The 351,986-nt window shown below is 63.4% G+C and carries 311 protein-coding genes and 4 pseudogenes; 140 read left to right on the forward strand and 175 right to left on the reverse strand.

The genetic code is table 11. The annotated features are described in order from the left end of the window. Positions 1-373 precede the first annotated feature (373 nt). The 6 genes from RY1_RS08550 to RY1_RS08575 all read right to left on the reverse strand — a co-directional run bounded on the left by RY1_RS08550 (position 374) and on the right by RY1_RS08575 (position 7,113). Positions 374-1,816 (reverse strand): IS1380 family transposase, encoded by a 1,443-nt coding sequence (locus tag RY1_RS08550; RefSeq protein WP_072803129.1) that lies wholly within the window; start codon positions 1,814-1,816, stop codon positions 374-376. A gap of 1,038 nt (positions 1,817-2,854) precedes the next feature. After that, positions 2,855-4,723: a hypothetical protein gene (locus RY1_RS30290; RefSeq protein WP_174565357.1), complete on the reverse strand. Its 1,869-nt coding sequence runs from the start codon at positions 4,721-4,723 to the stop codon at positions 2,855-2,857. Positions 4,724-5,088: 365 nt separating this feature from the next. Then, positions 5,089-5,313, reverse strand: coding sequence for a hypothetical protein (locus tag RY1_RS08565; RefSeq protein ID WP_072803130.1), 225 nt, complete (start codon positions 5,311-5,313; stop codon positions 5,089-5,091). A 58-nt stretch (positions 5,314-5,371) separates the two neighbouring features. Further along, positions 5,372-5,527 (reverse strand): hypothetical protein, encoded by a 156-nt coding sequence (locus tag RY1_RS29605; protein WP_169914601.1) that lies wholly within the window; start codon positions 5,525-5,527, stop codon positions 5,372-5,374. Between the two features lie 73 nt (positions 5,528-5,600). Continuing rightward, positions 5,601-6,029 carry a hypothetical protein gene (locus tag RY1_RS08570; protein ID WP_139279771.1) on the reverse strand — a complete coding sequence of 143 codons (429 nt, stop codon included), beginning with the start codon at positions 6,027-6,029 and terminating at the stop codon, positions 5,601-5,603. Positions 6,030-6,123: 94 nt separating this feature from the next. Next, on the reverse strand, positions 6,124-7,113 hold the full coding sequence (locus RY1_RS08575) for a hypothetical protein (RefSeq protein WP_139279772.1): 990 nt from the start codon (positions 7,111-7,113) through the stop codon (positions 6,124-6,126). Positions 7,114-7,172: 59 nt separating this feature from the next. Here RY1_RS08575 and RY1_RS30530 point away from each other — a divergent pair, with 59 nt between their 5' ends. Then, positions 7,173-7,331, forward strand: a complete 159-nt coding sequence (locus RY1_RS30530; RefSeq protein ID WP_245819559.1) for a hypothetical protein — start codon at positions 7,173-7,175, stop codon at positions 7,329-7,331. Positions 7,332-9,328: 1,997 nt separating this feature from the next. Beyond that, a complete protein-coding gene (locus RY1_RS30910; RefSeq protein ID WP_306305351.1) occupies positions 9,329-9,649 on the forward strand; it encodes a tyrosine-type recombinase/integrase in 321 nt (106 codons plus the stop codon). 533 nt (positions 9,650-10,182) lie between these two features. Here the strand turns inward: RY1_RS30910 and RY1_RS08585 are convergent. The 3 genes and pseudogenes from RY1_RS08585 to RY1_RS08595 form a co-directional block, all read right to left on the reverse strand. Beyond that, entirely contained in the window at positions 10,183-10,923 is a 741-nt protein-coding gene (locus RY1_RS08585; protein ID WP_072803133.1) for a DUF5677 domain-containing protein, read from the reverse strand. Between the two features lie 231 nt (positions 10,924-11,154). Beyond that, a complete protein-coding gene (locus RY1_RS08590; protein ID WP_072803134.1) occupies positions 11,155-11,739 on the reverse strand; it encodes a hypothetical protein in 585 nt (194 codons plus the stop codon). Positions 11,740-12,036: 297 nt separating this feature from the next. Continuing rightward, positions 12,037-13,217, reverse strand: a pseudogene (locus RY1_RS08595) (IS3 family transposase). Positions 13,218-13,910: 693 nt separating this feature from the next. Between RY1_RS08595 and RY1_RS08605 the strand changes: the two are divergent. Further along, on the forward strand, positions 13,911-16,913 hold the full coding sequence (locus RY1_RS08605; RefSeq protein WP_169914603.1) for a DUF4132 domain-containing protein: 3,003 nt from the start codon (positions 13,911-13,913) through the stop codon (positions 16,911-16,913). A gap of 73 nt (positions 16,914-16,986) precedes the next feature. On the opposite strand, the gene RY1_RS08610 is transcribed toward RY1_RS08605, so the two are convergent. Beyond that, a complete protein-coding gene (locus tag RY1_RS08610; RefSeq protein ID WP_072803138.1) occupies positions 16,987-17,727 on the reverse strand; it encodes a site-specific integrase in 741 nt (246 codons plus the stop codon). Between the two features lie 470 nt (positions 17,728-18,197). On the opposite strand from RY1_RS08610, the gene RY1_RS08615 reads away from it, so the two are divergent. The 7 genes from RY1_RS08615 to RY1_RS08645 all read left to right on the forward strand — a co-directional run bounded on the left by RY1_RS08615 (position 18,198) and on the right by RY1_RS08645 (position 24,503). Then, positions 18,198-18,608, forward strand: a complete 411-nt coding sequence (locus tag RY1_RS08615; RefSeq protein ID WP_139279774.1) for a hypothetical protein — start codon at positions 18,198-18,200, stop codon at positions 18,606-18,608. A 60-nt stretch (positions 18,609-18,668) separates the two neighbouring features. Beyond that, entirely contained in the window at positions 18,669-19,172 is a 504-nt protein-coding gene (locus tag RY1_RS08620) for a hypothetical protein (protein WP_139279775.1), read from the forward strand. A gap of 113 nt (positions 19,173-19,285) precedes the next feature. Continuing rightward, a complete protein-coding gene (locus RY1_RS08625; RefSeq protein ID WP_072803141.1) occupies positions 19,286-19,606 on the forward strand; it encodes a hypothetical protein in 321 nt (106 codons plus the stop codon). A 373-nt stretch (positions 19,607-19,979) separates the two neighbouring features. Further along, a complete protein-coding gene (locus tag RY1_RS08630) occupies positions 19,980-20,870 on the forward strand; it encodes a siderophore-interacting protein (protein ID WP_084727263.1) in 891 nt (296 codons plus the stop codon). Positions 20,871-21,224: 354 nt separating this feature from the next. Then, positions 21,225-22,280 carry an ABC transporter substrate-binding protein gene (locus RY1_RS08635; protein WP_072803384.1) on the forward strand — a complete coding sequence of 352 codons (1,056 nt, stop codon included), beginning with the start codon at positions 21,225-21,227 and terminating at the stop codon, positions 22,278-22,280. A 154-nt stretch (positions 22,281-22,434) separates the two neighbouring features. Beyond that, positions 22,435-23,427: an iron chelate uptake ABC transporter family permease subunit gene (locus tag RY1_RS08640; protein WP_245819560.1), complete on the forward strand. Its 993-nt coding sequence runs from the start codon at positions 22,435-22,437 to the stop codon at positions 23,425-23,427. Continuing rightward, positions 23,424-24,503, forward strand: a complete 1,080-nt coding sequence (locus RY1_RS08645) for a FecCD family ABC transporter permease (protein WP_072803143.1) — start codon at positions 23,424-23,426, stop codon at positions 24,501-24,503. Before RY1_RS08640 ends, RY1_RS08645 begins: the two co-directional genes overlap by 4 nt. Before the next feature lie 357 nt (positions 24,504-24,860). Here RY1_RS08645 and RY1_RS08650 read toward each other — a convergent pair whose 3' ends face one another. The 4 genes from RY1_RS08650 to RY1_RS08660 all read right to left on the reverse strand — a co-directional run bounded on the left by RY1_RS08650 (position 24,861) and on the right by RY1_RS08660 (position 27,493). Beyond that, positions 24,861-25,511 (reverse strand): hypothetical protein, encoded by a 651-nt coding sequence (locus tag RY1_RS08650; RefSeq protein WP_245819561.1) that lies wholly within the window; start codon positions 25,509-25,511, stop codon positions 24,861-24,863. Beyond that, the gene (locus RY1_RS08655) at positions 25,508-26,812 is read right to left on the reverse strand and encodes a serine hydrolase domain-containing protein (RefSeq protein WP_218019779.1); all 1,305 of its coding nucleotides are present in this window, start codon (positions 26,810-26,812) and stop codon (positions 25,508-25,510) included. Before RY1_RS08655 ends, RY1_RS08650 begins: the two co-directional genes overlap by 4 nt. A gap of 5 nt (positions 26,813-26,817) precedes the next feature. Continuing rightward, positions 26,818-26,964, reverse strand: a complete 147-nt coding sequence (locus RY1_RS29930; RefSeq protein ID WP_156376384.1) for a hypothetical protein — start codon at positions 26,962-26,964, stop codon at positions 26,818-26,820. Between the two features lie 76 nt (positions 26,965-27,040). After that, positions 27,041-27,493 carry an ester cyclase gene (locus RY1_RS08660; protein WP_084727264.1) on the reverse strand — a complete coding sequence of 151 codons (453 nt, stop codon included), beginning with the start codon at positions 27,491-27,493 and terminating at the stop codon, positions 27,041-27,043. A gap of 175 nt (positions 27,494-27,668) precedes the next feature. Here RY1_RS08660 and RY1_RS08665 point away from each other — a divergent pair, with 175 nt between their 5' ends. The 3 genes from RY1_RS08665 to RY1_RS30965 all read left to right on the forward strand — a co-directional run bounded on the left by RY1_RS08665 (position 27,669) and on the right by RY1_RS30965 (position 29,155). Then, complete coding sequence (locus tag RY1_RS08665; protein ID WP_072803144.1) at positions 27,669-28,286, forward strand: TetR/AcrR family transcriptional regulator; 618 nt, start codon at positions 27,669-27,671, stop codon at positions 28,284-28,286. Positions 28,287-28,317: 31 nt separating this feature from the next. Then, the gene (locus RY1_RS29935) at positions 28,318-28,746 is read left to right on the forward strand and encodes an SNIPE associated domain-containing protein (protein ID WP_156376385.1); all 429 of its coding nucleotides are present in this window, start codon (positions 28,318-28,320) and stop codon (positions 28,744-28,746) included. A gap of 262 nt (positions 28,747-29,008) precedes the next feature. Next, complete coding sequence (locus RY1_RS30965) at positions 29,009-29,155, forward strand: GIY-YIG nuclease family protein (protein ID WP_371829460.1); 147 nt, start codon at positions 29,009-29,011, stop codon at positions 29,153-29,155. Positions 29,156-29,230: 75 nt separating this feature from the next. On the opposite strand, the gene RY1_RS08675 is transcribed toward RY1_RS30965, so the two are convergent. Then, on the reverse strand, positions 29,231-30,103 hold the full coding sequence (locus RY1_RS08675; protein ID WP_072803146.1) for a LysR family transcriptional regulator: 873 nt from the start codon (positions 30,101-30,103) through the stop codon (positions 29,231-29,233). A gap of 77 nt (positions 30,104-30,180) precedes the next feature. Here RY1_RS08675 and RY1_RS08680 point away from each other — a divergent pair, with 77 nt between their 5' ends. Beyond that, on the forward strand, positions 30,181-31,182 hold the full coding sequence (locus tag RY1_RS08680) for an aldo/keto reductase (protein ID WP_072803147.1): 1,002 nt from the start codon (positions 30,181-30,183) through the stop codon (positions 31,180-31,182). Here the strand turns inward: RY1_RS08680 and RY1_RS08685 are convergent. From RY1_RS08685 to RY1_RS08715, 7 genes are all read right to left on the reverse strand, one after another. Further along, complete coding sequence (locus tag RY1_RS08685; RefSeq protein ID WP_072803148.1) at positions 31,163-31,414, reverse strand: hypothetical protein; 252 nt, start codon at positions 31,412-31,414, stop codon at positions 31,163-31,165. The genes RY1_RS08680 and RY1_RS08685 overlap by 20 nt on opposite strands. Positions 31,415-31,658: 244 nt before the next feature. Continuing rightward, complete coding sequence (locus tag RY1_RS08690; protein ID WP_072803149.1) at positions 31,659-32,549, reverse strand: glutathione S-transferase C-terminal domain-containing protein; 891 nt, start codon at positions 32,547-32,549, stop codon at positions 31,659-31,661. After that, complete coding sequence (locus RY1_RS08695) at positions 32,546-34,267, reverse strand: ABC transporter ATP-binding protein (protein WP_169914605.1); 1,722 nt, start codon at positions 34,265-34,267, stop codon at positions 32,546-32,548. The genes RY1_RS08690 and RY1_RS08695 overlap by 4 nt, the downstream gene beginning before the upstream one ends. After that, positions 34,264-35,079, reverse strand: coding sequence for an ABC transporter permease (locus RY1_RS08700; protein WP_072803150.1), 816 nt, complete (start codon positions 35,077-35,079; stop codon positions 34,264-34,266). Before RY1_RS08700 ends, RY1_RS08695 begins: the two co-directional genes overlap by 4 nt. Further along, positions 35,066-36,067 carry an ABC transporter permease gene (locus RY1_RS08705; RefSeq protein ID WP_084727267.1) on the reverse strand — a complete coding sequence of 334 codons (1,002 nt, stop codon included), beginning with the start codon at positions 36,065-36,067 and terminating at the stop codon, positions 35,066-35,068. The genes RY1_RS08700 and RY1_RS08705 overlap by 14 nt, the downstream gene beginning before the upstream one ends. Beyond that, entirely contained in the window at positions 36,055-37,491 is a 1,437-nt protein-coding gene (locus tag RY1_RS08710; RefSeq protein ID WP_169914607.1) for an ABC transporter substrate-binding protein, read from the reverse strand. The genes RY1_RS08705 and RY1_RS08710 overlap by 13 nt, the downstream gene beginning before the upstream one ends. 546 nt (positions 37,492-38,037) lie before the next feature. Then, positions 38,038-39,582 (reverse strand): MFS transporter, encoded by a 1,545-nt coding sequence (locus RY1_RS08715; RefSeq protein WP_072803152.1) that lies wholly within the window; start codon positions 39,580-39,582, stop codon positions 38,038-38,040. 253 nt (positions 39,583-39,835) lie between these two features. On the opposite strand from RY1_RS08715, the gene RY1_RS08720 reads away from it, so the two are divergent. Next, complete coding sequence (locus RY1_RS08720) at positions 39,836-40,174, forward strand: winged helix-turn-helix transcriptional regulator (RefSeq protein ID WP_072803153.1); 339 nt, start codon at positions 39,836-39,838, stop codon at positions 40,172-40,174. A gap of 51 nt (positions 40,175-40,225) precedes the next feature. On the opposite strand, the pseudogene RY1_RS08725 reads toward RY1_RS08720, so the two are convergent. Next, positions 40,226-41,169 (reverse strand): annotated as a pseudogene (locus RY1_RS08725) (IS481 family transposase); the annotation flags it as partial. 116 nt (positions 41,170-41,285) lie between these two features. Here RY1_RS08725 and RY1_RS31125 point away from each other — a divergent pair. After that, positions 41,286-41,531: an IclR family transcriptional regulator domain-containing protein gene (locus RY1_RS31125; protein ID WP_503629801.1), complete on the forward strand. Its 246-nt coding sequence runs from the start codon at positions 41,286-41,288 to the stop codon at positions 41,529-41,531. Between the two features lie 54 nt (positions 41,532-41,585). Continuing rightward, positions 41,586-42,086, forward strand: a complete 501-nt coding sequence (locus RY1_RS30970) for an SDR family NAD(P)-dependent oxidoreductase (RefSeq protein ID WP_072803154.1) — start codon at positions 41,586-41,588, stop codon at positions 42,084-42,086. Positions 42,087-42,686: 600 nt separating this feature from the next. Here RY1_RS30970 and RY1_RS08740 read toward each other — a convergent pair. Further along, positions 42,687-45,194 (reverse strand): hypothetical protein, encoded by a 2,508-nt coding sequence (locus tag RY1_RS08740; protein ID WP_139279780.1) that lies wholly within the window; start codon positions 45,192-45,194, stop codon positions 42,687-42,689. 233 nt (positions 45,195-45,427) lie between these two features. On the opposite strand from RY1_RS08740, the gene RY1_RS08745 reads away from it, so the two are divergent. Together RY1_RS08745 and RY1_RS08750 are read left to right on the forward strand one after the other, a co-directional pair. After that, positions 45,428-46,039, forward strand: coding sequence for a hypothetical protein (locus RY1_RS08745; RefSeq protein WP_139279781.1), 612 nt, complete (start codon positions 45,428-45,430; stop codon positions 46,037-46,039). Positions 46,040-46,327: 288 nt separating this feature from the next. Continuing rightward, positions 46,328-49,684, forward strand: a complete 3,357-nt coding sequence (locus RY1_RS08750; RefSeq protein ID WP_169914611.1) for an ATP-binding protein — start codon at positions 46,328-46,330, stop codon at positions 49,682-49,684. Positions 49,685-49,710: 26 nt separating this feature from the next. On the opposite strand, the gene RY1_RS08755 is transcribed toward RY1_RS08750, so the two are convergent. Together RY1_RS08755 and RY1_RS29635 are read right to left on the reverse strand one after the other, a co-directional pair. Further along, positions 49,711-50,226, reverse strand: coding sequence for a Rossmann-fold NAD(P)-binding domain-containing protein (locus tag RY1_RS08755; RefSeq protein ID WP_139279782.1), 516 nt, complete (start codon positions 50,224-50,226; stop codon positions 49,711-49,713). An 848-nt stretch (positions 50,227-51,074) separates the two neighbouring features. Further along, positions 51,075-51,521, reverse strand: a complete 447-nt coding sequence (locus RY1_RS29635; RefSeq protein ID WP_072803159.1) for a DUF6924 domain-containing protein — start codon at positions 51,519-51,521, stop codon at positions 51,075-51,077. 126 nt (positions 51,522-51,647) lie between these two features. On the opposite strand from RY1_RS29635, the gene RY1_RS30975 reads away from it, so the two are divergent. Continuing rightward, positions 51,648-52,001 carry a DUF732 domain-containing protein gene (locus RY1_RS30975; RefSeq protein ID WP_371829461.1) on the forward strand — a complete coding sequence of 118 codons (354 nt, stop codon included), beginning with the start codon at positions 51,648-51,650 and terminating at the stop codon, positions 51,999-52,001. 193 nt (positions 52,002-52,194) lie between these two features. On the opposite strand, the gene RY1_RS08770 is transcribed toward RY1_RS30975, so the two are convergent. Then, positions 52,195-54,294, reverse strand: coding sequence for a NucA/NucB deoxyribonuclease domain-containing protein (locus RY1_RS08770; RefSeq protein ID WP_139279783.1), 2,100 nt, complete (start codon positions 54,292-54,294; stop codon positions 52,195-52,197). Between RY1_RS08770 and RY1_RS08775 the strand changes: the two genes are divergently transcribed. Both RY1_RS08775 and RY1_RS29340 read left to right on the forward strand, forming a co-directional pair. Then, positions 54,293-54,757 carry a hypothetical protein gene (locus tag RY1_RS08775; protein WP_139279784.1) on the forward strand — a complete coding sequence of 155 codons (465 nt, stop codon included), beginning with the start codon at positions 54,293-54,295 and terminating at the stop codon, positions 54,755-54,757. The two genes, RY1_RS08770 and RY1_RS08775, sit on opposite strands and share 2 nt — an antisense overlap. Before the next feature lie 237 nt (positions 54,758-54,994). Next, complete coding sequence (locus tag RY1_RS29340; protein ID WP_084727270.1) at positions 54,995-55,342, forward strand: LGFP repeat-containing protein; 348 nt, start codon at positions 54,995-54,997, stop codon at positions 55,340-55,342. A 31-nt stretch (positions 55,343-55,373) separates the two neighbouring features. On the opposite strand, the gene RY1_RS08785 is transcribed toward RY1_RS29340, so the two are convergent. The 9 genes and pseudogenes from RY1_RS08785 to RY1_RS08825 all read right to left on the reverse strand — a co-directional run bounded on the left by RY1_RS08785 (position 55,374) and on the right by RY1_RS08825 (position 61,980). Continuing rightward, on the reverse strand, positions 55,374-55,907 hold the full coding sequence (locus RY1_RS08785) for a DUF6262 family protein (RefSeq protein WP_072803163.1): 534 nt from the start codon (positions 55,905-55,907) through the stop codon (positions 55,374-55,376). Further along, positions 55,900-57,651 carry a tyrosine-type recombinase/integrase gene (locus RY1_RS30540; RefSeq protein WP_245819563.1) on the reverse strand — a complete coding sequence of 584 codons (1,752 nt, stop codon included), beginning with the start codon at positions 57,649-57,651 and terminating at the stop codon, positions 55,900-55,902. The genes RY1_RS08785 and RY1_RS30540 overlap by 8 nt, the downstream gene beginning before the upstream one ends. 75 nt (positions 57,652-57,726) lie before the next feature. After that, a complete protein-coding gene (locus tag RY1_RS08795) occupies positions 57,727-58,425 on the reverse strand; it encodes a hypothetical protein (RefSeq protein WP_072803164.1) in 699 nt (232 codons plus the stop codon). Next, a complete protein-coding gene (locus tag RY1_RS08800; protein WP_306305352.1) occupies positions 58,422-59,576 on the reverse strand; it encodes a tyrosine-type recombinase/integrase in 1,155 nt (384 codons plus the stop codon). Before RY1_RS08800 ends, RY1_RS08795 begins: the two co-directional genes overlap by 4 nt. Before the next feature lie 97 nt (positions 59,577-59,673). Beyond that, a pseudogene (locus RY1_RS29640) lies at positions 59,674-60,052 on the reverse strand (NAD-dependent epimerase/dehydratase family protein). Next, on the reverse strand, positions 60,049-60,489 hold the full coding sequence (locus tag RY1_RS08810; RefSeq protein ID WP_072803394.1) for a MerR family transcriptional regulator: 441 nt from the start codon (positions 60,487-60,489) through the stop codon (positions 60,049-60,051). The pseudogene RY1_RS29640 and the gene RY1_RS08810 overlap by 4 nt, the downstream one beginning before the upstream one ends. Before the next feature lie 77 nt (positions 60,490-60,566). Continuing rightward, positions 60,567-60,965 carry an STAS domain-containing protein gene (locus RY1_RS08815; RefSeq protein ID WP_072803165.1) on the reverse strand — a complete coding sequence of 133 codons (399 nt, stop codon included), beginning with the start codon at positions 60,963-60,965 and terminating at the stop codon, positions 60,567-60,569. A gap of 318 nt (positions 60,966-61,283) precedes the next feature. Beyond that, positions 61,284-61,472, reverse strand: coding sequence for a hypothetical protein (locus tag RY1_RS08820; RefSeq protein WP_072803166.1), 189 nt, complete (start codon positions 61,470-61,472; stop codon positions 61,284-61,286). Positions 61,473-61,530: 58 nt separating this feature from the next. Beyond that, the gene (locus RY1_RS08825) at positions 61,531-61,980 is read right to left on the reverse strand and encodes an Hsp20/alpha crystallin family protein (protein ID WP_072803395.1); all 450 of its coding nucleotides are present in this window, start codon (positions 61,978-61,980) and stop codon (positions 61,531-61,533) included. 403 nt (positions 61,981-62,383) lie between these two features. Between RY1_RS08825 and RY1_RS30080 the strand changes: the two genes are divergently transcribed. Then, the gene (locus RY1_RS30080; protein ID WP_169914615.1) at positions 62,384-62,539 is read left to right on the forward strand and encodes a hypothetical protein; all 156 of its coding nucleotides are present in this window, start codon (positions 62,384-62,386) and stop codon (positions 62,537-62,539) included. An 80-nt stretch (positions 62,540-62,619) separates the two neighbouring features. Here the strand turns inward: RY1_RS30080 and RY1_RS08835 are convergent, their stop codons facing one another. Both RY1_RS08835 and RY1_RS08840 read right to left on the reverse strand, forming a co-directional pair. Continuing rightward, complete coding sequence (locus RY1_RS08835; RefSeq protein ID WP_072803168.1) at positions 62,620-63,093, reverse strand: carboxymuconolactone decarboxylase family protein; 474 nt, start codon at positions 63,091-63,093, stop codon at positions 62,620-62,622. A gap of 127 nt (positions 63,094-63,220) precedes the next feature. After that, complete coding sequence (locus RY1_RS08840; RefSeq protein ID WP_072803169.1) at positions 63,221-63,613, reverse strand: N-acetyltransferase; 393 nt, start codon at positions 63,611-63,613, stop codon at positions 63,221-63,223. A 453-nt stretch (positions 63,614-64,066) separates the two neighbouring features. Here RY1_RS08840 and RY1_RS08850 point away from each other — a divergent pair, with 453 nt between their 5' ends. Together RY1_RS08850 and RY1_RS08855 are read left to right on the forward strand one after the other, a co-directional pair. Further along, the gene (locus RY1_RS08850; RefSeq protein ID WP_072803171.1) at positions 64,067-64,645 is read left to right on the forward strand and encodes a TetR/AcrR family transcriptional regulator; all 579 of its coding nucleotides are present in this window, start codon (positions 64,067-64,069) and stop codon (positions 64,643-64,645) included. 57 nt (positions 64,646-64,702) lie between these two features. Beyond that, the gene (locus RY1_RS08855) at positions 64,703-65,584 is read left to right on the forward strand and encodes a DUF5996 family protein (protein ID WP_371829457.1); all 882 of its coding nucleotides are present in this window, start codon (positions 64,703-64,705) and stop codon (positions 65,582-65,584) included. A 73-nt stretch (positions 65,585-65,657) separates the two neighbouring features. Here the strand turns inward: RY1_RS08855 and RY1_RS08860 are convergent, their stop codons facing one another. Together RY1_RS08860 and RY1_RS08865 are read right to left on the reverse strand one after the other, a co-directional pair. Next, positions 65,658-65,840 carry a hypothetical protein gene (locus tag RY1_RS08860; protein WP_072803172.1) on the reverse strand — a complete coding sequence of 61 codons (183 nt, stop codon included), beginning with the start codon at positions 65,838-65,840 and terminating at the stop codon, positions 65,658-65,660. Further along, complete coding sequence (locus tag RY1_RS08865; protein ID WP_072803173.1) at positions 65,837-66,718, reverse strand: alpha/beta fold hydrolase; 882 nt, start codon at positions 66,716-66,718, stop codon at positions 65,837-65,839. The genes RY1_RS08860 and RY1_RS08865 overlap by 4 nt, the downstream gene beginning before the upstream one ends. A gap of 1,605 nt (positions 66,719-68,323) precedes the next feature. Between RY1_RS08865 and RY1_RS08880 the strand changes: the two genes are divergently transcribed. Genes RY1_RS08880 through RY1_RS08910 form a run of 7 tightly spaced genes read left to right on the forward strand, consistent with a single transcriptional unit; the run spans position 68,324 to position 77,025 of the window. Beyond that, entirely contained in the window at positions 68,324-69,331 is a 1,008-nt protein-coding gene (locus RY1_RS08880) for an ABC transporter permease (protein ID WP_072803397.1), read from the forward strand. Beyond that, positions 69,328-70,197, forward strand: coding sequence for an ABC transporter permease (locus RY1_RS08885; protein WP_084727273.1), 870 nt, complete (start codon positions 69,328-69,330; stop codon positions 70,195-70,197). The genes RY1_RS08880 and RY1_RS08885 overlap by 4 nt, the downstream gene beginning before the upstream one ends. 58 nt (positions 70,198-70,255) lie before the next feature. Continuing rightward, positions 70,256-71,839 carry an ABC transporter substrate-binding protein gene (locus RY1_RS08890; protein ID WP_072803176.1) on the forward strand — a complete coding sequence of 528 codons (1,584 nt, stop codon included), beginning with the start codon at positions 70,256-70,258 and terminating at the stop codon, positions 71,837-71,839. Next, a complete protein-coding gene (locus RY1_RS08895) occupies positions 71,839-73,512 on the forward strand; it encodes a dipeptide ABC transporter ATP-binding protein (protein ID WP_072803399.1) in 1,674 nt (557 codons plus the stop codon). Before RY1_RS08890 ends, RY1_RS08895 begins: the two co-directional genes overlap by 1 nt. Before the next feature lie 14 nt (positions 73,513-73,526). Continuing rightward, positions 73,527-74,957: an amidase gene (locus RY1_RS08900; RefSeq protein WP_072803177.1), complete on the forward strand. Its 1,431-nt coding sequence runs from the start codon at positions 73,527-73,529 to the stop codon at positions 74,955-74,957. Further along, positions 74,954-76,177, forward strand: coding sequence for an amidohydrolase (locus tag RY1_RS08905; protein WP_072803178.1), 1,224 nt, complete (start codon positions 74,954-74,956; stop codon positions 76,175-76,177). The genes RY1_RS08900 and RY1_RS08905 overlap by 4 nt, the downstream gene beginning before the upstream one ends. Further along, positions 76,174-77,025, forward strand: a complete 852-nt coding sequence (locus tag RY1_RS08910) for an alpha/beta fold hydrolase (protein ID WP_218019780.1) — start codon at positions 76,174-76,176, stop codon at positions 77,023-77,025. The genes RY1_RS08905 and RY1_RS08910 overlap by 4 nt, the downstream gene beginning before the upstream one ends. Here the strand turns inward: RY1_RS08910 and RY1_RS08915 are convergent. Together RY1_RS08915 and RY1_RS08920 are read right to left on the reverse strand one after the other, a co-directional pair. Further along, positions 76,993-78,228, reverse strand: coding sequence for a multidrug effflux MFS transporter (locus RY1_RS08915; RefSeq protein WP_084727274.1), 1,236 nt, complete (start codon positions 78,226-78,228; stop codon positions 76,993-76,995). The genes RY1_RS08910 and RY1_RS08915 overlap by 33 nt on opposite strands. Beyond that, a complete protein-coding gene (locus tag RY1_RS08920) occupies positions 78,225-79,499 on the reverse strand; it encodes an amidohydrolase (protein WP_245819564.1) in 1,275 nt (424 codons plus the stop codon). The genes RY1_RS08915 and RY1_RS08920 overlap by 4 nt, the downstream gene beginning before the upstream one ends. 124 nt (positions 79,500-79,623) lie before the next feature. On the opposite strand from RY1_RS08920, the gene RY1_RS08925 reads away from it, so the two are divergent. From RY1_RS08925 to RY1_RS08940, 4 genes are all read left to right on the forward strand, one after another. Then, positions 79,624-80,631 carry an LLM class flavin-dependent oxidoreductase gene (locus tag RY1_RS08925; protein WP_072803179.1) on the forward strand — a complete coding sequence of 336 codons (1,008 nt, stop codon included), beginning with the start codon at positions 79,624-79,626 and terminating at the stop codon, positions 80,629-80,631. Between the two features lie 81 nt (positions 80,632-80,712). Beyond that, positions 80,713-83,058, forward strand: a complete 2,346-nt coding sequence (locus RY1_RS08930; RefSeq protein ID WP_072803180.1) for a CaiB/BaiF CoA-transferase family protein — start codon at positions 80,713-80,715, stop codon at positions 83,056-83,058. Between the two features lie 48 nt (positions 83,059-83,106). Further along, on the forward strand, positions 83,107-84,060 hold the full coding sequence (locus RY1_RS08935; protein WP_072803181.1) for a quinone oxidoreductase family protein: 954 nt from the start codon (positions 83,107-83,109) through the stop codon (positions 84,058-84,060). Positions 84,061-84,073: 13 nt separating this feature from the next. Continuing rightward, positions 84,074-85,582 (forward strand): AMP-binding protein, encoded by a 1,509-nt coding sequence (locus RY1_RS08940; protein ID WP_281249964.1) that lies wholly within the window; start codon positions 84,074-84,076, stop codon positions 85,580-85,582. 15 nt (positions 85,583-85,597) lie between these two features. Here RY1_RS08940 and RY1_RS08945 read toward each other — a convergent pair whose 3' ends face one another. The 10 genes from RY1_RS08945 to RY1_RS08990 form a co-directional block, all read right to left on the reverse strand. Continuing rightward, positions 85,598-86,407: an IclR family transcriptional regulator gene (locus RY1_RS08945; protein WP_084727294.1), complete on the reverse strand. Its 810-nt coding sequence runs from the start codon at positions 86,405-86,407 to the stop codon at positions 85,598-85,600. A gap of 250 nt (positions 86,408-86,657) precedes the next feature. Beyond that, positions 86,658-86,987: a ferredoxin gene (fdxA, locus tag RY1_RS08950; protein WP_072803182.1), complete on the reverse strand. Its 330-nt coding sequence runs from the start codon at positions 86,985-86,987 to the stop codon at positions 86,658-86,660. Positions 86,988-86,990: 3 nt separating this feature from the next. After that, the gene (locus RY1_RS08955) at positions 86,991-87,980 is read right to left on the reverse strand and encodes an NAD(P)/FAD-dependent oxidoreductase (RefSeq protein ID WP_072803183.1); all 990 of its coding nucleotides are present in this window, start codon (positions 87,978-87,980) and stop codon (positions 86,991-86,993) included. A 194-nt stretch (positions 87,981-88,174) separates the two neighbouring features. Continuing rightward, on the reverse strand, positions 88,175-89,008 hold the full coding sequence (locus RY1_RS08960; protein ID WP_072803184.1) for an ABC transporter permease: 834 nt from the start codon (positions 89,006-89,008) through the stop codon (positions 88,175-88,177). After that, positions 89,005-89,811 (reverse strand): ABC transporter ATP-binding protein, encoded by an 807-nt coding sequence (locus tag RY1_RS08965; RefSeq protein WP_072803185.1) that lies wholly within the window; start codon positions 89,809-89,811, stop codon positions 89,005-89,007. Before RY1_RS08965 ends, RY1_RS08960 begins: the two co-directional genes overlap by 4 nt. After that, a complete protein-coding gene (locus tag RY1_RS08970) occupies positions 89,811-90,749 on the reverse strand; it encodes an ABC transporter substrate-binding protein (protein WP_245819565.1) in 939 nt (312 codons plus the stop codon). Before RY1_RS08970 ends, RY1_RS08965 begins: the two co-directional genes overlap by 1 nt. A gap of 404 nt (positions 90,750-91,153) precedes the next feature. Further along, positions 91,154-92,014 carry an alpha/beta fold hydrolase gene (locus RY1_RS08975; protein WP_072803187.1) on the reverse strand — a complete coding sequence of 287 codons (861 nt, stop codon included), beginning with the start codon at positions 92,012-92,014 and terminating at the stop codon, positions 91,154-91,156. Further along, a complete protein-coding gene (locus RY1_RS08980; protein ID WP_072803188.1) occupies positions 92,011-92,982 on the reverse strand; it encodes a DODA-type extradiol aromatic ring-opening family dioxygenase in 972 nt (323 codons plus the stop codon). Before RY1_RS08980 ends, RY1_RS08975 begins: the two co-directional genes overlap by 4 nt. A 6-nt stretch (positions 92,983-92,988) precedes the next feature. Further along, positions 92,989-94,323: a zinc-binding metallopeptidase family protein gene (locus RY1_RS08985; RefSeq protein ID WP_072803189.1), complete on the reverse strand. Its 1,335-nt coding sequence runs from the start codon at positions 94,321-94,323 to the stop codon at positions 92,989-92,991. Positions 94,324-94,449: 126 nt separating this feature from the next. Next, positions 94,450-95,733 carry an aromatic ring-hydroxylating oxygenase subunit alpha gene (locus RY1_RS08990; RefSeq protein ID WP_072803190.1) on the reverse strand — a complete coding sequence of 428 codons (1,284 nt, stop codon included), beginning with the start codon at positions 95,731-95,733 and terminating at the stop codon, positions 94,450-94,452. Between the two features lie 205 nt (positions 95,734-95,938). On the opposite strand from RY1_RS08990, the gene RY1_RS08995 reads away from it, so the two are divergent. Then, positions 95,939-96,742, forward strand: coding sequence for an enoyl-CoA hydratase/isomerase family protein (locus tag RY1_RS08995; protein WP_072803191.1), 804 nt, complete (start codon positions 95,939-95,941; stop codon positions 96,740-96,742). Positions 96,743-96,779: 37 nt separating this feature from the next. Continuing rightward, positions 96,780-97,751: an ABC transporter substrate-binding protein gene (locus RY1_RS09000; protein WP_072803192.1), complete on the forward strand. Its 972-nt coding sequence runs from the start codon at positions 96,780-96,782 to the stop codon at positions 97,749-97,751. A 71-nt stretch (positions 97,752-97,822) separates the two neighbouring features. Here RY1_RS09000 and RY1_RS09005 read toward each other — a convergent pair whose 3' ends face one another. Both RY1_RS09005 and RY1_RS09010 read right to left on the reverse strand, forming a co-directional pair. Beyond that, entirely contained in the window at positions 97,823-98,224 is a 402-nt protein-coding gene (locus tag RY1_RS09005; protein ID WP_072803193.1) for a hotdog family protein, read from the reverse strand. Next, entirely contained in the window at positions 98,221-98,706 is a 486-nt protein-coding gene (locus RY1_RS09010; protein WP_072803194.1) for an FAS1-like dehydratase domain-containing protein, read from the reverse strand. The genes RY1_RS09005 and RY1_RS09010 overlap by 4 nt, the downstream gene beginning before the upstream one ends. Before the next feature lie 103 nt (positions 98,707-98,809). Here RY1_RS09010 and RY1_RS09015 point away from each other — a divergent pair, with 103 nt between their 5' ends. From RY1_RS09015 to RY1_RS09025, 3 genes are all read left to right on the forward strand, one after another. Then, positions 98,810-99,658, forward strand: coding sequence for an alpha/beta fold hydrolase (locus RY1_RS09015; RefSeq protein WP_072803195.1), 849 nt, complete (start codon positions 98,810-98,812; stop codon positions 99,656-99,658). A 15-nt stretch (positions 99,659-99,673) separates the two neighbouring features. Beyond that, positions 99,674-100,498 carry an alpha/beta fold hydrolase gene (locus RY1_RS09020; RefSeq protein ID WP_072803196.1) on the forward strand — a complete coding sequence of 275 codons (825 nt, stop codon included), beginning with the start codon at positions 99,674-99,676 and terminating at the stop codon, positions 100,496-100,498. A gap of 132 nt (positions 100,499-100,630) precedes the next feature. Then, a complete protein-coding gene (locus tag RY1_RS09025; RefSeq protein WP_072803197.1) occupies positions 100,631-101,089 on the forward strand; it encodes a nuclear transport factor 2 family protein in 459 nt (152 codons plus the stop codon). 34 nt (positions 101,090-101,123) lie between these two features. On the opposite strand, the gene RY1_RS09030 is transcribed toward RY1_RS09025, so the two are convergent. The 6 genes from RY1_RS09030 to RY1_RS09055 form a co-directional block, all read right to left on the reverse strand. Next, on the reverse strand, positions 101,124-101,564 hold the full coding sequence (locus RY1_RS09030; RefSeq protein ID WP_072803198.1) for a nuclear transport factor 2 family protein: 441 nt from the start codon (positions 101,562-101,564) through the stop codon (positions 101,124-101,126). 29 nt (positions 101,565-101,593) lie between these two features. Further along, entirely contained in the window at positions 101,594-102,073 is a 480-nt protein-coding gene (locus tag RY1_RS09035) for a nuclear transport factor 2 family protein (protein ID WP_072803199.1), read from the reverse strand. Between the two features lie 48 nt (positions 102,074-102,121). Then, the gene (locus tag RY1_RS09040) at positions 102,122-102,637 is read right to left on the reverse strand and encodes a nuclear transport factor 2 family protein (protein ID WP_072803200.1); all 516 of its coding nucleotides are present in this window, start codon (positions 102,635-102,637) and stop codon (positions 102,122-102,124) included. Then, positions 102,634-104,118 (reverse strand): aldehyde dehydrogenase family protein, encoded by a 1,485-nt coding sequence (locus RY1_RS09045; RefSeq protein WP_072803201.1) that lies wholly within the window; start codon positions 104,116-104,118, stop codon positions 102,634-102,636. Before RY1_RS09045 ends, RY1_RS09040 begins: the two co-directional genes overlap by 4 nt. A gap of 178 nt (positions 104,119-104,296) precedes the next feature. Beyond that, on the reverse strand, positions 104,297-106,231 hold the full coding sequence (locus RY1_RS09050; protein WP_072803202.1) for an oxidoreductase: 1,935 nt from the start codon (positions 106,229-106,231) through the stop codon (positions 104,297-104,299). A gap of 48 nt (positions 106,232-106,279) precedes the next feature. Next, positions 106,280-107,299 carry an NADP-dependent oxidoreductase gene (locus tag RY1_RS09055; protein WP_072803203.1) on the reverse strand — a complete coding sequence of 340 codons (1,020 nt, stop codon included), beginning with the start codon at positions 107,297-107,299 and terminating at the stop codon, positions 106,280-106,282. Positions 107,300-107,438: 139 nt separating this feature from the next. On the opposite strand from RY1_RS09055, the gene RY1_RS09060 reads away from it, so the two are divergent. From RY1_RS09060 to RY1_RS09090, 7 genes are all read left to right on the forward strand, one after another. After that, positions 107,439-109,055, forward strand: a complete 1,617-nt coding sequence (locus RY1_RS09060; protein WP_072803204.1) for an MFS transporter — start codon at positions 107,439-107,441, stop codon at positions 109,053-109,055. Positions 109,056-109,109: 54 nt separating this feature from the next. Further along, positions 109,110-110,429, forward strand: coding sequence for an FAD-dependent oxidoreductase (locus RY1_RS09065; protein WP_084727279.1), 1,320 nt, complete (start codon positions 109,110-109,112; stop codon positions 110,427-110,429). A gap of 205 nt (positions 110,430-110,634) precedes the next feature. Continuing rightward, positions 110,635-111,702: an extracellular solute-binding protein gene (locus RY1_RS09070; protein ID WP_245819567.1), complete on the forward strand. Its 1,068-nt coding sequence runs from the start codon at positions 110,635-110,637 to the stop codon at positions 111,700-111,702. Positions 111,703-111,732: 30 nt separating this feature from the next. Further along, positions 111,733-112,518: an SDR family NAD(P)-dependent oxidoreductase gene (locus tag RY1_RS09075; protein ID WP_072803205.1), complete on the forward strand. Its 786-nt coding sequence runs from the start codon at positions 111,733-111,735 to the stop codon at positions 112,516-112,518. Then, positions 112,515-113,678: an ABC transporter ATP-binding protein gene (locus tag RY1_RS09080; RefSeq protein WP_072803206.1), complete on the forward strand. Its 1,164-nt coding sequence runs from the start codon at positions 112,515-112,517 to the stop codon at positions 113,676-113,678. Before RY1_RS09075 ends, RY1_RS09080 begins: the two co-directional genes overlap by 4 nt. After that, entirely contained in the window at positions 113,678-115,408 is a 1,731-nt protein-coding gene (locus RY1_RS09085; RefSeq protein ID WP_072803207.1) for an ABC transporter permease, read from the forward strand. The genes RY1_RS09080 and RY1_RS09085 overlap by 1 nt, the downstream gene beginning before the upstream one ends. After that, entirely contained in the window at positions 115,405-116,169 is a 765-nt protein-coding gene (locus RY1_RS09090) for an SDR family NAD(P)-dependent oxidoreductase (RefSeq protein ID WP_072803208.1), read from the forward strand. Before RY1_RS09085 ends, RY1_RS09090 begins: the two co-directional genes overlap by 4 nt. 25 nt (positions 116,170-116,194) lie before the next feature. Here RY1_RS09090 and RY1_RS09095 read toward each other — a convergent pair whose 3' ends face one another. The 14 genes from RY1_RS09095 to RY1_RS09160 all read right to left on the reverse strand — a co-directional run bounded on the left by RY1_RS09095 (position 116,195) and on the right by RY1_RS09160 (position 129,488). Beyond that, positions 116,195-117,211, reverse strand: coding sequence for an MBL fold metallo-hydrolase (locus RY1_RS09095; RefSeq protein ID WP_072803209.1), 1,017 nt, complete (start codon positions 117,209-117,211; stop codon positions 116,195-116,197). Further along, the gene (locus RY1_RS09100; RefSeq protein ID WP_072803210.1) at positions 117,208-117,543 is read right to left on the reverse strand and encodes an EthD domain-containing protein; all 336 of its coding nucleotides are present in this window, start codon (positions 117,541-117,543) and stop codon (positions 117,208-117,210) included. Before RY1_RS09100 ends, RY1_RS09095 begins: the two co-directional genes overlap by 4 nt. A gap of 73 nt (positions 117,544-117,616) precedes the next feature. Beyond that, on the reverse strand, positions 117,617-118,240 hold the full coding sequence (locus RY1_RS09105; protein ID WP_072803211.1) for a TetR/AcrR family transcriptional regulator: 624 nt from the start codon (positions 118,238-118,240) through the stop codon (positions 117,617-117,619). 42 nt (positions 118,241-118,282) lie between these two features. Next, complete coding sequence (locus RY1_RS09110) at positions 118,283-119,779, reverse strand: class I adenylate-forming enzyme family protein (protein WP_072803407.1); 1,497 nt, start codon at positions 119,777-119,779, stop codon at positions 118,283-118,285. A 17-nt stretch (positions 119,780-119,796) separates the two neighbouring features. After that, positions 119,797-120,891: an alcohol dehydrogenase catalytic domain-containing protein gene (locus RY1_RS09115; RefSeq protein ID WP_072803212.1), complete on the reverse strand. Its 1,095-nt coding sequence runs from the start codon at positions 120,889-120,891 to the stop codon at positions 119,797-119,799. Then, a complete protein-coding gene (locus RY1_RS09120) occupies positions 120,876-121,664 on the reverse strand; it encodes an SDR family NAD(P)-dependent oxidoreductase (protein WP_072803213.1) in 789 nt (262 codons plus the stop codon). The genes RY1_RS09115 and RY1_RS09120 overlap by 16 nt, the downstream gene beginning before the upstream one ends. Positions 121,665-121,681: 17 nt before the next feature. Next, the gene (locus RY1_RS09125; protein WP_072803214.1) at positions 121,682-122,440 is read right to left on the reverse strand and encodes an SDR family NAD(P)-dependent oxidoreductase; all 759 of its coding nucleotides are present in this window, start codon (positions 122,438-122,440) and stop codon (positions 121,682-121,684) included. After that, positions 122,437-123,639 carry an acyl-CoA dehydrogenase family protein gene (locus tag RY1_RS09130; RefSeq protein WP_072803215.1) on the reverse strand — a complete coding sequence of 401 codons (1,203 nt, stop codon included), beginning with the start codon at positions 123,637-123,639 and terminating at the stop codon, positions 122,437-122,439. Before RY1_RS09130 ends, RY1_RS09125 begins: the two co-directional genes overlap by 4 nt. A 34-nt stretch (positions 123,640-123,673) precedes the next feature. Next, the gene (locus RY1_RS09135) at positions 123,674-124,633 is read right to left on the reverse strand and encodes a phosphotransferase family protein (RefSeq protein ID WP_072803216.1); all 960 of its coding nucleotides are present in this window, start codon (positions 124,631-124,633) and stop codon (positions 123,674-123,676) included. Beyond that, the gene (locus RY1_RS09140; protein ID WP_072803408.1) at positions 124,630-125,823 is read right to left on the reverse strand and encodes an acyl-CoA dehydrogenase family protein; all 1,194 of its coding nucleotides are present in this window, start codon (positions 125,821-125,823) and stop codon (positions 124,630-124,632) included. The genes RY1_RS09135 and RY1_RS09140 overlap by 4 nt, the downstream gene beginning before the upstream one ends. Positions 125,824-125,864: 41 nt before the next feature. Beyond that, positions 125,865-127,016, reverse strand: a complete 1,152-nt coding sequence (locus RY1_RS09145; protein ID WP_072803217.1) for a thiolase family protein — start codon at positions 127,014-127,016, stop codon at positions 125,865-125,867. Beyond that, positions 127,013-127,399, reverse strand: a complete 387-nt coding sequence (locus tag RY1_RS09150; protein WP_072803409.1) for a Zn-ribbon domain-containing OB-fold protein — start codon at positions 127,397-127,399, stop codon at positions 127,013-127,015. The genes RY1_RS09145 and RY1_RS09150 overlap by 4 nt, the downstream gene beginning before the upstream one ends. Positions 127,400-127,450: 51 nt before the next feature. Beyond that, positions 127,451-128,239 carry an enoyl-CoA hydratase/isomerase family protein gene (locus RY1_RS09155; RefSeq protein ID WP_072803218.1) on the reverse strand — a complete coding sequence of 263 codons (789 nt, stop codon included), beginning with the start codon at positions 128,237-128,239 and terminating at the stop codon, positions 127,451-127,453. A 106-nt stretch (positions 128,240-128,345) separates the two neighbouring features. After that, positions 128,346-129,488 (reverse strand): acyl-CoA dehydrogenase family protein, encoded by a 1,143-nt coding sequence (locus RY1_RS09160; protein WP_245819568.1) that lies wholly within the window; start codon positions 129,486-129,488, stop codon positions 128,346-128,348. A 92-nt stretch (positions 129,489-129,580) separates the two neighbouring features. Between RY1_RS09160 and RY1_RS09165 the strand changes: the two genes are divergently transcribed. From RY1_RS09165 to RY1_RS09190, 6 genes are all read left to right on the forward strand, one after another. Then, positions 129,581-129,961 (forward strand): nuclear transport factor 2 family protein, encoded by a 381-nt coding sequence (locus RY1_RS09165; protein WP_072803220.1) that lies wholly within the window; start codon positions 129,581-129,583, stop codon positions 129,959-129,961. Next, positions 129,958-130,332 (forward strand): hypothetical protein, encoded by a 375-nt coding sequence (locus tag RY1_RS09170; RefSeq protein WP_072803221.1) that lies wholly within the window; start codon positions 129,958-129,960, stop codon positions 130,330-130,332. Before RY1_RS09165 ends, RY1_RS09170 begins: the two co-directional genes overlap by 4 nt. 36 nt (positions 130,333-130,368) lie before the next feature. After that, entirely contained in the window at positions 130,369-131,580 is a 1,212-nt protein-coding gene (locus tag RY1_RS09175) for an acetyl-CoA C-acetyltransferase (protein ID WP_072803410.1), read from the forward strand. A 57-nt stretch (positions 131,581-131,637) separates the two neighbouring features. Next, positions 131,638-133,851: a 3-hydroxyacyl-CoA dehydrogenase NAD-binding domain-containing protein gene (locus tag RY1_RS09180; protein WP_072803222.1), complete on the forward strand. Its 2,214-nt coding sequence runs from the start codon at positions 131,638-131,640 to the stop codon at positions 133,849-133,851. A 69-nt stretch (positions 133,852-133,920) separates the two neighbouring features. Beyond that, positions 133,921-134,964 (forward strand): ABC transporter substrate-binding protein, encoded by a 1,044-nt coding sequence (locus RY1_RS09185; protein ID WP_072803223.1) that lies wholly within the window; start codon positions 133,921-133,923, stop codon positions 134,962-134,964. Between the two features lie 69 nt (positions 134,965-135,033). Then, on the forward strand, positions 135,034-135,729 hold the full coding sequence (locus RY1_RS09190) for an alpha/beta fold hydrolase (RefSeq protein ID WP_072803224.1): 696 nt from the start codon (positions 135,034-135,036) through the stop codon (positions 135,727-135,729). A gap of 5 nt (positions 135,730-135,734) precedes the next feature. Here RY1_RS09190 and RY1_RS09195 read toward each other — a convergent pair whose 3' ends face one another. Then, the gene (locus tag RY1_RS09195; RefSeq protein ID WP_072803411.1) at positions 135,735-136,625 is read right to left on the reverse strand and encodes an alpha/beta fold hydrolase; all 891 of its coding nucleotides are present in this window, start codon (positions 136,623-136,625) and stop codon (positions 135,735-135,737) included. Between the two features lie 199 nt (positions 136,626-136,824). Continuing rightward, positions 136,825-138,054, reverse strand: coding sequence for a PucR family transcriptional regulator (locus RY1_RS09200; RefSeq protein ID WP_072803225.1), 1,230 nt, complete (start codon positions 138,052-138,054; stop codon positions 136,825-136,827). Positions 138,055-138,286: 232 nt separating this feature from the next. Here RY1_RS09200 and RY1_RS09205 point away from each other — a divergent pair, with 232 nt between their 5' ends. From RY1_RS09205 to RY1_RS09220, 4 genes are all read left to right on the forward strand, one after another. Next, a complete protein-coding gene (locus tag RY1_RS09205; RefSeq protein WP_169914617.1) occupies positions 138,287-139,183 on the forward strand; it encodes a PCC domain-containing protein in 897 nt (298 codons plus the stop codon). Beyond that, on the forward strand, positions 139,176-139,973 hold the full coding sequence (locus RY1_RS09210; protein ID WP_072803227.1) for an SDR family NAD(P)-dependent oxidoreductase: 798 nt from the start codon (positions 139,176-139,178) through the stop codon (positions 139,971-139,973). Before RY1_RS09205 ends, RY1_RS09210 begins: the two co-directional genes overlap by 8 nt. A 162-nt stretch (positions 139,974-140,135) precedes the next feature. After that, entirely contained in the window at positions 140,136-141,623 is a 1,488-nt protein-coding gene (mqo, locus tag RY1_RS09215) for a malate dehydrogenase (quinone) (RefSeq protein ID WP_072803228.1), read from the forward strand. Positions 141,624-141,625: 2 nt separating this feature from the next. Continuing rightward, entirely contained in the window at positions 141,626-142,312 is a 687-nt protein-coding gene (locus RY1_RS09220) for a FadR/GntR family transcriptional regulator (RefSeq protein WP_169914619.1), read from the forward strand. A 13-nt stretch (positions 142,313-142,325) separates the two neighbouring features. On the opposite strand, the gene RY1_RS09225 is transcribed toward RY1_RS09220, so the two are convergent. The 3 genes from RY1_RS09225 to RY1_RS09235 all read right to left on the reverse strand — a co-directional run bounded on the left by RY1_RS09225 (position 142,326) and on the right by RY1_RS09235 (position 147,342). After that, entirely contained in the window at positions 142,326-145,019 is a 2,694-nt protein-coding gene (locus RY1_RS09225; protein WP_072803229.1) for a LuxR C-terminal-related transcriptional regulator, read from the reverse strand. A gap of 77 nt (positions 145,020-145,096) precedes the next feature. After that, positions 145,097-146,401 (reverse strand): competence/damage-inducible protein A, encoded by a 1,305-nt coding sequence (locus RY1_RS09230; RefSeq protein ID WP_072803413.1) that lies wholly within the window; start codon positions 146,399-146,401, stop codon positions 145,097-145,099. A gap of 50 nt (positions 146,402-146,451) precedes the next feature. Beyond that, a complete protein-coding gene (locus tag RY1_RS09235; RefSeq protein WP_072803230.1) occupies positions 146,452-147,342 on the reverse strand; it encodes a LysR family transcriptional regulator in 891 nt (296 codons plus the stop codon). Positions 147,343-147,435: 93 nt separating this feature from the next. Between RY1_RS09235 and RY1_RS09240 the strand changes: the two genes are divergently transcribed. Then, positions 147,436-148,521 carry a tartrate dehydrogenase gene (locus tag RY1_RS09240; protein WP_072803231.1) on the forward strand — a complete coding sequence of 362 codons (1,086 nt, stop codon included), beginning with the start codon at positions 147,436-147,438 and terminating at the stop codon, positions 148,519-148,521. A gap of 20 nt (positions 148,522-148,541) precedes the next feature. Here the strand turns inward: RY1_RS09240 and RY1_RS09245 are convergent, their stop codons facing one another. From RY1_RS09245 to RY1_RS09320, 16 genes are all read right to left on the reverse strand, one after another. Beyond that, positions 148,542-149,348, reverse strand: coding sequence for an HpcH/HpaI aldolase family protein (locus RY1_RS09245; RefSeq protein WP_072803232.1), 807 nt, complete (start codon positions 149,346-149,348; stop codon positions 148,542-148,544). Then, positions 149,333-150,118 (reverse strand): 2-oxo-hept-4-ene-1,7-dioate hydratase, encoded by a 786-nt coding sequence (hpaH, locus tag RY1_RS09250; RefSeq protein WP_072803233.1) that lies wholly within the window; start codon positions 150,116-150,118, stop codon positions 149,333-149,335. Before hpaH ends, RY1_RS09245 begins: the two co-directional genes overlap by 16 nt. A 57-nt stretch (positions 150,119-150,175) precedes the next feature. Beyond that, a complete protein-coding gene (gene hpaD, locus RY1_RS09255) occupies positions 150,176-151,300 on the reverse strand; it encodes a 3,4-dihydroxyphenylacetate 2,3-dioxygenase (protein ID WP_072803234.1) in 1,125 nt (374 codons plus the stop codon). Between the two features lie 64 nt (positions 151,301-151,364). After that, positions 151,365-152,897: a 5-carboxymethyl-2-hydroxymuconate semialdehyde dehydrogenase gene (gene hpaE / locus RY1_RS09260; RefSeq protein ID WP_072803235.1), complete on the reverse strand. Its 1,533-nt coding sequence runs from the start codon at positions 152,895-152,897 to the stop codon at positions 151,365-151,367. 116 nt (positions 152,898-153,013) lie between these two features. Further along, positions 153,014-154,510, reverse strand: coding sequence for a fumarylacetoacetate hydrolase family protein (locus tag RY1_RS09265; protein ID WP_072803236.1), 1,497 nt, complete (start codon positions 154,508-154,510; stop codon positions 153,014-153,016). 173 nt (positions 154,511-154,683) lie between these two features. Next, the gene (locus RY1_RS09270) at positions 154,684-156,141 is read right to left on the reverse strand and encodes an MFS transporter (protein ID WP_072803237.1); all 1,458 of its coding nucleotides are present in this window, start codon (positions 156,139-156,141) and stop codon (positions 154,684-154,686) included. An 8-nt stretch (positions 156,142-156,149) separates the two neighbouring features. Next, positions 156,150-157,847, reverse strand: a complete 1,698-nt coding sequence (locus RY1_RS09275) for an FAD-dependent monooxygenase (RefSeq protein ID WP_072803238.1) — start codon at positions 157,845-157,847, stop codon at positions 156,150-156,152. Between the two features lie 31 nt (positions 157,848-157,878). Then, positions 157,879-158,865 carry a flavin reductase gene (locus tag RY1_RS09280; RefSeq protein ID WP_072803239.1) on the reverse strand — a complete coding sequence of 329 codons (987 nt, stop codon included), beginning with the start codon at positions 158,863-158,865 and terminating at the stop codon, positions 157,879-157,881. Position 158,866: 1 nt separating this feature from the next. Next, the gene (locus RY1_RS09285) at positions 158,867-160,339 is read right to left on the reverse strand and encodes an aldehyde dehydrogenase family protein (protein WP_072803240.1); all 1,473 of its coding nucleotides are present in this window, start codon (positions 160,337-160,339) and stop codon (positions 158,867-158,869) included. Positions 160,340-160,474: 135 nt separating this feature from the next. Continuing rightward, positions 160,475-161,224 carry an alpha/beta fold hydrolase gene (locus RY1_RS09290; protein WP_169914621.1) on the reverse strand — a complete coding sequence of 250 codons (750 nt, stop codon included), beginning with the start codon at positions 161,222-161,224 and terminating at the stop codon, positions 160,475-160,477. A 4-nt stretch (positions 161,225-161,228) separates the two neighbouring features. After that, positions 161,229-161,900 carry an RraA family protein gene (locus RY1_RS09295; protein ID WP_072803242.1) on the reverse strand — a complete coding sequence of 224 codons (672 nt, stop codon included), beginning with the start codon at positions 161,898-161,900 and terminating at the stop codon, positions 161,229-161,231. Further along, a complete protein-coding gene (locus RY1_RS09300) occupies positions 161,897-162,559 on the reverse strand; it encodes an RraA family protein (protein WP_072803243.1) in 663 nt (220 codons plus the stop codon). Before RY1_RS09300 ends, RY1_RS09295 begins: the two co-directional genes overlap by 4 nt. Further along, positions 162,556-163,233: an RraA family protein gene (locus RY1_RS09305; RefSeq protein ID WP_072803244.1), complete on the reverse strand. Its 678-nt coding sequence runs from the start codon at positions 163,231-163,233 to the stop codon at positions 162,556-162,558. The genes RY1_RS09300 and RY1_RS09305 overlap by 4 nt, the downstream gene beginning before the upstream one ends. Continuing rightward, positions 163,230-164,246, reverse strand: coding sequence for a DODA-type extradiol aromatic ring-opening family dioxygenase (locus RY1_RS09310; protein ID WP_072803245.1), 1,017 nt, complete (start codon positions 164,244-164,246; stop codon positions 163,230-163,232). The genes RY1_RS09305 and RY1_RS09310 overlap by 4 nt, the downstream gene beginning before the upstream one ends. Continuing rightward, positions 164,247-165,281: an amidohydrolase family protein gene (locus RY1_RS09315; RefSeq protein WP_072803246.1), complete on the reverse strand. Its 1,035-nt coding sequence runs from the start codon at positions 165,279-165,281 to the stop codon at positions 164,247-164,249. A 32-nt stretch (positions 165,282-165,313) separates the two neighbouring features. Continuing rightward, positions 165,314-166,771, reverse strand: a complete 1,458-nt coding sequence (locus RY1_RS09320) for a 4-hydroxyphenylacetate 3-hydroxylase family protein (protein ID WP_072803247.1) — start codon at positions 166,769-166,771, stop codon at positions 165,314-165,316. Between the two features lie 201 nt (positions 166,772-166,972). Between RY1_RS09320 and RY1_RS09325 the strand changes: the two genes are divergently transcribed. Then, entirely contained in the window at positions 166,973-168,151 is a 1,179-nt protein-coding gene (locus RY1_RS09325) for a PucR family transcriptional regulator (RefSeq protein WP_072803414.1), read from the forward strand. Here the strand turns inward: RY1_RS09325 and RY1_RS09330 are convergent. From RY1_RS09330 to RY1_RS09370, 9 genes are all read right to left on the reverse strand, one after another. Continuing rightward, complete coding sequence (locus RY1_RS09330) at positions 168,145-169,275, reverse strand: ABC transporter ATP-binding protein (RefSeq protein ID WP_072803248.1); 1,131 nt, start codon at positions 169,273-169,275, stop codon at positions 168,145-168,147. The genes RY1_RS09325 and RY1_RS09330 overlap by 7 nt on opposite strands. Positions 169,276-169,298: 23 nt before the next feature. After that, a complete protein-coding gene (locus RY1_RS09335) occupies positions 169,299-170,417 on the reverse strand; it encodes an ABC transporter substrate-binding protein (protein WP_072803249.1) in 1,119 nt (372 codons plus the stop codon). Positions 170,418-170,447: 30 nt separating this feature from the next. Beyond that, complete coding sequence (locus RY1_RS09340) at positions 170,448-171,578, reverse strand: ABC transporter substrate-binding protein (RefSeq protein ID WP_218019781.1); 1,131 nt, start codon at positions 171,576-171,578, stop codon at positions 170,448-170,450. A gap of 42 nt (positions 171,579-171,620) precedes the next feature. Beyond that, on the reverse strand, positions 171,621-173,390 hold the full coding sequence (locus RY1_RS09345; protein ID WP_218019782.1) for an ABC transporter permease: 1,770 nt from the start codon (positions 173,388-173,390) through the stop codon (positions 171,621-171,623). 262 nt (positions 173,391-173,652) lie between these two features. Continuing rightward, positions 173,653-174,711 carry a zinc-dependent alcohol dehydrogenase gene (locus RY1_RS09350; RefSeq protein WP_072803251.1) on the reverse strand — a complete coding sequence of 353 codons (1,059 nt, stop codon included), beginning with the start codon at positions 174,709-174,711 and terminating at the stop codon, positions 173,653-173,655. Between the two features lie 38 nt (positions 174,712-174,749). Beyond that, entirely contained in the window at positions 174,750-175,511 is a 762-nt protein-coding gene (locus RY1_RS09355) for an IclR family transcriptional regulator (protein WP_072803252.1), read from the reverse strand. 69 nt (positions 175,512-175,580) lie between these two features. After that, positions 175,581-176,645 (reverse strand): alcohol dehydrogenase catalytic domain-containing protein, encoded by a 1,065-nt coding sequence (locus RY1_RS09360; RefSeq protein WP_072803253.1) that lies wholly within the window; start codon positions 176,643-176,645, stop codon positions 175,581-175,583. Continuing rightward, complete coding sequence (locus RY1_RS09365; protein WP_072803254.1) at positions 176,646-178,073, reverse strand: aldehyde dehydrogenase family protein; 1,428 nt, start codon at positions 178,071-178,073, stop codon at positions 176,646-176,648. A gap of 46 nt (positions 178,074-178,119) precedes the next feature. Next, on the reverse strand, positions 178,120-179,961 hold the full coding sequence (locus tag RY1_RS09370) for a flavin-containing monooxygenase (RefSeq protein WP_245819569.1): 1,842 nt from the start codon (positions 179,959-179,961) through the stop codon (positions 178,120-178,122). 576 nt (positions 179,962-180,537) lie between these two features. Here RY1_RS09370 and RY1_RS09375 point away from each other — a divergent pair. The 5 genes and pseudogenes from RY1_RS09375 to RY1_RS30980 form a co-directional block, all read left to right on the forward strand. Then, on the forward strand, positions 180,538-181,482 hold the full coding sequence (locus RY1_RS09375; RefSeq protein ID WP_072803256.1) for an alcohol dehydrogenase catalytic domain-containing protein: 945 nt from the start codon (positions 180,538-180,540) through the stop codon (positions 181,480-181,482). Positions 181,483-181,662: 180 nt separating this feature from the next. Then, entirely contained in the window at positions 181,663-182,520 is an 858-nt protein-coding gene (locus RY1_RS09380; protein WP_072803257.1) for an alpha/beta fold hydrolase, read from the forward strand. Positions 182,521-182,539: 19 nt separating this feature from the next. Continuing rightward, the gene (locus tag RY1_RS09385; RefSeq protein WP_072803258.1) at positions 182,540-184,048 is read left to right on the forward strand and encodes a flavin-containing monooxygenase; all 1,509 of its coding nucleotides are present in this window, start codon (positions 182,540-182,542) and stop codon (positions 184,046-184,048) included. Continuing rightward, positions 184,045-184,812, forward strand: a complete 768-nt coding sequence (locus tag RY1_RS09390; RefSeq protein ID WP_072803259.1) for a 3-ketoacyl-ACP reductase — start codon at positions 184,045-184,047, stop codon at positions 184,810-184,812. The genes RY1_RS09385 and RY1_RS09390 overlap by 4 nt, the downstream gene beginning before the upstream one ends. 672 nt (positions 184,813-185,484) lie before the next feature. Next, positions 185,485-185,709, forward strand: a pseudogene (locus tag RY1_RS30980) (carbohydrate-binding domain-containing protein); the annotation flags it as partial. A 29-nt stretch (positions 185,710-185,738) separates the two neighbouring features. Here RY1_RS30980 and RY1_RS30545 read toward each other — a convergent pair. Continuing rightward, on the reverse strand, positions 185,739-186,005 hold the full coding sequence (locus RY1_RS30545; RefSeq protein ID WP_245819570.1) for a hypothetical protein: 267 nt from the start codon (positions 186,003-186,005) through the stop codon (positions 185,739-185,741). A 16-nt stretch (positions 186,006-186,021) separates the two neighbouring features. On the opposite strand from RY1_RS30545, the gene RY1_RS30550 reads away from it, so the two are divergent. Further along, positions 186,022-187,278 (forward strand): PA14 domain-containing protein, encoded by a 1,257-nt coding sequence (locus tag RY1_RS30550; protein ID WP_245819571.1) that lies wholly within the window; start codon positions 186,022-186,024, stop codon positions 187,276-187,278. 113 nt (positions 187,279-187,391) lie between these two features. Then, positions 187,392-188,324 carry a glycoside hydrolase family protein gene (locus tag RY1_RS09400; protein WP_072803261.1) on the forward strand — a complete coding sequence of 311 codons (933 nt, stop codon included), beginning with the start codon at positions 187,392-187,394 and terminating at the stop codon, positions 188,322-188,324. Positions 188,325-188,369: 45 nt separating this feature from the next. Here the strand turns inward: RY1_RS09400 and RY1_RS09405 are convergent, their stop codons facing one another. The 12 genes from RY1_RS09405 to RY1_RS09460 all read right to left on the reverse strand — a co-directional run bounded on the left by RY1_RS09405 (position 188,370) and on the right by RY1_RS09460 (position 200,077). Beyond that, positions 188,370-189,308, reverse strand: a complete 939-nt coding sequence (locus RY1_RS09405) for a D-isomer specific 2-hydroxyacid dehydrogenase family protein (RefSeq protein ID WP_072803262.1) — start codon at positions 189,306-189,308, stop codon at positions 188,370-188,372. A gap of 32 nt (positions 189,309-189,340) precedes the next feature. Then, positions 189,341-190,357, reverse strand: a complete 1,017-nt coding sequence (locus RY1_RS09410) for an L-idonate 5-dehydrogenase (protein WP_072803263.1) — start codon at positions 190,355-190,357, stop codon at positions 189,341-189,343. 17 nt (positions 190,358-190,374) lie between these two features. Next, positions 190,375-191,148 carry an SDR family oxidoreductase gene (locus RY1_RS09415; protein WP_072803264.1) on the reverse strand — a complete coding sequence of 258 codons (774 nt, stop codon included), beginning with the start codon at positions 191,146-191,148 and terminating at the stop codon, positions 190,375-190,377. Then, on the reverse strand, positions 191,145-191,783 hold the full coding sequence (locus RY1_RS09420; RefSeq protein ID WP_218019784.1) for a TetR/AcrR family transcriptional regulator: 639 nt from the start codon (positions 191,781-191,783) through the stop codon (positions 191,145-191,147). The genes RY1_RS09415 and RY1_RS09420 overlap by 4 nt, the downstream gene beginning before the upstream one ends. 44 nt (positions 191,784-191,827) lie before the next feature. Next, entirely contained in the window at positions 191,828-192,973 is a 1,146-nt protein-coding gene (locus RY1_RS09425; protein ID WP_072803265.1) for a pyridoxal phosphate-dependent aminotransferase, read from the reverse strand. Between the two features lie 89 nt (positions 192,974-193,062). Continuing rightward, positions 193,063-193,854, reverse strand: a complete 792-nt coding sequence (locus RY1_RS09430) for an SDR family oxidoreductase (protein WP_072803266.1) — start codon at positions 193,852-193,854, stop codon at positions 193,063-193,065. A 39-nt stretch (positions 193,855-193,893) separates the two neighbouring features. Then, positions 193,894-195,207: an MFS transporter gene (locus RY1_RS09435; RefSeq protein ID WP_072803267.1), complete on the reverse strand. Its 1,314-nt coding sequence runs from the start codon at positions 195,205-195,207 to the stop codon at positions 193,894-193,896. Between the two features lie 140 nt (positions 195,208-195,347). After that, a complete protein-coding gene (locus RY1_RS09440) occupies positions 195,348-195,992 on the reverse strand; it encodes an RraA family protein (protein ID WP_072803268.1) in 645 nt (214 codons plus the stop codon). A gap of 157 nt (positions 195,993-196,149) precedes the next feature. After that, the gene (locus tag RY1_RS09445) at positions 196,150-197,148 is read right to left on the reverse strand and encodes a 5-oxoprolinase subunit C family protein (RefSeq protein WP_072803269.1); all 999 of its coding nucleotides are present in this window, start codon (positions 197,146-197,148) and stop codon (positions 196,150-196,152) included. Further along, positions 197,145-197,876 (reverse strand): 5-oxoprolinase subunit B family protein, encoded by a 732-nt coding sequence (locus tag RY1_RS09450; protein WP_072803270.1) that lies wholly within the window; start codon positions 197,874-197,876, stop codon positions 197,145-197,147. The genes RY1_RS09445 and RY1_RS09450 overlap by 4 nt, the downstream gene beginning before the upstream one ends. Before the next feature lie 35 nt (positions 197,877-197,911). Next, positions 197,912-198,706, reverse strand: coding sequence for a LamB/YcsF family protein (locus RY1_RS09455; RefSeq protein ID WP_072803271.1), 795 nt, complete (start codon positions 198,704-198,706; stop codon positions 197,912-197,914). A gap of 177 nt (positions 198,707-198,883) precedes the next feature. Beyond that, entirely contained in the window at positions 198,884-200,077 is a 1,194-nt protein-coding gene (locus RY1_RS09460; RefSeq protein WP_072803272.1) for an ABC transporter permease, read from the reverse strand. 161 nt (positions 200,078-200,238) lie between these two features. Here RY1_RS09460 and RY1_RS09465 point away from each other — a divergent pair, with 161 nt between their 5' ends. Next, positions 200,239-200,796 carry a TetR/AcrR family transcriptional regulator gene (locus RY1_RS09465; RefSeq protein WP_072803273.1) on the forward strand — a complete coding sequence of 186 codons (558 nt, stop codon included), beginning with the start codon at positions 200,239-200,241 and terminating at the stop codon, positions 200,794-200,796. Positions 200,797-200,820: 24 nt separating this feature from the next. Here RY1_RS09465 and RY1_RS09470 read toward each other — a convergent pair whose 3' ends face one another. The 3 genes from RY1_RS09470 to RY1_RS09480 all read right to left on the reverse strand — a co-directional run bounded on the left by RY1_RS09470 (position 200,821) and on the right by RY1_RS09480 (position 204,564). Beyond that, complete coding sequence (locus RY1_RS09470; RefSeq protein ID WP_072803274.1) at positions 200,821-201,918, reverse strand: NAD(P)-dependent alcohol dehydrogenase; 1,098 nt, start codon at positions 201,916-201,918, stop codon at positions 200,821-200,823. Beyond that, a complete protein-coding gene (locus RY1_RS09475) occupies positions 201,915-203,348 on the reverse strand; it encodes an aldehyde dehydrogenase family protein (RefSeq protein ID WP_072803275.1) in 1,434 nt (477 codons plus the stop codon). The genes RY1_RS09470 and RY1_RS09475 overlap by 4 nt, the downstream gene beginning before the upstream one ends. Positions 203,349-203,454: 106 nt before the next feature. Beyond that, on the reverse strand, positions 203,455-204,564 hold the full coding sequence (locus tag RY1_RS09480) for an oxygenase MpaB family protein (protein WP_072803276.1): 1,110 nt from the start codon (positions 204,562-204,564) through the stop codon (positions 203,455-203,457). A 116-nt stretch (positions 204,565-204,680) separates the two neighbouring features. On the opposite strand from RY1_RS09480, the gene RY1_RS09485 reads away from it, so the two are divergent. Beyond that, the gene (locus RY1_RS09485) at positions 204,681-205,385 is read left to right on the forward strand and encodes a TetR/AcrR family transcriptional regulator C-terminal domain-containing protein (RefSeq protein ID WP_072803277.1); all 705 of its coding nucleotides are present in this window, start codon (positions 204,681-204,683) and stop codon (positions 205,383-205,385) included. A gap of 85 nt (positions 205,386-205,470) precedes the next feature. On the opposite strand, the gene RY1_RS09490 is transcribed toward RY1_RS09485, so the two are convergent. The 3 genes from RY1_RS09490 to RY1_RS09500 form a co-directional block, all read right to left on the reverse strand. Further along, the gene (locus RY1_RS09490; RefSeq protein ID WP_072803278.1) at positions 205,471-206,628 is read right to left on the reverse strand and encodes an oxygenase MpaB family protein; all 1,158 of its coding nucleotides are present in this window, start codon (positions 206,626-206,628) and stop codon (positions 205,471-205,473) included. A gap of 172 nt (positions 206,629-206,800) precedes the next feature. Next, positions 206,801-207,013, reverse strand: coding sequence for a ferredoxin (locus tag RY1_RS09495; RefSeq protein ID WP_072803279.1), 213 nt, complete (start codon positions 207,011-207,013; stop codon positions 206,801-206,803). 85 nt (positions 207,014-207,098) lie between these two features. After that, the gene (locus tag RY1_RS09500; protein WP_072803280.1) at positions 207,099-208,313 is read right to left on the reverse strand and encodes a cytochrome P450; all 1,215 of its coding nucleotides are present in this window, start codon (positions 208,311-208,313) and stop codon (positions 207,099-207,101) included. 209 nt (positions 208,314-208,522) lie between these two features. On the opposite strand from RY1_RS09500, the gene RY1_RS09505 reads away from it, so the two are divergent. After that, positions 208,523-209,122 (forward strand): TetR/AcrR family transcriptional regulator, encoded by a 600-nt coding sequence (locus RY1_RS09505; protein ID WP_072803281.1) that lies wholly within the window; start codon positions 208,523-208,525, stop codon positions 209,120-209,122. A 36-nt stretch (positions 209,123-209,158) separates the two neighbouring features. On the opposite strand, the gene RY1_RS09510 is transcribed toward RY1_RS09505, so the two are convergent. Beyond that, positions 209,159-209,560: a MarR family winged helix-turn-helix transcriptional regulator gene (locus RY1_RS09510; protein ID WP_072803282.1), complete on the reverse strand. Its 402-nt coding sequence runs from the start codon at positions 209,558-209,560 to the stop codon at positions 209,159-209,161. Continuing rightward, positions 209,557-210,981 carry an MFS transporter gene (locus RY1_RS09515; protein WP_072803283.1) on the reverse strand — a complete coding sequence of 475 codons (1,425 nt, stop codon included), beginning with the start codon at positions 210,979-210,981 and terminating at the stop codon, positions 209,557-209,559. Before RY1_RS09515 ends, RY1_RS09510 begins: the two co-directional genes overlap by 4 nt. A 163-nt stretch (positions 210,982-211,144) precedes the next feature. On the opposite strand from RY1_RS09515, the gene RY1_RS09520 reads away from it, so the two are divergent. The 3 genes from RY1_RS09520 to dapA all read left to right on the forward strand — a co-directional run bounded on the left by RY1_RS09520 (position 211,145) and on the right by dapA (position 214,636). Further along, positions 211,145-212,242, forward strand: a complete 1,098-nt coding sequence (locus RY1_RS09520) for a ferredoxin reductase (RefSeq protein WP_245819573.1) — start codon at positions 211,145-211,147, stop codon at positions 212,240-212,242. 28 nt (positions 212,243-212,270) lie between these two features. Next, a complete protein-coding gene (locus RY1_RS09525) occupies positions 212,271-213,692 on the forward strand; it encodes a fatty acid desaturase family protein (RefSeq protein WP_072803285.1) in 1,422 nt (473 codons plus the stop codon). Between the two features lie 65 nt (positions 213,693-213,757). Further along, complete coding sequence (dapA, locus tag RY1_RS09530; protein WP_072803417.1) at positions 213,758-214,636, forward strand: 4-hydroxy-tetrahydrodipicolinate synthase; 879 nt, start codon at positions 213,758-213,760, stop codon at positions 214,634-214,636. Between the two features lie 17 nt (positions 214,637-214,653). Here the strand turns inward: dapA and RY1_RS09535 are convergent, their stop codons facing one another. Together RY1_RS09535 and RY1_RS09540 are read right to left on the reverse strand one after the other, a co-directional pair. Continuing rightward, positions 214,654-215,094, reverse strand: a complete 441-nt coding sequence (locus RY1_RS09535) for a DUF5313 family protein (protein WP_072803418.1) — start codon at positions 215,092-215,094, stop codon at positions 214,654-214,656. A 17-nt stretch (positions 215,095-215,111) separates the two neighbouring features. Beyond that, entirely contained in the window at positions 215,112-215,576 is a 465-nt protein-coding gene (locus RY1_RS09540) for a MarR family winged helix-turn-helix transcriptional regulator (RefSeq protein WP_072803286.1), read from the reverse strand. Between the two features lie 124 nt (positions 215,577-215,700). Here RY1_RS09540 and RY1_RS09545 point away from each other — a divergent pair, with 124 nt between their 5' ends. Both RY1_RS09545 and thiD read left to right on the forward strand, forming a co-directional pair. Then, positions 215,701-216,066 (forward strand): nuclear transport factor 2 family protein, encoded by a 366-nt coding sequence (locus RY1_RS09545; protein ID WP_072803287.1) that lies wholly within the window; start codon positions 215,701-215,703, stop codon positions 216,064-216,066. 106 nt (positions 216,067-216,172) lie between these two features. After that, complete coding sequence (gene thiD / locus RY1_RS09550) at positions 216,173-216,964, forward strand: bifunctional hydroxymethylpyrimidine kinase/phosphomethylpyrimidine kinase (protein ID WP_072803288.1); 792 nt, start codon at positions 216,173-216,175, stop codon at positions 216,962-216,964. Positions 216,965-216,967: 3 nt separating this feature from the next. On the opposite strand, the gene RY1_RS09555 is transcribed toward thiD, so the two are convergent. The 3 genes from RY1_RS09555 to RY1_RS29940 form a co-directional block, all read right to left on the reverse strand. Next, a complete protein-coding gene (locus tag RY1_RS09555; protein ID WP_245819574.1) occupies positions 216,968-217,831 on the reverse strand; it encodes a sugar phosphate isomerase/epimerase family protein in 864 nt (287 codons plus the stop codon). A gap of 67 nt (positions 217,832-217,898) precedes the next feature. Beyond that, on the reverse strand, positions 217,899-218,732 hold the full coding sequence (locus RY1_RS09560; protein WP_072803290.1) for a helix-turn-helix transcriptional regulator: 834 nt from the start codon (positions 218,730-218,732) through the stop codon (positions 217,899-217,901). Beyond that, complete coding sequence (locus RY1_RS29940; RefSeq protein WP_156376386.1) at positions 218,729-218,869, reverse strand: hypothetical protein; 141 nt, start codon at positions 218,867-218,869, stop codon at positions 218,729-218,731. The genes RY1_RS09560 and RY1_RS29940 overlap by 4 nt, the downstream gene beginning before the upstream one ends. A 52-nt stretch (positions 218,870-218,921) precedes the next feature. Between RY1_RS29940 and RY1_RS09565 the strand changes: the two genes are divergently transcribed. Then, the gene (locus RY1_RS09565) at positions 218,922-221,546 is read left to right on the forward strand and encodes a LuxR C-terminal-related transcriptional regulator (protein WP_281249965.1); all 2,625 of its coding nucleotides are present in this window, start codon (positions 218,922-218,924) and stop codon (positions 221,544-221,546) included. A 31-nt stretch (positions 221,547-221,577) separates the two neighbouring features. On the opposite strand, the gene RY1_RS09570 is transcribed toward RY1_RS09565, so the two are convergent. From RY1_RS09570 to RY1_RS09595, 6 genes are all read right to left on the reverse strand, one after another. After that, positions 221,578-222,948, reverse strand: a complete 1,371-nt coding sequence (locus RY1_RS09570; RefSeq protein WP_072803419.1) for a cytochrome P450 — start codon at positions 222,946-222,948, stop codon at positions 221,578-221,580. Positions 222,949-223,095: 147 nt separating this feature from the next. After that, positions 223,096-224,160 (reverse strand): NAD-dependent epimerase/dehydratase family protein, encoded by a 1,065-nt coding sequence (locus tag RY1_RS09575; RefSeq protein WP_072803292.1) that lies wholly within the window; start codon positions 224,158-224,160, stop codon positions 223,096-223,098. Further along, positions 224,151-225,248, reverse strand: a complete 1,098-nt coding sequence (locus RY1_RS09580; RefSeq protein ID WP_072803293.1) for a carboxylate-amine ligase — start codon at positions 225,246-225,248, stop codon at positions 224,151-224,153. Before RY1_RS09580 ends, RY1_RS09575 begins: the two co-directional genes overlap by 10 nt. A gap of 161 nt (positions 225,249-225,409) precedes the next feature. Beyond that, complete coding sequence (locus RY1_RS09585) at positions 225,410-225,682, reverse strand: DUF4235 domain-containing protein (RefSeq protein ID WP_072803294.1); 273 nt, start codon at positions 225,680-225,682, stop codon at positions 225,410-225,412. Then, positions 225,679-225,993, reverse strand: a complete 315-nt coding sequence (locus RY1_RS09590; RefSeq protein WP_139279787.1) for a DUF3618 domain-containing protein — start codon at positions 225,991-225,993, stop codon at positions 225,679-225,681. Before RY1_RS09590 ends, RY1_RS09585 begins: the two co-directional genes overlap by 4 nt. After that, on the reverse strand, positions 225,990-227,504 hold the full coding sequence (locus RY1_RS09595; RefSeq protein WP_072803295.1) for a YhjD/YihY/BrkB family envelope integrity protein: 1,515 nt from the start codon (positions 227,502-227,504) through the stop codon (positions 225,990-225,992). Before RY1_RS09595 ends, RY1_RS09590 begins: the two co-directional genes overlap by 4 nt. Positions 227,505-227,593: 89 nt before the next feature. On the opposite strand from RY1_RS09595, the gene RY1_RS09600 reads away from it, so the two are divergent. Continuing rightward, entirely contained in the window at positions 227,594-227,992 is a 399-nt protein-coding gene (locus RY1_RS09600) for an ankyrin repeat domain-containing protein (RefSeq protein ID WP_072803296.1), read from the forward strand. Between the two features lie 4 nt (positions 227,993-227,996). On the opposite strand, the gene RY1_RS09605 is transcribed toward RY1_RS09600, so the two are convergent. Then, positions 227,997-230,153, reverse strand: a complete 2,157-nt coding sequence (locus RY1_RS09605) for a catalase (RefSeq protein ID WP_371829458.1) — start codon at positions 230,151-230,153, stop codon at positions 227,997-227,999. A gap of 99 nt (positions 230,154-230,252) precedes the next feature. Here RY1_RS09605 and RY1_RS09610 point away from each other — a divergent pair, with 99 nt between their 5' ends. Beyond that, the gene (locus tag RY1_RS09610) at positions 230,253-231,329 is read left to right on the forward strand and encodes a hypothetical protein (protein ID WP_072803298.1); all 1,077 of its coding nucleotides are present in this window, start codon (positions 230,253-230,255) and stop codon (positions 231,327-231,329) included. A gap of 201 nt (positions 231,330-231,530) precedes the next feature. Continuing rightward, a complete protein-coding gene (locus RY1_RS09615; protein ID WP_245819575.1) occupies positions 231,531-232,241 on the forward strand; it encodes a GAF and ANTAR domain-containing protein in 711 nt (236 codons plus the stop codon). Positions 232,242-232,298: 57 nt separating this feature from the next. Here RY1_RS09615 and RY1_RS29650 read toward each other — a convergent pair whose 3' ends face one another. Together RY1_RS29650 and RY1_RS09620 are read right to left on the reverse strand one after the other, a co-directional pair. Then, entirely contained in the window at positions 232,299-232,490 is a 192-nt protein-coding gene (locus RY1_RS29650; RefSeq protein ID WP_139279788.1) for a hypothetical protein, read from the reverse strand. Between the two features lie 36 nt (positions 232,491-232,526). Beyond that, a complete protein-coding gene (locus tag RY1_RS09620; protein ID WP_072803422.1) occupies positions 232,527-232,862 on the reverse strand; it encodes a hypothetical protein in 336 nt (111 codons plus the stop codon). A 548-nt stretch (positions 232,863-233,410) separates the two neighbouring features. Here RY1_RS09620 and RY1_RS09625 point away from each other — a divergent pair. Continuing rightward, on the forward strand, positions 233,411-234,094 hold the full coding sequence (locus tag RY1_RS09625; protein WP_072803299.1) for an ANTAR domain-containing response regulator: 684 nt from the start codon (positions 233,411-233,413) through the stop codon (positions 234,092-234,094). A gap of 186 nt (positions 234,095-234,280) precedes the next feature. Here the strand turns inward: RY1_RS09625 and RY1_RS09630 are convergent, their stop codons facing one another. After that, the gene (locus RY1_RS09630; RefSeq protein WP_072803300.1) at positions 234,281-235,405 is read right to left on the reverse strand and encodes a glycosyltransferase family protein; all 1,125 of its coding nucleotides are present in this window, start codon (positions 235,403-235,405) and stop codon (positions 234,281-234,283) included. 275 nt (positions 235,406-235,680) lie between these two features. On the opposite strand from RY1_RS09630, the gene RY1_RS09635 reads away from it, so the two are divergent. The 3 genes from RY1_RS09635 to nhaA all read left to right on the forward strand — a co-directional run bounded on the left by RY1_RS09635 (position 235,681) and on the right by nhaA (position 239,478). Continuing rightward, entirely contained in the window at positions 235,681-236,589 is a 909-nt protein-coding gene (locus RY1_RS09635; RefSeq protein ID WP_072803301.1) for an AurF N-oxygenase family protein, read from the forward strand. A 35-nt stretch (positions 236,590-236,624) separates the two neighbouring features. Continuing rightward, positions 236,625-238,100 carry an FAD-dependent oxidoreductase gene (locus RY1_RS09640; protein WP_072803302.1) on the forward strand — a complete coding sequence of 492 codons (1,476 nt, stop codon included), beginning with the start codon at positions 236,625-236,627 and terminating at the stop codon, positions 238,098-238,100. An 88-nt stretch (positions 238,101-238,188) separates the two neighbouring features. Next, positions 238,189-239,478, forward strand: coding sequence for a Na+/H+ antiporter NhaA (gene nhaA / locus RY1_RS09645; protein ID WP_245819576.1), 1,290 nt, complete (start codon positions 238,189-238,191; stop codon positions 239,476-239,478). Positions 239,479-239,502: 24 nt separating this feature from the next. Here nhaA and RY1_RS09650 read toward each other — a convergent pair whose 3' ends face one another. After that, positions 239,503-240,432 (reverse strand): DAPG hydrolase family protein, encoded by a 930-nt coding sequence (locus tag RY1_RS09650; protein WP_245819577.1) that lies wholly within the window; start codon positions 240,430-240,432, stop codon positions 239,503-239,505. A gap of 154 nt (positions 240,433-240,586) precedes the next feature. Between RY1_RS09650 and RY1_RS09655 the strand changes: the two genes are divergently transcribed. The 3 genes from RY1_RS09655 (at position 240,587) to RY1_RS09665 (ending at position 242,383) form a co-directional block, all read left to right on the forward strand. Next, positions 240,587-241,003, forward strand: coding sequence for a hotdog domain-containing protein (locus RY1_RS09655; protein WP_084727303.1), 417 nt, complete (start codon positions 240,587-240,589; stop codon positions 241,001-241,003). Then, positions 241,000-241,614, forward strand: coding sequence for an isopentenyl-diphosphate Delta-isomerase (gene idi, locus RY1_RS09660; protein WP_084727287.1), 615 nt, complete (start codon positions 241,000-241,002; stop codon positions 241,612-241,614). The genes RY1_RS09655 and idi overlap by 4 nt, the downstream gene beginning before the upstream one ends. Positions 241,615-241,738: 124 nt before the next feature. Next, positions 241,739-242,383 (forward strand): ScbR family autoregulator-binding transcription factor, encoded by a 645-nt coding sequence (locus tag RY1_RS09665; RefSeq protein ID WP_072803425.1) that lies wholly within the window; start codon positions 241,739-241,741, stop codon positions 242,381-242,383. On the opposite strand, the gene RY1_RS09670 is transcribed toward RY1_RS09665, so the two are convergent. After that, entirely contained in the window at positions 242,376-243,005 is a 630-nt protein-coding gene (locus tag RY1_RS09670; protein WP_072803305.1) for a TetR/AcrR family transcriptional regulator, read from the reverse strand. The two genes, RY1_RS09665 and RY1_RS09670, sit on opposite strands and share 8 nt — an antisense overlap. A 110-nt stretch (positions 243,006-243,115) precedes the next feature. Between RY1_RS09670 and RY1_RS09675 the strand changes: the two genes are divergently transcribed. Then, positions 243,116-244,897, forward strand: coding sequence for an acyl-CoA dehydrogenase (locus RY1_RS09675; protein ID WP_072803306.1), 1,782 nt, complete (start codon positions 243,116-243,118; stop codon positions 244,895-244,897). Between the two features lie 10 nt (positions 244,898-244,907). Here RY1_RS09675 and glgX read toward each other — a convergent pair whose 3' ends face one another. Then, the gene (gene glgX / locus RY1_RS09680; RefSeq protein ID WP_072803307.1) at positions 244,908-246,956 is read right to left on the reverse strand and encodes a glycogen debranching protein GlgX; all 2,049 of its coding nucleotides are present in this window, start codon (positions 246,954-246,956) and stop codon (positions 244,908-244,910) included. Between the two features lie 71 nt (positions 246,957-247,027). On the opposite strand from glgX, the gene RY1_RS09685 reads away from it, so the two are divergent. Beyond that, a complete protein-coding gene (locus RY1_RS09685) occupies positions 247,028-247,210 on the forward strand; it encodes a hypothetical protein (RefSeq protein WP_072803308.1) in 183 nt (60 codons plus the stop codon). Between the two features lie 35 nt (positions 247,211-247,245). Here the strand turns inward: RY1_RS09685 and RY1_RS09690 are convergent, their stop codons facing one another. From RY1_RS09690 to RY1_RS09710, 5 genes are all read right to left on the reverse strand, one after another. Next, positions 247,246-247,731: a GNAT family N-acetyltransferase gene (locus RY1_RS09690; RefSeq protein ID WP_072803309.1), complete on the reverse strand. Its 486-nt coding sequence runs from the start codon at positions 247,729-247,731 to the stop codon at positions 247,246-247,248. Positions 247,732-247,794: 63 nt separating this feature from the next. Then, a complete protein-coding gene (locus RY1_RS09695) occupies positions 247,795-248,622 on the reverse strand; it encodes a glycosyltransferase family 2 protein (protein WP_072803426.1) in 828 nt (275 codons plus the stop codon). Then, entirely contained in the window at positions 248,619-249,602 is a 984-nt protein-coding gene (locus RY1_RS09700; RefSeq protein WP_072803310.1) for a glycosyltransferase, read from the reverse strand. Before RY1_RS09700 ends, RY1_RS09695 begins: the two co-directional genes overlap by 4 nt. Further along, positions 249,599-250,678, reverse strand: coding sequence for a glycosyltransferase (locus RY1_RS09705; RefSeq protein ID WP_072803311.1), 1,080 nt, complete (start codon positions 250,676-250,678; stop codon positions 249,599-249,601). Before RY1_RS09705 ends, RY1_RS09700 begins: the two co-directional genes overlap by 4 nt. Further along, positions 250,675-251,766: a glycosyltransferase family protein gene (locus tag RY1_RS09710; RefSeq protein ID WP_245819578.1), complete on the reverse strand. Its 1,092-nt coding sequence runs from the start codon at positions 251,764-251,766 to the stop codon at positions 250,675-250,677. The genes RY1_RS09705 and RY1_RS09710 overlap by 4 nt, the downstream gene beginning before the upstream one ends. A 130-nt stretch (positions 251,767-251,896) precedes the next feature. Between RY1_RS09710 and RY1_RS09715 the strand changes: the two genes are divergently transcribed. The 3 genes from RY1_RS09715 to RY1_RS09725 are packed head-to-tail and all read left to right on the forward strand — an operon-like array spanning position 251,897 to position 255,239. Beyond that, positions 251,897-252,832 (forward strand): WcbI family polysaccharide biosynthesis putative acetyltransferase, encoded by a 936-nt coding sequence (locus tag RY1_RS09715; RefSeq protein WP_072803312.1) that lies wholly within the window; start codon positions 251,897-251,899, stop codon positions 252,830-252,832. Continuing rightward, complete coding sequence (locus tag RY1_RS09720) at positions 252,829-253,866, forward strand: glycosyltransferase family protein (RefSeq protein ID WP_072803313.1); 1,038 nt, start codon at positions 252,829-252,831, stop codon at positions 253,864-253,866. The genes RY1_RS09715 and RY1_RS09720 overlap by 4 nt, the downstream gene beginning before the upstream one ends. Next, positions 253,863-255,239 carry a glycosyltransferase gene (locus tag RY1_RS09725; protein WP_072803428.1) on the forward strand — a complete coding sequence of 459 codons (1,377 nt, stop codon included), beginning with the start codon at positions 253,863-253,865 and terminating at the stop codon, positions 255,237-255,239. Before RY1_RS09720 ends, RY1_RS09725 begins: the two co-directional genes overlap by 4 nt. Positions 255,240-255,277: 38 nt before the next feature. Here RY1_RS09725 and RY1_RS09730 read toward each other — a convergent pair whose 3' ends face one another. Together RY1_RS09730 and RY1_RS09735 are read right to left on the reverse strand one after the other, a co-directional pair. Next, positions 255,278-256,270 carry a sugar phosphate isomerase/epimerase family protein gene (locus RY1_RS09730; protein ID WP_072803314.1) on the reverse strand — a complete coding sequence of 331 codons (993 nt, stop codon included), beginning with the start codon at positions 256,268-256,270 and terminating at the stop codon, positions 255,278-255,280. A 73-nt stretch (positions 256,271-256,343) separates the two neighbouring features. Then, a complete protein-coding gene (locus RY1_RS09735) occupies positions 256,344-257,519 on the reverse strand; it encodes a Gfo/Idh/MocA family protein (protein WP_072803315.1) in 1,176 nt (391 codons plus the stop codon). 168 nt (positions 257,520-257,687) lie between these two features. On the opposite strand from RY1_RS09735, the gene RY1_RS09740 reads away from it, so the two are divergent. After that, positions 257,688-258,698, forward strand: coding sequence for a LacI family DNA-binding transcriptional regulator (locus tag RY1_RS09740; protein ID WP_072803316.1), 1,011 nt, complete (start codon positions 257,688-257,690; stop codon positions 258,696-258,698). Positions 258,699-258,704: 6 nt separating this feature from the next. Here RY1_RS09740 and RY1_RS09745 read toward each other — a convergent pair whose 3' ends face one another. Further along, complete coding sequence (locus tag RY1_RS09745) at positions 258,705-259,625, reverse strand: DICT sensory domain-containing protein (RefSeq protein WP_072803429.1); 921 nt, start codon at positions 259,623-259,625, stop codon at positions 258,705-258,707. Positions 259,626-259,785: 160 nt separating this feature from the next. Between RY1_RS09745 and RY1_RS09750 the strand changes: the two genes are divergently transcribed. Together RY1_RS09750 and RY1_RS09755 are read left to right on the forward strand one after the other, a co-directional pair. Further along, a complete protein-coding gene (locus RY1_RS09750; protein WP_072803317.1) occupies positions 259,786-260,370 on the forward strand; it encodes a DinB family protein in 585 nt (194 codons plus the stop codon). 58 nt (positions 260,371-260,428) lie between these two features. After that, positions 260,429-261,181: an SIR2 family NAD-dependent protein deacylase gene (locus tag RY1_RS09755; protein ID WP_072803318.1), complete on the forward strand. Its 753-nt coding sequence runs from the start codon at positions 260,429-260,431 to the stop codon at positions 261,179-261,181. A 40-nt stretch (positions 261,182-261,221) separates the two neighbouring features. Here the strand turns inward: RY1_RS09755 and RY1_RS09760 are convergent, their stop codons facing one another. Then, positions 261,222-261,806, reverse strand: coding sequence for a giguanylate cyclase (locus RY1_RS09760; protein ID WP_072803319.1), 585 nt, complete (start codon positions 261,804-261,806; stop codon positions 261,222-261,224). 152 nt (positions 261,807-261,958) lie between these two features. Here RY1_RS09760 and RY1_RS09765 point away from each other — a divergent pair, with 152 nt between their 5' ends. Further along, the gene (locus tag RY1_RS09765) at positions 261,959-262,990 is read left to right on the forward strand and encodes a Gfo/Idh/MocA family protein (RefSeq protein ID WP_072803320.1); all 1,032 of its coding nucleotides are present in this window, start codon (positions 261,959-261,961) and stop codon (positions 262,988-262,990) included. A 186-nt stretch (positions 262,991-263,176) separates the two neighbouring features. Continuing rightward, positions 263,177-264,196 (forward strand): LLM class flavin-dependent oxidoreductase, encoded by a 1,020-nt coding sequence (locus RY1_RS09770; protein WP_072803321.1) that lies wholly within the window; start codon positions 263,177-263,179, stop codon positions 264,194-264,196. Here RY1_RS09770 and RY1_RS09775 read toward each other — a convergent pair. After that, entirely contained in the window at positions 264,183-265,082 is a 900-nt protein-coding gene (locus RY1_RS09775) for an alpha/beta hydrolase fold domain-containing protein (RefSeq protein ID WP_072803322.1), read from the reverse strand. The two genes, RY1_RS09770 and RY1_RS09775, sit on opposite strands and share 14 nt — an antisense overlap. 109 nt (positions 265,083-265,191) lie before the next feature. Here RY1_RS09775 and RY1_RS09780 point away from each other — a divergent pair, with 109 nt between their 5' ends. Further along, positions 265,192-265,629 (forward strand): SRPBCC family protein, encoded by a 438-nt coding sequence (locus tag RY1_RS09780; RefSeq protein WP_072803323.1) that lies wholly within the window; start codon positions 265,192-265,194, stop codon positions 265,627-265,629. Between the two features lie 66 nt (positions 265,630-265,695). On the opposite strand, the gene RY1_RS30085 is transcribed toward RY1_RS09780, so the two are convergent. Further along, a complete protein-coding gene (locus tag RY1_RS30085) occupies positions 265,696-265,851 on the reverse strand; it encodes a DUF6131 family protein (protein WP_169914624.1) in 156 nt (51 codons plus the stop codon). Positions 265,852-266,225: 374 nt separating this feature from the next. On the opposite strand from RY1_RS30085, the gene RY1_RS09785 reads away from it, so the two are divergent. Then, entirely contained in the window at positions 266,226-266,894 is a 669-nt protein-coding gene (locus tag RY1_RS09785) for a PAS and ANTAR domain-containing protein (RefSeq protein ID WP_084727289.1), read from the forward strand. Between the two features lie 54 nt (positions 266,895-266,948). Here RY1_RS09785 and RY1_RS09790 read toward each other — a convergent pair whose 3' ends face one another. From RY1_RS09790 to speB, 5 genes are all read right to left on the reverse strand, one after another. Then, a complete protein-coding gene (locus RY1_RS09790) occupies positions 266,949-267,497 on the reverse strand; it encodes a Dps family protein (RefSeq protein WP_072803324.1) in 549 nt (182 codons plus the stop codon). Between the two features lie 88 nt (positions 267,498-267,585). Further along, positions 267,586-268,590: a TerC family protein gene (locus tag RY1_RS09795; RefSeq protein WP_139279789.1), complete on the reverse strand. Its 1,005-nt coding sequence runs from the start codon at positions 268,588-268,590 to the stop codon at positions 267,586-267,588. Next, the gene (locus tag RY1_RS30090; RefSeq protein WP_169914626.1) at positions 268,587-268,742 is read right to left on the reverse strand and encodes a hypothetical protein; all 156 of its coding nucleotides are present in this window, start codon (positions 268,740-268,742) and stop codon (positions 268,587-268,589) included. The genes RY1_RS09795 and RY1_RS30090 overlap by 4 nt, the downstream gene beginning before the upstream one ends. Positions 268,743-268,895: 153 nt before the next feature. After that, positions 268,896-270,080 (reverse strand): PucR family transcriptional regulator, encoded by a 1,185-nt coding sequence (locus RY1_RS09800; RefSeq protein WP_072803325.1) that lies wholly within the window; start codon positions 270,078-270,080, stop codon positions 268,896-268,898. 41 nt (positions 270,081-270,121) lie between these two features. After that, positions 270,122-271,090, reverse strand: a complete 969-nt coding sequence (gene speB, locus RY1_RS09805) for an agmatinase (RefSeq protein ID WP_072803326.1) — start codon at positions 271,088-271,090, stop codon at positions 270,122-270,124. Between the two features lie 104 nt (positions 271,091-271,194). Here speB and RY1_RS09810 point away from each other — a divergent pair, with 104 nt between their 5' ends. The 3 genes from RY1_RS09810 to RY1_RS09820 are packed head-to-tail and all read left to right on the forward strand — an operon-like array spanning position 271,195 to position 274,353. Continuing rightward, on the forward strand, positions 271,195-271,863 hold the full coding sequence (locus RY1_RS09810; RefSeq protein WP_072803327.1) for a helix-turn-helix domain-containing protein: 669 nt from the start codon (positions 271,195-271,197) through the stop codon (positions 271,861-271,863). After that, positions 271,860-272,663 (forward strand): carbon-nitrogen hydrolase family protein, encoded by an 804-nt coding sequence (locus RY1_RS09815; protein WP_072803328.1) that lies wholly within the window; start codon positions 271,860-271,862, stop codon positions 272,661-272,663. Before RY1_RS09810 ends, RY1_RS09815 begins: the two co-directional genes overlap by 4 nt. A 7-nt stretch (positions 272,664-272,670) precedes the next feature. Further along, the gene (locus RY1_RS09820; protein WP_072803329.1) at positions 272,671-274,353 is read left to right on the forward strand and encodes a flavin monoamine oxidase family protein; all 1,683 of its coding nucleotides are present in this window, start codon (positions 272,671-272,673) and stop codon (positions 274,351-274,353) included. 81 nt (positions 274,354-274,434) lie between these two features. On the opposite strand, the gene RY1_RS09825 is transcribed toward RY1_RS09820, so the two are convergent. After that, complete coding sequence (locus RY1_RS09825) at positions 274,435-274,926, reverse strand: Lrp/AsnC family transcriptional regulator (protein WP_072803330.1); 492 nt, start codon at positions 274,924-274,926, stop codon at positions 274,435-274,437. Then, a complete protein-coding gene (locus tag RY1_RS09830; RefSeq protein ID WP_072803331.1) occupies positions 274,923-276,083 on the reverse strand; it encodes an NAD(P)/FAD-dependent oxidoreductase in 1,161 nt (386 codons plus the stop codon). The genes RY1_RS09825 and RY1_RS09830 overlap by 4 nt, the downstream gene beginning before the upstream one ends. A gap of 74 nt (positions 276,084-276,157) precedes the next feature. Here RY1_RS09830 and RY1_RS09835 point away from each other — a divergent pair, with 74 nt between their 5' ends. Together RY1_RS09835 and RY1_RS09840 are read left to right on the forward strand one after the other, a co-directional pair. Next, positions 276,158-276,934 (forward strand): tyrosine-protein phosphatase, encoded by a 777-nt coding sequence (locus RY1_RS09835; protein ID WP_072803332.1) that lies wholly within the window; start codon positions 276,158-276,160, stop codon positions 276,932-276,934. 24 nt (positions 276,935-276,958) lie between these two features. Beyond that, positions 276,959-277,483 (forward strand): peroxiredoxin, encoded by a 525-nt coding sequence (locus tag RY1_RS09840; protein ID WP_072803333.1) that lies wholly within the window; start codon positions 276,959-276,961, stop codon positions 277,481-277,483. Here the strand turns inward: RY1_RS09840 and RY1_RS30095 are convergent. Continuing rightward, positions 277,466-277,603, reverse strand: coding sequence for a hypothetical protein (locus RY1_RS30095; protein WP_169914628.1), 138 nt, complete (start codon positions 277,601-277,603; stop codon positions 277,466-277,468). The two genes, RY1_RS09840 and RY1_RS30095, sit on opposite strands and share 18 nt — an antisense overlap. A 116-nt stretch (positions 277,604-277,719) precedes the next feature. Between RY1_RS30095 and RY1_RS09845 the strand changes: the two genes are divergently transcribed. Next, positions 277,720-278,841, forward strand: a complete 1,122-nt coding sequence (locus RY1_RS09845) for a class I SAM-dependent methyltransferase (protein ID WP_072803334.1) — start codon at positions 277,720-277,722, stop codon at positions 278,839-278,841. Between the two features lies 1 nt (position 278,842). On the opposite strand, the gene RY1_RS09850 is transcribed toward RY1_RS09845, so the two are convergent. Beyond that, positions 278,843-279,265, reverse strand: coding sequence for a hypothetical protein (locus RY1_RS09850; RefSeq protein ID WP_072803335.1), 423 nt, complete (start codon positions 279,263-279,265; stop codon positions 278,843-278,845). A gap of 216 nt (positions 279,266-279,481) precedes the next feature. On the opposite strand from RY1_RS09850, the gene RY1_RS09855 reads away from it, so the two are divergent. Further along, positions 279,482-280,330 carry a Bax inhibitor-1/YccA family protein gene (locus RY1_RS09855; RefSeq protein ID WP_072803336.1) on the forward strand — a complete coding sequence of 283 codons (849 nt, stop codon included), beginning with the start codon at positions 279,482-279,484 and terminating at the stop codon, positions 280,328-280,330. A gap of 89 nt (positions 280,331-280,419) precedes the next feature. Here the strand turns inward: RY1_RS09855 and RY1_RS09860 are convergent, their stop codons facing one another. Together RY1_RS09860 and RY1_RS09865 are read right to left on the reverse strand one after the other, a co-directional pair. Continuing rightward, on the reverse strand, positions 280,420-281,640 hold the full coding sequence (locus tag RY1_RS09860; protein WP_072803337.1) for an acetyl-CoA C-acetyltransferase: 1,221 nt from the start codon (positions 281,638-281,640) through the stop codon (positions 280,420-280,422). 68 nt (positions 281,641-281,708) lie between these two features. After that, positions 281,709-282,677 carry an SGNH/GDSL hydrolase family protein gene (locus tag RY1_RS09865; RefSeq protein WP_072803338.1) on the reverse strand — a complete coding sequence of 323 codons (969 nt, stop codon included), beginning with the start codon at positions 282,675-282,677 and terminating at the stop codon, positions 281,709-281,711. A gap of 106 nt (positions 282,678-282,783) precedes the next feature. Between RY1_RS09865 and RY1_RS09870 the strand changes: the two genes are divergently transcribed. Further along, positions 282,784-284,169: a cystathionine beta-synthase gene (locus RY1_RS09870; RefSeq protein ID WP_072803431.1), complete on the forward strand. Its 1,386-nt coding sequence runs from the start codon at positions 282,784-282,786 to the stop codon at positions 284,167-284,169. A gap of 13 nt (positions 284,170-284,182) precedes the next feature. On the opposite strand, the gene RY1_RS09875 is transcribed toward RY1_RS09870, so the two are convergent. Beyond that, positions 284,183-285,355, reverse strand: a complete 1,173-nt coding sequence (locus RY1_RS09875; RefSeq protein ID WP_072803339.1) for an acyl-CoA dehydrogenase family protein — start codon at positions 285,353-285,355, stop codon at positions 284,183-284,185. Positions 285,356-285,430: 75 nt separating this feature from the next. On the opposite strand from RY1_RS09875, the gene RY1_RS09880 reads away from it, so the two are divergent. Further along, the gene (locus RY1_RS09880; RefSeq protein WP_072803340.1) at positions 285,431-286,606 is read left to right on the forward strand and encodes a cystathionine gamma-synthase; all 1,176 of its coding nucleotides are present in this window, start codon (positions 285,431-285,433) and stop codon (positions 286,604-286,606) included. Between the two features lie 3 nt (positions 286,607-286,609). Then, entirely contained in the window at positions 286,610-287,392 is a 783-nt protein-coding gene (locus tag RY1_RS09885; RefSeq protein ID WP_072803341.1) for a glutamate racemase, read from the forward strand. Here RY1_RS09885 and RY1_RS09890 read toward each other — a convergent pair. Then, a complete protein-coding gene (locus RY1_RS09890) occupies positions 287,351-287,923 on the reverse strand; it encodes a TetR/AcrR family transcriptional regulator (RefSeq protein WP_072803342.1) in 573 nt (190 codons plus the stop codon). The two genes, RY1_RS09885 and RY1_RS09890, sit on opposite strands and share 42 nt — an antisense overlap. 95 nt (positions 287,924-288,018) lie before the next feature. Here RY1_RS09890 and RY1_RS09895 point away from each other — a divergent pair, with 95 nt between their 5' ends. From RY1_RS09895 to RY1_RS09925, 7 genes are all read left to right on the forward strand, one after another. Beyond that, positions 288,019-289,296 carry an MFS transporter gene (locus tag RY1_RS09895; protein ID WP_072803343.1) on the forward strand — a complete coding sequence of 426 codons (1,278 nt, stop codon included), beginning with the start codon at positions 288,019-288,021 and terminating at the stop codon, positions 289,294-289,296. Positions 289,297-289,377: 81 nt separating this feature from the next. Continuing rightward, positions 289,378-290,994, forward strand: a complete 1,617-nt coding sequence (locus tag RY1_RS09900) for an ABC transporter substrate-binding protein (protein ID WP_072803432.1) — start codon at positions 289,378-289,380, stop codon at positions 290,992-290,994. Next, positions 290,991-292,025 carry an ABC transporter permease gene (locus RY1_RS09905; RefSeq protein WP_371829459.1) on the forward strand — a complete coding sequence of 345 codons (1,035 nt, stop codon included), beginning with the start codon at positions 290,991-290,993 and terminating at the stop codon, positions 292,023-292,025. The genes RY1_RS09900 and RY1_RS09905 overlap by 4 nt, the downstream gene beginning before the upstream one ends. Continuing rightward, a complete protein-coding gene (locus tag RY1_RS09910) occupies positions 292,018-292,836 on the forward strand; it encodes an ABC transporter permease (protein WP_072803344.1) in 819 nt (272 codons plus the stop codon). Before RY1_RS09905 ends, RY1_RS09910 begins: the two co-directional genes overlap by 8 nt. 71 nt (positions 292,837-292,907) lie before the next feature. Then, positions 292,908-293,819, forward strand: a complete 912-nt coding sequence (locus RY1_RS09915) for an ABC transporter ATP-binding protein (protein WP_072803434.1) — start codon at positions 292,908-292,910, stop codon at positions 293,817-293,819. Beyond that, on the forward strand, positions 293,816-294,505 hold the full coding sequence (locus RY1_RS09920; protein ID WP_072803345.1) for an ABC transporter ATP-binding protein: 690 nt from the start codon (positions 293,816-293,818) through the stop codon (positions 294,503-294,505). Before RY1_RS09915 ends, RY1_RS09920 begins: the two co-directional genes overlap by 4 nt. A 39-nt stretch (positions 294,506-294,544) precedes the next feature. Next, positions 294,545-294,838 carry a PASTA domain-containing protein gene (locus RY1_RS09925; protein WP_072803346.1) on the forward strand — a complete coding sequence of 98 codons (294 nt, stop codon included), beginning with the start codon at positions 294,545-294,547 and terminating at the stop codon, positions 294,836-294,838. A gap of 36 nt (positions 294,839-294,874) precedes the next feature. Here RY1_RS09925 and RY1_RS09930 read toward each other — a convergent pair whose 3' ends face one another. Continuing rightward, positions 294,875-295,918 (reverse strand): ferredoxin--NADP reductase, encoded by a 1,044-nt coding sequence (locus RY1_RS09930; RefSeq protein WP_072803347.1) that lies wholly within the window; start codon positions 295,916-295,918, stop codon positions 294,875-294,877. A 266-nt stretch (positions 295,919-296,184) separates the two neighbouring features. Here RY1_RS09930 and RY1_RS09935 point away from each other — a divergent pair, with 266 nt between their 5' ends. The 3 genes from RY1_RS09935 to RY1_RS09945 are packed head-to-tail and all read left to right on the forward strand — an operon-like array spanning position 296,185 to position 299,362. Beyond that, positions 296,185-297,372 (forward strand): iron-containing alcohol dehydrogenase, encoded by a 1,188-nt coding sequence (locus RY1_RS09935; RefSeq protein WP_072803348.1) that lies wholly within the window; start codon positions 296,185-296,187, stop codon positions 297,370-297,372. After that, the gene (locus RY1_RS09940) at positions 297,369-298,715 is read left to right on the forward strand and encodes a MadS family sensor histidine kinase (protein ID WP_072803349.1); all 1,347 of its coding nucleotides are present in this window, start codon (positions 297,369-297,371) and stop codon (positions 298,713-298,715) included. The genes RY1_RS09935 and RY1_RS09940 overlap by 4 nt, the downstream gene beginning before the upstream one ends. Further along, positions 298,712-299,362, forward strand: a complete 651-nt coding sequence (locus tag RY1_RS09945; protein ID WP_072803350.1) for a MadR family response regulator transcription factor — start codon at positions 298,712-298,714, stop codon at positions 299,360-299,362. The genes RY1_RS09940 and RY1_RS09945 overlap by 4 nt, the downstream gene beginning before the upstream one ends. Before the next feature lie 57 nt (positions 299,363-299,419). Here the strand turns inward: RY1_RS09945 and mftM are convergent, their stop codons facing one another. Together mftM and mftR are read right to left on the reverse strand one after the other, a co-directional pair. Continuing rightward, complete coding sequence (mftM, locus tag RY1_RS09950; protein ID WP_072803351.1) at positions 299,420-300,244, reverse strand: mycofactocin oligosaccharide methyltransferase MftM; 825 nt, start codon at positions 300,242-300,244, stop codon at positions 299,420-299,422. 31 nt (positions 300,245-300,275) lie between these two features. Further along, positions 300,276-300,908 (reverse strand): mycofactocin system transcriptional regulator MftR, encoded by a 633-nt coding sequence (gene mftR, locus RY1_RS09955; protein WP_072803352.1) that lies wholly within the window; start codon positions 300,906-300,908, stop codon positions 300,276-300,278. A gap of 116 nt (positions 300,909-301,024) precedes the next feature. On the opposite strand from mftR, the gene mftA reads away from it, so the two are divergent. From mftA to mftD (RY1_RS09980), 5 genes are all read left to right on the forward strand, one after another. Beyond that, positions 301,025-301,138 (forward strand): mycofactocin precursor MftA, encoded by a 114-nt coding sequence (mftA, locus tag RY1_RS09960; RefSeq protein ID WP_072803353.1) that lies wholly within the window; start codon positions 301,025-301,027, stop codon positions 301,136-301,138. Positions 301,139-301,142: 4 nt separating this feature from the next. Next, entirely contained in the window at positions 301,143-301,433 is a 291-nt protein-coding gene (gene mftB, locus RY1_RS09965; protein ID WP_072803354.1) for a mycofactocin biosynthesis chaperone MftB, read from the forward strand. A gap of 77 nt (positions 301,434-301,510) precedes the next feature. Beyond that, positions 301,511-302,743, forward strand: coding sequence for a mycofactocin radical SAM maturase (gene mftC, locus RY1_RS09970; RefSeq protein WP_072803355.1), 1,233 nt, complete (start codon positions 301,511-301,513; stop codon positions 302,741-302,743). Between the two features lie 14 nt (positions 302,744-302,757). Continuing rightward, a complete protein-coding gene (mftD, locus tag RY1_RS09975; RefSeq protein WP_072803356.1) occupies positions 302,758-303,933 on the forward strand; it encodes a pre-mycofactocin synthase MftD in 1,176 nt (391 codons plus the stop codon). Further along, positions 303,930-305,105, forward strand: a complete 1,176-nt coding sequence (gene mftD / locus RY1_RS09980; protein ID WP_072803435.1) for a pre-mycofactocin synthase MftD — start codon at positions 303,930-303,932, stop codon at positions 305,103-305,105. The genes mftD (RY1_RS09975) and mftD (RY1_RS09980) overlap by 4 nt, the downstream gene beginning before the upstream one ends. Before the next feature lie 13 nt (positions 305,106-305,118). On the opposite strand, the gene RY1_RS09985 is transcribed toward mftD (RY1_RS09980), so the two are convergent. From RY1_RS09985 to RY1_RS10000, 4 genes are all read right to left on the reverse strand, one after another. Next, positions 305,119-305,739 (reverse strand): nucleoside/nucleotide kinase family protein, encoded by a 621-nt coding sequence (locus tag RY1_RS09985; RefSeq protein ID WP_072803357.1) that lies wholly within the window; start codon positions 305,737-305,739, stop codon positions 305,119-305,121. 17 nt (positions 305,740-305,756) lie between these two features. Beyond that, on the reverse strand, positions 305,757-306,509 hold the full coding sequence (locus RY1_RS09990; protein WP_072803358.1) for an aspartate/glutamate racemase family protein: 753 nt from the start codon (positions 306,507-306,509) through the stop codon (positions 305,757-305,759). A gap of 11 nt (positions 306,510-306,520) precedes the next feature. Further along, a complete protein-coding gene (locus RY1_RS09995; RefSeq protein WP_072803359.1) occupies positions 306,521-308,083 on the reverse strand; it encodes an NCS1 family nucleobase:cation symporter-1 in 1,563 nt (520 codons plus the stop codon). A 127-nt stretch (positions 308,084-308,210) separates the two neighbouring features. Then, positions 308,211-308,936: a GntR family transcriptional regulator gene (locus tag RY1_RS10000; protein ID WP_072803436.1), complete on the reverse strand. Its 726-nt coding sequence runs from the start codon at positions 308,934-308,936 to the stop codon at positions 308,211-308,213. A gap of 86 nt (positions 308,937-309,022) precedes the next feature. On the opposite strand from RY1_RS10000, the gene mftE reads away from it, so the two are divergent. From mftE to RY1_RS10060, 12 genes are all read left to right on the forward strand, one after another. Further along, positions 309,023-309,727 carry a mycofactocin biosynthesis peptidyl-dipeptidase MftE gene (gene mftE / locus RY1_RS10005; RefSeq protein WP_072803360.1) on the forward strand — a complete coding sequence of 235 codons (705 nt, stop codon included), beginning with the start codon at positions 309,023-309,025 and terminating at the stop codon, positions 309,725-309,727. A gap of 104 nt (positions 309,728-309,831) precedes the next feature. Beyond that, positions 309,832-311,229, forward strand: coding sequence for a mycofactocin biosynthesis glycosyltransferase MftF (gene mftF, locus RY1_RS10010; RefSeq protein WP_072803361.1), 1,398 nt, complete (start codon positions 309,832-309,834; stop codon positions 311,227-311,229). After that, a complete protein-coding gene (gene mftG / locus RY1_RS10015; protein WP_072803362.1) occupies positions 311,226-312,695 on the forward strand; it encodes a mycofactocin dehydrogenase MftG in 1,470 nt (489 codons plus the stop codon). The genes mftF and mftG overlap by 4 nt, the downstream gene beginning before the upstream one ends. A gap of 81 nt (positions 312,696-312,776) precedes the next feature. Beyond that, positions 312,777-314,072, forward strand: a complete 1,296-nt coding sequence (locus RY1_RS10020) for a sigma-54-dependent transcriptional regulator family protein (RefSeq protein ID WP_072803363.1) — start codon at positions 312,777-312,779, stop codon at positions 314,070-314,072. Positions 314,073-314,168: 96 nt separating this feature from the next. Next, positions 314,169-315,692: an acetaldehyde dehydrogenase ExaC gene (exaC, locus tag RY1_RS10025; RefSeq protein ID WP_072803364.1), complete on the forward strand. Its 1,524-nt coding sequence runs from the start codon at positions 314,169-314,171 to the stop codon at positions 315,690-315,692. Next, positions 315,692-316,231: a DUF779 domain-containing protein gene (locus RY1_RS10030; protein WP_072803365.1), complete on the forward strand. Its 540-nt coding sequence runs from the start codon at positions 315,692-315,694 to the stop codon at positions 316,229-316,231. The genes exaC and RY1_RS10030 overlap by 1 nt, the downstream gene beginning before the upstream one ends. A 97-nt stretch (positions 316,232-316,328) precedes the next feature. After that, positions 316,329-317,306: a cation diffusion facilitator family transporter gene (locus RY1_RS10035; protein WP_072803437.1), complete on the forward strand. Its 978-nt coding sequence runs from the start codon at positions 316,329-316,331 to the stop codon at positions 317,304-317,306. Between the two features lie 106 nt (positions 317,307-317,412). Next, on the forward strand, positions 317,413-318,852 hold the full coding sequence (gene eat / locus RY1_RS10040) for an ethanolamine permease (protein WP_072803366.1): 1,440 nt from the start codon (positions 317,413-317,415) through the stop codon (positions 318,850-318,852). Continuing rightward, a complete protein-coding gene (locus RY1_RS10045; RefSeq protein WP_072803367.1) occupies positions 318,849-320,261 on the forward strand; it encodes an ethanolamine ammonia-lyase subunit EutB in 1,413 nt (470 codons plus the stop codon). Before eat ends, RY1_RS10045 begins: the two co-directional genes overlap by 4 nt. Continuing rightward, the gene (eutC, locus tag RY1_RS10050) at positions 320,258-321,028 is read left to right on the forward strand and encodes an ethanolamine ammonia-lyase subunit EutC (protein WP_072803368.1); all 771 of its coding nucleotides are present in this window, start codon (positions 320,258-320,260) and stop codon (positions 321,026-321,028) included. The genes RY1_RS10045 and eutC overlap by 4 nt, the downstream gene beginning before the upstream one ends. 49 nt (positions 321,029-321,077) lie before the next feature. Next, entirely contained in the window at positions 321,078-322,703 is a 1,626-nt protein-coding gene (locus tag RY1_RS10055) for an AMP-binding protein (RefSeq protein ID WP_072803438.1), read from the forward strand. 106 nt (positions 322,704-322,809) lie between these two features. After that, positions 322,810-324,750: an acetoacetate--CoA ligase gene (locus RY1_RS10060; protein ID WP_072803369.1), complete on the forward strand. Its 1,941-nt coding sequence runs from the start codon at positions 322,810-322,812 to the stop codon at positions 324,748-324,750. On the opposite strand, the gene RY1_RS10065 is transcribed toward RY1_RS10060, so the two are convergent. Continuing rightward, entirely contained in the window at positions 324,738-325,208 is a 471-nt protein-coding gene (locus RY1_RS10065; RefSeq protein ID WP_072803370.1) for an acyl-CoA thioesterase, read from the reverse strand. The two genes, RY1_RS10060 and RY1_RS10065, sit on opposite strands and share 13 nt — an antisense overlap. Positions 325,209-325,282: 74 nt before the next feature. Between RY1_RS10065 and RY1_RS10070 the strand changes: the two genes are divergently transcribed. The 5 genes from RY1_RS10070 to RY1_RS10090 form a co-directional block, all read left to right on the forward strand. After that, positions 325,283-326,740 carry an amidohydrolase gene (locus tag RY1_RS10070; protein ID WP_072803371.1) on the forward strand — a complete coding sequence of 486 codons (1,458 nt, stop codon included), beginning with the start codon at positions 325,283-325,285 and terminating at the stop codon, positions 326,738-326,740. Then, positions 326,737-327,348 (forward strand): TetR-type transcription factor C-terminal domain-containing protein, encoded by a 612-nt coding sequence (locus RY1_RS10075; protein ID WP_072803372.1) that lies wholly within the window; start codon positions 326,737-326,739, stop codon positions 327,346-327,348. Before RY1_RS10070 ends, RY1_RS10075 begins: the two co-directional genes overlap by 4 nt. 42 nt (positions 327,349-327,390) lie before the next feature. Continuing rightward, entirely contained in the window at positions 327,391-327,816 is a 426-nt protein-coding gene (locus RY1_RS10080; protein ID WP_072803373.1) for a PPOX class F420-dependent oxidoreductase, read from the forward strand. A gap of 331 nt (positions 327,817-328,147) precedes the next feature. Then, on the forward strand, positions 328,148-349,045 hold the full coding sequence (locus RY1_RS10085) for a non-ribosomal peptide synthetase (protein ID WP_072803374.1): 20,898 nt from the start codon (positions 328,148-328,150) through the stop codon (positions 349,043-349,045). 141 nt (positions 349,046-349,186) lie between these two features. Further along, a partial coding sequence (locus RY1_RS10090) for a non-ribosomal peptide synthetase (protein WP_139279791.1) occupies positions 349,187-351,986 on the forward strand: 2,800 nt, incomplete at its 3' end.

The raw sequence follows: 351,986 nt of genomic DNA on the forward strand, positions 1-351,986 counted from the left end.
ACTTCTAGGGACTTAAAATTCGCACAGTGTCGGTTCGAGTCCGACTGGGGCACGTAAGTTCATATGGATCCAGAATCTTGGACCAGGACAGCGGTTTTCGGGTGGTATCGTGGACTTCAGCGGCCGACCCCGGATCTGAGTGGACCACTGAGGCAGCGGATTTCAAATCCGCGGTATTCGGCGATTTCACAGGCCAAGAATCTTGTTTCCGCAGGTCAGGAGCTTAACCTGAATGCACCGATGGGCTGAGGGCGCGATGGTGAATTATATTGTGCGGGTTTGGCGGGTGTTTGGGCGTGGTTGAGTGCCCGATCTCGGGTATCGGGTTGTTCCACTGGGCCTTTCGTGTTGTGGGCGGGCAGGGACTGCCCGGTTAGGCCAGGATGTGGGCGTCTCGCCCGAACGTGCTGTCGAACAATGCCTTCCAGCTCGTTTCCCAGGGCCATCGTTGCGGCAGGTGCAGGGTGAGTCTGCGGGCGGAGGACGCGATTCGGGCGGGCACCGAGATCAATGTTCGCCGGATGGTTCCGGTCGTCGCTTTCATCAGCGATCGGTCGCCGGTCAGTGTCGCAGCGGCGCGGGCGAGGTTGAACGCCATCACTGCGCACACCAGCCAGGCTGCATTGGCGCAGAACTTCCCCGACGGCATGTGGGCGAGGGCGGAGTTCTTCAGGTCGGCGTGGACTTGTTCGATGATCGCGTGACGCCGGTGGATCTGATCGGCGGTCACGGTATCGAGGTCGGCGGGATCGGTGGTGGTGAAAAACGCATGGAAACGCCACACATCGAACAACTCGCCCTGACCTTGATCTTTCTTCGGCCGCAGATCCGGGATACGGCGCACCACGAGCCGGCCGGGAACGTGATGGCTCTTCTTCTGCGAAGCGAAGGCGGTGAAGGGGATCTCGGCGACCTCGGCGGCCGAAATCCACCGCTCAGTGTCGGTGTCATAGAGGGCATCGGTGTATCGGATCGGCGTCCACGCATCGTCTGAGATCGCGCTGATCGCGGTCTTGATCACCGAGTTCAGTCCGGTGGTGATCGAAACGTCCGCCCCGCCCCGGATCGCGGCACCGATGCTCGGGTGCCCGAAATACGCCGAATCCGCTCGCAACAACGGTTTCGGTGGCGACACCGCTACGTGCGTGCCGGTACCGGTGTCGATGACCACCTGGCGGAGTCGGTCGACGGTGGTGAGGGTGTCGGCGATCATCCGTGCAGCTCCACGGGAGGATCCGCACGCGCCTTTGCGGAGACGCTGGGCTGTGATTACCGGTGCCGCGGTCTCGGTGGTGACAGTGGTGATCAACGAGTTCAGGCCTCGGATGCCGGAGTAACCGTAGCCGGAGCCCTGTTTGTCGTGGCCGTGGACTTCGATGATGGAGTCGTCGATATCGATCATCACCCGGTCGGTGTCGATACCTGCCAGCAACGGGGTCCGTTCGGCGAGAGCCTGCAGCAGCCGGGACGCGACGGCGTCGAGTTGGCGGACGTGTCCGAACCGGAACTGCCGCAGAAACGATCCCAGTGTCGACGGTGCGTAGGGCCGCTCGAACAACACGTGCATGGCTCCGTGTCGCAGGATTGCCATGTCGGAGATGCTGTCCGCGCCGGCGACCATGCCCGCGACGAGGGATCCGATCTTGCGGCCGGCGTTGGAACCTGTGTCGTTGGGAACGGTCAGATGCTCATCGGCCAGGTTCTGAAGGCCCGACCTCTGCGCCAGCGCCATCACCGGCACCAACCCCGCCGCGGACACCAGATTCGGGTCGTCGAAGCATGCGGCAGCGACAGGTCGGGTGTGAGATAGTTGCATCTGCGAGATGCCCTTCGTAGTGGTCAGAATTTGTTCTGTGAGAAGTCTTATTCTTCACCACTACAGGGCATTTCGTGTTTACTGGGTGCGATCAGTCCTCACTGAATCGGTGCATTCAGGCTTAACGCTCTGTTGTGTTCGGGCTCGGTGTCACAACGCTGTCACAACTGCCTCGTGAGCATCCAGATGGACGTGAGTCGACGTGCGTGGACTTGCCAGCCCTTCGATTCGTTCACATCGGATCGCTACATGCCGACGATGTCCTCGAACGCCGCGACTCGGCGATTCTGCTACCGGCGTTCGCCGGTGCTTTCCGGCGCAGCGAGCTCTCGGAACTTTCATGTGGGGACGTGACCGTGAATCGGCACGACGGATTGCACATTCAGCTACGAATGTCGAAGGCCGACCAAGAAGGCAGGGGAGCGGTCAAGGCGCTGCCGTTCACCGACTGCTATGAGACCTGCCCCCCTGCGCGTATGTCCGGTGTCGGATGTATACAGATCTTCGCCGCGTTCGACACCGGTGGACACCCCTCGATCACCCGGCTGCTACGGAAGCCGGCATCGTTCACTGACCACGTCTGCGATGGGGAATTCCCCGGACCGCCGCCCGCGCACCGCTGTTGAGGGCGATCGCGAAGAACGGCAACCTCGGCGCCACGGCGCTGTGCGGGGCGGCGGTCCACCAAACCATCCGAGGCCGCGCCGAGCACGCCGGCTATGACCACACCGCGCTGGCCAAACTCGGCGGACACTCTTTACGAGCTGGTTTCGTCGCCCAAGGCACCCGCAACGGCGCTGGCGGTTCAGCCATCGCCCGCCAAACCCGGACACGCCAGCCTCGACTCCGGTGGAGGACTACCGTCGCAAACATGCACCACTCGTCCGGGAACGCCGTCAACGAAATCGGTCTGTAGATCAGGAGTCGGTTCGAAGACGTCCACGTCTTCGGGTACGCCCGCCACCTGCGAAGCGGTTCCAGGCTTTTTCGAGCCCGCTAAGTGGTTTGGCGCCAGAAGAATGGCGTCTGCCTGTGTGTCTACAGCCTTTGCATAAGCATCGATCGCGCAATCGTCGGGTACTTGCCCATCGGTCGATCAACCTCGGAAATATCGAGGAAGGTTTGAGGCCGAACTGGCATCCCCCCAGTGCACATCACGCGCCAGCGTGCGAGGATTTCGACGAATAGCTGCGGCCCGCGATGTTCGCACACTCCCTCGAAAACTTGAAGTTCGCTGTAAGTCAAGATTCCAGGCGATGTCACGAACCTGCCGAGCTCCCCGAGGACGGAGTGTGACCGCAGCTTGAGGTCAACATCAGACAGCACATTCGGCGGAATACCTCCGTTCGGCACAACGACCATGGGTACGAATACCGTCTGCTCGTCGAAGGTGCGGCCCTCCCAACCACGCTGAGCAAGCAGCTCGATTGTTGACTTCAGCTGTAGAAACTTCCTCCTGACGAATGTGTCTTCGAGATCCGCGGTGTAGTCCTCGGCATCAGCGAAGCCCTGCGCTGCTTTCTCGTCCAGCCAATGGTTAGTGGCGTCGACCAAGAGGCAGTACTTGCCGGAAGCCAATACCCAGTCGCAGACGGACGGCTTGTCGCCCCTTTGTTTCCATGCTTGCTGCATCTCCCGCTCGGTAATCAATTTGATCGTCGGCCGAGCTCTTCGAGTCGCTCGACGAAGCAGGTATCCGATGGTGTCTTCAAAGACATAGTTCGAGGCCAGGCTGAACTGCTCGCCACGCGGATCCTTCTCGGTGCCGAAAGCAAAGAAGGTTTGCCAGTACAGCTGCGAGCCACAAAGGCGATCAAGCACCCAAACAGGTCGCAAAGCAACATACTCATCGTCCCCAAACCGGATAAGCGGCCGCTCGGCGAACGTATAGCGGCGGTGCGCAAGCAACCCCTTCTTACGCTCGGCCTTGAGGCGTTTTCGATACTCCTGCACAGTGAGAGATGCTGCAGTTTTCATCAGGGTTACAGCCTGCGAATCAGCCGACTGGGCAAAATCAATGGCGTTGAGCGTCACCGCGCCAGTCTTGGTTCGTGTCCAAAGCTGGAGCCCGAGTTTGATGAATTCGGTCAGCGAAACCCCAGTGGCATGTTCGAATGCCTCGATAGCGGTGTCGCCGATCAGGTCGTGTGGGGCCAACTCTGGCCACTTTTTGAACCAGGTATCGTAGGCGTCGCCAAGTAGGACATCTGGCACTGTGGTGGCGTTCGCTTGCATCCGGGCTAGATCTGAAAGCATTTGCCGCTGAGCCTCGTCGCGAACCATGTCATCGTCGACTGCCATCGCTGCGTTGTACCGCTCCAGGTCGTCCTGCGTGGGAGGCCAAGTCCGAAAGAAGTCGGGGAGGTCTTGGCGTTCCTGATCGCCGTTAATCGACAGCATCAACAGCACGAAGTCGTCGATTCCGAAGATAGGGTTTGTATTGCCGGTTCCCGTGGTTGCAGCGTCGGTGATGCAGCACCATTCAATGGCCTCACGAATTAGTTGAATTACTGCGGCAGGTGGTAACAGTACGTTTCCCTTACCCACAGATTCGACGACCTTGGACGAGAACTCCCCGGTCAGCATGCTGACTAGAATCTTTTCCCAGGCATTAGTCCGCGAGTTTAGGGCAGCGTCATCAAGCTGCGCGAAAATCCTGCTGACAAATTCGAGGGTGCTCTGCAGTGCATAGCCGCCGAGCAAGGTTCTGCGGTCGTTCTCGTCGAGATGGTCGACTTCGATACTGGTCGAAGTGATGGATTGTGGGCCTAAATCCATCTTGGTCGTTTTCAGAAAAGCTTCGTAATCTCGGTCAGAGCTGAACCACGCTGGCCTCTCCGACGGAGGCCCGCCCGGTGCACCGGTGCCGCCTCCAAAGGAATCACTCAATCGCGAGCTAACGACCATTTCGACCACCCCTAGCTGAAGTCCGCCCTAAACGGCCTCCGCTCCAAACGGACGCCCCAGCGGCGGCCGCGCCGTCACGCTACCGCCGCGCTACGACAAAAGGGCGGCGGTAGCGTGACGGCAGATGTTTGTAGCGAGAAGAAGGTGACGCTTCCGACCACGCCACACATCCCAGTGCTGTCGTCAGGATGTCCTTGCCGGTGCGGTAACTGCCAATTTCATCGCTGGATCGAGGCTAAGTCGCTGTGGCGGAAGAAGTCGATGATGGCGTTGCGTTGATCCTCGGTGTGCACGTGCACCGTCTCCTATCCGTCGCGATACACCGATCGCGCTACCTCCTTCCGATTGGCGCAAGAACCGGCCCATCAGTGCCATCTCGCTTTCTTCCCGTAGCTGTCCCAGCGATCGTTCATCTCCTTGCCCAGGTTCGGCCGCACACCATCGTGGTCGACCGAGAAGTCGAACCGGCCGGGCTCGGACATGGCCTTCAGAAGCATCCATATCGCACTGGCCGCGTCGGAGTACCTGTCGTCGATGTTGGGCTCAGTGCTGGGAAAGTCGATGTCGATCGTGATGCGTCTCGTCGTCATAGCGCAATGCTCCCAGGTACGAACGCCCATGAACCGCTCAATCGATCGAACACGTTCGTCACTCTCGGTCGAGTTCCGGACCGGACGACCCGTCGCCTGGTTCTTCCTGTGCACCCTTTGCGCACGCGCGAAGAAATTCGAGCATCGCGAAGAACGCCAGAAGCCCACCGTCGCGACCGAAAGTCGCTGCGATACCCATGCTCAAGACAGCCACGACGATCACGGAAGTCAGAGGATGCGAGTACCAGCGGAATGCCGCAGCCCATCGGTGGTTCCCGCGGTTACGGTCAGAAGACATCGAAAGGCTCCCATTCGGGCGAGAAGACGTCGGCAGATACATCGCCGGGTGCGATCGCATCGTCGTCGGGGCCGTCGTCATCCATGAGGTCGTTCTGGATGTTCCGGTGATCGAAGAGGTCGTCATAGAACGACATGTGCTGGGCGATGATCGTGCCCTCGGGTGCATCGAGGAGACCGTCGGCGACGAGCGGGACGACGACGTTCTTTCGAAAGTTGAAGAGGTGGGTTCTTGCAGTACCCGGTTTGATCCCGATGTCTGTTGCCGCAGACGCGGTTGTCTGGCCGCTCATCAGCGCTCCGAGCAGGCTTCTCACCCTCGGATTTGCGCGCTCCACCAGCAGTTGAGCTGCGCTACGCGCGTATGGGATGTTGGACAAGTCCGAGGTCAAGGCGTCGAGATCGTCTGTGTAGGCCAATTTCTCCAGCCTCCGGGCAATCCGACGCGGTTTCGTCCAGGCGTTCACGACGCGCAGCTTGTGCATCAGGCATGCGTTGACGTAGTACGTCCACCTACTCTTGCGGCTGGGCTGCGAGACCTATGACGGTTCCGTTATGTTCGTAACACGCGAAACTGAAGTCGAAGTCGGTCGAGTCGTAGTCTCCGAACGTCACGCCACTGCATTCCGCACCGTCGATGGTCGCGGTCTTCAGGCTCTCCGATCGGATCTTGTCGAGACCAGCTGTGATAAGAGCCTCAGCATCGTCGCAGGCCATCGTCCCTTCGTGGACGAAGACTCGCTGCGGTTTCGGGGCTCCCCCCTCGATTTCACCGCACACCCCGAGTTCCTCCGCCACGTCCTCTACCTCCTGGCGGAATTCGGCGATCTTCTCGGCGCGGTCGGGTTCGACAGGTGTGTGTTCGATTTGAGGGCACAAGTGCTCGAAGGCATTTTCGGTCATGGGGAGTGAAACATGTTCTGCTTCCAGCACGTTCGCAGCCAGCAGGTTGGCTTCTGCTGTTAGCTGAGGCAAAGGGGACGCGGCGGCGTTCGTATCGAACGAGTCGATCGGTTGTATGGCCGCGGGACCAGCCTGACAGGCTGTGTAGCCGGCATACAGAAGGACGGTCTGGGGAACGACAACATCGGTCTCCCCGGTGTAGATCGCTTTCAGCATTGCTTCGCAAGAGGAGCGAGCGTAGTCGCCTTGCCCACGCTCAGGTGTCTGCGCGTAGATCTCCGACAGATTTGTATCGAGACTTTCAGCTATCTGTGAGGCGATTTCGGGAGAACGGGTTTCTTCCGATGATTCGTCTCCGACCGAAGCGAAAGCCGCTTTGTAGTCTTCCCAGGGCATGTTCTGGTCGAGATCAGTGTCTTCGCACCGCCCCGAAGAAGCTGCGTCTTCGATGAGGTCGTCCACATCATCGCTGGACATACTCTCGAGGACTTTTTGCGCCTCGCCGTCGGACAGATTGTTGAGGTCGTCAGCGGAATTCCCCGACGAACAACCCGCCACCAGGATCGAACACAACAGGACAGAGGTCACAACACGGCGCACGTCAACGCTCCAAGCTTGAGAAACAGCAACACTGCATAGTCACACAGCTAGGCAGTAGAGTGGCATCATCTGAACGAATGATCCCGCGTGCGCTGTCCGCCGAATTGCGATGGTTGCTGAGTAGTAGCTGTTCGTACGACGAACTGCGCCTCGCGACGACGTCGAACGCACTCGCTCAATTCGGCTTCACTGCAGAAGTATTCACCACCGGCAGTTAGCGGGTGACCAAGACGTGGGCAACGGCCGGGTTCCGCGGCATCCGCTGCTGGGCCCGACACGACCACGCATGCTTAGCGCTGTGCCTTCGACACAGATATCGGTGACATCGACCGATCGAGGGCGCCGGCAACCTAGCGGCCTACCTCGGAGTCGCACCACGCACTCCGATCCGGTCCTCGATCAGGGGTGAGCATCGACAACGTGATGAAACGGCTGGCCGAACTGCGGAGCACGTGGATGCGGCCCGAAGTCGGACAGGTACAGCATGCAAGTTTTGGTGCGGCGCAACGACCTTGCGCATGCGACCTTCGTCATGATCGTAGTCCGGAAAGCGACCATCGGACCTTGACGCCGGCGTCGCGGCGCTGTTCGACAAGGTCGTCCGCGTTGGCTTCGGGAAGACGCGGTAGTCATCCTGGTCTGAGAGGCCGCCGGCGGGTTCATTCTCATCCCAGCTGCCGCGGCCGCAGCTGTCCCCTCTCGGATCATGGTCGGAAGCGCCTCGTAGGTGTAGTCCCACGTGGCTAGTTTGGCGATCTTCGCGTCGTGGTCTCCCAGCCGGGCGGCGTGTGCGAGTTGCGCCTCGCATTGACTTTTTCTCAAGAGGAGCGCTGCAGACGCACGGCTTGCGGGGTCGTGAGTCGGGCGTAGCGGCAATGATGGTGGGTGTCGGTGTCACAGGATCCGCTGTCGCTCGTCTTTGTAGTTCCCCCGCTCGTCCGTAGCAAACCATCGCGGTCTGTGTTCGTTCAGCGCGGTCGGAGGCGCTTGCAGTGTGCGGAGTTCGGTGTCACGAGGGCGTCACAAGTGGGTACATTCTTCCCTGGACTGAGTTGTTCGAAGATGAACGAAAAGCATTGCAATACAATGAAAAAGATCGTCCATGCGAGTGCGCGTGAATCCACTTCCAGGGACTAAAAATCCGCACAGTGTCGGTTCGAGTCCGACTGGGGGCACGTAAGTCCATATGGACCCGAAAGCTTAGTCCGAATAACGAGTTTCGGCGCGTGCCGTGGACTACAGTGAACTGTGGCGGTTCTCAATGAAACTGTGAGGCAGCGGATCTGAAATACGCTGATGGTCCTAAGCTGACGCGGACGTCGGATGGTGTGTTCGTGCATGTCAGCGCGTGTTTTCAACCTAGATGCCGGCGGATCTCGACGGTTCGTTGACACGAGGCTGACACGTCTCGGTACCAAGCTGGCTCGGCGGTCGGAGGGTCGTTCTTCAAAGCTATTGCAAGACAACAGATATTGACGGATTCGAATGCGCTTGAGCGCTCTCTACCGAAGGGTGACGTCTTCCTAAGGCCTAGATAATCCGGGCGACGAAAATTGCATTTTCCGCACCGTGTCCACCGACGTGCCAGTTCAGCACAGTTTTCGCTCCGCAGATCTGTCGGTGGCCTGCGCTAGGCTGCCGATATGGACAGTCGACCCGGCCGTACACCTGCGGTGAGCACACCTGATCGCCCTGCCGCGCTCGCGTCCGTGGCAGTAGAGTCCGAGATCCCGACTGCCGTGGCCAAGCGGATCGCGAAGGCGATTGAATCGTCACGGTCGGAGGGGACTCGCCGGACCCACGCCGCGGGATGGCGACGCTTCGCAGGGTTCTGCGCACGGGAAGGGCATACAGCGTTGCCGGCCCACCCAGTCACCGTCGCGGCGTACCTCGTCGACGCCGCTGACACCCGCACCGAATCGGGGGAGCGGGCCTACGCCGTCGCCACCTTCGGCACCTGGATCGCGGCGATCAACCACCAGCACCGCACCACCGGGCATTTGTCCCCGTCGGCACGCGAACTCGTGACCGCCACGCTGTCCGGGATACGACGGGAATACGCCGCCGCGGGGGACCGGCCTCGCACCCCGCGTGACCCGCTACTGGTCGACGACATCAAAGTCCTCGTCTCGACCGCGCGTCAGCGCTGCCGAGGCTGGGCCGACGACTGCTCCGGAAGGCAGAACCGTTCGGCGCGCACGTCTGCCGTAGGGGAGTGCCCCGAACGGCAGCCCGAGCACCGCTATTCCGGGCCGTTGCCAAGAGCGGCAATCTTGGCACCTCACCGCTGTCCGGGGCAGCGATCCACCAGACCATCCGCCGTCGCGCCGAGCACGCCGGCTGTGACCCCACTGCACTCGCCAAGCTCGGTGGGCACTCTCTTCGCGCGGGGTTCGTCACCCAAGGCACCCGGAACGGCGCCGACGGATCCGCGATCGCACGTCAGACCGGCCATGCCAGCATCGATTCGGTCGAGGTCTACCGCCGCGAACACGCGCCCCTCGTCGGGAACGCGGTTACCGCGATCGGGTTGTAGGTCACCAGTAATCGCGCAATTCCACAACCCACATGATTGATGATGGAAGCAATAGCTGGGCAAATTGATCAACTAGGTTCGTGACGCCGTTTTTCGACCGACATGGTCTGTCGTCTGCGGCCCCTCGCGCGTCCTTCTGATAACCTAGTGATTGTAAACCTGCTGGCTGTGGGCCGGGGTGGTCATTCTTTCGACACCCCAGGGGCGCAAATGATCGCTGACCGACCCGATTGCATATCCAGCCAACACTCAATTCGCTCTAGCCTCAGAGCGGTGATGGACAACCGCTATTTCATCGGGTACGTCTATCCGTTCGTATTGTTGGTAGCAGCGCCGTTCTTGGTCAGTATCTACCGCTGGTTGGGCCTCGCCGTGTAGCCGGCAGGAGGCCCAGAACTGATTCGGTCAGATTTGAGACTTCCGCGGGATGCCTATGATTGAGGTACAGAATGTCTCGATGTCCAACGGTGCGAACAGCTAAAAAGACCTTTCGGTTAAGCGACGCACCAGATTTCGCTCACCGAATCGCTGGGTCAGAGACCGGGGCGCCGCTTGCTCAGCTCCAAGCCGTCGATGAGAGTCATGGGCAGGATAAGATCGTCGGACTTTTTGTCGAGCAATTCGATCAACTCCGTGTCGTTTGTGATCTTTGCAACCACCCATCGCGCGAGCATGCAGGAGACCGCCACGATGTAAGTCGCCTGGTAGTGGTGTACGTACTCCTGCTTATACTTGATGTGGAGTTCCTTGTCGCCCTGTTCTAGGAACGCGGCTACGGCGGTGTGTGTGACGTGGACGTGCTGTGAGAGAATGTGATAGCTAGTCTCAAGAAACTTTTCTTCGTCGATATCGCGAAGCATGCTCATAAATTTCGGCAATCGCTTGCCCGTCGGCGGCGCATCTAGTGACGCGACTGCTTTCGCTAGCTCTTCGTTCTTGAGCCAGACAGCTAGGTTTGTGTAGTGGTCGATACGGTCGTGAGCGACATTGACCTGGAACCGGTTGACGCCTCCGTTTACGATAAAGATCCACTGCAGTGTGACGGCGTGCTCAAGTGCTGTGCGTGCCAGTACAGCCGATTCTGCTGCGAGTCCGGCTCTAGATAGGCGGAGGTAGGCGTCGCTGTACCCCATAACGCGGGCGGCGACGCCATAGAGGAGCAAGAACTCCTCTTTGTGGACTCGATTGACGTCGAACCCTTCGGCATCTCGCAAGTGCGTGATGCAGTCCCCGATCCATACTTCGAGCGCTGGCAGGTCAGGTTTACTGGTCACATGGTGATCTTAAGTAACATGGCCGACGGTTCGCTCCTGAGGGCTCAAACTCAATTCCTTGGTCCTGCATTCGTGCCAGTAGACGGCCGCCCATTGGTTATCTGTACCTCAGTTCAAACACCACATTGTATGGTGACAATAGAACTGCAACCGTACGAGTCGAGGCGTTCGAGAGTGTCGTTGATATCTGTTGTGGAGTCGGGCTTTCCTCACAACAGGCCAGTTGGCTGACTATGCCCAGTGCGGTGGCTCGTGTTCGGGGTTGTCGAGTACGGCGTCAATTCGTTGATCTGTCACGATTTCTTCAATTGCCGCGCTTTCTGCACCGATGGTTGCGAAGTGGGGATCGACATCGTTGGTCACGCACCAAGCGCGGTCCGCTGGCCAGATAAATGCGGGATCGGGCGCGTCACCGTAAGGCCATCGGGCAGGGTTATCACTGTTCCAGTCGCCATAGTCCGCGAGCGTTCCGTGGAGCATCCAGTAATCACGGTTAGGAAACGCAAAGTTCGGTGGCGAGTCAACCGCGATGGAACCCCACCCCGCCCACATGCAGAAGTAACAGTCGTCTGGTGTACGTGTGTACCTAGACAGAATATCGAGTACTACACCAATTTGCTCATTCTCCCTGAGCTCCTGCTGCTCGAAAGAGACATCATTTATTCGTTGGCCAGGCTGACTCGGATCAGGTATGAATCTCACCCGCGCATATTTTTGATATCCAAGCGGGCCGCGTCCTGCTAGGCGTTGCCAGGGGAGTCCCTGCTCGATCATCCAGCTTGCAGCAGTTGATCCCTTGCAAAGTCCGAAGCTCATGTGACTACTATCTACCGTTCTCACTCGTTTGTGAATACGAGCAAGGTGTACCGGTGGAAGCACCTTGGACTGGAGTCCGAGATGCTTCCACCGCAACCCTCACGGTCAGATCAAGAACACGGCACTGACAGTTCCGTTCCGTAGTCCTTGTTACTGGGGTCAACGAGACCCTCGATATCTACGTCTACCACCTGTCGCCACCAGGTATCAGTAGAATTTACGCACAGCGAATTCGCTGCGGCTCTGTTATTGCTTTGATCTGCCGCGTGGATTTCGGACACTGAAGGTGGTTGATTTTCAGGCCGCGTCGAGGTGCTGCCGGTAACTGTAGTGGACGTCGTTAGGCGCTCGATAGCCGTGGGCCGAGTGCCGGCGCCGGGGATTGTAGAAACCCTCGATGTGGCGAACAACATCATGTCGCGCTTGGGATTTCGTAGCATATACGGTGCGGTAGACGCATTCGTTCTTGAGTGCGGCGAAGAAACTTTCGGCCATACTGTTGTCCCAGCATTGACCGGTCCGTCCCATCGACGATCGCATCCCCAGCGCGGCAACCGAAGCGCGGTAGGCGCGCGAGGTGTAGACGCTGCCACGGTCGGAGTGAAGGATCGCTCCTGGTTCGATCTGGGTGGTTGCAGCAGCATTGCGAAGCGCAGTGGCGACGAGTTCGGTGCGCATGTGATCGGCGATTGACCAGCCCACGACCTTGCGGGAGAAGCAGTCGATCACCGTCGCCAGATACACGAACCCCTGCCAGGTGTGGATATAAGTGATGTCGCCGACGAACTTGATGCCCGGACGGTCGGCAGCGAAGTCGCGTTCGAGCAGGTCCGGGACGCCGGCATCGTCACCGGATTCGGTGGTCGTGCGAAACGGTCTCGGCTGGCACGGCGCCAGGTCGTGCTCGCGCATGATCGACCGGACGAACTCGGGTGAGCATTCGATGCCGGCTTCGCGCAGATCCACATGGATCCGCCGATACCCGTAGGTTCCGTGCGCGGCATCGAAGAACACCCGAATATGCTGCGCCAGTGCATCTCTACGCTTCGACGTTGCCGACTGTGGTCGGCTCCGCCAGTTGTAGAAGCCGGATTTCGACACCTCGAGCCACCGGCAGCGGTCAACGATCGAAACGGGCGTGGAGTCATCGGGAACATAGGAGTCGATGAACTCGTACTTCGCCACTACCGTGGCTCCCGCGCGAAGTACGAGGCCGCTTTTTCAAGAAGGCTGCCTCTGCCCGAAGCTCACGATTCTCGCGTTCGAGCTGGTTCAAACGGGCGCGTTCGGTGAGCGTGAGATCTCCGTCGGCACCACCGCCCTGTGTTTCGCGGTACTTGGCAAGCCAGCGTCGCAGGCTGTCGTCACCGACCCCGGTAGGCCTTGGCGACTGCGCTGATCGGCTTGGACGACTCGATGACCTCTCTGCACAGCTCATCTTTGAACTCCGCCGAGAACGATCTCCGTGATCTGCTCATGCTGGTCGGACTCATTTCAGTAGATCCCTATCCTAAGCGAGTCCAATGTCCGAAATCCGTGGGCCGATCAGATCCCAGATTGAATCGATAGCGGTTCGATACGTACGCGCACCTGCTGGTGACCCCGCCGCCGCTCCTTAGAACCGCTGATTTACTTCAAGTGACGCGCCCTCGTCTTCCATGGCCCTGGCATGACGGCCAGGGGAGAGACATCAGCACAAACACCACATTGGCGCATCTCACACACGGTGCATCGACACGGGATGAGCCAAATTCCGTCAACACCGGTTGACGGTGCGGTAACTGCGTTTTGGGTGCGCAGTAGCGCCAACCATCTGAGGTGTAGTCGCATCCGGTTCGCGGTTGGCAGGCGTGACCGCAGCCGAGTCGCGTGTGGTGCATATTGTGTTGCAGGTGAACGAAAGCATCGCGAAGTGGACTGTGCCGAAAGGGTGGTGGCGGCGATCGGAGGCTGTACACGGCCGATCTCCGAAGCCATCACAGTCACGGGCAGGCGCCGTCGACATGGCGGGTTTCGACGATTTCGTGACTCGCCAGACTGACCATTTCCGCACGGTTCTCGAACATCCCGCGACGGCACCAGATCTGTGTGAAGCCGGCCTCGATTTCTTGACTGCCCGAGATGCGAGTGACCCACCGTCTGCGTTGGCAGCAGGGGCTGCCTGGTTCGTTATGACCGACCAACCACACCTGCCGATGCGAGAGCCTTTCGCGCTGGCGCTGGCCGAGCGCTACGCCGCCGGGTTCGCTGCGCAAGCACTGGTCTCGGCGGCCTCGTTGACGTTCGACTACCACCCAGATCCGCGGGGCAATCAGTACCCGTCCAGCAGGTCGCTGGGTCACCGCGCCGTCAACGATCTGATCAACGTGTGGATTTTCGAGCCGCACTCCCGGATCCGAACCTTGCTTGCTGCCTTCGACTCACACGACTATCGACAAGCCGTGGCAGACGTCAGCGGCCTTCGTGGACAGGGCATGGCGTCGAACATTGCCAGTAGCTTCCTGTTTCCCACCGAAAAACACTGGTGGCAGAACGATCTGGCGTACACAGCATCTTTGGACTACGACGTCTACGGGATCCACTATGCGATGGCGTTGCTCTCCTGTGTGGATACACCGGCGGACGTGGAATCGCTGTTCGCCATAGCGCCCGAGCGTGAGAAGGCAGTGTGGCTCATCGGACAACGCATGAACCTGATTTCGAGCATGTGCGTCAACGTCGGGCCCGGCGTGGAGCAGTATGTGGGTGAGTTGTTCGACGGTAACGTCACCGCAGCCCACAAGAAGCGCTTGGCGATGATGCTCGCCGAGTTCGACACCGACGACGGGTTCGCCGCGCTGTTGGCTCGGTCGGAGAAGAAATATGTCGAACCCGCGCTGCTGCACGCCTGCGCGTCATCGCCGGACCGGGCAGGGCGACTGCTCCCGGCGGCCACAGGTGTGGTCGCTCGCCGCCTGGCCGAGGAACACCGGCGCGTACACGCCGTCGACGACACCAGCGCAGTGGTGTCATCGACGCCCGAAGAGGCACGCGTCCGGGCGACCCTTCCTACCGTGCTCGTCGACCCGCCCTGGGAAACGATCACCGTCACGGGTGACCCACAGGTTCTCGTCGGCGACACCGTCCAGCGTCCACTGACAGTGCGTTGGGAAGAGGGCGAACGTGAAGACTACGCAACGAGCGGTGAGCCCTACGTGCCGTGGATGAGCCACACCGAGTCATGGCAGGGAAGAGTCGATCGAATCAAACAGGACACCTACTGGGGCTTGGAGACACTCGCCTATGCACCCGAAGAACTGATCAGGCCGCTGCTCACGTCGCTGCCGATGCCTCGATCGGTGTGGTATCCCGAACGAGACTTGCGCAGGATCTTGGGCCGATTCGACAACGAGGGAGCCCAGTTCGTCGTCGATGTGGCGACCGCGAAGCCTGCCCACGCAGCGCACGTTCTGATGCCGATAGACGGCACCGTCGTCGCGGCATCGATGTCGAAGTGGCTGGCCTCGAAAACGCTGCGCGGCACCGCTATCGCATGGTTCGACCGGCACATCGGTACTGCTGCCGACGATCTCATCGCTACCGCTGTCGGCCCACTCGGGCAAGAACGCCTGCAGGCGCGGCGGGCTCTGCGCTTCCTGGACCGCAGCGACCACCGCACCACAATTCTCGCCGCCGCCCGCGAGCGCGGCGCCGACACCGAATCGGATATCACCGCACTGCTAGACACCGACCCGCTCCTTGAATTGCCGACCTCGATGCCGACGCTGCCGACATGGATCGAACCAGCCCTGTTGCCACCGATCCTGACTACCGCAGCAGACACGGTTCCGGCACCCGAGGTGGCCAATTTTTGCTCGATGCTGGCGATTTCACGCATCGACTATCCCTACGCAGGCCTCGCGATCGCCGCGACCGCCCTGGACTCCGAATCCGTCGAACAGTTCGTGCTGGGGCTGTTCGAGCGCTGGCAACGTGCCGGTCACCCCGAACAACAAGGGTGGATTCTCGACGCACTCGGGATCGTCGGCACCGACGAGACCGTCCGGACACTGACGCCGCTCCTACTCCGATGGCCACTGCAGTCCGCTCACCGCCGCGCCGACATGGGCCTGACCGTCCTCGCCGCGATCGGAACCGATACCGCCCTGAGCGCGTTGTGGCGGATCGCTCAAGGCTTACGGTTCCCGGCGTTGAAAGCGAAGGCCGAAGCCCACATCGAGCGCATCGCCGACGAGATGGGATTGACCCCAGACGAACTCGCCGACCGCCTGGTCCCGGACCTCGACCTCACACCCGACGGATCACTGGACATCGACTACGGAACCAGGACATTCGCCATCCGGCTCGACGCTCGCCTGCAGCCGATCATCATCGCCGGGGACGGCACGATCCGTCGATCTCTGCCGCGCCCCGCTGCCACCGACAGCGAGACAGCCCGGGACAGCTATCAACGCTTCCTTCGATTCCGGAAAGTACTCACCCCGATTGCGGCCGAGTTGATCGAGCGGTTCGAAGACGCCATGATCACACGCCGGTCCTGGCCGTTGGCCGACGTGCGAGCGCACCTGCTGACCCACCCACTGACGTCGATCATCTGTCGAGGCGTGATCTGGCAGGTAGACGACGGCCGTACCTTCCGCCTCACCGACTTCGGTGCCGCGGTCGATAGCACCGATGACGAGATCGCTGTTGCGGTCGACGCTCACGTGAGCATCGCGCACCCTGCCCAATTCGAAGACCCGATGCTGCCGTGGCGTGCAACAACCGCAGAACACTTCGAGGTGCAGCCGTTCGCACAGCTAACGCGCCGCGTCTTCACTCCTCGAGAAGCTGAAGCGTTGACATCGTCCTACACCAACACGAAAACCAGCACCGAAGAACTGCTGGCTATGTCCAGCCGGGGCTGGCGCCGAGAAGCGCCCCAGGACAAGGGCGCCCAGATCGCCCTGCACAATTATCGCGGCCACAGCGTCGTCGCGACGATCATGGTCTATCCCGGCTTCAACATCGTAAACCCGACGCAATGGGCTACCCAGCGCATCGTCCACGTCAGCCTCACCGCCAACACCCCGGACCCCGTCGAACTCTCCGAACTCGCTCGCGATCTCGCAACCATCAACGTCGCCGCGCTCACCGGAGACGAACCCGAGCTGGAAGGCTTCGACTCCATCTGAAATCGCAGCCGGCCTTCTTCCGCCGCTGTCATCGACCGCCTCGAAATAAACTGAATTTACGTCCTCGTGACGATCACGATTGGGATTTGTCAGGGTTTCTTGACGGTGCGGAAATGTCGCTTTGCTTACCGTCCGCTCGGAAGGGACGTAAATGGTGGATCGACAGATCGTGCTCGCGAGTGGTTGCCCCGATGTGGAGAGATCGCGTCGTCGTTATTTTCCCGGGACGAACAATCGACGTTCGTTGACACAGATTCTGACCCCGATGGATTCGTGTTGATGACCGAGCTGAGTTTCGGGTTTGGGTTCGCAGTCCGTGCCGATACGGTACGGACCGTGCTCGTCCAAGGTCGTCCGGCCAACTGTTCTCGTTGACACGAGAGTGACACATCTGGGTACGTACGGGGGTGGATCGGTCTGAACGCCGATGTACGAAAAGGGCTGTGAGACAACGATAAGTGGATCCACCTGAGTCCACTAGATTGCAACCTTCCGGACTTAAAATCCGCACAGTGTCGGTTCGAGTCCGACTGGGGGCACCATGGAAGTCCAGGTCAGGCGGTTGAAAGTCATTTACTTGACCGTTCTCTCTCGATCCAGTCCGCAGTGAGTCCGCAGTAGGTTTGATGAACTCTCTCGCCGCGCTGTCGAATGCGACAGCGACACTGTCGAGGTCATCTGCGCACAGGTGGCCGTAGAGATCGAACGTCAGGATTGCGGACTTGTGTCCGAGCATCCGCTGTACGGACTCTGACGTTCGGCCTGCCTGAATCGCGAGTGACGCTGCTGTGTGGCGGAGTTCGTGCGGGATCAAGTCAGGGATACCGATCGCGCTCGCTGCCTTGTCGAAGGCCCACCGATACTCGCCGAGGGAAGATGTCCGCCCTTACGACTCGGAAAGACCAGTGAAGTCGGCGTCAGCTCACCGATGTGCGTGGCGAGACGCTCGTGCAGCGGAGACAACCCTCTCGATCTGTGCTTTTCGCGCCGCATGATCGTTCCCCTTCCGCGCGGCCCACGCGCCACGAATGTTGTCGAACGTCGCGATCAGGCCCACCGAACACGCGAGCAGAATCGGTACCCAGATTGGCGGTTCGTGCCAACCTGCTCAGCTCGAAAGACTGGACAGACTCGTCGAAATGTACCCTGACCCGTTCCAGTACAACTACCTCGGAAGTTGATGTGATGGCGAAGAAGTTCATCCCTGTCCGGGAGCGACCGGAGTATGTCGAGCTCCAAGCCAACCAATCGTTCCGGTCCTGGCTCGCGATGCAGGAGGCGGTGATGGATTTGGAATTTTTCCTTGTCGACGATCCCGACCTCGCGCAGCACAAGTTCACTCGGGAAGGGTTGGTGCGGGCTGAGTCCCACCTCCTCGATCGCCACCAGGACAAGAGGTCCGCGTTCTCCGACGTGCACCTCACGATCACGATGAGGTACGTCTACTTCATCGGTGAGACATTCCGCCGAGCGACGGAGGGGAGATGGGTCGCGCTCCCGCCCGATCCTCCGCAGCGGGGCCCAGCCTCGGCGATCGATGCGGAGTTCACTCCCGCTTTCTACGTCCCGCAGGACTACCTCGGCGTCGCGCTGACCCGCCGGACTGGGAAGGAGATCACCTTCGTCTACGACATCGCCGTGCGGAAGCACGAAGAATGGGTGGCGTCGGGTCGGAAGCCGAGCACCGGTCGGTGAGCATGGCAGATCCGACAGGTCAAGCAGTAAGCTGCCAGTTCACGGCAGTGAGGGGTGACGGTGGCAGGTTCGAGAGGCCCGATCAGGGAGACGCCGGAGTATCGAGACGCACAGTCCGATCCCCGGTTCACCTCCTGGGTGACGATGCAGGAGGCGGCGATCGAGCTCGAATTCATCGTCGCTGACGTGCCGGAGCTGAAACCGCACCTGTACACCCGCGAGGGGATAGTCCTCGCAGAACACGCTGCGCTGGAACGGTTCCCGGGCTGGCGGGACGCGTTCGCCGGAGACAACCTCACTGTCGCGATGCGTTTCGTCTACTTCATCGGTGAGACGTTTCGCCGCGCGACGGAGGGGCGCTGGGTCGCAGTCCCTCAGGCTCCGCCGAAGACGGGCGCTCTCCAGGCGATCGACGTCCAGTACAAGTCCGGTTTCCACAACCCGGCCGACATGCTCCAGATGGCGCTGGCGCAGCGGAGCGGCGACAGGATCGTGAAGGTGTTCGACTACGCGATCGAGGACCACCAGAAGTGGGTCGACGCTGGTCGGCCATCGCGAACATGATCGGAACCCGAACCAAATCATCGGGAGAATGCTTGTCACAGAATCCACTTCCGTGAGGCCCTGGTCAGGGCAAACGGTTGGATGGGGGACCGTGCATTCGACACTTCATGCAGATGACGACCGCCCTCAGGGGTGAACGCTGCGTGTCCGCAAGGCTCCGTCGTTTCTCGCTCCGTTACGGTGATGGGGACGATCCGCTGACGGTCGGACGGCGCTTCCCTGCCGATTCCTTCGATCTCGCTGTGCAGAACGGCATGCTGGTCAAGACCGCCGCTGGCGACGTGCACGACGCCATTGACGGAACAAAACCGGTCCTCGCACGAATCGTAGATCGACTTGAACAGCATCTCGAAATCCCCGATTCAGACATTGCGGACCTGACCCAACGTGGAGGCGATATTCGTCAATCACCGACGATGACAATAAGAATTTGAAGGATCTACGCCCCTTGGTTGCCGGGCTGTGGCCGCCAACGAGCCGGGGCAGTGGCAAACTCTCGCACGCATCCTTAACGACTCCGACCCACCACAGTCCGCGGATCTGAAGACCTGTCACAGCATGCTGAGGGAAATCAAGAAACGGCATATGGTGAAGACACCGGCGGACGCGCATTAGCCAGCAGCCGATTCACGCAAGTACACCTCGGGTCGAGGGTGTCGCCGCACTATCTCACCAAACGCCAACTTGGAGTGCAGGTCACGTCAGAGATAGACCTCATTGCAGTGCTGGCGCTCGATACTGCGCGGCTGGACACCGCCCATCTGGTTAGCTTAGGCTAAATTTCGTACCGAGGGGATGAGGTATCACGTGGTGATCAAGAGAGTGCAGCGCTTCTTCTATGCCGAGGTGGTGAGGACGGCGCGCATCTCGCCCTCGCTTGTGCGAGTCGTATTCAGCGGTGATGGATTGCCTGACTACACGTCCAACGGCACTGCGGACGAGTGCGTCTCGCTGTACTTCCCCGGTGACGGCGAAGACAGGCCGCCGGCGATGACCGAGAAGGAGGGCGACTGGGCGTATCACGACATCGACGAACCCGAGCATCGCAACTATACGGTTCGGAGCTGGGACGCGACCGCCAAGGAAATGTCGATCGACTTCGTCGCTCACGAGGGCGGAATCGCGGCGACGTGGGCCCTGACGGCGGCACCCGGCGATGTCATCGGACTGTGGGGGCCACGAGGATGGTACGACCCGCCGACGGGCACGCGTTGGCAGCTGCTCGTCGCAGACCTGACCGGGCTTCCGGCTCTGTCTCGAGCCATCGAAGAGCTGCCGGACGGGTTCCCGGTTCGGGCGATCGTCGAAGTCCTCGACGAAGGTGACAAAATTCCGATCGAGACGAATGCGGACCTGAGCATCGAGTGGCTTATCGGCGGAAACGGGCAGGGGCCGTCGCGGCTGGCTGACGCCGTGCGCGACGAGCCGCTTCCGGACGGACCCTTGTACGTGTGGTTTGCCGGAGAGGCGGCCGCGAGCCGGGCGGTGCGCAAGTACCTGCGCACAGAGCGCGGATTGAGCAACGCGCAGTTCGAAACCATCGGATACTGGCGCGTTCGCGCTGAAGAGTGGCTGCACAAGTACGAAGCGGTCGAAGACCGGCTTCACAGCGAGTATCAGCAGTTGATCGACGCCGGAGTCGACGAGGCAGACGCCGAGAACCGCTGGGAGGACATGCTCGAAGAAGCCGGGCTGTAGCTGCCCCGTCGCTACTTCGTCCGTCGACCGGTCGTCCGGACAGTTCGGTGACGCCCGTTGCGTCCATTGCCGTCAGTACTGCCGAGTCGTCGGACGCGGTCCACTGGCGGATGAGCTTCTGGTGCGGGAACCGGCCCCGGGCCGGACCGGATGTGGAAGGACCGTCTTGCTGGATGTCGCGTTCGGCGATCGCGCATCCAGGCGAACATGCGGGCTGAAGGTAGCCTAGCCTTAACTCGATTTCCTTGCTACCCTCCGGTGCGAAATGTCCGCATCACGAGCCGAACCTGCCGGTGACTGTGTCTGCGAACGTTCGACCGACCCGCACTTCTGATGTACACGAGAGGAACCTCGATGAAACCGCTTACCGCGCCCAGACGCGCGACAGCACTGCTTGCCGGGCTGGTGAGTGTCGGCCTGGTGCTCGCGGGTTGCTCGAGCGACTCGTCCGACGGCGCCAGCAGCGATGCCTCGGGCAGCAGTGAGTCGAGCACCGGTGCGTTCCCGGTCACGATCGACGCCGCCTACGGCGACGTCACCGTCGAAGAGAAGCCTGAGCGGATCGTCGCTGTGGGCACTGACTGGATCGGACTGTTGGACATTCTCGGCGAGAAGCCGATCGCGGTGTCGGGCGAAGCATCCGACCTCGATGACTACCCGTGGTTGCAGGGTCTGTACGACGGCGATTTCAACGCAAACCTTTTCACCGCGGAAGGTACGGATTCGCCGGAAGCGATTGCCGCGCTGGATCCCGACCTGATTCTGACGAGCGTGTGGGGCGTCGACGAGCAGCTCTACGAGCGTCTTTCGTCCATCGCGCCCACCTATGTCGGTCTGGAAACGCAGGACGAAGGCGGCGACACCAGCTGGCAGGACAATCTGGCTTCCCTCGCTGCACTCACCGGGCACGACGAGAAGATCGTCGGCGAGACCGAGGCCACGTACGAGGCCACGTTGTCGGAGGCCGCCGCGAAATTACCTGAACTGCAGGGCAAGACGTTCCAGCTGGGAGTGCTGGACGGCGACGATCAGCAGCTGTGGCTCACCGAGTACGCGAACGAGCCCATCGAGGCCTTGGGATTGACTCCCGGAGACGGGCAGCCGACAGGTGAGGGCGACAGCGTCGCGGCGAACGCGCCCAAGTATTCGCTCGAGAACATCGAGAAATTCTCCGCTGACGTCGTGTTCATCGTCACTCATGAGTATGCCGACCCGGAGAACACGTTCAGGACGGCGTTCGAAGCCGATCCCCGCGTTCCCGAGCTTGCCGCCGCGAAGAACGGGACGCTCGTCTACCTCTACGGTCCGCAGTGGCTCGCGGTGAATCCACCCACTCCGTCGAGCGTGAAGTGGTGGGTCGACCAGGTCGTTCCGCAGCTCGAGGCATCGACGCTCAACACGGGCGCATAGCTCAGCCTTTTCATCCAGCCGCCTCGTAGCGAGCGAGGCGGCTGGATGTGCGCCGACCACCAGAGAGACGAATCGAGTGACAACGCGAACCGGACATGCTCCTCCACCCGCTGAGACGCCGGAGGGTGTTCGGCGCGCAACAGCGTCGACGAGCGTGGGACGGCGCGCGCTGGGATTGTTCATCGCGATCGCTTCGTTGATCGTCTTGGTGCTCCTGAGCATCGCCGTCGGATCGAAGGACATCCCGCTGTCGGTGGTGTTCGACTCACTCCTGCACAACACCGGCAAAGGCGACGCGTACGTCGTGTGGGACATGCGCATTCCGCGAACCGCAGTGGGTCTCGCCGTCGGCGTCGCGCTCGGGGTGTCCGGTGCACTCATTCAGGCTTTGACGCGTAATCCGCTCGCCGATCCCGGCATTCTCGGTGTCAACGCCGGCGCCGAATTCTTTGTCGTCGTTGGCATCGCGGTGTTCGGTGTGACCACCGTCAGTGGGTACGTCTGGTTCGCTTTCCTCGGCGCACTGGTCGTCACGGTCGTCGTCTACGTGATCGGTTCGATGGGGCGCGGTGGCGCAGACCCGGTCCACCTGACGCTGGCGGGTGTCGCGTTCGGAGCGGTCCTGTCCGGCATCGTTACCGGTTGGGTTCTGACCGATCCGAAGACGTTCGATCAGATGCGCGGTTGGTATGCAGGCAGCCTCGTCGATCGGGGATGGGACGTTCTGTTGCCGGTGGTTCCGTTCCTGATCATCGGGGTGGTGCTGGCCGCGATCGCGGCCAGTGCGCTGAACACCATCGCACTGGGGGACGACCTGGCGAGTGCACTCGGCGCGCACGTCAATCGCACGCGCGTGATCGTGATCATCGCGGTGACGCTGTTGGCCGGCGGCGCGACGGCGATCGCCGGTCCGATCGGATTCGTGGGCCTCATGGTTCCGCACGTCGCGCGCTGGATCGTCGGCCCGGACCAGCGCTGGATCATCGGTTACACCCTCGTCCTCGCGCCATCGCTGGTGCTGGCCGCCGACATCGTCGGACGCGTGGTCATCCGGCCGGGTGAGTTTCCAGTCGGCATCGTGACTGCATTCGTCGGTGCCCCGGTGCTCATTTATCTCGTCCGCCGACCGAAGGTGACTGGGCTGTGAGTTTCGCAGGCGTCGCGCGTGCGTCCGAACGGCGGGTAGATTTCGGACACCGCACGCTCGTGGTACGCAAGGGCGGGTGGGCCACGCGCTGGCACGGACGGAGTGTCCTCGTCTGCGCCGTTCTGGCGGTGGCGACGCTCGCGGTGACGGTATGGTCTCTGACCCTTGGTGACTATCCGCTGAGCCTCGGACAGGTGTGGGCTGCCGTCACCGGAAATCCCGATGCCGGTTTCGCTCGCACGGTCGTCGTCGAATGGCGGGCGCCGCGGGCAGTTGCGGCGGTCGTGTTCGGTGCCGCGTTGGGGGTGTCCGGCGCGGCTTTCCAGTCGCTGATCCGCAACCCGCTGGCGTCACCGGACATCATCGGTTTCAGCGCGGGGTCCTACTCGGGCGCGCTGGTCGTGATCATCGTGATCCACGGTTCGTATCTGCAGTTGGCCGCGGGGGCCCTGGTCGGTGGTCTCGCGACGGCAGCCATCGTTTATCTCCTCGCGTGGCGCGGTGGGGTACAGGGCTTTCGGCTGATCATCGTCGGAATCGCAATGTCCGCGATGTTGACCTCCCTCAACACATGGTTGATGCTGAACGCAAAACTCAAGGTCGCCATGAGTGCCGCCGCGTGGGGTGCCGGATCGCTTACCGGTACGAGTTGGGGTCAAGCCCTGATCGGCAGCGGTGTCATCCTCCTGCTCTTCGGCGTGCTTGCCGTATTCTCACCGGCCCTCAAACAGCTCGAACTCGGTGACGACGCCGCGAAGGCTACGGGTGCGCGTGTGGAAAGTGTGCGCCTCGTCGTGCTCGTGGTCGGTGTAGCGCTCACCGCGACCGTGACGGCCGCGGCGGGGCCGATCGTGTTCGTCGCGCTCGCGGCGCCCCAGATCGCCCGTCGTCTGGCTCGCAGCCCGGGGATCACCCTCGCGCCTGCGGCGTTCACGGGTGCGTTCTTGCTGGCCGGGGCCGACGTGACGGCGCAGCACCTACTTCCGGTCGAGTTGCCGGTCGGTGTGGTGACCGTGGTCGCCGGCGGCGGGTTTCTCGTGTGGCTGCTTATCCGTGAGGTGCGCCGTCAACGCTGAGACAAGTGTCCTCGGAGGTCTCGACCATACCCCCGAGTGGCGGTGTTCCTGTAGAGGAATCCTTGGGCCGGATGGGTGTCGATTGTATGTCGCACAAGCGATCCCACCATAATGGCAGCGATGCGGTCGATGTATCTGGGTTGCAGAATTCGCTAGTCAGCGATGTTCAGGTGGACCCACATCTGGGGACTTGAAATGGTCGTCTGCTGTCCCGGCAGCGTACGGCCAGGTCGGCGTAGTGCGCCTCGGTGCTCACGCACAACTGTCGTACTGCCGACAGCGGCATCCGACGCGTTCCGTTGGTCGCAACTCCGAGGTCACGGCCACGGCCGTCACTGACAGCCCCGACTGACAGTGCTACGGGGAGGTCAATTCGTTCCACAGGTCGTCGACGACATCGGCGAGGTCAGGAGGCAAACAACTGGCGTCGTAACAGGATTCGGGTACCAATGCCGGCGGTGCAGGCACCGAAGCCTCCGGCGCGTCTCCGGGCACCACCAGCCGCGACGTCACCGCCGTCGGCACGCCGCCGGCAGGGGCGAGAGTGCCCCATTGTTCGACGCCGTCGACATTCGGCACCGTGGTGCACCCCCAGTACAGGTCGTAGACCCCGTCGGGAAGGGCAGTGGATCCGTTCGGGCCATCCTCTGTGAACACCTCCAGAGTCACTGTTCTCGTGGTGCCGGGCAGGATCAAGGCACTCGGATCGACAGGGTTGACGTAGCCGAACGGCGGCCGCGATTCTCTGTCCGCCACCGAACCTGAAGGCAACCCGAACAGCTTGCAGCCGATCACAGCTGCCGATCGGTTGGTGATGGTCGCGGTGGCGATATTGCCCGACACCGCCGACACAGTCGTGACATCAGCCGGCGCCGCGTTCGCATCCACGGAGCACAGCACAACCGCTGAGACGCAGAACAATACGACTGTCACTGTGCGCCGCGCGAATTGCCCGATCATTCTCGAACCCGGACCGTCCTCGGTGTTGCTGCGGAGTGTCGTTGTCACTTGGGCGCTTCCGAGGTCGGAGTCGGAACGGTGGCGGCCGGGGCGCCGGGTACGTCGGATGCTCCGTAGAGCGTGCCGATGATGGACTTCCCCACCACTACTGCGGCGTTCTGTCCGTCGACCGGGGAGGCCGAGAGATTCGTGCCGATGATGATGGTGTCGCCCGTGTCGAGGTTGTAGGCCATGAACGAGGAGAAGCCGGGCAGTTGACCATCGTGGCCGAAAATGCCGGGGGCGAACTGCGCGATCCCGAGGCCATAACCGACTCCCTTCGGTGAGCCGGAGCTCATCGACTGCACACTGTCGAGACGCAGCTTCTGGGTGTCGTCGTCGAGCAAGCCGCCGCCGACAAGGGCTTTCACGTACACAGCGAGGTCGGTGGGGGTGGAGATCGCGCCGCCGGCCGTCCACGCCCACGATGGGTTCGCATCCGTTTGGTCGAGCGGCTTCAGGGTTCCGCTCAGCGCATCGGGCAGTTGAGCGGCGGGAACGGCGTACGAGTCGATCGTGTCGACGTTAGTGCCGAACTGATAGCCCTGCGGGTGGGTGTCGGGGATCGACGAATCGTCCGGCGCCGGCAGGTGGGTGTGTGTGAGGCCGAGCGGAGAGAAGATGCGCTCGTCGAACGCTTCCGAGGCCGACATTCCGGTGAGCTGTTCGATCACCACCCCGAGCAGCACGATGTTGGTATTGCTGTAATCGAAGACCTGAGCCGGAGCCGCATTGGCCGGATGAGAGAAGGCGATCGCGAGCAGCTCATCCGCCGTCCACGCCTTCTGCGGCTCCGCATCCAGCGTGGCATTGAAGGCCGGGTCGAAGGTGTAACTGTAGAGCCCGCTGCGCATCTCGGAAAGATCGGCGATGGTGATGTCGTCCCCGCCCGGCACATCGGGCCGAAACTTCGAGATCGGGTCGTCGAGCGAGAGAACGCCCTCTTGGACGAGCTGCAGGATGACGGTCGAGGTCATGGTCTTGGTGTTGCTGCCGATGCGCAGGTAGTCATCGACTGTTATCGGCACATCTCGGCCGAGCTCAGCCGTGCCGAATGTCGAAGTCCAGTCCCCCTTCGAGGGCGATTGCACCATGACGACGACGCCCGGGATGGCGTTGTCTGTCATGACTGTGGGGATGGCGTCACGCAGCTTGGCCGAATAGTCGGGTTCGGCCGCCGTTGTCGGAGTTTCGGTGGCGCCGGTCGATGTGTCGGCGGAGCCGGTCGACGGCTGCGTCGTGCATGCGCTCATGGCGAGCACTGCTACGGCGGCGATCGCGAAGACGGCTCGACTTTTGGTGTTCGTCACGATCTTCACGCTCGACTCACGGCAAGAGAGAGCTCGGCCGCAGAGTTCGGGGACAGCCGATTGCCTATTTCCCGGTGCCCACACGCGCCGTCAGGTGCGGTGATGAGCAGGAAATCTTTGTCGCAGTAGAGCATTCCAGTGCTGGAGGTCATCGGAGACTGTCCTTTTAGCGAGCTGATTGTCGCGGTCGAAACGGTAGGCAGTAGTGCAAGGGCGAAGTTCTGCATCTCAGCTGACCGTCGGGGCAGGCAGAACACCCAGTTGGGTGAGAAGACCGGCGACGTCCATGATCAACCGACTTTCGGTCATCTGACCGTTGCGGTATCGGTCGATGGTCCACGCGTCGACGCTGACCCGGTGGCCCGTCGCCGGGATACCCATGAACTCGCCGCGATGCGTTCCTGTCCACGTCGAGTACGCCATGATGCGGTCGTCCTCGGCGAGCGTGTCGCGGATAGTCCAGTGCAGGTCGGGAAATGCAGCGAACAGACCGGCGAGTACCTCGGCGAGCCCGGCCCGGCCCGGACCCTGCCCGGGAAACGGTATCTGCTCCACAAAGTCTTCGGCGACAATGTCTTTCATCGCCAGGTCGAGGTCGCGCCCGTTGATCACTTCTTCGATGAAGCGCTGCAGCAGCACGCGCATATCTTGCGTCCGAGTGTCCGAGCCGGTTTCAGGCATTGAATTTCCTTTCGATCGACAATCGTCTACATCGCTGCGCGACCGCACCGTCGCACTATCGCTGATAGTATATCTATCGCTGATAGTTCAACAAGATGTTCGTTCGAAGGGAGACTCGCGCTCGTATAAAATCTTCTATCGTTCATAGTTTTTCTATCGTGGATTGGGTGGTGACGTGTCAGAGGCCGATCAGCCCGGGGTCGAGCCCTCCGCGCCCGACCGTCGCGCCTTGCGCCGGGCCGCAAAGATCGCGACGATCGTCTCCGAGGCCTGGGCGCTCAGCCGAGCAGACGGGTTGGCCGGAATCTCGTTGCGCGATCTGGCTGAACGGGTAGATCTGCGCCAGCCGTCGCTGTACGCCTATTTCGACTCCAAGCTGGCGCTCTACGACGCGATGTTCGCGGACGGCAACCGTCAGTTACTCGCATACACCGCAGACCTGACGCCGACTGGCAATCCCGAACTGGATCTGACCGAGTTCGTCGGCCGAGTAGTTCGATTCTCGAGCGACGACGTCGAACGTCACCAGCTGCTGTTCCAGCGCACCATCCCTGGGTTCGAACCATCCCCGGAGTCCTACGCGATTGCCATCGAATTCCTGAACCGCGGTGCGGCGCTGCTGCAGGCGGCCGGCGTTGACCGCGCGGAGGACGTCGACCTGTTCACCGCGATGTGCGCAGGTCTGACTCACCAGCAGGTGGCCAACGACCCCGGCGGCGATCGCTGGGTCGCGCAGGCGCGCCGGGTCGTGACAATGTTCCTCACCGAAGTCCGGCAGCAGCCCAGAGAGTAAGCGTGAGCGCCCGAGTCTGTAGGACAGGGGGATGGGCGTCGATGCTCCAGTGACACCGGGGCAGACGCAACAAAAGATTGCCGAGTGTCCGCTGTTCCTGTTTTCGCGCCAGAAGTTCGTCTCGCCGAGGCGCGGGCAGTGGTTGCCGCCGCACCTGAACGCATCATCTGGCTGGGCGCCTACGGCAGCACCGCAACGCATCTTCGGTGCTGTTGAGATGGGAATCGGTTTCCAGTCGTGCCCGGTTCTCGTCGCCGGCGACGATGGCCTTGTACAACTCGTCCGTATTCGCGCCGCACGCCAGCGTCTGATGAAAGCTGCGGAGCAGACTGCGAAGCAGGGGCAGATGATCGATTTGCGGGTCACCGCTGGCTACCACCGGCTCTGGCTACGTGAGCTGGAGCTGGCAGCGGATGTGCACATGAAGGTGCAGGAAGAGAAGGCCGCCGACCGGGAATGACGCGAAGGGTCGCGCGAGCAACGCAAGGTGCAGCAAGAGCTGCAGGCGGCCCGGGCGAAGATCGAAGGAGCTCGCGCACTACAAGCAACGCCGTCGCTGCGTTGGAAGCGGGCGGGTTCTCGAGGGTGCGGAACGGTTGCGGGTCAAGCTCGCTGACGCGCAGCGTGCGCTCGATGACGTCGACTATCGGGTTGCGAACATTCGGGCGGGCACGTGCGCGTGATCTCGAATATAGGGGGCTTTCCGTTTCAACACGGTCAAGATCGGGATGACGCGCAGCCTGGAGCCGATGGACCGGGTTCGTGAGCTCGGTGATGCGTCGGTGCCGTTTCGGTTCGATGTGCATTCTCTGTTCTTCGCGGACGATGCGGTATCGGTGGAAGCGGAACTCCATATGCCTTGTTCGTAACCGCGAAGTGCGTCCTCCTCCTGCGTGCGTAGTCGAGTCGTTTGGTGAGACAAGCGAGAAGGCGGCGACCGCGGTCTACGTGTGCCCGCTTCGGAGAAGTGCCACGAAAGCCGAAGTCGCTGCCGATACATGCCCGGTCCGAGGGACGAAGACACAGATCGGTGGATGGGCCGGGGCCGAGTCCAACGAGTGGATCCGTACCGGCGGCCCGTGCGATGCGGCAGCCGACCGTGCCACAACGGCAACACCAAGACCTGCGGAGACAAGTTCGCGGATACTTGCCGGGCTGTACGTTTCGAATTCCATTCGTGGGACGAAATTGTCTGATGCCGCCCAGCGCTCGAGCAGCGTATGCAGCCCGCTTCCTTTGGGCAGACAGACGAACGGGTGTTCCCTCAGTTCCGACAGGGTCCGGATGTCCGACGGCGTGCAGTCGCGTGAGGTGATGGCGACCAGCGATTCATCGGACAAAGCGCTGGCGGAAAAGCGCGGGTCCTCTCCATGAGAAGGGCCTATCGCGACGTCCAACGAACCCGCGTCGAGCTCGGACAGTAGGTCACCGATCAGTCCGGATCGCAAAACAAGGGCCACGCCAGGGTGCCGGGCCTTGAAGGTCGCAAGCAATTGCGGCAGACGCAGAGCCCCGGTTATCGGGGTCGCCCCTACCCGAACGCGTCCCCTGCTTACCGATCGAGCCGCTTCCATCACATCGGATGCAGCATCGAGTTCGACGAGGACCCGCTGGACATGGACGAGGAAAAGCTCACCTGCATGAGTCAGCGACAGATGACGGGTGGTGCGTCTCAACAGGACTGAGCCAAGTTCTTTCTCCAGAAGCCTGATCTGCGCGGAAACGGCAGGTTGGGCGACGTGGAGATGTTCTGCGGCCCGTGTGAAGCCGCCGAGACGGACAACCGCCTCGAAATATCTCAGTTGCCGAAGCTCCATGATTCATCGTATCTCGTTATAACTGACAGTCAGAACGGATATTTCACTTACGTATGAAAGGGGTGGACATTGTGAGCATGGAACAGCGCACGTTAGGCAGTCACGGCCTGGTTTGTACGGCCATCGGAATGGGTTGCATGGGGTTGTCGCAGGGCTACGGGGAAGTAGACGACGGCGCGTCGACCAACGCGATCCACGCTGCCCTCGACAGCGGGATCGACATGTTCGACACGGCAATGAGTTACGGACAAGGTCACAATGAATCTCTGCTGGGCCGGGCGCTGGCTGGCCACAACACGGAAGTGAAGATCGCGACCAAATTCGGAATCGTGCGCGGGGACGATGGTGTCGCCCTCGACGGAGCCCCAGAACACGTCCGTAGGCATTGTGATGCCTCGTTGACACGGCTCGGCGTCGATTCGATCGACCTCTATTACCTCCACCGCGTCGACCCACGAGTACCGATCGAGGACACGATCGGGGCAATGGCCGACCTCGTGACTGCCGGCAAAGTTCGATATCTCGGGGTTTCGGAGGTAACGGAAGCTCAGCTCAGCCGTGCCGTTCGAACCCATCCGATCTCCGCCGTGCAGTTCGAATGGTCCATGATGTGGCGCGAGCCCGAGCGGAGCATCGTCCCTCACGCGCGCCGACTCGGCGTGGGCCTTGTCCCCTACAGCCCGTTGGGCCGCGGATTGTTGACGGCAACTTTGCACAACCTTGCCGACATCGGGTCGAGCCCATTCCGTAAGAACGACCCTCGATTCAACGATCAAAACCTCGTGCAGAATCTCACTCAGGTCCAACATCTGCAGACCCTCGCCGTGGAGCTCGGTATGACCGCAGGCCAGCTTGCGCTGGCGTGGCTCCTCTCCCAAGGCGACGACATCGTGCCCATCCCAGGAAGCCGGCGGGCAGACCGCATCGCTGAGAACGCTGCAGCCGCCGACTTTCCGTTGACGGAGAAAATTCTGGGTCGCATCGAAAACGTGGCGCCGGCACTTCAATGGTCCGGCGATCGATCCTCGTTCGCTGTCCCCACCACCTCGCGTCAACTTGCTACGGAAGGAAACCGATGATGACGATCACCGCAGAAGGCGGTTGATCCCCCAGGGGGAGGTGCCCCCGGACTTGATTTTTGATCGCTGTGCCGTCGATGGTGGAGTCGATTTGAAAGTCCTTAGCCCACAGCACGTTCGCTGCATGGGTATGAGGGAATGAGCTGGCGCGTTTGCGTGGATGGTGGATCCGGACCTGCAGGCCTTCCTCCGTCCACAGGCGGTGGATCTTCTTCTTGTTCGCCTCCCGCATCGATGAATGCCGTCCGGTCCAGGCTCGTCGCCGCGCCCGAGACGCCACGCGCTCAGCGACGCGGCCACCGCACGATCGCATTGCTCGACGCCTGCATCGCCCTGCACGACTGACCGATCCCACCAATGCCACAAAATTGGCACTACGTTCACTCGCACGAAAGGATGCGCCAATTATTCGAGGAAGCAACGCGTTCACTGGGGAACATGCCAGATCGCGCTGACCCCGAAAAGAACGGTCGAGGTCATGTCCAACGCGAGGGTCGCCCATTGGGGACAACCGACTGTTCGCGCAGGAAATCGAACGCGACTGCGAAGTTGCGCCGGATGACGTGAAAGTCGGTGGTAGAGGAAAATTCAGGGAGGGCGTATAAATGTCGGGCGTATGCCCACAGGCGTGGATGGCCTTCGGGGTACCGGCTGTTGGCCTCGAAGATTCCTGGGTATGCACACTCGAAACGGACAAGCGAAACGAACAATCGAACATCGGATTCGGTGATTCGATCGCCGTTGAGATACGGACGATCTGCCAGACGGCTATCCAGTGTCTCGAGTGCGCGCAAGGAATCGTCGACCAACGTCGTGTGGTTGTTTTCCTGTGCCTCGTGGCCGAGTATGTGGATGACGCTGTGGATGTTGTCGTACAACCATTCGTTGATCGTGTCGATCTCTGCCCGCAGATCCTGCGGATACAGATCGGCTTCCTTGGTGGCAAGGCGGTCGAACTGGATGGCCAGGTCCCGGCTGATCGCGTCGGCATCGTTGCTGACGATGACTTGATTCTTGTTGTCCCACAGAGTCGGTACGCCGGTGCGGTGTCCCGGTTCCATCAATTCCCACACTGCGCGCAGTGCGTCTGGGTCATCGTCGGAATAGGTGATCGAAACGACGTTCTCGAGCCCCTTCAGTTTACGAGTGATCGCAGCGCGGTTGGACCACGAGCAACCCCAGCTGACGAATAATTGGTAGCGATCCGCCTCCGCCGGAAACGACGGCGAGCCGAGCCTGCCTTGGAAACGTGCAGGCGGGCGGAATATGGATCCGTCCGGGCGCCGGAGTACCCCGGCCGCGGAGTCCGGCATGTTGCAACTGGCTACGGCCGCGGCATCGAGATGGTCGGAGATGTTGGAGGTCATGGGTTGTTCTCCTGAGTGTGATCGAGGATGACGATGGGCGGTGGTGTCGCGGCAACGAGTGCGCGGGTATACGGATCTCGTGGGTTGGTCAGGACGGTCGCTGTCGTTCCTGATTCGATGACCCGTCCGTCGCGCATGACGACGAGCCGGTCTGTGAGCTCGGCTGCGGCAGAGAGATCGTGGGTGATGAACACGATGGCGAGGTTCAGATCGTCGCGCAACTCACCGAGCAGGTCCATGACCCGTCGTGTGGATGAATTGTCCAATGCAGACACGGCTTCGTCGCAGATCAGAACCTCCGGTTCGGTGGCGAGAGCACGGGCGATCGCGACCCGCTGGCATTGCCCACCGGAGAGCATGTCCGGTGAGTTGTCGAGGATCGACTCCGGCAACGCAACTCGATCGGCGAGCTCGCGTACGCGAGCTCGGCGTGTGCGGCGGTCTCCAATGCCGAAGGCTCGCAGGGGTTCTTCGATAGCGCGGCGCGCCGAATAACGTGGATCGATCGACGAGTACGGGTTCTGGGCGATCAGTTGGACAGCGCGGCGGAACTGCCTGCGGTCCTTGTCCACGAGCGCGCGTATGTCTTCACCGCGGAAGTACACTGAGCCGTCACCGGGTGGTTCCAGTCCTGCCAGTACACGTGCGAGCGTGGTCTTTCCTGCACCGGAACCGCCCACGAGCCCCACCACTTCGGCGGTGTTCAACGTCAGTGAGACATCCTGCACCCCGGTGAGCCCGTGGACGCTTCGGTACAGCCTGGAGACCGCGTTCAACCGTAGAACTTCGGGTGCAGCGCCTCCCCGAGAAGCGGATCTCTGCTTCTCGTCGGTTGCCGATGCCACTTCGACAGTTCCAGCGTGATCGTTGTTCGTCGCGTCGACGCTCGGACGCGGGGTGAGACGCCGAAGGGGGTGCGGAAGTGTGGGCGCTACGGCGTGAATGTCGCCGCGCGCCACGATGGTCCCCTGCGCGAGCAGTAGTCCCCGATCGGCGCGCTGCGCCGCCAACGAGAGATCATGGGTCACCATCAAGACGCCGATACCGTCCTGCCGCGCCAATTCGGTGATCCAGTCCATCGCTTGTGCTTGTGCCAGAGTGTCGAGTGCCGCGGACGGCTCGTCGGCAATGAGAAGCGCTGGAGCGGCCGCGAGCGCAACTGCGATCATCACTCGCTGGGCCATCCCACCGGACAGTTCGTGCGGGTACTTGCGGGCGAGCGTCTCCGGTTCGCCGAACCCGACCTTGCGTAACAGTTCTGCGACCCGCTGCATGCGCTCACGCCGAGGCATCCGAGCTACGCCAGGTATGCCTTCGAGTATCTGGGGGCCCACTCGCAGTACCGGGTCGAGCGCTACTGCGCAGTCCTGTGGGACGAGCCCAACAGTGCGGCCCCTGATGTCGCGCATCCGCCGCCGGTGGGCGAGATTCACGCGTGTACCGCCCACGACGAAGTCGTCCGTTGTGACCTGCGCTCCGTCCGGAAGCAACCCGAGCAGGGCATTGACAATGCTGGATTTGCCGGATCCTGATTCACCGAGCAGCGCCACGACTTCGCCCGCCGACACATCGATGTCGATCGCGGTAACCACCGGAGGTCGCGCTCCGTAGCGCACGGTGAGCCCGCGCACCAGTAGGGCATGCGTGGTCTCGATCGAGTGCACAGCAACGCTTTCGGTTGTCGACTCCGCTTGTCCGACGGCGCTCGCGCCGGTCACGAACCTGCCTCCTTCGGTTGCAGATACGACGACAGCACGTTCACCGCGACGACGACCGCTGCGACGACGACACCGGGAGCGATACTGAGCCACCATTCGGTGGACACCGATCCCCGCCCGGCTGCGATCAATGCGCCCCATTCCGGCGAAGGCGGAGCGGCCCCGAATCCCAGGAACGACATCGCCGAGATGCCAAGCACCGCGGCGGCGAACTCCAACGCGGCCAGCGCCGCCACCGGACGCGAAGAATTCGGCAGTACGTGCAGAAGCACTACCTCGAGGTGGCTGCGGCCCGACACCAGCGCAGCCGTCACATAGGGACGGGACCGGATCCGCACTACCTCGGATCTAGCCAGTCGGGCGACAGTGCCGATGCTCACTATCCCGATCGCGAGAGCGACGTTGATGGTGCCGAACCCGAGTGTCGTGATCAAACTGATGGCGAGCAGAAACGAGGGAACCGACAGCACGACGTCGATGACTCTGACTGCGATGCTGTCGATGACGCCGCCGAAATATCCTGCGAACAGTCCGAGGGATCCACCGACGATCAGAGCGACAGTCACCGCGAGCAACGCCGCTGGAACCGATGATGCTGTTCCGTAGACAACCCGGGCGAACAGATCGCGGCCGAGGTTGTCGGTGCCGAACCAGTGAGCGGCCCCCGGTGCACGGAATGTGTTGGACGGGTCGACTGCGTACGGGTCGCGACGCGTGAACAGGCCAGGGGTCACTGCCCAGCCGATCACCACGACGATCACCGCCCCGGCAAGCCAGATCCCGAGTCGGCCGGTTCGGTCAGAGGTGCGCATACTCGGCCCGTTCTTCGGAACGTGGTGTCGCGGAGGTTCCGCTGGTCCGTAGGCGCGGATCGACAACGCGGTACAGGATGTCGACCGTCAGATTGATCGACACGATCAGGGCCGCGCTCAGCACAGTAATTGCGAGGACGACAGGTGTGTCCTTGTCGAGGATGGCATCGGCCACGACCTTGCCCATGCCGTGGCGGGAAAATATCGTTTCGACTACCACAGACCCTGAGATGAGACCGCCGATAACCATTGCGATCATCGTCAGGGCCGGAAGGCACGCGTTCCTCAAGACGTGGCCGAATACGATCTTCCCTTCCCCGAGGCCCTTCGCGCGCAGCGTCCGAACGAAGGGCTGGCGGTACGTGGCCTCCATATTTCGTCCCAGAATCTGCCCGATGATCGCAGCAACGGGAACGGCCAGGGTCAGTGCAGGCAAGACCACCGATCCGGGACCGCGTCCGCCGATGCCGGGCAACAACCGCCACTCGAAGGCGACGAAATGCACCAACACCAGTCCTATCAAGAACGTCGGTAGTGAGATCCCTACGACAGGTGCGGATCTGAACACTGCCCCTGATCGGTGCCTTCTGGTGAGCGTCGCCGCCACCGCCAGGGCAATCCCCACAGGTGCCCCTATTGTCAACGCGAGACCTGCCAACTCCGCTGTTGCCGGCAACGCAGCCGAAATCACTGCGCCGACATTCTCGTTCGATCGGATCGAATACCCGGGATCACCGCGCAACAATCCGAATCCGTACTCCGCGTACTGCGCGAGCGCGGGCTTGTCCACCCCGAGTTGCGCGCGTAACGCCGCCAGTTGTTCCGCCGACACTTCGGCGTTGTCGGCGCCGTTCTGACTCAATTGAATACTCACCGGATCGCCTGGTACGACGCGTAATACCACGAAGGCAAGAGTGAATGCGACCCAGATCGTGAGTACCGCGTAGCCCAACCGCGTCAAGACGTATCGGCCCATCATGAATTCCATCTCGTGTCATGGAAACTTCCGTCGACCGAGTAGCCGGTCAACTGGGAATCGGACGCCACCTGCACACCGGTCTCGTACAGCGGGATCGCCAGTCCACGCGCGAGGATCGTCCGCTCGATTGCACCAACCGTCACGGTTCGCGCCGCAGGATCGGACTGACCTGCTTGCAGATCAAGGTCTGCGTTCAGCGGATCGTCGGTGTTCAGACGTGCTCGGTTCTTGGCGGAGGCCGCGAATACCGTGCGCAATACATCCGGGTCACCCCGCCCCTGGTTGAACACCAGTAGGTCGTAATCGCCGGCGTCCTGGGTCGGTGACAATTCGGCAATAGGTAGGGCACGCAGTGAGAGTTCGATTCCGACCTGGGCCCACTGCTGCTGCAACAATTCCAGAAGTGGGCCGTTGATCAGGTCGACGGACGGGTAAGTGACCGCAATGCTCAGTCGTTGTCCGTCCTTGGCTCGGACACCGTCGGGTCCGATCGACCAGCCGGCTTGATCGAGCAGGACGGCGGCACCGTCACGATCGAAAGTAAGGTCGCCCGACGAGTCCAGATATCCGGGTGTGTTCGCTGCGAGAATGCTCGTCGCGGGCGGCGTTGCGCTACCGAGAGCGAGGCTGATCAGCTGTTCACGATCGGTGGTCGCATTCAAGGCGCGCCTGACCGCCTCATCCACCAGTGGACCGCGAGTGGTGTTGGGCACTGCGGTGTACACAATGCCCGGGGATTGAATACGGGTCCTGGTGAACGCATTCGGTGCCAGGCTGTCGATCTGACGTTGAGAGATTCCGGTTGCCGCATCGACTGTGCCCGAGGACAGCGCGTCGAACTGCACACCCGGTTCTTTGATCAGGTCGAATTCGATGCGTGAGAGTGCGGCGGGTCCGGGCGTCCAAGAATCGGGGCCCCAGTGGTAATCGGCGCGGCGAACCAGGGTCACTCGCTCTTTGCTTTGTATTGTTTCGAGGGTGAACGGGCCTGTGCCGGTGAACTTCCCTGCGCATCGCTCTTGCGGACTCACTGTCCATGCGACCGGTGAGATGGGTGCCAAGGAGGTGGTCGATGCTGCTTGGACGAACGAGCTTTTCGGTGATGAAAATCGAGTGGTGATCGTATCCGGCGCCGTCACTGTCGACTCGATGTATCCGCTGAGCAGACTGTTCGCAGTCGCGGCCTGTGCACCGAGGCCCACGATTTCGTCCCAGGTCTGCTTGACCGCTGCTGCATCCAACGGCGTCCCGTCGCTGAAGGTGACATCGGTGCGCAGGACGAAGCTGAATTCGGTTGCGGTGTCGTTGCTCGACCACGACTGGGCCAGCCAGGGATTCAGTGAACCATCGACAGGGTTCTGATAGACCAGTGAATCGACCAGGGGCCGAACGAAGGGACTGCTGTTGGCTGTCAGATTTTGTGCCGGATCCACACAGTCCGCGGTATTGGCGGTCGCAATGAGGAGTGAATCTTTCTCGACCGAGGAATCATCGCTCGCACAACCCGTTGCAAGAGTGGCCAGCAAAGATGCGGTAAAGATGCTGCTGGCAAAAGCTACGTACTTCATCGCAGCTTCGATCGCTGAGGCGCCACTTCGGCATCTCTTTTTCCGATGTCGGTGCCATCAACACGGATGTTGCTCTGGTGGTTTGTATTCGGTACCGCGAGCCGGCTTGTTCGACCGTGAGCCGGCGGTGCGATCGCTGGATAATTCTCGAATGACATACTCGAGCCTTTCAAAGACGAGAATGGGCATGTTGGCGCGAATTCGAACCGGGCTCGGCTACGCCGATCGGGTTGAACTCGGATCGTGCGTAATTCGCTGAACAACTGTGTATTCGGGCGATCAATCCAGGGTTGGCAGAGCGCGGAGCCTGTGTCGGCCCACATCGATAGGGTGCTACGGGTAGCAGGGTCGACGCCGCCGTCGAGCGCCGCAACGTGCGCGCGGTGATCACCGCAACTGCCGTGCGACGTTCTATTTTTTCCCTGCCCTGCGAAAACTGGACGTCCGACTGAAATTGATATCACCGTCGACTTTGCTTCCCTGAGGATGATCGAGGACGCCGGGTTGAGCCTCGGGTCGTCGAGGGAGGAGGGTCGCACTGATTGCCGCACCGAGAAGGATGGCGGACGCGACTCCGAATGCGATGGCATATCCGTGTGTGACGTCGCTAACGGTCGGTGTTTCTTCGCCAACCAAGTTCGTATGAGCAGCTGCCACGATAGTAAGGGCGGCAAGTCCAACTGACCCGCCTAGCTGACGGGTTGCGTTGGCGAGACCGGACACCACACCCGACTCGTTCGGTTTCACCCCCCAGATTGCGGTGGCGGCAGTAGGCGCAAGGGCGAGACCGATCCCGAGAAAGACCGCCAGCCCTGGCATGATGACCGCCCAACCGATGGAGGACTCAGGGGTCAGTTGCGTGAGACCAGCGAAGCCGCACGCAGAGATCAACGCGCCTGTGACAATGAGGCGACGCGCGGGCACACGTCGGCGGAGCAGTTTCGACGCGCCCTGCGCACCGACCACAGTCGCTGCGGCAAAAGGTACGAAGGCGAAACCAGCTGCGACTGGCGAATACCCACGGACGCCTTGGAGGTAAAGGGAAACGAAGTACAACACCGAGAAGAATCCTGCGCCGAGTAAGAACATGGTCGCGTTGGCAACTGCCACGGCGCGTCGGCGCAGGATATGCAACGGTAAGAGCGAATGTGCGGTGACTTTCGACTCGATGACCAGGAATACCAGTAGTAGCACGAGACCAGACGCGACCGAAATTATGGCTTTCGCATCGAACCCCGCTGCCTTACCGGACTCCACCAGTCCGTAGACCAACACGATGAACCCCGCGGTCGCCGTCACACTGCCGAATACATCAAGTCCGCCTCCCGGCGAAACCATGTCGTTTCGCAGATAAACGATGGCAAGCACCGCGAGTAACAGCCCGACTGGCACGTTGACCAGTAATACCCAACGCCAGGAGAGTAATTCGGTGAACACACCTCCAAGTATTGCGCCGATCGCACCACCTGCAGCGCCCATCATCGTCCACGTCGCGATTGCCTGGGTCTGCTTGGGTCCCTCGTCGAACGTGGTAGTGATGATGGCCAACGTTGCGGGCGCTAATATGGCCCCGCCAATCCCTTGGATCGTGCGAGCGACGATCAGCGCGGTGGCGTTCGGTGCCAATCCACCGGCCAAGCTCGCGAGGGTGAACAGTGCAAGGCTGACTACGAACATCCGTTTGCGGCCGAACAGATCCGAAGCACGTCCACCGATGAGCATGAAACCCGCAAATGTCAGTGTGTATGCAGTGACAACCCACTGTAGATCTTGCTCACCGAATCCAAGGGAAGCCCGGATACCCGGCAACGCCACGTTCACGATGGATACGTCGAGCACAACGATCAACTGTCCGACGCACGCGAGCGTGACCAATATCCACTCCGGACCGGATCTGTTGCTGCCGTTCCCGATCGGATGTATCGATTCTGCGGAGTCAACGCCCGGCTTGCTCATTGGTTCCGTCAACTGAATTCTCCGATCGAATTGTGTCCGCGCTGCTCGATCCGGCACGGCGCGCCCTGGGTTCGAAGATTGGGTGAAGCTCTCGGTGCACAGACCGATGACGACGTCTACTCGCGGAGTTGCTGTCCGCCATGGCGTTACGACGGTGGTCTTGTTTGCCCCATGCAACGACGATATGACATTCACGGAATATTCGTAAGTAGCCACAATTTAGTGCGCAGCTCACTTCTGGTAAGTTACCGGAATGCCGGATGACTCGAAGGAACTGCTCCGCCGTGACTGCGCAGGCCGAACCCTGCTCGATCACATCACCGGCAAGTGGGGAATACAGGTCCTCACGTCATTGAAGAACGGTCCGCTACGCTTCCACCAAGTGAGGGCGCTCATAGACGGTGTCAGCGACAAGATGCTCACCCAGACGTTGCGGACGTTTGCCGACGATGGCCTGGTCGAGAGGACCGTGATCCCCACCTCACCGCCTTCGGTGGTTTACCAATTGACCAACCTCGGCGTGGAAGCAACACGAGAACTGGATCCGTTCCTGCGATGGGTACGAAGAAGCGTCGCTGGCGATGCCGGATGACGCGGTCCCAGTCGAACCGATCCATATGACTGTCAGCTGGTTGTTCTTCGCGGGGAGGTTATGGACGGTGAGTCGCTCGATGGGTGACTTGCCGTCGATGCCTGTGTGGTCTGTGGTGATTGTAGTGATGGACCCAGTCTTGGTAGGTCGCAGCGCGGGCTTCGTCGGAGAGGTAGGTGTGGGCGTAGGCCCATTCCTGGTTGAGGGTGCGGTTGAATCGTTCGACTTTGCTGTTGGTCTGCGGCCGGTACGGTCTGGTTCGTTTGTGCTTGACATCAGGACCCAGCGTTTCTGCGAATAGCTTTGAACGGTAACAGGATCCATTGTCGGTGAGGACGCGCTTGATGGCGATGCCGTGGGCTGCGAAGTACGCCTTGGCGCGTTCGAAGAATCCCGAGGCTGTCTCTTTGCGTTCATCGCCGAGGATCTGGCGAGTACGCCAGCCGGCTGTGATCGTCGACGGCGTGGTGGATGAACGAGTACCCGCGGCCGTGTTTGTTGTTGTGGCGGTTGCCGATCGTGCGTCCGAGCTTGCGGTGCCCACCGCCGTCGGGGATCCGACCGAGTTTCTTGATGTCGATGTGAATCAGATCCCCGGGCCGTTCGTGCTCGTAGCGCCGGGCCGCGGGTCAGCGTACTGCCAGTCCGGTGTTCTGGTCGAGGTGACGCAGTAGCGGCATCTGGTAGCGGCGTAGAACCGCTCCGACGGTGCTGTGTGCAAGGTGCAGGTGGTAGGCGATGCGGTGTGGTCCCCAGCGACGGAGAAAGCGCAGGTTGACGATCCGACGTTCGGTGCGTGTTGGAGTCCTGCCCGGACTGCGGTGCGGTCTGCTCGAACGGTCGACCATCGCCTGCAGGCCGCCGGCGCGGTAGCGGTCGGCCCATTTCTTGGCTGTGGTGGGTGAGCATTGGAATCGTTCGGCGGCCCGGCGGATCGACCAACCGTCGTCGACGATCGATGTCGCGAGCTTCAGTCTCCCCTTCGGGGTGAGCAAGGCTTTAGCGTGGGACGCGAGGACCTCCCGGTTGTCGGTGCAGTTGTGGTAACCACACCGATACCGGAGGTCCTCACCCATCTATCGATGACACGCCGTCCACAACGTCCCTGGCCATTACAGCTAGCGCAGGAACTGGGGGAGCGGTTCGACGATGCGGGTATGCGCACGATTTGGAGGATTGGGAGATCGGCACTCGCACAATCGCTGTACCGGTGCGCGTCCGGGGGATGCAACGACTCGCACTGACTATTGCAGCACCGCGAGCGCGGCTACGAATGGCCGGGACAGTCCGAGTACAGCATCACGCGAACGTGAGCTGGTCCGCAGACTTCGTGCGGCCTCAATCGGCCTCCAGGTAGGACTGCAAACGCGGTACTTAGCGCGGGACCCTAGGTCGCACTTGCTGGGGGATCGTGAACCAGGCCTCGAGTAGAATCCGAAAGTTCGTTCTGAGTAGTGGCTTTCGCCTCGAGAACCTTCGCGAGACCGCGAAACTGGTCGAGGACGTCGGAGGTTCGATCTTCACCCACCAAGCCGATGTTGGCAGCCTGGAGCAACTCGTGGAGGCACAGGGGATCGGTCTCTCGGCGTTGTGCCGCATTGACATCGCGGTGGCGGATGCCGGTTTCATCTCGGGAGGACCGACCGGTGATCTGTCAAAGCAACAGTGGCAGGACGTCATCGGCGTCGACCCCGACGGTGTGTGGAAGACATGTGAAACCGTGTTTCCTGAGATACGGCGTGCAGGTACCGGGGAATCGATCGTAGTAATCAGCTCCACGGCCGGCCGGGGGACTGCTGATCAATTTCTCGAACGAGTAGATCGCGACCTCGTGGACTTGCACGTGAGCGGTCGGAATTCGGCTGTCGTCCGGGGTCTGCTGGTTGGAGCGAGTGCGGCGGTATCGGCCTAAGTGCCAACGAGCTTTGACTCACTGGCATTCGTGATCCGGTGATGCGGGAGCGGACTGCGCCGACCGGCTACGGAGCGATCCAGGATCCCCGTCCGGGCAGGAAGGTAATGCCGGGGGTGACGGCCACCGTAGCGCTGATGTTGCCCGACCCCGTGAATGTCGCTGGCGCGCCGATAACTCCACTGCTCTTCCATTGACCGGAAGCGCCGGTGCTGTGGTTCGTCCACGAGAGTGTGCAGTAGCAATCCAAGCTGGACGAGAAGCGAGAGAACCCTGGTACTTCCGCATCGGTGGTGGCCGACAAGGATTCGTTCACGAAGGCGTCTTCGCCGGACGACCCAGTGCCGGTTACAGCCACTACGGGGGAGAACACAGTCCTGGTGACCGGCGCCGCTGATGCGTTCGGGGCAACGGCGATCGCCACCGTGACAGCTCCCGCGAAAAGAAGTGCAGTCGCCCGTGTGATCCGACCACTCGTTGCCCTAGTCACAAAAGTCTCCCTTATTGGAAGCTACGATTCGTAGCCCTAGTCCATACCGTTCGGTCGGCAAGTTACGCGAAGGATACCACGATCGCGACCGGGTACCCGCCGCACCTGCGTCAGCCCAGGTTGCACTTCCGTGCGGTGTGATCGACTTGGTGAACCGTGGTTCCGAAGTATCGGGGACTCATGAAGTCGTACAAATTTATCCCGAGTTGTCCGCGCGCAGTACCGAACATGGTGCCGGCCAGGTCGGCGGATATGTGGCTGGAGTCCGACGACAGTCCTGAGGTGTCAGGGTTTTCCCTCGTGAAGAACATGTTCCACACAATCGGCTGGCCTGAACCGTCGAAGTTCCACACCGAGCGCATCTGGGCGATCTGCGGCAATCCTCTCCACGGGCTGCGCTGTTCGTATTCGTCGATGAGGTCCTCGTAGATCGCGCAGGTGAGACCACTGGCGTCGCTCGGGCCGGACGGTGGGCCGGTGCCGCGCATCAGCCAGGGAAAAGCAATGGGAACAAGGGTTTTCAGAAACGTCGTCTTCAACCCGTCGGACAGCGGTGAGATGACATCTGCGGGATTGGGCGGCAGTGCCCACCGACCTGCGTCGATTTCCGCCTTCGCCGCTGTGAGTTTGCCGTAGTCGGACACCATCACCAAGCCGACCGACGTGAAACCGTAGGTGGCAGCGCGCAAGGACTCCGAGAGTTGGGACGAGAGTTGGTCCGCGCGTACACGGATCTTGTTCGCGAGCGCCGAGTTTCCGCTGGGCCCGGTGAACGGGGCGACCAATCCCCAGATCGTGGATATCTGCCCCCACACAGCCTTCAACTCAGGAATGGCGAACGTAACGTAATTCATCACCGTGGACACGGATTTGAGGCCGTCGGCCACCACGTTGGGCCCGGGCGGGGGTGCCACCGTGTTCACGGCGTCGTCGCCGATCTTCTTGATGTTCAACATGGGATCGGTACCGCCGATGGACAGGGCTTGCTGCAGACCGACGTAGTAGTTTCGGACTTCGATGAACCCGCGGATCTCCTGGCGTAGCTGGGTCAGTGCGGTGTTGAATTGGTCCTCGGTGAAGGTCCTTTCCGGCCCAGCAGACGGATACGTGACCTGCGTGAGCGCAGTGTTGATCGGATCCCAGGATCCCAGAAAGTCGTTGCGATACTGGAATCGGACGTCGCACGCCGCGGAATCGGCTGTGGTGCAACCTCGGACACCTGCTCGCCAGCCGATGTACTGTTCTGCGGCGCGGTCGATGGCGGGGAAGGTCGGAGCAGATGTCGAACCACCCTGGTAAGGCGCCTGATACATGATCTTGCTCTGCAGGAGATCGACATCGCCGAGGGCCCCGGACGCCATCGGCCGATACGAGAAGTCGTGACTGCGCGTAAGCAACCCGACCGACGGTCCCGGCTTGCCCAGCAGCGTGCCGACCTCCAGCGGAGATGCGGATGGATCGGCGCTGCCGAGGAGGGTGTAGTCGCTGGTGCCGTTCAGATTGAGGAAGGCCAGGCGTGAGCCGCCCATACGAAGGATGGCGTCGGCTCCCTGTTGCCAACGTGCCGAGGGAACGGGTTTTCCGAAGCTCTGAACGAACACCAGATACGGACGGCCGGCGTTGTCCACTTCCTTCGACACTGCGTCGAGATCCGCGCTCAGTTCCTGATCGCCGACAGGGTTGCCGGTCACCACATTGGCGGAATAGGCGGGTTCGAGAGTCTGACTGTCGAACGCCTGGATACGGAAGCCGTCCGATCCTGGCGCGGTGGTCGGATAGGTACGGTCGCCGATCGCTACCGTCACGGTCGAACCGCTGCTCTTGTTGCTGGAGTACTCGACCGGTGCGGGCGGAGTGAAGTCGTACCAACCGCCTGCGATCGAGTTCCATCTGAGCAGTCCGGTGATATCGCCGCCTGCCCGATCGCCGGGCTCCACAGCGACACGGGTGTAGGCGACGCCTTCGACTGCGGCAGTTTTGCCGATCATCGAGAACGGTGCGCCGAATTCCATCCTGCCCAGGTCGTTCGTGCTCATCGGCGTCCCACCGAGTGCCCGAACGAGACGGCCGAGCGCGGGTTCGCGGCCAGCGTTGCGCACACCGTTGAATCCGCTGACGACGACGATCGTGTCGTTCTTGTTCTTGAAGTTGTCGACGATTCCGGTGAAGGAGTTCAGCCCGTTGACGTCGTTCGGCTGAGTGCCCGATTGGAGGAGCCCGCCGGTCTTCGCGTCGAGTACGGCGATGAGCAGGTTCTGGCGGTCGGTGGTAGCGGGCATGGCAACGCCGTTGACGACGATGGCGCCCTGAGGGTTGTCGGACAGCGTCTCGATCGGGATACCGAGAACCGATTCACCCCTGTTGGGGGACAGAAGCTGCAACCCGCCGTTGGGGGCGGTGGTGTCCGGTCCCGACGAGCCACTATCCGACGAACCTGTCCCGGACGAGCCCGTGTCGGAGGAGCCGGTGCCCGACGAGCCGGTCGACGGCAGTTCGAAACCCGGTATCGGAAAAGGGAGTTCCTGCGCGCTCGCAGTTCCTGTAGTTGTCACCGACAAAGCCGACGTGGCTATGACCAGTGCCAATGCCATGGCACGTGTGATGCGGGCTCGAGACACGAACGGCTCCTCGGATACAGCGACAGAGAGAAAAAGGGCGCACGTCAGTGGCAGGGTGGCTCGACCACCGACGCGTGAATACGCAGCCTAAAAAGCAAGTGCAATGTTTTTGCATGCGCGGCGCCACCCGATCCCTATGCAAAAACCTTGCACACGAGGACGACCCTGAGCCGACGCACTCGCGCCATGTCCGTCCCCGCGATACCGCGGTCGTCTCCTGTAAGGAAATGTCGATGATCTCTCGATTCCGAAGACTTGCCGCCGCAGCAGCGATCGGTGCCGCACTCTCCACCGGCGTGATTGTCCCTGCCGCCACGGCGTCGGCCGAGCCACTGGAGCTCACGGCACACATCCAACGCTTCAACATTCACATCAGGACCCCCGACGGAGGTGCGGGCGGCGCGCACTGCGTGAAGAACCAACCCTTCGGACGCGACGGCAGTCGGTGCAACGCCGGCGGGTACTTCGACGACAGCTCACCAGCCGGCTTCAGGAACGTAGCGGGCGGGGTCGTCTACGACAGTGACGGCAAGGGCGGCACGTACCTGCAGTTCTATACCGTCGACGGCCAGGTGTTGGAGGGAAACATTCCGGGTCGTGGTTCCGCCGACTTCACGATCGCGAACTTCGTGTCACCGGCCTTCGGAACCTTGGCGCGGGGTGGGCAGAAGCTCTCGCTGAACGTCGTGACCACGGACAACACTCAGACCACCGGAGACCGGTGGTTCGATTTCTATCTCAGTGGCAACCTGGTGGTCACCACGGTGGTCGGTAGCGATCAACCCGGAAGCATCTTCGACGACTTCCTGGATTCGATTCGAGGAGCATTCGGCAGCAGCGAGTGAACCGTTGCCGTGACTCCGGCCGACGGTCGACGACGAGCAAGATCCGAAAGCCGAATTCTCGTCGAAAAATGAACTCCTGGTTTGTTTCTCGCACACGGCCTGTGGATACGACGCTGTGCGATCCGCTGTGCTTACATTCATGGCATGACCGTCTCGGCCAGTACAACTGTCCATTTGGTCGGGGACCTGACAATTCGATGTGGAACGAGGGTGGTAGACCCGCGGACGATCGGTGGACCGCGATGCTCGGAGGTGCTTGCGTACCTCGTCGTTCATCGTCGGAGCGACGTGACGCTGGATGAATTGGCGTCCGTGATCTGGCCGGAGAATCGGCCGAAGTCGTGGAACGCAGCTGTGCGGAGCGTGATCTCGAAGGTGCGGCAGGCGCTGGAGGCAGCCTCCGTGTCGGGGGACAGCGTCAGGTCGCGTCGTGGGTATGTGCAGTTAGTGCTTCCCAGTTCGGTCACGGTGGATCTCGACGTCGTCCGCGAATCATGCCGGCCCGGAATCGAACCGATTCGAACTCGGGCGGACAGGGCGCACGACGCACACCGCCTACTCGCCGGTACCGTCCTGCGCGGTATGACAGGGGCGTGGGCCGACGACGTCCGGACCGAGTTCGAGTCCCTGCGAATCCGAGCACTCGACGTCGACGCCGCGGCCTCGATCGAACTGAAGGCGTTCGATCGTGCAGTCGGTTCTGCGGAGGCGCTCATCAGCCTCGACCCGTTGCACGAACGTGCCTATCGACACGCGATGCGCGGTTACATCGGATTGGGCGATCGTGCCCAGGCGCTCGACGTCGCCGCACGTTGCCGACGAGTACTGTCCATCGAACTCGGCATCGATCCGTCGGCAGAGACCGAAGAGCTGTTCCTGGACACACTTCGTCACCAGGTCCCGTCGCACTTCGGTCGGTCGGTGGCCGAGAGTCGACTCCCCCGAAACCGACGCTCGCCGATCGGGAGGGCACCGCAACTCGACGCCCTGGACACAGCATTCGCCGCGGCGGCGGATGGGGCGGGTCAATTCGTCGTGGTGACGGGGGACGCAGGCACCGGTAAGACAACCCTCGTTCTCGAAGCCCTCCGCCGCGCGCAGGGCCGCAACCTGGACGTGCTGTTCGGTCGATGCAGCGAAGATGCACTGGTCGCCTTCGAACCGTTCGTTGAAGCCGCCGGTCGCGAACTGGACGTGATGGGCGCCGCGAAGGCCAGAGAGTGGTTGGAGGAGAACGGCTCCGATATCCTTCGGCTGGTCCCCGGTGCGGCGAACCGCTTTCGGGACCTGATGCCCGACGAGTCGGCCGGTGACGACCGAGCGACGGTGGTGACTGCGGTCCACCGCTGGCTGACCGGTCCCAGTCGATCGGCGCCCACGGTCATCGTGATCGATGATGTGCAATGGGCATCGAGCACCACGCACGCACTCCTTCGCTACCTCGTACAAGCAGGCGTGACGAGCACGGTCTGCATCGTGGTCACCGTACGGGCCCAGTCCTTGCTGGATCCGGAGGTCAACAAGACTCTCAACACCGCCACGCGTCTCGGTGCCATCCATCGGATTGTGTTGGGAGAGCTCGACGTCGAACATGTGCGCGAGTTGGTTGCGATCCACAACTCGTCGCTCGATCCGGGTGCATTACACCATCGCACCGGTGGTCACCCGCTGTTCGTCTCCTCGATCCTCGAAGAGGCAGAGTCGATGTCCGACGGAGCCGCGCCCACATCCATTCTGGAATACGTTCGCCGAGTGGAACACTCTCTCAGTGAGAGCGCGCGATCGCTTCTGCAATTGATCGCGGTGACAGGACTTTCGACCTCCCGACGCGTCCTGCGCCGGGCATCACCGGAAGTCGACGACGCCGAATTCTTCGAGGCAGTGGACGAATTGGTGCATGCTCGCATGGTCAGCGTGGATGGGGACTCCGGCCGGCTTCCCGCAGTCACCCACGATCGCTACCCCGAAGGAGGGTCGTTCGACGACGACTCGATCGCGCTGCGGCATCCGTTGGTTCAGGAAGTCGTCTACTCCGGAATCGCGCACGGCAGGCGATCGGCGCTGCACTCGATCGTCGGTGACGCGTATGCCGATCCGCGGGACAGTGGAGACACCGAAACCGTTGCGCGCATTGCCTATCACTTCAGTCGTGGGTTGTCGGGTGATCAGCCGCGGGCCCGGTTGTACGCGCAGTTGGCCGGCGACAGCGCGTTCACCCTCGGGGCCTACGAGGATGCTCTCGTGCATTACACCCACGCCGTCGACCCGAGCGCGGACCCCGACAACGCCTGGCAGCAATGTCGGGCGTTGATCGGCCTCGGCCGTGCTCGTCGTGCGATACGGGATCCCGAGGCTCGTGCTTCGGCGCTGTCGGCTTTGGCCATAGCAGGCAGGCTCGGGGATCGTGGGCTGCAAGTCGAGGCGGTACTGGCCAGTGAACGTCACGGCATGATGTTCGTGCAGCACTACTCCGCCGATGAAGAGCGGGTGGCGATCATCGAAGCCATCTGCGGAGACATGGTTCGACTGCGGCAAGGAGATACAGCGGAGTACGCAATCCTGCTGTCTCAGATCGGTATCGAGCATGCGTGGGATGCCGACTACGCGAGGAGCGCGCAGCGCATCACCCGAGCCGCCGACATTGCCAGAAGTCTCGGCGACGGCCCTTTGCTTGCCCGGGTGAGTGTCGCTGCGCTGATCGGATTGCGGGTGCCTCACAGCAGCGATGTCACGTCCGTCGCCCTCCAGGATCTCGACAACTTGATCACTGCGCGCGCCGAGGTTCTACGAGATGTGACGACGACGGTGTGGCTGATGCGAGCGCGGCTCGAAGCGGGAGATCTGGCCGGGGCAAGCGCGACTCTCGACACCATCACCGATGCTCACATCGACGGTGATCCCGAACTGGAATGGTTGACGAACTACGGTCGGATGGGGTTGGATCTGGCTGCTGGACAGCTGATTCGGAGCGAAGCGCATTTGGCGCGAATACGATCGATTCCGCCTTCTCCCACCGACCTCGGCTATTACGGGCGACTACTGCCCGCGGTCACCGCTCTCGGCACGCTGCGGGGGGACCTGCAGGAGATCGTGAACCAATCGGACTCCATGGCAGCCAATTTCGACGCCAACTCGGCCCTGCGCCCGGCGCTGGCCGTCGCGTTCGTCGATGTCGGAGATCGAGCCGGCGCAGCAGAACTGTTGGATTGGTACACCCCGGAGCGTGTGAGCCGGATCCCGATCGATCCGATGTGGTTGTCCACACTCACTCTCATCGGCCGGGCCGCAGCCCAGTTGTCGTACGCCGACCTCTGCCGACTCGTCTACTCACAGCTGAGCGATCACGCGGATTGCACGGTGTTGACGTGGGCCAGCATCTACGGCGTCGTGCATCATCATCTTGCGCATCTCGCACTGGGTTTCGGAGACCTCGCTCGGGCCGAGTACCACGTCACCGACGCGGTACAGATGCACTGCGACAGGGGATTTGCCGCGTGGGCACTCGAGTCGGAACTCCTCGGCCTCCAGATCGCACTCGCCCGAGGCGCAGGCCTCGACCCGGCCCGAGTCGAGGACATCCGTTGCCGTGCACAGGCCATCGGAGCAACCGCGACCACGCGCAGGCTCGACTCGTTGATGTCGTGAGCTGACCCTCGCGGCGCCGCTCGAGCTCAGATCTGCCGAGCCAGCATACCGAGATCGCGCACACTCTCCGCAGTCTCGACGATGGTCGTCTCGACCGGCCGCGGCCGCCACCCGAGCTCACGCTTGGCCCGGTCGTTGTGGATGGTCAGCGGCGTCGGGTCGTCGCCGGGTACTTCGTGCGTCGGGACGCGAGAGGCGAGAGCACCGAGGCGTTCGCGGAGAACGTTCGCAACTCCGAGGAACGAGATCGTCGGCCCGTCCGCGAGTGCGAGGTACCGCTTCCCGGCCGCCTCGGGGGTGGTCATCGCAGTGATGTGGAGTTCGGCGACGTCACGGACGTCGGCGATTCCGAACAGCTGCTTCGGGGCGGACTCCATCGTGCCGTCGAGCATGGCCACGAATAGTTCCAGGGACGACCGCGCCGCAGTGGTGAGCGTGGGACCAGCAATCCACGTGGGGTTGATGACGACGAGTTCGGTTCCCGATCCTTCGTGTTCGATGAAGGCGGCTTCTCTTGGGGTCCGACCTTCCCGCGTGCTCAATCTCGTATTTCTCCGCAGCTCAGGTCTTGCCCAGGTGGACTGTAGCCGTGAAACAGGTGTTGCACGAAGAGCGATCACGTTCCGTCCGACTGATGTCGCCGCGGCGATTCGGCGCAAGCTGTCGCGATCCACCGAGGGCTTCAGGTACACGTCGAAAAAGCGGGCCGCGGCTTCCCTCCGCGACCCGCTAACCGATCATATCGAAAATCGAACATACGTGCGAGCAAGAAGCAGGAGGCGCCGGTCCACCTGAAACGAACTTGATCAACCGAATGGCGTGCTGCGGATCACCGAGTTGCGCAGGACGCGAAGAACGACCCTACGTGTGCCGCCAACCGGTGACCACGTCGACCCACATCAAGAGTCTCGCCTGTACGTCACCCGGCGCTCAGAAAATATTGAGCCGCCGAGGTTGACGCATAGTAATTGGTCAAGCCGTGCCACTACCACCGTCAACGTCCCGGAATGATCAGACATAGCTGGCTTTCCTGCGGCGCCTGATCACCCGTCCCTTCGCAACCGCCTAAAGTAGATCCAGGTTGGGCCGGTACTGGTTCGAGTCCGGGCCGGTAATTTTCGGACGTAACTGCATCCGAGTAGCGGTTGGTTTCGGAGTTTAAGGGCGATGGCGCTGTACGTGGCCATAACAGGACCACCGAAACTCCAACCAAAACAAGAGCGCTCAAACAGAGAACCCATCGCACTGTCGTCGACATACTCATCCGAATTCCTACCTACGGCGTTCTAGTCAGCGAGTCCGGGCGATGGAAATCCGCCTAGCCCGCTGTCGATGCGACTGAGTCATTCAGTCAAATTCCTAGAATTTGACTGCAATCACAATCCAAATTCTACTCATAATTGCCAAAACCTTGAAAAACACCGCCATGACCAGTTTCTTCGTAAAACTCTGAAAAATCCATATTACCTTGAGACAGATTATTTTCTACGGATGCAAGATACTGCGGTGGCACCCGAAAACTCCGTAACTTACTCCGATTATCAAGGATTCTATTTTCGACCACTAGAATTAGTGAGTCCTTCTCAAGGATCGCCCTCTCGTCGGCAATCAGAACGAAAAAAGGCGGAGGCCCGGCTGATTCCGCAAGCTCCTCCACCGTGAGACCGGAGAAGGTTTCGTCGTCGACAACTTGCAGATTTGCAGCAGACTCCGTGCCGCTGACGTCAGAGGGTGCCTGCGCTGCTTCTAACGTGGCCCGCCATGCGTCATCATCTCCAAACCAGGTCCGAACCATCAGCGTGCCGTACCCATTTGGAGCAGGAAGCTGTCGAGACATCAATACACCTAACTTGACGTTGAAAGTTGAGCGTAACCACTCAGGAGTGAAACTATCGTCCCTATGGTCATTCGTAGACAGTACGCGTTCGCAACCGGTCTAATGACCTCCGCGGTAGCTTTGGCCATGTCCGGGTGTACCAGCGCAGCGGAGGAGGTGGTTGTCATCAACCCCGCACAGCCGACGATCCAGGCGCCCAGCAGCGCTACTGCGCCGAGGGCCGCGGACCTGCATGCCGTGTTGGAAAACAGCGAGTTCCGGTCCCGCCTTACCTCAACTCGGTGGCAAACATTCATTATCGACGAGTTGGCCACAGTAGCGCGAGAGCAGTGTACGCGGGCATCCGAGGGGGCCTCCGCCCCGGACATTCGCGAGCAAATCCGCAGCCATCCGGGAGGAAACGATGCGGAGGTGGAAGATTTCTTCGCGGCTGCGATTAAATCCTATTGCCCTGATCTCTATCCAGAGCTCATCGAATGACATCTGCTGGGCAGACGGTTGATGCTCCAGTAGGCGGAGGCGACCTCCACCATTTCCCTCTCAGCCAGCAATTTACCTGACTGGTAGGTGATGGAGGTCGCCTGCTCACATTCTCCGGTTGATCATTTCTACAGGCAAATGGCGCGGCCCTGAGTCTCGGCCAGAGCCGGTGGTGTGGGTCACACCTCCCCGTTCACCAGGAGAATGTGCCGTCTTCACGCTGCGCCATCACAAAGAACGCATCGCCGTCCAACAGCCTCATCATGTTGTACGCCGCGCTCATTTTCCCGCCCTGGCTGTCATTTGCGGACTTCAGCACCGTTCGTGTCGAGTAGTTGCTCGAAAGCGATGCGCCTTGGTAAGTGCTAGCCATTGGGTATTCGTCGCAACTGAAAGGCGCTCCAGGTGGGTTAGGGCAGGCGGTGTTGCGGTTCGCGTCGATCGTAGTCTCGTCGGTAAGGCGCGTCAGGGGACTGTTGGGAAATGCGCCGGGGTTACCAGGAAGATCGGTCTGGGCATCGAAAACATGTTCTGAAACCGTCTTGATGGTGGGATTAGTCAATGGGCTGAACAAAACGCCGGCAAATGCCTTGTTGTTGACGCAAGCGGCGCCGACATTCATCGTGTCGCAACGACCTTCGAGGTCATCGAATTCAGCAGACCATGGCGTAGCAGGACCGTGCAGCATTTTTGCTCCGATCAACCCACGCATCTGGTAGACCTCTCCGCGTGCGCCCGCAGCGCTATCGACCAGTTTTTGGTCCCATGTAACTTCCGTGATGTCGCCGACTTGAAGTTTATGTGTGTCGCCGTTGCCTCCCCCAGTGGTTTCGCACAACTGGCTGGATTCACATCCCGTTGACAAAATGAAGTCCGTAGGTTTCGCGAGCATGGAGCCTTGGGCGTAGGTAGCTTCGATGCGCGTACCCAGCTTCCATGAAGGAATGTTCTGGTTTCCAAAATTGGTTGCTGCGGTGAAGATAGACCAATTCGCTGCCTTGTAGAGGACGTGTCCGGTCTCGTAGCGCCTACCGTTGACGGTTTCGTAGCGAGTGACCTTACCGTCATAGTTTGCGCACGAAATTGTGCGTTCGATGTTCTTCATGCCGCTCTCGATGCAAACCGAGGGCTGCCCGGGAATGTCGGCTCGTCTGGCCTGTGATCCGGGGTTGTCATCGTCGTAGATGGGAATGAGGTCTCGCGATGTAGGCATACCCTCTGCGAGAGTTTCCTGCATCGTAACTTCGTACTCAGTTCGGCCTGCTACCTCTTCGAGCGGTGGCCAACTGATCTTGCCGTTCTGAAAGTTTTGCTCGAACGTGCCTGGACCGGTATCGGCTTGATCGCCGGTGGGGTATCCGTGGATTCCCTGCTCGTAGCCTTCTGAGGCCCACAGGTCGAGGATGGGCAGTGTTACCGGATGGGCACCGTGGCTTGGATGCCAATAGATGACGCCGTTCTGGAACCGTGCCATCTGCCCCTGACTGTTGGGGAGCGATCGTTTGTGGTCTTCGGTGATATATCCGAGGAAGCTGCTGCCGGGTGTGAGTCCGCCGACGGAGTTGTATTTGTCGCGTAGTGGACCGTTCTGGATGGCGGAGCCGATGGCGTTCTGGAAGGCCACGTAGATTGCGCCCTGCTGGAATTCTTGTCGGCGTCCACCATCGGGAAGCACGATTTCGTCGGTGGTGGGGTACTTCAGCCATCCGGCTTCGTACTGGTGGTTGCCCCAGCGGTTAAGGAAGCTGTTGACGACTGGGTGTGCGCCGCTTGCCTGGGACCAGTAGATGGGGCCGTTGAGGAACGTAACGCGTTCACCGGTATTGCCGGGATTGACGATGTTTCCACTGGACGGGTAGGACAAGAAGCTTCCCGGGCCGCCGAGGGAATCGTACTTGGCTTTGATTTCACCGCACACGTTGTACCAGGACGGCCAGTAAATCTGGCAGGCCGTCGCGTTTCGAGACATCCTGAGGCGTGCTTCGGCGACCTCGGCCTTGTCAGCGTCTTCCTTGGTGAACGGGGCCGGGACTTCTTCCCGGTCCGAGCGCATCTGTCCAGGGACGATTGTGGCCTTAGGATTCTCGGTCGGAGTCCAGTCGGGATCCGGTTCTGCGGTTTTCGACGACAGTTCTTCGTCAGTCGGGGCGACCGGTTCGTCCGCGGCTGGCGCCGGCAGAGGGGTCAGAGCAGGCGACTCCACGTTATCTAGTGCTGGAGCCTGTTCCACTGTCGGAGCGGTCGACTCAGCGGTCTGCGCAGGTGCTGCAATTGAAGTGGTTTCTTGCGGCATGGCCGGGACAGTGTCGCATGTCGGCGGCACAACAGCAGTAATAATCGGCGCCGTTGTGGTCGGTGAAGCAGTCGGTGTAGTCGTCGGCACTGTGGTCGATGCCGCCGCACAGGGATCAACCATCGCGGGTGCGAGTTCGGAGGGCGCCGCATCAGGAACACCCGACGGCGTCGGCACAGGAATTGTCGACGGCTGCGCTAGAGCACCCGCCGTGCCGGAGATCAACATCAGCGCTACGGCACTCACCGTAACCAGCGACCGAGATGTCGAGCGAAATCGTCTCCTACGCAGCGACGCAGGAGGTTTCAGAGAAATCGTCATGAACTTCCTTCAGAGTGAAGTGATCGATTCCAAACCAGGAACCGCAGACAGCATCTTCACTGAAACCTCACAGGTTCACAACAGAAACCAAAAACACATTTCGGCCAAAACCGTCAAAACGCAAGAACAGCGGCTAGGTTAAAAACCGTCCTTCTGGTTTGTATTGGACGAGTCCAGGATCCGCCTTGTTTATTGGCGGTAAAGCACTGCAACTCAACGCTTTTCGAGATTAGAAGTGTCGCAAGTCACAGGAGGGTCGGGTGCAACACCTGCGCAGTGCGCTGATACCGTTCCGCCCTGAGCCATCCAGCTCGATATCCACGGACGCTATGTGCGTCGGAACCGTAACGGTGAAACCCCCTCGTAGAACGGATGTTTCATGCCCAGATCAGTTTTTCGCCACGCAGTCCGCACCCTTGTCGTCGCGGGTACCCTCGGCGGGGCTGCCCTGACGGGGTTAGGTTCAGCACAAGCTGAACCCACACCCGCACCCGCGTTCGGATCGGCAGCCGTAGTTCCGGCAGCTGCAGATTGCCAAACTTTCTGGCCGTCGGTTCACAAGGTGTGCGGTGAAATCCGTGATCTCTACGTCAGCCTCGGTGGGCCCACCAGCGCGCTGTCCTTTCCTGCCGGACCTGAGGTCACCAACCCGGACGGCAGCAAGTACAGCACCTTCCTGGGCGGAACCATCTACTGGTCACCGTCCACCGGTGCATACGTCGGCTGACCAATAGTCAAAACCCATATCTGCAGGCGATCTACCTGTTGATCTGGCCGAAGAGCTCTCGGTTGGCTCCCCGTGCTGCGTGGAGTTCGGCATCTCGTTCAGCGAGTGCGTCTTTCAGGGACCCAACGTACTGTTCGAGTTCGTCGACGCGCCGTTGCAGCTGGTCGATGTCCAGCGGTGCTCCGAGACCTGATTCGCGCCAGGCCTGTTCACCAAGCAGTTCGGACAGCCGACGTTCGAGCCGACCGGTGTGAGCGGTCATCCGGGCGATGGTGTGTCGTGCGTTGGCGACGTCGGCTTTGAGGGACTGCCTGGTGACGGGCACAGCCCCGTCGACACTCGTGGGCGGGGGTTCGAGTTGTGCTGCGTGGATCTGCGCGAGTAGATCCACGTGTCGGTACAGGAATGAGCGGTCGACACCTGCCGCTCGTGCGATCGCCGACACGGAGATCTCTGCCCCGGCGGCCGTTTCGGCGCGGAGAGCTTTCATGACACGCTCTCTGCGCCGCATCGAGTCTGATCGACGTCCGTCTGCTACCGCCGTCGGCGGTGTGGCGTCAGGCATCGATGCCTCGGTCCAAGCGAGGCGCCTCGGATCGTAGCCGCGGGATTCCGAGGCCGACGGCCCTGTTGCGGGCTTTGCGGACCAAGGTGACGGCTTGTTCTATCTGTGCCTGTTCGTCAGCGGACAGTGCGTCGGTTTCGGCGTTGATACGTGAGATGAGATGGCGGATACGCGTGATCTCCTGGTCGGATGGGGTGGCTTCGGTTTTCGCCCAGTCGTCGGCGTCGAGGGCGCTTCGGAGTCGTTCGCGGCTGCGTAGAAGGTCTGCGAGGTAGGCCTCGAGGTCGGGCAGGTACGACACGTCGGTGGCGAAGTGGGCACATCCGATGCAGCGGCATCGAATTGGGCAGTCACCGCCGCCGGCGGCGACGTTGCTGGGTTCACTACAAGTTCCGTAGGGGACTGCAACCTGCCCGACTGCCCGGCGAACGTGTTCGGAATCGAGGAGCGCTTTGGCTTCGTGCCAGATCTTGGTGCCGTGACGGTCGAAGTGCATGGTCGTCAGTCGATCGACTGCGTTGCGGCGTCGTTCCTCGCCGACTCGGTAGTAGCCCTGGGTGGTCCCGGTGCTGCGATGGTCCATGAGTTCGGCGAGGACATCGATTCCGACTCCGGCGTCGGCGTGCCGTTGGCAGTAGGTGTGCCGGTAGGCGTAGAGGAAGACCTTCGCCATGTCGAAGGGCCGCAGCGTCGCCGGCTCGACGCGGCCGATCTCGTCGATCGTCGGCAACATGACCTCGGGCAGTGTCGATACCCATACGCGGTGCAACCGTGCGACCCAGTTGTCCCTGACGCATTTCGTTCCGAAAGGATTTTTGGTCGTGCGTGGAAGCAGTTTCAGCGAGCTGGCCGGCTCATCCGGGTAGAGCTTTCGCACGCGCTGTTGTTGGCGCACGATGACCTCGGCGGTCGATTCTGTGATGGGGAGGCGCCGCCCCAGCCTGTTGGCTTTGATGTTGTCGTAGATCAACACCGGTTTTCCATTTCCATCGCGTTCGAGGCAATCGAACCTGAGGTGGCAGATTTCGTCCGGTCGCCGACCTGTGTCCATCGACAGCTCGACCGCGACCCGCACTTCGGGAACGAACATCTCATCGAGTGTGTGCAGGTGCGCGCAGAGATGCCGCATGACTTCCGCCGGTAAGTCCCTGCCTAGCGGATCGGCGCGCGTTGTAGTGGGGATGTCTTCTTCGTTGAGGGCGAAGTCACTGGGCAGACCTGCCATCGGACCACCGGGCCGAGTCAGCCCCATGGACCTCATACGAGTCAAGACGCGGCGCACCGACCCGAGCGTCGCGATCCGGGCACCGGTGGTTACTGCGCCGCTGGCGTGCTGGAACGCCATTCGGTTCATGAAGCCGGCGATGTCGCTTCTCGACAGCAGTCCCGGCGACAATCCTCGATCGCCCGGGCGCTGAATTCGCAGACTGTCCGACAGCGCGGCCATCGATCGGATCTCCAACCGAATGCTGTCTTTGCTGTGTAGCGATCCTCGCCTGCGCGGCAGATCGTTGTACGCCCAGACTTTGACGGCGTCGCGGAGCCACGGCTGGGAGATCGCGTCGAAACGAATAGTCCCGGTGAGTCCGAAGACGCTGACATCCCAGATGTCCTTATGCCGTTCGGTCTCCGGAGTGATGCGCGAACGGCGGATCTCGTTGACGACGTTCGAGCACACGATCTTCACGGCCTGGGGAAGCACCGAGGTGTCGACCTGCTCGACCGTAGAGAATTGTTGTCGCACAATATGATCGACCAAAGGCCTGAACTGGCAGGTGCGAGTGCGCGCACCTGCCAGGGTGCGTTGTTGCAGGCCGAACTACAACTCGGCGACCACACGATCGGGAAGCCCACGCAGGCTGATTTCGTAGCCGACTGGTATCGCCGGTGTCCTGGTGCGGAACGTCGCTTCGACTGTCTTCGCGTGACCGGACCTTTCGTGGGTCTGGCGATCTCCTCGGACAGTGCGCCACAGCATGAGGTGATTGGGACAGTACGGGCTCACCGAGCTGTGCCGGTCGCGGGTGCATGCCGCTACCGCGCACGTGCCGTGAGAGGCCAGCGGCTTCAGATCCGGGCGGGCGAGGAAGTCATCGAGTGGCACTTTCAAGGTCTTGGTGCGTAGGTAATGGTGGGAGGCGCAGATGCGGTGGGTCTTGGAGTGTTGGGGGCGAGCACATCCGGGTACTACGCACAGCACGTACGCCATGGATCTGCTCGGCGGCCGCTCGATAACCGCGAACGCTTCGAGATCCGGTTCGCCCGCTTTCCGCCATCGGACGGTGCACGACTGACACAGTCCAATGCGCTTGTTGTGCATGAGAATCGTGCATGTGGTGACCACACACTCCTTACCGCCGAGCACGGGATGATATTTCGGAAAGAGGACCACCTTGAACTCGTCGGACCATCCCACCTCGGAAAGAAACTTCGTGGTGGTCAACGACCGCAATTCCGTGATCACCGCGTCGTCGTCCCCGAACTCGCTGAATGTGCTGGCGGGCCACCGCGTGGTCATGACAGACCCTCGAACAGTTCGCGAGGAGCCGGGACTCGCTCGACGGCGCCTCTGAGCCGATCTGTGGTCGGATGCAGGTACGGGTCTGCCGATGTCGCGAACCGGTGTCCGAGCAGCCCCTGGATCTGGTCGGCCAAAGCACCGGAATCAGCGAGGTTGCTCGCGAACGCGTGGCGGCATTGATGCGGGGAGATGTTGCGCGGTAACTGCGCTCGCCGGCTCAACGAGTAGAAGAGTTCGTTGATCGCGCCGAGTTTCATCGGTGCACCCAGCGGGGCACGAAACAGGTTGACCAGCAACATGTCACAGTCTGCGGCCGCGGGCTGTTCCGCGCGCTCGTAGACATACAGGTCAAGTGCCATCACCGTCGGGAAGTCCAGCGGGACAAGTCTCGGACGTCGGGACTTCGCCATCGCGCTGTTGGGGTTGGCGCGCCTGACGACATGCAGATGAGCGCCGCGGACGCGGCAGTCAAGGCTGGTGTTGTCCGGCAGCAGGTGCAAGTCACTGCGACGGACGCCGACCAGTTCACCTCGCCGCAGCCCGCCGCGCGCAAGTAGTAGAATGATGAACCGATCCCGCGCCGACAGGCAGGCCTTGAACAAGGCAAGCAGTTCCATGTCGCTGGCGCGGTCGACTGCGGTTTCGGGTTCTCGCAGACTGTGACGCGCCTTCAGACGCACAACCAGCGCACTGGCCTCCCCCATCGCCGCCACAGGCACGTCGCGGCTGTCGGCCAGCTCGTAGATCTGCGCGAGCGTGTCTCGCGGTGCTTCGCCTGCCAGTACTGCGAACCACAGGAAACCGCGCGTTGCGACCAGAACCTTGTTGATCCGTCCTGGGCTGCGTGCCGGTTCGGCTCCCGGCCCCGACAGCACTCGTCCGCCGTCGGCGCGAGTGTATTGCAGCCATAGAACGAAGCTTGTGAGATCTGCCGCAGCGGAGCGCCATTCACGTCCGCTCTTCGTGCACCACCTGAAGAACAGTGCGACGCTCTCCGCGTATGCCTTCGTCGTCGACTCCGCGCGATCTTTCCCGAACCTCAGCTCCCGCAGGTAGCGGTCGGCCACAGCTTCGGCCACGTAATCACCGTCGATGACGGTCCAGTAACTGGCTCCGGACGGCATGCGAATCTTGAACGCTCTGAACACAATCGCTCCTGTTCTCAGTCACTCGATCGACATAACAACAGAGCTACACCCCGAAAGAACCGTTGACCGACCCCAACAGGAAGAGTCAAGTACAACATCACGCGACAGTTCGGTGAACCCCAGAGAAGTCCCAGGCTGCGCGCTCGGCGACCGCTTTCGACAACGGGTACGCCGCAAGCCCGGGGGTTGCAGGGTCGGTCCAGTCGCTTTCGTCGTAGTCACGCACGGGCTTGGGGGAGTACCCGATCGCGGCGAACGACGAGGTCAACACCACCCTCGATACGGATGCGTCGCGCGCAGCCCGGAGTAGACGCAGTGTGCCGTCGCGGGCAGGCACCAGTACCTCGTCCACGTTCGTCGTGTTCTCCGTCGAGTGAGCGCATCGTGCCTCGTACCTCGGTTCCGGACCGGAGAAGGTCGGCGATGAGGCGACTGCCGAGATAGCCGGAGGCGCCGGTGACGAGGACCTTGGTCATCTCAGCACCCGCTGCAGCTTCGGTGCGAGCGCTTCGATGCGTAGGCTCGCCGCGGCTTCGTCCGCCGCGTCGCCGCGTTCACGGGCGTCCCACAACGCTGCTTTGAACTGCAGGTAGTCGAGGTGAACGCGCAGCGTGTCGATCTCCTGTTCCACTCGGGTCGCGTGCCGCAGCAGCAGATCACGCTGGTCCCCGGCCGCGGCATTGCCGAGGGCTCGATTCGCTCGGTAGGTGCGCATGTCCTCGATCCCGACGCCCATACCGCGAAGGCATCCGAGAATGTACGCGTCGTCGAGGTCACGGTCGGTGTAGCGACGGTGCCCACTGCTGGCGTCTCGGTCTATCGGGCCGATGAGCCCGACCTCTTCGTAATAGCGCAACGTCGGCTCGCTGAGCCCGCTCTGTCGCGATACATCGCTGATGGTCAACAGTGTCATGTCCCCCATGACACCAGACCTGAAGCGCTTGAAGTCAAGCGAACATTGCCGAGACTTCTGAAGTAGTGGTTCCGGGGTCAGGCCACCGGGTCGAGCGGTTCGTCGGTGGTCGGTATCTGCGTGAGCGTGGCCAGCGCCGTCGCCAGGTCGGGATAGATGGTCAGAATGGAATCGAGCCCGACCAACTGCATCGGCCGACGCGTGTGCGGTCCGTCGGCGACCACCAGCGTTGTTACCGTTTCGCCTGCGGTGCGGTGCGCTGTGACCAGAGCAGCCATCCCGATCGACGCAAGGAATGTGACGTCGGAAAGGTCGACGATCAGCGCGGTCTGCGTCGACGCCAACGCCTGCTCGATTCCCGCACCGAGACGCGGGACCGTCAGCATGTCTACTTCGCCGCGGGCAGAGACCACGGCGGTGGTGCCCACGGTGTGGACGGTGACGTCGAGGCGGGTGATTTCGTCGTTCGAGGACATCGGTGTATCTCCTGCTCGATCAGCGGGCGGGTGGACCATGCAAACGCCGAGGTGAGCGAGAGCTGGCTAAGAATGAGCAGGCGTGTTGTCTTCACATGCGGGGCTGACGGGCGACTGCTTCACCGGCCTGCTGCGGACTATATCGTGGGGCGCAATCGTTGGATGTTCGCGTGCCCGCAACAGCGCCGGCGGGCGCGCAAACATCGCCGGCAGAGACCGGTGATGGTTCTTCTCGCAGGCAGGTGCGGTGGCAGCCATGCTCGGCTACCACCGCACCCGGGGGACCTCAGTCCCAGCTGTGCCCCTTGTTCCTTTCTGTCACGCGGCGGGGGTGCGCAGGATCGATGGGTATCCGTCGTCGCCGCGAGGTATCCCGAGCTGTTGATCGATGAAATGTGATGTCGCACATTTACTTACATCGGACTCGATACCCAGAACGGTGTGCCACCAACGTTCGCGCTCAGGGGCGTCGGGCCATACCACCGCGTCCGTCATGTCGAAATTCATCGAGAAACTCACCTCGCATGTAGTCGATGACCACGGGGATTGATCAGATATGAGCTGGTCAGGTCGAGTGTGTTTCGATCGACCGCTGCTCACCGGTGTCGCGTCGGGCATCGATGTCGATTTTGCGGGGTTTGGCGCGTTCGGCGAGGGGAATGGTCACCGACAGCACGCCGTTGTCATACGACGCGGAGATGCGGTCGGTGTCGATGCCGTCTCCGAGAGCCAACTGTCGACGGTAGGTGCCGGCGAAGCGTTCGGAGGATATCCATTGCACCCCATCGGTATCGGGGGCTGTTCGGTGGGCGGTGAGGGTCAGAGTCCCACGATCGACATCGATATCGATCGACCCGGGATCGACACCGGGCAGGTCGGCGCTCAGTACGTAATGATCGTCGAGTTTGTACAGATCCATCGGCATGAACCGGGGTGCACGATCGGAACCGAGCGATGTGCCCAGCATGGCCGAGGTGATCGAGTCGAGGTCACGGAACGGATCGAAGCGAAGCACAGCAATCACCTCCTGAACTTTCGATGCACCCGCCCCTGTGGCGGGCTGCTCTTCATCACTGTGCGATACAGAAATTAGCACTCTCACCCATACAGTGCCAAGACGCGTGCACACTTTTTTTCGAGAAATTTCTTCGGTGACGGCCGTCTCGCATCGGCGACCAATAGTGCTGCGCGAGTTCCATATCGAGCGCTCTCGACCACCGCGATGAGATCGACAAGTGGAAGTTTCGAGTGAGTCGGAACCGCGCAAGCACACACGATCGTGATCGAACCCGAGAGCAGCGTCGAGACACCGGCGATGGTGCCGATGGAGATGAGCACGACGCGCCGACCGGCGAGCCGGAGGTTTGAGGAGCCGCTCATGAGGTAAGCAGCCGTACCCGAGAGCAAGGAGTTCGACCATGAGCACAAGCGGTACACCAGCCGGTGGTACGTCATCCAACGACGACGGCCTGGGCAAGGACGGAACAATTCCGAACACCGACGACGGCGTAGCAGTTGGCCACACATCCGACTCGTCGTTCGAACCGGAGGAAGACGAGCAAGCGCCGGAGTAGCCGTCCGCCAAGAAGGGGAGTGCCCCGACGCCGGCGTCGCCCCGAGGATGCGTCGGCGGGCTAGTACACGAGCATCCTGTTCATCGGACAATCGCTCCCTCGTTGTCGCGAGGACGGACCTGGTGCCGACTGAGAATCGATATTCGATTGAATGCATTGATCGTGACTGCGACCCATTCAGCGGCGACGAAGGCGTCATCGCCGAGAACCGTTCTGGCGGACTCGAGGTCGGACTCCGAATCACGAGATATGGGCAACACGGTGGCAGCCTCGGCCACCGCGAGCACGGCCCTGTGCCGATCGTCGAACAGATCAGTCTCGCGCCAGGCAGGCAGCAGATCCAGCTTCTGCTGCGTTATCCCTGCCTTTCTCGCCTCACGGGAGTGTAGCTCGACGCAGAACGCGCATGCGTTGATCTGCGACGTACGCAGCTTGATGAGCTCGAGCTCCTGGACCGACAGTCCTCGCTGCAACGCCGACTTGCGGATTGCCGAGGAGAATTCGCTGGCGGCTGCCCATGCGTCGGGCATGACTTTGTCCAAGTACGGACGCATTGTGGCTCCCTTTGTCGAGCTGCTCATTCGCGGTCTTCCCATCTGAAGTCGGTCGCCGTACGTCCGCATGCACTCTCAGTGCAGTAAGGGTAGGACCGTTTGTCGCCTGCACGCCTTGGACCAGTGCTTACCCGACCCGTCCAGCGCGTTGAACCAGTGCGATGTCAGCGGGCAGCGGTAGGCGGAAGCGGCCTCCAGCGGCGATGTAGTCATCGCCGTGCTCGTGCAGATGGCTCGCGAACAACGGGCAGACCGGAACGACCACGAGGTTGTGGCGCATGCTGTCTGCGAGCGCCTCGAGCACCAAGAGCCGACCCAGACCTCGGCCGCCATAGTGTTGGTCCACCTCGGTGTGGAAGAAAATTCGCTCCGCCGTCGGTCCGTCGTGAGTATCGACGAATTGCGCCTGCCCAGCCAATGTTTCATCGGCTAGATTCACTGCGTAGTAGCCGATGGGGCCCGCTGTGTCGAGTGTGACCGTCACCGGTGCGCCGGTCTTGTCGAGCAATTGTTCGTTCATCTGGTCTGTCCTTTTTCGGTTCCGGAGAATCGAGAATGTCGATGGCAGCAACGTGCGTCTATCTGCGCGTCGCATGTGCTGAGGGGGCGCCGGCAGCGGAGTAGGTCAGTTCGAACCGGCCCGTATCCAACACGCGGATTGCGTGGGCGATCTTCGTGGCCACGGTCTCGACCGAGCCGAAGTACAGCGACCCCCGAAGCTGTCGATGCCGAACTCGAGCCGTGAAACCTCTACCATGTGACAACTCTTTTCACTGTCTCTTCCAGGCACGGACCAACGAGAAACGTTGTCGAGCAGTGACTTCCATTCCGGGGTCGAGATGAAGGAGGTCAGCTGTCCATCGGACCTGCGATCGCTGCACGGTTCGATGAGAAACGGTACGGACCGGGCCGTCTCGCGTCAAGACGAACCGTTCCGTATCGCCGACGGCCGTATCCAGCTAGGGTTTCTGGCATGCCCGCGAACTCGAGCGACCCAACTCGGCGTAACGAGCGCTCACGTCGTGCAATCCTCGATGCGTCCATGTCTCTGATCAGCGAGGTGGGGTACGACAACGTCTCGATCGAGGCGATTGCCAAGCGAGCATGCGTCGGCAAACAGACGATCTACCGATGGTGGCCGTCCAAGGGCGCGGTGGTGCTCGAAGCCGCTACACACAGCCTCGATCCGGTGGTCGCGTTTCCCGATACCGACAACCTCGTCGCCGACCTGCGGTCCCAACTGATCAGAACCATGGACGTGGTCACGAATACCGGCTTCGGGCAAGCTTATCGAGGCTTGATCGCTGCCGGCCAGTCCGACAGTGATCTGTTGCGCGCCGTTTCCGACCAGATCATCGAACCGAATGTCGCAGCGTTCGGGGCGCGTATTTCGCTGGCTCAGGATCGCGGCGAGTTGAGCGCCGACGCAGACGTGCAGACCCTGCGTGACGTGCTGTACGGGGTCATCGAGTATCGGCTGTTTCATTCGATGCCGATCGCACCCAGTGACATCGACGCCGTTCTGGAAATCGCGTTCAGCGGTGTTCGCTAGCGGTCGTTCGATTTCGAGAAATTACCCAGGAGCACTTTCGTGGAGGCGATGATGGAAATGCACAACAACACTTGGCCCGCACTGCCGGTGGATTCGTGGATCGACACCAGGGACACGGTTCAGCTGTGGACTCAGATCGTCGGCAAGACGCGCATGGCACTCGGGCCGGAAGTGAACCACTGGTGGGGAGTTCCGCTGTACGTGGACGCGCGGGGTCTCACCACGTCCCTGATGTCCGCCGACAACTGCGGACTGGAGATCCGCTTCGACTTCCTGGAGCACGAGCTACTGTTCCTCGTCACCGACGGCAGCACCCGTCGGATGAAGCTGAAACCGCGGACGGTCGCCGACTTCTACGCCGAGTACGCCGGCCACCTGCGTGATCTGGGATTCGACATCGCGATTGTCGGAACTCCCGTCGAACTGCCCGATGCGACCCCGTTCGCCGAAGACACCGTGCATGCCTCGTACGACGCCGACGCTGTGTCTCGCTTCTGGCGTTCTCTCGTCAGCGCGCACGGCGTCTTCTCGAAGTTTCGTGGCGAGTTTCGTGGAAAGTCGTCACCTGTTCATTTCTTCTGGGGCGCATTCGATCTCGCCGTCACCCGGTTCTCGGGGCGACCTGCACCCCAGCATCCCGGTGGCGTACCGAACTGTCCGGACTGGGTCATGCACGAGGCGTACAGCGATGAGGTTTCGAGCGCTGGTTACTGGCCCGGTGGCGCCGAAGAAGGCGTTTTCTACGCGTACGCGTACCCGCACCCCGACGGATACGACACACATCGGGCAGTCCAAGCTCCCGCGTACTGGGATGCCGCACTGGGCGAGTACGTACTGCCGTACCACCTCGTGCGGCAAGCTCCGGATCCCGAGACCATGATTCTCGACTTCCTCAGGCAGACCCACCGTGCAGCCGTCGAGACGGCGGGGTGGACTTAAAACGAACGTGCGACGGTCCGGCGCGGACGCGCGTCACTGAGCCGGCCGAAATCAAGTGCAGAACTCGTGCGAGCTATGGGTCGGTCTCGCCGTCCGCGGGTGCGGTGCGTTGATCTGCGATTGCGCGAGTGCGTTCGAAGGCGACCACGATCAGAGCTATCGGGATGATCGCGGCGAGTACGAAGGTGGAGCCGCCGCGGTTCTGTGACGATGCCAGTGTTCGGGGAGTCGAGTCGTGATCGGCACCGCGGATCACCAGTTGCGCAAGTACTCGATCGCTCGTGCTTGCGCCGCGTCGGAATCCGGATGAGTGTAGAACGCAAAATGTGTGCCGCGATCCAACGTCAACAGTTCTGAGCCGGTGATGCCGGCGTGAGCGTGTGCACTGTTCTCCGGTAGGACATCGGAATCCGCACTACCCTGCACCAGAAGAGTGGGAGCGTTGATCGACGCCCATCCGGGGTCGGCGGTCTCGGCGAACTGGATCAGATCGTTGTCCCATCCCGCTTTGCGGCGGCCGGTCTGCGAGGCAGTCAGCGCCATGTCGAGTACGAACTGCTTCTTCACCGGATTCGAGTCGATGTATTTCACGTGCTCGTCGAATTCATCACCGCTGAGCGAACTCTCATCGGACACGGCGCCCTGGATGACCTGGAGAGGTTGGTGCTCCACGAGTTTCTTCATCAACCAGTCACCCACCCTGGTGGTTTGGAAGATGCGTGATGAGAGGTCGGGTGTCGGGTTCGTCCACTGTTCACTCAGACACGCGATCGCCACCAACGCACCCGTCCTCTCCGGATGAGTGGCGGCGAATCGGAATGCCGACGGGCCTCCTCCTGACCATGCAAGGACGCCCACCTTCTCGATTCCGAGTTCGTCGAGCAACGCCGCGTACAGATCGGCCTGCTCTTGCGGGGTGCGGCGATCGCCGAGTTCGGTTCCGAGGTAGCCCGGCCGAGACAGCATTATTGCTTGGAACTCGTCGGCGGGAAGGAAACGAGCCATGGCGTCAGCGGCGTCGATGCCGCCCGGCGAACCGTGCAACACCACTACCGGTTTGCCAGTGCCGCGGACCGCGTACTCGATCGGTCCGCGCGCCGTGGTCACGACTCCGACATCGTTCAGTTGCTCCATGGCTCCTCTTCGACACTCGTTGATCAGTGAATAACACTAGCGAGAAATCGCGTCGCCACCTCGCCCGATTCGTGTGAGATGTCCGGCGGTGTGGGGTGAGCGAATGTCACATTCGGTCCCTTCGGCGTGAGCGAATGTGACATTCGGTCACCTTGGTGTGAGCGAATGTCACAGCCGGTCACTCAGAGTGGGTGAATGGCGCCTTCGGTCACCGCGATGTGAGTGAATGTGACATTCGGTCCCCTCGGCGTGAGCGAAGGTGACATTCGGTCCCCTCGGTAGGCCAGGAATAGTCGCCGCACCCGATGATGGCACGGACTGTGGACTCTCCGGGCGATGTGTGTGCTCCGCCGACGTTCGGCGGTGCGTAGGCACTGGCGCTCGGGGTCCATACCGCTCAACGGATGCGAGATTTCATAGTGCGTGCACGTCACGCCGGCGCGTTGCGTATTGTCGCTTTCGTCGGTGTGACGAACGAGCGTCGGAGCGTACGGCTTCGAGGAATTGAGAATCCTGTGTCGCGTCCGTCGACGAGCACTGTGTTGTCGAGGCTTCTCGTGTTGGTTTTCGCTGCGATCGTCGGTGTCGTGTCGGTTCCCGCGGCGGCCGCACCTTTGCCATCACTACCGGATTGGGGGACCGGGTCGTCCGGCTCACTCATCCCCGGCCCTCCCACCTCGGGCCCACCGACGTCGGGAGAACCGCAACCGGCACGCTGGTACTCCAGGTTCTACGTCATGACGAGTCCCCGTGTGCAGGATCTTGGGTTGACTCTTACTTTCAGGTCGGCCAATTTCGATGTCGACTGTGTGACGGTGCAACCGAACCAGGTGCTTCTGACGGGAGAACCCCGGGGCAGGACCGACCTGATCGCGGCCACAGGACAGGGCTGTCCCGAGGAGAGTTTCAAGGCCGAGTTCGGCCTCCGGAGCAGTGACGGCAGCCTGTCCGTCCACTTCATAGTGGATTACGACAGAGGACCATCCGGTGCGTACGTGGCTTCTCCTCACTGCCCACGGCCCGTCTTGCCCATTCTGGGGTGTTCTGCCGGCTACGAGGCGATAGCACTTTCTTGATACGCCCGATGGGCTGAAGTCGGGGACTTCTTCCAGTCTGCACCCGCACACGTGTCCAACCCGTGTCGACGGGGCATCTTCTCGGCTGTGGGGGTACAGGCGCCGAGCCGCCCGTGGCCGCAATTCGACAGTCGTACAGACCCCGGGCCGACACCCGCAGGAAGAGCCAGTTCTTGTGATGCGGGCTCTGTCGGCGTGCGCCGGGGCCGAGCCGGAACGTATCGGCGTACGCGGAGCACGTTTCGGGTCGAGGCCCCGACGGGTTACGTGCGTATTTCCTGACCGCGCGGTTATTTCCCGCACGTAACGACTCTGAACGGGTCCGTTGAGCGGACCAGTGCAGTCCGAGCAACGGGGTCGTAGTGGTTAGTTTTGCGTCCACGTTGAAATGCGACTGGGTCCGCCCAGTGATCCACGACACTATGTGCTCACCTTCCCGGGGATGAGGATGGCAATCGACCCAGGGACGCACAGCGAGCAGAAGAGGCCCTATATGAGCTCGATTCAGGGTTCAACCGAAGAGTTCCGGATGACCTCACCGTTGAAAGGAGCTCGCACCACTGTCACCAAATCGTTCCGAGCTCCACCCCTTGTCAGGTTTCTGTGCGCGCGTGTCGCACGAGGCTTCGTAGTCCTGTTCTTGCTGTCGGTTCTCGCGTTCGGTGTCGTGCACCTGATCCCGGGCGATCCGGCCGAGACTCTCGCAGGTCCATACAGTGACGCTGAAACTCGGGCGCAGATCACGCGAGATCTCGGCCTGGACGGTTCACTGCTGTCGCAGTACGTCACATGGATAGGCAATGCGCTGCGCGGTGACTTCGGAATTTCCTACGTCAACGGACTTCCCGTCGGGGAGTTGATCATGGCGCGAATTCCGAACACCCTGCAGTTGGCTGTCGGTGCGACGCTGGTCTCGGTCCTGTGGGGAGTCACGTTCGGCCTCGTTGCCGCAATGAAGAAGGGCAAGCCTTTCGATTGGTTCACTCGGGGTGCGACTTTCCTGGGGATGGCAACCCCGGTCTTCGCGTTCGGAGTCGCGTTGGTACTCCTCGCGTCGACGGCCTTCCCCGGTTGGCCGACTCTCGGATTCGTGCCCTTTGCCGAGAACCCGTCTCAGAACCTGGCGAGCTTGGTTCTTCCCTGTCTCGCAATCGGATTGCCGCTTGGTTCCACGATCTGCCGCTACATGCGGACCTCGATGCTCGAGGTATACGACCAGGACTTCATGCGAACCGCGTTGGCAACTGGTAGCACTCGGTCGCAGGCGACAATTCGACACGGATTCCGCAACGCATCTGCGCCGGTCGTCACCATCGCCGGACTGCAAATCGCGGGCATCGTCGGCGAATCCATTCTGGTGGAGAACGTATTCGCGATTCCCGGGATCGGTCAGCTGACCATCACGGCAATCAACAACAACGACTATGCGGTGACCCAAGCGTGCATCCTGCTGCTCGGCGCGGTGTACGTCGTGATGAATCTTGTAGTCGACCTGCTGTATCCGCTGATCGATCCCAAGGTAGGTAGGTCTTCATGACAGTCGACAAAGCGGGCACACCGCCGGTCCGCGCAGGCAAGTCGCGAACATCGTTGTGGGCCTTCGTCAAAGCTCGCCCGGGTCTGACGGTCGGTGTGTCGATACTGCTGGTGCTCTTCGCGATGTCCGTTCTCGTCGGAATCATTCGGCCGTTCAGCGCCACCGAAGTTGCTGGAATCCCCTTCACCGGACCGAATTCGATCAACTGGCTCGGCACCGATGAACTCGGACGCGACTACTTCGTGCGAGTGTGTGAGGCAGCCCGCACGTCGTTGACCATATCCGTGTGCGCGGCCTTGCTTGCGATGGTTGTCGGCTCGGCAATCGGGTTGCTCGCGGGGCTCGAAGGCGGCAAGGTCGATTCGATACTCATGGGCGGCATCGACCTTCTGGTGTCGCTGCCATCCATCATCGTCGCGCTCGGCGTCGTCGCAATATTTTCTCCCACGACCACGACTCTTGTCATCGTGCTCGCCGTCGTGTCGGTCCCGAACTTCGCGCGCGTCGTGCGATCCAGGTGTCTCGAACTGAGAGAACGCGAATTCATCATGTCGGCACGTGTGTCCGGCGTGTCCACGTTCCGCATCGCGGTGCGGCACCTGCTACCGAACGTGCTGATGGTCATCACTGTTCAGCTGTCGAACACGGCCGCCATCGTGATTCTGATGGAATCGGGCCTCAGCTACCTAGGGCTCGGCGTGCAGCCACCGACACCGAGCTGGGGAAAGATGATCGCCGAATCCCAGAGCTACATGGTCGAAGCGCCGTGGCTACCGCTTGTGCCGTTCGTTGCCTTGCTCGTCACGTCGTGCGCTTGGGGCCTCATCGGAGAGGGATTCGGATCGAAACGCAAAGCTGCGCGCTGACGCACACTCTCCAGCATTCATTTCCAGTCAACGCTTTTGGCGTAACGAAAGGTCATTCATGAAGTTCCCATCCAGGCGATCCAAGACGGCGGTCTTCGCCGCCGCCACGGTAATGTCGATCGTGCTCGCAGGCTGTTCGGGAGCAGCGAGCACTACCGACACGGCGACTGCGGCGACCGGGGATCCGGTACGTGGTGGCACACTCGTGGTGGGCGAGGACACCCAGCCGGTCAGCGGATTCGATCCCATGCTGGCTCAGGCACTCGACGCCAAACGCATCGTGTCGCAGTTCTACGAGGGGCTGCTGTCGATCAACTCGAGTTTCGACGAAGTACAGCCCGGATTGGCGAGTGAGTGGACGCAGCTGTCGGAGACCAAGTACAGCTTCACGTTGCGCGACGGTGTCACATTCCACGACGGGGAAGCGGTGAAGCCATCGGACGTGGTGTTCAGTTTGAATCGAATCGCCGATCCGAACCAGAGCTCACCGTACAAGCGCCTCTACGACCTCAAATCGGTTACCGCTGTCGATGATTCGACCATCGAGATCGAGACAAACGAGCCGCAGGCGTCGTTGCTCACCTTGCTCGCGCAGCCGTGGAGCGGGGGAATCGTCAGTGAGGCGTGGTTCACGAGTCGCACACCCGATGAGATCAAGACCTCGGAGAACGGTACGGGACCGTTCACGCTGTCGGAATTTCGCGAAGGTGCGCTCATCAAGACTGTGCGCTTCGACAACTACTGGGAAGGCGACAAGCCGTATCTCGATGGCATCGATTACCGGCTGATCCCCGCCGAGGCGACGCGTGTGCAGGCCATCGGTTCGGGTTCGGTGGACATGATCGAGGTCCGGGCATCGACCAACGCAGACTCGCTGGAAGGGCGCGGCGTCAACATCGGACCGGCGTACGGCATCGGAACCGCGTGGTACGCGCTGGACACTCTCGACGGGCCGCTCGCTGACGTCGAGGTCCGGCGGGCGTTGAGCATGGGAATCGATCGCGAACAGATGATCGATGTCGCGACATTGGGTACGGGCACATTCAGTTACGTGATTCCGCCTGCGGATCCTTTCGGCACCGAAGCCAGCGACGAATCGCCCTACTACAAGTACGACCCCGATGCCGCGCGGGAGGCTCTCGCCGCAGCGGGTGCCGAGAACCTCACACTGACCATGCTGGTTCGCTCGGACAATCCGAAGTCCGTGTCGACTGCAGAGTTGATGAAGCAGCAACTCAGCGTGATCGGTGTGAACCTCGAGATTCAGACGGTTCCGTTCAACCAGGTCGTCAATGCGATTACCGGCGGCGACTGGAACGCCGACATCGTCACGCTGAACTCCGCTCTCAACGCGGACCCGAGCCAATACCTCGACCTGTGGTTCGCCGAGGGTGCACCGGGAACCAAGGTGAACGATCCAAAGCTGTGGTCGATGATGGACGAAGCTGCACGAATCACCACGGGTACCGAGGACCGCCGCGCCAAGTACGAGGAGATCGGCGAGTACGTCGCTGACAACGCACTGTTGCTGGTTCCGTATGCATCGCCCATCGTGTACGACGCGTGGGGCGAGCGGGTGCACGGTTTCGACGCCGACCTCGCCGCGGCGCGCCTGTTCACGAAGAATGTATGGATCGGCTGATGAACGCCGAGACGCAGGAGCAACCGGGTTCGGTCATCGAGGTGCGGCCCGATCCTGTGGTGGACATTCGAGGACTCACCATCGCCTACGGTGACAGCAGTCCTAGCGTCAAGGGTGTCGACCTGGTCGTCCAGCCTGGTGAGATCGTCGGCCTGATCGGCGAGAGCGGCAGCGGGAAGAGTTCGGTCGCAATGGCGTGCCTGGGCCTGCTCGACGGCTCGGCCCGCGTTGACGGTGACCGCTTCTCGGTGTGTGGGACCGATATGGTCACCGCGGGTCAGAGCGAGTTGGTCAGTCTTCGTGGACGACGCGCTGCCATGGTCTTCCAGGACGCGATGGGTGCACTCGATCCCTGCACGCGGGTGGGCAAGCAGGTCGCCGAGGTGGTCAAGCGTCATCGTGGTCTCGGCAAACGAGAGTGCGCCGATGCCGTGATCGATCTCTTCGAGCGGGTCGGCATTCCCCAGGCGCGCACGCGAGTCAGACAGTATCCGCATCAGCTGTCCGGCGGTCTTCGGCAGCGGGTAGCGGTGGCATTGGCCCTTGCGGGCGAGCCCGAACTTCTGCTCGCGGACGAACCGACCACCGCGCTCGACGTCACTGTCCAGGCCGGCATACTCGAGCTGTTCCGTTCGGTGCGGGACGAGTTCGGGATCGCAATCCTGTTGATCTCGCACGATATCGGCGTCATTGCCCAGACGGCGGACCGGGTTGCGGTGATGCTCGACGGCGCCATCGTCGAACAGGGCGATGTAGAAGACGTGCTGCTTCGTCCTCGGACGGCGTATACCCGAGAGTTGCTGCGGGCTGTGCCGACGATCGAGCGCACTGCAGCCGAGGACGAGACATCCACTGCGGCTTCGCCTCCCCAGGGCGAACCGGTGTTCTCGGTGCAGAACCTTTCGCGGTCGTACGGCAGCGGCCGCGAGACGGTCAACGCACTCAGCGACATCAGTCTCGACGTGCACCGGGGTGAAGTGCTGGGCATCGTAGGTGAATCCGGTTCCGGCAAGAGCACATTGGCCAAGATCCTGATTCAGCTGGAGACTCCGACAACGGGTTCCGTGTCGTTCGAAGACACCGGATACGCCGGCATGGGGCGCGCCAAGCTCAAGCAATTCCGCAGCGCGGTTCAGATGGTGTTTCAGCATCCGACCGGATCGCTCAATCCCAGGTTGAGGGTGGACAAGTCGGTCAGCGAGCCGCTGATGGCAACCGGTGCCGAGGTCAACGCCACTCGTGTTCGCCAGGTTCTAGGTGAGGTCGGTTTGCCTCAGGACTGCGGCGACAGGCTTCCACACCAGTTCTCGGGCGGTCAGAAGCAGAGAATTGCCATCGCGCGGGCGATCGTGGCCTCGCCGGAGGTCGTCCTACTGGACGAGCCCACATCGGCTCTCGACGTCACCGTCCAGGCGCAGGTTCTCGAGTTGCTGGCACGCATTCAGCGTGATCGCGGCCTGACCTACATCCTGATTTCACACAACCTTGCGGTGGTCCGAGCGATCAGCGATCGAGTGGCGGTAATGAAGGCAGGGGAGATAGTCGAACTCGGCACTCCTGCTGAGGTATTCGACAATCCATCCCATCCGTACACCAAAACGCTCGTCGCGGCGGTTCCGTCGGTCGATCCACGGCACCGACGCCGCGCAGCGATCGGACCGACCGCGTCCTGAAGCAAAGGAAGAGCATGGACACGCAATGGCTCGATGCCACTGCTCAAGCAGATCTGGTGCGGACGGGCGAACGGTCGTCGCGTGAGCTCGTCGAGGATGCGATCGAACGCATCGAGCGACTGAATCCGACGCTCGGCGCCGTCAACAATCCTCGGTACGAGGCGGCGCTCGAGGAGGCGGACGGTGTCGATCCGTCGGCCCCGTTCGCCGGGGTGCCGACGCTGCTCAAAGGGCTCACGGCGATGGCGGGCGAGCCGAACGATCGTGGCAACGTGGTTCTGAAGGCACTCGGGACCACAGCTACGTCCGATGCCGTCATCACCACACGTCTGAAGAGGGCGGGATTCGTCATTCTCGGGCGGTCTGCGGCACCGGAACTCGGGGTCCTGTCGACAACGGAGAGCGCGGCATACGGAGTCACCAGAAATCCGTGGCGTCTCGATCTGACGTCCGGTGGCTCGTCAGGAGGTGCGTCGTCGGCTGTGGCGTCGGGGATGGTGCCGGTGGCGCACGGCGGCGACGGGGGTGGTTCGATTCGGATGCCTGCCGCGTTCTGCCATCTGGTCGGCCTCAAACCGAGTCGAGGGCTGATCAGTAGTGGCCCTGCCACCGCCGACAGATGGGGCCACAGTGTGCCCGCCGTACTGACCAGAACGGTGCGCGACACGGCAGGCATCATCGATGCGCTCGCCGGCGGTGAGCCTGGCGACCAGGGGCGGCCGGCGCCCATCGAGGGCGGACTTCTCGGCGCGCTGTCGCGGGAGCCGACACGGCTCAGAATCGGCTACGTCACCACGCCGGAAGGTTCGGCCGAACCGATCCAACAGCAGGTCGCAGATGCAGTGTCGGACGCTGCTCGCCTGCTCGAGCACTTGGGTCACGATGTCGAGGAGTCATATCCGGCAACCATGTTCGACCCTCGCAATCTCGAAGCATTCTTCGACTCCTTGAGTGTCACGGTGGTGCAAGCCGTCGATGCCATCGAGAGAGAAGTCGGCCGTACCTTGGAATACGACGAGTTGGATGTGGTGACCAGACTTTGGGACACCCGTGGTCGTCAGATGTCCGGCGTCGATCTCGCCGATTCTCTCGGATGGTTGGGCGGACTTCGGTCGAGAATGGGTCAGTGGTGGGCATCGGGGTTCGATCTGTTGCTGTCCCCGGTCTTCGCTACCACCGCGCCGACGCTGGGATGGCCGTGGGCCGAACCCGGCGGTATCGAGAAGACGGTGGATGTGTTGACCTACACTGCGCCGATCAATTCGACGGGCCAGCCCGCTATTTCGATTCCCTTCGGGTTCACACCCGCCGGTGAGCCATTGGCCGTGCAACTCGTCGCGGCATTCGGGCGGGACGATCTGCTGATTACCACTGCTGCTCAGATCGAGGCCGCTCGGCCTTGGGCGCACCACGTACCATCGATGACAGGATTGGTCCAACGATGACCGTCGACACGACAGTTGCCATGCTGGACGCGCGGCTCGAAGCCAGCGTGCGAGCGGGTATCGAGCGCCACGCAGACCTGCTCGTCGACATCAGCCATCGGATTCATGCCTCGCCGGAATTGCGGTTCGAGGAATTCGCTGCATCCGCATTGCTCGCTGATACGCTGGAGGCCAATGGCTTTCGAGTCGATCGCGGCGTGGCAGGACTCCCGACCGCCTTTGTCGGTGAGTTCGGGTCCACGGCGGATGGCCCGACTGTCGCATTCTTCCTGGAATACGACGCGCTCGAGGAGATCGGGCACGGCTGCGGACACAATGTCATCGCGGCCATGGGACTCGGTGCTGCCGTGATCGCGAAAGAGTGGATGGAGGAGCAGAAATCGCCGTGCGGACGGATCCTGGTCGTCGGTAGCCCAGGGGAGGAAGGCGGCGGCGGGAAGAATCACCTCATCGACGGCGGAATCATCGACGACATCGACGCCGCGATGCTCATCCATCCGTCGGGCGAAAACATCTCTGGAATGCGGACATTGGGCCGAGTCGCCCTCGAATTCGACTTCGAAGGCAAAGCCGCCCACGCAGCAGTAAGCCCCCACCTGGGCCTCAACGCACTCGACGCGACCGTCCTCACACTCAACGCCATCGGCCTACTGCGCCAACAACTACCCACCGACGCCCGAGTACACACCATCGTCACCAACGGCGGCCAGGCAACCAACGTCATACCGGAACACAGCACCATCCGCGCCTACATCCGCGCCGAAGACACCGAATACCTCGTCGACCAACTACAACCCAGAATCGAGAACTGCGCCCGCGGAGCAGCACTCGCCACCGGAACCACCGTCACCATCACCACACAATCACCCACCTACGCCGCCCTCGCACCCAATCCCGTCCTCGCCGACCTGATCGAGTCGAACTTTCGGCGGGTAGGTCGAGAAGTCGAATCATTGCGCGGCGAGGTGTTTCCAGGCTCGACGGACATGGGCAATGTCAGTCAGCTGGTTCCATCGATCCAACCCAACATCGAGTTCGAACCGGGACTGGGAATGCACAATCGCGAGGCCGCGGCTCTCGCAGGAGGACCGGTCGGCGATCGGGCAGTGCGCGACGGTGCCCAGATCATGGCAATGACGGCCCTGCAGCTGTTCTCGACTCCATCTCTGATCGCCGATGTGCGTGCCGCGTTCGACCTCGGAGTGAAGGTGGGACTGTGACATCCGCCGGAGGGCAGTACGGACTGGAGTTGCGCAGGTACTACGCGTCGACGACATTCGGCCAGATCCATTTCGTCGATGCAGGTGAAGGCGAGCCGATTTTCCTGCTCCATCAAACACCACGCTCGTGGGACGAGTATCGCGATGTCATACCGATTCTTGCGCAACACAATCGGATCATCGCGATGGATACCTTGGGGTTCGGCGCATCGGACAGCCCCGCCGAGCCATGGACGATCGAATTGTTCGCGGCGGGTGTTCTCGCCTTGGCGGATGCCCTCGACATCGAGCAATTCGGGATCGTCGGGCATCACACCGGCGGGGTCGTCGGAATGGAAGTAGCGGCAGCTGAACCCGAGCGGGTGGCGTTTCTCGTACTGTCCGGTGTGCCGTACGTGGACGCCGAACGTCGGGCCGCGGTCCGCTCCAGGCCTCCGATCGACGCCATCGATCACTCCGCCGACAGTCCTCCCGTCACTCAGATGTGGCGCAAGCGTGAACCGTACTACCCGAATGACCGCCCGGATCTGCTCGCGCGTCTCGTCGCGGACGCGCTTCGTGTCGGTGATCGAGTGGAGGAGGGGCATGTGGCGGTCAATTCGTACTCGATGGAAGATCGTATCGGCCTCGTCGCCGCACCGACGCTGGTGGTATGCGGTGAATTCGACTCGTTCTCACTGCCCGACGTCCCCAAGCTTCAGCGCAGGCTGGTGCGATCGGAGAAGACCGTCATCGCCGGAACGGGGGTTCCGTCGGTCGATCACGTCCCTGAAGCGTTTGCCGAGGCGATCGCGACATTCGTGGCACAGGTCGGTTCAACGCAACCTCCTGGCTCCCGCCACCAGTAGACCGAGAGCCAAAACGGACCCCGACACCATGACGGTCGACACAGCCACGCTGTCGGCACCGAGTACACCCACCAACGGCGCGGCCACCGCCGCTGCCGCGAACTGTGCGAATCCCAGCAGGGCAGAAGCACTTCCCGCGGACTCGCCGTGACGAGTCAACGCAAGAGCCGGGACATTGGGCGTGGCGAGCCCGACGCAGGCCAGGACGAACAACAGCGGAATCTCGAAGCCCCACAGTCCGCCGGTGTCGGTCGCCGCCATCGTCACGAAGACAACTCCTGACACGACGGCGCCTGTGAGCGCGCCGATGGTCACCTGCAGCGGCGCCCAACGACCCAGGAGTAGCACATTCACCTGTGATGCCACGGTGATCACTACCGCACCGAGGGCGAATATTGCGCCGAATACGGCGATGCTGGAGCCGAATTGAACCTGGACCACGAAGGCCGACCCCGCGATGTATCCCCACTGCACGATGCGCACGATGCCGCCGACAACAACGTAGAGCGCGAACGACCGATCGGCGAGTAGCGTGCGATAGCTGCCGAACACCGCGCGGATGCCGGCCGGCCGACGCGAGTGAACCGGCAATGTTTCCGGCATCGCCAGCACCGCGATCAGGACGGCCACGAGTCCGAGGCACGCCAGGACCAGGAAGACGCCGCGCCACGGCATCACTGTCAGCAGAAGGCCGCCGACAGAGGGCGCGATGATCGGCGCGACTCCGATGACCAGAATGATGCGGGAGAGCATCACAGCCGCCGATCGACCGACATAGAGATCTCGCACCACTGCCATCGCGACGACGCCCGCCGCCGCTGCGCCGAAGCCCTGTACGACGCGAAACGCAGTCAGCAACGGAACTGTCGTGGCGAAGACGCAGAGGACCGATGCCGCGATGTGGATCGTCGTGCCGACGATGATCGGCCGTCGACGTCCTCGGATATCCGAGTACGGACCGATGATCAACTGACCCAACGCAAGACCGAGCAACATCCCGGTCAGTGTCAACTGCACGGAGGCCACCGTCACGCCCAGCTCCGAACCGATTGTCGGTAGCGCCGGAAGATACAGCGATACCGTCAGCGGTCCGAGTGCAGTCAGTGCGCCGAGGATCAGCACCAGTGCAACGGTGGAGCGTCCTGTCGTGTTGCCGGACGTCAGGGTGGGGTGTGTGGTTCGACTCGGGCCGTCCGAACTCACACTCCGACCCGGATGCCCGGGGTGAAAGACTGTGTGACGGCATGCGCGAGGTCCGGTGATCGAAAGAGCCGGATGGCAGCGCCGGCGAGAATGAACGCACCGTCCACGATTGCCGCGTCCCCTTCGGGGCCCACAGCCACTTCTGCGGCAGCGCGAGTGTGCATCCCCAGTCCTGGCACGAGCTCGATGCACGGGTGGATCGACGGCACTATCTGGCTGACATTGCCCATGTCGGTCGACCCTGGAAATGCATGTGTACGAGTGGGTTCGGATCGTCGTCCGACCATGGTGAAGCCATCTTCGATCAGGTCGGCGAGGACGGGATTGGGTGCGAGGGCGGCGTAGGTGGGTGATTGTGTGGTGATGGTGACGGTGGTTCCGGTGGCGAGTGCTGCTCCGCGGGCGCAGTTCTCGATTCTGGGTTGTAGTTGGTCGACGAGGTATTCGGTGTCTTCGGCGCGGATGTAGGCGCGGATGGTGCTGTGTTCCGGTATGACGTTGGTTGCCTGGCCGCCGTTGGTGACGATGGTGTGTACTCGGGCGTCGGTGGGTAGTTGTTGGCGCAGTAGGCCGATGGCGTTGAGTGTGAGGACGGTCGCGTCGAGTGCGTTGAGGCCCAGGTGGGGGCTTACTGCTGCGTGGGCGGCTTTGCCTTCGAAGTCGAATTCGAGTGCGACTCGGCCCAATGTCGCCATGGCAGCGAGATTCTCGCCCTCGGGATGCATCATCATGGCGAAGTCGATGTCGTCGATGATTCCGCCGTCGATGAGGTGATTCTTCCCGCCGCCGCCTTCCTCTCCTGGACTGCCGACGACGAGCAGTCTGCCCGGTCCGGTGTCGGTGCGGCCGAGCCATCGTCTGACTGCGAGTGCGGCGCCGAGGCCGAGTGCCGCGATGACGTTGTGTCCGCAGCCGTGCCCGATCTCCTCTAGCGCGTCGTACTCGAGGAAGATCGCGACGGTGGGTCCGTCGGTTGCCGATCCGTATGCGGCGACGAATGCCGTTGCAAGTCCGGCAATTCCGGTCTCGACGTCGAACCCTTCTCGGCGCAGAACCTCGACCAACAGTTCGCTCGCGAAGTGCTCGGTGAATCGAAGTTCGGGGCGAGCGTGGATCCGGTGGCTGATGTCGAACAACTCGGATTCGATTGCGGTGATGTCGTCGCGGATCGCCTCGACGATCTCCTTGCTCAGAGCGAAATCGGAAACGTTGACGGAGCTGTTCAACTTCTGGCCATCCTTCGGCGTCGACGCTAGTGCAGTTGAATGCACGGTTGCAGTGTGCATTCGTGGACGCAACGTCTTGGGTCTGATCAGTGAACCACACCTGTTGTGACTGTTGCTGTGGTGGGAAAGAGTCCGGATCTGTCCGAATTCGGTTCGAGAGGAGAACATCATGACGACCAGGATCGAGGTCGGTGTGCGACTACCAGCGTGTCGGCCGGTACCGGACATGGCAGATGCAGCACGTGTCGCCGAATCGCTCGGTTTCGACCAGGTGTGGATTCCCGACTCGCAGTTGCTGTGGCGCGATGCATTCATGGTTGCCGGTGCCTGTGCCGCTGCCACCAGCACGCTCGGCATAGGAACAGCAGTCACCAACGTGGTGACCAGACACCCGAGTGTCGTCGCATCTGCCGCACGGACCGTGGCCGAACAGGCTGTCGGCAGATTCTCGCTCGGTATCGGGACGGGCAACAGTTCGGTGGAACCCATCGGCATGCGCGCGAGTACCCAAAGCACCCTTCGAGACGGCATGTCGATGATTCGAACATTGAGCGAGGGACAGACGTACGATTTCGGCTCGGTGCAGTCTCGGCTCAGAGAACCGACCGACTTTCCCGTGCTCGTCGCGGCAACCGGTCCCAAGAATCTCAGGTTCGCAGGCGAAGTGGCCGATGGTGCGATCTTGCTCAGCGGTGTGTCCGAGTCGGCGTTGAAGGACAGTGTGGAGCTGGTGCAGTCGGGCGCCGACTCTGTCGGCCGCGGGCCGATACCGATCACTGCGTCAGCCTTCTGCGCGATCAGCGACGACATCGAAAAGGATGCGCGGTCACTCAAACCCATCGTGGCGGGTATCGCACAGCACGGCGGCAGACGCTCGCTCGAGCGTGCGGATATTCACGTCACCGTGCCCGCCTCCGTCGATGGGATATACCCGGATCTGATCCACGCCGAGGACTGGGACACTGCTGTCGATGTGTGCGGACGGTGGATCAGTGATGCCGACGCGCTGAAGTACGCGCGGGAGTTCTGTTTGTTCGGAACTGCAGAGGAGGTCAGCGCCGGAATCGAGACAGCCGCCGACGCCGGAATCAGCAGAGTGCTTCTGCAGCACGTGGGTTCCTACGACCTGCCGTTCGCGCTGATGGAGAGCTTCGCTGCGGCCTACCTGGTTCACTGAGCGGTCCCGGACTGTTCCTTCCACGTGCGGGTGGCGGTTACGTTGAGTGCGTCAGCAGCGGCAGACGAAACGGAGTTTCACGTGAGCGAAGATGCAGTTCGGGTGATCGAGCTGTCGGGCCCATTCGTCCGCTCGGCCGGGCGAATGCTGGTCGGAATCGGCTACGAGGTCGTGTTGGTCGAGCCGGTCGACGGCGACGAGACGCGACGCGAGCTCGGAGGCCGCGGCTTCGCTCACTGGCACGCAGGCAAGTCCTCCGTGGCCCTCGACGAGAACACCGCCGAGGGCCGTCGAGCATTGACGGCGTTGCTCGCCTCCGCCGATGTCGTCCTCGACGGCAGACCGGTGAACAGTGCACCGGTCGAGGCGCCCGAACATGTTGTGTATGTGCGAGCAACCCCCTTCGGAACGACCGGTCCACGGCGCGACTGGGTCGGCACCGATCTGACGGTCGCCGCACTCGGCGGGATGATGGCGCAGGTCGGAGACCCGGATGGGCCGCCGCTGTTGCTACCGGAAGGGCAAGCGGAGCAGTTGACCGGTGTCAACGCGGCGATCGGCGCGGTGCTCGGTGTTCTTGCCCGACGCGGCGGCCACGCTGGACAGTTCGTCGATATCGCTGCGCAAGAATGTGTTGCGGCGAGTCTGGAAGCGGGCGTGCTCGCGTACGTGCACGAGGACCGGGTTCCTCCCCGACCGGGGCGGGTTCATCCTCTGGTCCCACACGGCCTGTTCGACGCCGCGGACGGCCGTCTCGGTGGGGGTCTCGGCGGTAGCCCTCGCATGTGGGATGCGCTGGTGAAGTGGTTGACGGAGATCGGCGCGCAGGAGGACCTCGGCGACCCACGCTGGATGGACCCGCGTGTTCGAAAAGCCGAGCAGGAACACATCTTCGACGTCCTGGCTGGAATACTGTCGAAGTGGCCGAAGGAAGAGTTCGCAGCTGCCGCACAACAGCATCGCCTGCCGTGGGCTGCCGTCGATCGGCCCGACGAGACGTTGCGCAATCCGCAACTGAACGATCGTGACTTCTTCGTCGATGTGGAAACCGCGGACGGAACCATCAGGGATCTGGGCTTCGGATTCGCTTTTCCCGAGGGCCGCAGACCAGGACGTCTGATCGCGCCCGAACTCGGCGCCGACCAGGGGCTGCTCACGGAGTCGCGCGCACAGGTCCGCCGACCGGTCGGCGGGGCCGCAACGGATTCGCGGGCGCTCGACGGTATTCGAGTCCTGGACCTCACGTGGGTGCTGGCAGGTCCGTACTGCACTCGTATCCTCGCCGACCACGGGGCCGAGGTGATCAAGGTCGAGTCGCTCGGGCGTCCGGACCCGACACGGTTCGCTCCGTTCATGCATCTGTCCCGAGACGCACACGACGATCCGAACACCAGCGGCTACTTCAACGACGTCAATCGAAACAAGCGCAGCATCTCCCTCGACACCAAGACACCGGAAGGCCTTGCGGTACTCCGTGACCTGGTTGCAGTGAGTGATGTGGTGGTGGAGAATTTCAGCTCGTCGGTCATGGACAAGATGGGCCTCGGCTACGAGGAGCTGGAGAAGATCCGACCGGGAATCATCTACACCTCGATGTCCGGGATGGGGCACACAGGCCCCCGACGCGACTGGGTGTCGTATGCCGATATCGTCTCTGCCAGTAGCGGTCTCACGGCTCTGACCGGGTGGTCGGCCGAGGACGTCATCGGTGTCATCTACGGGCACGGCGACATCGTCGCAGGCCTGCAGGCGGCGCTCGGCATCCTCGCAGCCCTCGACTATCGGGAGCGCACCGGCCGCGGCCAGCACATCGACCTCTCGCAGTTGGAGGCGATGGCGTCGCACATGGGTACGAGTGTCGTCACCGCCACCGGTGCGGGTGAGATTTCAGCGCCTATCGGCAATGCTCACCGACGTTTCTCCCCGCACGGTGTATTCCGTTGTCTGGGAGTGGACAGATGGTGTGCCTTAGCGATTCGCGACAACCGAGAGTGGGACGCCCTGTGCCGCATCGTCGGACGCGAGGACTGGATCGGCGACCCTTCGCTCGCATCACCGGATTCCCGACGCCTACGCGACCTCGAGATTTCCGAGGCGATCACCGCGTGGACGAGTGTCCGCCCGGCGTCGATGGTGCAGGAGCAGTTGCAGCGAGCCGAGATCGCCGCCGGCGCAGTACAGGACGGCCGTGATCTGGTGGAATTCGATGCTCACTTGCGTGAGCGATCGTTCTACGTCGCCGCTCATCATCCTGTCGCAGGGGCCTTCCTGCACGAGGGGACGCCGGTACGGATGCAGGGCACCCCGGGTGGGGTACGCACTGCTGCGCCTGTTCTCGGCGCCGACACGGGCGAGATTCTGCGCTCTGTTCTCGGCTATGCGCAGGCCGACATCGACGGGCTGGAAGCGGCCGGCATTCTGCGGTGAGAACCGAAGTCGGACATGGATCGATTCACACAATCTCGAGGAGAAACAATGCGCGCTGCAGTCCTACACGCTTACGGTGAGAGTCCGGTCGTCGAAGAGGTCGACACACCGATTCGGGCGGAGGGTGAGACGCTCGTCAAGATCGAAGCAGCAGCTCTCGGTCATCTCGATATGACCGTCGCCAGTGGAACGTTCGGTGTCAAGCCCACGCTGCCGCATATCGGTGGAACGGACGGGGCCGCCATCGTGGTGGAGTCGGACACGTTCGAGATCGGGTCGAAGGTGCTCGTGCGTGGACGTGGAATCGGCCTGTTCAAGAACGGGTGCTGGGCGGAATACGTCGTGGTCAAGGATTCGGCGCTCCGATCCTTCGACGTAGGACTCGATCCAGCGATCGCCGCGACCTTCTTCCTGCCGAGCACCACCGGCTACGTTGCGGTCAACGACGTCGCTCAGGTGCAAGCCGGCGAGCGTGTGATCATCGCTGGTGCATCGGGAGCCGTCGGTGCGATGGCTGCGCAACTCGCGTTGCTTGCAGGTGCATCCGAGGTGATCGGTGTGGTTCCTCGCGAGGATCAGGTGGCGTTGGTGCCCAAGGGAGTCCGTACCGTCGTGGGGCGCGGAGAAGCGCTCGCCGAATTGTTGGGGACCGAACCCATCGCCGATGTGCTGATCGACACCCTCGGCGGCGATATTCTTCCGCATCTACTGAAGGTGATCGTGCCAGGAGGTCGTGCAGCGCTCGTGGGCTACACATTGGGGACGGAACTGCTTGTCGATCTACCGAATTGGCTGCTCAGTGACGTCCGGCTGCTGCCGGTGAACATGATGCGTCAAGGAGATCGGCAGGCTGAACTTGCCCCGAAACTGATCGAGCTGCTCGTCTCGGGTGAGCTGGTACTGACGGTGCAGCGCTTTGCACTCGACGACATCGCCGACGCGCTGACATCGATGCGCGAGGGTAAAGTCAGTGGTCGTGCAGTCGTCATCCCCAGTTCCTAGCCTTCCTTCCTCGGTGACAATCCCCGCGCTGCTGCGTTCTCGAGCTGCAGAGTGCGGGGACTCAGCGGCGATGATCGTGTCGGGTGTGTCGTACTCCTACACCGAGTTGGCGGAGCGAGCAGCGACGATGGGCGGTGCCCTGCACGCGAGTGGGGTGCGGCAGGGTGATCGGCTGGCGGCGATGATGGGCAACCGGGTTGAACTGGTGGACGTGCTTCTCGGTTGCGCATGGATCGGCGCCGTCGCAGTGCCGTTGAACCCAGAGCTGCGTGGGGACAGTCTGACGCACGTTCTCGGGGATTCCGTTGTGCGACATATGATTGCGGAGGGCGCGCACGCCGAGCGCGTGCGGGAGTTGGGCTACCGCGATCGGCTGTGGGTCCTCGGCAACGACGACGCGCCGCGACCCGGCATCTGCGACGCGATTGCTCCGGCGGACATCGATCCCCTCGATACGGCGATGGTGTTGTTCACCTCCGGCACGACCGGACCACCCAAGGGCGTGCGATGCCCGCATGCGCAGAACCTGTTCTGGGGGGAGAGCGTCGGCCGAGCGCTGGAGCTGGCACCGGGCGATGTGTTGTTCAATTGTCTGCCGTTGTTCCACACCAACGCGATCAACACACTGTTCCAGGCATTCGTCGCAGGCGCCACGGCGTCGGTGGGCACACGATTCTCGGTCCGCAGGCACTGGCACGATGCAGCCGAGACCGGTGCGACCGTCATGTACCTGCTCGGGGCGATGGTCGCGATGCTCGATGCGGCGCCCGTGTCGGACTCGGATCGCGCGCACTCGGTGCGGCGAGCGTTGTCGCCGGCAACCCCGGCGCATCTGCACTCGTCGTTCGGCACGAGGTTCGGGGTTACGCTGATCGACGGGTTCGGTAGTACCGAAACGAATTTCGTCGTCGGCAATTCGCTGTCGGAACTGCGACCGGGCTATCTCGGGAAAGTTCGCCCCGGGTACGACGCTCGAGTCGTCGACGGCGACACCCCGGTGCCGGATGGTTCGGCGGGAGAACTGGAGGTGCGTTCGTGTCGCGAGGGCGCCTTCGCGACAGGCTATCTCGGAGAAGCGGAGCCGGATCCTCGGTCCTGGAGGCGAACCGGTGATCGGGTGATCCGTGAATCCGACGGTTGGTTTCGGTTCGTCGACCGGATCAAGGAGGTCATTCGGCGCAGAGGCGAGAACATTTCCTCGGCCGAGGTGGAGGGCGTGTTGAGCTGCCACCCCGACGTCATCCAGGTTGCGGTGTATCCGGTGCCATCGGATCTGGCGGAGGACGAGGTGATGGCCGCGGTTGTCCTGCGACCGGGATCCGAACTCGACCCGGCAGACCTGCTTCGGTTCGGAGAGCCTCAGTTGCCGTATTTCGCGCTACCTCGCTATGTCGACGTCGTCGACGTGCTTCCGCTGACAGAAACCGGGAAGGTTCGCAAGACTGAGCTGACCGCCACCGGTGTGGGCGCCGATACGTGGGATGCAGTTCTGGTCGGCTATCTCCCGACACGCACTACGTAGATGTCGGCATCGTGATCAGTTGCCGCATCCGTTGAACGAACACACGGTGGGGTGACAGGTATCTTCGCGGCCTGCACCGGCTGATTGCAGGCACTTCATTGCTTGAAGTGTGCGTGATATGCCGATCCCCGCGGTTCGGAGAGCGCCGGTCACGCGGCTGACGTTCATCCGCGAGGTCGGTGCAGTGACCGACAATGCGCCCGCCAGCACAGCGTTGCCGCTGAACACCGGAACGGCAACACTCATGTATCCGAGACGTGTCTCCTCCACCTCGACGGCCAACTGGTCCTTGCGCATGCGTTCGAGTTGGCTGCCGAGTACCGACACCGACATCGTCGTGCGCGAGGTCAGGGCCGTGAAGCCCTGGGCCACAACCTCTTCGAAGACCTCCCGCGGCGAGAATGCCATGATGATCTTGCCGGTTGCGGTGCAGTACAGGGGGAGTCGACCCGCTACCCTCGAGTTCTCGTTGAGTCCGCGGTGTCCCACGATCTTCTCGATGTAGAGGACATCGAGCCCTTCTCGAACAGCGAAGTGAACGGTCTCCTGGGTGGCGAGGAGTAGGTCTTCCATATAGGGGAGTGCCGCGTCGCGCAGTATTCGTTGGCGCGGCACCATCTGACCCAGCTCGAAGAGACGGAGCCCGAGTCGATACTTGGTCCCCGCGCGTTCGAGCAAACCCCACTCGACGAGTTCGCCTGCCAGTCGATGCACGCTTGCCTTGGCCACTCCGCTACGACGAGTCAGCTCGGTCAACGACAGGTCGGTGTTCTTGCTGTCGAAAGTATCGAGTATGAGGCGAGCCTTGCCCAACACGGACGTCATGTCCGATACGGCCGCCGTCGGACGGGGCACCGTCTCGAGCCGAAGCGACCTGGCGGAGTCGATCGGTATCGACCCAGGCCGTGTTGTTTCGGGCTGTGTCACTTCAGGAACTGCGGAAGACATCGCTCACCTCTGTCGTCGAAATGCGGATCCTTCTGCCCCCTACCCCTTACGTTAAGCCCTTGTTCACCCGTTGCATCGCTGAACCGGTCCGCTCAGTGGACTCGTTTCGAGTTGTTAACAATCGGACTCATTGGGGTGCGAACTCGGACACCACGTGAGTGTCGACTCCGATAGCCCCGATCTTGGCTGCACCGCCGGGGTTACCCACCGGTTCGGTACGTGTCGGCAGGATGTCGAGAAAGAATCGCTTGTTGTCCTCGCGGAACTCGGGGTCCGCTTTGCGATCGACGGTGATCGCTTCGACAGGACAGGCAAGCTCGCACGCGCCGCAGTCGATGCACTCCGCTGGATTGATGTAGAGCTTGCGGTCTCCTTCGTAGATGCAGTCGACCGGGCACTCCTCCATGCACGAGCGGTCTGTGTAGTCGATGCAGGCTTCTCCGATGACGAATGCCATGACTCATACTTCCTGTTCGGTGGAATGCCCAGGGAAGATCTCCGCTTCCGGGTCCAGTACTGCGGCGGCGTTGTTTACTGCGGTGGCTGCTTCGCCGAACCCGACGGCGATGAGGCGAACTTTGCCCGGGTAGTCGGTGATGTCACCGGCTGCGTACACGCGCCGGACGTTGGTCTCCATGCGGGTGTTCACCGCGATGTGGCGGTTGTCGATTGCGATTCCCCAGTCGCCGAGTGGCCCGAGATCGGCAGTGAATCCGAGGGATGCGATCACGGACTGGGTAGGTAGGGTTCGGGCCACACCGCTCTTGTCGGTGATCTCGACCTCGGTGATCCACCCGTTGCCGCGGACGGCGGACACGTCGGAGTTGACCAGGACCTGGACAGAACTGTCGAACACTCGGTCCACCGACGACTTGTGGGCGCGGAACTTGTCGCGTCGGTGCACCAGCGTGACCGATCGCGCTATCGGTTCGAGGTGTAGTGCCCAGTCGAATGCACTGTCTCCGCCGCCGACGATGACGACTTCGCGGTCGGTGTGTGCGGAGAGGTCCGGAACGAAGTAGCTCAGCCCGCGGCCGAGGAAGTCGATTCCCTTGGTCAACGGGCGGGGGGTGAATGCTCCGATACCTCCGGTGATGACCACCGCGCCGGCAGAAATCCTGTGGCCCTTGTCCGTTCCGACGGTCACAGTTGCATCGGCATTGTGGTCGAGTGTCGATGCTCTCGCGCCGAGGATGTAGTTCGGATGGTAAGGGGCGGCTTGTGTCAGAAGTCCATCGACGAGGTCACGTCCCTTGACGGAGGGGAATCCGGCGATGTCCAGGATCGCCTTCTCCGGGTACATCGCACTGACCTGCCCGCCGGGCTCGTCCAATGCGTCGACGATGGCGACACTCAGGCCTCGGAAGCCCGCGTAGTAGGCGGCGTACAGCCCGGCCGGTCCGGCGCCGATGATAACTATGTCGACCGACAGGTCCAGCGAAGAAGTCATACCTGAACGTTAAACACAGTGCGGCGCAGGGCATATGAAATCGGTCCGGTCAGTGGACTGAATCTGCCCTGCTTCGGCGATGACAAACGGGCCCGTACGACATGCGTCGTACGGGCCCGTTCCGGATCGACGGCGCCGATCACCTCGGGCCGGCCTTCGTGCCATTCAGGCGATCGTGCCTGCTCTGTCGGCGATCACTTCACGCCGTATCGGCCGAGGAATCTCGTGGACAGGATCCGCAGGATGCGATCGAACAGGAAGCCCATGATGCCGAGGGTGATGATGCCGACGAACGTCCAGTCGATACGGCCGTAGTTGCGAGCCTGCCAGATCATCGATCCGATTCCGGCGTCGGCCGCGACGATCTCCGCCGATACGATCGTCAGAAAGCTGTTGCCCATTGCCAACCGAGCGCCGGTGACGATTCCAGGCACGGTGGACGGCAGGACCACTGTCTTCATGATCTGAAGTCTGCTCGCTCCCAGATTTGCTGCTGCTTGGAGCTTGTTCTCGTTGGTCGCCACGGTGGCTGCGATAGTGCTCACGGTCACGATGAACACCGAGGTGTAGAAGATGAGAACGACCTTCGACGTCTCGCCGATTCCGAACCAGACCACGGCCAACGTGACGAACGCGATGGGCGGGATGAATCGGAAGAATTCAATGTACGGATCGAGCAGTTGACGCACGAAGTTGATGCGCCCCATGAGGATTCCCACGGGTGCTCCGACGACGACGCCGAGCGCCCAGCCGATCAGAATGCGCTGTGCGGAGGCCTGGATCGATGTCCACAGAACCCCGCTGTCGGCAAGCTCCCGCGCGGCCGAGACGACCTGTGTCGGCGACGCCATGGTGGTGGGCCCGTACCACCAGGCGAGGAAGGACCAGATGGCGAATCCGATGGCTGCGGAGGTGGCGAACAATGCGCCGGTGCGCATCGCCGATTTACCGGCGTCGAATGCCCTCCCGCTTCGTCCGTTCTTCGTCGCTGACGAAGGTGCAGTTCTGCCTGCGATGACGGCGGTCATAGCTGGTCCTCCTCGATTCCTTGGTTGCGCAGCGATGCAACCACTTCCGCACGAATATCGTCCCTCAGCCGTTCGTAGAGGTCGATGACGGCGGGATGGTTGCGGTCTCGCGGTCGAGGAGCGTCGACCTGATAGACACTCTTGATTCGCGCGCTCGGCCCGGCAGTCATGACGATGACGCGGTCGGCCAGTGTGATGGCCTCGTCGATGTCGTGGGTGACGAACACGACCGTGCACCCTGTTCGCCGCCAGATTCCGTCCAGCTCTATCTGCAGGACCTGCCTGGTCTGTGCGTCCAATGCTCCGAACGGCTCGTCCATGAGTACGAGGCGCGGTTGATTGGCCAGCACACGGGCGATCTGTACGCGCTGTTTCATGCCGCCCGACAGCTGGGTCGGAAACTTCTCTCCCGCATGTCGCAATCCGACCATCGCCAGATACTCGGCCGCGAGGGCAGCCTGTTCGGATTTGCTCGCGCCGTGCATCCTCGGACCGTAGGCGACGTTCTGGCTGACCGTCATCCACTCGAACAGTGCTTCGGAGCTCTGGAAGACCATGCCCGCGTGAGTGTTGTTGCCCTTCACCGGCGCACCGTCGCAGGTGATGTCTCCTGAGGCCACGTCGGTGAAGCCGGCAAGGGCCGACAGCAACGTCGACTTTCCGCAGCCGCTCGGACCGAGCAGGCACACGAACTCGCCCGGGCGGATGTCGAGATCGATCCCGGATACCACCTCCAGTTCGCCGAATCGTATGGCGACGTCGCGCGTCTCGATCGGAACACCGTCTATCGTGTCAACACTCATCAGGATCCTTCCGTCGACCAACCGACGAGAATCGTTGCGTTCAAATCGGGTTGGGTGTTCATTGCGCCGATCTCGGTGTAGAAATCGACGATGGATTGAGCGTCGGCGACGCTGGCTGCGGTCAGATCTTCTACAGCGAAGTCGATCTGATCGATGGCCGTCAAGGTTTGTTCCTCGTCGGAGTTCACCGCTGTCATGGTTGCCTGTGCGGCGGCATCGGGATCGGCCTGGACGTTCTCGGCGGCCTGCTCCAGAACGTCGTGTACCTTGCGCGCGGTGTCCTCGTTGCCGTCGAGCCAGGACTGCGTGGTGAGGGCCCAGTGGTGGTACAGCCAGTCGAAGTCGCCCGTGGTGGCCACGACCCTGCCGGTGCCCTGGTCGATGGCCGCTGCCGGCCACGGCTCCCAGAGCACGTAGCCGTCTATGTCCCCGCGGCTGAGCAGCGCGGGCATGTCGGTCGGGGTAGCAGTGATCATCTCGACGGAATCGGGGGAGACCCCGTTCGCTTCGAGGTATTTGACGGTGGAGATCTGGCTCAGGCCTGCCACGACGCCCATCTTCCTGACGGCCTTCGCGTCGTCGACGCCGTTGCGCAGGACCACCTTGATGTATTCACCTGACGACTCGTAGGTGTACATCGCCCGCAGTGAAGGGTTCTGCTGCAGTTGGGCGATGGTCGTGGTGTCCGAGCTGCCTGCCATCTGCACCTGACCGGTGGAGAGTGCGTCGACGGCCTCACCGCCACGGCCGAACTGCACCAGCTCGACGTCGAGTCCGGCGTCCTCGAAGAGTCCCTGCTTGTCCGCCAGGAAGAATGGTGCGTAGGAAGCGTCGACGCCGACGGCGATACGGATGCTTCCGGACGAACTTTCTGCCGCTGCCGTTTCGGTCGCCGGACGGCTGCATGCGCCGGCGAACAGCGTTGTGATCGCTGCCATTGCGACAAGACTCGTCCTGCCGACTGTCGATAGTGGGGGCATGGGGCGCACGCTTCCTGTTCGTAGGTTCTTGGCCGCAAACGCGGTGGCTGTAGCCGAAAAGCTAGTTGCGCTCCGAGCTGGCGCCCACCAACTCGGTCCACCGTATGGACCCGCCCAACGAACTTACGCCACAGCAACTTACGTAGGTCAATTCGGCATCCGTCGGAAATATCGTTGAAACATCGAGACCGAAAACGCAACATTGCGGCGTGTCGGCGATTACACTTCGACGGCGTTCCGACACCTGATGTCGTGGGATCAAGATCGTTTTCGCGCATGGGTTTTCGCTTGCCGCTGAACCCAGTGTGGCCGGCGACACCACAATCGGTGTCGCCGGCCACACTGGGTACGAACGCGAAGTCTCAGGAGTTAGCTGCAACCTTCTGCAGAAACTCGAGGCTCAGAGGGTTGTAGCGAGCGAACTGCTCGTGCTGCGGCCAGTGGCCGCATCCCTCGAACAGTTCGAGGCGGGCTCCGGGGATGTCGGCTGCCATCTTGCGGGCCTCGGGCACGTCGCCGAACGGGTTCTGCTGGCCCCACACCACGAGAGTCGGGACCGTGATCTTCGCAAGCCGGTCGGGGCGGAGGAGGTTTCGCTGGCGGGTCTCCATCTCCTGAAGGGAGAGGAGATTGTCGATGTTGGCCACGAAGTCGGGCTGGTGGTAGATACGGTGGCGCACCTGGACCAGCTCCTCGGTTGCATTGGCGGGGTCGTGCATGAGCAGGTGCATACGGGACCGGGTCAGCTCGATGTCGTCGGTCGTCACCGCACGCCTGGTCGAAGTCTTGATCCGTTCCATGACCTCGGGATTCGCGACGGTACCGCCTGCGGCCAGCAACTGCAGGCTCAGGACTCGTTCCGGAAGTTCGGTCGCGAGGTACGCCGCGACCCAACCGCCGAGCGACTCTCCGACCAGGTGCGCCTTCGAGAGTCCGACGGCATCCATGTATGCGACGAGATGATCGACGTAGCGCGGGATTTCGTACGGGTAGTCGGGCTTGCCGGTGTATCCGTGTCCGAGCATGTCGATGGCATGGCACTCGTAGTACGGGGCGTGTGCCGCGAGGTTGCGAGCGAATGCTTCGAGGTGTCCGCTGGTGCCGTGCAGGAAGATCACGGCTTCGTCACCCGCACCGGTCTGCAGTGAACGAGTCGCGATTCCACCGGCATCGACGGTCTTCACCGTGAAGTCCAGTCCTGCCAGTTCGGTCCATATGCTCATGAGGTCTCCACTTTCTCTGTATTGGCGGTTGATTGCCGAGGGTCGAGAACCACGATTCCCATGCCCGTCAACCATTCCGGAATTGCTTCGTACGCAATGCGTTCGGCGTCGATGTCATCGAGCATGGCGGACATCATCAGCCAGGTGCGCAGTTCCTGGGCGCCGTTGCCGGCCTGTGTGTCGATCATCTCGCTCGTGTAGTCGGCGAGCTCGGCGGCACTGCCCTTCTCGAAGAGCCGAAGTACGTAGTCGTCGAAGGACGGGGTGATCGCAGCCTCCGCCGCACGGATAATCTCGCGGCGACGAACGTCGTAGTCCGCCCAGTTCTCGCGTCCGTCGAGCCACGCGCGGACCATGAAGTCCTCGTCGGCGCCCTGCGGGTCGCGCCAATCCGGCCACGGCAGGCGGTGCGACAATCCGCCGGACGCAATCACTACCACTCGTTTGTCCGAGCCCTCACGTTCCAACGAGTCCTTCAGTGCCGCAGCAAGATCTCGGCAGCGGGCGAACGTGGGAAGTGGCGGCGCGAAGACATTCACCACGATCGGAACGATCGGAACATCGATTCCGTCGAGAAGGTACTGGATGGCGTGAGACTGGCCATGGTCGATCTGCAGTCGCGCCGAGAATGCCGGATCGAACCTGCCGCCCTCGACGATGTCGCCCGCGAGATGGCGGGCAAGCTCGACGTCGACCCGCTGTGGACCCTTCGGTGTGCCGGATTCGCCGCTGGAGATGCATTCCCCGACCCCGATCGTGAAGGCGGGAATGAGATCGAGCCAGAAGCCGCGAAAATGGTTGGAACCCAACAGAATGACGACGTCGGGCCGAGCCTCTGCAATTCGATCACGAGTGGATGCGAGTCCGTCGCGGAAGCGTTCGGCCTCGGCTTTGTGCGTCGTCTGCTCCCAGTGCGTGTTCATCAGAGTGCTGTGGGACGCGCCGACGCCCAGAACTATGGTGGCCATCTGTGTTCAGATCCCTACTTCGTCGAGTGAACGAGTTGTGGTGTCGATCGCAACGTCGATCAGGTAGTTCGTCAGCATCTGCGCCTGTCGTAGGTCCACGGTGTTCATTCCCATCGCGAAGTCCACCTCGAAGGGAGCGTCGACGACCTTCGGCATCCCGACGCGGACGGTCGGTATTCCGCGACTGCGCAGGATGTTGGCGTCGGTAGCGCCGCTCATGCCGTATCCGGGTTCATGTGGACGACCTTCGTGAGACTCCCATGCACGTATTGCGCTGCGCGTGAGCCACATGTCCGGATCGGAGGACTCGCCTGCGATGGACAGAATCTGTTCGACGTCGATGCGCAGTCCGCCGAGGTCCTCCGAGATGGCAGCGACGGCAGACATGAGTTCTCGTTTGGCAGCGGTCGGAGTGGTGCGCGGGCTCAACCGCAGGTCGACGGTCATCGTGACCTGCTCGGGGGTGAACGAGGCGGTCCGTGACCAACCACCGCGGATGTTGGCGACGATGCCCTGCGGGGACACCAGCCCCGAGGTGTGCGCGGCGCTGTACTGGGGGAACCACTGTTCGAGCGCCACTGCAACCTGTCCCGCGGCAGCAACGGGGTTGAGATAGGGCAGACGGTGCCGAGAGCCCACGTAGGTATGCGTTCCGTGGACCGTGATGTCGAACCATGCGAGACCCACCTCCTCCCACGACACGGACCACCCGGGTTTCGCGATCAGGGCGAAGTCGGCCCACACGCCCTGTTCGAGCATGAACGAGCAACCGACGCCCTGGCCGGTGTTCAGCCGTGGGTTGCCGACACCCGGCCGGGCATTGGTGGGCATACCGCCCGCACCGAATGCCGCGATCAGGCTTCCGGTGAGGGGGATATCGGCCGCTGCGATTGCTTCCACCGCAGCCAGGACACACGCCGCATGCCCCTTGGGGTTCGACGCTCCCAACCCGATGACGTAGTCGCCGTCGACCTGCGCCGACGCAAGCATGTCGGGGCGCAGGTGGTCTCCGGCGGCGGGAATGTCCTCGTCGTGGTTGCCGGTGGTGACGGTGTCGATGGGCGCGTAGAGCATCAGGTCGGGTCCGGTGCCGCGCCCGCGGACCCGGCCCCAGGAGTTCGCCTGACGGTCGTCGATCTCCATGGTGCGCGCGTCGAGGCCTGCGGCAGTCATCGTTTCGGTGAGGTGACGGGCCAACGCCGACTCGTCACCGGTCGGACTTGCGATGTCCACGAGGCCGACGACTATCTCGCGCAGTCGATGTCGATCGACCAGGTTCTGCGCCTTCGTTGTCCACTCCCGGCGCTGAGCGTCGGCGTCGACGGTTGCCGGAGCGGTCACGGGTTGACCTGGTGGATCTGGGTATTGGAATGTTCGGCCACGAACGCCCAGAGGTATCGAGCACCCACGGTGAGGACAGCTCCTGTCGTCGCGGCAGCTACGAGCTTCAGCATCTGGTTCTCCTTGTCATTGGTCGGGGGTGTCGGCAACGGAGCCGTTCGGTCGCTGGGCAGGCGCGCGTCGTTCTCGTGGCGCCCGTACGACGGGCTTCGGTGCGAATTCGGCTGCTGCAGCGAGCTTTGCGGTGTATTCCTCTTCGGCGAGGTTCCGCCACGTCGTCAATGAGACGTCGGGGCGATACAGCTTCTCGGGCGGTGCGTCGGTGACCTCGACCATCCAGGCGTCCTGGCCGGAGAACTGGCCGTGGAACAGCCAACGAATCGCACCGAGGTACTTGGCGTAGAACTTGGCCTTGCCGAGACCGGAGACGAAGTTGACCATCAGACCGACATAGCGGTGATTCTCGTCGTCGACGGGGACGTAGAACTCGTAGTGAACGAAGTTCGGGTACGCGATTCGAAGAATGCCCGGCATGGCGAGGGAAGCGAAGCCGGGGAAGTTCTGCGCAGCGATCACTGGATTGATCTCGGTGCCCGCTCCCGTGTTCCCGATGTTCGAGACCTTGGACTCGTCGGGCGTCTTCTTCCACCACCGCTTGCTGGTCCACGTCCCGACGCCGGGGAAAGTGGCCTCCCAGTACACCTCGTCCTGGACCCGGAAGATCCACCTGCCTTCGGGGATTATTCGGGTGATGTTCCATGTCGGCATCGGTTTGAACAACCGCCACAGCGATGTTCTATGCAGATACTTGGCGTGGCCTTCGTCGAACCCGTTCTCGCAGGCGAATCGCCAGTCGCCCTGACGCGGTTGGATGCGACCGCCGATGATCCCCGAGTTCTCGACGAGTTCCCGCGGCAACTGCTCGTCGATCGAGGTGGGAGGTTCGTCGCCGATGGGCAGGTACACCCAGGTCAATCCGAGACGTTCCTCGACGGCGTAGGTCTTCACCGACAGTTTGCCGCAGATCTTGGAATCCGGTCCGTCGGTGATGACGGCGGCGAGCAGGCCGGTATCGAGTTTGAACGTCCAGCCGTGATACGGGCAGCTGACCGTACCGGGAAACTGCTGATCGCCCTCGGACAACGGGACGCCGCGGTGCGGGCAGCGGTCGTGGAGGGCGTAGATCGTTCCTCCGTCACGCATCAGCATCAGCTTTTCCCCGCCGAGCATGAAACTCTTGGGGTCCTCGGTGATGTGGCTGGACCAGCTGACGGGATACCAGTAGCCCCGATACCCGCTGCTGGCGGCGTTGTATTCGGGCCAGGCCGTCCAGTCCTGCCTGCCCGCTGCGCGCGGACGCTGCAGTTCACGTGGTGCGGCCGAAGTTCCGGTCGCGTCGACATTGGTCATGGGAGTCCTCTCGAAAAGGCAAGCGCAATAGAGGAATCTTGAGGCAGGCGGAGGTCGGTCCCCAATGGATCCGGTTCACTGAGCAGACCCGCCGGGTCGATGGGTGTCGGAGACGTCGGTGGGTTTGCTGGCCGGACCCGACGAATGTGGCCATCGGCGCCTGGTCGGCCATCATTGAATCCTCGACGAGATAAAGGGGCTGCCTATGACCAAGGAACAGAGTGCGACATCCGCGGAGCCCGAATCACGCCTGCGGGTCTCGGTTGACGGCGCTACCGCGACGATCGTCATCGATAGACCACCTGCGAACGCGTTCGATCCTGCGTTGATCGCCGAGTTCATCGATACGCTTCCAGCGGTGCTCGATTCACCGGACGTGCGATGCGTGGTCGTGCGGGGGACCGGCCGGTTCTTCATGGCCGGGGCCGATATCTCGGTGATGCGGGAACTGACGGAGGAGACCCAACGTGCGATGCGCCCATGGGTCGATGTCCAGAACCTCCTGGTCGACGCCCCCAAACCGGTTATAGCTGCGATCAACGGACACGCTCTCGGTGGTGGAGCCGAACTGTCGCTCGCCTGCGATCTGCGCATCATGGCGGAGTCCGCGACCATCGGCTTCCCTGAGATTTCCCTTGGGCTCTTTCCTGGTGCAGGCGGGAGTCAGCGACTACCTCGTCTCATCGGCGCGCACCGTGCGATGCTGCTGATGATGGAAGGAACGAGGTTGTCGGCGTCCGCCGCCCTCGACTACGGACTGGTCGATCTGGTGGTACCGGACTCCGATTTCGATGCCGCTGTCGCGGAGCGCGCGGCGAGCTACGCCTCCAAGCCCACTGCTGCGATCGGCCTGCTCAAACGAACAGTCCGCGACGGTGCTTCGCTTCCACTCGACCGGGCCCTCGACCTCGAATTCGACGCAGTGCTCGACCTGATCACCACAGACGATGCGGCCGAGGGACTTCAGTCGTTTCTCGACAAACGTCCCCCGAACTTCACCGGTCGCTGATCTGCACCGACGGCGATATCTATCGAAAGGTATTCGAATGTTTTCACTCCGCACTCGACCGACACTGGGGCGAGCACTTGCTCTCGGTATCGCGTCGGTGACCGTACTGGCCGCAGGGTGTACGCGCCCGGCAACAGAGGACGCGGCCACGTCGGAACGAGTCAGGATCTCGGTCGGTGTCGATGCCTCGTACGCACCGATCTTCCTTGCCGACAGCGAAGGAATGTTCGACGCAGCAGGTCTCGACGTCGAGGTGATACAAACCGAAGGGGGTGCGGCCGCCGCGCAGAACGTGGTGGCCGGAACCTCGGAGCTGTCCGGGAACGCCGATTCGACGGCGTTGACGGTGATGGCAGCCAACCCCGGCCTCCGTGCACTCGGTGTGTTCCAGGATTCCGACCGCTACTTCCAGGTCGTACTGCGTGAGGGGCTCGCTCCGGCCGATATCACCACGATGGGCGTGTTCCCGGGCATCGGGCTGTACTTCACCGATCTCTACCTGCGCAGTCTCGGGATCGATCCCGCCGAAACAACGCTCGTGACGACGTCTCCACCGGAGCAGCCTGCATTGCTGGCCCGCGGCGACATCGAGGGTTTCATCTCGTTCGACCCGTGGGTCGCTCAGGCCGAGGCGTCGGGTGGCAACGTGGTAGCCACGACGGGTGATTTCGGAGCCAAGTACTCGCAGTGGATCATCGGATCCGAGGGATGGCTAGCGGCCAACGAGGAACTGGCGGGCAAGGTGTTCGGCGTCATCGCCGAGGCATCGGCGATCGTGGACGAAGATCCCGATCGCGCGGCCGCAGCGACCGCATCTGCGATCCAGATCGACGAAGCCGCGGCCAAGGCGCAGGTGACCCAGATCGACTTCGGTGGGCGGGACTTCACCGATGCCGACATCGAGCAGGCACAGAGCTTGGTTGACTTCTTCACCGCCCAAGGCGTTCTCGCTGCTGATGTCGATCCGTCGACGGTGTTGTTGCGAGGCTGGGTGCCCGAGCACACATAGTGACCGAACGGGTTCGGGGCGAGACTTCTCGCCCCGAAACCCGCTGGTCCGAAGCTAGTGCTGGTCCGAAGCTAGTGGATCGATACGATTGCCCGGCCCGTGGCGCACAGGGCGCCATCGTCGGAATGCTCGTTCATCGTCAGAATTGCTGTGCCGTGGGTACTTTCGGTGACCATCCCGGTCACGACGAGTGTCGCTCCCACGTATGCGGGGGCTCGGTTCTGCCAACTCAACGACATGACCCGCCCGGTCGGTCCTGCGAATGTCGCCGCAGCCCGATGGAACAGTGCGCCCTGCAGCTGTGCCATCACGACCGGACCCGACAGACCTTCGGTCCTGGGATAGGCGTCGTCGTAGTGGATTCGGTGCGCATTGTGTGTCACCGCACCGAAGCGCAGCACACGAACAGGATCTGTTGTCAGGGAGAGTGGTTCGAGCTCTCGGCCGTCGATGTCGTTGCTGATCTCGCTCATCGGACGATGAAGGTTTCTCGTACGTGAGCGAGTGGTCCCGACGTCGATGACGAGTACACCTTGGACATCACCAGGAGCAGGAATTCCGCCCCTGGCTTGCCTTTTCGCTCGACCGTCGCCATCGTGCGTTCCACCGTGATGACATCACCGGCCGTGGGCACGGCAACGAAGTCGAGGGATTGGCCACCCGCCATCAGGCGTACGTCGAGTCCCGTCGTTCCGGGGACCTCGTCGGCGAACATGCCGTCCGGTCGGTACTCGTCGTCACGCCCTCCTTCCGGGCCTCGGAGGATGCTCGGTAGATACATCGGGTGCACGGTGAAGTCGGCTCGGTCGGCATCGAGATATCGCGGGTCGGTCTCGGCGCAGGCACGAGCGAACGCGATGGCCTCGGCAGCCCGCAGTTGGCCCAGCGAGCGCGTCTGCGTTTCGCCGAGCACCTTCTTCGCGTTCGACTCGGCGGTGTCCAGATCGGATCTCATGAGTTCGACGGTAAGGCCTTCTCGACGCGCCAGGTGAGTGCTGTGGACCGCAGAGCGGACCCGTTCCCTTTCCTGGAACGGCGGTGGTGGATTGACTGTTCCTATGGCACAACGACCCCCAAGTTTGTACGCGACCGCCGATGGCGTGAAGTATCACTACCACGAGCTCGGTGACGGAGATCCCGTCGTGTTTCTTCACGGCGGCGGACCCGGATGTACGGCGTGGTCCGACTTCGGCCCCGTCGCGGAGCTGTTCGCCGCGCAGCGCCGCGTGATACTCGTCGATATCCTCCAATACGGACTCTCCGACAAAGTGACCATCACCGGTCCGATGTGGGATTTCCACGCAGCGAAGACGGTTGCGCTGCTCGATGAACTAGGGATCGAGCGCGCAGACTTCGTCTGCAACTCCTGGGGCGGAACGATTGCACTGAATCTCGCGGCGAAGTATCCCGATCGTGTTCGGTCTGTGGTTGTCACTGGCAGCATGCCCGTGTTCTACGGCCCACTTGCGCCGCTACCGGAAAACGGTCGGCGGGGGCGCAATGCGCGTGATGTGTACTACGGCGGCACGGGGCCGTCGAAAGAGAAGATGCGTGAGCTGATCACCCGCCTCGAATGGTTCGACGGTGACGCGCTACCGGACGAGACCGTCGAGATGCGCTATCGGCAGAGTCTCGATACCGACGAGATGGCTTTGGCTGCTGCGTCGGACAATCCGCGTGGCGATTGGCAGGACCTCACAGTCGAACTCGGACAGATCGAGGCACCTGTGCTCTTCGCATGGGGCATGTTCGACGCGTTTCTCACCCCCGACTATCCGCTGATGCTCGCCCGCATGATCCCGAGGGGCCAGCTCTACATCATGGATCGCGCGTCCCATCACCTTCAGGAAGAGCGCCCGGACGACTACCACGCCGTCGTCTCGGGATTCCTCGATCAGCAACTCTGAAAGAGAAAGGCCGACATGCAGTCCTGCAGATCGAACTATGTCGATTCGTCTTTCGGGCAGCTCCACTTTACCGAGCAAGGGCACGGGCCGGTTCTGCTGCTGCTGCATCAGGCGCCCCGATCGTGGGACGAGTTTCGTGAGTTCCTCCCTCTCATGGCGCCACACCGTCGCGTCATCGCCATGGACATGGTTGGTTACGGGGCGAGCGCAGCGCTCGAGGCGCCGCACACCATCGAGCTGTATGCACAGTCGGCGCTCGAACTGCTCGACGGTCTCGGCATTGCGTCCGCAGATGTACTCGGACATCACACCGGCGCGTTGGTCGCACTCGATCTTGCCGCGAGGATGCCGCATCGGGTCGACCATCTGATCTTGTCGTCCTGCCCCTACACCGGGCCGGATCAGCGGAAGTCGCGGGCACGCGCCGGCGGCGTCGACCAGGTCGAACAGAGCGAAGATGGGCAGCATCTGCTGCAACTGTGGCAGTTGCGGCTGCCGCACTATCCGCACCCGGCTGCTCCGCTGTTGGACCGCTTCGTTCACGATGCGCTGGCCCACCGGGGCGACCCGGCCGAGGGGCACAAGGCGTGCGGTCGTTACCGGATCGAAGACACCATCGGTTCGGTCAACGCACCGACTCTGCTCTTGGGCGCCTCTGCGGACACCTTTGCGATGCCGCACATGGAGGCGCTGCACAATGGCCTCGAAAATTCGGTGGCGCTGCACTCGGCTGTGGTCGACGGGGGCACAGTCGCGTTCTTCGAAGACAAGGCCCCTGAGATCGCCGAGGCGTCGCTCGCCTTCCTGACGCGAGAGCAGCCTCTCGCCGAGACACAGTGATATCGAGTTACCGGGATCGGCCGGCTGAACGGCCTCGCCTACAGGTAGAGGGTCCGTAGACAGCGGTGCTTCGTTACTGTGGTCCAACCGGAGGTCGGCTCCGGCCGTACGGTCCGATGCTGGGGGGAAGCGATGACCGAGCCGCTGACAGTCGAAGACGATCTGGCGATCCGCCGGACGCTGGCGTTGTTCTCGCACGTCTTCGACAACGGTAGGCACGATCTGCTGCACCTCGTGTTCACCGACGACATGGTCCTCGAGAACACCGTCGGAAACGGTTTCGTGCACAACGGAATCGACGAGGCCGCGCAGTTCACACGGAACTTCCAGGTAGGGACTGTCGATCATCACACCGTCGACTCGGTGATCTGGCGGGACGTCGGCGGGACGGTGCGGGCACGTAGCCGGTATCTCGCCACGGTCGCCGACGGCGCCGTCCACGGCGGCGACTACTTCGACGAACTCGTTCGCACGTCGGAGGGATGGCGGATTCGGTACCGACTCACCGTTCCGCGCATCCCTCCGTTCGAACGACGGCCGGTCAGCCGGGAATTCCTGGAGCAGTGGGATCCCGACACTATCGCTGGTTAACCCGTGTTCGTCGAGCAGTCGCTTTCCGGGCTACTCAGTACCCCTCGAGCTGTGGGGGCATCAGAGGGCTGATCCGTCTGGACGCTATGTGCCATCCGGTGTCGGTGCGACGGTAGGTGTCTTCGTTGAGACAGAAGCACTTGACGGTTGCGCCGTCCTTGTTGTGGCCGTCTTGGAGGAGGTAGTTGCTTCCGTGGGCTTCGTCGGGACCGTCGAATTCGATGAGGAAATTGCTGAACAGGTGCATCTGGTCAGCCATGACTTCTTGGTTGTGCGAGAAGAACTCTCGTATCGCTTCTGTGCCCGAGTAGCTCTCGAGTCCCATCGGTCCGGCGTCGAACACCGCGTCGGGTGCGTACGGTGCCATGAGAGCGTCCATGTCGAAGCGGTCGAGACCGAGCGCGTATCGGGCAGAGAGCATTCGGATCTCTTCGATGTCGGCGACGATGTTCTGGCCCGATGTCGCTGTGGTCATGCGTCCTCCTGGAGTTGGGTTGGGGGAGTTCATTGTTCCGTGGATGCTTGGCGTGAGAGAAAGCCGTCGCCCAGCATCCGCTCCGGCCAGATGAAGTTGAGACTTTGTCGGAGGATCTTCCATCCCTCGTCGGTCCGGCTGTACGACTCTTCGTACACGCCGAGCCAGTACAGCGGGTTTCCGCCTGGTCGGATCTGATCGCCGGTGACGAAGTCGAGGAGGTACACCAGCCCAGTGGCGGAGTCCTTGCCGGTGAGTTCGACGGTGTGGTTGACGACGACGTGGAGATTGGAAAAGTATCCGCTCGCGTAGAAGGGTTCCTCCGCCGCGGCGAAGTTCTTCTTGAATTCGGATCGGTCCGTCCAACTCCCGTACGGACCGAAATCGCAGACGGCGTCCGGGTGATAGAGGGCGACGAGTTCGTCGAGACGGCCGGCATCCAAGTACTTCGAACCGAGGGTTCGGGCTTGTTTGATCGACTCGATGTCGAGCAGTTCTTCGATGGTCATGGAGTCACTGTTTCTTTCGGTGGTTGTCGGAGAATCGAAGGGCTGAAGTCACGGCCATCCAGGCACTGCTGGTCCACGTCCGCCGACTGCGGCGATGTAGTCGGTGTTGGCCGGTCGCTTTTCCCCCCAGACGATCTCGAAGACAAGCTTCGAGATCTTCCACCGACCTTCGTGGCGCACAAGCTCGTTGTGGTAGCGCGCAATGAGGAAGCAGACTTCGTCATCGCCGGCGAACTTCTCGTAGGAGTTGTGATAGACAAGCGATTTCGCGGCGTCACCCTGTATGTCGATGCTGTACACGCTCAGCATGTGATGTTGCCATTCACACGTCTTGGTGAACTCCGTCATCCAGTCGATGACGGCCGATGCGCCCTGAACGGGTTCTCCATTGCCGTACTGCGCCCACAGATCGGGGTGAAGGATGTCGTGGAGCTTGTGCATCTGGCCCGAGTCGATGCTCGACGCGTAGCTGTACAGCAACTCTTCGATTGCTGTTCTGTCCTCGGTCTTCGCATTCTGCTTCACTGTTTTCTGCTTCACCGCGTCCTGTTCCACTGTGCTCATCGGGCATCTCCGGTTTTGGTCCATACACTCTTGATCTGCGTCAGCTCGTCGATCGAGGCTGCTCCGAGATTTCGTCCGTGTCCCGAAAGTTTGACTCCGCCATAGGAAACCGACGGGTAGACCATCTGGTAGCTGTTGATCCACACCGTGCCTGCGTGCAGTGCGGCCGACACCCGCTGGGATGTGTCCAGATCCGAGGTCCATACCCCTGCCGCGAGACCGTAGTCGGTGTCGTTGGCGATTTGTACGGCCTCGGCTTCGTCCTCGAACTCCAGGATCGCCATGACCGGCCCGAAAATCTCCTCCTGTGCTATGCGCATGTCGTTGGTCACTCCTGTGAAGACCGTCGGTTCGTGGAAGTAACCGGGGATGTCCAGACGAGATCCACCGCTGGCCACCGTGGCACCTTCGTCTCGCCCGATCTGGACATACGAGCTCACACGCTCGAGCTGTTCGGAAGACACCACCGGCCCGAGCTGCGTGGAGGGATCGAAGCCCGACCCGATGTTCATTCCCTCGGTGCCCTTCAGTACTGCAGCCAGGAATTGGTCCTTGATCGAACTATGCACGAGGACACGGGATCCGGCCGTGCACACCTGTCCTGATGTGCCCCATACCGCCATTTGCGACGCGGCGGCAGCGGCCTCGATGTCGGCGTCGGGGAACACGATGAATGCGCTCTTTCCGCCGAGTTCCAACGACACTCGCTTGACGCGCTTCGATGCCGCTGCCTGGATCGCGCTGCCGGTGGGTACCGATCCGGTGAACGAGATCGCGTCGACACCACGGTGGGCCACCAGTGCGGCTCCGACCGACGAGCCCGGTCCCTGCAGGACATTGAATGCACCTGGAGGTATTCCTGCCTCGAAGGCAATTTCCGCCATCAGTACTGCCGTCATCGGTGTCTGCTCGGCCGGCTTCAGGATCACCGAATTTCCGGTTGCCAATGCCGCTGCCACGGAACCGAATACACTGATCGGTCCGTTCCACGGCGTGATCAGGCCGATGACTCCGATCGGAATTCTCTCCTGTCGCACCGAAAAGTTCGGTGGTGCCGGTGGAATCGAACCGTTGATCTTCGTCGGCCAGCCCGAGTAGTAGTCGATGCCGTTGGCGGCGAAATCGACGGTGAAGTCGACGTACCACCTCAGCAATCCTGCATCGATGACGTCGAGCTCGGCGACCTCATCGCGACGTTCGAGAAGTAGCTGGCTCATCCGCCGGAGTCGACGCTCTTTGTCCTGTGGGTCCAGCAGCCGCCAGGTGCCGTCGTCGAATGCCTTGCGTGACGACGCTACTGCGCGGTCCACGTCTGCTTCGCCGCCCAGTGCTGCGCGTGCCACCGACTCGCCCCGTGCGGGGTCGACGATGTCCATCGTTCGTCCGTCGAGGGAGGGTACGACCTGTCCGTCTATCACGTGCCCGAAGATCTCTCTCGCCAATGTCGAGCGTGCGGCTTCGGAGATGGGGTAGTTGTACATGTATTCGTCCTCGTCTTCACTCCGTGATCGACCACCGATATCAGCCGAAGTGACTTCAGTTTAGATAGATCCGGACCTGTGTGTCAACGGTCACAATCGAGAAATATCGGCGGTCGAGGAAGTGAGACACGAGCGTGTAGTGATGCGAAAAGTACTGTGCCCAGGCGTATCCGAGAAATCAGATCGCGGCGCCCGTTCTGTACCCCTCCGCGATGGCGTGACTGATTCTGCGCGGCGAGACGGCGTCGCCGATGAGGGTGACGTTGTCGCTCGGAGTGAGGCCGAGTGTTGATACCGGAACGCGGGGTCGATGCCACACCGTCAGTGCGTCATCGACGTGAACGTCACCGATCCCGAAGGCCGGTCGTAGAATCAGCGGTTCTGCCGGGTCCACGGGGAGAACAAGCGATGTTGCCATCCGTAGATCGACGCGGACGGATCCGAGTCTGGCGAGAAGCGGTCCGGCGCTCTCTGCGGGCACCCGCGATGCCAATGCCGTCAACGGCGACGCGAATGTGACGTCCCATCCTTGCAGCGCCAACGCCTCTGCAGCGCTGTAGGCGGGCCAGAAGCCGTCGGACTCGTCGTACACGACGGCGCGACGACTCGTGATGTTCGGGAGACGACCGAGCAACACGTCGTCCACGGACGCCGACGGTCGCCCGCCGAGCTCCGGGGGTGGACCGGCAACCCGACTCCCGGTGGCCACCACGATGTGATCTGCCATACCGAGTATGTCGGCTACGTCATCGATGTCGATTCCGGCCGAGAGGTTCACCTCGACCTTCAGGCGTCTGAGTTCACGCTCCAGGTAGTCGACGACGTCGATCAGAGTGGCCCGATGCGGGGATGCGGCGGCGACACGGACGGCGCCCCCCAGAACGGTGTCTCTTTCGAAGACGGAGACTCGGTGACCACGTCCCGCGGCCACCCGCGCAGCTTCCAGTCCTGCAGGGCCGCCGCCGATGACGACCACATCTTTCGACTCGGGCGCCCTGACGCCAACTCCTGGGTGCCTGCCTCGGCCGATCTCGGCGTTGACGGCGCACTGCAGATGCGGATCGAAAGCGCGGCAATCCTGATTGATACCAAGGCATCCGCGTATTTCGTTCAGGCGACCGGACTGCGATTTGATGGGTAGGTCGGGATCTGCGATCAACGCGCGTGCCATCCCCACCATGTCGACGTGTCCGGATTTGATGGCGTGATCGGCCGTCGCGGCATCACGAATTCTCTGCCCGACCAGGGTCGGTACGCCCGTCGCTGCGCGGACTTTCGCTGCGGACGGAATGGCGACTGCGTCGGGACCGGTGGAATCCTTGACGTATTTACCGCGCGTGCCGTGAGTGATGCTGAAGTAGTCGATTCCGAGACCGGCCAGATTTTCCGCTACCCGGACGCAGTCGTCGATATCCATACCACCGGGGATCTCTTCTTCTCCGCTGAGGCGAACACCGAGCACGAATCCGGCAGGCATCACCGATTTCATTGCCTCGACGACCATTCGGGGAAATCGCATCCGGTTCTCGAAGGACCCACCGAAACTGTCGGTTCGCTGGTTGGTCAGCGGCGACATGAACTGTGCAGGCAGGTAACCGTGGGCGGCATGCACCTCGGCTCCATCGGCGCCCGCTCGCACCAGGTTGAGGGTCGAGGTGCGCCATCCTTCGACAATGTCCTCGATCTCGGCGATGGTCAGCTCGTGCGGTGGATACGCGTCACGGACGGTCTTGATGGGTGATGGCGCCGATGGCGGCGCATCGGACTCGCCGCCGATGAACTCGCGCCCGAGATGACAGAGTTGACCGATGAATCGAGATCCGTGCGCGTGGATTACGTCGACTTTTGCCGTGGTGGCCGGGATGAACTCGTCACGGTATGCCTCGACGAGCTTTCGTGAGCGGAGGGTTGTGGTGGGGTGAACCACGGTGGCCCCGCCGATGATCAGGCCCACGCCCCCTGCGGCGAGTCGCTCGAAGTGGTCGGTATCCCCGTGTGTGGGCACGCCGTGTTCGGCCATGCTGGTGCCTGCAGGCAGTGCGACCAGTCGGTTCTTGATCGTCGTTCCGCCGATGCGAAACGGTGAAAACAAGTGCGGGAATTGGTGATCCATGAATGTCCTCCGCTCTGATCCGGGTGCGTGCTCTGCGTGGTCGACGACCTACAACCGGCAGAGTGTCTTTCCTCTGGTGCGGCCGTTCAGCATCTCGATGAGTGCGAGCGGAGCGCTGCCCAGGCCGTCGTAGACTGATTCCTCGTAGAGCATCGTGCCGTCGCGCAGGCCAGGACCGACGATCGAACGCATGGAATCGTAGAGGTGGTTGTAGGCGCCGGCTCGAAAACCGTTGATGCGAAGACTCTTTGCGGTGATCTGGAACAGGTTCGACGGCATCGGTGCAGTGGTCCCGTACGTCGAGACCGCGCCGCACATCGCGATCCGGCCGTGTGGTCGTAAGTGGTCGAGCGCCGCCGAGAAATGGCCACCGCCGACGTTGTCGAAATACGCGTCGATCCCGTCCGGTGCTGCGTCGGCCAGTAGGGCGCCCACGTCTCCGTCGTGGTGGTCGAAGGCGCGCGACGCCCCGAGCGCGTCCACGAGATAGTCGACCTTCTGCCGAGTTCCGGCCGATGCGACGACAGTGCAACCGTGCCGTCGTGCCAGCTGTGTTGCGATGCTTCCCACCGCGCCTGCGGCTGCCGAAATCCACACTGTGTCAGTGGGTTCGATGCCGAGGATCTCGAAGAGTCCGACGTAGGCGGTGAGGCCGGAACTTCCCAGCGGGCCCAGAAACCACTGCAGCGGCCACGTGCCTGGTTCCACCGTGGTCAGTGTTCCCGCCCCGCCCAGGCCACCGGCGGTGGCGGAGACGACGGCATAGTCGCGGTATCCGAGCATGTGCGAGACCGTGTCGCCCGGGACGAAGTCGTCGCTCCGAGAATCGACGACGACCCCCAAGGCCAGACCGACCAGTGGTTCACCGAGTTCGAAGCGCGGTAGATATCCCGATGGCACGACGTCGTCGAGTCGCAGCCGGATCGACGGATCGATGGAGAGCCAGGTGTTGCGGACGAGCACTTCGCCGTTCTCCAGAGTGGGCAGGGGCGACTCACGCACCTCGAAGTTCTGGGGCTCGAGTTGTGCGGCGGGGCGCGACGCGAGACAGATCTGTCGACTGTGCATGTGGATAAATCCTCCTCGGGGATTGCGCCGGGACAACATTTGATATGAATTCAGTTCCAGATGGTGTGAAAATAGCACGCGAACTCTAGAACTGAACTAGGTTCAAGCGAACCCGGATCGTCAAGGAGGTCAGCACATCGTGAGCTCAGCGACGACCCCGAGCCTCTTCGCGCCGTTGCGAACACGGAAGCTTCGCCGAATGCTGGGGTTCGAACTCAGTGCTGCCGTCGGCGTGTGGATACTGGTTCTTGCTGTTCAGTGGACGTTGACGGAGGCCGGAGAGTCTGCCCTGACCGTCTCCTCCGTGCAATTTGCGGCCAGTGTGCCGTTCTTTCTCCTGGCGTTGCCGATCGGCGCGGTCGCCGAGTTCGCGGGGCATCGCTTGCTGCTGACGGGAACGGCCGCTGTGCTCCTGGTCGTGTCCGTGGCGATGACAGTGTTGCAGCAGCTCGGGCTCGCCGTCACCCCGGTTCTGATGGCCGCTGTGTTCGTCGCCGGCTGCGGTCTGGCGTCGGTTGCGATCGTGTGGCAGGCGCTGCTGCCCAACTTGGTATCTCGGGAAATGATGGCGGTGGTTCCGGCAATCGACGGCGCGATCTTCAACGGTGCGCGCGCTGTCGGACCCGTTGTCGGCGGCGCGATTCTTGCGTCATGGGGGTCAGCCGCAGCATTCGCGACGGTTGCCGTTCTCTTTGCTCTGTGTGTGGTCCTGGCATCCACTCAGGTGCCGACCGCCTCGGGAAAGAGTCCGAAGAACGGATCCGTTCACGACGCAGTGAAGACGAGTCTTCGGTTCATCCGGCATTCACGATGGACGCGCCGATTGTTGTTGCGGGTGACGATGTTCGGAATTCCGGCAAGTTCGCTCTGGGCACTGCTTCCGGTCGTCGCCCATGAGCAGCTGAACGCAACGACATTCGAGTTCGGCATGCTGTCCGGTGCCATCGGTATCGGCGCGGTCGCCGGGACCATCGTTCTGATGCCGCTTCGTACTCGGTTGAGTTGGAACTCGTTCGTCGCGGTCGCTTCCGTGGCATACGCGGTGGTCTTGGCCGGTCTCGCGCTTGTGCCCTTATCGAGTGTTGTCTTCGTGCTACTGGTCGTCGTGGGCGCAGCGTGGGTGGCGGTGCAGAGCACCTGGATGATTGCTACTCACGCCGTCATGCCGTTGTGGATCAAATCGCGTGTGATCGCATTCGTGCTGTTGACCTTTCAAGGTAGCCAGGCCGTCGGGGCGCTGATGTGGGGATTTCTCGCCGACACGATCGGGCTCGTCGCTGCGGTCCTGCTCTCGGCTCTCGTCATGGCGATCTCGGCCATGGAAATCATCCGTTGCGGCATTCTGCCGAGCGAATCGATAGCTCCTGACCCATCAGGAGTGGAAGGCCCGCCCACGCTGCCCGAGGCATACGACGGTCGCAGGGTGATCGTCGAAACGACCTACCTGGTGGATCGCGGAAGAATCGACGAATTCCTTGCGCAGATGGGTGGGCTCAAATCGTCCAGGTTGCGCTTGGGTGCGGTCCGCTGGTCCATTGCCCAGTCAGCTCAGTCAGCTCAGTCAGCTCAGTCAGCTCAGTCAGCTCAGTCGGCCGAGATGTTCGTCGAGCTGTGCGCCTTCGAGGACTGGTCGGAGTACCAGGCTCAGGAGACGATCAGGCTGACCGTTCCCGAGCTTCGACTTCGCGCAGCCGTTGCTGCACATCTCGTGGCGGACCCATGCGTTCGAGTGTTGGTCCGCCCGTCCTCACTCTAGAAAACGACCAGAAACCGACCGACGCAGTGGTGCGTCACCGAAACAGGAGTCGATGTGGAAGAAAGCTACGACCTGCTCGTCATCGGTGCGGGAATGGCGGGATCGACCGCTGCAGCGCATGCTGCGCGTGCGGGAAAGACGGTGTGCGTTGTCGAAATCGGCTCCGATGTAGGGGGTTCGGCGCGCTATGCGGGATACGCGTGGACGGCGCCCGACCACGATGTGCTCGACGAACAGAATCCCCACGGTGACCCGGAACTCAAGCGACTCCTCGTCGAGCGTTTCGACGACGGTGTCGAGTGGATACGCTCGGTCGGCGTCGAGGTCGGCGAACCGCAGCGAATTCTGAGTTTCGGCCGTGGCCACAAGTTCGATACCAACCAGTACGTCGACCTGTGCACGCGAATGGTCCGTGATGCTGGTGGCGACGTGCTGCTGCGGGCCACCACCGAGAGCTTGCTGTTCGAAGACGGTGTTGTGCGAGGTGCGGTGATACGCACCGGGTCGAACGCCCCGCGTGAAGTGCACGCGCGCAGCACACTTCTGGCGACCGGAGGGTTTCAAGGCAACAAGACATTGCTGGCCGAGCACGTGCATCCTGCGGCGGGGGAGATGCAACTGCGGTCCAATCCGCACAGCGTGGGCGACGGTTATCGGCTGGCGACGAGCGTCGGTGCCGCGACCGGCGTCGGTGACGCCGGCTTCTACGGGCATTTGATTCCCAGCGGAATCGAGTTGGTCGATCCGGCCGATTTCGTCGACCTGTCCCTGTATTACAGCGAGCATGCCCTGCTGTTCGACACCGACAACGAGCGATTCGTCGACGAGACTCTCGGCGATCACCTGACGGCCATGGCTCTGCTGTCCCGACCGGGCGGCCGCGGATTACTGATCGCCGATTCCAGAGTGCACCGCGATTGGATGTCGGCCTCGTACGTAGAGGGGGCGGTCGCGATCGACAAGTTCGCGCTTGCAGGCAAGCGAGGTGGGCGCGTGGGCAAGGCCGACGCGCTCGAGGACCTCGAGTACCTGCCGGAAGAGTGGGGGTACGACGGTGCGGCGATCGCCTCGGCCGTCAGACGGTTCAACGACGCGGCAGAGCGCGGAATCGGGCAGGCCCCTGGCCGGGCCCTCGACAGCGCGTCGATGTCCGAACCGCCCTACTACGTCATCGAGACAGTTCCCGCGATCACCTTCCCGTTTCACGGAGTGACGATCGACCGCCGCGCCCGCGTGTTGGGCGTCGACGGCGCAGCGATCCCCGGGCTGTTCGCTGCCGGTTCCGATACCGGGGGCCTGTGGAATCGGGCGTACGCAGGTGGGCTGGCTGCTGCACTGGTACTCGGGCTGGCCGCGGCGGCCGAGGTGCGCTGACCTCCGCCCTTGTCGCAGGAGCCCGTGATTGACATCACAAGCAACCGAGGCTAGATTTCAAACTGACATCAGTTCAGTTCAGTTCGGCCGGATGATGCGGAAAGACATGCAGATCTGGATTGCGTTCGAACGGAACTCCCACGCGCTCCCGGAAGCAGTGACAGCTGGTTCGGGGCTCCCTGACGTGCCCGAAAGGAACGCAGAAATGAAGACGCCAATGAGGGCACCGAAACCGAAGGCAGCGAAGTGGGCAACGGTCGCCCTGGTGGCCGCCGCGGCCGTGTTCGCCTCGACCGCCTGCGGCAGTGGATCCTCCACTGCGACAGGTCCGGTCGATGGAACTTGGGACGACGTGGTCGCCGCTGCCAATGGCGAGGGCAGTGTCATGCTGTATTCGAGCCAGAAGCCTGCCAATCTCGACGCTCTGGTGACCGCGTTCCAAGCGGAGTACCCCGAGATCAAGATGGAATACGTCCGCGGTACGGACTCCGAGATCAACCCACGGGTGGAGACCGAGAATCGGACCGGGAAAGGCATTGCGGACGTTCACATGTTGACCGACGCGTCGTGGATCCAGAACGCCGCCGACTCGGGTAAGTTCTCGACGGAGCTGGCGGGACCGGACTTCGACGCGGCAGACTTCGATCCCGCGGCGAGCGTGATCAACGACCGCTTCTTCCTCTCCAGCGCAGCAGTATTCGGGCTCGGATGGAACACCGACGTCGTCCCTGACGGTCTCGACACCCCGCAGGACATTCTGAATCCGGCGTACCGCGGCAAGATCGGTATCGTCAATCCCACCGGAATCGCGTCCTACGTCGACATGTATCGCTACTACGCCGACACATTCGGTGAGGACTACTGGAACAAGCTCGCAGAATTGCAACCACGCGTGTACCCGAGCGCGCTCGGCGTCGCTCAGGCGCTGACATCCGGAGAGGTAGTGGTGAGCCCGTCGGTTCAACCGCTCGTGACGGAAGTGGCCGCAGGTGCCCCGGTCGACTGGGCGCTGCCCTCCGAGCCCTGGGGGACACCCTGGTACACAGAGGTTCTGAGTGCGTCTCAACACCCCAACGCGGCGCAGGTGCTGGCCAACTTCATGGTCACGGTCAAAGGCCAGACGGCACTCAACGGTGGCTACGCCGCCGCGCTCCCCGATATCGACGGTGCAGTCGCGCGCGCACAGGACATTGCCTCGCCCAACGTCGAGGACCTCACGCCGGAGAAGGTCGAGCAGTACTCCCAAGAATTTCAGACCCTGTTCCAGAGCTGACACGGCCAGCGACAGGTCGGAGGAGTGCACATGACAACAGCCGAGGGATCCATGGTGGGCACCACAGTGCTGATCACAGGAGGAGCCAGTGGCATCGGGGGAGCGTGCGCCCAGGTGTTCGCGGAGGACGGCGCGACGGTCTACCTCACCGACGTCGATGACGAGGCGGGCACGCGCCGGGCGGACGAGCTCGGCACCCGTGTGTCCTATCGGCACCTCGATGTCACGAGTGAACTGGACTGGGCCGAAGTCACAGCCGAGATCTCCTCGCGCGGAGACGGTCTCGACGTTCTCGTCAACAGCGCTGGAGCGGCCATCAAAGCTACCCTCGCGCACACCACACTCGATCAGTTTCGGCGAATGTTGGATCTCAACCTGATCGGAACTTTCCTCGGCATCAAGGCCGCGTCCGGCGTCATGCGGTCCGGCGGGTCGATCGTCAACATCGCCTCGCTACGAGGGGTGTTGGCTACTGCGGAACTGGGTGCGTACGGGGCGTCGAAATTCGGCGTTCGGGCGCTGACAAAAGTTGCGGCATTGGAATTGGCGGACAACGGTATTCGAGTGAACGCCGTCTGCCCGGGGAGTATCGACACGCCCATCACGGCGGGAGCGGATTTCGATTCCGACGACGTCGAGGCCTATGTTCGAAGCATCCCGATGCAGCGGCGCGGTAGCCCGCTCGAGGTAGCCGAGGTGGTTCGATTTCTGGCGGGGGACAAGAGCAGTTATGTGACAGGCGCGGACATCATGGTCGACGGCGGAACCGCGGCAGGCGTTCGTACACCGAAAGTTTCGAAAGTGAGTGTGGGATGACAAATCGGTTCACGGTCTCCGGTCTGACGAAGACCTATGGGTCGAATGTGGTCGTCGACAATCTCGACCTCGAGATCGAGCACGGCGAGTTTCTCGTGCTCCTCGGTCCGAGCGGGTGCGGGAAGACGACGACACTGCGATGTCTCGCGGGACTGGAGACACCCCAGGGAGGATCCATAGCGTTCCGCGGACATCCGGTCTTCGACGCAGCATCGAAGACGTCCGTGCCCGCGCACAAACGCAACATCGGCATGGTGTTCCAGTCGTATGCGCTGTGGCCGCACATGACGGTGGCGGAGAACATCCGCTACCCGTTGAAGGTGCGCAAGTTGAAGAAGGCGATCGCGGACGGTGCGGTCGAGGCGGCAGCTGCAATGGTCGATTGCGGCGCACTGCTCGACCGGTACCCGTCCCAGCTCAGCGGCGGTCAGCAGCAGCGCGTGGCTGTTGCGCGAGGTCTGGTGGCGGAGCCGGATCTGGTGTTGTTCGACGAGCCGCTGAGCAATCTCGACGCCCGCCTACGTGACCAGGTGCGTTCGCAGATTCACCAGCTGCATCAACAACTGGGATTCACCGCGGTGTTCGTGACCCACGACCAATCCGAGGCCTTCGCTCTCGGTGACCGTCTTGCCATCATGAAGGCAGGCAAGATCGAACAATACGACGCTCCCGAGTACGTCTTCGAAAATCCCGTGTCGGAGTATGTTGCGGCCTTCATCGGCATGGGGAACCGGTTGGAATTGCGCCGCGGCCACGATGGCTGGATCACGAGCGCATCCGACGTCATCGATCTGGGAGCCTCCGTCGTCCGCGATCGCGCGGACGAAGGCGATCTGGCCGTCGCTCGGTTCCGGCCCGACGATCTTCTTCTGCACCGATCCACCGAGGATGTTCCGGCCGGCCATATCGCGTTGCACGCGGAATTGGTGACGTACGAGTACGGCGGCCGGTATTTCGACGTCACCGTCAAGACCGGTGTCGAGCAACTCGCAGTGCGCGCAGGGGCTGCCGAACACAGCGCAACTCTTCGCGGAAGTCGACCCGGTGACCCCGTCGTCGTCAGCTTCTCGCCGTCGTGCCTGCGGGTGTACGCGGATCCGGACGGCGACACGGCATCGCGCCCGGACCTGGTCGCGAGCACCTCGGGTGGTCTGTCCTGATGGCTACACTGACCGAGACCGACCGACCCACGGCTCCGAATCCGGTATCCACCGGCACACGTACCTTCACCATCGCGCCGCACTGGCGGGCGCGGATCGGCTATTTCGCGCTGCTGGCTGTTCTCGCGTATCTGGTTGTCCTGCCGATGGTTCGTCTGCAGATGCTCGCGCTCGAAGACGGGGCTGCAGGGTATCGAAGCCAGTACGGCCGCTTCGATATCGGGGTCACCCTGCGAACCACGATTGCATTGGCTCTCGGGTCGCTCGTGATTGCGATGGTTCTGGGCACCGTCCTGGCGTTCGCGGCATCTCGGCTGCCGGCAAAGCTCGGCTGGCTCAGGATCATTCCGATCCTACCGATCGTGATGCCTGCGGTGGCGAACGTCGTCGGGTGGGCATTCCTGCTGTCACCGGGGCCGGGATACATCAACGTTCTTCTTCGAATGTTGCCGTGGTGGAGCGGAACCGACAGTGGACCCATCGATGTGTACAGCGTGCCGTGGATCATCGTTCTGACCGGTTTCGGACTGACGTCGTTCGTCTATCTGTTCGTGAGTTCGGGAATGCAGAACATCAGCTCCGAACATCTCGAAGCGGCACAGGTCAGTGGGTCGTCGACGGTGGGCATCTTCTTCAAGATCGTTCTCCCGCTCCTGCGCCCGTCGCTCATCTACGGCGGCGGAATCGCGCTGCTTCTCGGACTGGGGCAGTTCACCGGCCCGTTGCTTCTCGGTGCGAACAGTGGCGTCAAGGTTCTCACGACCGAGATGTATCGACGCGTGTCCGAGTCTCCTTCCGACTTCGCCGCGGCAGCTGCTGCCGGAGCACCGCTCGTCATCTTCGGTCTGGTTCTCGTTCTGGCGCAGAAGGCATTGCTGGGCAACCAGACACGCTTCGTCACCCACGGAGGCAAAGCATTCGCACCGTCGACGGGCAAGGCCACCTGGGCGACGATGACCATCGTGGCCTTCGCCTTGCTCGCACTCGTCATCCCGCTGGTGGGCTTGATCATCGTGTCGCTGACCCCGTACTGGTCGGGGTCGCTGTCCTGGGGTCTGTTCACGCTGGACAATTTCCGTGAACTACTCGGTACCACCGCGGTGATCGAGTCGGTGCTCACGAGTGTCCTCACCTCGCTCGGCGCAGTCGTCGTCTGCATTCCGCTGGGCTACCTGATGGCCAATCTTCTCGTGCGTGGACGACGATTCCGGATCCTTGCTCTCATCGCCGATCTGATGACCGCACTGCCCCTCGGCATTCCGGCCGTGATCTTCGGAGTCGGATTTCTGCTCACCTACACCGAACCTCCCCTGATCCTGTACGGAACGAGGACGGTGATCATTCTCGTGTACATCGTGCTCATGTTGCCGTTCGCGACGAGGATGCAGATGACCGCGATGCTCTCCCTCGGCAATACCTACACCGAAGCATCGGCCACGAGCGGCGCGTCGCCGTTCGTGACGACACTGCGAATCATGTTGCCTCTCATGCGCCCCACGATTCTGAGTGCGGTCGCGCTGATGTTCATTCTGCTCACCCACGAGTTCGCTGCGTCGCTTCTGGTGCGGGCGTCGACGACCCAGGTCATGGGCACGTTGCTGTTCGACATGTGGCAGAACGGATCGTATCCCCTCGTGGCCGCGATGGCGTTGCTGATGACGGCCGTCACCACCATCGGCGTCGCCTTCGCCATGCTCGTCGGTGGCCGCAACGTCTTGAGCAAGCTGTGACGGGGGCTCCGTCCCGGTTCGAGGACAAGGTCGTCCTCGTGACCGGGGCGACCGGCGGCATCGGCGTCGAGATCGTGCGTCGCCTCGCATCGGAGGGAGCATCGGTCGTCGTGACCGATGTGGGCGGACCTGCTTGTGAGAAGTTGGTGTCCGAGCAGGCCGATCCACATGCGCACGTGCCGCTTGCCCTCGACATAACGCAGGAACAGCAGTGGCGCGACGTGCTCGGCGCGGTGACCGATCGTTACGGCAGGCTCGATGCTCTCGTCAACAACGGTGCCATCGGCAGCCTCGGAACCGTCGTCGACGAAGACCTCGACCGCTACAACAGAGTGATCGAGGTGAGCCAGACCGGAACCTGGCTCGGAATGAAACACGCAGGTGCCTACGTCGAACAGAGCGGCGGGGGATCGATCGTCAACATCTGTTCGATCCTCGGCAGCGTCGGTGGGCTGGGGAACAGCTTCGCGTACGCGGCAGCCAAGGGTGCCGTCCGCACGATGACCAAGAACGCGGCCCTGCACTGGGCGACGAAGGGTGTGCGCGTCAACTCGATTCATCCTGGGTTCATCGAGACGAAGCAACTGCTGGAGCGTTACGAGGGGACCGAGCGGCACCGGGCGATGATCGAGCACACACCGATGGGAAGGCTGGGCGCCGCATCGGAAGTCGCTGCCGCAGTTGCCTTCCTGGCCGGCGACGACAGTACGTTCGTCACCGGAACCGAGTTGTACGTCGACGGTGGCTGGACCTGCGACTGAGAAAGTCCGATCGGAGTGGACGGTGTCAGCGGATGCTGAAGCCGTCCACCCCGTTTCGCGTGGTGACCGAGAGTAGGTTCCGGTGCACCAGAACGTCGAGGTGCGCCAATGTCTCGCAGGTGGCGACCATCTGATTGAAGTCGTCGAGCGAGGCGAACGAGCGGTCGTGACGGGTCCACGTGAGGGCGGCCGCGGCGTCGAGTCCGGTCGTGTACCCGTGCTCGACGACCGCGTCGCGTGTGGCGGCCAAGCGGCGATCATGGTGTGCGAGAAGCTGACGGCTCCGCTCGTGTACGCGTGTGCCGGGCACCCCGTGGGACGGAAGCATGATGCGGTCGGCATCGTCGAGCATGAGTTCGAGTGAGGCCAGGTACTTCGCCAGGGGCAGGTCCCACTCGCCGAGTTCGAAGCCGATCGACGGAGTGATGCTGGGCAGTACGTGGTCTCCGGTATAGCTGACATCACGATCGAGGTCGTGGAACACCATGTGCCCCTTGGTGTGTCCGGGAGTATGCACGGCGTGGACGCGGTGGCCCGATATCTCGAGGGGGCCATCGGTCAACCAGGAGTCGGGGGAGCCCCAGTCGGAGGCATCGAACGGCTCGCGCGACGCTGCCTCGAGTGCGATGGCCGCGATCTCGGGCGCACCGGCTCGGGCCAGCTCACGGATCGAGCTTTCCGGTACGTTGCTGCCCAGGTTCTGTATTGCGGCGATGCCAGGAGCTTCCGCGGCGCCCAGGTGCACCCGCGTACCGTACCGACGCCGCAGCTCGACGGCGAACGTGTAGTGGTCCCGGTGCACATGGGTGACGTAGACGTCGTGGATCTCGTCGGGCGTGCGGCCGATGTGGACCAATGCTTCGGTCAGCTCGTCGTGTGTCGCGTCCCGCCGCCAGCCGCCGTCGATCAGGGCCAGCCCGTCCTGCGTCTCCAGTGCGTACACGTTGATGGCTCGCAGCCCGTCCTGGGGCATCTGCAGGGGTATTCGGTGGACACCGTCGGACACGGGAAAGCATCCGGCATCGGTCCACGAGGTGGTCATCCTTCGGTGCCGGCGAGTGGAACCATCGTCTTCTCGTCCCCGTACCACATCATGCGGCGTCCACCCATCGTTCCTACGTGCTCGACGGCGGCCTTCCATTCCGGGCTTGCCAGAGCAGCTTCCAGCGCGTCACGAGATTCGAAGCTGAGGACCGACAGTCCGTCCCAGCCCTCGGACTTGCTGCCGAATGCCTCCAGCAGTTCGGTGTGCTGCCACCGAAGGAGCCCGGGCAGTGGGTACGTGACTTCGGCGTGTTCGCCGCGCCACCACGTGATGAACTGCTCGTGTGACCAATCGGTCGGCCGTGCTGCAACGAGTACGAGGTTGTACATCCGGTTCTCCTAATTGAATTCTGTTCAGTTCGAGAGGGAGTGACACGGCGATGCGGAATCGCCGAAGTCGGATCTATTTTCGGACCACTCGCATCGCGGCATCGGTGATGAGCGCGGTGATGTCGCCGATCGTGAGGTCTCCGTCGGGGCGATACCAGCGCCAGACACTGATCACCAAGGCGAGGACGAGGCGAGCCAACATCGTGGGATCGGATTTCGTGAACTCACGTGCTTTGATCCCGCGTGAGATCAGCGAAGTCCAGTTGATCTCTATCTGGCGCACCAGCTCTCGGCACTGAAGGCGCTCGGCCTCCTCCTTGGCCGACTGGCGCTCGGTGGCGAGCAGGTCCATGTGGTTCTGCAGGATTCGGCGCTGAAGAGCATCGGTGGGGGAGGCGGCGAGAGATGCGGAAATCGCCGCGCGCAGTGCGGCATCCGGATCGGAGATGTCCTCGGTAGCCGCGGTGAAGCGATCTACGGAGTCGGCGAGCTCGAGCCGCATTATCGTGAGCAGGCAATGTGCTTTGGATTCGAAGTAGTGATAGAGCGCAGTCTGGCCGATACCGACCTCGTCCGCGATGGAGGCCCACTTCGTGTGTTCGTATCCCACTTTTCCGAAATGGTCGATGGCCGCGGACAGTATCAGCGTTCGCTTCGATCGCGGGCTCTCGCGTCGAACGCCGGTTCCTACGGTCATGATCTTCCCCCAATGCGGTACACGTTCAGGTCAGCCTCGAGCTTACATATTTTGAGATGAATTCGAATCAGTTTGGGTGGCCAACGACTGCGCGAGCGTCGTCGCGTCCGCGCGGGAGAGCTTCCCGACGCGATTCTGCGGCAGGTCGTCGACGGTGAACAGGTATTCGGGCCACTTGGATTTGGAAACACCGGCCTCGGCGAGCCCTGCCGTCACATCGCCGAGTGCCAAGTCGGGCCCACCCGTCACGACCAACGCAGCGGCGCGCTCGCCCAACAGGTCGTCGGGCACGGGAACGACACAGACCTGGACCACCGCGTCCAAGGATGCGATGGCGGATTCCATTTCGTTGATGTCGATGTTCCGTCCACCTCGGATGATGATCTGCTTCTGTCGGCCCATGACACGGATGGAACCGTCGGCGGCAATGTCCACCAGGTCGCCGGTGGGAAAAAAACCGTCAGGAGTGAGTTCGGGAGGAACGGGCTTGCCCGAGCGTGCATAACCGACGAACAGCGAGGGGCCCTTGACCTGAGCCTCACCGACCTCGCCGTCGGGCAGCGGGATTCCATGCGAGTCCACGGCACGAACGATCGTTCCCGGGAACGGCCGCCCATCTCGTCCGAGCCTGATCTCGGGAGAGTCGTCGAGGGCAGGAGTCGTGTGGCCCAGACACTCCGACATGCCGAACACTCGCAGGAACGTGGTGTCGAGCCACTGTTCTGCTTGACCGAGGGCACGCGCATTCATCGGGCCACCGCCGACGGTCATGGCGCGCATGGCCGACAGCGCGTTCTCGGACCCCTCCGCCACCGACAATTGCAGTGCCATGGTCGGAACCAGCATGGTCCAGGCGAGCCGGTGCTCACGGGCTGCGACGAGCGCGCCGGTGGGCGACCAGCGACCGATCGAGACCATCGTGCCGTCCAGCATCGCGGGGAGATACATCCCGAAACAGAACGCTGCAACGGACGAGAGTGGCACGAATGCGCCGATCGCTTCACCCGGTCGCAGTCCGACCGCGTCGATGGTGCTGCGGCATGCGTAGCGGATCGCGTCCTCGGACTGGACGACGCACTTGGGCCTACCGGTCGAACCGGAGGTCATGGCTATGGCGACGCCGCCGTTCCACCGCTCGATCGAAGCGAAGGGCGTGCCGGTCGCACGCAAGATGTGCGCGTCGAAAGCAGGTGCGGACCTGGGGAATACCTCATCGGTCACGCCCCAGTGCCCGAGCGCCGCGGGATCCGCGATGATCAGATCCGGTGCGATGTCCTCGAGCGCCAGCTCGAACTCGGACTCTGTCGCGTGCGGGCTGAACACGGCGACGACGCCTCCGCGCAGCCCGACAGCCAGCGCCGCAGTGAGCGTGTGCCAGGTGTTGTCGGCCTGAATCAACGCGGTGGGACTGGCGGAGTCGATATCGGCGATGGTGTCGGCGAGGGACCGGGCGGCGGCCATGATCGAGCCGACGGTATGACTGCCCGTCTCGTCGATCACGGCGATCGTGTCGGGGTTCCGCTCGGCGCGGGACAGCATGTCATCTGCAAGCCACTTCACTGTCGTGTCTCTTTCGTCGGTCCTTGCGTAACGGTCATGTCGAGAACAGCGCGGCCGGTGATCGAGCCCGCCCGCAACTGCGCGTACGCGTCGAGAGCGTCGGTGAACGGAAATGTGGTGACCTCTGCGTGCAGTACGCCGTCGCGAGCCAGGGCGACTACAGCCCGCAGATCCTCCCGCGTCCCCCAGAACGGCGCGCTGACCTGCCACCCGTTGACGAGACCCACGTCCTTACCGACGACCAGTCGGCCACCGGCAGTCCCGATCACCACCACACGGCCGCCGGAGGTGAGCAGCTCGCTCGCAGGCTCGGTTGTTCCCGGAGCACCGACGAAATCCAACACGAGATCCGCGCCGCCCAGATCGGCAACACGCTCGCGCGCGTCCGCGACGGTGTCGTGGCACTCGTGTGCACCGGACGACGCAGCGAGGCCGTGCGCCTCCGGTCGTGTCTCGACGGCGATGATGTGGGCGACACCGAACGAGCGCAGAATCTGCAGTGCGAGATGACCGAGTCCGCCCACGCCGATGACCACGACGACGCTCCGCGAGTCGATGAGGTCGGAATTGGTTCGGATCGCGTGGTACGCGGTGAGTGCGGCGTCGGCCAACGGTGCCGCGCTGTGCGGGGCCAGCGTCCCGATGGGGACCAGCACGTCCGACGACGGCACGAGCATCAGCTCGGCAAGTCCACCCGGATACCCGAGTCCGTTGCCGATCGGGGCCAGGCGGCCGTCCGGTCGTCGCACGAGCTCGCGGCAATAGTTCTCCCTGCCGCGCAGGCAGTTTCGGCACCGGCCGCAGCTCCAGATCCCGTGGACAACAACCCCGGTTCCGACCCAGGACGTCTCGGCCGTCGGGCCTGCCGCTACCACTGTTCCGGCGACCTCGTGCCCGAGTGTCAGCGGTAGGTCGTAGTCGAACGCGCTCGCGGAGGAATCCATGACGTGGAGATCGGACCTGCACAGTCCCGCCGCGTCGACGCGAAGCAGCAGTTGACTGCCTGTCGGTTCTGGATCGGCGACCTCACGAAAAACGGGTGCTTGGCCCCACGCTTCCAGATGTAACGCCAGCATCAGCGCGCCGTCCATCCGCCGTCGACGACAAGGGTCTGCCCGGTCATGTACGACGACGCGTCCGAAGCCAGGAACAGTACTGCGCCGTCGATCTCGCCCTCGACCCCGCCGCGTCCGAGCATGGTGTTTCTCCGTACCCATCCGGCCGACTTGTCGTTGGAGAAAAGCCCATCGGTCATCTCGGTATCGAACCACCCGGGAACGATCGAGTTGACCCGGACTCCCCGGCGGCCCCACTGGCCCGCCAGCTCGCGGGTCAGTCCGAGTGTGCCTGCCTTGGACGCCGCGTAACTCGCGCCCCCGATCGGAGCGGTCGAGACCAATCCGACGACGGACGAGATGTTGATGATGGACGCGTGATTCTCCGCCGGGATCTTCGCCACTGCGTAGGTAGCGAGGTGGAACCCGGCCGCGAGGTTCAGGTCCAGAATCGAGTGAAATCCCTCCAGCGTCTCGTCCTCGGCGTTGGGTGGTCCTGGCCGCCCCGCGTTGTTGATCAGTACATCGAGCCGGCCGGTGTCGGAGATGGCTCGATCGACGAGCGCCTTCCGGTCTCCGTCATCGGTGACATCGCACCGAACCGGAACGATGCCGGGGACTTCGCCGGACAGCGCGATCAACCGGTCGAGGCGTCGACCTGCCGCGTACACCGTGGCCCCTGCCGCGGCGAGTGTCCGCGCGAACCCGAGACCGAGTCCCGACGACGCCCCGGTGACCACGGCGACGCGGCCGGTCAGGCCGAACATGTCTGTCAGCACTCGCACACCTTCGATGTTGTTGTCCGTCATGGCTATCCTGCTCGGTTTCAGTAGACGGCGGTCCGACCACCGTCGACCGGGATGATCGCACCGGTCGTGTAGCCGGCGTCGTCGGACGCGAGATGGGTTATCAGGCCGGCGATTTCCTCGGGCCGGCCGAGTCTGCCCGCGGGCAGACGGTCGACGATCTTGCCGATGAACTCGTCGTCCCAGTTCTCGGACATGTCGGTGGCAAATCCGCCGGGCATGACGCAGTTGACGCGTACGGTCGGAGCGTATTCCTGCGCGAACGCTCGGGTCAGAGCATTGAGGCCGTTCTTCGCCGCGGCATACATCGCCTCGGGCGGGCTGGGACGCTCGGCCCCGATGCTGGAGATGTTGATGATGGAACCACCACCTGCGGCCGCCATCCGGTCGCCTGCAACGGCCATCAGCCGGAACGGGCCCTTGAGGTTGACCTCGATCGTCTTGTCCCACAGGCTCTCGGTGACCGAGACGAGATTGTCCGCGAGCGGTGCGATCCCAGCATTGTTGACGACGATGTCCAGGCTGCCGAATCGCGTGATGATGTCGTCGACCGCGGGCTCGATGCTGTCCCAGTGGCCCACGTGCAACACATACGGATGTGCACTGCCCGGCCCGCCGTCACCCAGGGCGGCCACCGCCTGCTCGCACGCGTCGAGCTTCCGGCTGGACACGATGACCGTGGCACCGTCGTCGCGCAGACCGCGGGCGATGGCGAGACCGAGTCCGCGACTCGCGCCGGTCACCAGCGCTACCTTTCCGGTCAGTTTCGGGGTACTCATCTGTACTTCTTCACCTCGAGTCGGGCAATGGTTCGTAGGTGGACCTCGTTGGGTCCGTCGGCGATCTGCAGGGCGCGAGTGATGGCGTACAGCCGCGCGAGAATCGTGTCGTTGCTGACGCCTGCAGCCCCGTGGGTCTGCACCGCACGATCGACGACATGATGCGCCACTTCCATCGCCGCGACTTTGATCGCCGCGACTTCCGAACGAGCCGAAGCATTTCCGCGGGTGTCCATCAGCCATGCGGACTTCAGGACGAGCAACCGAATCTGGTCGATCTCGATGCGACTGCGTGCGATCCACTCACGGACGACGCCGCGGTCGGCAAGGGGACCGCCGAAAGCCTGACGGACCAGCGAGCGCTGACACATCATCTCCAGAGCGCGTTCGGCCATCCCGATCGCCCGCATGGCGTAGTGCATACGGCCGGGTCCGAGTCGGCCCTGCGCGATGGCGAATCCATCGCCCTCCGCCCCGAGCATGTTCGCCGCGGGTACGCGCACATCGGTGAACTGCACTTCCCCGTGTCCGAGTCGATCCTGGAAACCGAACATCGGAAGATCGCGAACGACCTCGATCCCTGGCGCATCGGACGGGACGAGGATCATGCTCTGCTGCCGGTAGGTCGGACCTTCGGGGTCGGACTTTCCCATGAAGATCATGAGCTTGCAGTCCGGATCCAGGACTCCCGAGGTGTACCACTTGCGGCCGTTGATCACGTACTCGTCGCCCTGACGGCGGATCGTCGAGGTGATGTTGGTGGCGTCCGAGCTCGCAACATCGGGCTCGGTCATGGCGAATGCCGAGCGAATGCTGCAGTCCAGCAGCGGCTTCAACCACTGCTGCTTCTGCTCCTCGGTGCCGTACATGGCCAGAATTTCCATGTTGCCGGTGTCCGGGGCCGAGCAGTTGACGGTCTCGTTTCCGATGATCGACCGCCCGACGATCTCCGCGAGCGGCGCGTACTCGAGATTGGTCAGCCCTGCGCCGAGTCCGTCGTGTGTCATGAACAGATTCCACAAGCCGAGTTCGCGAGCCTTGGTCTGCAAATCACGCATGATCTGTGGTTGCTCGTGTGGGTTGTCGTTCGCTGCGATCTGCGCGTCGTAGATCTTCTCGGCGGGATAGACATGGTCGTTCATGAAGGTTTCCAGAGTGCCGACGAGTTCGTCGGTACGCGGGGAATAGGAGAAGTCCACTTCTGCTGTGCTCCTGTCGAATGGATGGTGCGCGTCAATGCCGGAGTAGGGACGTGCCTGTGTCGATCAATCTGGCGATCGTCGCCGGGAGCTTCTCCTGATCGGGGTCGATGTGACGACCTTCGCGGTGGCGCCGCAGGTTGTGCCCCATGATCGACGCCATCTTGAGCCTGCCCAGCGCGTCGAACCACGTCATGTCCGGCAGTGTGCGGGCGCCACCGGTATACGCGGCGATCAACTCTTCCGAGCTCGGAAGCGAGGGAATCTCGCGTCCGACGCCGGGGAAGTTGGAGCCGTCGGCGAAAACCAGGAACCAGCCCAGCTCGACGCGCGGATCACCGGCGCTCCAAATCTCCCAATCGATCAGCGCGGCAGGCTCGGTCCCCTGCGAGAGAATGTTGCCGAGGCGGTAGTCGCCGTGAACCAGAGTGGGAGCGATGGCGTCGGGAACATCGGCGCGGAGCAGCCCCAGTAGTTCGCTGCCTCCGGCCACCAACTCGGGCGGCACCGCTGCCAACGTCTTGGCCCAACGGTCCAATTCGTCCGCCGGTGTCAGTGGATCGGCTGCGCCGTCGATGCTGCTCGGTTCGACGGCGTGCAGAAGGGGTAGCACCTCTGCGGCGCGCAGCATGCGGGCCGAGGCGACAGCGGGATCCACTGCGGGATCGTCGAGTACGGGTTCGAGAGACTCGCCCGCGATCAGATCCATCGCGAACCATGCAGGCTCCTGCCTGTCCACGGCGACGATCCCTGGGACAGGGACGTCGGTGCTCGCCAGTGCTTCCAGGATCGACGCTTGCCGCAGCATGTCATGGCGGCCCACCGGCCGTTGCCCCTCGGGAACGGCCTTGACGACGATCGCGCCCTCGGAAGTGTTCGCACGATAGGTCAATCCGGAGTGGCCGCCAAGAAGGGGCTCGAAATCGGTCACGGTGACACCGCGCTCGGCGCGCAATACGGCGCTCACGCGAGATTCGAGTGATACGTCGCTCATGGTCGTGGCTCCCGCGGCAGACCGAGCACACGCTCGGCGATGATGTTGTGTTGAATCTCGTCGGTCCCACCGGCGATGCGATAACCGGGAGCGCCGAGAATGTGCTCGGTCCAGGCGAAAGTTCCCCACCGGCCGGAATCGGAGGTCGACTCGCGGCCGAGCAGCAGCCTCACCACGTCGGAGGTCTTGGCCATCGTGTCGGTTGCCAGCAGTTTCCCCAGGGACGCCTCCGGCCCCGGATCGTTGCCTGCGATCACGGCGCCTGCGACTCGCATGTTGCCGATGCGTTGGACGTAGCTGCGGGTGACGAGATCCGCCACGGCGTCACGTTCGATCTCGGTGAGTGCACGTCCGAGGTTTCGGGCAAGCGCGACTGCCTGGTCGGCGTTGGCGAGGCCGAGGTTGCCGCCGTCGAGACGTTCGGCGGCGAGCACGGTCAGCGCCACCTGCCATCCCTTTCCGACCGGGCCGAGCCGCAACGAGTCGCTGAGTTCGACACCGTCCAGGTAGACCTCGTTGAAGGAGGTTCCGCCGGTCATCTGCCTGATGGGCCGGACAGTCACACCGGGTGCATCCATGGGCACGAGGAACATCGTGAGTCCGGCGTGTTTGGCCGCAGCAGGATCCGTGCGGCACAGCGCGACACCGTAGTGGGCCACACGGGCACCCGAAGTCCAGACCTTGTGACCGTCGATCTTCCAGTCGCCGTCCGCGTTCCGAGTTGCCTTGGTGCGGACGGCGGCCAGATCGGACCCCGCTTCGGTTTCCGAGAAGAGTTGGCATGCAATGACGTCGGTGCGCAGCATGGCTCGCACGAATTGCGCCTTCTGCGACTCGGTCCCCCAGTGCGCGATGGTCGGTGCCACCAACTGCTGTGTCACCGAGAACATCTCGGTGCGACGAGGAACGTCGAAGGCATCCTCTGCGCGTCGGAACGCGAGTACGTACGACAGGGGGAGGCCGGCGCCGCCGAATTCCACGGGTGAGTTCAACGCACCCCAGCCCGCGTCGAACTTGGTCCGCTCGTAGGCCGCGATCTCGTCGGTGTGCGCCTGCTCCTGCTCGGCAGTCCAGTTCTCGAACACTGCGACCGAATCGGAGCCGGTGCCCCATTCGGACTCGGTTCGCGGCTGCGCGATGCTGTGTAGCCAGCGGATCGCGTTCTCGGTGAACTCCGCGATGGCGGGCATGGTTCCTGATGTCACTGGTTCGCCTCGGTGCTCGTGTCGACTCAGACCGTCAGTACGGTGCAGGCACTGATGCCCGGTGCGCCGTAGACATGGGTGAAGCCGACTCTGGGATTGTTCGGTACTTGGCGTGCACCCGCTTCGCCGCGGAGCTGCGTGACGATCTCGTGGACTTGGCGCAGCCCGGATGCACCGATCGGCTCACCGTTTGCGATGCAACCGCCGTCGGTGTTGATCGGGAGCCGTCCACCGATCTCGGTGTCGCCCGCAGCGATCATGGCCTCCTGCTCGCCGGGCTCGCAGAAGCCGCACTCGGCCATGTGCATTATCTCGGCACCGCTTTCGGTGTCCTGCAGCTGTGCGACGTCGACGTCGCTCGGGCTCAGTCCTGCGTGCGCGAATGCGGCGCTCGCTGCATCCGCGCTCACGCTGCTCGGCTCGCCGGTGCCCTGCACGGACGGGCTGAAGACCTCGAAGGATCCGAATCTGCGGGTGCGATGCGAGATGGCGGCAAGGCGCACCGGACGCCCGCCCAATCGTCGAATGGTGTCCGCGCCTGCAACGATGACCGCCGCCGCTCCTTCTCCGGGGGAACAGAACATGTACCGGGTCAACGGGTCGTTCACCATGTCCGCACCGGCGATGGTGTCGGCGTCCATTGCCTCGCGGCGCCACGCGTTCGGGTTCAGGACCCCGTTGCGATACGCCTTCTCCGCAACGAGTGCGAGGGTGCCGCGAGAAATCTGGTGCTCACGCATATAGCGAGAGATCTTCGCTCCGAAGAACTGCGTGGTCACCATGAGTCCGGCCTCGCCGTAGCCTGCGGGCAGCCCCCACTCCTCGGGTCGCGGATCGAAGGCACCGCGTGGATGCTTGTCGAAGCCTACTGCGAGAGCGATATCCGCGGACCCGGACCGAACGGCGTTGACGGCGGAGAACAGCGCGCTCCCACCCGTCGCGCATCCGTTCTTGACGTTGGTGAAGGGAATGCCGGTGAAACCGAGTTCCGCGACGAGCGTGTCGGCCAGTCCTGATCCGTCACTGCCACCGAACGCCACCTGAACGTCCGGCCAGGACAATCCTGCATCCGCGAGCGCCCCGCCGATGGCGGTGATCGCCATCTGCCGCCCCGAAATTCCCGGCTGTCTGCCGAACTTCGACAGTCCGGCTCCGATGATCGAAACCGTTTCCGTCACTGCGATACTCCTACGTTCGAGGCGGGGTGCGCCGTTCCGACTGCAAACCGAGGCACCGGAGAGGTAGAGATCAGGCTCACCGGTGCCCCGTCCAGTTCATCGAAGCGCTCGCACTCGATGATTGCCTCGATCTTGATTCCCTCGGGCAGTTCGACATATCCGACCGCGAACGGTCGAAATCCGCCCACGGGTGGAACATACGGAGGTGACTTCGGCGCGAAACGCTGAATCGTGTAGGCCCACAACGTTCCCTGGGTGCTCAGGCTCAGTGCCACGGCCGTGGGTGTTGCGCACCTACTGCACATCACGCTCGCCGGGAATGCGACGGTGTCACACACCGTGCACCGGCTGCCTTCGAGCGTGAGCGCCGAAGTCTCCTCCATGTCCATCCCTTCGAGAAAATGCGTCGGTTCAGTTCGATGAGTGGGCGAGGATCAGCGCCCGACCCACTTCGGCTCACGCTTCTCGAGGAATGCAGTGACGCCTTCCTTTCCGTCCTCGGACTGGAGTGCGTTGCCGACAGCAAGATGTTCCATCACCATGAGCGACTGGATATCTGCGTCCAGACCGCGATCGATGCACATCTTGGTCAGCTTCATCATGAACGGGCTCTTGTCGACCAGCGGTGCAACGAAGTCCGCGACGAGCTGGTCGAGCTCCTCGGCAGGGGCACTCGCATTGATGAGGTCGAAAGCCACGGCCTCCGGGCCGCTGAGAAGCTTGCCGGTGAGCATCAATTCCTTGGTCTTACGGATGCCGATCATGCGGGGCAGACGGTAGATCGGACCTGCGCCGCCGAACAATGCACGGCGGATGTGGAAGTCGCCGATCTTGGCGGTGTCTGCGGCGACAGCGAAGTCACACGAGATCATCAATTCGAATCCGCCTGCGGTGACGTAGCCTTCGAGGACAGCGACCGATGGTGTATTCATCGAATACAGGCGGTCGCACACCTTCGCGGAGAGAACTGCGACATCCATCGCGTTGGTGGTCCCGACGAAGTCCGACAGCAGCTCGTCGAGGTCGAAACCGGAGCAGAACTGGTTCTGGACACCGCGCAGGACGAGGACCTTGAGGTTCGGATCGTTGTCGACCTCGACGATGATCTCGTCGAGACGGTGCAGAAGTTCGACCGTGACGGCGTTCTTCTTGTGCGGGCGGTTGAGCCAGACGCGGGCGACGTCGCCGTCTTTTTCCAACAGGATGTGGTCGGTGTCAACCATGGGGAGTGCCTTTCGTGGAGCGACAAAGTTGAACTGGATTCACTTCAGTATTGATCATCGTGTCTGTCGGCGTCAATACCCGGGTCGGTGCGGGCCGTTCGGCCGGCTACACGCCGATCAAATCTGCGATCCGACGGCGGTGTGAACGCGAGTCACCCTGTAGCGCTGCGTTTCCCATTGCGCGACGGAAGTAGGAGTGCGCCGGGTGCTCCCAGGTGAAGCCGACACCGCCGTGTAGCTGGACTGCCTCGTGTGCCGCGTGGACGGCTGCATCGCTGCACACGGCCCCTGCGACGGCGATCGCCACACGCGCGTCGTCGGGGTTCTCGTCGTATACGGCGGCGGCATAGCGGGCGGCCGATCGTGCACGCTCCAATTCGATCAACATGTCGGCCAGGCGGTGTTTGACTGCCTGGAACGAGCCGATCGGACGGCCGAACTGGTGTCGTGTCTTCACGTAGTCCAGCGTCATCTGCAGCAGTGCGTCGGCGATTCCTGTGTTCTCGCTCGCGATCGCGAGGGTCGCGATGTCTCGAAGTCGGGAAACGACGTCGGACGCCTCGGCGCCCGATGCGAGGATCGTTGCGGGGGCCCGGGTGAACGTCAGATCGGCCTGACGTCTCGTGGGGTCGAGAACGGACCGATCGATGCTCGAGACGGCGTCGCTCTTCGGGACTGCGAAGAGAGCGGTCTGCCCGTCGTGCTGGGCCGAGATCACCACCACGTCGGCGCCGCTGCCACCCACTACGTGCAACGCCTGGCCGTCGACCACCCAGTCGGAGTCGATTCGGCCGGCCTGTAGATGATCCGAGTCGGCCGACAAGTCGCTGACCGCGGCGATGGAGTCACCGCCGAGGACGGAGTCGAGTAGTGGGAGGGAGTCATCGGTAGTCGAGTGCATCAGTGCCTGGACTCCGAGTATCGCGGATTGATACACCGGTTCGGGTGTGAGGCTGCGTCCGCACTCCTCGAGGATGATTCCCATCTCCACCATCCCGTACCCGAGCCCTCCTCGATCCGCAGGTGCGGCGATGGTCGTCACGGACATGTCCTCGACGAGCCGTCGCCACAGTTCGGGCGAGTAGCCCGCCTCGGTCGAGGACACGGCTCGGATCTTCTCTATCGTCGAGTGCTTGTCCAGCGTGCCCCGCACCGCGTCGCGTAATCCGGCTTGCTCGTCTCCGGGGGTCATCGCCGACGGTTCGGAGCGGGGCCACGGGGACTCGGGCGTCGTTGTCGAAATAGCCATGTCACTCCATCTGAGTTGAGTTCAGTTCGTGTCTTGAACAGTAACCTGTCATACTCTCGACAAACATAGCCAATCTGAACTAAGTTCAATTCATGACCTTGAACATCACTGAGTACTACGCGACTCTGGACGAGGGCCGCTTGGATGACGCGGTTGCCCTGTTGGCCGAGGACGTCGAGTTCGCCATGATCTTGCCGACCGGCGCGAACAAGAAGACCGGGCGAGCAGCGATGTTGGAGTATCTGCGCGGCCGTCCTCCGGTGGGGCGCAAGCACAGAATCCTTCGTGCAGCCGAGGATCGCGACCTTCAATTCGTCCACGGTGCGGTGACCGAAGGCGACCGCACCACCGGATTCTTCGTCGGGGTGATGCATGTGGACGGACAAGGGCTGATCGACCGGTATCAGGTGTCGTTCGACTCCGAATTCTTCCTTGTTGCAGCTGATTCCACCACCGAAGGAGATCGAGTATGACGGATTCGGGCGCAACACCGACCCTTGCCCGCTGGTTCGAATACATGGATTCCGACGACCCGGACCGCGTACTGACCATGATCACCACGGACTTCCGGATGTCCGTGCAGTTCTCCAAGGGTCACGGCGCCGCAGCCGAATTCGTCGGCGACCGTGACGGACTCGTCGTCTATCTGGCCCAGCGCGAGAAGAGCACTCTCGTTCACCACATCGATTCGGGTGCATCGGACGGCAACCTCGAGCTGGTACTCGGCCGCACCACACGAGACGACGCGTTCGAGGCCTCGTTCAATGCCACAGCGCAACTGGGCGACGAAGGGAAAGTTCGACGACTGCTCATCGCCAGAACCCCTGAAATCAACTTCGACTGACCGTATTTCGATTTGTTCGGAAAGGAATCACTGGGCGTGAGCGAACAAGCATTGATCTTCGAGGCGATACGCACCCCTCGGGGCAAGCAGCGAAACGGCTCCCTGCACGGTGTCAAGCCCGTCGATCTGGTCACCGGGCTGATCGGGGAACTGCGGGTGCGGTTCCCCGATCTCGATCCGGCAGACATCGACGACGTCGTCCTCGGAGTCGTCACGCCGCTGGGGGAGCAGGGGGCGGTGATCGCACGTGCGGCGGCGCTGTCAGCCGGCCTACCCGAGTCGGTGCCCGGTACCCAGATCAACCGGTTCTGTGCGTCGGGACTCGAAGCCACCAACCTTGCAGCCGCCAAAATTGCATCCGGATGGGATGAATTGGTCATCGCCGGCGGTGTGGAGTCGATGTCGCGAGTTCCGATGGGTGGTGACGGCGGCGCATTGTTCACCGACCCCGCCACGACCTACGACCTCTACATCACCCCTCAGGGCATCGGGGCGGATCTCATCGCGACCGTCGAAGGTTTTTCTCGTGGTGACGTCGACCGATATGCCGCGCAGTCGCAAGAGCGAGCCGAAGCTGCTTGGAGCGCAGGCTATTTTGCTAAATCGGTGGTCCCGGTCAAGGACTTCAACGGCGTCACGTTGCTCGATCACGACGAGCACCGCCGACCCGGCAGTACGGTGGACGGTCTCGGAAAACTACGGCCTGCATTCGCCGCGATGGCTGCTACCACCGGATTCGACGACGTCGCATTGCAGAAGTATGTCGACATCGAGCGAATCGACCACGTACATACCGGTGGCAACTCATCGGGGATCGTCGACGGTGCGGCGTTGGTACTGCTGGGCAGTGCTGCCGCGGGGCAGCGCAGCGGGCTGATCCCACGCGGGCGTGTTGTCGCCACCGCCCAGGTCGGCAGCGAACCGACGATCATGCTCACCGGACCTACGCCCGCGACGGTCGCCGTCCTGAAGAAGGCAGGCCTGACCGTAGCGGACATCGATGTGTTCGAGCTGAACGAGGCCTTCGCCTCCGTGGTGCTCAAGTGGATGAAAGATCTCGACATCCCGAACGAGAAGACCAACGTCAACGGCGGAGCGATCGCGATGGGTCATCCCCTCGGGGCTACCGGCGCGATGCTCGTCGGCACGGTACTGGACGAACTCGAACGAACGCAGGGCCGCTTCGGTCTGATCACTCTGTGTATCGGTGGCGGTATGGGAGTGGCCACCATCATCGAACGCATCTGACCGGAACCCGTCGAAACACCACAGAAGTCGAATCCTCGAGAACGGTTGCGAAAGAGAATGACCGACAACATGATCCGATGGAATCATGGCGCCGACGGCGTCGTGGTTCTCACGATGGACGACCCGGGCAAGGGCGCCAACACGATGAACGACCTCTATATCGCGTCCATGGCGGCCACGGTGACTCGGCTCGAAGCAGAGAAGGAGACGATCACCGGTGTCGTCGTGACATCGGCTAAAAAATCGTTCTTCGCGGGCGGAGACCTGAAAGACATGATCGCCGAGCACCCCGGCGTCGACAAGCTCGAGATCGCAGCCCGATTGACGGACCGAATCAACGGAATCAAGAAGGTACTGCGCCGACTCGAACTACTCGGCAAGCCGGTCGTGGCGGCACTCAACGGGGCAGCACTCGGCGGTGGGTTCGAGATCGCACTGCACACCCACCATCGGATCGCGGCCGATGTGCGCGGAAATCAGGTGGGCCTGCCCGAGGCGACGCTCGGGCTGTTGCCGGGTGGCGGTGGAACCGTGCGGACGGTGCGGATGCTCGGTCTGCACGATGCCCTGTCCACCGTGCTTCTGAAGGGGCAGCGTCATACCATCTCTGCGGCAGTCGATCTGGGACTGATAGACGATACCGTCGACAGCGTCGAGGAGCTGATCCCGGCCGCCAAGGCGTGGATCGCCGAACACGCCGATGCCGCCCAGCCGTGGGATTCGAAGGGTTTCTCCATCCCAGGCGGCGCACCCACCGACCCTGCCATTGCGCAGAACCTGTTGGTGACGACCGGGCTGCTGCGCAAGCAGCACCGTGGAGCCCCAGCGCCCGCGGCGCGCGCCATCGTCGCGGCCGCAGTCGAGGGCGCCTATGTCGACGTCGACACGGCGGACGAGATCGAGACACGCTACTTCGTCTCACTCGTCACCGGACAGGTCGCGCAGAACATGATCAAAGCGCTGTTCTTCGACCTGGAGTCGATCAAGCGAGGCGAGTCAAGACCAACGGGGTACCAGAAATTCACCGCCAAGAAGGTCGGGATCATCGGGGCGGGCATGATGGGCGCGGCGATCGCCTATGTATGCGCCGAGGCAGGAATCGATGTCGTACTACGAGATGTCGATCTCGATGCTGCGTTGCGCGGCAAGAGGTATGCGGAAAAGGTGCAGACGCGTGCCCTGAACCAGGGACGGACCACCGAGGATCGGTCGGCAGCCCTCCTCGGGCGCATCCACGCCACCGCGGACGCCGCTGATTTCGTCGGTGTCGACCTCGTCGTCGAAGCTGCCTACGAATCGGTCGAGGTCAAGCATCAGGTGTTCCAGGAGATCGAGAACATCGTCGAACCGGATGCCGTGCTCGGATCCAATACCTCACAACTGCCCATCGGTATCCTGGCCGACGGCGTTGTCCGTACCGAGGATTTCATCGGAATTCACTTCTTCTCACCGGCCGAGAAGATGCCGCTGGTCGAGATCATCCGCGGCGCGAAGACCTCGGATGCTGTGGTAGCCAAAGTGATCGACTTCGTGTTCCAGATCGGCAAGACACCGATCGTGGTCAACGACAGCCGCGGCTTCTTCACCTCCCGCGTCATCGGAGCCTTCCTCGACGAGGCGCTGGCCGCGGTAGGCGAGGGCGTGAATCCGATCTTCATCGAGCAAGCGGGCGCGCAAGCAGGATATCCGACGCCGCCACTTCGATTGATGGATCAGGTCACTCTGACTCTCTCGCAGAAGATCCGCAAGGAGAACCAGCGGGCCCTGATCGCCGAAGGCAAGGATATTCGCCACCACGGATCGAACGCGGTGATGGACACGATGGTCGGCGAGTTGTCGCGGCCGGGCCGTGCAGGTGGCGGCGGCTTCTACTCCTACGACGACGCTGGCAGAAGAACCGGAATCTGGCCCGGTCTGCGCGACGCCTTTGCATCGGGAACCACGCGAATTCCCTTCGTGGACATGCAGGAACGAATGCTGTTCGCCGAAGCCATCGAGACCGTCAGATGTTTCGACGAGGGTGTCGTGACCAGCGTCGCCGAAGCCAACATCGGATCGCTTCTCGGGATCGGGTTTCCGTCGTGGACAGGTGGTGCGGTTCGGTACATCGACCAGTACGACGGCGGACTTCAAGGCTTCGTCGACCGTGCGCGAGATCTCGCCTCGAAATACGGCTCGCACTTCGAGCCGCCACGCTCGCTCGTGGACCAAGCAGCTCGTGGAGATCGAACTTTTTCACTCACACACCGGAGCATCTCGAACCAGCAGTGACTCGAACCAGCAGTGACTCCATCTGCAGTGATTCGACAGCGCACACCGACGACGATACGGAGTACAACGATGGGTTCATCCTGGATTCGCGCGACCGCGGTGACACTTGCCGTCGGACTCGCCGTCACAGTATGCAGTAGCGGCGGGTCCGATTCTGCGTCGGGTCCGGTGGACGGGACGTGGGACGACATCGTCGCGGCCGCGATCGACGAGGGCAGCGTCCACCTGTATTCCACTCAGCATCCCGAAAACCTTGCGGCATTGGAGGTTGCATTCGAGACACGCTATCCGGACATCGATCTCGAATTCACCCGGGGGAGTGACGTCGAGTTGAATCCGCGAGTCGAGACCGAGGCCAGGACCGGCAAGGGGATTGCCGACGTGCACATGCTCTCGGATCCGGCATGGACGGCGGCGGCTGCCGAGTCCGGACAGTATTCGACCGAAGTAGTCGGCCCCGCGTTCGACAGTGCAGAGTACGACCGTGAGGCCGCCGTCCTGTCCGATCGGTTCTTTCTGACCAGCGCAGCGGTGTTCGCCCTCGGCTGGAACACCGACTCGGTGCCCGGCGGGTTGTCCTCGCCGAGCGACCTGCTGGACCCACAGTTGAAAGGACGTATCGGCATCGTGAATCCGGCGGGATTTGCCGCGGTCGTCGACGAGTATAAATTCTTCGACGAGAACTGGGCAGGCGGTAACTTCAACGACAAGCTCGCCGAACTCGAACCGCGTGTGTATCCAGGTGCTCTGGCCGTGGTGCAGGCACTGGTGTCGGGTGAGATCGTCGCGTCGCCGATGGTTCCGCCGTTGGTCCGCGAGGAAAGTGCCGGCGCTCCGGTGGGATGGGTTCTGCCCGAACCTGCCTGGGGGACACCGTGGTACTCGCATGTACTTCGGTCAGCGCCGCACCCCAACGCGGCACAGGTTCTAGCGGACTTCATGGTGACCGACGCCGGTCAGGCAGCGCTGTCCACGGGGTACGGAAGCGCGCTGGAAGGGACCCCGAATTCCGTGGCCTCGGCTCGCGATATCGAGCTGCCCGACACCACGAATCTCACATCCGATGGATTGGCTCGATATCAACAGCAGTGGGAACAGCTGTTCCTCGACTGACACACGATCCTTGGATCACCGGTCCTCGATGAGATCCTGTACTCGACAACAGATTGGCGGAAACAGACGATGTCCTACCTACTGGTGCACGGAGCAGGCATGGGTGCGTCGTGTTGGGATCGGTTGATCCCGGCACTCGACGCGCAGACTGTGGCCGTAGACCTACCGGGTCGTGGCCGACGGCAGGACCTGGATCTTCGCACCGTGACGCTCGACGACTGCGCAGCCGCGATCATCGCCGATGTTCGCGCGGCGCAGATGACGGATATCGTCGTCGTTGCGCATTCGTTCGCAGGTGTCTCGGTACCTCGGGTGCTCGAGGAACTTTCCGAGGTGATCCGGCATGTCGTGTTCCTGTCCGCGGTGGTGCCCCCGGACGGCACCCGAGTGCTCGATCAGATCGATGAAAGCGTGAGAGGCGCTGTCGAGGAGTCGATTTCGAGCGGTCTCTACAGCCAGGAGCGCGGTGCAGCCCAGTCGATACTGTGCAACGACATGGACGACGACCAGACCAACTGGACTCTGGACCGAATCGTCGACGATGCTGCGTCCCTTCTCGTCGAGAAGGTCGATCTGTCGGGTCTTTCGGTGCCCGTCGACAGGACGTACATACGACTCACCCGTGATGTGTGCTACCCCGACGAACTGCAGCAGCGGTCCGCAGCTCTGGTCGGTGGTCGGACCCGAGAACTCGACACCGGGCACATGGCCATGGTGTCGAATCCCAGCGGGTTAGCGCAGATCTTGACGGAACTGCATTCCTGATCGCGTCAGACCGAGAGCGAGTTCGGTCGCGAGATCTGCTCCGGAGCAGCGAGTTTCGGGTCGGAGATGAAACCGATGATCGACTCGGCAAAAGGTGCGGGGTTCTCGAAGAAGGGGAAATGAGCGCCGCCCTCGGCTTCGGTGAACTTCCTGAACTGTGCGCCGGTGATGTGGTCCTTGGTCCAGACCTGGGATTCGGGGGCAACGTGACTGACTTCGCCCGCGATGACCAACGTCGGCACGTCGATCGTCGGGAGGATGTCGCGCCAGTCCTGCATGATGTGGTCGAACAACAGACGTGCGCCCCACGCAGCTGGCAGCTTGAGGTTCTCGTTGTACATCCACTCGAGGTCGTCGGCGGGGATGTTCGGAGTGAGCATCGAGACAAGAAAGGCGTGGCGGGCGGTGGGCCCGTCCGGGCCTGCAACTGCTGAGGCGAACTGTGCTGCCCCTTCGAAATCGAGAATGGCGCCCGCTTCCTGTGCATCCTTCGGCGTCATCCAGGGCAGCACTGCGCAGGCGCTCGGCTGATCCACGATCACGAACTTCTCGAACTTGGACGAACCGTGCGAATCGAGGTAACTCCACAGGACCGAGACACCCATGGAGTGGCCGAGGAACGTTGCCGTCTCCACACCGAGGTATTCGAGCAGTTCGTGCAGGTCCGCTGCGAGTCGGGCGATACGCGCACCTGTGGCAGGTTTGCTCGACTCACCATGGCCGCGTTGATCGAAACTGATCACTCGCGCAGAGGGGGCGAGCAGCGGAATGACTCGATCGAACATCGCACGGGACTGCGACCAGCCGTGCAGCATGACAAGTACGCGCCCGGATTCGACTGGTCCGGTGTCTCGGACGTCCAGTACGGCGCCGTCGCTTGTGGTGAAAGTGCTCATGGGTCGATCCTCCATCGTGTGTGAGCGCGGTGCTGCCGGAGCAGTTCGACGCGATGCGGCTTACGTCCGATTATTGCTCCGCAGTGACACCGGTCACCACGGTCGAACGTCGCAAAGGTCGTCTCATTTTTCAACGTTTCGTAGAAAACTGCTGGTGAGAGCACTGGATCCGATGCTTGCCGCCGCAGAGAAGCGACAGTCAGACGGGGCGTTCGACGATGTCCAGCAGGTGTAGTCCCATGTGCATCAGAAGCCGGTCGTTCCCGGAGTCGAGGTCGATGCCCGACGCGACCCGAATTTGCTCCAGCCGGTAGTAGAGCGAGGTTCGGTGCATGTGCAATGTCGTGGCGGTGCGTGCGATCGAACCTCCGTTGTCGAGAAAGGCCCGCAGGGTCTTCACGAGTTTCCCGGAATCGTCGGCGTCGATGAGGTCCCGCAGTGGTTGCGGAACGGTTGTCCACACCAAGGAAGTATCCGGAAGGTCGAGCAACACGGCGTCGACGCCGAGTTCGTGCCAGAAGACAACCGTGTCGGTGATCGACGACACACGTCGGGCCGCTTTGAGTGCGATGTCGGCGCGGTGTCTCGCGACGAAGGCATTGGCCAATCCGCCTGTGGTCGTTCCGATTCCGATGCAGGTGCTGCTCGACGCGTCGCCGAGCAGGCGACGCAGCTCGGATTCGATCTGGCCCGCTTGCCGCGCCAACTCGCTCCGTTCGATCGGCCGAGCTTTGACCTGCAGGAGAACGGCGCTGTCCTCGGCGATGTATACGCGTGTGCTCTTCGAGTGAATTCGAGTCACCGTGTCGATCGCTACCCGTAGTGCGATGTCGACCGGGGTCTGGGAATCCTCTGCCGGGTCGGCGGCCACGACTGTGACGGCGATGCTGTCCAGTGCAGGCAGATCCCTGCTCTCCTCGAAGTAGGCGAGCGCCCCCTGCCTCGCCTGCGCGTCCCTGGTCAGCAGGTCACGCAGTGCACTGCGTCTCTCTACTTGCTGTGGGTCGGATTCGAGTGAGTCGGTGTACATCTGCGCTGCGATGTCGCGACTGACTTTCGCGATGTGCTCGATCTCCGCGCTCGTCAACGACTGATCGGCGTCGATGACCATCAGGAGCCCGATCAACATCCCTGGCCCGTACAGCGGCACGCATAGTCGCGACTTGAGGCCGAGCGCATCACTGCCTTCGAGAACGTGTGGTCCGTGCCAACGCGCTGCGCCCTGGCCGAGGACGAATCGGCCGATTTCGTCGCCTGCGTCGCGGTCGAGCATCGCGCGGATGCGCACGGTGTCCTCGTCGCCGAAGTGGCGGCTGGCGCAGATCAATCGCACCGCCGGGTCGTCGATGACGACCGAGCGGCCGAGGAACTCACCGAGTTCGTCGACCAACGAGCGAACCCCTGCACCTGCGATGATCGGACTGGTCACTCAACCCATCCTTCCAGGCATTTTCTACGAAACGTGGATAAATCGGCGCGTGTTCGCAACGCTGTGCCATGTTGCGTGGCTCACTGCCTGTCGATACTCGAAAGTACAACTCGGCTTCCTTTCACAGGCCCCACGCGACCGAGCAGGCGCTGGGCGTGAAGGAGCTTATTCGCGCTAGGAGTCACACAATGAAGGACACCCCTCGCATCATCGGTCCGACCGAGCGATGACCATGACCACAGGTGCACCCGTGATCGTGTTTCCCGGACCTCGCCACCCCGATCGTCGGCACACGATTCTGACGGACACGTCGTCGGTGAACACCACACTCGAACCGAACATTCGGCTTATCGACGCGCTGGAGGCAGTGGCCGACCGGCACGGCGCCTCGTCGGCCCAGTTCGAACTCATGGGCGGAACGCTGGACCGAATCTCGTACTGCTTCCCCGCGTGCGGTGCGGGTGAGAATCCGATCAGCTACAGCGAGACGCACGAGTCCGACGTTCCAGCGCAGCTGCTCACCGCCTCGGTCACGTTCGGATACCGGCACGGCGAGCGTTTCATGCACTGCCATGCGGCCTGGATCGACGCATCGGGCGCACTGCGGGCAGGCCACCTCTGGCTGGAGTCTCGTCTGGGGCCGGTCCCGGTCTATGCGGTCCTGCATACGCTTTCAGGGATCGACATGATCAGCGACGACGATCCCGAGACCAGGATGCCTGCGTTCACGCCGACCGCATCGTCACCCGCGGTCGAGACGGACGGTGACCGTGCCCGCGCCGTGATCGGTCGTATTCTTCCTGGCGAGGACATCGTCGAAGCAGCCGAGGAGATATGCCGTGCCCACGGCTTCTCCCGTGCGCTGGTGCGTGCCGGGGTCGGCAGTCTCGTCGGTGGTTGCTTGCGCCGAGCGGATTCCGACAAGCTCGTCGACGGCCCGGCAACGGAGATCGTGACCATTCAGGGATCGATGGCCTCCGACGCGAACGGTGCTGTGCATGGTGATCTTTCGGCGATACTGGTCGACCTCCGCGGCGACGTACACGCCGGTCTCCTGATACGTGGGCGCAACCCGGTTGCGGTCACGTTCGAACTATTGGTCATCGAGGATCGAGAAGCACATGAGTAACAGACTTGCAGGCAAGGTCGCCGTCGTGTTCGGCGCAGGCTCCAGTGGCGCCACCCTCAGCAACGGGCGAGCTGCGGCGCTGGCTTTCGCGCGAGAAGGTGCCGCCGTCGCGGCGATCGATCGAAGTGCGGCAGAGGCAGCACTCACCGCCGAAGAGATAGTCGGAGAAGGCGGTATTGCGCAGGCGTTCACCGCCGACGTCACCGATGAAGATCAGGTGCGTGCGGTGATAGCCGACGTCGCCGCCGCGTTCGGCCCGCCGACCGTTCTGCACAACAACGTCGGCGCAGCCAGGATCGGTGACATCACCGAACTCGAGCTTGCAGACTGGGATTCGGCCCTCCAGGTGAATCTCACCGGGGTGTTTCTCGCGTGCAAGCACACCATTCCCTGGATGCTGAAGGCAGGCACCGGGTCGATCATCAACGTGTCCTCGCTGGCCGCCATCCGCTACACCGGATACAACTACCCCAGCTACATGGCCTCCAAGGGTGCGGTCGACCAACTCACGGTGTCGGTGGCGCTCGAATACGCCTCGCGGGGAATCCGCGCCAACGCAATTCTTCCCGGACTCATCAACACCCCGCTCGTGGCTCGTCAGATCGTGAGCGACGACCAACAGCAGGCTGCCCGCGAATTGGCCGCGCGGGACGCTGCCAGTCCGACCGGGCGCATGGGTTCTCCCTGGGATGTGGCGCATGCTGCGGTCTTCTTGGCCTCGGACGAAGCCGCCTACGTCAACGGAGTCCTGTTGCCGGTCGACGGCGGTCTGGCGGTGAGATCGAAGTGAGTGATCGCAAGAGACCGATGAGGACACCGCTGTAACGAATCCCGGGTTCGACCATGCCTGGTGCCTAGTGACACGATTCCACCAACCTGTTATACATGTTTCATAGATGTATGACAGGTTGCTTCGAGCGCCTGTTGACCCTCGAAAAGTTAGGCGTCTGCAATGGACTACGACGTGGTGTTGGTCGGCGGCGGAATCATGACCGCCACCTTGGGAATGTTGTTGCGCAAGGTGGCGCCGGACTGGTCGATACTGGTCCTGGAGCGATTGGACGGGCTCGGGCTAGAGAGTTCTTCGGCGTGGAACAACGCAGGGACAGGGCATGCCGGTCTGTGCGAGTTCAATTACACCCCGTTGGACGGCGCTGGCTCGATCGACGTCGGTAGCGCGGTGACGGTCGGTGAGCAGTTTCATGTATCGAAGCACTTCTGGGCGAAGCTCGTGGCGGATGGATTGCTCGGTGAGCCAGAGGATTTCATTCGTACCGTGCCGCACTTCGGGTTCGCTCACGGCGCTGCCGGAGTGGAACATCTTCGTCTGCGGTACGAGGCGCTTCGGCATCACCCGCTGTTCGAGGGTATGACCATGACCCAGGACCGGGATCTCATGTCCGAATGGCTTCCGCTGATGTTCGACGACCGATCGCCGGAGGACGACGTCGCGCTGTGCCGCAGTGGGGGAGGGACCGACGTCGATTACGGCGTACTCACTCGGCGGCTCTGTTCGGCTCTGGAAGGCGACGGTGCCGAGATTCGTACGGGACAGGAAGTGCGCTCGCTGAGCCGCTCACGCAACGGCTGGGATCTGCAGGTTCGGGATCTGGAGGGGGACAGGACGTACGGCGTTCACGGCTCGTTCGTCTTTCTCGGTGCCGGGGGCGCCACCCTGCCGTTGCTGCAGCGGGCAGGCGTGGACGAGGTGAGCCACTACGGCGGATTTCCGATCAGCGGACAGTTCTTGCGCACGGACGCAGCACATCTGGTATCCCAGCATCGCGCGAAGGTGTACGGCCATGCCGAACCTGGAGCGCCCGCCATCTCCGTTCCGCATCTCGATACCCGAATAGTCGACGGACGTGAGTACCTCATGTTCGGCCCGTTCGCGGCGTTCTCACCGCGGTTTCTCAAACGCGGTGCCCTGCTGGATCTTCCGCGGTCGGTGACAGCACGAAATTGGACGACGTACGCCGGAGCAGGGATCCACAACCAAGAGATGGTCCGGTACCTCATCGGTCAACTGGCCATGACGGACAAGATGCGGACTCGCAGTCTTCGACGGTTCGTGCCGACTGCCGACAGCGCGGACTGGCAGCTCTCGACGGCCGGACAACGCGTTCAGGTCGTCAAGCGCGTCGGTGGTCGTGGCACCATCGCAGGGTTCGGCACCGAGATCGTGACCCCGCGGAAGGGACGTATGGCCGCGCTGCTCGGCGCGTCCCCCGGCGCGTCGGCGTCGGCGTCCATCATGGCCGACGTGCTTGCGCGAAGCTTCCCGGACCGGATGAGCGGATGGTCCGACGCATTGCAGGAGTTGATTCCGGACTTCGGCGTCACGTCGTCCGAACGTGCGGTGCGCATGGCCACAGCTGTGAGCGCGAACGACGGAGTGCTGAAGCTGTCCGGGACAGTTGCGCAGAGAAAGTACGATTGATCGTGCTCGAAAAAGATGCCGTCGGCTTGACGGATCGTGTCGAAGGAGAGCTTCGCCGATCCATCGGTGACGAGACGTGGTCTCAGGGATCGCTGCTGCCGTCGGAGAACGAACTCGCCACCATTCATGGAGTCAGCCGAACGGTGGTGCGCGAGGCTATTTCGCGGCTGCGTGCCGCAGGTCTGGTTCAGACCAAGAAGGGCAGGGGTTCGGTGGTGCTGGCAAAACCGGCCTCCGGCGACTTCGGCCGGTCGTTGGCTTCGGTACACAGTCTGAGCGATCGCGTCCATCTGCTCGAGCTCCGCCGAGGGATCGAAGTGGAAGCTGCTGCCCTCGCTGCCACACGTCGCACCGAAGCCGCCGTGGTCTCGCTCGATGCGGCTCTGGGCGCGCTGTCGGAGGTCCGCGTCGAAGCCAGTGACGCGGTGGCCGCGGATTTCGCGTTCCACCGCGCCGTCGCGAGCGCGTCGAACAACCGCTTCCTGCTCGAGATACTCGACAGTCTCGGTGCGGCAGCCATCACGCGGCCGTACGTGGGAGAGGACGAGCAGGACAGCGCTCACCTCACCCGAGTCCTCGAGGAACATCGCCGGATACGTGACGCGATCAGCGCTCGCGATGCGGTGGGAGCCGCCGCAGCCATGCGAACGCATCTCGATGCGTCGATCGCCCGTCTCGAACGCTCGTGACGGGCGCGCAGCCTCATCGCGATCTGGCCATCATCGCAAGTTCGACCCTGGTCCTTGCGCCGATCTTGTTGATTGCGTGCGAGACGTGAGTTTGAACGGTTCGAGGTGAAATATACAGCTGGCGCGCAACTTCGGTGCCGGACAGCCCGGACGCGATCAGTTCGGTCACGCGGAGTTCGGTCGGTGTCAGAGACTCCCAACCGGTGCTCGGTCGCCTGCGCGCGCCGGTAGCGCCGAGCCGCACTCCCACGGCCCGCAACCGCGACGTGACGCGTCGGCCCATGGCGGCAGCGCCGATGTCGTCGAGTGTGACGAGCGCGTTGCGGGCATGGTCGCGGGCCGCAGTCCTGTCACCGCCTGTGGCGGCAGCGCACGCCGCTTCCTCCCATGCACATGCCACGAGGATTCGATTGCCGAGTGCCAGGGCCGCATCGGCCGCGGTTCGAGCGAGGGCTTCGGTATCGAGATGGTTGCCGGTCAACGCCGATGCAAGAGTCACCGACGGTGCAGCTGCAGGGGTGATGTGTGTCTGCTCGGTCGTCAGGAACGAGTCGATGGCGTGCACCAGTCGGGTGTCGCCTGCTCGCACCGCTACTCGCGCGAAGTCGGCGGAATGCAGTCGAGCCATTGTGACCTGACGGTGAGCGATCAATTGTTCCCACGTGTTCCGTGCGAATTCCGCAGCGGCCGGCAGGTTTCCGCGTGCTTCGAGAAGCAGAACTCTCGCATGGTGTGTCAGTGCCATCCCGAACTGATCCGGCATGCTGCTCGCATCCCACGATGCCAATCGGTCCGTCGCCGCGGTGAGGTCGCCCTTGTAGATGTCGATCACCGTCCGTGGCCCGACGTAGTGAGATGTCCGCGCCAATCCCGACGCCTCGAGAATGTCGGCGCCGGTGTCGTAGTGTGCCGCTGCGTCGTCCAGTCGGCTTCGGTACAGGTCGATGCTGCCGGCGATGAAGTGCCGGAACGGATCTGCCCACCGAGTGGACGAAATATAGTTCTCCTGGTCGATCTCGGCCATGAGCTCGGCTGCCGCCTCGGCCCCGCGTGTATACGTCTCGATGAAGGGTGGCATCAGGTCGGCGGCCGAGTTCTCCTCAGCTACGTCTGCGGCATCTCGTGCGGTGGCGAAGATGGCGATCTCGACGCCTGCGGGTCCGTTGCCGATCAGGAACTGGCGTACCGACTCGGCAAGCAGGCCGATCTGCGTGGATTCTTTCGTCACCACCGTGGACGGGGTGATGGGTACCGGGTGTCGACCGTCGAGTAGAAGCACCCAGGACCGAAAGTCGTTCAGCGATGTTCGCGTTGCGTCGTCGATCTCCAGAGCCTGGGTGCTGTCGATCATCTCGAGTACTCGGTCCGTGAGTCCTTGCGTGAGCAGTGAGAAGATCAGCACCTGACGGAGAGCGGCGATGGAGTCGGCGTCGTCGGTCGCAGCGAGCGCCGCTTCGGCGACGTCCGACGCGCGCTGCATCTGTCCCGAGTGAGCGAGTGCCCACGCTCTGGACACGGCAAGTTCGTTGGCCGCATTCGAGCCTCCGACGGTGTGCGCGACGGCGTTGTCGAGCAGGTCCACTGCCACTGCCGGGGCAGCGGCGAGCTCCTCGGTTGCGGCGCGGACCGCATCGAGCGCGTGCGGCGCGCCCGCGGCAACGAGGTGGTGCGCAACCGATTGTGCGTCTCCGTTCTTACTGGTCCACTCCGCGATAGCCGTGTGCAGAAGGGTTCGAAGTGCGGGCGCCAGGCGTTCGTAGGTGACTTCGGCGTAGAGATCGTGTGCGAATGCAAGTCGCCCGTCGTCGGACAGCGTGACGATTCCACCGTCCATGGCGACCTGTACGGGTTCGAGCAGAGCTGCCGGATTGCTCCCGTCGATGGCGGCCAAGTCTGCCAAGGTTGCCGCCGAACCCCACACGGCCAACTTCTGCAGCAGCGTCCGGGCGGGAGCGTCGAGAAGCGAGAGTCTCTCGGACACGGACTCTTCGAGAGTTCCGACGGGCGAGGAATCGACACCCGACTTGAGCTCGGCACTGTCGCCGAGTATCTCGATCGCCCCGGCCCGATCGAGCTGGTCCATGAGGGCCGTGGTGTGCATCGGGTTCCCGCCGGTGGTGACGAGTCGTTCGAGCAACCGCGGGTTCGGCCACGCGCCCAGTCGGCTGTGGGCGAGCATTTCGATGTCCGCCGAGTCCATTGCAGGCAGAGTCCAGTCGCGCACGGCGGGTCTGGCAGCGAGCGTGATCAGTTGTTGTCTGACTGGGACACTGCGCCAAGCGACCACGAGGGCCAACGGCAGATGCCGGGCGGTGCCGGCGAGAACGTTCAGAAGCCCGAGAGTTCCGGCGTCCGCGTGATGAGCATCGTCGACGACCAACAGCAACGGACCCTGCGCGCACAACTCGTCGATGCGTGCGAGCAGTACCTGATCGAAGTGGGGTGGAATCGTCGCGGGGAGCTCGATGCCGAGCTGCTCGGCGGCCATACCGTACGGGCGCCGCCAGGACAGCTCGTCCCCGGTCGCCCACCGCGTCGCGACAGCCGTCCCGTACGCGATCTGCCTGAGGAGATACGTTTTTCCGGCCCCCGGACCGGCAGTGAGCATCAAGGTCCGCTCACCGACGCCGGTCACCGCCGCATGCACTGCAGCGGTCACCTCGGCGACGACGGTGCGTCGAATGCCGGAGTCCGACCGCAGCAACATTGCCGAATCGTAACCGGATGTACCCCGTCAGTGCCGACTATCGCTCTCGAAGCGGTATTCGTGTGCAGCGCGACCGACTAGTTCGAGCGCTCCGTTCGATCGGCAGGTGCCAACGCGTCGGCGAGCATGTGCATCGCAGCAGTGGTGGACAGCGCTCGCACGATTGCACGGTCGCCGGGAAGCCGAAGTGTGCGGGTGGTGGTCGGCCGGTCGGCGCGGGCGAGTGCGAAGCAGACAGTGCCGACCGGTTTGAGGTCGGTGCCGCCACCGGGGCCTGCTACGCCGCTGGTGGATATCGCGATGTCGGCACCGAGTCTGCTCAGCGCGCCTTCTGCCATCATCGCTGCCACCGGCTCGCTGACGGCGCCGTGCTCGTCGATGGTCTCGGCGGAGACGTCCAGAAGGCTCGTCTTCACCTCGTTCGCGTAGGACACGACCGCGCCGGTGACGTACGCCGACGAGCCTGCGCGATCGGTGAGACGGGCAGCGATCGAACCGCCGGTGCACGATTCTGCGGTGGCGATACGGTGGCCGGCCAACCGGTGTGCCACGATGTCGTCGATGGTGGATCCGTCCGTGGAAAAGATCTGCGCGCCATGCTGTTCGTCGATGAGACCTGCGAGGTCGGTGTACGTGGTGGCCGCGGATTCGCGATAGCGGGTCACCATTTCGAGTTCTCCGAGCAGTAGGCACGTGGTGATCTCGAGATCGCCGAATCCCGTGATCCGGCGTTCGGCCGTCCGTAGCGTTGCTGCCAGGTCGGCTTCGGACAGCCCGTATGCGCGAATGGTGTTCTGACGGATGTGCGCTCGGCGCGTCAAGACCTCGGCGACCGGTGCGCTCTCGAGTGCGCCGGGCCACATCGCCTGCAGTTCGCGAGGCGGGCCGGGCAGTATCAGCACGGCGGGCAGCGTCCCGGAATCGTTGGGATGCAGCGCGACACCGGGGGCGGTTCCGGTCGGTGGGATGGAATGCGCGCCGTGCGGAACCAGCGCTTGTTTGCGGATGCCTGCCCGCATCGGCTCGGAGTCGGCCGACGACGTCATCCGGCTTCGCCATCGCTGCACGATCGCGTGGATGCGCTGCTCCAGTTTCTCGTCGAGGTGCAGCTCGCGGCCGTACAGAGCGGCAACCGTCGCCACGGTGAGATCGTCGGCGGTCGGACCGAGACCGCCGGTCGTGACGATCAGGTCGACGCGTTGATCGGCGAGAAAGCGCAGTTGTGCGGTCAGGTCGTCGGGGCGGTCACCACAGATGGTGATGTGGGCAACCTCGACTCCCATCTCCAGCAGCCGCTGTGCCACCCACGGGCCGTTCCTGTCGGTCACGCGACCGGCCAGAACCTCGGTTCCCGTCACCACTACACCCGCTCGCACCGTCATCGCTCGACCATACTTGCGGCCGACGATCGGCGAGGACGGCAGCCGCGCGGTCACCGGAGTCGGGCAGCCAGACCGTCGCGGAGGTAGGCCACGGCGGCCCGTACCCGCCGGGTGGGGTCGGGTGTCGCGGAGTAGACCGCGTGGATGTCGGCGGACGGCGTGTCGACGTCCGGGAAGACGTGCGTCAACAGTCCCTGTTCGATCAGAGGGGCGACGTGCCACATCGAGCGCATGAGAAGACCGTGGCCGTCGACGCACCACTGTGTGGTGACGTCGCCGTCGTTGCTGATCAAGCTCCCGGACACTCGCACCGACGTCTCGTCACCCTCCCGCCCGAATCGCCACAACGCGAAATCTCCCTCGTCCTGGCGGAGAACGATGCAATTGTGCTGTTCGAGGTCCTTGAAGGTGCGGGGAGTTCCGTTGTTGCGCAGATACTCCGGGGAAGCGCACACCACTCGGCGGTTCGGGTGCAGCGTTTTAGCTGCGAGCCGAGAGTCCCGAAGGGTGCCGACCTTGATCGCGATGTCGACGGGCGCTCCCGCCACCACCACAGGCTTCGCCGACAGTTCGACGTCGACCTGCACGAGTGGGTTCCGATCGACGAATTCCGCGAGCAGCGGACCGATGTGAGCCCTCCCGAGGCCGACGGACGAGTGCACTCGGATGGGGCCTCGCAGTTCGGAGTAGTTGCCGGTGATGGACTCTTCCAGTTCGGCCAGTTGCGCCGTGATGGTGGCGGCGCCCGCGGCATAACGTTCGCCCTCGGCGGTCAACGTGAGTCGACGTGTACTGCGCTGGACCAGGCGTACTCCGAGTCGCTTCTCCAGACGTGCGAGTCGTTTGCTCACCGACGACACGGAGACGCCGAGTTCGCGGCCCACTTCGGTCAAGCTGGCGGATCGGGCGACAACATCGAAGAAACCTATTTCGTCGGACATCGAATCGGCTCCTGGTCTTCTGTCGTTTCAGGCAAGTCTATCTTGCTCTCGAGCGTCTTTCTCCGACACTTCTTGCCGGATACGGTGGTTCTCATGGGAATAACGCATCGCATCGCCGCGATCGCCGGCGATGGAATCGGAACCGAAGTGATGCCGGAAGGCATCAAAGTACTCGAGGCAGCGGCCGCAGTCTTCGACTTCGCAGTCGACATCGAGGAATTCGACTACGCCAGCGCGGAGTACTGGAGCAGGACAGGGCAGATGCTGCCCGACGGCTGGTTCGACGAGCTCAGTACATTCGACGCCATCTTCTTCGGCGCGGTGGGATGGCCCGAGGTGGTTCCCGACCACGTGTCGCTGTGGGGCAGTCTGCTGCAGTTCCGCCGCCACTTCGATCAGTACGTCAACTTGCGACCGGTGAAACTGCTTCCGGGAGTGCGTAGTCCGCTGGCCGGCCGGCAGCCGGGCGACGTCGACTTCTACGTGGTCCGGGAGAACACCGAGGGTGAGTACTCGAGCATCGGCGGCACGATGTTCGAGGGCACCGACCGCGAGGTCGTCATGCAGGAGACGGTCATGACGCGCACCGGCGTCGACCGAATCCTGAAGTACGCCTTCGACCTGGCTCGCACGCGGGAGGCGAAGCATCTCACGTCGGCCACGAAGAGCAACGGCATATCCATCACCATGCCGTACTGGGACCAACGCGTCGAGGCGATGGCCGCGAGCTACGACGACGTGCGCGTCGACAAGTATCACATCGACATACTGGCGGCGAACTTCGTGATGCACCCGGACTGGTTCGACGTGGTGGTGGCCAGCAATCTGTTCGGCGACATCCTGTCCGACCTCGGGCCTGCCTGTACCGGAACGATCGGAATCGCGCCGAGCGGAAACATCAACCCCGAGCGGCGTTTTCCGTCGCTGTTCGAACCAGTGCACGGATCCGCCCCGGACATCGCAGGTAAGGGTGTCGCCAACCCGATCGGCCAGATCTGGAGCGCGTCGATGATGCTGGAACACCTCGGCGAGAAAGACGCAGGCGCCGCGATACTGCGAGCCGTCGAAACAGTCTTGGCTCGAGGGGGTTCCACGCTGACTCCTGACATGGGCGGGACGTCGGCCACCGCCGATCTGGGCAACGCGGTCACCGCGGAGTTGACCCGCGCCGCCCGCTGACCTGCGCGCCCGCGCGGGACTCAGTAACCTGCGCGGGCGGTGCCACCCGGTGAGGGGCCGATGTATCGCTGCGCCAAGGCCTCGGATCCGCGCGCCAGCAGCGCTGCGTCGGCCCCCACCAGAACGAACTCGGCGCCGCCCGCCACGTACGCATCCGCCTGCTCGGGTACGAAAGCGTTGACACCGACAGGCTTGCCCACGGCAGCGACATCGGAGAACACACCGTTCACGCAGGCGACGACGTCGGGGTGGGTTTGCTGCCCCAGGAGACCCATCGACGCCGCGAGGTCGCTCGGTCCGACGAAAATGCCGTCGATACCAGACGTTGCGGCGATGCCGCGTGCATTGCTCGCACCGACCGCGGATTCGATCTGTACGAACACCGATACATGGTCGGCGCCGTCTCGGAGGTAGTCGTCCACCCGGTTCCACCGTGCCGACCGCGCGAGGGCCGAACCGACACCCCTGCGGCCCACCGGTGGGTACTGCGCGGCTTCGGCGACCTGCTGCGCCTCCAGGGCGGTGGATATCATCGGAACCAGGATGTTCTGAGCGCCGAGGTCGAGAACCTGTTTGATGATCACGGTGTCCGCGACGGGTATCCGCACGACCGGAGTGATCGGGTACCCGGACACTGCATAGAGCTGTGCAAGAACCGATTCCAGACCGTTGGGCGCGTGCTCCATGTCGATGAGGACCCAGTCGAGACCGGATCCGGCCATTATCTCGGCCGCGACAGGGGAACCGGTGGTGATCCACCCGCCGAACAATGGTCGTCGGGCGGAGGCCAGTACCTCCCGGAAGGTGGAGTTCAGACGAAACGGCACGAGATGGTCCCCATCGGCCCGTAGTCCGCCAACACGGTGTCGCCCTTCTGGACCCACATCGGTCGGGTGAACGATCCGGCCAGCACCATCTCCCCGGCTTCCAGACGGTCACCGTGTTGCGCCAGCTTGTTCGCAAGCCACGCAACGCCGGTGGCAGGGTGGTTCAGAACAGCCGCCGCGACCCCGGACTCTTCGATGGTCTCGTTGCGGTACAGCAGTGCGCTGACCCAGCGAAGGTCGACGTCCCGCGGTGGAGTCGGGTTGCCTCCGTACACCATTGCGCCCATCGCGGCGTTGTCACTGATGGTGTCGACGATCGTGCGGCCCTCCATGTCCAGGCGCGAACTGAGGATCTCCAGAGCGGGGATGACGTAGTCGGTGGCGCGAAGGACGTCGAAGACGTTCACATGTGGACCCTCCAGCGGCCGGCTCAACACGAACGCGAGCTCGACCTCGATCCGCACATTCGAGAACTGGCCGTGCTCGATCACGGACCCGTTCTCGAAGACCATGTCGTCGAATATCGCCCCGTAATCAGGCTCGGTAATTCCGGTCGCAACCTGCATCACCTTGCTGGTGAGCCCGATCTTGCGGCCGACGAGGCGTCGTCCGCGCTCGATACCTCTGCGTTTCCATTCGTTCTGCACCGCATAGGAATCCTCGACGGTCATGTCCGGATATCTGGCGGTCAGTCGAGGGATCGTCGACCGGGAGCGCTCGGCTTCTGCGAGCTCGTCCGCGATGTCGGTGATCGTCTGTGCGGGAAGCATCGATCCTCCTGGAACGAAAGAGTGTGGACAGCCGACGTAGGCTGCGCGTCCGGACGGTTACAACTGTGCGCCGAGTTTGAATTCGCCCTTCTTCCACGAGGGCAGGTCCTCCTCGTCCTGCTTGCGGGTGTACGAGAATCCGTCCGCACCGATGGTGACCGCCATTTCGGACTCGTCGGTGCGCGCGAGAACCGGTTGCGGGTTTCCGTCGAGGTCGAGGACGATGGACGCGTCGGTGTACCAGCTCGGAACGACCGGTGTGCCCCACCAGTCTCGCCGCTGGTTGTCGTGCACATCCCACGTGACGACCGGGTTGTCGGGGTCGCCGGTGTAGTAGTCCTGCGTATAGATCTCGACGCGGTGGCCGTCCGGGTCGCGCAGGTACAGATAGAACGCGTTGGATACGCCGTGGCGGCCGGGTCCGCGCTCGATGTGGTCGGACATTCGCAGAGCTCCGAGCTTGTCGCAGATCGAGATGATGTTGTGCTTCTCGTGAGTTGCGAAGGCTACGTGGTGCATTCGCGGCCCGTCACCACCGGTCATCGCAGTATCGTGGACAGTGGATTTGCGACGCATCCACGCCGCGTAGGTCGTGCCCGCGTCGTCCTGGATGTCCTCGGTGACCCGAAATCCCAAGTCCTCCATGTACGCCACCGCGCGTGGGACATCGGGGGTGACCTGATTGAAGTGATCGAGCCGCACCAACGCGCCGGGCGTGTACAGGTGGTAGTGCCATGCGAGACGTTCGACGTGCTCCACGTCGTGGAAGAATTCGTACGGAAAGCCCAGCGGGTCCTCGACGCGTACCGAGTCGCCGATTCCGGTGGTGAAGCCTTCGGAGTTGCGTTCGACGCGGCATCCGAGTGCGGTGTAGAAGTCGACCGCCTTGTCGAGATCCTCGGGGCTACGGACTCGGTAGGAGAACGCAGCCACCCCGGCCACCGGCCCGCGTCGCAGCACGAGGTTGTGATGAATGAACTCCTCGAACGAACGCAGGTACACGGCGTTCTCGTCTTCTTCGGTGACGACGAGTCCGAGCACATCGACGTAGAACGCGCGGGAACGAGCAAGGTCGGTGACCACGAGTTCCATATAGGCGCACCGCAGTACGTCCGGCGGTTCGACGGAGGGGGTCGGAACACGGTTCGCCGTGCGCTCGTGAGAGACCGGGGTAGTGGTCATCGCGTCATCCTTGCTGAAGATAAGTGGGTCTGTGGTTTGTGATCAGTGGGCAGTGGGTCAGTCGTCAGTGAGCTGCGGCGTCGGACTTGCCGAACGTCGGATTGTGTACTTTGCCGAGGGTGATGTGGACAGCCTGCTGCTGGGTGTAGAAGTCGATCGAGCGATAGCCGCCCTCGTGTCCGAGGCCGGACGCTTTCACTCCGCCGAACGGAGTTCGAAGATCACGCACGTTGTTCGAGTTGAGCCACACCATGCCTGCTTCCACCGATTGGGAGAAGTTGTGAGCTCGCTCGAGATCCTTGGTCCAGATGTAGGCCGCAAGCCCGTACCGGACGCCATTGGCCAACCGCAATGCCTCGTCCTCGGTATCGAACGGGGTGATCGCCACCACCGGACCGAAGATCTCCTCTTGGAAGATACGGGCATCGGGCACCACGTCGGCGAATACGGTGGGCTGCACGAAATTTCCGGTCTCGAATCCTTCCGGCCGGCCGCCTCCGGCGACCAGTCGCGCTTCGTTCTTACCGATCTCGATGTAGCTCACCACTTTGTCGTAGTGCTCGGGGTGTACGAGTGCGCCGACCTCGGTTGCCGGATCGTGCGGATACCCGACGACCACGCGCTGTGCCTGTGCTGCATAGCGTTCGACGAATTCGTCGTAGATCGACCGCTCGACCAGAATGCGGCTTCCCGCAGTGCACCGTTCGCCGTTGAGCGAGAACACCCCGAAGATGGTCGCGTCGATGGCAGCGTCGAGGTCGGCATCGGCGAAGACGACGGCGGGGCTCTTACCTCCCAGTTCCATCGACAGACCCTTCAGGAACGGTGCTGCGTTGGCGAAGATGAGCTGGCCGGTGCTACTTTCGCCGGTGAACGAGATCAGCGGAACACCCGGATGTTTGACCAGGGCGTCGCCCGCCTCTTCGCCGAGCCCGTTGACGAGGTTGAACACTCCGTCGGGTAGCCCGGCTTCCTCGAAGATCCCCGCCCACAGCGATGCAGACAGCGGTGTGAACTCGGCTGGCTTGAGTACCACGGTATTGCCGGTTGCCAACGCGGGGGCCAGTTTCCACGATTCGAGCATGAACGGGGTGTTCCACGGCGTGATGAGGCCCGCGACACCGATCGGAGTTCTGTTGACGTAGTTGATCTGCCGTCCCGGCACCTTGTAGGTGTCGTCGGACTGGGCCACGATCAGGTCGGCGAAGAACCTGAAATTCTCCGCGGCTCGGCGCGCTTGGCCGAGAGCCTGAGTGATGGGCAGACCGGAGTCGAACGACTCGAGTTCGGCGAGGCGAGCGTCGCGCGACTCGACGATATCGGCAACGCGGTGCAGGATGCGGGAGCGTTCGCGGGGGAGCAACCGCGGCCACGGGCCGTCGCGGAAAGCCGTCGTGGCGGCCTCGACGGCAAGATCGACGTCGGCCTGCTTGCCTGCTGCGGCCGTGAGATAGACCTGGTTCGAGACCGGGTCGAGAACGTCGAACGTGTCCGCGTCGACGGAATCGACGAAACGTCCACCGATGTAGTGCTGGATCGTGGTGGGCAGGTCCTCAGGGATGTGTCGAGGTGGGGCGTCGGTCACGGTGTCGGTCATGATGTCTCCATATCGCGGTTCAGGAAGCAGGGAGGGTGGAAGTGTCGTCTGGATGCTCGTGAATCAGGTATGCGTCGAGCGTGGCGGAACGGTGTGGGTGCGCCGCCTGCTCTGTGTCACCGATCGATTCGGTCGTTTCGGCAGAACTCGTCGTATTTGCCTCGCCACTCGGCGTTGGGCGGAAACAGTCCGTCGACGGCCTGCCCGGCAGCGACTTGTTCGGCGATCCACTGGTCTTGTTTCTCCTGTGCCGACGCGGCGTCCGCGACCTCCTCGGCCAGCGCAGGGGGAATGACGATGACGCCGTCGCCGTCACCGACGATGAAGTCCCCCGGCTGAACCGTCGCACCACCGCACGCGATCGTCAGATCCGAATCCCACGGGACGTGTCGTCGCCCCAGCACCGCGGGATGAGCTGTCGCCGCGAACACCGGCAACCCGATCTCGACCAGCGCATCGTGGTCGCGAACCCCGCCGTCGGTCACGACGCCTGCTGCGCCACGAGCTCTGGCGCGAAGGGCAAGAATGTCTCCCAGTGTCCCGGAACCGAGTTCGCCGCGGGCCTCGATCACGATGACCTCGCCCTCGTCGACCGCGTCGAACGTGCGCTTCTGGGCGTTGTATCCGCCTCCGTGTGAATCGAACAGGTCTTCACGGTTGGGCACGAACCGCAACGTCCGAGCTGTTCCGACCAGGCACGTGCCCGGGCTGAGAGCGTGCACACCGTCGATGGACACGTTGTTCAGCCCGCGCCTGCGCAGCTGTTGCGACAGTGCTGCGACCGGTACGCCGGCGAGCTTGTCGAGGAGGCGCGCTCGATGGGTCGCCGCCGACTCGGACACCAGACCGGCCGCCTCGGGCGAACCCCAGGCGTCGATGCGTTGGGCGTCGTCGGCCGCGGGAATCGAACCGATGTCCGGATCGAAATCGACGGTCCCCTGAACGACGGTGGTGACGAGCCGGCCGGAAGTCGGGGATCGCTGCGCTGCAGGAGAATCGACCTCCACCTCCACTCGGTCGCCTGGTTGGACGACCGAGGACCCTGCCGGAGTGCCGGTGAGTACGATGTCGCCGGTCTCCAACGTGAGGTGCTGTGACAGGTCGGCGATCAGCTGGGGGAGGGTGAAGAACATGCCTGCCGTCGTATCATCCTGTACGAGAACACTGTTGACCCAGGTGCGAATTCTGATCTCTGTCGGGTTCACCGTGCGTGCGTCGATCACGTCGGGGCCCAATGGGGTGAAACCGTCACCGCCCTTGGACCGAACGTTGGACCCCTTGTCGTTGGCCCGCAGATCGTAGAGTCCGAAGTCGTTGGCAGCGGTGACTCCGGCAACGTGATCCCACGCGTGCTCGATAGTCACCCGACGGGCAGGCGCTCCGATGATCAGAGCGACCTCTCCCTCGAACGCCAGCAACTCGGTGCCCGCTGGACGTTCGATCGATTGCCCCGATGCTGCAAGTGAACTGGACGGCTTGAAGAAGTACGACGGTGCGGCCGGACGGCGACCACGCTGGTCGGCACGAGATGCGTAGCTCAGGTGTACTGCAACAATTTTTCCTGGTTTCGTTCCGGATGCCGCGGCGGGTGCGGTTCGGTTGTCGTCGGTCATCGCTCTCCTCGATCGAGCTGACTAGCGTAGTGCAGATCGTATCTGATCTGCGGTTGAAACCGCATCGAATTCATCCGACTCGATGCGGGTCGAACAGACTGTTCGGCAACGGAATTCGGCACCCGTGCGGTGTGAAGGACGGTGGGGGAATTGCTGGCACACTCCATTTCTGTTCAGCTGACACGTCTTCGGCGCGAGGAGACATCGACAATCCCGACGGTCAGTGCGATCGCGAGAAAGGCTGCGACAGAAAGCATGCCGAACCCGTAGGCGTGACGGTAGACGCTCACGTCGACGGTATCGGTTGCCCCGGTCTCTCGGTAGATGGACGAGTAGAAGAGCGACAGGCCGATCGCCGCGCCGACTGCGCCGCCGACGCGCTGGCCCAGCTGTCCGACCGAACCGGCCAACCCGGCTTGTCCAACCGGAACCTCTGCGAGAGTGAGAGTTTGGTTGGGTGTCATCACCAGTCCGCCTCCGATTCCGCCTACTGCCATCGCCGCGGCCATGGCCCAGGGGGTGAGAGTCGGGGTCGTCAACGTCGCGAGCACGAGTAGGGCTACTCCTGCAAGCACGGTCACCAGGCCGCTCACCACGAGAGCTCGTCCGATTCGGGCGATCACCCGGCCTCCGATCCACGCCGCCACCGCGCTCATCACTGCGAAGCTGATACTCACCATTCCCGCGTACACCGGTGCGAGGCCGATGCCGTGTTGTAGGTAGAGGGTGCTCATCAACAGGATCACCGGATTGGCAGCGAAATATGCACTGGCCAAGACTATTCCGTTGCGATACGACGGAACCCGGAAAAGACCGGGTGGGACGAGAGGGCGGCGGCCCGACGCCTCGTAGTGACGCTCCCACACGGTGAACGCACCAGCCAGGGCGGCGAAGAGGGCAAGAATCCACCATCTGCGGGGGTCGTCGTGGGGCGAGCCCGTGGTGAACAGGAACGGGGCCATCAGGGCGAGTACCGACACCGTGAACAAGACCAGTCCCACGGGATCGAGTTCGAGCGTGCGCCCGGAAGCCGGTGGCGGAGGCGGCAACGCCCACCGAGCGAGCGCAAGTGCGAGGAGAGCGAGTGGCAGGTTCATCCAGAAGATCCAGCGCCATCCGTCGGTCGGCCCGCCGATGGCGATCGCCAGTCCGCCGAGCGTCGGCCCGACGGCCATGGTCATACCGACCGTGACGCCGAAGATTCCGAAAGCCCGCGCGCGCTCGTCTCCCTGGAACAGGGTTTGAACGAGGCCGAGGACTTGAGGCATCTGAATACCCGCTCCGATACCTTGGGCCAGCCTGGCCGCGAACAGCATGTCTGGAGTAGGCGCCAGTGCGCAGGCCAGGCTCATGGTGGCGAAGATCGTCAGTCCGATCACGAACAGCAATCGACGTGATCTCTGGTCCCCGATCCGTCCCGCCGGCACCAGCGCGAGACCGAACGTGAGAACGTAACCCGACACGATCAGCTGTAGCTCGGTCGAGCTGGCACCGAGCGCATCTTGAATCGAGGGCAGCGCAACGTTGACCTTGGTCAGATCGAACACCGTCGTGACCGTGACCACCATGCAGACGGCGAAGGCGCGCCAGCGTTGCGGCGGAGTGAGCGCGACCTCCTCGTCCGGCCTCACCGAGACGTCTATGTCGTCTCACCTACCGCCGCGCCGACCTCGTTCGCGGGTACAGTACTGGCGGACAGAGGGATTCGGCCCCGAAGCCGGTCGATCAGAGCATTCGGGTCTCCCGGCGCCTGATCGCCGCGCCACGCCACGTGCTGGTCGTCACGGACGATGACGAAGCGGTGCCGGTAAGTCTCGGGAACACGAGAGGGGTCGACGTCGACGACCGTGAGGGGCATCCCGGCAACAGCTGCCGCGTCGAGGAGTCCACCGAGTTCGGACGCGTCACCGAGGGAGAGGATCGTGTAACCGCGCCCGAGCATGTCGTAGAGGGATACGTCGTCTGCCAGCCAGAAGTGCGGGGCGCGGCACCCGGGCACTGTCGACGGGATGTACGTCCCCATCGTGTAGTCGGGTGCGCTCTCCGCGTCGTACTCGATGATGGGAGAACGGGAGTAGGAATACCCGAAGTTCAGGCCTGCCGCCGCGAACTGCTGAACGTTCAGGTCGTAGGCGAGCCGACCGAGACGAGCCCGGGCGGCTTCTCCTGCGGCCGAGGCATCTTCGATCTCCGTGGGCACCTCACCTTGTGCGATCTTGCGCTGGTGACCCATCGCGAAGCGTGAGACCTGGTCGGTGATCGGCAAGCGTTCCGCTTCGTAGGTGTCCAGAATGCCCTCGTCGCCCCACCCGTCGAGGTAGGCCCCCAGTGTCCACGTGAGGTTCAGAACGTCCGCGATACCGGCATTCATTCCGAATCCGGCGTACGGAACCCACAGATGCGCAGCGTCGCCGGCAATGAAGATGCGTCCCTGCCGGAAGCTGTCCGCCACCAAACGGCGAGCCACCCAGTCCTCGGTGGAGAGCACGTCGTAGTCGAACGAGTCGTCGACCCCCAGGATGGTGCGGATCGCGGCGTCTCGGTCGACTCCGTCGCCCTCACCTTCCTCGGCGGCGAGATAATTGTGAACCAGAAACGTCTCGACGCCGTCGATGGCATAGACGTGTCCGTTGCGGCGGGGGTTGAATGTGTAGTACGCCCAGGCCCGTTCGCCCTTCATCTCGGCGTACAAGTGTGGCGCCCGAATGCACGTGGACTGCACCCGTTGCAGTACCGGATCGCCGTGAAAGCTCGAACCGATCTTCTTGCGTATCACCGATCGGCCACCGTCGGCGCCGATGAGGAACTTCCCGCGCACTGTCCGCTCGGTGCCGTCGCGATCTGCGATCCGCACCGACACTCCGCGCTCGTCGGGCTCGACATCGACATATCGAGTCTCGTTGAGCAGGGTGACCAGAGGCAGGCTTGCCGTGTGCGCCATGAGAATCGGCTCGAGGAATTTCTGATTGACCCGATGCGGCGGTTCGGGAGTGGCCCACTGCGCGTCCGGTCCGACGGGGTCGGCGCGCCGCCCCGCGGCGGACGGAATCGGAATCCGCCCGAACTCGATGCCTGCCATTGTGGTTCGAAAGGCGATGTCCTGCGGGTAGTCTGCAGGCAACCCTGCAGCACGCACCGCGTCGGCAACCCCGAACTGCCGGAACCGTTCCATCGTTCGTGACGCCACGTGGTTGCACTTGACGTTGGGAGCCTCCAAGTACTGCCGCGACTCGATCACGACGGACGTGATGCCACGGCTGTCGAGGTCCATGGCTGCGCTCAGGCCGACCGGCCCGCCGCCCACGATGACGACGTCGGTCTCCATGATGGAGTTCATGCTGTTCCCTCTCGTGCAATCGTCATGTGCATCAGCCGATTCCGCGTGCGATGGTGCCGAGGTGATCGAGCATGAGCCTGCGGGCTCGATCCTCGTCGCCGTCTCTGATCGCGTCCACGATCTCTTGATGCTTCTCGGTGCTCCGCTGTGCACGTTCGGTGTTCGTCCTGGCGGAATACAGTTCGTATCTCGGCCGTGACAGGGCTCGTACGCTGGCGGCGATCGCAGCGTTGCCACTCATCAGACCGATGTGGGAGTGGAATTCCAGGGCGACCGGATCGAATTTCTCACCGTCGTCGTGGTGTTGCGCGGCGGCGTCGACGAGGGCCTGAAGCTCGGCGATGCCCTCGGGGTCACACCGGCGAGCGGCCAGTGCGGCGGCAGCCGGTTCCACGGCATGTTGAGCGTCGAGAAGGTCGGTGGCCGTCATCCCTGTCATGTGCAGCTGCACCGACAACGCGTCGGTGAACTGCTCGATGTCGCCTGCAGTCGGGATCTGCTTCCCGGTGGCATCGCCGCGGCGGTCCAGTTCGTGGTACTCGCCCGAGAAGTACAGCAGCGGTTCACCACTGGTCCCACCAGCCGCCATCACCTCGCCGACGAGTATGACGTGGTCACCGCCTTCGAGCGTCGCGTGGACGCGGCAGTCGAACCAGCTCAACGCCCCGTCGATGATCGGCGCTCCTGTGGCTTCTTCCCGGGTGGCGATGCCGTCGAACAATTGGTGCGACCGGCCGCGCCCGCGGGTGGAGAAGTACCGCGACACTTCCTGCTGCTCACTGGCGAGGACGTTGACGGCCAGCACACCGCCGTCACCGATATCGGGAAGGATGGCACTGTTCTGATTGATCGACACCGTCACCAGCAAGGGGTTCAGTGAGAGCGAGACGAACGACGTCGCGGTGACGCCGTAGACGTGGTCTCCGTTGCGGGTGGTCACGACCGTGACGCCTGATGCGAATCGGCCCGCAGCATGACGGTACTGGTCGATGATCCTGGGTACGGCGTTGTCGGTCATGTCAGTGCTCGCTTCTCGGTGCGGATGGAGGTGACGGGCGAGACGTCACCCATTGCCAGTACGTGAACTCGTCGAGGTTCCAGTGGCCGCCGTATCGACCCCCGTTCCCCGACTGGCCCATTCCGCCCATGGGGATGTGGGCGGAGTCGTTGATCGTCTGTCCGTTGATGTGCACCATCCCGGTTCGCAAGCGAGCTGCGATCGCGAGTGCGCGGCTGACGTCCCTGGTGTGAATCGCAGCGGACAGTCCGTAGTTCGACGCACCCGCGAGCCTGATCGCTTCCTCGTCGGTCGAGAACCGGGTGATCGGTGCGACCGGGCCGAAGATCTCGGCCTGGAATGCGGCGTTGGCCTCGTCCACACCATCGAGAACCGTCGGCTGATAGAAGGGCCCTTCGTAGCGACCGCCGGTCGTGATGGTGGCACCGCCCGCCACGGCGTCGTCGACGACTGCCTGGACCCGACGTGCCTGCCGCTCGTCGATGAGCGGACCCATCGTGACGCGGGTGCTCGTGGGGTTGCCGATCTTCAAGGATTTCGCGTAGGCCGTGAGACGCCGGACGTACTCGTCGGCGATGGACTCGTGCACCAGGTGGCGTCCGGTCGCCATGCAGATCTGCCCTTGGTGCGCGAATGTGCCGCGTTGGGCGTGGATCAGCGCGTTGTCGAGATCGGCGTCCTCGAAGACGATGAAGGCGTTGTTTCCGCCGAGTTCGAGCACCACTCGCTTGAGCAGACCGCCGGCGACCTCGCCGACTCGTCGACCCGCGGCCGACGATCCGGTGAACGAAATCATGTCGGTGTGTGGTGACCGAACGAGCGCCTCACCGATGTCGGGTCCGCCGACCACAACCTGGAAGATGCCGTCCGGCAGGCCCGCCTCGCGGAAGATCTGGGCGATGACGCTGCCGCCGCTCAACGCAGTCTTGACGTCCGGCTTCAGGATGACCGCGTTGCCGAGCGCGATGGCGGGGGCGATGGACCGCATGGCGAGCATCAGCGGCGCGTTCCACGGGGCGATGACGCCGATGACCCCGACGGGCACGCGGCGGGCCATACTGAGCACCGACGGTTCGTCGTGGGGGAGCAGCTCGCCATAGGGTTGATCGGGAAGTCCTGCAGCCGAACGAAGTTCGTCGATCGTCTTGTCGATCTCATGATTGGCTTTGGTGCGAAGAGCGCCGGTCTCCCTGATCATCAGCGCCTGCAGGTCTCCGCGCATCGCTTCGAGCGCGGACCGGGCGCGTTCGATCACGGCGATGCGAGAGCGGAACGGTGCGGCGGCCCAGGTGAGCTGGGCCGCCGCCGCGATCTTCCCGGCCTGTTCCACGTCGGAGTCGAGCGCGAGCGCGACGCTGCCGATCTGTTCGCCGGTGGCCACGTCCACTATCGCTGTCCACCCGCCCGAACCCGTACCCCACTCCTCGGTGGGGATGGCACCGAACAGGGACTTTTCGCTGTCGTCCGACTTCATCGAGACCTCCTCGTCACACGGCGACCATTGCCGCCCAACACTATTTGGACCACCGTGAACTACTCAGGTGCGCCGTAACCGAAATTGCCTCGTATTGTTCCGACATGGTGTCGGGTACGGACGAGCATGCGCGGGTCATGGAACCAACGCCGGAACCGGGGCCGCCGGGTTGCGCAGAAAACAGCCGATCACGTCCACGGCCGCCTCCGGTCGGTCTCCCTTGATGTCGTGTGCGGCTCTGTCGAACACCACGAGCCTGCAGTCGGGAAGACCGGAGGTGTAGAACTTCCCGTACGCCGGATCGAACAGTCCGTCGCGGGTGCCGTAGAGAACGAGCGTCGGTGACGCCGACTCCGACATCCTGGCCACCAGATCCTCGTCGGTATCCTGTGCGGTCAGCCGCATCATCAGCGCTGCTTGGTGAGGACCGAGCCGGCGATCACGCCGTTTCGTCTCGTTCCAGTTGATGTCCTCGGGATCGGGAGGACCGGTTCGGCCCGTCCCTTCACGGAATGCCCCAGGGGCTTCGAGCACGTGTGCAACAACCTGTTTCGGCCGCTTGACGGCGATCCACAGAGACACTGCCGCACCGATCGAGGTGGCGAGCAACCGGTACTCGGTCAGTCCGATTCCGTCGATGGCGGCGATCATGGTGTCGGCCAGCTGCTCGAGCGTCATCGTCGTGACGTTCGGTTCGTCGCCCCAACCGGGCATCTCGAAGGCGACGACGTGAAAACGTTGCGCGAGAAGGAAGTGCGCGTCGTCGAGTTCGATGCGCAGCCCGCTTCCCCCGTGCACCATGACCAGGGTCGGCCCCGTTCCGCCCTCGAGATAGTCGATGACGAACCCGTCCGCCTCGACGGTCTTGTGTTCGAATGCAGCCATGATCTCAGCGTGTTCCATCGACCTGTCCTCGATTGCTCGGTGAGGAGGGTGCGGACCGGTCGTCGATCGCGCGCAGTGAATACTGGTCCAGCGTGGACGATCCAGCGCGCAGTGCGGACAGGATCGCGGCCTCCTTCGCGACGCGTTCCGCTGCGCTGTCGACGGTCTCACCGTACGCGGATTGCGGAATGCACACCACGCCGTCGGCGTCGGCGACAACGATGTCTCCACGGGAAACGGTGACGTCGCCGAACACGAGTGGTTGTCCCTGAACACCCGACCATCTCTTCGCCGTGCCGCGGACCGAGATGGAACTACTGAACACCGGAAAGTTCAGTGCCGCTTGTTCCTTCGTGTCGCGGACACCGCCTGCGATGACGAGCCCGGCGATGCCGCGAGCGAGTGCGCCGACGGCCATCACCTCTCCCCAGTGCCCGTGCACGGCGTCACGTGCGTGGGCGACGATCACGTCGCCGGGTCCGGCTTCGAGGATGGCCCAGTGCAGAGCGAGGTTGTCTCCTGGTCCGACCTCGACCGGGTAGGCGCGTCCTGCGACGGCTGCTCCTGCCCATGCCGGTCGCAGCGACGTCGGCAGTGCGTTGGGGACCGGGCAGGATTCGTGCAGCGTCGCCGAACCCCACGCGAGCAACTGTGCGGTGTCGACGGTCGCGATCATCGTGCTCCGTCCTTGCGCTGCAACGTGTGATAGCCCTGCTGGGCGCGGGCCTCACCGAGCGATGCGCCGTCGAGCACGGCTGCCAGGATTCGGTCCTCGCGGGCGTCGATCTCGGCTGCGATGCGCAGCACTTCCTCCTCGATGTCGCGAGGAATCACCACGACGCCGTCGTCGTCGCCGACGATGAGATCACCGGGATGGATCTTGACTCCAGCGATATCCACCGGTTCCTGAACGGCGGCTACTTCGACACGGTCCTTGCCGGTGCGCATGTACCGGCCCCGGCTGTAGATCGGATACCCGAGGTCGAGTGCCCGTGACGCGTCTCGGCAGACCCCGTCGATGACCGTGCCTGCGACGCCCTTGGTATCGGCGATGGCAGTGAGAATGTCGCCCCAGACGGTGCAGTCCGTCCGCGCGTTGTTGTCGAGCACGACCACCTGTCCGGGCTCGACATCGTCGAGGTAGTCCCCGACCGTTCCCGGAGGGTTGCCCGCCGCGACGTAGCGGACGGTGAAGGCGCGCCCGCTCACTCGCTGCCCGTCGGCGAGCGGAACAATGTCGAGCAGGCAGCCGTCGCGACCGATTTTGTCCAGTGCGTCTGCGAGTGTGGCGGTGGACGTGGTCAGCAGGCGATCCGTTGTCTTGGTGGTGGTCACGGTGTTCCTTCGGGTAGGTGCGCGGCGGCAGTCGGGAATCGGGAGTCGTGCATGAGCTCGGCGACCGTCCGGTCACCGTGCACAGCGGCCAACATGTCCACTTCACGGGCAGCGATGCGCTCGGCCAATTCGACGACGCGCTCGGCATCGGCCGCCGAGACGAAAGCGAGGCCACTGCGATCGGCGACGACCCAGTCGCCCGAAGACACCTCAACACCGGCGATGACGATCGGCTCGTCCATCGACTGTTGCACGATGCGCCCGCGAGCGCTGACTGCCACCGCGGCGCGCGCGAAGACGGGTAGACCGAGATCGGCGTTCTCCTGAACGTCGCGGAACGCTCCGTCGACCACGACGCCTGCTGCTCCGTGTCGTGTTGCAGCCGCGCCGAGCAAGCCGCCCCAGCACGAGACGTCGGTTCGTCCGTCGTTGGCGATGACGACGACTTCACCCGGTTGCAGGTCGTCGACGAGGGCGGCGGCGATGTGGGCCGCGGGACCGCCCTCACGGCGGTTGGTCGCACGTACGGTGCGCACCCTGCCGAGCAGGGTGGCGTCGGGCAGGGTGATTCCGCTGATTCCGGTCACTGCACCCGCAAGTCCGAGCGTGTCGAGCGCGTCGGAGAGCGCGCAACTGTCGAGGGCGGACAGGCGCGTCCGAAGATCCCCGGTCATGCCGGTGCCCAGGTGACGAAACCGAAGGCGTTGCCGCTGCCCGCTTCGGTGCGGTAACCGGGCTCGTAGACGACGGTGTCGACGTCGAGGCCTGCGGTATGGGCTGCTCCGGCGACGGCGATCCAGTTCCGCAGCTCCGAAGTGCCCGAGGTCATGATGTCGGCAGGGATCGAGCGCAGATAGTCGGCGTCGTGCACTTCGAGCGCTTCGAGGAAGTCTCGGTCGAGCTCCTCGTCGACGACGAAGTGGCTCAATCCACCCGACGCCACGACACCGACGCGGATGTCTTTCGGGTAGCTCTCGATGGCCTTGGCAAGTGCGACACCGAAGTCGTAACTGCGTTTCGCAGACGGCGGTGTCGGCTCCCAGAAGGTGTTGACGAAAACGGGCACGAACGGAATTGTCGACTCCTGGCCGAGGATGCGCTGGTAGATGTAGCCCCAGCCGTGGGGGATGCCCGAATTTCGGTAGCGACCGGGAGGCAACTGCTTGGACGCCGCTGTGTCGAAGCCTTGGGTCAGGGTCGAATCGATGATGTGGGCTGCGAGTTCGGAATCCACCGGGCGTGCGATGAGACGGTCCGGCACATCCCCGAGTGCCGCTGCGGCGAGCCCCGGACTCATCGCCGCGAGATGGTCGTCGTCGAAGGGGACGTGGTCGACGGACTCGCCCCAGTAGACGGCGAAGGGCGGTAGCAGTTCGTCCCCGAAGATCTCCTTGTGATCGCTGGAGACGATCACCACGACGTCGTACTCCTGCTCGGCGGCGAACCGGCCGAGTTCGTCCAACGCAGATTGCACCGAGTCCCATCGGCTCGCCATCTTCTCGCCGGTGATCTCGTGCGAGAAGTCTTTTCGCACGGCTTTGAGAGCCGCGTAGTCGTACGACTTGCCCTGGTACCGCAGCGCCGTGTTCGCGCGATCCGCCTTACCGCGTTCGAACCATTCGTCCGGCGGCGCGACCTTGAGCTGGGGGCCGTGCGATGTGCCGAATCCGCCGACTATGTGTGCCATTCACGCTGTCCTTTCACTGGTGACGGGAAGTCGGAGTGAGAACAGAGACTCTGCGTTGGCGTGCAGAAGCGCGTCGCGCTGTTCAACCGTGAGCCACTCGATGTCCTCGACCAACAGATGTATGTCGTCGAACCACCGACCCGTCGCCGGATCGATCTGTGAACCTGTACCCGGCTTCTCCGTGCCGAACAGGCAGCGATCGACCCCGACGGTGTCGAGGAGCAGTTCGATCGAATTCTGCGTATAGAGGCAGGTGTCGAAATAGAGCGAGCGCAACCTGTCGAGGTAGGGAGTCGCCCCGCTGCGCACGCCACCGGGCAGGAAACGTCCGACCTGATAGGGGATGGCGCCGCCTCCGTGGGTGATGATGAGTTTGAGCTCGGGGAAATCCTTCAGTACATCCGAGGACAGCAAACTCCAGATGGCTACTGTCTCTTCCTGAATGAAGTGCAACGAGTACGGCTCCCGAGCCGGGGCGCGGCAGCCGGCCGCGTGCACGATGGCGGGCACGTCGAGTTCGACGAGCGCCTCGTAGAGCGGGTACCAGAACTTGTCACCCAGCGGCGGGGGAACCTTGGTTCCCTCGTAAGGGTCCGGATTGAGGAGCGCTCCGACGAATCCCAATTCTGTTACGGTGCGCCGCAATTCGGGAATCCACTGCTCGACCGAGAGGTCCATGGTCTGGGGCAGTCCGGCGATGCCTCGAAACCGATCGGGAAACAGCTGGGTGTTGCGATGGATGACGTTGTTCACTTCCTCGGTGAACGCCTCGACGATCCGTGGTGGATTCTCGCTGTGCATCATCTGGTACGGGCGCGGGGAGATGAGCTGGATGTCGACGCCCGCGGTGTCGAGGTGGTGGAAGTGCGAGACGTCGCCGAAACTAGCATTCGGTGCCGTGTACGCCGCCCGCAGCTGATCGTCGGACAGTGTGGGTGGCCGTACCCCGTGCGAGCCGCGATGAGCGAGGAGGCCCGCTTTCCATGCATACAACTCGCTCGGCGCCGATACGTGGCCGTGAACGTCAACGATCATGATGGGGTGCTCTCCAAATCGGGATGGATGGGTCAGAGGGTAGCGACACGTGAAATGATCTCGTGCACATCGGCATCGGTCTCACTTCGGTCGTATGCGCGCAGCAGCCGCGTGCGACCCGCGCCGGGATCTCCGCGGTGCAGGTACTCGTACATCTCCTGGCGCAGGCCGAAACCGTCGTTGACGAGCTCGGTGGCGAGGCGGAACAAGCGCGACTTCTCGGCAACGCCGATGTCGTGCCCGTGCATGTACTTGTCCAGCAACGGTCGAAGCTCAAGGGATGCCAGGTCGGCTTCGGACGGCTGCATGACGAAACCGCTGGCTCCTATGCGACGGATGATCTCCACGACTCGGCCGGACACCTCGGCCGACCAGAATCCGAGACCGTGGCTTGCCGTCGGCGCGAGAAGTCCTGTCGGCGTCGGGGTCGCCAGTGCCTCGGCGCCTGCGATCGCGAGTCGCAATGTCTCGGTGTAGGAGATGATCTCGCCGAGATCCTCCTGGATGCCGCGGAAACTGTCGACACCGATCGCGTTCGCCACCATGGCAGCGACGGAGGCGAACAGCTTCAGGCGTTCGTGGAAGCGGATGTGCGTGGACTGAATGCTCCACGCGTTGATGCGAGTGAGCCCCTTCGCCGCGAGCAAGCCGTTGCCCAACAGGAAGACTCGATCCCACGGCACCAGTACATCGTCGAAGAACAGCATCGCGTCCTGTTCGTCGTAACCCGACGCGAGGATGTTCGTACGGTCGGGACGAGCAAGCGGCCCGCGGCACAGCACCGTCAGCCCGGGGGCATTCATCGGCAGCGCGAACCACATCACGAACTGTTCTGCGCCGCGCTGCGCGGTCACACCGTTGAGGTAGATCAGGACCTCGTGCGAGAACGGAGCGAGGGTCGCGAGTTGTTTCGCGCCTCTGATGACGATGCCCTTGTCGTTCTCCTCGATGACGCGCAGCGCGAGATCGGGGTCGTCGAGCGGACTTGCGCTGCGGTCGATCTGGGGATCACCGAGGGCGTGCGTGAGAACCAGGTCGTTCTCCATCGCATAGGAATGGTAATTCTTGGCGTTCTCGCCGAACCCGGCCCGATCCGCTTCGAGCTCGCGGTGGTAATCCCACAGTCCGACCACGACATTGGCCATGAAGTCGGGGGAGCGACCGAGCTGGCCGAGAGACTGGCGCATCCACCACTCGGAGGCCCTGAACTTCGCACGCAGCTCTTCCGGGGTGCTGGGCAGCGAATAGGACCGGCTGACCAGGTTCCCGGTCTCGGGTGAGCGAAACGTGCTCACCGCCTGCGACTCCGGGTCGGCAAGTCGGCGTTCGAAGAGGTTCGCGAAAACATCTACGGCGGGCTTGAACGCGGGGTGATCCGCCACGTTGGCGACTCTCTTGCCGTCGACCCACACTTCGCGGCCGTCGTCGAGACTTTCCCGGTAACTGTCTCCGGTCTGAAGTCCTCGCGCGGTCGTCGTCTGCAACGCCATGGTGCTCCTTGTGTGACGGAAGTTTCACGCGCGGCCCGAATGTGGCCGACGCCTCTCGTATTCGAGGCTAGGGTTCGGCATCTGCCCAGTTCATCGGTTGAGTGCGTGAAGCTGAATGGATGCACTCCGACACGGTGTCGGAGTGGTGATATTCTGATGTCTGCGACAGCCGTGCTCGGAAAGTGGAGGTGGAATCACCGGATGAAGTTCGACGACCGGGTGCAGGCGTTGGCAGATCGGATCGGGCGGCCGGTCATCGTGTTCGATGCGGGCTTCGATGTCGTGGCATTCAGCGTGCACGAGGGCGATATCGACCAAGCACGGCTGTCGATGATCCTGTTGCGCAAGGGTTCGGGCCGTGCGCAATCGCTGATCCAGGAATACGGCGTCGAGCACGTCGAGGGGCCGGTTTACATTCCGGTAGTGGACAATTCGCCGCCACGCGTGGTGGCCGGACTGCGGTATCGCGGACGGCTGACCGGATACGTGTCGTACGTACCCGCCGACGGCGAGACGGCCGAGCACCGCGATTCGCCGGAAATACGCGTGGGACGAGAGGAGCTGGGCGCGAGTCTGGCAGCGCAGGAGTCGGAAAAGGGTGACGAGGCGGAACGAGTGCTCCGCTTGGTCACACAACTTCTCGACGGCGACGACCGGCGACGCCACGAGGCGGCGGACGAGCTGCTGCAGACCGGGCTGATTTCGACGTCGGACGTCTATGCGGCGATGGTGTTCGTGGTGGGCGACAAGGACGGCGGCAGCACGACCATGCCGCGGCTGGTGATCGAACGCGCTCTCGCCCGGATTTCCTCGATCACCTCGCGCACCTCCATCGGCACCGTCATCGGCGGAATGGGGGTGCTCATCATTCCCCACGAGGTCAACCCGGCGCGGCTCGAAAGCCTGATCGGTGATCTGTCGTTTCCCGGCGCGAGGGGAGCCGGCGGTTCGTCGCGCGGCCACCTCGTCGACATACACGAGTCCGTGCGTGAAGCACGAACAGCGTTGCGCGCCACGTTCTACGACCCGGAAACGTACGGGTCGACGGCGATCTGGGGGGAGCTCGGCGTCGACCGACTTCTGCTCCAGCTGCCACTCGATCACATGTCGATGGACGACATGCCGGACGGGGTTCGTAAGCTGCTCACCGCGTCGAGCGGCACCGACCTGGCATCGACGCTGGAGTCCTATCTCGACAACGGCGCCGATGCACAGCGCACCGCACGTGTGTTGTTCATCCATCGCAGCACCCTCTACTACCGGTTGGATCGAATTCGCGCCGTGATCGACGCCGATCTGTCCGACGGGCTCGTGCGCCGCGAGCTGCACACGGCACTTCGCGTGGCCACGCTGATCGGACTTCGGCGCGTCGATCAGTGACCTGAGCCGGCTGCCGTGTCGAACGGTTCGACCAGCAGAGCTCGATGTGCGTTCACCTCGAACGACAGCGCGTCGCCTGGGGCGGGCGTGGGGAGGTTCTGCGCATCGAGTTCGCTGCGGCCGATGCGCGCCCTGATGGTAGTGCCCTCCGCGTCGAGCAACAGGTTGTAGGCGCTTCCGACGAAGGTGCTGCGCGAGACGGTTCCGGTGAAATGACCGACGGCGCTCGGCCTTTGGTCTGCGAGCCGGATGTGCTCGGACCGGAAGGCGAGAGATACCGGCGATCCGATGGCAGGGACCGTGTCGGCGTAGGCGCCCAGCACGATGTCGCTGCCGCTCAGTTTCACTTCCGCCCGCGCGCCACTGCCCCCGACTACCTCGCCGGTCGTGATGTTCTGGAAGCCCATGAAGTCGGCTACGTATGCCGATCGCGGCCGATCGTAGATCTCCTCGGGCGTGCCCTGCTGCTCGATCACCCCGTGGTTCATCACGATGATGCGATCGGAGAGCGTGATCGCTTCTTCCTGGTCGTGGGTCACGTACACCGACGTGGTCTCGAACCGGTTGTGCAGCGCACGAACCTGCTGGCCCATCTGATAGCGGAGCTTGGTGTCGAGGTTGGACAGCGGCTCGTCGTAGAAGATGATGCCCGGTCTGGCGGCAAGTGCGCGAGCGAGCGCGACCCGCTGCTGCTGACCGCCGGAAAGTGCAGTCACCTGGCGCTTTTCGTACTTCTCCAGCCCCACCGCCTCCAGTAGGTCGCGGATGCGGTCCTGGCGCTCCTGGCCGCGGACCCCCGCGATCTTGAGCGGGTAGGCCACGTTTTCCGCGACGCTCATGTGCGGCCACAGTGCGTAGCTCTGAAACACCATGCCGACATGCCGCTTGTCCGGGGGAACGAACACGCCTCGCTCGGTGTCGACAACGACACGACCACCGAGAGAAACGGTTCCGGCGGTGGGACGCTCGAGGCCTGCCAGACACCGCAGAGTGGTGGTCTTCCCGCACCCGCTCGGTCCGAGCAATGTGATGAACTCGCCCGATTTGATCGACAAGTCGAGGCTGCGCAGCGCCGGCTTGGTGTTGTATTGCTTCATCAGTCCGGAGACGACGACATCAGTCATGGGTCAGATCTTTCTCGAGAGCGTCAGGTGAACAGCTGGTCGATCGTGGCGAAGTAGCGAGCGTTGAACGATGGGTCGGTGTTCGTCGCGGGGAGCGTCGAAATCTCGGACAGTGGAGGCGATCCCAGCGGACCCGGTGATCCCGGAACCAGCCCGAAACCGTTGTCGACCTCGGCGAGTACCTGCTGACCTTCCGGTGTGAACAACCAGTTGAGGTACAGCGATGCGGCGTCGTTGTCGGGGGCGTCCCGGACCGCACAGATGCCGGCGCTGCTCAGGAAGTTGCCGCCGTCGTCGAGGGGGAACACCATGTCGATCGGTGCACCCTTCGTCTTCTGCGCTTGGTAGTACCCGCTGAATACTCCGACGCCCACGGGGAAGCGACCCGACGCGACGTCCGACGGCACACTGGGTTCACTCTCTGCGATATTGACGTTCTGCTCCGCAAGCTCGGTCAGGTAGGTCTCACCCCAGGTGTCCGCGGACTCGGGTACGAGCAGCGAGGTGAGCACGTATCGCAGTCCTCCGACCACCGTCGGATCCCCCATCACCAGTTTGTCTTTCCACTGGGGGTCGAGCAGATCTCCCCACGAACGAGGCGCGTCCTCCTCCGAGACCATGTCGGTGTTGTAGACGAAACCGAAGAAGCGCTTGTTGTACGTCAGCACGAGATCGTTCGCCGAATAGGGGAGGGCGAAATCTGCTGGTGCTGTTCTGACGTCGGCACGTGTACACACGTCGGGCACCTGCGCGACCGCCGTCACCGACGACACACCGCCGGTGTAGAGATCGGCCAGGCGATTGCCGCTTTCCGCCTCGACCTGCAGTTTGGTGAGTATCTGCGAGTCAGGGGCGTCCTGCGGGACGATGGAGATGCCGGGAAAGCGTTCCGAGAATTTCGCGAACATCCCCGCTGCACTGCTCGCCGAGGCGCCGTAGAGAACGGCGTCCGTCTTCCCGGAATCGAGTGCGTTGCGGTAGAGCGTGTTCATGTAGTCGTTGCCCTCGGCGGTGGCGCCGGGTACCTCGATCACCGTGCCCGACGCCACCGGTGCGGGTGTGCTGCCACAACCGACGAGTCCAGCGACAGAGGCGACCACAACGATTGCGGGCAGAAGCCTCGATGCATCGATGCCGGTCATGGTCTCGCTCCCTTCTTCACGTGAGGATCTCTACTTGAAGATGCTGTCGAGATCGGCCAGGAACGGCGCGTTGTACGCGTTGTCGGGGTTGAGCAGCGGCAGGTGTCCGATCTCTTCCGGCGACGGGATCCCCACGGTTCCCGAGTCCTCGAGGACGGGAGCGTAGGACCCTGGAGCGGCGAGGAGCGCTTGCTGGCCGTCGGCGCTGAGCAGCCAGTTGACGTACAGCTGCGCGGCGTCGGAATCAGGCGCATCGGCCATGTAGCAAATCCCCGACTGCGCAAGGTAATTGCCGTTGTCCTCCAGAGGGAACGACATGTCGATCGGTGCGCCCTTGGCTTTCTGCGCGTCGTAGAACCCGCTGTACACGCCCACGCCGATGGGGAAGCGGCCCGACGCGACATCGGACGGTACCGTCGGTTCGCTCTGCGCGATGTTGGGCTCCTGGGCGGCGAGCTTCTCGAAGTATTCCTTGCCCCACGTGTCCGCGACCTCGGGGTAGTTCATCGTGGCGAAGACGTAGCGCACACCACCGGGAACCGTCGGGTCTCCCATGGCGAGCTTTCCCTTCCACTTCGGATCGAGCAGGTCGTTCCACGTCTTCGGGACATCGGCCTCGGACACCATGTCCGTGTTGTAGACGATGCCGAAGTACGTCATGGAGTAGTAGAGGATCGCGCGGTCGTTCGCGTCGAGGGTGACGACGCCCGGCGCTGCCGACTCGATGTCGGCCGGCTGACACATGCCGTCCGTCTGCGCAGCCTGGAGTACGGACGGTGTTCCACCCGTGTACAGATCGGCGATTCGGTTGCCGCTGTCGACCTCGACCTGAAGCTTGGTGAACGTCTCCGCATCAGGGGCGTCCTGCGGGACCACGGTGATGCCGGGGAACCGTTCGGAGAACTTCGCATGCAGACCCGCATCGGTGCTCGGCGCGGGTCCGTAGATGACGACGTCTCGGTTGCCCGAGCTGATCGCGTTCTGATACAGCGTGTTCATGTACGAGTTCGCCTCTGCGTCGACTCCGGGCACCTCGATGACGGTGTCGGCAGAGACCACGTCATCGGATGCGGACGAGCACGCGCTCAGCGCCAAAGTCGAGACGGCGGCAACTGCTGTCAACGCGAGCATGCGTCGCCTGGTGGTGGACTTCATGGACATTTCGTACTCCTCTGAGCTGAAGGTTTGTCGTGTGCGGATGGGCTAACCGCTGAGCGAAACGCCCTGTACGAGTTCGAGTTCCGATTGTGTCGGTGGACGGTTCTGCAACCGCCTGCCGACTGCGATGGAGATGCCGGCGAGCCCGATGACGACGACGGCCGCGGCGAGGATGATCATGAACAGTGCGGCTGCGGTGGAGATGTCACCCGACAGGAACAGCTGGAAGGCGACCTGCGAGACGGGCTGGACCTTCGGCGGGGCGAGCAACGTCGGGATGGCGAGATTTCCCGAGATGAACAGTGCCGCGAGGAACCATCCTGCGAGGAAGCTCGGAATCACCAGGCGCAGGACGATGGTCACCAACACTCGCATCGAACTCGATCCCGAAATCCGTCCCGCTTCTTCGAGTTCGGGTGCGAGCTGAGCAAGCGCCCCCTCCGCGAGACGGGTGCACAGCGGAATGGTGGCGATGATCAGCACGATCATCATGAAGGTCGAGGTGCCGTACAACCCTTTCAATCCGGGAACGGTGAGGATGGTGAACAGGTAGGCAAGGGCCAGAACGATTCCGGGCAGTGCCCACGGGACCCACAGGGACAGAGAGGTGAAGGCCCGCACGAATCCGCGGCGCCGCATCACCACATAGGTGGTCAGCACGGCAACGGTCATCGAGCACAGCCCTCCCACGATCGCCACCCACGCGGTGAGCGAGAGGCTGGAGCTGAGCGAAGGGTCGTGCAGAATGCGCGAATAGTTGTCGAAACTGAGTCGGCCGCTGACCCCGAAAATCGGTTGCAGGGATCCGAGTACCACTGCGAACAGAGGCAGGGCGAGGTTGACGACCGTGAACACCGCGATCAATCCGCTGAACACCCAGCGCACGGGTCCGAGCTGCAAGGGCTCACGCCGGGACGTCTTCCCGGTCAGGGTGGTGAAGGTGCGGCCCTTGAGAAGTCGATGCTGCACCAGGAACAGGATCACCACCAGGAGCACCACGACCAGCGACAAGGTGAACGCGGCGGTGTACTTGCTCGGGGTCACGTCGCGGATGTAGTGGTAGATCTGGGTGGAGAACACATAGATCCCGGCCGGTCGGCCCAACAGTTGTGGGCCTTCGAATGCCTGGAAGATCAGGACCATGATCAAGATCGCGGCTCCGGTGATCGCGGGGGCGATCGAGGGCACGGTCACGGTGAAGAAGGTTCGAACCGTGCTGGCTCCACTGATGCTCGCGGCCTCGTCGAGCGACTGATCCCTGTTGAGGAATGCGCCTCGCATGAGCAGAAAGGCGAAGGGAACGAAGCCGAGTGACATGGTGAAGATGAGTCCGAACCACGACTGAATATCGAGCGGTCCACCGAGCCCGAGACTACGGGTGAACTGGTTGATCAAACCGTTCTGCGCGTTGCCCAACATGATCCAGGCGAACGTGTGGAACAGCGGCGGCACGAACAGGTTGATGATCATCAACGGTGTCAGCAGCCTGCGGAGGGGAACGTTGGTGTTGGCGCTGACCCACGCGAAGAATCCGCCCACGATGGTCGCGATGGAACCGCACACGACGACCAGGATGAGAGAGTCGCGGAGCGTGCTCCAAATGTCGTCGGAGGTCAGTGCTTCCTTGATGCCGTCCAGCGTGAACGGATTGTTCTGCGAGGGAAGCCCATCGCGGAATGCACCGATCACGATCATCGAGACGGGGACGATGAACACGAGCCCCAGTGCGAGGGCGAACAGGATCCACAGGACCCTGCTGATCGAGGTTCGCGCCAGCGTCGCGACTCGATCTGTCCTGAATTCGTCGATACTCACGTATGTTTGCCTCTCTGTGTCGCACTCCGTGACCGCGATGCCGGCGAAATCCGCAGGTCCGGGCACTTCGTCCGTTGCTCGATCAATCTACGAAAGGGATCGGGCCGTCCATATCGGCCAGCAGTCCAGGATTCTGCGGCGCGAGTGCGACAGTGTGTCGCATAGGTCACATTCGCCATCGACTATTGCCCGCACCACACCTGATTCGGGGCATGGTTGTACGCGAACCGACAGTGGGCCCGCGCCTGCCCGAATCGTCTCGCTATGGCTTGAGGACGACCTTCAGGCAACCGTCGTCATGGTTGGCGAACATCGTGAATGCTCTGTCGAAATCCTTCAGGTCCATGATGTGTGTCGTCAGGGGCCCGACGTCGATCTGGCCGCGTTCGAGAAGGCCGAGAATGCGCCTCATGTAACGCTGGGGAGTCATTCCCACTTTCACGGTGAGTCCGGCGAATTGTGCTGATTGCAAGTCGATTCCGAACATGCCGGGTCGTGGTACTCCCACGATCGACAGGGTCCCGCCCTTGGTGATCGATTTGCCTGCCTGGTCGACGGTGGCTTCCAGTCCCACACAGTCGGCGGCTGCGTCGACACCGCTGAGGAAGGGGTGACCGCCGTCGGTAGCGGCTCGGATCTCCTCGACCGGATCCACGCGGGAGGAGTTGATGATGTCGGTTGCGCCCATGGCTAGGCCCAGTTCCAAGCGACTGTCGAGAACGTCGACGAGAAAGATCCGGGCGGGATTGCGCAGAGCCGCCGACTGGACGGCGCTGAGTCCGATGGGTCCGGCACCGAAGACGGCGATGGTCTGACCCGGCTGCAGATCGCATTGTTCGACAGCGAAGAAGCCGGTTCCGAATACGTCACCCGCGAGCACTGCGTGTTCGTCGGAGATGGTGTCGGGCACCCGAATGCAGGTGTCCTCGGCGTTCGGAACTCGGACGTACTCGGCGAGTCCGCCCGAGAGATCACCCCATCCCTTTCCGCTACCGAACAGTGCGCCGTTGGGGCACCAGCTTTCCTGCCCCTTGCGGCACATCTCGCAACCGCCGCACCAGGCATACGGAGAGGCGACGACCCGGTCGCCCACCCGGTGGCCACGCACTCTGTCGCCGACCTGGTCGACGATTCCGACGAATTCGTGGCCGAGCAGGATCGGTTCGTCGATGGGCAGGAACCCCTCGGCGTAGTGGACGTCGCTCGTGCAGATCGCACTGGCCGTCACGCGGAGAACGACGTCGGTGTCGGTCTGAATAACCGGCTTCGGCACTTCCTGCAGGCCGACATCGTGCCGGCCATTCAGTACTACTGCGAGCATGCTCGTGTCCTTTGGTCATGGTTGTGTGTGGTGCCGCGTCAGGCGAAGCAGGCCCGCATCTGCTTCTCCGTGGCGAGGAGTAATCGCGCGAGAGGTTCGATTCGCTCGGATGGAAGGCGCGGCGAGACTGCCGAGATCGCTACAGCGGCGTACGGGGTGCGATCGGTCCGAATGGGTGTGGACAGTCCGGCGACACCCGGTAGAACGAAATCTGTTGCACTGCAGTCGCAGTAGCCCTGTGTGATTACCTGGCTGTTGAGATCTGCGATGGTGGCTCGGATCGAGTCGGCCACGTCGGGTTCGAGGCCTTCGACGCGTGCTGCGATGGCACGAGCTCGTTGCTCGGCGCCGACGAAGGGGAGAAGCGCGATGCCGGTGTAACTTCGTGCCAACGGACGGTTCGTCCCCACGGGAATTCGCGTCTGAAGCGGATAGTCACCCTCGGCTCGAATCACGTAGTTGACGCCGTCGAACTGGCGGACGGCGACGTAGACCGTGTCGCCGCATCGGTCGGCCAACGATCGGGCCATATCCCGCAACCCGGTGAAATCCATGATGGGTGCGGGCGCACTGAGCGCGAGTTCGAACACTGCATACCCGAGTGCGTACGTCCCCGAGTCCGCCTTCGTGACGAATCCGGCGTCGATCAGATCCTTGAGTATGCGGTGGACGGTTGCGCGGGGTATTTCGGTCGAACGTGCAACGTCGACGAGGCGAATTCCGGTCTCACCGCGTTGCGCCAGAGTAGTGAGAATCTGCAGAACTCTGCGTGTGAGGTCCGATGACGAGTCGGTCGGCATAGGTATTCCTTCGGCTCGCTCGGACATTCGGTGCACCGATTGTACGAATCGGAAGTTCGAGTACGGCGATCATCGACCAGTCGGTGTCTCGCGCGAGGCGATCGACACCACGACCTTCAGCGCGCTACCGCTGCTCATCGCTTCGTAACCTGCGGCAACCTCCTCGAACGGCAACACCGAGTCGATGAGGGTCGATACGTCCAGCCGGCCTGCGGCTGTGTCCTCGACGAACTGTTCGAGGTAGTGACGAGCGGGCGCCACCCCACCGGCAATCCGTGTCTCGTTGTCGAAGATGCGCATGGGCGCAAGCTCGTCGACTCCGTGCGGCACACCGACGAACCCCATCGACCCGCCGGGTCGGACAAGGCTCAGTGCGCCGTCGAAAGCGCTCTGCAGACCCACACACTCGATCACCCGGTCGGCGAGTACGTCGTCGTTGATCGCGCGGAGTCGTTCGGACACATCGTCGTCGCGGGTGATCAGTACGGTCTCGATCCCGTGTTCCGCGGCGACGGACAGCCGAGAGATCTGTTCGCCGAACAGGATCACTCGTTCCGCGCCGATTCGTGCAGAGGCGATCGCGGCCGAGATCCCGACGGCGCCGTCCCCGACGACGGCAACTACATCGCCGTCGCCGACGCCGGCGAGTACTGCGCCGTGGGTGCCGGTCGCGAAGACGTCGGTGAGAGGGACCAGTTTTCGAGCAAGTTCGGCGTCGATGTCGGACGAGTCCCAAGGGAGTTTGACGAGGGTTGCGTCCGCATAGGGAACGCGTATCCGCTCCGCCTGGGCGCCCGAGACCTCCTTCCCCCACCGTCCGACGTTGGCGCAGTGTGAGTGCAGTCCCCGCCTGCACTCGGTACACGTTCCGTCCGAGTAGACGAAGGGAGCGATGACGCTGTCCCCTGGTACGACCGAGCGAACGTCCCGCCCGATCTCGCGTACCCGACCGATGAATTCGTGTCCGGTGCTACCTGCGGGCCGATTCAGGAGTCCGCGATAGCCCCACAGGTCGGACCCACAGATTCCAGCAAAAGTGATGTCCACGATGACGTCGAGCGGGTCGACGATCACGGGATCGTCGACCTCACGGACGTCGATCCGGCCGGCTCCGGAAAACCATGCGGTCAGCATCTATTCGCCTGCTCCTTGGAGCGATTTGATCTCGAAGTACTCGTCGAGGCCGTAGCGTCCGTACTCGCGTCCCACACCGGAACGGCCGTACCCGCCGAACGGCGCGCGCAGGTTCAGCGGCTGACCGTTGATGACCACCTGTCCTGTGCGGAGATGGCGAGCGAATGCCACGGCGCGATCGCGATCGCCGGACCACACGCCTCCGGAAAGGCCGTATGGAACAGCGTTCGCGATTCGGACGGCCTCGTCTTCGGTGTCGTACGGCATGATCGACAGAACGGGTCCGAAGATCTCCTCTCGTGCGATGGTCATGTCGCCGGTGACGTCCGAGAACACGGTCGCCGAGACGAACGCACCGGTGTCGATCGGCGGAGTCGACCCCCCGGTGACGAGCCTGGCTCCCTCCGAGATACCCGAATCGATGTATCCGAGAATGCTTTTCTGCTGATCGAGTGACGCGACCGGCCCGAGCTTGGTCGACGGATCGGACTGGTAGCCCACCGTCCACGTGAGGGCTGCCTCGGCTGCGACTCGCTCCACCTCGGCCAGCAGTGTGCGGGGGACGAGCAAGCGGCTCAGCGCGGCACATGCTTGTCCGGTGTTGGCGAAGCACTGCTTCAGTGCGGCCGGGACGGCGACTGCGAGATCGGCATCATCGAGCAGGACGTTGGCGCTCTTGCCGCCCAGTTCGAGTGTCAGCTTCTTCAGCGACGGAGCCGCCAGCTCGGCGATGCGCACACCGGCCTCCGTCGATCCGGTGAAGCTGATCATGTCGACGTCCGGATGCGTCACGATGCGTTCGCCGACCACCCGGCCTGCGCCGCCGACGAGGTTGAACACGCCCGCAGGCAGTCCCGCCTCGGCGAAGATCTCGGCGAGCACGTAGGCGCTCAGCGGAGCGACCTCGCTCGGCTTGAGCACGACGGTGCAGCCGGCGGCGATGGCCGGTGCGACCTTGGCGGAGATCTGATGCAGCGGAAAGTTCCACGGCGTGATGGCGCCGACTACTCCGACCGGCTCTCGAACGACGAGGGTGGAACCGATGGTTTCTTCACCCTCGTCGAGAATCTCTTCCATTGCGCGCGCTGCGAAATCGAAGTTGCTCACTGCCATTCTTGCGTGCGCAACTCTCGAAAATGCCTGTGGTGCGCCCATTTCGGAGCTGATGAGATCTGCAAGTTCGTCATTGCGTTCCCGCAGCCCATCCCGAACCCGGTCGAGTACCGCGATGCGGTCACGTGGTGGCGTCGCCGCCCAGGATTCGAATGCCCCGCGGGCGGCAGCGACCGCGGAATCGACGTCGTCCGCCGACCCTCGCGGCGTCACGCCGACGAGTTCGCCGGTTGCTGGATCGCGTACTTCGGTGATGTCACCCGCACTCGGCAGGACCCATTCGCCACCGATGTAGAACGCTTTTCTTTCGATCATGACAAATCCTTCGATTTTTTTGACAGCCGCGTGGGAGGGACCGGACTCAGCGCGCTTCGACAGCGACGGGTGCAGGAGTGAGGGAGAGACCTTCCAGCGTGCCGGCTTCTCTCCAGTCGTCCAGCACCTGTATGTATGCCACTGCGCCGAGGCCGTACGGCCCGTTCTGAATTGCGCGGAGGAAGGGCTGGCCCTCGTTGTTGTAGTAGCCGGGTGTGCACTCTTCCTGGAACGCGGTGTTCTGGGCGCCGATCTCGTTGTCGGTGGCGACCGAGATGATTTCCTGAACCCAGGCCTCCTCGGCGTCCGCAGTCACCTCGACCGTCTTCACCGACCCCTCGATGGCGGCGCCGATGATGTATCCGACCTGCTCGGCTTCCACGCTGAGCATGTGCGCGAAATTCGCGGTCAAGCCCGCCTGCGACAAGCTGTTGATGATGAAGTAGTTGGGGAAGTTGTGGACGGCGAGCCCGTGCAGTGAACGGAACCCGTTCTCCCAATGCTCGCCGAGGGTGACTCCGTCACGTCCGTGGAGTACGAATCCGGTGCGCGAACCCGAGCTCGTCCCGACCTCGAAACCGGTCGCGAAGACGATGCAGTCGACCTCGTAGTGCACCCCACCGAACCACAGACCTGTCTCGTCGATGCTCTCCACGCCGCGTCCGTCGGTGTCCACCAAAGTCGTGTTTTCTCTGTTGAACACGTCCAGATAACCGTCGTGGAAACACGGGCGCTTACAGAAGAAGTTGTACCAAGGCTTAAGCATCTCGGCGGTCTCGGGTCGCTCGACCACCTGGTCGATTCGGGCGCGAGCGTCTTCCATCTTCATGTAGTTCGCCAGCTGATGCGGCGCCACGTCGCCCTCCGCGGCGGCGCGTGCGGCATCGAAGTACGACTGCGTCCAGCTGTCGTTCACCAGGTCGACGTCGACGTCCACGCCGCTGAAGGCTTTGGTGAAGTTTTCCATCCGGGCCCTCTGCCACCCCTCGGGCAGATTGCGGAACCATTCTTCGTCCGTCGGCCGGTCGGCACGCACGTGGATGGAGGACGGCGTTCGCTGAAAGACGGTCAGGTGCTTGCTGCTCTCGGCGAGGTGCGGAACCACCTGCACGGCAGTCGCTCCGGTGCCGATGATCGCTACCCGCTTGTCCGCCAACTTGCTCAGCGAGCCGCCTTGGTCACCGCCGGTGTAGTCGTAATCCCAACGGCTGGTGTGGATCATGTGACCCTCGAACTTGTCGATGCCTGCGATTCCCGGGAGCTTCGGTTCGGAGAGCGAGCCGGTGGCGGTGATCAGGTACCGAGTTCGAATCTCGTCGCCGCGATCGGTCCGCACTGTGTAGGTCTCGCTCTCGGAGTCCCAGACCGCCTCGGTGACGCTGGTCTGGAACAAGGCGAGCTCGTACAGGTCGAACCTGTGCGCGATCTTCTTCGTGTGTTCCCAGATCTCGGGTGCAGTGGCGTACTTCCTGGGCGGCAGACCACCGATTTCTTCGAGAAGCGGTAGGTAGATGTAACTTTCGACGTCACAGGCCGCGCCGGGGTAACGGTTCCAGTACCAGGTACCGCCGATGTCACCGCCGCGTTCGATGATCCTGATCTTCTCCACACCGTTGCGGCGCAGCTGTGCTCCGGTCAAGATCCCGCCGAATCCACCACCGATGATGACGGCGTCCACGGTGTCGGCAATCGGCTCGCGGGTGAATCCTGGTTCGACGTAGGGATCAGCTTTGAGGCCGGCGAAGTCTCCCTCGAGTTTCGAGTATTGCTGAGCGCCATCGCCGCGTAGGCGCTTGGCGCGCTCCTCGCGATACTTGGCGCGCAGCTTCGCAGGATCGAAATCGAGCGTGGTGCCAGCGCCTTGCTGCGCGATGTCCCTATCGGTCACATCTACCTCCATTGGTGTACGAACTGCTCTGTGTGGAGCGGAGTTCACGGTGCGTCGGACGAAGGCCGAAGGCCGTCCGGTGACGGTCCCTCCGGCTTGCCGGCGACCCGGAACCACGAATGTGTCGTGTCCGCACGTGTGACGGCAGCAACAATGTCCCACGTGCGAGATGGCCGTCACTCATGCGAGTTCCAGGATAGGCATCGACGCTGCCGGGTCTCCTCCGACAGAAGTGCAGGGATCGACGGGCGCAATCCGACACCGCGTCGGATGCCGTGAGAGGGACGAGTGTCCGCGCCCGAGAATCCCCAGGGAGGGATCGTTTCAGACCACCTGGTCTGGCTGGTCTCATCGATGTCCATCCAGTGGGCGATACGGAAACACGCCAAAAGTGAACGTTGACTGTGTTGAGTGCCTGTGTTTGGTGCACTATGGGGCATCGAGCTGGTCGCCAATCCGTAATCGACCCGAGCAAGGGTCCGTTGTGTGGACGTTGCTCATACTTGCACTCATTTTTTGGGTGCGGTGGCGAAACAGCCGATTCTCGTCTGTAGATACTTGAAGGAGATCCTAGTTATGAAGGCATGGCAGTTCACTCGAACTCACGCTCCGCTCGTCCTGAGGGATCTGCCCGATCCCGTCGCAGTGCCGGGTGAAGTGGTGCTCGATGTCAGAGCCGCGGGGTTGTGTCACTCCGACGTAGGGTTCCTCGAGGAGGACGACTACCCATTGCCTGCGCCGCTTCCGGTGACCCTCGGTCACGAGACGGCCGGGGTCGTGTCCGCCGTCGGAGAGGGTGTCGAGGGTTTCAGCATCGGAGATCGGGTCGGCATCGCGAACGTGGGGTCTGCTGTTCCCGGAATCATGCGCGACGGCGGATTCGCCCGCAAAGTCGTGGCCCGCGCGGATGCCTTGGTTCACATGCCCGCCTCCTTGGCCTTCGAGCAGGCCGCTCTCGCAGCGGATGCGGGGGCCTCCGCGCATCACGCGGTGATGGTGTCCGGTGAGGCAGGGCCTGGAGTCAGAATAGGAATCATCGGATTCGGGGGACTCGGGCAGATCGGCGCGCGCATCGCCGTGCTGGCGGGCGCAGAGGTGTACGTCGCCGAGATCAAAGAAGAAACGTGGCCGCTGGCACGGGAATTCGGTGCGATCAAGACGGTCAGGGACATCGCGGAGTGCGCAGACGATCATCTCGACGTCATCGTCGACTTCGCGGGCTTCGGGACGACGACCGCCGCCGCCATCGAAACAGTCCGACGTGGAGGTCGCGTCGTTCAAGCCGGGATGGCGAAGAAGGAAGCGACGGTCAACATCTGGCTGATGGTCATGAAGCAGATCAGTCTCGTTGCGACCATGGGAGGGACGAAGGAAGATCTCGAATCCGTGTACGGGTTGCTGGCCTCCGGCGAACTCGATCCGAAGATCACCACGATCACGTTCGACGACATCCCCGCAGGTCTCGACCAATTGTCCCGCGGGACCGCGGATGGGCGGCTGGTTGCACTCATGGAGAATTGACAAAATAGTCCATACAATGGACTATGCGCTTGACACCCCGATATCGGCTGACGCACGATGAATCTGCTGCTGAGAGTCCCCTCGATCGCCATTTCATGAAACGCGCGGACGTACTCCAGCAATCCAGTCTCATATGTTGGTCCATTCAATGGACATCCGATACATCGAGGAGTCTTCGACATGCCCGTGCATCTGACAACTTCCGTCGACGAAGGCGTGGTCAGCGTCGACGGCGCTGAGGTTCACTACTTCGTGTCGGGTACACCGCACCCCACGCGTCCACCGCTGGTGCTGATACACGGCACCGGTGGGTCCACCGCAACCCACTTCGCGATGCTGTTTCCCATGATCGCGACACGACAGCAGGTCATCTCCCTGGACTTCGCGGAGCCAGCGGATGTGAACGCGCTCGCTCTCGAGCACCTCGAGAATCAGGTGAGCGCAGTCGTCGACGCCGTCCTGCCTTCCGGGCCCATCGCGGTACTCGGCTATTCACTGGGCGCCGTGGTCGCCGCGTCCTACGCAGCCCATCACCCAGGTCGAGTACGTAGTCTGGTGCTCGTCGCCGGGTGGATCAAGACCGACAATCAGCAGATCCTGCGCAACGACCTGTACCGAGTGCTCCGCGCAGCAGGCGACCCGGAGGCCATGAAGGCGTATTCGCGATTGTTCGCGTTCGCAGCCCCGTACGTTGCCAAGCGCACTCCCGCCGAGATGGATGTGGTTGCGCCTCCTGGCAAACCCAGCAACTTCGGTGCGCTGCAAATGGAGCTCAACCGCATCGTCGACATCTCCGACCGAGTGTCGGACATCGCATCGACCACGCTCATCGTGGGAGGTACCCACGATCTGATGGTGCCGCGCCACCACAGTCTCGCGCTTTTCGGAGCGATCGCGGATGCCCGCTACACCGAGATAGCCGCAGGGCACTCCGTCCTCGTCGAACGGCCGGCCGAGTTGCTCAGCATCACGCAAACCTTTCTAGCCAAGGCCCATCGACACCCCGCAGGCGCCGTCATCGCTCCGGCGCAGCCGTAGCGAAACTGGAGGATTACAGATGCCGAACAACGAGAACCTCACCGTCACAACCGATACCGTGATCGTCGGCGCAGGATTCGCCGGATTGGGAATGGGTATCAAGCTCAAACGCAGCGGCTTCGACGACTTCGTGATCATCGAACGTGAGTCCGATCTGGGCGGTGCGTGGCGGGACAATACGTACCCAGGCGTCGCGTGCGACGTCCCCTCCCACGTGTATTCGTACTCTTTTCGCACCAATCCGCACTGGTCACGCGTACGGGCCCCCGGTTCGGAGATTCTGGAATACCTCCGTACCTGTGCGCGTGAGGAAGGACTCCTGTCCTACCTGCGTTTCGATGCCCCGATGGACCGCGCCACGTGGGATCAGGATTCGGGCCGTTGGATCGTCGAGACACCGAGCGTGACCTATTCGGCACGCTTCCTCGTCACCGCGTGTGGCCACCTTGCGGACGAGAAGCTGCCCGACCTGCCCGGCGTCGACTCGTTCGCGGGCGAATACTTCCATTCCGCACGGTGGAACCACGAGGTTTCCCTCGAGGGCAAGCGCATCGCCCTGATCGGATCGGGCGCATCCGCGATCCAGCTTCTCCCCGAGCTTGCCAAGGTCGGGTCCGAGGTCGTCGTGTTCCAGCGCAGTCCCGCCTACATCATGCCGTCACCCAACCCGGTGTACAGCGAAGCCGATCAGCGATTGTTCGAACGCAGTCCCGACACCCTCCGTGCACTTCGCACCGAGACCTTCTGGACCGCGGAGGCCAACTTCGCAGCCCGCCGAGGGGTGCCGAAATATCTGGAGGCGGGTCGGAAGATTCCTCTCGGTCACCTCGACCGCAGTGTCAGCGATCCCGAGCTGAAAGCGAAGCTCACTCCCGACTACGAACTCGGGTGCAAGCGACTGCTCGGCTCGGACCTGTACTACCCTGCGCTACAACAAGATCACGTCACGTTGGAGGCGTCCGCGCTCGCGCGGATCGACGGCAGTCGAGTGATAAGCGCCGCGGGCAACTCTTTCGAGGTCGACGTCGTGGTGTTCGCGACCGGTTTCGAAGCGGCAGAGCCGGTGTTCGCCAACGTCGTCTACGGCCGTGACGGACTGCAGCTCGCAGAGTCGTGGAGTCAGGGCATGACCGCCTATGCGTCGAACACCACGCACGGCTTTCCGAATCTGTTCATCATGAACGGTCCGAACACCAGTAGTGGCCACAACTCTGCGATCTACATCCTGGAGGCGCAGATGGACTACATCCTGGGAGCCGTGACGTTCGCCGAGGAAGAAGGCGCCCACGTGCTGGAGGTGACGTCCGAGGCCGAGGCCGAGTACGTCGCCGATGTGCGGCAGCGCAGTGAGGGCACGGTCTGGCTCGATGGCGGATGCCGCAACTGGTACGTCGATCGGCGCACCGGAGCCCTGACGCTCATCTGGCCGGACTTCATGCACGCGTTCCGTGAACTCAACGCCACCTTCGAGCCCGATGCCTACTCGATCGACACTCCCGTCGCCGCCCCGTCGGTGTCGGTCGGATGAGCGCCGAAGTCGTGTCGACCGATCGACCCGTCGCCGTCGTAACCGGTGGTCTTCGTGGTATCGGTCGGGCCATCGTCGATGAATTGTCCACCAACGGCTTTCGCGGAGCGTGCGTCGATCTGATCGCCCCCGGTGCCGACGACGTACCTCTTCCCGAGGGATTCCGTTTCTACCAGCTCGACATCGCCGCGGTGCACGATCACGGTAGCGTCGTCGATCGCATCGTCGCCGATTTCGGACGGATCGACACTCTCGTCAACAACGCCGGTATCGCGGTGCGTCCACCGACGGACATTCTCGATGTGGCGCCGGAGGACTTCGATCGCTCGCTGAACGTGAACCTTCGGGGCACCTTCTTCCTGTCGCAGAACGTCGCCCGCCACATGGTCGGGGCGCAGTCACCGCACTATCGAAGCATCGTCAGTATTGCCTCGATGGCGGCACATATCGCCTCGTACGATCGCGCGCAGTACGCGATCGGAAAAGCTGCAGTAGGCAAGATCACTCAGCTGTTCGCGGCGCGTCTCGCCGTCGACGACATTCATGTGCACGAGGTGAGGCCGGGATTCATTCGCACTCCGATGACGGCCGCCGCAGCGCCCCGTATCGACGACCTCGTTGCGAATTCGGTACCGCTGCGTCGTTGGGGGACACCCGAGGACGTTGCTCGCACGGTTACCACACTCGCGACCGGTCTGCTGCCATACACCACCGGCGAATCCATCTGGGTGGCAGGCGGTGTGACCATTCCGCAGGTGCGCTAGCGGATACGAGCACTACCGTTCGCCGTGGGACGGCATCGAGGCTGCTGGAGCGGCGGGTGTGCTCCCTCACGGGCCGTGGGAGGACCGACATTGCGGTGTCGGCGATACCTTTCGGGCGCCGCCGCGTCCAGGCCTGCTTTGCCGACCGCCTTGCACCCGAATTGCGCCGAACTCACCGCGAATCCGGCCACTGCGGGGCGACGCACGGCCTGACACCGGCGCAGTCGGTAGATCGGTCCGCTCACCCGATCGGCACCGCCTCACGGTCTCGGCCGATCGGGTGGGAGCGCGGGCCTCAGTCGACCGAAAGCACGACAATCGATCGATAAATACGGTGACTGCCGTGTTGGACCCGCAATTACAATCTTTTTACCCGTATTTCGAACTCCGACGGTCTCTTGGTTTCCAGGTCGTTTCAAGACAAACCGTGTGCTTATTGTTAACCAATGTGGTTCATGGTGCTATTGGGGCAACCTAACCAAGGCGGAATCAATGAGACGTTCTGCGCTGATCTTTTCTGTGTTGTTGCCCCTTTTCGTCAGCGTGCTGATCTATCCACCCACTGCCTCCGCGCAAGATGCCACCGTGTTGGCGCCTTCATTTGCGCTGGTGCCCCAGGCTGCCGGAGCGTTGTTCGCCGAGAGTGCCGCACCGGGTGGCCAAGCTCTCGGTATGTGGTCCGAGTCGACAGCGACCGCTCAGATCACCACTTCGGCCTCCTCCAAGACGACTGTGCGTGCGCGCGGAGACAACTGCTTCGGAGCACCCGTGGTGTCGGTTCAGGTAGACGGCAAAGCGGCAGGAACTTTCATCCTGTCCGCAGGCTGGTCGAACTACGCCATCGCGACGCCGCTGACCGCCGGAAAGCATTCGATTGCACTCACTTTCACCAACGACTTCCGATTCGGCGCATGCGATCGCAATGCCTACATCGGATCGGTGACCGCGATCGGGGCGGCGCCGACCACGACGACGAAGCCGCCGGTGACCACGACGACGAAGCCGCCGGTCACCACGACGACGAAGCCGCCGGTCACCACGACGACGAAGCCGCCGGTCACCACGACGACGAAGCCGCCGGTCACCACGACGACGAAGCCGCCGGTCACCACGACGACGAAGCCGCCGGTCACCACGACGACAACGCTGCCGACGACAACGACAACGCCGCCGACCACGACACCGCCGCCCACTACAGGGATATGCGGGGTGAATCTCTATCTGGCCACGTATTACAACAATCTGAGCGCGACGGGCACGCCGGTGACGAGTCGATGCGAGTACTCGGTCGGAAGTACCTGGGAGGGAAGATCTCCCGCGCCCGGAGTGAATGCCGGTAATTTCTCGGTGCTGTACACCGGCTCCATCAATTTTCCGGTCTCGGGTACTTACAACGTGAATGCTCAGACCGGTTTCGTAGGAATTCAAGCCAAGATCGACGGCAATACCGTGATCGATTATTGGCCCAACCAGACGTGGGGCCGGTATCACGCCACGGCGAATGTCACTGCCGGGGTTCATTCTGTTTCCGTCGCGGTGTCCAATCCGACGAAGAACGGGCACGAGCATTTCTCGATCACCCAGACAGGGACGAGTCCGAGCGCGAACAACGGGAATTACTTCGCAGCGAATTCCTTCTGGAATCAGCCGATTCCGTCCAATGCCATCGTGCATCCGAACAGTGATGCATGGCGGAATCTGGTCGCGAACGACTCTCGCAACAATGCCATCAACGTCAATTCGTCACAGTGGTCGACGGGTATCTACAAAGCGCCTGCAGGTACGCCGACTGTCTCGGTGCAGGTGACGAACTCGAACAAGACGATCACCGTTCCGTATCTGCCGTCGTACCGACCCACACCGGATGCGGACGCGCACCTGTCGATCATCGACGAGAGCAACGGCTGCCTGTACGAGTTCCAGGCGTTCGATGCGGGCCGCAAAACTGCCGTCGCGCAGGCCACCTACCCGGCCTACACCGGGTCGGGTGCCCACGCGAGTGGTCCTGCGCATTCGGGTGGTGACCTGTCCTACGTGGCAGGCACCATCACTCCGCAAGACGTCAAAGCCGGGGTGATCGATCACGCGCTGCGTTTCGCCATTCCGAACAATTCGGCGGACTTCCTCTATCCCGCCACCCGGTCGGACGGCACGACTGTCGGAGGCGTTCCGGAAGGCATCAGGATTCAGCTCGATCCCAGTCTCGACCTCGATGCGGCCGGGCTCAATCCGTTCCAGAAGATGGTCGCGAAGGCGTTGCAGACGTACGGAGGATTCGACGCGGACGGTTCGGCGAATTTCGCGATCTACGCGCAGAGTCCGGACGACGGCTCGACCTATCCGATGGCACTCGACGCACTACCGAAGTCTCTCATCGGTAAATTGCGCTACTTGGCACCCACGTTCACCTCGACGGACGTCCAGATGGCCACGGCATTCGACACAGGCTGCCAGCAAGCACGCTGATGGTATCGATTTCAATCGACCGTGAGTGGCGCAAAAGTAACGCATGGTTCGGTTGTTTCGTGGATACTTCACCGGTGACAAGGACCAGACGATCTCGATTATCAGTCATTTCGATGGTGATTCTCGGAGTTGCAAGCTTCATGATTGCAACTCCGGGAGTCAGCGGGGCGGCACCATCCGGCTGGCAATACACGATGGTGGCCTTCAGCAATGCCAGCGACCGCGATATGGACGTGTACCAGTCGTGGAACGGCACCGATTTCGAATCCGCAGCCCTGTCGGCGTATCGGCCGCCGTCAGGTCTGGTGCGCGATCCGAGTATCTTCCGGAACTCGGACGGCCTGTACTACTTGACCTACACCACGGGCAACGGAGCGAACGTCGGCTTCGCACGGAGCAGAGACCGCATCGAGTGGACGCCGATGGGTAACTGGCCGGTCCCGTTCTGCTGCGCGCTGCTGCCGGGCACAGGAGATGGCAAGGGCCCGGTCAACCCATTCGGCCCCACCGGATCGGCAGGGTTCGCGGACGGGCCGTCGCTGTCGCCGTTCACCACCAAGGCCTGGGCGCCCGAGTGGTTCGTGGACGGCAACAGCGTCAACGTCATCCTGTCGATGTCGACGGGCGGAGGTTTCGTGCCTTACCTGATGACTGCGCTCGATCCGTCGCTCAGGTTGTGGAGCCTGCCTGTTCCGCTCGCCGGGATCGGTGCGGACCACATCGACACCACCGTGGTCAAAGTGGGTTCGACCTACCACGCGATTACCAAGAACGAGACGAAGAAGGTCATCGAACATGCCGTGGCCCCATCGCTGACAGGGCCTTACACGTACGTGCCTCCGGGAAACTGGGGCAAGTTCAGAGAGGGTCCGGCCGTGACCCAGTTGCCCGACGGCACCTGGCGCCTGTACCTCGACGCCTACACCGAGGGCAAGTATCTCTACTCCGACAGCAAGGACGGGTTGAACACCTGGTCCGATCCGAAGGAGCTCCCTGGGCTGTCCGGGACAGTGCGGCACGTCGGTGTCATGCGGGAGCCTGCATGACCGCTCCATCCACGAATTGAACCTCCGCTCGAACAGGGGAGAGGATCAGTATCCGGCGTCGAGGTCGATGACCGCGTTCAACTCGTCGCCCGCCACGAATCGACGAACGTTCTCTCCCACATGGAAGGCGAAAGCGGGCGTGAGCGACGACGGGGGGTTCGCCACGTGCGGGGTGATGATGGCGTTCGGTAGCGTCCACAGCGGGTGGCCGTCGGGCAGGGGCTCGGGCTCGGTCACATCGAGAGCGGCGCCTGCGATCTCGCCGTCGCGCAGTGCCGCGACCAACGCTTCGGTGTCGATCAGGGAGCCGCGGGCGATGTTGATCAACCAAGCGTCGGATTTCATGGCTTCGAGTTCCGGACGACCGACGAGGTAACGAGTGTCCGAGGTTGCCGGTGCGCCGAGGACGATGTGATCTGCTCGTGGCCAGACCTCGGCGAGGTTGTCGGCTCCGACGGTCTCGATCGCACCGTCCACGGGCTTGCCCGAACGCGTGACGGCGAGGGTGTCGGCTCCGACGGAGGTCAACATCGGAATCAAGGCTCGACCGATGCCGCCGCACCCGACGATTGCGACCGTTGCGCCGCGCAGCGAACGCGAGATCGCACCGAACCCGGCCTGATCCCAGCTCTCGGCTGCGAACTGCGCCGGGAAGTGGCGCGTAGCGGCGATGAGAAGTCCGAGAGCGTGCTCCGCGACACTGGACGAGTATGCGCCTGCCGCCGACGTCCACACCCGAGAACCGCCGCCGACCAGCGTGCCGGATGCGAACCACGACTCGACACCCGCCGATGGCAACTGGACCCAGCGAACGGAATCCGGCACGGTCGCCGGGAACTGATCGGGTGAGCCGGTCCAGACGATGGCGTCCGCCTTCGGTGAGTCGACCACCGTGGCCCCGGCTCGCTCGATCGCATCGACGAGATGCGGCGGCTGCGTCGGTCCGAGATGAATTTCCGGGCGATGAATGTGGGGCGATGCCATGAGCTGAGAAATCCTTCGTGTCGTGCGCTGGGTCAGCGCAGGTCCAGTACTACCTTGCTCGCTCGGACTCGGTCTCCGGCGAGTGCAATTGCCTCGACCGACCGGGACAGCGGAAATGTCTGCGTGAGAACGGGTTCGACGGGAAGTCCGTCGGCGAGGAGTCGAAGTGCTTCATCGATCTCGGTTCCGAATCGGAATGCGCCTACGAGCTCGATTTCCCGCGTCACCAGCAGGTTTCCCAGAAGAGGAACAGAACCAGGGGGGAGCAGGCCGAGCTGAACGACGCGTCCCCCGCGCTTGACGCTGGAGATGCAGGTCGCCAACGCTGGAGGTGCGCCGGACGCCTCGATGGCGATGTCCACGTCGGTGGGCAGTGCCTCGGTGTCGGTGGCCAGGACAGTGCTGGTGGCGCCGACGGCTGCGGCGATGGCGAGCGCCTCGGGCACGAGATCGGACACGAAGATCGCGTCTGCACCCGCATGCGCGAGCGCGGCGACGGTCAGGCAGCCGATCGGTCCGGCGCCCGTGACGAGGACGCGTCGACCGCGGACGTCACCGGCGCGCGAGACCGCGTGCAGTGCAACCGACAGTGGCTCGGCCAGAACCGCGAGTTCCAGCGACAGGCCGGTAGGCAACACGCGAATCTGGTCGGCCGGCACGACGATCTGTTGCGCGAAACCACCTTGCACGTGCGGCATTCGGGCGGCGCTGCCGAGGTAGCGCGTGTCACGGCATACGTTCTGTCGGCCGTCGAGACATTCGGGGCAGACTCCGCACGGGGTTGCGGGATGAACGGCGACCGGTGTACCGACGGCTGGTCCGGTGGTGCCCTGACCCAATTCCTCCACGGTTCCGACTACTTCGTGGCCGAGCACGAGGGGTTGTTCGACGAGGAAGTCTCCGACTCCGCCTCGGTGTGCGTAATGCAGGTCCGATCCGCAGATGCCGCCGTAAGCGACCGAGACGGAGACTTCGCCTGCGGCGGGGGACCGTCGCGCAATGTCCTCGACGCGAACGTCGCCCGCTCCATGAACAACGCATGCAAGCACAGTTGAAGCCTTTCTTTTCATACGACGGCGGTCATGCCGCCGTCGACGTACACGATCTGTCCGTTGACGAAATTCGAAGCGGGAGAGACGAGAAACAGGAGGGTGCCCACGAGCTCCTCCGGTTGGCCCCACCGTCTCGCAGGTGTGCGATCGACGAGCCAGTCGGTGAACGTGGTGTCGTTCACCAGTGCCGAGGTGAGCTCGGTGTCGAAATAGCCTGGGGCCAGTGCGTTCACTGTCAATCCGTAACGAGCCCAATCGGCGCACATGCCGCGCGTGAGCATCTTGAGTGCCCCCTTGCTGGCAGCGTACGGTGCGATCCCGGCCCGCCCCAGCTCGCTCTGAACCGAGCAGATGTTGACTATCTTGCCTGCGCCACGCTCGACCATCGCCCGGGCGAACTCGCGGCCCACGAGAAATGCACTCGTGAGATTGGTGTCCATGACGCGGTGAAAGTCCTGATCCGTGAACTCCAGGAGCGGCGCACGATGTTGCACTCCGGTGTTGTTCACCACGATGTGTACCGGCCCGACCTCGGACTCGATGCGTGCCGCCGCATCGGTGACCGCGGCGGAGTCTGTGACGTCGAAAGCGTAGGCCCGCACGTCCGCCCCGGTTCGGTCCGCGATGTCCGACCGAGCAGCGCTCAGCGCCTGCGGATCTCGGCCGTTGAGAACGACGACGGCCCCCGCTTCCGCGAGCCCCGTCGCCAACGCGTACCCGATTCCGCGACTCGAACCTGTCACCAGGGCGATCCGCCCGGCGATGTCGAAGGTCGGATGACCCGTCATACCCGTACTCCAGTCCATGATCGTTCGAGATCGATTGTTCCGCGTTCGGACGACCAACCGGCAAGTGCTCCGCGTAGGGCTGCATACAGTTGGCGTGCGGTGTGTTCGGCGCTCAAGCCGACGGTCTCGATGAGATCGAAGATCTCACGAGGGTCGAACAGTAGATTCCACAGAAAGAGCGCTTCGTCTCCGACGTCGGGGATTCCGAGTTCCGCTGCTGCATCGCTGAGCGCTCCTTCGAGCGCCTCGGCCTGCACGGTCAGGTAGTACGTCTGTTGGCGGAGGCGATCGAGATATCCACGCCGCGAACGGCTGGACACCATTGCCTCGCCGTGCTCGACGACGAGATCGACCCAGCATTGGCACAGAAGCTTCAAGCGCTCGAGTCCGGTCTCCTCCAGTGTGCGACCGTAATCGCGCATCCGGCAGCCGACTTCGAATCGATACTCGGCGAGAATCTCCTCGACCGAACCGAATTGCCGATATGCGGTGGCAGGGGATACCTCGGCAGCCTTCGCGACGTCGGTCATGTTGACCGAGCCCTCGGCGTGCTCGCTGAGTCTCACAGCTGCCGCGATGAGATTGCGACGATTCCGTTCGGTGTCACTTCGCATCGGCTTTTTCGCTGCTGGCATCTCGGAGGCCTTCCCTTCGTTCGGACCTGTCGTGCTGTACTCGACTACTGCAGGGCCGCGAGGCCACGTCCGAGTCGTGCGACCCCCTCGGTGATCGCGTAATCACTTGCAGCATAGGACAGGCGAAGATGCCCTTCACCGTGTAGGCCGAACTCGCCGCCAGGACGCAGTGCGACACCGTGGTCGCGGAGTGCGGCGACAACCTGGACCGATGGAAGGTCGACAGAATACTTCGGGAAGAAGTAGAACGCTCCGTCGGAGACTCCGACGTCGAGTCCGGGGATCTTCGCGAGTTCGGTTGCCATCAGTTCACGGCGCTGTGCGTAGATAGCGCGCATGGCTGCGACCTCGCCGGAGCACTCGGTGAGCGCGACGAGCGCTGCCCGTTGAACGGCGCTGTTGACCGAGCCGTTCGCGGTGTTGTGGACACGCGCACATGCCGCGATGATCTCGCGAGGCCCGGTGAGGTATCCGACGCGCCACCCGGTCATGGCGTAGCTCTTGGAGAAGGTCTGGCAGTAGATGGTGCGCTCGGCGAGGGCGGGGATGTCGAGTGCCGAGACGAAAGCCTCGGAGCCGTAGACCAATTCGCTGTATGCCTCGTCGGCGATGACGATCGTGTCGCTCCTGTGCAGGATGTCGGCGAGTACTTCCAGTTCCTTTGCCGAGTGCACGATTCCGGTGGGATTGGAAGGATTGCAGAACACGAACAGCGAGGCGCCGACCAACGCGTCGGCCAGTGCGTCCAGATCCCAGTGCAGGTCGTCCTGCAGCGGTACCGAAATGCACTGTCCACCGGCAAGATTGACGAGATCTGCGTACAGCGAATACGTAGGGTCCGGGATGACGACCTTGTCGCCCGGGCTGACGATGGCAAGAATCGATGCAGCAAGGCCGCCCGTCCCGCCGTGCGTGATCAGCACCTCGTTGTGCGATGACGCAGCGGCGGAACGAGCGAGGACGGTCTCGGTGACGGCGGAACGCAGTTCCGGGTCTCCGAGCAGTGGTGAGTAGTGCGTGTAGCCCGAGTGCAACGCGTCCGCCGCGGCCGTGCGAATGGCTTCGGGGGTATCGAAGTCGGGTTCACCCATGGCGAGGGAAACCATGTCGCCGGTCGATTGCGGCTGCTGCACGCGCAGCGACGCTTCTTCGACGCGTCGTACGGCAGCGGATGGGGAGAACGTGATCACGGGCGCACCGGACCCTTCTGGTCGATTGTGAGGAGGGGATCGTCTCTCATATGAGAGAAGTTTCTCATTTATCTCGGAGCTGGTCAAGATCACCGAAGTTCGGAAGGTGAACCCTTCCAACGGCTGGCCTCGATATCACCCGAGGTGTCCCGAAGGTAGGTAGGTGCGATGACGAGTTCCTCGATGACGGTTCGCGCCGGCAGAGTCGCGCACAGAACGACCGCCCTTGCGACGTCCTCGGGCTGGACCATGGCCTCGCGTACCTCGCGGCTCGGAGGTTGTGCTCGGTTGTCCATGATCGGGGTGCTGACTTCTCCGGGCAGGATGCAGGTCGCCCGTATCCCGTCGTTACGAAAAGTGTTGTGCAAGTAAGTCATGAAGTTGCGCACCCCGGCCTTGGCTGCGCCGTATGCAGCGCCCCCGAGCAGGTTCGGACGGAGCGCGGCGAGCGAGGAGACCGTGATGATGGTGCCTTCTCCGCGATCGATCATGTCGGGAAGTACCGCCTGGGTGAGCAGGTACACGGCGGTGAGGTTGACCCCGAGTACCTGGTTCCACTCGTCCTCCGGAATCCACCGCACGTTGAGGATGTTGCTCGCGGCGCCTGCGTTGTTGACCAGGATGTCCACCGGGCCGACTTCCTTCCGCACCCACTCGACGAGCGCAGCGACGTCGGCTGCGTCCTCGATGTGAGTGGGGCGGACCGCCGCTCGGCCGCCGCGAGCCGTGATGGCCTCTGCGACCTCGTCGAGCACCTCGCGTCTACGTCCGACGAGAACCACCGTTGCCCCCTGCTGAGCGAGGTCCTCGGCGACCGCGCGCCCGATCCCGGTGCCGGCGCCGGTGACGAGTGCGACCTTGTTCGAGAGTGTGGATGTCATCGTCGGTGTCTCCTGCTGTAGTGGATTGCGTGCGTGAAACTAGTGGTCGGCCAGCGGCTTTCCGCCGGTCTCCACCAGCTTCAGGGTCGCTGCGGCCGTGATCACGGCGGTCAGGATGACGGCATAGGCGGGAATGCTCTTGTCGCCCGAGAGGCCGATGAGCCAGTTCATCACCAGCGGCGCACTGCCGCCGAAGATCACCGTTGTTATGTTGAATCCGATGCTGTACGCGCTGTAGCGGACATTGGTGGGGAACAGCTCGACGAGCTGGACGTGGATGACTGCGGCGTGGCCCGCGAACAGTGCTGCAAGAACGCAACCCGCAACGGCGGCGAGGGCCATCTGACCCTGCGAGATGAGGTAGAAGCAGGGGTACGACGCGACAGCCATTCCGACGGCAGACCACAGCAGTACCGGCTTGCGGCCGATGCGATCGGACAGACGGGCTGCGAAAGGAATCGCGATCAGGATCGCAATGAGGCTGATCGCCGTGACGGCAAGTCCCTGGAGCTGGCTGAATCCCTGTTCCTTCTTCAGGTACGTGGGCATGTAGACGAAGAGAATGTAGTAGCCGGGTCCGTTGAGGGCGGGGAGCGCGATGGTCATGCCGATCGCCTTGAGGTGCCGCTTGGACGTGAGCGCAACCTTGAGCGGGTTCCGTTCGACGGTGTTGGCCTCACGGAGCGCAGTGAAGTGCGGTGTGTCCTCGAGCCGCTTGCGAATGTAGAACCCGACCAAGCCCATGGGCACGGCCAACAGGAACGGAATTCGCCATGCCCAGGATTCGAGGATGTCCTGGCCCATGATCGAGATGAGCGCGCTCGACAGGAGGCTGCCGAACAGGAGGGCGGTGAACGATCCCATGGCCAACCATGATGTGGTCCGCGCACGCTTGTCGTCGTCGGAGTACTCGCCGACGAAGGACATCGCACCCGAGGCTTCACCGCCCGCCGAGAAGCCCTGAATCATTCTCATGGCGATGAGCAGGATCGGTGCGGCCCATCCGATGGTCGCGAAGCTGGGGATGAGGCCGATCGCGGCAGTGGAGCCCGAGATCATGAGAATCAGCACGGCGAGTAGGGTTTTGCGCCCGAACTTGTCACCGAGATATCCCGAGATAACGCCACCGAACGGTCGAACGAGGAAGCTGATGAGGAATCCGACGTAGGTGAGCATGATGCCGCCCGAGGATCCACCGCCCGGGGCGAACACGATCGCGAGCGTCGGAACGAGCAGGCCGTAGATGCCGTAGTCGTACCATTCGACGAAAGATCCGATGGCGCCGGCGACGGTGACCTTCTTGACCACTGTGGCCTGGCTGTTCGCCGTTGGTAGATCCTGAGTTGCTGTCATGGCTTGGTTCTCTTTCGAAGTCGCTGTAGTCGTGCGGGTTGGCCGGGCTCACCCGAGATGGTGCCGATACCCAGCTGCATCGATGGGCGTCGAAATGAAGGGGGCGTCGAAATGAAGGGGGGCGTCGAAATGAAGGAGTGTCAGTGCGAGGCGGCGGCGTACATCGCTGCGACCTCGGCATCGAGCGCAAGTTCCCGCTCGGCGATCTGTGCAGCCCCAGCGAGAACCTCTTCGGCTCGGGCCGGCGGAACGATGATGACGCCGTCACTGTCTCCCGCGACGATATCGCCTGGGTTGCAGACGATTCCGCCGACTGCGATCGATGATCCGATCACGCCCGGACCGTTCTTGTACGGGCCGGCGGGGGTGACACCTCGGGAGAACATCGGGAATCGAAGTTCGGTGATGATGTCGCGATCGCGGATGCAGCCGTCCACGACGGCTCCCACTGCGCCGTGTGCGGCGAAACGCTGGGTCAGGTTGTCACCGATCACCGCACGCTGCAGGTGACCGAAACCGTTGACGACGACGACGTCACCTGGACGAATGAATTCGAGCGCGTCGATGATCGCGGCATTGTCTCCGGCGGCGGTGAGGATCGGAAGTGCGCTGCCGACGAATCGGGCTCCGTTCCACACAGGGACGATGCCTGCGTCGCAGATTCCCAGTCGATCCATGGCATCGCCCAGGTTCGCGACCGGGTACTGGGCAAAGCGGGCGATCAACTCGGGCGACGGGCGCACCCATTCTTCGGCGACGCGGACGAGCGGAGCGGTCGAGGTCATGGAACTGTTCCCTTCGGAGGGTGTGACGTAGATCTTAAGTGAGAAGATATTCTTGTTTGAAAGAAGTTTCCAGGTTTTGAAGAATTTGGTCAATAGTCCTGTGTGAAGACTGAGTTACGTCTCGTGGACGGCGAACGCGGTGAGTGCCCCGCGTCGATCAGGCGAAGGTGCCGACGCCCGCCGGCACGCCGATGGACGCGAAGAGCGAGGCCATGGTGGCCTCGAGTTCGGTCAGATCGCGCTCCTGTGCGCGATAGGACTGCACTGCAAAGTCCATTGTGACCCAACGGATACGAAGCCTTCGGCCAGGTCCGGCCTGGCCGAGGCGCGACTGTGAGACCTTGGTTGCGATCGCGGCGATGGGGTAGCCGGCCGTGAGTGAGCGGGCGCGGCCGAGAATGATCAACTCGTCCGAGTGAGGTATTTCGATTGCGCCGATGGGGATTCCGTGCGATGTGATCTCCGGCAGCCCCACCGGATGCAGAACGGGTCCGTCCAAGCGGAGGCCGACATGATCGGAATTGGGGCCGACGGTGTAGACGCTCGTTTCGATCAGGTCCTTCATGCCCGGGGCCGCATCGATCTCGGGCCCGTCCGTGACATCGATCGTCCATGTCCGACGCCCCAGCTCGGGAACCACCACGTGCGGATCGAACAGCGGGATGTCGGAGTACGGGTGGAACAGATCCATGTATCTCGTTCGTACGCGGACGATGTCGGCGGTGTGGATGCGCTGGGGGAATCCCATGCGCGCATCGGGGGCCGCACTCCCGAGGAACCGTTCGGTCTCGATCGCTCCGTTGATCGCGAGGTAGAGGCGAATGCCGTCGCGCACACCTGTCACCGTGACGACCGACCCGGCGCGAATGCACACCGGTTGCCACATCGATACGGCAAGTCCGTCGAGGTGGATCTCTGCCGTCGCTCCGGTTATCGAGATCAGCAGGTCCGTTTCTGCGACCGCCGAAAATCGCGTCCCCATGATCTCGAGGCACGTGGCTGCGCGCTCGTTGCCGACCAGAAGGTTTGCGGCAGAGGCTGAATACTGATCGGCGGCACCGCTGATCGGGATGCCCAACTCCTCGACGCCGCTGCGGCCGAGATCCTGCAGGGTGGTCAGCCACCCGGCTTCGAGGATGCGCAGACCCGCGTTCATGATGTTACTTCGCTTGGCTCCAGTGCGCGTCCACAATGGATGTCCCATTCGGCGGCGGGCAGTGCGACGAAGGTGAACCGATCGCCAGGCTCGTACGGAACCACTGGGTCTCGATGAATATCGAACAGCCTCAACGGGGTTCGTCCGAGGATGCGCCATCCACTCGGGCCAGGCGCAGGCCCGATGATCGAGTTCTCTCCTGCTGCCATCACGGCACCACCCGGGACGGCCGAGCGAGGGGCGGTCCGCCTGGCAAGAGATCCGCCGAGCCGAGGTGCTCGCATCATCGGCGCTGTGCCCGATCCGAGTAGCTCGACCACGTGCGCGGCGCTCGTGAATCGGGCGATCAATTCGGAGGGGCCGATACCTAGTTCCGCTGCGGCACCATCGAGGTCGGGGCCGAAGTCGCCACCGAAGACGGTAGGAATCTCGAATAGTCGACCGGGCCGGTCGACGGCGGTCGTCGACAGCGCGGCGTCGACCACGCCTCGTAGTGCGGCGTCGACGTCGACGGCATCGACTTGCGCGCAATCATATTGTACGAGAACCGAATCGAGACCTGCGACGATGTCGGTGACTCCGGCGAGCCGTGCCGCGATCACCTGCGTACGCACCGTTCGGGTGGCCGATCCGCGTAGGTTCTTGTCGTCCGAGGCGATGGTCAGCATGATTGCGGAGTCACCGTACTGCTGGTGTTTGACCCGGACCTGGGTCGATGTGTCGGACATCAACGAGCGTCCTTCTGTGCCGTGCCGGCGCCGGATCAGGCGGACACTGCGTTTCGGGCGGACAGGATCGACCGAAGCGGGGCTATTTCGGTACCGGACTCGCGCAGCGCCTTGTTGATGGTTCGGGCGTTCTCGATCGCGCCCGCGTTGTCACCGTGCAGCAGTACGAGATCGCACACCTGCGGAACGTCCTTGCCGTGCACCGACGTCACGACGCCGTCGACGGCCATCCGAATCGTGCGTGCGGCAATGACATCGACGTCGTGAATCAGGGCGCCCGGTTCGGTGCGGAGCACGGGAGTGCCGTCGTCTTCCATGCCGCGATCGGCGAGGAACACGAGAGCTACTTCGAGTCCACGAGCTCGCGCTTCCTCGGCCAGCAGCCCCTCCTGTGTCACGACGACGAGCGAGGGGTCGAACGTTGCGACCGCCTCGGCGACACCGCGGGCGTGTGCGGCGTCGGTGACGGTCAGGTTTCCCATCCGTCCGTGCGGATTGACGTGGCTGAGCGTCCCGCCCTGTGCTGTGACGAAGGCGCTCAGCGCGCCGATCTGGTACAGCGTGTCCGTGCGGATCTCGTCTTCCGTGCAGGCCATGGCGCGCCTTCCGAACCCTACGAGGTCGGGGTATCCGGGATGTGCACCGATCTCGACCCCGCGCTCGATACAGGCGCGGACGGTCCTTTCCATCACGCGAGGATCGCCGGCGTGGAATCCGCACGCGACGTTGGCTGCCGTGATCAGGTCCAATATGGCGTTGTCGTCTCCGAGCGTGTAGTTGCCGAAGCTCTCGCCGATGTCAGCGACCAGTGCTACCGAGTTCTGCGACATGATTCTCCTACGTGTCAGGGGAAGTCTGCCCGTGCCGTCCGACCGGCGTCAGCAACGAGGCACCTTTCAGATATGAGAAGAGCTTCGCATTTCGCCGACGCCGGTGTCAACGGTTCTTCGTGGGTCTCGGTAACGTTTACCCACTGGTTACTTCGTCGATCCAGCCGGAGTGGAGGATTACACGCCCGAACCGGCTGGTGTGAGCACCTCGTTCTTCTCCTCGTTCGCCGGTGCCACCGGAACTGCTTTGTCGCGTCGGGCGATGGCGAACAGGGCGGCCGCGGCCAGAACCAGCCATGCTCCGAGAATGATCAAGCCGTTGCCGAGTCCATGCCCGTCGAAGTAGATGACCGAACGCATCGACTGCATCGCACCGGATCCGATCCAGAAGCTGTGAACGGCTTCCCAGAACGGCGGTAGGAAGGACGCCGGTATCGCGCCCCCGGCGCTCGGGAAGTTGACGAAGATCGCGAACGACATCACCACGAATATCGCTGCCCGGCCCAGGAGCTTGTTGAAGAAGATCGAGACCATGCCGACGATGATGGTGTAGGCGATTCCGACCGCGATCGTGATCAGTACAGCGGGCAATGAGGCGTTGTACAGGCCGACGAAGATGGACGAGATGCCGAAGGAGACCAACGTCAGCAGCGTGCCCATCACTCCCAGTACCTTCAGCTGGCGTCCGACAGCCATCCTCGGGGCGACCTGCGACAGCACCGTGATGGACAGATACCCACCGATGGTCGCGATGATCAGGAAGTAGAACAACGCAGTTCCGGTCGAGTCGCCCGCGGAGAGGGGAGAGAGATCGTCGATGGCCAACGGAAGCCCCGACGATGCGGCGATCCCCTGCGCAACACGTTCGACCGTCTGCGCCACGAGTGAGCCGCTGCCCGACGCCACGTGCACGGTGAGCTCCTGGCCGAGTTCGAGAACGCCCGCTGTCTTCTGCGACGCGAGCTGGTCGAGCGCTCCTGCGAGGTCAGTCGACGTCGTGACCTCGAAGGATCCTGGCGACGACTGCTCGATACCCGCGGCGATCTGTGACGTTGCGGCGTCGGGACCGACGACGACCAGGCCGACATCGCGCGGAATCGGGTGGTGGAACGCGCTGACATAGCAGAGCGAGAACATGAGGACGAAGAACAGCGGCAGGATCATTGCCTGCGCGACTACCCGTATCGGGGTGTCCCCGGCGCCGGCACCAGCGTGCGCTGCTTCCGACGAAGGTGCGGGCTCCCGGGTCTCGGCGTCGTCTGCGGGCGCTGCGGCGATGGCGCCGGCGTTCTGCTGGCTGGTGTCGTGTTTGCCGGCGTCGTGATTGCTGTCGCGGGACGAATCCTGCCCAGTGTTGTGTTCGTGTGCCACGATCGCAAGCCTTCCTGTCGCGAGTAATTTGATGCTTGCTAAATACAGGAATGTAGTCAACGCTGTTGACGACCATTGTGTCAACAGTGTTGACGTCCGATGCGTCACAGTCCGAAAAGGAAGGTTCGAGAGATTTGTCCGAGCTAGGAGGATCGTCATCCATGCGCGTGAGCACGCAGGAACGTAAAGCGGAGGTCCTCCGGGTGGCGGCCGAACTGTTCAGTGAACAGGGCTTCGCAGCAACCGGTGTCCGAGAGATCGCAGCTGCGGCATCGGTGGATCCGGCACTGGTGATTCGCTACTTCGGATCGAAGGAGAGTTTGTTCCTGAAGGCGATGACGTTGCCGCCGATGGTTCTGGAGACGCTCAGTGGTGACGTCGACGGGCTCGGTGAGCGCCTGGTCGATCTCATGGTCACCTACATGCGAGACGAGCCGGGAACACGCAGACGTGGCGTGTTCGCTGCTCTGATTCGGGCCTCGGATCGGCCGAGAGTCAAGGAATACTTCCGCGAAACACTCGAGGAACTGGTCGTGGCACGACTCGTTCCACAGCTCGCCGGCGGAGATGCTCAGCTGCGGGCGCGGTTGGTGGCCGCTCAGCTCAACGGGCTGCTGACTGCTCTGTTTCTCATCGAGGACGAGGTACTGCTCGAGGCGCCGACTGCATCGATCGTCGCGATCTACGGCCGATCGATGCAGTCGCTGATCGACGGATGACGTCGGGGCGCCGCGAGTGTGGGTTCAGCTCGTGGGAAGCAGCAGAACCGGCTTGACTGCGATTCCGGACTTGGAATCGGCTTCGGCGACATCGATCTGGTCGAAGGGGTAGGTCTTCACCAGACGATCGAACGGGAAGCGGCCGTCGCGCCACAGAGTGATCAGGTACGGAACGAAGGTCTTGGGATCGGCGTCCCCTTCGAACACGTACGTCACCCGTCTACCGCTCAGCTGCGTCGGGTGCACGGTGACCTGATCGATGCTGGCGCCGACGAGTATCAGCCCGCCGCCGTAGGCGAGGGTGGTGACAGCGAGGTTCATGACGCTTGCGACGCCCGTCGTGTCGAGCGCATGGTCCATGCCGATCCCGCCCGCGACGATGGCCTCGCGGAGATCGTCCTGCGCGGCAGAGACCACACGGGTCGCACCGAGTTCGCGCGCGAGGTCCAGCCTGCTCTCGTGCAGGTCGACGGCGACGATATCGGTAGCGCCTGCGACCTTGGCAGCCATGACCGCGGCCAGACCGACAGCGCCTGCACCGAACACGACAATCGATTGCCCGGGTTTGACATCCATGACATTGAGTACTGCTCCTGCGCCCGTCATGATGCCGCAGCCCAGTGGTCCGAGAGTCTCGAGAGGCAGGTCGGAGTCCACGACGACGACACCGCGTTCGCCGACGATGGCGTGGTGAGCGAACGACGACTGGCCGAACCATCGATTCGCCACAGGCGCGCCTTGCGCGTCGTTGGCCGATGTGGTGCCGTCGGGCTTCTTGGCGCTCATGTTCAAACCGAGGAAGTCGACGCAGTACGCAGGATGCGCGGTCACACACTGCGGACACACACCGCACGATGCGAACGTCAGTACCACCGAATCACCCACGCGCACACCGTCGACCTCGGATCCGATCCCCTCGACGATTCCCGACCCCTCGTGTCCGAGAATCGCCGGGAGCACCCACTGAGCCAACCCGCGGGGCATCATGTCGGTGTGGCAGAAGCCTGCGCCGACGATTCGGACCAGGACTTCCTTCGGCCCGAGGTCGGCGAGTTCGACGGGTTCGATCGAGAATTTGCCCTCGGGCTCGCGCAGTATCGCCGCCGTTGTCGTGGTGGTCACGAGTTCGAGCCGTCCTTCTTCGGGGCGCGTCCGCGCAGGAGACGTTCCTTGCGGGCCGTGAACGGCGGCTGACCCAGCACCATGAGCCTGGACCGCCCCTTCTTCACCAGAACGGCTCGTTCGTGGCTGAAGGTTCGAATACCGTGCTCGCCGTGATAGGCGCCCATTCCGCTGCCGCCGACTCCGCCGAAGGGAAGGGATGACACGCCCAGCTGCAGCATCGGGGCATTGATGCCGACGCCACCGGACGAGGTGCGCTCGACGAACGCCTCCTGCACGTCCCGCGACTTGGCGAAAATGTAGAGGGCGAGCGGCTTGTCGCGATCGTTGATGATGCGGATGGCCTCGTCATGGCCGCTGACGGTGATGATCGGCAGGATGGGCCCGAATATCTCGTCCTGCATGACGGGGTCGGACAGGCTCGCATCGGCGAGCACGGTCGGGGCCAGGTATCGATCGTCACGATCGAACTGACCACCGATAGCGGCGGTACCCGACTGCGGCAACAGCGCAGTGAGGCGATCGAGGTGCCGGGTGTTCACCACACGTCCGAAGTCGCGGGAGACCTTCGGATCGGCTCCGTACAGAGCCTCGATCTCGCGGCGAAGTGCCTCGACGAGCCGAGGTGCCACGTCTGCGGTCGTGAGCACGTAGTCCGGTGCGACACAGGTCTGTCCGGCGTTGAGGAACTTGCCCCACGCGAGCCAGTGCGCGGTAGCGTCGACGTCAGCGGAGCTGTCGACCCAGACCGGTGACTTGCCGCCCAGTTCGAGCGTGACGGGTGTCAGGTGCTTGCTCGCTGCGGCCATGACGATCCGTCCGACCGCACCGTTTCCGGTGTAGAAGATGTGATCCCATGGCAATTCGAGCAGTTCGGTGGTCTCCTCGACCGCGCCGGTGACGACGCGAATCGCACGGTTGTCGAGGTATTTCGGCACGAGCTCTTCGGCCAGGGCGGCAGTTGCCGGTGCCACCTCGCTCGGCTTCATCACCACAGCATTGCCCGCGGCGATGGCCGCGACGACAGGCATGAAGAGAAGGTGGACGGGATAGTTCCACGGTGCAATGACCAGCACTGTTCCCAGCGGCTCCCGGACGATCTGCCCCGACCCGGGCTTCAACGCGAACGGCACCTTGACCGATCGCGGTCGCGTCCAGCGTGAGAGATGCTTGATCGTCTCGGCGATTTCGGTTCGCACCGAGCGTATTTCGGTGAGGAACGCCTCCAGCAGCGGCTTGCCGAGGTCGGCGTGCACGGCCTGCTCGATCGCCGGTCCGTTCTCGGCGAGTAGGCGGTCCAGCGCATGTAGCTGTTCGCGCCGCCACTCCAACGGCCGAGTCACACCAGCCGAGAATGCTTCGCGCACCGCCTGGGCGTGTTGCGTGGGACTGATCCGCTCCTGTTGAGCTTTGGCGCTGTCGATCGACATCTTTCTCCTTCGAATTCTGATCCGGGCGGTGTGAGATGTGGGCGGTGTGAGTGCGGGCGGTGATCTGTGGCTCGTTGCGGCCCGGGAGACCGAACGCTGAACGCGGCTAGCGGCGTGCCCTGGCCTTCTCTTTCAATGCCTTCTTGTGCAACTTTCGTGCCGAGGTGATCAGGTCGACCCCGTCGGGTCCCCACATCAATCTCATGAAGTAGCGCTCGACGGGTCCGCGCTGGAGAATCCAGGCGAGCGGAAGAATTCGCGTACGTGCGCGCCGCGCCGCCTCGATCTGCTCCGGGGTCTTGTTCAACTCCACCTGTGCCTTGGCGGGCAAAGCGCCGGTGACGGCAACCCCGAGTTTTCCGTAGAGAAACATGAGCGGCTTACGCGGCAGCTTGTGCGAGGGAATGGTGTTGCCTGCGATGGCTTTCCCATTGACTTTTCGATAGTCCTCGCCCGTCTCCGGGTGGATGGCGATGGTGTCGCTGTGGGTGAAGAGGTCTTCGTATTTGGTGTACAGCGCGGACAGTTCCGCCATCGTCTTCGGGATCTCGTTCTCGTCCGCGCCGTGCAGCCGGCAGTACGCGGCCGTCTCGGCCATGAACTGATCGCGCGTCTCAGGAGGAAGCCGTTTCGGCAGACGGAAGCCGCGGAAAGCGAATGCCTCGTACACCCTCAGCATCGGGTGCATCTCCGTCAGGGCAGCCCACAGGGATTCGCGTGGTCCCGCGGCCGCGTAGCCTCCGAGCTCGGGATGGCCCACGTCGATGATGTCACCGGCGACCTTCGTGTGGATCTTGTGCAAGTGCTTGGCCATGCGCTCGGCTGTGGCGGTGTCGCCGAGCCATAGCGGTAGGTGCATCCCCGCTCCGCGTGATGCTCGCTCGAACGCGTCGAAGATCGTGAGCGTGCCTGCGCGACCCTTGCGGCTGATCGGCTCCCAGTCCCGCACACCCGCGACGATCGGCTTGTAGATGTCTTGCATCTGAGCCTGACCTGCATGGTGAAATGTGATGATGGCTGGGTGCAGCAGGACATCCCACACGACGCTGCCGGGTCCGAAAATCCCGTAATCAGGAGTTCCGTCCTCCTTGAGTGACCCGCCCGCAGGAACCGGTTGCCCGAAGCGCCGCCAGCGCCGCTCGGTGCCGAGCAGATGCTCCTTGGTGACCTCTTCGCCCGGACGCGGGTCTCGCAGTGTTTGTGGGGCTGCGCACATCGCTTACTCCCTAGTTGAATCAATTCCCGACCGGGAATTATTATGATGTGACGTTAAGCTCACCGAAGGTGAATCGTCAAGCCCGCACCGGTAGCCGGTGCGGAGAAGGGCTACACATGCCGTCAGTCGAACCGCGCATCCCATCCGCAGCACCACGAACACGCGGACGACGCGCAGGGATCGACCTCGACCTGATCATCGAGGCCGCGCGTTCGTTGAGCCCCGCTGATCTGACGATGCAAGCAGTGGCCGATCGACTCGGGGTGGACCGAAAATCGGTCAACCATCACGTCACCGATCGAGACACACTGCTGGCGTTGGTCGCTCGGGAAGCGTTCCTCGAACATTTCGTCACCGTCCGTATCGACGCCGATGCCACGTGGCAATCGGCGTGCCGAACCTATGCCGCAGGTCTGGTGGAGAGCATCGTCGCTGCCGGACCGCTCGCCGGTCGGCTTCGCCTGGACGAGTCACGCGCGGCGACCTACATCGAGTCGTCGGAGGCCGTCGTCTCCAAGCTCCTCGGGGCAGGCCTGGACGACGAGGCAGCGCTCAGGCATCTGGTCCTGCTGACCAACATCTGCATGGCCTACGCGAGGGATGTGCATTTCGCGGCGGTCCGTGCCGAGAGTCGCCGAAGCGTGCTGGTGCGTACTGCCATCGCCGAGAGCGACTCCGCTCGATTTCCGAACCTCGCACGGATGACGTCGGCCGGCATCGATACCTATGATTCGAGCCAGCTCCAGCTCGGCATAGAGATGTTCATCCGCGGGCTCGAATCCACACTCGACAACGCCGAACTCGACGACGCCGAAGCGTAACTGCAGCAACACCGGAACTGCTTCGCGGACATGACCCGCGGAGCAGTTCCGGTGTCTGCTGTTACTCGGTGCCTACTGCTCGAATTCAGGCTGCCGTAGCGGCGGAGCGATCGGCAAGTGCCTGCTTGTGCAGTGCGCGAGCGGACTCGATCAAGTGGACCCCGTCCGGACCCCACATCAGGCGCATGAAGTAACGCTCGATGGGGGGTTGCTGCATCAGGAAAACGATGGGGAGCACGAGCTTCGACGACAGCACCGCGATCTTCTGCTTGAGTGCGCTCTGGCCGATGCTCTGACGCACTTTGCGCGACAGCAGACCCGAGGTCGGCAGTTGAAAGAGCACTGCTTGAATCATCAGTGGCCCGATTGCGCGTACCTGTGAGATGTGAAAGTTCTCGATCATCACTTTCGCCATCATCTTCTGATAGTCGTCGCCGGCGTCGGGCGAGATGTTCATCGTCTCGGTGTCGCCGAACAATTCGTCGTACTTCTCGTACAGCGCGGCGAGTTCCGCCATCGTCGTGGGAATCTCGTCGTCCACGGGAACGCCGTGAAGCCGGACGTACGCACTCGATTCGAGCATGAACTGATCCCGAGTTTCGGCGGGAAGTCGGCGTGGCAGCTTGCCGCCGCGGAAAGCGAATGCCTCGTACACCCTCAACATCGGATGCATTTCGGTGAGCGCCGCCCACATGGCATCCCTGGGCTCGCTGGCGGCGTAACCACCGAGTTCCGGCTCGCCGACGTCGATGACATCGCCTGCCACACGTTTGTGAATGTTGTGCAGATGCTTTGCCATCAACTTCGCGGTTGCTGTGTCCCCGAGCCACATCGGAGCATGCATGCCCGCATTTCGCTGCAATCTTTCGAACGAGTCGAAGAAGGTCAACGTACCGGCGCGACCTTTGCGCACGATCGGATCGCGGTCACGAATTCCGGCATGAATCGGCTTGTACTTGGTCTGCATGAACGCTTGGACGGAATTGTGGAAAACGATCGTGGCTGGATGGAGCAGGACCTCCCACACCACACTTCCGGGCCCGAACAGACCGTAGTCCGGAGTGCCGTCCTCGTTGAGCGAGCCGCCGGCAGGCACCGGCTCGCCGAATCGCCTCCACCGGCTTTCCTTGCCGAGCAGTCGTTCCTTGGTGAGGACGACCTCGACAGGCTTCTTGGCTGCGGGTTCGTTGCCGCCCGGTTCCTTGTCGCCCGAAACTTTGTCGCCATTGGTGACAGTGGCCACGGTGCATCCTTTCGATGTGCCTTAATTCCCGATCGGGGATTGCTGGGGTCGACAGTAGGCGGGCCCGTCCTCGGCCGTCAAGGAATGAAGCGATGAAAACTGCAACTCGTTTCGGGGGATCGGCGGTGCCGGCCGTTCGGGAGTGAGTGCGACCGGCACCACCGCGACGCAGCTAGTGCGTGCGCGGTTCGTCGTCGACGACAGTGATGGCCGCGGTCGGGCACATGCTCGCCGCCTCGCGGGTCGAAACGTGCTGTGAGTCGACGGGTTCGGATTCCAGCACGACGACGATGCCGTCCTCGTCTCGTTGGTCGAACACGTCCGGTGCGACCATGACGCACTGTCCCGCGCCGCAGCATTTGTGTTCGTCGGCGATGACTTTCATCGGGTAGTCCTTTCTCGTGCGGTGCCCTGTGGTGTGGTGCCCTGTGATGTGGTGCCCTGTGATGTGGAGCCCTGCTGTCGTGTGCTCACCATGCGACGGGAAGCTCGCGGAGACCGCCGACCAGAAGCCCCTCCACTCGTTCGAGATCGGAGGTTTCGATTGCCAGCCTCAGGGTGGGGAGCTTGTCGAGTAGCACGGTCAGCACGACTTGAAGCTCCGTGCGCGCCAATGCCTGACCGAGGCAGGAGTGCGGTCCGGCCCCGAACACGAGGTGGGGATTGGGGCTCCGCCCGAGGTTCATGCCGTCGGCGTTCTCGAAGATGTCCCCGTCGCGATTGGCCGAAGACTGACTGCAGATGACCGTGGTGCCCTTGGGTACTACGGTGCTGCCGAGTTCGATGTCTTCGCTGACGTAGCGCCGTAGTCCGAATCCGAGGTTCACATCCAGTCGGAGTGCTTCCTCGACGGCAGTCCTGACGAGCGCCGGATCCGCCAGCAGTTGCTCCCAGTGCGACCGGTCCGCGAGGAGTATCGCGACCATCTTGCTGATCATCCGAGCGGTGGTCTCGTGGCCAGCGAGAAGCAGACCGACTCCGGTGGAGACGAGTTGTTCGTTGGTCAGTCCCTCGTCGTCCGCTTCGCTGTCGGCGATCAGCATGCTCAGAAGATCGTCGGCCGGTTCGGCTCGCTTGGAATCGACGTGGCTGGACATGTACTCGAAGAACTCGGTCTGTGCGGCTTCGGACTCTTCCGCGGAGTATCGCGAGATACTCAGCATGGCGTCGGACCAGCGCGAGAATCGGTGTCGATCTTCGGCGGGTACTCCGAGCATCTCGCAGATCACGAACACCGGAAGGGGAAATCCGAGGGAGGCGGCAAGGTCGGCCGGTTGGCCGCCTTCGATCATCTGATCCACCAATCTCTCCGCCATTTCCGTCATCGACGGACGCAGCGCGGTCATGCGCTTGGCGGTGAACCATTTTCCTACGCGACGACGCCACAGCGAGTGGCCTTCACCCTCACCCGAGATGGACATCAGCGACCCGCCGGTCGCGATGGTGCCCGCGGTGTCGCCGGCAGTGAGCCGGGCCGAATGGTCTTCGACGCCGGGTCTGGTGAAGCGCGGATCCGACATCAGCTGCTTCACGTGCTCGTGCTTGGTGAGAAGTACCGCCTCGTCGCCGCTCGGCAGTTCCACCCTGGCCACGGGGCACTGCTGCCGCAGCCGTTCCCATTCCTCCGGTGCGTCGAGGGCTCCCTGGTAGTCCAAGGGATATTTCAGTGCTTGATCCTGACTCAAGTGACTTCTCCTCGTTGCTGTCGTCTGTTCGCCGCTGCGCGAATGAGCGCGTTTGTAATCAGTTGACGACTTACACGTTAGGCGTTTGCGGAGATATGTCAACGCCTGACTACTTGTAAATGTCGATGCCACCGGCAAGTCCGGGTCCATTGGTTAGACTCGGCGGACAAACCGGACGTATTCGCTGAAAACGGAGATTCGACGACCACATGGAGAAGGTGCTACCGACCGGCGAACCCCGGCGTCGCGACGCGGTTGCCACACGAGCGGCGCTGCTGACTGCGGCGCGGTCACTGATAGGCCGCCGCGGCATCGACAACACCAGCACGCGCGAAGTGGCATTGGTGGCCGGCGTCAACCAGGCGCTCGTCTACCGATACTTCGGATCGAGAGAGAAGCTGATCGTCGAGGCGCTGGGGAGCGGTAGTGCCGAACTGCTCGACACCATCGCCGCGGTGGACTCGAGCGAGATACCGGGCGCACTGCTGAGGGGGATATTGCAGGCCACCACTGCAGACGACGGAAGCGTCAGTAGTTTGTCGACGCTGGCGACGTCGGCGCACAACGACGCGTTGAGGCCGGTCATTCGCCAGAGAATCGAGGCTCTCACCGAGTCCGTCTCGGCCAGGCTCGACGAGCCGGATTCGGCGCTGCGAGCCGAGCTGCTGGTAGCCGTCGGGATCGGAGTGGCGGTCATGCGGGAGAAGATCGGCACGCACGCGTTGGTGGACGCCGACGATGCGACCCTGCACGAGTACGTCGACCGAATGTGCGCCCTGTTGGTCGCGGATGGATCGCCGCGCCCCTGAACCGGCTGCGAGGCCCCGGCGCGCGGACGAGTCCGCTCATTCCAGCAGTGTTGCAAGTACGCGTTCCAAGTCGGCCAGGTCGGTGTGCGACAGCTTCAGGAATGCCTGCGGCGGTGTGGCGAGAGCGCGGTCGGCACGAGCGGCAATGTCGCGGCCCTGCTCGGTCAGTTCGACGAGTCGTCGCCGGCGATCCAGGGGGTCCTCGGTCCGTATCAGTAACCCGCGAGACTCCAACTCGCGCAAGGTGATCGAGACGTACGGCGGATCCGACCCGATGATCTGCGCGAGGGTACCTGCCGACATCGGCCCGGATTGCAGACGGCGGAGCAATTTACATCGGAAGAAGCTGATTCCGGTCGCTGCGACGACAGCGCCGTGAGGGTCGGATCTGTCGAACATCAGGGTCCGCAGATCGCGCCAGAGTTCCTCGGCGCTCATGACACCGTCACCGGCGCACGGTCGGCGACGCGCCGTGCCGTGCCCTTCGCCCATTCGCCCGTCGTCACCAGCGCCAACAACAGCACCACGCCGCCGGCGCCCATCATGACGAACCACGCGGGACGGGCCGCGTCGACGAATCCGTCCGCGAAGCTGCCGGTCAGGCCTGCGGTGACGATCGAGCCCACCACGGCGACGCCGAGCGTCTGGCCGATCTGGCGACTCGTCGAGGCGACCGCAGAGGCCACACCGGCTTGGCTACGCGGCATACCGGATACGGCGGTGTTCGTGATCGGCGCATTCACCATCCCGAAGCCGATCCCGAAGATGATGTACGGCAACGCAAGCCATGCGAACGAGGTATCCGCTCCGAGTCGTGTCAGCATCGCCCCGGACACGACGAAACCGATTCCGGCCACCACCAACGACGTCCGCGGTCCACGAGATCCGGTGAGCCGTCCCGAGATCGGAGCCAGCACCAGCGTCATCAATGCCATGGGCAGGGTGTACAGCCCGGCGTGCAGCGGTGAATATCCGCGTACGTCCTGCAGATACAAGGTATTGAGGAACAGGAAACCGCCGAGTGAGGCGAAGGAACAGACGGCGATGATCGTGGCGCCGGAGAACGGAACGGACCGAAAGAAGCCGAGATCCACGAGAGGTTCCGTCTGTCGCGATTCGACGAACAGGAACGCAAGCAGTGACACCACGGCAACGAAACCCGATGCAAGGATCGTCGGCGACGACCATCCCTCGGTCGGTGCTTCGATGATGGTGAAGACCACGCTCGCGAGCAAGGCGATCATCAGGACTTGCCCGACGGGATCGAATCTGCGTGCGTGGGCTGCCTTGGACTCGGGCACGAATCTCCACGTCGCATACAGCGCCGCCAGCCCGAGCGGGACGTTCACCCAGAAGATCGACTGCCATCCGGCGGAGGTCACGAGTGCTCCGCCGATCAAAGGGCCGCCCGCCATCGAGATTCCGACGACGCCGCCCCAGACACCGATGGCGCCCGCCCGCTCCTTCGGGTCCGTGAAGGTGTTGGTGATGATCGACATCGCAACGGGGTTCATCATCGATCCGCCGACGGCCTGCACCATGCGGAACGCGACGAGCCATCCGAGCGAGGGCGCGACGCTGCACAGCAGTGAACCGGCGACGAACGTGGCGGTGCCGATCATGAAGAAACGCTTTCGGCCGAATCGATCCGCGCTCGATCCGCCGAGCATCAACAGGGAGGCCAGCACGAGGGTGTAGGCGTCGATGATCCACTGAAGTCCGGAGACCGACGCGTTCAGGTCGGTGCGGATCGAGGGAAGTGCGACATTGACGATGGTGTTGTCGATGCTCACGAGGAACAGGCTCATGCAACAGATCGCCAACACGAGATATCGATGCCGTGTGGTCAGTTCGCTCATCTTCGTCCAATACTTGTAGCACTACAATTATTAGCTAGAGTATGTAACTGATGGTGCCACTCGGGCAAGTTCGGCGTTCCCAAGTTTCAGTACGAAGAGTTTCCCCGCGACGAATTCGACTACAACGAGTTTCACTTCGGCGAGTTCGGGATACATGGATGTCGTGGCTGAGCGAGGGGCCAGGCCCCAGGTATCCCTGATTCGTCGAACGATGCTGCGTGCGGTTCGACTGTTGTTCAATCCTCTGCGACCCGACGACTACCTGTCGATGATCAATCCCCTGTGGACGACGCGGGAGCTCAGAGGCCAGGTAGAACGGGTTGCGCCCGAGGGCTCGGAGGCGGTCTCGGTGTACGTCAGACCGGGGTTCGAGTGGGGCGGGCACAAGCCGGGGCAGTACGTGCGGCTCGGTGTGCTCATCGACGGTCGCTATCACTGGCGGGCGTACTCGCTGACCTCTGATCCCGACCCGGTCGACGGTCTGGTCAGCGTCAGCCCGAAATTGGTTCCCGAGGGCACGGTGTCGCCGTATCTGGTGGGAACCATCAGGGCTGGCGATATCGTGCGCCTCAGCGAAGTGGAGGGGGAGTTCGTGCTACCGGACCCGCTTCCCGGCAAATTGGTCTTCATCAGCGCTGGAAGCGGCATCACACCCATCATCAGCATGCTTCGTAGCCTCGACCACCACGATCGGATCACCGACGTCGTGGTCGTACATTCGGTGCATGCGCGCGAGCAACTCATGTTCGCGGACGCACTCGACGAACTGGATGCCAAACACGAGGGGTTCACCCTGAAGCTCCGTATCACCAGTGACGACGGCCGGATGAAAGCCGCGGAACTGGAGGAGCTGGTTCCGGACTGGCGAGAACGTGATGCTTTCTGCTCCGGCCCGGGCGAGCATCTCGACGACCTGCGTTCGTTCTGGAAGGAGCAGGGCGACCTGGAGAGATTTCACCACGAGAGTTTTCAACCCGTCATCGGTGGCAATTCCGACAGCGGTGCCGGCGGGACCATTGCATTCCTCGACAGCGAGACCACTGCGGAATGCGACGGTGGGACCACCATTCTGGCTGCGGGTGAGCAGGCCGGTCTCGACCTGACGTTCGGGTGTCGGATCGGCATCTGTCACACCTGCGTAGGAACGTTGAAGTCGGGCCGGATCCGCGATCTCCGGAACGGAGAGGTCTCCGAGCCGACCGGGCAGGCAGTGCGGGTATGCGTGCACACCGCAGAGGGCGACATAGAAATCGAACTGTAGTTTCTCGACTCCATCGAAAGAGGTATTCATGACTGTCGACGACACGACCAGGCGCGACTCGGTCAATCCGCTGGCGCACCTGAGTGACGACACCATCGCCGAACTCGCCAAGGAGTTCGACGCGATCCACGACGAGGTGTACGCGAGTCTGGGGGCGAAGGATCGCAAGTACATCACCTCGGTGATCGCCGCGCAGCGTCAGTTGCTCGTCGCAGGGCGAGTGTTGCTGTTGGGGTCGACCAGCAAACCCGCATGGATTGCGGGCACGGCGTGCCTGGGGGTTGCGAAGATCCTCGAGAACATGGAGATCGGGCACAACGTGATGCACGGCCAGTGGGATTGGATGAACGACCCGGAGATCCATTCTTCCGTATGGGACTGGGACACGGCGTCGACGGCGCAGTCGTGGAAGCACTCACACAACTATGTCCATCACACCTACACCAACATTCGCGGTAAGGACAAGGATCTCGGATACGAGATCATGCGAATCGACCCGAATCAGAAGTGGCATCCGATCTACCTCGCACAACCGTTCTACAACGTGCTGCTGATGGCCTTCTTCGAATGGGGTGTGGCACTGCACGATCTGGATATCGAGTCGATCCGGCGTGGTGAGAAGCCTGCCAAGGAAGTGCTCCGAGATCTGAAAGGCATTGCAGGAAAAGCGCGTCGGCAGTTCGTCAAGGACTACGTCGGGTGGCCCGTCATCAGCGCGGGCGCATTCGCGCTGGCGCAGCTGGGGTCGGGTGGCAGGCTGCGGGAGTCGAAGCGGTCGAGGATCGCCTCCAGGCTGCGTCGGTCGGGCCGGTTCGGAAGCGGCCGCGTGGAGTCGTTGTTGGACAACAGGTTCAGTGGTGTCGAGAGTACTTTCCTCGCGACGCTGGCAGCCAATTTCACCGCGAACATCATTCGCAACGTGTGGTCGCACGGAATCATCTTCTGCGGTCACTTCCCGGACCAGGCGTACACCTTCAGTCAGGAGGAGGTGGAGAACGAGACCCGCGGCGGGTGGTACGTCCGCCAACTCGTCGGAGCCGCCAACATCGACGGTGGTCCGCTGTTCCACCTGATGAGCGGCAATCTGAGCTACCAGGTGGAACATCACCTGTATCCGGACATGCCGAGTACCAGGTATTCGGAGGTGGCGCCGAAGATCAAGGACATCTGCGAGCGTTACCAGTTGCCGTACAACAGTGGACCGCTGATGCAACAGTGGGGCATGGTGCACCGCACCATCGCGCGTCTGGCATTCCCCGGAGGTAAGGCTCGTCCGAAGCCGGGGCCCTACCGGCCGGAGGAAGCGTGGCGGCGCAAGTTCACCGAAAGCCCGGTCGACAGTGAGGCAGCGCGATCACGCAGTCGGGTCCCCGCCGGGCACCCCGACGCAGGCCCGGAGCACAGCTCGGGTGGAGTGGACGTCGAGCCCCCACCGCGCGGCGACGACTGAACGCCGTCGTCGGTGCGTATACGATTCCGTCGGAGTTCCAACACCCGACGGAAGGCGTGAGAAGCGTGATCACCGGCAGCATCGTTGCAATTGTCACTCCCATGACGGAGACCGGCGAGATCGACCACAAGGCGCTCGAAGTGCTGGTGGAGCGCCAGGTGTCCGCGGGAACGTCGGCGATCGTATCGGTCGGGACCAGCGGGGAGGCGTCCACTCTGTCGGTGGCCGAACACACCGACGTCATTCGTCGCACGATCGATGTGGTCGCAGGCCGGGTTCCGGTCATCGCAGGGACCGGCGCCAACTCGACGAGCGAAGCGATCCACTTGACGAAGTCCGCGCACGCGGCGGGTGCCAACGGCGCCCTGCTGGTGACGCCGTACTACGTCAAGCCTCCACAGGAGGGTCTGTACCAGCACTTCCGTGCTGTCGCGGAGGCCGTGGACATCCCTCAGTACCTGTACAACGTTCCCTCGCGTACGGGATGCGACATGCTGCCGTCGACGGTCGCCCGCCTGGCAGAGGTCCCGAACATCGTGGGACTGAAGGAAGCAGCAGGCGACCTCGATCGCGTCCGCGACCTGGTGGCGCTGGGACTGGAGGATTTTGCCCTCTACTCCGGCGATGACGGCACCGCTCGTGCCAGCATGTTGGCGGGTTTCCACGGAAACATATCCGTGACCGCCAATGTCGCGCCGCGAGAGATGGCGCGCATGTGTGCGGCCGCGCTGGCCGGCGACGCCGAGTCGGCATCGGAGATCGACGCCGCTCTTGTCGGTCTGCACAGTGCACTGTTCGCGGAGCCCAACCCAATTCCGGTGAAGTGGGCGCTCGCCGAAATGGGTCTGATGCCCGGTGGCATCCGGCTGCCACTGGTACCGCTCGACCAGTGGCATCACGAGGACGTCCGTGCCGCTCTGCGGAGCGCCGGCCTGCTGGACTGAGGCTGTCGCTCGCGGTCCTACCGGCCGAGCTGGTTCCTGGGATTCTGCGGGATCTGTGTCGACTGCGGTGCGGCAAAACGCCTTTCGTAGCTCGCACGTTCTCGGTCGAGCTCGAGCTGCTTGTGATCGCTCTTGAGATCCGGCGACAACCCGTGCAGCTCCAGTCGTCTCGCACGGTTGAGATCCATGAATGCCAGCGTGTAGAACAACGCAAGCAGCACGCTGAGCAGGACCATCGCACCGCGCAGCCACAGAGGACCTGGAAAGAGCACCAGGAACGCCACGAAAATCGGAGTGAACGGCAGCAGTCCACGGATCAGGTGCCGCGGTACCGCCCGTGGGCCGACCAGGTCTCGGCGTACCCAGTCCTGCATCGAATTCGGCAGTGTCTTGCCGAAGACCGAGTACAGAAACCATTGGGCGAAATTGGGTCGTGCCGTGTTCTGCGAAGTCGTCATGCCGGAGGTTCCTATCCTCATGAGTCCAGTGCTCCTGCCGCAGTTGCGGCTTCGTTGATACGGGTCAACGCCGCGTGCAGCTTCTGAAGCTCCTCGACGTCGACACCGAGCTTGCCGACGACGGCAGCAGGAATTGCCTCGGCCTGCGCTCTCAGCGCTGCCCCTTCTGGCGTCAGATGAATATCGAGTACCCGCTCGTCCGCCGTGCTGCGGGTTCGGGTCAGCAGACCCGCGGCCTCCAGTCTCTTGAGCAGCGGCGAGAGAGTGGGAGAGTCCAGTTGCAGTGCACTCCCGACCGCCTTCACCGTGCGAGGGGACTGCTCCCACAGTGCCAGCATCACCAGGTACTGAGGGTGGGTAAGCCCCATGGGCTCGAGCAGTGGTCGGTAGATCGAGAGAACCGCTCTGTTGGTCACGGCCAACGCGAAACAGACCTGGCGATCGAGGGCCAGGGGGTCGTCGACCTGTGTATCGGTGGGCATGGGACCACCGTACTCGTATTTGAGTCGCGCACTAACTAGTTGTGCGTTAACTAACTGCCTGGGTGTGCCACACCCCGGATGGTGCAACCTTCCAGGCGGTCGGTCCGCGGGCGAGACTCGGTACATGACGAATAGAATCGACGAGACCACCGTGACCGAATGGGTAGAGGCATACGTCCACGCGTGGACCACCAATGATTCCGGCGACATCGAAGCACTGTTCGCCGAGACGGCCGAATATCACGAGAAGCCGTACACGACGGCGTGGATCGGACGGGACGCGGTCGTCGCAGGCTGGCAGGGCAGATGGGAGTGGCAGAGCGGAGGCTGGATGTTCGAATGGCAGATCGAGTCGATCGTCGGCAACGTCGCGGTGATCACCGGAATCGGACGCTACGACGAACTCGGCGACTTCGCCAACCATTGGACCGTCGCCTTCGACGACGCGGGGCTGTGCACACGCTTCGAGATGGTGAACGAAGAGTTGTAGGCGCTGCAGGCGGCGTGTGTGCGGATTGCGATAATGGAGCGCTGCGTGCAATTCGCGGCGGGCGGGAAGTCGCTCGAAAGAAGAAGGCAGTAGAGGAGCGGAACGAATGTCTACACTCTCGTACGTCATAGCGGGCTCGGAAGCCACCGGCGGTGCAGGCCTACAGGCAGACCTGAAGACTTTCGAACAGCTCGGTGTCTACGGAGTGGGAACCATCACCTGCATCGTTTCCTTCGACCCGAAATCGGACTGGGGCCACCGGTTCGTTCCGATTGCAGGCCAGGTCATCGCGGATCAAATCGAAGCTGCGACGTCCGCCCACGATCTCGACGTCGTCAAGATCGGCATGCTCGGGACCCCGGAGACCGTCGCCACCGTCGCCGCGTCCCTTCGGCAGCAGAGTTGGCGGCACGTCGTCGTCGACCCCGTTCTCATCTGCAAGGGGCAGGAACCGGGTGCTGCGCTCGATACGGACAACGCGCTGCGCACCGACATCTTGCCGCTGGCCACCGTCATCACTCCCAATCTCTTCGAAGCACGCACGCTCGCCGGTATGGACTCGATCGACACCGTCGACGATCTGTCCGAGGCCGCTCGCCGTATCGCGGACCTCGGGCCGCGATACGTGGTGGTCAAAGGTGGCGCAGGACTACCGGGAGACGACGCCGTCGACGTGATGTTCGACGGCACCGAGGTGACCGTGTTGCGCGCGCCGAAGATCGGAAACGAACGGGTCTCCGGGGCAGGGTGCGTGTTCGCTGCGGCGATCACAGCCGAATTGTCCAAGGGCGCATCGGTTCTCGACGCGGTGACAACCGCCAAGAAGTTCGCGCACGACGGTATCGTCGGCCGGTTGACCACCAACGCACCGTTCGCCGCTGTCGGGTGGCAGGCCTAGCCCTCACACGGCAGATCGGTTGCCGTCGAGGATGTTTCGCGCGGTACTGATCGCCAGCGGGAGCGCCCGGTCGAGTGGTGCCTTCCTGAATTCGGTCGAGAGAATTTCGACGCCCCAGGTTCCCTCGTAGCCGATCTCCCGCAGCACCTCGACCAGACCTGTGAGGTCGAAAGACCCCTCGCCACACAGTCGGCGATTGTCCATCGTGTCGGTGAAGAGGTCGCCGACGACGTTCCGATCGGCGTCGTCGAGTTCGACGCCGAACACTATGTCCGCAGTGAGAGATTCGCGCAGCTCGGCAAGTGAGGTGCCCGCGCGGAAGACATGCCAGGCGTCGACGACGAGTCCGCAGCCGGGGTGGCCGGTCGACCTCGCGAGATCGGCGCCGGCGGGCACCGTCGAGATAATCGAGAACGGCATCGGTTCGATGGCGATGCGCGTGCCGTGGGAGACCGCGTCACGGGTCAGTTCGAGTAGCGATTCGGCATACTGCTCCAGCTCACGCGGCGGTGCATTCTCCGATCCGATCTTGATGTGCGTCGGGCCGAGGGCGTCTGCGGCCTCGAACAGAAGGTTCCTGGTGGCGTAGGTGTGTCCGTCGTGGCCTTGCGGAATCCACCACCTCTCGAGCAGTTCGATCTCGACATATTTCAATCCTGCACGATCGAGCATTTTTCGAAGTCGGTCGAAGCCGATGTCGGCTCTGATGTGGGCCAGGTCGTCGGCAACGATGCCCATGCCTGCGAAGCCGGCAACGGCAACGGCAGCGATCCGGTCCTCGATCGGAATCGGGCTGGAGGCGGGCGAGCGGTCGGGGCGCACGTCGCCTGCGGACGTCCAACACGCTGCGATCATTTCTGTCGTCACCGTCGTATTCTCTCGGCGACTCGATGCAGCGATCAATGCACCGACCCATCAAATTCCCGTCAGCGAGTCACCCGACCGTACGACGGGTGGCATCGAGGGTTCCCAGCAGTGCGAGCGCGTCCGCACTGGGTGATCCGGCGGCGGCAGTGGCGACGGTGAGCTGCTGGCCGGGTGAACTGCGCACATCGAATGTCTGGTAGTTGAGTTCCAGCAGTCCCACGTCGGGATGGTGGATGCTCTTGCGCGTCATCGTCAGACCGGCGACCTTGTGGTCGTCCCACAGTCCGCGGAACGTCTGGCTGTCGCGATGGAGCCATGACACCAGGGCGCTCACCTCCGGGTGGGGCGGGACGAATCCGTCCGCCAGCCGAAGCGCGCTGATGGCAGCGCGTGAGACCTCGTCCCAGTTCAGGTAATAATCCTTCGCTTCGGGGTCGAGAAACATGTTGGCGAGTATGTTTCCGTTGTGCCACACCGGTGCGACGAGGGCCGTCGCGGTCGGATTCGCCGCCAGGATGCGGAATGCCGCATTGGTCACGTACGCCGCGGCATGGGGGAATGCCGCCATCATTTCGGCGAGCTCCGGACTGACCACCTCGTCGGTGCGGTTGACGCTGGGGGACAGGCGAGCAAGTCGGAAGAGATGATCACGGGCGTCGGGTTCGAGACGCAGCGTCCGGCACAGTGCATCCACGACCTGAGACGACGGGGTTTTCTCGCGGCCCTGCTCGAGGCGGGTGTAGTAGTCCACACTCACTCCGGCGAGCACCGCCACCTCCTCGCGACGCAGCCCGACGACGCGTCTGGCACCCACCGCAGGCAATCCCGCTTCACCCGGAGTGACGCGCCCGCGGTGCGCGCGCAAGAACTGACCCAACGAACCTGCGCTGCTTTCCGTCATACGACGAGGTTACTGTTCAACGCTTCCGGCAGAGTCACTGCACGTACGGTGACGCCGTTGACCTGCGTCTTGCCTGCAGCGTCGACCGATGCGGCGAGGTCGCCTCGGTGGTTCCCGCGCCACGCGGTATTCGGCATCGTTACCGAGGATCGCCCTCTGCAGGCCGACGGTCCGTCCTATCATCGAGAGGTGGCGGGGGCGGGGGCATGGCCGTTGACCGGGCGCGCCGAAGAGGTGCAGCGCGCCGGGATGGCCGTGTCCGCTACCGACGGCCCGTGCGGGGTCGTGATCGTCGGGCCCGCAGGCGTCGGCAAGAGCAGACTCGCGCAGGAGGTGCTGGACCGCGCCGAAGCCGATGGATGCGTCGTACGGTGGGTGGCCGCCACGTCGTCCGCACGCTCCCTTCCCCTCGGCGCCTTCGCGGAGTGGGTGGACGAGCAGGGCGCGGACCAACTGAATGTGGTTCGCGGAGTGATCGACACCCTGACCGAAACATCGGGCGACGCTCGGGTCGTGGTGGGGGTCGACGACGCGCATCTGCTCGACGATCTGTCCGCGTTCGTGGTCCACCAACTGGTACTCCGCGACGCGGCTTCCGTGATCGTGACGGTTCGGCGCGGTGAACCCGTTCCCGACGCCATCCGTTCGCTGTGGAAAGACGAGCACCTCGAACGACTCGATCTGCCGCCGCTGACGGAATCCGCGTCGACGACCCTCGTGCATTCGGTCCTGTCCGGGCCTCTCGATCCCCGCGACATGCGCAGGCTGTGGGCGCTCACCCGTGGAAACGTTCTGTACCTGCGCAACATCGTCGAGCAAGAGCTGTGCGAGGGTCGCCTCGTTCGGCACGGTGAGCTGTGGAGGTGGTCGGGTGAACCGGTCGTGTCCCCGAGCCTCGTCGAGTTGATCGAGGCGCGTATGGGCGTTCTTCCGGCCGTGCTGGCGGAAGTGGTCGACGTCCTTGCCGTAGGGGAGCCGCTCGATATGGCCGTGCTCACCCGGATCGTTGATGCGGACGCCGTCGAGCAGACCGAAGCGCGGGGGTTGATAGCGCTGGAGAAGGTCGGTGATGGTCCGAAAGTAGTTGCGCGCGTGGCACACCCGCTCTACGGTGAGGTGCGCCGAGCGAAAGTGTCACCGATGCGTTTGCGCACCATGAACGGCCTGGTCGCAACGGCATTGGCTCGGTACGGAGGCGCGGACATGCGCGCGACGGTGCGTCGCGCGTCCCTGTGCCTGGACTCGGATCTGCCGGCCGACCCGGATCTGTACACGCGGGCCGCGAACGGCGCGCTGTGGCAGGCCGACCTGGTTCTTGCGGATCGGCTCGCGGCTGCGGCGATCGAGGCGAACGGAAGCATCGAGGCGAGATTCGTTCGTGCGCAGGCGCTGTCGTGGCTGAGCAGGGGGGAAGAGGCAGATTCGGTGCTCGCGGAGATTGAGGTCGACAGTCTGTCCACAACCGACAGCGCACGGCTCGCATTCGTTCGGGCGGTCAATCTCGTATGGGCACTCGGACGTCCGGTGGATGCATGGTCGCTCGTCGAGTCGGCCGAAACGACACACCCGTCCGTTCGTCTCATGCCGTTGACTGCGTTCCACGTCGTCTACTGGGCACTGGCGGGCCGACCGGTGCGGGCGATCGAGTCGGCCCGAGATCTCGAATTGTCGGAGCTTCCCGACGTCGTGGCCGCGGTGACCTTCTGGGCCATGGTCGTCGCGTTCGGAGATACAGGCCGCATGACGGAGGCACGGTCGGCAGCCGACGACGGAAACAGGTTGATAGCGCGTTCGTTCGAGGCGAGCCAGACGAGATTCGTGCTGACGGACGGATATGTCGGTGCACTCGTGCTGTCCGGACGGATCGGCGAGGCCGCCGATGCCGCGCGCGACCTACGGCGTGTGACAGCCGACCTACCGGGCACCGCGCACATTCTCGGTACCGCGATCTCCGGTATGGCTGCACTCGCTGCTGGGCGGGTCGGCACGGCGTTGCCGTTATTGGACCTCTCGGTACTCGCGTTGTCGACTTCCGGTGAGACGAACGGTTTCGGTTACCGATATCAGCTCGGTCGCACTCGGGCACTTGCGCTGTCGGGTGACACCGCTGCCGCGAGAAGATCACTATCCGAGCTCGAAGCTCACCGTCATCCGAGCTGGGCGTATCTGGAGCCGGAGCGACTTCTGGTGATGGCATGGGTAGCCGCTGCGCACGGTGCGCTGACCGAAGCGCGGGCAACGGCTCGAAGCGCCGCCGACAACGCGCGCATGAACCGGCAATTCGCGCAGGAGGTTCTCTGTTTGCAGACGGCAACACAATTCGGTGATCGAGGAACGGTCCACCGGCTTGCGCAACTGGCTACAACGGTCGATGGCCCGCGAGCGTCGGCCGTCACCGCATATGCGGTCGCGTTCGCCGCAGACGACGGTTCCGCTCTCGACGAGGCATCGCTCGGGTTCGAGAAGATGGGCGACTCGATCGCCGCGGCCGATGCCGCAGCGCACGCTGCGATCGCATATCGGCACCACGACCTGAGGGGGTCTGCCCTGGTGTCGTCCTCCCGCGGGGAGGCGATTGCTCAACGGTGTGGCTCGTTCTCCACTCCTGCGCTGCGCGAGGCGTCGACGCCGTTGCCCTTGACTTCCCGTGAGCGTGAGATCGTTTCGCTCGTTCGGGTGGGGATGTCGAACAGGGAGATCGCGGAACGACTGACGCTATCGGTCCGAACCGTCGAGGGACACCTGTACCGGGCCACAGCCAAGACCGGCGTCCGAAACCGCGACGAGCTCGGGGCCATCCTGGATCAGCGGTGACCGATCGCGGTGACCGCTGATGTGCGACTGCTCAGGTGCGAGCCTCGATGCGGCATGGGACCTCACCCACCGGGCGCAGGACCAGATCGGTGGTGACGGCGACCTCGCCTGGCGGTGTGTCGAAGGTGAAGTTGTGTGCGAGGACCGCGAGCGTCAGTGCCGATTCGAGCATCGCGAAGCGCTGACCGATGCACCCGCGCGGGCCGTGACCGAACGGGAACCACGCCAGCTTGTGCCGGTACTCCTCGTTCTCCGGTGTGAATCGGTCCGGATCGAAGCGGAAGGGGTCGGGCCACAGATCACTCCGGTGATGGATGACCCATGGTGCGATCGACAGATCCGATCCGGCGGGAATTCGGTACCCGCACATGTCGGTTTCGTCCGACGACTTCCGTCCGATGTAGGGAGCCGACGGGAACAGACGTGTAGTTTCCTTCAACACCATCATCGTGTAGGTCAGCGCATGGACGTCGGCGGCGGTCGGCGGTTCGGACCCGGCGACGCGGGCGGACTCTTCACGAAGACGATTCTGGGCGTTGTGATCTCGGCCGAGAAGATGCAACGCGAATGTCAATGCTGTTGCTGTGGTGTCGTGTCCGGCGAGAAGAAAGATCTTGACCTGATCTCGTACCTCGTCGTCCGACAGTGCGCCACCGTCGTCGTCCCGCGCGTCGATCAAGCCTCCGATCAAATCCATGTTCGGTGGCGATACGGACTTACGGGCATCGATGATGTCCGCGCAGACGGCGTTCAGATCGTGTTCGGCGCGGGCGGCCGCTCTGTTGGACGGCGTCGGCCACGTCGCTGGGATTGGAATCGGCGCCACACCTCGCCGAATAGCGGTGCGGCCGAGTACCGGCAGAGTGGCACGCAGAACCGGCACCACACGGGACGAGTCCTGGCCGAAGAGAATGCGACTCGCGATCGCGAGGGTCATCCGAGACATTTCCGATCGCAAGTCGACGGCCGTGTCCGAGCCGCTGCGCCAACGCGCAACCAGAGTGTTGATCTCCTCGAACATGACCGTCACATACGCGTCGACATTGCGCGGAGTGAACAGCGGTTGGATGAATCGGCGTTGCCTCAGCCAGGTCTCGTCCTGGCTGGTGGCCACTCCGTTCCCGAAGACCTCCCGCATTGCCCGATACGCCGCATTGTCCTTCCGGTAGTGCCGATTGGTCGGCGCGTCCAAGGCCTGCGCGGCACCGTCCGGATGGTTGACGACGAACATCTCACGCCGCAAGCCCGGCGGGCCGTAGACGGCGCGGGCGACATCACCGCACTCCTCGTAGCTGCGCAACCCGAACTGCAGCGGGTCTTCGACGAGGTCTCGTGTCGAACCGAGAAATCTCGACCCCGAGACTGTCCGCGGTTCGCTCGAACAAATATTGGTGTTCGTCATCTCCACTCCCGACGAATGGGCAGGGCTACGGTGTGCTTGTCGTCTGTTCAGCATGTACGCCGGGGGTCGGTGCCGAATGGAGTAGAGGGCCACTCGACTTTTCGGGTGCGTCGCTCTCGATACTCGGTTCAGTCCGCTCGACGCAGATCACGGATGCCGACGACGAGAAATCGGGCCGCGGCGAAGCACGGATTCGATGCGGTCGGAGGCCTCGCGCCTGCGCAACGGCCGACTTGTTCCGCCCGCGACATCGCGCATGCCGCGCACCGTCTCGGCCAGCACCGCGGGACCGTCGAGCTCCGGGGTCCACCCCAGCAGTTGCTGCGCTCGCGTGGTGTCGAGCAGCGGGGTTTCGTATGCCAGGTCGAGCCATCCGGGATGAACGGACTGCAGGTGCGCTGCGAAGGTGGCTGCTGTCACCGAACGCATGACCCGGCGTGGAATCGGGACAGGTCGAGCGGACAGCACCGACCGGAAGTCGTCGACCCGTACCGGGGTCGGCGCGGACAGGTTGAACGCGCCTGTGTGTCTGCAGGTCAAGGCAGAGACGATGGCCTCGGCGACATCGGCGGTCGCGACTGCCGGGAGTGAGATGGACCTGTCCATCGGCAGGACCGGGATGTGATCGACGATCCACGACGGCACGAGGTCGGGGAGTGCGTATCGCAGCAGTGCGCTGCCGAACGCATACTGTCCGATGAGCCCGGGACGCAACCGAACGATCGTCATCCGATCTGCGCTCGACTCGATTCGGTCGAGGATGTGCTCGGCAGCAGCTTTGTCGGCGCTGTAGGTCGAGGACGGAACGCCGTCCCGTGACCATGTCTCGTCGACGCGACGGTCGTACGCGCCAGGCGAATACACCCCACTCGACGACATGTGTACCAGCCTCGGCACTCCCGCGCGCACCGCTGCGGCCGCGACCGCAGCGGTTCCCGAGACGTTGGTTCGACGAAGGTAGTCGCGGTCACGCATGGGCTGAAATCCGATCGCGAGGTGCACCACCGCATCCGTATCGTGCAGAACGCGTGTCATGCGGTCCTCCGCCTCGGCGGTCGCGAGGTCGATCTCGTGCCATCGAATACCGTTGTACGGCGGCATATCCGGTGGACGACGACGCGCGATCCCGACGACATCGACATCCTCGTCGACGAGCCGTCGTAGTAGCGCTGTCCCGACGTTCCCGGTCGCACCGGTTACGACTATCCGCATCGGTCCACGCTCTCTGTCATCGACACCACCGCGGCGGCGATGGATCCGGTTTCCGCCACAGCGGCGCGTTGACGGCCGGCGCCATTGCCGTGCAGTAGATTCCGCCGAACTCCTGTGTCGACCAGGGATCGTTCCTCGGTGATTGCCAAGGCATCCGACACGTGATGGACGAGAGCTCGCACCGCTGCAGCCGCGGTGTCGAGCCGGCCGGTTTCCGGATCGACGAGTCGGTCGCTCAATCCGTCTCGGGCCGCTCGCCAGTAGGCCAAGCGCAACGCGTGCTCCGGGACGGCAGGAGCAGAGCCGTTGTTGCGCACAGCCTCCGACGCGGTCATCACGAGTGCGCGGACGAGGACTGCGAGAAGAACAGTGTCATGCACGGTCACCGGCACGTCGCTGATCCGTACTTCGAGCGTCGGGAAGTTCATCGACGGCCTGATGTCCCAGTAGACCATTCCGTCGTCGAGAATTGCTCCGACGTCGAACAGTTGAGCGACGAGCTCGTCGTAGTGCGTAATGGAGTCGAGGAACGGGGGAGGGCCCGCACTCGGCCATCTCGACCACAGGACCGAACGCCAACTCGCGTAACCGGTGTCGCGTCCGGCGTAGAACGCCGAATTGGCGGTCAGTGCGAGAAGGACGGGCAACCAGGGGCGCACGTGATTGCTGATCTGCACCGCGGCGTCGCGGTTGGGGATCGCGATGTGCACGTGTGCTCCGCACACACCTTGTTCGAGGGCGATGATGCCGTATTCGGCAGCGATGCGGCGGTAACGCTTGGTGTCGGTGATCGGGCCCAACTCCGGCAGCAGCGGCGGCACGCCCGCGGGCAGGACCGACGCTCCGGCGAGATGTGCGGCGTGTGCGGCGATGGACCGAGACGAGGTCAGCGCATCGGTGAGTTCGGCGGAGGTGTCCAATACATCGGTGGCAGTTTCGATTTGACAAGGTGTCAGTTCGAGCTGCAGCGTCAGGCCGAGCTCCCTCGCATAGTCTGCGACGGTGTCGTTCTGCATCGTCGGAACGCCGGTGTTCGGGTCGACGAGGAGCAATTCCTCTTCGACCCCGAAAGTGGGCACGTCCGCCATGTCAGTCCGTTCTCGGAGTGATCGAACAGTGATCGACCGTCGCATTCAGACGTGCACCGGGACCGAGCGATGGCGACGAAGGGGTACTCGGTGCGGTCGAATCCGTGATCGGCATATCGAGTACTACCCTGCCTTCGATATGCCGAAACGGATCGACCCGGCTACCGAGGATCCTCGTGTGCCAGGGCTCGGTATCCGGTGGCGCCCGCGCGATCGACGGCGGCTTTGACGATGCCGAATACCGCGCCGTGGATGGCCGCAGCGATCAGAACCTCCCGCACCGACCGGTCGAGGTCCTTGGGGTCGGGAGCCTCGACATCGTTGTCTCCCAAGTATTTCCACACCTGCTTGAACACGACGCCTGCCAGCACGCCACCCAGGACGCTCGTGGCCAGGGCCAGCGGCTTGTATGCAGCCTTCGATACTGCGCTCATCGGAAAACCCTCCTCGAACGGCGACGGCGAAGAACGACCGTCACGATCAACCCTGCCAACACGGCGCCTGCGGCTGCCGCCAATACCTGCGGATTCCTCTGCGCCACCGTTTTTGCGCGACCGGCTTGGAACGACGCCTCGTTGGCGACGCGGGCAGGCACATCGGCTTTCGCTGCGAGCGCGGCCACCGTCTCCGCGAGATCTGCTCGCTGCTGTTCGACCGGCGGTGGTTCGATTGTTGGTGGTTCGACTGTTGGTAGTTCGACGGGATCAGGTGTCTGTCCCGGTGTTTCTGCGTGCTTACCGCTCATCGGATTCCCTTCTTGATCGCGGTGATGTCCTTGTTGACGCTCGCCGCGGTGTCCGCGGGAACGGGAGGGAGCGCTTTCTTCGCGCGAGATGCGCCCACCGCAGCCAGAATTCCACCGACGGCCAGCACCACAGCCGCGACGATCAACGCGGCGAGCCACGCCGCGACGGCGGTTGCGAGACCGAGAACGGCAGTGGCGATCAGCGTCGCAAGGCCGAAGAACAGTAGGAGTGCACCGGCACCGGAAATGCCGATACCGATGCCCATCCGCGTTCCCTTGCTCTTGACTTCCGCCAGTCCCGAACTGATTTCGGTGCGAACGAGGGTCGACACCTGATCGGTGAGTCGCTCCACGAGCTGGACGGTCGACAAGTCGGTGGCGGACGTCCGGTCGTTCGATCTGTGAATCGGCTCTTCGATCATCGTTTCTCCTGTGGGTGTGCGAGCGGCGGATTCTCCCGGGCCGTCGTTGTGTGCCTGCCGAAGCCGTCGACCCTGCTCGACGGCTTCGGCGTCCTTCCGGTCGTTCTTGTCCGAGACCCTGGTGTCGCGAGGTGGCAGCTGAAGTCGTTCTTCGGCGACGATCCCGGCTTGCAGTTGTCGGCCTCGTTCGAGTTCGGAGTCGAGTTCGGCTCCGAACAACAGCGCCAAGTTCGTGATCCAGAGCCACAACAGAAACACGATCGCACCGGCGAGAGACCCGTAGGTCTTGTTGTAACTACTGAAATTGGCTACGTAGAAGCCGAACGCTACGGACGCGACGATCCATACGATGATGGCCAGCGCCGCACCCGAACTGATCCACCGGAACTTGGGCTGCTGGATGTTCGGTGTGGCGTAGTACAAAATGGCAACGGCGAGAACGATCATGACGACGACGATGGGCCATCGGGCGATGTTCCATACAGTCAGCGCCGTGTCGCCGAGCCCGACAGCGTCTCCCACCGCAGTCGCGACGGGTCCACTGACCGCGAGCATCACCGCAGCGCACGCGATCAACGCCAACGCCACCAGAGTGACGAGAAGCAGGACCGGGCGCAGCTTCCACACGGGCCGTCCTTCGTCGACCTCGTACATTCGGTTCATCGCACGCCCGAAGGCCCCGACGTAACCCGATGCCGACCACAGTGCACCGGCGATGCCGGTGACGAGGGCGAAACCTGCTGCTGGGGCTTGGACCAACTGCTCGATCGGAGCCCGCAGCGTGTCCACCACCGAGGACGGTCCGAGGTCTCCGACGATCTGAAGTACAGCGTCGACCGTGGCTTGTCCCTGACCGAATACGCCGAGGAGGGACACCACCGCGAGGATTGCCGGGAACAACGACAGCACGGCGTAGTAGGTCAGTGCTGCCGCGAGGTCCGTGCATTGATCGCGGGAGAACTCGCGGGCCGTCTTCTTCAGCACGAAGATCCAGGACGGCTTCGTCAGGTCGGTCGGCGAATCGGCCTTCCTCGGATCGTCCGGGTCGGCCTCGACAGGCGCGGGCGCCGCGGAGTCTTGTTCGGTCATCGATGTTCCATACCCGCACACCCGGCGTGGAAACTCGTTTCCGGCAGGGGAGTGTGGGGTATCGACACGCAGACACTCACGGAGGAAGCATGGACCTGACCGATGACGAACTCGCAGTTCTCCGAAGCGCATTCGAGTGGGCACGAAGCGGTGACACCGCACAGATCAAGCAGTTCCTCGACGTCGGTGGTCCCGCGAATCTGACGAACGAACGCGGAGACACCCTGTTGATTCTCGCGGCGTACCACAGCCGTGTCGATACGGTCGCGGTCCTGCTGGACGCGGGAGCGGATGTGGAGCGCGTCAACGACAACGGACAAACTGCGTTGGGCGCGGCGGTGTTTCGTCGATCGCGCGAGATCGTCGGTCTTCTACTCGGCCGAGGGGCTGACCCGCACGCGGGTGCTCGGTCGGCAGTGTCGGTCGCCGAGTTCTTCCAACTCGACGACATGGCGGCACTGCTGATCGAGCCTACCCGCGACAGCTAGCTCGTTACTTCTTCTTCGTGCGTTGCTTGCGCGCCGGAGCAGCGGGCGGCACGTCCGATCCCATGACGGCAGGCGCTCGATCCCACGCCCGGTGCAGTCCGACCGCCGCGAGCAGAGCGTCGTTGAAACTCTTGATCGCAGTCTCGCCCACGACCACCCCTGGCTCAGCGGTTGCGATTCCGGCGAATTCGAGTGTCGCTGTACCGTCGCCCCACGCGCCGATCGTCTTGCAGTGACGGAATGCTTCCTGCAGCAGAAGAACCAGCTTGATATCGGTCGACGGCGCAGTACCACCGGCGACGACGAATGCGTCGAATTCGATCGATCGCACGGTGAGGAACGTTCGCTCGACCACCTGCCGGCGAGCACCTTTCCCGAGGAATCCGCCGACGGCCGCAATGACGTGCACCGTAGCGCCGCGTCGTTCTGCGGCAGTTCTCAACTTGCCGATACCGGAGAGATCGGAGTTCTCGTCGGCGACGACGCCGATCTTGCGGCCGTCGATCGGTCCAGGTGTGTCGACGATCTGCGACAGCGCCGCCGAGGTGACTACGTCCTGGATCGGATTACCTTGGGGTGCAGGCAGTCCGAGCCCCGCCGCCACTCGGCCGCACAGATCGGTGTCGACGTTCGCCAGCACGGTGAGCTGCCGCTCCTTGATCGACTGTTCGAAGACCTTGCCCAGCTCGAACGTGAACGCCTCGACGACGTGGTCCTGCTCGATGGGTGTGAGACTGCGATAGAACATTGCGGGCTGAGAGAAATGGTCGTCGAACGACGCCGGATTCGCACGCACCGCGCGGCCCTCGATGAGCCGCTCGGTCTGGACGTACCCGCCGTCCGGCGCCCCTGCGTCGAGGGGCTCACCGTCGTCGACGGTGTTGTCCCGATATGGCGCAAGTCCGGTGTGTACGGCGCTCTGATGCATCCCGTCACGCAGCATGTCGTTGACCGGCGCGTGTGGGCGATTGATCGGCAGCTGTGAGAAATTGGGTCCACCGAGACGAGTGATCTGGGTGTCCAAGTACGAGAACAGACGCGCCTGCATCAGTGGATCGTTGGTGACCTCGATGCCGGGAACCAGATGCCCGGTATGGAATGCGACCTGCTCGGTCTCGGCGAAGTAGTTGGTCGGGTTCGCATTCAGTGTCAGCTTTCCGATCGGCTGCACTCGGGCGAGTTCCTCCGGGACGAGCTTCGTCGGGTCGAGCAGATCGATCCCCTCGAAGGTGTCCGTGCCGTCGTCCGGCATGACCTGAATTCCGAACTCGTACTCGAGCGGCGCGCCCGCCTTGATGCCGTCGGACATGTCACGGCGGTGGTAATCGGGATCGACGCCTGCTGCGATCTGGGCTTCCTCCCACACCAGGGAGTGCACACCGGCAACGGGCTTCCAGTGGAACTTGACGAGGCTGGTGGTCCCGTCGGCAGCCACCAACCGGAAGGTGTGTACTCCGAAGCCTTCCATGGTGCGGTACGACCGGGGAATGCCGCGATCACTCATGTTCCACAGGACGTGGTGCGTCGCCTCGGTGTGAAGCGACACGAAGTCCCAGAACGAGTCGTGCGCCGACTGTGCTTGCGGCAGTTCGATATCGGGCTGAGGCTTGCCTGCGTGAATGATGTCCGGGAATTTGATGCCGTCCTGGATGAAGAAGACGGGCATGTTGTTTCCGACCAGGTCGAACGTGCCCTCGTCGGTGTAGAACTTGACCGCGAACCCGCGGGTGTCCCGCACCGTGTCCGCCGACCCTCTGGAGCCCAGAACTGTCGAGAAGCGGACGAACACATCGGTTTTCCGGCCCTTCTCCGTCAGAAAACCTGCTTTGGTGACGGATTGCGCTGTGCCGTAGGACTGGAACGTCCCATGGGCTGCCGCACCGCGTGCATGCACGACCCGCTCCGGAATCCGCTCGTGATCGAAGTGAGTGATCTTTTCTCTCAGATGGAAGTCCTCGAGAAGTGTCGGTCCCCGGTCGCCCGCTTTGAGTGAGTGATGCGTATCCGGTAGCCGCACACCCTGCGCTGTGGTGAGGAACGCTCCCTCCTGTGCACGTGTGTCGGGTACACCAGTGGGACCGATAGGTGCAGGCGCGGACTGGTCGGAACGAGGAGTGGGAGGCATGGTGTGTCTACTTTCGTCAGGCGACTGCGGGCTCATGGCTCGACCTCGCCGTGGAGCTGTACCCCGAAGCGGCCGGTCTCATGCGTGTTCACAGACCCAGGTGTCGGGGAACCATCCGCCGGGTAGCCGAGATCGATGGCCTCGAAAGAAACAGACTCTCCCTCTCGTACCGTCACGGTCGGCGTTGTCGGCGATGCCGGGTTCGCATCGAAGATCGCGTACGCGATCTTCAGGGCGCTACCGACAGAGGTCTCCATCGGCGGGGACACCATCGCCGTCGAATCTTCGAGGCCTCAGGTGACTCTTCCCCCTACGGCGACGGGATCTGCGCAGTTGGCGCAATGGTGCGAAGCGATCCAGGAGACCAACGACTACGACATCGTGCTGTGCATCTCGGAGGTTCCGCGCAGACAGGGTCCGAAACCCGTGACCGCAGAACTGCGCGAAGGCACCTCCGCCGCGCTCTACGTGCCGTCGTTCGGGACTGTCGCGGTGCAGCGTCGGGTCGTCGCCATGGCTCTGCAGATCGTGCACGATCTGCTCGGTACCGACGCGCGCCCGCGTCTACGGCGCTCGATGTCGACATGGGCCCCCGGGCCGGATGCAGAGGGGCGCGGTGAGCAGATCTTGCTGACTCCGGGCGCATTCGGCCGAATTCGGCTGATTCTGGGAATGATCCGATGTAATCGTCCGTGGCGCCTGATACCGACGCTGTCGGGGGCGCTGGGCGCTGCGAGTGCCGCATCGGCGTTCGGCGTCTTCTACGCCAGCATCTGGCAGATGGCCGCGTCGATGACGGTGGAACGGCTGACGGCCGTCGCCGTCGCGGCGGTGACCGCGATGAGCGTATGGCTGATCTTCCCGCACGGCTTGTGGGAACGCCGCGAATTCCGAGCATCGACGACGGACCGATGGATGTACAACGCCGCCACGCTCGGAACCGTCGTGAGCGGGGTTCTGTGCATGTACGCCGTGCTGTTCTCGGTGGTTCTGATGTCGTCCGCGATCGTGATATCACCCGAGTTTCTCGGGCGGCAGCTCGGCCGTGACGCAGGTGCGGGGGACTACCTGTCGTTGGCGTGGCTGGCAGCATCACTGGGCACGGTCGCCGGTGCCGTCGGATCTACCGTGGCCGACCGACACGACATCCTCGATGCCACCTACGGCCATCGCGAGCTGCTTCGGCGAAAGACCGAAACTGCCCAGTCCTAGCGTTCCCCATTCTGGCGTTCGCCCATGTGGCCTCGCGCGTCGGGGGAGGCCGTTTACTCGGTAGCACATCGGGGAATGTCGAGTTCGAACTCTTTCTACTCTGCTCGACGAACCGCGGTAGAACCCGGCTCCAGCTATCGCCAACGGGAACCGGCGCTCGTAGAGTATGGGTTGCGGCTGGTGCTGGGCAAGGGGGCGATCGTGAACGAGCAGCGGCGTGAATTCCTGTGGCGCGCGATCGCTGAGCAGGCGGGCTCCCCTGGTCAGGCGTCGTGGGCCGAGGCGGTCTGCCGAACATGCGTCGACAATCTGGATGGCATCGACGCCGCCGCAATGACGTTGCGCGTCAGCCCCCGGGCACAGGACATGCTCGGCTCGAGCAGTGAGTGGGCCGGTCGTCTCGACGAGCAGCAGTACACCCTGGGCGAGGGACCGGGCGTGCAGGCTTTTCGCGACGGAATCCCCACTCTGGTGAGCGATCTGCGGCACGCGGAAGAGCGTTGGCCGGGTTTCGCAGACGCCGCACAAGAGATCGGCGCGGCAGCGGTGTTCGCCTTCCCGTTGCGGGTCGGCGGTATCAAGCTGGGAACGGTGACGCTGTATCGACGGCGGCCCGGGGCCCTCGCCGCATCGACACTCACCGACGCAGCCCTGTTGGCAGACCTGATCATGTTCGCGCTACTCGAACAGGCCGAATTCTCGAAGAATGCTGGAGAGGAATGGATCCGAACCGTCGGTTCGTATCAGGACGTGAACATTGCTACGGGTGTGCTGTCGGCCAAGCTCGGCGTCAGTCTCGACGACGCTTTTGTGCGCTTGCGCGCGCACGCTTTTCAGCAAGGACGGCCGATCCTGGATCTTGCACGTGAAGTGCTCGCGCAACGAATCGACGTCGGAGAGTTCAACGATTGATCATCGAAATCGCGACAGCTCCCGAAACCGCGGCAGCTCACACGACCGCGACAGCTCTCACCACCGGGCAGGGAGTGGAGCGTCGGGGTCGGGCGGTTCTTCGAACATCTTGGCAAGGTGTGCCTTGATGGCTTCGGTGCTCATTGTCGGACCACCGTCGGTGCCCACTATCGGGCTACCTCCGGTACTTGCCGTCGAATGTCCTTGAATTCCGGAGAACCGGCTCTGGGTCGAGTGAAATCTGTCCACTGGTAATTCCTTTGGCAAGAAATGACCACGGATCGGTTACGACGGCTGCCCGTGTCCTCGGAGAACCTGAGCCAGAGCAAGAGCCCCGATCGGTTCGTCGATGGAGTGGGCGAGCGCCCGGATGTCGTCGTCGGTCCGTGTGCTGTGCAGTGCATCCCGAAGTTCCGCGGAAGCGGCGTCCTCGAACCCAGGGCCACTGAGTCTGTTCACGGTTTCCAGCAGTTCGTCGAATCGGTTGATCTCTCCCGGCCGTAACCGATTCCGTACGAGTGCAAATGCTTTGACAGCCTCAGGACTCGACAATTCGGCCAAGGCAGCTATTTCGGCTCGGTGCAATGCTGCAGAATCCGAGCCGACTGCGTGGTCGGTCATGCTGTTTCGATCGACTTCGTTCGACACAAAACCCCCCGTGGTCCGTTGTTGTGCACGGGCGGCGCGGGAGCGAAAGTCTTTGCTGTCGCTAAGGTTCCCCGAGATCACGGCGCGCGAGGAGACCCCTCGACCCCTCGCGCAGCCCCGCGCCGTCGTGCCCGACCGATGCATCGCGCGTGCGGAAAACAATCCAACACATGCAGTGCATCGCCTGTGGCTGAAACGAGATATCGGTGTACAAGTCGTACAAATAGGGCAGACGCGACTCGCACAACGGTTCTCGATTCGGACACCAGGATTCCGGGGTGTCGCCAATTCACACGCCGCCGGGGGCAGGGGCTGAAAGCGTATGTGTATTGGAGTTTAATCACGAAAGCGTCAGGTCCGCCAGTGCGGTAAAATCTAGCGGTCGGATCGCCTCGGCGCCGGTGTCGTTCGGTTGAATGACACCGGCTGTTGTTGGCAATTCGTTCAGATCGGGGGTGTCGAGTGACTCGCATGCTCGATGGCAGATGCGGAGGCTGGCTGTGTACGACCCAAGGGTTTATGTGAAGGTCGTCGATCGGATGGTCGGCCTCGCCGAAACGCTGCCCGAGAACGACGTTGTTTTCGGTCATCTCGTCGAAGCGGTAACGGAGGTATTCGATCTCGCCGGTGCAAGCGTGTTGATCTCGGACAACGAAGGAGAGGCATTGGCGGTGTCGGTGACAACTCCCGCCGTGGTGTCGCTCGCGGATTGCCAAGTCGAGTACCAACGCGGACCAGGGTGCGATGCGTATCGAGAGGCTCGCACGGTCGATGCAGGCGACGTGGCACTCGTGCGACAGCGATGGCCCAAGTTCGCCGACGTCGCAGCGCGGCTGGGAGTCGCTGCCGTCGCCTCTTTTCCGCTCTTTCGTGAGGGTGAGGTCATGGGCAGTCTCGACCTCTATTCGTCCAAGCTGCAACAATGGTCGACGGCAGAGCTCGATGCCGCGAGGGTCCTTGCCAGGTTCGCCTGTGCGCAGCTGATCAACTCCGTTCAGGTGCGCCGGATGAAAGAGGTTGCCGAACAGCTCGAGCATGCGCTCGAATCGCGCATCATCATCGAACAGGCCAAGGGAGTGCTCGCGGCGTCGGACAACATCGACACCGAATTGGCGTTCGAACGACTGCGGCAACACGCGCGCAAACACCGCACGAGCGTGCGAGAGATTGCGCAGGCGGTCGTCGAATATCGGGTCCGCATCTAGGGTTTTCATGCCGGTGGGGGCGGAGTAGCGTCGGAAATGTTCCTCGCCGTGGACTTCCACCCCCTTCAAGAGTCCCGGCTGTTGAGGGACGCGGAGGCCCCGGCGAAACCCCCCCGTTGCCGGGGCCTCCGCCTGTGCCCTGGAAGCCGCGGATCGATGAATTATTTACCGTCACAAACTAGTTCGTCACCGGCGATGTTCGGCTTCAGTGGCTGGCACGGTCGATTGTGCCGCACGTGCACATCTGGACAATCCGGCAAGGCGAAGCATCGTTTCCGCTCGCGCGGCCCACGTGTGCTTCGATGCGATCGACCGCCGCTCGACTCGGTGCGCCGAAGTCTGCACTGCGGAACCGATCTCGGTTACGCGTCGCGCGAACTCGGCAGGTGAACTGGCGATCGTGACGTGCTCGGAGTCGACCCAGCGAACGGCGGGGATGTCGGTTGCGACAACAGGAATACCGAACGCCAGGTACTCGAGTGTCTGCGAGGGAAATCGTGCGAGATCGAGCGCGTCGAGGACGTAGGGCACGATCCCCACCGACGCGGCAGCGATCGGTGATTCCGCCGCGGCGGCGTCGACCAAACGGACGTTGGGACGTGCGAGGAAGGCATCGAGACGGGCGGTCGTCGCCTGCGGAGTCCGAATCGTTCGGCTGCCTTCGGCGAGGATGTGCCTGCCGCTGTCGGCGACAGCGTCGAGGATGTCGAAGTCGAGTCGTTCGTCGAGGGGTCCGACGAGAGCCACCGAATCGCCGCCGTGCTCGTCATATGCGCCGTGCTTGTCGAGATTGTCCACGGGGCTGCATCCAGGAGGCACGACGCGGACCGCATCGATCACCTTCGAATAGAGGTGTAGTCGTGCCGCCAGCGTGTGCGAGACCGCTGCGATGGTATCGGCCCGTGCGCAGTTGATCTCGATTCCGCGGCGCACAGCGCGGCGTGAGAGCCCGTACTTCTTGGCGCCGAGAACCCAATCCTCGGTCATGTAGAACAGTCGATGGCCGGTGAGCGCGCGCGGAAAGCGAGCCATCGGATCCGACAGGATCACAGCCGCGGCGTCGGCGCCGAGTCGGTCGAGCGCCGACGCGATCGACTGCTCGGCCGCAGGGGCCGAGGTTCGCACGCGGGTCAGATTGTGACGGATCCGCTGCAGATCCGGTCCGGATGGTTCGCCCTCGCCGGTAGCGCTGTCGATCCACAGAACGTGGACGAACGTGGACAGTGCCTCGATCAGAGGAGCGTCCGGGTAGTCCACGCCGCCGGTGTTCCGGCCGGACATGTAGACGACGGTGACAGTGGGGGTCTGCATGTTTCTATCGATCGTTTCGGCGGTGTCGTAGGGGCGGTGTCGTTGGGGCGGTGTCGTAGGGGCGGGTCCCGGGTGATGAGCGTCTGTGCAGGCGCAAATTCTCGCTCGTGGAAAACCGACTGCCCGATCTACGTTACGTCATCAAAGCGTCGTAAAGCTTGTTTTGCCTGTCGGCGTTCGGTTCGACAAGCAGAATCGGTAGATGTGACGACTGGTAACTGATAAAGTGAGTCACGGTAATTGCGGTTACAGTGCCGACGAAGGGATGCACGATCATGACCAGCACATTCACGACTTCGAACGCCATATCCGGAGCTGAGGATGTCTCGGCACGTCTGCTCGATTCGGCGGCTCAGCTCTCGTACGACCCCGCACAGGAGGTCGACTGGAACGAAGATCTCGATCCGAACTTGTACGGTCTCAATCCGCAGTGGAGCACCCTGTACGGGACGAAACTGTGGAACGAGATGACCGAGGAGCAGCGAATTCTGCTGACCCGGCACGAGGTGTGTTCCATCATGAGTACCGGCATCTGGTTCGAGATGATCCTGCAGCAGATGGTTCTGCGTGATCAGTACTGCAAGGATTCCTCGGACTCGGACTTCCAGTTCGCCTTGACCGAGATCGCCGACGAATGTCGACACTCGATCATGTTCGCGCGTGCATGCACGAAGATGGGTATTCGTTCCTACCTGCCGCGTCGCACCAGCCGCGAACTCGGGCGCGGTTTCAAAGCCCTCGCGACGGCGGAGGCGGCCTACGGTGGAATTCTCGTCGCCGAAGAGGTTCTCGACGTCATGCAGCGCGACTGGATGCGCGGAGAGAACGTACTGCCTCTCGTCCGCACCACCAGCAAGATCCACGTGGTCGAGGAATCGCGACACATGACCTTCGCGCGCCAGCAGATGCGGGAGCGGATCCAGGGCAAGAGCGCAGCGCGCAGGAAAGCGAGCGCGCTCGTGGTTGCGATCGCAGCGCGGATCATCGTCTCCAACATGGTGAACAAGGGTGTGTATGCGGCCGCGGGTCTCGACACCGAACGCGCGGTGAAGGAAGCCAAGAACAACGCGCACCACCACATGATGATGCGGACGAGCAGCGAACATCTCATGGCGTTTCTGCACGACTGCGGACTCGTCACCAAACCCGCCGAGGCGATCTACCGCCGACTGCACATGCTCTGAAGACTCGATCGAGAAACGACGACGGAGATCGAACAATGGCATTCGCCATCACTCAGAACTGTTGCAACGACGCATCGTGCCTGTCGGTGTGCCCGGTCAACTGCATTCACCCGACGCCAGGTGAACCGGACTTCGGAAAGACCGACCTGCTCTACATCGACCCGCGCAGTTGCATCGACTGCGGAGCCTGCGCCGACGCATGCCCGGTCGATGCCATCACGAGGGTGAGCCGGTTGACTCCCGATCAGGCGATCTATGCCGACATCAACGCCGATTACTACGCGGATCGGCCTGTGGACACGGCATGGGATGCGCCGCGATTTCCTCCGGCGTCCGTCAACGAGATGCCCTCGTTCGACGTCGGAATCGTCGGCACCGGCCCCGCCGCCTGCTACACCGCGCAGGCACTGCTCAGAGTGCCGGGAAGCCGTGTGACGTTCTACGACAGGCTCGCCAGCCCCGGCGGGCTTGCTCGCTTCGGAGTTGCGCCGGACCATATCGGCACCAGGCGCATCGGAGAGCACTTCCGCAGCATCTTCCTGCACCCCAGGGTGCGTATGGAGCTGGGTGTCGACGTCGGATCGGACATCGCACACGAGACCGTGGCCACGCGTCACGACGCCGTCGTGTATGCGGTGGGCGCAGACAGCGACAGACAGCTCGACATACCAGGGATCGATCTGCCCGGTTCGGTGAGTGCCAGAACATTGGTCGGTTGGTACACCGGCCACCCGGATGTTCCGGCCGACGCGTTCGATCTCGCGGGCGTCGAACGGGTGACGATCATCGGCAACGGCAATGTTGCCCTCGATGCCGCTCGAATCCTGACTGCAGACCCCGACGACCTGGTCGACACCGAGATCGCACCCCACGCATTGGCGGCCCTGCGACGCAGTGCTGTGCGCGAAGTCGTGCTCGCCGCCAGAAGGGGGCCGGATGTCGCAGCCTTCACGCGTTCGGAATGTCAGGCCCTCGTCACTCGGCCCGGGGTCGACGTGGTGGTGGCTGGGCCTACAGCGGTTCTGGCGTCCATCGACTCGCTTCCGTTGTCCGCACCCGCGTCCGCGCTGCGCGGTGCCGAGGTGGTGGATCTGGAATCGACTGCCGACCGTCGTCGAATCGTGTTCGGTTTCGGTCGAGCGCCGGTCCGGCTGAACGGGACGACCGCGGTGGAATCGGTCGACCTCGCCGATGACTCCGGCACCTCGACAGTGCCGACCGATCTGGTTCTCCGTGCCATCGGGTACCGCGGAACGCCCTCGCCCGGGCTCCCGTTCGACACGATCACCGGGACCGTTCGGAACGTCGGGGGCCGCGTGGTGGACGACGACGGTCGGGTCGTGGCCGGCCGCTACGTGGTCGGGTGGGCCAAGCGAGGTGCAACCGGTGGAATCGGTGACAACAAGGTCGACGCGGAGCAGACGGTCGACGCTCTGCTCGACGACGTCGTGAGCAATCCTCCTGTTCGACCACGCGGGCGTCGAGGGAGACTGAGCTCGATTTTCGGGTGATGGTGAACATTCGCTAGGGTGGACGGCAGGTGCGCCGGGAAGTCTGGTCGGCATGAATCGAACATGTCGAGAGAAGGGTTCACCGCCGATGCCCGCATCTGCACCACGTCCGCCGCTGTTCTCCCGCGGATCCTGGCCCGAGTCGAATCGGGTTGCCGCTGTTCTTCGCAAGGAAACGGTCGGCGGGGTTCTGCTGCTCATCGCGGCAGTCGCGGCTCTGATCTGGGCCAACTCGCCGTTCGCCGCGTCGTACGCCGCGCTCATGGATTTCCGATTCGGTCCCTCCTGGCTCCATCTGGATCTGACCGTGTCCACGTGGGCGGCCGACGGCCTCCTCGCCATTTTCTTCTTCGTGGTCGGCCTCGAACTCAAACGTGAGTTCGTCGCGGGAGACCTGCGTGATCGACGACGTGCGGTGTTGCCGATAGCCGCCGCGGTCGGGGGTATGGCGGTACCCGCGATCGTGTTCGTCGCAGTCAATGCCAGGACGGGCGACGGCGCCCTGCAGGGGTGGGCGATTCCCACCGCGACCGACATCGCCTTCGCGGTAGCGATCCTCGCGGTGATCGGCACCCACCTTCCGACCGCGCTCCGCACGTTCCTGCTGACGCTGGCAGTGGTCGACGACCTGCTGGCGATCACCGTCATCGCCATCTTCTACACCGACGACGTCGACGTGCGCGCGCTCTGCCTCGCACTGATTCCGTTGGCATTGTTCACCTGGGCCGTACGACGAGGGATTCGATCGTGGTGGATTCTGACTCCGATCGCGATGTGCACGTGGGTCCTGGTGCACGAATCCGGAATTCACGCCACTGTCGCAGGTGTGCTGCTCGGGTTCGCGGTCCCGGTGGCATCCGGGCATGCCGAGGAGTTCGAACACCGAATGCGGCCGTTGTCGGCGGGTCTGGCCGTCCCGCTGTTCGCGTTCTGTGCCGCGGGTGTGACGGTCGGCGGCATGACCGGGCTCGGTGCGGCGCTGACCGATCCGGTGGCACTCGGCATAATCGCAGGGCTCGTCGTCGGCAAGACCGTCGGGATCCTCGGTACCACGTACGTGCTCGCGACCTTCACCCGCGCGTCGCTGGACGCGGCCGTCCGCTGGATCGACGTGCTGGGAATTTCGATGCTCGCGGGAATCGGCTTCACCGTGTCGCTGCTGATCGGCGAGCTGGCATTCGGGTCCGGCGAGCGCGACGACCATGTCAAGATCGCCGTGCTGTGTGGTTCCCTGCTGGCGGCATTGTGTGCGTCCATCCTCCTGCGCACCCGCAACCGCGTGTACAAGAAGATCCATGACATCGAGACCAGAGACGACAACCACGACGGTGTTCCCGACGTCTACGACGGTGTTCCGGACGGTCACGAGGACCGTTGAGCTGCGGCGCGCGCGACTTCCGCGTCAGTGAGCGAAAGTCCGGTGCAGCTCGGGCAGGAATCCGGCCAGGTGGTTCATTTCCTGCCCGCAGTGCAGCATCAGGTCCTTGGCGAGGTCGACGGTCAGCACCACGTCGCTCGGATCGACCGATGGGCCACGTGCGATCGCGCACGCGGCTTCGACGAGATTCGGTACGTGCAGTCCCCGAAGATTGAGATAGAACCGACTGCGCATTTCGCAACCATCGGCGGTAGGTCGAACCTGATGCGCCAGCCAACCCAGATCGATCGGAGCGATACTGCTCCCGACGCGTCCGAAGACGACTGTGTGATCGGCTGGAACGTCGAAACCGTGCAGCAGCGGATCGTGGAACTCGATGGCCAACTGTTGCAGCTTCGGCCCGACGTACTCGTCGACGTAGGTGGTGTTACCGATGTACTTCTGCCGGTCGGGGATCTGCGCCGACGTCAGGTCACGGCGCAGTGACGCATGAAGGTGAGCGTCGGGATGCCAGAGCTTGTATCGTGCAGCTTCCGTCGAGTGCCATCCGAACCACCAGTCCCACATCGCCGCCGTCACACCTGGCATGTCGGTCCTGACTGCCGCGTACACGACGCCGTCGGGAAGCCGGCCGTAGCCTGTCTCGACTTCCGCGTACCCGGAAGGTGCGAGTTCTGTTGTCACGGAATCGAACTGGGGAATACGAGCCGGGTCGATCGGTCCGCCGTGATAGGCGTCGAGGACGGATTGGGGAGCCTCGGTGGTGTGCTCGGTCATGAACGATGCGTACGGCTGCGAGTAGTCCTCGGTCCGATAGCCGCGATAGCGTGTGCCGCACGCCGGCAGCCGCGGTGCCGCAGTGCTCCGCGGTACCGATCCGACGACCGCGACTGCGATGGCCATGCCTGCAGCGCTCAGGACTGTACGTCGGTTCGGGATCCAGTGCCTCGGCATCGGACGAGGCTAAAGCCGCCGACGGGCGTCGTCAAGGAACCGGTGTCGATCGCAGTCGAATCTCGTTCTGCGGGTGCGATCGACAGTGTGTCGGGGAAGGACGTCACTGTCGTCGAATGTGGATACACCCGGAGGCCGCGGTAGCGTGCGCACTATGTATCGGAGCACCCTGCCGCTGACCCATCGGCCGACGCGGGAGGGGACGATCGTCGACGACGCGCACGTACCCGCCTATCTCGCACTCGAACTGGCGACCGAGGCGTGGGCGAGCGCGCTCCACCACGCCAGTGCCGGAGCCTTCACCGCACGAGAGGTCGTGATCGTCAACGTCGCATCGGACTTCTCCCGGGAACTTCTGGTGGGGACCGTGGACGTCGAGGTGGTGGTGAAGAGAGTCGGCCGCAGCTCCGTCGTCGTGGAGGTCGGTATCGAGCAGGATGGCGTACGTGCGGCGGTCGCATCGTTCACACTGGTGCACGTGGTGGACGGAGTCGCGCGCCCGTTCACCCACGCGCAGCGCCGGATCCTGGAGGTTTCGGCAGGCAGCCTCGAAGGGAACACGGTGACGTGACCGCTATCGGACAACACCCGAGAGAAGACGTCGTCCTGGTCGACGACGCGGGACGTTCTGTCGGAACGCACGCCAAAGCGACTGTGCATTCCACACGAACACCACTTCACCTCGCGTTCTCGTGCTATGTCTTCAACTCGAACAACGAGGTTCTCGTCACCGTGCGCGCGCACGGTAAACCGACGTGGCCGGGGGTGACCACCAACAGCTGCTGTGGGCACCCCGCACCGGGAGAGGATCTGGGAGCAGGGGTCGTGCGACGCCTCGCTCAGGAGCTTGGAATCGATTCTCCTGCACCTACTTTGCTCTTGCCCCGATTCCGGTACCGCGCGGAGATGAGCAACGGCATGGTCGAGAACGAGTTGTGTCCTGTCTTCGGTGTTCTCTACGACGGACCGGCTCCTGAACCGAACCTCGACGAAGTCGATCGGGCGGAATGGATCCCGTGGAGAGACTTCTCGACGTTCGTGCTCGGGGGCGGCGACGTGTCGCCGTGGTGCAGCGAGCAGGTTCCTCTTCTGGTCGCGCTCGGCGACGAACCTACGCGGTGGCCGGCGGGGGATCCAGCGCAGCTTCCGGCGGCAGCTACGTATACACCACACTTGCACTGACCATGTCCTGAAAGCGTCCCGTGTCATTCGAACAACCGACCCTCGACCCGATAAGGTTGACCTGTGCACTACAGGCAGGAATGGTCGATCGTCATCGGATGCGAACCCGAAACGGGGGGTGTTCGTGCAGGAACGTGCTGAGCACACCCGCCGTGCGGTATTGGTAGGTGCAGCGGTCAGCTTCGAGAAGTTCGGATACGGCACCGCCAGTCTGTCGACCATTCTGGCTCATGCGGGAGTGACCAAGGGGGCGATGTACTTTCACTTCTCCTCCAAGGAAGACCTTGCCAAAGCAGTGATCGACGAGCAGCACCGAATGGCGATGGATGGGTACGAGGCGGTCGTCGCGCATGTCCCGACGGCGCTCGACGCACTGATCCTCGTCAGTCAGGAAATGGCGCGCCAGTTGGTCGTCGAGCCGGTCGCCCGTGGTGGCATGCGTCTGACGTTGGAGATCGGGAGTATCGAGGGGTCGGTGCAGCAACCGTATCTCGACTGGATCGCGGGCATCCGAGCGCTCGCGTCGCGTGCGGCCGCAGAAGGCGACATCGCGGACGGTGTCGACGTCGAGGCCCTGACGATGTTCGTCGTGGGCGCGTTCACCGGGGTGCAGACGCTCTCCGAGGTCCTCCACGGCCGCGTCGACCTCTATGAGCGGTTGTCCGAGATGTGGCGCCTACTGCTGCCTGCTGTTGCGCGCGTCGATGCTCTCGACCGAGCTCTGGCGTTGGCTGCATCCGAACCCCGCGACTGGACCGTCGTCACCTGAGCGCGGATCGCGCGGATCCGACCATGCGCAGGGCCAATTCGACGTAGCGATCGGCTACGACGTCGGGATCGGCGAACGCCCCGGTGGGGAACCACCGGCTCACGTCGATTCCGAGTGATGTGATCGCCAACGTCGCCGCGTCGGTGTCGAGGGCCTGGAACTCTCCGGTGGAGTTGCCTGTCTCGATGATGTCGACGAAGACGTTCGAGGTGGTTCTTCGCACGCTCGCGATGATCGAGAAGTGCTCGGGCGTCAGTGATCGCAACTCGTACTGCACGACCCGAGCGAGCGCATGATGTCTGGCATGAAACCTGACGTAGGCAGCCACGACTGCGACGAGTCGATCGGTGGCCGACCCCCCGATCGAATCGGCCTCCTGCACGGTGCCGAGAGCCATGCGGTGCCCCTCGAGACTTGCCGCGAACAGTAGCGATTCCTTGGTCTTGTAGTGGGGATACACAGCGCCGGGACTCAGGTCGAGGCTGGCCGCGATCTCGCGCGTCGATGTCGCTCCGTAACCCTTCTCCGCGAATATCTCGATGGCCGCGTTCCTGATCCGGGCGGCCGCCTTCGAGGTGCCTACCTGTTCTTCGGTCGCGGTCATGTCTTCGGTAGTCGCCATGGGGGTTCCTCGTCGGAAGGGTTGACACGGTGCAGCAGTGACGCCAGTATATGCAGTCGTATAGAAAATATGCGATCGCATAGTTGCTGCCGACCTCGAACGGACTCCTCATGACCGACGTGCTCTCCCGCCGCGACCTCGACTTCCTGCTCTACGAATGGCTCGACGTGGAGTCGTTGCTGCCACGGGCACGCTTCTCGGAGCACTCGCGAGAGACGTTCGACGCGGTGATGGATCTGTCGGCCGACATCGCACACAAGCACTTCGCGCCCCACAACAAGAAGGCCGACGCGAACGAGCCGACCATGCGGTCCGACGGCACCGTCGCGATGATCGACGAGGTCAAGGCAGCGCTCGACATCTACTCGGCGTCCGGGCTCATCGCGAGCCAGTTCGACGAGAGTGTCGGAGGAATGCAGCTTCCGACCACGGTGGCCCGCGCCGCGATGGCGTGGTTCCAGGCCGCGAACGCGTCGACGTCGTCGTATCCGTTCCTCACCGTTGCCAATGCGAATCTGATCGCCACCTACGGCACCGAGGATCAGATCGACCGGTATGTCCGGCCGATGCTCGAGGGCAAGTACTTCGGCACGATGTGCCTGTCGGAACCGCAGGCGGGTTCGTCACTCGCCGATATCACGACCCGTGCCGAGCCGCAGGACGACGGTAGCTATCTGGTCACCGGAACGAAGATGTGGATCTCGGCGGGCGATCACGAATTGAGCGAGAACATAGTCCATCTCGTGTTGGCCAAGGTTCCGGGCGGAGGGCCCGGCGTCAAGGGGATCTCGCTGTTCATCGTTCCGAAATTCCTGCCCGACGGCGCCCGAAACGACGTCACCCTCGTCGGGCTCAACCACAAGATGGGTAACCGCGGAACGACGAACACGCTTCTGGCCTTCGGCGACGGAACACACTCCACGGGTCCCCGGCCCGGAGCAATCGGATTCCTTGTCGGAGAAGAGCACCGGGGCTTGTCCTACATGTTCCACATGATGAACGAGGCGAGGATCGGTGTCGGATTCCTCGCCATCGCACTGGGGTACGTCGGATACACGAAGTCGCTCGAGTACGCCAAGGTCAGAACGCAGGGTCGACCACTCGGCGCCAAGGATCCGGCCGCGCCTGCGGTTGCACTGATCGAGCATGCCGACGTGCGACGCATGCTGCTCGCGCAGAAATCGTACGTCGAAGGTGCACTCGCACTCGGTCTGTACTGCTCCCGACTCGTCGACGAGCAGGACACCACCGAGGACGCGACCGTGAAAGCGGAGTCGACGCTGCTACTGGACGTGTTGACACCCATCGCCAAGAGCTGGCCATCGCAGTGGTGCCTCGAGGCCAACAGTCTGGCGATCCAGGTCCACGGGGGTTACGGCTACACCAGGGACTACGACGTCGAGCAGTACTACCGCGACAACCGGCTGAACCCCATTCACGAAGGAACACACGGGATTCAGGGACTGGACCTTCTCGGAAGAAAAGTCACCATGCAGGGCGGGGCAGGCCTGCTGCTGCTCGGTTCACGTATCGACGAGACGATCGCCAAGAGTCGCGGCGCCGACGACGCGGCCGCGTCGTTCGGCCGAGACCTGGGGCTCGTGTGGAATCGTGTCGTCGAGGTCACCGCCGCCCTGTTCTCGACCGGTGAACCGGCTGTTGCACTGGCCAATTCGTCGGTGTACCTCGAAGCCGTGGGACACGTCGTCATCGCGTGGATGTGGCTGGAGCAGCTCAGCGCAGTGGGGGACAAGACCGGAGATTTCTACGACGGCAAGCGTCAGGCAGCTCGATACTTCTTCCGATACGAGCTACCGAAAGTAGGGCCGCAGCTGGACCTGCTGGCCTCGATGGACCGCACGACTCTCGATATGGATCCGGCCTGGTTCTGACGCGGGGAGGTCAGCTCGTCGGCGTCGTCACGAGCGTGAACGAGTGCTCGCGAATCAGGATGGTCGGCTCACCTGTGTCGTACTTCTGATCCGGGTCGCTCGACAGCCGTTGGCTCCACTGAGCCTCGGGCAGAGTGAATTCGACGGGCGTCGACGACGAATTGACCATCCAGGCGAATGCCGTGTCGTCCGCGGCCGCAGCCATGCGGATCAGCATCGACAACGCGGTGTCGTCGGTCCAGTCCTCGTCGCCGAACCGTTCGCCGTCGGCGCGGTAGAAGTCGACGGTATCGGCGCTGTCGGAGTCGCTACCGCGCCGGAACCACACCGGCCTCAGCGCAGGATGCGCCGCCCGCAGACCGATCAGATCGGCGGTGAATTCTCGTAGCGGACCGTCGGCAGTCGACCAGTCGAACCACGACAGTTCGTTGTCCTGGCAGTAGGCGTTGTTGTTTCCGTTCTGCGATCGACCGATCTCGTCGCCGCCGAGAATCATCGGCACGCCGGCCGACAGCAGCAGCGTGGCCAGGTGATTGCGCTGCTGGCGAGCACGCAGCGCCAGCACGCCCTCGTCGTCGGTCGGGCCCTCGGCGCCGCACCCCCACGAGCGGTTGTCGGACTCGCCGTCGGCGTTGTCTTCACCGTTGTCGTCGTTGTGCTTGTCGTCGTAGCTGTTCAGATCGGCAAGGGTGAACCCGTCGTGCGCGGTCACGAAGTTGACCGACGCCAGAGTCGGCCTGCGGCTTCCCTCGTAGACGTCGGGACTGCCGGTCACTCGCTGCGCGAACGCGCCGAGCGATCCGGGTTCACCGCGCCAGAAGTCGCGGACGTCGTCGCGGAACTTGCCGTTCCATTCCGACCACCGAGCCGGAAACCCACCGACCTGATAACCCTGAGTGTCCCACGGCTCGGCAATGAGCTTGACCGACGCGAGAGTGGGGTCCTGATGTACCAGATCGAGGAACGCGCTGTGCTTGTCGAGATCCGCGTCCTGACGGGTCAGCGTGCTCGCGAGATCGAAACGGAAACCGTCGACATGCATTTCGGTGACCCAGTAGCGCAGTGAGTCCATGATCAGTGCCAGCGCGGCCGGGTGACCCACGTTGAGGCTGTTGCCCGTACCCGTCGTGTCGAAGTAGGAACTGCGATCCTCGTCGACCAGGCGGTAGTACGAACCGTTGTCGATTCCCTTGAGCGACAACGTCGGTCCGAGGTGGTTGCCCTCGGCTGTGTGGTTGTAGACCACGTCGAGGACAACCTCGATGCCGGCAGCGTGCAGTGCCTTGACCATCGACTTGAACTCGTCGACCTGGCCGCCCGCATCGCCTGCACTGCTGTACTCGTTGTGTGGGGCGAAGAATCCGATCGAGTTGTAGCCCCAGTAGTTTCGGCGGTTCTCCTCCAGTAGATGGGAGTCCTGCACGAACTGGTGGACGGGCAGCAACTCCACCGAGGTGACGCCCAGGTCGACGAGTGCTGCGACGGCGGCAGGATGTGCCAGGCCCGCATACGTGCCGCGAATGCTCTCGTCGACATCGGGGTGCGTGGCAGTGAAGCCCTTGACGTGCACCTCGTAGACGACGGTGCGATCGAGCGGGATGCGGGGAGGGGAGTCCGATCCCCAATCGAAATCGGAAGAGGTGACGACCGACAACGGCATCGAGCCCGCAGAGTCGGCGTCGTTGAACTCGTCCGGCTTCTCGTGGTGATGGGAGAAGACTGCTTCGTTCCACTCGACACCTCCGGCGATGGCTCGCGCGTACGGATCGAGAAGCAGCTTGTTCCTGTTGTGCCGCAGCCCTTCTGCAGGGTTCCATGGCCCGTCGACGCGTAGGCCGTAGCGAGATCCGGGGCCGAGATCGGCCACGAACCCGTGGAATACGTGACCGGTGCGCTCCGCCAACACGGTCGACGACACTTCGGCGCCGTTGTCGTCGACGACGACCACGGTGATCGAATCCGCGGTCTCGGAATAGACCGCGACGTCGGCTTCGCCGCTGGGTAGCAGCGACACTCCGAGGGGATAGGGCTTGCTGATGGGGGACGCGGCATCGGTCATTGTGGTTCGATACCCCGGCCCCGGTGGGGTAAACACGTTTGGGATCGACCACGGCGTGGGTACGAACACACATGGCTGATTACAGAGTTCTGAACCCGCACGGCGACGTCGTCGCAACCAAGGGCATCGAGAGTGCCGACGACGCACATGCCTGGTTCATCGACCAGAAGGCAGACAATTCCGAGCTGGGGTGGCGGCTCGAGGTCGACCACGACGGCGACTGGGCGTTCGTGGACGACACCGAAGGCAGCTGACCCCGAGCGTCGATTCTGCGGCCCGATTTCCGTTGCTACGGCCGTGCGCTCCGTAGCAACGGAACCAACGGAACACCGTTGTCGAGCTTTTCGTCACCGCTGCGCTCGAACCCGTGCCGGGTGTACATCTCCACCAGGTAGCTGGGCGAGTCGATTCGGCATGCAGCAGGCCCGACGTCGGCGAGCGCTGCCTGCAGCAACCGCGTCGTGTGACCCTGACCTCGAGCAGAACGCCGAGTGCAGAGATGGCCCAGACGGTATTCCTTGGTGTTCTCGGTGTTCTCTTCCAGTAGACGAACGGTTCCGATCACGTCGCCGTCGCGTTCGACCCAGAAGTGCCGTGTGCGGGGTAGGAGGTCGTAACCATCCAATTCGGGGTAGAAGTACGCCTGCTCCACCACGAATACCTCGACGCGAAGTTCCAGGACGGCATAGAGCTGTCCGATCTCGAGGTCGGGTGCCCATGCCCTGACCAGGGTCGGTGGTCGGTCGGTGCTCGGGCTGCCTGGCGCTGTGCTCATGGAATGCAATCCTCGTTTTGTTCTCCGTAGGTCCGGCGGCCTGTATACCCGCCGGTCCGATGTTCACTCGTCGTTCAGGTCGGTGCGAGAGATAGTACCGTCATCTTTTCGCGAGATCAGCCCGCGCCGCTCGAACTCGTCGAGCCATCCTTGCATCGGCCACCGATTCCAACGTCGATGGAAGAGGACGGAATTGCGCACGATGTCACCCAGATGTTCGACCGGGGGCGAGGACACGGGGTGATGCTGGTGATAGGCGTGCGCGCCGCCGACCCATCGCAACCCGACGCCGGTGGCCCGTGCCGTGGCACCGAAATCGGTGTCCTCGCCGCCGTATCCCGAGTAGCCCTCGTGAAATCCGCCGATGTCGTTCCAGGTGGACGGCGTGGAGGCGAACGACAGTGACCAGAACAGGTCGTAGTCCGCTCCGACCTCGACGACTCCGGGCGGTGGATCCGGCCGAGCCGGATGCGGCTGGACGGCGGCCCGCAGGTCCGCGGGTGTCCAAGGAGACGGTCGCGGGGGCAAATAGGTGACCGGCCCGCACAACAGCGAGTGACGGTTACCTCTCTCATCGGCAGCCGCCTCGTACCTGCGGAGCAGATCCCGGTCCGGAATACAGTCCACATCCAGGAACACCAACAGCTCTGCGCCCGCCTCGCTCGCGATACGAGCGCCGACGTTGCGTGCCCGTGCGATCGGAAGTTGCCCGGTCGGTGCCTCGATCTGCACGACGGTCGCCGCGTCACCTGCGAGATCGGCAATGTCGTTGTCTCCCATGGATACCACCACGTGCTGCCACGGCGGCACCGACGATTCCGCCACCCCGCGCAGCTGTGCCGCCAGGTGTTCGTGGCGCCCGGCGACGACCGTGATCACCGACACCTTCACGAGCGAGCCACCCGCGTCAGCACGTCCGCCGCACGTGCGGCTGCTCCCGACTGCCGCACCTGTCTCCATGCCCCCGGATCGGATTCGAGAGCGGCACGCACCAGCGCCGGCCAGCGGCGTGCCTCGGGCCATTCGGGAACGACGACGGCTACCCGCGATCTCGCCAGCGACTGTGCCGTCGCGTCCTGTTCACCGTACGGCCGGTGCTGCGGAACGACCACTGCCCGCGCAGTGGCGCACGCGACATCGGCAACAGCATTCTGCCCTGCATGTGTGATCACGACGCCTGCGGAGCACAACAGCGGCCACACGTCGTCCACCCACGAAGCCTCGTCGAGACCCACTGCCTTCCAGCGGTATCGGGCATCTGCCGCGGCGGCGTCGGCGATACGTTCTGCGGTCAGCGATGTTCCACCCGCACCGCCGAGCACCAGAACATCGGGCGCGTCCCCGGACGACCGGCGTGCACGCCCGTCGAATCTGCTGATCGCACCGACATAGTCGGTCTTGCCGGAATGATCGTGCAGCCACGCCGGATCGTAGACGGTCTGCGACCACGGCGCGAGAATGTGTGTGGCAGCACGATATGCAAGCCGGTGTGGCTCGTCGGTCCTCTCGCCGGGCATCGCCATGACAACGACGGGCACCCCCATCAATCGTACGAACAGTGCGATCTCCGCGGATACGTCGACGACGAACAGGCGGGGGCGTGTGGCCGCGATCCATGCTGCGATCATCGCCATTCGATCGGTCAACCCGTTGACGCCGAGCGGTGCCCAGTGCGCGATGCCGCCGGCCGCCGAGTCGGGGTACGAGTGGTGGTCGTCGACGTCGAGTGGCAGTGTGACCCAGTCGATGTCGCTGTGCGCGGGACGATGCCGCGACGACAGCACGACGACCGGTTCGTTCAGCGCTGCTGCGATCGTCGTCGCCCGAGTGACGTGCCCCGCCCCCTGATGATGCGCGTAGTACCCGATCATGCCGACACTCCAGCCAGCATGCTCTCGTAGAGGCCGAGATACGACTCGACCATTCGGCTGTCGGCACAGACCGTCTCCGCGCGCCTGCGAGCATCGCGGCGTGACAACCCTGCGGCTTCGGTGATCGCGACAGCCAGATGTTCCGCCGAATCGGGACGAGCGAGACGCCCGCACGAGAGGTCGACGATTTCGGGAATGCCACCCCGGGAGAATGCCGCAACCGGCGTTCCGCACGCGAGTGCCTCGGCGACGACGAGCCCGTAGGGCTCCTCCCACACCGGTGACACGATCGCGACGCTGGATCCGCCGACCAGCGGGGCCAGTTCGTCCTGGCTCAGGTGGCCCGTATACGTCACATCGCTGCCCAGTCGCGGCGCGATTTCCTTGTCGAAATAGTCTGTGTCGGAGATCGGTCCGGCCAGCACGAGATCGATACCGGCGATACGGGCGGCGTCGATCGCGAGATGCGTGCCTTTCTCCGGCACGATACGACCGGACCACACTGCACGATCGCCGCCGGGGCCGACAGGCCACCGCTCGAGCGAAATGCCGTTGAGTACGACGTTGACGCCGCTGATCACCGGATCCCACTGTTGCGCAGCGTGTTCGCTGACGGCGGCGAACTCGCACGAACTGCTGCCCGAGATCGCGACCGCCGACTCCAACCAGGCGAACGGCGGCGTGTGCAGCGTCGTCAACATCGGCATGGGCAGAGCAGGCGACATCGCGATCGGTAAGTAGTGCAGGCTGTGGTTGTGCACCACGTCGAAGTGGGTGCCGAGCTCGCCGGCGAGATCGAGCATGACCGACAGATAGGCGTGATGCTCGCTGACGGCGCGTGCAGGTGTGGTGATGTCCGCCTTGGAAATCTCGCTCAGCTCGAGGCGGGCGACGTCGATGACCCCCTGTGCGACATCGACACTGGAACCCTCCGCCGCGAACAGCGTCACCGAATGTCCGCGTTCGGTCAACGCACGGGCCAGGAGCCAGATGTGCGCCTCCATGCCTCCGGCGAACGGCTCCGCGATCGGGAAGTTCGACGACCCGAGCAGCGCGATGCGCAGCGGCCGAGTCACCGTATGCCTCCGACGGTTGCGGCGCGTCGAGCCATGGCGCGCGTGTAGACGGCCTCGTGCATTCGGGCGACCGTCCTTCTCTCCGTCTCACGTTCGGCACGATCGACGGAAGGGGCTGCGGGTCGCGAGGAGTAGGCATCGTGCAGCGCGAGTCGCAGCGTACTCGGATCGAAGCGGCCGACTCCGAAGTCGTATGTGTGACAGTGCTTCTGATCGGCGAAGTAGCCGCAGTTCGGAGCTACGACGGCTGTGCCCACATCGTGACACGCTTCGAGCCATCCCGAATGGGTGCCGAATCGATACGGCAGGACCGACGCATCGATCTCGGTCAGGTACTGCCACAACTCGTCGTCGTCGAACCTCGGGTGAATACGCACGTCCACGCCGCGAGCGCTGTATCGGCGCAACGCTGCGCCCGTCGCGCCCGCATCCGGGCGACCGTTCGATCCCACGACGTCGTCGTCGATGTCCAGGCGGACAATCGAATTCGGTAACTCGTTCACGACGTCCACGATGGTGTCCATGACCGCGAGCGGATCGAGGTTGGCACGCAGATTCTTGGCGTGCACACCGACCACGAACACCGACGAGCGTGTACGCCGGTTCCCGACCCGATCGAGAGGAACCATGTGGGGATGCGGGATCACGGTGGCGTCGACTCCCCACCGCGTTCGGATCTCGGCGGCCGCCCCGGTGGTCAGCGTGATGAGTTCGTCTGCGGCGGGCACGAGTACATCGAGTTGACGCTCGTGCAGTGTGTTGTCGGCGAAGTGCGGATTGTGCAGATCGTGCACCGTGAACACCAAGGGCTTCTCGTCCGCGCGCAACACGTGCACGAGCGCCTCCAGTTGTTCGACAGGGAGGGCGTCGAATCCGAAGTGCAGGTGCAGCAGATCGAATCGGTCGGTGTGCCCGCGAAGCCATTCGGGGTCGAGCCATCGAGGTGGCCACCATGGATCGTTGGTCCGTGCCCCGGAAGGGACGGGATCGGGCAGCCTGAACACACCGGAGTTGCCGGTGTCGAGTTCTCCGGTCTCCAGATGAGCTACGTATCGGTGTGCTGTGGGAACCGAGGCAATAGTGATCAAATCGATGGTTCCTCTGTCTGCAGACGGGCTATACGGGGTGTGTGACGAACCCGGCCCGGATGCTCGAGAGGGAGTGTATCGATGTGACCACCGCATACTACAGCGAACGTCGGCGAGCGTTCGGGGAGCAGTGACGGCACCCGACGGGCGAACACTGCACTACGGCGAGTTCTACGGAGTGACTCGGGTGCAGGACCGCGACGATCGCCGCACCCTCGTCGTCTGGGGAAACTGCCAGGCGGAGGCGCTGCGGATCGTGCTCGCCAGTGCCGGAGATCTACCGTACCGAACCGTTCGAGTGCCTCCGGTTCACGAGCTGACCGCCGAGGACATTCCGCATGTGGAACGTCTGCTCGATGGTGCGGACGTAGTGGCGTCGCAGCCGGTACGGCCGGCATACCGCCGATTGCCGATCGGAACCGCGGACATCATGGCGATGGCGCGAGCGTCGACGAAAAAGATCGTCTGGCCGGTGATCCGCTACGGCGGGTTGTTCCCGTTCCAGGTGATCGTGCGTCATCCCGACCGGCCTGCCGCGGTTCCGACGGGTGTCCCGTATCACGACCTGCGGACGATACTCTCGGCGCGTCAGGGCCGAACTCGATTCGAAAACTGGGATGTCGACGTCTCCGCCGAGCAGATCCGCAGTGCAGCGATCTGGAGCATCGCCGAACTCGCCAGGCGTGAGTCGCGCGACTGCGACGTCGGGATATCGGACATTCTGTCGAGTCAGGGTGCCGATGCCGCGCATACGATCAACCATCCGGGAAACGGAGTGCTCATGAGGCTCGGCGGGCGCGTGCTGGACGCCGTCGGCGGATCCGAGCCGACGCGACCCGATCGGGAGTTGCTCGGCACTGTTCGGACGCCTCTGGAAAACCGCGTCGTGGACGCGTTGGAGCTCGACGCAGCCGAACGACCGACATGGACTCTCGACGGTGACACGCTGACGCAACGCGAGATCTACGCCACCCAGATGCTGTGGTATGCAGAACATCCCGAGTTCATCGATGCGGCGATCACCCGGTACGGCGAACTGCTCGACATTCTCGGGATTGCCTCGTGACCTCGGCGGTCTGCCACCTCGTCGTCGGGCCTCGGAAGCACGGAGTCGTCGAATACGCGATATCGGTTCACGATGCGCTTGTTCACGGGGCTCTTGCCCACGGTGGACGGGTGGATTTCGGAACCGATCACCGTTGTGCATTTCTGGAGTCGCCGGATGCCGAACTGCCGCCGCTCGACTGTTCCCTGGTGCACATTCACGTGACGGACCGATTGTTCGGACGCACCCCCGGCGAGGCCACGGAGAGGTTCTCGGCGTTGGTCGACGCGCTGGGAACGGATGTGTCGGTCACACTGCACGACCTACCCCAGCCGTCGGACGGCGCAGCGATGCAGGCGCGGGCGGAGTTCTACCGAACTGTGGTGCGCGTGGCGGCAGGGGTGATCGTCTCGAGCGAACACGAGACCGCACTGCTGCAGAACGTGGTCGACGATTCGATCGTGCCCGCGATGGTTCCGCTCATGATCGGGACGCGGCCCCCGCGCAGGCGGTTGTCCACCCCTACCGCGCCGACCGTGGGGGTTCTCGGATTTCTGTATCCAGGTAAGGGCCACATCGAAACACTCCGTGCGATGGAGGATCTGCCGATCTCCGTCGGTTTCGTGGCGCTGGGGACGCCCTCTCCGGGTCACGAATATCTCGCCGACGAACTTCGCGGCGTCGCGGCACGGACCGGAAGGCGCATCGAGATCACCGGGTTTCTGGGCGACGAAGAACTGGAGCGCAGAATTCACGAGGTCACCGTCCCGGTCGCGTATCACCGTCACCTGTCGGCGTCGGGTTCGATCAACACGTGGATTGCCCAGGGGCGCAAACCGCTTGTGCCGAGAGGTGGTTACATCACGGAACTGGACGATCGCTCTCCCGGCGTCGTCTCCATTCACGCGGACGACGACGGCTCGCTTCGGCACGCGATCGCGTCGGCCATCGATGATTCGACGAGTACTTGGATCGACACGTCGGTCGAACCGGTTCCATCGCCCTCCGACGTCGCGGCGGCGTACGACGAACACCTGACGCGGTGGACGAGATGACCCGGGTGGTGCAGCTCGGCGACGGCCGAATCGCCTTGCCGGACAACCGATGGGATCTGATCGACGCCGCAGTAGGGCTTCCGAGGGTGGGGGTCGTCATCCCGTACTACGAACAACCACGTCAACTCTCGCTCGTCCTCGCTGCGCTGGCGGCGCAGAACTATCCCCTCGACCGGCTCGACGTGGTGGTCGCCGACGACGGTTCGGCCGTGCCGCCGGTGGTCCGAGACCACGAGAGTGTCCTGTCGATCCGGGTCGTCCACCAGGAAGATGTGGGCTTTCGCGCTGCCGCCGCTCGAAACCTCGGTGCCCGTGCGTCGTCCGGCTCGGTCCTGTGTTTCCTCGACGCGGACACCGTGCCGACTCCCGACTACATTCGCCGCGCGGTGGCGCTGCCATCCGTTGCACCGGATGTGGTCGTGGTGGGGCGGCGCAAGCATGCAGACCTGTCGAGCATCGGCAGCGATGCGGTGATCCAGTGGATCTCGGACAACGCGTATATGGAGGAGTCGGACGAGACCGAGCCTCGGTGGCTCGTCGAGGGTTACGAGCGCACCGAGAATCTGCTTCAACCGGGCTGGGACGGGTACAAGTACGTTCTCAGTGCCGTGTTGACGTGCAGCCGCGAAATGTTCGACGCCGCTGGGGGATTCGATGAGTCCTTCGTGCAGTACGGGGGAGAGGACTGGGAGTTCGCCAATCGTGCATTCATGATGGGCGCAGTTCTCGCGTACGAGCCGAGGGCGGTGGCCTGGCACGACGGACCGGACTGGGCCGAGCGCGCAGTGCAGGGCAGGACGGACCGAAAGAACGCCGAGGCATTGGCCCTGGCGCCGCTGATCACCGACCCGCGTGCCCGGACGTCCGGATTGCGATATCGGATACCCGACTGCATCGCTCTGGTGTCGACGGCCGGACAGACCGCCGCGTCGCTGTCGGTGACTCTCGCCAGTCTGCTCGGCAACGGTGACATCGCGGTGTGGCTCCACGGTGAGCACTCGAAGGAGTTGTACGACGCACTCGGACTGCAGGATTCGCGCATATCCACGGGATACCCCGATGCTGCAGTCCGCTCACGCAGCCGCTTCGTCCTCGACGTCTCCGGACGTGTGATCTTCTCGGTGGACACTGTTGCACTTCTGGCAGGCGATCTGGGTCCAGGCGGTGCAGGCGAAGTGGTGATCGATTTCGACGAGCCGGATGCGACGGTGGTGATGCGCCCGTCGCGAGCCCTGCACCGGTCCGCACGTTGGTCCACCCCGACGGGTATCGGCGAGCCGGAGTTGATCGACGCGTTGTTCGGGAGGCGTCGTCGCCATCGATCGGACGTGGGTCTGTCGGTCGATACCCACGAGCCCTGGCTGTCGTGGTGACCAGATTGTCGTGGTGACCCGGTCCTCGTGGTGACTGGCTAGAGCCTTGCCGCTGCTGCTTTCAGGTTCGCTGCCGCGATCTGTAGGCCTTCGATCGCGCCGTACGCGGTGTCCTCGTGCTCGATGTTGACAGCCATGTTCGGGTCGACCTTCTCTAGCGCGGCGAGGAAACGCGTCCAGAACGCCACGTCGTGGCCGTTGCCGACGGCAACGAAGTCCCACGCCGAATCCTCGGGCCATTTGTTGACCACATGCTGTCCGCCGAGGCCGGTGGGGTTCTGATCAGCAGGGATGCGCGTGAAACGGTCGTCGAGGACGCCGTAGATCTCGCAGTTCTTGTTGATGCGAGTGTCCTTTGCGGCCGCGTGGAAGACCAGAGGCCCCAGCCATTCGATGGCCCTGACCGGATCGATTCCCTGCCAGAACAGGTGCGACGGGTCCATTTCGGCTCCCACGCATGTCAGCCCGCCCAAGTCCACGAGGCGTTTCACCGTGGGCGGGTTGAACACGAGGTTCTGCGGATGCATCTCGATGGCTACCTTGACGCCGTTCTCACGGGCCAGTGCGTCGATCTCCTTCCAGAACGGCACCGCGACCTCGTGCCACTGGTAGTCCTGCGAGTCGAGGTAGCCCGAGTCCCACGTGTTGACGTGCCACGCAGGCCAGGTTCCGCCTGCGTGCGCGGCGGGCAGTCCGGACATGGTGACGACGCGGTCGACGCCGAGCAACCCGGCGACGCGGATGGACTTGCGCAGATCCTCGGCGTCCTCCGGGCCGACCTCGGGATCCGGGTGGAGAGGGTTGCCGTTGCAGTTCAGGCCCGCGATGGAAACGCCTGTGCCCTCGAAGGTGGCCAGGTACTCAGCCGGTGTGACCGTACCCGAGAGCAGGTCGTCGACCGGAATATGTACCGCAGGAAGGAATCCCCCGGAGTTGATCTCGATGCCTTCGAGGCCGAGGGAGGCGACGGTCGCCACTGCGTCGGGCAGGGATGTGTCGTGCAGGATTGCGTTGTAGACGCCGAGCTTCATGGGGATGATCCTGTCTTTGAATGGGTTTCGAAGTTACGCGGTGGTTGTCCTACTGGATCTCGACGGTGCTGTTTCAGATCTTGACGGCGATACCGCTGCCTGCCGCGGATTCGGCGATGGCGGCGACGATCTGCATGCCGCGCAGTCCGTGGGCGAAGTCGGGGAGCTCGGGGAGGCCCGAGACTCCTGCGATCTGGTCGAGGAACGCCCGCGCCTGGTAGGCGAAGAACTCGGCTTTACCGTGCCCGACACCGCCGGCATCCATCGGTAGTCCGCCTTGGATGTAGGGGTGCTGCGGTCCGATGACGACCTGGCGACGGCCGTTGACGGTGTCGTCGATGTCCGTCGTGGAAATGTGGAACTCGGATGCTCGTTCGAGGGCCCACGATGCCGATCCCTTGGTGCCGAACACATCGAAGGACAGTCCGTCCGGGTTGGCGTGCGAGACACGGGATGCGGAGAACGTGCCAACGAATCCGCCCGCGAACGTGGCGGTGAAGGTGGCGATGTCCTCGTTCTCGACGGCCGCCGTCTCGCCGGTGGTCTCGGCCCTGGTGTGACCGTAGGTGACGCCGACCGGTACCGGGCGTTCGGTGATGACGGTGGAGAACTGAGCACCGCGCACCTCGGTGATCGGGCCGACTACGAACTCGGCGAGATCGATCAGGTGGCTGCCGACGTCGGCGAGCGCGCCGGTTCCCTGACCGCCTCGGTAGCGCCACGTCATCGGGCCGGTGGGGTCGAGCGAGTAGTCGGCACGATAGCGGCCGTCGAAGTGGACGATGTCGCCGAGGCGTCCTGCTTCGAGTTCGTTCGCGATGGCCTGCACCGCGGGGGAGCGGCGGTAGGTGTACCCCACGGACGCGATTCCCGTGGCCTCGGAGGCTGCGGCGACCATGGATTCGGCGTCGGCGATCGATCCCGCGAGGGGCTTCTCGCACAGGACGTGCTTTCCTGCGGCAAGGAGGCCCTCGACGATCTCGCGGTGCAGGTGGTTGGCTACGACGACACTGACTGCGTCGATGTCGTCGGCTTCGGCGACGGCCTGCCAGTTGTACTCGGCCCGGGAATAGCCGTAGCGCGTGGCGGTGTCGTCTGCGACGGCCTGGTTGGTGTCGGCGATCGCGACGAGGCGCACGTGGGGACGCTCGGTCTCGAAGAGGGTGGAGGCCGTGCGGTACCCGGCGGCATGCGCGCGTCCGGCCATTCCGCCTCCGACGACGGCGACGCCGATCGAGTTCTGTGTCATGAAACGTGACTACTTTCTTCCGGGCGTGTGATTTTCAGGTCGAGAACGGCCATTGCTAGTTCGGTCTATTTGACCGGTCTAACTCGGTTACTATGAGACACCGATCACCGCAATGTCAAGGCTGCGCCCGCGGTGCTACATCATGAGAGTCGACGCGAGAGGAGTTCCATGACGGTCGGCAAGTCGGTGACGATGCAGGACATCGCAGATCGGGTCGGGGTGTCCAAGGCCCTCGTATCGATGATCTTTCGGGGCGTGCCAGGACCGAGCGCGGAAACCAAGGAACGCGTGCTTGCCGTCGCGGCCGAACTCGACTACCGACCCAATCGCACCGCCGCGTTGCTCTCGCTGCGTCGCACTCACCTGATCGGAGTGATGACCGACATCCGCAATGCTTTTCATGCGGAGATGGTCGAGCACATGGTGGCCGAGGCCGCCCAGGTCGGCTACGAGGTGGTGCTCGGCCCGGTCACTCCGACACATGCCGAAGCCGACGTCATCGAAACTCTGTTGGATTTTCGGTGTGAGGCAGTGGTTCTGCTCGGACCCGAAGCATCCGACGACGCGCTCGGTGCCTGGGGCGCGCGAGTTCCCCTCGTCGCGGTGGGACGCAGGATCAAGGGCGTCGACGCGGTCCGAGCCGACGACTCACGCGGTATGAGCGTGACCGTAGACCACCTCGTCGGGTTGGGGCATCGTCGAATAGCTCACCTCACCGGCGGATCGGGCGCCATCGGCAGAGATCGCCACGCCGGATACCGTCGTGCAATGCACCGCCATGGTCTCGACGACGTCATCCGCGTCGTGGAGGGCGACTTCACCGAGCAGTGTGCGCCGAGCGCCGTCGTCGATCTTCTCGCCGACGCAGGCAATCGGCCGACCGCGATCGTCGCCGCGAACGATCGCAGCGCAGTGGGATTGCTCGATGCGCTGCAGCGGCAAGGGGTTTCGGTTCCAGGAGAGATCTCGATCACCGGTTACGACGACAGTACGCTCGCACGGATGGCACACATCGATCTGACCACGGTGAGCCAGGAACCGAAAGAGCAGGCGAGCAGAGCGATCCGAGCTGCCGTGGAACGGCTGGACAGCGGACGTACCGATGCCGTGTCGAGTGTTCTGCGACCTCGGCTCGTGGTGCGCGGCACGACCGGGCCCGTGGCCACCCACGTCGTCTAGAGCACCCTATCCGGCGAACCGGTGCAGAATCGTTCTGGCGCAGCGCACCACGGTGCTTCTGTCGTGCGAGACCACGTAGTCGAACTCACGGTTGTTCTCGGCGGAGCCGCGGAACAGGTCCTTGGCCGACAGCACGCAACAGAAATGCGGGGCCAACACGACCACGTTCCATTCCGTGGTCAGCGGATCTTCGGGATCCAGCGGTGCGCTGTGAATGAGTGAGTCGACACCGGCGGGCATACCGGTTCCGCACACTCCGGTGTACGCCATTCGTTCGGCGAGCGAGTTCCAGCGCTCGCTCGCTCGGCCCCCGAAATGGCGTGCGTGCTGGAATGTGCCGAGCAGCATGGTCTCCTGGCCCGCACTGCCTGCTTGCCATTCGATGTGCGTGCTCATCTCGATCAGAAGGCTCTTGCGACTCGTCTTCACCGCGCCGGTCGACGCCGCGATCTGGAACGGTGATGTCGACAGCGTGGTCGGTGTACTCCACGTCGACGAGATGTGCGTCCTCGCGCTCGAATCACGGAGTGGTGTAGGAGATTCGGAGCCGGGGAAGAGCGCGCCCGTCCCGAAAGTCGCGCCCAACGAGAGTGCTGTGGTGCGGTGTTGCTCGGAATCGACTCCGCACGCGACGATCACCGCACCCGTTCGTTCGGTGTGCGCGGCGAGCGCATGTGCGATGCGGGCGGTCTGTGCATCGGATGTGCGTCCGGTCGATTCGGACGCGAGGAAGATGAGGTCGGGCTCGATCAGCGGAAGCAGGCTCAAGGATGCCGGTCTGGAGCCGACGTCGCGTGCGGTGATGATCATCTGTCGGCTCCGTGCGCGTTCGACAGCGTGCAGTGTTTCGGAAGGATTCGCGATCCAGGATCTGTCGTCGACGACGTGGACGAGGTCGTCGTCCAGCGCGAGCGTGCGGTGGTGCATCTCGCCTCCTGATCGTGTGCCGAACCGATCCTGTCGGATCAGGATCGCGGCGCCGCATCCCGCGCGGTAACGAACACGCAACGGATGTAACGGAACGATAACTGCGGTGTCGGGATTGCCACCGAAGAGGAATCGGAATTCGGTCTGAGAGGGTGGATGGATGACGGACTCGATGAAAGACGATCTCCAGACCTATCTTCGACTCGGCCGCGAGGCGATCCTGTGGAAAATGGATGGCTTGTCGGAGTACGACATACGCCGGCCGATGACGTCGACCGGCACCAATCTGCTCGGGCTCGTCAAGCACCTGACTGCCGTCGAGTTGGGATACTTCGGGTGGACCTTCGACCGCCCGTTCGACGAGGACATCCCGTGGGCGGGTGTCGACGCGGAGCTGAATTCGGACATGTGGGCAACCCCGGACGAATCTTCCGAGTACATCCTCGGACTGTACGAGCGAATCACGGTGCACTCCGACGCCACCATCGCCGAGCTTCCACTCGATGCACCCGGCCTGGTTCCGCACTGGCCCGAGGACCGGGCGCACGTGACATTGCATCGCATCATCGTGCACGTCATCGCGGACATGGATCGCCATGCAGGGCACGCGGACATCGTTCGCGAGTCGATCGACGGCTCGGTCGGCCTGTCCGTGCGTAACCACAATCTGCCGTCCACAGAAGCGGCGTACTGGGCTGCCTACCGCGATCGACTCGACGAGGCAGCTCGGCGCTTCGAGACGTGATCACCCGACTCGGCTGCGCGGATCACTCCCGTCGGTGGCCCGTGGCACACTACGTGGCATGACTGCTGCCCCGGTGCCCAGTGCTGTAGTCGAACTCGCTCGCTCGGCGTCGCGCGTGGCGGTGCTGACAGGCGCAGGCATGTCCGCTGAGTCCGGCATTGCAACGTTCCGCGACGCACAGACCGGGCTGTGGTCCAGTTTCGACCCGGCGGACTTGGCGAGTCCGGACGGGTGGGCGCGGGACATGGATCTGGTCTGGGGCTGGTATCGGTGGCGTGCAGAGCTGGTTCGGCGATCCGAGCCGAACGCCGGTCATCGTGCGTTGACCGAGTGGCAGAACAAGATTCACCTCGATATCGCGACACAGAACGTGGACGATCTCCACGAGCGAGCGGGTTCGTCGGTGATCTCGCACGTGCACGGCAGCTTGTTCGACCCACGATGCTCCGAATGCGGGGTCCACTCGCAGCCGGATGCCGAGCCCGTCGACGAGAATGTCGACCGCGTCGTTCCGCCGTCCTGTCCGGAGTGCGGTGGCCCGATGCGACCGGGAGCAGTGTGGTTCGGTGAGCCACTCCCGCAGGATCATTGGCTTGCTGCCGTCCACGCAGTGGAGAATGCCGAACTCGTGTTGGTGGTCGGGACGTCGGGAGTTGTCTTCCCGTTCGCGGGTCTACCTGCGATGGCGCGCAGTACGGGTGCGCGGGTCGTCGAGATCAATCCGGTCGAGACGGAGATATCCGACATGGCCGACCACCGCTGGAGAACCACCGCAGCTATCGGACTGCCTGCTCTTGTCGGCTCGCTGTGACCGGCCGCCGCGTAGGGCGGGAAGGACGGTGCCGGGGCGCCTATTCGAACTCGAGCCGCATGGATCGGGCTGCGAAGTGAAGTAGCAGGGCGAATCCGCCGATCGAGACCACGACCGGTGACCATACGACGAACGCCATCAGAACGGCGACGTCCTCGATCACGACGACGTACGCGGCAATGAACGTCGTCGCTGCGATGCAGAACACGATGTGGAACCCGAGCATCCATCGCTCGAAGAAGAATCCGACGAACATGCCGATTTCGATGAGGAAGGCCGTCTTGCCGAGGGTGATCTCGGGCGGGAAGTCCGCTACGAGTGTCGCCGAGACAATAGCGATGTCGGCGATCACGACGAAGGCGAAAGCCTGCCCGAGAGTCGGCCACCGTCCGAACATCCAGAATGCGCCCATGACGTACGCGGCGATCATCGACGTCCATTGCACCGCTGTCGGAATCGGTGTTCTCGCGCCGTACCCGAACGCCATCTCCAACGTGACGATGACCGCCATGCTCAGGGTCGCCAGCGCGATGACCTTCTGGACGATGCCGGTCACCGCCAGCGAGGACATCAGATCGAGGCCCCATTCGTAGTGCTCTTCCGACGATGCCACTGCACTTGTCATCTACATCCGCCCCTTGTGTATCGCGTACGGCTGCCCGATTGAAACACACCCATCCGGGCTCTGAGCTGGGTTTGCATCGAATCGACAAACGGCACGCCGGAACATGTCACCTGTGTAATGTGTGCGGTTGTCCTAACAAATAAGGAGACGTCATGCGCATCGGAGTTGTCGGATACGGAGTCGGTGGACGGTACTTCCACGTGCCGTTCGTGCAGGCGGCCGAGGGGGTCGAGCTCGTCGGTGTCGTGACGCGCTCACCCGAGCGGGCGGCGCAGGTCGAGAGCGATGCCCCCGGGACACCCGTCTACGCCAGCCTCGGTGAGCTCGTCGATGCCGGCGTCGACGCGGTCACGATCACCACGCCACCCGAGACGCGGCGCGAGCTCGTTCTCGAAGCGCTCTCGCGTGGCGTACACGTCATCGCCGACAAGCCGTTCGCTCCCGATCCGCAGGGCGGACTCGACCTGGTCGAAGCGGCTCGGGACGCGGGCCTGCTGCTGAGTGTGTTCCAGAACCGCCGCTGGGATGCCGACATTCGAACACTGCGGGCTGTGATCGACAGCGGCGAGCTGGGGCGTATCTGGCGCGTCGAATCGAGATTCGATCTCGACGAACCCGCAACGCTGGAGTTGGGGCCGACCGGTGGTCTGCTTCGTGACCTGGGCGCACATCTCGTCGACCAGGTCCTGTGGCTGTTCGGACGGGCGAGAGCGGTGTACGCGCGCATGGATTGGATCGGGGAAGGCGACCAACGGACCGACAGCGCGTTCGTCGTCGACATCGATCACGTCGGAGGCGTGCACTCCACGGTGTCGGCTACGAAGGCCAATCACTTCCAGGCCAAGCAGCTGCGCGTCTACGGTACCGACGGAAGTTACTACTCCGACGGAACCGATGTGCAGGCGCAGGCGATCTTCGGCGGACGACGTCCGTCCGAGAATCGTGACAGCTGGGGTTACGAGCTCGAAGAGCGTTGGGGCACACTCCATACCGGATCGGGCGCCAGGAAGATTTCGTCCGAGCAAGGAAGCTATCAGGACTACTACAGCGCGTTCGCGGCAGCCGTGGACGGTGTCGGGCCGCAGCCTGTGCCCGGGTCCGACGTGATCCACACGCTCGAGGTCCTCGACGTCGCTCGGCGTGCCGCAGAGACCGGAAAGGTCATCGAGCTGCCCGTGTCCTGAGGCGACCGAGCATGGAGCAGGCGACGGTGGAGATGCTCGGACATCGTTGGTGGAAGAGGCATTCTGGAGTTCGCGAGATGGTCGGAGCTGCCTGATCCGGGGGGGGTGGGCACCGCGTTGGTTGGCGCAGCATGATTTAGCATTTCATTTCCAACCGTCATCACCGGCCAGACAGAGGGGACTTCCATGCCCGAGCGTTCGGCACCACTGCAGAAAATGGGTTTCTTGACGATCGGTCTGTTCGACGAGAATCGGCCAGAGCTCGGGCACGAGTCGACGCTGGAAATCATCGAGCTCGGGGAGCGACTCGGCTTCGACAGTGCATGGCTGCGTCACCGCCACCTGCAGTTCGGAATTTCGTCGCCGATCGCCGTCATGGCAGCCGCGTCGCAACGCACCCGCAGAATCGGCCTCGGGACGGCGGTCACGCCGATGGGTTGGGAGAACCCGATTCGCCTGGCCGAGGATCTGGCGACCGTCGACATCCTCTCCGGTGGCCGGGTGAATCCCGGAGTCAGCGTCGGAACTCCCATGCAGTACGACCGGGTCAAATCTGCGCTCTACCCGGACACCGCAGACGTCGAGGATTTCGGCTACGAGCGTGTGCACCGTCTCCTGCGCGCAATCGAGGGCACGCCGGTCTCGGAATGGAGTGGGACCGAGGGCATCGAGCAGTTCTCCGATCGAGTGCAGCCGCACTCGCCGGGGTTGCGAAGCCGAATGTGGTACGGCGGGGCCAGTCTGCGTTCGGCTCAGTGGGCAGGCGAGTCGGGAATGAACCTCCTCGTCAGCAGCGTCGTCAGAGCAGAGGACGCCACCGACTTCGACGAGATCCAGCTCTCGCACATCAGGCGGTTTCGTGAGCACCATCCCGATGGTGATCGTGCTCGCGTCTCGCAGGGGCTCGTGGTGATTCCCACGGACTCCGCAACGGCCGATCAGGCCGCGAAGTATCGGGAGTACGCACGCAGTCGATTCGACCGAACCCTGCAACCTCAGGGGCCGGCACGGATGATGTTCGCCGCTGACCTGGTCGGTACTTCCGAGGAACTGGCGGAGAAGCTGTATGCCAACCGGGCATTCACCGAGGTGGACGAAGTCGCGTTCGCATTACCGTTCAGCTTCGCCCATGACGACTACGTACAGATCTTGACCGACATGGCGACGAAGCTGGGACCCGCGCTCGGGTGGGTCAGCGCCGAGTGATGATGTCGGCGATGTGCCGACGTGCGCGCCTTCCCTCGGGAATCGGCAGGAGCGGGTAGACGTGCAGCATGCCGCGTTCTTCGTGATAGTCGATCGTGGTTCCGGCCGCGGCCGCGAGACGGACAAGGGCGCGGGCATCGGCGTTCGCGATGTCTCTGGTTCCGCTGAACATCGTCACCGGAGCCAGGTTTCGTATCTCGCCCCGTAGTGGGCTCACCCTGGGATCGTCCTCGGGCAGGCTGCCTCGATACAGGATGCCTGCGAGCTTGGTACCCGGAATGCCGAGCCAGGGATCGGTCGGGGCGATCCGTTCGATCTCGGGGTCGGTCATGCTGACGTCCAGCCATGGTGAGATCAGGATCGTATGGCGATTCTTTCCGTGCCCGGTGTCTCTGAGTTGCTGTGCCACAACGAGAGCAAGTCCGCCGCCCGCGGAGTCTCCCATCAGAACGACATCGTTGCTGCCGTACCGAACCATCGCCGCCGCTGCGATATCGGTCGCGACGGCCACCGTCGATTCGGCCGTCGCCGACGGTGCGAGGGGATAGATCGGCACGAGGAACGTGACGCCGGTGCGCGCGACGAGTCCGGCGATCGTTCTCCAGTGCGTCGACGTGATTTCCCACAGGTAGGCGCCGCCGTGGAAGTACACGACGGTCCGGTCGGTGACGGGCCCACGCGGCGATACCCGGAAGACCGGCCACTCGTCGTGATCGTCACGGACGATGGATACCTTCCGCCCCAGCGACGTCGGCGGTGCATACGACGCAGGCTCGGCGGACATCTTGTCCACGTGAGCTTGCGTGCGTTCTGCCGAGGAGTACCGGCGCTTCGATCCGCGCACGCGAACGACCAACGGCATCAAGGCGGACGCGAGACTGGGCATCGCACCAACGATGCCACAGCGGTCGCGCGTCGTCGCATGTCAGGTGTGAGGGTGTCGCGGCGAGGGTACCCACGTCGTCTGCAGGACAGTCACTCCGGAAAGGCACACGATGGTCCAGGTTCAACGAACGTTCGTCGTCCGCACACACATCGACGTGGTGGTGCAGTACATGCGGGATTTCGCGCACGCCGAACAGTGGGATCCGGGAACACAGAAGTGTGTACGAACGACACCGGGACCGATCGGGGTGGGGACGGAATGGCACAACGAGTCCAAGCTTTTCGGCATCGGTACCGAGTTGACGTATCGAATGGTCGAGGACGCCCCGAATCGGGTGACGTTCGAGGGTACGAACAAGACTGCGCGGTCGGTGGACGACCTGTCGTTCGAAGCGTCGGGTCCCGGCTCGACCGAGATCACCTACATCGCGAACATCACGTTCAACGGTATGGCGAAACTGGTCGATCCCCTTGCAAAGCTGGCGTTCGAACGTGTCGGGAACCAGGTGGTTCCACAGGTGACGAGGATCCTCGAGGCGCTTGGGTAACCGCACACACGGACACGGCCTCGGCGCGTGATGCGCCGAGGCCGTGTCCGTTGGTGCCGGTTGGTATCAATACCAGGTCTTGCGTCCACCGACCGCGCGGCCTGCGGTTCCGAGAAGTGTCAGTACTGCGCCGACGACGACGAGAACGATACCGATGATCCAAAGGATCTGGATCGACGCCAAGAAGCCGATAAGGGCGAGGATAATTCCTAGGACGATCACTGTGGTTCCCTCTTTCGATAGTGGACCGCCTGTGCGGTCTTCGTTGATCTGCGTTGATCGCCAATCATGAAACAACCTACCGCGATATTCATCGAATCTGCAGTCGCAGTGCGGATTTCGTGTCTATCACAGTCGCCTCGCCTGTACACACCGACGCGAAGCTACGACGATATGACCTCGCGTGTGCCATTGGAGCGGCTCACAAGATGTCATCGCCGTGGCGTCGCCACCTGCTGGACGATCAACGGTTCGAGCACCGATCGGAAGAACACCGGCAAGACCGACTACCCCGCTACGAGAGGGGTCAAACCAGATTCCGATCGATGACTTCGAACGAGTAGAAGTGGCCGCGGTGAGCTGGTAAGCCTGTATTCATGGACGTACGGAACAGCACGTCGAAAGCGAAGAACGAAGCCGCCACGGGAGCGGCGCCGTGCCCTGTCGGGACGTTCCAGTACGACGTGGCGAACGACGCGTTGGACTGGTCGGACTCTCTGTTCCAGATCTACGGATACGAGCCCGGCGAGATTCGGCCGACCACTGCGCTGCTCGTCGAGGCTTCGCATCCGGACGATCGCGCCCAAGTGGTACGGGTGCTGGCGACCACCCTCGAGACCGGAGTCGGTTGTGTGCACGCGCACCGGATCGTGACTCCCGCGGGCGAGACTCGGCACATCGTGATCGTTGGCAGCGGGGTGAGGAACGAGTCGGGCGAGGTCGATCGCTTCACCGGCTACGCAGTGGACGTCACTCGCACGACAGAGAACGTCGTCAGCGCAGGCGTCAACGACGCCCTCCAATCCGTCGTGGCCGCACGGGCGGTCATCGAGCAAGCGAAGGGCGTCTTGATGCTTGCGTTCGGTGTCGACGCGGACACCGCATTCGGCGTCCTGTCATGGCAGTCGCAGACCTACAACCTCAAACTGCGGGCACTCGCGGAACGAGTCGTCGCCGATGTGGCGTGCGTCGACCGTTCCAACGAGAACCTACGCGCGCAGATGAGCCACGTAGTGCTGACCGCGCACGAACGTGTGGGCAGTTGATTCCTGTGGTCGAGTGACTTGCGGGGTCGATCCGGTCAGCCGGGGTCGAGCTTGTCAGCCGGCGTCGGATGCTGCTTCGGTCTCGCTGGAGGCTCCGCTCGTCGAGAGCTTGCCGCCCGAGTTCTCCAGGTGAGCACGCACGAACCAGTGGAACAGCTCCAGCTGACCGCTCTGGCCGATCAGCAGGTCCTCGGTGACCGGGTCGATCTTGCCGGTCTCCTCGATCGCCTTTCTGGTATCTCCGATCACGCCGACGTACACCAGGTCGAGAGCGCCGAGGTGTTCGATGGCGGTGGCACGGCCGATCGAGTAGTCGTCCCACGTGCGGTCCTTGACGATGGTCCCCGGAGTGCCGAATGCGGCAGATCCGAGTGTGGCAATGCGCTCGGCCACATCGTCGGCGAATCCGCGGACTGCCTCGACCTGGGGATCGAGCATCTCGTGGACAGCGATGAAGTTGGGGCCCACCACATTCCAGTGGATGTGCTTGAGCGTCAAGTGCAGATCGTTGTATGCCGTCAGGCGGTTCTGCAGGACAGCGGCGACACGCGAACCTTCGTCGGTGCTCAGGCCGGGAACGGTGTACGAGTTCGAGTTGGTCATGACGGGGGTCTACCCGCGTCGGGGACACGGGAAACACCGGAATCACACAACAGCGCCCCGTGTGCGAACACACGGGGCGCTTGTGGAACTAGTCGTCCTTGCCGAGACTCGGTTGCTCGGGTCGGGATCGTTGCTCGTCCTCGTCTTCGTGTTCGACCGCCTCTTTCGGGGGGCGCTTGAGGCTGAGGATGATCGACCCGGCCAATACGGTGATGATCACCGCAAGGCTGACGAGCGACGGGATCTCGGGGATCGACGTGCTGATCACCTTGTGGCTTGCCTGCAGAATCAGCTTGACGCCGATGAACCCGAGGATGATCGCAAGTCCCTTGGAGAGGTAGTGGAACTTGTCGAGCAGACCCGAGAGCAGGAAGTACAGCGCACGTAGTCCGAGGATCGCGAACGCGTTGGACGAGTACACGATGAACGGGTCGTCGCTGACCGCAAGCACGGCCGGGACACTGTCGACCGCGAACACCAGGTCGGCCGCTTCGATGGCGACCACGACGGCGAGCAACGGCGTTGCGACTCGTTTGCCGGCCTCCATGACGAAGAACTTGGTGCCGTCGTACTCGTCGCGGACGGGAATGACCTTACGGAGCAGGCGAACGGCAAGAGAGGTACTCGGATCGTACGAGTCCTCCTCGTCCTTCATGAGCTTCCATGCGCTGTAGAGCAGGATCGCCGCGAAGACGAACAGAACGACCGTGAACTTGGACACGATCGCCACACCGGCGGCGAGGAAGATGCCGCGGAAGATCAGCGCGCCGACAACACCGAAGAACAGAACGCGGTGCTGATATTCACGGGGAACCTTGAAGTAGCCGAAGATCAGCGCGAATACGAAGAGGTTGTCGACCGAGAGACTCTTCTCGAGCAGCCAGGCCGTCGTGAATTCGACACCGGCGTTCCCGCCGAGCGTGAAGGTGACCACGACTGCGAAGATCAGCGAGACGCCGACCCACACTGCGCTCCACCAGGCTGCTTCCTTGAATCCGATGATGTGAGCGCCGCGGTGGGCGAGTAGGTCGATGGCGAGCATGATGACGACGACGGCAGCGAATGCCGCCCATGCCCATACGGGAACGTTCATCGGCGGGTGTCCTTGCCTGTGAATCGGGAACCGAGGCTCTTCAACTTGGCCTGGTTCTCGGGCTTGGTGGCGAAGGCCTTCGCCTGTGCGATCAGTTTCTTGCCCTGCGGGCTGCGGGCGAAGGTCTTCACTGTCTGGGTCAGAGACGCCATGATTGCTGGTTCTCCTTCGGTCGGTATTACTCGGCGGCGCTTGTCTGCGCCGCGACTCCTCAAGTGTGCCTGTTGTGAATGCGGCATGCACCGTTCGAACTCGGACATGTTTTGCCCGTTTTCGTTGCCGTGATCCGGCAATGAGGGACGGTTTCAGCCTCGAGTACGTGGCCAATCGAGAAGCTTGGCCCCGAAGACGGCGGTCTGCAGCGCGAATCGTTCACCGGGATCTGCGACATCGTGCCCGGTCACCTCGGCGATTCGGGTGAGTCGATAGGTGACCGCTCGTACCGACAGATGCAACGATCGGGCGGTCATCGCCGCATTGCCTCCGGATTGGAAGAATGCGAACAGGGTGTGCAGCAATGGCTCGGCGCCGCCGCGGGCGGACAGCAGCGGCGTGAGAACCGTCTCGACGAGATCGGTGATCGCCGGTCTGTCGTCGAGAAGGACCCGGTAGACGAGGAGCTCACGGGCGTCGACCACCGGCGCGTCCAGGCCCAACTTGGCCGCGAGATCGAGCGCGTCCACCGCTTCGCGATACGACGACGCCACCCCGGCTGCGCTCGGGCCTGCGCGTCCGACGCCGATGCTGTGGCTCCAGCCGTCGGTACCGTGCGACTGCCGGACGGCGGTTCTGACGCGTTCGACCACGTGCGTCACTGCCCTGGGATCGGGTGCCGCGAATACGACGACCAGTCGGCCTTCCTTACTCGCGACGAGCGATCCCGCATCACCCTTGGTGCCTTCGACTGCGCGCTCGACATCGCCGATCACCGTGCCACCATCGGTGAAGGGTGTGCTCGCGGTGATCACTGCGACGCAGTGGGGACCGGCGAGGTCGAGGCCGAAGTTCTCGGCTCGTCCCAGCACGCCCGCCACGTCGGCACCGCCGGAGAGCAGGTCGTCGACGAATTCACGTCGGGCCGAGACCTCTGCACGGACAAGAGCGCGGCGGGCGAGCTGAAATCCTTCGGTGAGTTCGGCGACCGCGTCGTCGGACGCTCGCAGCATCACCTCGCCTGCGGTCACGACGGCCTGGGGGTTTCGTTCGGCGTCGACGACAGCGGGCAGCGTGCGCCACAGACGCCACACCGAAGACAGATACAGGTCGAGGAGGGCTCGCAACGCAACCCCGTGCCGGGCGGCGGCATCACCCTTGATGCGCAGTGTGCCGAGCTGGCGCCGGGTCAACGGCCGGCCTGCGGACACCGCGGAGGAGAGCACCTCGAGGAAGTCGCCGAGCAGATCCGTCGACAGGCCGCCCGCGTCCAGTGCAGCGAGGCGCGCAACCTCGTGCACGGCGTCTTCGATGGGTGGTTCCGGCTCCGATGACATTGCGTCGATCCTAGGTCGCTAGGCCACAAGCACGCGAAAAGTCATCGATTCAACGCCAGTACCGACAACAATTCGTATGCCACGTGTGCGGCAGCGATTCCGGTGATCTCGGCGTGGTCGTATGCCGGCGCCACCTCGACGATGTCGGCGCCGACGACGTCGACCCCGACCAATCCGCGCAGTGTGTTCAGCAGCTCGCGCGACGTCATTCCACCCGCCTCCGGCGTACCGGTGCCGGGTGCGTGTGCCGGATCCAGGACGTCGATGTCGACCGAGACGTAGACCGGGCCGTCGCCCAGACGCCTGCGCATGCGCTCGACGATGCCGGCGATACCGTCGACCTCGTAGTCGTCGGAGCGGATGACCTGGAAACCGAGCACGCGGTCGTCCTCCAGGTCCTGTTCGCTGTACAGCGGTCCGCGAATTCCGATGTGCTGCGAACGCTCCAGATCGATGAGCCCCTCTTCACTGGCCCGCCGGAAAGGAGTGCCGTGTGTGTACGGCGCGCCGAAGTAGGTGTCCCACGTGTCGAGGTGAGCGTCGAAGTGCAACACCGCGATCGGGCCGAGATCGCGCGCGAGGGAGCGCAGAATCGGCAGCGCGATGGTGTGATCTCCGCCCAGGGTCAGTACGGACGAACCGTCGGCACGAAGATCGGTGATCGACGATTCGATGGTGTTCAAGGCTTCGGTGATGTCGAAGGGATTGACGCCGATGTCCCCGAAATCGGCGACCTGTTGCTTCGCGAACGGAGCGACGTTGAGCGCAGGGTTGTACGGACGCAACAACTTCGACGCAGCACGAATGTGAGCGGGGCCGAACCGGGCGCCCGGGCGATAGCTGACGCCCGAGTCGAACGGGACACCGAGAATCGTCACGTCCGCGCGGGAGACCTCGTCGAGCCGGGGAAGCCTCGCGAAGGTGGTCGGTTCGGCGTAACGAGGCACCTTCGTCGCGTCGACGGGGCCGACCGGGCCGATGGGGCCGATGGGCGAGTCGGTGGTGTTCATCGGCGGCTCCTTCGTCGTCGTGAAGGTAGCGTCTCCCGCAACGACACTCTTGTCAACACATGTTTCCTATGTAGATACTCGAAGGAGACAGTGGGAGGAAACAGATGAGCCTCGCGGGTGCGAGTCCGACGATCGGACGGCAATTGAAGGAGGCGCGTCACGCGAAGCGGCTCACGCTCGACGGTCTTGCCGCATCCTGTGGGGTGACGAAGGGGTATCTGTCGAAACTCGAACGCGACCTTCTTGCGCCGTCGGTGGCCACTCTCGTCCGAATCTGCGACGCTCTCGATCTCGCGGTCGGCTCGCTGTTCGACGACGCATCCGTCGGGGAAGTGGTCCGCGCGAAGTCGAGGCCGCGTGTTGCGTTCGGCGGTCACGGAATGTCGGAGTATCTGCTGACACCGACACGTGAACGGCGACTGCAGGTTCTGCTCGGAGACATCGACGACGGCGGCGGAAGTGGTGACGAACCCTATACCCTCCCGGTCGATGTCGACTTCGTGTACGTGCTCGAGGGATCGTTGCGCATCGCCTTCGCATCCGATGAGGACGCGAATCCGGCAGAGGTCACACTCGATGCGGGAGACGCATTCACCTTCTCGCCGCGGCGCAGCCACAATTTTCGCGCGGTGTCCGGACCGACCCGCGTGGTGTGGGTGCTGAGCCCCGCTCTTCCGGAGACACCTGCTCTTCCGGAGACCGACCGGCCTCGTGTTGACGGACTCGCAGCGACGCCCGACACTCGAGCGAATACTCGTGGAGGCAACCGATGAGCACTCGTGTCAGGGCGTCGCTGTTCCAGGGCCCCGAAATGTCCGGCGACGTCGCATGCAATCTCGACGCGATCGAGCACGCGGCGACCCGCTCTGCGGAGGCGGGCTCGGCGGTCCTCGTCACGCCGGAGATGTCGGCCACCGGATACGACATCGGAGACCTCGTGCACGAGCGTGCCGAATCGTCCGACGGGCCGATCTTCCTGGCGGTGTCGGAAATCGCGCGCAGAGTAGGGGTGGCCGTGGTCTACGGATATCCCGAACGTGCAGGCGGCAGGGTCTACAACTCCGTGCAGGTCGTGGACGCATCGGGGACTTCGATTGCGCGATACCGCAAGACGCACCTGTTCGGTGATCTCGATCGCGGCCGTTTCCTGCCGGGCGAGGAACTCGTCGTGCAGTTCGAACTCGGCGGAATCGTCTGCGGCTTACTCACGTGCTACGACGTCGAATTTCCGGAAACTGTTCGCGCACATGCCGATGCGGGAACGCAGTGGCTCGTCGTACCCACGGGTCTGATGGTTCCGTTCGACATCGTCGCGACGCACATCGTCCCTGCGCGGGCATACGAGAGCCAAGTGTTCGTCACCTACGTCAACCGGTGTGGGCGTGAGCGCGATCTGCAGTACTGCGGGTCGACGTGCGCGATCGCCCCCGACGGAACCGAACTCGGCCGAGCCGGACGTGGCGAGGCAACACTCACCGTCGACATCGACCCCGCTGCTCTCGATTCGTCACGGGCGATCAACACTCATCTCGACGACCGCAGACGCGACCTGTACACCCCGCGAACCGGATAGGCGGCCGATGACCACACCCGTGAGCCCCGACAGCACGACGTGGGATCAGCAGGAACCACCGTTGACCATGTTCGGCCCGGACTTTCCGTTCGCCTACGACGACTATCTCGCGCATCCAGCCGGGCTCGGTCAGGTCCCCGGGGCCGCGTACGGCACCGAGGTCGCGGTCGTCGGGGGTGGGCTTGCGGGAATGGTGGCCGCGTACGAGTTGATGAAACTCGGCTTGAAACCGGTTGTGTACGAATCGGATCAGATAGGCGGGCGAATGCGCTCGGTGCCGTTCGACGGCTACCCCGGCGTGGTCGCGGAAATGGGCGCCATGCGATTTCCGCCGTCGTCGACCGCGTTGTTCCACTACCTCGATCTGGTCGGGCTCGAGACCGAACCGTTTCCGAATCCTCTCGCCGAGGTCACCCCGAGTACGGTCATCGACCTGAAGGGGACCAGCCACTACGCACAGAGCCTCGAAGACCTGCCTCCGATCTTCGCCGAGGTCGCCGACGCGTGGCAACGGTCGCTCGAGCAGTACGCCGAACTCGTTCCGTTGCAACGTGCGATACGGAAACGGGACGTCGCCGAGATCAAGCGGATATGGAACGACCTCGTCGTGAGGCTCGACGATCAGAGTTTCTGGGGATTTCTCGCTGCTTCCGAACACTTTCGGTCGTTCACGCGTCGAGAAGTGTTCGGGCAGGTCGGATTCGGAACAGGAGGATGGGACACCGACTATCCCAACTCGATCCTCGAGATTCTCCGTGTCGTGGTGACCGCGGCCGACGACCATCACCGTGGAATAGTCGGCGGTGCACAGCAATTGCCGCTCGGGCTGTGGAATCGCATCGCCCCTGCCGCACACTGGCCGCAGGGTACATCGGTCGCCGGCCTGAACGGGGGAGCGCCGCATCCACGGGTGACCGAGTTGCGGCGTTCGGAGGCGGGCACCGTCGTCCACGACAGCTACGGAGGCGTTCACACCTATCCGGCCGTTGTGGTCACCGCACAGAGTTGGATGCTGCTCAGCAGCATTCACTGCGACGACGATCTGTTCCCGATAGACCACTGGACGGCGATCGAGAGGACCCACTACATGGGTTCTACCAAGGTTTTCGTGCTCGTCGATCGCCCGTTCTGGAAGGACAAGGACCCGGTCACCGGACGTGACGTGGTGAGCATGACGCTCACGGACCGGATGAGCCGTGGAACGTATCTACTCGACCAGGGCGACGACCGTCCCGGGCTGATCTGCCTGTCCTACACGTGGTCGGACGACTCGCTCAAGCTTCTCGCACTGACCCCCGCCGAGCGTATGAACATCGTGCTGCGCTCGCTGGAGGGGATCTATCCCGGTGTCGACTTCAGAAGCCATGTGATCGGCCATCCGGTGACGCTGTCGTGGGAGGCCGAGCGTGATTTCATGGGCGCGTTCAAGGCGAACCTGCCGGGCCACTACCGATACCAGGAGCGGCTTTTCGGACATTTCGTGCAGAAGGATCTCGCGGCGAGACACCGCGGTATCTTTCTGGCCGGAGACGACATCTCGTGGACAGCGGGGTGGGCCGAAGGTGCCGTTCAGACGGCACTGAACGCCGTGTGGGGCGTCGTGCATCATCTCGGCGGTGCGTCCGCATCGGAGAACCCAGGCCCTGGCGACGTGTTCGACGAGATTTCTCCGTTGCGGTTGGACGATTGATCTGAAAAGTGTCCACATGCGCTACGGTCGGAACGGGTCGGCGCCGCGTCGGGGGCGGCGCCGAACCCGTTTTCACCGCGGTCAGTCCAGTGCTCGATCGTGCTCGGTCCCCGCCGCTCGATGCAGCAGCGGCTTGGTGCGGTACTGGATCAACTCGCTCATCGCGATCGACATGTTGGTTCGCTCGACGCCGGGAATCTTCAGGATCAGACCTGCGACGCGGTACAGGTCGTCGGCATCGACGGCAGCGATGCGAATGTGCATGTCCGAGGCGCCGGACAATCCGAACACCTCCAGTACCTCGGGGATGGTTCTCAGATGCGCGGTGACCTCGGCGAGCTTGTGCTGATCCACGCGGGTCGTCACGAAGGCCTGGAGCGCATAGCCGAGACTTCGCGGTCGCACCCGGTGGTCGATAGGGGTGAGGGTGTCCTTCTCCTCCCAGCGAGTCAGCCTCGCCTGCACGGTATTACGCGACAATCCGAGGTTCGTGGCGAGCTCGACACCGGTGGCGCGGGGCCTGTCGCACAGGGCGAGGAGAAGTCGGGCGTCGGTTCGGTCCAGATCCGTCATGCGTCCACGATATGCGGCGGAGCTGCACACCTCGCCGGATCGAGGTCGGCGACGTCGAGGCCACGTGCCGCGACGTCGACGGGCAGCCCCTCGCCGCGGACGAGGGCGGCGCCGACACGAGCGAGCGCAGCGCACGTCTGGATGCCGTATCCGCCTTGGCCCGCACACCAGAAGAATCCGTCGACGTTCGGGTCGAAACCCACAACGGGCGTTCGATCGTGGACGAAGCTTCGCAGTCCTGCCCACGACGACCGCACGTGACGGGCTTCGAGCGTCGTTGCCTCGTGAATCGCATCGAGCGCGCGAGCGATCTCCGTCTCGTCCGGGCGCGCATCGGTCGGCTCGGTGGAGGTCTCGTCGGCGGGGGAACACAGCATTCGGTCGCCCTCGGGTTTGAGGTAGAACGATTCGTCGATATCGCTGAGAGTGGGCAACTGTCGAGTGTCCACGTCGTCCGGAGTGTCGAGTACGAATATCGTTCGGCGCAGAGGCCGGAGACCGACGGGCGATGCTCCGGCGAGTGCGGCGACCGAATCTGCCCATGCGCCTGCCGCGTCGACGACGACCGGTGCGCGGCGCCGCGTTCCGTCCGCCGATGTCACCGTCCACGCTCCCGCAGTCCGCTCGAGCGCCACGACGCCACTGCGGGTCGCCACGACGCCTCCGCGTCGGCGCAGGCCGCGTACGAATCCCTGGTGCAGCGCATGAACATCGACCTCCATGGAGCCGGGTTCATGGAGTGCGAGATCGACAACGCCCTCGCGTAACAAGGGGAACAACGTGCGCGCCTCGTCCTCGGTGACCAGTCGCGCGTCGGGTGTGAGGGTGCGGACCTGCTCGAACATCGCCTCCAGTGCCTCGCCTCGACCGCGGGCAGCGAACTGGAGCAGTGTTCGCCGAGTGAGCAGCTCGGTGTCGAAGTGCTCGGGTGGGCCTAGAAGGAAGCTCCTGCTCGCGGTCGTCAATGCCCGGATCGCAGCATTGCCGTACGTCTCCAGAAACAGTGCAGCCGACCGGCCGGTGGTGTGATAGGCCAACGTCGATTCCTGCTCGAGCAAGCACACCGATCGATCGTGGGAGAGCTCGTATCCGAGAGAAACCCCTCCGATACCCCCTCCGACCACGATGACGTCGAATTTCTCGGGTGGCTCGTTCACCGGCTCGACTCTACTGGCGCTGGGTTCGCTGGACTCGGTGTGTACAACGAGGACACGCTGGTTACTGTCTACCCATGGCAGAGACACGCATAGGTGATCAGTTCCAGTTGTCGGGTGCGTGGAACTTCCGTGACGTCGGGGGAGCACGCACGGACGACGGACGAGTCGTTCGATCCGGGGTGTTCTTCCGATCCTCGGAGCTGAGTCGGTTGGACGATGCAGGCCGGGAAGAGGTGACACGACTCGGTATTCGCCGGGTGTTCGATCTTCGCGCCGATGCGGAAATCGAACGAAGTGGCGCCGATCGAGTGCCGGACGGCGTCACGGTCGTCAACATTCCCTTCCACAACGACAAGGGCGAACGGGCCCCGCACGAGACGGCGGCAGAAGCCGCCGATGCGCAAAGCACCATGATGTCGCTGGCCTACACGTCGTTCCCGACGCTAGAGGGTGCTCACGCTGCGATTCGTGCCGTGATCACCGAGCTCGGGCGCGGCGAGGCGCCTCTTCTGGTGCACTGCGCGGCAGGTAAAGACCGCGCAGGCTGGACGGTCGCCACGGTGCTACGAGCCGTCGGTGTCCGGGACGAGGACGTTCTGTCGGACTTCCTTGCGAGCAATGCCGCCGCAGCCCCCTTGAAAGCTCATCTCCAGGCCGTTTACGCGCCATTGGTCGCTGGGCCGATCGAGCCCTCCGACGACGTTCTGGGGGTCACGGAGGACTACTACCGCAGCGGTCTCGACGTCGTGGCGCAGAAATACGGGTCGTTCGAGGCCTATGTCGATGCGCTCGGGGTCACCGCCGGGGACATCGACACGCTGCGTGCTGCGTTGCTTCGCGATGCCGATTGACCTCATGCACGTACCCTGACCAACATGCGCACTGGCGATACCGCGCCGGACTTTCGGCTGCCCGATCACACGGGAAGCATCCGGAGCTTGAGCGAACTGCTGGACAGTGGCCCTGTGGTGCTGTTCTTCTACCCTGCTGCTTCCAGCCCGATCTGTACGGCCGAGGCCTGTCACTTCCGTGATCTGGGGCGCGCTTTCGAAGCACTGGGCGCCCAGCGTGTCGGCATCAGCACCGATACCAGAGACAAGCAGTCGCATTTCGCGCTGCAGCGGTCGTTCGACTATCCGCTGCTCGCGGATTCGGACGGTTCGGTCGCCGAGCAGTTCGGCGTCCGCCGTGGAGGCTGGCTGACGAGACGTCGGCGCAGAAAGGAAATCGAGAGAGGTAAATCACATGCCGTGAAACGCGGTCCGATACGTCAGTTGCTCTCGGTGAAGCGAACTACGTTCGTCATCGATCGGAATCGGGTGGTGCGGTTGGTGGTCGCGAGTGAGCGCTCCAACGTCCACGCGGACAAGTCGCTGGACTATCTACGCTATCTGTCCTGATGTGCCTTCGCCGCTGAACAGGGCTGTGTAGACGGCGGGCTCCTTGTTCTCGGCCGGCGAATCGTCGGAGGCGGAATCCATGTGGCTGAACAACGCTTCGATCTTCTTGGGTGATTCCATCGGTCGAGCATGCTCTCGATCCGGGGAAAATGCCACTCGGACGCGCGGAGAGCCCGTCGAAAATATTGACGGGCAACGTGTTTGGCACACCTCTTCCAGGGTGAAACACTGATGGCATGCGTGACCTCGATACCGTCCTCGCCGGCCTGCGGCGCTACCCCGACGCCGAAGCTCCCAATCTGTTCGCCTCGGACGCGGCGGATCGTCTGATTCTCGATACCGCCTCCGACGTGCTCGCCGCCGCCCGCGGCTCCGACGTCGTCGTGATCGGTGACCGATACGGCGCCCTGACACTCGGTGCGGCCGCGGCGCACGGTCTCACCGGCCTGCGGGTTCATCAGGATTCGGTGACCGGTGAAATAGCGCTGAGGCGCAACGCCGCCGAGTTGGGTATCGACGCTTGTGTCAGTTGTCCGCTCGACGAGACGCTGCTGGCGGGTGCGAAGGTCGTACTGATGCAACTGCCGCGCAGTCTCGCCGAGTTGACCGAGATCGCGGAGACGATCGCCGCGTTCGCAGCGCCTGGGGTCCAGGTTTTCGCCGGTGGCCGCGACAAACACATGACGCCGGCGATGAACGGCGTTCTGGGTGCCTGCTTCGAGACCGTCCGTGCCGGTCGCGGACGTCAGAAGGCTCGGGTGTTGACCGCGGCCACCGCGATTTCTCCGACGAGCCGGACCTACCCGGTGACCGAACGGATCGACACCATCGACCTGTCCGTCGTTGCGTACGGGGCCGTGTTCGCGGGCGCGAAGCTCGACGTCGGAACTCGGTTTCTGGCGTCATTCATCGGCACGATGCGGCCGGGCGCGGCGGAGATCGTCGACCTCGGTTGCGGGACAGGGATTCTCGCGTGCCTACTGGCGAGATCCAACGATCGCGGCCACGTGATCGCAACCGACAGGTCGGCAGCAGCGGTTGCATCGGCGTCGGCCACAGCCGAGGCGAACGGACTCGACATCACCGTGCTGCGCGACGACGCGATGTCCACTCTGGGCGACGACTCCGTGGATCTGATCGTGTGCAACCCGCCGTTCCACGAAGGGGCATCACTGCACACCGGAAGCGCCGAGAAACTCTTCGCCGCAGGCCAACGAGTTCTCCGTCCGGGCGGCGAGATGTGGACGGTGTACAACTCGCATCTGAATTACCGCGGCACGCTCCGAGCGGCGGTGGGGCCGACCGAGACCATGGGCAAGAACGCCAAATTCACGGTGACTCGGTCGGCCTTGGCCTGAGCTACTCGACCGGTCCGCCGTCCTCCGGTGTGCCGTCGATCTGGCCGCGGTCGCGGCCGCGGTCCTCCACCAAGGTGCCCTCGACGATCTCGGCCTGACGCTGTCCGTCGGCGTAATCGATGTCCGGGTCCTCGTCGGAGTCGAGAATCTCGTGGTCGACGAGCTCTTCGGTCAGCTCGTCGTCCGGGGTCTCCGACACCGAGCGCTCCTCGTCCTCCAGCGGGGTGTCGGGCTCTTCCTCGCTCAGCTTCTCGTCCAGGCTCTCGCCCTCGCGTGCCTCTTGCGCGGTGGTACCGAACTTGTCCGCCTCGCTCCAATGGTCGGGCGCATCGACCACGGTGTCTCCGTCGTCGTTGCGTACCTCGTCGGAGTCGAGGCTCTCACTCTGGTCGAGTGTCTGGTCGGTTCCGTCTTCGATGCTCATTGTTCGATCATGCCCGTAAGTGCTTTTCCGGAAACAGGGCGCAGGTTCCGCAGCCGGCCCGATGACACGGTAGAGTCCGAATTGTCTGAAGTTCCCTCGTCCGACTGGGAACTTTTGTCCGTATGTGGCACGTTTTACATGCAACTGCCGGGAAATGCCCCGGCGTCGGGCCTGACACTACGTAAGGGCTTGCGCTCTTAGAAGGGATGTAACACGGTGCGCACCTCCAGCAACCCGGTGTTCCGCAACCTGCCCAAGCAGGAGGGCGGCGGATACGCCACTTTCGGCTCTGCGACGGCTGGCGCCTCGCAGGCCGCACAACAGTTCGGGCAGCCGGGAACGCTGCCGGATCCCTACCAGACCGGGCCCACGTCCCGTGCGATGACGATCGATGACGTCGTCACCAAGACCGGCATCACGCTCGGTGTTCTGACGGTCACAGCGATCATCTCCTACGTCCTGTCGACGAACAACGCATCCCTGGCAACGGCTTTCGTCGTCGGTGGCGGTCTCGTCGGTCTCGGTTTGGTTCTCTTCGCGACGTTCGGTCGCAAGATGGACAACCCAGCCATCGTTCTCGCCTATGCAGTTGCCGAAGGCTTGTTCCTCGGTGCGTTGTCACGAATGTTCACCGGTGTGGAGTTCGGCGGCGTCGGCGGAACTGCAATGATCGGACAGGCCGTACTCGGCACGTTCGGTGTGTTCTTCGGCATGCTGGTGGTCTACAAGACCGGCGCCATTCGCGTCACACCCCGCCTGACTCGGATGATCATCGGCGCGCTCATCGGTGTCGTGGTCCTCGCACTCGGAAACCTCGTCGCGAGCTTCTTCGTGGACGGTGGCCTCGGCCTCCGCGACGGCGGCGCCATCGCGATCATCTTCAGCCTCGTCTGCATCGGTATCGCAGCCTTCAGCTTCCTGCTGGACTTCGACCAGGCAGACCAGCTGATCCGCGCTCAGGCTCCGGAGAAGGCAGCGTGGGGCGTCGCACTCGGTCTGACGATCACCCTGGTGTGGTTGTACGTCGAGATCCTGCGTCTGCTCAGCTACTTCAACAACGACTAGCTTTCGACGAAGGCCCCGCACTCGTGACGAGTGCGGGGCCTTTCTCGTACCCGGGGTCGATCACGACTATCGGGCAATGACGACGTACATCAGCTGAGGCGCTCGAGCACCATGGCCATTCCCATGCCGCCGCCGACGCACATGGTCTCGACGCCGAACGTCTTGTCCTGCGTCTTCAGGTTGTTCAGCAGCGTCGTGGTGATACGCGCACCCGTCATACCGAAGGGGTGTCCGACGGCGATGGCACCGCCGGAGATGTTGAGCTTGTCGTGGTCGATACCGAGGTCGCGCGCCGAGCCGAGTACCTGGACGGCGAAGGCTTCGTTGATCTCGAACAGGTCGATGTCGGAGATCGAGAGGTTCGCGATCGACAGTGCGCGACGGGTCGCTTCGATGGGGCCGAGGCCCATGATCTCCGGGGAGGTGCCGGTGACGCCGGTCGAGACGATCCGGGCCAGCGGGGTGAGCCCGAGTGCCTTCGCCTTGGTGTCGCTCATGATGACCAGCGCGGCTGCGCCGTCGTTGAGCGGGCACGCGTTGCCTGCGGTGACGGTGCCGTTCGGCCGGAAGACGGGCTTGAGTCCGCTGATCTTCTCGTAGGTGGTGCCGGCGCGTGGGCCGTCATCGGTGGATACGACGGTGCCGTCGGGCAGGGTGACCGGGGTGATCTCGCGTGCGAAGAAGCCGGAGTTGATCGCCTCTTCGGCACGGTTCTGGCTGCGTACGGCCCAGTGGTCCTGCTCCTCGCGGCCGATGCCGGTGAGCAGTGAGACATTCTCGGCGGTCTGGCCCATGGCGATGTAGGCGTCGGGGAGGTCGCCGTTCTCGCGAGGGTCGGTCCAGCTGTCGGCGCCTTCTTCCTGTGCCTTCTTGGTGCGGGCTTCGGCGGCTGCGAAGACCGGGTTGTGGCTCTGGGGAAGTGAGTCGGAGCTGCCGTGGATGAAGTTGGAGACGCTCTCGACGCCTGCGGAAATGAAGACGTCGCCTTCGCCTGCCTTGATGGCGTGCAATGCCATGCGGGTGGTCTGCAGCGAGGACGAACAGTAGCGGGTGATGGTGGTGCCCGGGAGCGAGTCGTACCCGAGGAGCACTGCGACGATGCGTGCCAGGTTGTTGCCCTGCATGCCGCCCGGAAGACCGCAGCCGAGGAGGAGGTCGTCGATGTCGGTCGGATCCAGCTCGGGTACCTTCGCCAGCGCGGCGGCGACCATCTGCACGGTCAGGTCGTCGGGGCGGATGTCTTTGAGCGAACCTTTCATCGCACGGCCGATCGGTGAGCGAGCGGTACTGACGATCACTGCCTCTGGCATGAACTCTCCTTTGTTGGGGGACTACGCACCCGGCAAGTTACCGCCGAGTACGTGAGTATGTGTCGAACTTATCGCGGCGCGTTCGCCTCCGAAATTTCGGCTCCTCGTCGGCGGATGAACCTGTCGATCGAGGCTGCCGCACGAGGGGCGAACCGTCGTGATTCCGCGACGGCCGAGATCTGGGGAAGGTCGGGCAACGGGCCACCCCTCCACTCGCCGAGTGCTGCGGCGAGGACGGGAAGCAGTTGCCGCGCGGCCAGTTCGTAGCCTGCGGCCGACGGGTGGAACCGGTCGGCGGAGAACATCGTGTCGGGGGCGGCGAGGAACTCCGGCGCCAGCAGGTCGGCGAGGGCGACGGGGTGGCCGCCCGCCGACAGCGTGTGCGCGCTCTGTGCACGAGCGAGGCGATGCCCCCAGTTGCGGACGATCGTGCGCAGTGGCTGCGGAATCGCCGTCACCACCCCGAGGTCGGGGCACGTTCCCACGACGACGACGGTTCCCGCGTCGGTCAATCGCTGCACTGCGTCGCCGAGGCGAGTTGCCGACGCCGAGATCGCGAATTTCTTGGTGACGTCGTTGGCGCCGATGAGGATGACGGCCGCATCCGGCGGTGGGCCCGCCACGAACATCGCGTCGACCTGGCCCTCCAGGCCCTTCGAGGTGGCGCCGCCGATCGCTTTGGTGCTCAGGCGGATTCGCTTGCCGGTCTCGTCAGCCAGTCCGCGGGCCAGACGGACGCCCGGCACTTCGTCGGCAACCACGCATCCGACACCCGCCGCGGTGGAGTCGCCGAAGATCATCAGGTGAATATCTGCTGAACTTCCGCTGCGCCACGGCTGCGGGCGGCGATCACCCGGCCCGTACACCCCGTCGGCCTCGGGAGGCTTCGCGGTGCTGCGGCCGATGACACCCCGCGCCGACGACGCCTGCGACATCAGGTGCCGATACGCCGCCCACGACGCAGTCCCAGCTGAGGAGCCTGCCAGAACCGTCGCCACGCCTGCCTTGGCGGCCGTACGCCATCGACTCACGGGCACTGGTCGTCTCCTTCGGTGTGCGCCACACGTCCATCGTATGCACCGGAGAGCGCTCGTCTCGACGGTACCGAGCAGCGGAGTTCGCGGCGTCTGGGAAGATGGGGACATGCGCATTGCTCAGCACGTCACCGAACTCATCGGCAACACTCCGTTGGTCAAGCTTTCCTCCGTTGTCGGCGACAACGCGGGGACGGTTGCTGCCAAGATCGAATACCTCAACCCGGGCGGATCGTCCAAGGACCGCATCGCGGTGAAGATGATCGACGCCGCCGAGGCGTCCGGCGAGCTGAAGCCGGGCGGCACCATCGTCGAACCGACGTCCGGCAACACCGGGGTCGGTCTGGCCCTCGTCGCGCAACAGCGCGGATACAAGTGTGTGTTCGTGTGCCCCGACAAGGTCGGCGAGGACAAGCGCAACGTGCTGCGCGCATACGGAGCCGAGGTCGTGGTGTGCCCGACTGCCGTCGCACCGGAGGATCCCAACAGTTACTACAGCGTCTCCGACCGCCTCGTGCGTGAGATCGACGGCGCGTGGAAGCCCAACCAGTACGCCAACCCGGCGGGCCCGCAAAGCCACTACGAGACCACGGGCCCCGAGATCTGGGCCGACACCGACGGAAAGATCACCCACTTCGTCGCGGGTGTCGGAACCGGCGGCACCATCTCCGGCACCGGCAAATACCTCAAGGAGGTCTCCGGCGGCACGGTCAAGGTCGTCGGCGTCGACCCCGAGGGCTCGGTGTACTCCGGTGGCACCGGCCGCCCGTACCTCGTCGAAGGCGTCGGTGAGGATTTCTGGCCGACCGCCTACGACCCCTCGATTCCCGACGAGATCATCGCCGTGTCCGACGCCGACTCGTTCGACATGACTCGCCGCCTCGCCCGCGAAGAAGGACTGCTGGTCGGCGGATCGTGCGGCATGGCTGCCGTCGCCGCGATCAAGGTCGCCGAGCGCGAAGGCCCCGATGCTCTCGTCGTCGTGCTGCTGCCCGACGGCGGCCGCGGATATCTCGCGAAGATATTCAACGACGACTGGATGTCGTCCTACGGTTTCCTGCGTTCGCGTCTCGACGGCAAGACCGACGAGCCATCGGTCGGCGACGTGCTGCGTGGCAAGTCCGGCGCGCTGCCGGATCTGGTCCACACGCATCCGTCGGAAACCGTGCGCGATGCCATCGAGATCCTGCGTGAATACGGCGTCTCGCAGATGCCCGTCGTCGGCGCGGAGCCTCCCGTCATGGCGGGCGAGGTCGCGGGCAGTGTCACCGAGCGTGAACTCCTCAGTGCGGTGTTCGAGGGCCGCGCGGCACTCGCCGACCCGGTCGCCAAGCACATGAGCGCGCCGTTCCCGCTGATCGGCGCGGGCGAGAACGTCTCCGACGCCACGAAGGCGCTGGGGGAGACCGACGCGCTCATGGTCGTCGAGGAGGGCAAGCCCGTCGGTGTGATCACCCGCCACGACCTTCTCGGATTCCTGAGCAAGGGGGCATAGCGCCCAGGCGGGGCTAGCGCACCGCGCTGGAGCCGGTGAGAGCCTGCCCGACGACGAGCTGATGAACCTCGGACGTGCCCTCGTAGGTCAGCACCGATTCGAGGTTGTTCGCGTGCCGCAGTACCGGGTACTCGAGCGTGATTCCGTTGGCGCCCAGGATGGTTCGGCACTCGCGTGCGATCTTGATCGCCTCGCGCACGTTGTTGAGCTTGCCGACCGACACCTGCTCGCCGCGGAGTTCACCCTTGTCCTTGATGCGGCCGAGGTGAAGAGCGAGTAGTTGTCCTTTGCCGAGTTCGAGAGCCATGTTCGCGAGCTTCGCTTGCGTCAGCTGGTATGCGCCGAGCGGCTTGTCGAACACCTCGCGCGTCTTCGAGTACTCGATCGCCGATTCGATGCAATCGCGCGCCGCTCCCATGGCTCCGAAGATGATGCCGAAGCGTGCTTCGTTCAGACAGCTCAGCGGTCCGCTGAGCCCACGTGCCTCCGGCAGCACTGCATCCTCGGGGAGCCGGACGTCCTCGAGTACGAGCTCTCCGGTGATCGACGCGCGGAGCGAGAGCTTCTTCTTGATGGTGTTGGCCGTGAACCCCGGCGTGTCCGTGGGGACGACGAAGCCGCGTACCTTGTCCTCGGTCTGTGCCCAGACGACGGCGACGTCGGCGACGGGCCCGTTGGTGATCCACATCTTGGACCCGTTCAGGATCCAGTCGGTGCCGTCCTTCTTGGCACGCGTCCGCATACCTCCGGGGTTCGAGCCGAAATCCGCCTCGGTCAATCCGAAACAGCCGATGAGGTTGCCCTCGGCCATGCCCGGCAGCCAGTGCTGCTTCTGCTCCTCGGAGCCGTACTTCCAGATCGCGAACATGGCGAGCGAACCCTGCACCGACACGAGGCTGCGGATACCCGAGTCCATGGCCTCCAGCTCGAGGCATGCGAGACCATAGGCCGTCGCCGAGGTGCCGGCGCAGCCGTAGCCCTCGAGGTGCATGCCGAGCAGACCGAGGGCGCCCAGTTCCTTCGCCAACTCGCGCGCCGGCACCGTGCCGTCCTCGAACCAGTCCGCGAGGTGAGGTCTTATGCGCTCTCTACCGAACCGTCGGACGGTGTCGCGAATCTCCTTCTCTTCGGTGTCGAGCAGGGAGTCGATGGAGAACAGCTCGTCGACGGTCTGTGAATCAGCCACGGTGTACAGCCTCTCTTCGCTAGTGGTGTCTCTCCCGCAGGCTACCCAGAACTCTCGCCCATTAGGCTGGATGCCATGAGTGAGCAGCGGAGCAAGGCAGACAACACCTCGTGGCAGGGGTTTTCGACGAAGGCGGTCCATGCCGGGTACGAGCCGGACCCGTTGACCGGTGCGGTCAACGTCCCGATCTATGCGAGCTCCACGTTCGCTCAGGACGGCGTCGGCGGCATGCGTAGTGGCTTCGAATACGCCCGCACCGGCAATCCGACGCGTCGGCCGCTCGAAGCGAATCTCGCCGCGATCGAGTCCGGAACGTACGGCCGCGCGTTCTCCTCGGGCATGGCGGCCACCGATGCGCTTCTGCGCGCGACGCTGCGCCCGGGCGATCACCTCGTCATCCCCAACGACGCCTACGGCGGCACCTTCCGTCTCATCGACAAGGTCTTCACCCAGTGGGGCATCGAGTACTCCGTCGCCCCCGTATCGGACGTCGACGCAGTCCGCGACGCGATCCGTCCCAATACGAAGCTCGTCTGGGTCGAGACTCCGACCAACCCACTGTTGAACGTCGGTGACATCGCAGCGCTCGCGGAGCTGGCGCACGAGAAGAACACCAAGCTCGTCGTCGACAACACCTTCGCCTCGCCGTACCTTCAGCAGCCGATTCCGCTCGGCGCCGACGTGGTCCTGCACTCGACGACCAAGTACATCGGCGGCCACTCCGACGTCGTCGGCGGCGCATTGATCACCGACGACGAAGAGCTCGACGCCGCCATCGCGTTTCTGCAGAACGGAGCGGGGGGCGTGCCTGGGCCGTTCGACGCGTTCCTCACCCTCCGCGGAATCAAGACGCTCGCCCTGCGCATGGAGCGGCACAGCGACAACGCCGAGCAGCTCGTCGAGTTGCTCGACGGCCACTCCGCGATCTCACAGGTCATCTACCCGGGGCTGGCTTCGCATCCCTCGCATGCGGTGGCCGCAAAGCAGATGCGACGGTTCGGCGGCATGATCTCGGTGCGGCTCGCCGGCGGAAAGCAAGCGGCACTGGACTTCTGCGCACGGACCGAGATCTTCACACTTGCCGAGTCTCTCGGTGGTGTCGAGTCGCTCATCGAGCATCCCGGCGCGATGACGCACGCGTCGACGGCCGGTTCGCTGCTCGAGGTGCCGGACGATCTCGTTCGGTTGTCCGTGGGCATCGAGGACGGTGCCGACCTGGTCGGAGACGTCGAGCAGGCACTGGGTCGCTGAGCGATGATCGTCGGATTGATCGACTCGGGGTTGGGGATGCTGCCCACGTCGGCGTGGCTGAGACAACTGCGTCCCGAGCTCGATCTGATCCTGCTGATGGATCCGGACAACGCGCCGTGGGGGCCCAAGCCCGACGACTGGGTGATCGCACGCGTGCTCGACGCCGCCGATCGTGCAGTGTCCGCGGGCGCGGAGGTAGTGGTGCTGCCGTGCAATACGGCGAGCGTGACTGCCCTGAGCCACGTGCGTGCACATCTCGGTTCGGGTGTTCCCGTCATCGGTACGGTGCCTGCCGTCAAACCCGCTGCAGCAGTGAGTGATCGCATCGCCGTCTGGGCTACGGCGGCGACGACGGCAAGTGTGTACCAGGCTCGGTTGATCGAACAGTTCGCAGCGGGGAGGACGGTGTCGCCGATCGCATGCCACGGTCTGGCGGACTCGATCGATCGCGGTGACGCGGAAGCTGTTTCGGCGGCCATCCGTGCGGCCGCGGCAGCCACACCGGCCGATGTGGAATCCGTGGTGCTCGGGTGCACGCACTACCCGTTGGTCGCAGCCGAGATCGCGGCGGCGCTACCGGCCGGGACGCGCTTGTTCGACAGCGCCGAAGCTGTTGCGCGCCAGACTCTTCGCCGGATCGACCAGCTCGGGCGTCCGGCGTCGGGGTCGGGTGCGGTGACGGTATCGCTCAGCGGTCGCGACGGTGTGTTGCCCGCCAGTGCTCTCGCGCATCACGAAGGCCGCCTATTGGCCGGTGTCACCGCGGAACAGTCGATCCACCAGTAGACGCGCGTACTCGACGTCAGCACCGCCCAGTCCGAACAAAATCCGGAAGTACAGCGGCGCGACGACGTGGTCCATCACGTCGGCGTGGGCGGGCGGATTCTCGTGCCGCTCTCGCGCGTGCCGGAGGATGGTGTCGATCTGAATTTCGCGCTTGTCGAGGCAGTGGCTCTTTCCGGTCTCGTCCTTGGTCGAGCCCACGACGGTGCGGAGGAAGGACGTCCGTTCGGGGCGTGCGATGTCGGTGACGAGGAACTCGCACCAGATGGCCAGGTCTCGATGGGTGTCGCCGGTGTCGGGCACAGGGCCGTCGGCCGTCAGAACCTCCATGGCCACTTCGGTTCGGAGCGAGTCGAGGTCTCCCCATCGTCGGTAGACGGTGGTGGCGGCGACGCCTGCGCGCTCGGCAACGAGAGGAATGGAGAGCGATTCGGCTTCCTCGCCGAGCAGTTCCGTGACCGCTCGGTGGACGTCGGCGCGCACTCGTGCACTTCTGCCACCCGGGCGGGGATTGTGTCGATCGACGGCGGGCATGTGTCCATTATTGCAAAGAAATTGGCGTTAGCGGCGAGATGGGTCTACCGTGGCCTAAAGCAATTGTATTTGCGTTAGTCGTTCTGGGAGGTTCGATGGTCGAGACGGTAGTGCCACATGTCGGTAGTGCACGAGCAAGACGGCTGCCGCCGCAGATCGCGTTCTGGGCGGTCGGACTGACCTATCTCGTCATCATGGCGTCCTCAGCAGCGCCGTCCCCGCTGTACCCGGTGTTTCAGCAGGCGTGGGGTTTTTCGTCGACGATCCTGACGGTGATCTTCGCTGTCTACGCGGTGGCGCTTCTGCTCGCGCTCCTGACGGTAGGAAGTCTGTCCGACCACGTCGGCCGCAAGCCGATCCTGATCGGCGCACTCGTGCTGCTGCTGATCAGTCTGATCCTGTTCATCGCCGCGGACGGAGTGTCAGGGCTGATCGCCGCACGCATCGTGCAAGGTCTGGCCGCAGGCACGGCGACGGGGGCGCTCAGTGCGGCAGTGATCGATCTGCAACCGTCGGAATCGGCAGGGCCCCTGGTGAACAGTCTTGCGCCGTCCGTCGGATTGGCAACTGGAGCACTCGGTGCCGGACTCCTGGTTCAGCTCGCGCCTGCGCCGACGGTGCTCGTGTTCGCGCTCTTGATCGGTGCCACAGTGCTGCTGGTGTCGGTGGTGGCGTTCGTTCCGGAGACCTCGGCCATGCGAGGCGTCGAATCGCGACGGCATCTCGCGCATCTGCTGCTTCCACGTATGTCCATTCCGGAGGCAGTGCGCACACCGTTTCTGCTGATCGTTCCCGCGCTCATCGCAACCTGGTCACTCGGCGGATTTCATCTCTCCCTCGGCCCGTCGATCGTCGGCTCCCTGTTCGGGATCGACAACCACATCGTCGGCGGATTCGAGATCTTCGCATTGTTCTTCTCCGGTGCGGTCGCCGCGGCGGTCGTGCGCAGCAGGCCTGCACGCGCGTCGATGATCTACGGCGCTGTCGTGCTGTCCGTCGGGGTCGCGTTGTCGTTGACGTCCATTGCAGTCGGATCGGTGTGGCTGTACTTCCTCGGCGCCGTCGTCGCGGGCGCGGGATGGGGAAGTACCTTCCTCGGCGCAATGCGCACCCTGGGAGCTCTCGTTCCCGCAGCCGAACGCGGCAGCATGTTCGCCACGACGTTCGTCATCAGCTACCTGGCGTTCAGTGTGCCCGCGGTGATCGGGGGAGTGTCGGTCCACGCGTTCGGGCTCGAATCGACAGCGCTCGTCTACGGCGCGTTCGTCATCGTCCTGGCGTTGGTGTCCGCTGTCGGGTTTGCGCTGGCATCCCGCAGGGAGTCCGCAGGCCTACCCGATCGGGGAGTTCGCACCGCGACGAACGGGCGGTAGTCGATCGATCCTGTGCCGTCGGGGGTCCGCTGTGGCACCATTCGTTCATCTGAACAGATAATCAGATGAATGGGAGGATCGATGATTCGGACCGCGCCGATCGTCGGTGCCGCGGCAGCCACCGTCTGTGCTGTGGCACTCGCGTCGTGCAGTGCGCCGACGAGCTCGACCGGCACAGCGAACGAGGACGGCCTGGTCCTCGCCGACGGATACGAGCTCGGCGGTTACAACCCCGTGGCCGGTTACGGCGCCGCAGGGGAGGCGAAGATGTACGACGGCCTGCTCCGGCTCGACGGTGCCGAGGGGCTGCCCGGTTTCGAGCCCTCGCTGGCGACCGAACTACCGACGGCGAACGCGGATGCCACGGTGTGGACCGTACCGATTCGCGACGGCGTCACGTTCTCCGACGGCAGCGGCTTCGACGCCGCGGACGTCGTCGCCACGTACGAGGCCATCCTCGCCCCGGCGTCCGCGTCGCAGGTGCGGTCGTCGTTCGACATGATCACCGACGTGATCGCTCTCGACGACCGAACCGTCGAATTCCGTCTCGCATACCCGTATTCGGCACTGCCGACGAAACTCCTGATCGGGATCGTGCCGTCCGAGGCAGTCGCGACCGAAGGACCGGCTGCCGAGTCGAGTCTGAATACCGCACCGATCGGGACCGGTCCGTACACCCTCGTCGATCTGTCGCCCGATCGCGCTGTGTTCGAGGCCAACGAGGACTACTTCGGCGGCGCACCCGAGGTGAAGAAGCTGACGTTGCTGTACGTGCCGGACGACAACACACGCGCGCAGCGAATGGCTGCGGGGGAGATCGACGGCACCAACCTTCCGCCGCTGCTCGCGAAGACACTCGACGGGCGCGATGGAATGTCGTCGACGGCGAACACTTCTGCCGACTGGCGCGGTGTGTCGCTGCCGTCGAACAACCCTGTCACGGGTGACAGAGCGGTACGAATGGCTCTCAATCTGGCCGTGAATCGGCAGTCGATGGTCGAGGACGTACTCGGTGGATACGGACGGCAAGCGTCAACGCCGATTCCCGAGATCTACGGCGACGCATACGATCCTGCGGCGGTCTTTCGTCACGACCCCGCGGACGCCGAGCGGCTGTTGACCGATGCAGGCTGGGCGGCAGGCGCCGACGGCATCCGCAGCAAGGACGGTATCCGTGCCGAGTTCACCGTGATGTACAACTCGAGTGACACCGTGCGACGGGATCTGGCCCAGGCCTTCGCATCCGACGCGCTGGCAATAGGCGTCGAGGTAAATCTGGAAGCACTGTCCTGGGACCGCATCGACCCCAGAATCTCGTTCGATTCGACCCTGCTCGGGGGCGGATCCGAACCCTACGATCCGGATACCCAGGCGTACAACGCACTCGACTCGGTATTCGTGACGCCCGGGACCGGTGGTATCTACGACAACGCGAGCGATTACTCCAATCCTGCCGTGGATGCAGCCCTGGAGACGGGACGGCGCAGCCTCGACACTGCCGAGCGTGATGCGGCCTATCGCGACATGCAGCGCGCGTACGTCGACGATCCCGGATACGTGTACCTGGTGTTCCTCGACCACACCTATGTGTCGAAGGACTCGGAGTGGACCACATCCGGTCCGATTCTCGAGCCGCACTCGCACGGGGTCACCTGGGGACCGTGGTGGTCGCTGCAGACGTGGACGAGGCAGTCGTGACTGCGACGATCGCTCGGCGAGAGGTGGTCTCGACGGTCGCACACGATCGCCACGGGAGGCGACGCGACGTACTCCGCATGATCGGCAGGCGCGTGCTGTTCGTGATCCCGGTATGTGCAGCGGTATCTGTCGGTCTGTTCGCCGCGGCGGCGGTCTCGCCGTTCGATCCTCTCGTGGCATATCTCGGCGACCGATACACGACGACGAGTGATGCCGACAAGCAGGTGATCACGCAGCAGCTGGGTTTCGACGAGTCCTGGTACACGACGTACTGGCGGTGGTTGCAGAGCATCGCCACCGGGGATCTCGGCATGTCGCGGTCGTTCGGTCAACCGGTGGCGGACGTCCTCGTCGAGCGTGTGCCGTGGACTCTGTTGTTGGCAGGAATCGGTCTCGCGCTGGCCGCCTCACTCGCGTTGCTGCTCGGTGTCCTTGCCGGGGTGTTCGCCGGCGGCCTTCTCGATCGCGGGATCACCGCCGTGTGCATCATGATTCAAGGACTACCTCCCTTCGTGCTGTCTCTCGGTGCGATCTCGGTGTTCGCTCTCGGACTCGGATGGCTGCCCGTCGCAGGACTGAGCGACGGGGGAGCCGACCCCAGCTTCACCGGCGTCGCCGAGCACCTCGTACTGCCCGTCGCGGTTCTGGCGCTGTCGCAGGTGCCATGGCTTCTGCTCGCAGTGCGCGAGTCCGTATCGACCTCACGCGGTGCCGATTTCGTGGCAGGAGCCGTCGCACGAGGGATTCCGGCGTCGACGATCACCCGCAAGCACATCCTGCCGGCGTCGCTGGCGCCGTTCGTCAACGTGCTGGGAGTGCGGCTCCCCGAGCTCGTCGTCGGAGCAGTGCTCGTCGAGGAGGTGTTCTCGTGGCCCGGAATCGCCGGTGCGATCGTGGTGTCCGCGCGCGATCTCGACATGGCGCTCCTCGCATTCCTCACCGTGGGTACGACGCTTGCCGTCATGGTCGGGTCGCTGATGGCCGACGTCGGCGTGGTGCTTGTGGATCCACGGGCGGCAACCGATGGATAGGCGGCTGATCGTCGCGGGTTCGGTCCTCGGCGCGGTCGCGCTGTATGCGATCGCGGTGCCGTGGGTGTCGGGTGTCGACGACCGCATCACCGATTTCGCCTCGGCGCGGCAGGGCCCGTCCGTCTCGCACTGGTTCGGAACCGACTCCGCAGGCCGGGATCTTCTCGTGCGCAGTGCCGCAGCCATCCGAACATCGCTGGTGATCGCGGCTGCGTGCGCGGCGTTGGCCACTGTCATCGGGAGTCTGGTCGGTGCCGTCGCAGGACTGTGGGGAGGATGGGTCGACCGAGTTGTCATGCGCAGCACCGACGCGATCAACGCGCTGCCTCATCTGCTGTTGGGGATTGTCATCGTCGCGATGTTCCGAGGTAGCGTCGCGGCGATCGTGCTGTCGATCGCATTGACGCACTGGACCCAAGTGGCGCGGATCGTCCGCTCGGAGATACTGGTTCTCCGTCAGCGCCCCTACATCGATGCGGCGGTTCTCGCAGGTGCGGATCGAGCACATGTCATCAGACGGCACGTGTTACCTGCGGTCGCACCGCAGGCACTCATCGCGGTGGTTCTCCTTCTTCCTCATGCCATCTGGCACGAGTCGACGTTGTCCTTCCTCGGGTTCGGATTGCCCCCACACGAACCGAGTCTCGGAACTCTGCTGTCGGAGGCACGCAGCTCGCTTCTGCTCGGCGGATGGTGGACCTTGGTGTTCCCGGCCGGAATTCTCGTCACGGCAACGGTCTCGGTTGCCGTGGCAGGTTCCGCGCTGCGACAGACGATCTCGCCCCCGATACCCTCGGAGCTACGACTGTGACCGCATCAGCCCAGACTGCATCGTCCCTTACTGCATCGTCCCTTACTGCATCGTCCGTGACGGCATTGCCCCTGACTGCATTGTCGATCGAGGACGTGACCGTCCGAATCCCGCTGGCCGACGGGTCGCTCGTCCACGCGGCGAGCGAGGTGAGCTTGGCCGTCGAAGCGGGCACCGTCACCGCGTTGGTGGGTGAATCCGGTTGCGGTAAATCGATTCTCGCGTCGGCGGTCATGGCCATGCTGCCTGCGGGCGCGCAGGTCTCGGGGTCTGTCACGGTCCGCGCCGGAGGCAGGACCGTGGACGTGTTCACGGATCGCGGATTTCGCGGACACGATGTGGCGTTGATCCCGCAGTCGGCGTCGTCGCACCTGACGCCGGTCCGAACCGCACGGTCGCAGCTGGACGAGACCGCCCGGGTACTGCGATCGCGTCGCCGCCCCGACGAGCTCGCTCGAATCGTGGGGTTGGATCCGGTCGACCTGGATTGTTACCCACATCAATTGTCCGGCGGTATGGCCCAGCGTGTCGCGATCGCCGCGGCGCTCGTCGGGAGTCCGGCCGTCATCGTCGCCGACGAGCCGACGGCGAATCTGGACCGGGAGCTGACCGATCGAATCCTCGAGTTGCTGCGCCGGTCTGCGCAGGCCGGTGCGGCAGTCCTGCTCATCACACACGATCTGTCCTCGCTGATGCGCACGGCCGTCGCCGACCGGATCGCGGTCATGTACGCCTCTCGCATCATGGAGACCGGCCCGGCAGCATCGGTGCTCGATGACCCGTTGCACGATTACACACGGGATCTGTTGAACGCATTGCCCTCTCGTGGCCTGAACCCGATTCCCGGTACTCCGCCCGAACTGACCGATCTACCCGACGAATGCGTCTACCACCGTCGCCGACCCGGTTCGCTGCAGTCGGGCGGACCAACGGAGCTGGTCACGGTCGGCGAGCGGAGCTACAGAACGAGGAAGCGCGCATGAGCCTCGATGCAGTCGCCGTCACTGCGGGCTATCGCGGCACGTCGGATGTGCTGACGGAAAGTTCGCTGTCCATTCCCGCCGGCGGTCTCGTCGGACTGGCAGGGCCGTCCGGTTCCGGCAAGTCGACGATGGCCCGGGTACTCGCACTGCTTCTCGCACCTCGCGCCGGCGAGGTGACGATCGACGGCACCGTCGTCGTCGGGACGGGATACGCTGTGCCGTCGTCTGTTCGACGGCAGATCGCGATGCTGTTCCAGTCGCCGCGGGCCGCCACCGATCCACGTATGACGTTGCGGGCGATCATCGGCCAACCCGCGGACATCGTCCGTCGTCCGATCGTCGTCGAGGAACTCGCCGAGCGGGTCGGTCTCACTCCTGATCTGCTCGGGCGTCGCCCGCATCAGGTCAGCGACGGTCAGTTGCAGCGAGCATGCATCGCACGGGCACTCGCACAGCAGCCGAAATACCTCGTGTGCGACGAGGCCACGGCCATGCTCGACGCTGCGACGACGGCGTCCATCATGAGACTGGTTCAGGACGAGGCGCGTGAGGCAGGAATGGGTGTTCTGATGATCAGCCACGACACCGAACTGCTGGATGCTCTCTGCGCCCGCGTGAGCGTGCTCGGTGCGCAGCGAACTCACAGCGTCTCCGGCGCTGAAAATCAGAGTTCGGGAGCAACCTGAAGAGGTCAGAACATCCTCTCTCGACACAGGAGTCCCCACATGCGTAACTCGTTCAAGAAGGCTGTCGCCGTCGTCGCCTCGGTCGGTGCGGTATCGGTCGGAGCAGCGTCGCTCGCCAACGCGGCCACCGCCGAGACGATCTCGGTCCCTGACGTCATCGGTTACTCCGCACCTGCGGCGGTGGACGTTCTCGAGAATGCGGGATTCACCACCGTCGTCGTCTCCGGTCCCTATGCGCACGACCCCGACACCACGGTGACCCGTACCTCGCTGACTGCGGCGACCGTCGCGTCGCACACGCAGCCGATCACGGTGTTCGTCAACCCGTGGTGACCGTGCGGTCCTGGCCTCGGCAGACCTGAGGTTCTGTCAGAACTCGATCTCCACCTCGTCGGAGACGGGACGTGCCTGGCACCCCAGGATCATTCCGTCGGCGATATCCTCCTCGTCCAGGATCTCGGCATTCTCCATCTCGACCCGGCCGCGCCGAATCGTGCACGCGCACGACCCGCATTCTCCTTCCCTGCAGGAGTAGGGGACGGCGATTCCCTTCGCCACCATGACCTCGACGAGAGTCTGCTTTCGCGGCCAGCCGAACGTATGTGTCTGCCCGTCGAGTTCGACGACGGCGGCTGCGGCGGTTGCGGTGTCCTCGTCGGTGATCTCGGTATCCGGCGCATCGGTGAACGGGTCTCCGGCCAGGGATGCGAAGACCTCGCTGTGGACTCGTTCACGTGGGACACCGATCGAGGTGAGTGCCGAGTGGACGACCTCCATGAATGCACCCGGTCCGCAGACGAACGCGGCGCGGTCGCGGAACGGCAGTGCGAGAGTGCGCAGTTGGTCCACGGTCGGAATCGACTGCAGCGATTCGAGCCAGTGTGTGACGGTCAGCCTGCGCGGATACTCCGCGGCCAACGCCCGTAGTTCGTCGGTGAAGATCACCGAGTTCTCGTCGCGGTTGGCGTAGAGGAGAACGATCTTGCCGATGCCCTCGCTCAATGCGGACTTCAGAATCGAGACGACGGGAGTGATGCCGGAACCGGCGGCGAAGAGCATGAAGTCGTCGTCGAGGTCGCGTGGGGTGAACGTCCCCGACGGCGGGAGGACTTCGATGGTGTCGCCTACCTGGACGTTGTCACATACCCAGTTCGAGCCGTACCCGTCCGAGGTTCGCTTGACGGTGACCTTGGGCAACTCACCTCGGTGCGGCGAGCTCGCGAGCGAATAGCAGCGGGCAATCGAACCGGTGCGTTCGCTCGGAATTCGCAACGTCAGGAATTGACCGGGCCGGTAGTGGAAACCGGCGGGCGAGTCGAACACGATGGACCGGGCGTCGGCAGTTTCCTCGACGACCTCGGCGACCGTGAGCAGCACGGAGCGCGTGCTGTGGGGCACGTCGACTGTCGTCATCGGGCATGGTCCTTTCCACCAAAACTGTAACGTGTTCTAGTTTAGGCACAGTCCCTGGAATCTGTCGACCGTGTGCCCACGTCGCAGGCGCGTGGCGTATGGACCTATCCGATCGGGCAGGTCTCGGCCCCTCCTGCTGCTGGTGGGCCTCGGTGCGGTGAGCCGGTTATGGTTGTAACGTGAATCACACGAGCTGTGTGCACGGAGAGACCTAGGCATTGCAGAGGCGAGAAGACATGATCGAAACGGCTGCGACCGGTCAGGCGATGCACGACCTGCACGCGCACCGCAGCTCGGTCGAGGCACCGCGCGTACTCAAGTTCCACGCTCCCGAGATCGTGTTCGGTCAGGATTCGCTCGGCGAAGTCGCGCATGCGGCCCTGCGCCTCGGCGCGCAGCGACCCATGGTGGTCACCGACGGCGGGCTCATCGAAGCAGGCTGGGTGGCTCAGCTGGCATTGCTGCTGGAGGAGCAGGGACTGGCGCCCACGGTATGGAACGAGCTGACCCCCAACCCCAAGGACTTCGAGATCGAAGCAGGCCACGCCGTGTACCAGGACTCCGCGTGCGACGTGCTCGTGGCGATCGGCGGCGGCTCGGTCATGGACGCAGCCAAGGGGATCGCCATCCTCGCGGGAAACGGCGGATCGATACTCGACTACGAGGGAGTGGACCGGGCGACCCGTCCCATCCCGCCGCTCGTCATGGTTCCGACCACCTCCGGCACCGGTGCCGACGTCTCGCAGTTCTGTATCGTCACCGACACCGCACGGTCGATCAAGGTCACCATTCTGGGTCGAGCGCTCGTTCCCGACATCACGGTCATCGACCCACGCCTGCTCACCACGATGCCCGACTGGCTCAATGCCGCAACAGGTCTGGATGCACTGACGCACGGGATCGAGGCTTTCGTCTCCCTCGGTCACAATCAACTCACCGACCATCACGCGCTTCGTGCAGTGACCATGGTGACCTCGCATCTCGCTCACACCATGGACGTGCCGTCGGACATGCGGGCCAGGACGTCGATGGCGCAGGCCAGCCTGGAAGCCGGGCTCGCATTCACCAACGCCATTCTCGGTGCCACACATGCCATGAGCCACCAGGTCGGCGGCCTGCTGGATCTACCGCACGGCGTCATCAACGGTGTGCTGCTGCCGCACGTCATTCGATTCAACGCTGCCGCTGACCCGCTGCCCTACGTGGCGATCGCGACGAGCCTCGGTCTGCCGGAGGGCCGCGCGTCCGCCGACGAGGCCGCAGCCGCAGTCGCCGAACGCGTGGAACAGCTTGCGCGTCAGGTCGGAGTTCCCAAGGGACTACGTGAGATCGGCGTCAGTGCCACCGACATCGACGTACTCGCCACCAACGCATTGCGTGACGCGTGCATGTCCACCAACCCACGCCCGGCGACGCATCGCGAGATGGTCGACCTGTTCAGGATCGCGCTGTGACCGCCTCGCAGCCGGACCTGTCACTGCTCACCGGACTGCGGTCCGGGAAAGGGTCGTTCTACCCGCAGTATCGCGGCGCCGCCGAGCGTCTCGAACGCGTCGTGCATGCGCTGGAACTGATTTCGCGCGCGCTGGTCCGTACCGTCGACGGTCCGGAGACACTGATCTGCGCGGTGGCAGAGGCCGCCCGCGCGCATCTGAGCGCCCAATGGGTGGTCTTCGCTCTGGCCGACGGCGCACTGCCCGACGCCGGACCCCGCCGCCTCGTGCTCGGACCCGACGCAACACCGTTTCTGGTCGACAACGTCGAGGGGCCGCCGTTACCCGACGACGTCGTGGAGTGTCTCGAATCGATTCGTCTCGCGACTATCGGCGACGGCCGCGCCCCGGTCATCGCGACGCATCACGCGTTCGTGCCCATCGCACTCGACGGCGGTGTTGTCGGCGCGTTCGCTGCCTGGACGCCGAAACACCGGGTACTCGACGGCACCGACTCTGCCGTGCTCAGTATTCTGGCGAGCCAGACGGCGGTGGCGCTGCAGAACTCGGCGCTCTACCAGAGTAGGCGGATGTTGCTCGAGCGCACCGAGAATGCGTATGCGGAAGCGCACCGCACAGCTGCCGACCTTGCAGTCCGCAACGCCGAGCTCGAAGCGACGCAGCGTCAACTCGGCGCCGCGCACCGTCACCAAGTTCTCGACGACGAACGTCACCGAATCGCACGAGAGCTGCACGACAGTGTCACGCAGGCCGTGCTGTCGGCGGGAATGCAGATCGAGGTGTGCCTGGGCGAGGTTCCCACCGAAGAACGGCGTGAACGTCTGCATCTCGCCAAGGAACTGACGCGCCGGGCCGTCGAGCAACTGAGGTCGGCGATCTACGCACTCAACCATGCCCAGGATGCCGACCGCACGTCACTGCCGGAGATGTTGGAACAGCTGTCGGTGGTGCACATGCCGGACGAGCTGAAGGTCTCGCTTCGGATCGAAGGGACACCGGTGGAGCTGAGCAGCAAATGCGAACACGACCTGCTGCGTATCGCCGGAGAAGCATTGTTCAACACGGCAGTTCATGCGAGCGCCAAGCGGGCGATCCTGCGGCTCGCGTACCACCAACGCTACGTGCAGCTGTCCATCGCGGACGACGGAACCGGCGATCCGTCCCATCTTCGGTTGATGTGGAAGATGGCGGAGACCGGCGATGTCGACGGTAGACATCGAGGGCTCGCCAACATGGCGGCTCGTGCCCGCGAGCACGGTGGCTCGCTCGTGATCCGGAAAGCCAGAATCGGCGGAGTGCGCATCTCGGTGCGCATCCCCGCCCAGGAAAGTGAGCAGTCATGACCGTGACCACGGCAGTGGTTCGTATCGTCCTCGTCGACGATCACGCGATCCTCAGAGACGGATTGAAATCGGTGCTCGAGCGTGAGTCCGATCTGACGGTCGTGGGTGAGGCATCGTCTCGCGGGGAAGGGCTAGAGGTGGTCGAGCGGGTCAAGCCCGATATCGTGCTGATGGACCTGAAGCTTTCCGCCAGTTCCGATTACGAGGGGTTGGCCCTGTGCGCGCAGCTCTCCGGTGCGCACCCGGGGATCGGATTGCTGGTGTTGACAACGTTTCTCGACGATCGACTCGTCGTCGAAGCGGTCCACGCGGGAGCGCGAGGCTACGTGGTCAAGGACGTGGACACTACCGAACTGGTCCGCGCGATCAGAGCGGTGTCGCGAGGTGAGAGCGCGTTCGACTCCCGCAGCGCGTCGGCGGTGATTCGTTCGCTCAACGGACAGGGTTCGACCATAGAGCGCCTCACCGACCGCGAGTTGGAGGTCCTTCGCCTCCTGGCAACAGGGTTGTCCAACAACAAGATCGGAACCAAGCTGTTCATCTCGGCGACGACGGTCAAATTCCATGTCAGCAACATCATGCGCAAGCTCGGAGTGAGCCGCCGCGCGGAAGCGGTCTACGCAGCCAGCAAACAAGGGCTCATCTAGTCGGGGCCGCTGTCTTCGGACTCGGGGCCGCTGTCTTCGGACTCGGGGGCACTGTCTTCAGACGGCGCTGAGTACGTCGCTCGTGTCCAGGACGAGCCAGCCGCCGTGAAACTCGTCGACCTCGTACGGCACGCCGATCTGCTCGCCCATGCTACGCAGTGCAGCGATGTCGAATGTCCTGATGTGCCCGTGGCACGACGTGGCTTCGGTTTCGAACGGTACGGCGACGACCACCCGTCTGCGCGCGATCCGAAGTGCCTCTCCGAGAATGCGATCACCGACCTCCTGGTCGACGTGCTCGAGCAGATGCAGCGCGGTGACGGTGTCGACGCTGTTGTCGGCGACGGGAACTCCAGCGGCGTCACAGGTGATGACGCCGAGACTCACGCCGAGGCGAGGTGCAACGGTGCCGAGCAATCGCATGGTGCCCGCCGACAGGTCCGTCGCGGTCACGTCGTATCCCCGCGAGGCAAGGCGGAGAGGAAAGAAGCCGAAACACGATCCGAGGTCGAGAACAGAGCCTTCCACGAGCGACTCGGCGCGTTGGTGAACGGCCGCGAAATCGGCGCGGCCGCTCAGCAGTTCGTCGAGCGAGTTGCGGTAGTACGTAGCCCAGGCTTCGATGGGCTCGTCGACAGTGGATCGAACCAGGCCGACCATGACGAGTTCGAATTCCCGTTGGGACAGCGCGAAGTCGGTGATCTGCGCGACCAGCCGCTCACCGATGTGCGACGACGTCAAGCCGTGGCGAACCACTAGGTCGCCGCCGGAACGCTCGATGTCCACCGCACCGAATTCCATCGAGTCGGAGCGTACGACCGTCGTGTTCTCATGGGTCCACCGTCCGGTAGCAGCGGGCGCGAGTGCATCGAGTTCGGTCATGTCGTTTCTCTCGAGTTTCTTTCGAATCGGGTCATTTCGGCAGGCTGCACTCCTGCTGCAGTCCGAAGCGGTCGACTCCGGAATAGAGTGCGATGGTGCCCTCGGACAGCAGTTCGGCGAGGTCGAGGTTCTCGTCGGTGAGCCACTGCTCGTAGGCAGACATTGCCACACCGAGCACCATCCAGCCAACGGTACGCGGGAAATGGTCGTCCGGGGTCGAATCCGTCCGAGTGGCTACGTATTCGGCGATCACGCCGCGCCAGCCCTCGTACATCAACATCGAGTAGCCCTGCAGCGCGGGATTGTGGAGAATCAAGGCCATCCGTTGACGGTGTACCGGCTTCTCGTCCTCCGGGAAAGTGTTGAACTGCAACAACGCCGACCGAATTCCATCGGCGAGTGAGATGTCGGCAGGGAGTCCGGACAGTAGCGCGCGCAACGCGGTGAGCTGCTCGTCGAAGTCGCCCCATGGCACCGCATTCTTCGAGGGGAAGTACCGAAAGAACGTTCGGCGAGCTATGCCGGCCGCTTCGGCGATCTCGTCGACACTGGTCGCGTCGAAACCCTGCCGCGCGAAGAGTTCGATGCCGATGTCACTGATCTGGCCCCTCGTCGTGGACGGGCGACGACCTACCCGGCTGGACGGTTTCGCTCCGCGGCCCATAAATTTCTCCCCGAATCTCTGTCATTGTGCACTCGATGCCATTATTGTGGTGAACCAAGTCACTGTCGCCCCTGATCGTGACGGACCGAATGATTCTTTCCGATGGAGGTAGCCCCATGTCCCAGAACCCCAAGACCGATGTCGTCAATGCGGCAGTAGTCGAGTCCGACCTGGTCGAAGAGTCCCTGGTGGAAGAGGTTTCCATCGACGGCATGTGCGGCGTCTACTGACGTCATGTCCGCACCCGTGAAGCAAGACACTGTGCTCGATCTCGATGCTCGGTGGGCTCTTCACCCGCAGGTGGCGCTGCGTCCCGAGTCTTTCGGGGCGCTGCTCTACCACTTCGGGACACGTAAGCTCTCCTTCCTCAAGAACCGAACGATCGTAGCGATCATCGAGTCCTTTCCCGAGCATCCCGACATGCGCTCGGCCATCGCTGCAGCAGGCATCGACGAATCCGGCATGGCCCTGTACGTGAAAGCCCTGGCCACGCTCGCCGACTCACGCATGATTCACCGACTCTGACTTCTTTTCGACACACCCGACGCACCCGACGCAGCCCCGTCGGCCGTCACCTCGACCTGTGAAGAGGACGAAAGCCCATGACCTCCATGCTCGAAAGGCCAGCACCACCGCCCGCGGTCGGCAAGCTGGTCGATCAGTTCGAACTCGGACTCGACGCCCCGATCTGCCTGACCTGGGAATTGACCTACGCATGCAATCTCTCGTGCGTGCACTGCCTCTCCTCTTCGGGCAGACGTGACCCGCGTGAGCTGAGCACCGAGCAGTGCAAGTCGATCATCGACGAACTGCAGAAGATGCAGGTGTTCTACGTCAACATCGGTGGCGGTGAGCCGACGGTGCGCTCGGACTTCTGGGAGCTCGTGGACTACGCGACTGCTCACCAGGTCGGCGTCAAGTTCTCCACCAACGGTGTGAAGATCGACAAGAAGGTCGCTGCCCGTCTGGCTGCGTCCGACTACGTCGACGTGCAGATCTCCATCGACGGAGCAACGGCCGAGGTCAACGACGCGGTACGCGGTCCGGGCTCGTTCGACATGGCGGTCCGCGCGCTCGAGAACCTGCGCGACGCGGGGTTCAAGGATGCGAAGATCTCCGTCGTCGTCACCCGGCACAATGTCAGCCAGCTCGACGAGTTCAAGGCTCTCGCCGACACATACGGTGCGACGCTTCGGATCACCCGTCTTCGCCCGTCCGGCCGCGGCGCCGACGTGTGGGACGACCTGCATCCCACTGCTGGTCAGCAGCGTGAGCTCTACAACTGGCTCGTCGCCAACGGCGAAGGCGTCCTGACCGGCGACTCCTTCTTCCATCTGTCCGCATTCGGTGACGCCCTCCCGGGGCTGAACCTGTGCGGCGCCGGCCGCGTCGTCTGCCTGATCGACCCCATCGGCGACGTCTACGCGTGCCCCTTCGCCATCCACGAGCAGTTCCTGGCAGGCAACATCGTCAGGGATGCAAAAGACGGCATGGGCGGATTCCAGAGCGTCTGGCAGACATCGGAGTTGTTCCAGGAACTGCGCTCGCCGCAGACCTCGGGCGCGTGCACCAAGTGCTCGCACTTCGATGCGTGCCGCGGCGGCTGCATGGCAGCCAAGTTCTTCACCGGCCTCCCCATGGACGGTCCGGATCCCGAATGCGTCATCGGTAACGGTGAATTGGCGTTGGCTGCGGCGGGGGAGATCCCCAAGTCGAGCGTCGACCATTCTCGTACCGGGCAGCGCAAGACACCCAGAAAGTCGGTTCCGCTCACATTGATGATGCGTCCGCCGGCGAAGATCTGCGACGAGAACCCGCTCGCAGGAATGGAATAGGAAGCAAATCAGCTATGGCCAAGAGTGCGTGGTTCGAGACCGTTGCCGAAGCGCAGCGGCGTGCCAAGAAGCGCCTACCGAAGTCCGTGTACGCCGCGCTGGTGGCCGGTTCGGAGCGTGGCATCACCGTCGATGACAACATGGCGGCATTCGGCGAACTAGGCTTCGCCCCACACGTCGCCGGACTGTCGGACAAGCGTGATCTGTCGACAACGGTCATGGGACAACCACTCTCGTTCCCGGTCATGATCTCGCCGACGGGTGTGCAGGCCGTGCACCCGGACGGCGAGGTCGCGGTGGCCAGAGCCGCGGCGGCGCGAGGAATTCCCGTCGGGTTGTCCTCGTTCGCCAGCAAATCCATCGAGGAGGTAGCGGCCGTCAATCCGCAGACCTTCTTCCAGATGTACTGGGTGGGTTCGCGGGAGGTACTGCTGCAGCGCATGGAACGTGCTCGCGCCGCAGGTGCCGTCGGGCTCATCATGACGCTCGACTGGTCCTTCTCCAACGGACGAGATTGGGGCAGCCCGTCCATCCCGGAGAAGCTGGATCTCAAGGCGATGGCCCAGTTCGCTCCCGAGGGCATCACTCGCCCGAAATGGTTGTGGGAGTTCGCCAAATCCGGCAAGTTGCCCGATCTGTCCACACCGAACCTCACCGCACCGGGCGGCGTCGCGCCGACGTTCTTCGGTGCCTACGGCGAATGGATGGGCACTCCGCTCCCGACGTGGGAGGACGTTGCGTGGCTGCGCGAGCAGTGGGGCGGTCCGTTCATGCTCAAGGGCGTCATGCGCGTCGACGACGCCAAGAAGGCTGTCGACGCCGGTGTCACCGCGATTTCGGTGTCCAATCACGGCGGCAACAACCTCGACGGCACCCCGGCACCGATCCGTGCGCTTCCCGCCATTGCCGAAGCCGTCGGCGACCAGATCGAGATCACCCTCGACGGCGGTGTCCGTCGCGGTAGCGATGTCGTCAAGGCACTCGCTCTCGGTGCACGTGCCGTCCTGATCGGCCGTGCGTACCTGTGGGGTCTTTCGGCCAACGGCCAGGCCGGGGTCGAGAACGTCCTCGACATTCTGCGCGGCGGGGTCGACTCCGCGGTCCTCGGTCTCGGCCACACGTCGGTGCACGATCTGTCGCCGTCGGATGTCGTCATGCCGCTGGGATTCGATCGGAAACTCGGCGTCTGAACGAGAACGGGTGGTTCGAGACCGTCGCAGAAGCCCAGCGGCGGGCGAAGAAGCGGTTGCCGCGGTCCGTGTACGCCGCATTGCTCGCGGGCTCGGAACGCGGCATCACCGTCGACGACAACACGGCGGCGTTCGGTGAACTCGGTTTCGCTCCGCACGTCGCCGGATTGTCGGACAAGCGTGATCTGGCGACAACGCTGATGGGGCAACCGCTGTCGTTTCCGGTGATGATCTCGCCGACCGGTGTGCAGGCCGTGCACCCGGACGGCGAGGTCGCCGTGGCACGGGCCGCGGCCGCGCGCGGCATCTCGATGGGTCTCTCGCTGTTCGCGAGCAAGCCCATCGAGGAGGTCGTCGCCGCCAATCCACAAACGTTCTTTCAGCTGCACTGGGTCGGTTCCCGCGAGGTCATGCTGGATCTGCTGGCCCGTGCCCGCGGCGGAGGGGCGGTCGGGCTGATACTGACGATGGACTGGTCGTTCTCGGAAGGTCGTGACTGGGGAAGTCCGGCGATTCCGGAGACAGTCGATCTGCGAACCATGGTTCGGTTCGCGCCCGAGGCGCTGACCAGACTGAAGTGGTTGTGGCAGTTCGCGGGGTCCGGCTCGATCCCCGATCTGACAGCACCGAATCTGGCGCCCGCCGGGGGCCGCGCTCCGACATTCTTCGGTGCGTACCGCGAGTGGATGGCAACGCCGTTGCCGAGCTGGGAGGACATCGCCTGGCTGCGTGAGCAGTGGGGCGGGGAGTTCATGCTGAAAGGAATCTCGCGTATCGACGACGCCAGGAAGGCCGTCGACGCAGGAGTCACCGCGGTGTCGGTGTCCAATCACGGCGGCAACAACCTCGACGGAACGCCTGCGTCCATCCGGCTGCTTGCTGCCGTCGTGGACGCGGTGGGCGATCGGATCGAGATCACCCTCGACGGCGGGATCCGTCGCGGTAGTGATGTCGCGAAAGCTCTGGCACTCGGTGCCCGCGCTGTTCTGATCGGCCGCGCGTACCTGTGGGGTCTTGCGGCAGGCGGTCAAGCCGGGGTCGAGAACGTTCTCGACATACTGCGCGGTGGCCTCGATTCCGCGGTGCTCGGACTCGGTCGTTCGTCGGTGGGTGAGCTGACCCGATCCGACCTCGTGATCCCGCCCGATTTCGAACGGGCAGCCGGGTACTGACCCGAACAGGCGATCAGTCGGCGGAGGGGAGTCGGACGCGCAGATCCGCGCGCGATGCAGTCGACGCGACGAGGACAGCGTTGTGCTCGTCGCTTCCGTCGGTCCACATCCGTGCTTGTACGGTTGTCTTGCCGAACATCTCGTGGCGCCGAACAAGTCGGCTGCGTCGAACGTCGTCGTCGATCTCGATGTACCAGACTTCGTCCATCGATGCGCGCGCGAGAGGCCAGTCGCCGTCGTCCAGCAGCAGATAGTTGCCCTCGGTGATGACGAGCGGCACGTCGGCTGTGACGGAGATAGCGCCGGCGACAGGTTCTTCGAGAGTGCGGTCGAATCGTGGTGCATAGACGATCCCCGTGCGCTGATCGCGCAGCCGCGCGAGCAGATTCGCGTAACCGGCTACGTCGAAGGTGTCGGGTGCACCCTTGCGGTCGCGGCGGCCGAGACGATCGAGCGCTTCGTCGGCAAGGTGGAATCCGTCCATCGGCACAACTGCTGCGAGGTCGGGGCCGAGCTCGTCGGCGAGCACCGTCGCGAGCGTCGACTTCCCTGCTCCCGGCGCACCCACGATCCCCAGAATGCTACGTCCGGGTCCGGCCGCGAGCTCCTTCGCCCGCGCAATCAACTCGTTCATGTTTTCGACGATAGGCCCTACCCGCTCGCGGGCGGCGAAGCCGGCGTCCCGAACCCCGCCAACAATCCCGAATATCTCTTGGGCAGCGGCGCAGCGAACTCACCCGACTTACCGGTGCGTAGACCCATCGTGACGAGTGATTGCACGAAAAGCGTTGCAGCGGCCACACCGTCGACCACCGGCAGGCCGATGTCCGACGAGATGTGATCACACAGGTCGGCCATCCCGGCACACCCGAGCACTATCGCGTCACTGCCGTCGTGCCGAGCAGCTTCCCGGCACGCCTCGGTGATGATCGTGCGGGCGTCGGGATCGGTCTCGAGTTCGAGGACCGGTATCTCGCAGGCATGGACGCCTCGGCACCGACCGGACATTCCGTAGTGCGACGCGAGGTCCCAGGCCCGGCCGGTGGTCCGGCCGAGTGTGGTGACGACGGAGAATCCGCGTCCGAGGAAACTCGCCGCGTGCATCGCTGCCTCGGCGATTCCGACGACAGGCCCGGTGGCGGCTTCCCGCGCGGCATCCATGCCTGGATCACCGAAGCAGGCGATCACGTACCCGTCGACGCCCTTGCTCTCGCCGAGTGCGATCTGTTCGAGAATGCCTGGAACACTGAGTGCTTCGTCCACATGGCTTTCGATGGAGGCGGGCCCCATCGTCGGGTTGACCGCCTCGACGAGTGTGCCCGGGCCTGCAACGGCCCGGGCGCACTCGCCGATCTTGGCGGTCATCGACGCCGTTGTGTTCGGATTGATGACCTTGATGAGCATGGATACCGATCCTATGCCCGTGCCGGTTCGTCGAGATGGTCGGTGACGGCGAGCTTGGTCTTGGTGGCGAGAACGTAGTACAGCGCGAACCCGACGCCGCATCCGATGAACCAGCTGTACTTCGACGCCGTGGACATTCCGGCGATCTCCATACCGTCGATGGCGCCGTTGAACAGCACCGTGAACATCGCCAGTACTGCTCCGACGACCGTGGCGTACACCGCGGCGGGGTTGTATCCCTTGGAGTACCAGTACTTTCCGGTGGACGACATCGTGAACAGCTCGTCGACTACTACCTTCTGCTTGCGCACCAGGTAGTAGTCGGCGATGAGGACGCCGAACAGCGGTCCGATGAACGCGCCGAGAGTCTCCAGCGTGAGGTGAATGACGTCCGGGTTGTTGTACAGATTCCACGGAGTGATGAGTACGGAGCCGACGGCCGCGATCATGCCGCCCGCACGCCAACTGATGCGCTGTGGGCTGACGTTGGAGAAATCGAATGCCGGGGAGATGAAGTTGGCGACGATGTTGATGCCGATCGTGGCGATGGTGAAGGTCAGCGCGCCGAGGACGATGGCGAACGTGCTGTCGATGCGCGCCACGGTCTCGACGGGGTCGGTGATCAGCTCACCGAAGACGGGAAGCGTCAGTGATGCGGTGACGACGACGAGAATGGAGAAGACGAGGAAGTTGACGGGAAGGCCGAGGAAGTTGCCCTTCTTGACGGCGGTGTAGGACTTTCCGTAGCGGGAGAAGTCGCCGAAGTTGAGCATCGGTCCGGAGAAATAGGACACGACGAGTGCGATGGCGCCGAGCATGACGGGTACGGCACCGAATCCGGTGTACTCGACCTCGCCGAGGTTGAGATCGATTGCGCCCCAGCCTGCTTTCCAGATGAGGTAGCCGCACAGTGCGAACATGACCACGTAGACCGCGGGGCCGCAGAAGTCGATGAACTTGCGAATCGATTCCATTCCTCGCCAGAAGACGGCGGCTTGGACGACCCACAGGAACAGGAAGCTGGCCCATCCGAGTGCGGACAGTCCGGCGAAACCGTAGTCGGCGGTCACCGCATACGGCGCCAGGTCCGGGAACAGTTTGATCAAGACGATGTCGAGAGCGGCCGACGCCAGAAACGTTTGGATGCCGTACCAGGCGACGGCGATGAGACCGCGAATGATCGCGGGGATGTTGGCGCCGAGGACACCGAAGGATGCCCGGCAGATGACCGGATACGGAACACCGGTGGCCTGGCTCGGTTTGGCGACGAGGTTGCAGAAGAAGTAGACGATCGTGATACCGACGAGAAGGGAGATCAGCACCTGCCAGCTCGCCAGTCCCAGCGCGAAGAGGCTTCCGGCGGTGACGTATCCACCGACGGAGTGCACGTCGGACATCCAGAAGGCGAACAGATTGTACGAGGTCCAGGACTGCTTCTTCAGCGGCGCGAGGTCCTCGTTGGTGAGGCGTGGGTCGTAGCTGTCCTTGATCAGTCCGCCGCCGACCGGATGGCCTGCGGCCTCGACCACGTCACCGATCGACGTGGGGCCTGATCCGTGCGCTGTATCTGTCATCGATGCTCCTGATGGGCGAAGTGCTGCCGATCGGCCCGCTCCGAGGACTGGAGTGGACCGGCGAGACAAAAGGTAGCGAGCAAGTGTTGCACCTGCGTGACGACAGGAATATATCTTCTCTCCGGGGTCAGTCGGCAGTGGGATGCCGAGGTTCGGCGAGCAGTCCGGTGTCGGAGGAAATGGAGGAAATGACCGTGTTGAGACGGCCGTGATGATATTGCGCAATGTCCAACAATGCCGTCGCATCGCGATCGAGAAATGCCTCCAGCATATGGCGATGGTCGGAATGGAGAGTTTCTCGATCGGAGCCGGCTACGTGCACCATGGGCTGCACGGGTTCGGTGATGTTCCATGCCGCCTCCAACATGTGTACGAGGCGTTTCATGCGAGACGGACGGGTGAGCGACATATGGAACTCGCGGGAGTGACGGTGGTACGCCCGCGAGTCGTTCGCGGTAATGCTCTGTTCCAGAAGGTCGTTCGCGAGTATTGCTCGGCGGTGATCCTCGTCGGTCGCCAGTTCGACCGCGGTAGCGAGTGCCGCTGTTTCCAGTACCTCTCGCACGATGTACATCTCGCGCAGTTCCGCGGATGTCAATTGTGCGACGGTATAACCGAGATTGGGACGGTGGTCGACGAGACCTTCGCCGATGAGTGTCTTCAATGATTCCCTCACCGGAATTGCGCTGACACCGAATACTTCGGCGACGTCGTTCGGCGGAATCGGTGTATTGGGAGGCGCATCACCGGAAAGAATGACTCGCTTGAGTTCGTCGAGAATGCTCGTCTGGCCACCGCCGGGGGCGGCGATACTGAGTTGGGCAAACAAGACCGATCTCCGCCTGGGTGGCATGAATACTCCTTCCTGCCTCTGCACGGCGACGCTAGTTGCACTTTGTTTCGTACGTGTGAAGATTTTCGTGCGTTAGCATCGGTCGGATGACATCACCGTCCGAGTCCCGATCGACCCGTCTCGGGGACACGGGGTGGCAGCGGATCGAGCCGGACCGACTCGTCGTCGTGCCGGTCGGTGCGTTCGAACAACACGGCCCACATCTTCCGCTCGACACGGACACCCGAATCGCGGAGGCGGTGTCGACGCGACTGCCCGACGCCGTGGTCGCTCCCGCCATCGCGTACGGATCGAGCGGCGAACACGAGGGTTTCCCCGGCACGGTGTCGATCGGCTCCGACGCTCTGCGCGGTGTGCTGGTCGAGTACGGACGTTCGGCGTGTCGCTGGGCGACGCGTCTGCTGTTCGTCAACGGACACGGCGGCAACGTGGCCACCGTGGCGGAGGCGACGACTCTGCTCCGCTACGAGGGCCGCGACGTCGCCTGGACCCCGTGCGCCGTTCCTGGCGCCGATGCGCACGCCGGTCGAACCGAAACCTCGCTGCTGCTCTGTCTTTCGCCGCGACTGGTCGACATGGCTCGCGCCGAGATCGGCAACACCGACAGCATCTCCGAACTGCTTCCGCGTCTGCGGGAAGGAGGAACACGTGCAGTCTCGCCCAATGGTGTGCTCGGTGATCCGACACTGTCGACGGCAGAGGAGGGGCGCGCGCTTCTCGACGAGATGGTGCGGCGAACCACGGCCGCAGTGAGCCGCTGGGCACCGTCGTCGAACGGCATGTTGACGTGAGAGAACAGCACGAAATCCCAGGACGAAAACGGGCTTACGGTATGTTAGTGACTTTTTCGGGCCGTGGATGACACTTTCGTGGCGTGTCCGCTTACGATCACCTGATGGGTCAAGGTCGGTTGCCTGATGGCTTCGGGGTACGAGTCGATCCGCGTGTACGCAAATACTCCGACGGCCGGGTTCTCATCGGGGGTTCGCCCACGAGAATGCTGAAGTTGGCACCGACTGCCGCTGCGATGATCGGGGACGGATTTCTCGAAGTGACCGACTCGCAGTCGGCTCTGGTGGCACGCAAACTTCTCGACTCGGGGGTGGCCAATCCGCGGCCCGTCTCCATACCGTCCCCCCGCGACGTCACGGTCGTGGTACCGCTGAAGAACAATGCTGTCGGCCTCGGACGTCTGCTGCCCGCGCTGCACGGGCTCACTGTGATCGTCGTCGACGACGGATCCGACACGCCGGTCAAGCCGCCTGTCATGGAGTGGAGTGTCGGCAGTGTGACGGTTCTCCGTCACGAGAGATCGCGCGGTCCTGCGGCCGCGCGCAACACGGGGTTGCGCAGCGCTACAACCGACTTCGTGGCTTTCCTCGACTCGGACGTCGTGCCGCGCAAGGGATGGCTCGAGGTCATGCTCGGTCACTTCTCGGACCCGGCCGTGGCGTTGGTGGCTCCGCGGATCGTCGCGCTCGAGCCCGAAGGCAACGCTCTCGCTCGGTACGAGCACGCCAGGTCGTCTCTGGACCTCGGCCGACGAGAGGCCGCCGTGCAAGCAGGGAGTTCGGTTTCCTACGTACCGAGTGCGGCCATGTTGATCAGACGACGCGTCGCCGAGGAATGCAACGGTTTCGACGAATCGATGCACGTCGCCGAGGACGTCGACCTCTGCTGGAGGCTTCAGGAGGCGGGATGGCGGCTGCGGTACGAGCCCGTTGCCCACGTGGCGCACGATCACAGGGTGACGTTCGGTCGCTGGTTCGGTCGTAAGTTGTTCTACGGAACCGGTGCCAGTCCTCTCGCGGATCGGCACCCCGGCATGGTTCCACCGATCGCCATGTCGCCATGGACTCTCGTTGCCTGCCTGTTGGCGGCGAGCTTCACCAGGATCGGATTGCTCGGGGCCCTCGCAACACTCGCAGTGACGATAGGTCGGCTGCGGAAGATGTTCGTGGGACTCGACCAACCGACGCGTATCGCCGCGATCCTGGCTGCGGAGGGATTCGTCGCCGGACTCTGGCAGCTGGCGTCCGCGCTCTGTCGACACTATTGGCCGATCACACTCCTCGCGGTGTTGCTGTCGCGTCGAATCAGAAAGATCGCTCTCGGGTTGGCAGTCGCCGAGGCAGTCTCCGATTGGTACAAGCATCGTGAGCTCGGTGGTCTCGACCCGGTCAGGTACGCGTTCTTCAAGAGGATGGACGACGTGGCCTACGGAGCGGGTCTGTGGCGCGGCGCCGTGGACTCGCGCTCGCTGAAGGCGCTGACTCCGCGCATGGATACGTGAGCAGCCACAACGCATTCGACGCAGATGTGATCGTGGTGGGCGGAGGTTCGTGCGGTTCGGTCGTTGCATCTCGTCTCAGCGAAGATCCTGACTGCAGGGTGATCCTCGTCGAGGCAGGCCCCGGCGTCGAACGGGTGCAGGATTATGCGCCCGAGGTACGGGATGCGCACGTTCTGCCCGTCGGACCGGGTAGCGCATGGACGGATCGCTACCCCGCCGAACTCACCGCAGGGATCGAGCGTGAGATCGCTCGGGGCCGAATTCTCGGTGGGTCGGGCGCGGTCAACGGTGCCTACTTCACCCGGGCGCGTCCCGCGGACTTTGCCGAGTGGCCCTCTACCTGGTCGTACGAGAACGTGCTGCCGTACTTCCGCGTATCGGAAACCGATCAGGATTTTCGCGGAGACACACACGGTGCGGACGGGCCGATGCCGGTGTGGAGAACTCCGATCGAGTCCGCGAGCGATATCACCGGCGCATTCGTCGACGCAGCCACGCACATCGGATTCGGCGAGGATCCGGACAAGAACGACCCGGAACCCGGCGGCGGTGTCGGGCCTGTTCCGCTCAACGTGTCCCACGGCGTCCGCATGAATGCCGCTGCGGCATACCTACTTCCGAACATCACGCGCAAGAATCTCCGTGTGATGGGCGGATCCGTGGTCCTCGGCGTGGAGCTGGACGGGTCGAGAGCATCCGGAGTCAGGATCGTTCACGACGGCACGCAGGCGATTCTGAATGCGCGGACGGTGATTCTGTGCGCGGGCGCGGTGCGTACGCCGCAACTGCTGATGCTGTCCGGAATCGGTCCGGCAGATCACCTGAAAGACCTCGGCGTTCGCGTCCGGCTCGATCAACCACGCGTCGGACGCGGATTCTCCGATCATCCCGAAGTCGGTGTGTACTACCGCACTTCGCTCCCGTACCGTCCGGCCTCGCCGATCGAGGCGGTACTGCACGTGGGTGATCTCGAGATTCGTCCGTACACCTCGTCCTTCGATCGCATGATCCCAGGCGTCGGCGTCTGCGACCCGATGATCGGGGTCGGGCTGATGCGAGCGGACAGCCGGGGGGACATCACACTCACCTCGACCGACGTGCTCGACGCACCCCGAGTGCGATATCGGTATCTCGAATCGGAAGCCGATCGTCGTGCACTCCAGTCCGGCCTCGACATCGTCGAGGCGTTGCTGTCGAGTCCGCCGCTGGCGCGGGTCGCCGACGCGGCGGCCGTGTCGGGGGATCGTCTACTCGATCGCCTCGGAACGGCGCTGCACCTGTCGGGAAGTTGTGCGATGGGTGGGGACGGTTTCGTTCTCGACGACTCGTGCCGGGTGCAGGGTGTGGACGGTCTTGCCGTCGTGGACACCTCGGCGATGCCGGTCGTACCCACGCGCGGACCTCACGCAACGGCCATAATGCTCGCAGAACGCGCGTCCGTACTTCTGCGACCCGGTCTGACGTGAGAACCTGGCGCGACGCAGGCAGCCGTCGCTTCTGTGAGCTGCGTTACAGTAGTGTGAACACGTGGGAAGAGGAACTACGCGATGACAGGTAGATCGCCCGGTCAAGGCAACCCCTGGGTAGCCGTCCGTCCAGGTGACGACATCGATCTCCTCGCGCGTCGTGTGTCGACAGCGCACCGATCCTTCGTCGAACACGAACCGTCGACGAGTGACTCGGTCCGATCCGTCGTGCTCGATTCCTGGATGCGAAGCCGAACCAAGGGTGTCAACCCCGACGGCGGCAACGATTCTCTCGTACTTACCGGTACGGATCTGGAGCGTTACCGCGACGGCCACCCGATGTCGATCATCCGACCCGTGATCCGAAAGCTGTTGGTCGAGGATGCGGCCGACACCGGTTTGCTCGTGGCGATCTCCGATGCCGAAGGCAGACTTCTGTGGGTCGAGGGCGACACGGCAGCAAAAGACCGCGCGCTGTCGATGAATTTCGCCGAGGGAGCGGACTGGAGCGAAGAGAGCAAGGGAACCAACGCCCCGGGCACAGCGCTCGCGATCGACCACTGCGTGCAGATCTTCGCAGCCGAACACTTCTCGCGGACCGTCCACGAGTGGAGCTGTTCGGCGGCGCCCGTGCATCATCCGACGAGCGGTCACATCCTCGGCGCGATCGACATCACCGGCGGACCCCGCGTGGCGGTTCCGGAAGTGCTCTCTCTCATCAGGGCCACCGTTGCCGCCGCCGAATCCGAGCTGCGCGTGCATCTGATGAATTCACCGAAGTCGTTGGGGGACACTGCACCTAGGTTGGAGGTGCTCGGTTCGGGCCGTCCGGGCCTGGTGCGAAGCAGCGGCAGACAGGCGTTGTCGCAACGTCACGCCGAAATTCTGCTCCTGCTCGCCGACCATCCGGAGGGTCTGAGCTCGGACCATCTCGCGGTACTTCTCGACGAACACGAGCTCGACTCGGTCACGATCCGAGCGGAGATGTCGCGGTTGCGGAAGACCTTCGGTGCCGCGGGATTGGCATCGCGCCCGTACCGGTTGGTGGGAGAACTGTCCTCGGACGTACGCGACATCAGGCGCGCGCTCGACCGCGGTGACGTCGAGGCAGCTCTGCGTATCTACTCGGGCCCGGTGCTTCCGGGGTCGTCCGCCCCAGGGATCGAGGAGATCCGCGAAGAATTGCGCTCACGCGTACAGGCGGCACTGTTGCGCGTCGGCGATCCGGTTCTGCTCGCGCAGTGGACGTCGTCGATCCACGGGCGCACGGACGTCATCGCGTGGGAGGCGTATCGGGCGACGTTGAGCCGGGATTCTGCGCTCTACGGCCAGGTCAACGCGCGTATCGATCTTCTCGACCGCCAGTTGGGCGTCTGAGTTTCTTTTGGCATGCAGTGCAGCAACGTAGTTGCAACGTTGCGCACCCTAGTGTTCTGAATCACATCAGTTCTGTTGATCAGAAGGAGTCACTAGATGTCCGTCTACGCCCGTCCAGGTACCGCCGATTCCGTGATGTCGTTCCAGCCTCGTTACGACAACTGGATCGGTGGCGAGTGGGTGCCACCGGTCAAGGGTCAGTACTTCGAGAACCCGACTCCCGTCACCGGTGAGAACTTCTGCGAGGTCGCTCGCTCGACATCCGAGGACATCGAGCTCGCCCTCGATGCCGCACACGCCGCCGCTCCCGCGTGGGGCAAGACCTCTGCCGCCGAACGCGCAGTGATCCTCAACAAGATCGCCGACCGCATCGCCGAGAACCTCGAATCCATCGCGCTCGCCGAGTCCTGGGACAACGGCAAGCCGATCCGCGAGACCCTCAACGCCGACATCCCGCTCGCAGTCGATCACTTCCGGTACTTCGCCGGATGCATTCGTGCGCAGGAAGGCTCGCTTTCCGAAATCGACAGCGACACGGTGGCGTACCACTTCCACGAGCCGCTCGGCGTCGTCGGCCAGATCATTCCGTGGAACTTCCCGATCCTCATGGCCGTGTGGAAGCTCGCGCCCGCACTGGCCGCAGGCAACGCCGTCGTACTCAAGCCGGCCGAGCAGACGCCTGCGTCGATCCTGCATCTCATCTCGATCATCGGCGACCTGCTTCCCGCCGGAGTCGTCAACGTCGTCAACGGATTCGGCACCGAGGCCGGTAAGCCGCTGGCATCGAGCCCACGAATCGCCAAGATCGCGTTCACCGGTGAGACCACCACCGGACGCCTCATCATGCAGTACGCGTCGCAGAACCTGATTCCGGTGACCCTGGAACTCGGCGGCAAGAGCCCCAACGTCTTCTTCTCCGACGTCCTCTCGTCCAACGACGACTACCAGGACAAGGCGCTCGAAGGCTTCACGATGTTCGCGCTCAATCAGGGCGAGGTCTGCACCTGCCCGTCGCGCTCGCTCATCCAGGCGGACATCTACGACGAGTTCCTCGCGCTTGCCGCGATCCGCACGAAGGCTGTGCGACAGGGCAATCCGCTCGACACCGAGACCATGATCGGTGCACAGGCGTCCAACGATCAGCTCGAGAAGATCCTGTCGTACATCGAGATCGGCAAGGGCGAAGGCGCTCAGGTCGTCACCGGTGGCGAACGTGCACAGCTCGGCGGAGATCTCAACGGCGGCTACTACGTTCAGCCGACGATCTTCACCGGTAAGAACGACATGCGTATCTTCCAGGAGGAGATCTTCGGACCGGTCGTATCGGTGACGTCGTTCAAGGACTACGACGAAGCCATTTCGATCGCCAACGACACTCTCTACGGCCTCGGCGCCGGTGTCTGGTCACGTGACGGCGGTGTCGCCTACCGCGCGGGCCGCGATATCAAGGCAGGGCGCGTGTGGACCAACACCTACCACCAGTACCCCGCGCACGCGGCCTTCGGCGGTTACAAGCAGTCGGGCATCGGACGTGAGAACCACAAGATGATGCTCGATCACTACCAGCAGACGAAGAACCTCCTGGTCAGCTACGCCCAGAAGGCTCAGGGCTTCTTCTGATGGCCGACGCGCGACCTCCAGCGCGTCTCAGAGCAACCGCCGGGGCGATGGAGCTTCTCCGTCGTCTCGGTGGTACCCACGGCGCACTGATGATGCATCAGTCCGGCGGATGCTGCGACGGCTCGTCGCCGATGTGTTATCCCGCAGGTGAATTCATCGTCGGGGACCGAGACGTGCTTCTCGGTCTGCTCGATCTTCGCCTCGGCGTAGGGGAGATTCCACACGATCTTCCCGAGGGCAACGACGCGGTCCCGGTCTGGATCTCCGGATCTCAGTTCCAGGCGTGGAAGCACACGCAGATGGTGCTCGACGTGGTTCCGGGACGTGGTTCCGGTTTCTCGCTGGAGACGCCGGAGGGACTTCGCTTCCTCAGTCGTGGACGAGCATTCACGACCGAGGAGTACGACGACCTGCAACAGCTCACCCCGTTCGTCGGAGTGGACTGGGAAGAGGGTCGAAGACCACCGGTTCCCGACGACGTCCTCGTCGTGGCGGAGGCTGTGGACGCATGTCCGGTTCCCGGAATGCTGCAGGGCTGAGACCCTGCGTGTGAAGCGGCACGGTCGAGTGCACCCCTTGGTACTCGACCGTGCCACCGGAACACATCGGGTCGTCGAACGTGCCAGAGTGACACAGATGACCAGTTCGACGAAAAACGACGGCGGTGCCGGAAGCGAGAGCCCCCGCACCGTCGTCATCGCGTTCGGTGCCAACCTCGGAGTGGCCGTGGCCAAGACCGCTGCGGCGATCGCAACGGGATCGGCATCGATGGTGGCCGAGGCCGCGCACTCGTGGGCGGATACGGGCAACGAGATATTCCTCCTCGTGGCGAACAAGCGGGGTTCGCGGGGACCGGACGAGACGAGGCCACTGGGGTACGGCCGTGAGGCGTACGTGTGGTCCTTGCTCGCCGCGATCGGTCTGTTCGTGGCAGGGGCCGCGGTGTCGATCTGGCACGGTGTGACCTCGCTGCTCGCAGGCGAGTCGTCGGCCGAGAACTACACGATCAACTACATCGTGCTCGCGGTGGCGTTCGTGCTCGAAGGAATCTCGTTCCTGCAGTCCGTCAGGCAGATTCGAGGTGAGGCCGACGCGTACGACAAGGACTTCCTCGACTACGCGCTGGAAACCTCCGATCCCACACTGCGTGCCGTGTTCGCCGAGGACAGTGCGGCGTTGATCGGTCTCGTGATCGCCGCCGTCGGGATCGGGCTGCATCAGATCACGGGCTCGGCTGTGTGGGACTCGCTCGGCTCGATACTGGTCGGTGTCCTTCTCGGCGTGGTAGCAGTGGTATTGATCGATCGAAATCGACGATTCCTCACCGGCGAACCGGGTTCGCGCGCATTATGGAATGCAGTCGTCGAGCGTATCGAGCGGCTACCGGAAGTGGCATCCGTTCGATTCGTTCGCATCGAATTCGTCGGACCGAAGCAGATCTTTCTCGTCGCAAGTGTCGACCTGGTCGGCGATTCCGTCGAGTCCTCGATCGCGCACACACTCCGGCGATTGGAGCGCGAACTGGAAACCAACACTGCCGTAGTCGATGCCGTTCTGACGGTCGCCGAGCCGGACGAGAACGATATCGGCGACGCCGGCGTCGTGTCGAGGTGACGTAATTTGCTCGTCACGAGGCGGTGACGCCCCGCTCACACCGCGGGTTTAACTTCGAAGCTTCGCGTACCGCCGGCGCGCGAACCCTGTACCCGAGAGGCCGACCATGTCCGTTGCCGAGCCAACAGGCACCCATCACGACAGCACACAATCACACGTCGAAGGCAGCGACTATCTGGCACGACGCCAGCTGAAGAAGGGCACCGCGGGCTGGGTGCTGCTCGCCGGACTCGGCGTCAGCTACGTCATCTCCGGTGACTACTCCGGATGGAACTTCGGCCTCGAACAGGGCGGTTTCGGCGGTCTGCTCATCGCCGGAATCGTCATCGCCGGTATGTACCTGGCGATGGTCCTCGGCATGGCCGAGATGTCCTCGGCATTGCCCGCTGCCGGTGGCGGTTACACGTTCGCGCGACGCGCCCTCGGTCCCTGGGGTGGGTTCGCCACGGGCACAGCAATTCTCATCGAATACGCGATAGCGCCCGCGGCGATCGCCACCTTCATCGGTGCGTACGTCGAATCGCTCGGTCTGTTCGGCATCACCGACGGGTGGTGGGTGTACCTCGCGGTCTACGCGATCTTCATCGGTATCCACCTGGCAGGTGCGGGAGAAGCGCTCAAGATCATGTTCGTCATCACTGCGATCGCACTGGTCGGCTTGGTGATCTTCGCGGTCTCCGCACTCGGACAGTTCGACGCGTCCAACCTGACCGACATCGCCCCGACCGACGCCGCGGGTGCGTCGAGCTTCCTGCCGTTCGGATACCTCGGCATCTGGGCGGCCGTGCCGTTCGCGATCTGGTTCTTCCTCGCGGTGGAAGGTGTTCCGCTCGCAGCCGAGGAGGCAAAGGATCCGACCAAGAACGTCCCTCGCGGCATCATTGCGGCGATGGCCATACTGCTCGTGACGGGTGCGGGTGTGCTGTTCCTCGTCACCGGCGCGGGCGGCGCGGACGCGATGCAGTCCTCGGGCAACCCGCTCGTCGAGGCTCTCGGAGACGGAACCCCCGCCAAGATCGTCAACTACATCGGCCTCGCGGGTCTGGTCGCGAGTTTCTTCTCGATCATGTACGCGTACTCGCGGCAGCTCTTCGCGCTCTCACGCGCCGGATACCTTCCGAAGGCGTTGTCCGTCACCAACTCCCGTAAAGCGCCCACGCTGGCACTGATCGTCCCCGGCATCATCGGTTTCCTTCTCTCGCTCACGGGACAGGGCGCCATGTTGCTGAACATGGCGGTCTTCGGTGCCGCGTTGAGTTACGTGCTGATGATGGTCAGCCACATCGTCCTGCGCCGCAAGGAACCGGACATGGAACGGCCGTACCGCACTCCCGGTGGCATCGTCACCACCGGCTTCGCACTCGTGGTGGCAGCGCTCGCCGTGGTCGCGACATTCGTCGTCGACAGCACCGCCGCACTGTGGTGCCTCGGCGTCTTCGCCGCCTTCATGCTGTACTTCGGTATCTACAGCCGACACCACCTCGTGGCGAACTCTCCCGACGAGGAGTTCGCGGCGCTGGCGAAGGCGGAAGCCGAACTCGAATGAGCACGTACACGCAACACATCTCGGGAACCACCTATCAGTTCGACGGACTCGTCGAACTGATGGCAAAGGCCACACCACTGCGCTCCGGCGACGAACTCGCCGGTTGTGCAGCACAATCCGACGCCGAACGAGCCGCAGCACAGTGGGCGTTGTCGGAGGTCTCTCTCGACGTCTTTCTGCACGAGATGCTCGTCCCCTACGAGAGCGACGAGGTCACCCGGCTGATCATCGACGCGCACGACAGGACGGCTTTCTCCGCTGTCTCGCATCTGACCGTGGGCGGACTCCGAGACTGGCTGCTGGAAACGGCAGCGTCGAACAACGCGGCTACGACGCTGCGGTCCGTCGCGGCCGGGCTCACCCCGGAGATGGTTGCGGCGGTCAGCAAGATCATGCGTAACCAGGATCTGATCGCCGTCGCACGCGCTGCGGAGGTGACCTCGGCGTTCCGCACTACCGTCGGACTGCCGGGAACACTGAGCACTCGCCTGCAACCGAACCACCCGACGGACGACCCCCGAGGAATCGCCGCAGCGACGCTCGACGGACTACTGCTCGGATCCGGTGATGCCGTCATCGGAATCAACCCGGCCACCGACTCGCCGCACGCGACGTCGGATCTACTGCATCTGCTCGACGAGATCAGGCAGCGATTCGAGATCCCCACGCAATCCTGCGTGCTCTCTCACGTCACCACGACGATGGAACTCATCGAGAAGGGCGTACCCGTCGACCTGGTGTTCCAGTCGGTCGCAGGTACCGAGGGCGCCAATTCCGGCTTCGGCGTACACGTCTCGCTTCTGCGTGAGGCGAACGAGGCGGGCCGGTCGCTGCATCGCGGAACCGTCGGGAACAACGTCATGTATCTCGAAACGGGGCAGGGCTCGGCACTGAGCGCCGGTGCACATCTGGGCACCGGCGGGCGGCCCGTCGATCAGCAGACACTGGAGGCACGTGCCTACGCGGTGTGCCGGGACCTCGAGCCGCTTCTGGTCAACACCGTCGTCGGATTCATCGGTCCCGAATACCTGTACGACGGCAAGCAGATCATCCGAGCCGGGCTGGAAGATCACTTCTGCGGCAAGCTACTCGGACTCCCGATGGGTGTCGACGTCTGCTACACCAACCACGCCGAAGCGGACCAGGACGACATGGACACGTTGCTGACGCTGCTGGGAGCAGCCGGCGTGGCGTTCGTCATCGCGGTTCCCGGAGCCGACGACGTGATGCTCGGATACCAGAGCCTGAGCTTCCACGATGTCCTCTACGTCCGACAGGTACTGGGGCTCGGGCCCGCACCGGAGTTCGCGGCGTGGCTGGAGCGGCTCGGAATGATGGACGGAAACGGTCGCATTCTCGACATCGATGCGGCCGGTTCGCCGCTTCGTGCACTGACAGGAGCGCGATGAGCGAGCTCGAGGTCGACGCATTCTGGAAAGATCTGCGCCTGAGTACTCAGGCTCGAATCGGGTTGGGACGCACAGGAGATTCTCTGCCTACACGTCGTGTACTCGAGTTTCGTTCCGCTCATGCCGCCGCACGAGATGCCGTACACATGCCACTCGAGGTCGAGACCTTCTCCGCCGACGTCGAGAAGGTCGGTATCGGGGCCCCCGCCGTCGTCACGTCGAGGGCGACATCGCGCGCGGAGTATCTGCGCAGGCCCGACCTCGGCCGACTACCGAAGGATCTGGGACCGATTTCGACAGGCGACTTCGATGTCGGTTTCGTCCTCGGTGACGGGTTGTCACCGCGAGCGCTGATGGATCACGGTGCGGCGATGCTCGACGCGCTCGTGACCGAGCTGTCCGAGTCGTATTCCATTGCGCCACCGGTCATCGCTACGGAGGCGCGGGTGGCGTTGGGGGACCACATCGCTGAGGCGATGGGGGTGCGTACCGTCGTCGTGTTGATCGGTGAGCGGCCGGGATTGTCGGTGGCGGACAGTCTCGGAATCTATCTGACGCATCTTCCTGCGCCGGGCAAGTCGGACGCCGACCGGAACTGCATCTCCAACATCCATCCACCCGAGGGTCTCGGGTACGCGCAGTCGGCCAAGATCGTCGCGGGGCTGGTCGGCGGGGCGAGAAGACTGGGGCGATCGGGTGTTGCGTTGAAGGACACCTCCCGCGCGGATGTGTTGGAGGCGACCGAGAAATCGACGATCGAAGGATAGCCCCGTCCGGGGGTAGTAGAGAGTGACGCGGCTCACTATCGTGACTGAGATGGACACCGACAGCTATTCCTCCGGAGTGTCGTCGAAACCGATGCTCGGGCACACCATCGGGGCCGATCTGGATCGAAACGCCGCTCTGTACGCCGGCCGCGACGCACTGGTCGACGTACCGTCGGGTCGTCGGTGGACGTACTCCGAGTTCTCGGCCGACGTCGAGTTGCTGGCGGCCGGGCTCGTGGTGAAGGGCGTGAAGAAGGGCGATCGCGTCGGGATCTGGGCGCCGAACTGCCCCGAATGGGTACTCGCTCAGTACGCAACGGCCAAGATCGGTGCGATTCTGGTCAACATCAACCCGGCCTACCGAACCCACGAGCTCGGGTTCGTGCTGAAGCAAGCCGGTGTCAGCGTGCTCTTGTCCGCCCAGGAGTTCAAGGGCTCGGACTATTCCGCCATGATCGAACACGCGCGCCTCGACGCCACCGGCGTGCGTGAGGTCGTGTTCATCGGCAGTTTCGGGTGGGAACTGATGACGGACAGAGGGCACCGTGCCCTTGCCGAGAACCCCGACATGATCGCCTCCGCACAGCGGTCGCTGAGCGCCGACGACCCGATCAACATCCAGTACACTTCGGGCACAACCGGATTCCCCAAGGGTGCGACACTGAGTCACCACAACATTCTGAACAACGGCTACTTCGTCGGCGAACTGTGTCACTACACCGAAGCGGACCGCGTGTGCATACCTGTGCCGTTCTATCACTGCTTCGGGATGGTGATGGGGAACCTCGCCTGTACCAGTCACGGTGCTGCCATCGTCATACCGGGGGCCTCGTTCGATCCAGCCGCGGCGCTCGCTGCCGTCGAGAAGGAAGCGTGCACATCGCTCTACGGAGTGCCGACGATGTTCATCGCGGAACTCGCACTGGCGGAGTTCGATTCGTACGACCTGTCCAGCCTGCGCACCGGGATCATGGCAGGGTCACCGTGCCCGACCGAAGTCATGAAGCAGGTCATCGAGCGCATGGGTATGTCGGAGGTGTCGATCTGCTACGGCATGACCGAGACCTCTCCGGTGTCCCTGCAGACACGCAGCGACGACACCATCGACCAACGTGTTTCGACCGTCGGCGCGGTCGGGCCGCATCTCGAGGTCAAGATCGTCGATCCCGTCACCGGGCTGACAGTGCCGCGCGGCGATGCAGGCGAACTGTGTACCCGCGGATACTCCGTCATGCTCGGGTACTGGGAGCAGCAGGAGAAGACTGCCGAGGCCATCGATGTCGCAGGGTGGATGCATACCGGCGACATCGGCGTCATGGACGACCTCGGCTACGTCTCCATCACCGGGCGCATCAAGGACATGGTCATCCGTGGAGGCGAGAACGTCTACCCCCGGGAGATCGAGGAGTTCCTCTACACACACCCGGACATCCTCGATGCTCAGGTCATCGGTGTCCCCGACGCCAAGTACGGCGAGGAGTTGATGGTGTGGATCCGGATGAAGGACGGCTCCGCGCCCCTGGATGCCGCGTCGGTCAGGGCGTTCTGTGAGGGCAAGCTGGCGCACTACAAGATCCCGCGCTACGTCCACATCGTCGACGAGTTTCCGATGACCGTGACGGGCAAGGTCCGCAAGATCGAGATGCGGGAGCGGTCGATGGACTTGCTGGGTTAGGGCTTCTGGTTCGTTCCTACAACACTGCTGCTCGTGTGCAACCGATGGTGGCGTTGTAGCTGAGGATTTCGGTGGTACGAACCCGAGCTCGAGGAATACTGACCCCATGACCGAACCGCAGTGGACGCCGTCGCCCGAGGATATCGAGGGTGCCCGCATCACGGACTTCGCCCGACGTGTGGAGCAGGAACACCAGGTATCGCTGCCCGATTACGACGCTCTGTGGCAGTGGTCGACCCAGAATATCGAGAAGTTCTGGCAGTCGGTGTGGACCTACTTCGACATCTCGGCGGAGACCGAACCCACCGATGTGCTCTCGAATTCGGACATGCCGGGCGCGGAATGGTTTCCGGGTGTTCGGTTGAACTACGTCGATCAGGTCCGGCGGCACGCACAGGGCCACGGCACGGCGATCGTTCATGCGCGTGAGGACGGCACGACCACCCGGTTGTCCTGGGCGGAATTGAGCAGGCAGACAGCAGCGCTGGCGAACACCTTTCGTGAGGCGGGCGTCGAACCGGGGGACAGGGTGGTCGGCTATCTGCCCAACATTCCCGAGGCCGTGGTGGCCTTCCTCGCCGCAGCGAGTGTCGGCGCAGTCTGGTCCGCGTGCGGACAGGACTACTCCGCGTCGGCGGCGCTCGATCGTCTGGGCCAGTTGGATCCGGCAGTGCTGGTCGCGGCGAGTGGCTATTCCTACGGCGGAAAGCACCACGACAAGCGATCCGACGTCGCGACCCTGCGTGCTGGACTCCCGACGGTGACGCTGGTGGTGCAGGTGGGCGAACACGACGCAGGCGAGACGGTCGGCTGGGAATCCGCCACTGCAGGCGAGTACGAATGGTCCTCGGTACCGGTGAATTTCGACCACCCCCTGTGGGTGGTGTTTTCCTCCGGCACCACGGGGCTGCCCAAGGGAATCGTGCACGGACACGGCGGTGTACTCCTCGAGCATCTGAAGGCGGTTGCACTGCAATCGGACATCGGTTCCGAGGACACGTTCTTCTGGTACACCAGTCCGAGTTGGATGATGTGGAACTTCCAGGTCGCAGGATTGCTGGTGGGTGCGACAATCGTCTGCGCCGACGGAAGCCCGGCATTCCCGACGCCCGACGCGTTGTGGGCTGTCGCCGCACGCGAGAAGGTCACGTTTCTCGGTACCAGCCCCGGTTACGTTCTCGCGTGCATCAAGGCGGATTCGCATCCTGCGCGCGATCACGATCTGTCGGCGCTTCGGGCGATCGGAATCACCGGCTCCGCCATGCCTGCATCGTCGTCACTGTGGCTCGCGGACAACGTCGGCCACGCGGTTCCGGTGTTCTCGATCTCCGGCGGAACCGATGTGGTGTCGGCATTCGCCGGTGGGGTACGAACGGTGCCGGTATGGCCGGGCGAGCTGTCCGCGCCGTGCCTGGGCGTGGCGCTCGACGCCTTCGACATCGACGGTAAGTCCGTGATCGGTGAGGTGGGCGAGTTGGTCGTCACGAAGCCGATGCCGTCGATGCCCGTGCGATTCTGGAACGACGACGACGGATCTCGATACCGCGACGCCTATTTCGACGCCTATCCAGGCGTATGGCGTCACGGCGATTGGATCACCCGAACGCAGCACGGCAGTGTGGTGGTACACGGCAGGTCCGATTCGACCTTGAATCGCAACGGAATTCGGATGGGAAGCGCCGACATCTATCAGGCCGTCGAGGCCCTTCCCGAGATAGTCGAATCACTCGTCCTCGGCGTCGAATCCGACAACGGCAGCTACTGGATGCCGCTGTTCGTCGTGCTGGCCGACGGCATCGAACTGGACGATGCACTGAGGTCGAAAATTAACGCTGCGATTCGCGAGCACGCATCACCACGCCACGTGCCCGACGAGATCATCGCCGCCCCAGGGGTTCCGCACACCAGGACCGGCAAGAAGATGGAAGTGCCGATCAAACGGATCTTTCAGGGCGGCGATGTGGCACGCACCCTCGATCGTCGGGCCGTCGATGCACCGGAACTCGTGGACTGGTACATCGAACAAGGTCGCGATCACGGGCGCTGACGAGTCCACCTCGCAAGATATTCCTTCTCGTCGGGGGTGATACGCCGCAGTGTCTCCGAGCCGACGTCCACCATCGCCATCTGAGTCGACGCGAGCACCGCAGGCGGAGAATCGGCGGCCGCGCCCGCCGCGCGGACCTCGTAGCCGATGGTGAAGTCCACCGACCGCACCCGCTCGAACCACAAGGTGATGTCGAGCGGACTGTCCGAATGGCGCAGCGGCTTCTTGTAGGAGATGTTCACATTGGCGATCAACGCACTCTTGATCAAACTCTCGTTGGCATCACCCGAATTCGATGGTCGTTCCGCAGGCTCCACTCCGCTCGACAAGAGCCACTCGATCCGCGCCTCCTCCAACAGGGTGACCATGCGAGCGTGGTTGATGTGGGCGAAGGCGTCCATGTCGGACCACCGGACGGTGACTCGTGCGTGGTAGCCGATGGGGTTCTGGTCAGTCACCGGTCCACGTTCTCATGTCACCGCTCTTTCACGGGTGCGTGCTGTCGAGTCGCCAGGTGTTCTAGAGTCCGGGTGTGCTGATCAGAAGTGTTGTCCTCACCCCGGGCACTCCCGCTGTCGACGTTCAGACCGTCGGCGGCGCGGTCGCCGAGGTGCACCCGGCCAGTGCAGCGACACGCCCGATCGAGGGGGACGTTCTCGACGGTCGCGGCGGGGCCTTGCTGCCGTCGTTCGTCGACAACCATGTTCATCTGACGCAGTGGGCCGCCTCCTTGACCCGGATCGACGTGACGGGCGCGGATTCGGCGGTCGATCTCGTCGACATTCTCGCGCGTTCGAACGAGCGGCACGGCACGTCGATCCTGCGTGCGCAGGGATTTCGTGACGCGTTGTGGCCCGACACGCCGCACAAGGACATTCTGCAGAACGCGTTGCCAGGACGGCGTGCCGCGATCACCAGCATGGATCTGCACACCCTGTGGCTCAGCCCGGCCCTGCTGGCCGAGCTCGACATCGATCATCCGACAGGTGTGCTGCGGGACATCGAGTGCATGGAAGGTCTCAATGCCCTCGACCGATTGGCCGACGTCGACGACAGTGACCGCGACACGCTCGCTGCCACCGACGAGCTGGCCAGACGGGGCGTCACCGGCGTCACCGACTTCGAGTACGCGGACAATCGCGCCGTGTGGACGCGCCGCTGCGGCGGTGGAACGTCGGCCGTCGACGTGCAGTTCGCGGTGTGGCCCGAATGGCTCGAACACGAACTGATTCGCGGCGCTGCGACCGGTGACGTGATCGATGATCACTCCGGTGTCTCCCTCGGACCGTTGAAGGTCATGTTCGACGGTTCGCTCAACACGAGAACTGCGTGCTGCCACGATCCGTATCCGGGCGGTGGATCGCATGGACTTCTGCTGGAGACGCAGGAAGATCTGATCTCTCTGATGCGCAGTGCGTCGGACGGTGGAATACGGCCTGCGATCCATGCGATCGGTGACCGCGCGAACTCCCTGGTGCTCGACGCGTTCGAGGTGGTCGGCGGAGGTGGGCGGATCGAACACGCGCAGCAATTGCGTCCGGCGGACGTAGCGCGGTTCGCCGCGTACGGAGTCACGGCGTCGGTCCAGCCTCAGCACGCGATGAGCGATCGAGAGGTCGCCGACGAGCTGTGGAGCGGCCGCGCGTCGATCGCCTACCCCTACATGTCCTTGCACCGGGCAGGTGCGCGGCTGCTGTTCGGTTCCGACGCGCCCGTGAGCCCGCCGTCACCGCTGGACGCGGTCGCCGACGCCGTCTGGCGGACCGACGACGACCGGGAGCCGTGGCAGTTCGCCGAAGCCCTTCCACTCGACGTGGCGCTCGCCGCTGCCTGCGGTGGACGTTCGGTGATCGACGTCGGATCGCCTGCCGACCTGGTGCTTCTCGCCGAACACCCGGCCACGTTGGGCAACGCCGAGCTACGCGAAGTGCCGGTCCGCGCCACGGTGCGTGCAGGCCGACGCACGTTCGATGCGGTGGGATCGTCATGACCGAACACGATCTGGGCACCTGGCGCGAGTACGCCGGCTCGACCTTGTCGGCGCCGCTCACCGCCGCGCTCAGCGCATTCGTCGAACAGGGGTATCACGGGACGTCGGTGCGCGAAATCGCAGGTCGGGCCGGGTTGTCGGTGCCTGGGCTGTACCACCACTACCCGTCGAAGCAGGCGCTGCTCGTCGGTCTGATGACCGCCGCGATGGAGGAGCTACTCGAACGCTCCACGCGTGCGGAGGCCGAGGCCGGGCCACGCGCGGCGGAGAGATTCGATGCCGTCGTCGAGTCGCTTCTGCTGTTCCACATGCACCGGAGCAATCTGGCGTTCGTCGGATCGACGGAGATCCGCAGCCTGGAACCGGCGAATCGCACACACTACGTGCGGCTTCGGGACGAACAACAAAGGATGCTCGATCGGATCGTGCTCGACGGGATCGCCTCGGGTGACTTCGAGGCCCCGTACCCGGCCGACGCGTCGCGAGCGGTCACCACGATGTGTGTGGGGGTGGCTGGTTGGTACCGCCCGGACGGGCCGCTCGCCGTCGGCGAACTCGCCACCGTGTATCTCGATATCTCGAGAAGAATTGTCGGTGCCGTGCGGTAGTACTGAAACCTGTGAACAATCACGAACAGGTAACATCGCTTTATGGCCACTCTCACCGACCCCGATGTTGTTGAGTTCCTCGGTTTCGGGACACGAACGGGCAAATTGGGTTACGTCGCCGCCGATGGTCGGCCACTCGTAGCTCCCGTCTGGTTCGTGCTCGAGGGCGATGCCGTCGTATTCAACACCGGGGCCGACACAGCGAAGGGTCGCGCCATTGCCCGTGACCCACGCGTGGTGTTGACGGTCGACCTGGAGGAGCCGCCGTACGGGTTCGTTCAGATTCAAGGTGTGGTGGAGACCTCGGAAGAGCCGCTCGACCTGCTCCGGACCGCAACCGCGATCGGTGGTCGATACATGGGTGGCGATCGAGCGGAGGAGTTCGGCGCGCGTAACGGAGTTCCGGGTGAACTCGTCGTCCGTATTCGCCCGACCAAGGTGATCGCTTCTCTCGACATGACCTCGTGAACCGTGGTCTGCGGTGCGCTGGGGCTTTCGAAAACGCGGAGCCGATGTCGCTCGTTCGTTTTGGTCAACGCTGCCGGGTGACCTGTAGATTGGACCGGTGCTGATTCAGGTTCGGGGACTGGGGGCACTCGTGTTCATGACACGCGTCCGACGAGTCGGTAGTGCCAGGCGACGGGAGACGACCTACTTCAGATGTAACGACAATGGCCCGTCATGTAGATGTACCGATGGGTAACTTCTATCGGCCCGTGGTCTGCGGTTTCGTGGATACGGGAATTTTTCGAATTGATGTATTCGGTGCCCACCGAACAGTCGGTGCAGCTGGCGATCGATGGGGGCGCGTGATTGTGGGAAAGAGAGGATTCGATTGGACCCGCTAGGTTTTGATGGATCAGCCGATAGTGAATCAGCAGGTCCCGGGGTACCCGAGTCGTCGTTCCCGCTTTCTCCCGCACAGCTCGGCATGTGGTTCGCGCAACATGTCGATCCTTCTGTGCCCGCGAACATCGCTCAGTACGTCGAACTCCGCGGTGATCTCGATACCGATCTCCTGCGTCGAACGTCCTCGACCGCTGCGATGGAGATGCAGTCCGGGTTCGTTCGAATCGTCGAGGTCGACGCCGAACCACGTCAGTTCGTCGACTCCTCCCTCGACGACCCGCTGGGTTACGTCGACCTCCGCGGAGAGGCCGATCCGGACCGCGCCGCGCACGAGTGGATGCGCGCCGCCTACAGCGCACCGATCGACATCCTCCGTGATCGACTGATCGCGGCCACGGTTCTGCACCTCGACGAGGACCGCTACTTCTGGTTCAACCGGGTCCACCACGTGGTGCTCGACGGTTTCGGCGCCGTGACGTTCATGAACCGGGTCGCCGAGCTCTACACCGCGGCGGTCGAGAAGATCGAGCCGAAGCCGAACCAGTCCTCGGACCTGTCGAAGGTCTACGAGATCGATGTCGCGTACCGCGAATCGTCGCGATTCGTCACCGACAAGCAGTACTGGAGCGAGCGGATCGCCGGTATCGAGGAGACCACGAGTCTCGCCGGCCGTTCGGCGGCGCCTGCACCGATCAGTCAGATCGACAGTGTGGCGCTCGGTGAGGGCACCGTCGCGGGCTTCGACGAGCTGACCACGGCAACCGAGAGCACCATGGCGACCGTCGTGATCGCCGCCTTCGCCAGCTACATGGCGCAGATGACCGGTCGTGAGGACGTCGTGTTGAGCCTGCCGGTCACGGCGCGGACCACGGCAGTGCTGCGGCGATCCGGTGGCATGGTGTCCAACGTCGTACCGCTGCGGCTCACGGTGGCCGCGGACACGACCATCGAACAGCTTCTGACCAAGGTCACCACCGAGGTATCCGGAGCCCTACGGCATCAGCGTTACCGCCACGAGGACATCCGACGCGACGCAGGTGGAACCAGCGGCCAGGCGTCGTTCTTCGGGCCGTGGGTCAACATCATGCTGTTCTTCTCCGAGGTGCGACTCGGCGAGATGGTGGGCGGCATCAACATTCTGTCGACCGGACTCATCGAGGACTTCGGACTCAACCTGTACCAGAGCGTCGGCGGTAGCAAGACTCACATCGACTTCGAGTCGAACCCGAACCTGTACTCCTCGGACGAATCGGCACGCAATCACGACCGCTTCGTGGAGTTCCTCGACACGTTCGTCGCGGCCGAACCCGGCTCGCGCGTATGGGATCTCGATGTCTCTACGCGCGCCGAGCGGGCGGCGGTGCTGGGGACGTTCAATGCCACCGATCATCCGGTCGAGCAGCGCACTCTGCTGACCGACTTCCATGCGCGCGTCGACGTCGATCCCGATTCCGTAGCGCTCGTGTACGAGGGGACAGCTCTCACGTACGGCGAGCTCGGCAATCGAGTCAGCGGCCTCGCCCGCCAGCTCATCGCCAAGGGTGTAGGAACCGAAACTCTTGTCGGACTGTCGATTCGGCGATCCATCGATCTGATCGTGGCGATGTACGCCATCGTCGAAGCCGGCGGCGCCTGGGTCCCGATCGATCCCGATCACCCCGCCGAACGCACCGCGTACATTCTCGATTCGGCGTCACCGCTGTGTGTCCTGGTGTCCTCGCACGACGCCGTCGACCTACCCGACGGAACCGACGTGCTCGAGGTCGATCGACTCGACTACGACGCGCTGGATTCGGCGCGGGTGTCCGACGCCGACCGCCTCGGTGCGCTTCGGCTCGACAACACGGCCTACGTCATCTACACCTCCGGTTCGACCGGTCGACCCAAGGGGGTCGCGGTCACGCACGAGGCGATCGACAACCAGCTGCAATGGATGGCCGCCGAGTACGCGCTCGACGCCTCCGACGTCTACCTGCAGAAGACGGCGACGACGTTCGACGTGTCGCTGTGGGGCTTCTTCCTGCCCCTGCAGGTCGGCGCCACCATGGTGCTGGCAACTCCGGACGGCCATCGGGACCCGGTCTACGTAGCCGACAAGATCGCCGAACATCGAGTGACCGTCACCGATTTCGTGCCGTCGATGCTCACCGTGTTCGTGGCCAATGCCCCCGCCGGATCCTGTGATTCCCTGCGGCACGTGTTCGTCATCGGCGAAGCACTTCCCGCCGAAACCGCCGCTGCATTCCGGGTTCTCGGCGACGCCGGACTGCACAATCTGTACGGCCCGACCGAGGCCGCGGTGTCGGTGACGTACTACCCGAGCGGCCCCGCGGACGTCCGCACGGTCCCGATCGGCGTACCCGAGTGGAACACCAAGGCATTCGTGCTCGACGGCACCCTTCGGCCGGCTCCGATCGGTCAGGCGGGAGAGCTCTATCTGGCGGGCGTACAGCTCGCGCGCGGTTACGTCGGGCGACCCGACCTGACCTCCGACCGCTTCGTGGCCAACCCGTTCTCCGCGTCGGGTGAGCGCATGTACCGCACCGGCGATCTCGTGAAGTGGCGCGCGGACGGCAACATCGACTACATCGGGCGCACCGACTTCCAGGTCAAGTTCCGCGGTCAGCGCATCGAACTCGGCGAGATCGAGACGGTGCTGCTCGCGCACGAAAATATTTCGCAGGCAGTCACACTCGTCGTTGCAACGGCAACGGGCGACCAATTGGTGTCCTATGTCGTCGCCGCGCCCGGCCGAGCCGTCGATCCCTCCGACACAACGGAATTCGCGTCGCACGCACTGCCGTCGTACATGGTTCCCGCGGCCGTCATGGTTCTCGATGCGCTGCCACTGAACACGAGCGGGAAACTCGACCGCAGCGCGCTGCCCGAGCCGGTTTTCACCAGCGCCCGAGAGTATCGGGCACCGCATTCTCGCGCCGAGTACGTCGTGGCGGGAGTGTTCGAGGATGTACTGGGTGCCACGAGGGTGGGGCTCGACGAAGACTTCTTCGAACTCGGTGGAAACTCGCTCATCGCAACACAACTCGTCACCCGTGTGGGCTCGGCGCTGGGCATCAGGCTCGGCGTCCGTGAGCTGTTCGAGGCGCCGACCGTCGGCGCGTTGGCTGCGCGTGCCGAGATCGCGATCGAACACGGATCCTCGGGACCGGAACTGGTTGCGGGAGTGCGACCGGAGGTTCTGCCGCTCTCGCTCGCGCAACAGCGTATGTGGTTCCTGAACCGGTTCGACCCGGACACCGCCGCCTACAACCTGCCGTTCATGGTGCGGTTGACCGGACGTGTCGACGTGCACGCCCTGTCGCGGGCCTTCGCCGATGTGGTGACACGGCACGAGAGCCTGCGAACCGTCTACCCACAGGTCGACGACGCCCCTCGACAGGTCATCCTGTCGCCGGACGACGCATTCACCGGGCTCACCGCCGTCGGCGTCGACGAGGGGTCGCTGACGAGGAAGCTCGTCGAGCTGGCCCGAGAGGGTTTCGACGTATCGGCGGCGCCACCGTTCCGTATCGAACTGTTCGAGCTGTCCGGCACCGAATACGTGCTGGCAATGGTTCTTCATCACATCGCGGCGGACGGATCGTCCTTCGGCCCGCTGGCTCGCGACATCATGGTCGCGTACGAGGCCCGCTCGAACGGCCGGGCACCGGGATGGGCCCCACTGCGCATCCAGTACGCCGACTACGCGCTGTGGCAGCGCCGGATGCTGGGAGTGGAGACCGATTCGGCGTCGCTGTCGGCGCAACAGATCGACTTCTGGCTGCGCGCGCTCGACGAACTTCCCGACCAGCTCGATCTGCCGTCGGATCGCCCGCGACCGGCCGTGGCCACCAACGGAGGTGCCAAGAGTCGCTTCGTCATCGCTCCGCGCGTCCACCGTGGGCTCAGCGACGTCGCACGATCACATCAGGCGTCGCTGTTCATGGTCGTGCAAGCCGCCTACGCGGTGCTGCTCTCGCGTCTGAGCGGGACCACCGACATCGCGATCGGCGCGCCGATCGCAGGCAGGGCGCACGAGGAACTCGACGACATCATCGGTATGTTCGTCAACACTCTCGTGCTCCGCGCCAAGGTCGAGCCAGGTGATTCGTTCGACGAGCTGCTCGATCAGGTCCGCAACACCAACCTCTCGGCGTTCGCACACGCCGACATCCCTTTCGAACGGCTCGTCGAGGTGCTGAACCCGCCTCGCTCGACGGCGCGTCACCCGCTGTTCCAGGTTGCGCTGTCGCTGGAGAAGGCACGGCACAGCGATCTCAGTTTCGCCGGGTTGCGTGCCACCGCAGACGAACTCGACGTTCCGATCGCGAAGTTCGATCTCCAGCTCTGGCTGACGGAGCATCACGACGAGTCGGGTGCGCCCGACCGCATCGAGGCGACGTTCGAGTATGCGACGGACCTCTTCGACGCAGCCACCGTCGAAGGATTCGCCGACCGCTTCCTGAAGATCCTCGATGCCATCGTCACCGACGCTTCCGTGCCGCTCGGTGCGATCGACATTCTGACTCCTGACGAGTTGGCGCAGCTGACCACCGTGCACGGTGGTCCGGTGTCGTCGCCGCGCACACTTCCGGAGTTTCTCGCAGCGGGTGTGGCGGCCAATCCCGACGGCGTCGCGGTGTACGCGAACGGTGACGAGCTCACCTATCGCGACATCGACGACATCACCAATCGGTACGCCCGATATCTGATCGGTCGCGGTGTCGGACCGGAAACCGTGGTGGCACTGGCCTTCCCGCGGTCGGTCGAGATGGTCGTCTCGATGTGGGCGGTCGCGAAGACCGGCGCAGCCTGGGTGCCCGTGGATCCGGAATACCCGGTCGATCGAGTCCGCCACATGTTGTCCGACTCGGGAGCTCTCGTCGGAGTCACGTCCTCGGCACGCGTCGACGAGCTTCCCGATACCTGTGAGTGGTGGGCCATCGACGACCACGCCTTCGAGAGCTCGGTCGAAGGATCCTCGGGTGAACCGATCACCGATGCAGATCGGCGTGCGCCGATCCGTCTCGACAACGCCGCATACGTCATCTACACCTCAGGATCGACAGGACTGCCCAAGGGCGTCAGCGTCACCCACCGCGGCCTGTCCGGTCTTGTGGACCAGTCGCGTGAGCTGTATCGCGTCACCGTGGAATCGCGCTTCCTGCATGTCATCTCGCCCAGTTTCGACCCGTCGGTACTCGAATGGGCGCTGACGGCGTCGGCGGGTGCCACGCTCGTCGTCGTCCCGCCGGCGATCATCGGTGGCCCGGAACTGCATCGGCTGTTCGCGGACGCGGGCGTCACGCACGCGATCATCACCCCGGCAGTTCTCGGATCGATGGATCCGGCAGGGCTCGACGCCCTGGAGCTGTTGTCCGTCGGAGGCGAGGCGTCGGCGCCGGATCTGGTATCCAGGTGGGCACGCGGGCGTCGCTTCTTCAACGCGTACGGACCCACCGAGACGACCATCGTCTCGACACGTGGTGAGCTGTTCGCAGGTGAGGTCATCACCGTCGGAGGCCCTGTTCCCGGAGTCGGCGCCGTGATACTCGATACGCGTCTGCAGCCCGTTCCTGTCGGTGTCGCAGGTGAGCTCTACCTGTCGGGCGAGGCGACCGCTCGCGGATACTACCGTCGACACGGCCTCACGTCGGAGCGCTTCGTGGCCGATCCGTTCGGTGCACCCGGATCGCGTATGTACCGAACAGGTGACGTGGTCAGGTGGACCAAGGAGTTCGCGATCGAGTACGTCGGTCGTTCGGACTTCCAGGTCAAGGTGCGCGGATTCCGCATCGAACTCGGTGAGATCGACGCCGCCCTCGAATCGTTCCCCGCCGTCGGGTTCGCTGCGACGCTCGGGCACGAAATGCAGTCCGGCCACACGGCTCTGGTGTCCTACGTGCACGGGTCCGCCGAGATCGACAAGGACGAACTGCTGCGGCACGTGTCCGCACTCTTGCCGAGCTACATGGTGCCGTCGGTGCTCATGGTCCTCGACGAGGTACCGCTGACACCGATCGGCAAGCTGGATCGACGTGCGCTGCCCGCGCCGGAGGTGGGCATCAGCTTCCGGCAGTTCCGTGCTCCGACCACGCCGATCGAGGAGACCGTCGCGACGGTGTTCTCCGACGTCCTCGGCGCACCGGTGGTGGGGCTGGACGACGACTTCTTCGAGCTCGGCGGTAACTCGCTCATCGCGACACAGGTCGTGGCGAGGCTCGGTGCGGCGCTCGACGCACAGGTTCCGGTCCGGGCGATTTTCGAGTCGCCCACCGTGGCCCAGCTCGCGATTCGAGTCGAGCAGGAAGCAGGCCGTGGCGCACGTGTCGCACTCGGCCGAAGCGTGCGGCCGGAGCGCATTCCGCTCTCGCTCGCGCAGCAGCGGATGTGGTTCCTGAACCGGTTCGACACCGAGTCCGCCACCTACAATCTGCCGATCGCACTCCGGCTGTCCGGCGCACTCGACGTGCCCGCTCTGCAGGTGGCCATTCTCGACGTCATCGATCGACACGAGTCACTGCGGACGCTGTTCCCGGACTCGGCGGACGGCCCACACCAGGTGGTGCAGGACGCCGCGCAGATCGTGCCGAACCTGATGCCGATCGACACCACCGTCGCCGAGTTGCAGCGTGCCATAGCGCATCTGGCGTCGACCGGGTTCGACGTCACCGCCGACGTGCCCGTCCGGGCTCGCCTGTTCGAGATCAGCCCGACCGAGCACGTGCTGACGATCGTCGTTCACCACATCTCCGCCGACGGTTGGTCGTTGAGTCCGCTCGCCCGCGACATCATGATCGCGTACGCGGCCAGGACCGCATGGGAGCCGCCTGCCTGGTCTCCGTTGGCGGTGCAGTACGCGGATTACAGTGTGTGGCAGCGGTCGATTCTCGGATCGGAAGACGATCCCGCGTCGCTCATTTCCAGCCAGGTCGACTACTGGGCGGACGTACTCGCCGGGTTGCCCGACCAACTTGATCTGCCGACCGATCGTTCGCGGCCGAGCCGGCAGTCCTACAAGGGTTCGTCGGTCCGCTTCGAGGTCTCGGCCGACCTTCACCGTCAGTTGTCGATGCTCGCCCACGCGAACAACGCGTCCTTGTTCATGGTGGTGCACGGCGCTCTGGCGGTGCTGCTCGCACGGTTGTCCGGGACGAGCGACATCGCAGTCGGAACGCCGGTCGCCGGTCGCGGTGATGCCGCGCTCGACGATCTGGTCGGGATGTTCGTCAATACACTCGTGCTGCGGACCGAAGTCGACACGTCGCTGTCCTTCACGGAGCAGATCGGCCGAGCCAGGGAAGTTGCACTCGGTGCGTTCTCCCATGCGGATCTGCCGTTCGAGCGTCTTGTCGAGGTGCTCAATCCAGCACGTTCACAGGCCAGGCATCCGCTGTTCCAGGTCATGTTGTCGTTCGAGAATCTCGCGCGGACACACGTCGAACTTCCCGGGCTCTCGGTCGACAGCGTCGCTCTCGACACCGAGGTCGCCAAGTTCGATCTACAGCTCAACGTCACCGAGTCGATCGGACCGGACGGCCGCGGACAGGGCATGTCGGCCGAGTTCACCTACGCGATCGATCTGTTCGATGCGGAAACGGCGCAGAGTTTCGCCTTCCGGTTCGTTCGAGTACTGGAAGCGGTCGTCGCCGATTCTTCGGTCGCGGTAGGCGACATCGACCTGCTGCACACGGGGGAACGCGAGCGGGTGGTGTCCACCTGGAACGGTACGAGTCGGGAGATCGCATCCGATGTCACCCTCGTGGACCTGTTCGATCGACAGGTCGCGCGCACACCGGACGCGACGGCGCTGGTGTACGAGGGCGAGGTTCTGACCTACTCCGAGTTCGATGCACGAGCGAATCGCCTTGCTCGACATCTCATCTCGATCGGTATCGGCCCCGATACGTTGGTAGGACTTGCTATCGGGCGAAGCATGGAACTGCTCGTCGGAATGTACGCCATCGTCAAAGCGGGCGCCGGTTACGTGCCGATCGATCCCACGCAGCCGGCCGAGCGCAACGAATACATCGTCTTCACCGCATCTCCGGTGTGCGTGTTGTCCACGACGCGCGATCACCCGAATTTGGCGACGGTCGACGTCCTCGATGTGGATTCACTCGACCTCGGCGGATACTCGAGCGACCCTGTGACGCAACAGCACAGGGTGTCTCCGCTGCGTGCGCAGAACACCGCGTACGTCATCTTCACTTCGGGTTCGACAGGCCGACCCAAGGGTGTCTCGGTCTCGCACGCCGCGATCGTCAACCGGTTGCTGTGGATGCAGCACGAGTACCCGATCGGTGCCGACGACGTGGTGCTGCAGAAGACCCCCTCGACATTCGATGTGTCGGTGTGGGAATTCTTCTGGGCCCTGCAGAACGGAGCCTCGATAACCATTGCGATTCCGGACGGTCACCGGGATGCGGCGTACCTTCTGGAGCTGATCCAGCGTCGACGGGTGTCGGTGGCGCACTTCGTGCCGTCGATGTTGTCGGTGTTCGTTCCCGAGGTCGAGGTACGGCGAGATGCAGGTAGCTCGCTGCGGTTGGTATTCGCTTCGGGTGAGGCTCTGGCTCCGACGACGGCACAATCGTTGCGCCGCGCGCTGCCCAGAGTGGCATTGCACAATCTCTACGGTCCCACCGAAGCTGCAGTAGACGTGACGTACCACCCCGTGAGCGATGTCGACACCGTGGTGATGCCCATCGGTGTGCCCGTGTGGAACACCTCGGTGTTCGTGCTCGACGCACGTCTGCTGCCGGTGCCGATCGGCGTTGCGGGAGAGCTCTATCTTGCGGGCGATCAACTGGCACGTGGCTACGTAGGCCGTCCTGACCTGTCCGCCGATCGGTTCGTCGCAGATCCGTTCGCGCAGTCCGGAAGTCGTATGTACCGCACGGGTGACGTCGTGCGGTGGAACCGTGCAGGGGAACTCGAGTACATCGGGCGCAGCGACTCTCAGGTCAAGCTCCGAGGCCTTCGCATCGAACTCGGCGAGATCGAAGCCGTGCTGCTCGAGAACGCCGACATCGCACAGGCATCGGTGGCGGTGCGCGGCGAGCAGTTGGTCGCCTACGTGGTCACTGCACCCGACACCGATCTACGCCCGATACGAAACATGTTGGCGCAGAGGCTGGCCGAGTACATGGTCCCGTCGGTGTTCGTGCCGATGGACCGGTTCCCGCTCGGTGCAACAGGAAAGCTGGATCGCCGCGCCCTTCCCGACCCCGTGCACGTGCAGCGCGAGTACCGCGAACCGGTCACACCGACCGAGCAGACGGTAGCGCGCGTGTTCGGCGAGGTACTCGACGCGGATGCGATCGGCCTCGACGACGATTTCTTCGAACTCGGTGGAAACTCACTGATCGCAACCCGTGTCGTGACGCGGCTCGGCGCTGCCCTCGACGCCGAGATCGGCGTTCGTTCGCTGTTCGAAAACCCTTCGGTCGGTGCTCTGGCGCAGGCTCTCACGGAACGAGCAGGTGCCGGACGACGCAAGCCGTTGGTGCCGCAAGTTCGTCCCGACGTCGTTCCGCTCTCGCTCGCCCAGCAGCGAATGTGGTTCCTCAACCGGTTCGACACGGCATCCGGTGTCAACAACATTCCCGTCGCGGTCCGCCTGTCCGGGTTGCTGGATCGGCAGGCGCTCAACATCGCCGTAGCGGACGTGCTGGATCGGCACGAATCCCTTCGCACCGTGTACCCCGAGATCGACGGATCCGGGCACCAGGTGGTTCTTCCGACCAGCGAAGTGATCCCGGATCTTTCGCCGATCGAGATTTCCGGCGACGACATCTTCACTGTTCTCGAAGACGTGGCGACGGCGGGCTTCGACGTCACTGTCGAGTTGCCGCTGCGCGCACGCCTGTTCGAGATCAGCCCGACCGAGCACATCCTGGTGTTGGTCGTTCATCACATCTCGACCGACGGTTACTCCATGGGTCCGCTCACGCGGGACGTGATGACCGCCTATGTCGCACGGTCCGAAGGTGCCGAACCGAACTGGACAGCTCTTCCGGTGCAGTACGCGGACTACAGCCTGTGGCAGCGGGACATGCTGGGACACGAGAGCGATTCGGACTCTCTGCTCGCCAAGCAACAGGACTACTGGAAGTCCGCTCTGGAATCGATTCCCGCACAACTGGATCTGCCGACGGACCACGCGAGACCTGCGGTCGCATCGAATCGCGGCGCAGCTGTGCCGTTCTTCATCGATCAGGCAACGGTGGGCGATCTGACGGATCTGGCGCACCGCAACGGGTCCTCGCTGTTCATGGTGATGCATTCGGCGTTCGCCGTCCTTCTCTCGCGCTTGTCGGGAAGCGACGACATCGTGATCGGCACTCCTGTCGCCGGGCGCGGCGAGTCGGCGCTCGACAATCTGATCGGCATGTTCGTCAACACGCTCGTACTCAGGACCCCCGTCGACGGGCACTCTCGTTTCGACAAGTTCCTCGCACGCAACAGATCCATCGATCTACAGGCTTTCGCACACGCGGACGTACCGTTCGAACGACTGGTCGAAGTACTCAATCCTGCTCGTTCGCAGGCACGCCATCCGCTGTTCCAGGTCATGCTCTCGTTCCAGAACATGGAGCGGACCAGCCTGGAACTGCCGGGACTGTCGGTCTCGATGGTGGATTTCGAGACGAAGGGTTCCAAGTTCGACCTGCAGCTGACCATGAGTCAGACGGTCGACGAACACGGTGCCGACGCAGGTCTGTCCTGCTTGTTCACCTACGCCACCGACCTGTTCGACGAGTCGACAGTAGAGACGCTCGCGGCACGGTTCGTACGGGTCCTGCGCGCAGTCAGTGCCGACTCGGCAGTTGTGATCGGCGACATCGACTTTCAGGATGCCGACGAACGCGATCAGCTCGTGCACGGTGTCAACGACACCGCGCAGGCAGTCGACGGTGCGCACACACTGGTGTCGCTGTTCGACGAACAGGTCGCTCGCACTCCGGATTCGACTGCTCTCGTACTCGCATCGGAGACCGACGAGCCCCCTCAGGTACTCACCTACGCGGAATTCGATGCCCGAGCGAACGCCCTCGCCCGCTACTTGGCGGGCCGCGGGGTCGGACCCGAGTCCACGGTCGCGTTGGTGGCGCGTCGCTCGTTCGAGCTGCTCGTCGGAATGTATGCGATCGTCAAAACCGGTGCCGCCTATGTGCCCATCGACCCCGATCAACCTGCCGCGCGCAACGAGCACGTCCTCGCGACCGCACTGCCGCTGCTGATCCTGGCGACGCAGGACGTGGCCGATTCGATCACGGCGGACGCTCCGATCTGTGTGTTCGACCAGCTCGATCTGAGCGAAGTCTCGAGCACTCCGATCACCGATGCCGATCGCACCGCTGCGCTCCGACCGGACAACCCGGCCTACCTGATCTTCACGTCGGGGTCCACCGGCAGACCCAAGGGTGTGTCGGTCAGCCATCGCGCAATCGTGAACCAGATGCTGTGGGGACGGGATCGCTATCGCCCGACCGAAGACGACGTCTTGATTCAGCAGACCCCTGCAACCTTCGACGTCTCGGTGTGGGAGTTCTTCTGGGGGTTGGGGAACGGCGCATCACTGGTTATTGCACCCCCTGACGCGCATCGTGACCCCAGTCGGATCACCCGCATCATCGAGCGGGAACAGGTGACGCTTGCACACTTCGTTCCCTCGGTGCTGTCGGTGTACGTCGCCGACACCGAGAACGAAGCATGCCGTTCGCTGCGAATGCTGTTCGTTGCCGGTGAGATGCTTCCCCTGCCTACCGTGATTCGGGTTCTTCGGGTCCTTCCGAACGTGCGACTGCACAACCTGTACGGACCTGCCGAAACCACTGTCTACGTCACCCACCATTCGGCGTCCGGCACCGACATCGAGGCGGTGCCGATCGGCGTGCCGTTGTGGAACACGCAGGTCTACGTTCTGGACGAGCGGCTGCACCCCGTGCCAGCGGGTGTCCTCGGAGAACTCTACGTCGGTGGCGTGCAGCTGGCCCGTGGATACGCGAGCCGGGCCGATCTGACCGCCGAGCGCTTCGTGGCGGATCCCTACGGGGACAACGGGGCTCGTCTCTATCGTACCGGCGACCTGGTGCGATGGAACGACAGCGACGAGCTGGAATACGTCGGACGGAGCGACTTCCAGGTCAAGCTCCGGGGCCAGCGGATAGAGCTCGGAGAGATCGAGTCCAGTCTCCGATCCGCCGGCGAGAACGTCGACGACGCGGTGGTCGTCGTCCATTCGGACGAACGCGCAGGAGACCGGCTCGTTGCCTACGTCGTGCCGCGTGTCGGCCACGCGATCGACTCGGCAGCTCTTCGTTCCGCCATGAAGGCGTCCCTGCCGTCGTACATGGTGCCGTCGTCGTTCGTCACTCTCGATGCCTTGCCGCTCAACGCCAGTGGGAAGCTCGACCGTCGCGCTCTGCCGGTCCCCAGCATGGACGTCGCGCTGTTCCGCGCACCTGTGACGCCGATCGAGGAGATCGTTGCTCAGATCTTCGGTGACGTGCTGGGCGCCGAACGGGTGGGTCTCGACGACGACTTCTTCGAGCTCGGTGGGAACTCATTGGTCGCGATGCAGCTGGTCTCGCGACTCGGGGCTGCGCTGGACACGCGCGTCGCCGTGCGTGAACTGTTCGAGAGCTCGACCGTCGGTGCATTGGCGACAAGCGTCGAACGCAAGTCCGGGACCGGTGGGCGCACAGCGCTCGGCCCGCAGGATCGTCCGTCTCTGATCCCGTTGTCCCTTGCGCAGCAACGCATGTGGTTCCTCAACCGCTTCGACCCGGAGTCCGCCGTCAACAATATTCCCGCGGCGATCAGGCTTACCGGACAGCTCGACGTCGCAGCGCTCACCGCAGCGGTGAGCGATCTCGTGAGCCGTCACGAATCATTGCGTACCGTTTATCCGGATCACGGCGGTTCCGGCTTCCAGAAAATCCTGGCCTCCGGTGACGTCACGCTCGATGTGGTGCCGAGAGATGTCACAGCCGACGAGCTGGCCACGGCCATGTACGACATGGCAGCAACCGGGTTCGACGTCACCAGCAGCGTGCCGTTCCGAACGCGACTGTTCCGCGTCGGCGACGACGAATACGTGTTGATGTTCGTCGCCCACCACATCGCGGCCGACGGATTTTCGATGACACCGTTGGCGCGCGATGTGATGACCGCGTACGTGGCGCGGGCGGAAGGTCAGGATCCGACCTGGACGATGCTCGAGGTCCAGTACGCCGACTTCGCCATCTGGCAGCGCGACGTACTGGGATCCGAGTCCGACCCGGGCTCGCTTCTCGCTCAGCAGGAAATCTATTGGCGTCAGAACTTGGCCGACCTTCCGGACGAGGTCACGCTGCCGTCGGATCGACCACGTGGCGACACGGCGTCGGGGCGCGGCGACGTCGTCTCCTTCGCCGTGAGCTCCGATGTCCACCGACGCTTGTCGGAACTCGCGCGCGAGGGCAACGCATCGCTGTTCATGGTCGTCCACAGTGCGGTGGCTCTGATGCTGGCGCGTATGTCGGCGACGGAGGACATCGTTGTCGGAACACCGATAGCAGGCCGTGGCGACGCGGCCCTCGACGACGTGATCGGCATGTTCGTCAACACGCTGGTCCTGCGGACCGACGTGCAGGCTTCGGCAACGTTCGGCGAGTTGCTGGCGAGGTCTCGCGAGGCCGATCTGGCTGCATTCGCGCACTCGGACATTCCGTTCGAGCGAGTGGTGGAGGTTCTCGACCCCGAGCGCTCCAGAAGCCGCCATCCCTTGGTCCAGGTACTGCTCGCGTTCCAGAACATTCGGCGGACCGAGTTCGAATTGCCCGGCCTGACAGTGGCATCGGTCGACGTGCATTCGGCGACGGCGCGGGCTGATCTGCAGTTGACGGTCACCGAGTCCATCGCGGAGGACGGTGCTCCCGACGGACTGGAGGTCTTCTGGACCTACTCGACGGATCTCTACGATCGACGCACGGTGGAGGAGTTCGGTGCACGACTGAATCGAGTGTTCGACGCTGTCGTCGACAACCCTCGTGTCGTCGTCGGCGACATCGATCTGCTCGGCGCCGACGAACGAGTCCTGGTGACGTCGACCTGGGCGGGTGTCGACGGTATCGATGCATCCACTCGAACGCTGGTGGACCTGCTGGACCGACAGGTCGAACAGGCGCCACACTCGACTGCGGTGGTGTTCGGTGCCGAGCGCGTGAGCTACCTCGAACTCGACGGGCGAGCCAATCGGCTTGCGCGATACTTGATCTCGATCGGTGTCGGACCCGAGTCGTTGGTTGCCGTCGCGCTGCCACGATCGGTCGAGCTCGTCGTCGCACTGTTGGCTGTGATCAAGTCCGGCGGTGGGTACGTCCCGGTCGACCCGACCAATCCGGCGGATCGAATCGCGTACGTCCTGGAGGACGCGGCGCCTGCTGCCCTGGTGACCTGGAAGGGTCGCGAGTTCTCGGTAGCGGATGGCCTGACGTGCGTCGAAGTCGACGCTGTCGATCTCGGGGACGTCGACTCGGCGACAATCGGCGATGCCGAGCGCATTCGTCGGCTTCGTCCCGAGGACGCTGCCTACGTCATCTACACCTCGGGGTCGACGGGACGACCGAAGGGTGTCGTGGTCCCGCACGTAGCCGTGGCGCGTCTGATGGCGAACACCGACGGTCTGTTCGAGTTCGACTCCGGCGACGTGTGGACACTGTTCCACTCGTACGCATTCGACTTCTCGGTGTGGGAGCTGTGGGGACCGCTACTGCACGGCGGCACGCTCGTGGTGGTCGACTACTTCACGTCGCGGTCGCCGGAGTCGTTCCGCGAACTGCTGATTCGGGAGAAGGTCACGGTTCTCAACCAGACTCCCTCGGCGTTCTATCAACTCGCCGAAGTGGATCGGGTTGCGCCTGTAGGCGATGCGGAGCTGGAACTGCGCTACGTCGTCTTCGGCGGTGAAGCTCTCGAACTGCGTCGGCTGTCGGATTGGTTCTCGCGTCACGGTGACCGTGGTCCCGAGCTGGTGAACATGTACGGGATCACCGAGACGACGGTGCACGTATCGCACCGTCGGATAGACAGCGAGTTGGTCGCGAGCGCGACGGGTTCCGTAGTGGGCGGCGCGATCCCTGGTCTGCGCGTCTACGTGCTCGACTCACGCCTCGAGCCGGTACCGGTCGGGGTCGCCGGTGAGATGTACGTCGCCGGTGGCACGTTGGCTCGTGGATATCTCGGACGTACGGAGTTGACGGCCACTCGTTTCGTCGCGAACCCGTTCTCGGGTACGCATGCGCATCGCGGCGGTTCGCTGATGTACCGCACCGGTGACGTCGCGCGTCGAACCGCAGACGGCGATCTCGAATTCGTCGGTCGTGCCGACGATCAGGTGAAGATCCGGGGCTTCCGGATCGAGCTCGGCGAGATCGAAACTGCCGTATTGGAACAGAATTCGGTCGGTCAGGTCGCAGTGGTGGTCCGGGCCGACCGCCATGACGCGCATCAGCTGGTGGCCTACGTCGTGCCTGCCTCGGGCGCCACTGCGGATCTGTCGGATATTCGGGCCGGAGTTGCCGCCCTGCTACCTGACTACATGGTCCCGTCGGCGTTCGTCGTCGTGCCGCAGATTCCGTTGACGGTGAACGGAAAGCTGGACCGTCGCGCATTGCCCGAACCGGTCTTCGAGATTCGAGAGTTCCGTGCACCGACCACCCCGTTCGAGGAGATCGTCGCGGAGGTCTTCGCCGACCTGCTCGGCGTCGAACGGATCGGTGTCGACGACGACTTCTTCGAACTCGGCGGTAACTCGTTGATCGCGACTCGTGTGGTGTCGCGTATCGGTGCAGCGGCCGACGCCGTGGTTCCCGTGCGGGCCTTGTTCGAGGCGCGCACTGTCGCGAAGCTGGCCGTCGAGGTCGAACGCTCCGGTGGTGCCGGTCGCGTAGCTCTTGTTGCACGGGAGCGGCCGACGGAGATTCCGTTGTCGCTGTCGCAGCGGCGAATGTGGTTCCTGAACCGGTTCGATCCCACATCGACGGCGTACCTCGTGCCGATTGCGCTCCGCCTGTCCGGAGACTTGGACGTCTCGGCACTCGGGGCGGCGGTGGCCGATCTGATGTCGCGTCACGAGTCGCTGCGGACGGTGTATCCGGAGACCGAGAACGGGCCGGTGCAGGTCATTCTGCATCCTTCGCAGGCTGTTCCCGAACTGACGGTCACCGAGGTCGCGCCGGACGCTGTTGCCGAACAGATCGCGTCGCTCGCAGCCACACAGTTCGATGTCACGACGGACGTTCCGATTCGAATCGAGCTCTACCGGACCGATGCCACGGAGCACGTGCTCGCCATGGTTGCGCATCACATCAGCGTCGACGGTGTGTCGGTCGGGCCCTTGGCGCGCGATCTGATGACTGCCTACGCCGCGCGGACTGCGGGTGCCGATCCGGGTTGGGTTCCGCTACCTGTGCAGTACGCGGACTTCAGTCTCTGGCAGCGGGACATGCTCGGATCCGAGTCCGACGAGGATTCGACGGCAGCGCGCCAAATCGGTTTCTGGACCGAGACATTGGCGGGTCTCCCGGACGAGCTCGCGCTTCCCTCCGACCGTCCGCGGCCGGCGGCACAGTCGTTCGCCGGGGCGAGCGTCGAGTTCGACATCGATCCGGAACTGCACCGACGTCTGCGCGATCTGGCGCGGGCGCAGGGTGGCACGCTGTTCATGGCTGTGCACGCGGCGTTCGCGGGACTGCTCTCGCGGATGTCCGGAACGGAAGACATCGTCGTGGGTACGCCGATCGCCGGTCGCGGTGACCGCGCATTGGACGACTTGATCGGAATGTTCGTCAACACTCTCGTGCTGCGCACCCAGGTGGACGGATCGATGCCCTTCACCGCTCTCGTCGACCGTGCCCGCGAGACAGATTTCGCCGCCTTTGCGAACGCGGACGTGCCGTTCGAGCGACTGGTGGAGGTCATCAACCCCGTTCGCTCGACAGCTCGGCATCCGTTGTTCCAAGTCGGATTCTCGTTCCAGAACCACGGTGTCACCGATCTGGCACTTCCCGGTCTCGACATCGCTGCGGTGGAGGTCGAATCCGGTGTCGCGCAGTTCGATCTGCACCTGATCGTGGTGGATCGCTACGACGAGAGCGGGTCACCCGCAGGCATGGCTGCGGAGTTCACGTACGCGAAGGACCTGTTCGACCACGCAACCGTCGGCTCGATCGCCCAGCGTTTCGTGCGGTTGCTCGAATTCGTCGTCGATCGACCCGACGTGCCGATCGGCGATGTCGACGTACTCGACACGGTCGAGCAGACACTCGTCGTCGAATCGTGGAACCAGACGGCTCACCCGGTGAACCGTGAGGCCACGTTGGTCTCGCTGTTCGACGCTCGAGTCACCGCCCAGCCCGACGCGACTGCGTTGGTCGACGGCGCCGACCGCCTCACGTTCCTTGAATTCGATTCGCGGATAAACCGATTGGCGCGTTACCTGATCTCCCGCGATGTCGGACCGGAAACTCTGGTGGCGCTGGCGATTCGTCGTAGCGCCGATCTGGTCGTCGCGATGTTCGCGGTCGCGAAAGCGGGTGGCGCCTACGTGCCGCTCGATCCCGATCAGCCACGGGAGAGGATCGACTACATCCTGGGGACCGCCAGGTCGGTACTGCTGCTGACGACGTCGAACGACGGCTCCGGATTCTCGGAGCACCCGGTCCCGGATCTTCCGACGACGTACGTCGACGATCTCGATCTGTCCTCGTATGAGGACTCGCCGATCACCGACGTCGAGCGGTTGTCCTCGCTCGGTGCCGCCAACTGTGCCTACGTCATCTTCACCTCGGGATCGACAGGTAGGCCCAAGGGCATCGCCGTGAGCCACGCCGCGATCGTCAACCAGCTGACCTGGAAGAGCACCGAGTTCGACCTCGGACGAGACGATTCCGTGCTGCTCAAGACTGCGGCGACGTTCGACTTGTCGGTGTGGGAGTTCTGGTCTGCTCCGACGTCGGGTGCAACTCTCGTCATCGCTGGACCGGACGAGCACCGCGATCCTGCGAGGCTGGTGGACATCATCGCGGGCGAGTCGATCACCACGCTCCACGTCGTGCCGTCGATGCTGAGCGCACTGATGACGGTCACGGACAACACACTGCCGCCGTCGTTGAAGCGGGTGCTCGCCATCGGTGAGGAACTCCCCGGCGATGTCGCACGGCGTTTCGTCGAGCACAACCAGATCGCTCTGTTCAACCTGTACGGTCCGACCGAGGCAGCGGTGTCGGTGACCTCGCACCTGGTCCTGCCCGACGAGGGCGCACGTGTTCCGATCGGCAGGCCGGAGTGGAACACCCGGGTCTACGTGCTCGATTCGCGGATGCACCCGGTCCCGGTCGGAACCACGGGTGAGCTCTATCTGGCCGGAGATCAGTTGGCCCGCGGCTACCTCGGTCGCTCGGATCTGACTGCCGAGCGCTTCGTCGCAGACCCCTTCGACTCCGACGGCGGACGGCTGTATCGCTCCGGCGACCTCGCGTCCTGGACCGCAGACGGAGAACTGGTCTTCGCGGGCCGGTCCGACTTCCAGGTCAAGATCCGAGGTTTCCGGATCGAGCTCGGTGAGATCGAGGCAGCGTTGCGGGCGATGGATGAGCTCGGCGACGCTGCCGTGCTGTCGTATTCGGACCCACACACCGGTGATCGGCTCGTGGGCTATCTGGTTTCCGCCGAATCCGCGTCGGTCGACATCGATGCGGTGCGAACAGCATTGAACTCGGCCCTGCCGTCGTACATGGTGCCGTCCCACTTCGTCGTACTGTCGTCGCTGCCGCTCAACGCCAACGGCAAGCTCGATCGTGCCGCGCTGCCCGCCCCGGTCTTCGAATCGACGGAATTCCGAGCTCCGACCGATCCGATCGAAGAAATCGTGGCGCGCGTGTTTTCCGAGCTTCTCGGCGTACCTCGGGTCGGTCTGGACGACGACTTCTTCGCCCTTGGCGGCAATTCGCTGGTCGCGACTCAGCTCGTCGCTCGTCTCGGTGCTGCACTGAATGCGCCGATCTCGGTCCGTGCGGTGTTCGAGGCGCCGACGGTCGGTGCCCTCGCCGCCCGTGTGGAATCGAACGTGGGACAGGGTGCCCGCGCGCCGCTCGTGGCGCGGCCCCGACCGGACGTCGTACCGCTGTCGTTGGCGCAGCAGAGGATGTGGACGCTCAACCAGTTCGACAGCACGTCCGATGCCTACAACATTCCGGTGGCCATCAGGCTGACCGGGTCGTTGGACGTCGCCGCGCTGCGAGCGGCGGTGGGCGACCTGTTCCGGCGGCACGAGATTCTGCGGACTCGGTACCCCGATACCGCGGACGGCCCCGTCCAGTCGGTTGTGCCGCTCGAGGAGGCGCAGCCGCCTCTCGAGTTGCGTGACATCTCGGCGGCGGACGTACTGGCTGCAGTCGGGGACGTCGTGACCGAAGGCTTCGACGTTGCGGCGCAGGTCCCGGTCCGCGCGGAGCTGTACCGCATCACCGAGTCCGGCGATTCCGAGTTCGTCCTGGTCCTGGTTGCCCATCACATCAGCGCCGACGGATTCTCCATGCGTCCGCTGATCAGAGATGTCATGACCGCTTATGTCGCGCGCACGGCCGGCGATGCGCCCTCGTGGGCCGAATTGCCCGTGCAGTACGCCGATTACTCGCTGTGGCAGAGGGAAGTACTCGGATCCGAGAGCGACCCGGACAGCGTGCTGGCCAAGCAGATCGCGTTCTGGTCGGACACGCTCTCCGGTGCACCCGAGCAGATCGGGTTGCCGACGGACTTTCCTCGGCCGGCCAGAGCGTCGATGCGCGGTGGCCGGATGGAGTTCACGGTCGCATCCGACATCGCCGCGCGTGTGCAGAAGACTGCACGCGAGCACAGCGCGACGGTCTTCATGGTGGTGCACAGTGCCCTGGCGGTCTTGCTGTCCAAGTTGAGCGGTGAGCAGGACATCACCATCGGTACTCCGGTTGCCGGCCGTGGTGATGCAGCCCTCGACGATCTCGTCGGCATGTTCGTCAACACGCTGGTACTGAGAACATCGGTTCCGCCGAGTGCAACGTTCGCCGACCTGTTGGCCGGAGTAAGAGAGAAGGATCTGGCCGCGTTCGGCAACGCCGACGTCCCGTTCGAGCGGGTCGTCGAGGTGGTCGGACACAAGCGTTCGGCGGCCTTCAGCCCGCTGTTCCAGGTCATGCTGACATTCCAGAATCTCGCCTCCGGCACCTTCGCGTTGCCCGAATTGGAAGTGTCGGCTCTCGACAGCGGCCTCGAGCAGGCAAAGGTGGATCTACAGCTGACCGCTGTCGAGCGCTTCGACGATTCCGGCGAGCTCGTCGGAATCGACGCCGTGTTCAACTACGCGACGTCGTTGTTCGAGCCGGCGACGGTCGACCTGTTCGCGCAGCGCTTCGTCCGCCTTCTCGATCTCCTGACGTCCGATCCCGACAGCATCGTTCGTGCCGTGGACATGCGTTCCGAGTCCGAGCGAGTGGTGCCTGCAGCCAAGCCGAAGACGATCGACGACCTGCCCGAGTTGGTGGCGGCCGCAGCGACGGTTGCTGGATCCTCCGTTGCGTTGTCGCACGACGGCACGAGCGTCACGTTCGGAGAACTCGACGAGAAACTGTCGGCGGTCTCCAGATCGACCGGCGGTGCACTGAAACCAGAAGCGGTGTTGTCGGTGGCACTGACAGGTCTTCTCCCGGGGATTCTGCCCGCTCTCGGCGCGGACGGCTTTGCGGCAACGGTTGCCACCTTGATTCGCGACGCCCAGGACCTGGCTGCTCCGCCGGGAGGAGCCGGTGCCCCCATGCAGTGACCGACATGCGTCCGATCGTGAACTTGGAGTCGAAGCCGGTTTGTGTCGCATCGTTTCGTAGGGTGTCTCGTGTACGCGTGCGTCTCGCATACGTAGGGCATCGTGACGCGCGCAGCGGCGGTTAGTAGGAGGAACAGTCAGATGTCGAATGGTCGGCCGAACACTCGGAGCCAGAGCGCTGCCGGCAGCGTTGCCGTGGACGAACTTCCTTCAGTGATAGCTGCCGTCGTCGCAGCTGCGCCCGATCGCATCGCGTTGACTCACGGTGAGACTGCGGTGAGTTACACGACGTTGTCCACCGAACTGGCTGCTCTGGAGGCAGCCATGGGCGGCGCGCTGGGGACCGAGGCGCTCGTCACCGTCGTGCTGTCCAACCTGCTTCCCGGTGCACTCGAATCCGGCGGACTCGCGGCCATCGTCGACTCGATCGCCGCCGACGCGTCCGAGCTGTTGGGGGACGTGGCACCCGCCGGTTCTCCGACGCTGGTCTCCCGCTTCGAGGACCAGGTCGCACGCACCCCCGACGCGACCGCGATCGAGTTCGAGGGCACAGCTCTGACCTACGCAGAATTCGATGCCCGAGCCAATCGGCTCGCCCGTCACCTCGTGGGCAGGGGAGTCGGCCCGGAGTCCCTCGTCGGGCTCGGTATCCGTCGGTCGCTCGATCTTCTCGTCGGAATGTACGCGATCGTCAAAACTGGTGCGGCCTACGTTCCGCTCGACCCCGATCACCCTGCGGACCGGCTCGCCTACGTTCTCGACGTTGCACAACCGGCCGCCGTACTCGCCCTGTCCACGGAACCTCTCGACCTGCCGGCAGGAACCGGCGTCGTCGAGATCGACACGCTCGACCTCGACGATGTCGACGCGACGGCCTTGTCCGACGAAGACCGGGTGCGGTCGCTGACCGACGATGCCGTGGCCTACGTGATCTTCACCTCCGGATCCACCGGACGTCCCAAGGGCGTTGCGGTGTCGCACCGAGCAATCGTCAGCAACGTGCAGTGGCGTCAGGACGAGTACGCGCTGACGACGGACGATGTGGTGCTGCAGAAGACGCCGTTCACCTTCGACGTGTCGGTGTGGGAATTCTTCTGGCCGTTGCAGGTCGGTGCGCGCCTCGTCATCGCCGCACACGACGGTCACCGCGACCCCGCTTACCTCGCCCGCGTCATGACCGAGCGCGAGGTGACCGTCGCGCACTTCGTGCCGTCGATGCTTGCGGTGTTCGTAGCCGAACCCTCGGTCCGCGATATCACGACCTTGCGGTACGTCTTCGCCTCGGGCGAAGCGCTTCCCGCCCAGACCACCACTCGGTTTCACACCATCAGCTCGGCCGAACTCCACAACCTGTACGGCCCCACCGAGGCCGCCGTCGACGTCACTTACTACGCGACCGAGGCCGCGGAAACCGGTTCGGTTCCGATCGGTCGGGCTGTGGCCGACACACAGTTGTACGTGTTGGACGACGCCCTACGGACCGTGCCTGTCGGAGTCGAGGGAGAGCTGTATCTCGCGGGTATCCAACTTGCCCGCGGGTACGTGGCGCGACCTGACTTGACAGCCGATCGTTTCGTGGCCGATCCGTTCGACGCAGGCCGGCAGATGTACCGTACGGGCGATCTCGTCCGGTGGGTGCAGCGCGGCGACGTCGAGATGTTGGAATACGTGGGGCGCACCGACTTCCAGGTCAAGCTACGCGGATTGCGCATCGAGCTCGGTGAGATCGAGACGGCCGTGCTGGAGCACACGTCGGTCTCGCAGGCCGTGGCACTGGTGCATTCCGACGACACGCTCGGTGACGTCCTTGTCGCCTATGTCGTCCCCGCACTCGGCGCGACGATCGAGCAGCAGGATCTGGCCGACGCGGTGGGATCGCGTCTACCCGAATACATGATCCCAGGGCTGTTCGTCGCTGTCGACGAATTTCCGCTCGGTTCCAGTGGAAAGCTGGACCGCAAAGCCCTGCCCGCGCCGGACTTCTCGTCGCTTGCGAGCGAATACCGCGAGCCGTCCACCGACTCGGAGCGTGCGATAGCAGAGGTGTTCCAGGAGGTCCTCGGGTCCGACACCATCGGTGTCGACGACGACTTCTTCGCAATCGGCGGCAACTCGCTGATCGCCACACGCGTGATCTCGCGCATCAATGCGCGATTCGCCATCCGTGTCGATGTTCGCGACTTCTTCGATGCGCCGACGGTAGCGGGTCTCGCGGTGATCGTCGACGACGCGATCGACGTCGGCGCCGGTGGATTGGCACCTCTTGTCCCACAGGAGCGTCCGGAGATTGTTCCGTTGTCGTTGGCGCAGCAGCGGATGTGGTTCTTGAACCGGTTCGATACGGCGTCTGCGGTGAACAATATTCCGGTGGCGATCCGGTTGACGGGTGAGCTGGACGTGCCCGCGCTCGAGTCGGCCATCCGCGACGTCCTGGCCCGTCACGAGTCGGTGCGCACGATGTACCCCGAAATCGACGGTGTGGGATCCCAATTGGTGCTCGACGTGGATGCCGTGGCGCCCACGCTGACGGCGGAGCCGGTGTCGGAGTCGGATGTTCTCGCGCGCGTGGTCGAGTTCGTGTCTGTTGGTTTCGATGTGACGGCGGAGGTGCCGTTTCGGGCTCGGTTGTTCGAGGTTGTGGGTGTTGGTTCTGAGTTCGTGGTGGTGTTCGTGGTGCATCATATTGCGGCTGATGGTTTTTCGATGGGGCCGTTGACGCGGGATGTGATGGGTGCGTATGTGGCTCGGGCTGGGGGTGGGGAGCCGGGGTGGGCTCCGTTGCCGGTGCAGTATGCGGATTTTGCGTTGTGGCAGCGTGGGGTGTTGGGGTCGGAGTCTGAGTCGGGTTCGTTGTTGTCGGAGCAGGTGGCGTTTTGGCGGTCGGCGTTGGCGGGGTTGCCGGAGCAGTTGGATTTGCCGTCCGATCGTGCGCGTCCGGTTG

The sequence above is a fragment of the Rhodococcus yunnanensis NBRC 103083 genome (assembly GCF_001895005.1).
In the GTDB taxonomy this organism is placed as follows: domain Bacteria; phylum Actinomycetota; class Actinomycetes; order Mycobacteriales; family Mycobacteriaceae; genus Rhodococcoides; species Rhodococcoides yunnanense.

Excerpts from the sequence above, each read along its gene's own strand:
- RY1_RS09675 (WP_072803306.1), top strand. The coding sequence starts at position 243,116 with ATGACCGACGTGCTCTCCCGCCGCGACCTCGACTTCCTGCTCTACGAA.
- RY1_RS08820 (WP_072803166.1), bottom strand. The coding sequence starts at position 61,472 with ATGAATTTCGACATGACGGACGCGGTGGTATGGCCCGACGCCCCTGAG.
- RY1_RS09180 (WP_072803222.1), top strand. The coding sequence starts at position 131,638 with ATGACCGACAACATGATCCGATGGAATCATGGCGCCGACGGCGTCGTG.
- RY1_RS09380 (WP_072803257.1), top strand. The coding sequence starts at position 181,663 with ATGCCCGTGCATCTGACAACTTCCGTCGACGAAGGCGTGGTCAGCGTC.
- RY1_RS09185 (WP_072803223.1), top strand. The coding sequence starts at position 133,921 with ATGGGTTCATCCTGGATTCGCGCGACCGCGGTGACACTTGCCGTCGGA.
- RY1_RS10085 (WP_072803374.1), top strand. The coding sequence starts at position 328,148 with ATGGGGGCGCGTGATTGTGGGAAAGAGAGGATTCGATTGGACCCGCTA.
- RY1_RS09810 (WP_072803327.1), top strand. The coding sequence starts at position 271,195 with ATGAGCCTCGCGGGTGCGAGTCCGACGATCGGACGGCAATTGAAGGAG.
- RY1_RS09120 (WP_072803213.1), bottom strand. The coding sequence starts at position 121,664 with ATGACGGACAACAACATCGAAGGTGTGCGAGTGCTGACAGACATGTTC.
- RY1_RS29935 (WP_156376385.1), top strand. The coding sequence starts at position 28,318 with ATGGGCGTCGATGCTCCAGTGACACCGGGGCAGACGCAACAAAAGATT.
- mqo (WP_072803228.1), top strand. The coding sequence starts at position 140,136 with ATGGACTACGACGTGGTGTTGGTCGGCGGCGGAATCATGACCGCCACC.
- RY1_RS08850 (WP_072803171.1), top strand. The coding sequence starts at position 64,067 with ATGCCCGCGAACTCGAGCGACCCAACTCGGCGTAACGAGCGCTCACGT.
- RY1_RS09860 (WP_072803337.1), bottom strand. The coding sequence starts at position 281,640 with ATGCCAGAGGCAGTGATCGTCAGTACCGCTCGCTCACCGATCGGCCGT.
- RY1_RS09205 (WP_169914617.1), top strand. The coding sequence starts at position 138,287 with ATGACCACAGGTGCACCCGTGATCGTGTTTCCCGGACCTCGCCACCCC.
- RY1_RS08775 (WP_139279784.1), top strand. The coding sequence starts at position 54,293 with ATGGCCGGGACAGTGTCGCATGTCGGCGGCACAACAGCAGTAATAATC.
- RY1_RS09285 (WP_072803240.1), bottom strand. The coding sequence starts at position 160,339 with ATGAAGTCGGACGACAGCGAAAAGTCCCTGTTCGGTGCCATCCCCACC.
- RY1_RS08685 (WP_072803148.1), bottom strand. The coding sequence starts at position 31,414 with ATGCGGGAGGCGAACAAGAAGAAGATCCACCGCCTGTGGACGGAGGAA.
- RY1_RS09190 (WP_072803224.1), top strand. The coding sequence starts at position 135,034 with ATGTCCTACCTACTGGTGCACGGAGCAGGCATGGGTGCGTCGTGTTGG.
- RY1_RS09235 (WP_072803230.1), bottom strand. The coding sequence starts at position 147,342 with ATGTCCGACGAAATAGGTTTCTTCGATGTTGTCGCCCGATCCGCCAGC.
- RY1_RS09880 (WP_072803340.1), top strand. The coding sequence starts at position 285,431 with ATGAGTGAGCAGCGGAGCAAGGCAGACAACACCTCGTGGCAGGGGTTT.
- RY1_RS09360 (WP_072803253.1), bottom strand. The coding sequence starts at position 176,645 with ATGCTGACCGCATGGTTTTCCGGAGCCGGCCGGATCGACGTCCGTGAG.
- RY1_RS09055 (WP_072803203.1), bottom strand. The coding sequence starts at position 107,299 with ATGCACAGTCGACAGATCTGTCTCGCGTCGCGCCCCGCCGCACAACTC.
- RY1_RS09025 (WP_072803197.1), top strand. The coding sequence starts at position 100,631 with ATGACCGAGCCGCTGACAGTCGAAGACGATCTGGCGATCCGCCGGACG.
- hpaE (WP_072803235.1), bottom strand. The coding sequence starts at position 152,897 with ATGACCGACACCGTGACCGACGCCCCACCTCGACACATCCCTGAGGAC.
- RY1_RS10000 (WP_072803436.1), bottom strand. The coding sequence starts at position 308,936 with ATGCCACCCAGGCGGAGATCGGTCTTGTTTGCCCAACTCAGTATCGCC.
- RY1_RS09840 (WP_072803333.1), top strand. The coding sequence starts at position 276,959 with ATGCGCACTGGCGATACCGCGCCGGACTTTCGGCTGCCCGATCACACG.
- RY1_RS09280 (WP_072803239.1), bottom strand. The coding sequence starts at position 158,865 with ATGACCGACAACGCCGTACCCAGGATCATCGACCAGTACCGTCATGCT.
- RY1_RS09935 (WP_072803348.1), top strand. The coding sequence starts at position 296,185 with ATGCACGACCTGCACGCGCACCGCAGCTCGGTCGAGGCACCGCGCGTA.
- RY1_RS08785 (WP_072803163.1), bottom strand. The coding sequence starts at position 55,907 with ATGCCTGACGCCACACCGCCGACGGCGGTAGCAGACGGACGTCGATCA.
- RY1_RS29940 (WP_156376386.1), bottom strand. The coding sequence starts at position 218,869 with ATGCCGAATACCGCGTGGCGCGGGAACCACCGAGGCGACCTCGCCGCA.
- RY1_RS09350 (WP_072803251.1), bottom strand. The coding sequence starts at position 174,711 with ATGCTCGCAGTAGTACTGAATGGCCGGCACGATGTCGGCCTGCAGGAA.
- RY1_RS09325 (WP_072803414.1), top strand. The coding sequence starts at position 166,973 with ATGAAGTTCGACGACCGGGTGCAGGCGTTGGCAGATCGGATCGGGCGG.
- RY1_RS30290 (WP_174565357.1), bottom strand. The coding sequence starts at position 4,723 with ATGGTCGTTAGCTCGCGATTGAGTGATTCCTTTGGAGGCGGCACCGGT.
- RY1_RS09385 (WP_072803258.1), top strand. The coding sequence starts at position 182,540 with ATGCCGAACAACGAGAACCTCACCGTCACAACCGATACCGTGATCGTC.
- RY1_RS08970 (WP_245819565.1), bottom strand. The coding sequence starts at position 90,749 with ATGGCAGCGATCACAACGCTGTTCGCCGGCGCATGCAGCCGTCCGGCG.
- RY1_RS09310 (WP_072803245.1), bottom strand. The coding sequence starts at position 164,246 with ATGGCACACATAGTCGGCGGATTCGGCACATCGCACGGCCCCCAGCTC.
- RY1_RS09845 (WP_072803334.1), top strand. The coding sequence starts at position 277,720 with ATGCGTGACCTCGATACCGTCCTCGCCGGCCTGCGGCGCTACCCCGAC.
- eutC (WP_072803368.1), top strand. The coding sequence starts at position 320,258 with ATGAGCGAGCTCGAGGTCGACGCATTCTGGAAAGATCTGCGCCTGAGT.
- RY1_RS08900 (WP_072803177.1), top strand. The coding sequence starts at position 73,527 with ATGGACACGCAATGGCTCGATGCCACTGCTCAAGCAGATCTGGTGCGG.
- RY1_RS08635 (WP_072803384.1), top strand. The coding sequence starts at position 21,225 with ATGAAACCGCTTACCGCGCCCAGACGCGCGACAGCACTGCTTGCCGGG.
- RY1_RS09400 (WP_072803261.1), top strand. The coding sequence starts at position 187,392 with ATGGTGATTCTCGGAGTTGCAAGCTTCATGATTGCAACTCCGGGAGTC.
- RY1_RS09375 (WP_072803256.1), top strand. The coding sequence starts at position 180,538 with ATGAAGGCATGGCAGTTCACTCGAACTCACGCTCCGCTCGTCCTGAGG.
- glgX (WP_072803307.1), bottom strand. The coding sequence starts at position 246,956 with ATGACCGATGCCGCGTCCCCCATCAGCAAGCCCTATCCCCTCGGAGTG.
- hpaD (WP_072803234.1), bottom strand. The coding sequence starts at position 151,300 with ATGACCACTACCCCGGTCTCTCACGAGCGCACGGCGAACCGTGTTCCG.
- RY1_RS09790 (WP_072803324.1), bottom strand. The coding sequence starts at position 267,497 with ATGACCAACTCGAACTCGTACACCGTTCCCGGCCTGAGCACCGACGAA.
- RY1_RS09895 (WP_072803343.1), top strand. The coding sequence starts at position 288,019 with ATGGTCGAGACGGTAGTGCCACATGTCGGTAGTGCACGAGCAAGACGG.
- RY1_RS08590 (WP_072803134.1), bottom strand. The coding sequence starts at position 11,739 with ATGAGCTTCGGACTTTGCAAGGGATCAACTGCTGCAAGCTGGATGATC.
- RY1_RS09075 (WP_072803205.1), top strand. The coding sequence starts at position 111,733 with ATGACAACAGCCGAGGGATCCATGGTGGGCACCACAGTGCTGATCACA.
- RY1_RS08975 (WP_072803187.1), bottom strand. The coding sequence starts at position 92,014 with ATGAGCATATGGACCGAACTGGCAGGACTGGACTTCACGGTGAAGACC.
- RY1_RS09920 (WP_072803345.1), top strand. The coding sequence starts at position 293,816 with ATGAGCCTCGATGCAGTCGCCGTCACTGCGGGCTATCGCGGCACGTCG.
- RY1_RS30080 (WP_169914615.1), top strand. The coding sequence starts at position 62,384 with ATGAGCACAAGCGGTACACCAGCCGGTGGTACGTCATCCAACGACGAC.
- RY1_RS09225 (WP_072803229.1), bottom strand. The coding sequence starts at position 145,019 with ATGTTGCTGCGGTCGGACTCCGGCATTCGACGCACCGTCGTCGCCGAG.
- RY1_RS09510 (WP_072803282.1), bottom strand. The coding sequence starts at position 209,560 with ATGAGCGCCGAGGAACTCTGGCGCGATCTGCGGACCCTGATGTTCGAC.
- RY1_RS09070 (WP_245819567.1), top strand. The coding sequence starts at position 110,635 with ATGAAGACGCCAATGAGGGCACCGAAACCGAAGGCAGCGAAGTGGGCA.
- RY1_RS09035 (WP_072803199.1), bottom strand. The coding sequence starts at position 102,073 with ATGACCATCGAAGAACTGCTCGACATCGAGTCGATCAAACAAGCCCGA.
- RY1_RS09580 (WP_072803293.1), bottom strand. The coding sequence starts at position 225,248 with ATGGCGGACGTGCCCACTTTCGGGGTCGAAGAGGAATTGCTCCTCGTC.
- RY1_RS09330 (WP_072803248.1), bottom strand. The coding sequence starts at position 169,275 with ATGACTGATGTCGTCGTCTCCGGACTGATGAAGCAATACAACACCAAG.
- RY1_RS08625 (WP_072803141.1), top strand. The coding sequence starts at position 19,286 with ATGACGACCGCCCTCAGGGGTGAACGCTGCGTGTCCGCAAGGCTCCGT.
- hpaH (WP_072803233.1), bottom strand. The coding sequence starts at position 150,118 with ATGCTTCCCGCACAGACGATCACCGACATCGCGGACGAGCTCGCAGAA.
- RY1_RS09240 (WP_072803231.1), top strand. The coding sequence starts at position 147,436 with ATGGGAATAACGCATCGCATCGCCGCGATCGCCGGCGATGGAATCGGA.
- RY1_RS09785 (WP_084727289.1), top strand. The coding sequence starts at position 266,226 with ATGGACGTACGGAACAGCACGTCGAAAGCGAAGAACGAAGCCGCCACG.
- RY1_RS09100 (WP_072803210.1), bottom strand. The coding sequence starts at position 117,543 with ATGTACAACCTCGTACTCGTTGCAGCACGGCCGACCGATTGGTCACAC.
- RY1_RS09085 (WP_072803207.1), top strand. The coding sequence starts at position 113,678 with ATGGCTACACTGACCGAGACCGACCGACCCACGGCTCCGAATCCGGTA.
- RY1_RS09825 (WP_072803330.1), bottom strand. The coding sequence starts at position 274,926 with ATGACGGATCTGGACCGAACCGACGCCCGACTTCTCCTCGCCCTGTGC.
- RY1_RS09795 (WP_139279789.1), bottom strand. The coding sequence starts at position 268,590 with ATGAACGTTCCCGTATGGGCATGGGCGGCATTCGCTGCCGTCGTCGTC.
- speB (WP_072803326.1), bottom strand. The coding sequence starts at position 271,090 with ATGAACACCACCGACTCGCCCATCGGCCCCATCGGCCCGGTCGGCCCC.
- RY1_RS08700 (WP_072803150.1), bottom strand. The coding sequence starts at position 35,079 with ATGCGCACCTCTGACCGAACCGGCCGACTCGGGATCTGGCTTGCCGGG.
- exaC (WP_072803364.1), top strand. The coding sequence starts at position 314,169 with ATGTCCGTCTACGCCCGTCCAGGTACCGCCGATTCCGTGATGTCGTTC.
- RY1_RS08905 (WP_072803178.1), top strand. The coding sequence starts at position 74,954 with ATGACCGTCGACACGACAGTTGCCATGCTGGACGCGCGGCTCGAAGCC.
- RY1_RS08795 (WP_072803164.1), bottom strand. The coding sequence starts at position 58,425 with ATGACCACGCGGTGGCCCGCCAGCACATTCAGCGAGTTCGGGGACGAC.
- RY1_RS08690 (WP_072803149.1), bottom strand. The coding sequence starts at position 32,549 with ATGACCTCCAACATCTCCGACCATCTCGATGCCGCGGCCGTAGCCAGT.
- RY1_RS09930 (WP_072803347.1), bottom strand. The coding sequence starts at position 295,918 with ATGACGACAGTCGACGTGCCCCACAGCACGCGCTCCGTGCTGCTCACG.
- RY1_RS29930 (WP_156376384.1), bottom strand. The coding sequence starts at position 26,964 with ATGACCTCCAGCACTGGAATGCTCTACTGCGACAAAGATTTCCTGCTC.
- RY1_RS08945 (WP_084727294.1), bottom strand. The coding sequence starts at position 86,407 with ATGACGTCCGTGTTGGGCAAGGCTCGCCTCATACTCGATACTTTCGAC.
- RY1_RS08890 (WP_072803176.1), top strand. The coding sequence starts at position 70,256 with ATGAAGTTCCCATCCAGGCGATCCAAGACGGCGGTCTTCGCCGCCGCC.
- RY1_RS09585 (WP_072803294.1), bottom strand. The coding sequence starts at position 225,682 with ATGAGCGCAGTATCGAAGGCTGCATACAAGCCGCTGGCCCTGGCCACG.
- RY1_RS09335 (WP_072803249.1), bottom strand. The coding sequence starts at position 170,417 with ATGACCGGCATCGATGCATCGAGGCTTCTGCCCGCAATCGTTGTGGTC.
- RY1_RS09835 (WP_072803332.1), top strand. The coding sequence starts at position 276,158 with ATGGCAGAGACACGCATAGGTGATCAGTTCCAGTTGTCGGGTGCGTGG.
- RY1_RS09290 (WP_169914621.1), bottom strand. The coding sequence starts at position 161,224 with ATGGCTGCATTCGAACACAAGACCGTCGAGGCGGACGGGTTCGTCATC.
- mftB (WP_072803354.1), top strand. The coding sequence starts at position 301,143 with ATGTCCGCACCCGTGAAGCAAGACACTGTGCTCGATCTCGATGCTCGG.
- RY1_RS08925 (WP_072803179.1), top strand. The coding sequence starts at position 79,624 with ATGACGACCAGGATCGAGGTCGGTGTGCGACTACCAGCGTGTCGGCCG.
- RY1_RS09405 (WP_072803262.1), bottom strand. The coding sequence starts at position 189,308 with ATGGCATCGCCCCACATTCATCGCCCGGAAATTCATCTCGGACCGACG.
- RY1_RS08895 (WP_072803399.1), top strand. The coding sequence starts at position 71,839 with ATGAACGCCGAGACGCAGGAGCAACCGGGTTCGGTCATCGAGGTGCGG.
- RY1_RS08605 (WP_169914603.1), top strand. The coding sequence starts at position 13,911 with ATGACCGACCAACCACACCTGCCGATGCGAGAGCCTTTCGCGCTGGCG.
- RY1_RS08990 (WP_072803190.1), bottom strand. The coding sequence starts at position 95,733 with ATGACCAATGTCGACGCGACCGGAACTTCGGCCGCACCACGTGAACTG.
- RY1_RS09560 (WP_072803290.1), bottom strand. The coding sequence starts at position 218,732 with ATGACGGAAAGCAGCGCAGGTTCGTTGGGTCAGTTCTTGCGCGCGCAC.
- RY1_RS08995 (WP_072803191.1), top strand. The coding sequence starts at position 95,939 with ATGACCAAGGAACAGAGTGCGACATCCGCGGAGCCCGAATCACGCCTG.
- RY1_RS09110 (WP_072803407.1), bottom strand. The coding sequence starts at position 119,779 with ATGCTGTCCCGCGCCGAGCGGAACCCCGACACGATCGCCGTGATCGAC.
- RY1_RS09610 (WP_072803298.1), top strand. The coding sequence starts at position 230,253 with ATGGCCTCGAAAGAAACAGACTCTCCCTCTCGTACCGTCACGGTCGGC.
- RY1_RS09125 (WP_072803214.1), bottom strand. The coding sequence starts at position 122,440 with ATGAGTACCCCGAAACTGACCGGAAAGGTAGCGCTGGTGACCGGCGCG.
- RY1_RS09435 (WP_072803267.1), bottom strand. The coding sequence starts at position 195,207 with ATGACAGCAACTCAGGATCTACCAACGGCGAACAGCCAGGCCACAGTG.
- RY1_RS09165 (WP_072803220.1), top strand. The coding sequence starts at position 129,581 with ATGACCTTGAACATCACTGAGTACTACGCGACTCTGGACGAGGGCCGC.
- nhaA (WP_245819576.1), top strand. The coding sequence starts at position 238,189 with ATGCCCGCATCTGCACCACGTCCGCCGCTGTTCTCCCGCGGATCCTGG.
- RY1_RS08680 (WP_072803147.1), top strand. The coding sequence starts at position 30,181 with ATGGAACAGCGCACGTTAGGCAGTCACGGCCTGGTTTGTACGGCCATC.
- RY1_RS10020 (WP_072803363.1), top strand. The coding sequence starts at position 312,777 with ATGACAGGTAGATCGCCCGGTCAAGGCAACCCCTGGGTAGCCGTCCGT.
- RY1_RS09630 (WP_072803300.1), bottom strand. The coding sequence starts at position 235,405 with ATGCAGACCCCCACTGTCACCGTCGTCTACATGTCCGGCCGGAACACC.
- RY1_RS08705 (WP_084727267.1), bottom strand. The coding sequence starts at position 36,067 with ATGGAATTCATGATGGGCCGATACGTCTTGACGCGGTTGGGCTACGCG.
- RY1_RS09000 (WP_072803192.1), top strand. The coding sequence starts at position 96,780 with ATGTTTTCACTCCGCACTCGACCGACACTGGGGCGAGCACTTGCTCTC.
- mftC (WP_072803355.1), top strand. The coding sequence starts at position 301,511 with ATGACCTCCATGCTCGAAAGGCCAGCACCACCGCCCGCGGTCGGCAAG.
- RY1_RS09275 (WP_072803238.1), bottom strand. The coding sequence starts at position 157,847 with ATGAACTCCATCATGGAGACCGACGTCGTCATCGTGGGCGGCGGGCCG.
- RY1_RS09115 (WP_072803212.1), bottom strand. The coding sequence starts at position 120,891 with ATGGACGGCGCGCTGATGCTGGCGTTACATCTGGAAGCGTGGGGCCAA.
- RY1_RS09030 (WP_072803198.1), bottom strand. The coding sequence starts at position 101,564 with ATGACCACAGCGACATCGGGCCAGAACATCGTCGCCGACATCGAAGAG.
- RY1_RS08565 (WP_072803130.1), bottom strand. The coding sequence starts at position 5,313 with ATGACGACGAGACGCATCACGATCGACATCGACTTTCCCAGCACTGAG.
- RY1_RS30090 (WP_169914626.1), bottom strand. The coding sequence starts at position 268,742 with ATGGCGTCTCTGACCCAGACAGTGAAGACCTTCGCCCGCAGCCCGCAG.
- RY1_RS09800 (WP_072803325.1), bottom strand. The coding sequence starts at position 270,080 with ATGTCATCGGAGCCGGAACCACCCATCGAAGACGCCGTGCACGAGGTT.
- RY1_RS09040 (WP_072803200.1), bottom strand. The coding sequence starts at position 102,637 with ATGAGCACAGTGGAACAGGACGCGGTGAAGCAGAAAACAGTGAAGCAG.
- RY1_RS09420 (WP_218019784.1), bottom strand. The coding sequence starts at position 191,783 with ATGCCAGCAGCGAAAAAGCCGATGCGAAGTGACACCGAACGGAATCGT.
- RY1_RS09495 (WP_072803279.1), bottom strand. The coding sequence starts at position 207,013 with ATGAAAGTCATCGCCGACGAACACAAATGCTGCGGCGCGGGACAGTGC.
- RY1_RS08840 (WP_072803169.1), bottom strand. The coding sequence starts at position 63,613 with ATGAACGAACAATTGCTCGACAAGACCGGCGCACCGGTGACGGTCACA.
- RY1_RS10075 (WP_072803372.1), top strand. The coding sequence starts at position 326,737 with ATGACCGAACACGATCTGGGCACCTGGCGCGAGTACGCCGGCTCGACC.
- RY1_RS09485 (WP_072803277.1), top strand. The coding sequence starts at position 204,681 with ATGCCGTCAGTCGAACCGCGCATCCCATCCGCAGCACCACGAACACGC.
- RY1_RS09455 (WP_072803271.1), bottom strand. The coding sequence starts at position 198,706 with ATGTCGCAGAACTCGGTAGCACTGGTCGCTGACATCGGCGAGAGCTTC.
- RY1_RS09850 (WP_072803335.1), bottom strand. The coding sequence starts at position 279,265 with ATGAGCATCGAAGACGGAACCGACCAGACACTCGACCAGAGTGAGAGC.
- RY1_RS09900 (WP_072803432.1), top strand. The coding sequence starts at position 289,378 with ATGATTCGGACCGCGCCGATCGTCGGTGCCGCGGCAGCCACCGTCTGT.
- RY1_RS09730 (WP_072803314.1), bottom strand. The coding sequence starts at position 256,270 with ATGAAGCTCGGCGTCTACAACGCAATCCTGCACGACACATCCCTGCCC.
- RY1_RS10060 (WP_072803369.1), top strand. The coding sequence starts at position 322,810 with ATGACCGAACCGCAGTGGACGCCGTCGCCCGAGGATATCGAGGGTGCC.
- RY1_RS09305 (WP_072803244.1), bottom strand. The coding sequence starts at position 163,233 with ATGACCGGGGATCTTCGGACGCGCCTGTCCGCCCTCGACAGTTGCGCG.
- RY1_RS09505 (WP_072803281.1), top strand. The coding sequence starts at position 208,523 with ATGGAGAAGGTGCTACCGACCGGCGAACCCCGGCGTCGCGACGCGGTT.
- RY1_RS09450 (WP_072803270.1), bottom strand. The coding sequence starts at position 197,876 with ATGTCCGACACATCGACCCAGGTCCGGGTCAAACACCAGCAGTACGGT.
- RY1_RS09600 (WP_072803296.1), top strand. The coding sequence starts at position 227,594 with ATGGACCTGACCGATGACGAACTCGCAGTTCTCCGAAGCGCATTCGAG.
- RY1_RS09740 (WP_072803316.1), top strand. The coding sequence starts at position 257,688 with ATGACGGTCGGCAAGTCGGTGACGATGCAGGACATCGCAGATCGGGTC.
- RY1_RS09095 (WP_072803209.1), bottom strand. The coding sequence starts at position 117,211 with ATGACCACCTCGTGGACCGATGCCGGATGCTTTCCCGTGTCCGACGGT.
- eat (WP_072803366.1), top strand. The coding sequence starts at position 317,413 with ATGTCCGTTGCCGAGCCAACAGGCACCCATCACGACAGCACACAATCA.
- RY1_RS09540 (WP_072803286.1), bottom strand. The coding sequence starts at position 215,576 with ATGCCCACCGATACACAGGTCGACGACCCCCTGGCCCTCGATCGCCAG.
- RY1_RS09105 (WP_072803211.1), bottom strand. The coding sequence starts at position 118,240 with ATGACCGTAGGAACCGGCGTTCGACGCGAGAGCCCGCGATCGAAGCGA.
- RY1_RS09005 (WP_072803193.1), bottom strand. The coding sequence starts at position 98,224 with ATGAGCGAGATCAGCAACGACATCGACGGCCGAGAGCTCGAACCACTC.
- RY1_RS09020 (WP_072803196.1), top strand. The coding sequence starts at position 99,674 with ATGCAGTCCTGCAGATCGAACTATGTCGATTCGTCTTTCGGGCAGCTC.
- RY1_RS08865 (WP_072803173.1), bottom strand. The coding sequence starts at position 66,718 with ATGGAGCAACTGAACGATGTCGGAGTCGTGACCACGGCGCGCGGACCG.
- RY1_RS09210 (WP_072803227.1), top strand. The coding sequence starts at position 139,176 with ATGAGTAACAGACTTGCAGGCAAGGTCGCCGTCGTGTTCGGCGCAGGC.
- RY1_RS09010 (WP_072803194.1), bottom strand. The coding sequence starts at position 98,706 with ATGAGATCCGATCTGGACACCGCCGAGTCGAACGCGAAGAAGGTGCTC.
- RY1_RS09140 (WP_072803408.1), bottom strand. The coding sequence starts at position 125,823 with ATGCCCGCCATCGCGGAGTTCACCGAGAACGCGATCCGCTGGCTACAC.
- RY1_RS09355 (WP_072803252.1), bottom strand. The coding sequence starts at position 175,511 with ATGCCGACCGACTCGTCATCGGACCTCACACGCAGAGTTCTGCAGATT.
- RY1_RS09575 (WP_072803292.1), bottom strand. The coding sequence starts at position 224,160 with ATGCGGATAGTCGTAACCGGTGCGACCGGGAACGTCGGGACAGCGCTA.
- RY1_RS09820 (WP_072803329.1), top strand. The coding sequence starts at position 272,671 with ATGACCACACCCGTGAGCCCCGACAGCACGACGTGGGATCAGCAGGAA.
- RY1_RS09365 (WP_072803254.1), bottom strand. The coding sequence starts at position 178,073 with ATGATCGAAAGAAAAGCGTTCTACATCGGTGGCGAATGGGTCCTGCCG.
- RY1_RS09735 (WP_072803315.1), bottom strand. The coding sequence starts at position 257,519 with ATGACACAGAACTCGATCGGCGTCGCCGTCGTCGGAGGCGGAATGGCC.
- RY1_RS08960 (WP_072803184.1), bottom strand. The coding sequence starts at position 89,008 with ATGACCGCCGTCATCGCAGGCAGAACTGCACCTTCGTCAGCGACGAAG.
- RY1_RS09770 (WP_072803321.1), top strand. The coding sequence starts at position 263,177 with ATGCCCGAGCGTTCGGCACCACTGCAGAAAATGGGTTTCTTGACGATC.
- RY1_RS09925 (WP_072803346.1), top strand. The coding sequence starts at position 294,545 with ATGCGTAACTCGTTCAAGAAGGCTGTCGCCGTCGTCGCCTCGGTCGGT.
- RY1_RS09545 (WP_072803287.1), top strand. The coding sequence starts at position 215,701 with ATGACGAATAGAATCGACGAGACCACCGTGACCGAATGGGTAGAGGCA.
- RY1_RS09640 (WP_072803302.1), top strand. The coding sequence starts at position 236,625 with ATGGCATTCGCCATCACTCAGAACTGTTGCAACGACGCATCGTGCCTG.
- RY1_RS08965 (WP_072803185.1), bottom strand. The coding sequence starts at position 89,811 with ATGAGTGTTGACACGATAGACGGTGTTCCGATCGAGACGCGCGACGTC.
- mftA (WP_072803353.1), top strand. The coding sequence starts at position 301,025 with ATGTCCCAGAACCCCAAGACCGATGTCGTCAATGCGGCAGTAGTCGAG.
- RY1_RS08885 (WP_084727273.1), top strand. The coding sequence starts at position 69,328 with ATGACAGTCGACAAAGCGGGCACACCGCCGGTCCGCGCAGGCAAGTCG.
- RY1_RS08550 (WP_072803129.1), bottom strand. The coding sequence starts at position 1,816 with ATGCAACTATCTCACACCCGACCTGTCGCTGCCGCATGCTTCGACGAC.
- RY1_RS09445 (WP_072803269.1), bottom strand. The coding sequence starts at position 197,148 with ATGAACGCGGGTCTGCGCATCCTCGAAGCCGGGTGGCTGACCACCCTG.
- RY1_RS08720 (WP_072803153.1), top strand. The coding sequence starts at position 39,836 with ATGCCGGATGACTCGAAGGAACTGCTCCGCCGTGACTGCGCAGGCCGA.
- RY1_RS09755 (WP_072803318.1), top strand. The coding sequence starts at position 260,429 with ATGACTGCTGCCCCGGTGCCCAGTGCTGTAGTCGAACTCGCTCGCTCG.
- RY1_RS30975 (WP_371829461.1), top strand. The coding sequence starts at position 51,648 with ATGTCCGGGTGTACCAGCGCAGCGGAGGAGGTGGTTGTCATCAACCCC.
- RY1_RS08815 (WP_072803165.1), bottom strand. The coding sequence starts at position 60,965 with ATGTCCTCGAACGACGAAATCACCCGCCTCGACGTCACCGTCCACACC.
- RY1_RS10080 (WP_072803373.1), top strand. The coding sequence starts at position 327,391 with ATGGCCACTCTCACCGACCCCGATGTTGTTGAGTTCCTCGGTTTCGGG.
- RY1_RS09535 (WP_072803418.1), bottom strand. The coding sequence starts at position 215,094 with ATGACGACTTCGCAGAACACGGCACGACCCAATTTCGCCCAATGGTTT.
- RY1_RS09945 (WP_072803350.1), top strand. The coding sequence starts at position 298,712 with ATGACCGTGACCACGGCAGTGGTTCGTATCGTCCTCGTCGACGATCAC.
- RY1_RS09155 (WP_072803218.1), bottom strand. The coding sequence starts at position 128,239 with ATGGTTGACACCGACCACATCCTGTTGGAAAAAGACGGCGACGTCGCC.
- RY1_RS09910 (WP_072803344.1), top strand. The coding sequence starts at position 292,018 with ATGGATAGGCGGCTGATCGTCGCGGGTTCGGTCCTCGGCGCGGTCGCG.
- RY1_RS10030 (WP_072803365.1), top strand. The coding sequence starts at position 315,692 with ATGGCCGACGCGCGACCTCCAGCGCGTCTCAGAGCAACCGCCGGGGCG.
- RY1_RS09890 (WP_072803342.1), bottom strand. The coding sequence starts at position 287,923 with ATGCCCGCCGTCGATCGACACAATCCCCGCCCGGGTGGCAGAAGTGCA.
- RY1_RS08770 (WP_139279783.1), bottom strand. The coding sequence starts at position 54,294 with ATGCCGCAAGAAACCACTTCAATTGCAGCACCTGCGCAGACCGCTGAG.
- mftM (WP_072803351.1), bottom strand. The coding sequence starts at position 300,244 with ATGACCGAACTCGATGCACTCGCGCCCGCTGCTACCGGACGGTGGACC.
- mftD (WP_072803356.1), top strand. The coding sequence starts at position 302,758 with ATGGCCAAGAGTGCGTGGTTCGAGACCGTTGCCGAAGCGCAGCGGCGT.
- RY1_RS09340 (WP_218019781.1), bottom strand. The coding sequence starts at position 171,578 with ATGTCCATGAAGTCCACCACCAGGCGACGCATGCTCGCGTTGACAGCA.
- RY1_RS09725 (WP_072803428.1), top strand. The coding sequence starts at position 253,863 with ATGACCCGGGTGGTGCAGCTCGGCGACGGCCGAATCGCCTTGCCGGAC.
- RY1_RS09780 (WP_072803323.1), top strand. The coding sequence starts at position 265,192 with ATGGTCCAGGTTCAACGAACGTTCGTCGTCCGCACACACATCGACGTG.
- RY1_RS09750 (WP_072803317.1), top strand. The coding sequence starts at position 259,786 with ATGACGGACTCGATGAAAGACGATCTCCAGACCTATCTTCGACTCGGC.
- RY1_RS08855 (WP_371829457.1), top strand. The coding sequence starts at position 64,703 with ATGCACAACAACACTTGGCCCGCACTGCCGGTGGATTCGTGGATCGAC.
- RY1_RS08935 (WP_072803181.1), top strand. The coding sequence starts at position 83,107 with ATGCGCGCTGCAGTCCTACACGCTTACGGTGAGAGTCCGGTCGTCGAA.
- RY1_RS09430 (WP_072803266.1), bottom strand. The coding sequence starts at position 193,854 with ATGACATCCACACTCTCGAACAAGGTCGCACTCGTCACCGGCGCCGGC.
- RY1_RS09230 (WP_072803413.1), bottom strand. The coding sequence starts at position 146,401 with ATGACGGTGCGAGCGGGTGTAGTGGTGACGGGAACCGAGGTTCTGGCC.
- RY1_RS09135 (WP_072803216.1), bottom strand. The coding sequence starts at position 124,633 with ATGAGCGACGTATCACTCGAATCTCGCGTGAGCGCCGTATTGCGCGCC.
- RY1_RS09150 (WP_072803409.1), bottom strand. The coding sequence starts at position 127,399 with ATGGAGGAGACTTCGGCGCTCACGCTCGAAGGCAGCCGGTGCACGGTG.
- RY1_RS09885 (WP_072803341.1), top strand. The coding sequence starts at position 286,610 with ATGATCGTCGGATTGATCGACTCGGGGTTGGGGATGCTGCCCACGTCG.
- RY1_RS09440 (WP_072803268.1), bottom strand. The coding sequence starts at position 195,992 with ATGACCTCGACCGCTCCGCTCGTCCGCGTCGCCGAAGAATGGGTGCGC.
- RY1_RS09700 (WP_072803310.1), bottom strand. The coding sequence starts at position 249,602 with ATGATCGGGTACTACGCGCATCATCAGGGGGCGGGGCACGTCACTCGG.
- RY1_RS29340 (WP_084727270.1), top strand. The coding sequence starts at position 54,995 with ATGCCCAGATCAGTTTTTCGCCACGCAGTCCGCACCCTTGTCGTCGCG.
- RY1_RS09170 (WP_072803221.1), top strand. The coding sequence starts at position 129,958 with ATGACGGATTCGGGCGCAACACCGACCCTTGCCCGCTGGTTCGAATAC.
- RY1_RS09080 (WP_072803206.1), top strand. The coding sequence starts at position 112,515 with ATGACAAATCGGTTCACGGTCTCCGGTCTGACGAAGACCTATGGGTCG.
- RY1_RS09390 (WP_072803259.1), top strand. The coding sequence starts at position 184,045 with ATGAGCGCCGAAGTCGTGTCGACCGATCGACCCGTCGCCGTCGTAACC.
- fdxA (WP_072803182.1), bottom strand. The coding sequence starts at position 86,987 with ATGGCATTCGTCATCGGAGAAGCCTGCATCGACTACACAGACCGCTCG.
- mftF (WP_072803361.1), top strand. The coding sequence starts at position 309,832 with ATGGGTCAAGGTCGGTTGCCTGATGGCTTCGGGGTACGAGTCGATCCG.
- RY1_RS10055 (WP_072803438.1), top strand. The coding sequence starts at position 321,078 with ATGGACACCGACAGCTATTCCTCCGGAGTGTCGTCGAAACCGATGCTC.
- RY1_RS08980 (WP_072803188.1), bottom strand. The coding sequence starts at position 92,982 with ATGGCCACCATAGTTCTGGGCGTCGGCGCGTCCCACAGCACTCTGATG.
- RY1_RS09050 (WP_072803202.1), bottom strand. The coding sequence starts at position 106,231 with ATGGATCACCAATTCCCGCACTTGTTTTCACCGTTTCGCATCGGCGGA.
- RY1_RS29635 (WP_072803159.1), bottom strand. The coding sequence starts at position 51,521 with ATGTCTCGACAGCTTCCTGCTCCAAATGGGTACGGCACGCTGATGGTT.
- RY1_RS08660 (WP_084727264.1), bottom strand. The coding sequence starts at position 27,493 with ATGCCTGAAACCGGCTCGGACACTCGGACGCAAGATATGCGCGTGCTG.
- RY1_RS09045 (WP_072803201.1), bottom strand. The coding sequence starts at position 104,118 with ATGTACAACTACCCCATCTCCGAAGCCGCACGCTCGACATTGGCGAGA.
- RY1_RS09295 (WP_072803242.1), bottom strand. The coding sequence starts at position 161,900 with ATGATCGCGACCGTCGACACCGCACAGTTGCTCGCGTGGGGTTCGGCG.
- RY1_RS09320 (WP_072803247.1), bottom strand. The coding sequence starts at position 166,771 with ATGGCGTTGCAGACGACGACCGCGCGAGGACTTCAGACCGGAGACAGT.
- RY1_RS09465 (WP_072803273.1), top strand. The coding sequence starts at position 200,239 with ATGCGCGTGAGCACGCAGGAACGTAAAGCGGAGGTCCTCCGGGTGGCG.
- RY1_RS09870 (WP_072803431.1), top strand. The coding sequence starts at position 282,784 with ATGCGCATTGCTCAGCACGTCACCGAACTCATCGGCAACACTCCGTTG.
- RY1_RS09265 (WP_072803236.1), bottom strand. The coding sequence starts at position 154,510 with ATGACCGACGACAACCGAACCGCACCCGCCGCGGCATCCGGAACGAAA.
- RY1_RS09990 (WP_072803358.1), bottom strand. The coding sequence starts at position 306,509 with ATGCTCATCAAGGTCATCAATCCGAACACAACGGCGTCGATGACCGCC.
- RY1_RS08615 (WP_139279774.1), top strand. The coding sequence starts at position 18,198 with ATGGATTTGGAATTTTTCCTTGTCGACGATCCCGACCTCGCGCAGCAC.
- RY1_RS09315 (WP_072803246.1), bottom strand. The coding sequence starts at position 165,281 with ATGATCGTTGACGTTCACGGCCACGTATCGGCGCCGAGCGAGTTGTAT.
- RY1_RS09760 (WP_072803319.1), bottom strand. The coding sequence starts at position 261,806 with ATGACAAGTGCAGTGGCATCGTCGGAAGAGCACTACGAATGGGGCCTC.
- RY1_RS08810 (WP_072803394.1), bottom strand. The coding sequence starts at position 60,489 with ATGACACTGTTGACCATCAGCGATGTATCGCGACAGAGCGGGCTCAGC.
- RY1_RS09620 (WP_072803422.1), bottom strand. The coding sequence starts at position 232,862 with ATGACCGACCACGCAGTCGGCTCGGATTCTGCAGCATTGCACCGAGCC.
- RY1_RS10045 (WP_072803367.1), top strand. The coding sequence starts at position 318,849 with ATGAGCACGTACACGCAACACATCTCGGGAACCACCTATCAGTTCGAC.
- RY1_RS09480 (WP_072803276.1), bottom strand. The coding sequence starts at position 204,564 with ATGTGCGCAGCCCCACAAACACTGCGAGACCCGCGTCCGGGCGAAGAG.
- RY1_RS08745 (WP_139279781.1), top strand. The coding sequence starts at position 45,428 with ATGATCTCTCGATTCCGAAGACTTGCCGCCGCAGCAGCGATCGGTGCC.
- RY1_RS09160 (WP_245819568.1), bottom strand. The coding sequence starts at position 129,488 with ATGGCTATTTCGACAACGACGCCCGAGTCCCCGTGGCCCCGCTCCGAA.
- RY1_RS09995 (WP_072803359.1), bottom strand. The coding sequence starts at position 308,083 with ATGACAGATACAGCGCACGGATCAGGCCCCACGTCGATCGGTGACGTG.
- mftE (WP_072803360.1), top strand. The coding sequence starts at position 309,023 with ATGACATCACCGTCCGAGTCCCGATCGACCCGTCTCGGGGACACGGGG.
- RY1_RS08675 (WP_072803146.1), bottom strand. The coding sequence starts at position 30,103 with ATGGAGCTTCGGCAACTGAGATATTTCGAGGCGGTTGTCCGTCTCGGC.
- RY1_RS09690 (WP_072803309.1), bottom strand. The coding sequence starts at position 247,731 with ATGAGCACAGCGCCAGGCAGCCCGAGCACCGACCGACCACCGACCCTG.
- RY1_RS10035 (WP_072803437.1), top strand. The coding sequence starts at position 316,329 with ATGACCAGTTCGACGAAAAACGACGGCGGTGCCGGAAGCGAGAGCCCC.
- RY1_RS09775 (WP_072803322.1), bottom strand. The coding sequence starts at position 265,082 with ATGCCCAGTCTCGCGTCCGCCTTGATGCCGTTGGTCGTTCGCGTGCGC.
- thiD (WP_072803288.1), top strand. The coding sequence starts at position 216,173 with ATGTCTACACTCTCGTACGTCATAGCGGGCTCGGAAGCCACCGGCGGT.
- RY1_RS09655 (WP_084727303.1), top strand. The coding sequence starts at position 240,587 with ATGTATCGGAGCACCCTGCCGCTGACCCATCGGCCGACGCGGGAGGGG.
- RY1_RS09685 (WP_072803308.1), top strand. The coding sequence starts at position 247,028 with ATGGCTGATTACAGAGTTCTGAACCCGCACGGCGACGTCGTCGCAACC.
- RY1_RS09765 (WP_072803320.1), top strand. The coding sequence starts at position 261,959 with ATGCGCATCGGAGTTGTCGGATACGGAGTCGGTGGACGGTACTTCCAC.
- RY1_RS09635 (WP_072803301.1), top strand. The coding sequence starts at position 235,681 with ATGACCAGCACATTCACGACTTCGAACGCCATATCCGGAGCTGAGGAT.
- RY1_RS30095 (WP_169914628.1), bottom strand. The coding sequence starts at position 277,603 with ATGGAATCACCCAAGAAGATCGAAGCGTTGTTCAGCCACATGGATTCC.
- RY1_RS09195 (WP_072803411.1), bottom strand. The coding sequence starts at position 136,625 with ATGAGCACTTTCACCACAAGCGACGGCGCCGTACTGGACGTCCGAGAC.
- RY1_RS08880 (WP_072803397.1), top strand. The coding sequence starts at position 68,324 with ATGACCTCACCGTTGAAAGGAGCTCGCACCACTGTCACCAAATCGTTC.
- RY1_RS08715 (WP_072803152.1), bottom strand. The coding sequence starts at position 39,582 with ATGAGCAAGCCGGGCGTTGACTCCGCAGAATCGATACATCCGATCGGG.
- RY1_RS09985 (WP_072803357.1), bottom strand. The coding sequence starts at position 305,739 with ATGAACGAGTTGATTGCGCGGGCGAAGGAGCTCGCGGCCGGACCCGGA.
- RY1_RS09650 (WP_245819577.1), bottom strand. The coding sequence starts at position 240,432 with ATGCCGAGGCACTGGATCCCGAACCGACGTACAGTCCTGAGCGCTGCA.
- RY1_RS09015 (WP_072803195.1), top strand. The coding sequence starts at position 98,810 with ATGGCACAACGACCCCCAAGTTTGTACGCGACCGCCGATGGCGTGAAG.
- mftR (WP_072803352.1), bottom strand. The coding sequence starts at position 300,908 with ATGGGCCGCGGAGCGAAACCGTCCAGCCGGGTAGGTCGTCGCCCGTCC.
- RY1_RS09515 (WP_072803283.1), bottom strand. The coding sequence starts at position 210,981 with ATGAGCGAACTGACCACACGGCATCGATATCTCGTGTTGGCGATCTGT.
- RY1_RS08955 (WP_072803183.1), bottom strand. The coding sequence starts at position 87,980 with ATGACTTCTTCGCTGGACCTGTCGGTCGACATAGTTATCATCGGCGCC.
- RY1_RS09590 (WP_139279787.1), bottom strand. The coding sequence starts at position 225,993 with ATGAGCGGTAAGCACGCAGAAACACCGGGACAGACACCTGATCCCGTC.
- RY1_RS09415 (WP_072803264.1), bottom strand. The coding sequence starts at position 191,148 with ATGACGGGTCATCCGACCTTCGACATCGCCGGGCGGATCGCCCTGGTG.
- RY1_RS09525 (WP_072803285.1), top strand. The coding sequence starts at position 212,271 with ATGACTGTCGACGACACGACCAGGCGCGACTCGGTCAATCCGCTGGCG.
- RY1_RS09670 (WP_072803305.1), bottom strand. The coding sequence starts at position 243,005 with ATGGCGACTACCGAAGACATGACCGCGACCGAAGAACAGGTAGGCACC.
- RY1_RS09815 (WP_072803328.1), top strand. The coding sequence starts at position 271,860 with ATGAGCACTCGTGTCAGGGCGTCGCTGTTCCAGGGCCCCGAAATGTCC.
- RY1_RS09475 (WP_072803275.1), bottom strand. The coding sequence starts at position 203,348 with ATGTCGATCGACAGCGCCAAAGCTCAACAGGAGCGGATCAGTCCCACG.
- RY1_RS09605 (WP_371829458.1), bottom strand. The coding sequence starts at position 230,153 with ATGAGCCCGCAGTCGCCTGACGAAAGTAGACACACCATGCCTCCCACT.
- RY1_RS09570 (WP_072803419.1), bottom strand. The coding sequence starts at position 222,948 with ATGACGAACACCAATATTTGTTCGAGCGAACCGCGGACAGTCTCGGGG.
- RY1_RS09595 (WP_072803295.1), bottom strand. The coding sequence starts at position 227,504 with ATGACCGAACAAGACTCCGCGGCGCCCGCGCCTGTCGAGGCCGACCCG.
- RY1_RS09745 (WP_072803429.1), bottom strand. The coding sequence starts at position 259,625 with ATGCACCACCGCACGCTCGCGCTGGACGACGACCTCGTCCACGTCGTC.
- RY1_RS08835 (WP_072803168.1), bottom strand. The coding sequence starts at position 63,093 with ATGCGTCCGTACTTGGACAAAGTCATGCCCGACGCATGGGCAGCCGCC.